This window comes from Streptomyces sp. VTCC 41912, from assembly GCF_045799175.1.
GTDB lineage: Bacteria > Actinomycetota > Actinomycetes > Streptomycetales > Streptomycetaceae > Streptomyces > Streptomyces albulus_C.
In genome coordinates, this window is the sequence record NZ_JBJMAB010000006.1 from 1 (window position 1) to 337233 (window position 337233).

The 337233-nt window shown below is 72.0% G+C and carries 273 protein-coding genes, 5 tRNA genes, 2 pseudogenes and 2 riboswitches; of the genes and pseudogenes, 191 read left to right on the top strand and 89 right to left on the bottom strand.

Going from position 1 to position 337233, the window contains the following annotated elements; all coding sequences use genetic code 11:
- Positions 1-73: 73 nt before the first annotated feature.
- The gene (locus tag ACJ6WD_RS11395; RefSeq protein WP_407615735.1) at positions 74-712 is read right to left on the bottom strand and encodes a TetR/AcrR family transcriptional regulator; all 639 of its coding nucleotides are present in this window, start codon (positions 710-712) and stop codon (positions 74-76) included.
- A gap of 318 nt (positions 713-1030) precedes the next feature.
- Between ACJ6WD_RS11395 and ACJ6WD_RS11400 the strand changes: the two genes are divergently transcribed.
- The 4 genes from ACJ6WD_RS11400 to ACJ6WD_RS11415 all read left to right on the top strand — a co-directional run bounded on the left by ACJ6WD_RS11400 (position 1031) and on the right by ACJ6WD_RS11415 (position 5408).
- Positions 1031-1999 (top strand): tetratricopeptide repeat protein, encoded by a 969-nt coding sequence (locus ACJ6WD_RS11400; RefSeq protein WP_233658365.1) that lies wholly within the window; start codon positions 1031-1033, stop codon positions 1997-1999.
- 698 nt (positions 2000-2697) lie between these two features.
- Positions 2698-3315 carry a DUF6230 family protein gene (locus ACJ6WD_RS11405; RefSeq protein WP_331249713.1) on the top strand — a complete coding sequence of 206 codons (618 nt, stop codon included), beginning with the start codon at positions 2698-2700 and terminating at the stop codon, positions 3313-3315.
- 235 nt (positions 3316-3550) lie between these two features.
- Positions 3551-4111: a DUF6114 domain-containing protein gene (locus ACJ6WD_RS11410; protein ID WP_331249714.1), complete on the top strand. Its 561-nt coding sequence runs from the start codon at positions 3551-3553 to the stop codon at positions 4109-4111.
- Positions 4101-5408: a hypothetical protein gene (locus ACJ6WD_RS11415; RefSeq protein WP_374206808.1), complete on the top strand. Its 1308-nt coding sequence runs from the start codon at positions 4101-4103 to the stop codon at positions 5406-5408. Before ACJ6WD_RS11410 ends, ACJ6WD_RS11415 begins: the two co-directional genes overlap by 11 nt.
- Positions 5409-5513: 105 nt before the next feature.
- Here ACJ6WD_RS11415 and pyk read toward each other — a convergent pair whose 3' ends face one another.
- The 3 genes from pyk to pta all read right to left on the bottom strand — a co-directional run bounded on the left by pyk (position 5514) and on the right by pta (position 10422).
- A complete protein-coding gene (gene pyk / locus ACJ6WD_RS11420) occupies positions 5514-6941 on the bottom strand; it encodes a pyruvate kinase (protein ID WP_016578696.1) in 1428 nt (475 codons plus the stop codon).
- A gap of 124 nt (positions 6942-7065) precedes the next feature.
- Positions 7066-8301 carry an acetate kinase gene (locus ACJ6WD_RS11425; RefSeq protein ID WP_233658371.1) on the bottom strand — a complete coding sequence of 412 codons (1236 nt, stop codon included), beginning with the start codon at positions 8299-8301 and terminating at the stop codon, positions 7066-7068.
- A 27-nt stretch (positions 8302-8328) separates the two neighbouring features.
- On the bottom strand, positions 8329-10422 hold the full coding sequence (gene pta / locus ACJ6WD_RS11430; protein ID WP_233658373.1) for a phosphate acetyltransferase: 2094 nt from the start codon (positions 10420-10422) through the stop codon (positions 8329-8331).
- Between the two features lie 262 nt (positions 10423-10684).
- On the opposite strand from pta, the gene ACJ6WD_RS11435 reads away from it, so the two are divergent.
- A complete protein-coding gene (locus ACJ6WD_RS11435; protein ID WP_016578699.1) occupies positions 10685-11710 on the top strand; it encodes an ATP-dependent 6-phosphofructokinase in 1026 nt (341 codons plus the stop codon).
- Positions 11711-11826: 116 nt separating this feature from the next.
- On the opposite strand, the gene ACJ6WD_RS11440 is transcribed toward ACJ6WD_RS11435, so the two are convergent.
- The 5 genes from ACJ6WD_RS11440 to ACJ6WD_RS11460 all read right to left on the bottom strand — a co-directional run bounded on the left by ACJ6WD_RS11440 (position 11827) and on the right by ACJ6WD_RS11460 (position 19035).
- Positions 11827-14400, bottom strand: coding sequence for an ABC transporter permease (locus ACJ6WD_RS11440; RefSeq protein WP_407615736.1), 2574 nt, complete (start codon positions 14398-14400; stop codon positions 11827-11829).
- A 129-nt stretch (positions 14401-14529) separates the two neighbouring features.
- Complete coding sequence (locus ACJ6WD_RS11445; RefSeq protein ID WP_020930554.1) at positions 14530-15318, bottom strand: ABC transporter ATP-binding protein; 789 nt, start codon at positions 15316-15318, stop codon at positions 14530-14532.
- A gap of 218 nt (positions 15319-15536) precedes the next feature.
- Positions 15537-16247 carry an XRE family transcriptional regulator gene (locus tag ACJ6WD_RS11450; RefSeq protein WP_233658375.1) on the bottom strand — a complete coding sequence of 237 codons (711 nt, stop codon included), beginning with the start codon at positions 16245-16247 and terminating at the stop codon, positions 15537-15539.
- A gap of 452 nt (positions 16248-16699) precedes the next feature.
- On the bottom strand, positions 16700-17380 hold the full coding sequence (locus tag ACJ6WD_RS11455; protein ID WP_020930555.1) for a response regulator: 681 nt from the start codon (positions 17378-17380) through the stop codon (positions 16700-16702).
- Complete coding sequence (locus ACJ6WD_RS11460; protein WP_233658376.1) at positions 17377-19035, bottom strand: ATP-binding protein; 1659 nt, start codon at positions 19033-19035, stop codon at positions 17377-17379. The genes ACJ6WD_RS11455 and ACJ6WD_RS11460 overlap by 4 nt, the downstream gene beginning before the upstream one ends.
- A 152-nt stretch (positions 19036-19187) precedes the next feature.
- On the opposite strand from ACJ6WD_RS11460, the gene ACJ6WD_RS11465 reads away from it, so the two are divergent.
- A complete protein-coding gene (locus ACJ6WD_RS11465) occupies positions 19188-20588 on the top strand; it encodes a cation:dicarboxylate symporter family transporter (RefSeq protein ID WP_233658377.1) in 1401 nt (466 codons plus the stop codon).
- 116 nt (positions 20589-20704) lie between these two features.
- Here the strand turns inward: ACJ6WD_RS11465 and glgB are convergent, their stop codons facing one another.
- From glgB to glgX, 9 genes are all read right to left on the bottom strand, one after another.
- Positions 20705-22993: a 1,4-alpha-glucan branching enzyme gene (glgB, locus tag ACJ6WD_RS11470; RefSeq protein WP_407615737.1), complete on the bottom strand. Its 2289-nt coding sequence runs from the start codon at positions 22991-22993 to the stop codon at positions 20705-20707.
- A 106-nt stretch (positions 22994-23099) separates the two neighbouring features.
- Positions 23100-24557 carry a maltokinase N-terminal cap-like domain-containing protein gene (locus ACJ6WD_RS11475; RefSeq protein WP_407615738.1) on the bottom strand — a complete coding sequence of 486 codons (1458 nt, stop codon included), beginning with the start codon at positions 24555-24557 and terminating at the stop codon, positions 23100-23102.
- A 385-nt stretch (positions 24558-24942) separates the two neighbouring features.
- Positions 24943-26670: a maltose alpha-D-glucosyltransferase gene (gene treS / locus ACJ6WD_RS11480; protein ID WP_233658379.1), complete on the bottom strand. Its 1728-nt coding sequence runs from the start codon at positions 26668-26670 to the stop codon at positions 24943-24945.
- Entirely contained in the window at positions 26667-28658 is a 1992-nt protein-coding gene (locus ACJ6WD_RS11485; protein ID WP_233658381.1) for an alpha-1,4-glucan--maltose-1-phosphate maltosyltransferase, read from the bottom strand. The genes treS and ACJ6WD_RS11485 overlap by 4 nt, the downstream gene beginning before the upstream one ends.
- A 750-nt stretch (positions 28659-29408) precedes the next feature.
- Positions 29409-31040, bottom strand: a complete 1632-nt coding sequence (locus tag ACJ6WD_RS11490; protein WP_233658383.1) for a M4 family metallopeptidase — start codon at positions 31038-31040, stop codon at positions 29409-29411.
- Positions 31041-31336: 296 nt separating this feature from the next.
- On the bottom strand, positions 31337-33601 hold the full coding sequence (locus ACJ6WD_RS11495; RefSeq protein ID WP_374206810.1) for a M4 family metallopeptidase: 2265 nt from the start codon (positions 33599-33601) through the stop codon (positions 31337-31339).
- 382 nt (positions 33602-33983) lie between these two features.
- Complete coding sequence (locus ACJ6WD_RS11500; RefSeq protein ID WP_407615739.1) at positions 33984-35891, bottom strand: ABC transporter ATP-binding protein; 1908 nt, start codon at positions 35889-35891, stop codon at positions 33984-33986.
- A complete protein-coding gene (locus tag ACJ6WD_RS11505; RefSeq protein WP_407615740.1) occupies positions 35888-37741 on the bottom strand; it encodes an ABC transporter ATP-binding protein in 1854 nt (617 codons plus the stop codon). Before ACJ6WD_RS11505 ends, ACJ6WD_RS11500 begins: the two co-directional genes overlap by 4 nt.
- Before the next feature lie 147 nt (positions 37742-37888).
- Entirely contained in the window at positions 37889-40153 is a 2265-nt protein-coding gene (gene glgX, locus ACJ6WD_RS11510; RefSeq protein ID WP_407615741.1) for a glycogen debranching protein GlgX, read from the bottom strand.
- A 324-nt stretch (positions 40154-40477) separates the two neighbouring features.
- Between glgX and ACJ6WD_RS11515 the strand changes: the two genes are divergently transcribed.
- The 7 genes from ACJ6WD_RS11515 to ACJ6WD_RS11545 all read left to right on the top strand — a co-directional run bounded on the left by ACJ6WD_RS11515 (position 40478) and on the right by ACJ6WD_RS11545 (position 47397).
- A complete protein-coding gene (locus tag ACJ6WD_RS11515; RefSeq protein ID WP_233658390.1) occupies positions 40478-41779 on the top strand; it encodes an Ig-like domain-containing protein in 1302 nt (433 codons plus the stop codon).
- Between the two features lie 201 nt (positions 41780-41980).
- Complete coding sequence (locus ACJ6WD_RS11520) at positions 41981-43207, top strand: Ig-like domain-containing protein (RefSeq protein ID WP_376437370.1); 1227 nt, start codon at positions 41981-41983, stop codon at positions 43205-43207.
- A 72-nt stretch (positions 43208-43279) separates the two neighbouring features.
- Entirely contained in the window at positions 43280-44047 is a 768-nt protein-coding gene (locus ACJ6WD_RS11525) for an enoyl-CoA hydratase/isomerase family protein (RefSeq protein WP_233658394.1), read from the top strand.
- Positions 44048-44342: 295 nt separating this feature from the next.
- Positions 44343-44870, top strand: coding sequence for an ATP-binding protein (locus tag ACJ6WD_RS11530; protein WP_078487417.1), 528 nt, complete (start codon positions 44343-44345; stop codon positions 44868-44870).
- A gap of 348 nt (positions 44871-45218) precedes the next feature.
- On the top strand, positions 45219-45641 hold the full coding sequence (locus ACJ6WD_RS11535) for a hypothetical protein (protein ID WP_407615742.1): 423 nt from the start codon (positions 45219-45221) through the stop codon (positions 45639-45641).
- A 65-nt stretch (positions 45642-45706) separates the two neighbouring features.
- Complete coding sequence (locus ACJ6WD_RS11540; RefSeq protein ID WP_407615743.1) at positions 45707-46495, top strand: DsbA family protein; 789 nt, start codon at positions 45707-45709, stop codon at positions 46493-46495.
- On the top strand, positions 46492-47397 hold the full coding sequence (locus tag ACJ6WD_RS11545) for a cytochrome c biogenesis CcdA family protein (protein WP_233658400.1): 906 nt from the start codon (positions 46492-46494) through the stop codon (positions 47395-47397). The genes ACJ6WD_RS11540 and ACJ6WD_RS11545 overlap by 4 nt, the downstream gene beginning before the upstream one ends.
- On the opposite strand, the gene ACJ6WD_RS11550 is transcribed toward ACJ6WD_RS11545, so the two are convergent.
- The 4 genes from ACJ6WD_RS11550 to ACJ6WD_RS11565 all read right to left on the bottom strand — a co-directional run bounded on the left by ACJ6WD_RS11550 (position 47394) and on the right by ACJ6WD_RS11565 (position 50957).
- Positions 47394-47762: a hypothetical protein gene (locus ACJ6WD_RS11550; RefSeq protein WP_016571952.1), complete on the bottom strand. Its 369-nt coding sequence runs from the start codon at positions 47760-47762 to the stop codon at positions 47394-47396. The two genes, ACJ6WD_RS11545 and ACJ6WD_RS11550, sit on opposite strands and share 4 nt — an antisense overlap.
- Positions 47763-47951: 189 nt before the next feature.
- Positions 47952-48782 carry an ammonia-dependent NAD(+) synthetase gene (gene nadE / locus ACJ6WD_RS11555; protein ID WP_044370963.1) on the bottom strand — a complete coding sequence of 277 codons (831 nt, stop codon included), beginning with the start codon at positions 48780-48782 and terminating at the stop codon, positions 47952-47954.
- Between the two features lie 99 nt (positions 48783-48881).
- Entirely contained in the window at positions 48882-49436 is a 555-nt protein-coding gene (locus tag ACJ6WD_RS11560) for a GH25 family lysozyme (protein WP_016571950.1), read from the bottom strand.
- 216 nt (positions 49437-49652) lie between these two features.
- Positions 49653-50957 (bottom strand): glycosyltransferase, encoded by a 1305-nt coding sequence (locus ACJ6WD_RS11565; RefSeq protein ID WP_233658403.1) that lies wholly within the window; start codon positions 50955-50957, stop codon positions 49653-49655.
- Positions 50958-51203: 246 nt separating this feature from the next.
- Here ACJ6WD_RS11565 and ACJ6WD_RS11570 point away from each other — a divergent pair, with 246 nt between their 5' ends.
- Positions 51204-51938, top strand: coding sequence for a response regulator transcription factor (locus ACJ6WD_RS11570; RefSeq protein WP_233658404.1), 735 nt, complete (start codon positions 51204-51206; stop codon positions 51936-51938).
- Positions 51939-53444 (top strand): ATP-binding protein, encoded by a 1506-nt coding sequence (locus ACJ6WD_RS11575; RefSeq protein ID WP_376445954.1) that lies wholly within the window; start codon positions 51939-51941, stop codon positions 53442-53444. It abuts the gene before it with no gap.
- A 36-nt stretch (positions 53445-53480) separates the two neighbouring features.
- Here the strand turns inward: ACJ6WD_RS11575 and ACJ6WD_RS11580 are convergent, their stop codons facing one another.
- Positions 53481-54443 (bottom strand): M56 family metallopeptidase, encoded by a 963-nt coding sequence (locus ACJ6WD_RS11580; protein ID WP_376445951.1) that lies wholly within the window; start codon positions 54441-54443, stop codon positions 53481-53483.
- Positions 54440-54859 (bottom strand): BlaI/MecI/CopY family transcriptional regulator, encoded by a 420-nt coding sequence (locus ACJ6WD_RS11585; RefSeq protein WP_016575105.1) that lies wholly within the window; start codon positions 54857-54859, stop codon positions 54440-54442. The genes ACJ6WD_RS11580 and ACJ6WD_RS11585 overlap by 4 nt, the downstream gene beginning before the upstream one ends.
- Positions 54860-54985: 126 nt before the next feature.
- On the opposite strand from ACJ6WD_RS11585, the gene ACJ6WD_RS11590 reads away from it, so the two are divergent.
- The 4 genes from ACJ6WD_RS11590 (at position 54986) to ACJ6WD_RS11605 (ending at position 57632) form a co-directional block, all read left to right on the top strand.
- Positions 54986-55702 carry a DedA family protein gene (locus ACJ6WD_RS11590; RefSeq protein ID WP_233658539.1) on the top strand — a complete coding sequence of 239 codons (717 nt, stop codon included), beginning with the start codon at positions 54986-54988 and terminating at the stop codon, positions 55700-55702.
- A 106-nt stretch (positions 55703-55808) separates the two neighbouring features.
- The gene (locus tag ACJ6WD_RS11595; protein ID WP_331247817.1) at positions 55809-56465 is read left to right on the top strand and encodes a phosphatase PAP2 family protein; all 657 of its coding nucleotides are present in this window, start codon (positions 55809-55811) and stop codon (positions 56463-56465) included.
- Positions 56462-57199, top strand: coding sequence for a phosphatase PAP2 family protein (locus ACJ6WD_RS11600; RefSeq protein ID WP_407615744.1), 738 nt, complete (start codon positions 56462-56464; stop codon positions 57197-57199). The genes ACJ6WD_RS11595 and ACJ6WD_RS11600 overlap by 4 nt, the downstream gene beginning before the upstream one ends.
- A 136-nt stretch (positions 57200-57335) precedes the next feature.
- Positions 57336-57632: a hypothetical protein gene (locus ACJ6WD_RS11605; RefSeq protein ID WP_331247815.1), complete on the top strand. Its 297-nt coding sequence runs from the start codon at positions 57336-57338 to the stop codon at positions 57630-57632.
- A 79-nt stretch (positions 57633-57711) separates the two neighbouring features.
- Here the strand turns inward: ACJ6WD_RS11605 and ACJ6WD_RS11610 are convergent, their stop codons facing one another.
- From ACJ6WD_RS11610 to gcvT, 4 genes are all read right to left on the bottom strand, one after another.
- On the bottom strand, positions 57712-59094 hold the full coding sequence (locus ACJ6WD_RS11610; RefSeq protein WP_233658412.1) for an L-serine ammonia-lyase: 1383 nt from the start codon (positions 59092-59094) through the stop codon (positions 57712-57714).
- A 307-nt stretch (positions 59095-59401) separates the two neighbouring features.
- Entirely contained in the window at positions 59402-60661 is a 1260-nt protein-coding gene (gene glyA / locus ACJ6WD_RS11615; RefSeq protein WP_038521861.1) for a serine hydroxymethyltransferase, read from the bottom strand.
- A 93-nt stretch (positions 60662-60754) separates the two neighbouring features.
- A complete protein-coding gene (gcvH, locus tag ACJ6WD_RS11620) occupies positions 60755-61132 on the bottom strand; it encodes a glycine cleavage system protein GcvH (protein ID WP_016578057.1) in 378 nt (125 codons plus the stop codon).
- 121 nt (positions 61133-61253) lie between these two features.
- Positions 61254-62372, bottom strand: a complete 1119-nt coding sequence (gene gcvT, locus ACJ6WD_RS11625; RefSeq protein WP_233658414.1) for a glycine cleavage system aminomethyltransferase GcvT — start codon at positions 62370-62372, stop codon at positions 61254-61256.
- 152 nt (positions 62373-62524) lie between these two features.
- Positions 62525-62620: riboswitch (glycine riboswitch) on the bottom strand.
- A gap of 296 nt (positions 62621-62916) precedes the next feature.
- Between gcvT and ACJ6WD_RS11630 the strand changes: the two genes are divergently transcribed.
- The 9 genes from ACJ6WD_RS11630 to ACJ6WD_RS11670 all read left to right on the top strand — a co-directional run bounded on the left by ACJ6WD_RS11630 (position 62917) and on the right by ACJ6WD_RS11670 (position 73689).
- Positions 62917-63630: an AAA family ATPase gene (locus ACJ6WD_RS11630; protein ID WP_407615745.1), complete on the top strand. Its 714-nt coding sequence runs from the start codon at positions 62917-62919 to the stop codon at positions 63628-63630.
- Positions 63631-63797: 167 nt separating this feature from the next.
- Positions 63798-64643, top strand: a complete 846-nt coding sequence (locus ACJ6WD_RS11635) for an enhanced serine sensitivity protein SseB (protein WP_233658417.1) — start codon at positions 63798-63800, stop codon at positions 64641-64643.
- 53 nt (positions 64644-64696) lie between these two features.
- Positions 64697-65488 (top strand): enhanced serine sensitivity protein SseB C-terminal domain-containing protein, encoded by a 792-nt coding sequence (locus tag ACJ6WD_RS11640; RefSeq protein ID WP_016571849.1) that lies wholly within the window; start codon positions 64697-64699, stop codon positions 65486-65488.
- Between the two features lie 407 nt (positions 65489-65895).
- A complete protein-coding gene (locus ACJ6WD_RS11645) occupies positions 65896-66894 on the top strand; it encodes an ABC transporter permease (protein ID WP_016571848.1) in 999 nt (332 codons plus the stop codon).
- Positions 66895-66974: 80 nt separating this feature from the next.
- Positions 66975-68723 carry an ABC transporter substrate-binding protein gene (locus ACJ6WD_RS11650; RefSeq protein ID WP_233658421.1) on the top strand — a complete coding sequence of 583 codons (1749 nt, stop codon included), beginning with the start codon at positions 66975-66977 and terminating at the stop codon, positions 68721-68723.
- 78 nt (positions 68724-68801) lie between these two features.
- A complete protein-coding gene (locus ACJ6WD_RS11655; protein WP_016571846.1) occupies positions 68802-69812 on the top strand; it encodes an ABC transporter permease in 1011 nt (336 codons plus the stop codon).
- Positions 69809-71026 (top strand): ABC transporter ATP-binding protein, encoded by a 1218-nt coding sequence (locus ACJ6WD_RS11660; protein WP_376437399.1) that lies wholly within the window; start codon positions 69809-69811, stop codon positions 71024-71026. The genes ACJ6WD_RS11655 and ACJ6WD_RS11660 overlap by 4 nt, the downstream gene beginning before the upstream one ends.
- Positions 71023-72180 carry an ABC transporter ATP-binding protein gene (locus tag ACJ6WD_RS11665; RefSeq protein WP_407615746.1) on the top strand — a complete coding sequence of 386 codons (1158 nt, stop codon included), beginning with the start codon at positions 71023-71025 and terminating at the stop codon, positions 72178-72180. The genes ACJ6WD_RS11660 and ACJ6WD_RS11665 overlap by 4 nt, the downstream gene beginning before the upstream one ends.
- A gap of 99 nt (positions 72181-72279) precedes the next feature.
- Positions 72280-73689, top strand: a complete 1410-nt coding sequence (locus ACJ6WD_RS11670; RefSeq protein ID WP_331247811.1) for a M1 family metallopeptidase — start codon at positions 72280-72282, stop codon at positions 73687-73689.
- A 4-nt stretch (positions 73690-73693) separates the two neighbouring features.
- Here ACJ6WD_RS11670 and ACJ6WD_RS11675 read toward each other — a convergent pair whose 3' ends face one another.
- Positions 73694-74326 (bottom strand): trimeric intracellular cation channel family protein, encoded by a 633-nt coding sequence (locus ACJ6WD_RS11675; RefSeq protein WP_233658426.1) that lies wholly within the window; start codon positions 74324-74326, stop codon positions 73694-73696.
- 117 nt (positions 74327-74443) lie between these two features.
- Between ACJ6WD_RS11675 and ACJ6WD_RS11680 the strand changes: the two genes are divergently transcribed.
- Complete coding sequence (locus ACJ6WD_RS11680; RefSeq protein WP_038521873.1) at positions 74444-75292, top strand: thioesterase family protein; 849 nt, start codon at positions 74444-74446, stop codon at positions 75290-75292.
- Between the two features lie 223 nt (positions 75293-75515).
- Here ACJ6WD_RS11680 and ACJ6WD_RS11685 read toward each other — a convergent pair whose 3' ends face one another.
- Positions 75516-75770: a type II toxin-antitoxin system Phd/YefM family antitoxin gene (locus ACJ6WD_RS11685; protein ID WP_407615747.1), complete on the bottom strand. Its 255-nt coding sequence runs from the start codon at positions 75768-75770 to the stop codon at positions 75516-75518.
- A gap of 109 nt (positions 75771-75879) precedes the next feature.
- Between ACJ6WD_RS11685 and ACJ6WD_RS11690 the strand changes: the two genes are divergently transcribed.
- Positions 75880-77049, top strand: a complete 1170-nt coding sequence (locus ACJ6WD_RS11690; RefSeq protein WP_233658428.1) for a cysteine desulfurase family protein — start codon at positions 75880-75882, stop codon at positions 77047-77049.
- Positions 77050-77070: 21 nt separating this feature from the next.
- Here the strand turns inward: ACJ6WD_RS11690 and ACJ6WD_RS11695 are convergent, their stop codons facing one another.
- The gene (locus ACJ6WD_RS11695; RefSeq protein ID WP_407615794.1) at positions 77071-77697 is read right to left on the bottom strand and encodes an N-acetylmuramoyl-L-alanine amidase; all 627 of its coding nucleotides are present in this window, start codon (positions 77695-77697) and stop codon (positions 77071-77073) included.
- Positions 77698-77994: 297 nt separating this feature from the next.
- Between ACJ6WD_RS11695 and mnmA the strand changes: the two genes are divergently transcribed.
- From mnmA to ACJ6WD_RS11770, 15 genes are all read left to right on the top strand, one after another.
- Positions 77995-79146 carry a tRNA 2-thiouridine(34) synthase MnmA gene (mnmA, locus tag ACJ6WD_RS11700; RefSeq protein WP_016571838.1) on the top strand — a complete coding sequence of 384 codons (1152 nt, stop codon included), beginning with the start codon at positions 77995-77997 and terminating at the stop codon, positions 79144-79146.
- Between the two features lie 183 nt (positions 79147-79329).
- The gene (locus ACJ6WD_RS11705) at positions 79330-80061 is read left to right on the top strand and encodes a VC0807 family protein (protein ID WP_407615748.1); all 732 of its coding nucleotides are present in this window, start codon (positions 79330-79332) and stop codon (positions 80059-80061) included.
- A gap of 189 nt (positions 80062-80250) precedes the next feature.
- Positions 80251-81627, top strand: a complete 1377-nt coding sequence (gene gdhA, locus ACJ6WD_RS11710) for an NADP-specific glutamate dehydrogenase (RefSeq protein WP_016571836.1) — start codon at positions 80251-80253, stop codon at positions 81625-81627.
- 101 nt (positions 81628-81728) lie between these two features.
- Positions 81729-82271 carry a TIGR00730 family Rossman fold protein gene (locus ACJ6WD_RS11715; RefSeq protein WP_331247809.1) on the top strand — a complete coding sequence of 181 codons (543 nt, stop codon included), beginning with the start codon at positions 81729-81731 and terminating at the stop codon, positions 82269-82271.
- A 36-nt stretch (positions 82272-82307) separates the two neighbouring features.
- The gene (locus ACJ6WD_RS11720; protein ID WP_016571834.1) at positions 82308-82997 is read left to right on the top strand and encodes an SDR family oxidoreductase; all 690 of its coding nucleotides are present in this window, start codon (positions 82308-82310) and stop codon (positions 82995-82997) included.
- A 100-nt stretch (positions 82998-83097) separates the two neighbouring features.
- The gene (locus ACJ6WD_RS11725) at positions 83098-83556 is read left to right on the top strand and encodes a MarR family winged helix-turn-helix transcriptional regulator (RefSeq protein ID WP_016571833.1); all 459 of its coding nucleotides are present in this window, start codon (positions 83098-83100) and stop codon (positions 83554-83556) included.
- A gap of 111 nt (positions 83557-83667) precedes the next feature.
- The gene (locus ACJ6WD_RS11730; protein WP_233658437.1) at positions 83668-85068 is read left to right on the top strand and encodes an MFS transporter; all 1401 of its coding nucleotides are present in this window, start codon (positions 83668-83670) and stop codon (positions 85066-85068) included.
- Positions 85069-85178: 110 nt separating this feature from the next.
- Positions 85179-86192, top strand: coding sequence for a methionine synthase (locus ACJ6WD_RS11735; RefSeq protein ID WP_407615749.1), 1014 nt, complete (start codon positions 85179-85181; stop codon positions 86190-86192).
- Positions 86193-86223: 31 nt separating this feature from the next.
- Complete coding sequence (gene ligA, locus ACJ6WD_RS11740) at positions 86224-88440, top strand: NAD-dependent DNA ligase LigA (RefSeq protein WP_233658440.1); 2217 nt, start codon at positions 86224-86226, stop codon at positions 88438-88440.
- A gap of 156 nt (positions 88441-88596) precedes the next feature.
- Positions 88597-90705, top strand: coding sequence for a bifunctional diguanylate cyclase/phosphodiesterase (locus ACJ6WD_RS11745; protein ID WP_233658441.1), 2109 nt, complete (start codon positions 88597-88599; stop codon positions 90703-90705).
- An 822-nt stretch (positions 90706-91527) separates the two neighbouring features.
- The gene (gene gatC, locus ACJ6WD_RS11750; RefSeq protein ID WP_016573597.1) at positions 91528-91824 is read left to right on the top strand and encodes an Asp-tRNA(Asn)/Glu-tRNA(Gln) amidotransferase subunit GatC; all 297 of its coding nucleotides are present in this window, start codon (positions 91528-91530) and stop codon (positions 91822-91824) included.
- 5 nt (positions 91825-91829) lie between these two features.
- Positions 91830-93323 (top strand): Asp-tRNA(Asn)/Glu-tRNA(Gln) amidotransferase subunit GatA, encoded by a 1494-nt coding sequence (gene gatA, locus ACJ6WD_RS11755; RefSeq protein ID WP_016573598.1) that lies wholly within the window; start codon positions 91830-91832, stop codon positions 93321-93323.
- Between the two features lie 34 nt (positions 93324-93357).
- Positions 93358-93600, top strand: coding sequence for a hypothetical protein (locus tag ACJ6WD_RS11760; protein WP_016573599.1), 243 nt, complete (start codon positions 93358-93360; stop codon positions 93598-93600).
- Between the two features lie 31 nt (positions 93601-93631).
- Positions 93632-95140, top strand: a complete 1509-nt coding sequence (gatB, locus tag ACJ6WD_RS11765) for an Asp-tRNA(Asn)/Glu-tRNA(Gln) amidotransferase subunit GatB (RefSeq protein ID WP_016573600.1) — start codon at positions 93632-93634, stop codon at positions 95138-95140.
- Between the two features lie 202 nt (positions 95141-95342).
- Positions 95343-96248, top strand: a complete 906-nt coding sequence (locus ACJ6WD_RS11770; RefSeq protein WP_407615750.1) for a TIGR03620 family F420-dependent LLM class oxidoreductase — start codon at positions 95343-95345, stop codon at positions 96246-96248.
- Positions 96249-96269: 21 nt separating this feature from the next.
- On the opposite strand, the gene ACJ6WD_RS11775 is transcribed toward ACJ6WD_RS11770, so the two are convergent.
- The 3 genes from ACJ6WD_RS11775 to ACJ6WD_RS11785 are packed head-to-tail and all read right to left on the bottom strand — an operon-like array spanning position 96270 to position 98334.
- A complete protein-coding gene (locus tag ACJ6WD_RS11775; RefSeq protein WP_407615751.1) occupies positions 96270-97262 on the bottom strand; it encodes an aldo/keto reductase in 993 nt (330 codons plus the stop codon).
- The gene (locus tag ACJ6WD_RS11780; RefSeq protein WP_407615752.1) at positions 97259-97516 is read right to left on the bottom strand and encodes a DUF397 domain-containing protein; all 258 of its coding nucleotides are present in this window, start codon (positions 97514-97516) and stop codon (positions 97259-97261) included. Before ACJ6WD_RS11780 ends, ACJ6WD_RS11775 begins: the two co-directional genes overlap by 4 nt.
- The gene (locus ACJ6WD_RS11785) at positions 97513-98334 is read right to left on the bottom strand and encodes a helix-turn-helix transcriptional regulator (protein ID WP_233658448.1); all 822 of its coding nucleotides are present in this window, start codon (positions 98332-98334) and stop codon (positions 97513-97515) included. Before ACJ6WD_RS11785 ends, ACJ6WD_RS11780 begins: the two co-directional genes overlap by 4 nt.
- A 112-nt stretch (positions 98335-98446) precedes the next feature.
- Here ACJ6WD_RS11785 and ACJ6WD_RS11790 point away from each other — a divergent pair, with 112 nt between their 5' ends.
- The 6 genes from ACJ6WD_RS11790 to ACJ6WD_RS11815 all read left to right on the top strand — a co-directional run bounded on the left by ACJ6WD_RS11790 (position 98447) and on the right by ACJ6WD_RS11815 (position 108131).
- Positions 98447-98881 (top strand): ATP-binding protein, encoded by a 435-nt coding sequence (locus tag ACJ6WD_RS11790; RefSeq protein WP_233658449.1) that lies wholly within the window; start codon positions 98447-98449, stop codon positions 98879-98881.
- Positions 98882-99028: 147 nt separating this feature from the next.
- Positions 99029-101146: a phosphocholine-specific phospholipase C gene (locus ACJ6WD_RS11795; RefSeq protein WP_376437425.1), complete on the top strand. Its 2118-nt coding sequence runs from the start codon at positions 99029-99031 to the stop codon at positions 101144-101146.
- A 347-nt stretch (positions 101147-101493) separates the two neighbouring features.
- Entirely contained in the window at positions 101494-103689 is a 2196-nt protein-coding gene (locus ACJ6WD_RS11800) for an MMPL family transporter (protein WP_233658453.1), read from the top strand.
- Positions 103690-103779: 90 nt separating this feature from the next.
- Positions 103780-104484, top strand: coding sequence for a hypothetical protein (locus ACJ6WD_RS11805; RefSeq protein WP_233658454.1), 705 nt, complete (start codon positions 103780-103782; stop codon positions 104482-104484).
- A 254-nt stretch (positions 104485-104738) separates the two neighbouring features.
- Complete coding sequence (locus ACJ6WD_RS11810) at positions 104739-104927, top strand: hypothetical protein (RefSeq protein WP_407615753.1); 189 nt, start codon at positions 104739-104741, stop codon at positions 104925-104927.
- A 102-nt stretch (positions 104928-105029) separates the two neighbouring features.
- Positions 105030-108131, top strand: coding sequence for an AAA family ATPase (locus tag ACJ6WD_RS11815; protein WP_407615795.1), 3102 nt, complete (start codon positions 105030-105032; stop codon positions 108129-108131).
- A gap of 14 nt (positions 108132-108145) precedes the next feature.
- On the opposite strand, the gene ACJ6WD_RS11820 is transcribed toward ACJ6WD_RS11815, so the two are convergent.
- The 3 genes from ACJ6WD_RS11820 to ACJ6WD_RS11830 all read right to left on the bottom strand — a co-directional run bounded on the left by ACJ6WD_RS11820 (position 108146) and on the right by ACJ6WD_RS11830 (position 110796).
- On the bottom strand, positions 108146-108340 hold the full coding sequence (locus tag ACJ6WD_RS11820; RefSeq protein WP_233658458.1) for a DUF6191 domain-containing protein: 195 nt from the start codon (positions 108338-108340) through the stop codon (positions 108146-108148).
- 76 nt (positions 108341-108416) lie between these two features.
- On the bottom strand, positions 108417-109592 hold the full coding sequence (locus ACJ6WD_RS11825; protein ID WP_407615754.1) for a PQQ-dependent sugar dehydrogenase: 1176 nt from the start codon (positions 109590-109592) through the stop codon (positions 108417-108419).
- Between the two features lie 163 nt (positions 109593-109755).
- Complete coding sequence (locus ACJ6WD_RS11830) at positions 109756-110796, bottom strand: aldo/keto reductase (RefSeq protein ID WP_233658462.1); 1041 nt, start codon at positions 110794-110796, stop codon at positions 109756-109758.
- Between the two features lie 89 nt (positions 110797-110885).
- Here ACJ6WD_RS11830 and ACJ6WD_RS11835 point away from each other — a divergent pair, with 89 nt between their 5' ends.
- From ACJ6WD_RS11835 to ACJ6WD_RS11865, 7 genes are all read left to right on the top strand, one after another.
- Positions 110886-111878, top strand: a complete 993-nt coding sequence (locus tag ACJ6WD_RS11835) for a 2-hydroxyacid dehydrogenase (protein WP_233658464.1) — start codon at positions 110886-110888, stop codon at positions 111876-111878.
- 274 nt (positions 111879-112152) lie between these two features.
- On the top strand, positions 112153-115047 hold the full coding sequence (locus ACJ6WD_RS11840) for a putative bifunctional diguanylate cyclase/phosphodiesterase (RefSeq protein ID WP_374206811.1): 2895 nt from the start codon (positions 112153-112155) through the stop codon (positions 115045-115047).
- A 233-nt stretch (positions 115048-115280) separates the two neighbouring features.
- The gene (locus ACJ6WD_RS11845; protein ID WP_016575312.1) at positions 115281-117137 is read left to right on the top strand and encodes an acetolactate synthase large subunit; all 1857 of its coding nucleotides are present in this window, start codon (positions 115281-115283) and stop codon (positions 117135-117137) included.
- A gap of 41 nt (positions 117138-117178) precedes the next feature.
- Entirely contained in the window at positions 117179-117703 is a 525-nt protein-coding gene (gene ilvN / locus ACJ6WD_RS11850; protein ID WP_016575311.1) for an acetolactate synthase small subunit, read from the top strand.
- Between the two features lie 102 nt (positions 117704-117805).
- The gene (gene ilvC, locus ACJ6WD_RS11855) at positions 117806-118804 is read left to right on the top strand and encodes a ketol-acid reductoisomerase (protein ID WP_016575310.1); all 999 of its coding nucleotides are present in this window, start codon (positions 117806-117808) and stop codon (positions 118802-118804) included.
- A 295-nt stretch (positions 118805-119099) separates the two neighbouring features.
- Positions 119100-120722 (top strand): phosphoglycerate dehydrogenase, encoded by a 1623-nt coding sequence (serA, locus tag ACJ6WD_RS11860; protein WP_233658466.1) that lies wholly within the window; start codon positions 119100-119102, stop codon positions 120720-120722.
- Between the two features lie 303 nt (positions 120723-121025).
- Positions 121026-121745 carry a PRC-barrel domain-containing protein gene (locus ACJ6WD_RS11865; protein WP_267952747.1) on the top strand — a complete coding sequence of 240 codons (720 nt, stop codon included), beginning with the start codon at positions 121026-121028 and terminating at the stop codon, positions 121743-121745.
- A 99-nt stretch (positions 121746-121844) separates the two neighbouring features.
- Here the strand turns inward: ACJ6WD_RS11865 and ACJ6WD_RS11870 are convergent, their stop codons facing one another.
- On the bottom strand, positions 121845-123572 hold the full coding sequence (locus ACJ6WD_RS11870; protein ID WP_407615755.1) for a TIGR03767 family metallophosphoesterase: 1728 nt from the start codon (positions 123570-123572) through the stop codon (positions 121845-121847).
- Between the two features lie 286 nt (positions 123573-123858).
- Between ACJ6WD_RS11870 and ACJ6WD_RS11875 the strand changes: the two genes are divergently transcribed.
- On the top strand, positions 123859-125085 hold the full coding sequence (locus tag ACJ6WD_RS11875; protein ID WP_233658468.1) for a serine hydrolase: 1227 nt from the start codon (positions 123859-123861) through the stop codon (positions 125083-125085).
- 35 nt (positions 125086-125120) lie between these two features.
- Here the strand turns inward: ACJ6WD_RS11875 and ACJ6WD_RS11880 are convergent, their stop codons facing one another.
- Positions 125121-126422, bottom strand: coding sequence for a PucR family transcriptional regulator (locus ACJ6WD_RS11880; RefSeq protein WP_407615756.1), 1302 nt, complete (start codon positions 126420-126422; stop codon positions 125121-125123).
- Positions 126423-126627: 205 nt separating this feature from the next.
- On the opposite strand from ACJ6WD_RS11880, the gene ACJ6WD_RS11885 reads away from it, so the two are divergent.
- From ACJ6WD_RS11885 to ACJ6WD_RS11895, 3 genes are all read left to right on the top strand, one after another.
- Positions 126628-127554 (top strand): proline dehydrogenase family protein, encoded by a 927-nt coding sequence (locus ACJ6WD_RS11885; RefSeq protein WP_016575027.1) that lies wholly within the window; start codon positions 126628-126630, stop codon positions 127552-127554.
- 244 nt (positions 127555-127798) lie between these two features.
- Positions 127799-129439 carry an L-glutamate gamma-semialdehyde dehydrogenase gene (gene pruA / locus ACJ6WD_RS11890; RefSeq protein ID WP_233658470.1) on the top strand — a complete coding sequence of 547 codons (1641 nt, stop codon included), beginning with the start codon at positions 127799-127801 and terminating at the stop codon, positions 129437-129439.
- A gap of 335 nt (positions 129440-129774) precedes the next feature.
- The gene (locus tag ACJ6WD_RS11895) at positions 129775-129906 is read left to right on the top strand and encodes a hypothetical protein (RefSeq protein WP_016575025.1); all 132 of its coding nucleotides are present in this window, start codon (positions 129775-129777) and stop codon (positions 129904-129906) included.
- Positions 129907-129989: 83 nt separating this feature from the next.
- On the opposite strand, the gene ACJ6WD_RS11900 is transcribed toward ACJ6WD_RS11895, so the two are convergent.
- Positions 129990-131603 carry a metallophosphoesterase family protein gene (locus tag ACJ6WD_RS11900; RefSeq protein WP_233658471.1) on the bottom strand — a complete coding sequence of 538 codons (1614 nt, stop codon included), beginning with the start codon at positions 131601-131603 and terminating at the stop codon, positions 129990-129992.
- Between the two features lie 141 nt (positions 131604-131744).
- Between ACJ6WD_RS11900 and ACJ6WD_RS11905 the strand changes: the two genes are divergently transcribed.
- Both ACJ6WD_RS11905 and ACJ6WD_RS11910 read left to right on the top strand, forming a co-directional pair.
- Positions 131745-132785: a 3-isopropylmalate dehydrogenase gene (locus tag ACJ6WD_RS11905; protein WP_233658472.1), complete on the top strand. Its 1041-nt coding sequence runs from the start codon at positions 131745-131747 to the stop codon at positions 132783-132785.
- A 381-nt stretch (positions 132786-133166) separates the two neighbouring features.
- Positions 133167-134273, top strand: coding sequence for a branched-chain amino acid aminotransferase (locus ACJ6WD_RS11910; protein WP_407615757.1), 1107 nt, complete (start codon positions 133167-133169; stop codon positions 134271-134273).
- Positions 134274-134374: 101 nt separating this feature from the next.
- Here the strand turns inward: ACJ6WD_RS11910 and ACJ6WD_RS11915 are convergent, their stop codons facing one another.
- Positions 134375-135826 carry a cytosine permease gene (locus ACJ6WD_RS11915; RefSeq protein ID WP_233658473.1) on the bottom strand — a complete coding sequence of 484 codons (1452 nt, stop codon included), beginning with the start codon at positions 135824-135826 and terminating at the stop codon, positions 134375-134377.
- A 267-nt stretch (positions 135827-136093) separates the two neighbouring features.
- Between ACJ6WD_RS11915 and ureA the strand changes: the two genes are divergently transcribed.
- From ureA to cimA, 6 genes are all read left to right on the top strand, one after another.
- On the top strand, positions 136094-136801 hold the full coding sequence (gene ureA, locus ACJ6WD_RS11920) for an urease subunit gamma (protein WP_407615758.1): 708 nt from the start codon (positions 136094-136096) through the stop codon (positions 136799-136801).
- Positions 136802-136809: 8 nt separating this feature from the next.
- Entirely contained in the window at positions 136810-138492 is a 1683-nt protein-coding gene (locus ACJ6WD_RS11925; RefSeq protein WP_376437601.1) for an urease subunit alpha, read from the top strand.
- Positions 138493-138660: 168 nt separating this feature from the next.
- Positions 138661-139701 (top strand): agmatine deiminase family protein, encoded by a 1041-nt coding sequence (locus tag ACJ6WD_RS11930; RefSeq protein WP_331247792.1) that lies wholly within the window; start codon positions 138661-138663, stop codon positions 139699-139701.
- Between the two features lie 42 nt (positions 139702-139743).
- A complete protein-coding gene (locus ACJ6WD_RS11935) occupies positions 139744-140361 on the top strand; it encodes a TetR/AcrR family transcriptional regulator (protein WP_233658476.1) in 618 nt (205 codons plus the stop codon).
- Between the two features lie 143 nt (positions 140362-140504).
- Positions 140505-141821: an MFS transporter gene (locus tag ACJ6WD_RS11940; RefSeq protein ID WP_016575439.1), complete on the top strand. Its 1317-nt coding sequence runs from the start codon at positions 140505-140507 to the stop codon at positions 141819-141821.
- Between the two features lie 282 nt (positions 141822-142103).
- Complete coding sequence (gene cimA / locus ACJ6WD_RS11945; RefSeq protein ID WP_233658477.1) at positions 142104-143714, top strand: citramalate synthase; 1611 nt, start codon at positions 142104-142106, stop codon at positions 143712-143714.
- Between the two features lie 249 nt (positions 143715-143963).
- Here cimA and ACJ6WD_RS11950 read toward each other — a convergent pair whose 3' ends face one another.
- The gene (locus ACJ6WD_RS11950; RefSeq protein WP_376437456.1) at positions 143964-144578 is read right to left on the bottom strand and encodes a YceI family protein; all 615 of its coding nucleotides are present in this window, start codon (positions 144576-144578) and stop codon (positions 143964-143966) included.
- Between the two features lie 292 nt (positions 144579-144870).
- Here ACJ6WD_RS11950 and ACJ6WD_RS11955 point away from each other — a divergent pair, with 292 nt between their 5' ends.
- The 3 genes from ACJ6WD_RS11955 to ACJ6WD_RS11965 all read left to right on the top strand — a co-directional run bounded on the left by ACJ6WD_RS11955 (position 144871) and on the right by ACJ6WD_RS11965 (position 149389).
- Positions 144871-147324 (top strand): polysaccharide lyase 8 family protein, encoded by a 2454-nt coding sequence (locus ACJ6WD_RS11955; RefSeq protein ID WP_407615759.1) that lies wholly within the window; start codon positions 144871-144873, stop codon positions 147322-147324.
- A 215-nt stretch (positions 147325-147539) separates the two neighbouring features.
- Positions 147540-149123, top strand: coding sequence for an acyl-CoA carboxylase subunit beta (locus ACJ6WD_RS11960; protein WP_037682814.1), 1584 nt, complete (start codon positions 147540-147542; stop codon positions 149121-149123).
- 53 nt (positions 149124-149176) lie between these two features.
- The gene (locus tag ACJ6WD_RS11965; protein WP_016574033.1) at positions 149177-149389 is read left to right on the top strand and encodes an acyl-CoA carboxylase epsilon subunit; all 213 of its coding nucleotides are present in this window, start codon (positions 149177-149179) and stop codon (positions 149387-149389) included.
- A gap of 97 nt (positions 149390-149486) precedes the next feature.
- On the opposite strand, the gene ACJ6WD_RS11970 is transcribed toward ACJ6WD_RS11965, so the two are convergent.
- Positions 149487-150770, bottom strand: coding sequence for an MFS transporter (locus ACJ6WD_RS11970; protein WP_233658480.1), 1284 nt, complete (start codon positions 150768-150770; stop codon positions 149487-149489).
- Positions 150771-150969: 199 nt separating this feature from the next.
- Between ACJ6WD_RS11970 and ACJ6WD_RS11975 the strand changes: the two genes are divergently transcribed.
- A complete protein-coding gene (locus tag ACJ6WD_RS11975) occupies positions 150970-152760 on the top strand; it encodes a dihydroxyacetone kinase family protein (RefSeq protein WP_233658481.1) in 1791 nt (596 codons plus the stop codon).
- A 93-nt stretch (positions 152761-152853) separates the two neighbouring features.
- On the opposite strand, the gene ACJ6WD_RS11980 is transcribed toward ACJ6WD_RS11975, so the two are convergent.
- The 8 genes from ACJ6WD_RS11980 to ACJ6WD_RS12015 all read right to left on the bottom strand — a co-directional run bounded on the left by ACJ6WD_RS11980 (position 152854) and on the right by ACJ6WD_RS12015 (position 163299).
- A complete protein-coding gene (locus tag ACJ6WD_RS11980) occupies positions 152854-153432 on the bottom strand; it encodes an ATP/GTP-binding protein (protein ID WP_044380039.1) in 579 nt (192 codons plus the stop codon).
- On the bottom strand, positions 153413-154045 hold the full coding sequence (locus ACJ6WD_RS11985; protein ID WP_038521944.1) for a DUF742 domain-containing protein: 633 nt from the start codon (positions 154043-154045) through the stop codon (positions 153413-153415). The genes ACJ6WD_RS11980 and ACJ6WD_RS11985 overlap by 20 nt, the downstream gene beginning before the upstream one ends.
- A gap of 84 nt (positions 154046-154129) precedes the next feature.
- Positions 154130-154543, bottom strand: a complete 414-nt coding sequence (locus ACJ6WD_RS11990; protein ID WP_020963651.1) for a roadblock/LC7 domain-containing protein — start codon at positions 154541-154543, stop codon at positions 154130-154132.
- A gap of 10 nt (positions 154544-154553) precedes the next feature.
- Complete coding sequence (locus tag ACJ6WD_RS11995) at positions 154554-157721, bottom strand: nitrate- and nitrite sensing domain-containing protein (protein WP_407615760.1); 3168 nt, start codon at positions 157719-157721, stop codon at positions 154554-154556.
- A 401-nt stretch (positions 157722-158122) separates the two neighbouring features.
- Positions 158123-158716 carry an ATP/GTP-binding protein gene (locus ACJ6WD_RS12000; protein WP_016576236.1) on the bottom strand — a complete coding sequence of 198 codons (594 nt, stop codon included), beginning with the start codon at positions 158714-158716 and terminating at the stop codon, positions 158123-158125.
- The gene (locus ACJ6WD_RS12005; RefSeq protein ID WP_016576235.1) at positions 158697-159107 is read right to left on the bottom strand and encodes a DUF742 domain-containing protein; all 411 of its coding nucleotides are present in this window, start codon (positions 159105-159107) and stop codon (positions 158697-158699) included. The genes ACJ6WD_RS12000 and ACJ6WD_RS12005 overlap by 20 nt, the downstream gene beginning before the upstream one ends.
- A gap of 112 nt (positions 159108-159219) precedes the next feature.
- On the bottom strand, positions 159220-159633 hold the full coding sequence (locus tag ACJ6WD_RS12010) for a roadblock/LC7 domain-containing protein (RefSeq protein ID WP_221909680.1): 414 nt from the start codon (positions 159631-159633) through the stop codon (positions 159220-159222).
- Between the two features lie 9 nt (positions 159634-159642).
- Complete coding sequence (locus ACJ6WD_RS12015; RefSeq protein WP_407615761.1) at positions 159643-163299, bottom strand: nitrate- and nitrite sensing domain-containing protein; 3657 nt, start codon at positions 163297-163299, stop codon at positions 159643-159645.
- A 598-nt stretch (positions 163300-163897) separates the two neighbouring features.
- Here ACJ6WD_RS12015 and ACJ6WD_RS12020 point away from each other — a divergent pair.
- The 9 genes from ACJ6WD_RS12020 to ACJ6WD_RS12060 all read left to right on the top strand — a co-directional run bounded on the left by ACJ6WD_RS12020 (position 163898) and on the right by ACJ6WD_RS12060 (position 167841).
- On the top strand, positions 163898-164083 hold the full coding sequence (locus ACJ6WD_RS12020; protein ID WP_020930116.1) for a hypothetical protein: 186 nt from the start codon (positions 163898-163900) through the stop codon (positions 164081-164083).
- Between the two features lie 81 nt (positions 164084-164164).
- Positions 164165-164926: a fumarylacetoacetate hydrolase family protein gene (locus ACJ6WD_RS12025; protein WP_016573564.1), complete on the top strand. Its 762-nt coding sequence runs from the start codon at positions 164165-164167 to the stop codon at positions 164924-164926.
- Positions 164919-166409 (top strand): glutamate--tRNA ligase, encoded by a 1491-nt coding sequence (gltX, locus tag ACJ6WD_RS12030; protein WP_233658485.1) that lies wholly within the window; start codon positions 164919-164921, stop codon positions 166407-166409. The genes ACJ6WD_RS12025 and gltX overlap by 8 nt, the downstream gene beginning before the upstream one ends.
- Positions 166410-166542: 133 nt before the next feature.
- Positions 166543-167268, top strand: coding sequence for an HAD family hydrolase (locus tag ACJ6WD_RS12035; RefSeq protein ID WP_233658486.1), 726 nt, complete (start codon positions 166543-166545; stop codon positions 167266-167268).
- A gap of 90 nt (positions 167269-167358) precedes the next feature.
- Positions 167359-167430: transfer RNA gene (locus ACJ6WD_RS12040), tRNA-Gln, on the top strand.
- A 21-nt stretch (positions 167431-167451) separates the two neighbouring features.
- Positions 167452-167524: transfer RNA gene (locus tag ACJ6WD_RS12045), tRNA-Glu, on the top strand.
- Between the two features lie 62 nt (positions 167525-167586).
- Positions 167587-167659, top strand: a tRNA-Glu gene (locus tag ACJ6WD_RS12050).
- A 16-nt stretch (positions 167660-167675) separates the two neighbouring features.
- Positions 167676-167747: transfer RNA gene (locus ACJ6WD_RS12055), tRNA-Gln, on the top strand.
- Positions 167748-167768: 21 nt separating this feature from the next.
- Positions 167769-167841: transfer RNA gene (locus ACJ6WD_RS12060), tRNA-Glu, on the top strand.
- A gap of 226 nt (positions 167842-168067) precedes the next feature.
- Here ACJ6WD_RS12060 and ndgR read toward each other — a convergent pair.
- Complete coding sequence (gene ndgR, locus ACJ6WD_RS12065) at positions 168068-168787, bottom strand: IclR family transcriptional regulator NdgR (protein WP_016571139.1); 720 nt, start codon at positions 168785-168787, stop codon at positions 168068-168070.
- A gap of 173 nt (positions 168788-168960) precedes the next feature.
- On the opposite strand from ndgR, the gene leuC reads away from it, so the two are divergent.
- The 5 genes from leuC to ACJ6WD_RS12090 all read left to right on the top strand — a co-directional run bounded on the left by leuC (position 168961) and on the right by ACJ6WD_RS12090 (position 172461).
- The gene (gene leuC / locus ACJ6WD_RS12070) at positions 168961-170391 is read left to right on the top strand and encodes a 3-isopropylmalate dehydratase large subunit (protein WP_038521954.1); all 1431 of its coding nucleotides are present in this window, start codon (positions 168961-168963) and stop codon (positions 170389-170391) included.
- Positions 170392-170396: 5 nt separating this feature from the next.
- Positions 170397-170990, top strand: coding sequence for a 3-isopropylmalate dehydratase small subunit (leuD, locus tag ACJ6WD_RS12075; RefSeq protein WP_233658487.1), 594 nt, complete (start codon positions 170397-170399; stop codon positions 170988-170990).
- Between the two features lie 136 nt (positions 170991-171126).
- The gene (locus ACJ6WD_RS12080; RefSeq protein WP_020930118.1) at positions 171127-171372 is read left to right on the top strand and encodes a hypothetical protein; all 246 of its coding nucleotides are present in this window, start codon (positions 171127-171129) and stop codon (positions 171370-171372) included.
- Between the two features lie 125 nt (positions 171373-171497).
- Entirely contained in the window at positions 171498-172157 is a 660-nt protein-coding gene (locus ACJ6WD_RS12085) for an HU family DNA-binding protein (RefSeq protein ID WP_233658488.1), read from the top strand.
- A 100-nt stretch (positions 172158-172257) separates the two neighbouring features.
- A complete protein-coding gene (locus ACJ6WD_RS12090; RefSeq protein ID WP_038521958.1) occupies positions 172258-172461 on the top strand; it encodes a hypothetical protein in 204 nt (67 codons plus the stop codon).
- Here the strand turns inward: ACJ6WD_RS12090 and cofC are convergent.
- On the bottom strand, positions 172442-173188 hold the full coding sequence (gene cofC / locus ACJ6WD_RS12095; protein WP_233658489.1) for a 2-phospho-L-lactate guanylyltransferase: 747 nt from the start codon (positions 173186-173188) through the stop codon (positions 172442-172444). The genes ACJ6WD_RS12090 and cofC overlap by 20 nt on opposite strands.
- Before the next feature lie 161 nt (positions 173189-173349).
- On the opposite strand from cofC, the gene ACJ6WD_RS12100 reads away from it, so the two are divergent.
- The 3 genes from ACJ6WD_RS12100 (at position 173350) to ACJ6WD_RS12110 (ending at position 176467) form a co-directional block, all read left to right on the top strand.
- Positions 173350-174216, top strand: coding sequence for a 1-acyl-sn-glycerol-3-phosphate acyltransferase (locus ACJ6WD_RS12100; RefSeq protein WP_233658490.1), 867 nt, complete (start codon positions 173350-173352; stop codon positions 174214-174216).
- Positions 174213-175214 (top strand): NAD(P)H-dependent glycerol-3-phosphate dehydrogenase, encoded by a 1002-nt coding sequence (locus ACJ6WD_RS12105; RefSeq protein WP_275462783.1) that lies wholly within the window; start codon positions 174213-174215, stop codon positions 175212-175214. The genes ACJ6WD_RS12100 and ACJ6WD_RS12105 overlap by 4 nt, the downstream gene beginning before the upstream one ends.
- Positions 175215-175330: 116 nt before the next feature.
- The gene (locus tag ACJ6WD_RS12110; RefSeq protein WP_407615762.1) at positions 175331-176467 is read left to right on the top strand and encodes a D-alanine--D-alanine ligase family protein; all 1137 of its coding nucleotides are present in this window, start codon (positions 175331-175333) and stop codon (positions 176465-176467) included.
- A gap of 216 nt (positions 176468-176683) precedes the next feature.
- On the opposite strand, the gene ACJ6WD_RS12115 is transcribed toward ACJ6WD_RS12110, so the two are convergent.
- A complete protein-coding gene (locus tag ACJ6WD_RS12115; protein ID WP_407615763.1) occupies positions 176684-177178 on the bottom strand; it encodes a DUF3515 domain-containing protein in 495 nt (164 codons plus the stop codon).
- Between the two features lie 9 nt (positions 177179-177187).
- Positions 177188-177421, bottom strand: a complete 234-nt coding sequence (locus ACJ6WD_RS12120; RefSeq protein ID WP_016571149.1) for an Lrp/AsnC family transcriptional regulator — start codon at positions 177419-177421, stop codon at positions 177188-177190.
- 158 nt (positions 177422-177579) lie between these two features.
- Between ACJ6WD_RS12120 and ACJ6WD_RS12125 the strand changes: the two genes are divergently transcribed.
- Positions 177580-178548 carry a thiamine-phosphate kinase gene (locus tag ACJ6WD_RS12125; protein ID WP_016571150.1) on the top strand — a complete coding sequence of 323 codons (969 nt, stop codon included), beginning with the start codon at positions 177580-177582 and terminating at the stop codon, positions 178546-178548.
- Between the two features lie 9 nt (positions 178549-178557).
- Entirely contained in the window at positions 178558-179376 is an 819-nt protein-coding gene (gene thiD, locus ACJ6WD_RS12130; protein WP_407615764.1) for a bifunctional hydroxymethylpyrimidine kinase/phosphomethylpyrimidine kinase, read from the top strand.
- A 122-nt stretch (positions 179377-179498) separates the two neighbouring features.
- Here the strand turns inward: thiD and rpmB are convergent, their stop codons facing one another.
- The gene (gene rpmB / locus ACJ6WD_RS12135) at positions 179499-179684 is read right to left on the bottom strand and encodes a 50S ribosomal protein L28 (RefSeq protein ID WP_006602870.1); all 186 of its coding nucleotides are present in this window, start codon (positions 179682-179684) and stop codon (positions 179499-179501) included.
- A gap of 233 nt (positions 179685-179917) precedes the next feature.
- Here rpmB and ACJ6WD_RS12140 point away from each other — a divergent pair, with 233 nt between their 5' ends.
- From ACJ6WD_RS12140 to mutM, 9 genes are all read left to right on the top strand, one after another.
- Positions 179918-181615 carry a DAK2 domain-containing protein gene (locus ACJ6WD_RS12140; protein WP_407615765.1) on the top strand — a complete coding sequence of 566 codons (1698 nt, stop codon included), beginning with the start codon at positions 179918-179920 and terminating at the stop codon, positions 181613-181615.
- A 158-nt stretch (positions 181616-181773) separates the two neighbouring features.
- Positions 181774-184797, top strand: coding sequence for a helicase-related protein (locus tag ACJ6WD_RS12145; RefSeq protein WP_407615766.1), 3024 nt, complete (start codon positions 181774-181776; stop codon positions 184795-184797).
- A 156-nt stretch (positions 184798-184953) separates the two neighbouring features.
- On the top strand, positions 184954-185553 hold the full coding sequence (gene rsmD, locus ACJ6WD_RS12150; RefSeq protein WP_038521975.1) for a 16S rRNA (guanine(966)-N(2))-methyltransferase RsmD: 600 nt from the start codon (positions 184954-184956) through the stop codon (positions 185551-185553).
- Positions 185550-186062 (top strand): pantetheine-phosphate adenylyltransferase, encoded by a 513-nt coding sequence (gene coaD, locus ACJ6WD_RS12155; RefSeq protein ID WP_020930121.1) that lies wholly within the window; start codon positions 185550-185552, stop codon positions 186060-186062. Before rsmD ends, coaD begins: the two co-directional genes overlap by 4 nt.
- A gap of 128 nt (positions 186063-186190) precedes the next feature.
- A complete protein-coding gene (locus ACJ6WD_RS12160) occupies positions 186191-187294 on the top strand; it encodes a cell division initiation protein (protein WP_376437499.1) in 1104 nt (367 codons plus the stop codon).
- Between the two features lie 237 nt (positions 187295-187531).
- Entirely contained in the window at positions 187532-188119 is a 588-nt protein-coding gene (locus tag ACJ6WD_RS12165) for a DUF177 domain-containing protein (protein ID WP_233658496.1), read from the top strand.
- 2 nt (positions 188120-188121) lie between these two features.
- Positions 188122-188295 (top strand): 50S ribosomal protein L32, encoded by a 174-nt coding sequence (gene rpmF / locus ACJ6WD_RS12170; protein ID WP_016578620.1) that lies wholly within the window; start codon positions 188122-188124, stop codon positions 188293-188295.
- 7 nt (positions 188296-188302) lie between these two features.
- Positions 188303-189118, top strand: coding sequence for a ribonuclease III (gene rnc / locus ACJ6WD_RS12175; protein ID WP_037634234.1), 816 nt, complete (start codon positions 188303-188305; stop codon positions 189116-189118).
- 108 nt (positions 189119-189226) lie between these two features.
- Positions 189227-190174 (top strand): bifunctional DNA-formamidopyrimidine glycosylase/DNA-(apurinic or apyrimidinic site) lyase, encoded by a 948-nt coding sequence (gene mutM / locus ACJ6WD_RS12180; protein WP_331248517.1) that lies wholly within the window; start codon positions 189227-189229, stop codon positions 190172-190174.
- 31 nt (positions 190175-190205) lie between these two features.
- On the opposite strand, the gene ACJ6WD_RS12185 is transcribed toward mutM, so the two are convergent.
- The gene (locus ACJ6WD_RS12185; RefSeq protein ID WP_407615767.1) at positions 190206-191171 is read right to left on the bottom strand and encodes a CAP domain-containing protein; all 966 of its coding nucleotides are present in this window, start codon (positions 191169-191171) and stop codon (positions 190206-190208) included.
- Positions 191172-191304: 133 nt separating this feature from the next.
- Between ACJ6WD_RS12185 and ACJ6WD_RS12190 the strand changes: the two genes are divergently transcribed.
- From ACJ6WD_RS12190 to ACJ6WD_RS12205, 4 genes are all read left to right on the top strand, one after another.
- Positions 191305-191586 carry an acylphosphatase gene (locus ACJ6WD_RS12190; RefSeq protein ID WP_016571374.1) on the top strand — a complete coding sequence of 94 codons (282 nt, stop codon included), beginning with the start codon at positions 191305-191307 and terminating at the stop codon, positions 191584-191586.
- Positions 191587-191968: 382 nt separating this feature from the next.
- Positions 191969-192172 (top strand): hypothetical protein, encoded by a 204-nt coding sequence (locus ACJ6WD_RS12195; RefSeq protein ID WP_016571373.1) that lies wholly within the window; start codon positions 191969-191971, stop codon positions 192170-192172.
- Between the two features lie 408 nt (positions 192173-192580).
- Positions 192581-196252, top strand: coding sequence for an AAA family ATPase (locus tag ACJ6WD_RS12200; protein WP_407615768.1), 3672 nt, complete (start codon positions 192581-192583; stop codon positions 196250-196252).
- 257 nt (positions 196253-196509) lie between these two features.
- Complete coding sequence (locus tag ACJ6WD_RS12205) at positions 196510-197928, top strand: sugar porter family MFS transporter (RefSeq protein WP_407615769.1); 1419 nt, start codon at positions 196510-196512, stop codon at positions 197926-197928.
- 96 nt (positions 197929-198024) lie between these two features.
- On the opposite strand, the gene ACJ6WD_RS12210 is transcribed toward ACJ6WD_RS12205, so the two are convergent.
- From ACJ6WD_RS12210 to ACJ6WD_RS12220, 3 genes are all read right to left on the bottom strand, one after another.
- The gene (locus tag ACJ6WD_RS12210) at positions 198025-199725 is read right to left on the bottom strand and encodes an ankyrin repeat domain-containing protein (protein WP_407615770.1); all 1701 of its coding nucleotides are present in this window, start codon (positions 199723-199725) and stop codon (positions 198025-198027) included.
- Between the two features lie 58 nt (positions 199726-199783).
- Positions 199784-200788 carry an LLM class flavin-dependent oxidoreductase gene (locus ACJ6WD_RS12215; protein WP_233658502.1) on the bottom strand — a complete coding sequence of 335 codons (1005 nt, stop codon included), beginning with the start codon at positions 200786-200788 and terminating at the stop codon, positions 199784-199786.
- A gap of 92 nt (positions 200789-200880) precedes the next feature.
- Positions 200881-202380 (bottom strand): cytosine permease, encoded by a 1500-nt coding sequence (locus ACJ6WD_RS12220; protein WP_233658503.1) that lies wholly within the window; start codon positions 202378-202380, stop codon positions 200881-200883.
- A 447-nt stretch (positions 202381-202827) separates the two neighbouring features.
- On the opposite strand from ACJ6WD_RS12220, the gene ACJ6WD_RS12225 reads away from it, so the two are divergent.
- Positions 202828-203079: a hypothetical protein gene (locus ACJ6WD_RS12225; protein WP_020963653.1), complete on the top strand. Its 252-nt coding sequence runs from the start codon at positions 202828-202830 to the stop codon at positions 203077-203079.
- A gap of 111 nt (positions 203080-203190) precedes the next feature.
- A complete protein-coding gene (gene ftsY / locus ACJ6WD_RS12230; RefSeq protein WP_233658504.1) occupies positions 203191-204417 on the top strand; it encodes a signal recognition particle-docking protein FtsY in 1227 nt (408 codons plus the stop codon).
- Positions 204418-204687: 270 nt separating this feature from the next.
- Here ftsY and ACJ6WD_RS12235 read toward each other — a convergent pair whose 3' ends face one another.
- Entirely contained in the window at positions 204688-205398 is a 711-nt protein-coding gene (locus ACJ6WD_RS12235) for a bifunctional DNA primase/polymerase (RefSeq protein WP_407615771.1), read from the bottom strand.
- 479 nt (positions 205399-205877) lie between these two features.
- Here ACJ6WD_RS12235 and ACJ6WD_RS12240 point away from each other — a divergent pair, with 479 nt between their 5' ends.
- From ACJ6WD_RS12240 to ffh, 5 genes are all read left to right on the top strand, one after another.
- Entirely contained in the window at positions 205878-207389 is a 1512-nt protein-coding gene (locus ACJ6WD_RS12240) for a hypothetical protein (RefSeq protein WP_374206812.1), read from the top strand.
- Positions 207390-207559: 170 nt separating this feature from the next.
- A complete protein-coding gene (locus ACJ6WD_RS12245; protein ID WP_233658505.1) occupies positions 207560-208909 on the top strand; it encodes an ammonium transporter in 1350 nt (449 codons plus the stop codon).
- Positions 208906-209244 (top strand): P-II family nitrogen regulator, encoded by a 339-nt coding sequence (locus tag ACJ6WD_RS12250; protein WP_016571362.1) that lies wholly within the window; start codon positions 208906-208908, stop codon positions 209242-209244. The genes ACJ6WD_RS12245 and ACJ6WD_RS12250 overlap by 4 nt, the downstream gene beginning before the upstream one ends.
- 70 nt (positions 209245-209314) lie before the next feature.
- A complete protein-coding gene (locus tag ACJ6WD_RS12255; RefSeq protein ID WP_376437520.1) occupies positions 209315-211798 on the top strand; it encodes a [protein-PII] uridylyltransferase in 2484 nt (827 codons plus the stop codon).
- A gap of 141 nt (positions 211799-211939) precedes the next feature.
- Positions 211940-213493 (top strand): signal recognition particle protein, encoded by a 1554-nt coding sequence (gene ffh, locus ACJ6WD_RS12260; protein WP_016571360.1) that lies wholly within the window; start codon positions 211940-211942, stop codon positions 213491-213493.
- 81 nt (positions 213494-213574) lie between these two features.
- Here the strand turns inward: ffh and ACJ6WD_RS12265 are convergent, their stop codons facing one another.
- Positions 213575-214435 carry a methyltransferase domain-containing protein gene (locus ACJ6WD_RS12265; protein WP_233658507.1) on the bottom strand — a complete coding sequence of 287 codons (861 nt, stop codon included), beginning with the start codon at positions 214433-214435 and terminating at the stop codon, positions 213575-213577.
- Positions 214436-214991: 556 nt separating this feature from the next.
- On the opposite strand from ACJ6WD_RS12265, the gene ACJ6WD_RS12270 reads away from it, so the two are divergent.
- The 17 genes and pseudogenes from ACJ6WD_RS12270 to ACJ6WD_RS12350 all read left to right on the top strand — a co-directional run bounded on the left by ACJ6WD_RS12270 (position 214992) and on the right by ACJ6WD_RS12350 (position 229351).
- On the top strand, positions 214992-215582 hold the full coding sequence (locus ACJ6WD_RS12270) for a hypothetical protein (protein WP_016571358.1): 591 nt from the start codon (positions 214992-214994) through the stop codon (positions 215580-215582).
- Positions 215583-215737: 155 nt separating this feature from the next.
- The gene (gene rpsP, locus ACJ6WD_RS12275; RefSeq protein ID WP_016571357.1) at positions 215738-216178 is read left to right on the top strand and encodes a 30S ribosomal protein S16; all 441 of its coding nucleotides are present in this window, start codon (positions 215738-215740) and stop codon (positions 216176-216178) included.
- 2 nt (positions 216179-216180) lie between these two features.
- Positions 216181-216420 carry an RNA-binding protein gene (locus ACJ6WD_RS12280; RefSeq protein WP_003980229.1) on the top strand — a complete coding sequence of 80 codons (240 nt, stop codon included), beginning with the start codon at positions 216181-216183 and terminating at the stop codon, positions 216418-216420.
- A gap of 183 nt (positions 216421-216603) precedes the next feature.
- Positions 216604-217149 (top strand): ribosome maturation factor RimM, encoded by a 546-nt coding sequence (gene rimM / locus ACJ6WD_RS12285; protein WP_016571356.1) that lies wholly within the window; start codon positions 216604-216606, stop codon positions 217147-217149.
- Positions 217149-217958 carry a tRNA (guanosine(37)-N1)-methyltransferase TrmD gene (gene trmD, locus ACJ6WD_RS12290; RefSeq protein ID WP_016571355.1) on the top strand — a complete coding sequence of 270 codons (810 nt, stop codon included), beginning with the start codon at positions 217149-217151 and terminating at the stop codon, positions 217956-217958. The genes rimM and trmD overlap by 1 nt, the downstream gene beginning before the upstream one ends.
- A 133-nt stretch (positions 217959-218091) precedes the next feature.
- Positions 218092-218439 carry a 50S ribosomal protein L19 gene (gene rplS / locus ACJ6WD_RS12295; protein ID WP_016571354.1) on the top strand — a complete coding sequence of 116 codons (348 nt, stop codon included), beginning with the start codon at positions 218092-218094 and terminating at the stop codon, positions 218437-218439.
- Between the two features lie 96 nt (positions 218440-218535).
- On the top strand, positions 218536-219300 hold the full coding sequence (lepB, locus tag ACJ6WD_RS12300; RefSeq protein WP_331248509.1) for a signal peptidase I: 765 nt from the start codon (positions 218536-218538) through the stop codon (positions 219298-219300).
- Positions 219293-220354 (top strand): signal peptidase I, encoded by a 1062-nt coding sequence (gene lepB / locus ACJ6WD_RS12305; RefSeq protein ID WP_331248508.1) that lies wholly within the window; start codon positions 219293-219295, stop codon positions 220352-220354. Before lepB (ACJ6WD_RS12300) ends, lepB (ACJ6WD_RS12305) begins: the two co-directional genes overlap by 8 nt.
- Positions 220296-221258: a signal peptidase I gene (gene lepB / locus ACJ6WD_RS12310; RefSeq protein WP_233658545.1), complete on the top strand. Its 963-nt coding sequence runs from the start codon at positions 220296-220298 to the stop codon at positions 221256-221258. Before lepB (ACJ6WD_RS12305) ends, lepB (ACJ6WD_RS12310) begins: the two co-directional genes overlap by 59 nt.
- A gap of 54 nt (positions 221259-221312) precedes the next feature.
- Positions 221313-222041: a signal peptidase I gene (gene lepB, locus ACJ6WD_RS12315; RefSeq protein ID WP_376441087.1), complete on the top strand. Its 729-nt coding sequence runs from the start codon at positions 221313-221315 to the stop codon at positions 222039-222041.
- Between the two features lie 231 nt (positions 222042-222272).
- The gene (locus tag ACJ6WD_RS12320) at positions 222273-222749 is read left to right on the top strand and encodes an NUDIX hydrolase (protein ID WP_233658509.1); all 477 of its coding nucleotides are present in this window, start codon (positions 222273-222275) and stop codon (positions 222747-222749) included.
- Between the two features lie 38 nt (positions 222750-222787).
- Complete coding sequence (locus ACJ6WD_RS12325) at positions 222788-223096, top strand: DUF2469 domain-containing protein (protein WP_003980220.1); 309 nt, start codon at positions 222788-222790, stop codon at positions 223094-223096.
- A 452-nt stretch (positions 223097-223548) separates the two neighbouring features.
- A pseudogene (locus ACJ6WD_RS12330) lies at positions 223549-223902 on the top strand (YraN family protein); the annotation flags it as partial.
- Positions 223902-225494: pseudogene (locus ACJ6WD_RS12335) on the top strand (YifB family Mg chelatase-like AAA ATPase); the annotation flags it as partial. The pseudogenes ACJ6WD_RS12330 and ACJ6WD_RS12335, both read left to right, overlap by 1 nt.
- Positions 225495-226000: 506 nt before the next feature.
- Positions 226001-227242 carry a DNA-processing protein DprA gene (gene dprA / locus ACJ6WD_RS12340; RefSeq protein ID WP_308401760.1) on the top strand — a complete coding sequence of 414 codons (1242 nt, stop codon included), beginning with the start codon at positions 226001-226003 and terminating at the stop codon, positions 227240-227242.
- 374 nt (positions 227243-227616) lie between these two features.
- The gene (gene whiG, locus ACJ6WD_RS12345) at positions 227617-228453 is read left to right on the top strand and encodes an RNA polymerase sigma factor WhiG (protein ID WP_055582120.1); all 837 of its coding nucleotides are present in this window, start codon (positions 227617-227619) and stop codon (positions 228451-228453) included.
- 358 nt (positions 228454-228811) lie between these two features.
- Entirely contained in the window at positions 228812-229351 is a 540-nt protein-coding gene (locus ACJ6WD_RS12350) for a helix-turn-helix domain-containing protein (protein WP_331248528.1), read from the top strand.
- Positions 229352-229717: 366 nt separating this feature from the next.
- On the opposite strand, the gene ACJ6WD_RS12355 is transcribed toward ACJ6WD_RS12350, so the two are convergent.
- The gene (locus ACJ6WD_RS12355; RefSeq protein WP_407615772.1) at positions 229718-230878 is read right to left on the bottom strand and encodes a M23 family metallopeptidase; all 1161 of its coding nucleotides are present in this window, start codon (positions 230876-230878) and stop codon (positions 229718-229720) included.
- A gap of 339 nt (positions 230879-231217) precedes the next feature.
- Between ACJ6WD_RS12355 and rpsB the strand changes: the two genes are divergently transcribed.
- The 9 genes from rpsB to ACJ6WD_RS12400 all read left to right on the top strand — a co-directional run bounded on the left by rpsB (position 231218) and on the right by ACJ6WD_RS12400 (position 241271).
- Positions 231218-232129 carry a 30S ribosomal protein S2 gene (rpsB, locus tag ACJ6WD_RS12360; RefSeq protein WP_376437531.1) on the top strand — a complete coding sequence of 304 codons (912 nt, stop codon included), beginning with the start codon at positions 231218-231220 and terminating at the stop codon, positions 232127-232129.
- A gap of 109 nt (positions 232130-232238) precedes the next feature.
- Positions 232239-233075 (top strand): translation elongation factor Ts, encoded by an 837-nt coding sequence (gene tsf / locus ACJ6WD_RS12365; protein ID WP_331248213.1) that lies wholly within the window; start codon positions 232239-232241, stop codon positions 233073-233075.
- Between the two features lie 161 nt (positions 233076-233236).
- A complete protein-coding gene (gene pyrH / locus ACJ6WD_RS12370; protein ID WP_016572241.1) occupies positions 233237-234007 on the top strand; it encodes a UMP kinase in 771 nt (256 codons plus the stop codon).
- A 175-nt stretch (positions 234008-234182) separates the two neighbouring features.
- Positions 234183-234740 (top strand): ribosome recycling factor, encoded by a 558-nt coding sequence (frr, locus tag ACJ6WD_RS12375; RefSeq protein WP_016572240.1) that lies wholly within the window; start codon positions 234183-234185, stop codon positions 234738-234740.
- Positions 234740-235882: a phosphatidate cytidylyltransferase gene (locus tag ACJ6WD_RS12380; protein ID WP_376437537.1), complete on the top strand. Its 1143-nt coding sequence runs from the start codon at positions 234740-234742 to the stop codon at positions 235880-235882. Before frr ends, ACJ6WD_RS12380 begins: the two co-directional genes overlap by 1 nt.
- Before the next feature lie 167 nt (positions 235883-236049).
- Complete coding sequence (gene rlmN / locus ACJ6WD_RS12385; RefSeq protein ID WP_016572238.1) at positions 236050-237162, top strand: 23S rRNA (adenine(2503)-C(2))-methyltransferase RlmN; 1113 nt, start codon at positions 236050-236052, stop codon at positions 237160-237162.
- A 34-nt stretch (positions 237163-237196) separates the two neighbouring features.
- A riboswitch (TPP riboswitch) is annotated at positions 237197-237316 on the top strand.
- A 104-nt stretch (positions 237317-237420) separates the two neighbouring features.
- Positions 237421-238497 (top strand): thiamine ABC transporter substrate binding subunit, encoded by a 1077-nt coding sequence (locus ACJ6WD_RS12390; protein WP_407615773.1) that lies wholly within the window; start codon positions 237421-237423, stop codon positions 238495-238497.
- Between the two features lie 38 nt (positions 238498-238535).
- A complete protein-coding gene (locus tag ACJ6WD_RS12395; RefSeq protein ID WP_407615796.1) occupies positions 238536-240200 on the top strand; it encodes an ABC transporter permease in 1665 nt (554 codons plus the stop codon).
- Positions 240201-241271, top strand: coding sequence for an ABC transporter ATP-binding protein (locus ACJ6WD_RS12400; RefSeq protein ID WP_407615774.1), 1071 nt, complete (start codon positions 240201-240203; stop codon positions 241269-241271).
- A 55-nt stretch (positions 241272-241326) separates the two neighbouring features.
- Here ACJ6WD_RS12400 and ACJ6WD_RS12405 read toward each other — a convergent pair whose 3' ends face one another.
- Together ACJ6WD_RS12405 and ACJ6WD_RS12410 are read right to left on the bottom strand one after the other, a co-directional pair.
- The gene (locus ACJ6WD_RS12405; RefSeq protein WP_016572234.1) at positions 241327-242013 is read right to left on the bottom strand and encodes a response regulator transcription factor; all 687 of its coding nucleotides are present in this window, start codon (positions 242011-242013) and stop codon (positions 241327-241329) included.
- On the bottom strand, positions 242007-243161 hold the full coding sequence (locus tag ACJ6WD_RS12410; protein WP_407615775.1) for a sensor histidine kinase: 1155 nt from the start codon (positions 243159-243161) through the stop codon (positions 242007-242009). Before ACJ6WD_RS12410 ends, ACJ6WD_RS12405 begins: the two co-directional genes overlap by 7 nt.
- 162 nt (positions 243162-243323) lie before the next feature.
- Between ACJ6WD_RS12410 and ACJ6WD_RS12415 the strand changes: the two genes are divergently transcribed.
- Entirely contained in the window at positions 243324-244850 is a 1527-nt protein-coding gene (locus ACJ6WD_RS12415) for a glycosyltransferase 87 family protein (protein WP_407615776.1), read from the top strand.
- Positions 244851-244919: 69 nt separating this feature from the next.
- Here the strand turns inward: ACJ6WD_RS12415 and ACJ6WD_RS12420 are convergent, their stop codons facing one another.
- Both ACJ6WD_RS12420 and ACJ6WD_RS12425 read right to left on the bottom strand, forming a co-directional pair.
- Complete coding sequence (locus ACJ6WD_RS12420) at positions 244920-245939, bottom strand: hypothetical protein (protein WP_407615777.1); 1020 nt, start codon at positions 245937-245939, stop codon at positions 244920-244922.
- Between the two features lie 595 nt (positions 245940-246534).
- Positions 246535-246942 (bottom strand): MarR family winged helix-turn-helix transcriptional regulator, encoded by a 408-nt coding sequence (locus ACJ6WD_RS12425; RefSeq protein ID WP_016572230.1) that lies wholly within the window; start codon positions 246940-246942, stop codon positions 246535-246537.
- Positions 246943-247105: 163 nt separating this feature from the next.
- Between ACJ6WD_RS12425 and ACJ6WD_RS12430 the strand changes: the two genes are divergently transcribed.
- Positions 247106-247528: a RidA family protein gene (locus ACJ6WD_RS12430; protein ID WP_407615778.1), complete on the top strand. Its 423-nt coding sequence runs from the start codon at positions 247106-247108 to the stop codon at positions 247526-247528.
- A gap of 864 nt (positions 247529-248392) precedes the next feature.
- Here ACJ6WD_RS12430 and ACJ6WD_RS12435 read toward each other — a convergent pair.
- From ACJ6WD_RS12435 to ACJ6WD_RS12450, 4 genes are all read right to left on the bottom strand, one after another.
- Complete coding sequence (locus ACJ6WD_RS12435; RefSeq protein ID WP_407615779.1) at positions 248393-249568, bottom strand: hypothetical protein; 1176 nt, start codon at positions 249566-249568, stop codon at positions 248393-248395.
- Positions 249550-250290 carry an ABC transporter ATP-binding protein gene (locus tag ACJ6WD_RS12440; protein ID WP_233658522.1) on the bottom strand — a complete coding sequence of 247 codons (741 nt, stop codon included), beginning with the start codon at positions 250288-250290 and terminating at the stop codon, positions 249550-249552. The genes ACJ6WD_RS12435 and ACJ6WD_RS12440 overlap by 19 nt, the downstream gene beginning before the upstream one ends.
- A 266-nt stretch (positions 250291-250556) precedes the next feature.
- Positions 250557-251918: an aspartate aminotransferase family protein gene (locus tag ACJ6WD_RS12445; protein WP_038522026.1), complete on the bottom strand. Its 1362-nt coding sequence runs from the start codon at positions 251916-251918 to the stop codon at positions 250557-250559.
- 2 nt (positions 251919-251920) lie between these two features.
- Positions 251921-252394, bottom strand: coding sequence for an Lrp/AsnC family transcriptional regulator (locus tag ACJ6WD_RS12450; RefSeq protein WP_016572225.1), 474 nt, complete (start codon positions 252392-252394; stop codon positions 251921-251923).
- A gap of 180 nt (positions 252395-252574) precedes the next feature.
- Here ACJ6WD_RS12450 and ACJ6WD_RS12455 point away from each other — a divergent pair, with 180 nt between their 5' ends.
- The 3 genes from ACJ6WD_RS12455 (at position 252575) to ACJ6WD_RS12465 (ending at position 255994) form a co-directional block, all read left to right on the top strand.
- Entirely contained in the window at positions 252575-254029 is a 1455-nt protein-coding gene (locus ACJ6WD_RS12455) for a gamma-aminobutyraldehyde dehydrogenase (RefSeq protein ID WP_331248203.1), read from the top strand.
- Positions 254030-254162: 133 nt separating this feature from the next.
- A complete protein-coding gene (locus tag ACJ6WD_RS12460; RefSeq protein WP_233658525.1) occupies positions 254163-255344 on the top strand; it encodes a spermidine/putrescine ABC transporter substrate-binding protein in 1182 nt (393 codons plus the stop codon).
- A gap of 137 nt (positions 255345-255481) precedes the next feature.
- Positions 255482-255994: an HXXEE domain-containing protein gene (locus ACJ6WD_RS12465; RefSeq protein ID WP_267952801.1), complete on the top strand. Its 513-nt coding sequence runs from the start codon at positions 255482-255484 to the stop codon at positions 255992-255994.
- A gap of 78 nt (positions 255995-256072) precedes the next feature.
- On the opposite strand, the gene ACJ6WD_RS12470 is transcribed toward ACJ6WD_RS12465, so the two are convergent.
- Complete coding sequence (locus ACJ6WD_RS12470; protein ID WP_233658526.1) at positions 256073-257095, bottom strand: adenosine deaminase; 1023 nt, start codon at positions 257093-257095, stop codon at positions 256073-256075.
- Between the two features lie 145 nt (positions 257096-257240).
- Positions 257241-257858 (bottom strand): NADAR family protein, encoded by a 618-nt coding sequence (locus ACJ6WD_RS12475; protein ID WP_233658527.1) that lies wholly within the window; start codon positions 257856-257858, stop codon positions 257241-257243.
- Between the two features lie 202 nt (positions 257859-258060).
- Between ACJ6WD_RS12475 and ACJ6WD_RS12480 the strand changes: the two genes are divergently transcribed.
- The 8 genes from ACJ6WD_RS12480 to ACJ6WD_RS12515 all read left to right on the top strand — a co-directional run bounded on the left by ACJ6WD_RS12480 (position 258061) and on the right by ACJ6WD_RS12515 (position 266976).
- Positions 258061-259578: a gamma-aminobutyraldehyde dehydrogenase gene (locus tag ACJ6WD_RS12480; protein WP_233658528.1), complete on the top strand. Its 1518-nt coding sequence runs from the start codon at positions 258061-258063 to the stop codon at positions 259576-259578.
- A gap of 114 nt (positions 259579-259692) precedes the next feature.
- Entirely contained in the window at positions 259693-260958 is a 1266-nt protein-coding gene (locus tag ACJ6WD_RS12485; RefSeq protein WP_407615780.1) for a spermidine/putrescine ABC transporter substrate-binding protein, read from the top strand.
- Between the two features lie 77 nt (positions 260959-261035).
- Positions 261036-262214: an ABC transporter ATP-binding protein gene (locus tag ACJ6WD_RS12490; protein WP_407615781.1), complete on the top strand. Its 1179-nt coding sequence runs from the start codon at positions 261036-261038 to the stop codon at positions 262212-262214.
- On the top strand, positions 262211-263149 hold the full coding sequence (locus ACJ6WD_RS12495) for an ABC transporter permease (RefSeq protein WP_233658531.1): 939 nt from the start codon (positions 262211-262213) through the stop codon (positions 263147-263149). Before ACJ6WD_RS12490 ends, ACJ6WD_RS12495 begins: the two co-directional genes overlap by 4 nt.
- The gene (locus tag ACJ6WD_RS12500) at positions 263149-264051 is read left to right on the top strand and encodes an ABC transporter permease (protein WP_407615782.1); all 903 of its coding nucleotides are present in this window, start codon (positions 263149-263151) and stop codon (positions 264049-264051) included. The genes ACJ6WD_RS12495 and ACJ6WD_RS12500 overlap by 1 nt, the downstream gene beginning before the upstream one ends.
- Before the next feature lie 14 nt (positions 264052-264065).
- A complete protein-coding gene (locus ACJ6WD_RS12505; RefSeq protein WP_233658533.1) occupies positions 264066-265493 on the top strand; it encodes an FAD-binding oxidoreductase in 1428 nt (475 codons plus the stop codon).
- A 189-nt stretch (positions 265494-265682) separates the two neighbouring features.
- Positions 265683-266126, top strand: coding sequence for a hypothetical protein (locus ACJ6WD_RS12510; RefSeq protein WP_376437612.1), 444 nt, complete (start codon positions 265683-265685; stop codon positions 266124-266126).
- 130 nt (positions 266127-266256) lie between these two features.
- Complete coding sequence (locus ACJ6WD_RS12515; RefSeq protein ID WP_407615783.1) at positions 266257-266976, top strand: DUF4232 domain-containing protein; 720 nt, start codon at positions 266257-266259, stop codon at positions 266974-266976.
- On the opposite strand, the gene ACJ6WD_RS12520 is transcribed toward ACJ6WD_RS12515, so the two are convergent.
- Together ACJ6WD_RS12520 and gabT are read right to left on the bottom strand one after the other, a co-directional pair.
- The gene (locus ACJ6WD_RS12520; protein ID WP_376437580.1) at positions 266973-267716 is read right to left on the bottom strand and encodes a phosphatase PAP2 family protein; all 744 of its coding nucleotides are present in this window, start codon (positions 267714-267716) and stop codon (positions 266973-266975) included. The two genes, ACJ6WD_RS12515 and ACJ6WD_RS12520, sit on opposite strands and share 4 nt — an antisense overlap.
- Before the next feature lie 754 nt (positions 267717-268470).
- On the bottom strand, positions 268471-269820 hold the full coding sequence (gene gabT, locus ACJ6WD_RS12525; protein ID WP_016577931.1) for a 4-aminobutyrate--2-oxoglutarate transaminase: 1350 nt from the start codon (positions 269818-269820) through the stop codon (positions 268471-268473).
- Positions 269821-270074: 254 nt separating this feature from the next.
- On the opposite strand from gabT, the gene ACJ6WD_RS12530 reads away from it, so the two are divergent.
- The 10 genes from ACJ6WD_RS12530 to ACJ6WD_RS12575 all read left to right on the top strand — a co-directional run bounded on the left by ACJ6WD_RS12530 (position 270075) and on the right by ACJ6WD_RS12575 (position 286289).
- The gene (locus ACJ6WD_RS12530; protein ID WP_407615784.1) at positions 270075-272561 is read left to right on the top strand and encodes an ATP/GTP-binding protein; all 2487 of its coding nucleotides are present in this window, start codon (positions 270075-270077) and stop codon (positions 272559-272561) included.
- A 343-nt stretch (positions 272562-272904) separates the two neighbouring features.
- The gene (locus ACJ6WD_RS12535; RefSeq protein WP_407615785.1) at positions 272905-274590 is read left to right on the top strand and encodes a PucR family transcriptional regulator; all 1686 of its coding nucleotides are present in this window, start codon (positions 272905-272907) and stop codon (positions 274588-274590) included.
- Between the two features lie 325 nt (positions 274591-274915).
- Positions 274916-276373, top strand: coding sequence for an aldehyde dehydrogenase family protein (locus ACJ6WD_RS12540; protein WP_016570723.1), 1458 nt, complete (start codon positions 274916-274918; stop codon positions 276371-276373).
- Positions 276374-276950: 577 nt separating this feature from the next.
- Positions 276951-278870 (top strand): acyl-CoA dehydrogenase family protein, encoded by a 1920-nt coding sequence (locus tag ACJ6WD_RS12545; protein WP_016570722.1) that lies wholly within the window; start codon positions 276951-276953, stop codon positions 278868-278870.
- A 99-nt stretch (positions 278871-278969) separates the two neighbouring features.
- The gene (gene dxr / locus ACJ6WD_RS12550) at positions 278970-280286 is read left to right on the top strand and encodes a 1-deoxy-D-xylulose-5-phosphate reductoisomerase (RefSeq protein WP_233661544.1); all 1317 of its coding nucleotides are present in this window, start codon (positions 278970-278972) and stop codon (positions 280284-280286) included.
- Positions 280283-281584 (top strand): RIP metalloprotease, encoded by a 1302-nt coding sequence (locus ACJ6WD_RS12555; protein ID WP_016570720.1) that lies wholly within the window; start codon positions 280283-280285, stop codon positions 281582-281584. Before dxr ends, ACJ6WD_RS12555 begins: the two co-directional genes overlap by 4 nt.
- 169 nt (positions 281585-281753) lie before the next feature.
- On the top strand, positions 281754-282911 hold the full coding sequence (ispG, locus tag ACJ6WD_RS12560; protein ID WP_016570719.1) for a flavodoxin-dependent (E)-4-hydroxy-3-methylbut-2-enyl-diphosphate synthase: 1158 nt from the start codon (positions 281754-281756) through the stop codon (positions 282909-282911).
- A gap of 162 nt (positions 282912-283073) precedes the next feature.
- Positions 283074-283919, top strand: a complete 846-nt coding sequence (locus ACJ6WD_RS12565) for a GNAT family N-acetyltransferase (RefSeq protein WP_233661542.1) — start codon at positions 283074-283076, stop codon at positions 283917-283919.
- Positions 283920-283943: 24 nt separating this feature from the next.
- Positions 283944-284480, top strand: coding sequence for a GNAT family N-acetyltransferase (locus ACJ6WD_RS12570; protein WP_233661541.1), 537 nt, complete (start codon positions 283944-283946; stop codon positions 284478-284480).
- 105 nt (positions 284481-284585) lie between these two features.
- Positions 284586-286289 carry a proline--tRNA ligase gene (locus ACJ6WD_RS12575; protein WP_331248194.1) on the top strand — a complete coding sequence of 568 codons (1704 nt, stop codon included), beginning with the start codon at positions 284586-284588 and terminating at the stop codon, positions 286287-286289.
- 67 nt (positions 286290-286356) lie between these two features.
- Here ACJ6WD_RS12575 and ACJ6WD_RS12580 read toward each other — a convergent pair whose 3' ends face one another.
- The 3 genes from ACJ6WD_RS12580 to ACJ6WD_RS12590 all read right to left on the bottom strand — a co-directional run bounded on the left by ACJ6WD_RS12580 (position 286357) and on the right by ACJ6WD_RS12590 (position 288435).
- On the bottom strand, positions 286357-287265 hold the full coding sequence (locus ACJ6WD_RS12580) for an aminoglycoside phosphotransferase family protein (protein WP_376437616.1): 909 nt from the start codon (positions 287263-287265) through the stop codon (positions 286357-286359).
- Positions 287266-287315: 50 nt separating this feature from the next.
- The gene (locus ACJ6WD_RS12585; RefSeq protein ID WP_020929627.1) at positions 287316-287819 is read right to left on the bottom strand and encodes a DUF4439 domain-containing protein; all 504 of its coding nucleotides are present in this window, start codon (positions 287817-287819) and stop codon (positions 287316-287318) included.
- A 100-nt stretch (positions 287820-287919) separates the two neighbouring features.
- Positions 287920-288435, bottom strand: coding sequence for a hypothetical protein (locus tag ACJ6WD_RS12590; protein WP_331248216.1), 516 nt, complete (start codon positions 288433-288435; stop codon positions 287920-287922).
- 160 nt (positions 288436-288595) lie between these two features.
- Between ACJ6WD_RS12590 and rimP the strand changes: the two genes are divergently transcribed.
- The 9 genes from rimP to ACJ6WD_RS12635 all read left to right on the top strand — a co-directional run bounded on the left by rimP (position 288596) and on the right by ACJ6WD_RS12635 (position 298154).
- Entirely contained in the window at positions 288596-289168 is a 573-nt protein-coding gene (rimP, locus tag ACJ6WD_RS12595; RefSeq protein ID WP_016576514.1) for a ribosome maturation factor RimP, read from the top strand.
- 2 nt (positions 289169-289170) lie between these two features.
- Positions 289171-290163, top strand: a complete 993-nt coding sequence (gene nusA, locus ACJ6WD_RS12600) for a transcription termination factor NusA (RefSeq protein WP_016576513.1) — start codon at positions 289171-289173, stop codon at positions 290161-290163.
- Positions 290164-290289: 126 nt separating this feature from the next.
- Positions 290290-290568, top strand: a complete 279-nt coding sequence (locus ACJ6WD_RS12605) for a YlxR family protein (RefSeq protein ID WP_016576512.1) — start codon at positions 290290-290292, stop codon at positions 290566-290568.
- Between the two features lie 178 nt (positions 290569-290746).
- Positions 290747-293845 carry a translation initiation factor IF-2 gene (gene infB, locus ACJ6WD_RS12610; RefSeq protein WP_407615786.1) on the top strand — a complete coding sequence of 1033 codons (3099 nt, stop codon included), beginning with the start codon at positions 290747-290749 and terminating at the stop codon, positions 293843-293845.
- Positions 293846-294037: 192 nt separating this feature from the next.
- Positions 294038-294331: a DUF503 domain-containing protein gene (locus tag ACJ6WD_RS12615; RefSeq protein ID WP_016571771.1), complete on the top strand. Its 294-nt coding sequence runs from the start codon at positions 294038-294040 to the stop codon at positions 294329-294331.
- A 67-nt stretch (positions 294332-294398) separates the two neighbouring features.
- Positions 294399-294854 (top strand): 30S ribosome-binding factor RbfA, encoded by a 456-nt coding sequence (gene rbfA / locus ACJ6WD_RS12620; RefSeq protein ID WP_233661537.1) that lies wholly within the window; start codon positions 294399-294401, stop codon positions 294852-294854.
- Positions 294851-295777, top strand: coding sequence for a tRNA pseudouridine(55) synthase TruB (gene truB / locus ACJ6WD_RS12625; RefSeq protein ID WP_016571773.1), 927 nt, complete (start codon positions 294851-294853; stop codon positions 295775-295777). Before rbfA ends, truB begins: the two co-directional genes overlap by 4 nt.
- Positions 295778-296173: 396 nt before the next feature.
- Positions 296174-297139 carry a hypothetical protein gene (locus tag ACJ6WD_RS12630; protein ID WP_407615787.1) on the top strand — a complete coding sequence of 322 codons (966 nt, stop codon included), beginning with the start codon at positions 296174-296176 and terminating at the stop codon, positions 297137-297139.
- Positions 297140-297200: 61 nt separating this feature from the next.
- Positions 297201-298154 (top strand): bifunctional riboflavin kinase/FAD synthetase, encoded by a 954-nt coding sequence (locus ACJ6WD_RS12635; protein WP_016574923.1) that lies wholly within the window; start codon positions 297201-297203, stop codon positions 298152-298154.
- Positions 298155-298242: 88 nt separating this feature from the next.
- On the opposite strand, the gene ACJ6WD_RS12640 is transcribed toward ACJ6WD_RS12635, so the two are convergent.
- From ACJ6WD_RS12640 to eccE, 3 genes are all read right to left on the bottom strand, one after another.
- Positions 298243-300873: an SCO5717 family growth-regulating ATPase gene (locus ACJ6WD_RS12640; RefSeq protein ID WP_407615788.1), complete on the bottom strand. Its 2631-nt coding sequence runs from the start codon at positions 300871-300873 to the stop codon at positions 298243-298245.
- 347 nt (positions 300874-301220) lie between these two features.
- Complete coding sequence (locus ACJ6WD_RS12645) at positions 301221-302063, bottom strand: hypothetical protein (RefSeq protein WP_016572245.1); 843 nt, start codon at positions 302061-302063, stop codon at positions 301221-301223.
- On the bottom strand, positions 302063-303436 hold the full coding sequence (gene eccE, locus ACJ6WD_RS12650; RefSeq protein ID WP_233661535.1) for a type VII secretion protein EccE: 1374 nt from the start codon (positions 303434-303436) through the stop codon (positions 302063-302065). The genes ACJ6WD_RS12645 and eccE overlap by 1 nt, the downstream gene beginning before the upstream one ends.
- Positions 303437-303621: 185 nt before the next feature.
- Between eccE and ACJ6WD_RS12655 the strand changes: the two genes are divergently transcribed.
- From ACJ6WD_RS12655 to ACJ6WD_RS12685, 7 genes are all read left to right on the top strand, one after another.
- Positions 303622-305289, top strand: coding sequence for a type VII secretion protein EccB (locus tag ACJ6WD_RS12655; protein WP_407615789.1), 1668 nt, complete (start codon positions 303622-303624; stop codon positions 305287-305289).
- A 413-nt stretch (positions 305290-305702) separates the two neighbouring features.
- Positions 305703-306023: a WXG100 family type VII secretion target gene (locus tag ACJ6WD_RS12660; protein ID WP_016572248.1), complete on the top strand. Its 321-nt coding sequence runs from the start codon at positions 305703-305705 to the stop codon at positions 306021-306023.
- Between the two features lie 130 nt (positions 306024-306153).
- Entirely contained in the window at positions 306154-306444 is a 291-nt protein-coding gene (locus ACJ6WD_RS12665) for a WXG100 family type VII secretion target (protein WP_016572249.1), read from the top strand.
- 304 nt (positions 306445-306748) lie between these two features.
- Positions 306749-307924, top strand: a complete 1176-nt coding sequence (mycP, locus tag ACJ6WD_RS12670) for a type VII secretion-associated serine protease mycosin (protein ID WP_233661533.1) — start codon at positions 306749-306751, stop codon at positions 307922-307924.
- Positions 307917-308228, top strand: coding sequence for a hypothetical protein (locus ACJ6WD_RS12675; RefSeq protein ID WP_037633014.1), 312 nt, complete (start codon positions 307917-307919; stop codon positions 308226-308228). The genes mycP and ACJ6WD_RS12675 overlap by 8 nt, the downstream gene beginning before the upstream one ends.
- 90 nt (positions 308229-308318) lie before the next feature.
- Positions 308319-309839 carry a WXG100 family type VII secretion target gene (locus ACJ6WD_RS12680; protein WP_407615790.1) on the top strand — a complete coding sequence of 507 codons (1521 nt, stop codon included), beginning with the start codon at positions 308319-308321 and terminating at the stop codon, positions 309837-309839.
- A gap of 84 nt (positions 309840-309923) precedes the next feature.
- Complete coding sequence (locus ACJ6WD_RS12685) at positions 309924-311270, top strand: S8 family serine peptidase (RefSeq protein ID WP_407615791.1); 1347 nt, start codon at positions 309924-309926, stop codon at positions 311268-311270.
- A gap of 634 nt (positions 311271-311904) precedes the next feature.
- On the opposite strand, the gene ACJ6WD_RS12690 is transcribed toward ACJ6WD_RS12685, so the two are convergent.
- Positions 311905-312921: a PE-PGRS family protein gene (locus tag ACJ6WD_RS12690; RefSeq protein ID WP_233661531.1), complete on the bottom strand. Its 1017-nt coding sequence runs from the start codon at positions 312919-312921 to the stop codon at positions 311905-311907.
- A gap of 77 nt (positions 312922-312998) precedes the next feature.
- Entirely contained in the window at positions 312999-313331 is a 333-nt protein-coding gene (locus ACJ6WD_RS12695) for a WXG100 family type VII secretion target (protein WP_016572255.1), read from the bottom strand.
- 364 nt (positions 313332-313695) lie between these two features.
- On the opposite strand from ACJ6WD_RS12695, the gene ACJ6WD_RS12700 reads away from it, so the two are divergent.
- A complete protein-coding gene (locus ACJ6WD_RS12700) occupies positions 313696-314034 on the top strand; it encodes a hypothetical protein (protein ID WP_233661529.1) in 339 nt (112 codons plus the stop codon).
- Positions 314035-314234: 200 nt separating this feature from the next.
- Positions 314235-314783, top strand: a complete 549-nt coding sequence (locus ACJ6WD_RS12705; protein ID WP_233661528.1) for a hypothetical protein — start codon at positions 314235-314237, stop codon at positions 314781-314783.
- A gap of 229 nt (positions 314784-315012) precedes the next feature.
- Here ACJ6WD_RS12705 and ACJ6WD_RS12710 read toward each other — a convergent pair whose 3' ends face one another.
- The 3 genes from ACJ6WD_RS12710 to ACJ6WD_RS12720 form a co-directional block, all read right to left on the bottom strand.
- Entirely contained in the window at positions 315013-316062 is a 1050-nt protein-coding gene (locus tag ACJ6WD_RS12710; RefSeq protein ID WP_407615792.1) for an SUKH-4 family immunity protein, read from the bottom strand.
- A complete protein-coding gene (locus ACJ6WD_RS12715) occupies positions 316059-318245 on the bottom strand; it encodes an ATP-binding protein (protein WP_407615793.1) in 2187 nt (728 codons plus the stop codon). Before ACJ6WD_RS12715 ends, ACJ6WD_RS12710 begins: the two co-directional genes overlap by 4 nt.
- Positions 318246-318926: 681 nt before the next feature.
- Complete coding sequence (locus ACJ6WD_RS12720; RefSeq protein ID WP_016578611.1) at positions 318927-319328, bottom strand: hypothetical protein; 402 nt, start codon at positions 319326-319328, stop codon at positions 318927-318929.
- Positions 319329-319566: 238 nt separating this feature from the next.
- On the opposite strand from ACJ6WD_RS12720, the gene ACJ6WD_RS12725 reads away from it, so the two are divergent.
- The gene (locus tag ACJ6WD_RS12725; RefSeq protein ID WP_233661525.1) at positions 319567-319875 is read left to right on the top strand and encodes a hypothetical protein; all 309 of its coding nucleotides are present in this window, start codon (positions 319567-319569) and stop codon (positions 319873-319875) included.
- Positions 319872-320681: a WXG100 family type VII secretion target gene (locus ACJ6WD_RS12730; protein WP_376447980.1), complete on the top strand. Its 810-nt coding sequence runs from the start codon at positions 319872-319874 to the stop codon at positions 320679-320681. Before ACJ6WD_RS12725 ends, ACJ6WD_RS12730 begins: the two co-directional genes overlap by 4 nt.
- Positions 320682-320791: 110 nt before the next feature.
- Here the strand turns inward: ACJ6WD_RS12730 and eccCa are convergent, their stop codons facing one another.
- The gene (eccCa, locus tag ACJ6WD_RS12735; protein WP_376558790.1) at positions 320792-324751 is read right to left on the bottom strand and encodes a type VII secretion protein EccCa; all 3960 of its coding nucleotides are present in this window, start codon (positions 324749-324751) and stop codon (positions 320792-320794) included.
- A gap of 254 nt (positions 324752-325005) precedes the next feature.
- Between eccCa and eccD the strand changes: the two genes are divergently transcribed.
- The 6 genes from eccD to ACJ6WD_RS12765 all read left to right on the top strand — a co-directional run bounded on the left by eccD (position 325006) and on the right by ACJ6WD_RS12765 (position 332082).
- A complete protein-coding gene (eccD, locus tag ACJ6WD_RS12740; protein WP_233661522.1) occupies positions 325006-326469 on the top strand; it encodes a type VII secretion integral membrane protein EccD in 1464 nt (487 codons plus the stop codon).
- A 156-nt stretch (positions 326470-326625) separates the two neighbouring features.
- The gene (rpsO, locus tag ACJ6WD_RS12745) at positions 326626-326913 is read left to right on the top strand and encodes a 30S ribosomal protein S15 (protein ID WP_006602744.1); all 288 of its coding nucleotides are present in this window, start codon (positions 326626-326628) and stop codon (positions 326911-326913) included.
- Positions 326914-327208: 295 nt separating this feature from the next.
- Entirely contained in the window at positions 327209-329431 is a 2223-nt protein-coding gene (locus tag ACJ6WD_RS12750) for a polyribonucleotide nucleotidyltransferase (RefSeq protein WP_233661521.1), read from the top strand.
- A complete protein-coding gene (locus ACJ6WD_RS12755; protein WP_233661520.1) occupies positions 329428-330807 on the top strand; it encodes a pitrilysin family protein in 1380 nt (459 codons plus the stop codon). Before ACJ6WD_RS12750 ends, ACJ6WD_RS12755 begins: the two co-directional genes overlap by 4 nt.
- Before the next feature lie 46 nt (positions 330808-330853).
- Complete coding sequence (gene dapB / locus ACJ6WD_RS12760; RefSeq protein ID WP_016571100.1) at positions 330854-331606, top strand: 4-hydroxy-tetrahydrodipicolinate reductase; 753 nt, start codon at positions 330854-330856, stop codon at positions 331604-331606.
- Between the two features lie 5 nt (positions 331607-331611).
- Positions 331612-332082: a hypothetical protein gene (locus tag ACJ6WD_RS12765; protein WP_233661519.1), complete on the top strand. Its 471-nt coding sequence runs from the start codon at positions 331612-331614 to the stop codon at positions 332080-332082.
- Positions 332083-332149: 67 nt separating this feature from the next.
- On the opposite strand, the gene ACJ6WD_RS12770 is transcribed toward ACJ6WD_RS12765, so the two are convergent.
- Complete coding sequence (locus ACJ6WD_RS12770; protein WP_331248180.1) at positions 332150-332707, bottom strand: PH domain-containing protein; 558 nt, start codon at positions 332705-332707, stop codon at positions 332150-332152.
- A gap of 117 nt (positions 332708-332824) precedes the next feature.
- Complete coding sequence (locus ACJ6WD_RS12775) at positions 332825-333064, bottom strand: hypothetical protein (protein ID WP_233661517.1); 240 nt, start codon at positions 333062-333064, stop codon at positions 332825-332827.
- A 251-nt stretch (positions 333065-333315) separates the two neighbouring features.
- Between ACJ6WD_RS12775 and thyX the strand changes: the two genes are divergently transcribed.
- From thyX to ACJ6WD_RS12790, 3 genes are all read left to right on the top strand, one after another.
- Complete coding sequence (gene thyX, locus ACJ6WD_RS12780) at positions 333316-334062, top strand: FAD-dependent thymidylate synthase (RefSeq protein WP_020929614.1); 747 nt, start codon at positions 333316-333318, stop codon at positions 334060-334062.
- 216 nt (positions 334063-334278) lie between these two features.
- A complete protein-coding gene (dapA, locus tag ACJ6WD_RS12785) occupies positions 334279-335178 on the top strand; it encodes a 4-hydroxy-tetrahydrodipicolinate synthase (protein WP_233661516.1) in 900 nt (299 codons plus the stop codon).
- A gap of 115 nt (positions 335179-335293) precedes the next feature.
- Positions 335294-336979 carry a ribonuclease J gene (locus ACJ6WD_RS12790; protein WP_233661515.1) on the top strand — a complete coding sequence of 562 codons (1686 nt, stop codon included), beginning with the start codon at positions 335294-335296 and terminating at the stop codon, positions 336977-336979.
- Positions 336980-337233 lie beyond the last annotated feature (254 nt).

A 337233-nucleotide genomic window follows, 5' to 3' on the forward strand; every position in this document is an offset into this window, starting at 1 on the left:
AGAAGCAGGAACCCACCGAGACGGTCAACTGACCGTGGTAGGAATCTCCTCCCGCTAGGGAGGAGAGCGGAAGTCAATGCCCCAGCCCGGCCAGGCCGGTCAGCAGCAGGGTGGTGAACTGCCGGGCCCAGCCGGTGTCCACCGGTTCGGCGCTGACCAGCAGCCGGTGCACGACGGCTCCGGCGATCACGTCGAAGATCAGGCCGACGGTGTGCTCGGCGGCCCGTTCGCCCTCGGGCCCGCCGGCGTCCGGCGGCAGTTCGCCGCGCTGTTGGGCGCGTGAGCGCCCCAGGAGCACCAGCCGCTTCTGCCGTTCGACGATCGCCGAGCGGATCCGCTCGCGCAGCGCGTCGTCGGTGGTGGACTCGGCGACCACCGCCATCAGCGCGGTCTTGGTCTCGGGCCGGGCCAGCAGCCTGCCGAACTGGAGCACCACGCCCTCGATGTCCGACTGGAGGCAGCCCCGGTCGGGGAGTTCCAACTCGTCGAAGAGGACCGCGACGGCGTCCACGACCAGTTCGCTCTTGTTGGCCCAGCGGCGGTAGAGGGTGGTTTTGGCGACCCCGGCGCGGGCGGCGACCTCGCCCATGGTGAGTCCGCCCCAGCCGACGTCGACGAGCGCGGCGCGGGTGGCGTCGAGGATCGCGTGATCGGTTTCGACGCTGCGGGGGCGGCCCGGGCGGCCTTTCGAGGGGTGGGCGGACTGGTGCATGCGGGCGACCATACCGGCCAGTAGGGGGATCCGGACCCGGGGCGTCGCCGAGGTTCGTGAGGGAGATCACCAAGCGGCCGGCGGGAAGTGGTTGCCGGCCCGGGGCGCCCCCGAGTTACGCTACGACCTGTAGCGAAAGAGCGATGACCACTGGCTGTGGGTGGGGACCCACGGCCGCACGCGCACGGCCCTTCGGGGCATCAGCCGGGCACCGGATCCCGGGCGCGCACCGCATTCCAGCGGGGCGGGCCGGCGGACGGCGGGCCCGCTTTCCGGATCGCTTTCCGGAACCGGTCGCTCAGGGGGGAGGATGGACCCATGCAGCCACGCAACATGTCCATGAGTGGAGTCGTCGACCTCGCAGCGGTGAAGGCGGCCGGGGAAGCGAAGCAGAAGGCCGAGCAGGCCCGCGCCGAGGCCGCCCGCACGGGCGCGGCGCCGGCCGGTGCCACCCGCCTGGTGTTCGACGTCGACGAGGCGGGGTTCCAGGAGGACGTCCTCCAGCGGTCCACCGAGGTCCCGGTCGTCATCGACTTCTGGGCCGAGTGGTGCGAGCCGTGCAAGCAGCTCGGACCGCTGTTGGAGAACCTCGCGGCGGAGTACGCCGGCAAGTTCGTCCTCGCCAAGATCGACGTCGACGCCAACCAGATGCTGTTCCAGCAGTTCGGGGTGCAGGGCATCCCGGCGGTGTTCGCGGTCGTCGCGGGCCAGCCGATCCCGCTCTTCCAGGGCGCGGTCCCCGAGGGCCAGCTCCGCCAGGTGCTGGATCAGCTGGTGCAGGTCGCCGAGCAGCAGTTCGGCATCGTCGGCGTGCCGGTGGACCCGGCGGCGGCCGAGCAGGCCGAGGCCGCGGCGCCGCCGCCGGTCGGTCCGTACGACGCGGCGCTGACCGCGGCGGCCGACGCGCTGGACGCCGGTGACCTCGACGGCGCCATCCGCGCCTACCGCAACGTCCTCGCCGACGACCCGACCAACCCGGAGGCCAAGCTCGGCCTGGCCCAGGCCGAACTCCTGGAGCGGGTGCAGGGCCTCAACCCGCAGACGGTCCGGCAGGAGGCCGCGGACCGCCCGACCGACGTCCAGGCGCAGATCACCGCCGCGGACCTGGACCTGGTGGGCGGCCACGTCGAGGACGCCTTCGGGCGCCTGGTCGACGCCGTGCAGCGGACCGCCGGGGACGACCGGGAGGCCGCGCGGGTCCGGCTGCTGGAGCTGTTCGAGGTGATCGGCGCCGACGACCCGCGGGTGACGAAGGCGCGCACCGCCCTGGCGCGCGTGCTGTTCTGACCCGGCACTCCTCTCCCGCCACCTGAGCACCACCCCAGAAGGCGGCGCTACGCGCCCACTTGCCCATGGCTCCGGCGCTTTCCTGGGGAATATCCGTCCTGGCCCGGTTCCGCCCCGCGGGAACTCCCGCACGCGCGTCCGGCAAACGGAACAGCGGCCACGCTTTGCCGAAACTTGGTAAAGGTGGCCGCTGTTACTTGGAGTAAGTCCAGGCGACCAATTTGCCGGTATCTGAAGGCAATTGCCCCTTGTTTGGTCATCGTTAGTGACGACGGTGCGTGCGCGGATGATCTCCGAGCGTCGCGGCGTGGTTATCGGCCCGTTACCCGCAAGTAACGAGGGCCTTGTGCGGCGGCCGCGAATGCACGACGATCGGCCACGCTCGGTCCATTTCCCGCAGCCCGGCATCCGGTCGGCGCAGCGGGGTACTTGGGTCCCCACCGAGTGGGTCGGCGGCAGTGGCGCCGGCCCTGGACAGGGGGGTCTTTGCCGTTCGGCAGAGCCTGTCCGGTGAGGTTGCGCGAGAGCGTGGCCAGTGGTTGTCGCTCGGGGGTGATCGCCGGTGTTCGGAAACACGCTGTGCCTCCGAGACGGGCGCTCTCCTTCCCGAGGACGTAGCACTTCTCCCATCCCAGGTGCGGCCTCCCTCAAGTGGGGCGGTACGTACCGGAGATGTACGTCCGAGAAGGAGGAAAGTCATGGAGTCCCTGACTCGTGGCGGGACCAGATGGAAGCGGTTCGCCGTCGTCATGGTGCCGAGCGTCGCGGCCACCGCCGCGATCGGCGTCGCCCTTTCGCAGGGCGCCCTGGCGGCGTCGTTCAGCGTGTCCGGCCAGCAGTTCAAGGTCAGCACGGACCGGTTGGACGGCACGGGCTTCGTGCAGTACGGCGCGGTCGATGCCCAGAAGAACGGCAAGAACGTCCCGGTGGCGGTCTCGGCGTTCACCAACGCCACGATCCACAACCTGTGCCAGTCCGTCGTCGTGCCGGTCCCGGTCTTCGGCGACGTGTCGATGCAGCTCCGGGCCGGTGCCGGCAAGGACCCGGTGGAGGCGAAGAACCTCTACATCGACCTGGACCAGCTCAGTGCGGACGCGACCTTCAACAACATCAACATCGGTGTTGCTGCGGGATCGTCGACCAAGGGTCCCGGCATCAAGGAGGGCGACAAGGCCGACCCCGGCTCCTTCGCCCAGGAGGCCGACACCGCCGTCCTGACCGGCGTCCACCAGCGTGCCTGGGCCACCACGGCCGGCACCTTCAAGCTCAGTGGCCTCAAGATGAGCGTCACCAAGGGCAAGAACGAGTGCTACTGACGCACTGAGCGTGCGGGCGCGGGGCAAGCAGTCGCACGGCGTGAGCCGTTCCCCGTGCCCGTACGCCGGTTAGCGCTGAAAAGCACCCACGGATCCACCGAATTGCCAGTCCCGAGGAGCCGGACGACATGAGTGACTGGAGCATGGGGGACGCCCCGGCCGGAGGCTGGGGGAGAGTCATCAACAGGTACGCGCGGCGCGCATGCGGGACCGCCGACCGTAGGGAGGCTGCGGCATGAGCGCAGAACGACCACAGCTGAACGAGACCCTCGGCCGGAAGCGGCAGGCCTTCCGGGAGTGGCGTGGGCAACGCCCGTTCTGGGGCGGCCTGCTGACCCTCCTCGCCGGCGCCCCGATCATGTACATCCCCTACGCGAACCTCACCATCGGTTCCCTCACCGTCCGCATGGCGACCACGGCCGGCGCCGGTTCGCTGATCATCGGCGTGCTGCTGGTGGTGCTCGGCCTGACCATGTGGTTCCAGCCGGCCTCGCGGGTCTTCGCCGGTGTCGCGGCGATCCTGCTGTCGCTGGTCTCCCTGGTCGTCTCGAACTTCGGCGCCTTCCTGATCGGCTTCCTGCTGGGGCTGATCGGCGGTGCGCTGGGCGTCTCCTGGGCGCCGGGCAAGCCCGTGCAGGGCGAGGACGGGTCCGACGAGCCGGACCGCGTCGTCGGACCGGTGGTCGCCACCAACCCCGCTCCGGCGGTCGGTGGTCCCGGGTTGGGCAACGGACTGGACAACCTGTCAGGAACGAGCCCGACCAACGGAAGGAACGGGAGGCACCGTGCCGGGTGACCAGCTGCCGGTGGGGGCACCCCCGCCGGAGGCAGGGGAAGAATCCGCAGCCACCGGGGCGAGAGGCGGGCCGCGGCACGCGGCGCCCCGCAAGCCGCTGCTGACCCGCCTGCATGTGCCCGCGGGCAAGGCGATCGCCATCGCGGCGATGCCGTCGGCCGTCCTCATGGGCATGGGGCTGACGCCCCAGATGGCGATCGCCAAGCCGGCGCCGCCCGAGAGCCCCTTCCGGGGCGGCCCCTGCGTCACCGCCCCGGACACGTCCGGCCAGGACGCCAAGGCCAAGGACGGCAAGGCCAAGGACGACGCCAAGGACGGCAAGGCAGCCAAGGACCAGAAGGACGCCGGCAAGGACGGCAAGTCGTCGGCGGACCCGTCCGCCTCGCCCTCGCCGTCGTCGTCCGCCGGCAAGGACGCGAGCGCCACCAAGCCGTCGGCGGACCCGTCCGCCTCCGCGACCCCGTCGCCCTCCGCCTCCCCGGAGAAGAAGGACGACGGCGGGCTGCTGGGCGGCATCGGCGACGCGCTCGGCGGCCTCTTCGGCGTGCACAAGAAGACCGAGGAGCCGACGGCCTCGCCGAGCCCCTCGCCGTCCGCGTCCGCCACGAAGTCCCCGTCGCCCTCGGCCGACCCGTCCGGCGAGGACGCGTCGTCGAAGGGCTCCGGGCCCGGCCTGGACGAGGTCACCAAGCCGGTCGGCGACGCGCTGAAGGACCCGTCGAAGGCGGTCAACGACACCGTGCACGGCGCCGTCGGCACCGTCGACAACGCCCTGCCCGGTGGCGGGCTGGACGGCAAGGACGCCAGCGGCAAGCCCGGTTACCCCTGCGTCGTCGAGAACAAGCAGGCCGGCAAGAACGAGCAGACGCCGGTCACCCTGCCCGACCTGCCCTGGCACCTGGAGTCCAGCGGGCTGACCCTGCGCGGTCTGGACTACGTGGGCGTCGTCAACGTCATGACGCAGAACGGCCACACCAAGCAGGTCCTGAAGTTCACCGCCGACAGCATCGACATCGCCGACCTGCACCAGATCGTCGACGACCCGGCCTCGGGCAAGCACTACCACGTGCGCTCGACACCGGGCTCCACCTCGACCATCCGCGACGGCAAGGTGACGCTCTACACCGAGCGGCTCCAGGGCAACCTGTTCGGTCTGATCCCGATCGTCTTCGACCCGGAGCACCCGCCGCCGATCAACGTCCCGTACGCCTACTTCAGCAAGGTGAAGCTGGACCAGGCGGGCCAGTTCGGCGGCAACCTGCACATCCCCGGCATGCGGGTGTCCATCGAGGACTGACCCGGCCGGCGCCGGTCCCGACCGTGCGGCAACGGAAAACGGCGGTGGGCCGCCCCCTGGTGAAGGGGGCGGCCCACCGCCGTTCGTGCGGGGCGGGGCGGCGCGTCAGGCGCGCTGGCCGCCGAGGTGGTGCACCCGGACCATGTTGGTGGTGCCGGGGACGCCGGGGGGCGAACCGGCGGTGATGATCATGGTGTCGCCCTCGCTGTAGCGCTTGAGCTTGAGCAGCTCGGCGTCGACCAGGTCCACCATGGCGTCGGTGTTGTCGACGTGCGGCACGACGAAGGAGTCCACGCCCCAGCTCAGGGTGAGCTGGTTGCGGGTGGCGACGTCGGTGGTGAAGGCCAGGATCGGCTGGGCGGCGCGATAGCGCGAGAGCCGGCGGGCGGTGTCACCGGACTTGGTGAACGCCACCAGGGCCTTGCCGTCGAGGAAGTCGGCCATCTCGCAGGCCGCGCGGGCCACCGCACCGCCCTGCGTGCGCGGCTTCTTGCCGGGCACCAGCGGCTGCAGGCCCTTGGAGAGCAGCTCCTCCTCGGCCGCCTCGACGATCTTCGACATGGTCTTGACGGTCTCGATCGGGTACTGGCCCACCGAGGACTCGGCGGAGAGCATCACCGCGTCGGCGCCGTCGAGGATGGCGTTGGCGACGTCGGACGCCTCGGCGCGGGTCGGCCGCGAGTTGGTGATCATCGACTCCATCATCTGGGTCGCGACGATCACCGGCTTGGCGTTCCGGCGGCACATCTCCACCAGGCGCTTCTGCACCATCGGGACCTTCTCCAGCGGGTACTCCACCGCCAGGTCGCCACGGGCCACCATCACCGCGTCGAAGGCCATCACGACCTCCTGCATGTTGGCGACCGCCTGCGGCTTCTCGACCTTGGCGATGACCGGGACCCGGCGGCCCACCTCGTCCATGACGCGGTGCACGTCCTGGACGTCCTTGGCGTCCCGCACGAAGGACAGCGCGACCATGTCGCAGCCCATGTGCAGGGCGAACTTCAGGTCGTCGATGTCCTTCTCGGACAGCGCCGGGACGTTGACCGCGGCGCCGGGCAGGTTGATGCCCTTGTGGTCGGAGATGACCCCGCCCTCGATGACGATGGTGCGCACCCGCGGGCCGTCGATCTCGACGACCTGGAGGGCGACGTTGCCGTCGTTGATCAGGACCGGGTCGCCCTTGGAGACATCGCCGGGCAGGCCCTTGTAGGTGGTGCCGCAGATGTGCTTGTCACCGGGGACGTCCTCGGTGGTGATCACGAACTCGTCCCCGCGGACCAGCTCGACCGGGCCCTCGGCGAAGGTCTCCAGGCGGATCTTGGGGCCCTGGAGGTCGGCCAGCACGCCGACGGCGCGGCCGGTCTCCTCGGCGGCCTTGCGGAGGCGGTGGTACCGCTCCTCGTGCTCCGAGTGGGTCCCGTGGCTCATGTTGAAGCGGGCCACGTTCATGCCGGCCTCGATCAGCGTCTTCAGCTTCTCGTAGGAGTCGACGGCGGGGCCCAGGGTGCAGACGATTTTGGAACGGCGCATGTCTCGATCCTATCGGTTTGTTTCGGAGCGGAATATTTCGCTCTGCTTCAAAGGCCCTTTAGCCGAGGAGGGGCGACGCGGGCGGAGCGGGCGGATCCCGCGGCACGCCCCGCGGGATCGCGGCTTACGAGGCGGTGACCAGGGCGTATGTCTGGCGGGCGATCTCCAGTTCCTCGTCGGTGGGCACCACGGCGACCGCCACCCGGGCGTAGTCGGGCGAGATCAGCCGCGGCTCGTCGGACCGCACGGCGTTGAGCGAGGCGTCCACCGCCATGCCCAGCTCCTCCAGACCGGCGACGGCGGCGGCCCGGACCGGGGCGGCGTTCTCGCCGACGCCCGCGGTGAAGGCCACCGCGTCGACCTTGCCGAGGACCGCGGTGTAGGCGCCGAGGTACTTCTTCAGCCGGTGGATGTAGATGTCGAAGGCGAGCGCGGCCCGCTCGTCGCCCTCGTCGATCCGGCGGCGGATCTCCCGCATGTCGTTGTCGCCGCACAGCCCGAGCAGGCCGCTCTTCTTGTTGAGCAGCTCGTCGATCTCGTCCGCGGACATCCCGGCCACCCGCTTGAGGTGGAAGGTCACCGCCGGGTCGATGTCACCGGAGCGGGTGCCCATGACCAGGCCCTCCAGCGGGGTCAGCCCCATGGAGGTGTCCACGCAGCGGCCGCCCCGGACCGCGGACGCGGAGGCGCCGTTGCCCAGGTGCAGCACGATCACGTTGACCTCCTCCGGCGCCTTGCCGAGCAGTTCGGCGGTGCGGCGGGAGACGTAGGCGTGCGAGGTGCCGTGGAAGCCGTAGCGGCGGATGCGGTGCGCGTCGGCGGTCTCCACGTCGATGGCGTAGCGGGCCGCGGACTCGGGCATCGTGGTGTGGAAGGCGGTGTCGAAGACCGCGACCTGCGGGAGGTCGGGGCGCAGCGCCTGGGCGGTGCGGATCCCGATGATGTTGGCCGGGTTGTGCAGCGGGGCCACCGGCACCAGCCGCTCGATCTCCTTGAGCACCGCCGCGTCGATCACGGTCGGCGCGGTGAACTTCAGCCCGCCGTGCACCACCCGGTGTCCGATCGCGGCCAGCTCCGGGGAGTCCAGCCCGAGCCCGTCGGCGGCCAGCTCGTCGGCCACCGCCTTCAGCGCGGCCTGGTGGTCGGCTATCGGGCCGGTGGTCTCGCGGGTCGCGCCGCCGGCGGCCAGCGGGGTGTGGGCCAGGCGCGACGTCCCCTCACCGATCCGCTCGACGAGGCCGGCGGCGAGGCGCGCACCCGCGGAGTCGCCGTCCGCCGCCTTCTCCATGTCGAGCAGTTGGTACTTCACCGACGAGGAGCCGGAGTTGAGGACGAGGACGCGGGTGGCGTTGGCAGTCATGAAGGGGCTTTCCGATGGGGGGCGGGGTCAGGCGGTGGGGCCGGCGCCGGGCTGGGCGCCCTGGGCCTGGATCGCGGTGATGGCGACGGTGTTGACGATGTCCTGGACGAGGGCGCCGCGCGAGAGGTCGTTGACGGGCTTGCGCAGGCCCTGCAGGACCGGGCCGACCGCGACGGCGCCGGCGGAGCGCTGTACGGCCTTGTAGGTGTTGTTGCCGGTGTTGAGGTCCGGGAAGATCAGCACGGTGGCCTTGCCGGCGACCTCGGAGTCCGGGAGCTTGGTCCGCGCGACCGCCGCGTCCACCGCGGCGTCGTACTGGATCGGGCCCTCGACCAGCAGGTCCGGGCGCCGCTCGCGGACCAGCTCGGTGGCCTTGCGGACCTTGTCGACGTCGGCGCCGGAGCCGGAGGTGCCGGTGGAGTACGACAGCATCGCGATCCGCGGCTCGACGCCGAACTGGGCGGCGGTGGTGGCGGACTGGATGGCGATGTCGGCCAGCTGCTCGGCGTTCGGGTCCGGGTTGACCGCGCAGTCGCCGTAGACCAGCACCCGGTCGGCCAGGCACATGAAGAAGACCGACGAGACGATCTGGGCGCCCGGCTTGGTCTTGATGATCTCGAAGGCCGGCCGGATGGTGGCGGCGGTGGAGTGCACGGCACCGGAGACCATGCCGTCGGCCAGGCCCTCCTGCACCATCAGCGTGCCGAAGTAGGAGACGTCGGCGACCACGTCGTAGGCGAGTTCGTAGCTGACGCCCTTGTGGGAGCGGAGCGTGGCGTACAACTCGGCGAACCGCTCGCGCAGCGGCGAGGTCTGCGGGTCGATGACCTGCGCGTCCGCCAGGTCGATGGCCAGGTCGGCGGCGCGCTTGCGGACCGCGTCCTCCTCGCCCAGCAGCGTCAGGTCGCACACGTCGCGGCGCAGCAGCACGTCGGCGGCGCGCAGCACCCGCTCCTCGGCGCCCTCGGGCAGGACGACCCGGCGGCGGCCGGTGCGGGACCGCTCGATCAGCTCGTGCTCGAACATCATCGGGGTGACCCGGCCGGAGCGGGCGACCGAGATCCGGTCGGTCAGCTCGCCGGTGTCCACGTGCCGCTCGAAGAGGCCGAGCGCGGTCTCCGCCTTGCGCGGCGAGGCGGCGTTCAGCTTGCCCTCGACGGCGAACAGCTCGGCGGCGGTCGGGAAGGAGCCGCCGGGCACCGAGACGACCGGGGTGCCGGGCGCGAGGCGGGCGGCCAGCGCCATGATGTCGGGGCCGGGGCGCTCGTCGAGGGTGAGCACCACACCGGCGATGGGCGGGGCGCCGGCGCTGTGCGCGGCGAGCGAGCCGATGACGAGGTCGGCGCGGTCCCCGGGGGTGATCACCATGCAGCCGGGGGTGAGTGCCTTGAGGAAGGTCGGCAGCATCGCCCCGCCGAAGACGAAGTCCCGGGCGTCCCGGGCGAGCCCGGAGTCGTCGCCCAGCAGGATCTCGGCGCCGAGCGCCTGCACGATCTGGCCGACGGTCGGCGCGGACAGCGAGCCCTCCTCGGGCAGCGCGTAGCAGGGCACCGGCAGCCGGGCGGCGAGCCGCTCCACGACGGCCGTGCGCTGCTCGGGCGCGACGCGGTTGACGACCAGCGCGACGACGTCGCAGCCCAGCGTGGTGTAGGCGCGGTGGGCGTTGCGGGCCTCGGCGCGGACCGATTCGGCGTCCTGGCCCTGGCCGCCGACGACGGGTATCACCGCGGCGCCGAACTCGTTGGCCAGCCGGGCGTTGAGCGCCAGCTCGTCCGGCAGGCTGGTGTCGGCGTAGTCCGAGCCGAGGACGAGGACGTACTCGTACTCCCTCGCCACGGCGTGGAAGCGGTCGACGAGCCGGGAGACCAGTTCGTCGGTGCCGCGCTCGGCCTGGAGGGCGGCGGCCTCCGCGTAGCTGATGCCGTAGACGGAGTCGGCGGGCTGGGTGAGGCGGTAGCGGGCCCGCAGCAGCTCGTACAGCCGGTCGGGCCCGTCGTGGACCAGGGGCCGGAAGACTCCCACCCGGTCGACGTGGCGGGTCAGGAGCTCCATGACTCCCAGCTCGATGACCTGGCGTCCGTCGCCGCGGTCGATACCGGTCACGTACACGCTGCGCGTCACGCGTGGTCTCCGTCCATCCGATGGCCGCGAAGCTCGTGCTCGCGAGTTTTCCCTGCTCACAGGGTCAAAATGACCCGTTATCGTGGGCTTGCCCCTCTTGACAATACCTGCGCCGCTGGATAAGTCGCTCTCCCAGTTTCCCTGTGGCGCCGGGGCCGGGGACAGTGGGGGTGGTCGCTCGGGTGCGGCCCGGGCGGGCCGGCCCGTGAAACAATCGGACCGGCTCACACGAACCGACAGCGAGCACAGGAGACACAGCACGATGCGTATCGGAGTCCTCACCGCAGGCGGCGACTGTCCCGGCCTCAATGCTGTGATCCGGTCCGTCGTCCACCGTGCCCTCGCCGGACACGGCGACGAGGTCATCGGCTTCGAGGACGGCTTCAAGGGTCTGCTCGACGGACGCTTCCGCAAGCTCGACCTGGACGCGGTCAGCGGCATCCTCGCCCGTGGCGGCACCATCCTCGGCTCCGCCCGCCTGGAGCGCGCCCGGCTGCGCGAGGCGTGCGAGAGCGCCAAGGACTTCTCCCGCGAGTACGGGATAGACGTCCTGATCCCGATCGGTGGCGAGGGCACGCTGACCGCGGCGCGGATGCTCGCCGACGCCGGCATGCCGGTCGTCGGCGTCCCCAAGACCATCGACAACGACATCTCCTCCACCGACCGCACCTTCGGTTTCGACACCGCCGTCGGCGTGGCCACCGAGGCCATCGACCGCCTCAAGACCACCGCGGAATCGCACCAGCGGGTGATGGTCGTCGAGGTCATGGGCCGGCACGCGGGCTGGATCGCGCTGGAGTCCGGGATGGCCGGCGGCGCCCACGGCATCTGCCTACCGGAACGCGAGTTCGACGTCAACGACCTGGTGAAGATGGTCGAGGAGCGGTTCGCCCGGGGCAAGAAGTTCGCGGTGGTCTGCGTCGCGGAAGGGGCCCACCCGCTCGCCGGCACCATGGACTACAAGAAGGGCGCCATCGACCAGTTCGGCCACGAGCGGTTCTCCGGCATCGGCACCGCGCTCGCCCGCGAACTGGAGCGGCGCCTTGGCAAGGAGGCCCGCCCGGTCATCCTCGGCCACGTCCAGCGCGGCGGCACCCCCACCGCCTACGACCGGGTGCTGGCCACCCGCTTCGGCTGGCACGCCGTCGAGGCCGCGCACCGCGGCGACTTCGGCAAGATGACCGCCCTGCGCGGCACCGACATCGTCATGGCCCCGTTGGCCGACGCGATCACCGAGCTCAAGCGGGTCCCGGAGAGCCGCATGGACGAGGCCGAGTCGGTCTTCTGACGCCCCGGGGCCCGTCCGGCTGCGAGCCGCCGGACGCGCCCCGCCCCGTCAACACGCCGTCGGCGGCGCACCGTTGGGTGCGCCGCCGACGGCGTTTCGGGCCACGGGCCGGTGCCTCACTGGGCGCCGATGGACTCCAGCACGTTCAGCCGGGCCGCCCGCCGGGCCGGCCACACCGCGGCCAGCACCCCGACGACCAGGGCGATCAGCAGGAACAGGCCGAGCCGGCCCCAGGGCAACAGCATCTCGTAGGTCGGGAAGGACGAGCCGACCAGGCTGCCGCCGGCCCACGCCAGGAAGATGCCCAGGACCATGCCGAGGACCGCGCCGAAGAGCGAGATCACCACCGACTCCAGCCGGACCATCTGCTTGATGCCGCTGCGGGCCAGCCCGATGGCGCGCAGCATCCCGATCTCCCGGGTGCGCTCGAAGACCGACATGGCCAGGGTGTTCACCACACCCACCACCGCGATGATCACGGCCATGGCGAGCAGCCCGTAGACCATGTTCACGATGGTGTCGATCTGCCCGGCGGTCTCCTTGCGCAGGTCGTCGCGGTCCTGGATCTTCAGCAGCGGGCTGTCGCCGAGCGCCTTGCGGATCTCCTTGACCAGCGCGGGGGACGTGCCGTTCGCCGTCTTCACCAGGAGTTTGTCGTTGCGGAGCCGGTCCAGGTGCGGATCGACGACGGCGGTGGGCGCGAAGGACGCGCCGAGGACCTCGTTGTCCGCGTAGACGGCGCCGACCTTCAGCTCGGCCTTCTTCTTGTCGTAGAACGTCACCTTCACGGTGTCGCCGGCGTGCCAGCCGTGCTCCTTGGCGCCGCTCTCCGAGATGGCGATCCCGCCGGCCTTGACCGCGTCCAACGACCCCTGGACGACGCTCAGGCGGGTGACCTTGCCGATCTGGTCCACGTCGGTGCCGCGCAGGAAACCGAAGTTGCTGTCCGGCCCCGGGCCGGGCGCGGTGGAGAAGCCCGTGCCGCGGAGCGGAGCCATGGCCGCGACGCCGGGGACCTCGGCCACCTTCGCCGACAGCTTCGGGTCCAGGCCCACGTAGGTGGTGGTCTCGACCTGGTAGTCGGCGATCAGCCCGCTACCGGCCATCTTGTCCATCGCCACCTGGGCGGAGTGCCCCGCCACGGTCATCCCGGTGATCAGGGTCAGGCCGATCATCAGCGCCGAGCCGGTCGCCGCCGTCCGCCGCGGATTGCGCAGCGCGTTCTCCTTGGCGAGCTTGCCGCTCACGCCGAAGAACCGCGAGGTGACCAGGCCGGCCAGCGACACCAGCGGCCGGGACAGCAGCGGGGCCAGGATGATCGCGCCGGTCAGGGTGAGCATCGACCCGATCATGGCGATCGGCAGGTCGTCGCCGGAGGTGAGGGTGGAGACCCACAGCATCACCGCGACGCCGGCGCCGCCGACCAGCGCACCGAGGACGTTGCGGACGACCAGGCTGCGCGGGGTCGGCGGCGCCTCGACGGTGCTCAGCGCCTCCACCGGGGCGATCCGCGCCGCCCTGCGGGACGGCAGCCAGGCGGCCAGGACGGTCACCAGCACCCCCACGGCCAAGGAGGCGAGCACCGTGGTCGGGCTGATCACCACCGGGCCGTCGGGGAAGCCCGCGCCGTTCGCGTCCAGCGCGGCCCGCAGCCCCACCGCGATCCCGGCGCCCAGCGCGAAGCCGACGACCGAGGAGACCAGCCCGAGCAGCGCGGCCTCGACCAGCACCGAACGCACCACCTGCCGGCGGGAGGCGCCCACCGCGCGCAGCAGCGCGATCTCGCGGCTGCGCTGGGAGATCAGCATGGTGAAGGTGTTGGCGATGATGAAGACGCCGACGAACAGCGCGATCCCGGCGAAGGTCAACAGGGTGCTGCTGAGCGCGCTGTTCTGGTGGGCGATCAGCCGGGACTGCTCGGCCGCCAGGGTGCTCCCGCTGGTCGCCTCCGCGCGCTCGGCGGGCAGCAGCGCCCGGACCTTCGCGGTCAGCGCCTGCTGATCGGTGCCGGGCGCGGCCGCCACCACCAACTCGTCGAACTGGCCCGGGTGCAGGTACAGCTTCTGCGCGGTGGCGGTGTCGAACAGCGCCAGGCTGCCGCCCGCGGTCACCGCCGGATCGTCGGTCGCCACGATGCCGACCAGCTTCTTCGTCAGCACCGGGCCGTCGGTGGCGAACCGCACGGAGTCGCCGACCCGCACCCCCGCGGCCTTCGCGGTGGTCTCGGCCAACGCGATCTCGCCGTCGGACGCCGGGCCGCGGCCCTGCACCAGTGGATAGCGGCGGTCCTTGCCGTCCGCGTCCGGCTGGTAGTTGACGGCGCGGTTCTGCCAGCCGTTGCCGATCGGCTCGCCGTCCCGGCCGGCCAGCGTGGCCTCGCCGGTGACGTCGGAGCGCACCGACGTCACGCCCGGCAGGGCGCGGATCCGGTCGGCCAACCGCTGGTCGAGGGCGGTGGCCCGCTTGCCGTCCTTGGCCGGCTCCGGGCCGGTGCCGGGGGGCGAGGTCGCCTGGACGGAGACGGCCACGTCCTTGAGGTTCTTGGCCGAGGCGTTCTTGATCGCCTCGCCGACGCTGTCGCTGAAGATCAGGGTGCCGGCGACGAAGGCGACGCCGAGCAGCACCGCGAGTGCGGTCATCAAAAGGCGGGCTTTGTGCGCGAGGACATTGCGCAAGGCAGTGGTGAACATGGTGGTGTGTCAGTCCTGGGTACGGGGCCGGGGCTCGGATGCGGGGCGGCCGTCAGCGGTCGACTCGGTTCGCCGGCAGGTCGGTTGGGGGTGGCTGGCCGGCTGGCGGCCAGCCGGTCCGGCCTGCGACTAGCTGGTCCGGCCTGCGGTCTCGAAGCGCCGCATCCGGTCCAGCACGCTGTCCGCCGTCGGCTCGGCCAGCTCGTCCACGATCCGGCCGTCCGCGAGGAAGACCACCCGGTCCGCGTAGGCGGCGGCGACCGGGTCGTGGGTGACCATCACCACGGTCTGGTCCATCGCCCGCACCGACTCCCGCAGGAAGCCCAGCACCTCGGCGCCCGAGCGCGAGTCGAGGTTCCCGGTCGGCTCGTCCGCGAAGATGATCTCCGGCTGGGCGGCCAACGCCCGTGCCACCGCGACCCGTTGCTGCTGCCCGCCGGAGAGCTGCGCCGGCCGGTGCGAGAGCCGGCCCGACAGACCGACCGTCTCCACCACCCGGCCGACCCACTCCTGGTCCACGCGGCGGCCGGCTATGTCCATCGGCAGCGTGATGTTCTCCTGCGCGGTCAGCGTGGGCAGCAGGTTGAACGCCTGGAAGATGAAGCCGATCTTGTCGCGGCGCAGCCGGGTCAGCTGCTTGTCGTTGAGCGCCGCCAGTTCCACGTCGCCGATCCGGGCCGAGCCGGAGGTGACCGAGTCCAGTCCGGCCATGCAGTGCATCAGGGTGGACTTCCCCGAGCCGGACGGGCCCATGATCGCGGTGAACCGGGCCCGGCCGAACTCCACGTCGACGGAGTCCAGCGCGACCACCCGGGTCTCGCCCTGGCCGTAGACCTTGCTCAGATCCGTGGCGCGGGCGGCGACGGCCGCGGTGGTACGGGAGGGAAAGGCGGGACGGGGGACGGCGGCGTGCGGCACCACAACTCCTGGGGTGACGGAAAGGACGGGCGGACAGCGTGAAAGCGCTCCGTCCATCCTCGACGCGGGCGACCGCCCGGTCTTCGGCCGGAAGGACCGAAAGCCGGACCGGCCGGAAGTGCCACGCCCGCCGTCCGCGTCATCCTCTGGACGGACGGCCGTCCGTCCGCAGGCCGACGGGGACGCGTCAGGGTCGGGTCCTCGCGGGCGTCACGGCGTCAGGGTGCCGGCTCGCCGACCCGCCGCCAGAACTCCACCACGACGCCGTCGAGGAAGTCCCGGCCCGCCTTGCCGGCCTCGTCCGAGGCGTCCCCGCCAGTCCAGCTGAGCGACGCCGTCATCGTCGCGTGGTACTCCTCGTGCAGTTCCTGGAGCGCCTGCTGCAACCGCTCCTTGGGCAGCGGCGCGAGCTTGCCGACCGGACGGACGTAGCCCTGCCAGCGGGTGGTGGCCGCACTGATCAGCAGCTCCGCCAGCCGCTCCTCCTGGCCGGTGAAGCGGATCAGCGCCGGCAGCGGCAGCCGCAACGCCGCCGCCAGCGCCGCCGCCTGCCGGTCGGTGCCGGTCCACCGGCCGCCGGCCTCCAACCGCTCGTAGGCCGCCTGGTCCATGCCGACGCGCAGCGCGAGGTCGGCCGCGGCCAGGCCGAGCGCCAGCCGGAACTCGCGCAGCGTGCCGGGGGCGCCGAGGAGTTCGGCGGGCGCGCACCACAGGGCGCCGGCCAGCGCGGTCAGCTCGGCTTCGGTGGGGGCGCTTTCCCCCAATTCCCAGGACGCCACCGCGGCGGGCTCCAGCCGAATTCCGTAGGCGGCCCAGATTCCGTAGGCGACATGCGCGTGGGTCATGCCCAGGGCCTCGCGCAGCCGGCGGGCGGCGGCAGCGTTGAAAGGGGGCCGGTGTGCATCCCCGTCGTGCGTGTTCACTGCCACACGGTAAGTGACGGGGTGGCTTGGCACCTATCGTGCGGATATCCAAGTTTGTAGGTTGGAGGAAGCTACGGAGCCGTCGGTTGCCCTCGGCCAGCTTTCGGTGCTTTCTTGCCAATCCCGGCCGATCATGCCGTTGGTCAGGCACTTTGCTCCAACGAAGCGGCTCGTTGCGGCACCGCGCGGCGGGCCGCCGCGGGCCCGCCGTTTGGAGATAAGGATGGACAGTCGGACCGCCGGTGTCGAGTACCGGATCGGGAATCCGGGGAGTTCGCCCGAAGTCGTCCGCCCGGGAATTCCCCGGAAAAGCGAATTCGCCGACCCGGGCCCGGAAGTCGGTCCGGCGAGAACGGCACGATGAACGGGACGGAGAAATTCCGCCACGGCCCGGTGCCGGGCGGGTCGCTGCCGGGCGGGCGTTCCGGTCGCTCGGCGGCGGGCCGGCCCGCCGCCGGTCACCGCCCCGACCAGCGGTACCGCAGCTCCGGCCGGCCCACCTGCCCGTACTGCGGCGCCCGGGCGGCGCGGCCGCCGGCCACCAGGTGCTCCAGGTACCGGCGGGCCGTGATCCGGGAGATGCCCACGTCCGCGGCGGCCTCCGTCGCGGTCAGCCCGTCGGCGGCGGCCCGCAGCACCTCCGTCACCGCCCGCAGGGTCGCCGGGGTCAGCCCCTTGGGCAGCGCGGCCGGCTGCGGGGCGCGCAGCGCCGCCAGCGCCCGGTCCACCTCGTCCTGGCCGCTGGCCTCCCCGCTGGTGGCCCGGAACTCGGCGTAGCGCAGCAGCCGGTCCCGCAGGGTGGCGAAGGTGAACGGCTTCAGCACGTACTGCACGACGCCCAGGGAGACGCCCTCGCGGACCATCGCCAGGTCGCGGGCGGAGGTGACCGCGATGATGTCCGCGCTCTGGCCGGCCGCGCGCAGCGTCCGCAGCAGTTGCAGGCCGTGGCCGTCCGGCAGGAAGAGGTCCAACAGCACCAGGTCGACCGGGTGCTGGTCGAGGTGGCGTCGGGCGCCGGCCCCCGAGTGCACGGTGCCGGACACCGCGAAGCCCGGCACCCGCCCCACGTACAGGGCGTGCGCGGCCGCGGCGACCGGATCGTCCTCGACGACCAGCACCCGGATGGTCCCGGCGCTCATCGGCCCCCCGTCCCTTCCGCCGCCCGCAGCGGCAGCCGCACGGTGAACCGCGCACCGCCCTGCGGCCCCCGGGCGAGCCCGACCGTGCCGCCGTGGCGGTGCACCGCCTGCCGTACCAGTGCCAGACCCAGCCCCCGGGCCCCGCCGCCCGCGTGCTCCTTGGTGCTCCAGCCGCGCCGGAAGACCTCCTCGGTGGTCTCCGCGGCGACCCCCGGCCCGTTGTCCGCGACGCACAGCAGCAGTTCGCCGCCGTCGGCCCGCGCGGTGACCCGCACCTGGGGCGGCGCGTCGTGCTCCTGCGGCGGCGCGGCGGCGTCCAGGGCGTTGTCGATGAGGTTGCCCAGCACCGTCACCAGGTCGCGGGCGGGCAGGTCCGGCGGGATCACCCCGTCGTCGATCCGGCTGTCCTCGGTCAACACCAGCTCCACGCCGTGCTCGTTGGCCTGTGCGGCCTTGCCCAGCAGCAGTGCGGCCAGCACCGGTTCGGCGACCGCGCCCACCACCCGGTCGGTCAGCGCCTGCGCCAGCTCCAACTCGGCGGTGGCGAACTCCACCGCCTCCTCCGCCCGGCCCAGTTCGATCAGCGAGACCACCGCGTGCAGCCGGTTGGCCGCCTCGTGCGCCTGCGAGCGCAACGCCTCGGCGAAGCCCCGGACGGAGTCCAACTCGCCTGACAGTGCCTGGAGTTCGGTGTGGTCGCGGAGGGTGACGACGCTGCCGCGGTGCTGGCCTCCGGAGACCGGCGAGGAGTTGACGACCAGCACCCGCTCGCCGGTCAGGTGCAGTTCGTCGACCCGGGGGCCGGCCGCCAGCAGCGCCGCGGTCAGCGGCTCCGGCAGCCCCAGCCCGTCCACCGGCCGCCCCACCGCGTCCCCGGTCAGGCCCAGCAGCTCCCGCCCGCCGTCGTTGATCAGCGCGACCCGGCCGGCCCCGTCCAGCATCAGCAGCCCCTCGCGGACGGCGTGCAGCGCCGCCTCGTGGTAGTCGTACATCCGGGCCAGCTCGGCCGTGTTCATCCCGTGGGTGTGCCGGCGCAGCCGGGCGTTGACCACGTACGTGCCCAGGCCGCCCAGCGCCAGCGCCGCCGCGGCCACCCCCACCAGCGCCAGGACCTGGTCCCGCAACTGCTCGCTGATCGTGGCGATGGTGATGCCGGAACTGACCAGCGCGGTGATCGCGCCGCCCCGCTCGGGGTCGCGGACCGGGGCGACGACCCGCACGGACGGGCCGAGCACCCCCATGTGCGTCTCCGGGAAGACCTCGCCGCGCAGCGCCGGGCCGATGTGGCCGAGGTACTTCCCGCCGATCGCGGACGGCTCGGGGTGCGTCCAGCGCGTCCCGTCCGGCGCCATCACCACCACGAAGTCCACCCCGGCGTCCCGCCGCAGCCGCTCGCTGTACGGCTGGAGCGCGGCGGTCGGGTCCTTCGTGCGGGCCGCGGCGACCACGGCCGGGGAGTCGGCGACGGCGGTGGCCGCCGCGGTCGCCTGCCGCCGTGCGGTCTCCTCCGCCTGCCGTTCGGCGCTCACGTACGCGAAGACCGCGCAGCCCAGGACCACCACCGCCACCAGGACCACCTGCATGGCGAAGAGCTGCCCGGCGAGGCTGCGGGGGCCGCGCAGCCGCCGCGGCGGGCGGGAACGGGGGAGGTGCATGCAGAACAGTCTGCACGGTCACTTTTACGTGAACGAAATGTACGTAAGGGTGACGGGCGCCACAGCGCCGTGCATAGTCGCCGGGACCTGTTGTGCGCCGTGAGCCGCTTCACCGGCGCAGAACCATGGCCCCCGTCAGAAAGGTGGCAGCCGTGGCTGCACAGACCCCGTCGTCCCGGGGCACCGCCGAGGACGCTCCGCCGGCCAAGCGGGACCGGACCCACTTCCTCTACCTCGCCGTGATCGGCGCGGTCCTGCTCGGCATCGCCGTGGGCTTCGCCGCGCCCGGCGTCGCCGTCGAGCTCAAACCGCTCGGCACCGGGTTCGTCAACCTCATCAAGATGATGATCTCGCCGGTGATCTTCTGCACGATCGTGTTGGGCGTCGGCTCGGTCCGCAAGGCGGCCAAGGTCGGTGCGGTCGGCGGGCTGGCGCTCGGCTACTTCATGGTGATGTCCACGGTGGCGCTGGCCATCGGCCTCCTCGTCGGCAACCTCCTCGACCCCGGCTCCGGCCTGCACCTGACGGAGGCGCTCCGGCACGCCGGGCAGGCCCAGACCGCCGGCGGTCACGAGTCCACCACCGACTTCCTCCTCGGCGTCATCCCGACCACGCTGGTCTCCGCGTTCACCCAGGGCGAGGTGCTCCAGACCCTGCTGGTGGCCCTGCTGGTGGGCTTCGGGCTCCAGGCGCTCGGCCCGGCGGGCGAGCCGGTGCTGCGCGGCATCGGCCACGTGCAGAAGCTGGTCTTCCGGGTGCTTTCGATGATCATGTGGGCGGCGCCGGTGGGGGCCTTCGGCGCGATGGCCGCGGTCGTCGGCGCCACCGGGCTCGGCGCCCTGAAGTCGCTGGCCGTCATCATGGTCGGCTTCTACCTGACCTGCCTGCTCTTCGTCGTGGTCGTGCTCGGCGCGCTGCTCCGGCTGGTCGCCGGGGTGAACGTGCTGGCGCTGCTGAAGTACCTCGGCCGCGAGTTCCTGCTGATCCTGTCGACCTCCTCCTCGGAGTCCGCGCTGCCGCGGCTGATCGCGAAGATGGAGCACCTCGGCGTCAGCCGCCCGGTCGTCGGCATCACCGTCCCGACCGGCTACAGCTTCAACCTCGACGGCACCGCCATCTACCTGACCATGGCCTCGCTGTTCGTCGCCGAGGCGATGGACAAGCCGCTCTCCCTCGGCCAGCAGGTCTCGCTCCTCGTCTTCATGATCATCGCGTCGAAGGGGGCGGCCGGGGTCACCGGCGCGGGCCTGGCGACGCTGGCCGGCGGACTCCAGTCGCACCGGCCCGAACTCGTCGACGGCGTCGGCCTGATCGTCGGCATCGACCGCTTCATGAGCGAGGCCCGGGCGATGACCAACTTCGCCGGCAACGCGGTGGCCACCGTCCTGATCGGCACCTGGACCAAGGAGATCGACAAGGCCCGGGTCGCCGAAGTGCTCGCCGGCCGGCTGCCGTTCGACGAACGGACGCTGAACGCCGACGGCCACGGCGCCCCGTCCGACACCGGGGCGCCGGTACCGGCCGACGGCGGCAAGGCGCCCGCCGCGGTCTGACGCTCCGCCGGTCGACGCCGGCCGAGCGCCTCGGGGGCGCAGGAGGGGAGAAGGGGCGGGCGCCACGGGCGCCCGCCCCTTCCGCGCGCCGTCCGGCCCCGCCCGGCCCCGCCCGGCTAGGCGGGCACCAGCCAGACGGTGGCCAGCGGGGGCAGCACCACCGCGATCGAGGTGCGGCTGCCGTTGGCGGCGACCGGCTCGGTCTTCAACGGGTCGGGGTTGGTGACGCCGCTGCCGCCGAAGCGCGGATCGTCGGTGTTGAGGACCTCGCGCCAGACCGGGACGTCACCGGGCACCCCCAGCCGGTAGGCGTGCCGCACGACGGGCGAGAAGTTGCTGAGCGCGATCAGCGGGCTGCCGTCGGCGGCGTGGCGCAGGAAGGAGAAGACGTTGTCCTCGCTGGCGTCGCCGTCGATCCAGCCGAAGCCGGCCGGGTCGGTGTCGCGCTCCCACAGCGCGGGGGTCGCCGCGTAGCGGTGGTTCAGCTCCCGGACCAGGTCCCGCACGCCCCGGTGGTCCGGCTCCGCCTCGTAGGACGGGTCCAGCAGCCACCAGTCCGGGCCGTGCTGCTCCGCCCACTCCGCGCCCTGGGCGAACTCCTGCCCCATGAAGAGCAGTTGCTTGCCCGGATGGGCCCACATGAAGCCCAGGTACGCGCGGTGGGTGGCGCGCCGCTGCCACCAGTCGCCGGGCATCTTCGAGACCAGCGCCCGCTTGCCGTGCACCACCTCGTCGTGCGAGATCGGCAGCACGTAGTTCTCCGAATAGGCGTAGACCATGGAGAACGTCATCTCGCCGTGGTGGTACTTGCGGTGCACCGGCTCCTTCTCGACGTAGCCGAGCGAATCGTGCATCCAGCCCATGTTCCACTTCAGCCCGAAGCCCAGCCCGCCGAAGCCGTCCGGCCCCACGTGGTGCGTGGCGCGGGTGACGCCATTCCAGGCCGTGGACTCCTCGGCGACCGTGACGACGCCGGGGCAGCGGCGGTAGACCGTCGCGTTCATCTCCTGGAGGAAGGCCACCGCGTCGAGGTTCTCCCGGCCGCCGTGGACGTTCGGCGTCCAGCCGCCCTCCTCGCGCGAGTAGTCGAGGTAGAGCATCGAGGCCACCGCGTCCACCCGCAGCCCGTCGATGTGGAACTCCTCGCACCAGTACACCGCGTTGGCGACCAGGAAGTTCCGCACCTCGGTGCGGCCGTAGTCGAACTCCAGCGTCCCCCAGTCCGGGTGGGCGGCCCGCGCCGGGTCCCCCGGCTCGTACAGCGGCCGTCCGTCGAACTCCGCCAGCGCCCAGGCGTCCCGCGGGAAGTGCGCCGGCACCCAGTCCATCAGCACCCCGATCCCGGCCCGGTGCAGGGCGTCGATCAGGAACTTGAAGTCGTCCGGGGTGCCCATCCGGGCGGTCGGCGCGTAGAAGCCGGTCACCTGGTAGCCCCAGGAGCCGCCGAAGGGGTGCTCGGCCACCGGCATGAACTCGACGTGGGTGAACCCCAGGTCCTTGACGTACGCGGGCAGTTGCGCGGCCAGTTGACGGTATGTCAGTCCGGGGCGCCAGGACGCCAGGTGCACCTCGTAGACGGAGAACGGCGCGGCGTGCACGGGGCGTGCGCCGCGCCGGGCCATCCAGTCGGCGTCCTGCCACGTGTGGTGCGAGGCGTGCACCACCGAGGCGGTGGCCGGCGGACACTCGGTGCGCCGGGCCATCGGGTCGGCCCGGACCGTCCTCGACCCGTCCGGCCGGGTGATCTCGAACTTGTACAGCTCGCCCTCGCCCAGGCCCGGCAGGAACAGCTCCCACACCCCGGACGAGCCCAACGACCGCATCGGGGTGCCGGTGCCGTCCCAGTGGTTGAAGTTCCCCACCACCCGCACGCCCCGGGCGTTGGGCGCCCACACGGTGAACCGGGTGCCGCTCACCCCCTGGTGCGTCATGACCCGCGCCCCGAGCGCCTGCCACAGCTGCTCGTGCCGGCCCTCGGCGAACAGGTGCAGGTCCAGCTCCCCGACCGCCGGCAGGAAGCGGTAGGCGTCCGGCACGGTCACGGTGGTGTCGTCGTACTCGACCAGCAGCGCGTACGCGGGGACCTCGGCGAGCGGCAGCACGCCCGCGAACAGCCCGTCCCCCTCGGAGTGCAGGGGCGCCCGCAGCCCCGGAGCCACCACGGCGACGGCCCGGGCGAACGGCCGCAGGGCCCGCACCAGCAGCCCCCCGGACACCGGGTGCGCACCGAGCAGGGCGTGCGGATCGTGGTGCGCCCCGGCGAGCAGCCGCCCGCGGTCCTCGGCGGCCAGCGGCGCGGCCCGGCCCACACCGGCCGGGGTCGGGCGGGTCGGTCGGGCCGGGCCGGGCGGGGCGGCGCCGGATGCGGGCTCGGGGGCGGCGGAACGGGGGCGGCGGGCGGTCACGGGTGGGCCTCCTCGGGGCGGGGGTCGATCGGTCGGTTCCGGCGGACGCGGTGCGACGGACGGCGGGGCGGGCGGGGCCGGCGCCCACCGCCCCGCGGGCGCGGGCTCAGCCGGACCCCGGCTCCCCGCAGGACGCCAGCCGCCGGATCGCCGCCATCGGCACCGCCAGCCAGTCCGGCCGGTGCCGGGCCTCGTACAGCACCTCGTAGACGGCCTTGTCGGTCTCGTAGGCCCGCATCAGCTCCGGCGCCGAGCGCGGGTCCAGGCCGCCCGCCTCGGCGTAGCCCAGGCAGTACGCGGCACGGGTGCGGCGGGCCCACTCCAGCGCCCACGGGTCGCTGCCGGCCGGGCCGCTGCGCGCCGCGTAGTCGAACGAGCGGAGCATCGCGGCGACGTCACGGACGGCCGGCTGCGGACGGCGCCGCTCGGCCAGCGGCCGGGCCGGTTCGCCCTCGAAGTCGATCAGCGCCCAGCGGCCCCCCTCGACGGACCGCAGCGTCTGCCCCAGGTGCAGGTCGCCGTGGATGCGCTGGGCGGCCCAGCTGCGGCCGTCGTGGCCCATCGCGGCGAGCGCGTCGAACGCGGTCCGCAGCCGCCCCCGGTAGGGCTGGAGCACCGGCACCGCGCGGGCGGTGGCCTCCAGGCGCTCGTTCATCTGGGCGGCGATCGCGTCCAGCTGCGGGCGGCGCAGCTCGGTGGTGGGCAGCGCCTGGGCGAGCGCGGTGTGCACCTCGGCGGTGGCGTGGCCGAGGGCGCGTGCCGAACGGGTGAAGTCGGCGCGCACCGCGAGCGCGTTCAAAGCCAGCTGCCAGCCGTCGCCGGAGCCGGCCAGGAAGGGCTGGAGGACGCCCAGGGTCGTCGCCTCGCCCGCCTCGTCGGGGGCCGCGGCCTCGAACCACGCGGCGGGCGCCGGCACCCGGGCGCACTTGGCGCCGGCCAGCGCCCGCGGCAGCTCCAGATCCGGGTTGACCCCGGGCTCGATCCGCCGGAAGACCTTCAGGATGAACGTATCTCCATAGACGATCGAGGAGTTGGACTGCTCCACCGCGATCGGCCGGGCGGGTAGTCCGGAGGGGATGTCGACGTCCGGCTCGCGGCAGAAGCGCAGCGCCCCGATCCGGCCGGGCACCCGCAACCGCTCCAGCAGCAGCGCGCACAGCCGGTTGTCCAGCAGCGCGTCGTAGACGGTGCGCCCGCGCAGCGGGCCGCCGGTCGGGCGGCCGACCACCGCGGGCGCCAGGTGGGGCGGCGGCGCGGGGTGGGTGCCCAGCAGCAACTGGTAGCAGTCGCCGCCGGCCGGGGTGCGGCTGGGCGGCGCGCTCTGTTGGGCGCGGACCAGCAACTGGAGCAGGCCCGGCGTGCTGCCGGCGCCGGTGCACGGCAGCAGTTCGGTGGCCGCGACCAGCGTGAAGCCGGTGAGCAGCCGTCCCTTGCCGGCGAACCAGCGTTGGCGCGGCACCCACTCGGCCAGCAGGGGCGCCAGTGAGGAGAGCAGATCGGGTGCGGCGACCGGCGAGCGGTCAGGGGTGAGGCGGGTGGCACGGGTCGAGGCGGTGTCCGACATGGCGTCGCGTCCTTTCCCCGGGCACACGACAGACTGGGCAAAGTGTCCCGGAATGCGGCCTTTACGAGGCGGCCGTGCGGAACGTGTCGGGCGAGATCGTCCGTACGGCGTGGCGTTTTCGGCGTTTCTCGGCGTTCGCTTCGCTGTGCGGCGGTGCCTCCCCGAGCTCTGACGAGCAGGGGATCCCCACCCGGGTCGGGGGCCGGCATGGGCCCTGCGGACCACCCGGCCCGTGAGGTAGTAGGGAGGTTGCCCGAGCGAAAGGTCGAAAAACGCCCGTACGCGCCGGAGGGTCGCGTACGGGCGGGATTTCCCGGGGTCCGGTGGCGGCGCGGTCGCGGTCGCGGCGGCTCGTGGCCGGCCGCGCCGGCTCCACCGGACGGCCCTAACCGGCGTGGTGCGCGGTCCTGCGGAGCCGGAACCAGTAGAAGCCGTGGCCCGCCAGGGTCAGCAGGTACGGCAGCTTGCCGATCGCGGGGAAGCGGACGCCGCCGATGAGTTCCACCGGATGGCGGCCGCTGAACGCCTGGAGGTCCAGCTCGGTGGGCTGCGCGAACCGCGAGAAGTTGTTCACGCACAGCACCAGGTCGTCGTCGGCCTCGTCCTTGCCCGGGGATTCCCGGAGGTAGGCGAGCACCGCGGGGTTGGACGACGGCAGCTCGGTGTAGCTGCCGAGCCCGAAGGCGGGGTTCTGCTTGCGGATCTCGATCATCCGGCGGGTCCAGTGCAGCAGCGACGAGGGCGAGCTCATCGCGGCCTCGACGTTGGTGACCTGGTAGCCGTAGACCGGGTCCATGATGGTCGGCAGGAACAGCCGGCCGGGGTCGCACGAGGAGAAGCCGGCGTTGCGGTCCGGGGTCCACTGCATCGGGGTGCGCACGGCGTCCCGGTCGCCGAGCCAGATGTTGTCGCCCATCCCGATCTCGTCGCCGTAGTACAGGATCGGCGAGCCGGGCAGCGACAGCAGCAGCGCGGTGAACAGCTCGATCTGGTTGCGGTCGTTGTCGAGCAGCGGGGCCAGCCGCCGGCGGATGCCGATGTTGGCGCGCATCCGCGGGTCCTTGGCGTACTCCGCGTACATGTAGTCGCGCTCTTCGTCCGTGACCATTTCGAGGGTCAGCTCGTCGTGGTTGCGCAGGAAGATGCCCCACTGGCAGCCGGACGGGATCTGCGGCGTCTTGGCGAGGATCTCCGAGACCGGGTAGCGCGACTCCCGGCGGACCGCCATGAAGATGCGCGGCATGACCGGGAAGTGGAAGGCCATGTGGCACTCGTCGCCGCCGACCGCGTAGTCGCCGAAGTAGTCGACCACGTCCTCCGGCCACTGGTTCGCCTCGGCCAGCAGCACGGTGTCCGGGTACTGCGCGTCGATCTCGGCGCGCACCCGCTTCAGGAAGGCGTGCGAGGCCGGCAGGTTCTCGCAGTTGGTGCCCTCCTCGGCGTAGAGGTACGGCACCGCGTCCAGCCGGAAGCCGTCGATGCCCAGGTCGAGCCAGAAGCGCAGGGCGGAGATCATCTCCTCCTGGACCGCCGGGTTCTCGTAGTTGAGGTCCGGCTGGTGGGAGAAGAAGCGGTGCCAGTAGTACTGCTTGCGGACCGGGTCGAAGGTCCAGTTGGAGACCTCGGTGTCGACGAAGATGATCCGGGCGTCGGCGTACTGCTTGTCGTCGTCGGCCCAGACGTAGTAGTCGCCGTAGGGGCCGTCGGGGTCGGTGCGGGACTCCTGGAACCACGGGTGCTGGTCGCTGGTGTGGTTCATCACCATGTCGATGATGACCCGCATCCCGCGCTGGTGGGCGGCGTCCACGAACTCCACGAAGTCGGCCAGGTCACCGAACTCGGGGAGCACCGCGGTGTAGTCCGCGACGTCGTAGCCGCCGTCGCGCAGCGGGGATTTGAAGAACGGCGGCAACCAGAGGCAGTCCACCCCCAGCCACTGCAGGTAGTCGAGCTTGGCCGTGATGCCCTTGAGGTCCCCGATTCCGTCACCGTTGCTGTCCTGGAAGGACCGGACCAGCACCTCGTAGAAGACCGCCCGTTTGAACCAGTCGGGATCGCGGTCCTTCGCGGGGGTGTCTTCGAACGTGTCGGGAACGGGCTCATTGACGATCAATTGGGTGACCCTCCGATCGGTGAGGACGGTCGCAGTGACAGCACATGGGCCGGCGCGAGCGAGCTGCCCGGCTCCAGGCGCACATAGTTGTCCCTGCCCCAGTGGTAGGTGTCGCCGGTGAGCTCATCGCGCACCGGGAAGGACTCGTGCCGGCCGAGGCCGAGTTCCGGCATGTCCAACGACACCGTCGCCTCGTGGGTGTGGTGCGGGTCGAGGTTGACCACCGTGAGCACCGCGTCGTTGCCCGCGCGCTTGGAGTACGCGAGGACGGCGTCGTTGTCGACGCGGTGGAAGTGCAGGTTGCGCAGCTGTTGCAGGGCGGGATGGCGGCGACGGATGCGGTTCAGGGCGGTGATCAGCGGGGCGATGGTCCGCCCCTCGCGGGCCGCGGCCTCCCAGTCGCGCGGCCGCAGCTGGTACTTCTCCGAATCCAGGTACTCCTCGCTGCCGGGCCGCACCGCGGTGGCCTCGCACAGCTCGTAGCCCGCGTACAGGCCCCAGCTGGGGGAGAGGGTGGCGGCCAGGACGGCGCGGGACGCGAAGGCCGGGCGGCCGCCCTCCTGGAGGTGCGCGTGCAGGATGTCGGGCGTGTTCACGAAGAAGTTGGGCCGCAGGTAGGCGGCGCCCTCACCGGTCAGCTCGGTGAGGTAGTCGGTCAGCTCCTGCTTGGTGTTGCGCCAGGTGAAGTACGTGTACGACTGCTGGAACCCGATCTGGGCGAGGGTGTGCAGCATCGCCGGACGGGTGAACGCCTCCGCCAGGAACAGCACGTCCGGATCGGTGCGGTTGATGTCGCTGAGGACCTTCTCCCAGAACGCCACCGGCTTGGTGTGCGGGTTGTCCACCCGGAAGATCCGGATGCCCTTGGCCATCCAGAAGCGCAGCAGGCGCTCGGTCTCCCGGACCAGCCCGCGGAAGTCGGCGTCGAAGGCGATCGGATAGATGTCCTGGTACTTCTTCGGCGGGTTCTCCGCGTAGGCGACGGAGCCGTCGGCGCGGTGGTGGAACCACTGCGGGTGCAGGGTGACCCAGGGGTGGTCCGGGGAGCACTGGAGGGCGAAGTCCAGCGCCACCTCCATCCGCAGGTCGCGGGCGGTCCGCACGAAGTGGTCGAAGTCCTCGAAGGTGCCCAGGTCCGGGTGGAGCGCGTCGTGGCCGCCGGCCGGCGACCCGATGGCCCAGGGGGAGCCGACGTCGTGGGCACCGGCCGAGAGCGCGTTGTTGGGGCCCTTGCGGTGGCTGGTGCCGATCGGGTGGACCGGTGGGAGGTAGACCACGTCGAAGCCCATCGCGGCGACCGCGGGCAGCCGCTCGGCGGCGGTGCGCAGGGTGCCGCTGACCAGCGTGCCGTCCGGGCCGGGCGCGGCGCCCTCGGAGCGCGGGAAGAGCTCGTACCAGGAGCCGTACAGGGCCCGGCGGCGCTCGACGACCAGCGGCATCGGGCGGGAGACGGTGAGCAGTTCGCGCAGCGGGTGGCGGTCCAGCGCCTCGGTGACCTGCGGGGCGAGCGCGGTGGCCAGGCGGGTGGCGGCCGGCAGGGTGGTGTCCCGCAGTGCGTCGACGGCGGCCAGCACCGCCTCCCGGCCGTCGCTCTTGGGGACCTCGGTCGCGGCCCGCTCGTGCAGCGCGGCGCCCTCGGTGAGGACCAGCTCGGTGTCGATCCCGGCCGGGACCTTGACCGCCGCGTGCCGGCGCCAGGTGGCGACCGGGTCGGACCACGCCTCCACGGTGAACGTCCAGCGCCCCTCGACGTCGGGGGTGACCTCGCAGACCCACCGGTCGGTGCCCGGTGCCTGCTCCCGCATCGGGGTCCACGGGCCGCAGCGGCCCGCCGGGTTGCGCAGCACCACGTTCGCGGCGACCGCGTCGTGGCCTTCTCGGAAGACCGTGGCGGAGACCTCGAAGGTTTCGTCCACCACGGCCTTGGCCGGGCGGCGACCGCAATCGATCTGCGGGCGGATGTCCAGTACAGGGATGCGACCGATCATGGGCTCACCTGGGTTTGTGGTGCTTTGAGGGGTTTTGTCCTTTCTATCCGCTCCACGGTGAGGGGGCGGGGTGCGGGCATGGGCACTCCTGTCCGCTTTCACTCTGCTGGCGCATGGTGCGGCGGGCCGGATCGGCTCCCGCCGGCCGGTTGCGCGCGACGGCGCTCTTGGTGAGCCTTCCCGCGCACGCGCGGGCTGAATGCCGCGGGAATGTGAACTACCGATGCGTAGCCCCTCACACCGTGCGCTCCGGTGGACGAGGGCCGCCGCTCTGGTGGGCGGCTGCGGCTCGGTGCTGACACGGTCGACGTTCGCCTCCTCAACTCGGTGTGATAACAGCGGAGTTGCGGTGTGCGGAAGTCCGTTGCCGCGCCGGGGCCCGTCGGCGCCACCCTCGCAGCCTCTCGCCGCGCGGGTGTCCGTACAAGAGCGCCTGAGGGGGTGGAATTGGCCATATCGACGGACCGGGCAGTACGGGGCGGTGGTCGCCGGTCAGCGTCGTGCGGCGGGCGACCCGCCGTCGGCGCGCGGGACGGCCCGACCGGCGACCGCCGCCGACCGGGGGCGGGGGTGCGCCGAGCGTCGGGTGGCCGGTGGGGTGCGCGGTCCGGGGCGTGGTGCGCGGGCGGGGCGGTGGGCCCGCGGGGGAGGGGCCGGCCGGGCGGAGCTGACCGAAAAAAGCCGGCGTGGCCGGGGGAGCGTTCCCCCGGTCACGCCGGTGCGGTGCGGCCAACCGGCCGCGGTGGTTCGTTACTTGACGTTGACGCCGGCCCAGGCCGACTCGACGCCCTTGACCTCGGCGCTGTCCGCGCCGTAGAGGTCGGTGGCCGCCTTGACGGTCGCCTCGCGGGCCGCCTTGTAGTCGGTGGTCGAGGTCATGTACGCGGTCAGCGCCTTGAACCAGATCTTCTCGGCCTTGTCCCGGCCGATGCCGGTGACCTTGGAGCCGTCCGCGGTCGGGCTGTCGTAGTGGTCGCCGTTGGCGTCCTTCGCGCCGCTGCCCTCGGACAGCAGGTAGAAGAAGTGGTTGGCGATGCCGGAGGAGTAGTGGACGTCGACGTTGCCGGCGTCGGCGCTCCAGTTGTCCAGGGACTGGCCGTCCTTGGAGGGCTTGTCCATGTAGCGCAGCGGCTTGCCGTCGCCGTTGATGTCGATCTTCTTGCCGATGAAGTAGCTGCCCGGCTCCTCGGGGTTCTTCGCGTAGAACGCGACGGAGGCGCCGAAGATGTCCGAGGTGGCCTCGTTCAGACCGCCGGACTCACCGCTGTACTCCAGACCCGCGGTGGCCGAGGTGACGCCGTGCGACATCTCGTGGCCCGCGACGTCGAGGGCGGTCAGCGGCTTGTTGTTGCCCTCGCCGTCGCCGTACGTCATGCAGAAGCAGCTGTCGTCCCAGAACGCGTTGACGTAGTTCTGGCCGTAGTGGACGCGGGAGGTGGCACCCTTGCCGTCGCCCTTGATGCCGCTGCGGCCGTGCACGTTCTTGTAGTAGTCCCAGGTCTCCTGGGCGCCGTAGGCGGCGTCGACGGCGGCGGTCTGCGGGTTGCTGGGCTTGCCGTCGCCCCACGTGTCGGTGGAGTTGGTGAACAGCTTGCCGTCGCCGCTCTCGCTGCCGCCCAGGTCGAACGTCGAGTGGCCGCCGCGGGAGTCGTCGGTCAGCTCGTAGCCGTTGGCGCCCTTCTTGGTCGCGAGGTCGACCTTGCCGGCGTACTCGCTGTTGCCGACGCCGTTCTCGATGCCCTGGTACTGGTAGAGCTTCTTGCCGGTGTTGGCGTCGGTGATGACGTGCAGCTGGTTGGGCGTGCCGTCCTTCTGGACGCCGCCGACCACGGTCTCGTAGGCCAGCACCGGGGTGCCCTTGGCGGCCCAGACCACCTTGCGGGGCGCCGGCGCGTCGACCTTCTTGGCGCCGATGGTCTTGGTCGCGGTCGACTCGGCGGCCAGCGCGGCGGCCTTCGGGGCGATCTTCGCGGTGGTGGAGGCGACCGCGACCTTCGCCTTGGTGGCCTTGCTGACGCCCTTGACGGCGCCGCCCTTGGCGGTGTGCACGACCAGGTCGCCGCCGAGCACCGGCAGGCCCTCGTAGGTGCGGTCGTAGCGGGTGTGCACGGTGCCGTCGGTGTCCTTGATGACGTCCTTGACGACCAGCTTCTCCTGCGCGCCCAGGCCCAGCGTCTTGGCGGTCTGCGCCGTGGCGGCCTGCGCGCTCTGCACCAGCTCCGCGTGGTGCGAGGTGCTGAGCGCGAGCGCCGCGCCGCCGTGGGGGGCGGGGGCGGGGGCGGCGCCGGCGGTACCGGCGGCCGTGATGCCGGCGACGAGCAGGGCCGCGGCGGCGGCGACCGAACCGGTCACACGGGTCTTACGGGATATGTGGGGGGTCACGCGTGCTCCTTCAACTTTGCCAAGTGGTGGGGGTGCAAAGCGATGCGGGTGTGACATGCGTCGGGAAGACTGCCATTCGAACGCGTGCATGTCAGGGGGGTGTTCGGAGGTTGGCCGAAAATCGTCCGTACAGAGGTACTCGATGTCCGGATAACGGAGCGGGGCGCCGCTCCCGGAGGTCCGGGGGCGACGCCCAACTCGACTGCTTGGCGGATCAGTTGTCCCGATCAGCGGGATTTGTCCGGCTGGCGGCCCGCTCTGTCACATCGGGGTGACGGGCATATTGCCGGTTGCTGTCAGAACGTCAGCTTCCAGCCGTTGAGGGTGCCCGAGTCGCCCGCGTAGACGTCCTGGACGCGCAGCTTCCAGGTGCCGTTCGCGGCCTTCGTCGAGGCGTTGACGGTGTACGTGGCCTTCACGTCGGCGGCCGAGTCCGCGATGCTGGAGCTCTTCAGCCGGTACGCGGTGCCGTCCGGGGCCAGCAGGTCGATGACCAGGTCACCGCGCCAGCTGTGGGTGATGTCCACCGTCACCTTGAGGCCGCTGGGGGCGTTGCCGCTGCGGCTCACCGGGATCGGTGAGGTGATCGCCGCGCCGCCGTCCGGGATGGCGACCTTGGTGTTGTTCTCGAAGACGCTGCCGCCGCCGACCGGGTTGACGGTCCAGGTGAAGGACGTGGTCCCGGTCTTCTTGGCCGCGTCGGTGACCGTCACGGTGACCGTGGCGGTGCCGGCGGTGGTCGGGGTGCCCGAGATCAGGCCGGTGCCGGCGTCGAGGGACAGCCCGGCGGGCAGCCCGGTCGCCGCGTAGGACAGCGAACCGGTGGTGCCGCTGCTGGCCTTGATCTGGAGGCTGGCCGCCTGGCCGACGGTGCTGGTCTGGTTGCCCGGGTTGGTGACCGAGACCCCGCCGTCGGAGACCCGGGAGCCGACGTTCACCGCCGCCCAGGTGTTGGCGACCGTGTTGTACGTGGCGCTGCCCTGGCCGAACAGGTCGGCGGCGGCCTGGAGGGTGGCGGTGCGCGCGCCCGCGTAGTTGGTGTTGGCGCTCATGTACTGGCTGAGCGCCTTGAACCAGACCTTCTCGGCGTTGGCCCGGCCGATGCCCGGCACCGGCTGGTTGTCGTAGGTCGGGCTGTCGTAGTGGACGCCGCCGATGTCCTTGGCGCCGCTGCCCTCGGACAGCAGGTAGAAGAAGTGGTTGGCGACGCCGGAGGAGTAGTGCACGTCCTTGTTGCCGACGGTGCTCGACCAGTAGTCGGCGGAGGCGCCGTCCTTGGAGGGCTTGTCCATGTAGCGCAGCGGGGTGCCGTCGCCGTTGATGTTGATCTTCTCGCCGATGAGGTAGTCACCGGGGTCGGCCGGGTTGTTGGCGTAGAACTCCACGGCGGTGCCGAAGATGTCCGAGGTGGCCTCGTTCAGGCCGCCGGACTCGCCGCTGTAGGTGAGGTTGGCGGTGGCGGCGGTGACGCCGTGCGACATCTCGTGGCCGGCCACGTCCAGGGCGGTCAGCGGGTCGGCGTTGTTGGCGCCGTCGCCGTAGGTCATGCAGAAGCAGCCGTCGTCCCAGAAGGCGTTGACGTAGCTGTTGCCGTAGTGCACGCGGGAGTAGGCGCCGACGCCGTCCCCGCGGATGCCGGTGCGGCCGTGCACGTTCTTGTAGTAGTCCCAGGTCTCCTGGGCGCCGTAGGCGGCGTCGACGGCGGCGGTCTGCGGGTTGCCGGCGGTGCCGTCGCCCCAGGTGTCGTCGGCGTCGGTGAACAGCGAACCGGTGCCGGACGAACCGTGGTTGAGGTTGTACGTCTTGTGGCCGCCGCGGGTGCCGTCGGTCATCGTGAAGTTCGGCGCGGAGCCGGAGGTCCCGATGGTGACCTTGCCGCTGTACTCGCTGTTGCCGATGCCGTTCTCGATGCCCTGGTACTGGAAGATCTTCGCGCCGGTGGTGGCGTCGGTGATGACGTGCAGCTGGTTGGGCGTGCCGTCGTCCTGGAGGCCGCCGACAACCGTCTCCCAGGCCAGTCGCGGGGTGCCGTCGGCGGCCCAGACGACCTTGCGCGGCGCCTGGTCGGCCGCGGTCTTCGTGGAGCCGAGCGACTTGGCCGCGGAGACCGCCTTGCCCGCGGCGGTGGCCGGGGCGACCTTGGCGGTGGTGGAGGGCACCGCGAGGGCCTTCTTGAGCGCCTTGGTGGTGCTCTTGACCGCACCGGTCTTCGCGGTGTGCACGACGAGGTCGCCGCCGAGCACCGGCAGGCCCTCGTAGGTGCGCTCGTAGCGGGTGTGCACGGTGCCGTCGACGTCCTTCTCGACGTCCTTGACGACCAGCTTCTCCTGGGCGCCGAGCTGGAGCCGCCGGGCGGTGGCGGCGGTGGTGCCGTTCGCCGTGCGGATCAGTTCGGCCCGCTGGGACGGGGAGAGCTTGGCCGGCAGCGCACCGGCGGCGGGGACCGCCTGCGGGCCCGGGCGGGCGGCGGGAGCGCCCTGCGGGCTGGCCGCCGTGCCGGTACCGGCCTGGACGCCGACGGCCAGCAGCGCGGTGACCGCGACCAGCGCGCCGGTCGCCACGGCGCGCCGCTGCGGGGTGGATCTATGGGGGGTGCGTCTCACACTGACTCCTTCTGCGGGGCCGCGACATGAGGGGGGCGGCCAAGGGGGACCGGGCGGCGGAGCGGCCGTCCGGGCAGAGCGAGGCAGAACTCGTGGAGCGTGTGTGGGGGGTGCGGTGCTGGTGGAGCTGGGGCGCGGCCGCCCGGTGCGGTGCCGTGGGGTCCGGGTGGCGGCTGCCGGGAAGAGTGCCACCACTGGCGAGTGGTTGTCAGGTGCCCATCAAGTAAATGGCCGGAAAACGTCCGTTGGGCGAAATCCACGTCCGGAAAGCGGACGGCCGGGCGGGGTGGTCGACCGAGGGGATCCGGGGCGCACCGGTGCCTCCGGCGCGGCCGCCGGGTCAGCCCACGCTCTCCCGCCAGGCCCGGTGCAGCGCCGCGTATTGGCCGTGGCCGGCGGCCAGTGCGGCCGGAGCGCCGTCCTCCACGATCCGGCCGTCCGCCATCACCAGCACCCGGTCGGCGGACTCCACCGTGGACAGCCGGTGCGCGATCACCAGCGCCGTCCGGCCGTGCAGCACCGCGCCCATGGCCCGCTGCACCGCCCGCTCGCCGGGGATGTCCAGCGAACTGGTCGCCTCGTCCAGGAGGAGCACCGCCGGATCGGCCAGCAACGCCCTGGCGAATCCGACGAGTTGGCGCTGCCCGGCGGAGAGCCGGCCGCCGCGCTTGCGGACGTCGGTGTCGTAGCCGTCCGGCAGGGCGGCGATGAAGTCGTGGGCGCCGATCGCCCGCGCGGCCCCCTCGACCTCCGCGCGGTCGGCGTCCGGCCGGCCCAGGGCGATGTTGTCGGCGACCGTGCCGGAGAACAGGAACGCCTCCTGGGTGACCATCACCACCGCGCGGCGCAGCGCGGCGCCGGACAGCTCGCGCAGATCGACCCCGTCCACCTCCACCCGGCCCTCCGAGGGGTCGTGGAAGCGGGCCAACAACCGGGCGAGGGTGGACTTGCCGGCGCCCGTGGCGCCGACCACCGCGACGGTGCTGCCGGCCGCCAGCGTCAGGTCGAACCGCGGCAGCACCTCGCCGCCCGTGCGGTACCCGAAGCGCACGCCGCGGAAGGCCACCTCGCGGCCGGGCCGGCCCGGGGCCGCGGGCGGCAGCGCCCGGGGCAGCGCAGGCTCGGGCACCGACGGCCGCTGGGCCAGCAACCCGGCGATCTTCTCCAGCGAGGCGGCCGCCGACTCGTAGGAATTCAGGAACACGCCCAGCCGGTCGATGGGGTCGTAGAGCCGGCGCAGGTAGAGCGTCGCGGCGGCCAGCACGCCCAGGGCGAGCGCACCGGTGGCGACGCGGTAGGCGCCCCACAGGACGAGGGCGGCGATCGCGACGTTGGCCGTCATGCGGGAGCCGACGACGAAGCGCGCCATCGCCAGGATCGCGTCGCCGTTGAACTGCCGGTGGCGGGCGTTGAGGTCGGCGAAGGCCGCGTCGTTGGCCGGCTCGCGGCGGAACGCCTGCACCGGACGGATCCCGCCCAGCGTCTCGGTGAACCGCACGATGACGGCGGCGATGGCGGTGGACTTGGCGCGGTAGGCCCGGTGCGAACTCCGCTGGAACGCGCGCACGAGGAGCGCCAGCGGCACCGCGGAGAGCAGAGCCGCGACGCCCAGGCCCAGGTCCAGCCAGAGCAGCAGCGCGCTGATGTAGAGCGTCGACAGGACGACCGTGACCAGCTCCTGGAGGCCCTCCTCCAGGAGTTCGCGCAGCGCCTCCACGTCGGTGGTGGCGCGGGATATCAACCGGCCGGAGGTGTAGCGCTCGTGGAAGTCCAGGCCGAGGTCCTGGGCGTGCCGGAAGATCCGGCCGCGCAGGTCCAGCAGCACGTCCTGGCCGGCCCGGGTGGACAGCCGGACGAAGACCCACTGGAGGCCGCCGGCGACCGCCGCGGACAGCGCCGCCGCCACGGCCAGGACCAGCAACGGACCGCGGTCGCCCGCCCGCAGGGCCGGCACCGCCCGATCCAGGGCGTAGGCGACCAACAGCGGGCTGGCCTGCGCGGCGGCCTGCTGGAGCAGCAGGGCGACGGTGGCCGCCCACACCCGGCCGCGGTGCGGGGCGAGCAGCGAACCCAGCAGGGCGCGCGAGGCGCCCTTGGGGGTGGGCAGCAGGTCCGCCTCGAAGGCGTCCGGGGCATCGCCCGGCGGGACCGGCCGCCCGTCCGCGGCGGGCGGTGCGGCCGACGGGTCGGTGTCGCAGCCGTCGCCTCCCGGGCCGTCGGCCGGTCGGCCGGTCTCCGTCGTCGTCATCGCCCGTCCTCCCGCTCGTGCCGCTCCGTGGCGCGCGCCGGGCCGCCGGACATCAACGCCGCGTACTGCGCGTTCTCCCGCAGGAGTTGGTGGTGGGTGCCGACGGCGACGATCCGGCCACCCGACAGCAGCGCCACCCGGTCGGCCAGCAGCACCGTGGACGGCCGGTGCGCGACCACCAGCGCGGTGGTGGACGCCAGCACCTCCCGCAGCGCCGCCTCCACCCGGGCCTCGGTGTGCACGTCGAGAGCGGAGAGCGGGTCGTCCAGGATCAGGCAGCGCGGCCGGCCGACCACCGCGCGGGCCAACGCCAACCGCTGCCGCTGCCCGCCCGACAGGGTCATCCCCTGCTCGCCGACCCCGGTGGCGGTGCCCTGCGGGAGGGCGGCCACGAACTCCTCGGCCTGCGCCACCCACAGGGCCCGCCGCAGGGCCGCGGCGCGCTCCGCCGCCGGTCCGTCCGCCCCGCCCATCAGGACGTTCTCCGCCACCGTCGTGGAGAACAGGGTCGGCTCCTCGAAGGCCACCGCGACCAGCGTGCGGGCCTCCTCGCGGGTGAGCGTCGCCAGGTCCCGCCCGTCCAGGGTGATCCGGCCCGCGGTCGGGTCGTACAGCCGGGGGACCAGCGCCGTCAGGGTGGTCTTGCCGCTGCCGGTGGCCCCGACCAGCGCCATCGTCTCCCCGGGCCGGACATGCAGGTCGACGCCCCGCAGCGTCGGCGGGGAGCCCGGGGGCGCGTCGGGGTAGCGGAACTCCACCCCTTCGAAGACCAGGCCCCCGCCGGGCCGTTCGCCGTCCGCGGTCCGGCCGCCGGGGGCAGCGCCGTCCTCGGCCACCGGCGGCTCGTCCAGCACCTCGAAGTACCGGTCGGCCGCGGTCGCCGCCGCACTGCTCATCGCCAGCAGGAAGCCGATCGAGTCGACCGGCCAACGCAGCGCCAGCGCCGTCGACAGGAACGCGACGAGGGTGCCGGCGGAGAGCTGCCCGTCGGCCACCTGGACGGTGCCGAGCACCAGCGCGGCGCCCAACGCCAGCTCCGGAAGGAGGGAGTTGACGCCCCAGATGGCGGCCAGCAGACGGGCCTTGCGCAGCTCGGTGCCGCGGACCGCGCCGGCCAGCTCGCCGAACGCCCGGGCCTGGGTGCGGTGGCGTCCGAACCCCTTGACGATCCGGATGCCGAGCACCGACTCCTCGACGACCGTGGTCAGGTCGCCGACCTGGTCCTGGGCCCGGCGGGCGGCCTGCCCGTACTGGGCCTGGAAGACCGAGCACACCACCATCAGCGGCAGCACCGGCGCCAGCAGCACCAGTCCGAGCGTCCACTGCTGGACCAGCAGGAGCACTCCGCCCACCACGATCGTCGCGCCGTTGACCAGCAGGAACGTCATCGGGAAGACCAGGAACAGGCGTAACAGCTGGAGGTCGGTGGTGGCCCGGGAGAGCAACTGCCCCGTGGCCCAGCGGTCGTGGAAGGCGACCGGCAGCCGCTGCACGTGGCGGTAGAGCGCCTCCCGCATCGCCGCCTCCACCGCGGCCGTCGGCCGGGAGACCAGCCACCGCCGCAGCCCGAAGAGCAGCGCCTCGGCGACCCCGAGCAGCAGCAGGTACCCGCCGCCCAGCCACACCCCGCCGGTGTCCCCGTGCGACACCGGCCCGTCCACCAGCCACTTGAGCACCAGCGGGATGACCACCGAGAGGCAGGACGCCACCACCGCCACCCCGGCGGCGAGGAACAGCCGCACCCGCACCGGGCGGACGAACGGCCACAGGCGGAGCAGCGAGCGCACCGCGGAGCGCCGTACCGCTCCGGTCCGCTCGTCGGGCGAGGTCGAACACGTGGTCGTGGCCATCACCGCGAGCGTACGGCGTGCCACTGACAGCGCTCACGTGGTTTTCGCCGAGGCGTCCGGAACGGGGTCGGGCCGGGGCCGGTTCCCGCCCCCGGCCCCAAGTGGTGCCGCTCTCGCGTCAGTTGGCGCGGAGGTGGTCGGCGGCGCTCACCCCGGCACCGCCCGGAACAGCAGCACGGTCCGCCCCGGCACGGTGAGTTCGCCGCCGGCCGCGCACGTCGCCCGCTCCGGCGGCGATTCGGCCTCCCCGCCCGGCGGCGGTTCGGCCGAGGTGTCCACCAGGAGCTCGTAGGAACCGGCCCACGGCAGGCCGGGCAGGACCACCGTCCGGGGCGCGGCGTCGGCGTGCAGCACGGCGAGGAAGCTGTCGTCGGTGACCCGGACGCCGCGGGCGTCGCGCTGCGGGATGTCGTTGCCGGAGAGGTACATGGTCAACGTGGCACCGGGTGCGTACCAGTCCGCCTCGCTCATCTCGGCGCCGTCCGCACCGAACCACGCCAGGTCGCGCAGCCCGCCGCGGTGCTGCGGGCGGCCGGAGAAGAACGCCCGGCGGCGCAGCACCGGGTGGGTGCGGCGCAGCGCGATCAGCCGGGCGGTGAGCCCGGCCAGGGCGCGCCAGTGGGGGTCGGCCAGCAGCGTCCAGTCCACCCAGCCGGTCGGGTTGTCCTGGCAGTAGGCGTTGTTGTTGCCGTGCTGGGTGCGGCCCATCTCGTCGCCGGCCACCAGCATCGGCACGCCGGTGGACAGCAACAAGGTGGTCAGCAGGTTGCGGAGCTGGCGGCGGCGCAGCGCGGTGACGTCCGGGGCGTCGGTCTCGCCCTCGGCGCCGCAGTTCCAGGACCGGTTGTCGTGGGTGCCGTCCCGGTTGTCCTCGCCGTTGGCCTCGTTGTGCTTGTGCTCGTAACTGACCAGGTCGCGCAGGGTGAACCCGTCGTGCGCGGTGAGGAAGTTGACCGACGCGTACGGACGCCGGCCGCCCCAGGCGTAGAGGTCGCTCGACCCGGAGAGCCGGTAGCCCAGGTCGCGGACGTCCCCGGTGGCGCCGCGCCAGAAGTCCCGGACGGTGTCCCGGTAGCGGTCGTTCCACTCCGTCCACAGCGGGGGGAAGGCGCCGACCTGGTAGCCGCCGGAGCCGACGTCCCACGGCTCGGCGATCAGCTTGACCCGGCGCAGCACCGGGTCCTGGGCGATCACCGCGAGGAACGGCGAGAGCATGTCGACGTCGTGCATGGAGCGGGCCAGCGCGGCCGCCAGGTCGAAGCGGAAGCCGTCCACGCCCATTTCGGTGACCCAGTAGCGCAGCGAGTCGGTGATCAGCCGCAGCACGTGCGGCTGGACGACGTGCAGGGTGTTGCCGCAGCCGGTGTAGTCGGCGTAGCGGCGCGGGTCCCCCTGGAGGCGGTAGTAGCCGCGGTTGTCGATGCCGCGCAGGGAGAGGGTCGGGCCCCGTTCACCGGCCTCCGCGGTGTGGTTGTAGACGACGTCGAGGATCACCTCGATGCCGGCGTCGTGCAGCGCCCGCACCATCCGCTTGAACTCGCCGACCTGCTGCCCGCGGGTCCCGGTGGCGGCGTAACCGGCGTGCGGGGCGAAGTAGCCGAGGGAGTTGTAGCCCCAGTAGTTGCGCAGCCCCCGGCGCACCAGGTGGTCCTCGTGCGCGAACTGGTGGACCGGCAGCAGCTCGACGGCGGTCACCCCCAGCCGGGTCAGGTGCGCCAGTGCGGCCGGGTGGGCGAGCCCGGCGTAGGTGCCGCGCAGCCGCTCCGGGACGCCCGGGTGGCGCATGGTGAACCCGCGCACGTGCAGCTCGTACAGGACGGAGTCCGGCCACGGCGTCTTCGGGCGCCGGTCGTCCCGCCACTCGTCCTGCCCGTCGTCCTCCTCGCCGACCACCACGCCCTTGGGGACGTACGGTGCCGAGTCGCGGTCGTCGCGCACGGTGTCGGCGACCTGCTGCTCGGGCCAGTCGCGGACGTGCCCGTACAACGCGGCGGGCAGCGCCGGGCCGCCCGGGCCGGTCTCGGTGCGGGCGCCGAAGTCCCCGTCCACGGCCCGGGCGTACGGGTCCAGCAGCAGCTTCGCCGGGTTCCAGCGGGCGCCGGTCCAGGGGTCCCAGCGGCCGTGCACCCGGTAGCCGTAGCGCTGCCCGGGGTGGACGCCGGGCAGGAAGCCGTGCCAGATCTCGTGGGTCAGCTCGGTGAGGGGGTGGCGCATCTCCTCCCCCTCGTCGTCGAAGAGGCACAGCTCGACGGCCTCGGCGCCGCCCGCCCACAGGGCGAAGTTGGTGCCCGCCGCCCCGTCCGGCCCGGTGCGGTAGCGGGCCCCCAGGGGCGTCGGGGTGCCGGGGCGGACGTCCGCGGGCGGGGCGAGCGGTTCGTCCGCCACCGCCTCCTGCTCGGGTGCGCTGGACACGTGCCGGCCTCCTGCGGCTCAAGGGCTCGTCGGGCGGCGGCGTCCGGGCCCGGGGGATGCTTCCCCGCGCGAGCCGGGGGAGCGTCCCGGCCGGGTCCGGGGCCGTCGCCCGCGGTGCGGTGCATGAGGGTGCACCGTTGTTCTGCCCGCAACCGGGCGTTGCCTCACGCTTTCCGTCGTCGCGGACTCCCGTTGCCGCGGAGCGGCGCGGGCGGGCCCGGCGTGCGCCCCGCGCGCCCGCCCGGCCCACGGGACGGCGCAGCGATGACATTCCGTTTCGCGGCATACCGCCCAACTTGCGAATCATCCGTCACAATCCGGCGTATGACCGGCCATCACCAGCACCGACCAGGGGACGACACCGGCGGCCGCACCGCGGACCGCGCACCGGCGGCCGGCCGCGCGCCCCGCGGCACGACGACGCACCCGCCGTCCCGCCTCCGCCGCGCCGCCCGCACCCTGCTGGTCGCGCTCACCGGCGTGGCGGCGCTGGCCGGCTGCGGCGACCGGGACGTCCTCTTCGGCGGCGGACCGCCCAGCCCCGAGGAGACGATCCGGATCCTCCCGGGCGACGGCGCGCGCGGCGTACGGGCCAACGGGCGCCTGGAGGTCCGGGTCCCGGACGGCAAGCTGGAGCGGGTCGAGGTCAGCCGCACCGGCAGCGCCGGCCGGCAGCCGGTCGCCGGCCGGATCTCCCGGGACGGCACGATCTGGCGGCCGATCACCGACTCCCTCGAACTCGCCTCCCAGTACACCGTCGACGCGGTCGCCCGCGACGACACCGGCCGCCGCACCACCCGGCACACCACCTTCAAGACCTTCTCGCCCCCGCACCGGGTCATCGGCTACTACTCGCCGGAGAGCGGTGCCACGGTCGGCAGCGGCCTGATCTTCTCGCTGGTCTTCAACCGGCCGGTCCTGGACCGCGCGGCGGTGGAGCGCGCGGTCGTCGTCAGCGCCCGCCCCGCCGTCGAGGTCGCGCCGCACTGGTTCGGCCCCCGGAGGCTGGACTTCCGGCCCCGCGAGCGCTGGCGGCCGGGCACCCGCCTCACCGTCGACCTGCGCCTGCGCGAGGTGCGCACCGGACCGGGCGCCTACGGGATCCAGCGCAAGACCCTCCACTACCTGGTGGGCCGCGACCAGGTCAGCACCGTCGACGCGGCCCGGCACACGCTGACCGTCCGCCGCGACGGCCGGGTGGTGGCCACCCTCCCGGTCACCGCCGGCAACGCCGAGAACCCCACCTACAACGGGACGATGGTGATCCTGGAGCGGCACGCGGTGACCCGGATGGACGGCGACACCGTCGGCTTCGGCACCGAGTACGACATCCCGGACGTGCCGCACGCCATGCGGCTGACCCGGTCCGGCACCTTCCTGCACGGCAACTACTGGGCGCGGCCGGAGGTCTTCGGCGGCCTCAACACCAGCCACGGCTGCGTCGGACTGCGGGACGTCCGCGGCGGCGGCCCGGACACCCCCGCCGGCTGGCTCTACCGGAACTCGATCGTCGGCGACACGGTGGAGGTCCGTAACTCCCCGGACCGCACCGTCGCCCCCGACAACGGCCTGGGCGGCTGGAACCTGCCGTGGGCGGCCTGGCGGGCGGGCAGCGCGCGGCACTGAACCGGCCCGCGCCCGCGCGCGAGCGCAACACCCCCCGGCGCTCGTACGCATGCCCGCGCGGCCACCCGCGGCCCGGGACTAAACCGTTGTCCCCAGGGGGAGTTCACTGTCGGTGCGGTGTGGTTATCTAGCGGCACGCGCCCGGCCGACAGCGTCCGGGCGCGGGGCACCGCGGGCCGTGCGAGGGGGAAGGGGCCAGTCGTGAACGTCCGATCGATGGCGGGGGAGCCGGAGTACCGGAGGCGGGTGCGCCGCCCGGGCGCGCCACTCGCCCTTCTGCTCGCTCCGCTGCTGCTGTTGCTCGCCGCCTGCGGGGGCGACAGCGGCGCAGCGCCCTCCCGGCGGACCGGGGAGGACGCCGCCTCACGGGCCGCCGTGGTGATATCCCCCCGGGACGGCGCCCGCGACGTGGCCACGAGCGGCGCGCTGCGGGTGACCGCCCAGCAGGGCAGGCTGCGCTCCGTGAAGGTCACCGACGCCAAGGGCCACGCGGTCGACGGGAAGATATCCGGCGACGGCGCCCGGTGGCAGCCCGCCGGTCACCTCGGCGCCTCGACGCGGTACACCGTCGACGCGGTGGCGGTGGACGCCCGGGGCCGACAGGCCGCCGAGCACGCCACGTTCACCACGCTCGTCCCGAAGAACACCTTCATCGGCCAGTACACCCCGGAGAACGGCCAGCGGGTCGGCGTCGGGATGCCGGTCTCGATCCGCTTCACCCGCGGCATCACCGACCCCCGGGCCGTGGAGCGGGCCCTCACCGTCACGGCGCGGCCCGCCGTCCCGATCGCCGGCCACTGGTTCGGCAACGACCGCCTCGACTTCCGCCCGGAGAAGTACTGGGCGCCCGGCACCAAGGTCACCCTCCGGCTCGACCTCGACGGCGTCGAGGGCCGCCCCGGCGTCTACGGCACCCAGGCCAAGGAGGTCTCGTTCACCGTCGGCCGCAGCCAGGTGAGCACCGTCGACGCCCGGTCGAAGCAGATGACCGTGGTCCGCGACGGCAAGACCCTGCGGACCGTCCCGATCACCGCCGGCGCCCCGGGCACCGAGACCTACAACGGCCAGATGGTGATCAGCGAGAAGCACCCGGTGACGCGGATGAACGGCCAGACCGTCGGCTACGGCGGCGAGTACGACATCAAGGACGTCCCGCACGCCATGCGGCTGAGCACCTCCGGCACCTTCATCCACGGCAACTACTGGTCGGGCCGGGCGGCGTTCGGCACCCGCAACGCCAGCCACGGCTGCGTCGGCCTCTACGACCAGCGCGGCGGCGGCGACCCCGACACCCCGGCGGCCTGGTTCTACCGGAACTCCCTCATCGGCGACGTGGTCATCGTCAAGAACTCCCACGACCGCACCGTCCAGCCGGACAACGGCTTCGGCGACTGGAACCTCTCCTGGGAGAAGTGGCGCTCCCGGTGAGGCGGCGGTCCGGGCGGAAGACCGGCCGGGGGCGGGGCGGCGCGCGACGTTAACGCGTACTAACCTGCCGGCATGACTGTGCATCTCGAGGTCGCCGACGGCGTCGGCACCATCCGCCTGGACCGCCCGCCGATGAACGCCCTGGACGTCGCCACCCAGGACCGGCTCCGCGCGCTCGCCGAGGAGGCGAGCCGCCGGGACGACGTCCGCGCCGTCGTGCTCTGGGGCGGCGAGAAGGTGTTCGCGGCCGGGGCGGACATCAAGGAAATGCAGGCCATGGACCACGCCGCCATGGTGGTGCGGTCCAAGGAGCTCCAGGACTCCTTCACGGCGGTGGCCCGGATCCCCAAGCCGGTGGTCGCCGCGGTCACCGGCTACGCCCTCGGCGGCGGCTGCGAACTCGCGCTCTGCGCCGACTTCCGGATCGCCGCCGAGAACGCCAAGTTGGGCCAGCCCGAGATCCTGCTCGGCCTGATCCCGGGCGCCGGCGGCACCCAGCGCCTGGCCCGCCTGGTGGGTCCGTCCAAGGCCAAGGACCTGATCTTCACCGGCCGTCACGTCAAGGCCGCGGAGGCGTTGGCCATCGGCCTGGTGGACCGGGTGGTGCCCGCCGACGAGGTCTACGCGCAGGCGCACGCCTGGGCGGCGCGGCTGGCGGCCGGGCCGGCGCTGGCGCTGCGGGCCGCCAAGGAGTCCGTCGACGCCGGCCTGGAGGCGGACATCGACACCGGGCTGACGATCGAACGCACCTGGTTCGCCGGGCTGTTCGCCACCGAGGACCGGGAGATCGGCATGCGCAGCTTCGTCGAGGAAGGCCCGGGCAAGGCCCAGTTCCGCTGAGCCATGACCAAGTTCTGCTGAGGTCAGTGGTGTTGATGGGATGTCTGGGGTTTGGCCGGTACGCCATGCCTCGTGTGGGCGAATTGCGGAAAACTTAATTGCGCCTTAAAGAGGCCGGGTTGACGACTCCTGGTGGTCCGTCGCCCGTTCGAGGTCTGCGCAGGTCAGCGCCGTGTGGTCGCCCCCGGCTGCCGTTGGCATATGTCGTGCGGGGGGTGTGGAGCCACTGATTCCGGACAACGGATTCCCGAGGTTCCGCCCCCCGGTGCGGTAAGGGGCGGCCATTATGGAGGGCATGGCGGGCCTCGAAGGAATGGAGCAGCCGCGGCCGCGGAGTGAGGCGGCTGCCGCGCACGGGGAGTGCCCCGGTGTCGACGCGGAGACGGTCCCGGCCCCGGTCGGTCCGGCACCTGCCGCCCCCGACCTGGTCGGCGATCCGACCCTGGGCGAGGTCAGACTCCCCTCGCGCCCCCAGTCCGCGCGCACCGCGCGCCGGTTGACCGCCGCCATCCTCCTCAAACAGTGGACCCTGTCGCCGCAGCTCGCCGAGCATGCGGTGCTCCTCGTCTCCGAGCTGGTCGGCAACGCGGTGCGGCACACCGGGGCCCGCACCTTCGGGCTGCGGATACTGCGCCGTCGCGGCTGGATCCGGGTGGAGGTGCGCGACCCCTCGCGCGGACTGCCCTGTCTGATGCCGGTCCAGGCGATGGACGTCAGCGGCCGGGGGCTCTTCCTCGTCGACAAACTCTCGGACCGCTGGGGCGTGGATCTGCTGCCGCGCGGCAAGACGACCTGGTTCGAGGTCCGGGTCAACGACCGCTGACCCGGCCGGCCGCCCCTCGGGAAACGGCACTGGACCCCTCCCGCGAACGGGACTGGGGCCCTCCCGCGGGATGCCGCGGGGTGAGCCCCAGTACCCGGCCGTGCGCGGGCGGAAGGGGTAGCCCGCGCGGCCGGCGGCGACCGGCCCGCCATCGGCGGGGGCGCCGCGGACGACTATGGCAGGCCGGACTGCCGACGACCAAAGCCGACACATCGGGCATAAGGGGGCGCGTCAGGATCAAATTCGGCGCGTTCTCGGGTGAGCTATGCCACCGCCGTCGCCCGGCGCCGGCGATCCGTAGGATAAGAGGTTCCCGATGACACGGACCGACAGCGAGGGGGAAGGGCCATGCACCGGCTGCGCAGCTCGGCGACGCTGACCCTGCTGCTCCTCCTCGCGGTCGCCTTCGGACCGTTGCTGTGCCGGATCGGCGGCGACCAGGCATGGCTCGCCGGCCGCGCGGCCGCCGCCGCCGAGACCTGGCGGACCGGACCCACGGGCCCCGCCGCGGCGTCCGCCGCGCGCCCCGCCGCCACCGCGCCGATCGCGGTGGCCGACGCCGTCAAGAACTGCTCCGGGCGGCACGCCCCGAGCCAGGGCGAGGCCGCCCCGCTGCCCGCCCCGCACCGCGCCGAGCTGCCCGCCCCGGACGCCACCGCCCCCGGGCCGCTCGCCGCCGACCTCCCCCACCGGTTCGCACTGGCCCGCCCGCCCACCAGCGCCGCACCCGCCACGGACCACACCGCACTCCTGCCCGTACTGCGGATATAGGACGCCCGGCCGGCACTCCGGCCGCCCGCCCCTCCACACCCCTCCCGTACGACAGGAGCTTTCGCATGCCCACGTCCGCCTCACCCACCCGCAAGGTCGCCGCCGTCGGTGCGGTCCTCGCGCTCGTCGTCGCGGTGATCGCCATCGCCGTCGCGGTCGGCAAGGCCGTCGAGAACGGCCGGGACGCCTCCGCCGCGCCCACCGCCCCCGGAGCCGCCTCCGTCGAGCCGCAGGAGGACGCCGGACAGCAGAAGCTGTACGACGACCTCGCCGCCCGCACCAGCCGGCGCACCGCCGGTGACCCGCTCGCCGTCGGCAAGCCGGACGCCCCGGTCGTCCTCGTCGAGTACGCCGACTACCAGTGCTCGTTCTGCGGCCGGTTCACCCGGGAGACCCAGCCCGCGCTGGTCAAGAAGTTCGTCGACGCCGGCACCCTGCGCATCGAGTTCCGCAACTTCCCGGTCTTCGGCGCCGACTCCGAGCGCGCCGCCCGCGCCTCCTGGGCCGCCGGCCAGCAGGGGAAGTTCTGGCAGCTGCACGACGAGCTCTACGCCGAGACCCGCAAGGGCGACGCGCTCGCCGAGGACAAGCTGGTCGAACTGGCCCGCACCGCCGGCGTCCCGGACCTGGCGAAGTTCCGGGCCGACCTCGGCGGCCCCGCGGCCCAGACCGCGCTGAAGAAGGACCAGGACGAGGGCTACCAGCTCGGCGTGCAGTCCACCCCGTCCTTCCTGGTCAACGGCCGGCCGATCGCCGGGGCGCAGGAGACCCAGGTCTTCGAGCAGGCGATCGAGCAGGCCGCCGCGCAGGCCGGCAAGTCCGGGAAGCACGGCGGTGCGGGGGCCGGGAAGTGACCACCGACATCGGCTACCTCGCCGCGTTCCTGGGCGGCGCACTGGCGCTGGTCAGCCCGTGCAGCGCCCTGCTGCTCCCGGCGTTCTTCGCCTACTCGCTGGCCAGCCCGGGCCGGCTGCTGGCCCGCACCGGGGTGTTCTACCTGGGGCTGGCCACCACGCTGGTGCCGCTGGGCGCGGCCAGCACGGCCGCCAGCCGGCTCTTCAACGGCCACCGCGACCTGCTGATCGCGGTCGGCGGCTGGGTCGTCATCGCGCTGGGACTGGCCCAGATCCTCGGCCTCGGCTTCGCCTCCCGGCGGGCCCAGGCGGCGGCCGCCCGGATCACCCCGCGCACCGCCCTGTCCACCTTCCTGCTCGGCTGCGTCTACGGCCTGGCCGGCTTCTGCGCCGGACCGATCCTCGGGGCGGTGCTGACCGTGACGGCGGTCAGCGGCTCCCCGCTCTACGGCGCCTCGATGCTCGCGGTCTACGCGCTGGGCATGGCGCTGCCGCTGTTCCTGCTGGCCCTGCTCTGGGACCGCTTCCGGCTCGGCACCCGGGGCTGGCTGCGCGGCCGCGAGCTGACCCTGGGCCGGCTGCGGCTGCACACCACGTCGCTGATCTCCGGGCTGTTCTTCCTCGGCATCGGCGTGCTGTTCCTGAGCTTCAACGGGACCAGCGCGCTGCCGGGGATCCTGGACGCGGACACCGAGGCCGACCTGGAGGGCTGGGCCGCCCGGCTGGGCAACGGCGTGCCGGACGCGGTGCTGCTCGCCCTCGCGGCGCTGGCCGTCGCCGCGGTCCTCGGCCGGATCGCCCTGCGGCCGGAACGCAAGCCCGGCGGCGCCGAGGACCCCGGCACCGCCGGGCCCGAAGGCTCGGACCCCACCTCACAGGGCAATACAGCCAGGCGCCGCTAAGCGCTCAGCCGCCGGTGCCAGCCCGGGTGCGGCCGGGGGCGCGGGCGGGCGTGCGGGCGGACGTGCGGATGCTGCGCGTCCGCCCGGCGCCGGCGGTCGTTGCACAGCAGGCACTTGCCGTAGCCCGCCGGCAGCGGGTCTTCCGGGTCGCCGTGGAGCGGGTCCACCGCGCCGTTGGGGTGCAGTGCGCACCCCGTCGGGCCGGTGGTCAGGGCCCCCAGGGAACTGGCGGCGGTCAGCGCCTGGCGCAGGACGTCGACGAGCTGGTCGGCGTCGCGCCGGGACGGCGCCGCGCGCAGGGCGGAGGCGAGGTCGGAGGCAGTGGTCAGCGCGGTCTGGAGTTCGTGCAGGCGTGCGTCACCCATGCCGTGGAGAGTAAGCGGCCCCACTGACAGTTGATCTTCCGATCGCACTTCGTGGCTTCCCATGGCCGCATGCATGCCCGCTGCGGCCCACGGTTTAGCACCGGGCCGGTGACCGCTCCCTGGCCGGCGCATGACCGGACGGTGCATGACCGGACGGTGCGGGGCGCGGCCGAGCGCGCCCCGCCCGGTTCAGGGCGCGAGCGGCAGGGCGCGCTTGTGGGCGGTGAGGCGGTACCGCCGCACGATCGCCTCGAAGGCGGCGTCCTCGACGGGCCGGCCCTCCAGGAAGTCGTCGATCTGGTCGTAGGTGACGCCGAGGGCGTCCTCGTCGGGCTTGCCCGGGTCGAGGGTTTCCAGGTCGGCGGTCGGGACCTTGTGGACCAGTTCGGCCGGGGCGCCCAGCGCCTCGGCGACGGCCCGCACCCGGCGCTTGGTCAGCCCGGTCAGCGGGACCACGTCGGCCGCGCCGTCGCCGAACTTGGTGAAGAAGCCGGAGACCGCCTCGGCCGCGTGGTCGGTGCCCACGACCAGGCCGTTCTCCGCGCCGGCCACCGCGTACTGGGCGATCATGCGCTGCCGGGCCTTGATGTTGCCGTGCACGAAGTCCTGGTGGTGCGCGTCGCGGAAGGCGACGCCCCCGGCCACGGCCGCGGCCAGCGCCGCGTCACTGGCCGGCCGGACGTCCACGGTCAGCAGCCGGTCGGCCCGGAGGAACTCCACCGCCCGCTGCGCGTCCTTCTCGTCGGCCTGCTCCCCGTAGGGCAGCCGCATCGCGAAGAACGTCGCGTCGTGCCCCTCGGTGCGGGCCCGCTCCACCGCGAGCTGGCAGAGCCGGCCCGCGGTGGTGGAGTCGACCCCGCCGCTGATGCCCAGCACCAGCGAGCGCAGGCCCGTGGAGGTGAGCTGCGCTGTGAGGAAGGACACCCGGCGCTCGATCTCCCGTGCGGCGTCGAACTCCGCGGGCACCTGGAGTTCGCGGGCTATCTCCTGTTGCAGGGCCTTGGCCGCCGGGTCCGTCACGGGTGTTCCTCCACGCTCTTCGTCACGCACTGTCCGCCAGCCGCGCGATCGTGTCACGCGGAGTGTCCGCCAGGCGCATCCGGGTACTGCCGGAGAAGTTTATGCGGGATGCGCCCACTTCTTGAGCTCGGCATGGCTGCCGAACGCCGCGACGTCCTTGTCGAGGGGCGAGTCGGTGTACTGGTGGATGCGCCACTTCGCCTTGATCCGCGGATGCCCGGCGGCGACGTAGTCGGCGATCCACAGTCCGTCCGCCGCGTACGACGTGTGGTCGCGGTTCAACCAGAAGTCACGGTTGCAGTAGAGCAGCACGCGGTGGGTGGGCCGGAGCTTCTTGACCTCCAGCAGGAACTGGTCCTTCTGCGCGTTGCTGGCGTAGGTGCCGGCACCGGTGGTCTCCCAGTCGGCGGCCAGCACGTCGCCCTGCACCGAGGCGCACTTCTCCACGAAATAGCGGGCCTGGGCGGCGATGTTGCCCGGCCACAGGAAGTGGTAGAAGCCGACCACGGCGCCCGCCTCCCGGGCCCGTGCCGCCTGGGCGGACTGGTGCGGATTGACGTAGGAACGGCCTTCGGTGGCCTTGATGAAGACGAAGTCCAGACCTTTGGCGGAATATCCGGTGTTGTAGGAGCTGACATCGACACCGTGCAGCATGAGCGGCCCCCTGTCCGTCGGAATTTCGGAATGCGAAGCGTCATCTGCTCGAAGTGGCAGTCGCCCCCTCAGCAGTTCAGCATGTTCACGACCGGGGACGCCAGATCGCCGCGCCGAAGTTCCGCCGGGCGCCGGCGAGTTGAGTAACGCACGGCACGGATGGGGCGGGAGGTGTGCAAGGGGCGGGAGTCCGGTTCCACGGCGGGCGTCCGCCGTTCAGGCCCGCTCGTTCCCCCGTGGCCCGGTGCGCAGACGCAGCCCGATGCCGCCGAGCGCCCGGCGCACGGCCCGGGCCCGGCGGGTGGTCCGCAGCTCCTCGAACAACACCTGGTAGCGCGCGGCGGCCGGCCCCGGGCCGTGCCGGCGGGCGCTCTCCAGCGCGGCCGCCCCCAGGGCCCGCCGGCGCTCCGGGTCCTCGACCAGGTCCAGCAGTGCCCCGGCCAGTGCCCGCCCGTCGTCGCACGGCACCAGCACCCCGCCACCGCCGCCCTGGAGGAGCTCCGTGGGGCCCGGCGGCCGGCCGGTGCCGACGACCGGGACGCCGCGCAGCATCGCCTCGACCAGCGCCGGGCCGGACGCCTCGGCGTCCGAGGCTGAGGCGGCGATGGACGCCCCGGCGAACTCCGCGCCGTCCGGTGACCGCGGCCCGGCCAGCTCGGCCCGGTCGGCCAGCCCGAGGCCGTCGATCAGGCTCCGCAGCCGGGCGCGCTCGGGGCCCTCGCCGTGGATCCGCAGCCGCCAGCCGGGGTGCTTGGCGCAGACCGCGGAGAACGCCTCGACCAGCAGGTCGAAGCGCTCGTCGGGGGCCAGCCGACCGGCCGCGACGATGATCCGCGGGGCGGCGTCGGCGGCGGCGGTGTCGGCAGCTGTCCCGGGAGCGGACGCGGGTGCGGAGCCGGCAGCGGTGTCGGGGCGGGCGCCGGTCGCCGGCGTGCCGGGCGGATCCGCGGGCGGCGGGACGACCGCCGGTACCGCCAGCACCCGCACGCCGGGCAGCGGCCGTCGGGTCCGCCAGTGGGCCGCCGCCTCGGCGGTGGTCACCAGGGCGTCCAAGGCCCGGTAGGAGTCGGCGAGTTCGGCCCGCAGCAGGTCCTCGTGCGCGTCGCGGCGGGGCGCCTCCTGGGCGATCCGGAGGGCGCGGCGGGGGCCGAAGCGGGCCAGGTAGGCGTTGATCCCGGGGCGGGTGCCGATCAGTACGTCGGCGTCGGTGCCGCGCAGGAACTCCGCGGCCCGCAGGTCGACCAGCCGGCTGTACTGGTGGTGGCGCCGGTCGGCGGTCGGGAAGTCCAGCGCCGGCTCGCCGAACAGCGGGTGCGCCATGTCGTCGCTGCCCACCCGGGTGTCCACCAGCGGCACCAGCCGCAGTCGGGGGTCCACCGGGCACCGCGGGACCTCGCGGTGCCGCAGCATCGAGACCACTTCGACGTCGTGCCGGTCGGCGAGCGCGGCGGCCAGGGCGAGGGTGGCGCGCAAGGGGGCGCCGACGGCGTAGGCGTTGTGCAGCAGGAGCGTGATCTTCATGCGGTGTCTTCCGGGTGGTGCGCCCACGGGTGGCCCGGGCGGTGCCCGGTGCCGGGCCGTCGTACTGCCGGCCGGGCCGGTTCCGCGGCCGGTCCCCGCGGGCGGCCCGTCCGGCACCGGCCACCGTGGCGGGAGCGGGTAAGTCGAGGACGTGGCCCGGGTGAGAGACGGGTAAGAATGCGCCCCGCGGGCCGTCCGCCCGGGGGGACCGCACCCGCCCGCGGGGGCCCTTGGCAGACTTGCCGGGTGACTCACTCCGTGCTGCTCGCCGAGGACGACCGCCCCATCCGCACCGCGCTGGAACGCGCCCTGACCCTGGAGGGGTACCGCGTCACCGCCGTCGCCGACGGCATCCAGGCGCTGGCCGCCGCCCACCGCGAGCGGCCCGACGTCATCCTGCTGGACGTGATGATGCCGGGGATCGACGGGCTCCAGGTCTGCCAGGTGCTGCGCGCCGAACAGGACCGCACCCCGATCCTGATGCTCACCGCCCGGGTCGAGACCGCGGACCGGATCGCCGGCCTGGACGCCGGCGCCGACGACTACGTGGTCAAGCCGTTCGAGGTCGAGGAGGTCTTCGCCCGCCTGCGGGCGCTGCTGCGGCGCACCGCGCCGCCGACCGGGGACGGCGCCGGGACCGGTGAGGCGGGGGAGGGCCACGAGCCCCGGGCGGCCGACAGCGGGCTCGTCGAGGCGGCCGACCTGCGGATCGACGGCCCCTCGCGGCGCGCCTGGCGCGGGACGCGCGAACTGGAGCTGACCCGCACCGAGTTCGAACTCCTGGAGCTGCTGGCCCGCAACGCCGGCATCGTCCTGGACCACTCCACGATCTACGACCGGATATGGGGCTACGACTTCGGCCCCGGCTCGAAGAACCTCGCGGTGTACGTCGGCTACCTCCGGCGGAAGGTCGACGTGCCGGGCAGCCGCCCGCTGATCCACACGGTGCGCGGCGTCGGCTACGTCCTCCGGGAGGACTGAGTGCCCGGGCGCCGCGGCCCCCTCGTCCGGCCCTCGGCGGTCCGCCGGGCCGCGCGGTGGTCGGCGGCCTGGTTGCGCGCCCGCAAACCGGCCAGCCTGCGCACCTCCTTCGCGCTGGCCTTCGCCGCCGGCGCCGCCGGGGTGACCGTCCTGGTCGGCTTCCTCAGCTACGACTCGGCGGCCCGGCTGGTGCGGTTGGACGAGAAGTCCGTCTTCACCGAGGTCGTCCGCGACCTGCGGGCCCAGGTGCGGGAGCGCCCGTACGTCCCCGCCGACTACACCGCCGACGCCGCCGCCGACTCCGGTGGGCCGCGCGACGCACTCGCCGGCGCCAGCCGCACCGACGTCCAGGTCCTGTCCGCCGGCGGGCGGATCGTCGAGGTCGGGCACCCCGCGCTGCCGGCCGGGGACCGCGAACGGCGGGTGGCCGCCCGGCCGGCCGCCGGCGACCACGAGGAGCGGGTGGTCGTCCTCGGCGACGCGGAGTACCACGTCGCCACCGTGGCGCTCGGCGGCGGGCGCGGCGCCGTCCAGGTCGCCCGCAAGCTCAGCGGCACCGAGGACCTGCTCTCCGCGCTCCAGCAGCGCACCGTGCTGCTGGCCGCCGGGGTGATCGTGCTGGCCGGCGCGGTCGGCTGGTGGCTGGCCCGCCGGATCACCGGGCGGCTGGTCCGGCTGACCGCGGTCGCCGAGAGCGTCGCCGCACGCGGCCGGGTGGACGTCGAGGTGCCCGTCGAGGGGCGCGACGAGGTCGGCCGGCTCGGCCGGGCCTTCGACGACATGCTCGGGCGGCTGACCACCGCGGTCCACGACCAGCAGCGGCTCGTCCAGGACGCCGGACACGAACTGCGCACCCCGTTGACCTCGCTGCGCACCAACATCTCGCTGCTCAAACGGTTCGACGAACTGCCGGCACCGGCCCGCGAGGAGCTGCTCGCCGACCTGGCCGGCGAGGCCAGGGAGCTGACCGACCTGGTCAACGAACTGGTCGCGCTGGCGGCCGGGCAGCGCGACGACGATCCGGCGTCGGACGTCCACCTGGCCGAGGTCGCCGACCGCGCGGCCGCCTCGGCCCGCCGCCGCACCGGTCGGCCGATCACCGTCCGCACCGAGCGCCCGGCGGTCGTGCAGGGGCGCCCGGCGGCCCTGCACCGGGCGCTCAGCAACCTGCTGGAGAACGCCGCCAAGTTCGACGCCGAGGGCACCGCGCCCATCGACATCGTCGTCACCGGGGCCCGTGTCGAGGTCCTGGACCGCGGCCCGGGCATCGCCGACAGCGACCTGCCCTACGTCTTCGACCGCTTCTACCGCGCACCGGCCGCCCGGGGCCTGCCTGGTTCGGGGCTCGGCCTGGCCATCGTCCGGGAGATCGCGGTCGCGCACGGCGGCGGTGCCTTCGCCGCCGCCCGCCCCGGCGGCGGCGCCCGGCTGGGCTTCACGGTGGGCGCGGCCGGCCCGGAACCGGCCTCCGACGGGACGGCCGGCGGCACCGGTGGCCCGCGCTGACGCCCGGCCGCCCGGAACCGGGCCGTCCCGGCGCCGCTAGCGGCCCGGTTGCTCGCCCTGGGCCGTTTCCACGGTCTGGTGCAGATCCGCCGCCGCGTCCACCGCGCCCGCCGCGGAGAAGGCGACGCAGGCCAGCAGGGCGGCGGCTACCAGCCGGCGGCCGACGGGCAGCAGCCGGCCGCGGGGGCGGTCGGCCGGCCGGTCGGGGCGGAGCAGCGCGGCGACCCGCCGTGGCACCGGGCCGCTGGTCGCGGCCGGTGCCGTACCCGGTCGCGGGGCGGCCGCGGCGTGCGTCCGGGCGGCCAGCGCGGCGCGGCCGATGGCCCGGGCGGTGAGCTGCCGGTCGCCCACCCGGGCGGCGGCGGACTCGTCGGCCCAGCGCTCCAGGGCGTACGCCAGCGGGGCGCGCAGCCCGCGGAGCAGCGGATGGCAGGCCCCGGCCAGCGCTGCGGCCAGCAGGAAGAGGTGGTGGCGGCCCAGGAGGTGGGCGCGCTCGTGGGCGAACAGCGCCTCGCGCTCGGCCGGCGGCAGCGCCCGCAGCATCCCCGCGGTGACCACCACCCGCCCCGGGCGGCCCGGCAGGGCGTAGGCGTCGGGCTCCGGGTCCGGCAGGACGCAGAGGTCGCCGGCGAGGCCGTGGGCGTCGGCGGTGCGCCGGGCGGCGCGCAACTCGGCGCGGTGCCGCAGGGCGCGGCGGGCGACCGCGACGGCACAGCAGGCCAGCAGCGCGCCGGCGACCGGGGCCGCCGGGACGGTCACGGCCGCGTCGGTGCCCGGCAGGGCCCGCTCCAGATGGCCGAAGGCCGCGACCGGCGGTAGCCGCAGCGCCCCGGCGACCGCGAGCAGCCCCAGCGCCGCGGCGGTGCAGGCGGCCAGCGTGGCGGCGCAGCAGGCCAGCAGCCAGGCCGCGGCGCGCGGCGGCAGCGACTCGGCGAGCCGACGGGCGGTCGGCACCGCCAGCAGCGGCATCACCAGCGGGAGCCAGACGGCGACGATCATGGGGTGGTCCCGGATCCGGGGAGCGGGCCGCCCGCGGCGCCCGGCGCGTCCGCCTCGTCCAGCAGCGAGCGGAGCAGTTGCTCGTCCTCGCTGGTCAGCTCGGAGACGAAGCGGGCGAGCGCGGTGGTGCGGTCGTCCTGCTTGTCCAGCTCGCTGCGCATCCGCCGGGCGGTCAGGCCGGCGGAGTCGTGTATCGGTGAGTAGGCGAAGCCGCGGCCGGCCCGGGTGCGGGAGACCGCGCCCTTGTCGTGCAGCCGGCTGAGGATGGTGGTGACCGTCGTCCGGGCGAGCCGGCCGCCCAGTTCGCCCTGCACCTCGGCGGGGGTCAGTGGTCCCGCCGCCGCCCACAGGGCCGCCAGCACGCTTGCCTCCAGCTCGCCGGCGGGGCGGCGGGCCGCGGGTGAAGTCTCCGACATGGAACGCCCTCCACCATTCCTTCGTCTACAGTGCCGTAGACCGTCTACTGGTCTGTAGACGGTGGGAGTCGGCCGCTCGGCGGACACCCGCAACCCATTATGGGAGGGGCCACCGACATGGCCGTAATGGCCGCGGCACTGCACGCCAGCACCGTCACCGAGGCGGTCAACGTCCTCGACGCCGGTTCGCTGCTCGCCGCCTTCGGCGCGCTCGGCGTCGCCGTCGTCCTGTTCGCCGAGACCGGCCTCCTGGTCGGCTTCTTCCTGCCCGGCGACTCCTTGCTGTTCACCGCCGGGCTGCTGTGCGCCCCCGGCGTCGGCGGCGCCGTCCACCTCGCCCTGCCGCAGGTGCTGACCGCCGCGGTCGTCGGCACCCTCATCGGCTCGCAGACCGGCTACTGGATCGGTCGCCGCGGCGGCCGGGCGCTGCTCACCCGGGGCCGGTCCCGCAAGCTCCAGGAGGGCGCCGCCCGCGCCGAGGAGTACCTGGCGCGCTACGGCCACGCCAAGGCGATCGTCCTGGCCCGCTTCGTGCCGATCGTCCGCACCGTGCTCAACCCGCTGGCCGGCGCACTGAACGTGCCGGCCCGCACCTTCGCCCTCTGGCAGGTCGTCGGTGGCCTGATCTGGGCGATCGGCCTCACCCTCGCGGGGTACGCCCTGGGCTCCTCGGTGCCCAACGTCGACCGCTACCTCCTCCCGGTCGTCGCCCTCGTGGTCCTGGTGTCCCTGAGCCCGATCGCCGTGGAGGTGCTGCGCAGCCGCAAGCAGCGCGGCGCCGACGGGGCGGCCGCCGAGCCCACCGATGCGCCGGATCACGCCACCGCGCCACCGGCACCCTGAACGACCCGGCACACTTGCTGGAGCGCACCGCGGCCGGCGCACCACCAGGGCCGCCCCCGGCATCCAGCCCGCGCACCCCGCACCGATCCGCCAAGGAGTAAGCCCAGTGACCGACCTCGCCTTCGGCGGAGCCTCGATCGACGGCGGCCTGTACACCTCCGTGACCGGCTTCGCCCAGCAGATGCCGCACTTCCTCAACGTCCTGGTCTCCTACTGGACCGACCTCGGACTGAGTGTCTTCGCACTGCTGATGCTGGTCGGCTGGTGGCGCGCCCGCGCGCGCCTCGGCGGCAGCACCCGCCGCCGGCTCACCCGCGGTGAGGGACGCCACACGCCCGCCGTCCAGATGGCCATGGCCCTGGCGGTCCCCGTCATCGTGGTCCTGGCCTACGTGGTCAACGACGTGGTCAAGAGCTTCTTCCACGAACAGCGCCCCTGCCAGACGCTGCACGTCGTCACGGTCGAGCCGTGCCCGGGGATCGGCGACTGGTCGTTCCCCAGCAACCACTCGGTGATCGCCGCCTCCGCGGCCATCGCACTGCTCCTGCTGGATCGCCGGCTGGGCGCCATCGCCATCCCCGCAGCGCTCCTGATGGGCGCCTCGCGGGTCTGGGTCGGCGCCCACTACCCGCACGACGTCCTGGTCGGCCTGATCGTCGGCACCCTGGTCGCCGCGGTCCTGATGCCGTTCGCCCGGCGCGCCGCCCCCCTGGTCGACCGGGTCCGGGAGACCCCGTTGCGCCCGTTGGTCGCCGCCCGGTGACGCCCCCGGGGGCGCCGCCTGAGCCGGCCGACGGCGCGCGCCGCGGCCCGCGCCTGGGCGCGCCCCCGTTCCGCCTGCTGCGCGCCGCGGCCCTCGGCGCCGCCCTCTTCGCCGCCGTCGCCGTCGTCATGGCCGTCCGCGACGGCGCCCCGCTCGCCCCCGAACGGGCCGCCCTGCACTGGGCCACCGCCCACCGCGGCGAACCGCTGCGCTCCCTGGCCACCGCCCTGACCTCCACCGGCACCGGCGTCGTGCCGTACCTGATGGCGCTCCTCGCCGGGCTGCTGGCCGGCCGCCGGGCCGGTGGCCGGATCCGCGCGGCGCTGGCCGCGGTGCTCGTCCTCGCCGTCTGCCAGGCACTCCGCTACGGCCTCATGGAGCTCTTCGCCCGGCCCCGCCCGCCGGTCGCCGACTGGGCCGCCCGGGCCACCGGCCACTCCTTCCCCTCCGGCCACGCCACCACCTCCGCGCTGGCCGCCGGCCTCCTGGCCTGGGGCGTGCTGCACCACACCCGCCCCGGCGCCGGCCGCGGGTGGTGCGCACTGCTCGCCCTCTGGGCCGTCGGCGTCGGTCTCACCCGCGTCTACCTCGGCGTCCACTGGGCCGGCGACGTACTGGCCGGCTGGCTGCTGGCCGCCACCCTGCTCGCCCTCGCCCTGCTCCTGGACCCCCTGGCCGTGCCGCCCACGGACCGCCCCGGAAGCTCCCCGCAGGGCTTGGACATGATTCGCTGACGAACGCCCCAGGTCTTCCCCAAGGCCGCATGGACCCCCGCCGCGGCGAGCACCACTGACGTGGGCACCGGTGACCGCGCCCGCCGTCACCGGTCCGCCTCCGCACCCGTAACCGCGCAGCACCAGGGGGACTGCCATGCACCAGTCGACGAGCGCCCCGCCCGCCGCCCGCCCGGCCACCCGGACCGCCGCCCACGACCGCTGCCCCGCCGCCGCGGCCGCCGACCCCACCCCGTGCGACGGCCCGCCCGACGCCGCCACCCTCGTCGACCGCGAAGGCCGGGAAGTGGCCGGCTGCATCCGACACTGCGCCCGCCTCCTGCCCGGCCTCGACGGCGCCCGCGTCCACCCCTTCGTCCCCACCGCCCGGGCCCTGGACATCTACTTCCGGGCCAGCGAACTCCCGCCGTTCGCCTGGGAGATCGGGCGGTAGCGGGTTTCCCCCACCCACACCGACGCCCCGGCCCCGCGCGACAGGAGTCACGCGGGGCCGGGGCGTCGTGGAGCGGGCCTCAGCACTCGATGATGTTCACCGCGAGGCCGCCGCGGGCGGTCTCCTTGTACTTGACGGACATGTCGGCGCCGGTCTCCTTCATGGTCTTGATGACCTTGTCGAGGGAGACGTGGTGGCGGCCGTCGCCGCGCAGCGACATCCGGGCGGCGGTGACGGCCTTCACGGCGGCCATGCCGTTGCGCTCGATGCACGGGATCTGGACGAGGCCGCCGACCGGGTCGCAGGTCAGGCCGAGGTTGTGCTCCATCCCGATCTCGGCGGCGTTCTCGACCTGTTCGGGGCTGCCGCCGAGCACCTCGGCCAGGCCGCCGGCGGCCATCGAGCAGGCGGAGCCGACCTCGCCCTGGCAGCCGACCTCGGCGCCGGAGATCGAGGCGTTCTCCTTGAAGAGCATGCCGATGGCGCCGGCCGCGAGGAGGAAGCGGACCACCCCGTCCTCGTCGGCGCCGGGGACGAAGTTGACGTAGTAGTGGAGCACGGCGGGGATGATGCCGGCCGCGCCGTTGGTCGGGGCGGTCACCACCCGGCCGCCGGCGGCGTTCTCCTCGTTGACGGCCATGGCGTAGAGGGTGACCCACTCCATGGCGCGGGCCGCCGCGTCGCCCTCGGAGCGCAGGGCGCGGGCGGCGTTGGCGGCGCGGCGGCGGACCTTCAGGCCGCCGGGGAGGATGCCCTCGCGGGACATGCCGCGGGTGGTGCAGGACTCCATGACCCGCCAGATCTCCAGCAGGCCGGCGCGGATCTCCTCCTCGGTGCGCCAGGCCTTCTCGTTCTCCAGCATCAGGGCGGAGATGGACAGGCCGGTCTCGCGGGAGAGCCGCAGCAGTTCGTCGCCGGTGCGGAAGGGGTGCGTCAGGACGGTGTCGTCGAGCTTGATCCGGTCCTCGCCGACCGCGTCCTCGTCGACGACGAAGCCGCCGCCGACCGAGTAGTACGTCTTCTCCAGCAGGGGCGCGCCGGCCTCGTCGTAGGCGAAGAGCGTCATGCCGTTGGCGTGGTACGGCAGCGAGCGGCGGCGGTGCAGGATCAGCTGCGTGGGCTCGTCGAAGTCGATCTCGTGCGCGGTGCCTATCTCGGCGCCGAGCAGGCGCAGCCGGCCGCTGGTGCGGATGCGCGCCACTTCGTCGTCGGCGGATTCGACGTCGACGGTGCGGGGGGAGTGGCCCTCCAGGCCGAGCAGCACGGCCTTGGGGGTGCCGTGGCCGTGGCCGGTGGCGCCCAGCGAGCCGAACAGCTCGGCGCGCACCGAGACCGTCTGGGCGAGCAGACCGTCCTTCTTGAGCCGCCGGGCGAACATCCGGGCGGCACGCATGGGGCCGACCGTGTGCGAGCTGGAGGGGCCGATGCCGATGGAGAAGAGGTCGAAGACGGAGATGGCCACGGGGGCTGACTCCCTTGTCTGCTCGTGGTGGACGGTGGAGCACATCGGGGCAGGATGGGGTGTTTCCGGCCCGACTGTCGAGCGTAACCCGCTCGCGGGGGATTGCCGCCGGCCGGGGAGCGGCGGGCGGGCGAAGGAGAGGTGAAGCCGGACGGCGCGGCGCCGGTGGGCGGGGAGGGGCGTCCGGGAAGGGATGGGCGGGGCGGGCCGGGGGAGGCCCGGCCGTGGGCCCGGTGTGCGGCGGCGGGCCGGAGGACCGGCCCGCCGCCTGGTCACCGGGGGCCGTGGCGCCCCGGTGACCGGCCCGTCACAGCGACGGGTACAGCGGGAACTTCTCGGCCAGGGCCGTGACCCGGGCCTTGAGGGCCTCGCGGTCGTAGGTGGGCTTGAGCGCCTCGGCGATGATGTCGGCGACCTCGCGGAAGTCCTCGGCCTGGAAGCCGCGGGTGGCCAGGGCCGGGGTGCCGATCCGCAGGCCGGAGGTGACCATCGGCGGCCGCGGGTCGTTCGGGATGGCGTTGCGGTTGACGGTGATGCCGACCTCGTGGAGGCGGTCCTCGGCCTGCTGGCCGTCGAGCGCCGAGTCGCGCAGGTCGACCAGGACGAGGTGGACGTCGGTGCCGCCGGAGAGCACCGAGACGCCGTGCTCCTTGACGTCGTCCTGGACCAGGCGCTCGGCCAGGATCCGGGCGCCCTCAAGGGTGCGCTGCTGGCGCTCCTTGAACTCCTCCGACGCGGCGACCTTGAAGGACACCGCCTTGGCCGCGATCACGTGCTCCAGCGGGCCGCCCTGCTGACCGGGGAAGACCGCGGAGTTGATCTTCTTGGCCAGCTCGGCGGTGGACAGGATCACGCCGCCGCGGGGGCCGCCCAGCGTCTTGTGCGTGGTGGTGGTCACCACGTGGGCGTGCGGCACCGGGGAGGGGTGCAGCCCGGCGGCGACCAGGCCGGCGAAGTGGGCCATGTCGACCATGAGGTACGCGCCGACCTCGTCCGCGATCCGGCGGAAGGCGGCGAAGTCGAGCTGGCGCGGGTAGGCGGACCAGCCGGCGACGATCAGCTTGGGCCGGTGCTCCTTGGCGAGGCGCTCGACCTCCTCCATGTCGACCAGGTTGGTCTTCTCGTCGACGTGGTAGGGCACCACGTTGTACAGCTTGCCGGAGAAGTTGATCTTCATGCCGTGGGTCAGGTGCCCGCCGTGGGCGAGGTTCAGACCCAGGATGGTGTCGCCCGGCTTGATCAGCGCGAACATCGCGGCGGCGTTGGCCTGCGCACCGGAGTGCGGCTGGACGTTGGCCGCCTCGGCGCCGAAGAGCGCCTTGATCCGGTCGATGGCGATCTGCTCGACGACGTCGACGTGCTCGCAGCCGCCGTAGTAGCGGCGGCCCGGGTAGCCCTCGGCGTACTTGTTGGTCAGGACCGAGCCCTGGGCCTCCATGACGGCGACCGGAGCGAAGTTCTCCGACGCGATCATCTCGAGGGTGGACTGCTGACGGTGCAGCTCGGCGTCGACGGCGGCGGCGACGTCGGGGTCGAGCTCATGGAGGGAGCTGTTCAGAAGCGACATGGGACTTCCTGGAGAGAGGGGGGCGGGCGGGGCGCCGCGGCCCCGCCGGTGCGGTGGCGGGGCGGCGGGCGCTCCCAGCGTGAGCTGGGGGAGTCAGCCGGCGGTGAAGGCGGTGTACGCGTCGGCCGTGAGCAGGTCCTCCGGCTCGCCGGTGATCTTCACCTTGAACAGCCAACCGCCCTCGAACGGGGCGGAGTTCACCAGCGAGGGGTCCGCGACGACGTCGTCGTTGACCTCGGTGATCTCACCGTTCACGGGCGAGTAGAGGTCGCTGACCGACTTGGTCGACTCCAGCTCACCGCAGGACTCGCCGGCGGTGACGGTGGCCCCGACCTCGGGGAGCTGCACGAAGACGACGTCGCCGAGGGCGTTGGCCGCGTGCTCGGTGATGCCGACCGTCGAGACGCCGCCCTCGGCGTCCGACAGCCACTCGTGCTCCTTGCTGTAGCGCAGCTGCTGGGGGTTGTCCATGGCTCGATTCTCCTGTACGCGCGGGTGTGATGGTGAATGGGGTCTTGCCCAGTGAGATGCGTGTGTCGGGCGCGACGGCGCAGGTCCACGGCGGGCGCCGCGGACCGGCCGGCGCCGACGGCTACTTCTGCCGCTTGTAGAAGGGCAGCGCGACGACCTCGTACGGTTCGTGCGTGCCGCGGATGTCCACCCGGACGCCCGCCGTGCCCGGCGCGGCGTGCTCGGCGTCGACGTAGGCGATGGCGATCGGCTTGCCCAGCGTCGGGGACGGCGCCCCGGAGGTGACCTCGCCGATCACTGTGCCGTCGGCCGCCACGACCGGGTAGCCGGCGCGCGGCACCCGGCGCCCCTCGGCGACCAGGCCGACCAGCTTGCGCGGCGGGGCCTGCTCGGCGCGCTCGGCGGCCGTCGCCAGCGCCGCGCGGCCGACGAAGTCGCCCTCCTTCTCGAACTTCACGACCCGGCCCAGGCCCGCGTCGAACGGGGTGAGCGCGGTCGTCAGCTCGTGCCCGTACAGCGGCATCCCCGCCTCCAGGCGCAGGGTGTCGCGGCAGGACAGGCCGCACGGGACCAGGCCGACGTCCCGGCCGGCCTCGGTCAGCGCCTCCCACACGGCGACCGCGTCCGCCGGGCGGACGAACAGCTCGAAGCCGTCCTCACCGGTGTAGCCGGTCCGGGCGATCAGCGCCTCGACGCCGGCGACCGTCCCGGGCAGTCCCGCGTAGTACTTCAGCCCGTCCAGGTCGGCGTCGGTGAGCTTCTTGAGGATGCCGGGGGACTCCGGGCCCTGCACCGCGATCAGCGCGTAGGCGTCCCGGTCGTCGCGGACCGCGGCGTCGAAGCCGGCCTGCCGCGCGGCCAGCGCGTCCAGCACCACCTGGGCGTTGGAGGCGTTGGCGACGACCATGAACTCCCGCTCGGCGAGGCGGTAGACGATCAGGTCGTCGAGGATGCCGCCGTCGGGGGCGCAGATCATGGTGTAGCGGGCCCGACCGACCTTCAGGGCGCCGATGTTGCCGACCAGCGCGTGGTCGAGCAGTGCACCGGCCTGGGGACCGGTGACGGTGATCTCGCCCATGTGGGAGAGGTCGAAGAGGCCGGCGCGGGTGCGCACCGCGACGTGCTCCTCGCGTTCGCTGCTGTAGCGCAGCGGCATGTCCCAGCCGGCGAAGTCGGTCATGGTCGCGCCGAGCGCGCGGTGCGTGGCATCCAGCGCGGTGCGGCGGGGGGCATCAGTCATCGTTCTGGGCTCCCAGGCATGGGTGACAAGACGGTCTCCCCATCTGTCATCGGAACCTGAGAGGTTCACCGGGAGTCCGCGCACGGACCCGGTTTGCACCTTGGGTGGAGCCGCCCCCTACAGCCGGGCCGCGACTCGCTTTTCAGATCTGCCTCGCCCGCGCGGTATAGGGGCCTGAGAGATTCAAGGGAGGACTTGCTCCTTCGGCGCCCCGCCGTGGCGGCCGGGGACTCTCCCGCGCGGATTCAAGCGGCCGGTATGCAATTGGCTGGCTGTGCACGAGTGACCAGTGGTGGGCCCGTGGCGGCCACATCATTGCACGGGATCGCCGGATACAGGAGTCCCGGCCGTCGCTCCGCGGCCGGTCACCCGCGCCCCGCGCGGCCCGCGGCCCCCGTCGCCGAGCCGCCCGACGGCGCCCCCGGACCGTCAATTCCGGTGCTGCGCTTGGCAATCGCCTTGCTGTTCATTACCTTTTCTTGACACTCTGCGGAAAGGTCGGGCCTCGATATCCGGCCTGATCCGACGGGGAGGGGCGATCACGGTGCACAGCGAAGCGGCGTACGCGACGACGGCGGGGGCCGCCCCGCCGGAGCCCGCCCCGGTACCGGCGCCGATCGCGCCCCGGGCGCCGCGCCGCCCCGCCGGCCGGCCGGCCGGCGGGCCGCGGATCACCGACCTGCGCGGCTCCGGCCGCACACCGCGCACCGCGCTCCGCTTCCCGCCCGGCGACCTGATCGTGGTCTCCGGCCTGCCGGGCAGCGGCAAGAGCACCCTGATGGCGCGGGTGGTGCCGTGCCGCGACGGCCGCGGCGCCCGCGTGCACCGGGTGGACTCCCAGGATGCCCGGGAGCGCTGGCAGCGCGGCCGGCTGCGCCGCCTGCCCTACGCCCTGTACCGCCCGCTGGTCCGGGTGGCGCACTATCTGGCGCTGCGCCGCGCGGTGCGCTCCGGCGCAAGCGTCGTGGTGCACGACTGCGGGACGCTGGCGTGGGTGCGGCACTGGCTCTCCCGAGCGGCGCTGCGCGATGGCCGACGGGTGCACCTGGTGCTGCTCGACGTGCCGCCCGAGGCGGCGCTGATCGGCCAACGGGCGCGCGGCCGGCGGGTCTCGCGGTACGCCTTCGCCCGGCACCGCAGGGCGGTGCGCCGGCTGGTCGTCCGGGCCGAGGCGGCCCGGCTCCCGTCGGGGTTCGGCTCCGCGGTGCTGCTGGACCGGCCCGCCGCCGGGGCGTTGGAGCGGGTCACCTTCGGCTGAGCCGGTGGTGGACCGCCCGCGTCCGGTTCGGCTCCGGTGCACATCGGGGCCGCCGCCGGCTTCGGCGCGCGGCGCTTTCCCGGTTAGGGTCTGATCCACCGGGCGGGTCCGCGGGTCCGCCCCCAGGGTCAGGGGCCGGGGAGCGCGGCCAGTAATGGGTGGGTGAGATGAACTATCCGGACAATTACCCGCAGCACGGTGGTCCGGTGCCGGGGTGCGTCCCGGACACGGGGATACCGCAGTTGGCCTGGCCGGCCAACGAGCTGGAGCAGGTGCTGGCCGCGTCGGTCGGACACCCCGAGGCCGGGGGACGGATCGTCGAGGTGCTGGGCCGCAGCCAGGTGTGGGTGCCGCTGCCCGAGGGCGGCGGCCCGGACAGCGCGGGTCCCGGGGCGGGCGGCCTCGACCTGCCGACCGTCGAGATCGGCGGCGCCGCGTACGTCCCGGTCTTCAGCTCCGAGCAGGAGTTCCTGAAGGTCGTCGGCGCGCACCTGTCGTACACCGTCGCACCGGCCCGGGAGTTCGCCCGCGGGCTGCCGCCGCTGCTGGGCGTCGCGGTCAATCCGGGCGGCACGGTGGGCGTTCCGCTGCCGCCGCCCGCAGTGGCCGAATTGTGTCGGTCCGGGCGGTCGGATCTGGACGGCCCGCCGGCCGGCGGCGCCCGGGTGCGGCTCTTCGAGCCGGACTGGCAGGACGAGCCGGTGGACTTCCTCGCCGCCGCCGGCCTGGCGTTCTCGGCCGCCGGGTGCGTGCTGACCGCCCGGCGCGCGCTGGCCAGCGTCGAGGGCGACACGCCGGCGCTCTTCGTCGGGGTGCAGCTCGACGTCGCCCCCGAGCGGCTGCACGACGGCAGCGCCCGCGACGAGGCCCTGCACGCGTTGGGGCAGGCGCTGGGTCAGGTGCCGGTCGCCTGGCCGGTCCAACTGGTGCTGCTCGACATCGCCCAGGGCGATCCGGTCGCCGACTGGATGCTGGAGCGCGTGCGGCCCTTCTACACCCGGGACCACTCGTAAGCTGGGGGAACGACGGGCGGGCGCAGGCCCTGCCGGCAGAAGGGACGGACCACGTGAGCGCGGGTGCGCATCAGGGAGCGGCGGCGGCCGACCAGGTCGAGCAGATGCTGCGGCAGGTCTCGCCCGGGCGCTACGACGCCTACGAGGCGTTGCTGGGGGCCCTCGCGCACGGGCAGGTCTGGATGCTCCTGTGGCACGGCCGGGCCGGGCAACCCGATGCGCAGTACGGCAACATGGAGGTCGACGGGCTGGGCTACGCGCCCTGCGTGACCTCCGCGGCCGAGCTCGCCGCCTCCGGCTGGACCCGCGACCACGAACTCGTCAGCGGCCCCGAGATCGCCGCCTCGCTCTTCCCTGACCGCTGGGGCCTGTGGCTGAATCCGCACGCTCCCGGTGGCGGGGTCGGCGTCCCCTGGCTCGACCTGCGCCGGATCGCCGCCGGCCTCGACCGCCTGCCGGCCGGCCCGCTGCGGATCTCCGAACCGGTCATCGACATCCCGCAGTTCTACGCCCTGCTCGCGCAGAACGCCCATCGGACGCCCCCGGTGCGTTCGTTGCGCCGGGCATGGGTGCAACCCGCCCTCGGTGCCCCTTATCTGGCGATCGGCCTGGATCTGTACGACACCGGGCAGCCGTCGGTGGACGCCGCACGGATGATGATCCAGCAGTCGATGGGCGCGGTGCCGGACGGACTGCCGGTCTCCACGGTCGCCATGAACGACGAGTACGACCCGGTGGGCATGTGGATGCGGGCCTGCGCCCGCCCGTTCTTCGACCGCGACGGCTACGCCCAGCCGCCCGCGCCCGGACCCACCTACGGGTACGGCTACCCCCGCCCCTACTGACGCCGGCGGGCGCCCGGATCGCCCCGTCCGCCGTCGGCCTTGCGCCGAATTCCCCTCATCTGCACGCCGGTTGACGCCCCTCCCGAGCGCCCGGCGCACCGCTCAGTCCGCCCTGCTGTTCGTATAACGGAAAGCCGCGGACCACATCACAGTTGCGCATCCATTCACCGTCAGGGCTGGTGAGTGATCGCGACTCGGATGAAGACTCCCGGCATCGAGGACCTCGGTCCTTTGTACGAGCGTCGTCCCCGCCGTTGTCCTGCGCACCTTTGATCCGTCCGCAGTGCCAACTCCCGCGAGACCCGGAGGAGATGGCGGCAGGGGAACACCAGCGAGGTTACAGACCAGGCCGCTACCGCGGCGGGCACAGGCCGGCCACCGTCGGCCGGGAGGGGTTCTGAAGCACCGTGACCGCACCGATTGAGACCACCGGGGCGGCTGCTGAGGCGCAGCCGGAAGCGGTGCTGGAGGGCGTGGAGAGCAAGCGCATCGAGGGGCGCTCGCTGGGCCAGATCGCGTGGCTGCGCTTCCGCCGCGACAAGGTCGCGATGGCGGGTGCCATCGTTGTCATCCTGCTCATCCTGACCGCCGCGCTGTCCCGTCCGTTGCAGCACCTGTTCGGCCTGGACCCGAACCAGCCGCACCAAGACCTGATCGACCCCAACACCACCCTGCCCAAGGGCGATTTCGGCGGGATGAGCGCCGACCACCTCCTGGGCGTGGACCCCAAGTTCGGCCGCGACCTGCTCTCCCGGATCCTCGAAGGCTCCTGGGTGTCGCTGCTCGTGGCGTTCGGCGCGACGCTGCTGTCGGTGGCCATCGGCACCGTCCTCGGCGTGGTCGCCGGCTTCTACCGCGGGCGGGTGGACGCCTTCATCAGCCGGATGATGGACGTCTTCCTGGCGTTCCCGCTGCTGCTGTTCGCCATTGCGATCTCCGCGTCGTTGCAGGGCGGTGCGTTCGGACTGGACGGCCTGCCGCTGCACATCTCGGTCCTGATCTTCGTGATCGGCTTCTTCAACTGGCCCTACATGGGCCGGATCGTGCGGGCCCAGACCCTGTCACTGAGGGAGCGGGAGTTCGTCTCCGCCGCCCGCGGGTTGGGCGCCCGCGGGCCGTTCATCCTCTTCCGGGAACTCCTGCCCAACCTCGTGGGACCCATCATCGTCTACTCGACGCTGCTGATCCCCTCCAACATCCTCTTCGAGGCGGCGCTGAGCTTCCTGGGCGTCGGCATCCAGCCGCCCCAGTCGTCCTGGGGCGGCACGCTCACCCAGGCGGTCAAGTACTACGAGGTCGATCCCCAATACATGATCGTCCCCGGCCTCGCGATCTTCGTCACCGTGCTCGCGTTCAACCTGCTCGGTGACGGTCTGAGGGACGCGCTGGACCCGCGCAGCCGGTGAGCGGCTGCTTGTCCGGACACCTCACCTTCTAGCCGTTTCGATCTGACGTTTCACGACGAACGAAGGGGTCACCGAGCATCATGCGAAGGTCACTTCCGGTCGCGACTGTCGCGGCCATCACCAGTGCGGGCCTTTTGCTGGCCGGCTGCAGCGGAAAGGGTTCCTCCGACAGCTCGGCCGGGGCCAACGCCGCCACCAAGGGCGTCGTCAACGCCTCGGACGAGAAGGGGGGCACCCTCACCTACGCGATGAGCGACGCCCCGGAGTCCTTCGACCCGGGCAACACCTACTACGCCTTCGTCTACAACTTCAGCCGCCTCTACGCGCGTCCGCTCACCACCTTCAAGCCCGGTGCCGGCACCAAGGGCGAGGAACTGGTCCCGGACCTCGCCGAGTCGATGGGCAAGGCCAGCGACGGCGGCAAGACCTGGACGTACAAGCTGCGCAAGGGCGTGAAGTTCGAGGACGGGAAGCCCGTCACCTCCCAGGACGTCAAGTACGCGGTGGAGCGAAGCAACTTCGCCCGCGACACCCTCTCCCTGGGCCCGAACTACTTCCAGCAGTTCCTCCAGGACAACGACGGCGGCTACAAGGGCCCCTACAAGGACAAGGGCAAGGAAGGGCTCAAGTCCATAGAGACGCCCGACGCCCAGACGATCGTCTTCCACCTGAACAAGCCGTTCGCCGAGTTCGACTACCTGGTCAGCGCGCCGCAGACGGCACCGGTGCCGCAGGCCCAGGACAAGGGCGCGGACTACACCAAGCACGTGATGTCCACCGGCTCGTACAAGTTCGAGAGCTACCAGGAGGGCAAGAAGCTCACCCTGGTCCGCAACCCGCAGTGGTCGGCCGCGACCGACCCGCTGCGCAAGCAGCTCCCGGACAAGATCGTCCTCAACCTGAAGGTCGCCCAGTCGACCATCGACAAGGACCTGCAGTCCGGCAACACCATGGTCGACATGGCCGGCCGCGGCGTCGACGGTCAGACCCAGGCCCAGCTGCTGACCGACCCGACGCAGAAGTCCCACACCGACAACGCGCTCGGCCAGCGCCTGGTCTACACGGCGATCAACACCAAGGTGGCGCCGTTCGACAACGTCGAGTGCCGCAAGGCCGTCGAGTACGCCATCGACAAGAAGTCCGTGCAGACCGCGCTCGGCGGCCCGATCCGCGGTGACATCGCCTCCACGGTCCTGCCGACGGACATCGCCGGCTACCAGAAGTTCGACCTGTACCCGCAGAAGTACGACGGCGACAACCTGGACCTGACCGAGGCCAAGGCGCACTGGAAGAAGTGCGGCGCCGGCAACGTCAACACCACGATCCTGGCCCGCAACGACCGGCAGGACGAGATCGACGCGGCCACCTCGGTGATCGGCTCGCTGAAGAAGATCGGTATCAACGCCAAGATCCAGTCGTACCCGACCAGCAAGTACTTCTCGGACTACGCCGGCGTGCCGGAGTTCGACAAGTCCAACAACGTCGGTCTGATGATGATGCAGTGGGGCGCCGACTTCCCGACCGGCTACGGCTACCTCCAGCAGATCCTGAACGGCAAGGCGATCAGCCAGTCCGGCAACTCCAACCTGTCCCAGCTGGACGACCCGGAGATCAACAAGCTGCTCGACGGCGCCATCGCCAACACCGACCAGGCCGCCCGCGAGAAGGCGTACGGGGACATCGACCGCAAGGCGATGGAGCAGGCGGCGATCGTCCCGCTGACCTACTTCAAGGTCCTGATGTACCGCTCGCCCAAGGCCACCAACCTGGTGTCCACCTCGGCCTTCAGCGGTGAGTACGACTACCTCAACATCGGCGTCAAGAAGTAGCAGCCCTGGAAGGCAGGTGAAGGCATTGGTGTCCGCGGGCCGGTCGCTCCCGGCCCGCGGCACCGGCGCCGCATCCCCGTGTTCTCGTACATCATCCGCAGGTTGATCAGCGCAGTGATCCTGCTGCTGATCGTCAGCGCGGTCACTTTCGGCATCTTCTTCCTGCTGCCGAAACTGGCCGGGCAGAGCACCGACCAGCTTGCCCAGCAGTACATCGGCAAGGCACCCACGCCGGCGGACATCGCCGCGGTCAAGAAGAACCTCGGCCTGGACAAGCCCGTGTACGAGCAGTACTGGGACTTCCTCAAGGGCATCTTCGCCGGCGTCGACTACAAGTTCGGGCCCGAGGCGGCCCGGTGCCACGTGCCGTGCTTCGGGTACTCCTTCAAGACCCACCTGGAGGTCTGGCCGGAGATCCAGTCCCGGCTCCCGGTCACCCTGTCGCTGGCCGCCGGCGCCGCGGTGCTGTGGGTCCTCTCCGGCGTCGCCACCGGCGTGCTCTCCGCGCTCCGCCCCGGTTCGATCTTCGACCGGATGGCGATGGGCGTGGCCCTGGCCGGCGTCTCCCTCCCCATGTTCTTCACCGGCGCGCTGGCCCTGGCCCTGTTCACCTACCAGTGGCCGATCTTCGAACGCAGCGATTACGTCCCGCTGTTGGACGATCCGTTCGGCTGGGCCCGGACGCTGGTCCTGCCCTGGGTCACCCTGGCCTTCCTCTACTCCGCGCTCTACGCCCGGCTCACCCGGGCCGGCATGCTGGAGACGCTGAGCGAGGACTACATCCGCACGGCCCGCGCCAAGGGCCTGCGGGAGCGCCGGGTGGTCATCCGGCACGGTCTGCGGGCCGCGCTCACGCCGATCATCACCGTCTTCGGCATGGACCTGGGCCTGCTGCTCGGCGGCGCGCTCATCACCGAACAGGTCTTCTCGCTCAAGGGAGTCGGCGCCTTCGCGGTGGACTCCATCAACGCCAACGACCTGCCGAACATCCTCGGCGTCACCCTGCTCGCCGCGTTCTTCATCGTCATATGCAACCTGGTGGTGGACGTTCTGTACGCCGCCGTCGACCCGCGGGTGAGGCTCTCGTGACCGACTCTTCCGAGGACAAGACCACGGCGGCCGGGCAGCCCGCCGCCGAGGGGACGACGCCGGCCGAGGCGTCCGGAGCGGCCACCTCCAAGGCGGCAGCGCCCGAGGCCGAGGCGACCCCGGCCGAGGCCGCCCCCAAGCCCGTCGCCGAGCCCGTCGCCGCGTCCGGGGGCACCCCGTCCGCCTTCCTCGAAGTGCGCGACCTGAAGGTGCACTTCCCCACCGACGACGGGCTGGTGAAGTCCGTCGACGGGCTGACCTTCCGGTTGGAGAAGGGCAAGACGCTCGGCATCGTCGGCGAGTCCGGCTCCGGCAAGTCGGTGACCTCGCTGGCGATCATGGGCCTGCACCGGGCCTCCCGCCAGCAGCGCAGCAAGGTCCGGATGTCGGGCGAGATCTGGCTCGACGGCAAGGAACTCGTCTCGGCGGAGCCCGACGAGGTGCGCCGGCTGCGCGGCCGGCAGATGGCCATGATCTTCCAGGACCCGCTCTCCGCGCTGCACCCCTTCTACACGGTCGGCAGCCAGATCGTGGAGGCGTACCGGGTCCACCACGACGTCGACAAGAAGACCGCGCGCAAGCGGGCCGTCGAGATGCTCGACCGGGTCGGCATCCCGCAGCCCGACAAGCGGGTGGACGACCACCCGCACCAGTTCTCCGGCGGTATGCGCCAGCGCGCCATGATCGCGATGGCGCTGGTCAACAACCCCGAGCTGCTGATCGCGGACGAGCCCACCACCGCCCTGGACGTCACCGTCCAGGCGCAGATCCTGGACCTGATCCGCGATCTGCAGAAGGAGTTCGGCTCGGCGGTCGTCATCATCACCCACGACCTCGGCGTGGTCGCCGAACTCGCCGACGACCTGCTGGTGATGTACGGCGGGCGGTGCGTGGAACGGGGCCCCTCGGACCAGGTGTTCGCCACCCCGCAACACCCCTACACCTGGGGCCTGCTCGGCTCGATGCCGCGGATCGACCGTGACCAGACCGACCGGCTGATCCCGGTCAAGGGCTCGCCGCCCAGCCTGATCAACGTGCCGTCCGGCTGTGCCTTCAATCCCCGTTGCCCGTACGCGGACGTCCCCAAGGACAACGTCACCCGCACGGTGCGCCCCGAACTGCAGCAGGTCGACGGCCGGCACTACTCGGCCTGCCACCTGCCGCAGGAGGAGCGGCAGCGTATCTGGACCGAAGAGATTGCGCCGAAGCTGTGACCGAGACCCCCGAGACGACCGAGACCCCCGAGACGACCGAGACCCCCGAGACCACCGGGACGCACGAGAAGGGCGAACCGGCCGCGAAGCCCGCACCGGCCGCCCAGGACCGGCCGCTGCTCAGGGTCCGCGGCCTGGTCCGCCACTTCCCGATCACCAAGGGCCTGCTCAAGCGCAAGGTCGGCGCCGTCCAGGCGGTCGACGGCATCGACTTCGACGTCTTCCCCGGTGAGACGCTGGGCGTCGTCGGCGAGTCAGGCTGCGGCAAGTCCACGATGGGGCGGCTGATCACCCGGCTCGACGAACCGACCGCCGGGGCCGTCGAGTTCGAGGGCCGGGACATCACCCACCTGTCCCCGGGCAAGCTGCGCCCGCTGCGCCGCGACATCCAGATGATCTTCCAGGACCCGTACGGTTCGCTGAACCCGCGGCACACCATCGGCGGGATCGTCTCCACCCCCTTCCGGCTCCAGGGCGTCGAGCCCGAGGGCGGGGTCAAGAAGGAGGTGCAGCGGCTGCTGGAGCTGGTGGGCCTGAGCCCGGAGCACTACAACCGCTACCCGCACGAGTTCTCCGGCGGTCAGCGCCAGCGCATCGGGATCGCCCGGGCGCTGGCCCTCAAGCCCAAGCTGGTGGTCGCCGACGAGCCGGTCTCCGCCCTCGACGTCTCCATTCAGGCCCAGGTCGTCAACCTCATGGACGACCTCCAGGAGGAGCTGGGCCTGACCTACGTGATCATCGCGCACGACCTCTCGGTCATCCGGCATGTCTCGGACCGGATCGCGGTGATGTACCTCGGCAAGATCGTCGAACTGGCCGACCGGGACGCGCTCTACGCCTCGCCCCGGCACCCGTACACCAAGGCGCTGCTCTCCGCGGTGCCGGTGCCGGACCCCAAGCGGCGCACCAAGCGCGACCGGATCCTGCTCAAGGGCGACGTGCCCTCGCCGATCAACCCGCCGTCCGGCTGCCGGTTCCGCACCCGCTGCTGGAAGGCGACCGAGGAGTGCGCCACCACCGAGCCGCCGCTGGTCCAGTTGGCGACCGGGCACCAGGTGGCCTGCCACCACCCCGAGGAGGCGGACGGCGGAGTCGACGCCAACCCGGGTGCGGCGACCGAAAGTTCGGACGGTAAGGCACCAACCGGGCAGTAACACCTGACGACTTGGCAAAGTCGCCGGTGGGGCAGGGCGGGAGAGTGCAGAGTCGGCGCGGTTGTTCTTCCCGCATCCGCGCAACCGAAGGGACGGCTCATGGCACTCTCCCGTTCTGCCCGTCGCTCCTCCCGCTGGCTCGCCCTGGCCACCGCGGTGGCCTCGGCCGCCACCATCGCCGCGGCCCCCGCCGCCACCCCCGGCGCCCCCGGCATCGGTGACCCCTACTTCCCCGACCTGGGCAACGGCGGTTACACCCCGCTCCACTACGACCTGGGCGTCAGCTACCACCCCGACTCGGGCCGGCTCGACGGCCGGGCCACAGTCTCCGCCCGTGCCACGCAGAACCTCTCCTCCTTCGACCTGGACCTCCAGAAACTGACCGTCGACCAGGTCCGGGTCGACGGCCGGCCCGCCCGCTTCTCCAGAACCGGCGACGAACTCGTCGTCCGGCCCGGTCGCCCGCTCGCCCGCGGCGAGCGCTTCGCGGTCACCGTCGTCTACCACGGCGTCCCGCAACCGCTCAGCGGCCCGATCGTCTTCGGCTCCCAGTACGGCTGGATGAAGACCAAGGACGGGGTGTTCGTGGCCTGCGAGCCCAACGCGGCCTCGACGTGGTTCCCCTCCAGCGACCACCCGGCCGAGAAGGCCACCTACGACATACGGATCGACGCCCCCAAGGGGCTGACCGGGGTCTCCAACGGGCGGCTGGTCGGCTCCGGCGAGCGCGGCGGCCGGTCCTGGTTCCACTGGCGCGAGAGCCGCCCGATGGCGCCGTACCTGGCCACCGCCACCATCGGGAAGTTCGACGTGCGCACCGGCACCACCCCGGGCGGCACCCCGATCTACGTCGCCACCGACCCGAGCCTGCCGACCGGCAAGGTCGACGTCTACGGCATCACCGCCGAGGCCACCGACTACTGGTCGAAGCTCTTCGGGCCGTACCCGTTCGAGGAGACCGGCGCGATCGTGGACGACATGCCGCAGGCCGGCTTCTCCCTGGAGGTGCAGTCCAAGCCGGCCTACTCCGCGGTGCGCAACGAGGGCACCATCGTCCACGAACTGGCCCACCAGTGGTTCGGGGACTCGGTCTCGGTCCGGCAGTGGAAGGACATCTGGCTCAACGAGGGCTTCGCCACCTACGCCCAGTGGCTGTGGTCCGAACACCGCGGCACCACCACCGCCCACGACGCCTTCCGCAAGGCGTACCGGGCCACCCCGGCCGACGACGCGTTCTGGAAGATCAAGGTCTCCGACCCGCAGCGGGACACCATGTTCTCCGACGCGGTCTACGAGCGCGGGGCGATGGCCCTCCAGGCGCTGCGCGAACGCATCGGCGACCGGGCCTTCTTCCGCTTGCTGCCGGCCTGGACCGCCCGGCACCGCTACGGCAACGCGGACACCGCCGACTTCGTCGCGCTGGCCGAGAAGGTCTCCGGGCAGCGCCTGGGCGACCTCTTCCACACCTGGCTGGACACCCAGAGCCGCCCCGCGCTGCCGGGGGAGTGACCGGCTAGTCGGCCTGCTCGCCGCCCCGGGCGCGCAGTTGCTGCGGCCGGGGCAGGTGCAGCCCCAGATAGAGCGCGCCCATCCGGAGCGCGAAGACCAACCCCGCCGAGACCACCGCGGCGGGGTTGGCCCCGGCGCCGAGGCGGTCCATCAGCAGGTAGCAGCAGGCGCCGGCCAGCGCCGCGATGGCGTAGACGTCCTCCCGCAGCAGCAGCGGCGGGAACTCCCCGCACAGCACGTCGCGCAGGACCTCCCCGGCCACGCCGGTCAGCACCGCCAGGATGACCACCGCGAGCGGGGTGGCACCCGCCGAGATCGCCGCCCGGGCCCCGATCACGGTCACCACGGACAGTCCGATCGCGTCCACCACCAGGAGCGACTTGCGCGGCAGGGACCAGAAGCGCAGGTAGACCATGGTGCCCACGCCGACGCAGATGATCACCGTCAGCAGCACCCAGTCGTGCGTCCAGTACAGCGGCCGCCGGTCCAGGATCAGGTCGCGCAGCGTTCCGCCGGAGATGGACGCGGCGAACGCGAGGACCAGGCCGCCGAACGGGTCCATGTTGGCGCGGTAGGCCGCCAGCACGCCGCTCGCGGCGAAGGCCGAGACGCCGACCAGGTAGAGCACGTGAAGCATGCGGTCATGATGACAGCCGCGGAGTCGATCACTCCGGGCGCGTGCCGAGTCCGACCCCCGTCCCGTTCCTTGAAATTGACACTACCGGTCGGTAATGAATCCGTGTAGCGTGCCGCCATGGCATCGGTGACCGCAGGAAACAGCGAGTTCGACCGCGACACCGCGGTCACCCGGCGCGCCCCGGGCGTCTACGACGCCCACCTCTCCGCGGGCTGGACGATCATCAACGCCGTCAACGGCGGCTACCTCCTCGCCCTGCTGGGCCGCGCCCTGGGCGACGCGCTCCCGCACCCGGACCCCCTCACCCTCACCGCGCACTACCTGACGGCCTCCGCCCCCGGCCCCGCCGTCGTCCGCACCGAGGTGGTCCGCACCGGCCGCACGCTGTCCACCGGCACCGCCACCCTGGTCCAGTTCGCCGACGACGGCACCGAGGTCGAACGGATCCGGGTGCTCGCCACCTACGGAGACCTCGCCGCCCTCCCCGACGACGTCCGCACCACCGCCAAGCCGCCGGCCATCCCGCCCTACGAGCACTGCCTGGGCACGGACAGCGCCCCCGGCGACCGGCCGGCCATTCCCGGCAGCACCGCGATCACCGAGCGCCTGGACATCCGGCTGGACCCGGCGACCGTGGGCTGGGCGGTGGGCGCGCCCTCCGGCAAGGGGGAGATGCGCGGCTGGTTCGGCCTGGCCGACGGCCGCGAGCCCGATCCGCTCTCCCTCCTCCTGGCCGTCGACGGCCTGCCGCCCACCGCCTTCGAGATGGGCCTGAGCGGCTGGGTCCCCACCGTCGAGCTGACCTGCCACGTCCGGCACCGCCCGGCCCCCGGTCCGCTGCGGGTGTCCATCGTCACCCGCAACCTGGCCGGCGGCTTCCTGGAGGAGGACGCCGAGGTCTGGGACTCCGCCGACCGCCTGGTCGCCCAGTCCCGCCAACTGGCCCGCACGGTCCTGGCGCAGTAACCGCCCGCCGGCCCCGGCGCGCCGGACCACCCCGCGAACTCCCGCAACGCCACCGCCCGTTCGCCCGGCGCCACCTCCTGCACGAGCTGGCCCGCGCCCCGATCGGCCGCAGCCGCGCCCTGGGGGCGCGGGCCGCCAAGGCGTGCCCCTTGGTGGTCGGGGCGACGGGGGCGGTGTCAGCCCACCCGGCCCACTGCGGGCTCGTCCCAGATGACCGTGTAGGTCACGCGCCCTCCAGGCCGAGGCGTGCGCGCGCTTCCTCGTGCGGTACGCCGTGGACCTTTCCGGCGGCCTGGCGGGCGCGGTACTCGGCGAGTGCGAGGGCGTCCTCGAGGTCCGCCAACTCCTGGGGGTTTATCAACACCGCCGCGGGCTGCCCGTGGTCGGTGATGGTGATGCGCTCGCGGGTGAGTGCGGTCCGGCGGACGAGCGAGCCGAAGCGGGTCCGCGCCTCTGTCATCGCATAGGTCTCAGGCATGTACAGAACTGTACACTTCTGTCCACTGTGAAGTCATCGGCGTGCGCCCTGGGGGATGCGCCCCCGCGCGGGGCACGCGCCCCCGAGGGGCTCGTAGAATCGGCGCACCATGGTTTACCTCGACCACGCCGCCACCACCCCGATGCTCCCGGAGGCGGTGCAGGCGATGACCGCCCAGCTGACCGTCACCGGCAACGCCTCCTCCCTGCACGCCGCCGGCCGGCGGGCCCGGCGCACCGTCGAGGAGGCGCGGGAATCACTCGCGTCCTCCCTGGGTGCCCGTCCCAGCGAAGTCGTCTTCACGGCGGGCGGCACCGAGGCCGACAACCTCGCGGTGAAGGGCCTGTACTGGTCCCGCCGGGCGGCCGATCCGGCGCGCACCCGGATCCTGGCCAGCCCGGTCGAGCACCACGCCGTCCTGGACGCCGTCGAATGGCTCGCCGAGCACGAGGGCGCCACCGTCGACTGGCTGCCGGTCGACGCCCTCGGCCGGGTGCACGCCGAGGCGCTGCGCGAGGCGCTCGCCCGCAACCCCGCCGACGTCGCACTGGCCACCGTGATGTGGGCCAACAACGAGATCGGCACGGTCCAGCCGATCCGCGAACTCGCCGAGGTGGCCCGGGAGTTCGAGGTCCCGCTGCACGCCGACGCGGTCCAGGCGGTCGGCCAGCTCGACGTCGACTTCGCCGCCTCCGGGCTGGCCGCGATGACCGTCTCCGGCCACAAGATCGGCGGGCCGTACGGGATCGGCGCGCTGCTGCTGGGCCGCGAGCACGCCCCCGTACCGGTGCTGCACGGCGGCGGCCAGGAGCGCCACGTCCGCTCCGGCACCCTCGACACCCCGGCCATCGCCGCGTTCGCCGCGGCCGGCCGGTACGCCGTCGCGCACCGGGCGGAGTTCGCCCGCGAGATCGGCGCGCTCCGCGACGACCTCATCAAGGCCGTGCGGGCCGCCGCGCCCGACGCCCTCCTGGGCGGCGACCCGGACCCGGCCGGCCGGCTGCCGGCCAACGCCCACTTCACCTTCCCCGGCTGCGAGGGCGACTCCCTGCTGCTGCTGTTGGACGCCCAGGGCATCGCCTGTTCCACCGGCTCCGCCTGCACCGCCGGCGTCGCCCAGCCCAGTCACGTCCTGCTGGCCACCGGGATGTCGCAGGACCTCGCGCGCGGCACGCTGCGCTTCTCGCTGGGCCACACCTCCACCGCCGAGGACGTCGCGGCGCTGGCGGAGGTCATCGGTCCGGTGGTGGAGCGGGCCCGCGGCGCCGGACTCAGCTAGCCGGGCCGGGCCGGCCGGGCGTCACGCCCGGCCCGCCGGCCGGCGCAGCTCCGCCCGGACCAGCGCCAGGTAGCGGTCCCAGTCCCAGTGCGGCCCGGGGTCGGTGTGGTCGGTGCCCGGCACCTCGACGTGCCCGACGACGTGGTCGCGGTCGGCCGGGAAGTCGTACCGGCGGCAGATCCCGGCCGTCAGCCGGGCCGACGCGGCGTACATGTCCGCGGTGAAGGACTCCGGCCGGTCCACGAACCCCGCGTGCTCGATGCCCACACTGCGCTCGTTGTAGCCGCGGTTCCCGGCGTGGAAGGCCACGTCCAGCTCGCGGACGGTCTGCGCGACGTGCCCGTCACCGCGGACGACGTAGTGCGCCGACGCCTCGTGGAAGGGGTCCTTGAAGACCTTCAGCGCGGTGGCGAAACTGCCCTGCACGACGTGCACCACCACCCGGTCGACGGTGTAGTCGTCCGGCCGGCTGGCCTGCCGGTAGTTGGCCGGGGACGCGGCCGACCACTGCGCACCGGCGAAGTCCACCTCGCCCTCCTTGCGGGGCCGGCCGTTCCCGGGCAGCCGCCACCACCAGTACGCCAACTCCTCGCGGGCGGCGACCGCGGCCGCCCCGGCGGCCACCGCGGCACCGCCGCCGAGCAGCAGCGCCCGCCGCCGGGTGAGCCGCCGCCCGGCCGGCCGCGCGCCGGCGCTCGCCTTGGCCTCCGCCCCGGCCTCAGCCCCGGCCGCGCCGGGCCGCCCGCCGTCCCGTTCCCCGTCCGCGGGGCCCCTTTTTCCGGATTCCCCGGCTTCTCCGGCTTCTCCGGCTTCTCCGGCTTCCCCGGTTGTCCCGGTTTCCCCGGCCGCAGGCCGTCGTTCCTCGTCCCGCGCCTCATCCGTCGCCGCCATGCCCTCCACAACGCTTTCCGGGCGCGTTCCGGTTCCGTCTACTCTTGAGGGGCTATGACTGATGCCGCCGCCCCCCGCCGTCTCCGCGTCCTCGCCGCCATGTCCGGCGGCGTGGACTCCGCCGTCGCCGCGGCCCGCGCCGCCGAGGCCGGCCACGACGTCACCGGGGTCCACCTCGCGCTGTCCGAGAACCCCAAGTCGTTCCGCACCGGCGCCCGCGGCTGTTGCACCATCGAGGACTCCCACGACGCCCGCCGCGCCGCCGACGTGATCGGCATCCCGTTCTACGTCTGGGACCTCGCCGAGCGCTTCCGCGAGGACGTGGTCGAGGACTTCGTCGCCGAGTACGAGGCCGGCCGCACGCCGAACCCCTGCCTGCGCTGCAACGAGAAGATCAAGTTCGCCGCCCTCCTGGACAAGGCGCTCGCCCTGGGCTTCGACGCGGTGTGCACCGGCCACTACGCCCAGGTGATCCTGCGCGAGGACGGCTCCCGCGAGCTGCACCGCGCCGCCGACATGGCCAAGGACCAGTCCTACGTCCTCGGCGTGCTCGACGACCGCCAGCTGGCGCACGCCCTGTTCCCGCTCGGCGACACCCCCACCACCAAGTCCGAGATCCGCGAAGAGGCCGCCCGCCGCGGCCTGTTCGTCGCCAAGAAGCCCGACAGCCACGACATCTGCTTCATCGCCGACGGCGACACCCAGGGCTTCCTCGCCAAGCGCCTGGGGGCCGCCGAGGGCCCCATCGTCGACGAGTCCGGCGAGGTCCTGGGCACCCACGACGGCGCCTACGGCTTCACGATCGGCCAACGCAAGGGGCTGCGCATCGGCACCCCGGCCGCGGACGGCAAGCCGCGCTACGTCCTCGACATCTCCCCGGTGGACAACACCGTCACGGTCGGCCCGGCCGCCTCCCTCGACGTGACGGCGCTCACCGCGATCCGCCCCCGCTGGTGCGGCCGCCCGCCGGAGTCCGGCCCGGCCGGCTACACCGCACAGCTCCGCGCCCACGGCGGCGAGACCGAGGTCAGCGCGGAGGTCGTCGACGACACCCTGCGCGTCACCTTCACCGAACCGGTCCGCGGTGTCGCCCCCGGTCAGGCCGTCGTCCTCTACGACGGGACCCGGGTGGTCGGTTCGGCGACGATCGCCACCACCACGCGCCGCCCGGCCCCCGCCGCGACGGCGCCGCAACAGGCCGGCTGACCCCACCGACACCACGGGCCGCACCAGGCCGTCCCGCACCAGGGCCCCGGCCCGGCACTGACAAATGTCATCGCGAAGACGGGACGGCCGGGACTGCCGGCCGGGTGCCGTGCTGCCGGAAGCTTGGGACGTCCGGCACGGCGCACTCGGCGCCGTGCGGAGCCCAACTCGGGGGAGTCCGTGGTGAGTCAGCAGCAGTCCGCCGGCCGTCAGCTCGTGCAGGCCCTCACGCCGCTGGTGGTCGACGCCGGCATTCCGACGGCCGCGTACTACGTCCTCAGCGGCGGCTTCGGCATGTCCGACGTCGCCGCGCTGGCCTGGAGCAGCGTGGTCCCGGCGGCGCGCACGGCCTGGGGCCTGGTCCGTGAGCGCAGCGTCAACGGCCTCGCGCTGCTGATCCTCGTCGTCAACGCGGTGGGGCTGCTGACCAGCACCCTGACCGGTGACGCCCGGCTGATGATGGCCAAGGACAGCGGCGTCAGCAGCGTCGTCGGGATCGCGGTGCTGGTCTCGGTGGCCGCCGGCCGGCCCCTGATGAGCGCCGGCCTCAAGCCCTGGGTGACGAAGGGCGGCCCGGCGGCGGAGGCGGCCTGGGACCGGCTGCGGGGCGGGAGCGCGCGCTTCCGGCAGCTGGAGCGGCGGTTCTCGACGATCTGGGGGAGCGTGCTGCTGACCGAGTGCGTGGTCAAGATCGTCGGCGTCTACCTCCTGCCGGTCCACACCATGGTCTGGCTGGGCACGGTGCTCACGGTGGTCGCGCTCCTGCTGGCCATGGTGATCGCCGGCGGCGCCGGCGCCGCGCCGATGGAGCAGTTGGTCACGGCCGAGGCCGAGGCGGCGAACGGCCCCGGGGCCGGCTCCGGCGCGCCCGGGGAGGCGCCGCCCGCGCCGGCCGCCGCGCCGGCCGTTGTCTGAAACGGAGCGGCGCGGGAGTTGGGGAAATCGCGTACAGGTTGGCGTGGCGGGTACCCCCGCCCTCGATCCTCCGGGGCCCGGCGCATAAAGTCGGCGCAGCGCGACGGGACATCCAAGGCCCCGCGTCGACGGTTCAACGGCGATCCGGACGGCACGCGGCTTTCGTCGGCCACGAAGGGAACGGAAGTCATGTCGACTGTTCAATCTGAGGTCAAGCACGGTGGTCTGACCACCGGGCTGGCTTCCCTGCACGCCGAGTTGATCCGTCGGAACCCCGGCGAGGCGGAGTTCCACCAGGCGGCTCTGGAGGTCCTGGAAACCCTGGCGCCGGTGCTCGACGCCCGGCCCGAGTTCGCGGACGCCAAGGTCCTGGAGCGGCTGGTCGAACCCGAGCGGCAGATCATGTTCCGGGTGCCCTGGCAGGACGACGCCGGGCGGATCCGCGTCAACCGCGGCTTCCGGGTGGAGTTCAACAGCGCCCTCGGCCCGTACAAGGGCGGCCTGCGGTTCCACTCCTCGGTCAACCTCGGCATCGTGAAGTTCCTCGGCTTCGAGCAGATCTTCAAGAACGCCCTGACCGGGCTGAACATCGGCGGCGGCAAGGGCGGCAGCGACTTCGACCCGCACGGCAAGTCGGACGCCGAAGTGATGCGCTTCTGCCAGTCCTTCATGACCGAGCTCCAGCGCCACCTCGGCGAGCACACCGACGTGCCCGCCGGCGACATCGGCGTCGGCGGTCGGGAGATCGGCTACCTCTTCGGCCAGTACCGGCGGATCACCAACCGCTGGGAGGCCGGCGTTCTGACCGGAAAGGGCCTGGAATGGGGCGGTTCCAAGGCCCGCACCGAGGCCACCGGCTACGGCAACGTGCTCTTCACCGAGGAGATGCTCAAGCAGCGCGGTGAGGAGCTGGACGGCCAGCAGGTGGTGGTCTCCGGTTCCGGCAACGTCGCCATCTACACCATCGAGAAGGCCCAGGCGCTCGGCGCCAACGTGCTGACCGTCTCCGACTCGGGCGGCTACGTCGTCGACGAGAAGGGCATCGACCTCGCGCTGCTCAAGCAGATCAAGGAGGTCGAGCGCGGCCGGGTCAGCGACTACGCCGAGCGGCGCGGCGCCTCGGCGAAGTACGTCGCCGGCGGCAGCGTCTGGGACGTCGCCTGCGACGTGGCCCTGCCGTCCGCCACGCAGAACGAGCTCGACGCGGACGCCGCCCGGATCCTGGTCCGGGGCGGCGTCAAGGCGGTCTCCGAGGGCGCCAACATGCCCACCACCCCGGAGGCGGTGGCGCTCCTGAAGGAGGCCGGCGTCGCCTTCGGCCCGGGCAAGGCCGCCAACGCCGGCGGCGTGGCGACCAGCGCGCTGGAGATGCAGCAGAACTCCGCCCGCGAGGCGTGGACGTTCGAGCGCGCGGAGGGCGAGCTCGCCGCCATCATGCGCGGGATCCACGACACCTGCTTCCAGACCGCCGAGCGCTTCGGGCTGCCCGGCGACTACGTGGCGGGCGCCAACATCGCCGGCTTCGAGCGGGTCGCGGACGCGATGCTGGACCAGGGCCTGATCTAAAGGTCCGGTGCCGGGCCCGGCCGCGGGAACCCCCGTGGCCGGGCCCGGCACCGTTCCCGCCGCTGCGGGGCGCCGGTACCGCGCCCCGTAGGCTGAACGGCATGAACATCTGCGTCTTCTGCTCCGCCGCCGACCTCGACGACCGTTACGTCCAGCCCGCCCGGAAGTTCGCCGAGGCGATCGGCGAGGGCGGTCACGCCCTGGTGTGGGGCGGTTCGGACACCGGCCTGATGAAGGTCATGGCGGACGGCGTCCAGGAGGCCGGCGGCGCGCTCCTCGGCGTCTCGGTGGAGTTCCTCGCGCACAAGGCGCGGGCCGGCGCCGACGAGATGGTCGTCACCAGGGACCTCGCCGAGCGCAAGGCGCAGCTGCTGGCCCGTGCCGACGCCATCGTGGTGATGGTGGGCGGCACCGGCACCCTGGACGAGGCGACCGAGATCCTGGAGCTGCGCAAGCACGGGATGCACACCAAGCCGGTGGTGCTGCTGAACACCGCCGGTTTCTACGACGGGCTCAAGGCCCAGTTCGAGCGGATGGAGGCGGAGGGCTTCCTGCCGATCCCCCTCTCCGACCTGGTGTTCTTCGCCGACGACGGGGCGGCGGCGCTGGCCTACCTGGAGGATCGGGTGCGCGTCCGGAAGTGACCCGCCGGCCCGCGGGCACGCCGTAGGATCGCTGCCATGGGTACGCACTTGATCACGGGCGCCGGATCCGGCATCGGAGCGGCGGTCGCACGGCGGCTGGCCGAGCGCGGCGAGGAACTCTGGCTGTTGGCCCGGGACCTCCGCCGGGCCAAGGAGCTGACCGAGCAGTTCCCCGGGGCGCAGCTCCTCGTCGGCGACCTCGCCACCCCCGAGAAGCTCGACTGGGCGCTCGGCCACCAGAAGCTGCCGACCCGCCTCGACTCCATCCAGCACGTCGCGGGCGTCATCGAGTTGGGCGCGGTCGGCGACCTGCCGGCCAAGGCGTGGCAGCGGCAGCTCGCCGTCAACCTCGTCGCGCCGGCCGAGATCACCCGCCTGCTGCTGCCGCTGGTGCGGCTGGCGCAGGGCCACGTGGTCTTCGTCAACTCCGGGGCCGGGCTGGAGGCGCACGCCAACTGGGGCGGGTACGCGGCGAGCAAGCACGGCCTGAAGGCGCTCGCCGATGCGCTGCGCGCCGAGGAGCACGGCAACGGCGTGCGGGTCACCTCGGTCTACCCGGGGCGCACCGCCACGCCCATGCAGGAGAGCACCCACCGCCAGGAGGGCAAGGACTACGACCCGACCCGGTGGATCGACCCGGAGTCGGTGGCCACGGCCATCCTCACCGCGATCGACCTGCCGCGGGACGCGGAGCTCAAGGACGTGGTGGTCCGGCCGGGCCGGTGACCGCCTGCGGCCCCCGGGCCTCCGGGTCCCCGGGGCCGCCCCGGCGGCCCGGCCGCCCCTCGCCCCCGTGCACCGCACGGGGGCGACGTACGCTTTCGGGGTGACCACGTCTAGGGCGACCACCGAAGCGAAGACCTCCGCCGCGGCGGGGTGCGGGTTCCGGGAGATCCGGGGGCTCGTCACCGAGTTGGGCCGCCGCCTGGACGCCCACCAGCGCAGCCGGATCGCGGAGCTGGACCTGACGCCGACCCAGGCCAAGGCGCTGGAGGAGCTGGGCGAGCCGAAGACCGCGCGGGAGCTGGCCGCGGTGCTGTGCTGCGAGCCGCCGAACGTCACCTACGTCATCTCCAAGCTGGAGAAGCAGGGCATGGTGGTGCGCCGCCCGGACCCCGCGGACGGCCGGGCCAAGCAGCTGGTGCTGACCGAGGCCGGTCGCGAGCTGCGGCTGGACCTGCTGCGGCGGATGGGCACCGCGTCGCCGCTGGACCACCTCTCGCACGACGAGCGCGGTGCGCTCCGCGACGAACTGCTCAGGGCGCTGGGCCGGATCGCCGGCTAGCCCGCTCCTCACAGGCCCCCGGGGCGCACTCCGGGGGCCTTCGGTATGCCTTCAGTAAAGTTATAGCTGTAACTATCACGGCGGCAATTAGATACAGCTATAACTAATTGCATGATCACTGAGACAGCGGCGCCGCGCGGCACGGCGAGCACCCCGACCCGTCCCGCGCCCGCCCGCGGCGGCGTCCAACTCGTCGTCCTGGCCCTCGGGTTCGTGATGGCGAGCCTGGACACCGGCATCATGAACGTCGCCGCGCACGACCTCCAGGCCCGACTCGGACTGACCATGTCCGGCCTCACCTGGGTCGTCGACGGCTACGTCCTCTCCTTCGCCGCGCTGCTGCTGCTCGCCGGCTCGCTGGCCAAGCGGTTCGGCGCCCGGCGGACCTACCTCGCCGGACTCGCCGTCTTCACCGTCGCGTCCCTGCTGGGCGCCGCCGCGCCGGGCGGCGGCGCCCTGGTGGCGGCCCGCCTCGCCCAGGGGGCGGGCGCCGCACTCTTCATGCCCAGTTCACTGTCGCTGCTGATGAACGCCTTCCCCGAGCCGGCCCGCCGGGCGAAGGTGCTCGGCATCTGGTCCGCGATCGTCTCCACCTCCGTCGGACTGGCCCCGACCCTCGGCGGCCTGCTCGTCGGCACCCTCGGCTGGCGCAGCATCTTCCTGGTCAACCTCCCCATCGGCATCCTGGGACTGCTGCTCACCCGCCGGGTGATCACGCCGGTCCCGGGCACCGGCGCACCCCTCGGCGGCAGCGGCCACGTCCTGGGCCTGCTCGCCCTCGGCGCCCTCAGCTACGCGCTCATCGAGGGCCCCGCCACCGGCTGGACCGCGCCCGCCGTCCTCGCCGCCTTCGCGGTCACCGTCCTCGCCGCCGCCGGGTTCGTGCTCCGGGAACGGACCGCCCGCACCCCCGTCCTGCCCGTCGCGCTCTTCGCCGACAGCCGCTTCAGCGCCGCCAACGCCGTCGGCTTCCTCTTCAACTTCGCCTTCTACGGCGCCCTGTTCGTCCTCGGCCTCTTCCTCCAGACCGGGCGCGGCGCCAGCGCGGTGACGGCCGGCTTGCAGATGCTCCCGGCCGTCCTGGTCCTCCCGCTCGGCAACGTCCTCTACACCCGGATCGCCCCGCGCACCGGCAACCGGACCGCCCTCACCGCCTCCCTGGCCTTCTCCGCCGCCGGCTACCTGCTGCTCTTCCTCGTCCTGTCGCCGTCCCTGCCGTACGGGGTGATCGCCGCGGTGCTGGCCGTCACCAACCTCGCCAGCGGCATCAGCTCCCCGGCGATGACCGGCGTCCTGATGGAGGCCGCCGGCCGCGAGCACGCCGACATCGGCAGCGCGACCCTCAACGCCAACCGGCAGGTCGGCTCGCTGGTCGGCATCGCCGGCATGGGCGCGGTGCTGACCGGCGCGGGCGGCGCCTACCAGGGGACCGGATACGCCTTCGCCCTGACCGCGCTGGCCCTCGCGGCCGCGGCGCTGCTCGGCTGGCTCGGCCTCCGCCGGCGGAGCTGACCGCCCCACGGACCGGCCGGTCCCACCACCGGCGGACCGGGCGCGGGCCGGGTGCGGACCGGACGGGGCTGGGGCAACCCGCCCGGCCCGCCGCCGCATACCCTTCCTGGGTGAGCGAGAACACCAGGCACAAGTGGGCCGCGGGCGCGGCGACCGGCATCGGATCGATGCCGGGCGGCGACGCGCGCGAAGCAGCGAAGACCGTCACCGGATCGCTGGAGGACTTCCCCCATCTGCCCGAACTCCCCGCCCGGGGGCCCGGCGCCGACATGATCGGGCGGACCCTGGGCCTGCTCGTCGAGCTCTACGCCCACGTGGAGCCCAGCGGCTGGCGGATCAGCGACCGGTCCGGTCGCGACACCCGGCGCTCGCGCTCCTGGCTCGGCGAGGACCTCGACGCCCTGGAGGAGTTCACCCAGGGCTACACCGGACCGCTGAAGGTCTCCGCGGTCGGCCCGTGGACGCTGGCCGCCGCCCTCGAACTGCGCAACGGCGAGGTGGCGCTCGGCGACCCCGGGGCCTGCCGCGATCTCACGGAGTCCCTCGCCGAGGGGCTGCGCGGCCACCTCGCGGAGGTCCGGCGCCGGGTGCCGGGCGCCGAGGTGGTCCTGCAACTCGACGAGCCGTCACTGACCGCGGTGCTCCAGGGGCGGGTGCGGACCGCGAGCGGCTACCGCACCCACCGGGCCGTGGACCGCGCGGTCGTCGAGGGCGCGCTGCGCGACCTCGTCGGGGTCGCGGACGGCGCACCGGTCGTGGTCCACTCCTGCGCCCCCGAGGTGCCGTTCGCGCTGCTGCGGCGGGCCGGCGCCACCGGCATCTCGTTCGACGCCACCCTGCTCACCGAGCGTGAGGACGAGGTGCTCGGCGAGGCGGTCGAGGGCGGTACCGCACTGTTCGCGGGCGTGGTGCCGGGCGTGGACGGTCGATTGTCAGACCCTGCCGGTAGCGTCATGGGTGTCCGGACGCTGTGGCGCAGGCTGGGGCTGGCACCGGGGCTCCTCGCGGAGTCCGTGGTGGTCACCCCGTCGTGCGGTCTGGCGGGCGCCTCGCCCGCCTACGCCCGAGAGGTCCTCGCCCACTGCGTCCGGGCGGCGAGGTCGCTTGCGGACAACCCTGAGTGACCGCCCTGACAGGACACGGGAGGACAAGACGGTGGCTGGCGAACAGCACGCAGCGGCATCCGAGGTGCCCGCCGCGGCACGGGAGGAGCACGCGCAGCTCGCTGAGCAGATCGAGGAGCACCGCTTCCGGTACTACGTGAAGGACGCCCCGGTCGTCAGCGACGCGGAGTTCGACAAGCTGCTGCGCGCCCTGGAGGCCCTGGAGGAGACCCATCCCGGGCTGCGCACGCCGGACTCGCCGACCCAGAAGGTCGCCGGCTCCTACGCCACGGAGTTCACCGAGGTCGCACACCGCGAGCGGATGCTCTCGCTGGACAACGCCTTCGACGACGAGGAGCTGTCGGCCTGGGCCGAGCGGATCGCCGGCGAACTGGGCGGCGATGCGAAGGGCGCCGGCTACCACTTCCTGTGCGAGCTGAAGGTCGATGGCCTCGCGGTCAACCTCACCTACGAGCACGGCCGGCTCACCCGCGCCGCCACCCGCGGCGACGGCCGCACCGGCGAGGACATCACGCCCAACGTCCGCACCATCGCCGAGATCCCGCACCGCCTCACCGGCGACCGGGTCCCCGCACTCGTCGAGGTCCGCGGGGAGGTCTACTTCCCGATGGAGAAGTTCCTGGAGCTCAACGAGCGCCTGGTGGCCGACGGCAAGCCCCCGTTCGCCAACCCCCGCAACGCCGCGGCCGGTTCGCTGCGCCAGAAGGACCCCAAGGTCACCGCCACCCGCCCGCTGCACATGGTCGTGCACGGCCTCGGCGCCCGCGACGGCCTGGAGATCGACCGCCTCTCCGAGGCGTACGACCTGCTCCAGGAGTGGGGCCTGCCCACCGCTTCGCACAACCGCGTCGTCGACTCGCTCGCCGCGGTGCGGGAGTTCATCGCCCACTACGGCGACCCCGAGACCCGCCGCACCGCCGTCGAGCACGAGATCGACGGCGTCGTGGTCAAGCTCGACGAGATCCGGCTCCAGGGCCGGCTGGGCGCCACCTCGCGGGCGCCGCGCTGGGCGATCGCCTGGAAGTACCCGCCGGAGGAGGTCAACACCAAGCTGGTGGACGTCCGCGTCGGCGTCGGCCGCACCGGCCGGGTCACGCCGTACGCCGTCGTCGAGCCGATCACCGTCGCCGGGTCCGAGGTGGAGTTCGCCACCCTGCACAACCAGGACGTGGTCAAGGCCAAGGGCGTCCTCATCGGGGACACCGTCGTCATCCGCAAGGCCGGCGACGTCATCCCGGAGATCCTGGGCCCGGTGGTGGACCTGCGGGACGGCACCGAGCGGGAGTTCGTGATGCCCGCCGAGTGCCCCGAGTGCGGTTCGGCGCTCCAGCCCGCCAAGGAGGGCGACATCGACCTGCGGTGCCCCAACGCCCGGTCCTGCCCCGCCCAGATCCGCGAGCGGCTGTTCTACCTCGCCGGCCGCAAGTGCCTCGACATCGAGAACTTCGGCTACGTCGCCGCCACCGCGCTCAGCCAGCCCCTGGAGCCCGCCGAGCCGCCGTTGACGGACGAGGGCGGCCTCTTCGACCTCTCCGTCGAGCGGTTGCTGCCCATCAAGTCCCACGTCCTGGACCCGGACACCGGTCTGCCCAAGCGCGATCCGAAGACCGGTGAGGAGAAGGTCGTCACCTTCTTCGCCAACCAGAAGGGCGAGCCGAAGAAGAACACCCTCGCCATGTTGGAGAACATCCAGGCCGCCAAGGAGCGCCCGCTGGCCCGGATCCTCACCGGCCTGTCGATCCGTCACGTGGGCCCGGTCGCGGCGCAGGCGCTGGCCCGCGAGTTCCGCTCCATCGACCGGATCCGGGACGCCAGCGAGGAGGAACTGGCCGCCGTGGACGGCGTCGGCGGCACCATCGCGGCGTCGCTCAAGCAGTGGTTCGCCGTGGACTGGCACCAGGAGATCATCGAGCGCTGGCGGGCCGCGGGCGTCCGGATGGAGGAGGAGCAGACGGGTGATGCGGGCCCGCGTCCATTGGAAGGCGTCACCGTCGTGGTAACGGGCACACTTCAGTCACACACGAGAGATGGCGCGAAAGAAGCGTTGCAGGCTCTCGGAGCGAAGGTGACCGGATCCGTTTCCAAGAAGACCGGATTCGTAGTGGTGGGCGACAACCCCGGTTCGAAGTACGACAAAGCCATGCAGTTGAAGGTCCCCGTGCTGGACGATGATGGCTTCGCTGTGCTGCTGGAGCAGGGTCCCGAGGCAGCACGAGCGGTAGCTGTCACTCCGCCTGAGGAGGAGTGAGGTGTCACCCCATCGGCGCATACCAGATTGATCCGGGAGGCCGGGTCGCATTCGGGCAACCGCTGCGGATCGCTGCCCGCAACAGCCTTCCGCGGCCTACTGTTGACGTGTGCGCCTGCCGTGGCGCGGGCACAGCCGGCTGTGAGAGGGATCGGAATGAAACCGACCGACAGCGCCGCTCCGGCGTCGCGGCTCCGCCGGCTCGTGGTGCCTGCGTTGCCCGCGGCCCTCGTCATGGCGGCGGGCGTGACGCTCGCCGCGGGAGTGCTGTACACCCTCGGCGGCGGCGAGCCGCTGTTCCCCGCCGGGCCCGTCGGTTGGGCGCTGGCCGTCCTGACCGGCGTCCTCGTCGGCCACCTGGTCGCCCTCGGCCGGGACCGGTGGTGGGGCGGCACCGGCTCCGGAGCCGCCCTGGCCCTCGCCGTACTGCTCCTCTACGGCTGGGTGTCGGCCGTCCTGGTGAGCCTCTCCGTCGTGATCCTGGTCGGCGCCGCCCGACGCCAGCGCTGGCGACAGGCCCTGGTCCACGGGGCCGTTGACGTCCTCGGCATCGGTGCGGCGGGGCTCGGCCTGGCCGTCTGCGGGGTCCACCCCGGCGTCCGCCAGCCCTGGACACCCGAGGCGTGGGACCTCTCGGTCCTGCCCGAGGTCGTCGTGACGGCGGGCGGCTACCTCCTCGTCAGCCGGGGGCTGCTCTGGTGCAGTCGGCTGCCGCTCGACGGCGGCCTGCCGGCCATCGCCCGCACGGCGATGGTGCGTCAGGCCCTGGTCGGCGTCGCCCTGCTCGGCATCTCGCCGCTGATCGCGGTCTGTGCGGTGGGCGCCCCGCTGCTGCTCCCGCTGTTCGCGGTCCCGCTGATCGCGCTGGACTCCACGCTCTGGATAGCCCGGGCCAGGGCCGAGGAGCAACTGCGCGACCCGCTCACCGGCCTGCCCAACCGTCAGTGGCTGCTGGAGCGCACCTGGACGGCCCTGGACGAGGCAGAGCGGGCCGGCACCCGGGCCGCCCTCGTCCTCATCGACCTCGACCGCTTCCGCTCGGTCAACGACACCCTCGGGCACCTCGCCGGCGACCGCCTGCTCCTGCAGATCGCCGACCGGCTGCGGCACGCGCTCCCGCGCGGCGCCGAGGCCGCGAGGCTGGGCGGCGACGAGTTCGCCGTCCTCCTGCCCGCCACCGACTCCCTGACCAGTTCCCAGCGGGTGGCCCGCAACCTCGTCGCGGCCCTCAGTTCCCCGCTGGACCTCGACGGACTGACCCTCGTGCTGGAAGCCAGCGCGGGGGTCGCGGTCTACCCCGAGCACGCGCTGGACGCCGAAGGGCTGCTGCGCCGCGCGGACGTGGCGATGTACCAGGCCAAGCGGGACCGCAGCGGCGTCGAGCTCTACGAGGCCAAGCGGGACGGCAACACCCCCGACCGGCTCGGCCTGCTGGGCGACCTGCGGCGCGCCCTGGACGCCGGCGACGTGGAGCTGCACTACCAGCCCAAGGTCCGCTTCGACGGCCACGTCTCCGGACTGGAGGCGCTGGTGCGGTGGGTCCATCCGGACCGCGGCCGGGTCCCACCGGACGAGTTCATCGCCATCGCCGAGTCCTCCGGCCTGATGCCCCGGCTGACCGAGTACGTCCTGGAGACCGCGCTCGCCCAGGTGGCGCGCTGGCGGGCGATGGGCCTGGAGGTGCCGGTCGCGGTGAACGTCTCACCGCGCGACGTGCACTCGCCGGGCTTCGCCGGTGCGGTCGCCGCCCGACTGGCCCGACATCGGGTCCCACCGGGCGCCCTCCAACTGGAGATAACCGAGCACGTCCTGCTGGAGGACCCGCAGCGGGCCGCCGACACCCTGGCCGGGCTCACCGCCCACGGCGTGAAGATGTCCCTGGACGACTTCGGCACCGGCTACAGCTCGCTGGTCCACCTGCGGCGCCTCCCGGTCAGCGAGCTGAAGATCGACCGGTCCTTCGTGGCCCGGCTGGCCGTGGACACCGAGGACGCCGAGATCGTCCGCTGCACCCTCGACCTCGCCCACTCGTTGGGGCTCCTGGTCGTCGCGGAGGGCGTCGAGGACGACGAGACCTGGGAGCGGCTGCGCGACCTCGGCTGCGACGCCGTCCAGGGCTGGCTGGTGGCGGCCGCGATGCCACCGGACGAGACCACGGCCTGGCTACGGGCCCGCGGTGAGCACGGGTGGCGCCGTGCGTCGGAGACGACCGCCCTCGCGGCGGAGAAGGCAGCCGAGCGCCCTTCGGGACAGGTCGTCAACTGACCCGGCCTCCGGCCGTCCCAACTCCCCGCTCCGACACCGCCGCTCAGCCCCCGGACCCGGACCAGCCGGTCCCGGACCCGCCCGCACCGGACCGACCCACCCCCGATCACCGCGAACCCGATCACCGCGAACCCGATCACCGCGAACCCGATCACCGCGAACCCGACCACGGCGCATCCGACCACGGCGCATCCGACCCACCCGAACCCGACCGAGCCGAACCCGACCGAGCCGAACCCGACCGAGCCACGACCGGCACAGCGCGATCCGACGAAGCGGCACCGAGCGAGCCGCCGGCCGCCGCGCCGGCGGTGCCCGGGGCGGCGGACCCCGTGCCGGACGTCCCCGTGCCGGACGTCCCCGTGCCGGACGTCCCCGTGCCGGACGGTCCGGACCCGGACGGTGCGGTACCGGGCTGTCCCGGGCCGGACGCGCCGGGCGGTCCGGCAGGAGCGCCGGCCCGTCCGCAGGAACCCGGTGCGGACGGGACGAGGACAAACGATCCGCCACCGGGCGTCCCGGCCGCGGACACCGCCGTTCCGCCGGGTGAGGAGCCCGGTCCCGCCGGCCCGGACGGGGGCCCTGGCGGCGGGTGAGGAGGCGCCGCGCGGGGCCGCGGGCGGGCCCCGTCGCCCGGCCCCGCGGGGCGCCGCCGTCCGGCCGCCCGCGCCCCCGCGGGGCGGTCGGGCGAAAGCGTTTCGCGGCAGCGTTCCCGTACGCCATAGGATTGGGCCGGAATACTCCGCCGGAGAATTCGCCCAGAAATCTCCTTCCGGAACACTCCGCCCAGAATTTTCGCCGAAAACACCAGAGGATCGCTGCATGCCTGGCATCACGCGCGAGGAGGTCGCCCACCTCGCCCGGCTGGCACGTCTGGAGCTGAAGGACGAAGAGCTCGACCACTTCGCCGGACAGCTCGACGACATCATCGGCGCGGTCGCCCGCGTTTCCGAAGTCGCCGGCCAAGACGTCCCTCCGACGTCCCACCCGCTGCCCCTGACCAACGTGATGCGGCCGGACGAGGTTCGTCCGTCGCTCACCCCCGAGCAGGCGCTCTCCGGCGCCCCGGCCCAGGAGCAGCAGCGTTTCAAGGTGCCGCAGATCCTGGGGGAGGAGTGACCGACATGGCTGACCTGATCAAGCTCACCGCCGCCGAGATCGCGGCGAAGATCGCCGCCGGCGAGGTCACCGCCGTCGAGGTGACCGAGGCCCACCTGGCGCGCATCGAGGCCGTCGACGAGAAGGTGCACGCCTTCTTGCACGTGGACCGGGAGGGCGCACTGGCCCAGGCCCGCGCCATCGACGACAAGCGCGCCCGCGGCGAGAAGCTCGGCCCGCTGGCCGGCGTCCCGCTCGCGCTGAAGGACATCTTCACCACCCAGGACATGCCGACCACCGTCGGCTCGAAGATCCTCGAAGGGTGGATGGCGCCGTACGACGCCACGCTGACCAAGAAGCTCAAGGACGCCGACGTCGTCATCCTCGGCAAGACCAACATGGACGAGTTCGCCATGGGGTCGTCGACGGAGAACAGCGCCTACGGGCCGACCGGCAACCCCTGGGACCTCACCAAGATCCCCGGCGGCTCCGGCGGCGGCTCCTCCGCCGCCCTGGCCTCCTTCCAGGCCCCGCTCGCCATCGGCACGGACACCGGCGGTTCGATCCGCCAGCCCGCCGCCGTCACCGGCACCGTCGGCGTCAAGCCCACCTACGGCGGGGTCTCCCGCTACGGCATGGTGGCCTTCTCCAGCTCCCTGGACCAGGGCGGCCCGTGCGCCCGCACGGTGCTGGACGCGGCGCTGCTGCACGAGGCCATCGCCGGCCACGACCCGCTGGACTCCACCTCCATCGACGCCCCGGTCCCGGCGGTCGTCGAGGCGGCGCGCAACGGCAGCGTGGACGGCATGCGGGTCGGCGTCGTCAAGCAGTTCCGCGGCGAGGGCTACCAGGCCGGTGTCCTGCAGCGCTTCGACGAGTCGGTGGCGCTGCTCACCGAGCTGGGCGCCGAGATCGTCGAGCTGGACTGCCCGTCCTTCGACCTGGCGCTGGCCGCGTACTACCTGATCGCGCCCTCCGAGTGCTCCTCCAACCTCGCCCGCTTCGACGCCATGCGCTACGGCCTGCGGGTCGGCGACGACGGCACGAAGTCCGCCGAGGAGGTCACCGCCCTGACCCGCGAGGCCGGCTTCGGCCCCGAGGTCAAGCGCCGCATCATGCTCGGCACGTACGCGCTCAGCTCCGGCTACTACGACGCGTACTACGGCAGCGCCCAGAAGGTCCGCACGCTGATCACCCGCGACTTCGAGCGAGCCTTCGAGCAGGTCGACGTGATCATCTCGCCGACCACGCCGACCACCGCGTTCCCGATCGGCGAGCGCACCGACGACCCGATGGCGATGTACCTCGCCGACGTGTGCACCATCCCCGCCAACCTGGCGGGCAACGCCGCCATGTCGCTGCCCTGCGGACTGGCCCCCGAGGACGGGCTGCCGGTGGGGCTGCAGATCATCGCCCCGGCCCTGGCCGACGACCGGCTCTACAAGGTCGGTGCCGCGGTCGAGTCCGCGCTCACCGAGAAGTGGGGCCACCCGCTCATCGAGGAAGCGCCGGCGCTGTGAGCGGAGCTGTCAACGACCTGCTGGAGGAGACGCTGTGAGTGGAAAGCTGGCCAAGGCCAAGAACTTCAAGAAGTCCAAGCCCGGCACCTACCTGTCCATCGGCACCACGCTGTTCGGCGCGGTGAGCGTCGTCAAGCAGGCGAAGAAGGCCAAGGGGGAGCACGACACACTCCAACTGGTCGACGCCGTCGTCTCCGCCGCCGCCATCGTCACCGGTGTCGCCCTGCTCGTCCGCGAACTGCGCCGTCTCAACGACGACGACGTCCTCGCGGGCTGACCGGCGCCGGACCTGAGAGGTTAGTTTCACCGTGACTGTCACCGACCTGGTGCCGTACGAGGACGCGCTGGCCACCTACGACCCCGTGATGGGGTTGGAGGTGCACGTCGAACTCGGCACCCACACCAAGATGTTCTGCGGGTGCGCAACCACCCTGGGCGCCGAGCCCAACTCGCAGACCTGCCCCACCTGCCTGGGCCTGCCCGGCTCCCTCCCGGTCGTCAACGCGACCGGCGTGGAGTCCGCCATCAAGATCGGCCTGGCCCTGAACTGCACCATCGCCGAATGGTGCCGCTTCGCCCGGAAGAACTACTTCTATCCGGACATGCCGAAGAACTTCCAGACCTCCCAGTACGACGAGCCGATCGCCTTCGACGGCTACCTCGACGTGCAGCTGGAGGACGGCGAGGTCTTCCGCGTCCAGATCGAGCGCGCCCACATGGAGGAGGACACCGGCAAGTCCACCCACATCGGTGGGGCGACCGGCCGGATCCACGGCGCGCAGCACTCGCTGCTGGACTACAACCGCGCCGGCATCCCGCTCATCGAGATCGTCACCAAGCCGATCGAGGGCGCCGGCGAGCGCGCGCCCGAGGTCGCCAAGGCGTACGTGGCCGAGCTCCGTGAGCTGATCAAGGCGCTGGGCGTCTCCGAGGCCCGCATGGAGATGGGCCAGATGCGCTGCGACGTGAACCTCTCGCTGCGCCCCCTGGGCACCGAGAAGTTCGGCACCCGCTCGGAGACCAAGAACGTCAACTCGCTGCGCTCCGTGGAGCGGGCCGCCCGGTACGAGATCCAGCGGCACGCCGCGGTGCTCTCCTCCGGCGGCACGATCATCCAGGAGACCCGGCACTTCCACGAGGACGACGGCTCCACCACCTCCGGCCGGGTCAAGGAGGAGGCGGAGGACTACCGCTACTTCCCCGAGCCGGACCTGGTGCCGGTGGCCCCGGCCCGCGAGTGGGTCGAGGAGCTGCGGGCCACCCTGCCCGAGCTGCCGAGGGTCCGCCGCAACCGGCTGCGCGAGGAGTGGGGCGTCTCCGCGCTCGACATGCAGTCGATCCTCAACGCCGGGGCGGTCGACCTGATCGTCGCCACCACCGACGCCGGCGCGGACGCCGCCTCGGCCCGCAAGTGGTGGATGGGCGAGCTGGCCCGCCGCGCCAACGAGGACGGCGTGGAGCTCGGCGCGCTGCCGATCACCGCGGAGCAGGTCGCCCGGGTCGCCGCACTGGTCGCCGAGGGCTCGCTCAACGACAAGTTGGCCCGGCAGGCCATCGAGGGCGTGCTGGCCGGCGAGGGCGACCCGGACGCGGTCGTCGAGAAGCGCGGCCTGAAGGTCGTCTCCGACGAGGGCGCGCTCGGCACCGCCGTGGACGAGGCGATCGCCGCCAACGCCGCGATCGCCGACAAGATCCGCGGCGGCAAGGTCGCCGCCGCCGGTGCCCTGGTCGGTGCGGTCATGAAGGCCACCCGCGGCCAGGCCGACGCCGCCCGGGTGCGGGAGCTGATCCTGGAGAAGCTCGGCGTCGAGGGCTGACCCCGGCACGTCCTGCTCGCGCAGCGGCCGTTCCTCTTCGGAGGGGCGGCCGCTGCGCGTTCGGGGGCAGCGTGCCCTGTATGGGGGCGGCGTGCCCCGTACGGAGGAGGGAAACGCGCAGGTGCGGGGGAATGCCACGCCCGCACCGGACGCTGTGCACGATACGGAGAAGGAACTTCGCCCCTGAGACAGTGGAGGAACGGTGGACCAGCACGCTCTCGCTTCGCGGATCGGTCGGGTCGGGGTGTGGCACGGCGGACTGGGCCGGGTACCGGCGGCGACCGCCCGCCGGGCGGCCGTCGAGATCGAGCAGCTCGGCTACGGTGCCCTGTGGTTCGGTGAAGGGCCCGCTTCCAAGGAGGCGTTCAGCCACGCCGGGCTGCTGCTCGCCGCCACCGGACGGATCACCGTCGCCACCGGTATCGCCAACATCTGGGGACGCGACGCCGCGGCGGCGAACTCCGCCGCGCGCACCCTCGCCGAGGCGTACGACGGACGCTTCCTGCTCGGCCTGGGCGCCAGCCACGCCCCGATCGTCAACGTGCGCGGCCACACCTACGCCAAGCCGCTGGCCGCGATGCGGGACTACCTCGACGCGATGGACGGCGCCTCCTACGAAGGCCCGACGTCCGAACCGGCCCCGGCCCGGGTGCTGGCTGCCCTCGGCCCGAAGATGCTGGAGCTGGCCCGGGACCGCGCGGCCGGCGCCCACCCGTACTTCGTGCCGGTCGAGCACACCGCCCGGGCCCGCGAGGTCCTCGGCACCGGCCCCCTCCTCGCGCCCGAGCTGGCCGTGCTGCTGGAGACCGATCCGGCCGAGGCCCGTGCCCAGGCCCGGGAGCAGTACGTGCGCCACTATCTGGAGCTGCCCAACTACGTGGGAAACCTGCGCCGGTTCGGCTTCGAGGACGACGACTTCGCGGGCGGCGGCAGCGACCGGCTGGTCGACGCCCTCGTGGCCTGGGGCGACGTGGACGCGATCCGGCGGCGGGTCCGCGCACACCTCGACGCGGGCGCCGACCACGTCGCCGTCCAGCCGCTGGCGGCCGACCGCGGCCTGGGCCTCGACCAACTCCGCGCACTGGCACCGGCGTTGCTGGCCGACTGAGCCGCCGCCGGCCCGCCCTGGTCAGGCCAGGGCGGCGAGCGGGTAGCGCTCCCCGGCCACCGCGCCGTCGGGCACGGCCGCCCGGAGCCGGTCCGCCTGCTCCGGGTCGAGCGCGAGGTCGGCCGCGGCCGCGTTCTCCTCCAGGTACGTCCGGCGCTTGGTGCCGGGGATCGGCACGACGTCCTCGCCCTGGGCGAGCAGCCAGGCGAGGACGGCCTGTGCCGGGGTGCAGCCGAGGGCGTCGGCGATGGCGCGGATGGCCCGCACCAGCGCCAGATTGCGCGCGATGTTCTCGTCCGCGAACCGCGGCCAGCGGCGCCGGGCGTCGTCGGCGGTGAGGTCGTCCCGGGAGGCCAGCGCGCCCGTCAGCATCCCGCGCCCGAGCGGTGCGTACGCGACGACGCCGACGCCCAACTCCCGGCAGGTCGCCAGCATCTCGCCCTCCAGCACCTCGCGGGTGAAGAGGGAGTGCTCCAGTTGGACGGCGCTGATGGGGTGGACGGCGTGGGCCCGGCGCAGCGTTTCCGGACTCACCTCGCTGAGTCCGAGATGCCGCACGGAACCCTCCGCGACCAACTCCGCCATGGCGCCGACCGTCTCCTCGATGGGGACGGCCGGATCGCGCCGGTGCAGGTAGTAGAGGTCGATCCGGTCCGTCGCCAGGCGGCGCAGGGAGGCGTGGCAGGCCGTACGCACCCAGGCGGCGGAGGCGTCGACCGCGTTCACCCGTCCCGTGGCCGCGTCGTGCCGCAGCCCGAACTTGGTCGAGACGACCAGTCCGTCCCGTACGGAGCCCGCCCGGCTTCCCCACCACCGGCCGAGGAACTCCTCGTTGGCGCCCCGCCCGTACGCGTCCGCGGTGTCGAGCAGGGTCACACCGAGCTCGACCGCCCGGTCCAGGGTGCGGACGGACTCGGCGTCGTCCGGTACGCCGTACGACGTCGACATCCCCATGCAGCCCAGGCCGAGCGCGGAGACGACCGGCCCGTGGGCGCCGAGCCGCCGCTGCCTCACGACCGCACGACGTCCGCGACGAACGCACCCCAGGCACCGGCCGAGAGGGTGAGCACCGGCCCGTCGGGGTTCTTGGAGTCGCGGAGGTGGATGGTGGTGGTGCGGTCGCCGGGGGAGGGGCAGGTGGCCACTTCGAGGCAGTTGCCGCCTTCGCTGGCGCTGTAGCTCGACTTGCGCCAGGTGTAGGCGACTTCGAGGCAGTTGCCGCCCGCACTGCCGCTGTAGCTGGACTTGAACCAGGCCAGATCGCTCATGCCTCTCCCGCCAGTTGGTCGAGCAGGCTGACGCTGTCTTCTGGTGTGAGTGCCTGCGATCGCAGCATCCCATATTTCTGTTGGAGCAGACTGACCTCATCCGGGTCGTCCACGAGGAAGCTCACTCTCTGGCCCTCGACGTAGGCCAGTTGGCCGTGATCGGGAGTTTCCAGGAGTACGAGTGGCCCATCGAGTCCTGCGTGCTTCCTACGGCTCGTGGACATGATCTGGAGTCCGACGAAGGGGAGTTCAGCGCAGCTGCGCAGATGCCTGATCTGCTCCCGCAGCACCTCCGCATCGCCGATCGGCCGACGCAGGACGACCTCCTCCAGGATGAAGTTCAGGACCGGCGGCGGGTCCCGTTGGAGCAGTTGCTGACGGTCGAGGCGGGCCGAGAGTCGTTCGGCGGCATCGGCTTCGCTGATGGGCGGGAAGAGGCACGAGAAGACGGCCTGTGCGTAGTCCGGGGTCTGGAGCAGGCCGGGCATGACGTGGTTCTCGTACGAGAGCAGGGAGATCGCGTCCGCCTCGTACTCGACGAAGTCCTGTACGAAGGCCGGAAAGCGCTCCTTGTCCGGCACCTTCTCCACCGCAACCGCCAACGCCCCCTTCGTACCGAGGATTTCGTCGAACGCCTCGGCCAGGTCGATCTTCAGGGCTCTGCGGCCCTGCTCGATCGAGCCGATGGTGTCCTCGTGTACACCCACGGCCTCGGCCAGTGCTGGTTGCGTCAACCTGGCCGCCTTGCGGAAGTGGCTCAGCTGGGCGCCGATCACGTGCCATGACGTGATCCGCTTCGGTTTGTTCGCCTGGTGCATGCGGCTTGCCTTCCCCCCGTCGTGACCGTCTGATGCGGCGTGAAGTCGTACATCGCATCTGTACGACTTCACGCTGTGGTCCAGAGTAGTCACGGGCAGTGACATTGGTGGCATGCAAGAGGAGATTCAGGCGGTCCGGGTCCGCACGGCGTTCTATCGGCGGGAGCGCCGTTCCGTGTCGCTGGCCAGGGAGTTCGCGCGCAGTGCGCTCGCCGACTGGGACCGCAAGCGCGGGGCGGACGAGGTCGTCCTCTGCGTGAGCGAATTGGCCACGAACGCGGTGCTGCACGGGGTCCCGCCGGGACGCGGATACCGGTTGTGGCTGGCGCTGGGGGCGGAGGACGGCGTGTTGCGGGTGGAAGTGCACGACAGCGGGGACGGGGAGCCGCGGGTGCCGGAGCGGGGCGGCGCGGAGGATGCGGAGTGGGGGCGCGGGCTGCTGCTGGTGTCGGCGCTGGCGGACGCGTGGGGCGTCGAGGAGCGGGTGCCGGGCAAGATCGTGTGGTGCGAGTGGCGGTCGGCTGGGGGAGCCCGGGGTCTTCCGTGAGGAGAGGCGCCGGCGAGCTGTTCCCAAAGATGTCACCCCGATACCTATCGGATGTCACGGCGGTCCATTACCGTCCCCGTCGCACCATCTCAATGGGCCGACCGAAGACCATTGGAAGGCCGTTGACTGTCGACTGGGAGGTCGGGCGTGGCACCGGAGGTATCTCGTAGACGGGTACTGGGAGTTGGCGCGGCGGCGGCCGGCGCGGCGGTGGCCGGGTCGCTGCTGCCGCCGTCGCTCCAGCAGGCGCTGGCGCAGGACGCGGCCCACCCCGCGTGGCACCGCGGGGGCGGGCTCCGCGACATCAAGCACGTCGTCGTGCTGATGCAGGAGAACCGTTCCTTCGACCACTACTTCGGCATGCTGCGCGGCGTCCGAGGCTTCGGTGACCGCAACGCCGTGGAACTGCGCGGGGGCCGCGGGGTCTTCGAGCAGCCGGGGCCGTTGGGTGTCCGGCACGTCCTGCCCTTCCCGGTGCGCGAGGCGGCCGCCGCCCAGAAGAAGGACCTCCAGTACATCGGGAACCTGGACCACAGCTGGGCGGGCGGCCACCGGGCCTGGAACGACGGCTGGATGGACAACTGGATCGCCGCCAAGTCGTCCGCCACCATGGCGCACTACGACCGCCAGGACGTCCCGCTGCACTACGAACTCGCCGACACCTTCACGGTCTGCGACGCGTACCACTCCTCGATCCACTCCTCCACCAGCCCCAACCGCAACCACCTGGTCAGCGGCTGGACCGGCTTCGAGCCGGGCAGCGGCGAGCGGGCGGTGGGCAACGACGCGTACGACGAGGACAAGCACACCGGCTACACGTGGACGACCTACCCCGAGCGCCTTCAGGAGGCCGGCCGCACCTGGCAGGTCTACCAGGAGTGGGACAACTTCACGGACAACAACCTGGAGTTCTACGCCTCCTTCAAGGCGGTCGCGCACAAGGCCCTGGCCAAGGTGGACGGGGTGCGCAACATGACCGCCTACTACGGCAAGCTGGCCGGCGCGGGCGACGCCGAGCGCACCCGGCTGGCCGGCCTCCTGGAGGAGGGTGTCAGGAGCCTGAGCCGGGCCGAGCGGAGCCTGTTCGAGCGGGCGCTGCGGCGCGGCGAGCCGCACTCCACGGCCGCCGCGTTCGCCGCGGACGTGGCCGGCGGCAAACTCCCCGAGGTGTCCTACATCGTCCCGTCCGCGGCCGACTCCGAGCACCCCGGCTCGTCCTCGCCCATCGAGAGCGCCACCCTCGTCTACAAGGTCCTGGACGCGCTGGGCAGCCACCCGGAGGTCTGGCGGCACACCGCGCTGTTCCTGACCTACGACGAGAACGACGGCTTCTTCGACCACGTGCCGCCGCCGGTGCCGCCGGCCGGCACCGCGGGCGAGTTCTGGGACGGGAAGCCGGTCGGACTCGGGATGCGGGTCCCGATGCTCGTCATCTCGCCCTGGACGGTGGGCGGCTACGCCTGCTCGCAGGTGTTCGACCACACCTCGATCACCCGGTTCCTGGAGCGGTGGACCGGGGTCGAGGAGCCCAACATCAGCGCCTGGCGGCGGACCGTCTGCGGCGACCTGACCACCGCCTTCGACTTCTCGCGGGGCCGCCGGCAGCCGGCCGTCCACCAGCCCGGCCCGATCCCGGCGTTCAGCGGCCGGTGGAGGCCGCTGCCGCCGCTGCACCAGGCGCTGCCCCAGCAGGAGCACGGCAGCCGTCCGGCCCGGGCGCTGCCCTACCAGCCGGACGCCGACGGCGGCTTCGAGCCGGACGCCGGCACCTTCCGGCTGGCGGTGCGCAACGCCGGCAGTGCCTCGGCGCACCTGGCGCTCTACCCGTACGCCGAGGAGTTCGACGTGCCGCAGCACCGGGACGTGCGCACGTCGGCAGAGTGGGCAGTTCCGGTCAAGGGCGGCGCCTACCGCTTCACGGTGACCGGGCCCAACGGGTTCCGGCGGGAGTTCGCCGGCAGCGCCAAGGGCGCCGCCGCGGGCGTCCGGATCAGCAGCCGGATCGACGCCGCCCGCAGGGAGCTGCACCTGACCCTGGTCAATCCGGGCGCCACCGACCTCACCGTCACGCTGGCCCCGTTGGCCTACGCGGACGCCTCGCCCCGCACGCTGACCGTGCGGGCCGGCGCCACCCGCACCGTCGCGCACGCCGCCGGTGACGCGCACGGCTGGTACGACCTGGAGCTCACGGCCGCCGAGGACGCCTCCTTCCGCCGCCGGCTGATGGGTCACGTGGAGAACGGCAAGGAGTCGGTCACCGGGTGAGACGAGACGAGGCGGGGCGGGGCGGGGCGGGGCGGGGCGGGCCGGTGAGGCCGGCCCCGTCCTTGCAGGCGCGCCACACCTCCGCCCGATAAGGGGTATTTGGAACGGTATTTGACGGTAATAACCGGCCCATAAACAGGCGAGGTTGCCTCCGGCGCCGTCTCTGTGGGGAAGTCCACAAAGAGGACAAAGGATCTCTTCCGGCTGACACTCTGCACTCGGAAGCGGGGCCCGGGCGCCGGCGACGACCGCCGCGGTCCCGCACCGTCCCCCTTCCCCGCCCCGTCCGTCCGCGTTCGGCACCACCCGCTACCGGGAGATATCGGCGCACGACCCGGAAGCAGCCCGTGACCGCTCTGGCTCGCTGGTGCCTCAGGCGCCGCCTCCTGGTGATCCTGCTCTGGCTCGCCGCCCTCACCGGGACGGCCGTCGCCGCGGGCGTCGCCGGAAGCGCGTACTCCACCGACTACGCGGTCCCCGGCACCGAATCCGGGCAGGCCGGTGCCCTCCTGGCGAAGGCGTTCCCGGACCGCGCCGGCGACGCCGACACCGTCGTCTGGCACACCCCGGACGGCACCGTCCGCGCCACCGCGGTCCGCACGACCATGACGCGGACGCTCGCCAAGGTCGCCCGGCTGCCGGGCGTCGCCGACGTCCAGGGCCCCTACGGGCCGGGCGGCGCCGGGCAGATCAGCCACGACGGGCGCACCGCCTACGCCACGGTGACCTTCCGCAGTTCGCCCGACGACCTGCCCGCGGCGCAGGCCCGCGCGGTCGTCAGCACCGCCCGGGCGGCGGCCGGCAAGGGCCTCCAGGTGGAGTCGGGCGGCAGCGGCGCCGCCCTCACCCAGACCCCGCACGAGCGGCTGCCGGAGCTCATCGGCCTGGCCGTGGCGGCCGTGGTGCTCTTCCTCGCCTTCGGTTCGCTCGCCGCGACCCTGCTGCCGCTCGTCACCGCGCTGGCCGCCGTCGGCACCGCCGCCTCCGGCATCAGCCTGCTCGGCCACGTGATGACGGTGGCGGACTTCGCCCCGATGCTGGGCATGCTGATCGGCCTCGGCGTGGGCATCGACTACGCGCTGTTCATCGTCACCCGCCACCGCAAGGGGCTGCGCGCCGGACTCGGCGTCCAGGAGTCCGCCGAGCGCGCGCTGGCGGTGTCCGGGCGGGCGGTGGTCTTCGCCGGAGCCACCGTCTGCATCGCGCTGCTCGGGATGCTCACCCTGCGGCTGGACTTCCTCAACGGCGTCGCCCTGGCCGCCTCGCTCACCGTCGTCCTCACCGTCGCCGCCGCCGTCACCCTGCTGCCCGCACTGCTCGGCGTGATCGGGACCCGTGCCCTGGGCCGCCGCGAGCGCCGCCGCCTGGCCGCCGAGGGACCCCGACCCGACCCGGGCACCGGTCCGGCCGTCCGCTGGGCCGGCTTCGTCGAACGCCACCCCCGCCTGCTCGGCGCCGTCGCGGCGGCCGTCATGCTCACCCTCGCGCTGCCCACCCTCGGGCTCCGCCTGGGCACCTCCGACCAGGGCAACGATCCGGCCACCGCCACCACCCGCAAGGCGTACGACCTGCTGGCGGACGGTTTCGGGCCCGGCTTCAACGGGCCGCTGACGCTGGTCGGTTCGCTCGACGGTGCCACCGACCGGCTCGCCTTCGACGAGCTCCCGCACACCCTCCGCGACACCCCCGGCGTCGCCCGGGTCAGCGGCCCGGAGTTCGGCGCCGGCCACGCCACCGGCGTGATCACCGTCGTGCCGGACAGCGCACCGCAGTCCGAGCGGACCTCCGACCTGGTCGACCGGCTGCGCACCACGGTGCTGCCGGCCGCGGCGGACGGCACCACGCTGAAGGTGCGCGTCGGCGGCGTCACCGCCGGCTACGACGACTTCGCCGCCGTCATCGTCGGCAAACTGCCGCTCTTCATGGGTGCCGTCATCGGCCTCGGCTCGGTCCTGCTGCTGCTCGCCTTCCGCAGCATCGGCATCCCCCTCAAGGCCGCGCTGATGAACCTCGCCGCGGTCGCCGCGTCGTTCGGCATCGTCGTCGCGGTCTTCCAATGGGGATGGGGAACCGAGGCGCTGGGCCTGGGCAGCGCCGGCCCCGTCGAGCCGTTCCTGCCGGTCATCATGGTCTCGGTGCTCTTCGGGCTCTCCATGGACTACCAGGTCTTCCTGGTCAGCCGGATGTACGAGGAGTGGCGGCGCACCGGGGACAACCGGCGGTCGGTGCGGGTCGGCCTCGCCGAGACCAGCCGGGTGATCAACTCCGCCGCGGTGATCATGATCGCGGTGTTCGGGGCCTTCGTCCTCAGCGGCGACCGGATCATCGCCATGTTCGGCATCGGCCTCGCCGCCGCCGTCGCCCTGGACGCCTTCGTCCTGCGCACGCTGCTGGTCCCGGCCCTGATGCACCTGCTGGGCGGCGCCAACTGGTGGCTGCCGGCCTGGCTGGACCGCCGGCTCCCGCGGCTGAGCATCGAGCCGCCCGACGAGCCGACCCCGGCCGCGCCCCGCATGGACGACCGCCCGCGCGTGGAGGTCTGACCCCGGCGACGGCACCCGGGCCGAGCCCCGGACCAGGGGCGCGGACCGGTTCTCATCGGACTCTCAGACGCGGCACCTACGGTCGCGCCCATGGGAACGACGACCGACAAGCGAACCGACGACGCGACCAACGACGACGCGGCGGCCACCGTCGTGAAGACCGCCGCCGTGGAGGGCGACGGGGCGCCCGAGACCACCACGGACGGCACCGAGGAAACGGGGAAGGCCAAGGGAGAAGCGGGCAAGGCGCCCGCGGGCGGGGAGGGCTCCGACACCGCGCCCGCGACCACCACTGACGCCGACGCGCACGCCGCTTCCGATGCGGAATCCGCATCCGACGCGCACGCGGAATCCGACGCCGACGCCGATGCCGACATCGACGACACCACGCCGGAGGAGCCCGCCGCGGCCGGTGCGGCCGCCGGCGCCGGTGCCGTGGTCGCCGCCGGACTCGGCCTGGCCTCCGTCACCGGCACCTGGCTGAGCACCCTGCTCGCCGAACGGCAGACCCTGCTGGGCCAGATCAAGCTCCAGTCCGGCAAGGCCACCGACCAGATCGCCGCCGTCTACGGCGCCCCCTGGCACACCACCGCCCTGGTCAACGGGGTGTTCGCGGTGCTCGCCATGCTCGTCGCCGCGGTGGTGCTGACCGGACGGCGCCCCGCGTGGGTGCGGGCCGTCGCCTGGGGCGGACTGGTGCTCGGCCTGCTCGGGCTGGTCATCTCGGCGGGCATGTACCTCGACCTGTTCGCCAGCATGCCCAGCCTTCCTAAGGGGGCCGGCGGCGGCGCCTGAGCCCTCCTGAGGACCGCGGCGGGCACCGCCTAAGGACCCCCGCGCGTTCCGGAGCGTTTCTAAGGCGCCGGGCGGCCGGGAGGCGCGTTCCTAAGCTCCCGGCCGCCCACCGCCCCGGAACCCGGGCCCCGAACCGGCCCGAAGATCGGGAACCCGCCCGATGTGGCGGACCCCCCTGCGCAACGAGAGTGGAGGCCATCGGCGCCCGGCGAACGGACCGGGCACCGCCACCACCTCACCCAGGGGGAACCACCATGTACGCCTCCGAACTGGAGATCCGGATCCGCTACGAGGAACTGCGCCGCGAGGCCGACCGCCGCCGTCTGGTGCGCGAGGCCACCCACGGCACGCGCGGCGCCGCCGACTTGGCGAGCGACGACCCCGAAGGGCGGGTGAGACCCTCCCGGGCCCGGCGCTGGCGCGTGCGCCGCGCCGCCGCCTGACCGGCCCGCCGCCGCCAGGACCCGCGCACCATGACCCTGCGGACCAGCGGGAACGTCCCCGGTGTGCCGGAAACCACTGCCGCAGTGTCGGACCCCTGTGCGATGCTCGGCACCGTGGAGAGCAGACCCATCAGCCCCGTCTTCGTCGGCCGCGCGCCCGAACTCACCGAGTTGGGCGACGCGCTGGCGCGGGCCGGCGCGTCCCGCGAGCCCCAGGCCCTGCTGATCGGCGGCGAGGCCGGAGTCGGCAAGACCCGCCTCATCGAGGAGTTCTGCGAGACGGCCCGCGGCGGCGGCGCGCAGGTCGCGCTCGGCGGCTGCATCGAAATCGGCTCCGAGGGCCTGCCGTTCGCCCCGTTCTCCTCGATCCTGCACACCCTCAACGCCCACCTGCGCGACGAACTCGCCGCGGCCGTCGCGGGCCAGGAGGGCGAACTGGCCCGCATCCTCCCGGAACTCGGCGAGACCGCCGGGGAGATCAGGGACGAGGAGATCGGCCGGGCCCGGCTCTTCGAGCTCACCGCCCGCCTGTTGGAGCGGCTCGCCGCCCACCGCACCCTCGTCATCGTCGTCGAGGACCTCCACTGGGCCGACCGCTCCACCCGCGAGCTGCTCGCCTACCTCCTGCGCGCCCTGCACGACGCCGGCATCGTCCTGATCGCCACCTACCGCTCCGACGACATCCACCGTCGCCACCCACTGCGCCCCTTCCTCGCCGAGATCGACCGGATGCGCACCGTCCGCCGCATCGAACTGGGCCGCTTCAACCGCGACGAGGTCCGCTCCCAGATCGCCGGGATCCGCGGCAGCGAGCCCGCGGAGGACACCGTCGACCGCGTCTTCAAGCGCTCCGAGGGCAACGCCTTCTTCGTCGAGGAGCTGGCCCGCGGCCTCGCCGACGGCTGCCTCTACGGCCTCAGCGACCCGCTGCGCGACCTCCTGCTGGTGCGCGTCGAGGCGCTGCCCGAGGACGCCCAGCGGGTGGTGCGGATCGCCGCCGAGGCCGGCTCCACCGTCGAGCACGAACTCCTCGCCGCCGTCTGCCAGATGCCCGAGGACGACCTCATCGAGGCGCTCCGGGCCGCCGTCGGCAGCAACACCCTCGTCCCCACCCAGGACGGCACCGGCTACCGCTTCCGGCACGCCCTGGTCCGCGAGGCCGTCGTCGACGACCTGCTGCCCGGCGAGCGCACCCGCCTCAACCGCCGCTACGCCCAGGCCCTGGAAGCCGACCCCGGCCTGGTCCGCGCCGAGGTCGGCGCCACCCGCCTGGCCAGTTACTGGTTCAAGGCCCACGATGCCGCCAAGGCACTGCCCGCCGTCCTCGCCGCCTCCGTGCAGGCCCGCCGCCGCCACGCCTACGCCGAGCAACTGCGCCTGCTGGACCGCGCCCTGGAGCTGTGGGACGACGCCCCGCCGGAGGTCCGCCGGGGCGTCCGCCCGCTCGACTACGCCGAGGGCTACCCGGCCTGCGGCTGCGACGACGACGCCCTGCGCTTCCTGGACCTGCTCGCCGAGATCGCGGTGGCCGCCCGCCTGTCCGGCGACAGCGAGCGCGCCTTCATGATCACCAAGCGGGCGCTGCGCCGACTGCGCACCGAGAACGACCCCCTGCGCACCGCCTGGTTCCTCATGCAGCGCTCCCGGCTCTGCCAGGGCACCGGCCGCGGCGACGGCTGGGAGGACCTGGGCCGCGCCCAGGAGCTGATGCGCGGACTGCCGCCGTCCTCCGTGCACGCCACCGTGACGGCCGCCGTCGCCAGCTGGCAGATGCTCCACGAACCAGGCCCCGGCACCTTCACCACCGCCGAACGGGCCGTGGAGCTGGCCCGACTGGTGGGCGACGAGGAGGCCGAGCTCAACTCCCGGGTGACGCTGGCCGGACTCTCGGTGGACGCCGGGGACGTCGAGGCGGGCCTCACCGAGTTCCGCACCGCCCTCGACCGGGCCGTCGAGCGCGGCTACTTCGCCGTCATCGGCCGCGGCCACGTCAACCTCCCCGGCACCCTGGAGGGCGTCGGCCGCTCCCGCGAAGCCGTCGAGGTCACCGACCAGGGCACCGAACTCACCACCCGCTACGGCCTGAAGAACTCCACCAGTTGGGTGCTGAGCAACCGCTCCGAATCGCTCCAGTCCCTCGGCCGCTGGCCGGAGGCCGGGCAGGCGGCCACCGAAGCCCGCCGCCTCGCCCAGAACTCCCTCGCCCTCGCCCTGGCCGCCAGCCGCCTCACCGTCCTCGCCCTGGACACCGGCGACCTCACCGCAGCCGAGCGCGAACTGGCCTTCGCCCAGGAGCACTACGGCACCCACGACCCCCAGCCCCAGCACGCCCTGCCCATGGTCCGGCACGCCCTGCGGCTGGCCGCCCGGCAGGGCCGGATCCTCGACGCCCGCACCCTCCTCGTGCGCTCCGCGCTGGACGCCGGGTTCGCCCCCGGCCTGCACCGCTACGCCTGGCCGCTGCTGTGGTCGGCGGTCACCGCGGAGGCGGACGCCCGCGGGCTGCCCGCCGCCGACCCCGGCCGGCCCGAGATCCTCGCCCGCATCCGGGACGCCGCCAAGCGGCTGGCCCGGCTCTCCCCGGTGTGGGACGCCTACGGCACGGCGGTCGAGGCGGAACTCCGCCGCGCCGAGGGCCGGGACTCCCCGGACGCCTGGGCCGAGGCGGTCGCCGCTTTCACCCCGGTGGAGCGGCCGCACGAACTGGCGTGGTGCTGCCGCCGCTGGGCCGAGGCACTGCTGCACGGCACCGAGCGGGCCACCGCCGGCCTGGACGGCCGCACCCCTCGCGAGGTCGCGGTGCTGCTGCTCGGCCAGGCGCACACCGCCGCCGTCGAGCTCGGCGCCCGCCCCCTCGTCGGCGAGCTCGAACTCCTCGCCCAGCGCGCCCGGATACCCCTCGCCGGCCGACCGGCACCAGGGACGGCCCGCGCCGCGGCCGGCGCACCGCCGCCCGCCGCCCCCGCCGAGTCCCTGGGGCTGACGCCCCGCGAGCGGGACGTGCTCCGCCTCGTCGCCGACGGCCGCAGCAACCGCCAGATCGCCGACACGCTCTTCATCTCGCCGAAGACCGCCAGCGTCCACGTCTCCAACATCCTCGCCAAGCTGGGCGTTTCCGGGCGAGGCGAGGCGGGCGCGGTCGCCCACCGGCTGCGGCTGTTCGCCGAGCCGGCGCCGGAGAAGGACCCGGCGCCGACCGCGTAGGCCCGGCCGGGCGGTCAGCCGCCCGCGCCGCCGTCCGGTGCGGGCGGCTGCGGCCGCGACCGGACGACCACGACCCCGGACGCCAGGTCTATCGGCCCCGTCCCGGGCTCCCCGTCGCCGACGTCGTCGAGCACCAGCGACATCCGCTGGCGCTCCTCGTCGGTGTGCTTGCGGCCGGGCGCGAACAGTTCTTCCACGACGTTGAACACGGTGCCCCCTTCGGCGCGATCACTGCGGATGCACCCGTCCCCGGCACCGAGTCTACGCAGACCGCCCACAAGGGGATCAGCTCACCTCCAGGCGGAGGATCCGGTCGTCCCCCGAGCGGGGCCGGCCCCGGCCGTCGGTGTTGCTGGTGACCAGCCACAACGCCCCGTCATCCGCCGCCACCACGGTCCGCAGCCGCCCGTGGGCGCCGGTGAGGAACGCCTGCGGTGCGGCCACCGGCCTCGTCCCGTCGAGCGGGATCCGCCACAGCCGTTCGCCGCGCAGCGACGCCATCCACAGCGAGCCCTTGGCGTACGCCAGTCCGCTGGGCGAGGCGTCCGCGGGCTTCCACACCAGCACCGGATCGGCGTACCCCGGCGGCACCGCACCGCCCGTCCGCTTCCCCTCGACCTGCGGCCAGCCGTAGTTCCGCCCCGGCTCGATCAGATTGAGCTCGTCCCAGGCGTCCCGCCCGAACTCCGAGGCCCACAGCCGCCTGTCGGCGTCCCAGGCGAGCCCCTCGACGTTGCGGTGGCCGTAGTCGTACACCACCGAGTCGGGCTCCGGGTTGCCGTGCGCCGGCTCGCCGTCCGGGGTCATCCGCAGGATCTTCCCGGCCGTCGACTTCTTGTCCTGGGCCAGCGCCTTGTCGCCGGTCTCGCCGGTGCTCGCGTAGAGCATCCGGTCCGGGCCGAACGCCAGCCGCCCGCCGTTGTGGAAGCGGCCCTTGGGGATGCCCTTGAAGACGGTGTTGGGCGCGCCCAACCGGTTGCCGGGATCCCGCCGCTCGTCGTAGATCATGCGCGCGATGCGGTTGTCGGACGCGGTGGTGAAGTACGCGTACACCTGGTGGTCGGTGCCGAACGACGGGGCCACCGCGAGCCCCAGCAGGCCGCCCTCGCCGCCGGGCGCCGCCCCCGGCACCGAGCCCACCTCGGTGACCTTCCCGCCGTGCGCGGCGACCCGCACGATCCGCCCGGTGTCCCGCTCGCCGACCAGCAGGTCCCCGCCGGGCAGCACCGCCACCCCCCACGGCGACTTCAGGCCGGTGGCCAGCGTCCCGGTGACCCGCACCGTCCCCTTGGCGGGCGGCACCACGGCGGACGCGGACGGACTCGGCGTCGGCGAACCGGGCCGGTGCGCCGGCCCGACGGACCCCGCACCCCCCGCCGCCGGCCCCCCGCCGGACGAACATCCGGCCACCAGCAGCAGACAGGCGGCGGCCAACACGGCCTTGTGGGAACGGCGTTGCACGGCAGATTCCTCTCGTCGGCGGCGGGCCGGACCAGGACACCACATCACCCGTCACCCACCGGACCCACGCGCCCGACCCGCCGCACGGACCCACCCGCTCACCCCCGCCCGGCGCCCTTCCCACCACTCACCGAAGGCGCACCCCGACGCTCCGCGCAGTGCCCTAGTACCACGACTCCCGAGCCCGCGGCAGCGCGGCGATCTCCCGCAGGTCCTCCGGGGCGAGCGCCAGCTCCGCGGCGTTGGCGTTCTGCGCCACCCAGCGCTCCTTCTTCGTGCCCGGCACAGGAACCACATGGCTGCCCTGCGCCAGCACCCAGGCCAGCGCCACCTGCCCGGGAGTCGCCCCGTGACGAGCGCCGACCCGGCGCAGCCCGGCCACCACCGGCTGGTTGGCGGCCATCATCTCGGCGGTGAACCGCGGGTGCCGGGCCCGTATGTCCTCCGGTTCGAAGCCCTGCCCGGGGGTGAGGGTGCCGGTCAGGAAGCCGTTGCCCAGCGGCATCGCCGCCAGCAACCCCACCCCGCGCGACTCGCACCACGGCAGCAGCTCCACCAGCGCCTCCGGCGACCACACCGACAGCTCCGCCTGCACGCTGCTCACCGGGAACACCTGCTGGACGCGCTCCAGTTGGCGCAGCGTCCCGGCATGCAGCCCGGAACCGCGCAGCCCCCGGCCCCCGGGCACCAGCCGCCCGTCCCGGAGGGCCCGCGGCGTCCGCGCGGCGCGCGCCCCCACCGCGCACAGCCCCAGCGCCCGCACCTTCCCGGCCGCGACCAGCTCCGCCATCGCCCCCCAGGTCTCCTCGACGGGCACCTCGGGGTCCGCGCGGTGCAGTTGGTAGAGGTCGATGTGGTCGGTCTGCAGCCGCCGCAGCGACGCATCGCAGGCACGCTTGATGTAGCCGGGGCGCCCGTTGGCGACGATGTGCTGATCCCCGGCGAGCAGCCCGCACTTGGTCGACACGAAGGCGTCCTGCCGCCGCTCCTTAAGCACCCGCCCCACCAACAACTCGTTGGTGAACGGGCCGTACATGTCCGCGGTGTCCAACAGGCTGCACCCCCGGTCGAGGGCGGCGTGCAGCGCCCGCACCGACCCCTCCCCGCTGCGCTGCGACTCGCTGTAGCCCCAGCTCATCGGCATGCAGCCGAGCCCGATCGCGCCCACCTCCAGGGCCGCCGCGCCGATTGTCCTGCGCTCCACCTGGTCGTGCCTCCGTCCCCTCGCCCCCCGATCAAGGGCCAGACCAAACTAACGTCTGAACCAAACGTCTCTTCGCATAGCCTCGGGCCATGGCAACAGCAGACCCGCACGCAGCCCCCGGCGACGTATGGCTCCCGATCCCGCCGGACGACATCGACGGCCTCCCCGACGGCCTCAACTACGTCCACTGGGACGCCGGCCCCACGTACCCGGCCGACCCCGCCCGATGCGTCTTCTACGCCGTCCCGTACATGAAGCCCGCCGACGTCTGCCTGCGCCCGCTGCTGCGGATGGACCGGGTGCGCGTGGTGCAGACCCTCACGGCCGGCGTCGAGCACATGCTCCCCGCACTCGACGGCCTGCCGTCCGGCGCCCAGTTGTGCAACGCCCGCGGACTGCACGACGCCAGCACCGCCGAACTCGCGCTCACCCTGACGCTGGCGGCCCTGCGCGGCGTCCCGGGCTTCGTCAGGGCGCAGGACGCGGGGGAGTGGAGGCCGGAGTTCCGGCCGGCGCTCGCCGACAAGTCGGTCCTCATTGTGGGCTATGGTTCGATCGGCAGTGCCATCGAGGACCGGCTCATGCCCTTCGAATGCGCGCGGGTCATGCGCATCGCGCGCACCGCCCGTGACACCGTGCGCGGTCCGGTGCATCCACTGTCCGAGCTGACCGCCCTCCTGCCCGCGGCGGACGTCGTCATCCTCGCCACCCCCCTCACCGAGCAGACGCGTGGCCTGGTCGGACGCGATTTCCTGGCCCGGATGAAGGACGGCGCACTCCTCGTGAACGTCGCCCGCGGCGCGGTCGTCGACACCGCGGCGCTCCTCGCCGAACTGGAGTCGGGACGACTCCGGGCCGCCCTCGACGTCACCGATCCGGAACCCCTGCCCGCCGGCCACCCGCTGTGGCACGCTCCCGGCGTGCTCGTCACTCCACACGTCGGGGGCCCCAGCTCTGCCTTCCTGCCCCGTGCGAAGCGGCTCCTGCGCGGTCAGTTGGCGCTTTTCGCGGCCGGCGAGCCCGTCCGGCACGTCGTCGCCACCGCACCGGAATCCCGAGTGGATCGCTCTACGAGGCCGTAGGACTGCGCTCTGTATCTACAAATCCCCAGGTTGTCACGCTCCGTAGAGGCACTATGTCCCTGAGTGACGGATCTGGTGTATCGTCCCGAGCGGGGATGCGCCGGGATCGTCACGGCGCGATACGAAAGATCCGGAACCGAGGGGGGCGACGGGCGATGTACTGCCGATGGATGATCCGCGAGCCACGCGATCCACGACCGCCCGCAGCAATGTCACCGGGGCCACGGACGCGCCGTTCCCGACGCGGCCCGGCCCGGAAGAACGGAAGAGCACGGTGAGCGCCCCGGGGGCCATGCTCTCGCGCTCGCCCGCGCAGACCTCAGGTGCCCCGAGCCCGGTGCCGCAGGTCGCGCTGGCCGTCGTCTGCGGGGGTTACGCCGTGGGCTCCACGATGGGCTGGGGGTCACCCCGGACCGCCGCGATCATGGGGGACTTCGGACTCAGCTTCGCGGCCCTCGTTGCGGCCGTCTCCTGCGGCCTGTACGCCCGCAAGTACGCCACGCCCTTCCGCCCGGCCTGGGTCCTGTTCGCCATCTCCTCCGGGATGGCCGGCCTCGGCAACGGCGTCTGGGGCTGGTACGAAGTCGTCCGGGTCGCCGCGGTCCCCAGCCCGTCCATGGCCGACTTCTGCTTCCTGCTGTTCGCGCCGCCGGCCATCGTCGGCCTGCTGGTGCTCGCCAAGCGACCGGTGACCAGGGCCGGTTGGGTCTGCCTCGGGCTCGACGCCTGGCTGATCGCCGGCTCGCTGCTGACCCTGTCCTGGAGCCTCGCGCTCGCGCACACCGCGCACTTCCAGGGCCGCACGGTCGCCCAGAGCGCCCTCTCGCTGGCCTACCCACTGCTGGACATCGTGCTGGTGAGCATGGTCCTGGCGCTGCACTTCCGGCGCTCCTCCGTGCACCGCTCCGCGATCAACACCGCGATCGCCGCGCTCGCGGTGACGGTGCTGTGCGACGCGCTGTTCAGCTCCCCGCTGCTGCACGACCACTACCGCTCCGGCCAGATCCTGGACGCCGGCTGGTTCGCCGGCTCGATGCTCTTCGCCTACGCCCCGTGGGTGGGCCGCCGCACCGGCGCGGAGGCCGCCGCCGAGGAGGCCCGGCTCGCGGCGCGCCGCCCGCTGCCGTCCGGCAGTCGCCCCATCGCGGGCTCGCTGGCCGCCCTGACCCCGTACCTCGCCGCCGCCGTCTGCACCCTGGGCATCCTCACCAACGTCCTGGACGGGCGGCGCATCGACCGCGTGGTGCTCTTCACCGGGTGCACGGTGGTCCTGGCCCTGGTCGTCCGACAGGGCATCATGCTGCTCGACAACATCACCCTCACCCAGGAGTTGGCGCAGAAGGAGAACCACTTCCGCTCCCTGGTGCAGGGCTCCAGCGACGTCATCATGATCGCCGCACCGACCGGGGTACTGCGCTACGTCAGCCCCGCCGCCGCCGGGGTCTACGGCCGGGACGCCGAGGAACTGGTCGGCTCCGAGCTGGCCTCGCTGATCCACCCGGAGGACCTGGGCCGGGTCGTCCACGAGGTCCGGCGCTTCCTCGCCGCCGCACCCGAGGTCGAGCCGACCACCCGGATCGAGTGCCGCTTCCGGGCCGGCGGACAGCGCGCCGGCGGCAACGGCTGGCTCAACGTCGAATCCACGGTCAACCGCCACCACGGCGGCCTGATCTTCAACTCCCGCGACGTCACCGAGCGCGTCCGGCTCCAGGCCCAGCTCCAGCACAACGCCTCCCACGACACGCTCACCGACCTGCCCAACCGCGCACTGTTCACCGAGCGCGTCACCAAGGCCGTCACCGGCCGCCGGGCCACCGACCACGACACCGCCGTGCTCTACATCGACCTCGACGGCTTCAAGCAGGTCAACGACACCATCGGACACCAGGCGGGCGACGAGCTGCTGATCCAGGCGGCCCGCCGGCTGGCGGAATCGGTGCGCGCCGGCGACATAGCGGCCCGGCTCGGCGGCGACGAGTTCGCCGCGCTCATCACCGGTGACGGCACCCGGGACCTCGCGGCCCGCGAGTTCCGCATCCTGGAGATCGCCGACCGGCTGCGGGTGCGGCTCTCCGAGCCGTACCGCATCGACGGCCGGGACGTCCGGGTCGCGGCCAGCATCGGCGTCGCCTTCGCCGAACCGGGCATCAGCCCGGCGGGCCTGCTGCGCAACGCCGACCTGGCGATGTACCGCGCAAAGCAGGCCGGCAAGGGCCGGGTCGAGCTCTACGCACCGCAGATGCAGGACGAGGTCGCGCACCGCGCCGAACTCGCCAGCAAGCTGCGCACCGCCCTCCAGGACGGCGAGTTCGCCCTGTTGCACCAGCCGGTGGTCGAGCTGGCCAGCGGCAAGATCACCGCGGTGGCCGCGCACGCCCGCTGGCGGTCCGCCGAGGGCATCCTGTTCACCCCGGCCGAGTTCCTCCGGGTCGGCGACCGCGGGCGGCTCACCGACGAGGGCGGCGAGCGCGCCGCCGAGCTCGGCCGGTGGCAGCTGGAGGAGGCCGTGGCACAGGCCGCCGTGCGGCACCGCGCCGGCCACCAGGTCCCGGTGGCGGTCCGGCTCTCCGCCCGTCGCCTGCTGGACCGCGCACTGACGCCGAAGGCCATCGAGGCGCTGCTCGCGCGGCACGGCCTCCCCTCGGGCGCACTCGTCCTGGAACTGTCCGAAAGCGACCCGCGGATCCCGCTGGACGACCTGGAGCGCCGACTGGTCGCGCTGCGCCGTCTGGGGGTCCGGATCGCGTTGGACGGCTTCGGCAGCGGGGACGCCGCGATGAGCGCCCTGCGCCGGCTCCCCATCGACGTCCTGCGGTTGGACCGCGGGCTGATCGACGGGGTGGTGGAGTCCGCCCGGCTCCACAAGATCACCGCGGGGTTGCTGCGGATCACCTCCGACCTCGGCATGCACGCGGTGGCCGAGGGAGTGGACCTGCCCGAGCAGGTGCTGGCCCTGCGCTCCATGGGGTGCACACACGGCATGGGCCTGGCCTTCTCCGGGCCGCTGGACGAGCCCCGGCTCCGCCGGGCGCTGACCCGCGGCAGTTACCCGGTGCCGGACCTGACCGGTCAGGGGCGGTCCGTGGTGCTCAGTGGCAGCCGTCCGGTCCGGCGGAGTGCCGGCGCCGGGGCCGGTGAGACAGGAGCGTCCCCCGTTGCGCCCAAATAGTGAGACCTCCGTCCCACCCACTTGACACTCGGTGCGCCAGAGGGGGAGGGTCAGTGCCATGCGCACCCGAATTCTCGTACTTGGAAAGCGCGTCGGCTGAAGCTGGGCCCCTGACGAACCCAGCTGACCACACCGGCGCGCTCCCCTCGCTTGCCTCACGGCACGAGGGGTTTTTTGTTGCATCGCAACCTCACAAATCCCGTCAAAACCCTCAGCTTCGAGAAGAGACGCAGATGACCGAGCAGGCCACCGGGGCCCACCATCCGCAGCCGCGGGCCCGTAACTCCGGCGGATCGCACCAGCCCGCGACCGTCGAGCACGTCACGGGAGCGCAGTCCCTCATCCGTTCGCTGGAGGAGGTCGGGGCCGACACCGTGTTCGGCATTCCCGGCGGTGCGATCCTTCCGGCCTACGACCCGATGATGGACTCCTCGAAGGTCCGGCACGTGCTGGTGCGGCACGAGCAGGGCGCGGGACACGCCGCCACCGGATACGCCCAGGCCACCGGCAAGGTCGGAGTCTGCATGGCGACGTCCGGACCGGGCGCCACCAACCTGGTCACCCCGATCGCCGACGCGCACATGGACTCCGTCCCGCTGGTCGCGATCACCGGCCAGGTGGCCTCCAAGTCGATCGGCACGGACGCCTTCCAGGAGGCGGACATCTGCGGCATCACCATGCCGATCACCAAGCACAACTGGCTGGTCACCGACCCGGCCGACATCCCCAAGACGATCGCCGAGGCGTTCCACGTCGCGTCCACCGGTCGCCCCGGCCCGGTCCTGGTCGACATCGCCAAGGACGCCCTCCAGGCGCAGACCACCTTCGTCTGGCCGCCGCACACCGAGCTGCCCGGCTACCGGCCCGTCACCAAGCCGCACGCCAAGCAGATCCGCGAGGCGGCCCGGCTGATCGCCGAGTCCAAGCGCCCGGTGCTCTATGTCGGCGGCGGCGTCCTGAAGGCCGGTGCCACCGCGGAGCTCAAGGTGCTCGCCGAGCTGACCGGCGCACCCGTCACCACCACCCTGATGGCCCTGGGCGCGTTCCCCGACAGCCACCCGCAGCACCTGGGCATGCCCGGCATGCACGGCGCGGTCACCGCCGTCGCCGCGCTGCAGAAGGCGGACCTGCTGATCACCCTCGGCGCCCGCTTCGACGACCGGGTCACCGGCAAGCTGGACTCCTTCGCCCCGTACGCCAAGGTCGTGCACGCCGACATCGACCCGGCGGAGATCGGCAAGAACCGCGTCGCGGACGTGCCGATCGTCGGCGACGCCCGCGAGGTCATCGCCGACCTGATCGTCGCGGTCCAGGCCGAGCACGAGGCCGGCCACAAGGGCGACTACAGCGCCTGGTGGAAGGACCTCAACCGCTGGCGCGAGACGTACCCGCTGGGCTACGACCTGCCGGAAGACGGCAGCCTCTCCCCGCAGCAGGTCATCGAGCGGATCGGCAAGCTCGCCCCGGCCGACACGATCTTCGCCGCGGGCGTCGGCCAGCACCAGATGTGGGCCGCCCACTTCATCGACTACGAGCAGCCCGCCACCTGGCTGAACTCCGGCGGCGCCGGCACCATGGGCTACGCCGTGCCCGCCGCGATGGGTGCCAAGGCCGGCCAGCCGGACCGCACCGTCTGGGCGATCGACGGCGACGGCTGCTTCCAGATGACCAATCAGGAACTGGTCACCTGCGCGCTCAACAACATCCCGATCAAGGTCGCCATCATCAACAACGGCGCCCTGGGCATGGTCCGCCAGTGGCAGACCCTCTTCTACAACCAGCGGTACTCCAACACCGTGCTGCACAGCGGTCCCGAGGACATCAACCCGGAGGCCCGGGGCACCCGCGTCCCGGACTTCGTGAAGCTGTCCGAGGCCATGGGCTGCGTCGCGATGCGCTGTGAGGACCCGGCCGAGCTGGACGCGGTCATCGCCAAGGCCAACGCGATCAACGACCGCCCGGTCGTCGTCGACTTCATCGTCCACGAGGACGCCCAGGTGTGGCCGATGGTCGCCGCCGGCACCTCCAACGACGAGGTCATGGCCGCCCGGGGCGTCCGTCCCGACTTCGGCGACGGCGAAGACGACTGAGCCAGGACGAACCGGACGCACGGAAGAAGAGAGAAGACGACATGTCCAAGCACACGCTCTCCGTCCTGGTGGAGAACACCCCCGGCATCCTCGCCCGGATCGCCGCGCTGTTCTCCCGCCGCGGCTTCAACATCGACTCGCTCGCGGTCGGGGTGACCGAGCACCCCGACATCTCCCGCATCACCATCGTGGTGAGCGTGGAGTCGCTGCCGCTGGAGCAGGTCACCAAGCAGCTCAACAAGCTCGTCAACGTCCTGAAGATCGTCGAGTTGGAGCCCGGCTCGGCCATCCAGCGCGAACTGGTCCTGGTGAAGGTCCGCGCCGACAACGAGACCCGCTCGCAGATCGTCGAGATCGTCCAGCTCTTCCGCGCCAAGACCGTGGACGTCTCGCCGGACGCGGTCACGATCGAGGCCACCGGGTCCAGCGACAAGCTGGAGGCCATGCTGCGGATGCTGGAGCCGTTCGGCATCAAGGAGCTGGTGCAGTCCGGCACCATCGCCATAGGCCGTGGTGCCCGCTCCATCACCGACCGCTCGCTGCGCGCACTGGACCGTACGGCCTGATTCCCGCGGTCCGTTCGGACCGTATGGCGAGACCCCCCGACTTTCCCCACCCTGCCCGACATAGTGTGTGGGCACCCCGCTAGATCCAAGGAGATACCCGAAGTGGCCGAGCTGTTCTACGACGACGATGCCGACCTGTCCATCATCCAGAACCGCAAGGTGGCGGTCATCGGCTACGGGAGCCAGGGTCACGCCCACGCGCTGTCCCTGCGCGACTCGGGCGTCGACGTGCGCGTCGGTCTGCACGAGGGCTCCAAGTCCAAGGCCAAGGCCGAGGAGCAGGGCCTGCGCGTGGTGACCCCCGCCGAGGCGGCGGCCGAGGCCGACGTCATCATGATCCTGGTGCCGGACCCGATCCAGGCCAAGGTCTACGAGGAGTCCATCAAGGACCACCTGAAGGACGGCGACGCGCTGTTCTTCGGCCACGGCCTGAACATCCGCTTCGGCTTCATCAAGGCCCCGGCCGGCGTCGACGTCTGCATGGTCGCCCCCAAGGGCCCGGGCCACCTGGTCCGCCGTCAGTACGAAGAGGGCCGCGGCGTGCCGTGCATCGCGGCCGTCGAGCAGGACGCCTCCGGCAAGGCGTTCGAGCTGGCGCTCTCCTACGCCAAGGGCATCGGCGGCACCCGTGCCGGCGTCATCAAGACCACCTTCACCGAGGAGACCGAGACCGACCTGTTCGGTGAGCAGGCGGTGCTCTGCGGCGGTGCCTCGGCGCTGGTCAAGGCCGGCTTCGAGACCCTGGTCGAGGCGGGCTACCAGCCCGAGATCGCCTACTTCGAGTGCCTGCACGAGCTGAAGCTGATCGTGGACCTCATGTACGAGGGCGGCCTGGAGAAGATGCGCTGGTCGGTCTCCGAGACCGCCGAATGGGGCGACTACGTCACCGGCCCGCGGATCATCACCGACGCCACCAAGGCCGAGATGAAGAAGGTGCTCGCCGAGATCCAGGACGGCACCTTCGCCAACAACTGGATGGCGGAGTACAACGCCGGCCTGCCGAAGTACAACGAGTACAAGAAGGCCGACGAGGACCACCTGCTGGAGACCACCGGCAAGAAGCTGCGCAAGCTGATGAGCTGGGTGGACGACGAGGCGTAAGCCCCGGGACAGGGGGTCGCGGCACCGCTCGCGGCCCCCTGTCCGCATGCGGCGGCGCCGCGTTCACGCGCGCCGCCGCACCACCTTGTCCACCGCGTAGAACCACGCATGGGTGATCCTTACGCTTCGGCACAGACCGCGCCGGGCCCCGCCACTACACTGCTCGACACAAGCGCGTCAGGCTCACAGCGTCGTGCGTCTTCCACGCGGCTTTCCCCCATACCGCCTTCGGCCGTTGGGACGGCCGTCCTCCCCCACTGCCTCCAGGGCGTGGGAGGCACCCGCAGCGGACTAGATGAGGACTGAAGACCACGTGAGCACTGCCAACCCGGGTAAACCCGTTGTACTGATCGCCGAGGAACTGTCGCCGGCCACCGTCGACGCCCTCGGCCCGGACTTCGAGATCCGGCACTGCAACGGCGCCGACCGCGCCGAACTGCTGCCCGCCATCGCCGACGTCGACGCCGTCCTCGTGCGCAGCGCGACGAAGGTCGACGCCGAGGCGATCGCCGCCGCCAAGAAGCTGAAGGTCGTCGCCCGGGCCGGGGTGGGCCTGGACAACGTCGACGTCTCCGCCGCCACCAAGGCCGGCGTGATGGTCGTCAACGCCCCGACCTCCAACATCGTCACCGCCGCCGAACTGGCCTGCGGTCTGCTGGTCGCCACCGCGCGCAACATCCCGCAGGCCAACACCGCGCTGAAGAACGGCGAGTGGAAGCGCAGCAAGTACACCGGCGTCGAGCTCAGCGAGAAGACCCTCGGCGTGGTCGGTCTGGGCCGGATCGGCGTGCTGGTCGCCCAGCGGATGTCCGCCTTCGGCATGAAGGTGGTGGCCTACGACCCGTACGTGCAGCCGGCGCGCGCCGCCCAGATGGGCGTCAAGCTGCTGACGCTGGACGAGCTGCTGGAGGTGTCGGACTTCATCACCGTCCACCTCCCCAAGACCCCCGAGACCCTCGGGCTGATCGGCGACGAGGCGCTGCACAAGGTCAAGCCGAGCGTCCGCATCGTCAACGCCGCGCGCGGCGGGATCGTCGACGAGGAGGCGCTGGCCAGCGCGCTCAAGGACGGCCGGGTCGCCGGCGCCGGCCTCGACGTGTACGCCGTCGAGCCCTGCACCGACTCGCCGCTGTTCGCCTACGACCAGGTCGTGTGCACCCCGCACCTGGGCGCCTCGACGGGTGAGGCGCAGGAGAAGGCCGGCATCGCGGTCGCCAAGTCGGTGCGGCTGGCGCTCGCCGGCGAGCTGGTGCCGGACGCGGTCAACGTCCAGGGCGGTGTGATCGCCGAGGACGTCAAGCCCGGGCTGCCGCTGGCCGAGCGACTGGGCCGGATCTTCACCGCGCTGGCCGGTGAGGTCGCCATGCGCCTCGACGTCGAGGTGTACGGCGAGATCACCCAGCACGACGTCAAGGTGCTCGAACTCTCCGCGCTCAAGGGCGTCTTCGAGGACGTCGTGGCCGAGACGGTGTCCTACGTCAACGCCCCGCTGTTCGCGCAGGAGCGCGGCGTCGAGGTGCGGCTGACCACCAGCAGCGAGTCGCCCGAGCACCGCAACGTGGTCACCGTGCGCGGCACCCTGGCGGGCGGCGAGGAGGTGTCGATCTCCGGCACCCTCGCCGGGCACAAGAACGTCCAGAAGATCGTGGCGGTCGGTGACCACTCCATCGACCTGGCGCTCGCCGACCACATGGCGTTCCTGCGCTACACCGACCGCCCCGGCGTCGTCGGCACCGTCGGCCGGATCCTGGGCGAGGCGGGCATCAACATCGGCGGCATGCAGGTCGCCCGTGCCGACGTCGGCGGCGAGGCGCTGGTCGTGCTCACGGTCGACGACACCATTCCGGCGAACGTGCTGGCCGAGATCTCCGAGGAGATCGGCGCGACCTCGGTGCGCGCCGTGAACCTCACCCACTGAGCCACCGGTTCTCGCAGGTCAACGGGCCCGGTCCCCGCCTCGGCGGGGGCCGGGCCCGTTGCCGTCGGGGCCCGTGCGGACGTTCCGGCTCCAGTACGAGCGACGGCTGATCCGTCAACGATTCACCCGAACGGCGTAGCGGGGGGTGGAGGCGGGCGGTGGTGGGTGGCCCGCCAGCGCCGTCGCGCGGCTGCCGGGGCCCGGTGTCGGCGGTGCCGCCGGGTCGCTGGGGCGACGTTCGCGGCGCGCAATGGGAAGTGCGCGTGCCGTGGAGCGGGTGCGCGCGGAAGGAGGCAGGACGTCATGAACGCACCCCTGGGTGGCACGCCGCAGAGCCTGACCGGGCTGCACGTGGTGGACGTGGAGGGCGCGAAGGTGGGCCTCGTCCAGCAGGTGTACCGGGACGACGCCACCAACGAGCCCGAGTGGATCACCGTGCGGACCGGGTTGTTCGGGATCAAGGAGACCTTCGTGCCGCTGGCCGGGGCCCGGCGCACCGGTGACGAGCTGCACGTCCCGCACACCAAGTCGACGATCAAGCAGGCACCGCGGATCGACGCCGAAGGCCATCTCGATCCGTCCGAGGAGGAGCGGCTCTACCGCCACTACGGGCTGATCCGGCCGGGGGCGACGGAACCGACCGGACCGACCGGTACACCGAGCGTGGGGGCCGGTGGTCCGGCCGGGCCCACCGGGGCGGCCGGCACGCGGGGGCCGGTGGGGGAAGAGGCGGGGCGGCCGGGCCGGGCGCCCGCGGAGCCCACCGAGCAGCACCGCACCCGGGCCGGTGGCGAGCGCAACAAACTCACCGACGCCCGGACCCGGGACGACGCCCGCCCGATGGCGGTCTCCCGCGGCGCCGAGGATTCCCACGACACCGGGCGGTCCGGGGAGCAGTTGGAGTTCGACACCGAGGCCGACGAGGCCGGCGGACCGCCCCGACGGAAGGGGGCGGCCGACGACGAGCGGCCGTGGCGCGGCCGGGACGAGCGCGGCGGACCGGGGACGGACCGGCCGCGCTGAACCGGACCGGGGCGGCGGACCGGCAACCGGAACCGGAGCCGGGGCCGGAGCCGGAACCGGGGCCGGGGCGGATCCGGGCCGGTGCCCGGGTCCCGCGGTTCACTTCCCGGGACGGGTGAGCAGCAGCTCGGTGTTGTGGTCGGCGGCGGTGCCGAGCTTGGCGTCCGGGGTGGCGTAGGGGTCGTTGTAGGACAGTTCGCGGTAGAGGGCGGCCAGCCCGGCGTCGGACGTGTCCGTGACGTCGGTGGTGTACGGGGCCGCGGACTCGATGAGGGTGGTGAACAGGGACAGCGTGCCGTCGCCGTTGTCGGCCAGCTCGATGATCCGGGCGTGCTGCGGATAGTCGACGTGCGAGGCGGTGTTGATCTCCCAGAAGGCGCGCTCCGGCACCGGGTGGCCGTGCGGGGTGATGCGGTTCTCGTGGGTGTGGCCGTTCACCCAGGCGACGACGTTCGGGTAGCGCTGGAGCAGGTCGACCAGGGTCTTGCCGTCGTGCCGCGCCTCGAAGGGGTGGTACGGGTCCGGCAGCAGGTTGCCCATGCTGGTGCTGGTGTGGTGGCTGAAGAGGACGATGAGTGCGTCGCCGCCGCTGCCGCGCACCGTACGGCCGTCGGCGTCGTACCAGCGGCCGCTGTGCCCCTGGAGGACCGACTCCAGCCAGCGCAGCTGGGCGGTGCCCACCGAACCGTCCGCCCAGCCCGCCCGGTTGGTGGTGTCCAGGCTGATGCCCAGGACGCCCTCGGCGAGCGGGAAGGAGTAGTAGAGGCGACCGCTGGCCGCCGCGTCGGAGGTGAAGCCGTGGCCCACCGGGCCCGCGCCGGTGTACGCCGGGTCCAGATGGGCCTTGGCGAACTCGGCCGGGGTGAACGGGCGGCGCCGCTCGTCCGGTGTGATCTTGCGGATCGCGCCGCCCCCGGACAGCAGCGCACCGAGCAGCGTCGCGGCGTGCGCCGGGTCGTTCTTGAGCGCGTCCGCGAGCCGGGCCGCGGCGGCGTCGTCGCAGCCCTCCAGCTTCCGGTCGCCGGTGTACAGCTCGCCCAGCAGCCCGAGGTCGGGCAGGGTGCCCTCGATGCTGTCGTCGTGGTTGCCGACCGTGGTGTACCAGGGCACGGACAGGCCGGGTGCGGTGAACGGGCGGGTCGCGCCGGTCAGGAAGCCGGGTATCTGCGGCAGCCCCTTGGCCTTGTAGGCGTCCTGGAGCGCGGACTCCGGGTTCCAGAACGCCGCGTTGCCGGAGTTCTGCACGCCTTCGTAGCGCCGGGGGTCGCCGCTGCTGGGGGTGATCCGGCCGCCGCTCATCACCGTCAGGTACCAGTCGAGCTCGATCTGCTCGTGGTTGTCGGTGTTGTCGCCGGTGGCCATCACCGAGCCGAACGGCAGGTCGGTGTACGGGCCCCGGCGCACCGCGTTGACCCGCTCGACCAGTGACGAGGCGCCGCGCACGGTCAGCGCCTCCTGCGGGCGGTACGCGCTGTCGTTGAACCGCGCCAGGTACTCGAACCGCACGGGCGATTCGACGTCGGCCAGGTGCAGGTCGGTGAACTGCACGAACGAGGCGAGCCCCGTGCGCCGGTCGTCCCGGCCCGCGCCGGCGCCGGCCAGGTCGCCGCGCACCACCAGCGGCCAACCGGGCCCGGCCGCCAACCGCTTGTACGCGCCGGTGCCCACCGGGCGGGCGGCCTGCTCCAGCGTGGTGCCCCTGGTGCGCACGGCCCGGGCCGCGGTGACGGCCAGCGCCTGGTCGTAGGAGGTCGCCGACCACAGGGCGGCGCCCGCCACCGCGGCGGACATTCTCGACACGAACTGGCGGCGGTTCATCCCGGTCATCGAATCCCCCTGGGGCGGTGGTGCATGGCGGCAGGCAGCAGTGCCCGGCGGGCCGTCCCGGCAGCGGGGGCCCTCGGTCGGCCGACACGCTACTTGCCGGTAGCGAGGTGCAACAGGTCCTGTGGACAACGGCTTCATGGACAACAGGTGGCGTCCCGGGGCACTCCGGGGCATCCGGCGACGCCGCCTCGGGCCTCCGACAACGCTCAACTCCCACAACGGAGTTCGGCGTCCTTCCCGTCACACGGCCGCGCCCCGCGCCGTCGACGACGGGAGAAATCCGCCCATGCAGCGCCGAAGCGCACGCACGTCCCTGCTGGCCCTGACCGTGGCGTCCGTGGTGGCGGCGGGGCCCCTCGCCGCGCCCGCGCAGGCCGCCGACACCGCGGCGAACGCACCGGCCCGCGCGGCCGGTTCACGCCACGCGGCGACGCAGGCCGCGTTGGGGAGACTGGTCGAGGCGGGCGGGCAGCCCGGTGCGTTCGCCCGGGTCGACGACGACGCGGGCACCTGGACGGGTGCGGCCGGCTTCGCGGACACCGCCACCGGACGGCGGCACACCGCCGACCAGCACTTCCGCGCGGCGAGCAACACCAAGCCGTTCATCGCCACGGTCCTGCTCCAACTGGCCGCCGAGGGACGGCTCGACCTGGACGACACCGTCGACGACTGGCTCCCCGGACGCGTGCGGGGCCACGGGCACGACGGCCGCACGATCACCCTGCGCCAACTGCTCAACCACACCAGCGGCGTCTTCAACCACACCGATGACCCGGTCTTCCGCGAACGCTCCGCCGGCGCCGGCTTCCCCGCGCACCGCTACGACACCCACCGGCCCGAGGACCTGGTGGCGGTCGCGATGCAGCACCCGCCGACGAACGCGCCGGGCGGGCCGCCGCACTACTCGAACACCAACTACGTCCTCGCCGGGATGGTCATCGAGAAGGCCACCGGGCACCCCTACGCCCACGAGGCCACGCGCCGCATCCTGCGACCGCTGGGGCTGACGGAGACCTCGTTCCCCGGCACCGACCCGACGCTGCCCGCACCGCACCCGGTCGGCTACAGCCGGCTCCACGACCCCGCCCCGAACGCCCCGGTACACGACGCCACCGAGCAGGACATGAGCTGGCTGGGCGCGGCCGGCGAGATCATCTCCACCACCCGCGACCTCAACCGCTTCCACCGGGCGCTGCTCGGCGGCCGGTTGCTGCCGCCCGCCCAGATGGCGGAGCTGCGGCGCACCGTTCCGGCGGGCGAGGGCTACGCCTTCGGGCTCGGGGTGGACGCCGTCGAGCTGTCCTGCGGGACGACGGTGCTCGGCCACACCGGCCGGACCAACGGCTCCCTGTCCGCGATGTTCGGCACGCCGGACGGGCGGCACCAGCTGACGTTCGACGTCAACGGCGACTGGTTGCCGGATCCGGCGCTCTACGTCGACGTGGCCGAGGCGGAGTTCTGCGGCGCGGCGCCGGCCGGGGGAGGCCGGCCCGCGCCGCCGCCGGCCGACTGACCCGAGGGCCGGCCGCCGTCAGAGCCGCGCCGCTGTCAGAGCCGCGCCGCCTTCAGTGCCATGTGCAGCAGCAGCCGGTCCGCGCCCTCGTCCAGGTCGAGGCCGGTCAGCTTCTCGACCCGGCCCAGGCGGTAGTACAGCGTCTGGCGGTGGATGCCCAGCTGCTGCGCGGTGCGGCCGGCCTGTCCCGCGCAGTCCAAGAACGCCTCGGCGGTCCGGGCGAGTTCGGCGTGCGCGGGGGCCAGCAGCGGTCCGACCGCGGGGTCGGTCGGGGTGGCGGGGAGGGCGGTCAGCATCCGGTAGGCGCCGAGGGTGTGCCAGGCGGCGACGGGGCCGAGCCGGGGTTCGGCGCGGGCCGCGCGGGCCGCGTCCAGGGCCTGCCGCCAGGAGGTCGCCAGGTCGGTGAGCTCCCGGGTGGCGAGCCCGATCCCGGCGGCGGCCAGGGAGGGGCGGGCCCCCGCCCGGCCGGCCGGGCTCGGGGCGCTCCCCGCCCGCGGGGAGCGCAGCAGGTGCTCGGCGGCCGTGTGCGCCGGCGTCAGCGACCCGGTCTGGCGCAGCCGGACGAGCGCGGCCAGTGCGGGCTCGGTCCGTGCCCGGCCGGCGGCGCCGGAGCCGGCCCCGGCGGGCGCGTCCGGGCGGTCCGCGCCGTCCGGCGGGCCGCCGGCGGCCGTGGGCAGCGGACAGGCCGCGAGCAGCCCGGGCAGGCTGGGCAGCGGAGCGGTGTCGGTGGCGGCGGCGTCCCAGGGCAGGACCGCCACCAGGGTGAGCGGGGTGCCGGGGGCGAAGCGCAGGGTGTCCCGCAGGGCGTCCCGCAGCGCGGCCGCCGCGGCGGCCCGACCGGCGCCCGGGGAGGTCAGCAACTCCCGCAACACCTGGGCGAGTTCGGAGCCGGCCCGGGACTCGTCGGCCAGCAGCGCGCCGATCCGCGCGGCGATCTCCATCGCCTGGGCCATCCGGGGGTCGGGCGGGGCGCTCGCGCCGCCCAGCTCCAGGTCGGTCAGATGACCGTCGTCCAGCAGCCACACGTACCCGTGCACCACCCCGCGGTGCCGTACGGGGAGACAGATCCGGCCTTTGAAGACCCCGGCCGCCGGGTCCGGGGGGATCCGCAGCGGCGCGGTGGCGCGGGCGATGCCGAACGCCTCGAACCACGCGCGCACCGCCGCCGAGGACCGCCGCTGGAGGATCGAACGGGTCCGCACCGGGTCCATGACCTCGTCGTCCTCGCTCTCGTGCGCGCCGAACGCGATCAATCCGAAGTCCCGGTCCTCCAACGTCGCCGGCGCCCCGAGCGCCGCCGAGATCTCGTCCACCAACTGTTGGTAGTCCCCGCGCACCGCCGCCCGACCCCTCTCCTGTCGCAGCCGTCACCTGCCTCCCATTCTCATACATCTGTCTGAGATGCCGGCCACGAAGGCGTGACAGCTGTCGATGGCCGGAAAGTGGCGAGATCCTTAAATTTCAGGTGGCTCATCTTGCCGCCGCGACCGCCCGATCGGCGCCCGCCCCGGCATTTGTCATCCTGAATCGTGGAGGTGCCCCATGCTGGGTCCCGTGCTCCTCGCCGCCGCGCGCAGCGACAGCATCCGCCGCGTCGTCGCGGCCGCTCCGGTCACCCGCCCCGTGGTCGAGCGGTTCGTCGCGGGCGAGCGATTGGACGAGTCGATGGCGGCCGTGCGGCTGCTGGCCGCCCGCGGCATGGAGGTCACCCTCGACCACCTCGGCGAGGACATCACCGACCCGGCGGAGGCGCTGCGCAACCGCGACGCCTACCTCCAGCTCGCCGGCGCCCTCAAGGAATTGGGGCTCGGCGCCCGGGCCGAGATGTCGGTCAAGCTCTCCGCCTTCGGCCAGGCGCTGTCCGGCGGGCACGACCTCGCACTGCGCAACGTCACTCCGGTGGTCGAAGCCGCCGCCGAAGCCGGCACCACCGTGACGCTGGACATGGAGGACCACACCACCGTGGACTCCACCCTCGCCATCCTCGGCACGCTGCGCGAGCGCTTCCCCCAGACGGGCGCGGTGCTCCAGTCCTACCTCTTCCGCACCGAGGACGACTGCCGCGCACTGGCCGGGGAGGGCTCCCGGGTGCGGCTGGTCAAGGGCGCGTACAAGGAGCCCGCGACGGTCGCGTTCCAGGACAAGCGGGAGGTCGACCGGGCCTACGTGCGCTGCCTGAAGATCCTGATGGCCGGACAGGGCTACCCGATGGTCGGCTCGCACGACCCGCGGATGGTCGCCATCGCCCAGGAACTGGCGCACCGCAACGGCCGCAAGCCCGCCGACTACGAGTTCCAGATGCTGTTCGGCATCCGCGAGGCGGAGCAGCAGCGACTGGTCGAGGAAGGCCACCGGATGCGGGTCTACATCCCCTACGGAACCGACTGGTACGGCTACTTCATGCGCCGCCTCGCCGAGCGCCCGGCCAACCTCGCGTTCTTCCTGCGGTCCCTGGCCACCCGCGGCTGAGGACCTCCCCACACCTGCGGCCGGGGGAGACCCCGGCCGACCCGGGACCCGCCTTTGCGGTTCTTTTAGCACCGTATGGGTGGATCCTGGGGGACGGGGGAACGTACCGGGACGGCACCCCCACCGCCGGTCACCCCCGGCCACCCGCCGTGGCAGCGGCCTCGGCACGACCGACGTACACCGACGTACGACAACGGAAACGATCGCGAACCGACGATCGCAAGCGTAAGGAGACACGGCCACCATGGACGCTGTGACCCAGGTCCCCGTGCCGGTGAACGAGCCGGTGCACAGCTACGCCCCGGGCAGCCCGGAGCGCTTCCGCCTGGAGGCCAAGCTCAAGGAGCTGGCCGGCAACCCCATCGAGCTGCCGATGACCATCGGCGGCGCGCGGCGGATGGGCGGCGGCGAACGCTTCGACGTCGTACAGCCGCACCACCACTCCGCCCGCCTGGGCACGTACGCCAACGCCACCGTCCAGGACGCCCAGGAAGCGGTCGACGCCGCGCTGGCCGCCGCCCCCGCCTGGCGCGCGATGTCCTTCGACGACCGGGCCGCGATCATCCTCAAGGCCGCCGACCTGCTGGCCGGCCCCTGGCGCGAGACGATGGCCGCCGCCACCATGCTCGGCCAGTCCAAGACCGCCCAGCAGGCCGAGATCGACACGCCCTGCGAGCTCGTCGACTTCTGGCGCTTCAACGTCCACTTCGCGCGCCAGATCCTGGCCGAGCAGCCCCCGGCGAACGCCCCCGGCGTCTGGAACCGCTCGGACCACCGCCCCCTGGAGGGCTTCGTCTACGCGATCACGCCGTTCAACTTCACCGCGATCGCCGGCAACCTCCCCACCGCCCCCGCCCTCATGGGCAACGTGGTGGTCTGGAAGCCGTCCCCCACCCAGACCTTCGCCGCGGTGCTGCTGATGCGCCTGCTGGAGGAGGCCGGTCTGCCGCCCGGCGTCATCAACCTCGTCACCGGCGACGGCAAGGACGTCTCGGAGGTGGCCCTGACCCACCCCGACCTGGCGGGCATCCACTTCACCGGCTCGACCAAGACCTTCCAGTACCTGTGGAAGACGGTCGGCACCAACATCGAGAAGTACAAGACGTACCCCCGCCTGGTCGGCGAGACCGGCGGCAAGGACTTCATCGTCGCCCACCCGTCGGCGGACCGGGCCGTGCTGAAGACCGCCATGACCCGCGGCGCCTTCGAGTTCCAGGGCCAGAAGTGTTCCGCGGCCTCCCGCGCCTACGTCCCGGCGTCCCTGTGGAACGCCGGCTTCAAGGAGGAGTTCGCCGCCGAGGTCGACGCCCTGACCATGGGCGACGTCACCGACCTGGCGCACTTCATGGGCGCCGTCATCGACGAGCGCTCGTTCGCCAAGAACAAGGCGGCGATCGACCGCGCCAAGGCCGACCCGACCGTCGAGGTCGTCGCCGGCGGCACCTACGACGACGCAGTGGGCTACTTCGTCCGCCCGACGGTCCTGGTCTCCACCGACCCGGAGAACGAGATCTTCAAGGACGAGTACTTCGGCCCGATCCTCGGCGTCCACGTCTACGACGACTCCACCGAGGGCGGCTACGAGGCCATGCTCGACCAGATGGAGTCCGCCTCGGCCTACGGCCTGACCGGCGCCGTGATCGCCCAGGACCGCGCGGCGGCCGCCGCCACCTGCGAGAAGCTGCGCTTCGCGGCCGGCAACTTCTACATCAACGACAAGCCCACCGGCGCCGTGGTCGGCCAGCAGCCGTTCGGAGGCGGCCGCGCCTCCGGCACCAACGACAAGGCCGGCGCCAAGCAGAACCTGATGCGCTGGACCTCCACCCGCTCCATCAAGGAGACCCTGGTCCCGCCGACCGACTACCGCTACCCGCACATGGGCTGACGCCCCCCGCCCGCCCGCGGCCCGGTGCCCCTTCCAGGGGTGCCGGGCCGCGGCCGTGGGCGGCGCCGGACCGCGTCCGAACCCGGCCCGTTCATGATCGCCGTCTCAAATAGTAGGAAGCCCAAGTAATTGTGCAGACATCACGGCCGGGCTGTCCTAGCTTTGTAGGAGCCGAACGTATCGCTCCACCAGCGAATGCGGATGCGGCCCGGCGCGCCCGCGCAGGTGACCCCTGCGGCGCCGCGGCCCCCGCCCTTCCGGCCACTCGCACCACCCACCCCTCTTCATCGACGCACCCGACCGTTCTCGGGGCTTTGGCATGGGAGACGCGCATCATGGCCGACACCACCGTCCGTAGGACCCGTCACTCCTCCCGTCAGATCAACGACGCCGACCGCCGCAACGCCGCGGCCGCCCTCCAGCGCGCGCTCGACCGCCGGGACAACGGCGGCTCCACCGGTCACTGAGCAGCGCCCACCCCCCCCACACACACGCACGAAGGCGCCCGGGACCGTGGTCCCGGGCGCCCCTGGCGCGGTGGTGCGGGCGGTCAGCTCCGGCGGCGGGAGCGGGTCACCTCGAAGTGGTCGACGCGCTCGCCCGACTCGGCGAGGGCGGTGACCGCCATCCTGGGACGGGCACCCGGGGTGACCTCGACGGCGATGAACGAGTAGCCGGTGTAGCGGACCCGGGACCACTCGACGGTCTCCTTGGCCTTCGCCCGGCCCTTGACCCAGTGGTAGGTGTCCACGTGGTCCAGGTCCTTGACGTGGCCCTCGTAGCTGTCCGGCACGGGGAAGTCGTAGAGCGACTTCCCGGCCCCGCCGGCCGTCACGTACACGATGCCCTCGTGCGCGGCGTCCACGGTCTCCCCGATCGGGACCCGCTTGGCGACCCGACCGCCCTTGATGGCGTCGGTGCGCTCGTAGACGTGGTTGTGGCCGTTGACCACCAGGTCCACCTGATGCTTCTCGAAGAGCGGCAGCCAGGTGTCGCGGACCCCGCCCTCGGAGGCGTGCGAGTTGGTGGTGGAGAACGCGCAGTGGTGGAAGAAGACCACCACGAAGTCGATGCCGGCGGTGGCCCGGAGCTCACCGAGCCGGCGGTCCAGCCAGCGGGTCTGCCGGCCCTGCGTGTAGCCCGCGTTCGCCGGGATCTCGTAGGAGACGTCGTTGGCGTCCAGGGCGACGACGGCGACGTTGCCGTAGGTGAACGAGTAGATGCCGGGCGCCCGCTCCGGATCCGGGCCGTTGGTCGGCAGCGACCAACGGGCGGACTGGCCGCCGTAGCCGTTGGGCGAGTACCACGCCTCCATGTCGTGGTTGCCGGTCGTCACCATCCACGGCACCGACTTCGCGACGGTCTCCGTCTGGGCGAGGAACTGGTCCCAGGCGCGGGCGTCGTAGGTGTCGTGCTCGGATCCCTGGCCGTCCGGGTCGGCGTAGCAGATGTCGCCCGCGTGCAGGTGGAACGACGGGTTCTGGCCCAGGATCAACTGGTCGTTGGCGAGGGCGTGGTAGCTGACGCCCTGGTCGCCGAAGGCGGTGAAGACGAACTTCTCGGCGCGCGCCGGCGCGGTGCGGAAGGTGCCGACGGTGGAGAAGTGACGCGGATCGGCCGGGTCGAAGCCGTCGTGGCCGACCCCGTAGTAGTACGTGGTCCCCGGGCGCAGGCCGTCGAGCGCGGCGTGCAGGTAGAACTGGTCGACCGCCGGCAGCTTGGCCGACAGCGACGGAGTGTGCAGGTGGCGCACCTCGGCCGGCACCTTGCGGCCCAGGTCCCACGGCTTGACGCCGACCCGCAGGTACGGCCGCTTGACCGCGAACGGCACCTGCCAGCCGATGCGCATCTGGCTCCGCGGGTCCGCGCCGAAGGCGAGGTGACGGCCGAACGGGGCCACCAGGCGACCGTCGACGGCGGTGGTGGCGGGCGCGGACAGCAGCACCGGCCCGGCGGCCTGCGCGGCGGGCGCGGCGAGCAGGCCGCCCCCGGCGACCATGCCGGCGGTCACCGCGGAGCTGCGCAGCAGCCCCCGGCGGGTCAGCTTGGTGCGGAGGTACTCGTGTTGCTCGGGCATGGTCATCCGGGCCGCGAGCTGCTCCGGTATGCCGACGCGGGGGGTGTGCGAGGGCAGTGGGCGCTCCCCCCGGGGATGTGCAGTCATGTGGCCGAATCTCGCAGTGCCGGCCGACGATCGTGCGGCGCCGGGGTGAACGCGGGATGGCCGCTGCTCGTGCACCAGGCGGCGATGTCCGCATGTCGGACGTTACGTGTCAATCACTGGGACGGAGAGTAGGGTCCAAACATGTCTCGCAGCATTCGCCTCGCAGTGATCCCCGGTGACGGTATCGGCCAGGAAGTCGTGGCGCAGGGCCTGAAGGTCCTGACCGCGGTCCTCCCGCAGGACGTCAAGCTGGAAACCAAGGAATACGACCTCGGGGCCAAGCGCTGGCACCGGACCGGCGAGACCCTGCCGGACGCGGAGCTGGAGGCGCTCAAGCAGCACGACGCCATCCTGCTCGGCGCGATCGGCGACCCGACGGTGCCGTCCGGCGTCCTGGAGCGCGGGCTGCTGCTCAAACTCCGCTTCGCCTTCGACCACTTCGTCAACCTGCGCCCCTCGAAGCTGTTCCCGAACACCGCGACCCCGCTCGCCGGCCGCCCCGACATCGACTTCGTCGTCGTCCGCGAGGGCACCGAGGGCCCGTACACCGGCAACGGCGGCAGCCTGCGCACCGGCACCCCGGCCGAGGTCGCCACCGAGGTCAGCGTGAACACCGCCTACGGCGTGGAGCGGGTCGTCCGCGACGCCTACGAGCGGGCCAACGCCCGGCCCCGCAAGAAGCTGACGCTGGTCCACAAGAACAACGTCCTGGTCTACGCCGGCCACATGTGGAAGAAGATCTTCGACCGGGTCGGCCAGGAGTACCCCGACGTCACCACCGACTACCTCCACGTCGACGCGGCGACGATCTTCCTGGTCACCCAGCCCGAGCGGTTCGACGTCATCGTCACCGACAACCTCTTCGGCGACATCCTCACCGACCTCGCCGCGGCCGTCACCGGCGGCATCGGCCTGGCCGCCTCCGGGAACATCAACCCCACCGGCGACTTCCCGTCGATGTTCGAGCCCGTCCACGGCTCCGCACCGGACATCGCGGGCACCGGCAAGGCCGACCCGACCGCCACGATCCTCTCCGTCGCGCTGCTGCTGCGCCACCTCGGCTTCGAGGAGCAGGCCGCCCGCATCGAGGCGGAGGTGGCCACCGACCTGGAGGCCCGGGACGGTGCGGCCCGCACCACCGACGCGATCGGCGACGCGATCGCCGCACGCGTAGCGGGCTGACGCCCGACGCACCAGCAGCACCTCAGCGCCGGGCCGGTCCACGGTCCGGCGCTGTCCGCATTGACCCCGTCTGGGCTACCGGCGAGTTGGATGCCACCATCTGACGCGGGCCGCGCACACCGGTTCCGACGGCGGACACCCACGAGCGATAATCGGACGAGGGGCCGCCGTGCGGCGGGAAAGTCGGACGTCCCAGTAACGACCGGTACGACCGACTACCCACAGTGCGCGCGGCCGCTCCCAACCGCACCGGTGCCGCGAGCGGGCAACCTCCCCGACCCCCGGCCGGAGGGCTGGGCCGGTGACCCTCCCCAGCGCACGCTGGTGGGGGAAGCGCCCCCAGGCATCGGACCACCGCAGTGAAGTGAAGGACACGCATACATGACGACGCCGACGATCGAGCTCAAGCCCTCCTCGCACCCGCTGCCCGCGGCGGAGCGGGAGCAGATCCTGGCCGCCCCGGGCTTCGGCCGCCACTTCACCGACCACATGGTGACGATCAAGTGGACCGAGGGCCGCGGCTGGCACGACGGACAGCTCGTGCCCTACGGGCCGCTCTCCCTCGACCCGGCGACCAACGTCCTGCACTACGCGCAGGAGATCTTCGAGGGCCTCAAGGCGTACCGCCAGCCCGACGGCAGCGTCGCGACCTTCCGCCCGGACGCCAACGCCCGCCGCTTCCAGGCGTCCGCCCGCCGGCTGGCCATGCCCGAGCTGCCGGTCGAGACCTTCATCGAGGCCTGCGACCTGCTGGTCCAGCAGGACAAGGACTGGGTGCCGGCGCACGGCGGCGAGGAGTCGTTGTACCTGCGCCCCTTCATGATCGCCACCGAGGTGGGGCTGGGCGTCAAGCCCGCCAGCGAGTACCTCTTCGTCGTGATCGCCTCGCCGGCCGGCGCGTACTTCCCCGGCGGCGTCAAGCCGGTCTCCATCTGGCTGTCCGAGGACCGGGTGCGGGCCGTCCCCGGCGGCATGGGCGACGCCAAGACCGGCGGCAACTACGCCGCGTCGCTGCTCGCCCAGGCCGAGGCCGCGGCGCGCGGCTGCGACCAGGTCGCCTACCTCGACGCGGTGGAGCACACCTGGGTCGAGGAGCTCGGCGGGATGAACCTCTACTTCGTCTACGGCGCTGCGGACAACGAGAGGCCGGTGATCGTCACCCCGAAGCTGACCGGTTCGCTGCTCGCCGGCGTCACCCGCGACTCCCTGCTCTCCGTCGCCCGCGACCTGGGCTTCGAGTCGCAGGAGGGGCGGGTCTCCATCGACCAGTGGCAGAACGACTCCGCCAACGGCACGCTCACCGAGGTGTTCGCCTGCGGCACCGCCGCGGTGATCACGCCGGTCGGCACGGTCAAGCGCGAGGGCGTCGAGTGGACCCAGTCCGGCGGTGAGCCGGGCAAGGTCACGCTGAAGCTGCGCGAGGCGCTGCTGGACATCCAGCGCGGGGTGACCGCCGACGAGCACGGCTGGATGCACACCATCGGCTGACGCGTGGGCCCCTGGTCCGTACGCGCTGCGCATCGACGAAGGCCGCCCCGGCATCGTGCCGGGGCGGCCTTCGTCGATGCGCCACGCGTGGCGGGCGGTGGTCAGCCGACCTTGGTGGGCGTCTCCGCGGCGGCGGGCTGTGCGGTGGCCGCGGCCGCGCGCAGCGGCGGGACCGGGCGCGGCTGCCGGGCGATGAGCAGCAGGTAGACGAGCGCGGCGGTGGCGGCGGCCAGCAGGAAGCTCATGTCGATCCCGCCGGTGTACTTCAGCAGCGGCCCCTCGTAGGGGGAGCCCACGGCCAGCAGGCCGACCGCGGAGCCCAGGGCCCAGGCGATGGCGGCCTGGACGTTCCAGCCGGCCTTGAACCAGTACACGCCGCCGACCGTGCCGCGGTTGTAGACCTGGAGCGAGTCCGGGTCGTAGACGCCGCGGCAGCGGACGAACCCGATCACGGTGATGACCGCCCACGGCGTGCCGATGGCGGTCATCAGCAGGACGAAGGCGGTCATCGCGTTCTGCGCGTCCCACAGGAAGTGGCCGACGTAGACGAGCGCGGTGGAGAGCGCGGCGACGACGTAGGTGGCCTGGGTGCGGGTGGCGCGCGGCAGTATCGCGTCCAGGTCCAGGCCCATGCTGTAGAGCATCAGGCCGGAGTTGCCGGCCGAGCCGGCGGAGGCGTTCAGCAGCAGGAAGACCAGGTACCACAGGGGTGCGCCGGCGACCAGCGGCCCGGCGTAGTCGGAGCCGGCGCCGACCGCGAGCGCGCTGAACGTGCCGAACAGCTGCGGCACCAGCAGACCGAGGACCAGACCCACGTAGGTGGCGCCGAAGACCGCCTTGGAGCGATGCCGGCGGGGGGAGATGTAGCGGCTGTAGTCGCCGAGCAGGGTGATGAAGGCGATCGGGCCGCTCAGGCCGGCGGAGACCGCGGAGAGCAGCCAGGTCTGCCAGTAGCCGCCCAGCGCGTAGTGGACGCCGGGGATCGATCCGGTGCTGAAGTGGTGCGCGAAGGCGAAGACGCCGATCACCAGCAGGATCGTCAGGCCGATCGAGAGCACCTTGCTGAGCCGCAGCAGCACCTTGTAGCCGTAGACCGCGCCGATGGCGGTGGCGGCGGCCAGCACCGCGTAGACGATCGTGTACGCCGCCCCGTCGGCCGGCAGGCCGATGAGGCGGTGCAGACAGCCGACCATGGCGTCCCCGCCGACCCAGAGGGTCAGTGCGGTGTAGCCGAGCGAGAGCAGCAGGCCGATCACCGAGCCGATGAGGCGGCCGCGGACGCCGAAGAAGGCGCCGCTGCTGGTGGAGAGGTTGGTCGCGCTGCGCAGCGAGACCAGGGCGAGCGGTGCGGTCAGCAGCGCGCCGACCAGGGTGCCGGCCGCCAGTGAGCTCACCGAGCCCCAGAAGTCGAGGCCGAATGAGACCGGTAGCCAGCCGAAGATCACAACGCCGAGTGCGAGGTTCGAGCCGAGAAGGATGGAGACGAGGTCGCGAGGCTTACTGGTGCGTTCCTCGTCCGGGATCGTGTCGACTCCGCGTTGTTCTATCGGCATGAGGCTCCCCTGAGAGGCCGGAACAGGTGTGAGAAGCGGTGCTTGGCGCGGTGCTCCGTCGTGGGCAAGAGCTTCGTTCGGTGGTGTCTACGAAGCGCGGGCTCGCTGCTGCGAGATCATTTGAGTAATGCTCTAAAAACGATCAGTTCAAGCCATCTTCTAGAGCGACGCTCAATATGAAGCACGGGTGCTGCCTAGGTCAATGCTTTCGGAACGATGGATTCCAAGTTAGAGTGATGCTCGAATCGAGCGGGAGGAAGTGACAGGATGCGGCTCACCCCCACGGAGCGCGACCGACTGTTGCTGTTCGGCGCAGCCGAACTGGCGCGGGCGCGCCGGGCCCGCGGCCTGAAACTCAACGTCCCCGAGGCGACCGCGTTGATCGCGGACACAGTCTGCGAGGCGGCGCGGGACGGGCGCCGCCTCGCTCAGGCCATCGAGGCGGCCCGCAGCGTGCTGGGCCCCGAGGATGTCCTGCCCGGGGTGGCCGACGTCGTCACCGAGGTGCACGTGGAGGCGGTCTTCGACGACGGCTCCCGGCTCGCGGTGGTCACCGACCCGATCGGCGCCGAACCCGCCGCACCGACCGACGACGCGGCGCCGCTCGCGCCCGGCGCCGTACTGCCCGGCCCGGCCGATCCGGCGGCCGAACCCGCAGTGGTGGTCTCCGTCCGCAACACGGCGGTCGTGCCGATCAGCGTCACCTCGCACTTCCACTTCTTCGAGGCCAACCCGCGGTTGGAGTTCGATCGCGCGGCCGCCTACGGCATGCGGTTGTGCGTGCCGGCGGGCTCGTCGGTGCGGTTCGATCCGGGCGGCGCGGCGGAGGTCGGTCTGGTGCCGATCGGCGGTGGGCGGGTCGCGATCGGCTTCGCGGGTCTGGTGGACGGGCCGTTGGATGCGCCGGGCGCGAAGCGCGAGGCGCTGCGCCGGGCCGTGGCGTGTGGCTACCTGGGAGCGGAGGAGCAGGCGTGAGCGCGAGCATCGACCCTCACGAGTACGCGTCGGTTCACGGTCCGCGTGCCGGCGACCGGGTGGTCCTGGGGGACTCCGGGCTGGTCGTCCGCGTCGAGTCGGACTCGCAGCAGCCGGGTGAGGAGTTCCTGGCCGGTTTCGGCAAGACGGCCCGGGACGGGATGCATCTGAAGGCCGCGTCGCTGCGCGAGACGTGCGACGTGGTGATCAGCAACGTCCTGGTGATCGACGCGGTGCAGGGCATCCGCAAGACGTCGATCGGGATTCGCGAGGGTCGTATCCACGCGATCGGTCGGGCGGGTAATCCCGACACGCTCGACGGGGTCGACGTCGTGGTGGGGACGGGGACGTCGATCGTTTCCGGTGAGGGCATGATCGCCACGGCCGGCGCCGTGGACACCCACGTGCACCTGCTGTCGCCGCGGGTGATGGAGGCTTCGCTGGCTTCCGGCGTGACCACGATCATCGGGCAGGAGTTCGGCCCGGTCTGGGGAGTCGGGGTGAACTCGCCGTGGGCGTTGCGGCACGCGTTCAACGCCTTCGACGCCTGGCCGGTCAACATCGGTTTTCTGGGCCGTGGTTCGTCGTCCGGCGAGGCGCCGTTGGTCGAGGCGTTGGCCGAGGGGGGCGCGCTGGGGTTCAAGGTGCACGAGGACATGGGTGCGCACGCCCGGGCTCTGGACACCGCGTTGCGGGTGGCCGAGGAGTACGACGTGCAGGTCGCGTTGCACAGTGACGGTCTGAACGAGTGCCTGACGGTCGAGGACACCCTGCGGGTGTTGGACGGGCGGACCATTCACGCCTTCCACATCGAGGGGTGTGGTGGCGGGCACGTACCGAACGTGTTGAAGATGGCCGGTGTACCGAACGTGATCGGTTCGTCGACCAATCCGACGCTGCCGTTCGGGCGGGACGCGGTGGCCGAGCACTACGGCATGATCGTGTCGGTTCATGATCTGAAGACGGATCTGCCCGGTGACGCCGCGATGGCCCGGGATCGGATTCGGGCCGGCACCATGGGCGCGGAGGACGTGCTGCACGACCTCGGCGCGATCGGCATCACCTCCTCCGACGCCCAGGGGATGGGGCGGGCCGGTGAGACGGTGCGGCGGACCTTCGCGATGGCCGGGAAGATGAAGGCCGAGTCGGGTCCGATGGACGGCGACGGCGCACACGACGACAACGCGCGTGTTCTGCGGTACGTCGCGAAGCTGACGATCAATCCGGCGATCGCGCACGGTCTGTCGCATGAGATCGGGTCGATCGAGGTCGGCAAGATGGCGGACGTGGTGTTGTGGAAGCCGCAGTTCTTCGGTGCCAAGCCGCAGCTGGTGCTGAAGTCCGGTTTCCCGGCCTACGGCGTGACCGGTGATCCCAACGCGGCTACCGACACGTGCGAACCGTTGGTGTTGGGGCCGCAGTTCGGTGCGCACGGGGCGACGCCCGCCGAGATCTCGGTGGCCTTCGTCGCCGGAGCCGCGGTCGCCCAGGGCGACGACGGCATGCCCACCCGCCGCCGCCGCGTCGCGGTCCGCGGCACCCGCGGCATCGGCCCCCGCAACCTCATCCGCAACGCCCGGGTCGGCGACGTCCAAGTCGACGAACGCACCGGACTGGTCACCCTCGACGGCGACCCCATGCGCTCCGAACCCGCCGACACCGTCTCCCTGTCCAGGCTCTACTTCCTCTGAGGGGCCCGCCGCAGCCCGGCCCGCACCGACGAGACTCCGCCGACCACGCCCGGGGCCGCCGTACCACCCACTCCGTAACACCGTTACAGACACACCGGTAGACGACCCCGCCCACCACCTTCCGCTCCGCGACCCCCGCGCACACCACCCGAGGACCGAGGACCCCGTATGAACACGCCCGCCGCCGACGGCTTCCGGATGCCCCCCGAGTGGGCCCCGCACGAGCGCACCTGGATGGCCTGGCCCGGCCCCAACTTCACCTTCGGCACCGAAGACGGCGACACCCTCGCCGAGTCCCGCGCCGCCTGGGCCGCCGTCGCCCGCGCCGTCCGCCAGTACGAACCGGTCACCGTGGTCGCCGGCCCCGGCCAGCTGGAAGGCGCCCGCGCCCTGCTCGGCGACGACATCGACCTGGTCGAACGCCCCCTCGACGACGCCTGGATGCGCGACATCGGCCCCACCTTCCTCACCAACGACCAAGGCGAACTCGCCGCCGTGGACTGGGTGTTCAACGGCTGGGGCGCCCAGGAATGGGCCGCCTGGGACCGCGACGCGAAGATAGCCGAACAGGTCTGTGACCTCGCCGGCGCCCGCCGCTACGCCACCTCGCTCGTCAACGAGGGCGGCGGCATCCACGTCGACGGCGAGGGCACCGTGCTCCTCACCGAAACCGTGCAGCTCGACCCGGGCCGCAACCCCGGCCGCACCAAGGAAGAGGTCGAGGCCGAGATCCACGCCCACCTCGGCACCACCAAGGCCATCTGGCTGCCCCGCGGCCTCTACGCCGACTACGGCCAGTTCGGCACCCGAGGCCACGTGGACATCGTCGCCGCCTTCGCCCGCCCCGGCGTGGTGATGGTCCACACCCAGCCCCACCCCGACCACCCCGACCACGCGATCTGCAACGAGATCGTCAAGGCACTGCGCGCGTCCACCGACGCCCGGGGCCGCCAGCTGGAGGTGGTGGAGGTCCCGGCCCCCACCGTCATCGAGGAGGACGGCGAACTCGTCGACTACTCCTACATCAACCACCTGCAGTGCAACGACGGCATCGTCCTGTGCGCCTTCGACGACCCGCGCGACGAGGAAGCGGCCGCGATCTTCCGCCGACTGTTCCCCGGCCGCACCGTCACCCTGGTGGACGCCCGTACGATCTTCGCAGCGGGTGGCGGCATCCACTGCATCACCCAGCAGCAACCGAAGGTCTGAGGCACCTCTGACCCACCGCCCGTCCCGACCCCGGAGGTCCCCGTGCCCGGTCCCGTACGCCGCCCCCGGCGACGGCTCAGCCAGCCGCGCGAACAGGTGCTGGCCGCCGCGATGGCCACCATCGCCGCCGAGGGACTGGACCGGCTCACCATGGCGGGACTGGGCCGCGAGGTCGGCATGAGCAGCGGCCACATCCTCTACTACTTCGGTACCAAGGACGAACTGCTGCTACAGACCCTCCAGTGGAGCGAGGAGCAGCTCGGCGCCGAACGCCGAGCCGCCCTCGCCCGCCGCGGCCCCGTCCGCGAGCGCCTGGACGCCCTCGTCGACCTCTACCTCCCCGTAGGCCACCGCGACCCCCGCTGGACGCTGTGGCTGGAGGTCTGGGTCCGCTCCCAGAACGCCGACGACGAGACCCGCGAACGCCAACTCGACCTGGAACTCGCCTGGCACCGCGACCTGGTCGCCCTCCTCGTCGAAGGCGCCTCCAAGGGCGAGTTCCGAGCCGTCGACGCGGAACGCTTCGCCACCCGCACCCGCGCCCTCCTCGACGGCTTCGGCACCCACCTCGTCGTCGGCCTCCCCGGCACCGACCGCGCCCAGGTGGGCCGCGAGGTCCGCCAGTTCCTCGACGAAGGACTCACCCCGCCGACGGACTGACCGACCCACCACCCGCCCCGACCGCCCCACCACCGCCCGGCCGCCGACGCCCCGCGCCCGTGACCACAACGCACGCAAGTACGCGCGATCGTTGCCGCCCCGACCCTTGCCCAGCGCGCCGCTCTCGGCGACCGTGATCGGCTATGGGACGAGAGCAATGGAAGAAGATCTGGGTCGGCTCCGCCGGCAACATGGTCGAGTGGTTCGACTGGTTCGTCTACGCCAGCTTCGCGGTGTACTTCGCCGACGCGTTCTTCCCCAAGGGGAACGACACCGCCAACCTCATGAACACCATGGGGATCTTCGCCGTCGGCTTCTTCATGCGCCCGGTCGGCGGCTGGCTGCTCGGCCGGGTCGGTGACCGCCGAGGACGCAAGGCCGCGCTCACCCTGACCGTGACCCTGATGTCCGCCTCGGCCGTCCTCATCGCCGTCGCCCCGACCTACGCGGTCGCCGGCTACGGCGGCATCGCCGTGCTCCTCGTGGCCCGGATGCTCCAGGGCCTCTCCGTCGGCGGCGAGTACGCCGCCAGCGCCACCTACCTCACCGAAGCCTCCGCCCCCGACCGCCGCGGCTTCGCCTCCAGCTTCCAGTACGTGTCGATGACCGCCGGCCAACTGCTGGGCCTGGGCCTGCAGATCATCCTCCAGCGCAGCATGTCCGAACAGGCACTGCACAGCTGGGCCTGGCGCATCCCCTTCATCGTCGGCGCACTCGGCGCCGGCATCGTCTTCTACCTGCGCCGCAACATGCTGGAGACCGACGTCTACGCCGACGACGACCACGCCCAGACCGACCCCGACCGCGGCACCATGAAGGCCCTGTGGGCCCACAGGCGCGAGGCGTTCCTCGTCATCGCCCTCACCATGGGCGGCACCGTCGCCTACTACACGTACACCACCTACCTCACCAAGTACCTCTCCGGCACCGCCGGCCTGTCCAAGCCCACCGCCTCCCTGGTCAGCTTCTGCGCACTGTTCCTCTTCATGTGCCTCCAGCCGCTGGCCGGCCGGCTCTCGGACCGGATCGGCCGCCGCCCGCTGCTCATCACCTTCGCGATCGGCTCGACCTTCCTCACCGTGCCGATCATGACGCTGCTCAAGCACGCCGGCTCCTTCTGGCCGGCGCTCGGCCTGTCCATGCTGGCCCTGGTCGTGGTCACCGGCTACACCTCGATCAACGCCTGCGTGAAGGCCGAACTCTTCCCCACCGGCATCCGCGCCCTGGGCGTCGCCCTGCCCTACGCCATCGCCAACGCGCTCTTCGGCGGCACCGCCGAGTACGTCGCCCTCTGGTTCAAGAACGGCGGCATCGAATCCGGCTTCTACTGGTACGTCTCCGGCTGCGCGGCGGTCTCCCTGATCGTCTACCTGACCATGCGCGAGACCCGCACCATCGACCTGCAACGGCTCGGCAAGGGCGCCGGCGACGGCACCACGGACCGCGTGCTCGCATCCTGAGACGGACCGGGTGACGGGGGCGGTCGTGTGCCAGACTGCCCCCGTGCTCACGTTCGCCATGATTATTGGCAGCAGGCGCGCCGGTCCGCAGTGACCGCCCGTACGACCCCCGTACGGTGCGGCCATCGTCGTCCCAGACCCGCGCGCAGACCTCTCGCACCCGCGAGGGGTCTTTTCGTTTCCCGGACCCACCCGACGCCGGGAGCGCAGCGCGAGGGATCATGGAGGGACGGTGGAACCGGGCATTCCGGTAGACCGAGACCCGACAGGAGCCAGACCAGCATGACGGACGCACCCGAAGCCGCCGTCTCCGACGACTTCCACGTTTTCGACACCACGCTGCGCGACGGCGCACAGCGCGAGGGCATCAACCTGACCGTCGCCGACAAGCTGACCCTCGCCCGGCACCTGGACGACTACGGCGTCGGCTTCATCGAGGGCGGCTGGCCGGGCGCCAACCCACGGGACACCGAGTTCTTCCAACGCGCCCGCGCCGAACTCGACCTCCAACACGCCCAACTGGTCGCCTTCGGCGCCACCCGCAAGGCCGGCGTCCGGGTCGAGGACGACCCCCAGGTCGCCGCACTGCTGGACTCGCAGGCCCCGGTCATCACCCTCGTCGCCAAGTCCCACCTCGGCCACGTCGAACTGGCGCTGCGCACCACGCCCGAAGAGAACCTCGCCATGGTCCGCGACACCGTCGCGCACCTGCGCTCCCACGACCGCCGGGTCTTCCTCGACTGCGAGCACTTCTTCGACGGCTACGCCCTGGACCCGGCCTACGCCAAGCAGGTCGTGCGCACCGCCAGCGACGCCGGCGCCGACGTCGTCGTGCTCTGCGACACCAACGGCGGGATGCTCCCGGCACAGGTGAGCGCGGTCGTCCGCACCGTCCTCGCCGACACCGGCGCCCGACTCGGCATCCACGCCCAGGACGACACCGGCTGCGCCGTCGCCAACACCCTGGCCGCGGTCGACGCCGGCGCCACCCACGTCCAGTGCACCGCCAACGGCTACGGCGAACGCGTCGGCAACTCCAACCTCTTCCCGGTCGTCGCCGCCCTGGAGCTGAAGTACGGCCGCCAGGTGCTGCCGCCCGGCAAGCTCACCGAGACCACCCGCATCTCGCACGCCATCGCCGAGGTCGTCAACCTCACCCCGTCCACCCACCAGCCCTACGTCGGGGTCTCCGCGTTCGCCCACAAGGCCGGACTGCACGCCTCCGCGATCAAGGTGGACCCGGACCTCTACCAGCACATCGACCCCGCCCTGGTCGGCAACACCATGCGGATGCTGGTCTCCGACATGGCCGGCCGCGCCTCCATCGAGCTCAAGGGCAAGGAACTCGGGATCGACCTGAGCGACGACCGCGAACTGGTCGGCCGGGTCGTCGCGCGGGTCAAGGAACGGGAACTGGCGGGCTACACCTACGAGGCCGCGGACGCCTCGTTCGAGCTGCTGCTCCGCGAAGAAGCGGGCGGCAAGCAGCTGCGCTACTTCACCGTCGAGTCCTGGCGCGCGATCGTCGAGGACCGCCCGGACGGCACCCACGCCAACGAGGCGACCGTGAAGCTCTGGGCCAAGGGCGAGCGGATCGTGGCCACCGCCGAGGGCAACGGCCCGGTCAACGCGCTGGACCGGGCGCTGCGGGTCGCCCTGGAGCGGATCTACCCGCAACTCGCCACGATGGAGCTGGTGGACTACAAGGTCCGCATCCTGGAGGGCGCCCTGGGCACCGGCTCGATCACCCGGGTCCTGGTCTCCACCAGCGACGGCCGCGGCGAATGGTCCACGGTCGGCGTCGCCGAGAACGTCATCGCGGCGTCCTGGCAGGCACTGGACGACGCCTACGCCTACGGGCTGCTGCGGGCCGGAGTCGAGCCCCAGGACTGACCGCACCCCTCGTCGCGCGCCCGCGGGCCACGGTTGTCCACAGGCGCCGGCGAGGAACGGCGCGGAGGGCTACCTTCGCCGCATGCGCGGTGGAGGCGGGGGAGGGGCCTGGCCGCGCGGGTGGGGGCCCACCGGGGGGTGGGGGCTTGCTGGTCTGCTTGGGGGGTGGGGAATCCTCCGGTTGGGGAGAGGGAGGGGCCCTGCCCGGAATGCGGCCGAGGCCCATCCCCGCCAACCACCCGCACCCCCTCAGCCCGCCTTCACCGCCGAGATGTCGAACGTCAGCTTGACCTTGTCGCTGACCATCACGCCGCCGGTCTCCAGCGCCGCGTTCCAGGTCAGGCCCCACTCGGAGCGCAGGATCTCGGCGTTGCCCTCGAAGCCGACGCGCTGGGCGCCGTAGACGTCGGTGGCCGCGCCGTTGAACTCCAGGTCGATGGCGAGCGGGCGGGTGACGTCCTTGATCGTGAGGTCGCCGGTGATGCGGTAGGTCTCGGCGTCCAGTTGCTCGACGGCGCTGGAGCGGAAGGACATCAGGGGGAACTGCTCGGCGTCGAAGAAGTCGGGGCTCTTGAGGTGCCCGTCGCGGTCGCCGATGCCGGTGTCGATGCTGGCGATCTTGACGTCGATGTGGGCGGTGGACGCGGCCGGGTTGCTGCCGTCCAGCTTCAGTACGCCCTCGTGCTCGCCGAAGGAACCACGGACGTTGGTGACCATGGCGTGCCGGACGGTGAAGCCGATGCTGCTGTGGGCCGGGTCGATGGTGTAGTCGCCGGACAGGGCGGCCAGTGCGGGGTCCACGTCCAGGACGGCGGCGGGGGCGGCGGGTGCGGGGGCGGTGGGGCGCTTGCGGAACAGCGACATGGGGTTCTCCTCGGGGACGGAGCGGGGGGGGGAGGAGGCAGGCGGCGCGTGCCGCCCGCCGTCGAACGTGTCCGGCCGACCCCATCGTCGACTTGGTTTAACGTTCAACGAGATTCACGGTAGCGGCATCTCGTTCAACTTTCAACCGTTCTGTGGCGGGGTCCCCCCGAACGGGTGTCGCGGTCGCACCCCGGCGCGGTCATTGCCGCCCCGTGCGCCCCCGTGCTAGACCATCGGGAACTCCCAAGTGCGCAGCGCCACGGCCCAGTTGACGCCACGGAGAGGAGCGACCATGTCGCCCGCAGCCGCCCCGCCCCCCTGGTCGCGCCGGGGCTTCCTCACCGCCTCCGGCGCGAGCGCCATGGCGCTCGCCCTGGGCGCACAGGCCGGCCGCGCCCCCGCCGCGGCCGCCCCCCACACCGTCGGCGCCGCCCCCGACGACCCCTTCACCACGCTCCGCCGCCGCTGGTGCGACCTCGCCCTCGGCACCGGCTACGACCCGGGCGCCGCCCCCTACGCCACCGCCCTCCGCGAGACCGGCGACCTGGCCACCGGCTACCAGCGCACCCTGGCCCCCGCCGCCGACTCGCTGTGGCCCGACAGCCCCTACGACCCGCCCTCCGGCATCACCCGCAGCTACGACCGGCTCGCCACCATGGCCCTCGCGCACGCCCAGCCCGGGACCGGCCGCACCGGCGACCCGGACCTCGCCACCGCCGTCCGCACCGGCCTCGACCACCTCGACCGCACCGTCTACCACCCCGCCACCACCCCCTACGGCAACTGGTGGGAATGGCAGATCGGCAGCCCCAAGCTCCTCCTCGACACCCTCGCCGTCCTCGATGAACACCTCCCCGGCGGCAGCGGCGACGCCCTCCGCGCCCGCTGCCTCGCCGCCGTCGACCACTTCGTCCCCGACCGCGCCCTCGGCCCGTACACCGGCACCAGCACCGGCGCCAACCGCGTCGACCTCTGCCGCGTCGTCGCCCTCCGCGGCGTCCTCGGCCGCGCCCCCGCCAAGATCGCCCTGGCCCGGGACGCCCTCTCCCCGGTCTTCCCGTACGTCACCCGGGGCGACGGCCTCTACGCCGACGGCTCCTTCGTCCAGCACACCTGGGTCGCCTACTCCGGCACCTACGGCGCCGTCCTGCTCGACGGCCTCGGCCGCCTCTTCACCCTGCTGCGCGGCTCCGCCTGGGAGGTCACCGACCCCCACCGGCAGATCGTCCTCGACAGCGTCGAGCACGCCTACGCCCCGCTGCTCCACGACGGCCTGATGATGGACAGCGTCAACGGCCGTGCCATCAGCCGCGGCCACCTCCGCGGCGACGCACGCCACGTGCTGCGCAGCGACCACTACCACGGCCACGCCCTGATCGCCGCCGTCGCGCTGCTCGCCGAGGGCGCCGGCAGCGCCGAACGCGACCGCTGGCACGCCATGATCAAGGGCTGGATCGCCCGCGACCGCACCCTGCCGGTGCTCACCGACCGGCAGTACGCCGTCGCCGACCTCGCCCGCCTCGCCGCCATCGACGCCGGCCCCGCACCCGCCGCCCCCGAACCCGTCGGCCACCGCCTCTTCCCCGCCATGGACCGCGCCGTCCACCGCCGCCCCGGCTTCACCGCCGCCCTGGCCATGGCCTCCGACCGCATCACCTACTACGAGAACGGCAACGGCGAGAACCGGCGCGGCTGGCACACCGGCGCCGGAATGCTCTACTGGTGGCCCGCGGGCCGGGCCGGCGACCAGTACACCGACGCCTTCTGGCCCACCGTCGACCCCTACCGCCTGCCCGGCACCACCGTCTCCACCCGACGGCTGGCCGACAACGAGGGCGGCGGCTGGGGCGAACCCAAACCCGCCGCCCGCTGGGTCGGCGGCACCACCGACGGCACCTACGCCGCCATCGGCCAGGACCTGCGCGGCCTCGCCTCCACCCTCACCGCCCGCAAGTCCTGGTTCGCTCTCGCCGACTGCGTGGTCTGCCTCGGCGCCGGCATCACCGCCCGCGACGGCGTCCCCGTCGAAACCGTCGTCGACAACCGCAACCTGGGCGAGCGCGGCACCGCCACCCTCACCGTCGACGGGACGCCCCAGCCCACCGCCCCCGGCCGCCGCACCGTCCGCCGGCGCGCCCACTGGGCCCACCTCGCCGGCCACGGCGGCTACGTCTTCCCCGGCGGCGCCGCCCTCCACCTGCTCCGCGAGGACCGCACCGGCCACTGGTCCGACATCAACACCACCTCCACCACCACCCCCTACACCCGCCGCTACGTCACCCTCTGGCACGACCACGGCACCGACCCCACCGACGCCGCCCACGCCTACCTCCTGATGCCGGGCGCCACCCGCCGTGCCCTCGCCGCCCGTGCCGCCGACCGGCACTGGCTGAGGGTCCTCGCCAACGACGCCGACCGCCAGGCGATCGCCGTGGACCCGCTCGGCGTAACCGCCGCCAACTTCTGGCGGGCCGGCACCGCCGGCCCGCTCACCGCCGACGGCCCGGCCAGCGTCCTGGTCCGCGAACGGCGCACCCCCGGCCGGCACGACCGGACCGCAACCGTGTGCGCCGCGGCCCCCACCCGCACCGGCGACCCCCTGGAACTCATCTGGTCCCGGCCGGTCCGCGCGGTCCTGCACCACGACCCGGACATCACCGTCCTGGCCGCCGACGACGCCCTCCACCTGCGGCTGGACCCCGGCACCGGCTGCGCCACCCTGACCTGCACCGTGCTGCTGCGCTGACCGGCCCGGCCCGCCGCAAACCATCGAACGACACACCATCACCCGGGTGGCGTTTGTCGGCACCGCACAGACGCTGGACACCGCGTCCACCCCGCCACGGCCCAGTAGTCGGGCCGCGTGCAGCGCGGTTCTGTACTGCCTGCCCACGAAATCGCGCTCGACGTTGTACGAAACCGACATCGGTGTGCGGGCCCTCGCCCACGTACCGTCGATACATGACCACTGTCGAAGATGTGCCCGCCGGCGCCAACGATGCCCGCGGGCGCGTCGCCGAACTGCACGCGATCCGTGAGCAGGTGCGGCGAGGCCCCAGCGAGCGAGCCACCGAGGCGCAGCGTGCCAAGGGCAAGCTCACCGCCCGCGAGCGGATCGACCTGCTGCTGGACGAGGGTTCCTTCAACGAGGTCGAGCCGCTGCGCCGGCACCGTGCCACCGGTTTCGGCCTGGAGGCCAAGAAGCCGTACACGGACGGTGTGATCACCGGTTGGGGCACGGTCCACGGCCGGACCGTCTTCGTCTACGCGCACGACTTCCGGATCTTCGGCGGCGCGCTGGGCGAGGCGCACGCCACCAAGATCCACAAGATCATGGACATGGCCATCCAGGCCGGTGCCCCGTTGGTCTCGTTGAACGACGGCGCCGGGGCCCGCATCCAGGAGGGCGTGTCCGCGCTCGCCGGTTACGGCGGCATCTTCCAGCGCAACACCAAGGCGTCGGGCGTCATCCCGCAGATAAGCGTCATGCTCGGCCCGTGCGCCGGTGGCGCGGCCTACTCGCCGGCGCTGACGGACTTCGTGTTCATGGTCCGGGACACCTCGCAGATGTTCATCACCGGCCCGGACGTGGTCCGCGCGGTCACCGGTGAGGAGATCACCCAGAACGGTCTGGGCGGTGCCGACGTGCACGCCGAGACCTCCGGGGTGGCGCACTTCGCCTACGACGACGAGGTCACCTGCCTCGAAGAGGTCCGCTACCTGCTGTCGCTGCTGCCGGCCAACAACCGGGAGAATCCGCCGGCGGTGGCAAGCGAGGACCCCGCCGACCGCAGCTGCGAGACCCTGCTCGACCTCGTCCCGGCGGACGGCAACCGGCCGTACGACATGCGCAAGGTCATCGAGGAGATCGTCGACGACGGCGAGTACCTGGAGGTCCACGAGCGCTGGGCCACCAACATCATCTGCGCGCTGACCCGCTTCGACGGCCGGGTGGTCGGCATCATCGCCAACCAGCCGCAGTCGCTGGCCGGCGTCCTGGACATCGAGGCGTCCGAGAAGGCCGCCCGCTTCGTCCAGATGTGCGACGCGTTCAACATCCCGATCGTCACGCTCCTGGACGTCCCCGGCTTCCTGCCCGGCGTCGACCAGGAGCACGGCGGCATCATCCGGCACGGCGCCAAGCTGCTCTACGCGTACTGCAACGCCACCGTCCCGCGGATCTCCATCGTCCTGCGCAAGGCGTACGGCGGCGCGTACATCGTCATGGACTCCCAGTCCATCGGCGCGGACCTGACCTACGCCTGGCCCACCAACGAGATCGCGGTGATGGGCGCCGAGGGCGCTGCCAACGTCATCTTCCGCAAGCAGATCGCCGAGGCGGACGACTCCGAGGCCATGCGCACCCGCATGGTCAAGGAGTACAAGTCCGAGCTCATGCACCCCTACTACGCGGCCGAGCGCGGCCTGGTCGACGACGTCATCGACCCGTCGGACACCCGCCACACGCTCATCCGCGCCCTGGAGATGCTGCGCACCAAGCACGCGGACCTGCCGGCCCGCAAGCACGGCAACCCGCCGCAGTAGTCCCCGCCCCGACCGTCCTTCCCCTCTCACCTCCACGGAGAATCGAGACCGCAGTGAACCCTGCCAGTGCCGTCACCGCCGCTCCCATCCGCGTCGAGAAGGGCCAGGCCAGCGAGGAGGAGCTCGCCGCTCTGACCGCCGTCCTGCTGGCCCGCGCCGCGCACCGGCCGACGACCGGCTCGACCGGCCCGCGCCCCACGGCCGCCCGCTGGCGCCGCCTGGAGCGGCAGCTGGGCTTCCACGGCGCCACCAGCTGGCAGCGGTGACGCAGCGCCGGCACTAGCGCACCAGGCGACGGCCCCCACACTTCCGGTGTGGGGGCCGTCGCGTGCGTGAGGGGCCGCCGCCGGACCGGCGGAACCCTCAACTCCGCGCCACCGCAACGGGGGAGGCCGCCTCGGGTGCCTCCGGCCCCCGCACCTCCGCCGGCTTCAGGTACAGCGTCAGCACCGCCGCCACGACGTACAGCCCGGCGAAGATGAGGACGACGCCGGCGGGGCCCAGCGGGTCCAGGAACACGCTGACGATGGCGGGCCCGACGAACGCCGCCCCGCCGGCACCGAGGTTGAGCAGGGCCATCGCGCCGCCCTTGTTCTCGGGGGCGAGCGCCGGCACCAGCGCGGAGATGGGGACGAAGCCGGCGAGGGTGACCCCGTAGAGCATGCCGACGCCCAGGGCGACCCCGTAGTGCGGGCCGACCGCCAGCGGGACGAAGTACAGGGCGAGGGTGGTCACCGCGCAGCCCAGACCGCCGAAGGTGGCGATCGTGCGACGCCAGCCGATCTTGTCGCCGATGACGCCGAAGAGCAGGTTGCAGAAGACGTTGGTGCCGTAGATGACGGCGAGCAGCGTCAGCCAGCGGCCCTCGCCGAAACCCAGTTCCTTGCCGAAGAACGTGGGCAGGAACACCAGGAAGCCGAACTCCGGTGCGGTGTTGATGATGCGGACGACGCAACCGACGGCGACCTTGGGGTGGGTCCAGGCGATGGAGAGGCTGGAGAGCAGGGATTGGACGGGGTTGACGCCGGGCGGGGCGAGCCGCGCGAAGCCGGTGCGCTCGCGGACGCCGAGCAGGCAGCAGACGCCGCCCAGCGCGATGATGCCGAGCGCGATCCAGAGGGTGCCCATGGCGCCGAACCAGGGGTTGGTGGCGCCGGCGACGAGCGAACCGAGCGTCGGCAGCCCGCCGGTGAAGGCGACGTAGAACCAGCCCACCGCGGTGCCCATCCGGGCCGCGGGCGCGGTGGCGGTGATCCAGACCAGGAAGCCGAACGCGAAGAGCGGGTAGCCGAAGCCGCGCAGGCCGTAGAAGAGCAGCATCAGCGGGTAGTTCTGGGGGCCGAGCGCGAGGGTGAGGTAGAGGACGTCGAAGACGATCCAGACGGCCAGGCCCAGTTGCATCACCCGGCGCGGGCCCCACAGGTCGGAGAGGGCGCCGGAGAGCCAGGAGGCCAGCATCACCGTGACGCCGTAGGCGGTGATCACGTACGAGGCGCGGACCTCGGTGCCGGCGCCGTGGTCGGCCATGAACGGAGCGATGAAGCCGGACTCCACCCCGTCGCCGACCATGAACAGCAACACGCCGAGATAGCCGAAGACCAGTGCCTTGGGGATGCCGATCCGGTCGAGGAGAGTGGGGGGTGCCATGGCGCGCCTCCGGCGGTTGCGGGTGGGGCGGGTGTGATGGGAGCAGCATGAATCCTGTGAACTTCACATGCAAGGTGTGATGCAAGGGTTTCTTGGCGGCACTTCTCACATAGTTACGGGCTTATATGGCTGCCAGGGGTGACGTATCTGTGATCTGGGTGTTAAATCCAACAGGGACAGAAACAAAGGAGTGTGCCTGATGACCACCGAACACGCCGGCCTCGGACACCACCCCGAGACCTTCCGCGAGGACTGGCTGGAAGGACTCGCCGACGCCTACGCGCGCACGGTGCGCCGAGTCCCGGACGCCTACGGCGTGGTCGGCCGGCACGCGCCCCGCCCCGGCAAGGTCGCACTCGTCATCGGCGGCGGCTCCGGCCACTACCCCGCCTTCGCCGGCCTCGTCGGCCCCGGCCTGGCCGACGCCGCCGCGATCGGCGACGTCTTCGCCAGCCCCAGCGCCGAGCAGGTCTACCGCACCGCCCGGGCCGCGGACGGCGGCGCCGGCGTCCTGCTCAGTTGCGGCAACTACGCCGGCGACGTCATGCACTTCGGCCTGGCCGCCCGCCGGCTCGCCGCCGAGGGCACCGCGACCCGCACCGTACTGGTCACCGACGACGTGGCCAGCGGGCCCCCGCCGGTCGAGGGCCAGCCGATCGACCCGTCCCGCGACCGACGCGGCGTGGCAGGCGACTTCTTCGTCTTCAAGGTCGCCGGCGCGGCCGCCGAACGCGGCGACGACCTGGACGCGGTCACCCGCATCGCCGCCCGCGCCAACGCCCTGACCCGCACCTTCGGCGCCGCCTTCGCCGGCTGCACGCTCCCGGGCGCGGCCGAGCCGCTGTTCACCGTCAACGCCGGCACCACCGAACTCGGCATGGGCATCCACGGCGAACCGGGCCTGCGCACCACCCGCCACCTGACCGCCGCCGAACTCGCCGACGAACTCGTCGGCAACCTGCTCCCGGAACTGCCCGAGCCCCCGGCCGGCGGCCGCGGCCGGGTCGCGGTCCTCCTCAACGGCCTCGGCCGCACCAAGTACGAGGAACTCTTCGTGGTCTACCGGCAGGTCAACCGCCGGCTGCGGGCGGCCGGGCTGCACCCGTTCCGCCCCGAAGTCGGCGAGTTCGTCACCTCCTTCGACATGGCGGGCGTCTCGCTGTCGCTGATGCTCCTCGACGACGAACTCGCCGAGCTCTACGACGCCCCGTGCGACACCCCGGCCTTCCGCCGCCTGCCGCAGACGCCCGGGGAGGGCGACGACGAGCGGACGGCGGGAGCGGGCGAGCCGCAGCCGGCTGCCGCCACGACCGGACACCCCGGCTCCCTTCGGGACGGCGTCGCCCCCGGCGGCGGGCTGCCCGTGACGCTGGCGCTGCACGCCGCCCTGGAACTGGTCGCCGCCAACGAGGACGAGTTGGGGCGGCTGGACGCGGTCGCCGGGGACGGGGACCACGGCATCGGCATCGTGCGGGGGCTGCGCGCCGCCGCCGCGGCGGCCCGCAACGCCGAGCCGGGACCGGCCGGTGACCCGCGGTCGGCCGGCGCCGCCCTGCTCGCCGCGGGACTGGCCCTGGCCGACGCCTCCGGCGGCGCGTCCGGGGCGCTGTACGGCGTGCTGCTCGCCGAGACCGGCGCCGCCCTCACCCGGGCCTCCGGGGACGCCGCCGGCGCGGAGCTGCTCGCGGACGCGGTGGACGCCGCCCAACGGGCCGTCGGCGAACTCGGCGGCGCCCAGGTGGGGGAGAAGACCATGCTGGACGCCCTCGACCCGTTCCGGCGGGAACTGCGCGCCCGTGCCGCGGAGGGACTGGCCAAGGCGTGGCAGGCCGCCGCGGAGGCCGCCACCCGGGGCGCCGCGGACTCCGCCCACCTCACCCCCGCCCGCGGTCGCGCGGCCCGCATGGGAACCCTCGGCCACGGCCACCCGGACGCCGGCGCGGTCTCCCTCGCCCTGCTCCTCACGGCCGTCGGCACCACCCTGCGCTGACCCGCCGGCCCCCGGACACGCCGAAGGCCCCCGCACCTGGCAGGTGTGCGGGGGCCTTTCGCAGGGTCCGGCGGGAGCGCCGAACGCCCGGCGCTAGCGCAGCCGGGCCATCAACGCGTGCTCCACGAGCGTGATGAGCGCGCTCTTGGCCTCGTTGCGGTGCCGGGCGTCGGTGATGATGATCGGCGCGTCGGGGCCGATCTGCAGCGCCTCCCGGACCTCGTCCGGGGTGTAGGGCTGGTGGCCGTCGAAGCCGTTGAGGGCGATGACGAACGGCAGGCCGCTGTTCTCGAAGTAGTCGACGGCGGGGAAGCAGTCGGCGAGGCGGCGGGTGTCGACCAGGACGACGGCGCCGATGGCGCCGCGGACCAGGTCGTCCCACATGAACCAGAAGCGGTCCTGGCCCGGCGTACCGAAGAGGTACAGGATCAGGTCCTGGTCCAGGGTGATCCGGCCGAAGTCCATCGCCACGGTCGTGGTCGTCTTGTCCGGTGCGTGCGTGAGGTCGTCGATGCCCGCCGACGCGGAGGTCATCACGGCTTCGGTGCGCAGCGGGTTGATCTCTGAGACGGCCCCGACGAACGTGGTCTTGCCCACGCCGAAGCCGCCCGCCACCACGATCTTCGCCGAGGTGGTGGAGCGGGCTGCACCGCTAGAGCTTGCGAAGTCCACTGAGCACCCTTTCGAGCAGTGTCACATCTGGCTGTCCGCCGGCGGTCTCGTCCCCGCCGGGCTGATGGATGGCGACGAGTCCGGCCTCCGCCAGGTCGGCGACGAGGATCCGGGCGACGCCGAGGGGGATGGAGAGGAGGGCCGAGATCTCGGCCACTGATTTGATCTCGCGGCAGAGGTGGCAGATGCGCTGGTGCTCCGGCAGCTGGCCCTGCAGCTTCGCGGGATCGGCGGTCGTGCTGACCAGCGCCTCGATGGCGAGCTGGTAGCGCGGCCGGGTCCGGCCTCCGGTCATCGCGTACGGGCGCACGAGGGGGTTGTTCATCCCGCCGGTGGGGGCGGGCTCGGGCGCCGGCCGCGGCGGCTGCACCGGCTGGATGCGCGGCGGCTGCGGCTGGTCGTACGGCGAGGGCTCGGTCGGCCGGGGCCCGTAAGGCTGGGAACGGTACGGGCCCTGCTGCTGAGCGGGGTGCTGCGGCGGCTGCGGCGGTTGGGGCCGCTGCGGCCTGCGGCTGGGCGCAGACGGGAAGTTGAAGCGGTTGTGATGGGTCTCGCCCTGGGGCCCGGACTGCTGTCCGGATCCATACGGGTAGCCGCTCGGGGGCGTTGCCACGTCTCCTCCTCCAACTTGCCTATCTGACGCCGGTCGCGCCACCGAACCCTATGGTGCGGTGGCGGGAAACGCACTGCCTGTCTGCTAGTTGAGAAGGCTCCCCTGCAGTTCTGCGCGCAGGTCGGGCGTCAGGACGCTGCCCGCGCGGTCGACCAGGAGGGCCATCTCGTAGCCGACGAGGCCGATGTCGCACTCGGGGTGCGCCAGTACGGCCAGCGAGGATCCGTCGGAGACGGACATGATGAAGAGGAAGCCGCGCTCCATCTCCACCACGGTCTGGTTGACCGTCCCGCCCTCGAAGATGCGGGACGCGCCGGAGGTCAGCGACGTCAGGCCGGAGGCCACCGCCGCCAGCTGATCGGCTCTGTCACGAGGGAAGCCCTCGGACATCGCGAGGAGGAGACCGTCCGCGGAGACCACAACCGTGTGGGACACCCCGGGGGTGTTCTCCACGAAGTTGGTGATCAACCAGTTCAGATTCTGCGCCGCCTGGCTCATCGGGCTCACACTAACGCTCCTGATCGTAGGTGCTGCCGGGGCCGAAGCCCTGTTGGTCATTCTGGGGGACCCCCGAGGAGGGGTCCGTGCCGGTACCGGCGCTGCGCCCCTGCTGGACACCGCGGCGCAGATTGCTCAGCCTGCCGCGGACATCCTCCGGAGCGCGGGAGACCTGGGGGCCGCCCTGCGTACTCTGCTCCGCGGTGCCTTCGACCAAGTTGGCCTTGGGCACCCGCCGGGGGAGGCCGGAAGCGGTGACCCCGCCCGCCGTCGGCTGGCGCAGTCGCCCCGCCCGCTGCCAGCGTTCGTCGTTCTCGCTGCGCCAGGTGGAGCCCTCGTCCTGGCCGGCCTCCGGTGCGGATTCCTGCTGACCGTGCGGCGAGTCGGCTCCGCGGCGCGGAAGACCGGCGTCGGTCAGCGAGTGGATCACGCTCGCGGTGGGGCCGGGACGGTCGAATGTTACGCGCTCAGACGCATCAGCGGGAGCGGCAGTTGCATTCCGGTCAGATTCCGCTTCGGTTCCGAAGTGGCCGTCGAACGCCGGGGGTTCGCCCCAGCCGCCGAGCTGGCCGGTGTCTTCCGGGGCGTAGGGGTACTGACCGGTGTCTTCGGGGCCGTAGGGGTACTGGCCGGTGTCTTCGGGGGCGTAGGGGTACTGGCCGGTGGTCTCTGCGGTGCTCGGATCGCCGAACGCCTCGGCGCCGTAGGAGCGGTCGTCGTAGAGCGGCCGACCGGGCTCCGCATACGCGGCGGGAGGCTGCTGCTGGTACGGCGCGAAGGGGTCCTGCGGGCCGTCGACGGGGAGTTCGTCGCGGAACAGCGGGCGGTGGTCCACCGGCTCCGAGGCGGGCTGCCCGGTCGTCTGGGACTCCAGCGCCGCCCGGCGCTCCTCGCGCAGCAGCGAGCGGCCCATCGGGTCCCTCTCGGACGGGGTCCCGGGGTGCCCGTGGAGCCCGTCGTCGAAGCCCAGTTCGGCGGCGGTGCGGTGGTCGCCCTCGTAGGCGTTCTCCCGGTGCTCGGGGACGATCCGGGAGACGGTGAAGGTGTCGTCGACCTGCTCGTCGCCGCCACCGCCGTGCGTGATCGCCTCCGGCAGCATGACCAGCGACGTGGTGCCGGCCTGCTCGCCCGAGGGGCGCAGCTGGACCCGGATCCCGTGCCGGTCGGCCAGCCGGCCGACCACGAACAGGCCCATGCGCTGGGAGATCGCGGCGTCCACGCTCGGCGGGTTGGCCAGCTTGTGGTTGATGTCCGCGAAGTCCTCGGGGGTCAGCCCGATGCCCTTGTCGTGGATCTCGATCATGATCCGGCCGTCCGGCAGCCGGGTCGCGGCCACCTTCACCTTGGTCTGCGGCGAGGAGAAGGTGGTGGCGTTCTCCAACAGCTCCGACAGCAGGTGGATGAGGTCGGTCACGGCGGTGCCGTGGATCTCGCTCTCCGGGACGCCGCTGAGCTCTATTCGCTCGTACGACTCGACCTCGGAGGTGGCCGCCCGCAACACGTCGATCAGCGGCACCGGCTGGTTCCAGCGGCGGCCGGGCTCCTCGCCCGCGAGGATCAGGAGGTTCTCGCCGTTGCGCCGCATGCGCGTGGCGAGGTGGTCGAGCCGGAAGAGGTTCTCCAGCTGGTCCGGGTCGGCCTCGTTGTTCTCCAGGTGGGTGATGAGCTCCAACTGGCGCTCGATCAGGCCCTGGTTGCGGCTGGAGAGGTTGGTGAAGATCGCGTTGACGTTGCCCCGCAGCAGCGCCTGCTCGGCGGCGAGCCGGACCGCCTCGCGGTGCACCTGGTCGAAGGCGCGGGCCACCTCGCCGATCTCGTCCGTGGTGGCGATCGGGATCGGCACCACCCGGGTGTCGACGCGGCCCGGGTCGGTGCGGGAGAGCTGGTCGACCAGCATCGGCAGCCGCTGTTCGGCGACGCCGAACGCCGCGTTGCGCAGCTCCCGCATGTTGCGGCTCATCCGGCGGGCCATCAGCCCGGCCACCACGAACGCGACGGCGAGCGCGGCCAGCACGATGCCGGAGTCGATGAAGGTGGACTGCTTGGCGTCCGAGGAGATCTGCGCGGCCTCGTTGACCGCCTTGTCCGCGAGGTCGTTCTCGATGGACCGGTACATGTCGAACTTGCCGGTGGCGGCCTGGAAGTACGCGTCCGGCGTGACGCCCTTGAGGGCCAGTTCGTCCGGTGCCGCGCCGGAGGCGATCAGGGTGGACATCTGGTCCATCGACGGCGGGGCGTGGAAGGTCTGGCCGGCCGCCTCCGCCTGCGACTTCGCGCGGGCCACCTGCTGCTGTGCGGACTGCTGGAGCTTGGCGGCGTCCGACTTCAGCCGTGCCACGTCCTCGGGGGTGCCGCCGGAGGTGTACTCGCCGATGGCGATGCCCTCCAGATAGCGGTACGACGCGAACGCGGTCAGCTGGAGCTTGTGCTCCTTGCCGCCCTGCGGGGACGCCGGGTCGACCAGGAGGTGGGTGCCGATCGCGCGCTCCAGCGACTCGGCGGCCTTCGCCAATGCGACGGCGTAGACGGTGCGCCCGTAGGAGGTGATGTTGCCGGTGCCGAGGCCGAGTTCGTTGGCGAACTCCATCAGCGGGTGCTGGATCTCGACGTAGCCCTCTTCGGTCTGCACGCCGGGGAGCTTCGCGGTGAAGGCGACCTGCCGCAGCTGCGCCAGCTTGGGCTCGGTCTTCTCGAACAGCGCGAGCCGGCGCTTCAGGCCCGGCTTGTCCGGCATGTTCTTGGCGGCTGCCTGGAAGGACCGACCGGCGGCGTCGGTGGTGTCCCGCGCCTCCTGGACCGCCGGGTCGTCCTTGTGGCCCTTCAGCAGCGGGGCGGCGGTGCGGTCCCGCTCGTCGATCAGGGCGTTGCTGTAGGAAAGCGCGGCGCGAACGAGCTTGGCGGTGTTCTCCGCGTCCTGGGCGTCCTGCCAGGTGGCGAACGAGTTGTTGACCCGCAGGCCGCCGAAGAGCAGGCCGACGAGGACGGGGATCAGCAGGATGGCGTTGAGCCGGGTGGCCACCCGCCAGTTGCGGGGCGCGTACTTGCCGCCGCTGACCGGGGGCTTCGCGGCCGGGTTCTCGGGCGCGTCGGAAGCCGGAGCGCCACCCTCGCGGGGTGGCGGCGTGAAGTTGCCCCGCCGCGGTTCCTGCGGCTCGGGGCTCGTCGTGCTTCGCCTCACTCGACCAACAACCTCTCGGCGACGGCACGGTCGTGCAGTGCCGTTTCTTCTGGGCGTTACTACTCCGGAGTTCAGCGAATTTCAGCACGTCAGGGCTGTGCGTTCCAAACACCGGGCAGAGGCGGAGGGGCCCTCCAAGAGCGCCAGATAAAAGGGGCGTTAAGGGCGAGGCGCGCCAAATGGCGGGAGAAATGTGAGCGCAGCGAAGCCGCACATGCGCGTGCGGTGTCGAAGTCGACCCGATTCACTGTCGAAACGTTATGAAGGCTCGAACAGGCGTGTCGAAGGACACAGATCACGTTCCCCGAGAGCGGGAACCGGCCGCGGGCAGGCGTCAGGAACCCCCGTCGACGCCTGCCGCACGGCCCGCACCGGACGGCGTGCGGGCCGTCCGGCGGGCGTTAGCGCAACCGGGCCATCAGCGCGTGCTCGACGAGCGTGATGAGCGCGCTCTTCGCCTCGCCGCGGTGCCGCGCGTCGGTGGTGATGATCGGCGTCGCCGGGCCGATCTGGAGGGCCTCGCGGACCTCGTCCGGGGTGTGGACCTGGTGGCCGTCGAAGCCGTTGAGGGCGATGACGAACGGCAGGCCGCTGTTCTCGAAGTAGTCGACGGCGGGGAAGCAGTCGGCGAGGCGGCGGGTGTCGACCAGGACGACGGCGCCGATGGCGCCGCGGACCAGGTCGTCCCACATGAACCAGAAGCGGTCCTGGCCCGGCGTACCGAAGAGGTACAGGATCAGGTCCTCGTCGAGGGTGATCCGGCCGAAGTCCATCGCCACGGTCGTGGTCGTCTTGTCCTGGACGTGGCTCAGGTCGTCGATCCCCGCCGACGCGGAGGTCATCACGGCCTCGGTGCGCAGCGGGTTGATCTCCGAGACGGCGCCGACGAACGTCGTCTTGCCCACGCCGAAGCCGCCCGCCACCACGATCTTCGCCGACGTGGTGGAGCGGGCCTGGCCCTGGTCGGGCCCGGCGTCAGAGCTTGCGAAGTCCACTGAGCACCCTCTCCAGCAGGGTCACGTCCGGCGTGCCGCCGGCCTCGCCGCTGCCGCCCGGCTGGTGGATGGCCACCATCCCGGCTTCCGCCAGGTCCGCCACCAGGATCCGTGCCACGCCGAGTGGGATGTGCAGCAGCGCGGAGACCTCCGCGACCGACTTCACCTCGCGGCACAGGTGGCAGATCCGCTGGTGCTCGGGCAGCAGGCCGGGCAGCTGGGACGGGTCGGCCGTCGTGCTGACCAGCGCCTCGATGGCGAGCTGGTAGCGCGGCCGGGTCCGGCCTCCGGTCATGGCGTAGGGGCGCACCAGCGGTTGGTCACCTTCGCTCCCGTACGGCGCTGAGCTGTAGGCGCCGTACGGGCCGGAAGTGGCGGGTGGCGGGGTCATGGGTCCTCCGGACGGGACAACTGACTGTCGTCGGGTTGGGCCGGTGGGGGGTACGGCGTGGATGGATGAGGGGTCACCGGCTGCGGTGCGGCGCTGCGGACGCCGCGGGCACTCAGTTCAGCAGACTGCCCTGGAGCTCGGCGCGCAGGTCGGGCGTCAGCACCGTGCCCGCGCGGTCGACCAGGAGGGCCATCTCGTAGCCGACGAGGCCGATGTCGCACTCGGGGTGCGCCAGTACGGCCAGCGAGGATCCGTCGGAGACGGACATGATGAAGAGGAAGCCGCGCTCCATCTCCACCACGGTCTGGTTGACCGTCCCGCCCTCGAAGATGCGGGACGCGCCGGAGGTCAGCGACGTCAGGCCGGAGGCCACCGCCGCCAGCTGATCGGCACGGTCGCGGGGGAAGCCCTCGGACATCGCGAGGAGCAGTCCGTCCGCGGAGACCACCACCGTGTGGGACACCCCGGGGGTGTTCTCCACGAAGTTGGTGATCAACCAGTTCAGGTTCTGCGCCGCCTGGCTCATCGGACTCAACTAACGCTCCTGCTGGTGAGTGGGATCGACAATGCCGTGGTTGCCGGTGGACGACGTCCCGGCTTGTCGGCCCTGCTGAATGCCCCGACGGAGATTGGTCAGCCGGCCGCGCACGTCGCTGGGTGCGCGGGAGACCTGCGGACCGCCCTGCGGGGCTTGCTGCTGCGCGGTGCCGGCGACCAGGTTGGCGCGCGGCACCCGACGGGGCAGACCGGACGTGGTGACGCCGCCCGAGGCCGGCTGGCGGATCTGCTCCGCCTGCCGCCACGCCTCGTCGTTCGGCGAGGTCCGCCACTGCGCGTCGGGGTCGGCCGGTGCGCCCTCTCGGGCACCGCCCGTCGGCACGCGGTCCGCCGGTGCGCCACCGGCCGGTGCGGCACCGGGCACGGCACCGTCCTGGCCGCCCTCGCGGCGCGGCAGCGGTGGCACACCGGCGGCCGCCGAGGCCGGGGTGTTGAACCAGTTGGACTCGATGGTGTCGAAGATCGGCGTCCGGGCGTCGTCGGCGCGGTCGTCCGGGGCGCCGAGCGGACCGCCGCCCAGCGGGTCGCCGAGCGGATCGGCGGCCAACGGGTCCCGGCCCGCCGGGGCCCGGTCGACGCCGGGCCGCCGGACCTGCCCGGTCTGCTCGCCCTCGGGACGCGGGAACTGACCGGTCGTCTCGAACGGGCCGGTGGTCTCCAGCTGGCGCGCGTCGAACTGCCCGGTGTCGAACTGCCCGGTGTCGACGTCGGGTTGGGGGAACTGCCCGGTGTCGGCGTTCGGCCGCGGGAACTGCCCGGTGGTCTCCGGCTGTCCGCGGGTCTCGAACTGCCCGGTGTTGAACTGCCCTGTCTCGAACTGCCCGGTGTCGGCGTCCGGTCGGCGGAACTGCCCGGTGTCCCCGGGGCCGCCGGCCGCCCGGGCCGGCTCGCGGCCGGCGGACGGGACGTCGTCCCTGGCGTCGCCGGGCCGCGGCGCGTTGAAGTCGGGCCGGGCGAACGCGGCGGTGTCGCCGGGGCCGGCGGCCGGCGCGGGCCGCTCGAAGCTGCCGGTGCTCTCCGGCTCCTCGTGGCCCCGCGGCCCGTCCTGCGCCTCGCGGGGCGCCAGCGGCCAGTCGTCGTCGGCTCCGCGGTCGCGGCGCACGCCCAGGGGCGCGCCGCCCGGCCGCTCGGTGCCCGCGGGCGCCGCACCGGCCCCGCGACCCGGCAGTTCGGGCGCGGCCGGTGCCTGGGAGTTCCGCGCCGGCAGCTGCGGGCGCTCCTCGCGCGGGGGCAGCCCGGCGGGCGGCGCCACGGTCGGGGTGCGGCCGTCGTCGGCACCGCGCTGGGGGTCCGCGCCGCGGACCGGCAGCGCGGGGCGGGCACCGCCGGCGGCCGGCGCGGCGTCGTCGCGGGCCGGGGCGGTCGGTGCGGTGCGGCCGCCGGGAGCCGGCGAGCCGAAGGCGTTCGGGGCGCCACCCGGCGCACCGCCGGGCGCACCGCCCGGTGCGCCGCGGCCGGGCAGCGCGGGCCGCCCGCCGGGGCCGGAAGCGACCTGGCCGCGCGGCTGGAGCCCGGCGAGCCGGCTGGTGGGCGCGCCACCGCCCTCGGCCGGGCTCTTGGCGGTGCTCGGCGCCGGCTTCTTGCCGCCCTGGGCGACGTCGACCGGCAGCATGACGAGGGCGGTGGTGCCGCCGGAGTCGGACGGCCGCAGCTGGATGCGGATGCCGTGCCGCAGCGACAGCCGGCCGACCACGAACAGACCCATCCGCCGGGACACCGAGACGTCCACGGTCGGCGGGCTGGCCAGCCGCTCGTTGATGGCCGACAGGTCCTCGGGGGAGAGGCCGATGCCGGTGTCGTGGATCTCGACCAGCACGCGGCCGTCGGGCAGCGCGTGACCGGTCACCTTGACCTTGGTCTGCGGGGAGGAGAACGAGGTGGCGTTCTCCAGCAGCTCGGCCAGGAGGTGCACCAGGTCGTTGACGACCCGGCCGGCGACCTCGGTCTGCGGGACCGCGTTCAGCTCGATCCGCTCGTACTGCTCCACCTCGGACGCGGCGGCGCGCAGGACGTCGACCAGCGGGACCGGCCGGGTCCACCGGCGGCCCGGCTCCTCACCGGCGAGGACCAGGAGGTTCTCGCCGTTTCGGCGCATGCGGGTGGCGAGGTGGTCGAGCTTGAAGAGCGAGGAGAGCTGGTCCGGGTCGGCCTCGCGGGACTCCAGTTCGGAGATCAGCGAGAGCTGGCGCTGGATCAGGCCCTGGGAGCGGCGCGAGAGGTTGGTGAACATCGCGTTGACGTTGCCCCGCAGCAGCGCCTGCTCGGACGCCAGCCGGACCGCCTCGCGGTGGACCTCGTCGAACGCCGCGGCCACCCGGCCGATCTCGTCCCGGCTGTGCACGCCGACCGACTGGACGGAGGTGTCCACGTCCTGCGGGTCGGCCTCGGACAGCTGCTTGACCAGCTCGGGCAGCCGGTCCTGGGAGACCTTCTGCGCGGTGTCCTGGAGACGGCGCAGCGACCGCACCATGGAGCGGGCCACGACGAACGCGCCGACCAGCGAGACGCCGAGGACCAGCAGGATCACCACACCGTTGATGATCGCGTCCTGGGTCGCGGCGTTGCGCAGCTCGCGGGACTTCTGGTCCATCTCGGACAGCAGCGAGGTCTCGATCCGCGACATCTCGTCGATCTTGACGGTGTCGGAGTCGTACCAGTCGAGGTACTTGTACTCCTGGCTGCGGATGCCGCCCGCGCTGGCGAAGGCGCGGTGCGCGAACGCGTAGGCCGCCTTGATCTCGTCGTTGTTGCCGTCCAGACCGCGGGTGAGCGCCCCGGCGTTGCCGCTGTAGATCTGGGAGAAGCGGTCCCGGGCGGCCTTCTCGTTGTCCTCGGCGCTCCGGCCGGCCTGCCGGTCGTTGGCCGACAGCTGCGGCCCGCCCGGGTGCGCCAGACCGGCACTGACCAGGGCGCGCTGGATCGACGCGTACTCCTTGGCGGACGAGAACGCCGCCAGCGCACGGGTGCTGCGGATCATCTCCGGGTTGCTGGTGGCCTGCGCCATGTCCTGCGAGAGGTCCAGCAGGGAGGCGATCAGCTGGTTGTAGGCGGAGACGGTCTGCGCCGCGTTGTTGTCGTCCTGGTAGGCGTGGGAGCGGATGTCGTTGAGGGTGTTGAGCTGGCGGCCGATCTCCAGGATGGTCGCCCGTACGCCCGCCATGGTGGCGTCGTCCGGCTTGATGTCGCCGGTGGCCTGGTTGAAGGAGGTCTTCGCGCGGTCGGTGGCCTCGCGCGGGGCCACCACGCTGGCGTCGTCCTTGACGTTGCCGGTGCCGGCCAGCGGCCCGGCGGACTTGTCCCGCTCGACCTGGAGGGCGTCGGCCAGCTCGGTGGCCTGCCGGGTCATCTCCGTGAGCAGCTGCATCTTGTCGAGCTGGTCGATGTTGTCCAGCTCGGTGTTGACGCGCAGGGCACCCAGGGTCGTCGCGGCGACGACGGGCAGCGCCAGCAGGGAGACCAGGCGGGTGCTGATGCGCCAGTTGCGCAGCGCTATTCGACTGCCGGGCCCGCTGGGGCCGTTCTTGGGCTTGCCGCCGTCCGCGGCGTCTTCGCCCGGAGTCTGGCCGCGGTCTGTCCCGCCGCGCAGCTCCGGGTCCGCCGCAGCGTTGCCATCCCTCTTGAAACGTCCCTGCACTAGCTTCGCAACCTCTGGACCAGGCGTCCCACCGCGCGAACGGCGGGACGGTGTCGAGTCGAAGGGGGACCGCGAAGCCCCCCGTGGCGGTCGTGAGTGACCGGCGGGCCGTCCCCTCTGGCCGAGAGAGCGGCACCACCGCGCGGCGCTCCTTCGCACCCTGCGCGCCGGTGGAAAAGTGCGGCGGTCCGTGGAATTCCAGCACAGTGCAGGATCTCCAACAAGAGCGGAGCCAGCCGCCTTGCCCCGGGTCACGCACCGTGCGGAGCGCGTCACGACCGGTAGAAGACGCTGCGCCAGATTTCGGACTTTTGCCCGCGAGTCGCCCGCACTCGCCTCCTGTCCCAGGTGCGGTGATCAGGAGCGGAACATGCTGTTCAATCCACCAATGTCCGTTTCGACCACGGATGTTGATCAAGGAAAATGCGGCATATGTCACATCCCTCGTGAGGAAACTCACAGGGAGATCGTCGACTTTCCCGCTGATCCGCAGGGAATAGCGCGCTTAGCCTGACGCTTTACACGGTTGCGTAAAACGACAACGCGCAGAAATGCAACGTTCGGCAACTCTTCCCGACCAGACGCGAGGCATACCGCAGTGAAGACGACGATGATGTTCCGCAACATAGCCAACCCGCGGCGCACCACCCTGGCCCACCTGAAGGACGCCGAGGAACTCGACGCCCCCGAGACCCAGGAACACACCGTCGACCTGCCCCGCCAGACCGCCAACCCCCGCCGCACCGTCCTGAACGAGCTCCCGAAGCAGGACGTCCCGGCCTGAATGGACGGCGGTTCGCCCAGGTCCCCGCGATAGCCTGGAGTGTCAACTCCGGCCAATGATCATGAGGGGCAACGGCAACCCGTGCGCATCGCCAGATTCTCCATCGACGGCAACGTCGGCTTCGGCGTCCTCGAACGCGACGAACTCGACGTCATCAAGGGGCATCCGTTCGCGGAATTCGAGCGCTCGGGCCAAAAGGTCCCCCTCGACAAGGTGCGGCTACTGCCGCCGGTCCTGCCCAACAAGGTCGTGGGCGTGGGCCGCAACTACGCCGAGCACGCCGCCGAACTGGGCAACGAGGTCCCGGAGGCACCGGTCACCTTCTTCAAGCCGTCGACGTCGGTGATCGGCCCCGGCGACCCCATCGCCTACCCCTCCTTCTCCCAGGAGGTGCACCACGAAGCGGAGCTGGCCGTCGTCATCGGCCGGATGTGCCGCGAGGTGCCCCGCGAGCGGGTCAAGGACGTCATCCTCGGCTACACCTGCGCCAACGACGTCACCGCGCGCGACGTCCAGCGCCGCGAGAAGCAGTGGGCCCGGGCCAAGGGCTTCGACGGCTCCTGCCCCCTGGGCCCCTGGGTCGAGACGGACCTCGACCCGAGCGACCTCACCATCCAGTGCACCGTCAACGGCGAACAGCGCCAACTCGGCCGCACCGGTGACATGGTCCGCCCGATCGAGGACCTGATCGTGCACATCACCGAGGCGATGACGCTGCTCCCCGGCGACGTCGTCCTCACGGGCACCCCGGCCGGGGTCGGCCCGCTCAACGTCGGCGACACGGTCGCCGTCACCATCGAAGGCATCGGCACTCTCACCAACAAGGTGATCAAGCGTGGCTAACGCGACCCCCGGAACCCCCGTCCGCGTACGTTTCTGTCCCTCCCCGACCGGCAACCCGCACGTCGGGCTGGTCCGCACCGCCCTGTTCAACTGGGCCTACGCCCGGCACACCGGCGGCCAGCTGGTCTTCCGTATCGAGGACACCGACGCGGCCCGCGACTCCGAGGAGTCCTACAACCAGCTGCTGGACGCGTTCCACTGGCTCGGCTTCGACTGGGACGAGGGCCCCGAGGTCGGCGGCCCGCACGAGCCCTACCGCCAGTCGCAGCGGATGGACCTGTACAAGGACGTCGCCGAGAAGCTGCTCGCCGCCGGCCACGCCTACCCCTGCTACTGCACCACCGAAGAGCTCGACGCCCGCCGCGAGGCCGCCCGCAAGGCCGGCAAGCCCTCCGGCTACGACGGCACCTGCCGCGACCTGACCGCCGAGCAGAAGGCCGCCTACGAGGCCGAGGGCCGCTCCTCGATCGTCCGCTTCCGGATGCCCGACGAGCCGATCACCTTCACCGACCTGGTCCGCGGCGAGCTGACCTTCACCCCGGACAACGTCCCGGACTACGGCATCGTCCGCGCCAACGGCGCCCCGCTCTACACCCTCGTCAACCCGGTCGACGACGCCCTGATGGGCATCACCCACGTCCTGCGCGGCGAGGACCTGCTCTCCTCCACCCCCCGCCAGATCGCCCTCTACCGGGCCCTGATCGAGCTGGGCCTGGCCTCGGCGATCCCCGCCTTCGGCCACCTGCCCTACGTCATGGGCGAGGGCAACAAGAAGCTCTCCAAGCGCGACCCCCAGGCCAACCTCAACCTCTACCGGGAGCGCGGCTTCCTCCCCGAGGGCCTGCTGAACTACCTGTCCCTGCTGGGCTGGTCGTTCTCCGCCGACGAGGACCTCTTCACCATCCCCGAGATGATCGAGAAGTTCGACATCGCGGACGTCAACGCCAACCCGGCCCGCTTCGACCTGAAGAAGGCCGAGGCGATCAACGCCGAGCACGTCCGCCGCCTGGACCTCAAGGACTTCATCGCGGCCTGCGAGCCCTGGCTGACCGCCCCGTTCGCCAACTGGGAGCCGGAGGACTTCGACCGGACCGCGTGGGAGGCCATCGCCCCGCACGCCCAGACCCGCCTCACCGTCCTCTCCGACATCACCGCCAACGTCGACTTCCTCTTCCGCAAGGAGCCGGTCGACGACGAGGCGTCCTGGACCAAGGCGATGAAGGGCGACCCGGTGGCCCTGCTCACCACCGCCCGCGCCAACCTGGCCGCCGCCGACTGGACCGCCGGCCCCGAGCCCCTCAAGCAGGCCGTCCTCGCCGCCGGCGAGGAGCACGGGCTCAAGCTCGGCAAGGCCCAGGCCCCGGTCCGGGTCGCCGTCACCGGCCGCACCGTCGGTCTCCCGCTCTTCGAGTCCCTGGAGATCCTCGGCAAGGAGCGCACCCTCGCCCGCATCGACGCGGCGCTGGCCCGCCTCGCCGCCTGACCCGACCGCACCCCGCGGGACCCCCCGGGCCCGGAAGCCACCGCGCTTCCGGGCCCGCCCCCTTCTCCGCCGCCTCCCCGCCCGCCGGCTCCTTCCCTCGCCCTCCCGCCCGACGGCCACTAGATTCCCGGACATGCCCCTGCGCGCCGTCCTCTGGGACCTCGACGACACCCTCTTCGACTACACCGGGTCCGACCGCACCGGCGTGCTGCGCCACCTGCACACCGAAGGGCTGCTGGCCTCCTACGGCGGCGAGGCGGCGGCACTGACCCGCTGGCGGCGCGCGATGGAAACCGAGTTCGCCCGCTTCCTCGCCGGCGAACAGGGCTTCCTGGAACACCGCAGGGCCCGTGCCCGCACCTTCCTGGGCACCCCGCTGAGCGACGCCGAGGCGGACGCCTGGTTCGGCCGCTACGTCGCCCACTACGAGGCGGCCTGGCGGCTCTTCCCGGACTCCGTGCCGGCCCTGGAGGCACTGACCCCCCTGGTGCGCCAGGCCGTCCTCTCGAACTCCTCCACCGCCAACCAGGAACGCAAGCTCACCGCCCTGGGCATCCGCGGGCACTTCGAGGCGGTCCTCTGCGCCGACGCGCTGGGCCACGCCAAACCCGCCCCCGAGGCGTTCCGAGGGGCCTGCGCCGCCCTCGACCTCCCGCCGGCCGACGTGCTCTACGTCGGGGACCGGCTCGACATCGACGGCCTGGGCGCCAGGGATGCCGGCCTGGCGGCCGTGTGGCTGGATCGGACGGGCCCCGGAGAGCCGCTCCCGCCCGGGGTGCGTCGCATCCGCGGGCTGGCCGAGCTCCCCGAGCTGGTGCGCGGGGTTATCGGTTTTGGAGCACCCTCCACGATCAGGTAATGTTCTTCCTGCGCCGCCCGAGAGAGCCGAAAGGCCCGGACCGGAAAGCGTAGATCAAGGCAAAGCCCTCGTCTGGGGGTTGCACTTTGATGGCCTATGGTGTAATTGGCAGCACGACTGATTCTGGTTCAGTTAGTCTTGGTTCGAGTCCAGGTAGGCCAGCTCGCAGAGCTCATCTGCAAGGCCCCCGTTGTGTAGCGGCCTAGCACGCCGCCCTCTCAAGGCGGTAGCGCCGGTTCGAATCCGGTCGGGGGTACAGATCCTTCTCGGGGAGGCAGTCAGGGTCGCACCCGCTGTCACTCACGCAGGATCGCTAGGGCCCCCGTTGTGTAGCGGCCTAGCACGCCGCCCTCTCAAGGCGGTAGCGCCGGTTCGAATCCGGTCGGGGGTACTGGTCTACACCACCATGGCCTATGGTGTAATTGGCAGCACGACTGATTCTGGTTCAGTTAGTCTTGGTTCGAGTCCAGGTAGGCCAGCTCGCAGAGCTCATCTGCAAGGCCCCCGTTGTGTAGCGGCCTAGCACGCCGCCCTCTCAAGGCGGTAGCGCCGGTTCGAATCCGGTCGGGGGTACATCGAGAAAGGCCCTCCGCATCACGCGGAGGGCCTTTCTGCTGTGCCGGGACTCCTCGCCGGCGGGGTGGGCAACGGCCTTGTCCGGCCGGGGAGTTCGTCGCGGCGCGACGGCAGCGGGGCGCGGCGCGCGCAGAGTTGGGGCGGCCGGCGCGGGATGCCGGGACGCGGACCGGCCGGCCGCCGCGGGGGAGCGGGGCCGGCCGGTGGGGTTTTCGGCGGGGTCCTACGAGCCGTTGCGGCGCAGGCCCTCGGAGAGGCGGGCGGCGGCGTCGATGACCGCCTGGGCGTGCATGCGGCCCGGGTGGCGCGTCAGGCGCTCGATCGGGCCGGAGACCGACACGGCGGCCACCACGCGGTTGGAGGGGCCGCGGACGGGCGCGGAGACGGAGGCCACGCCGGGCTCCCGCTCGCCGATCGACTGGGCCCAGCCGCGGCGCCGCACGCCGGAGAGCGCGGTGGCGGTGAAGCGGGCGCCCTGCAGTCCGCGGTGCAGGCGCTCCGGCTCCTCCCAGGCCATCAGGATCTGGGCCGAGGAGCCCGCCTTCATCGTCAGTGTGGAGCCGACCGGCACGGTGTCCCGCAGTCCGGACAGCCGTTCCGCCGCTGCCACGCAGATCCGCATGTCGCCCTGCCGGCGATAGAGCTGGGCGCTCTCGCCCGTCACGTCGCGCAGGTGCGTGAGCACCGGTCCTGCCGTGGCCAGGAGGCGGTCCTCGCCGGCCGCCGCGGAGAGCTCGGAGAGCCGCGGGCCGAGGATGAAACGGCCCTGCATGTCCCTCGCCACCATCCGGTGGTGTTCCAGAGCCACGGCCAGCCGGTGGGCCGTGGGTCGTGCAAGCCCGGTCGCCGCGACCAGCCCGGCGAGGGTGGCCGGACCGGACTCCAGAGCGCTCAAAACCAGAGCTGCCTTGTCGAGAACGCCGACGCCGCTAGAGTTGTCCATGCAACGATACTCGCGTCTCACAGTGTGAAACGCAAGTTCAATTTTCCATGGAAGTCGTCACTCTGTAGGTGCGGCCCTCGACCAGGGCCCGGCGTCACGCCCGCCAGGGGATATTCGCGGGTCACCGCGCACAGACGAGCAAGGCCGGCACCCGGCCGGCCGGAGGGAAAGCGATGGGACGGACACTTGCGGAGAAGGTCTGGGACGACCACGTCGTCCGGCGCGCGGAAGGCGAGCCCGACCTCCTCTTCATCGATCTGCACCTGCTGCACGAGGTCACCAGCCCGCAGGCGTTCGACGGCCTGCGCAAGGCCGGCCGCGGAGTGCGCCGCACGGACCTGACCATCGCCACCGAGGATCACAACACCCCGACCCTCGACATCGACAAGCCGATCGCCGACCCGGTCTCGCGCACCCAGCTGGAGACCCTGCGCAAGAACTGCGCGGAGTTCGGCGTCCGGCTGCACCCGCTGGGCGACGTCGAGCAGGGCGTCGTCCACGTCGTGGGACCGCAGTTGGGACTGACCCAGCCCGGCACCACCGTGGTCTGCGGTGACAGCCACACCTCCACCCACGGCGCCTTCGGCGCGCTGGCGTTCGGCATCGGCACCAGCCAGGTCGAGCACGTCTTGGCGACCCAGACGCTGCCGATGGCGCCGTTCAAGACCATGGCGATCACCGTCGAGGGCGAACTGCCCGAGGGCGTCACCGCCAAGGACCTGATCCTCGCCATCATCGCGAAGATCGGCACCGGCGGGGGCCAGGGCTACGTCATCGAGTACCGCGGCTCGGCCATCGAGAAGCTGTCGATGGAAGCCCGGATGACCATCTGCAACATGTCGATCGAGGCGGGCGCCCGGGCCGGCATGATCGCCCCGGACCGCACCACCTTCGACTACCTCCAGGGCCGCGACCACGCCCCCAAGGACGGGGACTGGGACGCCGCCGTCGCGTACTGGCAGACGCTGCGCACCGACGACGACGCGGTCTTCGACGCCGAGGTCGTCATCGACGCCGCGACGCTGTCGCCGTTCGTCACCTGGGGCACCAACCCGGGCCAGGGCGCGCCGCTTTCGGCGAACGTCCCCGACCCGGCTTCGTACGAGGACCCCTCGGAGCGGTTCGCCGCCGAAAAGGCCCTGGAATACATGGGGTTGACGGCGGGTCAGCCGCTGCGCGAGATCTCCGTGGACACCGTCTTCGTAGGTTCGTGCACCAACGGCCGGATCGAGGACCTGCGCTCCGCGGCGGCGATCCTGGAAGGCCGTTCGGTCGCCGAGGGCGTGCGCATGCTGATCGTTCCCGGCTCGGTCCGGGTTTCGTTGGAAGCCGTTGCGGAGGGCCTGGACAAGGTCTTCACCGCGGCCGGCGCCGAATGGCGGCACGCGGGTTGCTCGATGTGCCTGGGCATGAACCCCGACCAGCTGGCGCCCGGTGAGCGCTCCGCGTCCACCTCCAACCGCAACTTCGAGGGTCGGCAGGGCAAGGGCGGCCGCACCCACCTGGTCTCGCCGCAGGTGGCTGCCGCAACGGCGGTTCTCGGCCATCTGGCCTCACCGGCCGACCTGTCCGACGTCGACGTCGCTACGCCCGCGGGAGTCTGAGAACCATGGAAGCTTTCACCACCCACACCGGCCGGGCCGTTCCGCTGCGCCGCAGCAACGTCGACACCGACCAGATCATCCCGGCCCACTGGCTGAAGAAGGTCACTCGGGACGGCTTCGAGGACGGGCTGTTCGAGGCCTGGCGCAAGGACCCGGAGTTCGTCCTCAACCAGGAGGCCCACAAGGGCGCCACCGTCCTGGTCGCGGGCCCCGACTTCGGCACCGGCTCCTCCCGTGAGCACGCCGTCTGGGCGCTCCAGAACTACGGCTTCAAGGCCGTCATCTCCTCGCGGTTCGCCGACATCTTCCGCGGCAACTCCCTCAAGAACGGCCTGCTGACGGTGGTCCTGCCGCAGGAGACCGTGGACCGGCTGCAGAAGCTGGTGGAGTCCGACCCCACCGCCGAGGTCACCGTGGACCTGGTGGCCCGCGAGGTCCGCGCCGAGGGCATCACCGCCGGCTTCGAGCTGGACGAGAACGCCCGTTGGCGGCTGCTGGAGGGTCTGGACGACATCAGCCTCACCCTTCGGGAGGAGTCCGCCATCGCCGCCTACGAGGCGAACAGGCCCTCGTTCAAACCGCGTACCATCGAGGTCTGACCTCGGGTTTTATGGCTCAAAGACTTATTGCGTACGATGCGCCCCCTGTGCAGTTGGCGGGGGGCGCTTCGGCTTGTCAGGGCCAGTGTTGAGGCCCCGTGAAGCGACAACTCGCCGCAGATGGCACAATTAGCGCATGGAACGCGACGACCAACTCGAGCTCTACGGTTTCGTCGCCGACCGACTCAAGGACGCACACGCAAGAGTGCGGACACTGCAAGTCCCGGAGGGCGTACGGATGGCGCTGACCCGGAAGCTGCTCGTCATCACGGCTGCGGCTAAACACGATCTTGCGGACGCGGCAAGGCGTCTGGAGAGGTTCATGCACGACCTTGACGAAGGTCGTTATCCCGAAGATGTGCATGCCGAGGGAAGTCCGTGAAGGTCGAGTCCGTTGCGGCACAAGGGTGATTAGCCCGTTTCGTGTTTGATTTGCGGTATATATCTGCCTAACGTGCGAAAAAGCTTGGAATCTTTCGTTCCAGCAATGTCTCCGAAGGGGAAGACGTGAACAAGGCGCAGCTCGTAGAGGCCATTGCCGACAAGCTCGGCGGCCGTCAGAACGCCGCGGACGCGGTGGACGCCGTACTGGACGCCGTCGTCCGTGCAGTTGTCGCCGGCGACCGCGTTTCGGTCACCGGATTCGGCTCGTTCGAGAAGGTGGACCGCCCGGCCCGCTACGCGCGCAACCCGCAGACGGGTGAGCGGGTTCGGGTCAAGAAGACCTCGGTGCCCCGTTTCCGCGCCGGTCAGGGCTTCAAGGACCTGGTGAGCGGCTCGAAGAAGCTCCCCAAGGGTGGCGAGGTCGCCGTCAAGAAGGCGCCCAAGGGCAGCCTGACCGGCGGTACCGCCATCAAGAAGGCGGCGGCGAAGAAGGCCGTCGCCAAGAAGGCCGCGGCCAAGAAGGCGGCGCCCGCGAAGAAGGCGGTGGCGAAGAAGGCCACCGCGGTGAAGAAGGCCACCGCGAAGAAGACCACCGCGAAGAAGGCGGCGCCGGCGAAGAAGACGACGGCGAAGAAGACCACCGCGAAGAAGGCGGCGCCGGCGAAGAAGGCCACGGCGAAGAAGACCGCGCCCGCGAAGAAGGCGACGGCGAAGAAGGCTCCCGCCAAGAAGACCACGGCGCGCAAGACCACCGCCAAGAAGACCACCGCCCGCAAGCGGTAATTCCGAAGCGGCGACGCAACGCCAGGCGCCGGGCCGGTCTCCCTCCGGGGAGCCCGGCCCGCGGTGCGTACCGGCCCGGAACCCCGTCTACGCTGGGCCCATGCAGGCCACCGCGTACACCTACGACGAGACCACCCGCTCCGGCAGCGTGCTGCTGGACGACGGGACTCCGCTGCCCTTCGACGCGGCGGCCTTCGACGCCGGCGGCCTGCTCCTGCTCCGCCCCGGTCAGCGGGTGCGGATCGAGACCACCGGCGAGGGTGACGACCGGCGGATCGCCCTCGTCACGCTCCAGACGCTCTGACCTGCGGCGGTACCGTACGGCCCGAGACGGCCGGCAGTTCCACGGCCCCCAGCGCGGTCGAGCGGCCGGCCGGGCTCAGCACACCGGCCCACTCCGCCCACCCCGGCACCCGCGGCGCCTGCCGTGCGGTGTGCGGCCCCACGCCCAGTGCCAGCGCGGCCCGCAGGTCCTCCCCGGTGTCCACGTCCCGGCGCACCGACGGCACGTCCGGCACGGAGATCTCGTACGCCCCGGACGACCGGTGCCGGGCCCGCGAGGGGCCCCCGAAAGCCGGTTCCAATTCCGCACCGGAAGTCGCGGACAGAAGCGTTGTCCCGATATCCGCCGCATCCGCGAGAAATGCCCGTGGAAATAGCGCGGCGGAATGGAGCACCCGCGACAGCTCGGCCGGGCGCAGCGCCGGGAGATCGGCGTTCAGCGCGGCGACCCGCGCACCGGGCCGGCGGGCCCGCACGACGGCCGCACCATGGGCCAGCGCGGCGTTCAGTCCGTTGGCCGGAGCGTCCGGCACGATGCGCGCCCCCAGCGCCGCCAAGTGCTCCCCGGCCACCGGGTCGTCCGTGACAACCGCCACATCCCGCACGTCCGCGCAGGCCAGCGCGGCCGTCACGGTGTCCAGTGCGAATGCCAGCGCCAACTTCGGCCGGAACTCCTCACCGGCGGCCTCGGAGAGCCTGCTCTTGGCCCGCACCAGGGGTTTCAGCGGCACTACGAGGCTCCAGCTCACATCCGCTCCGTCTCTTCGCATCCGGATCATTCTCACCCGCCGCCGGAACCTTTCCGGAGTGGCGGGGTTACGGTGTTCTCGACATAGCGGGTACGCGGGGCGACACTTGTGCGGCTGCCGGCTCGCAGCAGCTTCGCAGGTCCCACAAGGAGGGTGTCCCAGTGTCCCGCCGCAGAATCGGCTTCTGGTACCGCATGGCCGCGGTCATCTGCAAACCGCCGCTCTTGGTTCTGTTCAAGCGGGACTGGCGGGGAATGGAGCACATTCCAGCCGACGGCGGTTTTATTACCGCGGTCAACCACAACTCGTATCTTGATCCGCTCTCCTATGCGCACTATCAGTACAACACCGGGCGGGTCCCCCGATTCCTCGCCAAGGCCGGACTCTTCAAGAGCGGCTTTGTCGGCATGATGATGCGCGGAACGGGCCAGATCCCGGTCTACCGGGAAACCACCGACGCCGCCACCGCCTTCCGTGCCGCCGTGAACGCCATCGAGAAGGGCGAATGCGTCGCCTTCTACCCGGAAGGCACCCTCACCCGCGACCCGAAGATGTGGCCCATGCAGGGCAAGACCGGCGCCGCCCGGGTCGCGCTGCTGACGAAGGCACCGGTCATCCCCGTCGCCCAGTGGGGCGCCAACGAGGCGATGCCGCCGTACGCCAAGGAGCACAAGCTCCAGCTCTTCCCGCGCAAGACGCTGCGGGTCCAGGCCGGTCCGCCGGTCGACCTCAGCGAGTTCTACGGCCAGGAGCCCACCGCCGAGGTGCTGCGCGCCGTCACCGAGAAGATCATGGCGGCCATCACCGACGAGCTCGCCGGCATCCGCGGCGAGACCGCGCCGGCCGAACCGTTCGACTACCGCAAGGAAATCGCCCGGGAGCGCCGCGCCGCCCGCGAGGCCGCCAGGGCCGCCGCGGCGTCCGGCGCCGGCGACGACGCCCGGGAGCCGGCCGGGACCACCGCACCGGCCGCCACCGCGCGGCCGGCCCGAAACAACCGACAGGCACAGGAGGATGAAGGCAAGTGACGCGCTGCGCCGTCTTCGGCACGGGGTCCTGGGGCACCGCATTCGCGATGGTGCTCGCCGACGCGGGCTGCGAGGTGACCCTGTGGGCGCGCAGAGCGGCCCTCGTCGACGCCATCAACACCGGTCGCACCAACCCGGACTACCTGCCGGGCGTCGAACTCCCCGAGGGCGTACGGGCCACCACCGACCCGGCCGAGGCCGCCCGCGGCGCTGACTTCACCGTCCTCACCGTGCCCTCCCAGACGTTGCGCGCCAACCTCGCCGAGTGGGCGCCCCTGCTGCCCTCCGACACGGTCCTGGTCTCCCTGATGAAGGGCGTCGAACTGGGCACCGCCAAGCGCATGAGCGAGGTCATCGAAGAGGTCGCCAAGGTCCCCGCGGAACGCGTCGCGGTGCTGACCGGCCCCAACCTCGCCAAGGAGGTCGCCGCCCGGCAGCCCGCCGCGGCCGTCGTGGCCTGCGTCGACGAGGACGTCGCCCGGCGCCTCCAGGCCGCTTGCCACACCCCGTACTTCCGCCCGTACACCAACACCGACGTGGTGGGCTGCGAACTGGGCGGCGCGGTCAAGAACGTCATCGCGCTGGCCGTCGGCATCGCCACCGGCATGGGCCTGGGCGACAACGCCAAGGCGTCCCTGATCACCCGCGGACTGGCCGAGACGACCCGGCTCGGCCTGGCCATGGGCGCCGACGCGCACACCTTCGCCGGTCTGGCCGGCATGGGCGACCTCGTCGCGACCTGCTCCTCGCCGCTGTCCCGCAACAACACCTTCGGCACCAACCTCGGCCGGGGCATGTCGCTGGCGGAGACGATCGCGGTCACCAAGCAGACCGCCGAGGGCGTCAAGTCCTGCGAGTCGGTGCTGGATCTGGCCCGCCGCCACGGCGTCGACATGCCGCTGACCGAGACCGTGGTGGAGATCGTCCACGAGGGCAAGCCGCCGCTGGTCGCGCTCAAGCAACTGATGTCCCGCAGCGCCAAGCCCGAGCGGCACTGAGGGTCCGCCCGCCGCCCGACCGCGCGCCGGGCGGCGGCCCCCTTCCACGCCGCGACGCCACCGATGGCCGCCGCGGCACTGACGCACCTCCTACCAGCAGGTACCCTCAACCCGTTATGAGCAGCGAGACCTCCTCCCACAAGCCCCGCGTCGCCGTCGTGTTCGGCGGCCGCAGCTCCGAGCACGCCATCTCGGTGGTCACCGCCGGAGCCGTGCTGGCCGCCATCGACCGCGACAAGTACGACGTGCTGCCCATCGGCATCACGACCGACGGCCGGTGGGCGCTGACCGCCGACGACCCCGCGCGGATGGCGATCACGGACCGGAGGCTGCCCAGCGTCGCCGAGCTCGCCGAGGGCGGGGACGGTGCGGTGGTGCTCTCCGCGGACCCCACCACCCGCGAGGTCGTCTACAGCGAGCCGGGCGCGGTCCCCAAGGCCCTCGGCGAGGTCGACGTCGTCTTCCCGGTGCTGCACGGCCCGTACGGCGAGGACGGCACGCTCCAGGGCCTGCTGGAACTGTCCGGGGTGCCCTACGTCGGCTCCGGCGTGCTCGCCTCGGCCGTGGGCCAGGACAAGGACTACATGAAGCGGGTGTTCACCTCCTTCGGGCTGCCGGTCGGCCCCTACGAGGTCGTCCGCCCGCGCGAGTGGGACGCGGACCCCGCGGCCGCCCGCAAGAAGATCGTGGACTTCGCCGGTGAGCACGGCTGGCCGCTGTTCGTGAAGCCCGCCCGGGCCGGTTCGTCCATGGGCATCAGCAAGGTCGACGACCTCGCCGGGCTGGACGCGGCCATCGAGGAGGCCCGGCGCCACGACCCCAAGATCATCGTTGAGTCGCTGCTGCGCGGCCGCGAGATCGAGTGCGGGGTGCTGGAGTTCGAGGACGGCCCGCGGGCCAGCGTCCCCGCCGAGATCCCGCCGGTCACCGCCCACGACTTCTACGACTTCGAGGCCAAGTACATCGACTCGGCCGCCGGCATCGTGCCCGCGCCGCTGACCGACGAGCAGACCGCCGAGGTCCGGGCGCTGGCGGTCGCGGCCTTCGACGCGGCGTCCTGCGAGGGCCTGGTCCGCGCGGACTTCTTCCTGCAGGACAACGGCGAGTTCGTGATCAACGAGATCAACACGCTGCCCGGCTTCACGCCCATCTCGATGTACCCGCGGATGTGGCAGGAGAGCGGCGTCAGCTACCCGGAACTCGTCGACCGGCTCCTGGAGGCGGCGCTGCGCCGCTCGACGGGGTTGCGCTGAGGCGCGCGTCCTCGGGGGCGGGCGAACGGATCCCCTAGGGGGTGCGCGCGCCCCCTGCGGGGCCACAACGCGGCTGGGCCGGGAGGCATTCCGTCCCGTGCGGCGCTGCGGCCGGTGCGGCATGCCGGTGGGCGCGCCCCGCGGGGCGCGGTCGCGGTCCGGCCGGCAGTCCGGGCGCCGGGCCGGCATCGGGCCCGGCGGTCCGGCGGACGCCCGCTACACCCCGGCCGGAATGGCCTTCTGCACCGCCCCTGCGAGGTCGGGCAGCACGTTGACCTCCGGGGCGTACTTCCCCGGCACGGTCACCTCCACGTAGACCTTCCGCAGGACCGTCGTGAAGCGGTAGCCGTCGTCCTGCTTCTCGAAGAGCCACTGGACGCCGTCGACTTCCGCCGAGTCGGGGTTGGGGTTGTAATGTTCACTCCCGTGCCTGAGCACCTCCGGCTTGGACACCCCGCAGCGCAGCTCCACGGCAGGATCGCCCCATATGGCAGTGAAGTCCGAGACCGGCTCGGCGCTACCCCGCGTCAGCCCGTCCACGGTCCGCGGCAGGTCTTGGTGGAGTGCCCGGCAGTGCTGCGCGGCCTCGCCGGTGGGGGAGGGCGCCGCCACCTGCGCGGCGGACGAACAGCCCGCCACCGCGCAGACCGCGGTGAGCAGGGGAAAGGCGGCCACGTACCGGCGTCTCGCGCGTATCACCCGGCCGAGCATACGGGGGAGCTAGAGATGGACCACCGGGCAGGTGAGCGTCCGCGTGATGCCGTCCACTTGCTGGACCTTCGCGACCACCATGCGGCCCAGCTCATCGACGGTGTCCGCCTGGGCGCGCACGATGACGTCATAGGGGCCGGTCACGTCCTCGGCCGTCAGCACACCGGGGATCTTCGCGATCACCTCGGCCACCGCCGAGGCCCTGCCGACCTCGGTCTGGATCAGGATGTAAGCCTGTACCACGGAACCTCCAGGGCGGCTACGAGGATCATGTGGGAAGAAGGGACGCCACGGTACCGCGTCACCGAGCGGAGCGGGGAGACCCGCGCGGTGAACACGGCCGGTGCGGCGCACTCGTCAGCCACGTACGGACCGTCCGTACACATGGGAAGGGCAACAGCATGAAGGGCACCGTGGGCGAGCTGGGGGAATTCGGGCTTATCAGAGAGCTCACCTCCCGGCTCACCTCCACTCCCGCCGTACGGATCGGGCCGGGGGACGACGCCGCGGTGGTCACCGCGCCGGACCGCAGGGTCGTCGCCAGCACTGACATTCTCCTCGAGGGCCGGCACTTCCGCCGGGACTGGTCCACCGCCTACGACGTCGGCCGCAAGGCCGCCGCGCAGAACCTCGCCGACATCGCGGCGATGGGCGCGGTGCCCACCGCGATCCTGCTCGGCCTGGTGGTCCCCGCGGAACTCCCGGCGACCTGGGCGACCGAGCTGATGGACGGGCTGCGGGACGAGTGCCAGGTGGCCGGCGCCGCGGTGGTCGGCGGGGACGTGGTCCGCGGCGACACCATCACCGTCGCCATCACCGCCCTCGGTGACCTGCGCAACCAGGAGCCGGTGACCCGCGCCGGCGCCCAGCCCGGCGACGTCGTCGCGGTGACCGGCTGGCTCGGCTGGTCCGCCGCCGGCCACGCGGTGCTCACCCGCGGCTTCCGCTCCCCGCGCGCCTTCGTGGAGGCGCACCGCCGTCCCGAACCGCCGTACCACGCGGGCCCGGCCGCCGCGGCACTCGGCGCCACCGCCATGACCGACGTCAGCGACGGGCTCGTCGCCGACCTCGGGCACATCGCCGAGGCCAGCAAGGTCCGCATCGACCTGCGCTCGGCCCACATCGACATCCCCTCGCAGATGTCCGACATCGGCACGGCGGTCGGCGTCGACCCGATGCAGTGGGTGCTCAACGGCGGTGAGGACCACGCCATCGTGGCCACCTTCCCGCCCGACGTGAAGCTGCCGGCCCGCTGGAAGGTGATCGGCGAGGTCCTCAACCCCTCGGCGCTGCCCCAGGTGACGGTCGACGGCGCCCCCTGGGCCAAGGCCGGCTGGGACCACTTCGGCGACACCGGGGACCCCGAGTAGATTCGCGGCATGCAGACACCTCCCCGCGTGCTCACCGTCGCCGGCTCCGACTCCGGCGGCGGTGCCGGCATCCAGGCCGATCTGAAGACGATGCTGGCGCTGGGCACCCACGGCATGAGCGTGCTCACCGCCGTCACCGCGCAGAACTCCCTGGGCGTCCAAGGGGCGTGGGAACTGCCCGCCGAGGCGGTGCGCGCCCAGTTCCGCAGCGTCGTCGACGACATCGGCGTCCAGGCCGTGAAGACCGGCATGCTCTCCTCGGCCGCACTCGTCGAGACCGTCGCGGAGCTGCTCGCCGGTCTCGATGTGCCGGTCGTCGTCGACCCGGTGGGCGTCTCCAAGCACGGTGACGCGCTGCTGGCGGCCTCCGCGCTGGACGCGGTCCGCCACAAGCTCCTGCCGACCGCGACGGTCGCCACCCCCAACCTCGACGAGGTGGCGCAGCTCACCGGAGAACGGGTGCACACCGCCGACGCGATGCGGCGGGCCGCCGACGCCGTGCTGGCCTTCGGGCCGCGCTGGGTCCTGATCAAGGGCGGGCACCTCCCGAACGACGCGGCGGACGCGGCCGGTGAGGCGGTGGACCTGCTCACCGACGGCAGCGCCGAGCACTGGCTGCGCGCCCCCCGGCACGACAACCGCCACACCCACGGCACCGGCTGCACCCTCGCCAGCGCGCTCGCCGCCCGGCTCGCCCTGAGGGACACCGTCCCGCAGGCGGCCGTGGCGGCGAAGGAGTACGTCACCGGCGCGATCGCGGCGGGCTTCCGCCTGGGCGCCGGCATCGGCCCGGTCGACCACGGGTGGCGGCTGCGCACCGCCCCCTGACCGCCGGGGGCCGCGGATCGACCACCCGCGCCGCGATCCCGTAGGACAACGGCAGAAGCCGGCCCACCCTGAGGTGGACCGGCTTCTCAAGCAACCGGCGGGGCTGCGCTACGGCTAAGGCGTCAGCGCGAGACCTTGCCGGCCTTGATGCACGAGGTGCAGGCGTTCAGCTTCTTCGGCGTGCGCCCGATCACTGCACGAACCGTCTGGATGTTGGGGTTCCAACGACGGTTGGTGCGGCGATGCGAGTGCGAGACACTCTTGCCGAAGCCCGGCCCCTTGCCGCAGACGTCGCAGTTGGCAGCCACGGGTCACTCCAAAGACTTCAGATGCACTTACGGGAAGCCTGCCGGGTCGAGTGCATAGCCGTGCCGACGCCGACAGGAGAGGAATGGCCCGATTTTCATCGGGCAACCGGAGCAGCATACAACGGCCACTCCCGCAGGACGAAACTAGCACGCACCCCCCGGACCCGACCCGGCCTCCCCGGCGTTCCGGCGACTACTGTGCGGGTGCATCCCGCGACCCTCAGGAGGACGACGTGCCCTACCCGCTCGACGCCGCCGCCGTCCGCACCTGGTGCGGACTGGCCCTGGAGGCGCTCGGACGGGAACGCGAGCGGATCGACGCGATCAACGTCTATCCGGTCGCCGACGGCGACACCGGCACCAACCTCTACCTGACGCTGGAATCGGCCGCCCGCGCGGTCGAGGCCGCCTTCGACGGGCACGCTTCCGCCGGCACGCAACCGGACCTCGCCGCCGCCGTCGGCGCCATGGCGCACGGCGCCCTCATCGGGGCGCGCGGCAACTCCGGCACCATCCTGGCCCAGCTGCTGCGCGGCATGGCCCAGGTGCTCGCGGCCGCCCCCACCGGTGGCAGCGGTGCCGCGGACGCCCTGCGCCGGGCGTTGCGCCGGGCCGCCAGCGCGGCGTACGAGGCGGTCGCGCATCCCGTGGAGGGCACCGTGCTGACCGTGGCGACGGCCGCCGCCGACGCCGCCGAGCAGACCGCCGCGGACGCCGACGACGCCGACGACGCCGACGACGCCGGCGCGGCAGCCGAGGCCGCAGAGGTCGCCCGGGCCGCCCACCAGGGCGCGGTCAAGGCGCTGCGGGCCACCCCCGGGCAGCTCGCGGTGCTGGGGCAGGCCGGGGTGGTGGACGCCGGCGGTTGCGGGCTGGTGGCCCTGCTGGGCGCGCTCGCCGACGCACTGTCCGGGGAGGTGACCGCCGAGCCCGTCGCCGTACAGGCCGGTGGGCCGGTCCCGGAGGCGGCGGGCTGCGCGGTGACGCCACCGGGGGCGGACGGTTGCGCCGATCCGCACGTCGGTGGGCCCGCCTTCGAGGTGATCTACCTGCTGGAGGCCGGCGACGCCGACGTGGCCCGGCTGCGGGACCGGCTCGACCGGCTCGGCGACTCCCTGGTGGTGGTCGGCGGCGACGGCCTGTGGAACGTCCACGTGCACGTCGACGACGCCGGGGCCGCGGTGGAGGCCGGCATCGAGGCCGGTCGGCCGTACCGGATCCGGATCACCCACTTCGGCGCCGGGCCGCGCGCCAAGGAGCCGGCGCTGGCGCCCCGGGCCGTGGTGGCGGTGATGCCGGGCGCCGGGCTCGCCGCCCTGTGCGCGGACGCCGGCGCGACCCCGGTGACGGTCCGCCCCGGGGAGCCGCCGGCCAGCGGCGAACTGGTCCAGGCGATCCGGCAGGCGCACGCCCGCGAGGTGATGCTGCTGCCCAACGACCCGGAACTGCGGCACACCGCGGCGGCCGCCGCCGAGCAGGCGCGGGCCGAGGGCGTGCGGGTCGCCCTGATCCCGACCCGCTCCGCCGTCCAGGGACTCGCGGCGCTGGCCGTCCACGAGCCGGGCCGCAGCTTCGATCAGGACATGGTCGCGATGACCGCGGCGGCCGGCGCCACCCGCTACGCCGAACTGGCCGTCGCCGAGCACCGGTCCTGGACGATGGCGGGGGTCTGCCAGGCCGGCGACGTGCTCGGCCTCATCGACGGCGACGTGGTGGTGATCGGGCCGGACCTCGCCCGCACCGCGATGACGGTGCTCGACCGGATGCTCTCCGCCGGCGGCGAACTGGTGACCCTGGTGCTCGGCGCGGACGTCCCCGCTTCCCTCGCCGAAGGGTTGGAGCGGCACGTCCGCGAGCGCCACCTCGCGGTGGACACCGTCGTCTACGAAGGCGGTGCCCATGCGGCGCCCCTCTTGATCGGCGTGGAATAGCGCACCACTGACTGGCGCAGACCGGCGCAGACCGGTGCTGATCGGCGTGGAACGGCGCACCGCGGGCGTCGGCACGGTGGCGGAATTGCCGTCCGGGTCGGGAATTCCCGGCGGCGGAAGGCGACGGTGGTGGCTCGTTGTCAGTGGCGTGGTGTGCAATGGAACGCGTGGCAGCGCTCGACGAACCCCTGAAGAAGATCCTCGGCGGCACCACCGCGAAGGTCCTGGCCGAGCACCTCGGCCTGGAGACGGTCGGCGATCTGCTGCACCACTATCCGCGGCGCTACGCCGAGCGCGGTGAGCTGACCCGGCTGTCGGACCTGCCGTTGGACGAACACGTCACGGTCGTGGCCCGGGTCGCCGACGCCCGCGTGCTGACGTTCAACCACGGCCGCGGGCAGCGGCTGGAAGTGACCCTCACGGACGGCAGCGGCCGGATCCAGCTGGTGTTCTTCGGCAAGGGCGTCCACAAACCGCACAAGGACCTGCTGCCCGGCAGGCGCGCGATGTTCGCGGGCAAGGTCTCGGTCTTCAACCGCAAGCTCCAACTGGCCCACCCGGAGTACGAACTCCTCGACCAGGACGCCGACACCGAGGCCGTGGACGCCTTCGCCAGTCAGCTCATGCCGATCTACCCGGCGTGCCAGCAGATGGCCTCCTGGAAGATCACCAAGGCGGTCGACGCGGTGCTGCCCAGCGCCCAGGACGCCGTCGACCCGCTGCCCCCGGGGCTGCGCGAGGGGCGCGGGTTGATCCCGCTCACCGAGGCGCTGCTGAAGGTCCACCGCCCCGGCAGCAAGGCCGACGTCGCCGACGCGCGGGCCCGGCTGAAGTGGGACGAGGCGTTCGTGCTCCAGGTCGCGCTCGCCCGCCGCCGCTTCGCCGACGCACAACTCCCCGCCGTTGCCCGCCAGTTGACACCGGGCGGCATCCTCGACGCGTTCGACGCCCGGCTGCCGTTCACCCTCACCGAGGGGCAGACGAAGGTCAGCCGGGAGATCTTCGACGACCTGGCGACCGAGCACCCGATGCACCGCCTCCTCCAGGGCGAGGTCGGCTCCGGCAAGGCCCAGCCGTTGGACGCCCTGGTCCTCACCCCGCGCGGCTTCCGTCCCATGGGACGGCTCGCGGTGGGCAGCGAAGTGGTGGTGCCCAGCGGGGCGACGGCCCTGGTGGACGGGGTGTTCCCGCAGGGCGAGCGGGAGGTGTGGCGACTGGTGCTGTCCGACGGCAGCACCGTCGAGTGCGACGACGAGCACCTGTGGATCGTCTCCGCCCGCACCCAGGGGGCCTCCCGCACCACGGGAACCTCCCACACCACGGAGGAACGGGTGCTGACCACCCGCGAGCTGCGGACCGCGCTGCTGGACGACGACGGCCGGCCGCGCTGGTCGATCGCCCCGGCCACCCCCGTGGACCTCGACGACGGCGGGCACCGCCCGCTCGACCCGTACGCACTGGGGCGGACGCTGGGCGCGGGCGGCCACGGGCCGGCCGGCGCGAGCGTCCCCGCCGCCTACCGCAACGCCCCCGTCAAGGACCGCCGGGCGCTGCTGGCGGGCCTGCTGGCCGCCGCCGGCGAGCCCGCGGGCACCGGCACGCTCGTCCGTGCCGTCCCGGAGCCGCTGGCCGCCGACCTCGCCTGGCTGGCCCGCTCGCTGGGCGGCACCGCCCACGCCACCCCGGTCGACGGCGGGCACGACGTCACGGTGGCGACGCCCGACGAGGGCACCGCCGGCGACGCGGACGGCGCCGCCTTCCACCGCACCGTCCGGGCCGTCGAGCACGTCGGCCGCAGGCCCGTCCAGTGCATCAGCGTCGCGCACCCCTCCCACGCCTACGTGACCGACCACTTCACGGTCACCCACAACACCATGGTCGCGCTGCGCGCCATGCTCGGCGTCGTCGACAGCGGCGGCCAGGCCGCGATGCTCGCGCCGACCGAGGTGCTGGCCCAGCAACACCACCGCTCCGTCACGGAGATGATGGGCGACCTCGCCGAGGGCGGCCTGCTGGGCGGTGCCGAGCAGGGCACCAAGGTGGTGCTGCTGACGGGGTCGATGGGGGCCGCGGCCCGCCGCCAGGCGCTGCTGGACCTGGTCACCGGCGAGGCCGGCATCGTGATCGGGACGCACGCCCTGATCGAGGACGTGGTGCAGTTCCACGACCTGGGCCTGGTCGTCGTCGACGAGCAGCACCGCTTCGGCGTCGAGCAGCGCGACGCCCTGCGGGCCAAGGGCAAGCAGCCCCCGCACCTGCTCGTGATGACCGCGACGCCGATCCCGCGGACGGTCGCCATGACCGTCTTCGGCGACCTGGAGACCTCGGTCCTGGACCAGCTCCCCGCCGGCCGCTCCCCGATCGCCAGCCACGTGGTCCCCGCCAAGGACAAGCCGCACTTCCTCGCCCGCGCCTGGGAGCGGGTCCGCGAGGAAGTGGTCGCCGGTCACCAGGCCTACGTGGTCTGTCCGCGGATCGGCGACGACGAGGAGGCCGCCGCCCCCAAGGGGAAGAAGGCCAAGGACGCGCCGGCGGAGCCGAGTTCAGCGGAGGACCTGGCCGAGAAGCGCCCCCCGCTGGCGGTCCTGGACATCGCCGAGCAGCTGCGCAAGGGCCCGCTCGCCGGACTCCGGGTGGCGGTGCTGCACGGCCGGATGGCCCCCGACGACAAGGACGACGTGATGCGCCGGTTCGCCGCCGGCGAGCTGGACGTGCTGGTCGCCACCACCGTCATCGAGGTCGGCGTCAACGTCCCCAACGCCACCGCCATGGTGATCATGGACGCGGACCGCTTCGGCGTCTCCCAGCTCCACCAGCTCCGCGGGCGGGTCGGCCGCGGCGCGGCGCCCGGCCTGTGCCTGCTGGTCAGCGAGATGCCGGAGGCCAGCCCGGCCCGCGCCCGGCTCGCCGCGGTCGCCGCCACCCTCGACGGCTTCGAGCTCTCCCGCATCGACCTCGAACAGCGGCGCGAGGGCGACGTCCTCGGCCAGGCGCAGTCCGGCGCCCGGTCCTCGCTGCGGATGCTCGCGGTCATCGAGGACGAGGAGGTGATCGCGGCGGCCCGCGAGGAGGCCACCGCCCTGGTCGCCGCCGACCCCGAGCTGACCGGCTGCCCCGAGCTGCGGACCGCGCTGTCCGCCCTGCTGGACGACGAACGGGAGCAGTATCTGGACAAGGGCTGACCCGCGCCCGGACCGCTCGCGGCCCGCGCCGTGAGAACGATCACGGTCGGCCCGAGCCGAGCGCGGACCCGCCCCCCGGGGGACGGACATATCGTGGGAGGGCGGAGCCCGCCGGGCGCCCGCCCCTCGACCACCGCGCAACGTAAGGACGGGCCCATGACCCGCGTGATCGCCGGTACGGCCGGCGGCCGCCGCCTCGCCGTACCGCCGGGCAACGGCACCCGCCCGACCTCCGACCGGGCGCGCGAGGGGCTGTTCTCCACGTGGGAGTCGCTCGACGGCCCGCTGACCGGCGCCCGCGTGCTCGACCTCTACGGCGGTTCCGGCGCGGTCGGCCTGGAGGCCCTCTCCCGCGGTGCCGCGCACGTCCTGCTGGTCGAGGCCGACGCCCGGGCCGTCCGCACCATCCGGGAGAACGTCAAGGCGGTCGGTCTGCCCGGCGTCGACGTCCGGGTCGGCAAGGCCGAGCAGGTCGCCGCGACCCCGGCCCCGGCGGCGCCCTACGACGTCGCCTTCCTCGACCCGCCGTACGCGGTCGGCGACGACGACCTCCGCGAGATCCTCCTCACACTCCGTGGTCAGGGGTGGCTTGCCGAGGAGGCACTCGTCACCGTGGAGCGGAGCACCCGGGGCGGCGCCTTCGCCTGGCCGGACGGATTCGAAGCGATCAAGGCCCGTCGCTACGGCGAGGGGACGCTTTGGTACGGTCGCGCCGCTTCGGCGTCCGCCGAACCGACGTCAGCAACCGTGTCATGAACGGACCGGAGAGCGAGGAGACGAAGTTGCGCCGCGCCGTCTGTCCGGGGTCCTTCGACCCCATCACCAACGGGCACCTGGACATCATCGCCCGGGCCTCCAAGCTGTACGACGTCGTCCACGTCGCCGTCATGATCAACAAGTCCAAGCAGGGCCTGTTCACGGTCGAGGAGCGGATCGACCTGATCCGACGGGCCACCGCCGAATACGGCAACGTCGAGGTCGAGGCGTTCCACGGCCTGCTCGTCGACTTCTGCAAGCAGCGCGACATCCCGGCCATCGTCAAGGGCCTGCGCGCGGTCAGCGACTTCGACTACGAACTCCAGATGGCCCAGATGAACAACGGCCTCTCCGGGGTGGAGACGCTCTTCGTGCCGACCAACCCCACCTACAGCTTCCTCTCCTCCAGCCTGGTCAAGGAGGTCGCGGCCTGGGGCGGCGACGTCTCCCACCTGGTCCCGCCGTTCGTCCTGGACGCGCTGACCGAACGGCTCAGCAAGCAGTCGTGACCCGGCATCCGGTGCGGTAGGACCGACGCCTGTCTGACGGGCCGTCAGCAGGTGTCGGGGCGGGGGCTCCTGGCCGTACAGTCGTCCCGTTCCGTCCTTCCGATCCTGCAGAGAGTGGCGAGTCCAAGGTGGACGTCCAGAAGAAGCTCGACGACATCGTCGCAGCCGTCGGCAGCGCCCGGTCCGTACCCATGTCGGCCTCGTGCGTGGTCAACCGCGCCGAGCTGCTCGCCCTGCTGGAGGAGGTGCGCACCGCGCTCCCCGGCTCCCTCGCGCAGGCCCAGGAACTCCTCGGCGGGCGCGAGCAGATGGTGGAGCAGGCGCGCGTCGAGGCCGAGCGGATCATCGAGTCCGCGCACAGCCAGCGCGGTTCGCTGATCTCGGACACCGAGGTGGTCCGGCAGTCCCAGGACGAGGCGGACCGGATCCTGACCGAGGCCCGCCAGGAGGCCGACGAGGTCCGCGCCCAGGCCGACGACTACGTCGACAGCAAGCTCGCCAACTTCGAGGTCGTGCTGACCAAGACCATCGGCTCCGTCGACCGCGGCCGCGAGAAGCTGCTGGGCCGCGGTCCCGGTCTCGACGAACTGGGCCACGAGGACGTCGAGGCCCCCGAGCGCAGCGCCGACCCGGAGACCCTCAAGCAGCGCGCCGACGCCTACGTGGACGCCAAGTTCGGCGCCTTCCAGGCCGTGTTGACCAAGACCCTGGAGGCGGTCGGCCGCGGTCGGGACAAGCTCCAGGGCGCCCGCCCGATCGACGAGCTCGCCACCCACCTCGCCGGGCAGCACGACCCGCAGACCGGCGCCCCGCTGCAGGCCGACGCGGACTACCTCGCCGGCCTGGCGGGCGTCAGCACCTTCCAGGAGGCCGAGCAGCCGGCGCCCCAGGAAGTGCCGCAGGCCCCGCAGCCCGGCTACTACGACGGCCAGGCCGCCGCCTACCAGCAGCCGGACGCCTACCCCTACCAGCAGCCCGAACAGCTCCCCTACACCCAGCACCAGGATCCCTACGGCTACGACTGGCAGCAGGCCCAGCAGCCGGCCGCACAGGTCCCCCCGCAGGGCTACGACCCGGGTGCCGGCTACCAGGTGCCGCAGGTGCCCGGGCAGCCCCAGCACGCCCCCCAGCCCCAGGCCGGCCAGCCCGGCGCCCTGGACGAGACCAGCCTCTTCGACACCAGCCTGATCAACCTCGACCAACTCCGGCAGTACGAGGAAGGCCGGCACTAGTCCCGGTCCGGCAACCCCCCGTCCGGCAGTCCCCGGCCCGGCCCGCCGGGCCCAGGCGGGCGGGTCACGGAGGCGGATTGGGCCTATCGGGGGCGGTCCAGTATCCTGGCTCTTCGGTCGCGTGTATGACCGCGATCACTGCTGCCCGCAGGCCGTATTCCGGCCGTGGACGGCTGTTACCGCAGTACAGAAAGCAGGAAAGCCATCAACGCCCGCCTCGACCACCGTTCTCCGCTCGTGTTCGACACACGCGAGCTGGGTCGTCGTCCCGGCACGCTGAAGCGGCTCTCCCGCTCCGTCGAGGCCCCCGCGGACCTCGGCAACGAAGTCATCGGAGTGCCCGTGGGCGGTCCGGTGGAACTCGACCTCCGCCTGGAATCGGTCATGGACGGGGTGCTCGTAACGGGCACCGCCCGTGCGACCGTGACGGGGGAGTGCGTAAGGTGTCTGGAGCCGCTGGAGCGAGTGCTCGCAGCGGACTTCCAGGAGCTGTTCGCCTACCCCGACGCCGACGCCCGGACTGCTGAGTCCGGCGACGACGCCGAGGACGAGGAAGACAGCTTCCATCTCGAGGACGACCTGTTCGACCTCGAACCCGTGCTGCGGGACGCGGTGGTGCTCGCACTGCCGCTGCAGCCGGTGTGCCGGGAGGACTGCCCGGGTCTGTGCTCCGATTGCGGAGCGCGGCTCGCGGACGATCCGGACCACCACCACGATGCCGTCGACATGCGTTGGGCGGCATTGCAGGAACTCGTCGAGTCCAACCAGGACCGCGAGAAGGACAACGAACCCCGCGACGGCGGGGACGAACCTCAGGAGAAGTAGCCGTGGCTGTTCCGAAGCGGAAGATGTCGCGCAGCAACACGCGCCACCGCCGGTCGCAGTGGAAGGCTGCGGTCCCCACCCTGGTTGCGTGCGAGCGCTGCCAGGAGCCGAAGCAGCAGCACATCGCGTGCCCGAGCTGCGGCACCTACAACAAGCGCCAGGTCATCGCGGTCTGAGCGGCTGGTGACAGGCACTGTGTCTAGCCCGAAGAAGGCAGTAGACGCCCCCTCGTCGGACACGGCCTCGTCTCTCTCGCTTCTGGAAGGGCGGCTCGGGTACACACTTGAGTCCGCCCTTCTGGTGCGTGCGTTGACGCACCGCTCGTACGCCTACGAGAACGGCGGCCTGCCCACCAACGAGCGGCTCGAATTCCTCGGGGATTCGGTCCTCGGCCTGGTGGTCACGGACACGCTGTACCGCATCCACCCCGACCTGCCGGAAGGCCAACTGGCCAAACTGCGGGCCGCGGTGGTCAACTCGCGGGCGCTCGCCGAGGTGGGCCGCGGCCTCGACCTCGGCGCCTTCATCCGCCTCGGACGGGGCGAAGAAGGCACGGGCGGCCGGGACAAGGCCTCCATCCTCGCCGACACCCTGGAAGCGGTGATCGGCGCGGTCTATCTCGACCAGGGCCTCGACGCGGCCGGCGAGCTGGTGCACCGGCTCTTCGACCCGCTCATCGAGAAGTCCTCCAGTCTGGGCGCCGGCCTCGACTGGAAGACGAGTCTCCAGGAGCTCACCGCGACCGAGGGCCTCGGCGTGCCGGAATACCTGGTCACCGAGACCGGCCCGGACCACGAGAAGACCTTTACTGCTGCTGCCCGCGTCGGTGGTGTCTCGTACGGCACCGGCACCGGCCGCAGCAAGAAGGAAGCCGAGCAACAGGCTGCCGAGTCCGCATGGCGCGCGATCCGCGCGGCGGCGGACGAGGCGGCGGGGAAGGCGCCGGACGGCGACGACCCGGCTCAGGCTTCCGGCGACACTGCGTCGCCGGCGAACTGAATTCCCGCTTCTGACCCCTCCCGGGCGGCCCGACGGCCGCTCCGGGTGGGGTCAGAAGTCTTTTCCGAGAGTCGTGTGACTCTTCGTTGAGGAGCGTGAGGAGCACCCGTGCCCGAGCTGCCCGAGGTCGAGGTCGTCCGCCGCGGACTGGAGCGCTGGGTCACCGGCCGCACCATCGACACCGTCGAGGTCCGCCATCCGCGCGCGATCCGCCGGCACACCGCCGGCGCGGACGACTTCGCCGCCCGGCTCAAGGGACTGCGCGTCGGCCCGGCCCGGCGTCGCGGCAAGTACCTCTGGCTCCCGGTGGCCGGGGGCGGCCCGTCCGCCCAGAGCGCCGCCGAGGGCATCGCCCCGGTCCTCACCCCGTCCGTCACGCACGGCCTGGCGATCCTCGCCCACCTCGGGATGAGCGGACAGCTGCTGGTCCAGCCGCAGGACGCCCCCGACGAGAAGCACCTGCGGATCCGGATCGGCTTCCTCGACGCCGGCACCCCCGCCGAGGCCGCCGGCACCGAGCTGCGCTTCGTCGACCAGCGCACCTTCGGCGGCCTCTCGCTGCACGACACCGTGCCCGGCGACCCCGACCTGCTCCCCGACGTGATCGCGCACATCGCCCGGGACCCGCTCGACCCGGCCTTCGACGACGCCGCCTTCCACGACGCGCTGCGCCGCCGCCGCACCACGATCAAGCGCGCGCTCCTCGACCAGACCCTGATCAGCGGCGTCGGCAACATCTACGCCGACGAGGCGCTCTGGCGCTCCCGGCTCCACTACGACCGGCCGACCGCCACCTTCACCCGCCCCCGCACCGCCGAGCTGCTCGGGCACGTCCGGGACGTGATGACCGAGGCCCTGGCCGTCGGCGGCACCAGCTTCGACAGCCTCTACGTCAACGTCAACGGCGAGTCCGGCTACTTCGAGCGCTCGCTGGACGCCTACGGCCGCGAGGACGAACCCTGCCGCCGCTGCGGCACCCCCATCCGCCGCCGCCCCTGGATGAACCGGTCCAGCTACTTCTGCCCCCGCTGCCAACGCCCGCCGCGCCCGAGCTGACCGCGGCCGCGCGCCTTCGTGGCGGGCGGCGTCAGAAGCCGAAGTCCTGCGTCCACCACGGGCCGCCCGGGCCGAAGTGGGCGCCGACGCCGAGGGTCTTGTACTCGCAGTTGAGGATGTTGGCGCGGTGCCCGGGGTCGTCCATCCACGAATCCATCACGGACCGGGCGTCGGCCTGTCCCCGGGCGATGTTCTCCCCGCCGAGGTCGGGCACGCCCTGGACGCGGGCGCGGTCCCAGGGCGTGTGGCCGTCCGGATCGGTGTGGCCGAAGAACCCGCGGCGCGCCATGTCGTCGCTGAACCGCTGGGCCAGACCGGCCAGTTCGCCGCTGGTGGTGACCGGGGAGCAGCCCACCCGGGCGCGTTCCTGGTTGACCAGCGAGAGCACCTCGGCCTCGGCCGCGGCCTCGGGGCCGCCGCTGGTGGCCGCGGGGACGGTCGGGGACGCCGACGGTCCGGGCGCCGCGGTGGTCGGCCCGTCGGTGGGGCCCGCGGAGGGCCGGTCGTCGGCCGCGCGGGACGGGGAGGCCGAGGGCCCGGGCGCCGACGGGGAGGTGCCGGGGGAGCTGGGGGAGCCGGGAGAGGAGGCCGTGGAGCCCGGGGCGTCGGGGGCATCCGGGGCGGGCGCCCGGCCGGTGCCCCGGGACGCGGGGTCGCCGGCGCCGCGGCCGGCCGCGACCGTGGCCCCGGGTATCGGCGCCGCGGAGCTCTCCTGCGGCTGGGCGTCCGGCAGCGCGCCGGCGCGCACCCGGTCGGTGGGGCCGCCGCCGCTCACCTCGAACCGACCGCCGCCGGGGACCAACCCGGACGCCACCGCCACCGCACCCATCGCCACCGCGGCGGAGGCACCGAGCAGCCCGGTGCGCACCGGCGCGGTCCTGCGGGCCGCCCGGTGGCCGCGGTGCCCGGCAGGCGCGCCCGCACCTGTCGGACCGTCAACCTGCCCTGGACGCAGGTGTTCCGGAGCGTGAGGAGCAGAGCGTCGATGGCGGCCCATCCGCGGGAGTTCCTTCCGTGCAGCGCCGAAGGTGACTCACTCGAAAGGGTGAGCCCTCGCTGTCGGGGGACTGTACGCCATGGCGTCAGGGGCAGATGTGCTTGCTGAGCAATTGGCCGGTTAACGTGCACACATGGAAGAAGAGGTGCGGATGACCGCGTGGGTACGCGGGTTGGTCCAGGAAGTCGGGTTCCGCTGGTTCACCCGAGCGAACGCTTTGCGCATCGGCGGGCTGGCCGGTTTCGCGGTCAATCTCGGTGACGGACGCGTCCAGGTCGTCGCCGAGGGCGCGAAGGACCGTTGCGATCAGCTCCTGGAGTGGCTCCGCACCGGGGACACGCCCGGGGCCGTCACCGGCGTCACTGAGATTTGGGCCACTCCGCGAGGCGGCTACGACGGCTTCGAGATCCGCTGACCGGGCCCGAAGACGCCCCCCGGACGGGCGTGCCAAGGGCTCCGGCCGGTACGTCACCGTGAGCTACTTACCGGAGATAAGCCCTGGTGGTTGCCAACTCGGCCGACCCGTGCAAGGCTGCCGCTGTACGGATGATCTCCACGCCCCGCGGGTCCTTTCTGGAGAGTCGGCGCCATGTCATGGCCGCTGCGCACTCTCAGGCGCCCGAGGATACGGGGTGTGATCGTGTTGACCGTCCATCCGTTTGGTGAGACTCTGGAATCCCCGCGCACCTTAGCTGTTTGGCATTGAGTACACCTGGAGAATGACAAGCACCGCGGGTGCGAATCCCTCACGACCCACACCGCTTCGGTCGGTCACTCATTGTGGAGGACCATCCATCATGGCAAAGGCGCTTCTCGGTTACGTCGGCGGCTCCGACCCCCGAGTCCTCTCCGAGATGCGACGGCTTCAGCAGCGCGTCCAGGACCTCGAATCCGAACTCATTCGGATGCAGGCCGAGAATGACATGCTCTCCGCTGCCACGCGTCGCGACGACTCGGTACTCGACATCGACGTACCCCAGGCGGAGCCCGCGCTCACCTGACCCCGATCGCCTCACCCGGTCCACGCTCAAAGATCACGGTCGGACGGGCTGCACGCCAGCCGCTTGAGGCACCGCTCTTCAAGATCTGCAAGGGACGCTTCGGCGTCCCTTCGTCATAATCCCCGTTCCGTCCTCGCGGTCGTGCGCCGTGCCTTTTCCGCGACCTCTTTCGCGCCGTCCGGACACCTCGGTGCCCTTCGGTCACTTCCGTCGCGCGGGTTTCCCCAGCCCCTCGGTTCGTCCTTACCGCATGATGTGCCCCTCCCCTCACCCGGTGAAACCGGCGCCTGCCTTTCCCGGTGAACCGACGGCCAACAGCGGTCCACACAAGGGAGCCGTACGGGGAGCGGGACGGTCGCCGGAATGTTGCGGAGGGGCCCCGGGGGGTGGCCGGTAGAGTTCAACGGCGTGCATCTGAAGAGTTTGACCCTGCGAGGCTTCAAGTCCTTCGCCTCCGCCACGACGCTCCGGTTCGAACCGGGCATCACCTGCGTCGTGGGCCCCAACGGGTCCGGCAAGTCCAACGTCGTGGACGCCTTGTCGTGGGTCATGGGGGAGCAGGGCGCCAAATCGCTGCGCGGCGGGAAGATGGAGGACGTCATCTTCGCCGGGACGACCGGGCGGCAGCCGCTCGGCCGCGCCGAGGTCTCGTTGACGATCGACAATTCCGACGGGGCGCTGCCCATCGAGTACGCCGAAGTCACGCTGACCCGGATCATGTTCCGCAACGGCGGCAGCGAGTACCAGATCAACGGTGACACCTGCCGGCTGCTGGACATCCAGGAGCTCCTCTCCGATTCCGGCATCGGCCGCGAGATGCACGTGATCGTCGGGCAGGGCCAGCTCGACTCCGTCCTGCACGCCGATCCGATGGGCCGCCGGGCGTTCATCGAGGAGGCCGCCGGGGTGCTCAAGCACCGCAAGCGCAAGGAGAAGGCGCTGCGGAAGCTGGAGGCGATGAAGGCCAATCTCGCCCGCGTGCAGGACCTCACCGACGAGCTGCGGCGACAGCTCAAACCGTTGGGGCGGCAGGCCGCGGTCGCCCGGCGGGCCGCCGTCATCCAGGCCGACCTGCGAGACGCCCGGCTGCGGCTGCTCGCCGACGACCTGGTCGCGCTGCGCCGGGCGCTGGCCGCCGAGATCGCCGACGAGGCGGCACTGAAGGAGCGCAAGGAGGCGGTGGAGGCGCGGCTGCGCACCGCACAGCAGCGCGAGGCGGCCATGGAGGCGGAGGTGCGTGCCCTCGCGCCGCGGGTGCAGCGGGCCCAGCAGACCTGGTACGCGCTGTCCCAGCTCGCCGAGCGGGTGCGGGGCACCGTGTCGTTGGCCGAGGCCCGGGTCCGCAGCGCCGCGGCGGCCCCGCCGGAGGAGCGGCGCGGTCGGGAGCCCGAGGACCTGGAGCGGGAGGCCGCCCGGATCCGCGAGCAGGAGGCGGAGTTGACGGCCGCGTTGGAGGCGGCGAGTCGGGCGTTGGAGGACACCGTCGAGCACCGGGCCGCGTTGGAGCGGCAGTTGGCGGACGAGGAGCGGCGGCTGCGGGACCTCGCGCGAGCCCTGGCGGACCGGCGCGAGGGCCTGGCCAGGCTGAGCGGACAGGTCACCGCGGCCCGCGGTCGGGCGGCTTCGGCGCAGGCGGAGATCGGGCGGCTGGTCGAGGCCCGGGACGCCGCCCGGAGCAGGGCGGTCGTCGCACAGGAGGAGTACGAGCAGCTCAAGGCCGAGGTCGACGGGCTGGACGCGGACGACGCGGAGGTCGGCGGTCGGTACGAGGCGGCCCGGCAGGAGCTGGCGGCGGCCGAGTCGGCGCTGACCGTCGTGCGGGAGGCGCTGACCGCGGCCGAACGGGAACGGGCGGCGACCGCCGCCCGGCACGACGCTCTCGCCCTCGGGCTGCGCCGCAAGGACGGCACCGGTGCGCTGCTGGCCGCCGCGGAGCGGATCGGCGGGGTGCTCGGGCCGGCCGCCGAACTGCTGACCGTCACGCCGGGCTTCGAGGTGGCGGTGGCGGCCGCGCTGGGGGCCGCCGCGGATGCGGTGGCGGTCACCGATCCGGCCGTGGCGGCGGAGGCGCTGCGGCTGCTGCGGAAGGAGGACGCCGGGCGGGCGGCGATGGTGCTCGGCGGCGCGCGGCCGGCTCGGGTGCCGGCGCCGGCCCGGGCGCGGGAGGCCGTGGTGGCGGTGGAGGTCGCCGAGCGGGCCGGCGGCGAGTCGTCCGCCGGGGCCGGTGGAACCGCCGGGAGCGGTGCGGCCGGCGGGTCGGGGAGCGGGCCGGCGCCGGTGCCGGCCCATGAACTCGTCCACGGACCCAAGGAGTTGACCGCATCGCTGGCCCGGCTGCTGCGGGACGTGGTGGTGGTCGGGTCGCTGGCCGAGGCCGAGGAACTGGTGGTGGCGCGGCCGGAGCTGATCGCCGTCACCGCGGAGGGCGACCTGCTCGGGGCGCACTTCGCGCAGGGCGGGTCGGCCGGGGCACCCAGCCTGCTGGAGGTGCAGGCGTCGGTCGACGAGGCGGCCGCGGAACTCACCGAGCTGGCGGCCCGCTGCGACGCCCTGGCCGAGGAGCGGCGGGCGGCGGAGCGGTGGCGGACCGAGTGCGCCGCGCTGGTCGAGGAGTTGGACGGTCGGCGGCGCGCCGCCGACCGGGAGAAGTCGAAGGTCGCCGGGGACCTGGGGCGGCTCGCCGGGCAGGCGCGGGCCGCCGCCGGTGAGGCGGAGCGGTCCGCCGCCGCGGCCGCGCGGGCCGAGGAGGCGCTGGCGCGGGCCACCGAGGAGGCCGAGGAACTGGCCGCGCGGCTGGTCGCGGCCGAGGAGGACCCGGGCGCGGACGACGAGGAGCCCGACACCTCGGTGCGCGACCGGCTGGCGGCCGACGGGGCCAATGCCCGGCAGACGGAGATGGAGGCCCGCCTCCAGGCCCGGACGCACGAGGAACGGGTCAAGGCGCTCGCGGGGCGGGCGGACGGGCTGGACCGGGCGGCGCGGGTGGAGCGCGAGGCGCGGGCCCGCGCCGAGCAGCGGCGGGCCCGACTGCGGCACGAGGCCGCGGTGGCCGGGGCGGTGGCCGCGGGTGCGCGGCAGCTGCTGGCGCACGTCGAGGTGTCGGTCGTCAGGGCCGAGGAGGAGCGGGCCGCCGCGGAACGTGCCAAGGACGAGCGGGAGCGGGCCCTGGCCACCGAGCGCGAGCAGGGCCGGGAGTTGACGAGCGAGCTGGACAAACTGACTGATTCGGTGCATCGCGGCGAGGTGTTGGGGGCCGAGAAGCGGCTGCGGATCGAGCAGTTGGAGGCCCGGGCGCTGGAGGAGCTGGGGGTGGAGCCGGCCGCGCTGGTGGCAGAGTACGGTCCCGACCAGCCCGTGCCGCCGTCCCCGCCGGCCGAGGGCGAGGCGCTGCCCGAGGACCCGGAACACCCGCGGAACCAGCCGGTTCCCTATGTCAGGGCCGAGCAGGAGAAGCGGTTGAAGGCCGCCGAGCGGGCGTATCAGCAGCTCGGGAAGGTGAACCCGCTCGCGCTGGAGGAGTTCGCGGCGCTGGAGGAGCGGCACCAGTTCCTCAGCGAACAGCTTGAAGACTTGAAGAAGACCCGGGCCGACCTGCTGCGGGTGGTCAAGGAGGTCGACGAGCGGGTCGAGCAGGTCTTCACCGAGGCGTACCAGGACACCGCGCGGGAGTTCGAGGGCGTCTTCGCGCGCCTCTTCCCGGGGGGCGAGGGACGCCTGGTGCTGACGAACCCGGACGACATGCTGGCGACCGGGGTGGACGTGGAGGCGCGCCCGCCGGGCAAGAAGGTCAAGCGGCTCTCCCTGCTGTCGGGCGGTGAGCGGTCGCTGACCGCGGTGGCACTACTGGTGTCGATCTTCAAGGCGCGGCCCAGTCCGTTCTACGTGATGGACGAGGTCGAGGCCGCGTTGGACGACACCAATCTGCAGCGGCTGATCCGGATCATGGAGGAGCTCCAGGAGAGTTCGCAGCTGATCGTGATCACGCACCAGAAGCGGACGATGGAGGTCGCCGACGCGCTCTACGGCGTGTCGATGCAGGGGGACGGCGTCTCGAAGGTGATCAGTCAGCGGCTGCGCTGAGCCGGTGCGGTGGCCCGGTCGCGCCGAGGCCGGTGGCCCCTCTCCTTCATTCCCTGAAGATCAATTCAGAACTTGAATGAAGGCTGCGGTAGTCGGGTGAGGAAGACGTCAGCTTTGGGGTATTGACTTCGAAACTTAAAGGCATAGTCTCTGCAACGTTGCTTTTACCTTCAAGTGGTGGGTGCCCCCGACGTGTGCACCACTTGTAGGGCCAGCCCCCTACGCCCGGCAGCGCAGCCGGGCCACTGGAGTTCACGTTGACCAGCACCGCGCAGCCGACGGTCCCGGAAGGCCGCAAGGCCCAGCCGGACCACCTCGGCCATGTCATCTTCATCACCGCGGCTGCCGCGATGGGCGGCTTTCTCTTCGGCTATGACAGCTCCGTGATCAATGGCGCGGTCGAGGCGATCCGCAGCCGCTACGACGTCGGCTCCGCCGTCCTCGCGCAGGTGATCGCCATCGCCCTGATCGGCTGCGCCATCGGCGCCGCCACCGCCGGTCGGATCGCCGACCGGATCGGCCGGATCCGGGTCATGCAGATCGCCGCGGTGCTGTTCACCATCAGCGCCGTCGGCTCCGCGCTGCCGTTCGCCCTGTGGGACCTGGCGATGTGGCGCGTGCTGGGCGGCATCGCGATCGGCATGGCCTCGGTCATCGGCCCGGCCTACATCGCCGAGGTGTCGCCGCCCGCCTACCGCGGACGGCTCGGCTCCTTCCAGCAGGCCGCCATCGTCGTCGGCATCGCCATCTCCCAGCTCGTGAACTGGGGCATCCTCAACCTCGCCAACGGTGAGCAGCGCGGCAAGATCGCCGGCCTGGAAGCCTGGCAGTGGATGCTCGGCGTGATGGTCATCCCCGCCATCCTCTACGGCCTGCTCTCCTTCGCGATCCCCGAGTCGCCGCGCTTCCTGATCTCCGCCGGTCGGCTTGAGCGCGCCAAGGAGGTGCTCTCCGAGGTCGAGGGCCGGAGCGTGGACCTCGAAGCCCGGGTCTCCGAGATCCAGGACGCGATGCGCCGCGAGCACAAGTCGACCTTCAAGGACCTGCTCGGCGGCAAGGGCGGCTTCCTGCCGATCGTCTGGGTCGGCATCGGGCTCTCCGTCTTCCAGCAGCTGGTCGGCATCAACGTCGCCTTCTACTACTCCTCGACGCTGTGGCAGTCGGTCGGCATCAACCCCGAGGGCTCGTTCTTCTACAGCTTCACCACCTCGATCATCAACATCATCGGCACCGTGATCGCGATGATCTTCGTCGACCGGATCGGCCGCCGACCGCTGGCGCTGATCGGTTCGGCCGGCATGGCCGTGGCGCTCGCCCTGGAGGCGTGGGCCTTCTCCGCCAAGACCGCGGCCGGCACCCTGCCCTCCGCCGAAGGCACCGTGGCCCTGATCGCCGCGCACGGCTTCGTCCTCTTCTTCGCCCTCTCCTGGGGCGTCGTGGTCTGGGTCTTCCTCGGTGAGATGTTCCCCAACAAGATCCGGGCCGCCGCGCTGGGCGTCGCCGCCTCCGCGCAGTGGATCGCCAACTGGGCGATCACGGCCAGCTTCCCGAGCCTCTCGGACTGGAACCTGTCCGGCACCTACGTGATCTACATGGTCTTCGCTCTGCTCTCGATCCCCTTCGTGCTCAAGTTCGTGAAGGAGACCAAGGGCAAGGCGTTGGAGGAGATGGGCTAACCCCCCCGCCAGCCCTCTCCTCAGTTGTCGCTGCTGCCCCGGCTCTCCCGAGCCGGGGCAGCGGTGGTTCGTGCGGGCGGGCGCACCGGGACCGCACTACGCCAGGAGCGCGCTGCCCGCGGGTATCTCCACCCAGCGGTGCGGCGGCCCGCTCACCGGCCGCGGGTCCGTCACCCGCAGGCCGGCCGCCGCGCAGGCGTACCCCAACTCGGCGGCGCCGTACAGCTCCTGCGGTCGTGACCAGCTCCAGAAGCGGTAGTGCCAGTGCCCCTCGGGCTCGTCGCCGTACGGCGGGAGACCGATCTCCTCGGTCAGCTCGGTGCGGCCGTCGCGGGAGAGGGTGCCGAAGGTGCCGCCGCTGGGGTCGAAGTACAGGCCGTACGCGGTGGCGCCGACGGAGAGGGCGTCCAGCGCCGCATCGGTGCCCAGCAGGTACGAGGCCGGCTGGAGCAGGACGCAGCCGCCAAGCACCCCCGTCACCCCCACCCGGCGGTGGGCCTCCCCGGGGTCGTGGGGGACCGCGGTGGCGTCCGGCGGCCCCACCGCGGTCTCGCGCGGGTCCCGCTCCAGCCGCCGGACCGCCTCGGCCTCGTCGATCCCCGCCACGAACGCGACCGAGGCACCTTCGGTGCGCACCCCTCGGAACACCGCCGCCCGGGCGTCCGCCTCCCGCTGGGCGGCGCGCTCCCCGGGCGCCAACGGCACCGCCCCCGGCAACTCGGCGAAGAGCGGGGCCAGCTCGCAGGTCAGCGCCAGTCGGCCGGGGGAGCGCCCGCCGAGCTGCGGGGTCCAGGCGTCGGCGCCGGCCCGCAGCAGCAGCTCCGCGTTCTCCCCGGCGCCGTGGCAGACGGCGTGCCACAGCGGGGTGCGGCCCTGGCCGTCCCGCGCGTCCACCACCGCGCCCCGCTCCAGCAGCGCGGCGACGGCCACCGGGCCACCGTGGGCCGCGGCCAGGTGCAGCGGGGTCGCGCGAGCGTGGCCCGGCACGAGCGCGCCGGGATCGGCACCGCTTTCCAGGCGGGCCAGCACCAGCCCGGTGTCCTGCCAGTGGAACGGCGCCAGGAGTCTCCAGTCGTCGCGCGCCGCGTCGGGCGCGGGCGGTGACCACGGCTGCGGCGACTCCGGCCCGGACGGCCGGGCGAGGAGCGCCGCCGGCCCCGGGCCGAGGCCGAGGAACCCCCGGGTCTGCTCGTCCGCCGCCCGGTGGCCTGGCGGCGCGGCGGCCGGCCAGATCTCCCGCGCTTCGCCGGCGACCGCCCGCAGCGGTCCGGCGTCGACGACGGTGACGGTCTCGGGCACCTGCTCGTCCGGCCACTCGACGACCAGCTGGGTGACGCCGGCAGGCGGCAACTGCGAGAGGTGCAGCTCCAGTTCGTAGTGGAAGGCGCCGCCGCTGCCGCCGCTCAGCCGCAGTGTCGGGCCGGCGGGCCCGGCGACCGGCAGGGGCGGCCCGTCGAGCGTGGTGACCTTCCGCCCGTCCGCCAGCAGCAGCCCGCAGCGCAGCGCCCCGCTGTCCGGAGGGCCGTACGGCGACGTCCGCCCGCCGGTCCGGATCCGCCGCAGGAAGACCGAGAGCCGCATCGTCACCGACCCCGGCCAGACCTGCCAGCCGGTGAGCATGATCCGGACGTCCGGCCCCGCGCCGGCCTCGGCGACCTGCGCGAGCTGCGCCGGCACGAACCAGTGCGAGGGCGCGAACTCCTCGTCCGGCCCGGGTGCGTAGGTGCCCAACTCCAGCGTGTCGTCGAGAGGTTCGGCCGGCGGGCCGGAGGCGGGCAGTCCGTCGAAGAAGCTCATGCCTCGATCGTGGCACCCGGCACTGACAATCGACCGTGCGGCCGCGCCGTCCGGCGGATCAGTCCGTCAGTCGCGGAATCACCTGTTCCGCAAACAGCCGCAGCGAACGCCACCCCTCCTCGACGGGCATCCCGCCGCACAGCGGATGCAGGATCAACGTGCCCCGGGCGCCGTCCTCTTGGGCCAGCTTGACGCACTCGTCCGGGGTGACGATGCGGTACACGCCCTCCGCGCGCAGCGCCTCGGCGTCCTGCGCGGTGGACCGCACCGCGGAGCGTGCGTCGGCCGACTGCCAGGCCGCGTACCGCTGCGCCTCGTACAGCAGGTGACCGCCGTGCGCGGCCCAACTGCGGTCCGGGTCCTCGGAGACGTGCAACAGGCAGGTGCGCGGCGGGGGTTGGAGCACCCAGCCCTCGGTCCCGGCCGCGGCGCACTGCGCGTGGTAGTAGCGCACCAACTCCGGCAGGTGGGCGCTGGGGAAGAACGGCAGCCCCAGACGCGCCGCGCGCCGGGCCGCCGGCCGCGAGGCGCCCCCGACGAGCAGCGTCGGGTGAGGTCGCGAGTACGGGCGCGGAGTGACCTGGACCGTGCGCCCCCGATAGCGGAACGGTTCACCGGTCCAGGCGTCCAGCAGCGTGCGGAGCACCTCGTCCTGGAGGGCGCCGCGGCGCTGCCAGTCCTTGTCGTGGGCCGCGTACTCCTCGGGCCGGTAGCCGAGTCCGGCGACGGTGACCAGGCGGCCGGCGCCGAGCAGGTCGAGCACGGCGAGGTCCTCGGCCAGCCGCAGCGGGTCGTGCAGCGGGCTCAGCAGGGCCGAGACGGTCACGCCGATCCGGCTCGTGGTGCCGAGGACGGCTCCCGCGAAGGTGAGCGGGGAGGGCATCCAGCCGTTGTCGGTGGCGTGGTGCTCCTCGGTCTGGACCATGCCCACGCCGTGCGCGTCGGCGTACGCGGCCATCTCGACGGCGGCCCGGTAGCGGGCGGACAGTTCCTCGGGGGCGACCGGCGGGCCGGCGAGGTTGAAGCGCACGACCGTGGTGGGTGCGGTGTTGCCGGCGGACATGACGGATCCCCTTCGCCGGAGCAGGTGGCGAAGGGGACCGTAGCTGACGATACGTCAGTTGACCAGGTGGGTGGTCGAGAACCGGCCGGGGATCAGCCGACCTCCACCACCGAACGCTCCTCGGAGCCTTCCGGCGCGGGGGCCGAGGCCGGGGTCTCGTTCTCCCGGGCGGCCGGCAGGACCGCGAAGACCACCGCGGCGATCAGGATGGTGACCACCCAGCCCAGGCCGTTCTCGCCGATCCAGGTGCCGGCGAGCGGGCCGGAGAACCACTGCACCTTGGTGAAGCACAGGCCCACGATCAGCGCGAGCGCCCAGGCCGACATGGCCTGCCAGCAGAACCCGCCCTTGTACCAGTACCGGCTGCTGGGCCCGATGGTCATCAGGCTCTCCGCGTGGTACCGGACCGCCATCTTCCGGCGACGGACCATGTCCATGGCGTAGACGCCGATCCAGGCGGAGAAGGAGACCGCGAGCAGCGTCAGGAAGGCGATGAACTGGCCCACGAAGTCCTTGGCCACCAGCATCATGAACAGCCCGCCGATCAGGCTGATGGCGGCGTTGATGCTGACCGCCAGGGCGCGCGGCAGCTTGACGCCCATGGTCTGCGCGGTGAATCCCGCGGAGTACATCGACAGGCTGTTGATCAGCATCATGCCGATCAGCGCGGTGATCAGGTACGGGATCGCGATGGCCGACGGCAGCACCTGGCCGAGGAAGGACATCGGGTCGGTGTTCTGGTTGGCCAGCTCCGGGTTGGAGACGGCCATCACGCCACCCATGACCACCATCGGGACCAGCACCAGGGCGGCGCCCGAGACGGTGGTGCCGACGATCTTCTTGCCGGAGGCGGAGTGCGGCAGGTAGCGCGCGAAGTCCGGACCGGTGGGCACCCAGCTCAGGCCGCCGGCCGCGATGGTGCCGATGCCCGCGATCATCATGGCGCCGCTGCCCGGCGACTTGGCGAAGATGGCGCCCCACGGCATCTCGACGATCAGGTAGACCAGGACGACGACGCTGATCAGGCTGAAGAGGTACGTGGAGTACTTGTTGCAGACGTTGAGCGCCTTGCGGCCCATCCCGCTCACCAGGAAGGTGCAGGCGACGAAGCCCAACAGGGTCACCACGACCAGCACGTTGTTGGTCTTGATGCCGAACACCAGGTGGAGCACGGTCAGGATCGCGTAGGCGCCGCTGACCGCGTTGATGGTCTCCCAGCCGAAGCGGGCGACCCACAGGATCGCGCCCGGGAAGTAGTTGCCGCGCACGCCGAAGGCGGCCCGGGAGAGCATCGCGCCCGGGGCGCCGCCCCACTTGCCGGAGACCGACAGCAGGCCGACGATCCCGAAGGAGACGCAGGAGGCGATGGCGGCGACCACCAGCACCTGCCAGAAGTTCAGGCCGTTGTTGATCACCAACGAGGCGCCCATGGTGAGCAGCAGCACGCTGATGTTGGCCGCCACCCAGGTGGGGAAGAGCTCGCGCACCCGCCCTCGGCGCTCGTTGTCCGGAACGGGCTCGATGCCGCGCGTCTCGACGGCGCCGTCGACTTCCGGGGTGGACGTGGATGCGGACGCGGTGCTGGTGCCCATGGGTGCAGCTGTCTCCGTGCGGGGGTCTGGGGGGCACCCCCGGGAACGGGGGTGCAGGCAGCGGCTGTGGTGCCTGGCCAGAAAGTGGTTGCCAGGACTCTACGCGCGTTGCGCAGCCGTCCACCATCGTACTTTGATCCAACTTCTACCGGTCCGCCCCCTTGGACCCCCTGACGATGACACGGGCCGCGCCCTCCTGTCGATGAATCCAGTCACACCGCCCTGATCAGGACATACAGCGCGCACTGGACCGTCAAAACATGAAGCGGAGGCTCCTCTTCCGTTGTGACGGGCCGCCGCACCGTCTCATCGGAGGCCCGTCGGAGAGACGCATGTCTCGTTTGAGTACCGGCGAGCGGCCGTGGCCGGGGCGTCACCGGGGCCCGCGCGCGACGGGTTGTCCACACCCCGGGCACGGCGCACCGGATGTGGTGCAAGGTGATCCCGATGAACGACAGCGAACGCCCGCAGGAGGCCGACGTGTCCGGTGTGTCCGGCAAGACCTGTCAGTGGTGCCAGGGCACCGGCTATGTGTCCCAGGCCCTGGCCTACGCCCCCGGCGTCGACCCGTTCCGGGGCCCCCACGAGACCGTCCAGCGGGCCGGCGAATGCCGGCACTGCCGGGGATCGGGCACGTACGACTCCCACTGCGACCCCACCTTGGAGCGCTGGCGCACACAGGAGAGCCGGGAGTCCTGACACCGCGCGCCAGGCGGCTGCCGGGCCCCGGGACGCCCCGCCGAGGCCCGGGACCGAACCCCGGGCGCGTACGGCTGTTCGCAGCGGGGCGTGGCTGATACTGGAGGGGTTATGGAAACCGTCATCCTTGCCGTAGTCATCGCCGTGGTCGTGCTCGGCGCGATCAGCGGGCTCGTCGTCAGCGGCCGCAAGAAGAAGCAGCTGCCGCCCCCGACGGCCGCCCCCAAGCCCTCCGTCACCGCGCCCCCCGCCGAACCGCACGTCGGCGAGGAGGCCGAAACCCCCCGCGACGAAGAACGTCGCACCATCGAAGAAGTCGAGCTGCCGACGGCCGAGGCCCCCGCGGCCGAGGCGCCGGTCGCCGAGCCGGAGGCGCCCGCGGCGCCCGAGGTCGAGGTCCCCGAGCCCACCGCCGGGCGTCTGGTGCGGCTGCGCGCCCGGCTCGCCCGCTCCCAGAACACCCTCGGCAAGGGCCTGCTGACCCTGCTGTCGCGGGAACACCTCGACGAGGACACCTGGGAGGAGATCGAGGACACCCTGCTGACCGCGGACGTCGGCGTCACCCCCACCCAGGAACTGGTCGAGCGGCTCCGCGAGCGGGTCAAGGTGCTGGGCACCCGTACCCCCGAGGACCTCCGCCAGTTGCTGCGCGAGGAACTGCTCGCCCTCATCGGCACCGACGCCGACCGGACCGTGCACACCGACGGCACCGTCGGCAACGGCGGCACCGAGATCCCCGGCGTCGTGATGGTCGTCGGCGTCAACGGCACCGGCAAGACCACCACCACCGGCAAGCTCGCCCGCGTGCTGGTCGCCGACGGCAAGTCCGTCGTCCTGGGCGCGGCGGACACCTTCCGCGCCGCCGCCGCCGACCAGCTCCAGACCTGGGGCGAGCGGGTCGGCGCCCGCACGGTCCGCGGTCCGGAGGGCGGCGACCCCGCCTCCATCGCCTTCGACGCGGTCAAGGAGGGCATCGCCGAGGCCGCCGACGTGGTCCTGATCGATACCGCGGGCCGGCTGCACACCAAGACCGGTCTGATGGACGAGCTCGGCAAGGTCAAGCGGGTCGTCGAGAAGCACGGACCGGTCGGCGAGGTGCTGCTCGTCCTGGACGCCACCACCGGTCAGAACGGCCTCGTGCAGGCCCGGGTCTTCGCCGAGGTCGTGGACATCACCGGCGTGGTGCTCACCAAGCTCGACGGCACCGCCAAGGGCGGCATCATCATCGCCGTCCAGCGCGAACTGGGCGTTCCGGTCAAGCTGGTCGGCCTGGGCGAGGGGCCGGACGACCTGGCGCCGTTCGAGCCCGAGGCGTTCGTGGACGCGCTGATCGACTGATCCCGCGGCCCGGCACGACGGCGGCGGCCCCCGGTACCTGCGGATGACGGGTACGGGGGCCGCCGCCGTTTCTATGGGTGAGGTGAGGTGAGGTGAGGGGAGGGGAGGGGAGGGGAGGGGAGGGGGGCGGTGCGGAGCCCGCTCCCTGCCGCACCGCCCACGGCGTCCGAAGGCGTGGGGTGGCGTGGGGAGGCGTGGGGAGGCGTGCGGATCAAGCCAAGACGCAGATCCCGGTGCGCCCGCTCGCCGACGGGGCGCTCTGTCGCCGGCTCAGTACGACGGCGGGCCGGGCGTCGCCGCATCGGTGGTTCCCCGGCCGCCCGCCGACCTGTTGCACACGTACGCCAGGGTCCCCAGGAGTAACCGGGCCTGCGGCGGCCGGCTGGCGGTCTCCAGGGTCGGCGGGCGCAGCCAGCGCATCGGGCCGTGGCCGCCGAAGTCGGACGGCGGAGCGGCGACGTGGTCACCGCGCCCCAGCGGACGCAGGTCCAGATCCGCGTCGTCCCACCCCATGCGGTAGCGGAGGTCGGGCAGCGCGGCGGCCGCGCCCGGGGCGACGAAGAACAGGGCCCGTCCGGTCGGCGTGGCCGCCACCGGCCCCAGCGGCAGCCCCATCCGCTCCAACCGCACCAGCGCGCCCCGCCCGGCGTCCACCGGCACGTCGAGAACGTCGAAGGAGCGGCCCACCGGGAGCAGCACCGCCGCGCCGGGCGTCTCGCTCCAGGCGGCCAGCGCCTTCTCCAGCGTCGCGCCCGCCGGCACCTCCCGGGCGAAGGAGAGCGGGTGCGCGCCGGGGGAGGGGCAGGCGGCGTCCCCGCACGAACACTCCGTCCGGCCACCGGCCCGGACCGCGCGGGCCCCCGGGACGACGTCCCACCCCCACAGCCCCGTGTACTCGGCCACCGCGGTGCCCTCGGCCGAGCGGACGCGACGGCGCGTTCCGGAACGGAGGTCCCGGATGCCGCCGATCGTGAAACCCATGCCCCCTCCAACGGGTGGTGCGTACGAGTGGTGACGAGTCGGGGAGTTGACGAGGAGACGGTTCTTCACTCTGGTGTTCACGCTCCGTCGGCGGGCCGTGGTACCGGTGGTGTGCCGTCGTACGCCGGGTGGTGCGACGCGGTGCGCACGCCTCGGCGTGCTCCGCTCCGCCCGTTCCCGTACGACCTGTGTCAAGTCAATCGCGAGAGCGGGCCGGGGAGTTCACGCAAAGGGGTGGCGAATGGTGGCGTTTCCGCAATCGACCTCCCGACGGGCGTGATCGTAGGATTACTTTCAGTAGCACGAACCCCGGAGGGGCATTCTTCGTACGGGTATGCCGGTGGCATTGCCAGGAGGCGGCGACCCAAGGTGTGGCCGGAATCCGCGGTCGGGTAGATGTACCGCGGAACGGGCGCTGCAACAGGCGGCATCCTGTGGGGGGTTCGCGGACGAGAGCTATCGGAAATGGGGGCATCCCTGTGGGCGGCACTGGTGGCACCGCCGGCTCCAACGGCACGGACAGCACGGGCGGCGAGGGCGGCGAGGATGCCGGCAAGCGTCCCAACGCGCAGTTGGGTTCGTGGTTCATGCGCAGCGGCTGGTCCAAGGGCGAGCTGGCGCGGCAGGTCAACCGCCGGGCGCGCCAGATGGGCGCGCACCACATCAGCACCGACACCTCCCGGGTGCGCCGCTGGCTCGACGGCGAGCAGCCCCGGGAACCCATCCCGCGGATCCTCTCCGAGCTCTTCTCCGAACGCTTCGGCTGCGTGGTCGGCATCGAGGAACTGGGACTGCGCTCGGCCCACCAGTCGCCGTCCGTCTCCGGCGTCGACCTCCCCTGGGCCGGGCCCCAAACCGTCAACCTCATCAGCGAGTTCACCCGCAGCGACCTGATGCTGGCCCGTCGGGGCTTCCTGGGCACCTCCCTGGCCCTCGCCGCCGGGCCGTCCCTGATCGAGCCGATGCAGCGCTGGTTGGTGCCGGTGCCCGTGGGCCCGGGCGAGGTCGCGGCGCAGCCCGAGCGACCCCGCCGCCCGGCCCGCCTCTCCGGCCCGGAGCTGGACCTGCTGGAGGCGACCACCGCGATGTTCCGGCAGTGGGACGCCCAGTGCGGCGGCGGCCTGCGGCGCAAGGCGGTGGTCGGTCAGCTCCACGAGGTCACCGACCTCCTCCAGGAGCCCCAGCCGCCGGCGGTCGCCAAGCGCCTCTTCAAGGTCGCCGCCGAACTCGCCGAACTCGCCGGCTGGATGAGCTACGACGTCGGCCTTCAGCCGACCGCCCAGAAGTACTTCGTGCTGGCCCTGCACGCCTCCAAGGAGGCCGGCGACCGCCCCCTGGGCTCGTACATCCTCTCCAGCATGAGCCGGCAGATGATCCACCTCGGCCGGCCCGACGACGCGCTGGAGCTGATCCACCTCGCCCAGTACGGCAGCCGGGAGACCGCCACCGCGCGCACCCAGGCGATGTTGTATGCGATGGAGGCCCGCGCCTACGCCGGCATGGGCCAGCCCAGCAAGGTCAAGCGCGCGGTGCGGATGGCCGAGGACACCTTCTCCGACGTCGCCCCCGGCGAGCCGGAGCCGGACTGGATCCGCTTCTTCTCCGAGGCCGAACTCAACGCCGAGAACGCCCACTCCTACCGCGACCTCGCCTACGTGGCCGGTCGCAGCCCCACCTACGCCTCGCTTGCAGAACCGGTCATGCAGCGCGCCGTCGAACTCTTCGGCAAGGACCCCGAGCACCAGCGCTCGTACGCCTTCAACCTCATCGGGATGGCCACCGTCCACCTGCTCCAGAAGGAGCCCGAGGCGTGCGCCGTGATGGCACAGCAGGCGATACCGTTCGCCCGGCAGGTCCGGTCCGAACGGGTCAACACCCGGTTGCGCAAAACGGTGGACACCGCGGTGCGCGAGTTCGGGCACGTCCCCGAGGTGATCCAGCTCGGCGACGAGCTCTCCCGGCAGCTTCCGGAAACCGCCGTCGCAGGCTGATCGGGCCCCACCGCGGTACCTCGCAATTCACCGGCGCGTAACACGCCGGACGGCTTCGTCACCCCGGTGAAACACCGACAAGGTTTGGCCGAAACGGCGCTGCGACACCCTCATCGCGAAGCCGGCCCACCCACACCCGCACGGGCCGCATCGACGACGAGGAGACGCCGATGCCCCCAGGCATCCTTACGCTCGCAGACGGCCTCGCGGAAAAAGCCACGCTCAGCCCCGCCAACACCGGGTTCATGCTCATCTGCTCCGCGCTGGTGATGCTGATGACACCCGGCCTGGCCTTCTTCTACGGAGGCATGGTCCGGGTCAAGAGCGTCCTGAACATGCTGATGATGAGCTTCATCAGCCTGGGCATCGTCACGGTCCTGTGGGTGCTCTACGGCTTCGGGCTCGCCTTCGGCACCGACGCCGGCGGGGTCATCGGCTGGAACGGCGACTTCGCCGGCCTCGGGCACATCGGCCTGACCCAGTTGTGGGGCACCACCACCATCCCCATCTACGTCTTCGCCGTCTTCCAGCTGATGTTCGCGGTGATCACCCCCGCGCTGATCAGCGGCGCCCTCGCCGACCGGGTGAAGTTCACCGCCTGGGCGCTGTTCGTCGCGCTGTGGGTGACCGTGGTCTACTTCCCGGTCGCGCACTGGGTCTGGGCCGACGGCGGCTGGCTCTTCAAGCTCGGCGTGATCGACTTCGCCGGTGGCACCGCCGTCCACATCAACGCCGGCGCCGCGGCGCTCGGCGTGCTCCTCGTCGTCGGCAAGCGCATCGGCTTCAAGAAGGACCCCATGCGGCCGCACAGCCTGCCGCTGGTGATGCTCGGCGCCGGCCTGCTGTGGTTCGGCTGGTTCGGCTTCAACGCCGGCTCCTGGCTCAACAACGACGACGGCGTCGGCGCGGTGGCCTTCGTCAACACCCAGGTCGCCACCGCCGCCGCGATGCTCGGCTGGCTGGCCTACGAGAAGCTGCGGCACGGTTCGTTCACCACCCTCGGCGCCGCCTCCGGAGCCGTCGCCGGCCTGGTCGCCATCACCCCCGCCTGCGGCGCGGTCAGCCCGCTCGGCGCCCTCGCGGTCGGTGCGATCGCCGGCGTGCTCTGCGCCATGGCCGTCGGCCTCAAGTACAGGTTCGGCTACGACGACTCCCTCGACGTGATCGGCGTCCACCTCGTCGGCGGCGTCGTCGGCTCCCTGCTGATCGGCCTCTTCGCCACCGGCGGCGTGCAGAGCCACGCCAAGGGGCTCTTCTACGGGGGCGGCTTCGGTCAACTCGGCAAACAGGCCATCGGAGTGGTCTGCGTCCTGCTGTACTCGCTCGTCGTCTCCTACGTCCTTGCCAAGGCCATCGACGTGGTGATGGGCTTCCGGGTCGGCGAGGACGAGGAGATCACCGGCGTCGACCAGGCCGCGCACGCCGAGACGGCGTACGACTTCGCCGGCGCGGGCGGCGGCACGGCGGCCCGCAGGACCACGGCACTGGGCGAATCCCCGACCAAGAAGGTGGACGCGTGAAGCTCATCACGGCAGTAATCAAGCCGCACCGGCTCGACGAGGTGAAGGAGGCCCTGCAGGCGTTCGGCGTGCACGGCCTGACCGTCACCGAGGCCAGCGGCTACGGGCGGCAGCACGGGCACACCGAGGTGTACCGGGGCGCCGAGTACACCGTGGACCTGGTGCCCAAGATCCGGATCGAGGTCCTGGTCGAGGACGCGGACGCCGAGGAACTCGTGGAGGTCGTCGTCCAGGCCGCCCGCACGGGCAAGATCGGCGACGGGAAGGTGTGGAGCGTCCCCGTCGAGGAGGCGGTGCGGGTGCGGACCGGGGAGCGCGGACCCGACGCGCTCTGAGCCGCGGACCGCGCGCGGCGGGGGCGTACGGGAGCGCGGCGGGGGACAACACGACCGAGGAGAGCCCGAGTTGACCGAGAGCGCCGAACACACCGCAGAACCCGCCACCGCCGCCCCCGCGGGCGGCGGCTACCCCGCCGCCCGCCTGCGGCTCCTCCAGGACGACGGCCCCACCGGCCCCGACCGCCGCGCCGCCCTCGCCGGGCTCACCGACGCCTGGCTCGCCGCCCTGCTGGCCGGGGCGAGCGCGCCGGCCGCCCCCGGCGCCGCACTGGTGGCGGTCGGCGGCTACGGCCGCGGCGAACTCTCCCCCCGCAGCGACCTCGACCTCCTGCTGCTGCACGACGGCCGCGCCGCCGCCGCCGACCTGGCGGCCCTCGCCGACCGCCTCTGGTACCCGGTCTGGGACCTCGGCCTGGACCTCGACCACTCCGTCCGCACCCCCGCCGAAGCCCGCCGCGCCGCCCGCGACGACCTCAAGGTGCAACTCGGCCTGCTCGACGCCCGCCACATCGCCGGGGACCCCGACCTGACCGCCGCGGTCCGCACCACCGCCTACGCCGACTGGCGGGAGGGCGCCCCCAAACGGCTGCCCGAACTCCGCGAACTGTGCCGGGACCGCACCGCCCGCCAGGGCGAACTCCAGTACCTCCTGGAACCCGACCTCAAGGAGGCGCACGGCGGCCTGCGGGACGCCACCGCCCTGCGCGCCATCGCCGCCTCCTGGCTCGCCGACGCCCCCCGCGACGGCCTGGAGACCGCCCGCACCCGGCTCCTGGACACCCGGGACGCCCTCCACCTCACCACCGGGCGCGCCACCGACCGGCTCTCCCTCCAGGAGCAGGACCAGGTCGCCGGCGCCCTCGGCCTGCTCGACGCCGACGCCCTGCTCCGCCGGACCTACGAATCGGCCCGCACCATCGCCTACGCCGCCGACGTCACCTGGCGCGAGGTCGGCCGGGTGCTGCGCGCGCGATCCGTCAAACCCGCGCTGCGCGGGCTGCTCGCCGCCCGCACCGCCGGTCGCGGCGCACGCTCGCCGCTCGCCGACGGCGTCGTCGAACTCGACGGAGAGGCCGTACTGGCACGCACCGCCCGCCCCGAACGGGACCCCGTCCTGCTGCTGCGCGCCGCGGCCGCCGCCGCCCAGGGCGGAGTGCCGCTGGCCACCCACGCGATCCGCCGCTGCGCCGCCGCCACTCCGCTGCCGGTGCCGTGGCCGGCCGAGGCCCGCGAGCAACTGGTCACCCTCCTGGGCGCGGGCGCGCCCACCGTGCCGGTGTGGGAGGCGCTGGAGGCCGAGGGCGTCATCGCCCGCTGGCTGCCGGACTGGGAACGGGTCCGCTGCCGCCCCCAGCGCAACCCCGTGCACACCTGGACCGTGGACCGCCACCTGGTCGAGACCGCGGTCCGCGCCGCCGCGCTGACTCGCCGCGTCCACCGGCCCGACCTGCTGCTGGTCGCCGCCCTGCTGCACGACATCGGCAAGGGCTGGCCGGGCGACCACGCGGTGGCCGGCGAGACCATCGCCCGCGACGTGGCGGCCCGGCTCGGCTTCGGGCCCGGCGACACCGCGGTGATCGCCGCCCTCGTCCGCCACCACCTGCTGCTCGTCGAGACCGCCACCCGACGCGACCTGGACGACCCGGACACCGTCGACGCGGTCGCCGACGCCGTCGGCAGCCCCGGCACCCTGGAACTCCTGCACGCCCTGACCGAGGCCGATGCGCTCGCCACCGGGCCCGCCGCCTGGAGCACCTGGCGCGCCGGACTCGTCGCCACCCTCGTCCAACGCGTCGCCGACCGGCTCGCCGGGGAGCCCGCACCGGATCCCCGCGACACCGACCTGCCCACCGCCGAGCAGGAACGCCTGGCCTTCGAGGCCGCCCGCACCGGCGGCCCGGTACTGACCCTGCGCCCCCGCCCCGAGGGCGGCCCGTCCGGCCCGGTGGACGGCGCCGCCGTCCCCACCGGGGACGACGCCCGCGAACCGGTCGGCGTGGAACTCCTCATCGCCCTCCCGGACCGCCCCGGCGTGCTGCCCGCCGCGGCCGGCGTCCTGGCCCTGCACCGCCTCACGGTCCGCGCCGCCGACCTGCGCACCCTGGACCCCCTCGACCGGGGCCCGGTGCTGCTGCTGAGCTGGCGGGTCGCCGCCGAGTACGGGTCGCTGCCCGAGGCCGGTCGGCTCCGCGCCGACCTGGTCCGCGCGCTGGACGGCTCCCTGGACGTCCCCGGCCGGCTCGCCGAACGCGAACGCGCCTACGCCCGCCGCTCCCGCACCGCCCTCGCCCCGCCGCCCCGCGTCACCGTCGCCGCCGGCAGCTCCCGCACCGCCACCGTCATCGAGGTCCGCGCCCAGGACGCGCACGGCCTGCTGCACCGGATCGGACGGGCCCTGGACGCGGCGCAGGTCCGGGTGCGCAGCGCCCACATCAGCACGCTGGGCGCCAACGCCGTGGACGCCTTCTACGTCACCGGCCCGGACGGGGCGCCCCTGCCCGGGGCGGTGGCCAGGGAGGTGGCCGCGGCGGTGGAGTCCGCGCTCCAGTAGGGCGGGCGCCCCACCCGGCCGGCGGGCCGGCGGCGCCCCGCTGCACCGGGCGGGAGCGGGCCAGGACGGGTTCGCTTGCGTAGCCGGATACCCTAGAACCCGACTGACCTACGCCCCCGACCCCGAGGATCGACGACCGCCGTGTTCGATACGCTTTCCGACCGCTTGGCGAGTACTTTCAAAAACCTCCGGGGCAAGGGCCGCCTGAGCGAGGCGGACATCGACGCCACCGCGCGGGAGATCCGGATCGCGCTGCTGGAAGCCGACGTCGCCCTGCCGGTCGTCCGTGCCTTCATCAAGCAGGTCAAGGAGCGCGGCCTGGGCGCCGAGGTCAGCCAGGCGCTGAACCCGGCCCAGCAGATCATCAAGATCGTCAACGAGGAGCTCATCGGCATCCTCGGCGGCGAGACCCGACGCCTGCGCTTCGCCAAGCAGCCCCCGACCGTGATCATGCTCGCCGGCCTCCAGGGCGCCGGTAAGACCACCCTCGCCGGCAAGCTCGGCCGCTGGCTCAAGAGCCAGGGCCACACCCCGCTGCTGGTCGCCTGCGACCTCCAGCGCCCCAACGCCGTCAACCAGCTCCAGGTCGTCTCCGAGCGCGCCGGCGTCGGGTTCTACGGTCCCGAGCCGGGCAACGGCGTCGGCGACCCGATCCAGGTCGCGAAGGACTCGATCGAGTACGCCCGCACCAAGCAGTTCGACGTCGTCGTCGTCGACACCGCCGGCCGCCTCGGCATCGACGCCGAGATGATGCAGCAGGCCGCCGACATCCGGGACGCGGTCAGCCCGGACGAGGTCCTCTTCGTCGTCGACGCGATGATCGGTCAGGACGCGGTCAACACCGCCGAGGCGTTCCGCGACGGCGTCGGCTTCGACGGCGTGGTCCTCTCCAAGCTGGACGGCGACGCCCGCGGTGGTGCCGCGCTCTCCATCGCGCACGTCACCGGCAAGCAGATCATGTTCGCCTCCAACGGCGAGAAGCTGGACGACTTCGACGCGTTCCACCCGGACCGCATGGCGTCCCGCATCCTCGGCATGGGCGACATGCTCTCGCTGATCGAGAAGGCCGAGCAGACCTTCAGCCAGCAAGAGGCCGAGAAGATGGCGGCCAAGCTGGCGAAGGGCCCCAAGGAGTTCACCCTCGACGACTTCCTGGCCCAGATGGAGCAGGTCCGGAAGATGGGCTCGATCTCCAAGCTGCTCGGCATGCTGCCCGGCATGGCGCAGATGAAGGACCAGATCAACAACCTCGACGAGCGCGAGGTCGACCGCACCGCCGCGATCATCAAGTCGATGACCCCGGCCGAGCGCCAGGACCCGACGATCATCAACGGCTCGCGCCGGGCCCGCATCGCCCGGGGTTCCGGCGTCGACGTCAGCACCGTCAAGGGCCTCGTCGAGCGGTTCTTCGACGCCCGCAAGATGATGTCGCGGATGGCCCAGGGCGGCGGACTGCCGGGCATGCCGGGGATGCCCGGCATGGGTGGCGGCGCCTCCCGCAAGAAGAAGCAGATCAAGCAGGCCAAGGGCAAGCGCAAGAGCGGCAACCCGATGAAGCGCAAGGCCGACGAGGAGGCCGCGGTGGCGCGCCGCGAGGCGGCCGCGGCCGGCAACCCGCTGGGTCTCCCGCAGGGCGCCGACCAGGACCCGCAGAACTTCGAACTCCCCGAGGAGTTCAAGAAGTTCATGAACTGACGCGGCGCCGCACGGCCCGCGGGGCGAGCCCCCGACCCTCCCGGAGGGTCGGGGGCTCGCCCGTTGCGCACGGGGACCCGGCTAGCGGGTGCGCGCGATCAGGTAGCGGAAGACGTTCGCCATCCAGACCGTGCCGTCCGCCCGCTGGTACGGATGGAGCGCCTGGGCCAGTTCCTTCTTCACCTGCCGCGGGCCCGCCACCTCCAGCGCCGCGTCGAACAGCCCGGTCGACAGCATCCCGCGCACCGCGCTCGCCAGGTCCGCGTATCCGAAGGGGCAGGCCACCCGCCCCGATCCGTCCGGCCGCAGCCCGGCCCGGCCCGCCAACTCCTCCAGGTCGTCCCGCCCGGCCGGCCGCCAGCCCGCACCGAAGCCCGCCGCCGGGTCGGCCAACCGCTCCGCCACCCGCAGCACCCCGGCCGCGGCACACCGCTCCACCGGGCCCCAGCCCCCCAGCACCACCGCGCTGCCGCGCTCGGCCAGCGCCGCCGCCGCGGTCAGCGCCCCGGTGAGCTCCTCGGCGGCACCGCCGCAGCCCACCGGGTGGAACGCGGTGATCACGGTGAACGCCGTGTCCTTGGGGGCGGCATCGGCCAGCCCGCCGCTGACCAGGCGGGTGACCTCCGGCATGCCGTCCGGCGTGAGCCGTTCGCGGGCCAGCTCCAGCCGGCACTCGTCCGCGTCCACACCGCTGACCTGCGCCCCGCGCGCCGCCGCGAGCAGCAGCGCCAGTCCTGACCCGCAGCCCAGCCCCAGCAGCCGGGTGCCGGGACCGATGCCGAGCCGGTCGTACGCGGCCTCGTAGAGGGGCACCAGCATCCGCTCCTGGATCTCCGCCCAGTCGCGGGCGCGAGTCCCGGCCGGCGCAGCCGGCGCGGCCGGGCCGTCGGCGCGCCCGGTCCCGGTGTTCGGTAGCTGGTGCCGCACGAGCGTGGGTGACATCGAAAGCGCCCCTATTCGCCGAGAACCCGAAGCTGATCCGTACCGTCCGCCCCCGTGTTTCCGAGCGTTGTGCGCCCCCGCGATCCAGACAACTGCGCTTCCGACCGGCCGTCCAGGGGGTGCGCCGGGTTTGGCTCCCGCGCGCCCCTGCGTGCGCCGGCCCCCGTGCCCCCGGAGCGCCGTTCCAGGGTGCCTTGGGGAGTGCCCGCGCGCCACGGCAGACGCCCGGCCCCGGCGCGCCGGCCGCGGCCATCCCCCCTGCGAACGCCCCGCACCACTGCCCTACCGTGGGGGGACGGGGCCGCTGTCCGCGGCATTTCCTACCGTCGGTAACATCGGCGCGCGCCCATTCCCCGGCGTGCAGACGACTTACGCCATGTGGCGTACGCGGGGGTACGCGCCCTACGTACCGGCTTGCCGCGCTCGGGTGTCTTCTCCTCAGATCGGCACACCGCGTACGAGCCACGCCCCCTGCCCGGAAACTGACTGGTACGTGCAAAATATTTGGGATGCCCCGGAATCGGAACACTGGGCGACTCCGACTCGTTGTCACGACGTGAGCACGACACCGCCTGTTCTCGCCGCCGAGCTGGCGCTCGCGTGGGCCGACATTCAACGGCACCACCCCGAGCTGCCGGACCTGGCCGCGCCCGAGTCCCTGATCGGAGAGTCCTCGTCCGCCTGTGGCGCCGAACTCTCCTTCGAACGGCTGCTCCACGAGGCAGTCCACGGCATCGCCGCCGCCCGCGGCATCCGCGACACCTCCCGGGCAGGCCGCTACCACAACCGCCGGTTCCTCGCGATCGCCGAGGAGCTGGGCCTGGACCACTCCGACGAGCCGCATCCCAGTAGCGGCTTCTCGCTGGTCACGCTCAACCCCGAGGCGAGACGGCGCTACCGCCCCACCATCGAGCGGCTGACCAGAGCCCTCAAGGCGCACAGCGCCGCCACCGCCACCGACACCACCCGCAGCTTCCGCGGCCCGGCCGCCCGGCACGGCTCCTCCGGGGGCGGCGTGCGCGTCAAGGCCGTCTGCGACTGCGGGCGCAACGTCCGGGTCGTCCCGTCCGTACTGGCCCAGGCACCCATCGTCTGCGGTGGTTGCGGCAAGCCCTTCCGGATCCCCGAGGTGGCCGCGGTCGGCTGACCTTCGGGCGTGTGGCACAATTGCCTGCTGTACTCGACAGTCGCACAGGACCCCTCTCTCCTCCGGCTGACGCGTCCATCGGGGCCCCGAGTACCGCAACCCCACGTGGCATCTCGTTGTGCCCCACCACGTCAAGACCAGGAGACACCACTCCAGTGGCAGTCAAGATCAAGCTGAAGCGTCTGGGCAAGATCCGCTCGCCTCACTACCGCATCGTCGTCGCCGACTCCCGCACCCGCCGGGACGGCCGCGCGATCGAGGAGATCGGCCTGTACCACCCGGTGCAGAACCCGTCCCGCATCGAGGTCGACGCCGAGCGCGTCGCCTACTGGCTGGGCGTCGGCGCGCAGCCGACCGAGCCCGTGATGGCCATCCTCAAGGTCACCGGCGACTGGCAGAAGTTCAAGGGTCTGCCGGCCCCCGCGCCGATGAAGGTCGCCGAGCCGAAGGCCGACAAGCGCGCCCTCTTCGAGGCCGCCGCCAAGGCTTCCGGTGACGAGCCGAAGGGTGAGGCGATCACCCCGAAGGCGAAGAAGGCCGACAAGAAGGCGGACGAGGCCGCGGCTGAGTCCACCTCCGAGTCCACCGAGGCCTGAGCGTGCTTGAGGAGGCCCTTGAGCACCTCGTCAAGGGCATCGTCGACAACCCCGACGACGTGCAGGTGGCTTCGCGCACCCTGCGTCGCGGGCGCGTGCTGGAGGTCCGGGTCCACCCCGACGACCTCGGCAAGGTGATCGGCCGCAACGGCCGGACCGCCCGCGCACTGCGGACGGTCGTCGGCGCCATCGGCGGCCGGGGCATCCGCGTCGACCTCGTCGACGTCGACCAAGTTCGCTGAGCAAGTTGAACACCGGCTCGGGCCGGGGAGGGCCTTCGGGTCGTCCCCGGCCCGTGTCCGTATGTGAGGCTGGAACCACCGCGACCCCGTCGGATCCAGCACCGTCACCATCCAATGAGGAACCCCGACGTTCCTCGGCCACCTCCGCGGAAGCGGCGGCGGCTTAGCCGCAAAGGGAGCACAGTGCAGCTGGTAGTCGCCCGGATCGGCCGCGCCCACGGCATCAAGGGCGAGGTCACCGTAGAGGTGCGCACCGACGAGCCGGAGCTCCGGCTCGCCCCGGGCGCCGTCCTCGCCACCGACCCGTCTTCCGTCGGGCCGCTGACCATCGCCACCGGCCGGGTCCACAGCGGCCGGCTGCTGCTGCGCTTCGAGGGCGTCGCGGACCGCACCGCCGCCGAGGCGCTCCGCAACACCCTGCTGATCGCCGAGATCGACCCCGAGGAAGTCCCCGAGGACCCCGAGGAGTTCTACGACCACCAGCTGATCGACCTCGACGTCGTCACCCGCGACGGCACCGTCGTCGGCCGGATCGCCGAGGTCTCCCACCTGCCCTACCAGGACCTGCTGATCGTCACCCGCCCCGAGGGCGGCGAGGTCATGATCCCGTTCGTCAGCGAGATCGTGCCCGAGATCGACCTGGAAGAGCAGCGCGCGGTCATCGACCCGCCGCCCGGCCTCCTCGACGACGCCGAGGCGGAGATCGCCTCCAGCCGCGAGGACAGCTGATGCGGCTCGACGTCGTCACGATCTTCCCCGAGTACCTGGAACCGCTGAACGTCTCGCTGGTCGGCAAGGCCCGGGCCCGGGGACAGCTCGACGTCCGCATCCACGACCTGCGGGAGTGGACGCGCGACAAGCACCACACCGTCGACGACACCCCCTACGGCGGCGGTCCCGGCATGGTGATGAAGCCCGAGCCGTGGGGCGCGGCGCTCGACGACGTCCTGGCGTCCGGTGAGGGCGAACCGGTCCTCGTCGTGCCCACCCCCAGCGGCGTGCCCTTCACCCAGGAACTCGCCGTCGAGCTCTCCGGCAAGCCCTGGCTGGTCTTCACGCCGGCCCGCTACGAGGGCATCGACCGCCGCGTCATCGAGGAGTACGGCGACCGCCTGGACGTCCGCGAGGTCTCCATCGGCGACTACGTGCTCGCCGGCGGCGAGGCCCCGGTCCTGGTCATGGTCGAGGCGGTGGCCCGGCTGCTGCCCGGCGTCCTCGGTAACGCCGCCTCCCACCAGGACGACTCCTTCGCCCCCGGGGCGATGGCCGACCTCCTGGAGGGCCCCGTCTACACCAAGCCCCCCGAGTGGCGCGACCGCACCATCCCGGAGGTGCTGCTCAGCGGCCACCATGGCAAGATCGCCCGCTGGCGTCGGGACGAGGCGTTCCGCCGCACCGACCTCAACCGCCCCGATCTGATCGAGCGTGCCGACCCCGCCGCCTTCAACAAGAAGGACCGGGAAATCCTCGCCGCGCTGGGCTGGGCCCCGCGTGAGGACGGCCGATTTGGGCGGACGAGTCAGTCCGTGGAAGAATGAGCCGCTGCTGACTCCGTCCGGCGTGCGCCCCTGCCACAGGGGGAACGACGTCCGCCCGGCGATCCGACAGCAAGCCAACTTTTCCGATGATTCCGCTGATGACCTGTGGCATCAGCGAAGAAAGCAGTGGGTCATGAACCTCCTCGACTCCGTCGACTCCGCAGCGCTGCGCAGCGACGTCCCCGCGTTCCGCCCGGGTGACACCGTCAACGTCCACGTCCGCGTCATCGAGGGCAACCGCTCTCGTGTGCAGCAGTTCAAGGGCGTCGTCATCCGCCGTCAGGGCGCCGGCGTGCGCGAGACCTTCACGGTCCGCAAGGTCAGCTTCTCGGTCGGCGTCGAGCGCACCTTCCCCGTGCACACCCCGATCGTCGAGAAGATCGAGGTCGTCACCCGCGGTGACGTCCGTCGCGCCAAGCTGTACTACCTCCGCGAGCTGCGCGGCAAGGCCGCCAAGATCAAGGAGAAGCGCGAGCGCTGAGCCGCGCCGCACCGGGCCGCGGGAAACCGCCCCGGTGCACCGCGAGGCCACGCTCGCGACGGGCGTCCGGGCCAGGCCGGATAGGCTCTGGGCCCCATGGACACCGACGCACGACTCACGGAGCGCGACCCCGCTCCCGACCCCGTCGAGGGGTTGGGGCGGCGGTCGCGCTTCGCGCGTTTCCGGGCCGTGGTCGCGCAGTTGCGGTACCGGCCGGTCACTCTCTTCGCGCTGTGCCTGGCCTTCCTGTTCCTGCTCAGCAACTTCGTGGTGCAGCCGTTCCTGATCCCCAGCACCTCCATGGAGAACACCCTGCGGGTCGGCGACCGGGTCCTGGTGAACAAGCTGGCCTACCGCTTCGGTGCCACCCCGCAGCGCGGCGACGTCATCGTCTTCGACGGCATGGGATCTTTCGTTCACAGGGAGTCGGGGGAGAATCCCGTGACGGGACTGCTGCGCAAGGCCGGTGCGGCACTGGGCCTGGCCCGGTCCGACGACACCGACTACGTCAAGCGCGTCATCGGCGTCGGCGGGGACCACGTGACCTGCTGCGACAAACAGGGGCGGATCAAGGTGAACGGAGTGCCGGTGACCGAGGGCTACCTCCATCCCGGGGACGCGCCCTCCGCCGTCCCCTTCGACATCGTGGTGCCGAAGGGCCGCCTGTGGGTCATGGGCGATCACCGCTCCCGGTCCAGCGACTCCCGTGACCACCTGGGCGAGGCCGGTGGCGGCACCGTCCCGGTCGACCGGGTCATCGGCCGCGCCGACCTGATCAGTTGGCCGTTCGACCGCTGGAGCACCCTTGCCACCCCCGGCGACCTGGCCCGCATACCGGTGCCGGCAGGCCCCCATGGGTAACCGCGGGCGACCCCGCCACGGGCGCGCATCCCTCCCCGAAGACGGGACGCAGGACGGCGAGTTCCTCGGTGGGGTAGAGGCGGCCGGGGCGGACGACGACGAGCCGGGTGGCCGGGAGGCGACCGGCGGACGGGCCGAGCGGCGCCGCCAGGCCCAGCGCATCAAGCGCCGCAGACGCCGCTCCTACCTCAAGGAGATCCCGATCCTGATCGGGGTGGCGCTGGCCATCGCGCTGGTCCTGAAGACCTTCCTGGTCCAGGCGTTCGTGATCCCGTCCGGCTCCATGGAACAGACCATCAAGATCGGCGACCGGGTGCTGGTCGACAAGCTCACCCCGTGGTTCGGCGCCGAACCGCATCGCGGTGACGTCGTCGTCTTCAAGGACCCCGGCGGTTGGCTCAAGGGCGAGCAGAACCAGTCCACCGGGGGCTCCGGCCCCCTCAACGACGTCCTGACCTTCATCGGACTGCTGCCGTCCGCCAACGAGCAGGACCTGATCAAGCGCGTGGTCGCGGTCGGCGGGGACAGCGTGCACTGCTGCGACACCAAGGGCCGGATCACGGTCAACGGCACCCCGCTCACCGAGCCCTACGTACACCCCGGAAACCCGCCCTCCGAGCTGAAGTTCACGGTCAACGTCCCCACCGGACGGATCTTCGTCATGGGTGACCACCGCTCCAACTCGGCGGACTCGCGCTACCACCTCGACGAGCCATACCGCGGCACGGTGTCGGTGGACAACGTCGTGGGCCGGGCCGTGGTCATCGCCTGGCCGTTCAGCCACTGGCAGTTCCTGAAGGAGCCCGACACCTTCGCCGACGTGCACGACGCGCCGGGTGCGAAGGCGTCGGCGGCGGGCGCAGCGCATAGGGTGTCATCCGAGAGTTTGGCGGTACTCCCGACCCCTGCGGAACTCCCGCTCGTTATGGGAGTGGTGGGCCTGCACCGGTTGACGGGCGGGCGAGAGCGCGGAGTGAGGAGCAGATGTGGGGGACTTGGCGGTCGGCGCGCGGTCCGGAACCGAAGAGCCCGAAGAGCCCGCGAGGCGCGGTGAGTCCGCGCAGCAGGCGACGAGTTCCGTGCATCAGCCACAGGCGCAGTCAGGCGGGTCCGCACCGGCCGGACCGCACACCGATCCATCGAAGCAGTCGGACCACGTGGCCGACGAGGAGGCGACCGGCAGCGTGACCAAAGGCAAGAAGCCGCGTGCCTTCTGGAAGGAGCTGCCGATCCTCATCGGCATCGCCCTGCTCCTCGCCCTGCTGATCAAGACGTTCCTGGTGCAGGCGTTCTCCATCCCGTCCGACTCCATGCAGGACACCCTCCAGCGTGGCGACCGGGTGCTGGTCGACAAGCTGACGCCGTGGTTCGGGGCCAAGCCGCAGCGCGGCGAGGTCGTCGTCTTCCACGACCCGGGCGGCTGGCTCAACGAGACGCCCACGCCGCAGCCCAACCCGATCCAGAAGGTCCTCAGCTTCATCGGCCTGATGCCCTCGGCCGAGGAGAAGGACCTGATCAAGCGGGTCATCGCGGTCGGCGGCGACACCGTCGAATGCCAGGGCGTCGGCCCGGTCAAGGTCAACGGCAAGGCCCTCAAGGAAGATTCCTACGTCTTCCCCGGAGCCACCCCCTGCGGCGACCGCCCGTTCGGACCGATCCACGTCCCCAAGGGCCGGATCTGGGTGATGGGCGACCACCGCGACGACTCCCTCGACTCCCGGTACCACCAGAACCTCCCGGGCAACGGCACGGTCTCCGAGGACGAGGTCGTCGGCCGCGCCTTCACCATCGCCTGGCCCATCAACCGCTGGTCGACCCTCCCCGTACCGGACACCTTCGACCAGCCCGGGATCAACAAGGCCATGGGTGCCGCTCCGGCCGCGCTGGGGCTGGCCGGCGCGGTTCCGCTGGTGATCTGGCGGCGCCGGAGGCTGACCGCAGAGCGTAACCCCAGGTAAGGTGCCGTCCCGGATCTTCGACGCGGGCCCACCCCGCGGGGCGGGAGCGCTGGGATGAGCAGCAGTACGGAACGTACGACGGACGGCCGCGGCCGGACCACGGGCAGTGTGCTGTCCGGTCTGGCCGTGGCCGTCGGCTGTGTGCTGTTCCTGGGCGCATTCGTCTGGGGGGCGCTGCTCTACCGCCCCTACACGGTGCCGACCGACTCGATGGCGCCCACCATCGCCCCGGGCGCCCGCGTTCTGGCCGAAAAGGTCAGCGGCTCCGAGATACGCCGCGGCGACGTCGTCGTCTTCAAGGACACCACCTGGGGCGATCTGCCGATGGTCAAGCGGGTGGTCGGCGTCGGCGGCGACAAGGTCGCCTGCTGCACCAAGAAGGGCCTGCTGACCGTCAACGGAACCCCCGTCGAGGAGCCCTACCTCCAGGGCGCCGGCCCCGCCTCGCCCATCGGCTTCAAGGCCGTGGTGCCCACCGGCCAACTCTTCCTCCTCGGCGACCACCGCAACGACTCCCTCGACTCCCGGGTCCACCTCACCGACGGCGACCACGGGGCCGTCCCGCGCAGCGCCGTCGAGGCCCGGGTCGACGCCCGCGCCTGGCCGCTCGACAGCCTCGGCGTGCTCCAGCGCCCCGAGAGCTTCGCCGCGCTTCCCGGCGGCACCTCGCAGCCGGGGCCGGTCCAGCCCCTCGTCCTCGCGGTCGTCGCGGGCGCCGTGCTGATCCTCGGAGGTGCGGCGTACGGGCCGATCGCGCGGCGGAAGGGGCGTGGACGTGGGTGAGCGGGCGCGGGAGCGGGCATCGCGACAGCAGGCCGGGGAGGAATCGGAGCGGGCGGGACAGCCCGGGAGGGGGTGGCGGGGGTGACCGGTGACGGCGCTGGAGGGGCCGCTGGAGGGGCAGATTCAGGCCACCGGGCGGAGATCGCGGAGGGCGGGGCCGATGGCGCCGTCGCGGCGAACGGCGGCACCGCCGGCAGCGGTGATGCCGGTGCGGCTGAGGAAGTCGTCGAGGTGCGTCAGGTGTCCCGGGTCCTGCTGCTCGACCCCGATGACCGGATCCTGCTGCTGCACGGCTTCGAACCGGACCGTCCGGCCGAAACCTGGTGGTTCACCCCCGGTGGCGGCCTGGAAGGCACCGAGACCCGCGAGGAGGCGGCCCTCCGCGAGCTCGCCGAGGAGACCGGCATCCGCGGCGCCACCCTCGGGCCGCTCCTGTGGAAGCGCCGCTGCGCCTTTCCCTTCGACGGGCGACGCTGGGAACAGGACGAGTGGTACTACCTGGCCCGGACCGATCGGACCGCCACCGACACCGCCGGCCACACGGACCTGGAACGGCGCAGCGTGTCGGGGCTGAAGTGGTGGACCTCGGAGGAACTGTCGGCGTCGCATGAGACGGTGTACCCGACCAGACTCGCCGAGCTGCTGCGCACACTGCTCGACGAAGGGCCCCCGAGTGCGCCGGTGCTCCTGGAGACCGAGAGGGTCTGACGCACAATAGGGGGACGCACGGCTGAAGGGGATCTGCCATGAGCGCCGAGGACCTCGAAAAGTACGAGACCGAGATGGAGCTGAAGCTCTACCGGGAGTACCGAGACGTCGTCGGGCTGTTCAAATACGTGATCGAGACCGAGCGGCGCTTCTACCTCACCAACGACTACGAGATGCAGGTGCACTCCGTCCAGGGCGAAGTGTTCTTCGAGGTGTCGATGGCTGACGCCTGGGTGTGGGACATGTACCGGCCGGCCCGCTTCGTCAAGCAGGTGAGGGTGCTCACGTTCAAGGACGTGAACATCGAAGAGCTGAACAAGAGCGATCTGGACCTTCCGGGGAGCTGACGGGTCCTTGCGGGCGGGTCCGGAGCCCGGGCCGGGATCAGGGCCGGGGCTGGCGCCGGGTCGAGCTTGAGGTAGTCGGGCCGGGCTGGGCCTTCGGGCCTGCGTCGTGGTGTGGACTCGGGAGCCGTCGACTCGGCCCGGCCGCTGCGGTGCGTCGCCCTGGCGGGTGAGCGAGTTATCCACAGCCGGGCAGTTATCCACCAAGATCCAATGGATCTGCGCGGAGGCGTCACTGTCGGTGCCGGAGGTGGTACCGGATGAACGCCACAGAGAACGGCCGACGAGCCGAGGACACCGGACGCAGCGAGAAGCGCACACCGCGGGACGCGGGCCCCGCACCCCGAGGAGCCCGTGGAGCGGGCAAAGTCTCCACAACGCGGAAAACGCAGGAAACGCAGAAAACGCAGACGTCGCGGCCAGCGAAAACGAAACGACCTGCCGCACCGAAGACGTCCCGCAACGCACTGGGCAAGTACGGAGAGGACCTGGCCGTCCGGCGGCTCACCGAAGCCGGAATGCGGATCCTCGACCGCAACTGGCGCTGCCGCGACGGAGAGATCGACATCGTCGCCGTCGACGGCGACGCGCTGGTCGTCTGCGAGGTCAAGACCCGCCGCGCGGGCTGGTACGAACACCCCATGGCCGCCGTCCGAGCCCAGAAGACCGCGCGGCTGCGCCTCCTCGCCGAACGCTGGCTCGAACGGCACGGCGGCCCACCACCCGGCGGCGTCCGCATCGACGTCATCGGGATCCTGCTGCCCGCCCGCGGCGCTCCCGTGGTCGAGCACGCACGGGGGGTGGCGTGATGGGATTCGCCCGCACCTGCTCCGTGGCCCTCGTGGGCGTCGAAGGCGTCGTCGTCGAGGTCCAGGCCGACCTGGAACCCGGCGTGGCGGCCTTCACCCTGGTCGGACTCCCCGACAAGAGCCTGGCCGAGTCCCGGGACCGCGTCCGCGCCGCGCTCGTGAACTCGGGCGCCGAGTGGCCGCAGAAGAAGCTCACGGTCGGCCTCAGCCCGGCCTCCGTCCCCAAGAGCGGCAGCGGCTTCGACCTCGCCGTGGCCTGCGCGGTCCTGGGCGCCGCCGAACGCCTCGACCCCCGCGAACTCACCGACCTGATGATGATCGGCGAACTCGGCCTCGACGGCCGCGTCCGCCCCGTCCGCGGCGTACTGCCCGCGGTCCTCGCCGCCGCCGACGCCGGATACCGCCAGGTCGTCGTGCCGGAACCGACCGTCGCCGAAGCCTCCCTCGTCCCCGGCGTCTCCGTCCTCGGCATCCGCAGCCTGCGACAACTCATCGCCGTGCTCACCGACGAACCGGTCCCCGAAGAGGAGAACTCCTCCGGTGAGGGCCGCCCCGACCCGCTGCTGGCCGGCCTCGTCATGCCCGGTACGGGCGCGACGGCCGGACTGCCGGCCGAGGGCCACACCCCCGACCTCGCCGACGTCGTGGGCCAGCACAACGCCCGGCGCGCCCTGGAAGTGGCCGCCGCCGGACGTCACCACATCTTCTTCAAGGGCCCACCGGGAGCTGGCAAGACCATGCTGGCCGAACGCCTCCCCGGGCTGCTGCCACCGCTGACGCCCAAGGCGTCCCTGGAAGTGACCGCCGTCCACTCGGTCGCCGGCACCCTCCCACCCGGCCAGCCGCTGGTCCACCGCCCGCCCTACTGCGCCCCGCACCACTCCGCGACCACGGCATCCCTGGTCGGCGGCGGAACCGGACTGCCCCGCCCAGGAGCCGTCTCGCTGGCCCACCATGGCGTGCTCTTTCTCGACGAAGCCGCCGAATGCAGCCCCCGAGTCCTGGACGCCCTACGCCAACCACTCGAATCCGGCCACGTCGTCGTGGCCCGCGCCGGCGGCATGATGCGGATGCCCGCGCGCTTCCTGCTGGCCCTGGCCGCCAACCCCTGCCCGTGCGGCCGGCACGGCACGACCGCGGGCGGCTGCGAATGCCGCCCCTCATCCATCCGTCGCTATCGCGCCCGGCTCTCCGGACCGTTGATGGACCGGGTGGACCTGCGGATCGCCGTGGAACCGGTCGCCCGGCGTGAACTCCTCGCGCTCGGCCGCGCCGCCGAATCCACCGCCACCGTCGCCGAGCGCGTCCGAGCCGCCCGGCAACGCGCAGCGGCACGACTCGCCGACACTCCCTGGCAGACCAACAGCGAGGTTCCGGGCCACGAACTCCGTACCCGCTGGCCGGTACAACCCGGTGCACTCGCCCAGGTCGAACGCGACCTGGAATGCGGCCTCCTGACGGCCCGCGGCCTCGACCGCGTCCTGCGCGTCGCCTGGACCGCCGCAGACCTTGCCGGCCGTGACCGTCCGACGAAGGAGGACGTCAACTGGGCTCTGGAACTCCGCACGGGGGTACGTCGCGGTGCGGTGGCGGCGAGGACAGCAGCGGGGGCGGTCGCAGGCGCAGCAGAAGAAGCGGCTTCTGCAACCGGAGCGGGTGAGCCCGCGACAGTTGGGACGCACGGGCCGGCGAGAACTGTTCCATGGGCCGGCTTACGGGATGAAAGGGAGCCGGAAGCCGGGAGGGAGCAGCAAACGACGGCGGGGGAGGAGAGGCCGCTGACGCCAGGGGCGACTGCGGCAGTGCCGACGGTGCCAGTGCGGGGCGAGCGGCTCCACGCGACACCGGATCCCCGTCCGCGCGTCGCGCTCGTCCGTCCCGTACAGAGCCGAGGCGAACGATGAACCCGATCGACGAATGGGGCTTCGTGACGAACGAGGCGGGGCCCACCCGGCCGCACCGGTCGGAACAAGTACCGCAGCCGGGTTCAACTGCGGAGGCCAGGTCGAACGCGGCATCGGCTACCAGGGACGGAAAGGCTACGCCGGCGGATGTGCCTTCCCTCGGCAGCGGGGAGTGGTGCCCCACCCGCCGTGCCTTGGCGGGTCTCAACGGCGCCAGCACCCCTACCCCTCCGCCTGCCGCAGCTCGGAAACGCCCTGCTGCCCGCCGGGCGCTGGCCGAACAGCGCAGCTACGAACCGCACCGAGCCGCGCGCGCCGCACTCACCCGCATCATCGAACCCGGCGACGAGACCGCCGGTCGCTGGCTTCGCGAAATGGGCCCGGTAGCGCTCTGGCACGCGCTGTCCCAAGACGACGTGCCCCCGCCCATCGGCGCGAGTCCGGCCAAGGTCGCGGGACTCCGACTGCGTGCCGTGCGAGCCCGCCCCGCAGTCGACCTCGCCGCCGTCGCCACGCTCGGAGGCCGATTCCTCTGCCCGGGCGACGACGAATGGCCCGGTCAGCTGGACGACCTCGGCGACGCCCGCCCCATCGGCCTGTGGGTCCGAGGCCGGGCCAACCTGCGGATCTGGGCGCTGCGCTCAGTGGCCGTGGTCGGCGCACGCGCCTGTACCGACTACGGCGCCCACCTCGCCACCACGCTCGGGGCCGGACTCGCCGACCGCGGCTGGACCATCGTCTCCGGAGCCGCGTACGGCGTCGACGGCGCTGCCCATCGGGGTGCGCTCGCCGCGGACGGACCGACCGTCGCCGTGCTCGCCTCCGGCGTCGACCACCCCTATCCGCGCGGACACACCGAGTTGATCGATCGCATCGCCGAACAGGGGCTGGTGGTAGCCGAGTTACCGCCGGGCGACCATCCCACCCGCAGTCGGTTCGTCCAGCGCAACCGTGTCATTGCCGCCCTCACGCGCGGCACGGTCGTCGTGGAGGCCGAACTCCGCAGCGGGTCACTGGTCACCGCGCGGCGCGCGCTGGCCCTGGGCCGCTTCACGATGGGCATGCCGGGCCCCGTCACCAGCGGGCTGTCCGCCGGAGTGCACCAACTCCTGCGCGGTGAAGCGGAGGTGGTCACCGACGCCGACGAGGTGGTCGAACTCGTCGGCAACATCGGAGACCTGGCCCCAGAGCGGCGAGGTCCGACCCTCGCCCGCGACCTGTTGGACCCGGTCGCCCGCCGCGTGCTCGAAGCGCTGCCCGCCCGCGGTGCCGCGGATGCCGACCATCTGGCCCGGGAGTCTGGCACACCCCGCGACCTCACGCGCGACAAGCTCTTCGAGCTCCAATCGCTCGAATTCGTTCAAAGGTGCGGTGAGCGCTGGGAGTTGGTGCGACGGGCCAACTCGACCGAAGGTTCCCGGCGAGGCGGTACTTGACCTGGCGCGAACGGGTGAAAGGGTGAGGGGAATGACCGCAGAATCCAGATTTGGCGTGCTTCGGTGCGTGCGGCCGGTCCGTTGGGCGTCGTCGATACGACCCGCTACACGCACGGGCTCCCGCCGGCCGCATCGGCACGTCCGTCCGCGCCACCCTCCCGGGGTGCGCTTCCGGCGAGCGCGTCTCAGGCGCCCCTTCCGGGTGCCGCCGCATGGCGCGAAGTAACCCTGGGGTGCGGGCAGCGGAACGTATCTGCGTACACCCAACCTGCCTTCCTCGCACACCGCGACGTTACGGTCACGCTACGCTCACGACAGTTCAAGCCTCATACACCCATCCACCCCCGTCTCGGCAGAACGGCTCAAGGCGACGAATGCCCCAGCACACCTCCGGGTCTGACCGCGCGGCAGCACCACCCGCCGCGCGCGGCAGCGTGCGCCCCGCCCCGCCCACCTCGGTCGACGAGCTGTGGCGCTCCTACAAGGCGTCCGGCGACGGACGCCTGCGGGAACAGCTGATCCTGCACTACTCACCGCTGGTCAAATACGTGGCCGGCCGTGTCAGCGTCGGACTGCCGCCCAACGTCGAGCAGGCCGACTTCGTCTCCTCCGGAGTCTTCGGACTGATCGACGCCATCGAGAAGTTCGAACCAGAACGCTCCATCAAGTTCGAGACGTACGCGATCACCCGCATCCGCGGCGCAATGATCGACGAACTCCGTGCGCTGGACTGGATCCCCCGATCCGTACGGCAAAAGGCCCGCGCCGTGGAGCGCGCCTACGCCACCCTCGAAGCGCAACTGCGCCGCACGCCGACCGAGGCGGAGGTCGCCGGCGAGATGGGCATCCAGCTGGAGGAACTCCACGGCGTCTTCAGCCAGCTGTCCCTGGCGAACGTCGTCGCGTTGGAAGAACTCCTCCACGTTGGAGGTGAAGGCGGTGAGCGCCTCAGCCTCATGGACACGTTGGAGGACACCGCTGCCGAGAACCCCGTCGAGATCGCCGAGGACCGCGAACTGCGACGGCTACTGGCGCGCGCCATCAACACCCTGCCCGACCGTGAGAAGACCGTGGTCACCCTCTACTACTACGAGGGCCTCACGCTCGCCGAGATCGGCAACGTCCTGGGCGTCACCGAGAGCAGGGTCAGCCAGATCCACACCAAGTCCGTGCTCCAGCTCCGCGCGAAGTTGGCGGATGTGGGGCGCTGAGAGCCGGAGGTCGGTGCGGAGCCGAGCCACCCGGTGGGGTGGCCGGGAGGAGGAGTCAGGGGGACGGGGAAACCCGAATCTCGGATGGTTGGGTGGCGGCGAGGTGTGGTGGGGCGGGCGTGATGACTAGGGAGAACCAGGGGCCCTGATTGCCTGCCCTGCGCTGCCGTGCCCTGCTCGGTCGATGGTTGTCCCGTCCGTGCGGATGCCGGGGCTTGAGTGCCGCAGGCCGCAAGGACTCCGAGGAGTACGTCGGCGGCGATGCGTGTTGCGATGCGGCGTGCCACGGCGAGGACGCCATCCGTAGAGTGGTGGCGTGCCCAGGATTCGAGCGGCCTCGGTGGCCGAGCACCGGACGATGCAGCGCGGCGCCCTCTTGGACGCCGCCCGCACCCTGCTGTCCGAGGGCGGAACGGAAGCGCTGACCTTCCCTGCCCTCGCCGAACGGACGGGGCTCGCGCGCTCCTCCGTATACGAGTACTTCCGCTCCCGAGCAGCCGTCGTCGAAGAACTGTGCGCCGTCGACTTCCCCGTGTGGGCCGCCGAAGTCGAGACCGCGATGGAGGGCGCCGAGACGCCCGAGGCAAAAGTCGAAGCGTATGTGCGCCGACAACTGGCACTGGTGGGAGACCGCCGTCACCGGGCCGTCGTCGCCATCTCCGCAGGAGAACTGGACGCGGGCGCCCGGGAGAAGATCCGCGCGGCGCACGGCGGACTGATCGCCATGATCGTCGAAGCACTGGCCACCCTCGGCCACGCCCAGCCCCGACTCGCCGCGATGCTGCTCCAGGGCGTGGTGGACGCCGCAGTTCGCCGCATCGAACTCGGTGCTGCCGAAGACCCGGAAGAGATCGTCGAGGCGGCGGTCGCGATGGCCCTCAACGGGGTCCGCGGCTGAGCCCCCGGCCGGCCGCTGCGGTTCGGCTAGCTCTGGGGTGGGGGCTGGCGGGTGGTTGTGGTTGGTGGGTCTACGGTGTGGTTGCTGATGGGGGCTTTGGGCGGGGTTGCTTGATCGCCCCGTTCCTTTCCCTGGGGCCCCCACCCCTCCCCCCACCCCTCCCCCCACCCCTCCCCCCACCCCACCCTCCCCATTCGTAACGCTCGTTCGCTCCGCAGTCCGCAGTCCGCAGTCCGCAGTCCGCAGTCCGCAGTCCGCAGTCCGCAGTCCGCAGTCCGCAGTCCGCAGTCCGCGACGAACCGGAGTCGGTTCGTTGCGCCGTGCGACAGGTACGTGTTTTCCCGCGCCGCGTTGGTGCGTACTTGTTCAAGCCGTCCGCGTAGGCGTCTCCTCTCTCAGTTGGGCCTGCCCTTCTTCGTGGGTGTTGCCGTGCCTTGTGCGGCCTGCCCGCCTCCTCCAGTGCGAAGTGCCTGTGGCAGCGCCATGTCTCCTGGCCGCATGTCTCCGGCTCGGTCTACGACGGAGGCGGCCCAATGCCCACAGCGTGGTGGCGGTGAGTGTGATCGCGCCGAGTAGGGCGGCGCTTGTGGTGCCTGGTGGTGAGTTCTGCGCGGCATGGGCCGTGGGGGTTGGGCGCTCAGAATGTGGATGGGTGAGTCCGGAGTCCGGGACTGATGGTTCGGGGACTTCGAAGACCGGCAGGAGCCGTGAGGGGCCTTTGCGGAGGGCGGTTGGCGGTAGCAGGGAGAGAGGGTTCAGGTAGGTCGTGCCGCGTCGTAGGCCCCAGTGGAGGCAGGGTTGACGGCAGTGGTGATGGCCGTTCTCCAGCAGGCCGACGGGTTGGCCGGCGGTGACGTGCTGGCCTTTGTGGGCGGTGGCGCGGATCGGCTCGTAGGTGGTGTGTAGCGGGGGGCGGCCCGAGTCGGACACTTCGATGGTGAGGACGCCGCGGCCGGCGACGGTGCCGGCGAAGGCGATCCGGCCGGGCGTGGCGGCTTTGACGGTGGTGCCTTCGGTCGCTGCCAGGTCCACGCCGCGGTGCCCGGCTGCCCAGGGGGTGGGGGGAGGTTCCCAGCCGCGCAGCAACTCGGGTGGTGTTCCCGCAGGGCCGGTGACGGGCCAAGAGCGGTCTGATGTCGGAGTTGCCGGGGTGGTGGCCGGTCCTGCATCGAGGTGCGTGGAAGCCGCCTCGGCCACGTTTGGTGTGCTGGCTGCTGCCGCAGTCGGCACGGCGTGCAGGACGCACATGGCGAGGGCGGGGAGGGGATTGCGTCCGCTTCGGCGGGCCCGAGTCGAAGGCCGCCGCGACCGCGTCAAAGGTGTCGGAGTGTGGCGCGGGCTGCCGCGTTGCCGGCTGAGGGGGCGGTCGCTTTGTGCGGCACGGTGTGCACGTCGTTGCCGATCCTTGCCCCGTTCCCACGTGGGGGTGGAGTCGTGGGGGTGCGGCAGCGGCTGTCGTGGGGGCGGAGGCGGGGTGGGGAGGGAGTGGTCGGAATGCCGGTCGGTGCGGTCGGTGTGTCGTTGCATGTGTTGACGATGGCGGATGCCGGACCAGCTTGGGGATCTTGGTGAAAAGCTGTGGATGACGGCCCGCTTGTGGACAACGGCGTCACTCTGTCGGGGCGCGAAATGGTGCGTGTCGCCCGGTGCATCGCCCGTCCCGTACACTTCTGATGGCGATCCGGGTCACCGGGTCGACTTCGCACGCCCCGCCACCAGTGCACCAGTCCCCTTCGGGCAGCACATCGGCCGCGCTCTCGGTCCTCGGAAGGTTCCGTTCGGTTCCTCCCCTGGCAGGCGCGTCGGGGCGTCAGGCACTGCGGCCGACCGGTCGCGGTGGAACCGAGAACAACAAGGAGTACGGCCATGGCCGTCGTCACGATGCGGGAGCTGCTGGAGAGCGGCGTCCACTTCGGGCACCAGACCCGCCGCTGGAACCCGAAGATGAAGCGCTTCATCTTCACCGAGCGCAACGGCATCTACATCATCGACCTGCTCCAGTCGCTGTCGTACATCGACCGCGCCTACGAGTTCGTCAAGGAGACCGTCGCCCACGGCGGCTCCGTCATGTTCGTCGGTACGAAGAAGCAGGCCCAGGAGGCCATTGCTGAGCAGGCGACGCGCGTGGGCATGCCCTACGTGAACCAGCGCTGGCTCGGCGGCATGCTGACCAACTTCTCGACCGTCTACAAGCGTCTGCAGCGCCTCAAGGAGCTTGAGCAGATCGACTTCGAGGACGTGGCCGCCTCCGGCCTCACCAAGAAGGAGCTCCTGGTCCTCTCGCGTGAGAAGGCCAAGCTGGAGAAGACCCTCGGTGGTATCCGCGAGATGCAGAAGGTGCCCAGCGCCGTCTGGATCGTGGACACCAAGAAGGAGCACATCGCCGTCGGCGAGGCGCGCAAGCTCAACATCCCGGTCGTCGCGATCCTCGACACCAACTGCGACCCGGACGAGGTCGACTACAAGATCCCGGGCAACGACGACGCGATCCGCTCCGTCACCCTGCTCACCCGCGTGATCGCCGACGCCGTCGCCGAGGGCCTGATCGCCCGTTCCGGCGCCGCCACCGGCGACCAGAAGCCGGGCGAGAAGGCCGGCGAGCCGCTGGCCGAGTGGGAGCGCGACCTGCTCGAGGGCGACAAGAAGTCCGACGACGAGGCCGCCAAGGCTGAGGCTCCGGCCGCCGAGGCCGAGAAGCCGGCCGCTGAGGCTGAGGCTCCGGTCGCTGAGGCTGAGGCTCCGGCCGCTGAGGCCGAGAAGCCGGCCGAGCAGGGCTGACCTCCAAAGAACGGTTGATGACGGCGGGGGAAGGTGCCACAAGCGCCGCCCCCGCCGTCCACCCGTAGATCTTTCGACTTCCGCGATTCCGAGAAGAGATTCACAGACCATGGCGAACTACACCGCCGCTGACGTCAAGAAGCTCCGCGAGCTCACCGGCGCCGGCATGATGGACTGCAAGAAGGCCCTGGAAGAGGCCGAGGGCCACGTCGACAAGGCCGTCGAGGTCCTGCGCGTCAAGGGTCAGAAGGGCGTCGCCAAGCGCGAGGGCCGCTCCGCCGAGAACGGCGCCGTGGTCTCCCTGATCACTGACGACAACACCTCCGGCCTGATCCTCGAGCTGAAGTGCGAGACGGACTTCGTCGCCAAGGGCGAGAAGTTCCAGGCCGTCGCCAACGCCCTGGCCGCGCACGTCGCCAAGACCAACCCGGCCGACCTCGAGGCCCTGCTCGGCTCCGAGATCGAGGCCGGCAAGACCGTCCAGGCGTTCGTCGACGAGGCCAACGCGAACCTCGGCGAGAAGATCGTCCTGGACCGCTTCGCGCAGTTCTCCGACGGTTACGTCACGGCGTACATGCACCGCACCATGCCTGACCTGCCGCCGCAGATCGGTGTCCTCGTCGAGCTCGACAAGGAGAACGCCGAGGTCGCCAAGGGCATCGCGCAGCACATCGCCGCCTTCGCCCCGAAGTACCTGGCCAAGGAAGACGTTCCGGCCGAGGTCGTCGAGGCCGAGCGTCGCGTCGCCGAGGAGACCACCCGCGCCGAGGGCAAGCCCGAGGCCGCGCTGCCGAAGATCGTCGAGGGGCGCCTCAACGGCTTCTTCAAGGACGCGACGCTGCTCGGTCAGCCCTACGCGCTCGACAACAAGAAGTCCGTCGAGAAGATCCTCCAGGAGGCCGGTGTCACCCTGAAGCGCTTCTCGCGCATCAAGGTCGGCATCTGAGCCTGCCGCGAGGCAGCGAATGACTTGCGGCCCCGCTAGGGTCGTACGCAGTCGGCCGCTCATCGGTCGGCCGCAGATGTGACGAGGAGGCCATTGCCGGACAGGGATCTGACCCAGACCCACGGCAATGGCCTTCTTCGTATGTGCACGAGGAGAGCTCAATGAATCACGGTGCCGACGGCGCGGACACACACAAAGCCGGGAACGGCGGCAGGCGCCGCTTCCTTCTGAAGCTGTCGGGCGAGGCCTTCGCCGGTGGCGGCGGACTGGGTGTCGACCCCGATGTCGTGCACGCCATCGCCCGCGAGATCGCCGCGGTGGTGCGTGACGGCTACGAGATCGCCATCGTGATCGGCGGCGGCAACTTCTTCCGCGGCGCCGAACTGCAGCAGCGCGGCATGGACCGGGCGCGCTCCGACTACATGGGCATGCTCGGCACGGTCATGAACTGCCTGGCCCTCCAGGACTTCCTGGAGAAGGAGGGCATCGACTCCCGCGTCCAGACGGCGATCACCATGGGCCAGGTCGCGGAGCCGTACATCCCGCTGCGCGCGGTGCGCCACCTGGAGAAGGGCCGGGTCGTCATCTTCGGCGCCGGCATGGGCATGCCGTACTTCTCCACCGACACCACCGCCGCCCAGCGCGCCCTGGAGATCGACGCCGAGGCCATGCTGATGGGGAAGAACGGCGTGGACGGGGTCTACGACTCCGACCCCAAGAAGAACCCGGACGCGGTCAAGTTCGACGCCCTCGAATACGGCGAGGTCATCACCCGCGACCTGAAGGTCGCCGACGCCACCGCCATCACGCTGTGCCGGGACAACAAGCTCCCGATCCTCGTGTTCGAACTGCTCGCCGAGGGGAACATCGCGCGTGCGGTGAAGGGTGAGAAGATCGGCACGCTCGTCAGCGATCAGAACACCCGGGCCTGACGGCCTCAACTGCCGTGATTCCGTAGGGGCGTCGGCCCGTACGGGCGGCAACCCCCGGTCGTGGGAAGACCTCGGTACGGGGATGGACAACCGCCTGCCGGTCGGACACCGTGCAGGAGAAGACGCGCGGCAGGGGCGAGGCTCTGCTTCTTACCGATAAGACCAGGAGCAAGTGGTGATCGAAGAGATCCTCCTCGAAGCCGAGGAGAAGATGGAGAAGGCCGTCGTGGTCGCCAAGGAGGACTTCGCCGCGATCCGCACCGGGCGTGCGCACCCGGCGATGTTCAACAAGATCGTGGCGGACTACTACGGTGCCATGACGCCCATCAACCAGCTGGCGTCGTTCTCGGTTCCGGAACCGCGGATGGCCGTGGTGACCCCGTTCGACAAGAGCGCGCTGCGCAACATCGAGCAGGCGATCCGTGACTCGGACCTCGGCGTCAACCCGAGCAACGACGGCAACATCATCCGTGTGACGTTCCCGGAGCTCACCGAGGAGCGCCGCCGCGAGTTCATCAAGGTCGCCAAGAACAAGGCCGAGGACTCGAAGATCTCGATCCGCAGCGTGCGTCGCAAGGCCAAGGAGTCGCTCGACAAGCTGGTCAAGGACAAGGAGTCCGGCGAGGACGAGGTGCGCCGCGCCGAGAAGGAGCTCGACGACGTCACCGCGAAGTACGTCGCGCAGGTGGACGAGCTCCTCAAGCACAAGGAATCCGAGCTCCTAGAGGTCTGATGAACGAGTCATCCTGGGGGACCCCGCCCGGCTCCGGCCAGTGGGGACCGCCCGATCACGGACCGGCCGCCTCGCTGCGCGGGGCGGCGCCTCCCGTCCCGGCGGGTCCCGTGCACGACGGAGGCGGCGCGACGCAGACTCGGCCCATGCCCCTCGTGCCCGAGCCGGGCGGACACCAGGACGACCATCGGGACATCCGGGGTATCTCGGACGACCGGGGGGCTGCTCGCCTGAGCGGCCCCCTGTTCCGCGACGACAGGCCGCAGGAGCCCATGCCCACCTCGCTCCCCGGGTCCGACAGTGACCCAGTGAAACCGCAGAAGAAGAGCGCGGGGCGCAACCTGCGCGCCGCCATAGGGGTCGGCGTCGGGCTCGGCGTGGTCATCCTCGCCTCGCTCTTCGTCTACAAGCCGGTGTTCATCGGTGTCATAGCGCTCGCTGTCGTCGTGGGCCTGTGGGAACTGACCTCGCGGCTGGCCGAGCGCAAGGACATCCGGGTGCCGATGGTCCCGCTCGCGCTGGGCGGCACCGCGATGGTCGTCGCCGGGTACGTGCGCGGTGCCGAAGGCGCCTGGGTGGCGATGGCGCTCACCGCGCTCGCCGTCCTCGTCTGGCGGATGACCGAGGCACCCCAGAACTACCTCCGGGACGTCACGGCCGCCATCTTCGCGGCCTTCTACGTCCCCTTCCTGGCGACCTTCGTGGCGCTGATGCTGGCGGCCGAGGACGACGGGCCGCAGCGGGTGCTGACCTTCCTGCTGCTGACGGTCGTCAGCGACACCGGCGCCTACGCGGTCGGCTGGCGCTTCGGCAGGAAGAAGCTCGCGCCGCGGATCAGTCCCGGCAAGACCCGCGAGGGACTCGTCGGGGCGGTGCTCTTCGCGATGGTGGCGGGCGCGCTGTGCATGCAGTTCCTGATCAAGGGCGGCATCTGGTGGCAGGGACTGCTGCTCGGCCTCGCGGTCGCGGTCAGCGCCACCCTCGGTGACCTCGGCGAATCCATGATCAAGCGGGATCTGGGCATCAAGGACATGGGCACCCTGCTGCCCGGTCACGGCGGCATCATGGACCGGTTGGACTCGCTGCTGCCGACCGCTCCCGTCGTCTGGCTGCTGTTCGTGATCTTCGTGGGATCGGGCTGAGCGTCGCCGGTTACCCTTGGAGGGCGCGTCGCTCGTTCGCGGCGCGCCCTTTCCGTCCCCGCGACCGCGGGGACGATCCGTGAGGTCTCCCGGTTCCGGCCCGTCCGGACCCCGGTCACGCGTCGGCAGAAGCCGCCCGACCTCGTCGCACAGAGGAGTTTCCGCCCATGGCACGCCCGGCCCCGGGAGAACTGACGTTCGTCGCCCCCCGCGGCGCCAAGAAGCCACCTCGGCACCTCGCCGACCTCAGCCCGGCCGAGCGCCGGGAGGCGGTGGCGGCGATCGGCGAGAAGCCGTTCCGCGCCAAGCAGCTGTCGCAGCACTACTTCGCCCGCTACGCGCACGACCCCGCCCAGTGGACCGACATCCCCGCGGCGGCTCGCGAGAAGCTCGCCGCCGAACTGCTGCCGGACCTGATGTCCGTGGTGCGGCACATCTCGTGCGACGACGACACCACCCGCAAGACGCTGTGGCGCCTGCACGACGGCACCCTCGTCGAGTCCGTCCTGATGCGCTACCCGGACCGGGTCACCATGTGCATCTCCTCGCAGGCCGGCTGCGGCATGAACTGCCCGTTCTGCGCCACCGGCCAGGCCGGCCTGGACCGCAACCTCTCCACCGCCGAGATCGTGCACCAGATCGTCGACGGGATGCGGGCGCTGCGCGACGGCGAGGTGCCCGGCGGACCGGCACGGCTGTCCAACATCGTCTTCATGGGCATGGGCGAGCCGCTCGCCAACTACAAGCGGGTGGTCGGCGCCATCCGGCGGCTGACCGACCCCGAGCCGGACGGGCTGGGCCTCTCCCAGCGCGGCATCACCGTCTCCACCGTCGGGCTGGTCCCGGCGATGCTGCGGTTCGCCGACGAGGGCTTCAAGTGCCGGCTCGCGCTGTCGCTGCACGCGCCCGACGACGAGCTGCGGGACACCCTCGTGCCCGTCAACACCCGCTGGAAGGTACGCGAGGTGCTGGACGCGGCGTGGGAGTACGCCGAGAAGTCCGGCCGCCGGGTCTCGATCGAGTATGCCCTGATCCGCGACATCAACGACCAGGCGTGGCGCGGTGACCTGCTGGGACGGCTGCTCAAGGGCAAGCGCGTCCACGTCAACCTCATCCCGCTCAACCCGACGCCCGGCTCCAAGTGGACCGCCTCGCGGCCCGAGGACGAGCTGGCGTTCGTGCGGGCCATCGAGGCGCACGGCGTGCCCGTGACCGTGCGGGACACCCGGGGCCAGGAGATCGACGGCGCCTGCGGACAGCTTGCGGCCTCGGAGCGCTGAGCCACCCGCTGGTACGGTGTCGTCGAACAAATGCACATTCCGACAGGGGAGCGCCACAGCGCTGAGAGTGCGGACACGTCGTAGCCCTACGACGCCGCAGACCCTTGAACCTCGCCCGGGTCATTCCGGGTAGGAAGTTCGGTCGTCACTCATGCTGTTGCGCCCTGCCCACCGCCCGCTGCCGAACGTCTTCCGATGAAGAACGCAGCGGGCACCGGGCGGGGCCGCGTCTCTTCCTGGCCAGCCAGGAGGAAATCAGTGAGCACCACCAGAAGGATCACCGCGGCAGCGCTCGCCGCCGCGGCGGGCATGACGGCACTCGCCGGATGCGGCAGCGCCGGCGACAGCAGCGCCGACGCCAAGACCGTCACGCTCGTCAGCCACGACTCGTTCAACGCCTCCAAGTCCGTCCTGGCCGCCTTTGAGAAGGAGAGCGGCTACAAGGTCAAGGTGCTCAGGGGCGGGGACGCCGGCGAAGCCGTCAACAAGGCGATCCTCTCCAAGGACAACCCGCAGGGCGACGTCTTCTTCGGCATCGACAACACCCTGCTCTCGCGCGGGCTGAACGCCGGGCTCTTCACGCCCTACAAGGCCAAGGGCCTGGACAGCGTCCCGGCTGATCTGCAGCTCGACAAGGACGGCCACCGGGTCACGCCCCTCGACTACGGCGACATCTGCGTCAACTACGACCGCGCCTACTTCACCCAGCACAAGCTGGCGCCGCCGCAGACCTTCGACGACCTGCTCAAGCCGCAGTACAAGGGCCTGCTCGTCACGGAGAACTCCGCCACCTCCTCCCCGGGACTCGCCTTCCAGCTCGGCACGATCGCCGCCCACGGCGAGGCCGGCTGGACGGACTACTGGAAGAAGCTCAAGGCCAACGGCGTCGAGGTCGTCGACAGCTGGGAACAGGCGTACAACGAGCGCTTCTCGGGCTCCGCGGCCGGCAAGGGCAAGGGGGACAAGCCGCTGGTGGTCTCCTACGCCTCCAGCCCGCCCGCCGAAGTGATGGGCAAGAACCCCGCCCCGAAGGAGGCCCCGACCGGCGTCGCGACCGGCACCTGCTTCCAGCAGATCGAATTCGGTGGCCTGCTCAAGGGCGCCAAGAACGAGAAGGGCGGCAAGGCGCTGCTCGACTTCCTCCTGTCGAAGACGTTCCAGGAGGACATGCCGCTGCAGATGTTCGTCAACCCGGCACGCAAGGACGCCAAGGAGCCGGAGCTGTTCACCCGCTACGGCGTCACGATCGACAAGCCGGCGACCCTCGCACCCGAGACGATCGCCAAGAACCGTGACCAGTGGGTCAAGCAGTGGTCCTCGCTCGTTCTGAAGTAGCCCGCACCCGGCAACGGGGGACCGCGCGGACCACGGCGGTGCGGCTCGGCCTGATGGTCGTGCCGTTCGTCTTCTTCGTGGTGTTCTTCGCCTACCCGGTCGCCGTGATCGTCGGCCGGGGGCTGAAGGACGGCGGGCAGTGGCAACTCGGCCGCTTCGGCGCCGTGCTCGGTGATCCGGACGTCCTCCACGTGCTGTGGTTCACGGTGTGGCAGGCCGCTGCCTCGACCGCCTTGACGCTGCTGATCGCGCTGCCCGGCGCCTACGTCTTCGCCCGCTTCGACTTCCCCGGCAAACAACTGCTGCGGGCGGTGGTGGCGGTGCCGTTCGTGCTGCCCACCGTCGTCGTCGGCTCCGCCTTCCTGGCGCTGGTCGGCCGGGGCGGGCTGCTGGACGACCTGTGGGGCGTCCGGCTGGACACCTCGGTGTGGGCGATCCTGCTGGCCCACGTCTTCTTCAACTACGCCGTCGTCGTCCGCACCGTCGGCGGGCTCTGGTCCCAGCTCGACCCGCGTCAGGAGGAGGCGGCCCGGGTCCTGGGCGCCGGACGGTTCGCGGCGTGGCGGAAGGTGACGCTGCCCGCGCTCGGGCCGGCGGTGGCCGCCGCGGCGCTGATGGTGTTCCTCTTCACCTTCACCTCCTTCGGAGTGGTGCAGATCCTCGGCGGACCCACCTTCTCCACGTTGGAGGTGGAGATCTACCGGCAGACCGCCGACTTCCTGGACCTGCCGACCGCCGCCGTGCTCACCCTGATCCAGTTCGCGGCCGTACTGGGACTGTTGGCGCTGCATGCCTGGACCGTGCGGCGCCGCGAATCCACCCTGCGGCTCGTCGACGCCTCCCGGACCGCCCGTCGTCCGCACGGCGCAGGCCAGTGGGCGCTGCTGTGGGGCACCCTCACCGTCATCGCGGTGCTGCTCGTCCTGCCGCTCGCCGTACTCGTCGAGCAATCCTTCGCCGGCCCGGACGGCTACGGGTTGGTCTTCTACAAGACGCTGCACGATGCGGCGTCCGCCGACAGCACCTTCGCCGTCGCCCCCCTCGACGCCCTCTGGAACTCCCTCGCCTACGGTGCGGCAGCCACCGCGATCGCCCTCCTGGTCGGAGGACTGGCCGCGGCCGCACTCACCCGCTCCCGGCCGGCAGCCGGCCCGTCCGGGCGGACGCCGATGATCACCCGGCTCCTGCGCGGCTTCGACGGACTGCTGATGTTGCCCCTCGGAGTCTCTGCCGTGACCGTCGGCTTCGGATTCCTGATCACCCTCGACAAGCCGCCGCTGGACCTGCGGGCCTCGTGGTGGCTGGTCCCGCTCGCCCAGGCCCTGGTGGGTGTGCCGTTCGTGGTCCGCACGATGCTGCCCGTCCTGCGGGCGGTGGACGGGCGGCTGCGGGAAGCGGCGGCGGTCCTCGGTGCCTCGCCTTGGCAGGTCTGGCGCGAGGTGGACCTGCCGATGGTGCGGCGGGCGCTGCTCGTCGCGGCGGGCTTCGCCTTCGCGGTGTCGCTCGGTGAGTTCGGCGCGACCGTCTTCATCGCCCGGCCGGACCAGCCGACGCTGCCGGTGGCCGTCACCCGACTGCTGGGCCGCGCGGGCGAGTTCAACTACGGCCAGGCGATGGCCCTGTCGACCATATTGATGGTGGTGTGCGCGGGCGCCCTGCTGGCCCTGGAGCGCATCCGCACCGACCACTCCGGGGAGTTCTAGATGACGGCACAGGCCCGGACCGCGGCATCGGAAATGCTGCGCCTGGACAGCGTCACGGTCAGTTTCGGCACGCCCGGCGCGCATCCCGCGCTCGACGGGGTGGACCTGTTCGTCGCCGCACACGAAATCGTCTGCGTCCTCGGCCCCAGCGGCAGCGGCAAGTCCACCCTGCTGCGGGTCGTCGCCGGGCTGCAGCACGCCGACGCGGGGGCCGTGCTGCTCGAAGGGCGCGACCAGGTGGGGGTGCCCACGCACCGGCGTGGCGTCGGGTTGATGTTCCAGGACCACCAGTTGTTCCCGCAGCGCGATGTCGCGGGGAACGTGGCCTTCGGAGTGCGGATGCGGGGCTCCTCCCGCGCCGAGCAGCAACGCACGGTCACCGAACTGCTGGATCTCGTCGGGCTCCCGGGCGCCGAGCGCCGGGCCGTGGCGTCGCTGTCCGGCGGCGAGCAACAGCGCGTCGCTCTCGCTCGGGCCCTCGCCCCGAGCCCGCGGCTGTTGATGCTGGACGAACCCCTCGGGCAACTGGACCGGGGGCTGCGCGAGCGCCTCGTCGTCGAACTGCGCCGACTTTTTCGCGAGTTGGGCACGACGGTGCTCGCCGTCACCCACGACCAAGGGGAGGCCTTCGCCCTCGCCGACCGCGTCGTGGTGATGCGGGACGGCCGGATCGCTCAGAGCGGCACCCCCTTGGAGGTCTGGCAGCGCCCCGCTTCCGCCTTCGTCGCCCGTTTCCTCGGTTTCGACAACGTGGTGGAGGCGACCGTGCAGGGCGAATCCGCCGTTACCCCTTGGGGCAAGGTGCCCGTACCGGACGGCACTTCGGATGGTGCCTGCCGCCTGCTCGTGCGCCCGGCCGGCGTCCGGCTGACGTCCCCGGCGGACGGCCTGCCGTGCACGGTCGTGGCCCGGACCTTCCGTGGCACGCACGTTGCGCTGTTGCTCCAACCGCCGAGCGGACCGCAGGTGGAGGCGGCGTGCCCACTCCACGAAGCGCCGGAGTCCGGAGACCGGGTCGGCATCTCCTTCGCCGTCGAGGACGTGGTGGTGTTGGACGACACGGAGGAGTGAGCGTGTCGCCTGCCGGTGCTGGGCCATGATCCGCTCCTGAAGGGGGTGGGGGCCGTTAGGTGCGTGAGGGAGGGGCGGGGCGCCGGCCCTGCGGGATGACCAGGCCCAACTCGTAGGCGAGGATCACCGCCTGGGCACGATCACGGAGCCCCATCTTCGTGAAGAGCCGGTTGATGTGCGTCTTGACGGTGTGATCGGTGATCGTCAGGCGTGCGGAGATCTCCGCGTTGGACAGCCCCTGGGCGATGTGGAGGAGCACCTCCACCTCACGGCCGGTCAGCTCCTCGACCGTGCGCACCGGAGCCGGTGCCGATCTCTGCTTGACGAACTGCGCGATCAACCGCTTGGTCAACTCAGGCGCCAACAGTGCATTGCCCTCCGCCACCACCCGCACGGCGTGGAGGAGTTCCGGGAACGTGGTGTCCTTCAAGAGGAAGCCGCTGGCGCCGGCTGCGAGCGCGTCGTACACGTACTCGTCGAGCCCGAACGTCGTCAGCATCAACGCCTTGGTCGCGCCACCCGACGCCCGAGTGATCTCCCGGGCGGCCTCGATGCCGTTCTTGTGCGGCATCCGGATGTCCAGCAGTGCGAGGTCGGGGCGCTGCTCCGCCGCCACCCGTACCGCCTGCACGCCGTCCTCGGCCTCACCCACCACCTCGATGTCGTCCTGCGTGCCCAGGAGGTTGACGAAACCGGTTCGGACGATGGCCTGGTCGTCGGCCACAATTGCTCTGATCACCACGGGATTTCCGCCTCTACGAGAAAGCCGCCGTCCGGACCCGGGCTCGCGGTGAGCCTGCCCCCGAGCAACGTGGCCCGCTCCTCCATGCCGGCCAGGCCATGTCCGGAGTGCACCACGCCCGGTGACCCCGGGCCGTCGTCCGCGATCCGCACCGCCAGCCGGTCGGTCCGATACTCGATCTCCACCACCGCATGGGCACCCGGAGCGTGCCGCCGCACGTTGGTCAGCCCTTCCTGGACGATGCGATAGGCCGACAGCTCGCAGGACGTGGGCAACTCGACCCGGTCTCCGCTGATCCGCAGTTCGACCTCGCCGCCCACGGAGCGGTGCTGCGCTATCAGCTCGCCCAATGCGTCGAGGGTTGGTTGCGGTGTCGTTCCCGTGCGGTCCTCGGGGCCCGTTCGCAGCACACCCAGCAGCCGACGCAACTCCGCCATCGATGCGCGGGCGGACCTGGCGATCTGCTGGAAGCCCTCACGGGCCTGCGGCGACAGGTGCGGTGTGGTGTAGGTGGCGCTCTCCGCCTGCACGGCGATCACCGAGACGGAGTGCGAAACGACGTCGTGCAGTTCCCGGGCGATTGCTGCCCGCTCCGCCGCGGCGGCCTGCCGGCGCTCCATCGCGAGGAGCCGGAGCTGCGCGGCCGCCCGCTCACGCCGTGTCTCCTCGCGCGCGCGAACCGCGTCCCCCACCGCTACCGCGGCCACGATCGCCACGGTCAGGACGAACCACTCGGCGAGCAGATCGAAGGTGTAGGACCTCGGGTGCCAGGACGCGATGTGCCAGACGTTCACCGCGAGGGAGAGGACCGAGCCGATACCGGCGAGCAGAGCCGGATGCGCGACGCGGTGTCGTCCGAGGGTGTAACACGCCACGAGTCCGCTGACGGTTGCTGCGATGTAGAGGTCCGCTCCAGCGGCGAAACTCAACAGGGCTGCTCCTGCGGAGAGGGCCGCGATGGCCGGGCGCACGTGACGCCACGCCAGAGTCGCCGCGGAGAGCAGCACGCCCAGCGCGATCACCAGAGAGTGGCGCGGCACGACCACGAGCTCCACGGCCGCGAAAACCGTGAGGGCCCCGCCGGATACCCAGGGATAGGACGGCGACGCGACCCACGCGCGGAGCCGCTGCCGGAGAGAAGTGCTCATGCCGATATTTTTTCGGCTTCGCGGCAGCCGCCGCGTCGCCGCACGGGTTGATCCATGGCTGACATGTCATGCCACGGGTTGACGCCGAAGTTCGGTTCCTCGTTTGACGCTCCGCGATCCGCCTGTCCATAGCCTCGTGATCACGGCGAGGACGGGAGCGTCATGAAGAATCAACCGGCTGGCAAATCAACGAACTTAGGGCAATGCGACAGGCTGGGATGGGGTCTGCGCGCGCCGCGAAGCACGGGCGGCGGACCGCGCAGAAGCACGTGCCGCGAAGCGTGGGGATGGAGCGCGTGCGCGATCGCCGCGCTGGGCCTAGCGCTCTTCACCACCCTTCCCCCGCACCGGACATGGAGCCTGTCCGCAGCAGTCGGATACGGGTGTGCGGCGATGACCGCGGCTCGGCTTGCCAAGAGAAGACGTCCGTCGCGCAGTGCCGTGTTCCCCCACGAACTGTCCCTGATCCTGGCTGTGATGGGGTCGGTGGTCGTGCCACTGCTCCTTCTGGTGTGGGACAGCAGCGCGCAGCTGGAAGTCGCAGTCGTCGAACGCTCCGGTGACTTGTTGCTGCACTCGGGCAGCCCCTACATACCTGCACCCACCACGGTCGGGGACTACAACCCGTACCTGCCCGGCATGGCGGTCTTCGGTCTCCCGCATGCGCTGTTCGGCGGCGGGCCGCTCACCGACGCGCGATGGTGGATGGCGGGCGCATTCTTCGTGACCATGGCCGCTGCGACAAGGACGCTCGTTCGCCGTGTGCGGGGCGTGGCCGGAGGCCGGCCCGGAACTCCTACCGCGCCCCGTTGCGCTACCGCTCCCGTGCTGTTGTGGCTCGCGGCCTGCCCGCTGGTGGCCCTGCCTCTGGCAGTCGGGGGAATCGACCTTCCGGTGATCGGCCTGATGTGCTGGGGACTGGCAGCGGCCGCAAACGGTACACCGGGGCGTGCGGGGATACTGATAGGTGCTGCGGCGGCGCTCAAGTGGACGGCCTGGCCCGCTGCGCCCGTCGTGTTGGCGCTGGTGGCAGCCAGACACGGCCGGCGCTCGCCCCTTGCCGCTGCTGCTGCAACCGCTCTGACGGTATTGACGGCCGTTGTTCCGTTCCTGCTCACAGCCCCCAGGGCATTCGTCGAGAACGTTCTGGAGTTTCCCTTGGGGCTCGGCAGCGCGACGTCCCCTGCCGCCAGCCCGCTGCCCGGGTGGCTCCTGGCCACCTACGTTCCTGGCGGGGCGATCATCGCGATGGTGCTGCTGGCCGTCGCCGCCATCGGCGTCGCCGGCTCCCTGGCGATACGGCCGCCGCGGACGGTGCGGGCTGCGGCCGACCGCCTGGCGATCGGCCTCGCGCTCGCCATGGCACTGATGCCGGCGACACGGTTCGGCTACCTCGTCTATCCCCTGGTGCTCTGGGCGTGGCCACGAATGATGCAGGTCGCAACGGCGACCGGACCGCGCAGCGCGATCCGTCGCCGGTCACTGGACCACGCGTCATTGAGCGAGGCGGTGTTGGGCGATCTATCGGAGGAAATCGGGCCGGGCGTTGTTCCCGGCCCTGACCAGCGCCAGGCGGACGGCCTTCGGCAGGGCTGCGGTACGGGGCACGTGAGCGTTCCGCAGCGAGTGACAGAACAAGCGGACCGTAAGAGACGCGCCCCCGAAGTGGGAGAGGAGACGACGCTGTGAGCCGCGGGCAGGCCAGCGCCAAGGGCGAGGAGGGTCGTGGCTACGGCGCCGCGGTATCGGCAGCGGTCGCTATACCGCCGCGTTGCGCGAGCTCTCCTCCGGCAGGGCTTCTGCCGTCGGCCCCGTCGGCCCCGTCGCGCTTCCCGCGGTTGGCGTGGAGCCGTGCCCGACGGCTACTGCCTGCTCCGAACCCGGATCCTGTTCCTCATCCGGTGAGGTCGACTCCGGTTCGCCGAACCAGGCGACCGCGACGGCCCCGGCCACGGCGACCACGAAGCCAAGGATCGCCATCCATGCGAAGCCAGGACGAGAGGAGTCGCCGAGCCACAGCACTCCGAGAATGCCGGGCACCACGGTTTCGCCCACCACGAGCGCCGCCGTGGCACCGTTCACCGAACCGATCTGCAGGGCGACCGTGTGCAGGTACATTCCGCCGATGCCTGCCACCAGGATCGCGTACAGCGCGGGATCACCGAGGAGGGACGGCAGGTGGAACGGGTCCACACCGTTCAGGACGCGCACGCCCACTCCTAGGGCGCCGAAGCCCAAGCCGGACAAGAGGCCCGCGAGGATCGCGGCCCGCCCGCCGAGCAGACGCACGAGCAGGGTGCCACCACCGATGATCACAACCGAGGCGACCAGCAGCCACCAATGGGTGTCGATCGGTGTGTGGCCGCTCCCCTCCGGGCCGGCCGCGGTGGCCAGCAGCACCAGTGCCGAGCAGACCACACCGATGGAGGCCCATTCGGGACGGGTGAGGCGAATGTTGAGGAGCTTGACGCTCAACACGGCCGTGATCACGAGGTTCGCGCTGATCACGGTCTGCGAGAGGAACAGCGGCAGCATCCGGGCTGCGAGCGCACCCAGCCCGAAGCCAATGAAGTCCAGGACCGTGCCGACCATGAACTCCCAGGTCACGGCGGCTTTGGCGGTCGACGAGAGGCTGGGGCCGCCGTGCTGTGTGACGGTGTCGCCGGATGCCTTCGCCGCCTCCCGCCGAGCGGACTTCCGCGATCCCACCGCCTGAAGGACCGAACCTGTGCCGTAGCAGGCGGACGCCGCTATGGCCGTCACAAGGCCGATGATCACCGAAGGCTCCGTTCACACGCCGCATTACCTGTTCATTACCTGGATTGGCAGACGTGCATTTCGGTACGTGAGTTGCCTCCAAGGGCAAAAGATCTCTTGCCGTGGGGAAATGGGGGGGGAGGGGAGTGCCCCCGGGCGGGGGTGCAAGGGGCTCTTGGCCGGCGCGAGGAGCCGGCAAGGGAGGCTTCCGTACGCGGGTCGGCTTACGGGAACGAGCCGTGGACGTCGCCGTTCGGTTGTGTCGGCCTTCCCCGTGCAGGCCGCAGCTTGTCCTCAAGTGGCTTGCCAGCCGGTGCTACCGGGAGAGCATCAGGGGGGCTCCCAGGACGGCCGAGATGGTCTTCCTGAGGGCTTTGCAGCCGGTTGGCGACCACGACGATGTGCATCGCCAGCCGCTCTGACCGGCTGCTACCGGTAGGGCTGCGGTGCCTGGGTGTGGCCGCCACCAGGGTCGAGGCCAAGTAGGTCGGGTCGAACCACGGCCAGGAGGGCTGTCCGCCGATGTTGCGACGCAGGGTGTGTGCCCACGGCTCGGTCGCGCGCACGGTTTACGGGTGCGGGGAGACTCGGTCGGCCCCGCCGTACGTAGCCCTCGTTACGGGCGCAGGGACTTCACCAGCGGGCCGAGCGAGCCGTCCTCGGCGGCTGAGTCGAGAGCCGTGCGCAGTGCGTCGTCGTACGTCGGGCGTGCCCTGCTCTGCATTTCACGGCCCTCGTCGGTGATCACGCTGTAGACACCGCGTCGGTCGCCCGGGCACAGGTCGCGACGGGTCAGGCCGGACGACTCCAGCCGGGAAGCCAGTCGGCTGACGGAGCTCTGGTTGAGACCGATGAGGTCCGCGAGCTCCTGCATCCGCAGCTCACCGTCGTCCGACGCCGCGAGACGGGCCAGCGCACGGTACTCGGAGAGACCGAGCTTGTGGTGCTGTTGCAGCGCTTTCGCGAGTTCTTGCTCGACGCGCGTGTGCAGTGCTCCGAACCGGTCCCAGTGCTCCGCGTCCATGGATTCTGTCCTCTTCCGTCGCTCGTCCGCCTTCTCTGGCGTCGCGCTCCGACCTCTTTCGGGGTGTTCCCCAGCGAACTCTTGACATCAGCGTACATGCGCCTGAAACTTATGTATGTGCATGCAAGGGATGTGTGTACATGGAGCTATGAGGGGGAGCGGCATGGCATCGACAAGCGTCGTGGAAGCGGGAGGTGTCCCGGGTATCCAGCGGATCGCGACCACGCCGGACTGGTACGAGCCGTACAAGATTTCGCAGGCAATCAAGGCAGGTGGTCTGATCCACGTGTCCGGGCAGGCGGGTATCGATGAGCAGGGGCGGACCGTCGCAGACGACTTCCTGACCCAGGGGCGCCAGGCGTTCGCGAACGTCCAGCGAGTGCTCGCCGAGGCCGGTGCGTCGCTCGCAGACGTGGTAAAGGTCGGCATCTTCGTGACGGACATGGCCGCCGACCTCGGTCATGTGATCACCCTGCGCGAGGAGTTCCTGTCCGAGCCCTATCCCGCGGACACCTTGCTCGAAGTGTCGTCGCTGGCACAGCCGGAGTGGCGAATAGAGGTCGAGGTGACGGCTCTCGCCCGCTGACGGCGTCGTAGCCGACGGGGCGCGGCGGGACGGGGGCGGGCATGGCCGGAAGACTTCGCGCTGGGCAACTGGAATGTCGTGCGGGAAGTCGTAACGTCCCGCTCCTGTCCGGTGTGCGTCGAGTCAGCCTGCGCGTTGCGTGTGCCTTGGCCGGCGACCGGGTGTCTGACGGTCCCCATGTCCGAGACGTTCCGACCGGCTGCCGTCGGCCCGGAAGCTGGTGGACCGACATGCATCAACCGCATCCCGCCGTGTTCCGGAGCGCTGTGGGCCCGCCAGGCAGTCGCCATCCTGCAACTGGACGGCGTGCCGTGTCTCCCTGCCCACGCCTACGCGTCGAAGAGTCAGAGCGGTGTGCGGTGTGCGGTGTTCACATCCAAGCAAGAGCCTCTACGCCATACCGAACCGAATTCAGCGCATGGGCCTTCAGCTCAAGCTCCTCCATGCCTCACGGCAAATCTCGTTCGCCCTCGATACGACGCCCCGGCGACAACCGGCTTGAGCCCCACGCGCTCCGGAAGGAACAACCCCTCGCGGATCCGCGCATCAGCAAGCAACGCCCCAGCCATCACCGTTCAGCCACCGCTGCTCAAGCCACCGCCGCCGCCGTACAGCGCGACTCTTCGGAAGACGCGGCCCCACCACTCAACTCGCTTGGCGCACAGCGAATTCGCAGTAACAAGAGAGCAAGGGGCCAACGAGCCCAACGAGCCCAACGAGCCCAACGAGCCCAACGAGCCCAACGAGAAGAATGAGAGGAACGAGAACAACAAGACCCAACGAGCCCGACGCCACCCACGGCAAAGCTCCTCCTTGCACGTGTCCCAGGCCGCCCCCCAGGCGAGAGCCACATCCCGCGATTTCTCAGTGGACCAGGGGAAGAGTGGCCATCTCCGCGACCGTCCAGGTCAGGGGGCCGAGGACGAGCAGTACGGCAACGGCGCGGAGGGCGGTCGCGCGGTGGAGGGTGGAGGCGGATGCGCCGAGTCGGCGTAGGGCGGCGGTGGTGCGGGCGCGGGCTGCTCGGGATTCCAGGCTGGCCGAGAGCGCGCTGATGGAGACGCAGGCAAAGATGATCGCCGCGCCGATTGCCGTGAACGGACCGAGGGGCCGGGAGGGAGCAGCCTGGTACACGGTGGCGGCGGCGTAGATGCCGGAGGCCACCGCGCACAGGACGCCGAGCGGGCGGCCCAGGCGGTGTGACTCCTCCTGGAGGACGCGCCCGGACAGCAGTCGCAGCGCGCCGGGGCGGCCCGCGCACAGCAGTTGGCCCGACAGGTACACCAGGCCGGGGCCGGCCAGGACGAGACCGAAGGCTGCCAGGGCCCAGCCGGCCAGGACGCCCGGTGGGCTGCCGATCAGGTGGCCGGGGAGGGGCAACAGACCACCGGGGGTGCCGCCGACGGGGGTCGTGTAGGACTCGAGGGCCAGGCCGGCCGCGGTCAGCGCGACGCCCCACGGGAGGCCGGAGGGGGCCTTGGTGATCGAGGCGGGCTCGGTGTCGACGGCGCCCGCTTCGGCGCGGGGACGGAGCGAGTAGGCGGTGGCCGCGGCGACCGTCAGCGGGACGAGGGACAGCAGCATCAGGGCGCCGATCAGCGGCAGCGGGTGGCCGGCGCCGAGCAGACCGGCGTCGACGGCGCGCGGGGCGGCGGTGCGGGCGGCGGTGCCGAAGTCGCCGCGGAGGGTGAGGAAGGCGATGAGGGCGAGGAGGACGCCCAGGGCACAGGTCAGGGCGGTGGAGGCCGCGGCGAGCAGGGTGAGTCGGAACGGTCCCAGGCCGGCGGCGGTCATGCCGCGTTGGAGGCGGGCGGCCGGGTCGGTGCGGGCCACGGACACCGCGAGTTGGGCGGTGGCCGCGAGCGGGGCGGCGCACCACAGGAGGCGGCCCAGGGAGGCGCCGGCCGCGGTGGGGTGGGCGGCGGCGTGGGCGAGGGCGGTCAGCACCAGGAAGCCGGTGCCGGCCGCGGCGGTGGCGACGAGGAGACGGCGCAACAGGACGAGGGGGTGAGCGCGGAAGGTCAGACGGAGAGCGAGCACGCTGCCCTGCTTTCCTCGTCGGAGGCGCCGGCGTCCTCGGGGGCGGCGCCGGAGAGGCGGCCGTCGAGGAGGCTGACGGCCCGGTCGGCCTGCGCGGCGACCTGGGGGTCGTAGGTCGCCAGGACCACGGTGATGCGGTGGGAGCGGGCTGCGGTGGTCAGGGTGCGCAGCACTTGGACGCCGTCGGCGCTGTGGAGCGGGGCGGTCGGTTCGTCGGCGAAGAGCACCTGTGGGGTGGTGACCAGGGCGCGGGCGATGGCGACGCGCTGGCGCTGGGACTGGTCGAGCCGGGCGGGGCGGCGGCGGGCGCACATGCCCACGTCGAGGCGTTCCAGCCATTCGATGGCGGTGTGCTTGGCCGCGCGGTGGCCGGTGCCGCGCAGCAGGAGTGGGAGGGCGGTGTTCTCCCAGACGGTGAGTTCCGGGACGAGGTGGGGTTCGGTGTCGATCCAGCCGAACCGTTCGAGACGCAGCCGTTCGCGGCTGGGGGAGGAGAGGGTGTGGACGGGGGCGCGGTCGAAGAGGACCTCGCCCTCGGTCGGTACGAGTTGGCCGGACAGGCACTTCAGGAGTGTGGTCTTGCCACTGCCGCGGGGGCCGGTGACGGCGAGGATCTCGCCCTCCCGCACACCGAGGGAGACCCCGGTGAGGGCGACGGTGGCGCCGTGCGCGTGGTGTAGGCCGCGTGCCCAGAGAACGTCGTTGTCAGGCGGGGCCACCATCTGCACACCTCTCGCTCGTACGCTGCTCGTTCCCCCGGTCGGGGGAACGACCACGGAGGGTATCGGTCACCAGCACGGTAAGGAATCGGGTCCCCGGTCAAATGTGGCTCGGCAGCCACAACGGCCCAGATTCACCCGTATGGAAGGGAACGAGTGAATCCGGGCCGTGAGGTGTGCAGTTGTCTTCCGGCGCGTCGGGGAGTGGCCAGTGCACCAGGGGAGTGACTAGCGCGGGTTGCCCCGTGCGCCGGGAGGTGACGCGATGATCAGAGCTTGGTCCACGCCTCGGTGAGGACGGAGCGCAGGATCTGCTCGATCTCGTCGAAGACCGTCTGGTCGGCGATCAGCGGCGGGGCCAGCTGGATGACCGGGTCGCCACGGTCGTCGGCGCGGCAGTAGAGGCCGTTGTCGTACAGCGCCTTGGAGAGGAAGCCGTAGAGGACGCGCTCGGTCTCCTCGTCGTTGAAGGACTCCTTGGTGGCCTTGTCCTTCACGAGCTCGATGCCGTAGAAGAAGCCGTTGCCGCGGACGTCGCCGACGATCGGCAGGTCGTGCAGCTTCTGCAGCGTGCTGAGGAAGTTGCCCTCGTTGTCGAGTACGTGCTGGTTCAGGCCCTCGCGCTCGAAGATGTCGAAGTTCGACAGCGCCACGGCGGAGGAGACCGGGTGACCACCGAAGGTGTAGCCGTGCAGGAAGGTGTTGTCACCCTTGTAGAACGGCTCGGCGAGGCGGTCGGAGATGATGCAGGCACCGATCGGGGAGTAGCCCGAGGTCATGCCCTTGGCGCAGGTGATCATGTCCGGGACGTAGCCGAACTTGTCACAGGCGAACATCGTGCCGAGGCGACCGAAGGCGCAGATGACCTCGTCGGAGACGAGCAGCACGTCGTACTGGTCGCAGATCTCGCGGACCCGCTGGAAGTAGCCGGGGGGCGGCGGGAAGCAGCCACCGGCGTTCTGCACCGGCTCCAGGAAGACCGCGGCGACGGTCTCCGGGCCCTCGAAGAGGATCTGCTGCTCGATCTGGTCGGCGGCCCAGCGGCCGAAGGCCTCGGGGTCGTCGCCGTGGATCGGGGCGCGGTAGATGTTGGTGTTCGGCACCTTGTGCGCGCCGGGAACCAGCGGCTCGAAGGGGGCCTTCAGGCCCGGCAGACCGGTGATCGACAGGGCGCCCTGCGGGGTGCCGTGGTAGGCGACCGCGCGGGATATGACCTTGTGCTTCATCGGCTTGCCGGTGAGCTTGAAGTACTGCTTGGCGAGCTTCCAGGCGGTCTCGACGGCCTCGCCACCACCGGTGGTGAAGAAGACCTTGTTGAGGTCGCCCGGGGCGTAGTTCGCCAGGCGCTCGGCCAGCTCCACGGCCTTGGGGTGCGCGTAGGACCAGACCGGGAAGAAGGCCAGTTCCTGGGCCTGCTTGTAGGCGGTCTCGGCGAGCTCGACGCGGCCGTGGCCGGCGTTGACCACGAAGAGGCCGGCGAGGCCGTCGATGTAGCGCTTGCCCTTGTCGTCGTAGATGTTGGTGCCTTCGCCGCGCACGATCGTGGGCACGGGGGCGTTTTCGTACGACGACATGCGGGTGAAGTGCATCCACAGGTGGTCGTACGCCGTCTTGGAGAGGTCGGCGCTCATTGCTATCTCGTTCCCCAGGTGTAGGTCTGCTTCCGGAGCTTGAGGTACACGAAGCTCTCGGTGGATCGGACGCCGGGAAGCGTGCGGATCCGCTTGTTGATCATTTGCAGAAGGTGGTCGTCGTCCTCGCAGACGATCTCGATGAGGAGATCGAACGAACCTGCCGTCATGACGACGTACTCGACTTCTTCCATGGTCGTCAGGGCGTCGGCCACGGGATCGAGGTCACCCTCGACGTTGATGCCGACCATTGCCTGTCGACGGAAACCGACCGTGAGGGGGTCGGTGACCGCGACGATCTGCATCACGCCTTGGTCGAGCAGCTTCTGTACGCGCTGGCGTACCGCCGCCTCGGACAGGCCCACGGCCTTGCCGATCGCGGCGTAGGGACGGCGCCCATCTTCCTGGAGCTGCTCGATGATCGCCAGGGAGACGGAGTCGATCGACGGAGTGCCGTTTCTGTCACGAGTGGCCACGTCCCTCACTGTGCACGAGGTTCGGCAGTATGGCAACCCCGATTCAATGAAATCAGTTGTTGATCGAGGAGAATTTCACTGATTCCGTCGTTTGAGCCATGTGGGTGTGTTGAAAACGTGGCTTCCGCGGCTAGTGTGGGATCCCAACCACCGGACATCTGACACTGAAGGGGGCGCACAGTGACCACCGCACTGCGTCGTCTGCGCAACTACATCGACGGGGAGTTCCGGGACGCCGCCGACGGCCGGACCACGGAGGTGGTCAACCCGGCCACGGGCGAGCCGTACGCCACTGCCCCTCTCTCCGGCTCCGAGGACGTGGACGCGGCCATGGCGGCGGCCGAAGCCGCCTTCCCCGCCTGGCGCGACCTGATCCCGGCCGAGCGCCAGAAGGTCCTCCTCAAGATCGCCGACCGCTTCGAGGAGCGCGCCGAGGAGCTGATCGCCGCCGAGTCCGAGAACTGCGGCAAGCCGATCGCCCTGGTCCGTTCCGAGGAGATCCCGCCGATGGTGGACCAGATCCGCTTCTTCGCGGGTGCCGCCCGGATGCTGGAGGGCCGCTCGGCCGGCGAGTACATGGACGGCTTCACCTCGATCATCCGCCGCGAGCCGGTGGGCGTCTGCGCCCAGGTCGCGCCGTGGAACTACCCGATGATGATGGCCGTGTGGAAGTTCGCCCCGGCGCTCGCCGCGGGCAACACCGTGGTCATCAAGCCCTCCGACACCACCCCCGCCTCGACGGTGCTGATCGCCGACATCATCGGCAGCGTCCTCGACGAACTCGGCCACCCCCGCGGCGTGTTCAACGTGGTCTGCGGCGACCGGGAGACCGGCCGTCTGATGGTCGAGCACAGGGTCCCGGCGATGGCCTCGATCACCGGCTCGGTACGCGCCGGCATGCAGGTCGCCGAGTCCGCGTCGAAGGACCTCAAGCGGGTCCACCTGGAGCTCGGCGGCAAGGCGCCGGTCGTGGTCTTCGAGGACACCGACATCGCCAAGGCCGTCGAGGACATCGCCACCGCCGGCTACTTCAACGCCGGTCAGGACTGTACGGCCGCCACCCGCGTGCTCGTCCAGGAGTCCATCCACGACGAGTTCGTCGCGGCGCTGGCCAAGGCCGCCTCGGAGACCAAGACCGGCGCGGTCGACGACGAGGACGTGCTCTACGGCCCGCTGAACAACGCCAACCAGCTCAAGCAGGTCAAGGGCTTCATCGAGCGGCTGCCCGCGCACGCCAAGATCGAGGCGGGCGGCGAGCAGGTCGGCGAGAAGGGCTACTTCTTCGCCCCGACCGTCGTCTCGGGCCTGAAGCAGGACGACGAGATCGTCCAGCAGGAGGTCTTCGGCCCGGTCATCACCGTGCAGTCCTTCACCGACGAGAAGCAGGCGGTGGAGTGGGCCAACGGCGTCGAGTACGCCCTGGCCTCCTCGGTGTGGACCAAGGACCACGCCCGCGCCATGCGGATGTCCAAGGTCCTGGACTTCGGCTGCGTGTGGATCAACACCCACATCCCGCTGGTCGCCGAGATGCCGCACGGCGGCTTCAAGAAGTCCGGCTACGGCAAGGACCTGTCCGCCTACGGCTTCGACGACTACACCCGGATCAAGCACGTGATGACCTCGCTGGACGGCTGAACCGGCCGGCCCTGAAGGGGGATCCCCACCGTCGAGCGACACGGAACGCTCGACACACCGTCGCGGGCGGAGGCCCGGCAATTGACGCTCTGTCTCTTGCCGCCTCCGCCCGCGGCACGTGAGAGTGCTCGCCATGGCTGATCTTTCGCGGCGTTCGCTGCTCAGGGGCATGGGCGGAATCGGTGTGACCGGGGCGCTGGCCGCCATGACGGGATGCGGGGTGCCGCCGGCGTACGTCGAGGCGGCGGACCGCGAGGCCCCGGACCGCTCCGCCCGGGAGCACGAGCTGGTCTTCGCCAACTGGCCGCTCTACATCGACGTCGACGACCACGACAAGCAGCGCCGCCCCACGCTGGACGCGTTCCAGAAGCGCACCGGGATCTCCGTGACGTACACCGAGGAGATCAACGACAACGACGAGTTCTTCGGCAAGATCAGCCCGGCGTTGATGAACCACCAGGCCACCGGGCGCGACCTGATCGTCATCAGCGACTGGATGTGCGCCCGGTTCGTCCGGCTCGGCTGGGTCGAGACCATGGACCGCAAGGCCCAGCCGAACGTCGCCGAGCACCTCGACCCGCTGCTGCGCACCCCGCACTTCGACCCCGGCCGCCTGCACTCGGTGCCCTGGCAGTCCGGCATCACCGGCATCGCCTACAACCGCAGGAAGCTCGGCCGGCAGATCAAGCACACCTCCGACCTGTGGAAGCCGGACCTGCGCGGCCGGGTGACGTTGCTGTCCGGGCTCGACGAGGCGTTCGCCATGCTGCTCCAGGGCAACGGCGCCGACATCACCCGCTGGACCGCCGACGACTTCCACCGGATGATCGACCAGGTCGGCGGCCTGGTGCGCAAGGGGCAGATCCGCCGGTTCACCGGCAACGACTACATCAAGGACCTGGACTCCGGCGACGTGCTCGCCGCGCAGGCGTACTCCGGCGACGTGATCCAGTTGCAGGCGGACAACCCCGACATCGAGTTCGTGGTCCCCGAAGAGGGCGCGGAGCTGTGGGCGGAGAGCATGATGATCCCCAACCTCGCGGCCCACAAGCGCAACGCCGAGCGGCTGATCGACTACTACTACCAGCCGGAGGTCGCGGCCGAGCTGGCCGCGTGGGTCAACTACGTCTGCCCGGTGCCGGCCGCGCGTGAGGTGCTCGCCTCCTCCAAGGACAAGGAGCGGGCGCAGCTGGCCGAGGACCCGTTGATCTTCCCCGACGCGGAGATGCGCAAGCGGTTGGCCATCGCGCGGGACATCACCGCGAAGGAGCGGACCGAGTTCGCCAAGGCATGGAACGGGATCGTGGGGCTGTAGGGCGTGCGCGTCGGCCGGTGCCGGTGCGGGGGTCGAGGTGGCCAACTCGCTTGCCAGAATGGGCGGTTGTGTCGATCTCTGTGGTGAAGTCGAAGGTTCCCGGGGCGTCCGGGACGGGTGCGCCGGCCGGGGGCGGGCTGTCGCCGGCGGTCACGCTGGGGCTGTTCGCCGCCTGGGCGCTGCACGACGCCGAGGAGATGGCCTTCGGGCCGCGCTGGGTGCGGGCGAACGTGCCGGCGCTGCGGAACCGGTTCCCGCAGGTGCCCGAGCGGGTCTGGCGGGCGGTGGAGGGCGTCACCCAGCGGGAGTTCGCCGCGGCGGTGGCGGTGATGGCGACGATCGTGGGCGCCGCGGCGGTCCGGGGGCACCGCACCGGCGGCCGATCCGCGTTCTTCCAGGCGGCGCTGGACGGCTTCGGGCTGCACGGCCTGCTGCACCTGGCCCAGGCGGCCGCCGCCCGCGGCTACACCCCGGGGTCGGCGACCTCGCCCGTGCTCGTCGTTCCGTTCACGCTCTGGGCCCGCGGGCGGCTGCGGCGGGCAGGGCGGCTGCGGCCCACGACCCCGGGCGGGGTGCTCCGCGGCGTCGCCGCGGCGGCCGGCGCCACGGTCGTCTCGCACGCGGTGGCGCGACGGCTGGTCAAGGGCTGACGGCCCCCGCACCCGCCGCCGGCCACCGGTGGGGCGAGCGCTAGGTGTTCTGTCCGACGGGTCAGGGTCGGACACGCCCTAGCCGCGCCACCCCGCCGCGTACGCGTCGATCTCGGCGGACAGCCGGGCCTTGGCCGCGTCGTCCATGAAGGCGGCGGTGACCGCGTTCTTGGCGAGGGCGGCCAGGCCGGTGGTGTCCAGGCCCAACAGGCGGGCGGCGACGCCGTATTCGGTGTTGAGGTCCGTGCCGAACATCGGCGGGTCGTCGCTGTTGATGGTGACCAGGACGCCGGCGTCGACCATCTCCTTCACCGGGTGCTCCGCCAGCGTGCGGACGGCCCGGGTGGCGATGTTGGAGGTCGGGCAGACCTCCAGCGGGATGCGGTGCTCGGCGAGGTGCGCCAGCAGCTTCGGATCCTGGGTGGCACTGGTGCCGTGGCCGATCCGCTCGGCGCGCAGGTCCGTCAGGGCGTCCCAGATGGTGCCGGGGCCGGTGGTCTCCCCGGCGTGCGGGACGGAGTGCAGTCCGGCGGCGATGGCCCGGTCGAAGTACGGCTTGAACTGGGGCCGGGGCACGCCGATCTCGGGGCCGCCCAGGCCGAACGAGACCAGGCCCTCGGGCTGCAGCTCGCAGGCGATCCGGGCGGTCTCCTCGGCGGCGGCCAGACCCGCCTCGCCGGGGATGTCGAAGCACCAGCGCAGCACCACGCCCAGCTCGGACTCGGCGGCCTTGCGGGCGTCCTCGATGGCTTCGACGAAGGCGGCGTCCGGGATGCCGCGGCTGGTCGAGCTGAAGGGCGTGATCGTCAGTTCGGCGTAGCGGATCTGCTGCCGGGCCATGTCGCGCGCGACCTCGTACGTCAGCAGGCGGACGTCCTCGGCGTCGCGGATCAGGTCCACGACGGAGAGGTAGACCTCGATGAAGTGCGCGAAGTCGCGGAAGGTGAAGTAGTCGGCGAGCGCCTCGGGGTCGCTGGGCACGGCGGAGTCCGGGTGCCGGGCGGCCAGTTCGGCGACGATCCGCGGGGAGGCCGAGCCGACGTGGTGGACGTGCAGCTCCGCCTTGGGCAGGCCCGCGATGAAGGCGTCGAGGTCGGACAACGGATCCTCCTGGGAGAGTGCGCCGGGTGAAGGGCGCGCGGCGGACGGTCGGTGCGATCCGGTCATCGTATGGGGGCGGCCGGACGGTCGACGCGGCCGGTCGGGGCCGGTGCGGCCCCACGGGACGGCGCCGCTCCCCGGGTGCCTAGACGGCGCCGCCCGCGGCCAGCTCCTGCCGGGCCGCCATGAGGGCGAAGCCGAGGAGGTTCAGCCCGCGCCAGCGGGCCGGGTCGGCGGCGCGGTCGTCGTCGGCGGCCAGCCCGATGCCCCATATCCGGTCCACCGGGCTGGCCTCCACCAGGACCCGGGAGCCGGTGCCCAGCAGGAACTCCCGCAGCCGCGGGTGCTGGCCGAACTTGTGCCGGCTGCCCTCGACGACCAGGGCGAAGCGGTGCCGCCGCCAGACCTCCTCGGCGAAGCCGCGCACCGTCCGCCCGGCCTCCTTGGCCTGCTGGGGGTGGGCCGCGGCGAGCGCCCGCCGCTCGGCTTCGGCGTCCCCGAAGAGCCGGGCCTTGCCGGCCATCATCCAGTGCTCGGCGGTGGCGTACCGGACGCCGTCGACGGTGAAGGGGGCGGGCCACCACTGGCTGAAACAGCTCGCCCCGACGCCGCCGTCGCGGGGCGGGCGATGGCCCCAGAAGTGGACGTACTTCACCCGCTCGCCGGCGGCGGTCAGCGCCACCACCTCCTCGACCGAGCGCGGGCCGTCCGCGGTACCGGGGGTGGGCGGGCTCGGGGTGGCTGCCGGGTTGTCGTGCATCATGCCGGGATTCTGTCAGCGAGCACTGACAACGTGTCGGGGTTTTCCGCCACTGAATTCGCAGAATTCGTCGCGTAACCAAAAGGCAACAACGGAATCACTTGTTGGTCGCCTTCAGCTCTGTCAGGATCGGCCATCGATTCCGGAAATAGCTACGCCTGGTAGTGCCGCTGAGCGGCCCCGGCGCCCGGCGGAGGAGAGCACCATGGACCAGCGATTCGAAGTGACCGAGCGATTCGCCGCGGGGGCGCAATTCATCGCCGGGAGCCTGCGGAGCGGCACCTCCGGCCGTACCCAGGACGTCGTCGACCCGGCCACCGGCGAGACCGTCCTGCGGTACGAACTCGCAGGTACCGACGACGTGGACGCCGCGGTGGCGGCGGCCGCGCGGGCCCTGCCGGGATGGGCGGGCGCCACGCCCGGCGAGCGGTCCGACACCCTGCACCGCTTCGCCGCGGCACTCACCGAGGACGCCGCGGACCTCGCCGCCGCGGAATCGCTCAACTGCGGAAAGCCAATCAAGCTCAGCAAAGAGTTCGACGTTCCGGGCAGCATCGACAACGCCGCGTTCTTCGCCGGTGCCGCCCGCCACCTGGAGGGCAAGGCGGCCGGGGAATACAGCGGCGACCACACCTCCGCCGTCCGCCGCGAACCGGTCGGCGTGGTCGGCTCCATCGCGCCCTGGAACTATCCGCTCCAGATGGCCGCCTGGAAGGTCCTGCCGGCCATCGCCGCGGGCAACACCATCGTGCTGAAGCCCGCCGAGATCACCCCGCTGACCTCCCTGATGTTCGCGCAGGCCGCGCAGCGCGCCGGGCTCCCCGACGGCGTCTTCAACGTGGTTTCCGGCGCCGGCCGGGACGCCGGCGAGCACCTGGTCGGCCACCCCGACGTCGCCATGACCTCCTTCACCGGCTCCACCGCCGTCGGCAAGCGGGTCGCCGAGATCGCCACCGGCACCGTCAAGCGGCTCCACCTGGAACTCGGCGGCAAGGCCCCGTTCGTGGTCTTCGACGACGCCGACCTGGAGGCCGCCGTCCACGGTGCGGTCGCCGGCGCGCTGATCAACACCGGCCAGGACTGCACTGCCGCCACCCGCGCCTACGTCCAGCGGCCGCTCTACGACGCGTTCGTCGGCGGCGTGGCGGACCTGATGGCGACCGTGCGGCTGGGCGACCCCTTCGACCCGTCCACCGACCTCGGACCGCTGATCTCGCACGTCCAACGGGACCGGGTGGCCGGGTTCGTCGAGCGGGCCCGCGGCTACGCCACCGTCGTCACCGGCGGCGAGGCGCCCCAGGGCGAGCTGGCCAAGGGCGCGTACTACCGGCCGACGCTGATCACCGGGGCCGCGCAGGACAGCGAGGTCGTGCAGTCCGAGATCTTCGGCCCGGTGCTGGTCGTGCTGCCCTTCGACAGCGACGACGAGGGCCTCGCGCTCGCCAACGACACCCCCTACGGGCTGGCCGCGTCCGCCTGGAGCCGGGACGTCTACCGCACCGGCCGGGCCACCCGCGAGATCAACGCCGGCTGCGTCTGGATCAACGACCACATCCCGATCATCAGCGAGATGCCGCACGGCGGCGCCAAGGCGTCCGGTTTCGGCAAGGACATGTCGGCGTACTCCTTCGAGGAGTACACGCAGGTCAAGCACGTCATGTACGACATCACCGGGGTGGCCAGGAAGGACTGGCACCGGACGATCTTCGGGGACCGTGCCTGACCCGGCCCGACCGGACGCCCCGGCCGCGGGTGCCGCACCACCCGCGGCCGGGGCCGCGCACCACCGCCACACCGGCCGCCCGCCGGGCACAACCCCCTTGAAAGGCCACCGCGCATGGAGCACCACGAGCAGTTGGCACCCCCGGCCCCCGCGGCCCCCCTGTCGGCGGACGAACTCCGCGCCATGCGCCGCAGCCTGACCACCGGCCGGCTCGCCATGACCCGCCGCTCGCTGCTGCGCGCCGGCGGCGCCCTGGCGGCCGTGGCGGGCGGCGGCGCGGCCCTGTCGGCCTGCGGCATCGCCCCCGCCGGCCGCACCGACGCCGCCCTGACCGTGGACCACTCCCCGGCGGAGAAGCGCCTGAACTTCTCCAACTGGACCGAGTACATGGACGTCAGCGACGACGGCAAGCGCCACCCCACGCTGGACGCCTTCCAGCGGCGCACCGGCATCGCCGTGACGTACACCGAGGACATCAACGACAACGACGAGTTCTTCGGCAAGATCCAGGCCCAGCTCGCCAACGGGCAGGACACCGGCCGCGACCTGATCGTGCTCACCGACTGGATGTGCGCCCGGATGATCTCCCTGGGCTGGATCCAGCCGCTCGACGCGGAGCGCCTGCCGCACGCCCGGGCCAACCTCGCGGCACAGTTCCGCGACCCCGCCTGGGACCCGGGCCGCAAGCACTCCTACGTCTGGCAGGGCATCCCCGCGATCATCGCGTACAACGTCAAGGCCACCGGCGGCCGGAGCGTCGACTCGATCAGCCAGCTGCTGGAGGACCCGCAGCTCAAGGGCCGGGTCGGCTTCCTGTCCGAGATGCGCGACACCGTCGGACTGACCCTCCTGGACATGGGCAGACGGCCCGAGGACGTCACCGCCGACGACTACGACGCCGCGCTGGCCCGGCTCCAGAAGGGCGTCGACGCCAAGCAGATCCGCCGCTTCACCGGCAACGACTACACCAACGACCTGGACAAGGGCGACCTCGCCGCGTGCGTCGCCTGGGCCGGCGACGTCGTCCAACTGCAGAGCGACAACCCCGACATCCGCTACGCCGTGCCCAAGGCCGGCTACATGACCTCCACCGACAACCTGATGGTGCCCAGCAAAGCCCGCCACATGGGGAACGCCGAACGGCTCATCGACTACTACTACGAGCCGAAGGTCGCGGCCCGGCTCGCCGCGTACATCAACTACGCCTGCCCCGTCGACGGGGTGCGCGAGGAACTCGCCAAGATCGACCGGACGTTGGCGGAGAACCCGCTGATCCTGCCGGACGAGGAGATGGCCGCCCGGTCGCACTCCTTCCGCGCCCTGACCCCCCGGGAGAGCAGGGTGTTCAACCAGAAGTTCGCCGACCTCACCGGCGCCTGAGCCGGTCCGCACGGCGCCCGGTCCGCACACCAGGCCCGCCCGAGCCGCTTCGCCCTTCGACCCACGGGACGACCCACATGACCCACACCGCGACCCCCAGCAGCGGCGGCGACGTCCGCCTGCACCGGATCAGCAAAACCTACGGCTCCTTCACCGCCGTCCAGCCGCTCGACCTCACCATTCCCGCCGGGTCCTTCTTCGCGCTGCTGGGCGCCTCCGGCTGCGGCAAGACCACCACCCTGCGCATGATCGCCGGCCTGGAGGAGCCCACCACCGGGACGGTCGAACTCTCCGGCCAGGACGTCACCGCCCTGCCGCCCTACAAGCGGCAGGTCAACACGGTCTTCCAGAACTACGCGCTCTTCCCGCACCTGGACATCTACGAGAACGTCGCCTTCGGACTGCGCCGCCGCGGTGTCAAGTCCGTCAAGAAGCAGGTCGAGGAGATGCTCGACCTGGTCCAGCTCGGCCCGATGGCGCGCCGCAGGCCGCAGCAGCTCTCCGGCGGCCAGCAGCAGCGGGTCGCGGTCGCCCGGGCGCTGATCAACCACCCCGAGGTGCTGCTGCTGGACGAGCCGCTCGGCGCCCTCGACCTCAAGCTGCGCCGCCAGATGCAGCTGGAGCTCAAGCGCATCCAGACCGAGGTCGGCATCACCTTCGTGCACGTCACCCACGACCAGGAGGAGGCCATGACGATGGCCGACACCGTGGCCGTGATGAACGGCGGCCGGGTCGAACAGCTCGGCGCCCCCGCCGAGTTGTACGAGAACCCCGCCACCACCTTCGTCGCCAACTTCCTGGGCACCTCCAACCTCATACCGGCCGAGGTCACCGAGGCCGACGGCACCGTACTCGTCCTGACCGCCGGCGGCGCCACGCTCCGGCTGCCCACCCGGCGCTGCAACACCCCGGCCCGCAAGGGCGAGAAGGTGCTGGCCGGCTTCCGCCCGGAGAAGATCGCCCTGGCGCACGCCGACGACGCCGCGGCGGTCCCCGAGGGCCACAACCGGATGGCCGGCCGCGTGCAGATCGCCAGCTTCATCGGCGTCTCCACCCAGTACGTCGTCGACGTCCCCGGCGTCGGCGAACTCTCCGTCTACGAGCAGAACATCGGCCGGGACGGCCGCCTGGTCCCCGGCGCCGACGTCGTCCTGCACTGGGAGCCGGAGCACACCTTCGGGCTCGACGCGGCACAGTCCCTGCTCGCCGGGACCACGGACGACGAGGGCGCGGAGCTCGACGGGGAGGCCGCATGACCGCCACCGCCGCCCCCGCACCACCGGACGAGCAGACCGACGACGAGGCGCTGCCGCTCCGCAAGACCCCGGCCCGCAAGCGCCTGGTGCCGTACTGGCTGCTGCTGCCCGGCATCCTCTGGCTGATCGTCTTCTTCGCCGCCCCGCTCGTCTACCAGGCGTCGACCTCGATCCAGACCGGCTCCCTCGAAGAGGGCTTCAAGGTCACCTGGCACTTCGCCACCTACTGGGACGCGCTGGCCGAGTACTGGCCGCAGTTCGTGCGCTCGGTCGGCTACGCGGCCGTCGCCACCGTGCTCTGCCTGCTGCTCGGCTACCCCCTGGCGTACCTCATCGCCTTCAAGGCCGGCCGGTGGCGCAACCTCGTGATGATCCTCGTCATCGCCCCGTTCTTCACCAGCTTCCTGATCCGCACCCTGGCCTGGAAGACGATCCTGGCCGACGGCGGCCCGGTGGTCGGCGCGCTCAACGCGCTGCACCTCCTGGACGTCACCAGCGCCCTGGGCCTCACCGAGGGGCACCGGGTGCTGGCCACCCCGCTGGCCGTGGTCTGCGGTCTGACCTACAACTTCCTGCCGTTCATGGTCCTGCCGCTCTACACCTCGCTGGAGCGGATCGACCCGCGGCTGCACGAGGCCGCCGGCGACCTCTACGCCCGCCCGGCCACCACCTTCCGCCGGGTCACCTTCCCGCTCTCCATGCCCGGCGTCGTCGCCGGCACCCTGCTGACCTTCATCCCGGCCGCCGGCGACTACATCAACTCCGAACTGCTGGGCTCCACCGACCAGAAGATGATCGGCAACGTCATCCAGTCGCAGTTCCTGCGGGTCCTGGACTACCCGACCGCCGCCGCGCTCTCGTTCCTCCTCATGGCGGCCATCCTCGCCATGGTCACGCTCTACATCCGCAAGTCCGGGACGGAGGATCTGGTCTGATGGCGGCAACCGACACCCCCGCGCAGGACCCGACCGCGACCACGGCCCCGGCCGCCGCACCGGCCCCCCGGCGCAGCTCCGGCAAGGGCCTGCGGTGGCTGCGCCGCAACCTCGTCACCCTGGCGGGACTGGCCACGCTGGCCTACCTGATCCTGCCGAACATCGTGGTGATGGTCTTCTCCTTCAACAAGCCCAACGGGCGCTTCAACTACCAGTGGACGCGGTTCTCCACCGACGCCTGGACCGATCCGTGCGGCGTCGCCGACATGTGCGGCTCGCTCGGGCTGAGCCTGGAGATAGCCGTCTGGGCCACCGTGGGCGCGACCGTCCTCGGCACCATGATCGCGTTCGCGCTGGCCCGCTACCGCTTCCGCGCCCGCGCGGCCGTCAACACCCTGATCTTCCTGCCGATGGCGATGCCCGAGGTGGTCATGGCCGCCTCGCTGGCGACCCTGTTCCTCAACATGGGCATCCAGTTCGGCTTCTGGACGATCCTGATCGCCCACATCATGTTCTGCCTGAGCTTCGTCGTCACCGCCGTCAAGGCCCGCGTGATGAGCATGGACCCGCGACTGGAACAGGCCGCCCAGGACCTCTACGCCACCCCGGTGCAGACCTTCCTGCGGGTGACACTGCCGATCGCCGCGCCCGGCATCGCCGCCGGCGCCCTGCTCTCCTTCGCGCTCTCCTTCGACGACTTCATCATCACCAACTTCAACGCCGGCTCCACCGTGACCTTCCCCATGTTCGTCTGGGGATCGGCGCAGCGGGGCACACCCGTTCAAATCAATGTCATCGGTACGGCGATGTTCCTGGTCGCCGTCCTCTGCGTGCTCGCCGGCCAGCTGGCCGGAAACCGACGTAAGCACAGTAAGCACAGTAAGCGCAGCAAACGCAGCTAGAGGAGCTGAGAACCATGGCACGAGCTGCCATGCAGACCTCGGGGGCCTCCCCCGTCCACGCACTGGCCGACGCCGCCCGCACGCCGTTCTGGTTGGAGGACCCGGCGCGGCCGGCCGCCGAACCCGCCCTCGTCGGCGACGAACACTGCGACCTGCTGGTCGTCGGCGGGGGGTACTCCGGACTGTGGACCGCGCTGCTGGCCAAGGAGCGCGACCCGCAACGCGACGTCGTCCTCATCGAGGGCCAGGAGATCGGCTGGGCCGCCTCCGGCCGCAACGGCGGCTTCTGCGCCGCCTCCCTCACACACGGCCTGGGCAACGGGCTGTCCCGCTGGCCCGGCGAACTGGGCAAGCTGGAGGAGCTGGGCGCCCGCAACCTCGACGCCATCGAGGACGCGGTCGCCCGCTACGGCATCGACTGCGACTTCGAGCGCACCGGCGAGATCGACGTCGCCACCGCCCCGCACCAGGTCGCCGAGCTCCGCGAGATGGCCGACGAGGCCGCGGAACTGGGCCTTGCCGGACAGGAGTTCCTCGACCGCGACGCGGTCCGCGCCGAGGTCGACTCGCCGACCTTCCTCGCCGGCTTGTGGGACCGCACCGGCGTCGCCATGGTGCACCCGGCCAAGCTGGCCTGGGGCCTGAAGCGGGCCTGCCTGTCGCTGGGCGTGCGCGTCTACGAGCACACCCCCGGCACCGAGCTGTCCTCGCGCGGCCCGGGCATCGCGGTCCGCACCCCGTACGGCCGGGTCTTCGCCCAGCACACGGCGCTCGCCACCAACGCCTTCCCGTCACTGGTCAAGCGGGTCCGCCCGTTCATCGCGCCGGTCTACGACTACGCCCTGATGACCGAGCCGCTCAGCGCGGAACAGCTCGCCGCCATCGGCTGGAAGAACCGACCGGGCCTGAGCGACAGCGCCAACCACTTCCACTACTTCCGCATCACCGCGGACAACCGGATCCTGTGGGGCGGCTACGACATCATCTACCGCTACGGCGGCGGCGTCCGGGCCGAGTACGACCACCACCCCGACACCTACCGCAAGCTGGCCCAGCACTTCTTCACCTGCTTCCCGCAGTTGGAGGGCCTGCGCTTCACCCACACCTGGGGCGGCGCCATCGACACCTGCTCCCGCTTCTCGGCGTTCTTCGGCACCGCCCACGGCGGCCGGGCCGCGTACGCGCTCGGCTACACCGGGCTCGGCGTCGGCGCCACCCGCTTCGGCGCCGAGGTGATGCTGGACCTGCTGGCGGGGGAGCGCACCGAGCGGACCGAGCTGGAGATGGTGCGGAGCAAGCCGCTGCCGTTCCCGCCCGAGCCGGTGCGCTCGCTCGGCATCGGCATCACGCAGTGGTCGATGACCCGCGCCGACGAGAACAGCGGCCGGCGCAACCTGTGGCTGAAGGCCATGGACAAGGTCGGGCTCGGCTTCGACAGCTGACCGATCGACCTCCCGACGCACGTCCGGGGCGGGCGGCCCACCGGCCGCCCGCCCCCGCGCGCTCCCGGGCGCCCCGCCACCGGGGCGCAGATTCCTCCGCGGACCCGTGTAAGGATCACCGGGCACGCCCCTCTCCCCTGGAGACACGGCCCACCCGGGCCGGGAACGGGAGGGGACGAGATGACCGCAATGGGGGCCAACGCCGCGGTGGACTGGCTGGTGTCGGCCGCACCGGACCCCGACGCCTGCCGCCGGGCCTGGGAGCGCAACCCGCTCGGGGTGACGCTGCTGGAGGCCGGCCGGTGCTGGGACGTCCTGATCGTCGGGGGCGCCCTCGGCCGTCCGGCGCTGGAGGTGCTGGCCCGGGGTAGGGACCGCCCCGGACCCGTCCTGTCGGACTTCCGGGATGCGCGCACCGGCTTCTTCGTGCCGCCGGGCACCACCGCCCGCTGGCTGGGCACCGGCGTGCGCGGCGCCGGCCCCGGCACCTGGATCGTGGTGCCGTACCCCGGGCGGGCGACCGGCGGCGTCCGCTGGGCGGTGCCGCCGGACGGCTCCGGGACGCTCACCGACCCGGCGGCGCTGGAACGGGCGCTGCACGCGGCGGTGGCGGACCGCGATCGGGGAGCGTGATCCCGCAGGCCCGGACCGCGGCGATCCCGCACGGCGTTAGCGATGAGTTAGTGGATCATCAGTCTGCCCCGGCATGGTGGTGTGTGCGGGGCGACCGCCGCGCCGCGCAACGGACCTTGAGGAAACCACCATGTCGAACCGCACCGCGCTCCGTAGGGGCCGCACCGTCGCCGTCGCCGGCCTGATCACCGCCGCCGCGTTCGGCCTCACCGCCTGCAACGGGACCGGCGGCTCCACCGCCGCCCCGGCCGCGTCCGCCGCCGCGGACAACGGCGCCGGAAACAGCACCGGCTCCGGGAACAGCACCGGCTCCGGTGACACGACGGGCGGTTCGGGCAGCGCCGGCACCCCGTCCGCGAAGACCGGCGACAGTGCCGCCGCAGCGGCCGGCGACGGCACGGGGCGGGGCGGCGACCAGGTGGCCCGCTGCACCACCGACGGGATGCAGGCCGGCTGGGGCTCGGAGGGCGGCGGCGTGCCGGACATGAAGACCGACCAGCAGCAGACCGTCGCGGTGTGGCTGAAGAACATCAGCGGCTCCCCCTGCCGCATCTCCGGCTTCCCCGGCGTCCAGATCAAGGGCACCGAGGGCACCACCTGGGACCTGCGCCGCTCGGGGCAGGCGCCGCAGCCGAAGGTGCTGAAGCCGAACGCGCACACCTCGTTCACCATCACGCTGCTGCCCGGCACCCGCGCGGACGACCACAAGGTCGCGCCCGGCCTGGTGCTGATCACCCCGCCGAACGAGAAGAAGCACTTCCAGCTCCAGTGGCCGTACGGCGGCGCCATCCTGGACCAGTCCGGCGCCACCCACCCCGGCACCTTCGTCAACCCCGTCAACGTGCCCTAACCGGGCCGGCCGGACCCCTGATCGGCGGTGCGGCAGGTGCGGGCCCGTTGGCCCCACCGGCCGCACACCGCGCACCACAGCGGCAACAGCACCCCCGCCAGGCACCAGCCACCGAGCACGTCCAGCGGCCAGTGGTACCCCTGCCGCACCAGCCCCAGCCCGACCCCCGCAGTGAGCAGTCCGGTCCCCGCCGCGCCCAGCCACGCGCCGGCGGACGCGGCCGCCCTCCGGCCGCCGGAGGGCCGCCTCGACCCGTGCGTCCGCCGCGCCGCGTGCGCCCGCACCAGCAGCAGCGCCACCAACCCGTAGGCGACGGCCGCCGTCGTCCCGTGTCCCGACGGGTAGAACCCCTCGTGCGACCCCGCCATCTCCGGCGGCCCCGGCCGATCCAGCCACACCTTGAACGGCACGACGAGCCCCGGCACGGCGGCCAGGGTGACCAACGCGGCGACCGGCGGCAGCCATGCCCGCCGGCGGTCGCCGGGCGCGCCCCCCGCTCCCCGGTGCAGCCGCCACCCGGCCCACGCCGCCGCCACCAGCAACACCGGCAGCGCCACCGACGTGTTGCCGAGGTCGGCGAAGAACTGCGCGGGCGCCCGGGGCACGGCGCTCGTGGCCACCTCGCGACCGAGCCGCTCATCGAACCCGCGCACCGCGCCGTGGGCCGCCACCTGCCAGGTGACCAGCAAGAAGAGCAGCGCACTGCACAGCGCGACCAGCCCGTACCGCCGGACCGCCACGCCCTCTGCACCCCCAGCGCCAGAGGGCTCCCCGGCACCACCCGCATCACCGGTACCACCGGGACCGCCAGAACCACCGGAGCCGGCCGGCCCACCAACGCGCCGCTGCCACGGCCGCCACCAACAACGCCACCGCATCAGGCGGAACACCCCCCACACCGCATCACGCGCCCCACTCCAACACACCGCACGCCCACGCCACGCACCCGCACCGCGGTACACACAGAACGACGAGCCCGGAACGCGGGCCCCGGAGTGCCCGCCGCCGGAAGCAGAAATCCGCACACGAAAATGCGGCCGCTCCGGAACAGGGGGGTGGTTCCGGAGCGGCCGCGCAGACCGGTGTCCCGCGCGCCCCGGGGGGTCTGGGGCGAGCGGACATCCGATCGGTGAGGATTCCCGGAATCCCCGTGCCAGGGGTCCGGTGGTGTGCGCGAGGGCACGGCCAGGTCGAAGCCAGGAAAGCGCCGACCGGGCACCACCCGCAGTCCCCTGTGGGTGGGTGTTTCTCTCATCTGCAGAAACCGTACGGCACCCGGAGCGCGCCCCGTAAGCCGCATCACGCGCCCGCCATTGCCCCCGCACATCTTCTTCACGCACCCCGCGGCCGGCTCCGTTCCGCCCCGCCGTGACCGTATCCCGCCCCTGCGCCGGCGGCGCCGACGCACGGGGCGCGGCCCGGGACGCGGTCCGCACCGCGCCCCGGGCCGCGCCCGGAAGGTCCTGCTCGGATGCGTCCCCAGGACGCGGACGCTCAGAGCGTGCCGAAGGCCGTCTCCAGGATGTCCAGGCCCTCGTTCAGCAGGTCCTCGCCGATCACCAGCGGCGGCAGGAAGCGCAGCACGTTGCCGAACGTACCGGTCGTCAGGACCAGCAGGCCCTCCTGGTGGCACGCCTTGGCGAGCGCCGAGGTGGCCTCCGGGTTGGGGTCCTTGGAACCCGACTTGACCAGCTCGATCGCGATCATCGCGCCGCGGCCGCGGACCTCGCCGATGACGTCGAACTTCTCCTGCATCGCGGTCAGGCGGCCCTTCATGACCTCCTCGATGCGCTTGGCCTTGGCGTTCAGGTCCAGCTCGCGCATGGTCTCGATCGAGCCGAGCGCGGCGGCGCAGGCCACCGGGTTGCCGCCGTAGGTGCCGCCCAGGCCGCCCGCGTGCGCGGCGTCCATCATCTCGGCGCGGCCGGTGACGGCCGCCAGCGGCAGACCGCCCGCGATGCCCTTGGCGGTCGTGATGAGGTCCGGCACGATGCCCTCGTCCTCACACGCGAACCACTGGCCGGTGCGGCAGAAACCGGACTGGATCTCGTCGGCGACGAAGACGATGCCGTTTTCCTTCGCGAAGTTCGCGATGGCGGGGAGGAAGCCCTTGGCCGGCTCGATGAAGCCGCCCTCGCCGAGCACCGGCTCGATGATGATCGCCGCGACGTTCTCGGCGCCGATCTGCTTGGTGATCTGCGTGATCGCCTGGTCGGCGGCCTCCTGCGCGCAGTTCTCCGGACCGGTCAGCCAGCGGTAGGGGTAGGCCAGCGGCACGCGGTAGACCTCGGGCGCGAACGGACCGAAGCCGTGCTTGTACGGCATGTTCTTCGCGGTCAGCGCCATCGTCAGGTTGGTCCGGCCGTGGTAGCCGTGGTCGAACACGACGACCGCCTGGCGCTTGGTGTACGCCCGGGCGATCTTGACGGCGTTCTCGACCGCCTCCGCACCGGAGTTGAACAGCGCCGACTTCTTGGCGTGGTCGCCCGGCGTCAGCTCGGCCAACTGCTCACAGACCTCGACGTACGTCTCGTACGGCGTGACCATGGCACAGGTGTGGGTGAAGTCGGCGAGCTGCGCGACGGCCCGGCGCACCACGGCCTCCGCGCTGTTGCCGACCGAGGTCACCGCGATGCCGGAGCCGAAGTCGATCAGGGAGTTGCCGTCCACGTCCTCCAGGACACCGCCGCCCGCGCGCTTGACGAAGACGGGCAGCACCGCGCCGACACCGGCGGCCACGGTCTCCTGCTTGCGGGCCCACAGCTCCTGCGACTTGGGGCCGGGGATCGCGGTGACGACGCGACGCTCCTGGGGGAGGGCGGGGCCTCCGGACAGTTCGGTCATGGCAGTCTCCTGGGGGTGGAACACGGACGTACAGAGGTCTTGTTCTCGCAGGTTAGGGGCGGTGGGCCGGGTCTGGCATGTTCCGTTCGGGAGAAGTGCGCGTGTTGCGTTGTCCGCACCGGACATAGCCACGGGGCGCGGCCAGTAAATTGAGCGGCGGCGCACCCGGCATGGGCACGCCCACGCGGGCAGGACAACGACAGGCCGGCGACCAACGCGGCAGGCCACGTCTCAAGGGGGACAAGGGGCACCGGATGGACACCGAGGGCACGCAGGACGCACGCAACATCCGCTCCGACCAGCTCCCCAGGCCGGCACACCCCCCGGAGCCGCCGCCGCGCCCGGCAGCGCCCCCGGTGTACGCCGCCGCGGCCGCGAGCGGCGGTGTGATGCCGCCCCGGGGCGGCGCTCGGACCGGCGATGGATCGCCATCCCCGCTCATGACGTGGCTGAGCACCCCGCGGGTGCCCGCCGGACCGGGCGTCTGGGCCTTCGGGCACCGGCCCAAGCCGAAGGTCGAGCCGCACGAGACCGCCGTGCCGCAACTGATCGCCGGCGCGGTCATCTCGACCCTGTGCGCCTGGCTGATCTGGTCCCTGCTGATGAACGACTACCTCGGCCCGTACTGGAAATGGCCGCGGGAGGTGATGCTGCCCGATTCGTGGAAGACGGGGAACGCCAACGTCGTCTCGTCTTTCGTGTACATGGCGATCGTCCTCGGCGTGGTGATCGTCGTCTTCGCCAGGATCGGACGGTGGCCGGAGCTGTTCCGGCGACTGATCACCCCGGTGGTGGACCGGGTATGGCGCAGGCTTCCCGGATGGCTCGCGCCGAAGGACCCGAGCGCGCTGCCCGGCGGACACCTGATGGCCCGGACCGGCGCCACTCTGGTCGTCGTCTGGCTGCTCTGGCAGTGGTGCACCGACAAGACCACCGACTCCTCCCTCCTGATGCTCCAACTGGAGAACCTGACGCCGGTATCGGGCCAGCAGGCATCGTTCTTCTACTACGCCACGAGCTACGAACTCCTCGACCTGGGGGCGCTGCTGCTCCTCTTCAGCAGGTTCGCCTGCCTGGGAGAACTGCGCCGTCGCTACTTCTCCTCGGGCAAGCGCGGCCCGCAGCACACCGGGAAGGCGACTGCTTCCGGCGCCCGGGCCCTGGAGGTCGATCAGGCCGAGTGGACGGAGCTGCGCGACGCCGGCGCCGCCACGGCGGCAGATCGCCTGGCGCAGGAAGCGCGTTCGGGAGTCATGAACGACGTCGACCACGCGCGGATCACCCGCGCTTGGCGGTCCGTCCAAGCGCAGCCGAGCCGTCTGCCCGCCTTCGTCGACGGTGTGCACAAGCACGGGGCGGCGGCGTTCGCGCACCCGTCCGGCGCCCGCGACCTGCACACCCGGACCGCACGGCACGACCTCGTCACCTCGCAGGTGCGCATCGGCACGGCATCCGAGGACGTGCGCAACCCCTACGACCGCCGCGGCGCGGGGATCGCACTCGCGCCGGACGTGCTCGGCACGTCGCTGCTGGCGGTCGGTCCCGCCGGGTCCGGGAAGACCACCCGACTGGTGCGCCCGATGGTGGAGGCGATGTGCCTTCAGGCGCTGTCGGGGCGCGCCACCGTGGTCTGCGTCGGACCGGCCGGATCCGGGTCGGTGCCCGACGACGCCTTCGACACCGTCGTCAGGGCCGGGCACCGGGAAGCCTCGCACGGCCTCGACCTGTACGGCGGGACCAGCGACCCCGATGAGGCCGCCACGGTGCTGGCCGAGGCGCTGGTGGGAGACCTGGTGGCCACGACGTCCAGCGACGGGCACCGGGCCGCGGCGGTGCTGGGACAACTGCTAGGGCCGTTCCGCGCGGCGCACGGGCGGTTCCCGCGGATTCCGGAGCTGCGGGAACTGCTGGACGGCTCACCGCAGGCGTTGCGGACACTGCGGACCGCCCTGGAGGGGAACGGCGACGGCAGCGCCCTACGGGAGCTGGACGCGCGGGAACGGCAGGCGGAGCGCCCGGGCGATCCCGGGGTGCTGCTCGCCGACCGGATCGCCCTGCTGGACCGGCCGGCCTTTGCCGGGCTGTTCGACCCCTCGGACGCCTCGCGGCAGGTCTCGCTGCGTGCCCTGGACCGTCCGCTGCGGATCCGGATCGACCTCCCCGAGCGGGGACACGCCGATGCCTCGCGGATCCTGGCCCGACTGGTCCTCGCGCAATTCACCGAATGCGCGGTGACCCGAACGGACCGTTCCCTTTTCGCCTGTCTCGTACTTGACGACGCCTCACACGTGATCACGCAGGAGGCACTGCGGGGGCTCCAGCGACTGCGGACCGCGAACGCGGGTGTCGCACTGACGGTGCGGGCCCTGGACGACGTGCCGGAATCGCTGCGCGGTGCGCTGCTGGGTGCGGTCGGCTGTCGCATGGCCTTCGCCGGTGTGACCACCTGGGACGGTGCGCGCTTCGCGGAGATGTGGGGCAAGGCGTGGGTGGAGACTCGGGACGTCACAGACCGTCAGATCGTCTCCGAAGAACCGTTCACCAAGGTCATGCACTCCATCCGGCGCCTGGTGACCGGGAAGAACGTCACCGCCAAGGCGGTCACGGTGCGGACGGTGGAACGCGAACGCTGGTCGGCGTCGGACCTCGCCAATTCGGTGCCACCGGGCCACGCCGTCCTCTCCGTGACCACGGTCGAGGGTGAGCACGCGCCTCCGGTGTTGATCGACCTCCGGCCCTGACCCGCCGTTCGGGGGCCCTCCGCGCGTGCTCCCTGTCCCGTCGCAGCACCGTCGCGGTCGTGATCCGTCCGGGCGGTGGCGACGGGTCCGGGCAGGGGGCGCGCGCTTCGCGGGGGCGGGGGCGGAGGGTGTGCGGGAGCGTCCCGTGTCGAATGCGCCGCCGTGGAGTGTTCCGGAAACCGTCCGTTGAGGCAGAATCGGCAGCAGCCGTTCATACGGGACGGCGTACATGCCAGCCGTTCATACGGACGGTGCAGACGATCGGCGGGAGTCGGCAGGGGACCGGTGGGTGACTCGGCCGCCGGTCGCGGTCGTGCCGTCCGCCGGAGCCATCGAAGGTCTCATGCCGCACACCCTCGCCTCCCTGGTCAACCACACCGCGCTCAAGCTGACCGTGCTCGCGGGCGAGGACCGGCTGGACGCCCCGGTGCGCTGGGCGCACGCCAGCGAGCTGATCGACCCGGTGCCCTACATGGAGGGCGGCGAACTGCTGCTGATCACCGCCCTCAAGCTCGACGCGGAGGACCCGGAGACCGCCGACCGGTACGTGCGGCGGGTCGCCGAGGCCGGCGTCGTCGGGCTGGGCTTCGCGGTCGGGGTGAACTACGAGGGGGTGCCCGAGGCGCTGGTCGAGGCGGCGAGCCGGCACCACCTGCCGCTGCTCGGGGTGCCGCGCCGGACGCCGTTCATCGCGATCAGCAAGGCGGTGTCGGCGTCCGTGGCGGCCGACCAGTACCGCGCGGTGACCGCCGGTTTCGAGGCCCAGCGCGAGCTGACCCGGGCGGCGCTCGGCGCCGAGGGGCCGGCCGAACTGCTGGCCCGGCTCGCGTCGCACCTGGACGGCTGGGCGGCGCTCTACGACGCCTCGGGCGCGGTGGTGGCGGCCGCCCCGGAGTGGGCGGCGCGGCGGGCGGCCCGGCTCGCGGAGGACGTGGCGCGGCTGCGGGAGCGGCCGGCGCCGGCCAGTTCGGTGGTCAGCGACACCGACGGCGACGACCGGGTGGAGCTCCAGACGCTGGGCACCGGGCGGCGGGCCCGCGGGGTGCTCGCCGTGGGGACCGGTGCGCCGCTCGGCACCGCCGAGCGGTACGCGGTGCACTCCGCGGTCGCCCTGCTGACGTTGACCACCGAGCGCTCCCGGGCGCTCCAGGACGCCGAGCAGCGGCTGGGCGCCGCGGTGCTGAAGATGCTGCTGGCGGGCGAACCGGACCACGCCCGGGCCGTGGCGGGCCGGCTCTACGGAGGGCTGCTGGACGCCCCGTTCCGCATGGTGGTGGCCGAGCCGGTGCCCTCCGACGACCAGCCGTCCCCCGCCAAGCTCGCGTCCGCCCCCGAACCGGGGGGATCCCCGTCGTCGGGCGCCGGCGCCGTGCCCGTCCTGGACGCGCTGGCCGACGCCATGGAGTCGGCCGCCGCCCGGAGTGGCGAAGCGGTCCTCGCGGTACCGGACGCCGGCCGGCTGATCGTGCTGGTCACGGACGGCGGGGCGGCCGCGGACGCCTGCACCGCGTTCGCCGCCGCGGCCGAGGCGCGGCTCGGTGCGGCGCCCCGTCCGCGCGGCCGCAACGGCCGGAGCGGCGCCGCCCGGGAGACCGAGGGGCTGGCAGTGGGCCTCTCCGCGCCCACCGGCCCGATGGCCGCCGCCAACGCCTACCGCCAGGCCGAACAGGCGCTGTCCGTGGCCCGCCGCCGCGGCCGCGCCCTGGTGGAGCACGAGGACGTGGCGGCCGGCTCGGTGCTGCCGCTGCTCGCGGACGACGCGGTGCGGGCGTTCGCCGACGGGCTGCTGCGGGCGCTGCGCGAACACGACGCGACCGGCCGCGGCGACCTGGTGGCGTCCCTGCGGGCCTGGCTGGCCCGGCACGGCCAGTGGGACGCGGCCGCCGCCGACCTGGGCGTCCACCGCCACACCCTGCGCTACCGGATGCGGCGGGTGGAGGAGATCTTGGGCCGCTCGCTGGACGATCCGGACGTCCGGATGGAGCTGTGGCTGGCGTTGAAGGCCACGTCGTCCCAGGTGGGGGAGTAGGCGACACGCCCGGGCGGGGCTGCGGGCCGGGTGGCTCCGGCCCGTGCGGGACGCGCGCCGCCCCGGCGGGGAGCGCCCCGTCGACCGCGGTCACCGGCCCCGCTCGACCACCCGCGCACGGCGTCCGGGCCCCTCGTGGCCCTCCCGCGGATCGGTTCCGGGCTCCCGTGGACTCCACCGCGGAGAGGCGCACCCGTGGATTACGCCGCTTCGGACAAGCGTCAGGAGGCCGCCGCGCCCCTACGGTGGGCAGCAGAGTCCTACGCCAAGCCGCTCCCAGAGCCGCGCGTGCACCACCCACCATCATGAAGGGCCGGGATCCACTGTGCCGAACACTGCTGCAGCCCCCACCGCCTTCTGGCTCGCCGGCCGTGAAGCCACCGGCGAGACCACCTTCGACGTCACCTCCCCCTGGGACGGACGTCTCGTCGGCACGGTGAGCGTTCCCACCGAGGCCCAGGTCGAGGAGGCCGTCGCCGCCTCCGTCGCGGTCCAGGACGAGCTGGCCGTGACCCCCGCCCACGTGCGGGCCGCCGCCCTGGACCACGTGGTGCGCGGGCTGGTGGAGCGCACCGAGGAGATCGCCCAGCTGATCTCCGCCGAGAACGGCAAGCCCATCAAGTGGGCCCGCGGCGAGGTCGGCCGCGCCGTCTCCGTGTTCCGCTTCGCGGCCGAGGAGGCCCGCCGCTTCAACGGCGGCGAGGCGCAGCGCCTGGACACCGACGCGGGCGGCGCCGGCCGCCTCGCGCTGACCCGCCGCTTCCCGCGCGGCACGGTCCTGGGCATCGCGCCGTTCAACTTCCCGCTGAACCTCTGCGCCCACAAGATCGCCCCGGCCATCGCCGCCGGCGTCCCGATCATCCTCAAGCCGGCCCCGGCCACCCCGCTCTCCGGCCTCATCATCGGTGAGCTGCTCGCCGGCACCGACCTGCCGGCCGGTTCCTGGTCGATCCTCCCGGTCCCCAACGACCGCATGGAGGCCCTGGTCCAGGACGAGCGGCTGCCGGTCATCTCCTTCACCGGCTCCGACACGGTCGGCTACGCCATCCTCGACTCCGTGCCGCGCAAGCACTGCACCCTGGAGCTCGGCGGCAACGGCGCGGCCGTCGTCCTGCCCGACTGGTCCTCCGAGGAGGACCTGGACTGGGCGGCGCAGCGCATCGCCACCTTCTCCAACTACCAGGGCGGCCAGTCCTGCATCTCGGTGCAGCGGGTCATCGCCGACGCCTCGGTCTACGACCGGCTGGTCGCCAAGGTCGTGGAGCGGGTCGAGGCCCAGGTCACCGGCGACCCGACCGACCCGGAGACCGAGGTCGGCCCGCTGGTCAGCGAGGCCGCGGCGCAGCGCGTGGAGTCCTGGGTGAACGACGCCGTCGAGCGCGGCGCCAAGCTCCTCACCGGCGGCAAGCGCGACGGCGCCTCCTACGCGCCGACCGTGCTGGAGGACGTGCCGGCCGGCGCGACCCTCGCCACCGAAGAGGTCTTCGGTCCGGTGCTCACCCTCAAGAAGGTCGACGGCGTCGACGCGGCGTTCGCAGCCGTCAACGACTCCAAGTTCGGCCTCCAGGCCGGCGTGTTCACCCACGACGCCCGGACCGCCTTCCGCGCGCACCGCGCGCTGGAGGTCGGCGGCGTGGTGATCGGCGACGTGCCGTCCTACCGCGCCGACCAGATGCCCTACGGCGGCGTCAAGCAGTCCGGCGTCGGCCGCGAGGGCGTCCGCTACGCGATGGACGACTACACCTACGAGCGGGTCCTGGTCCTCACCGGACTGGACCTGTAGGCCGCAGGGAATTCCCGTGGCCGGGCGGGCCGCGTTCGTCGGCCCGCCCCGCACCCTCCGATCCGGCCTGGCTTGGTGGACAGCGACGGCCATCCCTTGGGCCGTACCGCCCGCCAGGTCCGGGCCGGCGCACCCCCCGGCGCCGGCCCCCGTGCGCGGCGCGCTCCGGCACCCTGTTTCCGGAGCGCGCCGCGTCCCCCCCCCGCCGTCCGGCACTGGCCCCGCCAGGCCGGACCTCCGACGCTACGGCCCCGCTCCGCCCCGGTTCCTCCTGACCGAGGCGGATGCGGGGCCTTGCCGTTGGGGGGAAGACCGCCGGCGCACGTACAACCAGCGCGGTACGCCGCCCCCCCCCGCAGGGCCGGTACGGGGGTTCGGTCCGCCCCGTCGGCCGGGCGGCCGGAGCCGGGCGCGCACGCCTTCGCGGACGTCCGTTCCGCCTCGCGCCGGGACGCGTCGGCGGGCGCCGCTCCGCTGGTGCAACCGGTGCGGATCGGGTACTTGTCACAAGTAGCACTGCCCGGCGGCCGACCGGTCCGTCGGCGGCACTCCCGATCCGCGGTGAGGTGAGTTCCCGATGACCGCTCCGTCCATCCGCAACGTTTCCGAGCGCGAAGCCCGCCAGGTCGCCGAGGCGGCCCGTGAGCAGGACTGGCACAAGCCCAGCTTCGCCAAGGAGCTGTTCCTGGGGCGCTTCCGGCTCGATCTCATCCATCCGCACCCGACCCCGTCCGTGGACGACGTCCGGCGCGGCGAGAAGTTCCTCGCCACGCTGCGGGCGTTCTGCGAGACCCAGGTCGACGGCGCCCGCATCGAACGGGACGGCCGGATCCCGGACGAGACCGTGCGGGGCCTGAAGGAACTGGGCGCCCTGGGCATGAAGATCGACCCCAAGTACGGGGGCCTCGGCCTCACCCAGGTCTACTACAACCGCGCGCTCGCCCTGGCCGGCTCGGCCAGCCCGGCGATCGGTGCCCTGCTCTCCGCACATCAGTCGATCGGCGTACCGCAGCCGTTGAAGCTCTTCGGCACCCAGGAACAGAAGGAGACGTTCCTGCCGCGGCTGGCCCGCACGGACATCTCGGCGTTCCTGCTCACCGAGCCCGACGTCGGCTCCGACCCGGCCCGGCTGGCCACCGCCGCGGTCCCCGACGGCGACGACTACGTCCTCGACGGCGTGAAGCTGTGGACCACCAACGGCGTGGTCGCCGACCTGCTGGTGGTGATGGCCCGGGTGCCCGCCTCGGAAGGCCACAAGGGCGGCATCACCGCCTTCGTCGTCGAGGCCGACTCGCCCGGCATCACCGTCGAGAACCGCAACGCCTTCATGGGCCTGCGCGGTCTGGAGAACGGCGTCACCCGCTTCCACCAGGTGCGGGTGCCGGCCGCCAACCGCATCGGCCCCGAGGGCGCCGGTCTGAAGATCGCCCTGACCACGCTCAACACCGGCCGGCTCTCGCTGCCCGCGATGTGCGCCGGCACCGGCAAGTGGTGCCTGAAGATCGCCCGCGAGTGGTCCGGCGCCCGCGAGCAGTGGGGCCGCCCGATCGCCAAGCACGAGGCGGTCGGCGCCAAGATCTCCTTCATCGCGGCGACCACCTTCGCCCTGGAGGCGGTCGTCGACCTCGCCTCCCAGATGGCCGACGAGAACCGCAACGACATCCGCATCGAGGCCGCCCTCGCCAAGCTCTACGGCTCCGAGATGGGCTGGCAGATGGCCGACGAACTGGTCCAGATCCGCGGCGGCCGCGGCTTCGAGACCGCCGACTCCCTCGCGGCCCGGGGCGAACGCGCGGTCCCCACCGAGCAGATGCTGCGCGACATGCGGATCAACCGGATCTTCGAGGGCTCCACGGAGATCATGCACCTGCTGATCGCCCGCGAGGCGGTGGACGCCCACCTGTCCGTCGCCGGCGACCTGATCGACCCCGACAAGACCCTCGCCGACAAGGGCAAGGCCGCCGCCAAGGCCGGCGGATTCTACGCCCGCTGGCTGCCCAAGCTCGTCGCCGGACCCGGCCAACTCCCCAACACCTACGCGGAGTTCGGTGAACTCGCGGGCCACCTGCGGTACGTCGAGCGGACCTCGCGCAAGCTCGCCAGGTCCACGTTCTACGCGATGTCCCGCTGGCAGGGGAAGATGGAGACCAAGCAGGGCTTCCTCGGCCGGATCGTCGACATCGGCGCGGAGCTGTTCGCCATGAGCGCGGCCTGCGTGCGGGCCGAGCACCTGCGGCTCACCGGCAACCACGGCCAGGAGGCGCACCAACTCGCCGACGCCTTCTGCCGCCAGGCCCGGATCCGCGTCGAGGAACTGTTCCACCGGCTGTGGACCAACACCGACGAACTCGACCGCAAGGTCGTCTCCGGCGTCCTCGGCGGCCGCTACACCTGGCTGGAGGAGGGCGTCGTCGACCCCAGCGGGGACGGCCCCTGGATCGCCGACGCCACCCCCGGCCGCACCACCAAGGACAACGTCCGCCGCCCCTTCCAGTAGGGCGGGGCCAGCTCGTACGGGCGGCCCGCGGGTCGCCCGTACGAGGTGCCGGCGCCCTCGGTGGCCGGGGCACCGCGCCGACCGGCCACAATGGACCACATGACGGACACCCTCGCCCACCCGCACCTGCGCTTCGAGCCGGCCACCGGCGACCCGGCAAGCCCCCGGGAGATCGTGATCCTCGGCTCGACCGGTTCGATCGGCACCCAGGCCATCGACATCGTGCGGCGCAACCCCGGCCGGTTCCGGGTCACCGCGCTCGCCGCGTCCGGCGGCCGGATCGAGCTGCTCGCCGAGCAGGCGCACCAGCTGCGGGTCGCCGCGGTGGCGGTGGCGCGCGAGGAGACCGCACCCGCGCTGCGCGAGGCGCTGACCGCCCGCTACGGCGCGGGGGAGCCGCTGCCGGAGATCCTCGCCGGCCCCGAGGCGGCCACCGAGCTCGCCGCCTCGCCCTGCCACACCGTCCTCAACGGCATCACCGGCTCCATCGGTCTGGCCCCCACCCTCGCCGCCCTGAAGGCCGGTCGGGTGCTGGCGCTGGCCAACAAGGAATCGCTGATCGTCGGCGGCCCCCTGGTCAAGGCCGTCGCCCGCCCCGGCCAGATCATCCCCGTCGACTCCGAGCACTCCGCGCTCTTCCAGGCGCTGACCGGCGGCACCCGCGCCGAGGTCCGCAAGCTGGTGGTCACCGCCTCCGGCGGCCCGTTCCGCGGCCGCACCCGACGGGAGCTCGCCGGCGTCACCCCCGAACAGGCGCTGGCCCACCCCACCTGGTCCATGGGCCCGGTCGTCACGATCAACTCCGCGACCCTGGTCAACAAGGGCCTGGAGGTCATCGAGGCGCACCTGCTCTTCGACGTCCCCTTCGACCGCATCGAGGTCGTCGTCCACCCGCAGTCCTACGTCCACTCGATGGTGGAATTCACCGACGGCTCCACGCTGGCCCAGGCCAGCCCGCCCGACATGCGGATGCCGATCGCGCTGGGCCTGGGCTGGCCCGAGCGGGTCCCCGACGCGGCGCCCGGCGTCGACTGGAAGAACGCGCAGACCTGGGAGTTCTTCCCGCTCGACCAGGACGCCTTCCCCTCCGTGCCACTGGCCTGCCGGGTCGGCGAACTGGGCGGTACCGCCCCCGCCGTCTTCAACGCCGCCAACGAGGAGTGCGTCGAGGCGTTCCTCACCGGCGGGCTGCCGTTCACAGGGATTGTGGATACGGTCGCGGCAGTGGTCGACGAAGGGCTGGCATCCGGAGTGGTGATGAAGCAGAGCCAGGACGGCGCCCGCCCCGGCAGCGCGCCCGGTGACGGAACCTCCCTGACCGTCTCGGACGTCCTGCAGGCCGAGACCTGGGCGCGCGCCCGCGCCCGCGAACTGGCCGCCGCGGCGGCACGCACCCCCTCGGAGGTTCGCGCATGACGACCTGGATGACCATCCTCGGCATAGTCGTCTTCGTCGTCGGCCTGCTGTTCTCCATCGCCTGGCACGAACTCGGCCACCTCAGCACGGCCAAGATGTTCGGCATCCGCGTGCCGCAGTACATGGTGGGCTTCGGGCCGACGATCTTCTCCCGCAAGAAGGGCGACACCGAGTACGGCATCAAGGCGGTCCCGCTCGGCGGCTACATCCGGATGATCGGCATGTTCCCGCCCGGCGACGACGGCAAGCTCCAGGCCCGCTCCACGTCCCCGTTCCGCGGCATGATCGAGGACGCCCGCTCGGCGGCCTTCGAGGAACTCCAGCCCGGCGACGAGCACCGGCTGTTCTACACGCGCAAGCCCTGGAAGCGCGTGATCGTGATGTTCGCCGGCCCGTTCATGAACCTGGTCCTGGCCGTGGTGATCTTCATGAGCGTGCTGATGGGCTTCGGGATCAACACCCAGACCACGCAGGTCGGCTCGGTCTCGGACTGCGTCATCGCGGCCTCCGCCCAGTCCGACAAGTGCCCGAAGACCGCCAAGGACTCCCCGGCCAAGGCCGCGGGCCTGCGTGCCGGCGACAAGATCGTCTCTTTCAACGGCCACGCCGTCCCCGACTGGGGCACCCTCCAGGACCAGATCCGCCGGACCACCGGCCCGGCGACCCTCGTCGTCGAGCGGCACGGCGCCCGGCAGACGCTGCACGCCGACCTCATCGAGAACAAGGTCGCCAAGACCGACGGCCACGGCGGCTACGTCCCCGGCCAGTACGTGAGCGCCGGCTTCCTCGGCTTCACCCCGGCCAGCGGCATCGTCCAGCAGTCCTTCGGCCAGTCCGTCGACCGCATGGGCACCATGGTCCAGCAGGGCGCCCAGTCGCTGATAAGCCTCCCCGGCAAGATCCCGGACCTGTGGAACGCGGCCTTCAACGGCGCCGAGCGCAAGCAGGACTCCCCGATGGGCGTGGTCGGCGCGGCCCGCGTCGGCGGCGAGGTCTTCTCCCTGCACATCCCGCCGGAGCAGCGGGTGGCCACCATGCTCTTCCTGGTCGCCGGCTTCAACCTCTCGCTGTTCCTGTTCAACATGCTGCCGCTGCTGCCGCTGGACGGCGGCCACATCGCCGGCGCCCTGTGGGAGTCGCTGCGGCGCGCCTTCGCCAAGGTCGTCCGGCGTCCCGACCCGGGCCCCTTCGACGTGGCCAAGCTGATGCCGATCGCCTACGTCGTCGCGGGGATCTTCGTCTGCTTCACCCTGCTGGTGCTGGTCGCCGACGTGGTGAATCCGGTGAAGCTGACGTAGGGCCGCGCACCCCGGCCGGGCCCGCCGCGACCGTATGGGCGTGCCCGGCCACCCCCTTTCGTGGGGCATAAGGGTTCGATGTGCCTCCGGCAACCCCGGTGCCGTAGGCTCGATGACCGGAAGCCCGCCGAACCCGGGCCTTGATCCATACTTTGGGGTTGCTCGCCAGATGACTGCCATCGCACTGGGAATGCCGGACGTGCCGACCAAGCTTGCCGACCGCCGGGTCAGCCGCAAGATCCAGGTCGGTACGGTCGCCGTGGGCGGAGACGCACCGGTTTCGGTGCAGTCGATGACGACCACCCGGACCTCCGACATCGGCGCGACGCTCCAGCAGATCGCCGAGCTGACCGCCTCCGGCTGCCAGATCGTCCGGGTGGCCTGCCCCACCCAGGACGACGCCGACGCGCTCTCGGTGATCGCGAGGAAGTCGCAGATCCCGGTGATCGCCGACATCCACTTCCAGCCGAAGTACGTCTTCGCCGCCATCGACGCCGGCTGCGCCGCGGTCCGCGTCAACCCCGGCAACATCAAGCAGTTCGACGACAAGGTCAAGGAGATCGCCAAGGCGGCCTCCGACGCCGGCACCCCCATCCGGATCGGCGTCAACGCCGGCTCGCTGGACCGGCGCCTGCTCCAGAAGTACGGCAAGGCCACCCCCGAGGCCCTGGTCGAGTCGGCCCTGTGGGAGGCGTCCCTCTTCGAGGAGCACGGCTTCCGCGACATCAAGATCTCGGTCAAGCACAACGACCCGGTCGTGATGGTCAACGCCTACCGCCAGCTCGCCGCCCAGAGCGACTACCCCCTCCACCTCGGCGTCACCGAGGCCGGCCCGGCCTTCCAGGGCACCATCAAGTCCGCGGTCGCCTTCGGCGCGCTGCTCAGCGAGGGCATCGGCGACACCATCCGGGTCTCGCTCTCCGCCCCGCCGGTGGAGGAGGTCAAGGTCGGCATCCAGATCCTGGAGTCGCTGAACCTCCGCCCCCGCCGCCTGGAGATCGTCTCCTGCCCGTCCTGCGGCCGCGCCCAGGTCGACGTCTACAAGCTCGCCGACGAGGTCACCGCGGGCCTGGAGGGTATGGAGGTGCCGCTCCGCGTCGCCGTCATGGGCTGCGTCGTCAACGGCCCCGGCGAGGCCCGCGAGGCCGACCTCGGCGTCGCCTCCGGCAACGGCAAGGGCCAGATCTTCGTCAAGGGCGAGGTCATCAAGACCGTCCCCGAGTCGAAGATCGTCGAGACCCTCATCGAAGAGGCCCTGAAGATCGCCGCGCAGATGGAGGCCGACGGCGTCGCCTCCGGCGAGCCGGTCGTCACCGCCGCCGGCTGACCGCCGCACTCCGCTCCTCCGAGCCCCGCCGCCCGCCCCGGGCCGCGGGGCTCGCGCCCGTCGCCCCGAGGAGCCCGGGTGCTTCCCGGCCGGTGGAGGTACAGTGCCAGGACCCGCTCCGCCTGGCCTCCCAGGCCCCGTAACGGTGAGGCTTTCCGACACGTGCTGACGACCACCGCCATCAAGGTCCTCGAACCGGGAGAGCTCGACGCGGCGCTCACGGTCCTGGACCGCGACCCGGTCGCCAACGCCTTCGTCGCCGCCCGGGTCCAGGTCGCCGGGCTCGACCCCTGGCGGCTCGGCGGCGAGATGTGGGGCTGGTACGTCGGCGGCCGGCTGGAATCCCTCTGCTACGCCGGCGCGAACCTCGTCCCCGTCTGCGCCACCCCCGAAGCCGTCCGCGGCTTCGCCGAACGCGCCCGCCGCCAGGGCCGCCGCTGCTCCTCCATCGTCGGCCCCGCCGGCCCCACCGCCGCGCTCTGGTCGCTGCTCGAACCCCACTGGGGCCCGGCCCGCGAGATCCGCGCGCACCAGCCGCTGATGACCACCCGCGCCCCGTCCACCGACGTCGCCCCCGACCCGTACGTGCGGCGGATCCGCAAGGACGAAGTCGACCTGATCATGCCCGCGTGCGTGGCCATGTTCACCGAGGAGGTCGGCATCTCGCCGCTCGCCGGCGACGGCGGACTGCTCTACCAGGCGCGCGTCGCCGAACTCGTCGGCGCCGGCCGCTCGTTCGCCCGCATCGAGGGCGGCAAGGTGGTCTTCAAGGCCGAGATCGGCGCCGCCACCCCGCTCGCCTGCCAGATCCAGGGAGTCTGGGTCGACCCCGCGCACCGCGGCAAGGGCCTCTCCGAGGCCGGCATGGCCGCCGTCCTGCGCTACGCCCTCAACGACGTCGCCCCCGTCGTCAGCCTCTACGTCAACGACTTCAACACCGCCGCCCGCGCCGCCTACCGCAGGGTGGGCTTCACGGAAGTCGGCGCGTTCATGAGCGTACTTTTCTGAGCCGTCGCCTTGTACCCTCCGAGCATGGATGACGTCGCGGTCGGCCCCTTGGACCTCGCTGCCCGCGTGGACGACGCACTCGCCGTCCAAGCCCTCGCCTTCGGGCTCAGCGACGACGAGATCGCCGTCCGCCGCCACATCGTGCTGCGCCACCTGGGCTGCGTCGGCGCCCGCGCCCTCGGCGCCACCACCCCCGCCGGCCGGCTCGTCGGCTTCGTCTACGGCATGCCCAACGACCGCGCCCACTGGTGGTCCACCGTCGTCGAGCCGTACCTGCGCTGCCAGGGACTGGACCACTGGCTCGACGACTCCTTCGTCATCACCGAGCTGCACGTCCACCCCGCCTACCAGAACCACGGCATCGGCCGCGCCCTGATCACCCGGATCACCGACGGGGTCACCGAACCGCGCAGCATCCTCTCCGCCATCGACACCGAGAGCCCGGCCCGGGGCCTCTACCGCTCCCTCGGCTACCAGGACATCGCCCGCCGGGTCCTCTTCCCCAGCGCCCCCACCCCCTACGCCGTCATGGGCGCCCCCCTCCCGCTGAAGCGCCCCTGACCGCCGACCGCACAAGGAGCCCGCGCAGCGGATACGCATTTCCGTGCTGGACGCCCCGGCGGCTAACCTCCAGGGAGTCACCTTTCTTACGCAGGAGAAACTCCCATGGCCAACGCCGCGCAGGTCCAGCGCATGTCCCGGTTGATGTTCAAGACACTGCGCGACGACCCGGCCGACGCCGAGGTGCTCAGCCACAAGCTCCTGGTGCGCGCCGGTTTCGTGCGGCGCACCGCCGCCGGTGTCTGGTCCTGGCTGCCGCTCGGCAAGAAGGTCCTCGCCAACGTCGAGCGGATCGTGCGCGAGGAGATGGACGCCATCGGCGGCCAGGAGGTCCTGCTCCCCGCCCTCCTGCCGAAGGAGCCCTTCGAGGCGACCGGCCGCTGGGAGGAGTACGGCGCCGAGCTGTTCCGCCTCAAGGACCGCAGGGGCGGCGACTACCTCCTCGGCCCCACCCACGAGGAGATCTTCACCCAGCTGGTCAAGGACCAGTGCACGTCCTACAAGGACCTGCCGGTGATCCTCTACCAGATCCAGACGAAGTACCGAGACGAGGCCCGCCCGCGCGCCGGCATCCTGCGCGGCCGCGAGTTCCAGATGAAGGACTCGTACTCCTTCGACACCACCGACGAGGGCCTGGCCGCGTCCTACGCCCTGCACCGCGCCGCCTACCAGCGGATCTTCGAGCGCCTGGGCCTCGACTACCGCATCTGCGCCGCCACCGCCGGCGCCATGGGCGGCTCCAAGTCCGAGGAGTTCCTCGCCCCGGCCGCGGCCGGCGAGGACACCTTCGCCGACTGCCCCCAGTGCGACTACGCGGCCAACACCGAGGCGATCACCTACGCCCTGAAGCCGGTGGACGCCGCCGACGTGCCCGCGCTGGAAGAGGTCCCCACGCCGGACACCCCGACCATCGAGACGCTCGCCGCGCACCTCGACGTGCCGGCCTCCGCCACCCTCAAGAACCTCCTGGTCAAGGTGGGCGGCGAGATCGTGGCCGTGGGCGTGCCCGGCGACCGCGAGGTCGACCTGGACAAGGTCGAGGCGCACTTCGCCCCGGCCGCCGTCGAACTGGTCACCGCCGAGGACTTCGTCGGCCGCGACGACCTCGTGCGCGGCTACGTCGGTCCGCAGGGCCTGGAGAAGGTCACCTACCTCGCCGACCCCCGCGTCGCCCCCGGCACCGCCTGGATCACCGGCGCCAACAAGGAAGGCGTGCACGCCAAGAACGTCGTCGCCGGCCGCGACTTCGAGGTCGACGCCTACGTCGACGTCGTCGTGGTGCAGGAGGGCGACCCCTGCCCCAACTGCGGCACCGGCCTCAAGCTGGACCGCGCCATCGAGATCGGCCACATCTTCCAGCTGGGCCGCAAGTACGCCGACGCCCTCCACCTCGACGTGCTCGGCCAGAACGGCAAGCCGGTCCGCGTCACCATGGGCTCGTACGGCATCGGCGTCTCGCGCGCCGTCGCCGCGCTCGCCGAGCAGCACGCCGACGACAAGGGCCTGTGCTGGCCGGACGAGGTCGCCCCGGCCGACGTCCACGTCGTCGCGGCCGGCAAGGCCAAGCAGACCGAGCTCGCCCTGGAGGTCAGCGACCAGCTCGCCGCCGCCGGCCTGCGGGTCCTGGTCGACGACCGGCCCGGCGTCTCGCCCGGCGTGAAGTTCACCGACGCGGAGCTGATCGGCGTGCCGACCATCGTCGTCGCCGGCCGCCGCGCCGGCGAGGGCGTCGTCGAGGTCAAGGACCGCCGCACCGGCGAGCGCGAGGAGCTGACGGTCGAGGAGGCCGTCGCCCGCCTCGGCGCCTGACCGCACACGGCGACGGGCCGGCCGGGGCACCCGCCCCGGCCGGCCCGTCGCCGTACCGCCCGAGCCGCTACACGTAGGTCGCGAACTCCAACAGCGACTCGCCGCGCCGCCGGTCACCCGCCGCCGACTCCCGCAGCCCCGCGCGCACCGCCCGGTACAGCGTCCAGCCGCGCAACCGCTCGCGGTCCACCTCCAGGGAGTCGGCCAGTTTCGCCACCCGCCGCCGGGCCGCCGCGGCCGCGCCCGAGCCGGCCAGCAGGTCCTCGAACCGGTCCAGCACCAGCCGCGCCAGGTCGTACGCCCGCTCGCCGACCAGCGGCGACGGGCCCACCGTCAGCCACGGCACCCGCTCCCCGGCCAGCACCTTGCCCTGCCGGAACGCGCCGTGCAGCACGAACTCCTCAGTGGCGCCGGCCGGCAGCGACCCGCCCAGCTCCAGCGCCTCGTCGACCAGCGCCCCGGCGCCCGCCGGCTCCCCGGCCGCCCGCAGCCCCGCCGCGTCCGCCGCGGTCCGCTCCGCCACCGTCGCGAACGGATGCCCCGCCGGCGGCGCCACCCACAGCCGGCGCACCGTGCCGGCCGCCTCCAGCAGGGCCTTGGCCTCCGGCAGCGACCGCAGCGACACCGACCCCTGCAACCGCTCCAGCAGCAGCGCACCGCCTGCCTCGTCGGCCCGCAGCAGCCGCACCGCACCCCAGCCGTCCCAGATCCGCAGCGCCGCGGCCTCCTGCTCGGCGGCCCGGCCCGGCACCGGGAACTTCAGCGTCGCCGGCGTCCCGTCCTGCTGCCGCACGAACGCCACGAGACTGCTGCGGCCGCCCGGAGCGTGCACCCGCTCCAACGTCAACTCCCAAGCTTCCAGACGTTGTTGGACCAGCTCCGGCAGCGCCGCCAGCCAGGCCCGTACGGGACCCTCCGGATCGCCGCCGAGCGCGTTCACCAATCGTTGCGGCGGTTGGACGGGTCCCGTTGCCATGCTGCAGTTGTCCTTTTCGTGGGGGAGTGGCCGCCGTGACGGCCGGTCGTTCAGAGCGCGTCGGAATCGGCGCCCGCGCCACCCGACGGGGCGGGTGCCGCGGCCCGCTCCACGAGCCCAGGGAAGGCTACGCCGCTGCCCCGCCAGCGCACCGCCCGCACTGCCGCCTCGCGCAGCGCGGCCGCCGCCTCCGTGCGGTGCGCACCGCCGGTGGCCCGGACCAGGTCCGCGTAGACGGCCGCCACCCGGTCCTCCAACTCCGCCGCCAGCCGCGCCGCGGCGGCCGCGTCCGGCACCGGGAACGGCAGCGCGTAGGCGGCGGCCGCGGCCTGCGGCCTGCCGCCGAGGTCCCGCACGGCGCGGCCCAGCGCGTCCCGCCGCGCCCGGTGCGCGTCGTACGCGCCCCGGGCCTCCGCGCGCCGCCTGGCACCGATCCGCCCGCCGACCACGCCGTACCCGTACACCGCGGCGTGCTCGGCCGCCAGCGCGGCCTGCGTCGCGGTCAACGCGTCGTGGTCGCGAGCCTCCTCGCGCGGTGCGCCCGTCGTCGTCATACCGCGTTCCTTCTCCTTCTGCTGGGGCGCCCCGGCGAGGGCCGCGCGCCGTAGGTCGTCACCGTGCCCGCCGCGGGGCACGGGCGCGGGGCGGTCCCCGTCACCCGGCCTCCGTCAGGAGGTACGCATGGGCCGCGCCGGCCGCCGCCACCGAGGCGAGCAGCCGGGCCAGTTCGGCCGGCGCGGACACCAGCGCCTTCGTCCGGGCGTCCGCGAGGGTGCGCTCCGCGTCGGCGAGCGCCGTGCGGGCCGCCCGCTCGTCGCCCGGCACGTCGGGTGCGCCGGCCCCCCGCGCCGCGCCGGCCGGTGGCGCGGAGGCGGGGGCGGAGGCCGCGGTGGACGGTGCGTCGGAGGTGAACGCCTGGGCGTGGCGGGCGACTTCGGCCCGCAGCGGGCGCAGCTGCGCTGCCAGCGCCGGGTGCGCGGTGAGCGTCGCGTCGTACCGTGCGAGCAGCGCCGTGCTGTCCCGGGCGGTGTTCTTCCGCAACCGTTCCGCGGCCGCCGAGCGCTCGGCCGCCTCGGGGGCCGGTCGGGCGTCGTCGGCGCACCCGGTGAGCAGCGCCGCACCCCCCAGGGCGGCGCCGGCCAACAGGGTCGTTCTGCGCGTGAGCGCCAGTTTCGGCACGTTGCACTTCCCGGGGTCTTCCGTAGTGATCACCGCAGGCGAGCGTATCCGTGACGACCCACCGAATCGTCAGTACCCCGCCGGAACCGATAGGCTTTGACCCGACACGCGACCTACCCACAACAGCACACGCGGCCGAGGAGTCACCCGGATGAGCACCACCCAGAGCGAGAGGCTGCGCGGGCTGCTTGAACCGCTCGTCGCCGCACGAGACCTGGATCTGGAAGAGATCGAGGTGACCCCGGCCGGCAAGAGCCGGGTGCTGAGGATCGTGGTCGATTCCGACGCGGGCGTCCAACTGGACGAGTGTGCCGAGCTGAGCCGCGAGGCGTCCAAGGTCCTGGACGACACCGACGTGATGGGCGGCGCCCCGTACACCCTTGAGGTGACCTCGCCGGGCGCCGACCGGCCGCTGACCGAGCTGCGGCACTACCGCCGCGCCGTCGGCCGCCTGATCAAGGCCCGCCTGCACGAGGGCGGCGAGGTCGTGGCGCGGATCGTCGCCGCCGACGACACCGGACTGGACCTGGAGGTCCCGGGCGTCAAGGGCCGCAAGCCGACCGCCCGACGGGTCGCGTTCGACGAGATCGCCAAGGCGCGGGTGGAGCTGGAGTTCAACCCCAAGCCGTCCCGCGCCGCCGCGTCACAGGACGCGCAGAGCACCGAGCACGACCAACCCGAGAACGACGCACACGAGAACGACGAGAACAAGGAGGAGGCGTAGCCGTGGACATCGACATGAGCGCCCTGCGGGGTCTGGTGCGGGAGAAGGAGATCTCGTTCGACCTGCTGGTCGAGGCGATCGAGTCGGCCCTCCTCATCGCGTACCACCGCACCGAGGGCAGCCGCCGCCGCGCGCGGGTGGAGCTGGACCGCAGCACCGGCCACGTGACGGTGTGGGCGAAGGAGGACCCGGACGACCTGGAGGAGGGTGCCGAGCCGCGCGAGTTCGACGACACCCCGTCCGGCTTCGGGCGGATCGCGGCGACCACCGCCAAGCAGGTCATCCTGCAGCGGCTGCGGGACGCCGAGGAGGAGATCACGTTCGGCGAGTACGCCGGACGCGAGGGCGACGTGGTCACCGGCGTCGTCCAGCAGGGCAAGGACCCCAAGAACGTCCTGGTCGACATCGGTCGGCTGGAGGCGATCCTGCCGGTGCAGGAGCAGGTCCCGGGCGAGGAGTACACGCACGGCACCCGACTGCGGTCGTACGTCGTCCGCGTCGTCAAGGGCGTCCGGGGTCCCTCGGTCACCCTCTCGCGCACCCACCCCAATCTGGTGAAGAAGCTGTTCGCCATGGAGGTGCCGGAGATCGCCGACGGGTCGGTGGAGATCGCCGCCATCGCGCGCGAGGCCGGACACCGGACGAAGATCGCGGTGCGGTCGACGCGTTCCGGCCTGAACGCCAAGGGCGCGTGCATCGGTCCGATGGGCGGCCGGGTGCGGGCCGTGATGGCCGAGCTCAACGGCGAGAAGATCGACATCGTGGACTGGTCGGACGACCCGGCCGAGCTGGTGGCGAACGCGCTGTCCCCGGCCCGGGTCAGCAAGGTCGAGGTCGTGGACCTGTCGGCGCGCTCGGCCCGGGTGACCGTGCCGGACTACCAGTTGTCGCTGGCCATCGGCAAGGAGGGCCAGAACGCCCGGCTCGCGGCGCGGCTCACCGGTTGGCGGATCGACATCCGTCCCGACACCGAGCACGCGCCGGCGCAGGGCTGAGCCGGGACGGGCGGAGCCGCGGCGCCCGAAAAGAAGTGGTGCCGCGGCGCCGGGCGGGGAATTCTGAGCAACGGGTCGGCTTTACCCCATCGGGGTGGACCGGCCGCAGGGAGGTAGACTTAAGCAGTGTCTGGCCGGACGCATGCCCGCGCATGCCCTGAGCGCACGTGTCTGGGGTGCCGGGAGCGAGCGGCCAAGGGCGATTTGCTGCGCATCGTGGCGATCGAGGGCGAGTGCGTCCCCGATCCTCGCGGTACGCTGCCCGGCCGGGGTGCTTACGTGCACCGGACACTGGTCTGCCTCGACCTGGCGGTTCGCCGCCGGGCGTTCCCCCGGGCCTACCGGGGTCGCGGCCCGTTCGACACGGCGGATGTGCGCCGGTTCATCGAAGGGGGCGCGGGTTGAGCAGCCGCCATGGCAATAACGCACAGCAAGACATGCACAGCGCACGGAAAACCGTGCGGTCAGGTACCTCGCGAGTCGGAAGTAGGTCGAGATTGCGATGAGCACTCGATGAGTACGCGATGAGTACGCCCATGAAGTAGCGACGGTCCGGTGGACACCCGGACCTAGAAGGAGCGAAGTGGCTAAGGTCCGGGTTTACGAACTCGCCAAGGAGTTCGGTGTTGAGAGCAAGGTCGTCATGGCCAAGCTCCAAGAACTTGGTGAATTCGTCCGTTCGGCGTCCTCGACGATCGAGGCGCCGGTTGTTCGCAAGTTGACCGACGCTTTCCAGGCGGGCAGCGGCGGCGGCCGTTCCGCCGGCAAGCCCGCGGCGCCGCGTAAGTCGGCCCCCGCGAAGCCGTCCGCGCCCACTCCGGCGCAGGCGGCGCGTCCGGCTGCCCCGAAGCCGGGCGCCCCCAAGCCGGGCCCCGCGGCCCCGGCCGCCCCGGAGGCACCCGTTGCCCCCGCGGCGCCCGCATCCCCCGCGGCCCCCGTCGAGGCTCCCAAGCCTGCCGCCGGCCCCACGCCGGGCCCGCGGCCGACCCCGGCACGTCCCGCGGCGCCCAAGCCCGCCCCGGCCGCGCCCGCGCAGCCGGAGTTCCAGGCCCCGCCGTCCGCGCCGGCTCCCGCCGCGCAGTCGGGGCCCCGCCCCGGTGCCGCCCCCGGCCCGCGTCCGGGCGGTCGCCCGGCAGGCGGCCAGGGTCAGGGCCAGGGGCGCGGCAACGCCCCCCGTCCCGGTGGCGAGCGGGCCCCGCGTCCCGGTGGCTCCCGTCCGAGCGGTCCCCGTCCGGGCAACAACCCCTTCACCTCCGGTGGCTCGACGGGCATGGCCCGTCCGCAGGCCCCGCGGCCCGGTGGCGCCCCGCGTCCCGGTCAGCCCGGCCCGCGCCCGCAGGGCGGCGGCCAGGGCGGCCCCCGTCCGCAGGGCCAGGGCGGCGCGCGTCCGACCCCCGGTGCCATGCCCCGTCCGCAGGGTGCGGCGCCCGGCGGTGCCGGTCCGCGTCCCGGCGGCGGTAACCGTCCGAACCCGGGCATGATGCCGCAGCGTCCGGCTGCCGGCCCGCGTCCGGGCCCCGGCGGCGCCGGCGGTCGTCCGGGCGGCGCCGGTCGTCCCGGTGGCGGCGGCGGTCGTCCCGGTGGTGGCGGCGGCTTCGCCGGTCGCCCCGGTGGTGGCGGCGGCGGTGGCGGTCGTCCGGGTGGCGGCGGCGGTTTCGCCGGTCGTCCCGGTGGCGGCGGTCCCGGTGGTGGCGGCGGCTTCGGCGGTCGTCCCGGCTTCGGCGGTCGTCCGGGTGGCCCCGGCGGCCGTGGTGGCACGCAGGGTGCGTTCGGCCGTCCCGGCGGTCCGGCGCGTCGTGGTCGCAAGTCGAAGCGGCAGCGCCGTCAGGAGTACGAGGCGATGCAGGCCCCGTCCGTGGGCGGCATCATGCTGCCGCGCGGCAACGGCCAGACCGTTCGCCTCTCGCGCGGTGCCTCGCTGACCGACTTCGCGGAGAAGATCAACGCCAACCCGGCGTCGCTGGTCCAGGTCATGCTGAACCTGGGCGAGATGGTCACCGCGACCCAGTCGGTCTCCGACGAGACGCTGCAGCTGCTCGCCGACGAGATGAACTACAACATCGAGATCGTCAGCCCGGAGGAGGAGGACCGCGAGCTGCTCGAGTCCTTCGACATCGAGTTCGGCGAGAACGAGGGCGGCGAGGACATGCTGGCGGCCCGTCCGCCGGTCGTCACCGTCATGGGTCACGTCGACCACGGCAAGACCCGCCTGCTGGACGCGATCCGCAAGACGAACGTGGTCGCGGGCGAGGCCGGTGGCATCACCCAGCACATCGGTGCCTACCAGGTCACGACCGAGGTCAACGACGAAGAGCGTCGCATCACCTTCATCGACACCCCGGGTCACGAGGCGTTCACCGCCATGCGTGCCCGCGGTGCGAAGTCGACCGACATCGCGATCCTCGTGGTGGCGGCCAACGACGGTGTCATGCCGCAGACGATCGAGGCCCTGAACCACGCCAAGGCGGCCGACGTGCCGATCGTGGTCGCGGTCAACAAGATCGACGTCGAGGGTGCCGACCCGACCAAGGTGCGCGGTCAGCTGACCGAGTACGGCCTTGTGGCCGAGGAGTACGGCGGCGACACCATGTTCGTCGACATCTCCGCCCGCCAGGGGACCAACATCGAGCAGCTGCTCGAGGCCGTCGTCCTCACCGCGGACGCCGCCCTCGACCTGCGGGCCAACCCCGACCAGGACGCCCAGGGCATCGCGATCGAGGCTCACCTCGACCGCGGCCGCGGCGCCGTGGCGACCGTCCTGGTCCAGCGCGGTACCCTCCGCGTCGGCGAGACGATGGTCGTGGGCGACGCCTACGGCCGGGTCCGCGCGATGCTCGACGACAAGGGCAACCACGTCGAGGAAGCGGGTCCGTCGACCCCCGTCCTGGTCCTGGGTCTGACCAACGTCCCGGGCGCCGGCGACAACTTCCTGGTCGTCGACGAGGACCGCACGGCCCGCCAGATCGCCGAGAAGCGCGCGGCGCGCGAGCGCAACGCCGCGTTCGCCAAGCGCACCCGCCGGGTGTCCCTCGAGGACCTCGACAAGGTGCTCAAGGCGGGCGAGGTCCAGCAGCTCAACCTCATCATCAAGGGCGACGCGTCCGGTTCGGTCGAGGCCCTGGAGTCCTCGCTGCTCCAGCTCGACGTCGGCGAAGAGGTCGACATCCGGGTGCTGCACCGCGGCGTCGGTGCGGTCACGGAGTCCGACATCAACCTGGCGTCCGGCTCCGACGCGATCGTCATCGGCTTCAACGTGCGGGCCGAGGGCCGCGCCACGCAGATGGCCGAGCGCGAGGGCGTCGACGTCCGGTACTACTCGGTCATCTACCAGGCGATCGAGGAGATCGAGGCGGCCCTCAAGGGCATGCTCAAGCCGGAGTACGAGGAGGTCGAGCTCGGTACGGCGGAGATCCGCGAGGTCTTCAAGTCGTCCAAGCTGGGCAACATCGCGGGTGTGCTCATCCGTTCCGGCGAGGTCAAGCGCAACACCAAGGCGCGCCTCATCCGCGACGGCAAGGTGGTCGCGGAGAACCTCAACATCGACGGTCTGCGCCGCTTCAAGGACGACGTCACCGAGATCCGCGAAGGCTTCGAGGGCGGTATCAACCTCGGCAACTTCAACGACATCAAGGTCGACGACGTCATCGCGACGTACGAGATGCGGGAGAAGCCGCGAGGCTGATCTTGTAGTAGTCCGCCCGGTGTGCGGTCCACCAGGAACGGTGGCCGGGCGACGGGCGGGCCGGGGCCGGTCGGCGGGAATTTCCGTCGATCGGCCCCGGTCGTTCCGTGTACGGTTCGAAATGACACGCACGCCCCCGGCCGACGCCGGGCGGCACCCCGAAGGCCCCACGGGTGGCTTGACCCGTCATGCATGTACGTAGGGACGTTGTCCTTCGACCTGCTTCTCGGCGACGTACGGTCGCTGAAGGAGAAGCGCTCCGTCGTCCGCCCGATCGTCGCCGAGCTGCACCGCAAGTACGCGGTGAGCGTCGCGGAGGTGGGAGACCAGGACCTCTACCGCAGGGCCCGTATCGGCCTGGCGGTGGTGTCCGGGGACGTCGGACACCTGACGGACGTCATGGACCGCTGCGAGCGCCTGGTCGCCGCACGGCCCGAAGTGGAGCTGCTGTCGGTACGCCGACGGCTGCACGGCGACGACGAGTGACCCCCGAGACCGGGCGGGTCGTCGCCGGTGGAAGCACAATCGTGAAAGACAAGAAGGAGACGGACCAGTGGCCGACAATGCGCGGGCGAAGAAGCTGGCGGACCTCATCCGGGAGGTGGTCGCCCAGAAGTTGCAGCGCGGCGTCAAGGACCCGCGGCTCGGCACGCACGTGACCATCACCGACACCCGGGTCACCGGCGACCTGCGGGAGGCGACGGTCTTCTACACGGTGTACGGCGACGACGAGGACCGGGCGAGCGCCGCCGCCGGGCTGGAGAGCGCCAAGGGCGTGCTCCGCTCCGCGGTGGGGGCGGCGGCCGGCACCAAGTTCACGCCGACGCTGACGTTCGTCGCGGACGCCCTGCCGGAGAACGCCCAGACGATCGAGGACCTGCTCGACCGGGCCCGGGCCTCGGACGCCGAGGTGCGCCAGGCGTCGTCGGGCGCCAAGTACGCCGGTGAAGCGGACCCGTACCGCAAGCCGGGCGGCGACGAGGACGACGAGGACGCAGCGGCAGAATGAAGCGGCAGAGCAACAAGCCGGGCGGCCTGGTCATCGTCGACAAGCCGTCCGGTTTCACGTCGCACGACGTCGTGGCGAAGATGCGCGGGATGGCCCGCACCCGCCGGGTCGGGCACGCCGGCACCCTCGACCCGATGGCGACCGGCGTCCTGGTCCTGGGCCTGGAACGGGCCACCAAGCTGCTCGGGCACCTCGCGCTGACGGAGAAGGAGTACGTCGGCACGGTGCGGCTCGGGCAGAGCACGCTCACCGACGACGCCGAGGGCGAGATCCTGGCGTCGAAGGCGGCCCACGGCATCGCCCGCGAGGACATCGACGCCGGGGTCGCCGAGCTGTCCGGCGCGATCATGCAGGTCCCGTCCAAGGTCAGCGCGATCAAGATCGACGGCAAGCGCTCCTACAAGCGGATCCGGGACGGCGAGGACGTGGAGATCCCGGCCCGGCCGGTGACCGTCTCCTCGTTCGTGGTGCACTCCGCGCACGAGACGGAGGCCGCGGACGGCACCCCGGTGACCGACGTGCTGGTCTCCGTGGTCTGCTCCTCCGGCACCTACATCCGCGCCCTCGCCCGTGACCTGGGCGCGGGGCTCGGCGTGGGCGGCCACCTGACCGCGCTGCGGCGCACCCGGGTCGGCCCGTACAAGCTCGACCGGGCGCGGACGCTGGAGCAGCTCCAGGCGGCGGTGGACGACCCCGAGGGCGGCGGCCTGCCGATCATGCCGCTCGGGGACGCCGCGGACGCCGCGTTCACCCGCTGGGACGTCCCCGAGGCGCAGGCCCGGTTGCTGCTCAACGGGGCGCGGGTGCCGATGCCGCTCTTCGAGGGCGACGGCCCGGTGGCGGCCTTCGGGCCGGACGGCACGTTCCTCGCGCTGGTGGAGAACCAGGGCGGGCGGGCCAAGAGCCTGGCGGTCTTCGCCTAGCGGACGGCGGTCGAGGGGGAGGTGGTGGAACGCGGGCCGTGCCGACGGGCGCGGAGCGTGCGGCCCGCGCTCCACCATCCCCCTCGCTGAGTCTCTGTCCAGCGCCTCGCGGTGATTCACCCCCGCGAGCAGGCGCTCGGAGTGAATCACGGCGCGGAAGGGGGCGCGTTCGCCGTGCACCCTGTCGCGAAGATCACTGTCTGTCTACCGTCGTCGCCGATGAGCACGGACGGTAACGGGCGGGGAGGTTCGCGCATGGTGGTGCTGGACGTCGACAGGGACGTGTGCGGGGATGCGTACGGGGTGGTTGCCGGGGGCGCGTTCGCAAGGCCGCACGCAGGGGCGTACCGGGGGGCGCACGGACGACCCGGCGGGGGAGCGCGCGGTGCGGCCGGCGTGGTCGCCGAGGGGGACGCGAGCGAGGAACCCGCCCTGGAATGGCGGGAGTTGGTGGGCGCCGCGACCGCTCCCGGGGTGGGTTCCGGAACGGCGGCCGGTCGGCTGTGCGGCATCCTGCTGGGCGTGCCGGACGCCACCCCGTACCTGGCCGTCCTGCGACTGCTCGCCGACCGGATCACCGAGCTGTCGGTCGCGGCCGGCGGCTTCGCGGACTCCGGCCTGGCCACGTTCGGCCCGGTGTTCTGGCGGTGCCTGGCGCTGGCGCCGGCGGACCGGCTGGAACTGCTGCGCCGGCTGCTGCCGGCCGACGGACCGCCGGCGGCCGCGCGGGGCGGGCGACCGCCGCGCCCCTTCGCCCGCCCGCCGCGCGTGCGGGTCCACCCCGCCGACGGCGAGACGGACCGCCGGGCGGACGCCGGGTGGGTCGACGCCCCGTCGTGGGCCGACGGCCCCGCAGAGGGCCGTGAGGGGGCCGTGGAGGCGTGCGGTCCCGATGGCGGGCAGCTGCGCCCCGGGCGCTTCCTCGACCTCGTCGCGGAGCTGCTGAAGGCCGCCCCCGAGCGGACCCAGCCGGTGCTGTGCGGCTGGTTCGACGACGTCCGTCCGCTGCTGGCGTCGCCCTGCGCGCCCCGCCCGGTCACCGTCGCGGACGCCGCGCAGGCGCTGCTGCACACCCACCGCACCCGGGCGCTGGACGCCCTCGTGCAGACGCTGATCGGCGTGTCGCACCCCCGTGCGACCGAGCTGCTGGACGCGCTCGCCGAGGACGAGCCGGTGGCGCTGCGGCGGGTCACGGCGCCGTGGGGGAGCGGTCCCGGGCGCGGGGGGCACGCGCCGTCGGCGGCTCCTCGGGACGGCGCGGCGGCGACCGGCCGGTGGTCGGCGGGCGCCGCAGGGTGTCCGATGCAACAGCGGCCAGTCGACCCTTCGCGCGAAGCCGCGCTCGCGGCATGGCAGTCTTAGACCTGCGCCATGCCGAAATGGCGCAGTGGACGGTCAAGAGTTCGGGCGAGGAGCGGGCAGAGTGCAGCGCTGGCGTGGCTTGGAGGACATCCCCGAGGGTTGGGGACGCAGCGTCGTCACCATCGGCTCGTACGACGGAGTGCACCGCGGCCACCAATTGATCATCGGTCGTGCGGTGGCCCGCGCCCGTGAGCTGGGGATCCCGGCCGTGGTCGTCACCTTCGACCCGCACCCGAGCGAGGTGGTCCGCCCCGGCACCCATCCGCCGTTGCTGGCCCCGCATCACCGCCGGGCCGAGCTGATGGCGGAGCTGGGGGTGGACGCGGTGCTGGTCCTGCCGTTCACCAAGGAGTTCTCGCAGCTGGCGCCCGCCGACTTCGTGGTGAAGGTGCTGGTCGACAAGTTGCACGCGCAGCTCGTCGTGGAGGGGCCGAACTTCCGCTTCGGCCACAAGGCCAAGGGCACCGTCGACAGCCTCGCCGACCTGGGCCGCACCTACGACTACACGGTCGAGGTCATCGACCTCTTCGAGCGCGGCACCGCGGGCGGCGGCGTGCCGTTCTCGTCCACGCTGGTGCGCCGGCTGGTCGCCGAGGGCGACGTGGCCGGGGCCCGGGAGGTCCTGGGGCGGCCGCACCGCGTCGAGGGCGTGGTCGTCCGCGGCGCGCAGCGCGGCCGTGAACTCGGCTTCCCCACGGCCAACGTGGAGACCCTGCCGCACACCGCGATCCCGGCCGACGGGGTCTACGCGGGGCTGCTGCACGTCGAGGGCGAGGCGATGCCGGCGGCCGTCTCGGTCGGCACCAACCCGCAGTTCGACGGCAAGGTGCGGACGGTGGAGGCGTACGCCATCGACCGGATCGGACTCGACCTGTACGGGCTGCACGTCGCGGTGGACTTCCTCGCCTACATCCGCGGCCAGGAGAAGTTCGACACCCTGGACGCGCTGCTGGAGCGGATGGCGGTCGACGTGAAGCAGGCCCGCGGCCTGATCGCCGAATCCGGCCTGGCGTAGGGCAGTTCGCGCCCGCGAGGGCGCACGAAAGGGGCGGGGCCCGGCAGTCGACTGCCGGGCCCCGCCCCTTTCGTGCACGCCCCGCAGCTCACTGCGGGGGCGGCTGCTGCGTCCAGCCGCCCTGCTCCGGCAACGGAGCGTCCGGGGCGGGCTGTTGCTGCCAGCCGGCCGGCGGCTGGGCGGCGGGCTGCTGGGTCCAGCCGCCCTGCTGCGGCGGGTAGCCGGCCGGCGGCTGGCCCTGCTGGGGGACCTGCTGCTGGGCCTGCTGCGCCTGCTGGGCGTACTGCTGCTGGGCGTACGGGTCCTGCTGCTGGGCGTACGGGTCGCCGCCCATCTGCTGCTGCCCCATCTGCGCCTGTGCGTACATCCCCTGGGCCTGCTGCTGGCGCGCGAAGTCCTCGGCGACCAGGGCGGAGAGGTTGAAGTACGCCTCGCGGGTCTTCGGCCGCATCATGTCGAGGTCGACCTCGGCGCCGGCGGCGAGGTGCTCGTCGAACGGCACCACGACGACACCGCGGCAGCGGGTCTCGAAGTGCGACACGATGTCCTCGATCTTGATCATCTTGCCGGTCTCGCGGACTCCGGAGATGACCGTGATGCCGCGCTGCACCAGGTCGGCGTAGCCGTGCGCGGAGAGCCAGTCCAAGGTGGTGCTGGCGCTGCTGGCACCGTCGACCGACGGGGTGGAGATGATGATCAACTGGTCGGCGAGGTCGAGCACACCGCGCATCGCGCTGTAGAGCAGACCGGTGCCCGAGTCGGTGAGGATGACCGGGTACTGCTTGCCGAGGATGTCGATCGCGCGCCGGTAGTCCTCGTCGTTGAACGTCGTCGAGACGGCCGGGTCGACGTCGTTGGCGAGGATCTCCAGGCCCGAGGGGGCCTGCGAGGTGAACCGGCGGATGTCCATGTAGCTGTGCAGGTGCGGGATCGCCTGCACCAGGTCACGGATGGTCGCCCCGGTCTCGCGGCGGACCCGTCGACCGAGCGTGCCGGCGTCCGGGTTGGCGTCGATCGCGAGGATCTTGTCCTGCCGCTCGGAGGCCAGAGTGGCGCCCAGCGCGGTGGTCGTCGTGGTCTTGCCGACGCCGCCCTTGAGGCTGATCACCGCGATCCGGTAGCAGGACAGCACCGGCGTGCGGATCAGCTCCAGCTTGCGCTGCCGCTCCTCCAGCTCCTTCTTCGCACCCAGCTTGAACTTGGACGGCTGGGCGTTGGCGCCCGGCTTCCGCTTCTTGGGCTGGTTGCGCAGCAGGCGGTCGGAGGTCAGCTCGACCGCGGCGCTGTAGCCGAGCGGCGCACCGGGGGTGGCGCGCTGCGGCTGCTGCTGGCCCGGCTGCGAGTACTGGGCGTAGTTGGCCGCCGCGTTGGGGTCGCCGAACTGCTGGCCGGGGAGCGGCTGTTGACCCTGATGTTGCTGCGGTGGCTGCTGCTGGGCCTGTTGCGGCTGTTGCGGCTGCTGGGGGTAGCCGGGCTGCGCCTGCTGCTGTTGCTGGGCGTGCTGCTGGGCCTGCTGGGCCTGCTGGGCCTGTTGCGCCTGCTGGGGGTAGCCCTGCTGCGGGTAGCCGTAGGCGGGCTGCTGCGGCTGGGCGTTGGCCTGTTGCTGGGCCTGTTGCTGGGCCTGCTGCGGGTGCTGACCCTGCTGCACCTGCTGCGGATAGCCGTACGCGGGCTGCGGGTAGCCGTAGCCGCCCTGCTGTGCCGGGGCGGCCTGCTGCTGCGGGTAGCCGCCCTGCTGGGGCTGCTGCGGCTGCTGGGCCTGCTGGGGGTAGGGCTGCTGAGGTGCCTGGGGCTGTGCCGGCTGCTGCTGGACCTGCTGGGGTGCGACCGGCTGCTGCTGGCCGGCCTGCGCCATCCGCGGGTCGGCCGGCTGGAACTCCGGCGGCAACGGCGGGAGTCCGCCCTGCGCCGGGGCACCCTGCGGGGGCACGCCCTGCTGCTGACCGTCCGCGCCGGGCCACGGCGCACCCGCCGCCGGAGCGCCCTGCGGCGCTCCCTGCTGCGGCGGCATGCCCTGCGGGGCGACGCCCTGCTGGGGCACGCCCTGGACGGGCGCCTGCTGCTGCGGGGGCTGCTGGGCCGGCTGCTGGCCCTGGACGGGCTGGGCCGGCTGGGCAGCGGGCTGGGTGCCTGCCGCGGCCGCCGTTGCGGCTGCGGTGGCGGCCTCCGGCCCGGGAGCCGGTGCGGGCTGTTCGGGCGCGGGCGCGGCGGGCGCGGCCTCCGGCTGCGGCGTCGCGGCGGACTGCGGCTCGGGCGTCGGGTCCGCCGCCGGCTCCGCGTCGTCCTCGTCGTCGCCCCAGAGGGAGGCCGAGGGGTCCGGGCCGTTGCCGGCGCGGACGTTGGCACCGGGCGCGTCGGCGGCGGCCGGAGCCGACGCACCGCCGGCCGCGGCGGCCGCGTCGTCCCCGCCCGCGTCGTGCGGACGCAGCGTCGGGAAGCCGGGAGGCGCGGCCGGACCGGGCGCCCCCTGCTGCGGAACGCCGGGGGTCGCGGAGCCCTGGACGGGCCCGGACGGCGGCTGACCGGTCGACGACGGGCCAGCGGCACCGGTGGGAGGCGCCGCGGGGGAGGCCGCGGCGCCCGCGCCGCCACTGGTGTCGTTGCTGCCGTACCAGGCCGGAGCCGCGAAATCGATCTTGAACTCGCCGGTCAGGTCGAACTCGGACTGGTCGTCGTCAGGATCGTTCCCGTCCGGGCGGAAAGCCTCCTGGTCTTTCACTGTGCCTCCTGGTCTACTGCAACGCACCTGAACGGCAGGACCGGATACAGGCGGATCGATCGGATGTAACGGAAGTCGGAGCACGCCACCCGGGGTTGCGCCACCACTGCTATGTCTCCATCCCCGTGTCGACTGCCGTCGTGCACTGCCGATGTGAGGTGCTCCTGCGGCTCTCCCCACAGCCTAATCAACAGTCGGCCCATAACGGCAGTCGATGCCATGTCGTCTTCAAGCCCGGTCGGCACGCCTACGGGCGCACCCCGTGGATGCGCCCGTAGCTCGTGCCGGCGGCCGGTCGCTTCGTGCGGCGCACGTGACGCCCGCGGACAACCGGCCGGTGTGCGCGGTCAGTCCATGCGGCGCGGCCCGCCCAGCAGGTTGGTCTCCGGCTCGGTGGGCTGGGTCATGACGAACTGGTGGCCGCCGTCCCGCCGGCACCACAGCATGGCGTTGTCGCTCAACGTCGGCAGCACCGCCCCGACGTTGTCCGGCAGGCGCATGATCCGCGTCACAACCTCGGCCTCCTCGGGCGAGAGCCGCTGCAGGCCGACCAGGTCCGCCCGGCCGAGCATCTGCGGCGAACGCGGCCCGAGGAACGGCAGCACCGTCAGCACGGTCTGCCAGGGGCTCGGCGCGAGCTGGTTGCGCGGCGGACGCGCACCCATGTCGCGGACGACGAGGACGGGGCTGGAAACCGACGGTCCCTGCGGCGCGATCTGGCGCACGTCGAAGACCGAGACGCACTGCTGACCGCCACCGGCGGCCTGCGCCATCTGGCCCCAGGCCGGCGGCCGGGCGGTCTCCACCGCGACCCGGGCGCCGGTGGCGACCGTGCGCAGCGCCAGCACCTGGGCCATCCACATGCTGCCGACCAGCGCGATCTCCATCGGCGCGGGGCGCAGCAGGCTCAGCACCGCCGGCTGGTTCTGCGGGTCGATGCCGATGATGACGCCGTCGTCGCCGACCGGCAGGGTGAGTTCGGCGAGCGACTCGGCCGTCAGGACGTGCGGGTTGCGCCGCGGGCCGCGCAGGCCGAAACCGGGGCGCGGCTTCGGCCCCGTCGGCCCGGACTGCTCCTCGTCGGGGCGCGGCTGGTGCGAGAGCCGACCACCGGAGACGCCCTGGTTCGTCGGGGTGCGCCAGCCGTCGCTGCTGACGTTGACGCGGGGCTGGTACGTGGGAGTGCCCATCAGCGGGTACCTCCGAGGGGAAGCGTGGCCAGCAGGCCGGGCAACTGCTCGCGGTCGAGCCGGACGAGTCCGACCTTGGCGGAGCTGGAACGACGCTCCAACTCGGTCTGCGCGTCGGAGAGTTCGTTGTCGCTGCGGGTCGACAGCCGGATGTAGCCGGAGATGGCCGGCAGTCGGCCGCTGCCGTGCGTGGCGGTCAGTGCGAAGGTGCTGGCCATCGCCCGGGTGCTGGTCAACAGCTGGGTGACGGCGGCCAACGGGGCTCCGCCGCGGCCGAGTTGGGGCCAGCGACCGATCCAGTACGTGCTGTGCCAGCGGTCGTCGCAGCGCATCGCCCGGGTGGTCTCCTGGGTGCGGCGGGCGGCCCGGCCGTCCCGGCCCATCGCGCCGTTCGCGGCCCGCGGGCTGACGCACACCGCGGTGCCGACCGCGGCCACCACCTCGCGCTCGTCGAGGACCTTGGCGCGCACGCCGTGCGCGGTGAGCCGGCTGACGAGCTGGTCGGCGGCGCGGAGCAGGGAGCGCTGGGAGCCGTTCATGCCGCCGCCGCGGGCCTCGATCGCCTCGGCGCACAGCTCCGGGTCCAACTTCAGCGCGATCCAGGTCAGCTGCACCGCGGGGGTCTGCGACTGGGCCTGGAGCGGTGCGTAGGAGCGGGCGGCGACGGCCTGCTCGGGCAGGTGCGGCGCCGGCGCGGGCTGGGTGTACTGGACGAACTGCGCGGACTCCAGGTGGATGTCCTCGATGTCCAGCGCGGTGTGCAGCAGCTCCAGCGGGACCATGTGGCTGCCGCGCTGCGGCCGCAGCGGTTCGTCGCGGGCGTCCACCTGGACGATGGCGGTGAGGAACGTGCCGTCGCCGACGAAGCCGATGGTGCGCTGCTCGGCGTCGGTGTACTCGTAGGTGCGCAGCGCCGGGTCGCACTCCACCACCGGGGCGAAGGCGGGGTCGACGCCCTGGGTGGCGGCGAGGTTCTCGCCCGCGGTCTTTCCGCGGCGGTTCATCGCGCGCACCGTGATGATCCACTCGGGCAGCGGGATCTTCCGGCGCCGGCCGAGCGCGAAGATGACCAGGACGACCGCCACCACCACGGCCACGGTCAGCGCCACCGGGTGATGCATCGACAGGCCCACCAGGACCAGTGCCGCGGCGAGTTCGATGATGGCCAGTTGTTGGACGCGGACGCCGCCGATGGTGCCGGCCTGTTGGCGCAGCCGGGGCGAAACCGGTCCGGCCGCAGCCCGACCCCCGTTTCCTCTGCTGCCCGGAGCTGTGCCGTCTCGGCCCTCATTTCCCGCGTTCTGCGGTGCAGCGGAAGGCTGTTGCTGCTGTTGCCGCCCATTGCGGCGTCGAGCCCTGGTGGCGCTGGACATCCCCCGGCCTGCTCCTCTACTGGTGGTGGTGCCTCTAGGCGTATCGGCCGCCGCTGAGACTGGTGCGTTGGAAGGTGGCACCCGTACCGTACGGCTCGATCGATACACGGCATAGTAGAGGGCGCTACGGCGTGAGTGCCGGGGGCGGTCGATGTGGATCCAACAGGCGGGGAGAGAAAGCAACAATGGCATCACGTCGGGACGAGCTGAATGCGTATTCGTTCGCTCGAAAGCGCACGAATGCGGCATTTCTGAAGCCGCTGCCGAACGGTTCCATCGAAAGCGCGCCGAGACCGCTGAAGGCCGTGTTGCCCAGTGTGGTGATGGGGGTCCTGGTGCTCGTGGGGTTCGGGGCCTGCGGCATTCTCAAGCCGGTCGCCCCGGCGGGATGGGACACCGTGGGGGCAAATGTCCTCGTCGGGGATGAATCCACCACTCGCTATGTCGTACTCGAAAGCAAGGACGCCAACGGCAAAAAGCAGAAGCTGCTCCACCCCGTTCTGAATCTGGCCTCCGCCAAGCTCCTTCTCGACCCGAAGAAGTTCCAGGTCGTGAAGGTGAAGGAATCGGAGTTGGACGGGAAGCTGCCGCACGGTCCGGCCATCGGCATCCCGTATGCCCCGGACCGGCTGCCCGCCGCGAACCAGGCCGACAAGGCCAAGACCTGGGCGGTCTGCGATCGCCCGGGGAGCGGGGAGAACAGCAAGAGCCAGCAGGCCGTCTTCGTCCTCGACGGCAAGGACAAGCTGGACATCGACAACCCCAAGAAGGGCAAGCTCGACTTCCACCAGGCCCTGTACGTCGAGGATCCCGACGGGGTGCCGTGGCTGGTGGACAGCAACGGCTTCGCCTTCCAGATGATCGCCAACGCGGGGCAGGCGTTGGCCGAGGCGCGGGCCGGCATGAAGCACACCGACGTCGAGGACGACCGGAGCCTGCGGCGGATCGTCTTCGGCTCCCAGGCGGAACCGCAGAAGGTCACCGCCGAGTTCATGAACACGCTGATCAAGAGCCCGTACGCGATCAGCATGCCGACCGTGCCCGGTGCGGGGCGCGAGGTGTCCAACTCCGACGTCCCGGCGGCGGCGCGCAAGATCGGCTCGATCCTCCAGGACAGCAACGGCCAGAAGTACGTGGTCCTCTTCGACGGCGTCGCACAGGTCAGCAACTTCGTGGCCAACCTCCTGGAGCAGGGCCCCAACGCCGCGGCGGTGAACGGCAACAGCGGCAAGGCGCTGCAACCGGTGAGCGTCGCCACCGGAAGCATCCGCCACCCCAAGCTGGACACCGACAACCGTCCGTACACCTTCTACGGCAAGGTGAAGGGCACGGAACTGGACAACCCCTGGCCCAAGGAGCCGGTCACCGCGGCCAACGACTTCGCGCACGGCTCCCAGGCCGGCGGCCTGTCCTCGCCCACGCCGAACGGCGTCTCCTGCAGCGTCTACAAGGGCACCACCACCAAGTTCGCGGGCGTCGACACGCTCGGCTACCCCAACGGACTCCCGGACATGACCACCTGGGTCGGCAAGGACTACCCGGCCAAGATCGCCCCGGGCGCCACCACCTACGTCACGCCCGGCAGCGGCCTGCTGTACCAGCAGGCCGCCAACCCCAAGGCGACGTCCGGCAGCCTCTTCCTGGTCACCGACACCGGTCTGCGCTACTCGATCCCGCGGAACAACGATTCCGCCACCAAGGCCGGCAGCGACAAGCAGGACCAGGACCAGGCCCAGATCCATCTCGGCTACGGCGAGGCGCACCCGCCGCTCATCCTGGATGCGTGGTCCAAGCTGCTCTCTGCGGGGCCGTCCCTGGACATCCCCAGCGCGAGCAAGCCGCAGGCTTCCTGACCCGACCGGAAGGGCCATCGGCAGTCGTTGCCCACTCCGCTCAGGGCCGGGCCCGGCACCCTCTCGTGGTGCCGGGCCCGGCCCTTGCGCACGGTGATGCCCAAGTCCCGTGCACTGTGCGGGAGTCGAGCCCTCGCGCCGCACCGGGATTGCTCCACCGAGCCGCCACTTCTCCCCGGAATCTCCACTAGCGTGCGCCCGAAACCACCCCATCTGCCGGATTTCACTGAACGGTGGTTTCTCGACGCCCAGTTGACATTGTTGTGATCCCGTCACGACGGCCGTCCCCCTGTTGGGAACTGGCGTGTCGAGTAGGTAATGTGGCAGGAGGCGTCAGCAGGAGATGCCACCCGCGCACTGCCCTCGTCGGCGCCGCGCGGGCCGATGCACGAGTCTCATGGGGGACGTTGACCATGGCTGGTCAGTTCACACTCACTCACGAGGAGATGGTCGCGTTCAGCGGCAAAATCGACTCGGTCAACCAGGCGATCCAGGGCGAGCTCCAGCGTCTGAACACGGTTGTCGACAACATCACCTCGGGCTGGAAGGGCCAGGCCGCATCCTCGTACCACCAGCTGCAGTCGCAGGTGAACGAGGACGGCAACCGGATCAACCAGCTCCTGGCTGAGATCAAGGAAGCGGTCGACCAGACCACGGGGAACTACCAGTCCTCCGAAGAGGAGCAGGCTCAGTCGATCTCGCACGTCACCGCCCAGGCGTCCCCGTTCGGATGATGGGGCCGCGCCGCTGACCCCGGCGCCCTCGCCCACCCGCCGTGGTCAGGCCCGCCGGTCTCAGCGCCGGTGCCGGTCCTCGCCACGGCATGTGAATCGACTAGGCAGCAACAACTCCTGAGGAGACCCCATGTCCGGCCAGATCCTGGTCAATTTCCACACGATCAGCCAGGCGAGCTCCGACGTGCGGCAGACCGCCAACAACATTCGCCAGCAGCTCGACGACCTCGAGGCCGGCGTCAAGAAGGTCGCCGCCAGCTGGGAAGGCGCCGCGCAGGAGGGCTACCAGGCTCGCCAGCGCGAGTGGGACCAGCGCGCCGCGCACCTGCAGCAGACGCTGGAGGCCATCGCCAAGGCGCTCGACACCGCCGCGCAGAACTACCAGAGCACTGAGAGCAAGAACGCCAGCATCTGGCAGTGACCGCGCATCGCGCGCGAGCGTAAAGTGCAGATGGCACACGGCTGAGCAGCCCCTGAAGGCTCGCACAGTGGTCGACGAGGGCGGGCGCGCTGCACCAGTGCGCTCGCCCTTCTGGCGTCCGTACGGACGCCCCCAGTTCTCCCGCCGTTACCCCTCGCCCTACCCCAACCCACCTATGGAGAGCAGACAACCCGTGGGATCTCGCGCCATTGGTCTACGAACCGGGCATCGTCGTCGCGTAACGGGTGCACTGGTCACCGCGGCCTGCGTCGCCGGCCTGTCGTGCGTTGCCGCCGCGCCGGCGGTGGCGGACGACGGGAACGTCCCGCTCCAAGACGGCGAGTGCAAGTTCGGCACCAACGACATCAAAGAGACCCCCTGGTCCCTCCAGCGCCTGATCAACAGTCAGATGTGGGCGGGCGGCAACAAGGGGGAAGGCATCCGGGTCGCCGTGATCGACACGGGTATCGACGCGGGCAACAAGCAGCTCCAGGGTGTCATCGAGGGCCCGGGCAAGAGCTACGTCAAGGACGGCAAGCCGACCCAGGACAAGGTCGGCCACGGCACCAAGGTCGCCGGCATCATCGCCGCCCAACCCCGCCCGACCTCCGGCTTCTACGGCCTGGCCCCCGGCGCCAAGGTCATCCCGTTCCAACAGACCAGCGACGAGCAGGCGGGCACCGCGGACACCCTCGCCACGGCCATTGACGACGCGGTCGCGGCCAAGGTCAACATCATCAACATCTCGCAGGGCACGGCTGCCTCCGAGTCGCTGCTGCCCAGGCTCAAGGCATCGGTCAAGAAGGCCCAGGACAACGGCATCCTGATCGTCGCCTCGGCAGGCAACAGCGGCGCCAGCGGCGCGGAGAAGAACATCTATCCCGCCGCGTTCAGCGAGGAATTCGACAACGTCATGGCTGTCGCCGCCTCCGACCGCAACAACGAGCGCGCGGCCTTCTCCCAGCCCGGCAGCTTCGTCGGCATCGCGGCCCCCGGCGTCGACATGGTCTCCACCGTCCCGCTCGGCGGCAACTGCGTCGACCAGGGCACCAGCTTCTCCGCTCCCTACGCCACGGGTGCCGCCGCCCTTCTGATGGCCAAGCACCTGAACGACAAGGAGAAGTGGGGGCCGCAGCAGATCGTCTGGCACCTGGAGCAGACCGCCGATCGGGTCCGCCGGGGCCGGGACAACAACATCGGTTGGGGCGTGGTCAATCCGATGGCCGCGCTGAACGACGACACCCGGCCCGTCGCCCCGCCCGAGCCCGACAAGCTCTCCAGTGTGGCCGACGGCTCCACCATCCTGCCGGCCGTCGCCACCCTCGGCGAAACCACCGAGGAACGACGTGCCCGCATCGCCATCTACATCGTCGGCGGCGGCCTCCTTGCCGTCGCCGCGGTCGTGGGCTCCTCGGTCGCCTTGCGCGACTGGCGCCGCAAGACCGGACTGACATCACACGGGGAGGCCGAGCATGGCTAATGAGCAGTACGGCGTTGATCTGGACGCTCTCGACCAGTTGGTGAAGGAGCTCAACCAGATCCTGAAGGACATGGGCGGTCCGAACAACAGGGCCAAGAACCAGACGTATCTGCCGCCAAAGGCCCTGGGCAACTCCTTCGGTGAGCAGAAGGACCTGCACAACGCCCACACCGAAATGCAGCAGTACATCCAGGAAAAGATCGTCAAGAAGATCACTGACCTGATCGACGAATTCGGTCAGAAGTCCAAGAAGACGAAGGAAGCCTACGACGACGCCGAGCAGCGCAACAAGATGCATCATTGACAGTGGCAGCTATGGCGTTGACGGTTAGGTGAGGAAGAAGGGGGACGAGGGGTGAGTGGAGACACGGGCGGCGTGCCCACGGATCGTTACGTGGACACCATGTTCTACACCAAGTTCAATCTGAACAATCTCGACAGCTTGAAGTCGATGTTGGACGGCGCCAGCGTCCAGACGGTCCGGGACGTCGCGCGCAACTGGCAGCTCCTGCACGACGACTTGGTCGGCGAGGACGGCCAGGGCGGAATTCAGAAGCGGTTCACCGATGCCGTGAACAAGGTGATGGAGTCCTGGCACGGCGAAGCAGCCAACCGCTTCCAGAAGAAGGCTCAGGAGATCGTCGAGAACTTCCAGAACGGAGCTCCCTTCGCCGTCCAGACGGCGAAGGTCATGGGCGCGACGGCCCAGGACCTCCAGAAGGCAGTCGACAAAGTCTCCACGACCGACGACGGCTGGAACTGGAGCGATGACGTCTGGGGCGAGATGCCCTGGTCGGACCAGATCGACGATGACGACCTGGACAAGGCGCTGAAGTCAGGTGCCAGCACCGGCGGAATCCTTGAAGCGAACAAGGACAACTTGTCGAGCCACCAGAAGAAGCGGCTTGAGGCTGCTGTGGCCATGGAGACTCTCGGCACGTCGTATATGACGCGAGCCACGGGGTTGCGGCAGCCGGGGTCTGGTGGTGGTGGAATCGTCGACGACAAGCACAACGAGCGCCCCGACCAGAAGGATCTGGGCGGTATGCCGATGCCGATGGGTTTGGGTAGCGGTCCGGGAGGCGGTGGCGGTGGCGGTGGCAACCTCAAGATCCCCACGCGGGGCATGAAGTCCGCCACCCCCAAAATGCCTGAGACGCCCAAGATGCCGGACCAGCAGGGCATCAGCGGCGGGCTGGGCTCGATGAAGCCGCATACGCCCGATGTGAAGACTGGCCTTGACGGTCTCGGCGGTGGCAGCGGCATCAAAATCCCCAACGCGGGTGGTCCGGGCCCTGGCATGGGCGGCGGGACCGGCGTTCACATCCCCAGTGGCGGTGGAGGGGGCGGCGGCATCCCGGGTATTCCCGGCGGCGGCATGCCGGGCCGTGGCTTGCCCACCGGTGGCTTGGGTGGCGTGAAGTCCGGCCCCGGTGGCACGGGCGGCGTGAAGAACGGGCCCGGTGGGACGGGCGGCGTGAAGTCCGGCCCCGGTGGCACCGGAGCAACCGGCGGCACCGGAGCTCGCAGCGGTCGCCCTGGTATGCCAGGCATGGGCGGCGCTCACGCTGGAGGCGGCGGAAAGGGTGCGGGCGGACGCGGCGGCGGCGGTGTCAGCGGCGGCGGCGCGCAGGCTCGACAAAAGGGCGGGATCGTCGGCTCGACCGGCGGCAAGACCAGTGGTGGAAGCGGAACCCAAGGAGGCTCCGGCCTGCATCGCAGCCGCGGTGGGGCAGCGGCTGGCACCAACTCCGGCAGTGGACGTCGCCCGGCAGGCATGATGGGTGGCGCGCACGGTGCCCACGGGGCCAAGGGGAAGGGCGAGGGCCAGAACGGCAACCGCCCCGACTACCTCGTGGAAGACGAGGAGACCTGGACGCCGGAGCGTAATGTGGCTCCCCGGGTCATCGAGTAGGAACGGCCAAGCAATCGGCAGACACGCTTGGGGCCCGCAGCTCGCAGGCTGCGGGCCCCAGTTCTGTGAGGAAGGTGTAATGGCATGAGCTTCACGCGGACGCTGCGTGCAGTGGGTGGCGCGGTAGTGGCGGGGGCACTGCTCTTCGGCACCGCGCCGGTTGCTTCGGCAGACCAGATCAGGAACGAACAGTGGCCGTTGCAAAAGTTCGACGCCGAGTCGATCTGGAAAGTTTCGACGGGTAAAGGCGTTACTGTCGCCGTCCTGGACACCCCTGTGGATGGGACGCACCCGGACCTTGCGGGAAGTGTCCTCCCCGGCAAGAACTTCGCCATCGGCGGTGGGCCTGCAGACCAGGGAACAGGTGACGACGCAGACCACGGCACCGCGATGGCATCGATCATTGCTGCCCATGGGCATGGTGCGGGCGGAGCCGACGGTGTCAAGGGGCTCGCCCCCGGTGCGAAAATCTTGCCTGTAGCCATTCCTGGAGTAAATGGTAAAAGTCCTGGGCAAGAGATCAATTTTGCGCAGGAGCTGAGGTACGCCGTTGATCAAGGCGCCAAGGTGGTGAACATGTCGTTTACCACGGGTGAATCGAGTGCTACTCCGGAAGAGCAGCAGGCCATTGATTACGCACGCCAGCATGATGTGCTTCTAGTCGCTGGTGCAGGTAACGACGGAGTCAGTACTCCAGCAATCCCAGCGGCGGCACCGGGCGTTCTTGCAGTTGGGGCAGTGGACGACCATGGAGATTTCTGGAAGAAGTCAAACTTCGGACCTCATCTCAAGCTGACCGCTCCAGGGGTGAATATCAGGTCAGCGACCCCCGTCGTGGACATCCACGGCAAGTACCGCCTGGCCGACGGCACATCCGACTCCACCGCCTACGTCTCCGCCGCCGCGGCCCTTCTTCGTGCAAAGTTCCCTGACCTTACTGCTGGGCAGATCGCGAACCGTCTGATCAAGACGGCCAGCCTTCCGGCTGACCAGCAGGGCACGTCGCTTCCGGACCAGCACTACGGCTACGGGTCCATCAATCCGCTCAGCGCGCTGACCAAGGACGTTCCTGCTGGTTCCAAGGACGGCCCCTTCCCCGCCCTGGGCGGTGGCTCGTCTGGTCCGTCTTCCGACCCCAGCAGCGCAGCCGGCGACAATAGCGGCAACCTGACGATTCAGAGCCACAAGGGGCTGAGTGCCCCCTTCATCATTCTCATGCTCGTCGTCGTGGTCGTTCTCCTGGTCATCGTCGTGGTTGTGGTGATGGTGGTTAAGAAGAAGAACCGTCGTAATGGCCCGCCCCCGGGCGGCTTTGGCGGACCGGGTGGTCCTGGCGGCTTTATGCCGTACCAGCAGCAGCCGTACCAGCAGCAGCCCGGCGCGCCCGGCTCCTACCCTCAGGGGCCGCCCACGCAGCCGCCTGGTCAGTGAGGCTCTGCTGTAGTTCCAGCGAGAAGTAGCGCATATGGATTGAGGTCCGCAGCCTTCGGGCTGCGGGCCTCAATGCATTTGAGAGCGAAGCGCGTTTGGAAGGGATGAGTCTCAGAGCGGCGCGGTCCGTGTTTTCGAGTTCTTCCCGAATCCGCTAAACCCACGTCGGAGTGAGTGAACTCGTGGTGCGAGCTATCTCTACACCGTGTGATGCCCGGCTTGGCCCGCGATCTGAGGTGACGCCGCCTCGGGGGACTTCTGTCGAGCGAGCTTCCACGCAGTGCCTGATGGGTCCGGGATGGGCGGCGTGCATCGTTTCCGTGTGGAGATATCCGCTACCTGCAGCGAGGAGGTTGTCGTGGTCGTCTCGGGCAGGGGCGATGGGGCGGTGGCGGTCGTCGGCTGCTGATCGTTGGAGGTCGTGACCGGATGGAGTGTTGTTCCGCGTCCGGGTGGGTCGGGGGAGGCCGTGTGGGCGGAGTGGGTCGGCGAGGCCGATACGGCGAGGGAGGGAGGAGGAGGCCAGCGGAAGCCGACGGACGTGCCCCGGGGGGTGGCCTGAAACCACGACAAAGCCGCTGCACCACCGGCCTGGGCGGTCGGAGTGCAGCGGCTCTGTGAGGGAGAGCGGAGGTCAGCCGAAGACGTCCTCGACGGTGCCCTTGGCCTTTTCCTTGGCGGCGTCGGTGGCTCCCTGGTAGCGGGTGGCGGCACCGCCGGTGTGGGCGTCGACCTGCTTCTGAGCCTGGTTCAGGCCGCGGTCGGTGAGGTCGTTCCGGGCGTGATCGATGTACGTCTTGGGGTCGGTGAGTTCATCCGCTCCCTGCTTGACGCCCTCGACGTACTCTTCGGCCTTCTTCTTGCCGATGTCCGCGGTTTCGTCGAGCTTGATGCCGTCGCGTTCGCCGAAGTGGGTTTCGATGCCCTGCTCGGCGATGTTCTGGGCCATCTCCGTGCCTGCTTCTTGGGCCTTCGTCTTGGCCGCGTCGACGACCTTTTCCTTGACGGTGTCCTTGACCGTTTCCTTGATCTGCTGCTTGGCGTAGTCCGTGACGACCTTGCGCGCCTCCTGGGAGACCGCCTTCTTCGCCAACTTCTTGATGGCGTCCATGGTGGCGTGTTCCATGGCCTTGGTCGCCGCCTGCATGACCTCGTGCTTGATCTTGTCGAGGATCTGGCGGACGATCAGCCGGGTCGCCTGGGTGGCGCCGGCCGCGGCGATTTCGGACGTGCCGAAAGTGAAGGGGGCTGCGGCCTGTGCGGCGATGATCTCGGCGGCCAACATGACGAGCTGGACGATGACTGCGATCTTGCCGGCGAGCACGGCAATGGCTGCCGCGTCGAACGCGACGGCGATGATCTCGGCGGCCTCCGCGGCGTCGCGGAGGTAGTGGTCCCCGGTGCTGCCGCCGGCGCCGCCTCCGCCGAAAGCGCCCCATTCCTTGGTGAAGCCTTCGACGGCGTCACCAGCGTTGGCAGAGACGACCTGATTGGCGGCCAGGGAGCCCTGCTCCTGCGCCTGGTTTACCGATTCTGCGAAGTTGCGCCAGATCTGGGCGCATTCGTGGAGTGCGTCCTCGTCGGCGCCCGGCCAGTTGTAGCCGAGGAGGTTCAGCACCCAGCTGACCTCGCTTGGCAGTGTCAATGACACGGTAGTTGTCCCCCGCGCGGTGGTAGTCGATTGCTGGTGGGATGGAGAGAGCGGAAGCGAAGGGTGCGGGGGGTGCGTCAGATCTGCGGGCGGCCGACCGCGCTGATGGTGTGGACGCCCTGCTCGTCGGACTCGGTGTAGGAACGGGCCATGTCGTCGAGCTTGTGGCCGATTCCTTCGAGGCGCTCACCGAGCGAGTCCATCGACTTGAACATGCCGTCCCGGACGGGGACGTAGATCGTGTCGAAGAGATCGCCGAAGTCGCAATCCTTCCAAGGACTATCCATCGACTTGAGGTCGTCCTGCAGCTTCTTCGACGCCTTGGCGAAATCGTTCCCGATGTGGACAAAAGAGTTTCCCTGCGTCCGTAGGACGTCCGGGTCTACATCAAATTCCTGGCCAGCCATCATCGCCCCCGTCTTTGCGGTGCGCTCCGCACCTTGCTCGTCACGCCTAACGGTCTCACATTAGGCGATCTGCGTGGAGTCGTGTCAAGGCGAGAACGGTGGCCGTCATGGACCCGTTGGATGGGGCGAACGGCGTTGGCATTTCGGCCAATTGGTCCGGCTGCGGCACTGGTGAAAACTCGTGGAATTGGTGAATTTAGGGTGGTGGTGAGGGTGAGTGTGGTCGACTTGTGGGGGTCGGGTGGGTGAGCTGTGTGCCGGGGTCCAGCGATGCCCTCCAGGGCGGGCGATGGGGACGTCAGCCGCGTTCGGTGTCGCAGCCGCTCGGGGCATGGGGGCTGCGTGCCGTCCCGTAGCATTTCCGCTTATGGACATAGCCGACGCGGCCGACAGTGATCAGCCTGATGGGAGTGATCAGGTGCCCCCTGGGGGCGAGAGTGAGCGTCGGGCGAGACTGACGCCTCGTCAAGCGCGTGTCGTCCGCGTCGTGTTGGCCTCGGTGATGATGGCCGCGATGGCGGTGTTGCTGGTGTTGAGGCTGGCTTCTCGTGGGTCGGTGTTGGTTGTCGGGGTGTACGGGGCGGCGCTTGTGCTCTGCGGGGTCGTCATCGAGCTTGCCCGTAACGGGCGTACGCGGCTGGGGAGTTGGCTGCTGGGTATCGGGCTGGCTGCCGCGTTGGCGGCGGACTGGTTGCTCTTGCCTTGAGTGCCTGGGGCCCTGGTGCGTGAATGCGGGGAGAGGGTTGTCCCTGTATGCCCGGCCCGTGCGGAGGCGGAACCACGGATGGCTCCAGCAATGTCATCCGCTCCTGATACAAGTGAGATCGGTGTGTCGAGATCCTAGGAGTTGCTGTGTGGTTCGGTGGACGCCAGAAGGTGCCGGGGTTCGGAGCTGTGGTGCTTGCCATGACCTTCGCTCTGGCGGGATGCGGGACGGGTTCGAAGCTGGGTGGCTCCCAGGCGGCCGAGAATGTCCTGCCGCCGCGTGACAGCATGCCGACGGAACTCGGAACTGTGATCAACAAGCCGTCCAGTCGAGCCCTGAACCGTAAAAAGTGCAGCTTCACCGCGGACATGCCCTCGGGATGGTGTGAGGACGCCGTGGCTGAGGGGCATACCGGCTATGGGAACGGCGATGGGAGCAAGCGCCTTCTCTTCGACGTGATCGTGTACCGCAACGACACCGCGGCCAAATACGCCTTCAGGAAGTGGAACACCTCTATCCGGCACACCCCTTCCAAGTACCGGATCGTGAACGCCGATAAGTTCGGATCCGAGAGCATGGTGTTCGTGGGGGCCTCGGGGGCGAGCCGGGACGACCAGCAGATCGTTATCCACGAGGGTCACTTCGTCGGCACGGTGAAGTTCCTCGGGAGTGGTAAGCGGGACGCCCTCGACGCCACCTTGAGCAAGATGTCGGACGCGTTCGTCAAGCGGATGCAGAAGGAGGACTAGCCTCCTTCGTTCCCGGAGAGCCCGTTCCCGGAGAGCCCGTTCCCGGAGCGCCTGCTTCTTTCCTTCAGATGCTCCAGCCGAGCAGGGAGCCCGCTGGGTGGCGGAGGCGAGGGCGCTTCGGACCGTACGGAGGCCGGAAGTCTCGCCCGGCTCCGTCCGTTCCCGCCTCGGATGGGCGGAACGGACGGAGCCGGGCGCAGTCACCTCGGCCCGCGCCGGTCTGGGGCAGTCAGAACAACCCGTGCCACATCTGCTCGGTCACCAGGGACCACCAGTTGTCGGGGTCGTCCAGGGACCACGCGTCGAGGGCCACGAGTTGTTCCTGGAAGGCGGCGACCGCGGCGCCCGCGGCGTACGGGTCGAGGCCCGCGAGTTGCCGGCGTGTGGTGACCAGGAGGGTCAGCGAGCGCAGGTAGGCGGCGAGGGAGCGGTTGACGAAGCGGGCGCCGCCGGTGCTGGGCTGGACGGCCCACAGGGTGCCGAGTTGGTTCGGGTCGTCCTCCGGGGCGGTGCACTGGACGGCGAGGGTGTAGAGGCCGTCGGTGCCGACGCGGACGTACCCGGCGAGGATGTCGAGGACCTCGGGCGGGGCCTGCGTCCCGGCGCCGCGGAGGTGGGTGGCGACGTCCGCGAAGAGTCCGCCGGCCGGCGGCGCGGCGGGGTCGTCGGCGGTGAAGAAGTACGGGACCCGGGCCGGCAGGCCGGCTTCGGTGAGGGTGGTCCGGGTGTCCTCGGGGAGTTGGCCGGCGGCGAGCGCTCCCGCGTCGGGGCGGCGCACACCCTCGGCGCCGAAGACCTCGGTGAGGTGGGCGCCGAGGTCCGCGGTGGGCAGCGCCGGCGCGGGGGCGACGACCCGCGGGGCGGGGGTGCGGTGCGGCTGCGGCGGCGCCTGGCGGCCCGCGAGCCGGTGCATGGTCTCGACCTGCTGGACCAGGCCGGCGATGCCCGCGGCGCGCTCCTCGGGGCTCGTGCCGTACTCGGTGGTGCAGGAGAACGCGGCGTTCGGGAAGGCCCGCAGGACGAAGTCGCCGGTGTAGCCGCCGGGGAGCATCGCCGGTCGCAGGTCGGTGTGGACCGCGCGGACCGCGGCGCCGTCCACGCCCAGCTGGCGCAACGCGTCGAACAGCTGGTACTCGGCGGGCGGCAGGCCGGGGCGGGAGACCTGGGCGAGGCTCGTCTCCTCGCCGGTGGAGGGGTCGAGGTAGGTCGCCACGGCGGTGTTGCCGGGGCCGGTGACCGGCGGCTGGGCGGTGGTGCCTGCCTGCGCCTGGGTGTTCACGAGTGGTCTCCTTCGGGGCCGTGGGGACGGCCGTGGGCGGCGGCGTCGGCGGAGGTGGTGCCGGCGGGCGCGGTGGCCTGGGCGGGGACGGTGGGGGCCGCGACCTCGGGTGCCTCGGCGGTCGCGGTGGCCGGGGCCGGTGCGGGCGCCGCCGGCGCAAGGATCTGACGTGCCGTCACTCCTCGTTCGGTGGCGACGACGAGGACGCCCTCGGGCGTGAGCTCGGCGTCGCGGAACGGGGAGTCGGAGACCAGCGCGGTCACCACGTCGCCGCTCGCCCGGTCCCACACTCGGAGGTAGTCGGAGCCCCGGCTCAGGCCGTACGGGGCCGCGGCCCGCTCCTCGTCCGACGGGCGCAGCACCTGCGCGGGGTCGGCCTCGACGTATCCCGGGCGGAGGAGGTCGTGGAAGAGGAGGGCGGTGGTGGACGGCTGCGCGGGGGAGGGCTCCTGATCCGCCGACGCCTCGGACTCCGGGCGGTCCGCGACCGGCACCGCCCGGGAGCCGGGGGTGCCCGCGGGGACGACCAGCGCGACGACGGGACGGCGGCCGGCGCCGGGCGCCGCCGGGTCCGCCGCCTCGGCGGCCGGCAGGCTGCCGGCCGCCACCGAGGCCACGCCCGCCAGCGGCAGGCTCCACAGGGTGCGCCACGGCAGGTCCAGGCCCAGCCCGTGCAGGGCCTCCGCGTACGGCTGGAGGTCGTCCTCGACGAACGCGGTCTCCAGGAGCGCGGCGCGCATGTCGGCCGGGGCCCCGGAGCGGGTCAGCAGGGGCGCGGTGCGCAGGTACGTACGGGCCGGAGCGCCCAACTGGTCGAGCGGCACGGCCTCGATGGCGGTGCGCAGCGTGATCGGGTCGGCGTACGTGAACAGGCCCGGATCGACGAGGAGTTGGGGGAGCAGGCCGGCGTCGAGGGTGTGTCCGGCGAGGTGGTCGCGGACGTAGCGGTCGGCGCGGGACCAGTCCTGTTGGGGCACCGCCTCCAGGAGCGCCATGGCGATCTTGGTCTGGGTGTCCCGGGGGTCCGGCAGGCCCGAGCGGATCTCGGCGGCGAGGGCCGGGTGCGTCAGGCGGACCAGCGTGCGGACCGCGGGCTCGGCGGGCGCCTCGGGGCCGGAAGCCTCCTCGTCCTCGTCCACGGGAGCTTCCACCGGCTCCACGAACGGCGCGGCCAGCAGCATCCCGTCGGCGAGGACGCGTCCCATGTCGCGGCCCGCGGCGGCGTCCGCCAGCGGGCGCCACAGCTCGACCGGCAGCCCGTCGCCCTCGGCGAACGCCAGCGGCGCCAGCATCTGCCGGAGCGTCCGCGGATCGGCGCCCAGACGGCGGGCGTGCAGGTCGAGGACGTCGCCGACGGTGGCCGGCAGTTGCGCCTCGTCCTCGGGATCGAACCCCTCGGAGTGGGCGAACAGCGACTGCACCGCCAACTGGACCGTCAGCCGGCTGCCGCCGGCACGCCGGGCCAGCGCCTCGGCGAGCTCCCGGCGGGCGGCCGGGTCGGTGGTGTACGGCAGGTCGGGGGCGCCGGCCTCCGGGGCGAGCGCGGTCTCGGCGTGCAGGACCAGGCCCTCGGGGTCGGCCCACTCGGGCGCGTCGAGGTCGATCACCTGCACCTGGCCGCTCGGCAGCGCGCCGGCCAACTCGGCGGCGAGCTCCCGGGGGACGTCGGCGAGCAGGTGGACCGTCGGCGTCGCGGCGAGCGGCGCGAGGACCTCGCGCACCAGGCGCGCCGGCTCGCCTGCGGCGCGCACCGGCCCGGCCCGGTCCACGTCCGGGACGACGATCGCCAACGGCTCCTCGCGGGCGCCGAGTTCGGCGAAGACGTCCGTCGCGCGCCCGGCGGCCAGCTCGAGGTGGTCGGCGAGCAGCCACAGCACCTGCGCCGACGTCAGGCCCCGGACGTCCGGCACGACCGGTGCCGGGAGGTCCGGGGGGACCGTCGCCGGGTCCAGGTCGTCCACCGGGAGTTGCTTGCGGTATGCGGGGTCGCACAGCATCAGGAAGCCCGCGACCACGCGGGAACGCCCGCTACCGGGGCTACCGGTGAGGGCGACGACCCGTGGTGCGCCCGGCCACCGCATGCGCCAGGCGGCCAGCGCCCGGAGGGCGGCGCTGCGGCCGCCGATGTACGGGTGCGGCGCGTATCCGGCCGCCGCGCCGGCTGCTTCGCCTGAGGCGCTCATGACTTCCTCGTCCCCCATCTATCCCGCCACCACTTCCGTGGATCCGTGCGTGTACGGGATAGATCCTATGATCCGGGCCGAGTGGGTGGGACGTTCGAGGGGCGGCTGTTCCGGAACTGGCACACAGGAGTGTGCTGACCACGGGAGAAAAAGAGGTGCGGTGCGGGGTGGACGGGGGCTCCGGGCCTCCCGGGGCACGTGGTTCAAGGAACGACATATCCGCTCCAACTGATCGACCTGCCCTCTTCGTCCTCTCCGTCGCACCCTCCTTACCCGCTTATTTCCGTTTGGTGATTTCCGCGCGGTGTCGGGCTCTTGTCCGACCTGTTCTTTTACGGGGCGTTCTTTCCCGGGCTCTGGTCGTCGCGCCGGTTGATCTCGCTGAACTCGCGGATCTCCGCTGATCTCCGCGGATCTTCGCTCCGTTCTTGTCCGGACCGTTGTACTCCGACGCGTTCTTCCCCGGGGTGCCCGTGTCCCGCGGCGGTGCCGGCGGGGGGACCGGCTCGTCCCGGACGGGGCGCGAACGCGACGATCCGCCCTCCCGGGCCGGCGCACCGGCCCAGGAGGGCGGATCGTCTTCCTGCTGCGGGACCTCCGGTCCCGGCCACCCGCTGCGCGCTTGCCGTGCGGGCAGGGGCCGGGCCCGGGCCGGTGGGCTCGCCGCGTCGCGGCGGAGGGTCAGCGGTGGCCGCGGCCGCTGCCGCGGCGCGGGCCGGTGACGAGGTTGAGGCTCGGGCCGTCGCGTTCGGCGCGCTCGCGGTCGTCCTCCTCTTCCTGCTTCTTCTGCCACTCGGCGAACTTCGCGCGGGACTCCTCGCGCTCGGCCATGGTCTGGTCCTCGGCGGCCTGCCGGATCTTGGTCAGCCGGTCGCCCAGCGCGTCCATGTAACCGGGCGTCTCGATGGCCTCCTTCATGCCCATCCGGCCGGAGAGCACTTCCTTGGCCATCTCCTGGAGCTTGCCACCCACATTCGGGTTGTCCGCGAGCACCTTCAGCGCCTTCCGCAGACGGTGCGCCTGCTCAGGATCCTGGGCGACGTCCATCAGGTCCTCGTCCTGGATCTGCCGCTCTTCGTTCATGTCTGCCCCCTCGTACGTGGTGGCACAGCAACCGCGCGTGCTGCACCGGCGTCCTGAGTGTAATGACGGAAGTGAACGGGTCGTCAAGGCGGGGTTGTCGGTATTGCCGCATATTGCTCCGCGTCCCTTACGCGCTGCACACAGAAGCCACTCCGCGAGGGGCTTCCGGGCTATTGCCGGTGTGCTAGACCTGGAGCGATGTTCAGCAGGTCGCTGTCATTCAATTCGGGGAGAAATGATGTCCGATGAAGTCCGGCTCAGTACCGAGGCGTTGCACAAGCTCGGTACGACCTTCGAGAATCGTGCGGAAGAACTGAGCCGGCAACTGAGCGCATTCAGACGGCGCGCGGACGCCGAGGCGCTCAGGGACGGTTTCGGCAGCGACGAGGAGGCCCGGCCCTACCGCGAACTGTTCGAGGAGGCCGAGCGCGCCCTGGCCCAGCTCCAGCAGCGGCTCGCCGCGGTCGGCGGCGGCATCAAGGAGACGGTCGCCAACACCCAGGCCGCCGAGGACGAGCTCGTCGAGATCATGCGGAGCACCACGTGACCGAGCCACGACGCAATCCCCACGCGCTGCACGAGGCGGCCGCCGGTTGGCGCGACATGGGCAAGCACCTCGACGGACTCGTCCGCGACCTGGACCGGCACGTCGGCACCGCCGCCGCGGCCGACTGGCACGGCCCGGCGGGGGAGGCGTTCGCCGGCGAGTGGCACCAGCTGAAGCGGTCCGTCGACGACTCCCTGCCGGCCTTCGAACTGGCCGCCGCCGACCTGGACGAGGCCGCCGCCGCGCACTCCACCGGCAGCGCCGGCGGGGACCACGCCGCCGCCCCCGCGGGCGGCGCGCAGAACGCCACCCAGTCGTCCGGCCGGGACATGGCCTACGGCTTCATGGCGCTGGGCCAGCTCGCCAACGGCCTCGGCGGCGCGTTCGGCAAGCAGGGCCGGGGCGGGGGCGGCCAGAGCCAGGCCCCGCAGCTGCGGCACCAGTGGGACTCCTCCACGGCCGCCCACGGGCCCGACCCGTTCGACACGCCCCGGGACGGCGCGGCCGCCACCCGCGGCGGTGAGGGCGTCGCCAAGGGCGTCCGGACGAACCCGGCCGAGGCCCAGCGCGCGGCGGACGAGCAGGAGGCCAAGGACGCCGCCCGGCAGAAGGCCGCCGAGCAGAAGGCGGCGGCCGGCAAGGACGCCGAGAAGCCGGCGGACAAGGCCGCGGACACGTCCGCGGAGAAGGTCGCGGAGAAGGCGGCGGCCGGCACCACTCCCGCCGCCGGGTCCGACGCCGGCCCGGCCGAGGGCGCGTCCGCCCCGCCCGGTCCGGACGTCACCCAGCACGGCGCCTTCGGCTGACCGCACCGTCCCCGGCCAGCACGCGGCGGCCGGGGACGGGACAACGGAAAACGGCGGTGGGGCGCCCCTCCTCAGAGGGACGCCCCACCGCCGTCGTCGCGGGTCGGCCGCTACTGGCTCTTCAGCGGCAGCAAGCCCGTCTGGACCAGCTGCGCCCCACGCTTGCGCGTGATGAACATGCCCCGTCCGGGCGTCAGCTGCTGACCCTTCGTGTTGCCCATCAGCGGGCCCTCGGCCGGGTCGGCCGACAGGATCAGACCCTGCGCACCGAGCTCCTTGGCGCGCTGCATGACCGGCTCGAACGAGGACCGGCCGGCACCCGAGGAACTGCGCGCCAGGATCAGGCGCAGACCCAGGTCACGGGCGAACGGCAGGTACTCCAGCAACGGCTGGAGCGGGTTGCCGCTGCTGGTCGCCACCAGGTCGTAGTCGTCGACGATCACGAACGCGTCCGGCAGGTCGTACCAGCTGCGGTTGCGCAGCTGCTCCGGCGTGACGTCCGGACCCGGCATGCGCCGGCCCAGCGAACCGGCCAGTCCGCTGATGACCTCCTGGAGCTGCGGGCCCGCCGCACAGTACTTGTACACGTGCGAATCGGGGACCTCGCCGAGCAGCGCGCGCCGGTAGTCGGAGACCACCATCAGCGCCTTGTCCGCCGGGTACCGCTCCGCGAGCTGCTTGCACAGCAGGCGCAGCAGCGACGACTTGCCGGACTCGCTCTCGCCGTAGATGACCAGCAGCGGGTCGGTCTCGAAGTCGATGAACGCCGGGGACAGCGTGGTCTCGTCGACGCCGATCGCGATGCCGTGGTCCGGGTAGTCGCCGCCCCGGGGCAGCTCGCTGGCGTGCAGCAGCGTCGGCAGCATCCGGACCTTGGGGGCCGGCTCGCCCTGCCAGTGCTCGTTGACCGTCTGCACGAGGTTCGCGACGCCGTCGCTGAGCGTCTCGGGGTCGCTCATCCCGTCCAGGCGCGGCAGCGCCGCCAGGAAGTCGAGCTTGTCGGGGGACAGACCGCGGCCGGGCTTGCCCATCGGGACGTTCTCCGCGCGCTTGCGGTCGAACTCCGACTCCATCGGGTCGCCCAGGCGCAGCTCCACGCGGTTGAGGAGCTGGTCGCGCAGCGCGGGCCGCACCTCGGTGTAGCGCGAGCCGGCGATGATGAGGTGGATGCCGAAGCCGAGGCCGCGGCCGGCGATGTCCAGGACCACCGGGTCCATCTGCTCGTAGTCGGTCTTGAACGTGCCCCAGCCGTCGATGACCAGGAAGACGTCGCCCCACTTCTGGTCGGGGAAGGCCCCCGCGGCCCGTCGCTGGCGGTAGGTCCCGATCGAGTCGATGTTGTTCGCGCGGAAGAACTCCTCGCGCTCGTTGAGGATGCCGACGACCTCGGAGACCGTACGGCGCACCTTCTCGGCGTCCAGACGCGAGGCGACGCCGCCGACGTGCGGCAGCCCCTCCAGGCTGAGCATGCCGCCGCCGCCGAAGTCGAGGCAGTAGAACTGCACTTCGGCCGGGGTGTGGGTGAGCGCGAACGAGGCGATCGCGGACCGGATCAGCGTCGACTTGCCGGACTGCGGACCACCCACGACCAGGCCGTGACCGGCACCGGCGGAGAAGTCCAGGTACATCACGTCACGCCGCTGCTCGAACGGCTTGTCCACCAGCGCGACCGGCACCACGAGCTTGCCCAGCGCGGTGTACTCCGGCGCGTGCACGCCCCGTTCGGGGGTGACCGCGAGGGCCGGCAGCAGCTGGTTGACCGTGGGCGGCTCCTCCAGCGGCGGCAGCCACACCTGGTGGGCCGGCGGGCCCTGGCCCTGCATCCGCTGGACCATGACGTCCAGGACGGTGTCGGCGAGCGCGTCGTCGATCTCCGGCTCGGCCGCCTCGACGGCGACCGGCTCCTCGATGATCTGCTCGATGACCGGGGCCGCCGTGAACGGCACCGGCATCCGCATCGACCGGCCACCGCCGGTGCTGCGACCGCCGCCGCCCGGACCGCGGTAGGTGCCCGAGACGTACGCGGCCTTGAACTGGACCATCGTCTCGGTGTCGTACTTCAGGATGCCGGAGCCCGGGACGTTCGGCAGGTGGTAGGCGTCCGGCACGCCGATCGCGGTCCGCGACTCGGCGGCGGAGAAGGTCCGCAGACCCAGCCGGTAGGACAGGAAGGTGTCCAGGCCGCGCAGCTTGCCCTCTTCCAGACGCTGCGAGGCGAGCAGCATGTGCACGCCCATCGACCGGCCGATACGGCCGATCTGGATGAACATCTCGATGAAGTCGGGCTTGGCGGCGAGCAGCTCGGAGAACTCGTCGATGATCATCACCAGCGACGGCAGCGGATCCAGCGGGGCGCCGGCGGCACGTGCCTTCTCGTAGTCGGTGATGTTGGCGTAGTTGCCCGCCGAACGCAGCAGCTCCTGACGGCGCTGGAGCTCACCGGTGATCGAGTCGCGCATGCGGTCGATCAGGGTGACGTCCTCACCGAGGTTGGTGATGACCGCCGCGACGTGCGGCATCTCCGACATGCCGGTGAAGGTGGCGCCGCCCTTGAAGTCGGCGAGGATGAAGTTGAGGGTCTCCGAGGAGTGCGTCACCGCGAGCGCGAGCACCAGGGTGCGCAGCACCTCGGACTTGCCGGAACCGGTCGCACCGACGCACAGGCCGTGCGGACCCATGCCCTGCTGCGAGGCTTCCTTGATGTCCAGCATGACCGGCTGGCCGTCGCGGTCGACGCCGATCGGCACCCGCAGCCGCTCGGACAGCGTCCGGGGCCGCCAGGTGCGCGCGACGTCCAGCGAGCCGGCGTCACCGATGTTGAGCAGGTCGGTGAAGTCCAGAGCGGACAGCAGCGGTTCCTCGCCGTCCGCGCCCGAACCGGCGCGCAGCGGGGCCAGCTGGCGGGCCAGCGCCTCCGCCTCGGGGATCGACAGGGTGTCGCACGCGCCGTGGTAGACGGCGCCGCTCGCCGACTCCAGCACCAGCTTGCCCGGCGACACCTGGACGGCCAACCCGCCGCGGATCTCGTCCAGGTCGCCCGGCACGATCTCCAGGATGGTGACGCCCTGGAGGCCCTCGGCCCCCGCGATCACCGAGTCCATCGGGACGTCGCCGCCGTCCAGCACCACGACGACGTGCGGGCTGTCGGTGACCGGCTGGCCCTGCGGGTTGAACCGCGGGCGGCCGTCCAACTCGTCGGCGAGCAGCTCCTCGACCTCGCCGAGGTCGCCGACGACCAGCCGGCGGGTGCCGGCGCCGTCGGTGGACGTGTCCTGGACCTGCGGCAGCCACTTGGTCCACTCCCACTCGGCCTGCGCACCCGGCGCGGCGACGACGGCCACCACCAGGTCCTCGGGCGAGTGCAGCGTGCACAGCTGGGCGACGAGGGCGCGCGAGGCGCCGTAGACGGTGTCCGGGTCACCGGAGACCGTCAGGTGGTAGAAGGCGCGCAGCGACACCGCCAGCGGGAGGTTCTCCAGGTGGCCGTGGTTGTCGAGGAACTCCTTCATCGCGTGCGCGGTCAGCGGCTCCAGCTCGTCGACCGGAGCGGTCTCCGGCGCCCGCAGCGGGGTGGCCAGCTGCTGCGGCCCCAACCCCAGGCGCACTTGCGCGAAGTCCGGGTCGTTCGCCCGGCGTTCCCACACCCGCTTGCCCTCGGCCACGACGGACCACAGTTGGCTCGGGTCGGGATGGGTGAACAGCTGCGCGTCCCGCTGCCGGCGCGCGGTGCGCCGCACCTCTTTCCGCTTCTGCGCAAGGTACTTGAGGTAGTCCTGGCGCTCCTGGACCATCTGCCCCGAAGGCCCCTGGCGGGCCTTGACGATCTGCATGATCGCCATCGCCAGTGTGGAGGCCACCATGAAGCCGCCCATGATCTTCATGAACGGCTGGTTCCCCATGAACAGGAAGCCCGCCGAGGACGCCATGCCCATCATGGGCATGAAGGTCATCAGCAAGTTTTCCGGCTCTCCCTCGCGGGGAAGCTCCGGAGGCGGCTCAAGTACCACCTCCTCCGAGGGAACTTCAGGTGGTAGCGCGCGAGGCGGGCGCTTGACGATGACAACGCTCACCGAGGCATCAGTCCTTCATGCATCTCGCAGTCTCGGACCGCCCCCGTTGGATTCGACGGTCCCCCGAGCCAAGTCCTTGGCCCGACGCAGGCGTTGATCCTACTGTTAGGCGTCAAGTCAAGGGGTGGGTGGGGCAGGGCCCCGATCGGACGGTACGCTGACGCCCCGCGAGCGCGCCACAGCCCCGTACGGGCGGCCCTATATATAGGGCGCGCGACGCGACAAAACGCCCAACGGATAGGGGGAACCGCCAGGTGAGCACGAGCACTGGCACCGGCTTTTGCCGGGTGACGGTCGCCGCGCCGGACGCACGGATCGACGTGGCACTGCCGGAGGACGTTGCCCTCGTCGATATCTATCCGGAGATCCTGCGGCTCTCCGGGCAGTCCCAGGCCGAGGGCGCCCCGACCGGCTACCACCTCGTACGTCGCGACGGCACGGTGCTCGACGCCGGTCAGTCGCTGGCCCAGCAGCAGATCCTCGACGGCGACCTGCTCCTGTTGAAGCCGTTCGCCGAGTCCCTGCCGCTGCCGGTGTTCGACGACGTCTCGGACGCCATCGCCTCGGCGGTCAAGCAGAACCGCAGCCGCTGGAGCGACGACCTGATGCGCGTCGTCGGCCTCAGCGCCGGCGTGCTGCTCCTGGTGATGATGGCGTTCGCCCTGTGGTTCTCCAACCCGGTCAACCGCGACATGCACCGGCTCCCCGGCATCATCGCCGGCGTGGTCGGCGTCGTCCTGGTGGCGCTGTCCGGCGTCCGCGCCCGCGTCTACGACGACCACGCCTCCTCGATCGCCCTGGGGCTGGCGTCGCTGCCGCACCTGCTCATCGCCGGCTCCGGCATCTTCCCCGTCGACGCCGGCCACGGCCCGGGTCGACTGCACCTGCTCGTCGGCTGCGTGACCGTCCTGATCGCCTCGGTGCTCCTGGTGGTCATGCTGCCCCGCGGTGACGCGCCCTTCGTCGCGGCCGCCTTCCTCTCCGCCATCGGCACCCTCGCGGTCTTCGCGGCGATCCTCACCGACGCCGCCCCGCGCGAGGTCGCCGCGGTCACCGCCGTCGTCTCCATCGCCCTGGTCGCCTGGCTGCCGAGCCTCTCCGCACGGTTCGCCCGGCTGCCGATCGGCTACCGCTCGCCCGACCAGATCGCCAAGGGCGCCCTGGAATCCGGCTCCGAGACCGAGTCGGTCGACTTCGTGAAGATCGGCAACCAGGCCAAGCGCGGCCACGAGCTCCTGCTCGGTCTGGTCGCCGGCTGCTCCGCCCTGGTCGTCGGCTCCGCCGGCGTCGTCCTCGGCTTCTCCGACAACGTCTGGGCCCAGGTCCTGGCCCTGGCCGCCGGCATCACGATCATGCTGCGCGCCCGGCTCTTCGACTACACCGCCCAGGTCGCCTGCCTGACCATCGCCGGCATCTTCACCATCGTGCTGCTCATCCTGGGCATCGCGCTGCACCCGCCGGTCGACATCTTCGTCACCCTGGAGCGCTTCCAGGACGCCGGCCCGCTGAACGTCCGCACCGTGTGGTTCTCCGCCAGCATCGCGGTGGGCGCGGCGCTCCTCGTCGGCGTCGGCCTGGTCGTCCCGAAGAAGGGCGTCACCCCCTTCTGGGGCCGGATCTTCGACGTCTTCGACGGCCTGGTCCTGCTGTCCCTGGTGCCGCTGTGCCTGGCGGTGCTCGACGTGTACAACACCGTGCGCGGCCTGACCAGCAGCTAGCCCGGTGCCTTCCGCACGCGCGACGGCCCCCCGACCACCCGGTCGGGGGGCCGCCCTGCTGCTGGTACGCTGTCCGACGGTCCACTCGAGTCATCCAAGATTCCCTGTGCTGAAAATCCAGGGGCGCTCGCGGACCGAAACCCCAAGGAGTTACGCGTGTCGCTCGACGCCGCTACGAAGAAGCAGATCATGGCCGAGTTCGCCACCAAGGAGGGTGACACCGGCTCCCCCGAGGTCCAGGTCGCGATGCTGTCGCGCCGCATCTCGGACCTGACCGAGCACCTCAAGACGCACAAGCACGACCACCACTCCCGCCGTGGTCTGCTGCTGCTGGTCGGCCAGCGCCGCCGCCTGCTGCAGTACCTGGCGAAGAAGGACATCACGCGCTTCCGCGCGCTGGTCGAGCGCCTGGGCATCCGCCGCGGCGCGGCGGGCGCCAAGTAAGACGCCGTAAAGGGAGCGGTTCCCACCGGGGGCCGCTCCCTTTGCCGTACGCACCGGACGCCCGTACCACCGCATGGTGGGCGGAAGCTTTGTAGTCTGGTGGCATATCGCAAAAGCGAACGCGGTGGAGCGCTCTCTGGCCGCCGGTCCTCGGTAGTGGCCCCCGGACGGCCCATGGGACACCCCATGCGGCAGGACTCCGGGTGCTTCGATCGAAGACCGGCCCGCACCGGCGCTCCACCGAAGACGGTCCCCTGCCACACGGGCAGCGGACGCAGACGAGGAGATATCCCTGGTGGAGAACGAGACCCACTACGCCGAGGCCGTGATCGACAACGGTTCCTTCGGCACCCGCACCATTCGCTTCGAGACGGGCCGCCTGGCCAAGCAGGCCGCCGGCTCCGCCGTGGCGTACCTGGACGACGACACCATGGTGCTGTCGGCCACCACCGCTTCCAAGAACCCGAAGGACCAGCTGGACTTCTTCCCGCTGACCGTCGACGTCGAGGAGCGGATGTACGCGGCCGGGAAGATCCCCGGCTCCTTCTTCCGCCGCGAGGGCCGCCCCAGCGAGGACGCGATCCTCACCTGCCGCCTCATCGACCGGCCGCTGCGCCCCTCCTTCAAGAAGGGCCTGCGCAACGAGATCCAGATCGTCGAGACGGTCATGGCGCTCAACCCCGACCACCTCTACGACGTGGTCGCGATCAACGCCGCCTCCTGCTCCACGCAGCTGGCCGGCCTGCCCTTCTCCGGCCCGATCGGCGGCACCCGCGTCGCCCTGATCAACGGCCAGTGGGTCGCCTTCCCGACCCACTCCGAGCTTGAGAACGCCGTCTTCGACATGGTCGTGGCCGGCCGGGTGCTGCCCGACGGCGACGTCGCCATCATGATGGTCGAGGCCGAGGCCACCGAGAAGACCATCGAGCTGGTCAAGGGCGGCGCCGAGGCCCCGACCGAAGAGGTCGTGGCCGCCGGCCTGGAGGCCGCCAAGCCCTTCATCAAGGTCCTGTGCAAGGCCCAGGCGGACCTCGCCGCGAAGGCCGCCAAGCCGACCGGCGAGTTCCCGGTCTTCCTCGACTACCAGGACGACGTCCTGGAGGCGCTGACCAAGGCCGTCAAGGACGAGCTCGCCCGGGCGCTCACCATCGCCGGCAAGCAGGAGCGCGAGGCCGAGCTGGACCGCGTCAAGGGTCTGGCCGCCGACAAGCTGCTCCCCGAGTTCGAGGGCCGCGAGAAGGAGATCTCCGCCGCGTACCGCTCGCTGACCAAGACCCTGGTCCGCGAGCGCGTCATCAAGGAGAAGAAGCGCATCGACGGCCGCGGCGTGACGGACATCCGCACGCTCGCCGCCGAGGTCGAGGCGATCCCGCGGGTGCACGGTTCCGCGCTGTTCGAGCGTGGCGAGACCCAGATCCTGGGCGTCACCACCCTCAACATGCTCCGCATGGAGCAGCAGCTGGACACCCTCTCCCCGGTGACCCGCAAGCGCTACATGCACAACTACAACTTCCCGCCGTACTCCGTCGGTGAGACCGGCCGCGTGGGCTCCCCCAAGCGCCGCGAGATCGGCCACGGTGCGCTCGCCGAGCGCGCCATCGCGCCGGTGCTGCCGACGCGCGAGGAGTTCCCCTACGCGATCCGCCAGGTCTCCGAGGCGCTGGGCTCCAACGGCTCGACGTCCATGGGCTCGGTCTGCGCCTCCACGATGTCGCTGCTCAACGCCGGTGTGCCGCTCAAGGCCCCGGTCGCCGGCATCGCCATGGGCCTGATCTCCCAGGAGATCGACGGCCAGACCCACTACGTCGCCCTCACCGACATCCTCGGTGCGGAGGACGCCTTCGGCGACATGGACTTCAAGGTCGCCGGCACCAAGCAGTTCGTCACCGCGCTCCAGCTCGACACCAAGCTCGACGGCATCCCCGCCTCGGTCCTGGCCGCCGCGCTGAAGCAGGCCCGTGACGCGCGCCTGCACATCCTCGACGTGATGAACGAGGCCATCGACGTCCCGGACGAGATGTCCCCGAACGCGCCGCGGATCATCACCGTCAAGATCCCGGTGGACAAGATCGGTGAGGTCATCGGCCCCAAGGGCAAGATGATCAACCAGATCCAGGAGGACACCGGCGCCGACATCACGATCGAGGACGACGGCACCATCTACATCGGTGCCGCCGACGGCCCGGCCGCCGAGGCCGCCCGCGCCACGATCAACGGCATCGCCAACCCGACCATGCCGGAGGTCGGCGAGCGCTACCTGGGCACGGTCGTCAAGACGACCACCTTCGGTGCGTTCGTGTCCCTGCTCCCGGGCAAGGACGGCCTGCTGCACATCTCGCAGATCCGCAAGCTGGCCGGCGGCAAGCGCGTCGAGAACGTCGAGGACGTGCTCGGCGTGGGCGCCAAGGTCCAGGTCGAGATCGCCGAGATCGACCAGCGCGGCAAGCTCTCCCTGATCCCCGTGATCGAGGACGAGGACGCCGCCGAGGACGACACGAAGGACGACGCCGCCAAGTGACGTCCCGCACGCACGCGACGACGGCCCGCACCTCCTCGGAGGGGCGGGCCGTCGCCCGTACCCAAACGCTTCTGAAGGGCGCCGCGGGCGCCGGCACGGTGCGCCGCACCACGCTCCCCGGCGGACTGCGCGTGGTCACCGAGACGCTGCCCACCGTCCGCTCCGTCACCTTCGGGATCTGGGCGCACGTCGGCTCCCGCGACGAGACCCCGTCCCTGAACGGCGCCACCCACTACCTCGAACACCTGCTCTTCAAGGGCACCCAGCGGCGCTCCGCGCTGGACATCTCCGCGGCCGTCGACGCCGTCGGCGGCGAGATGAACGCCTTCACGGCCAAGGAGTACACCTGCTACTACGCGCGGGTGCTCGACACCGACCTGCCGCTCGCCATCGACGTGGTGTGCGACATGCTCACGGGCTCGCTGATCGACGGCGAGGACGTCGACGCCGAGCGCGGGGTGATCCTCGAAGAGATCGCGATGACCGAGGACGACCCGGGCGACTGCGTGCACGACCTGTTCGCGCACACCATGCTCGGCGACACCCCGTTGGGCCGCCCCGTCCTGGGCACCGTCGACACCGTCAACGCGCTCTCCGCCGACCGCATCCGCCGCTTCTACAAGAAGCACTACGACCCCACCCACCTGGTCGTCACGGCCGCGGGCAACGTCGACCACGCCAAGGTCGTCCGGCAGGTGCGCCGCGCCTTCGAGCAGGCCGGTGCGCTGGGCCGCACGGACGCCGCACCGATCGCGCCGCGCGCCGGCCACCGCGCCATCCGCACCGCCGGACAGGTCGAACTCCTCGGCCGCAAGACCGAGCAGGCCCACGTCGTCCTCGGCATGCCCGGCATGTCCCGCAACGACGACCGGCGTTGGGCGATGGGCGTGCTCAACACCGCCCTGGGCGGCGGGATGAGCTCGCGGCTGTTCCAGGAGGTCCGCGAGAAGCGCGGCCTGGCCTACAGCGTGTACTCCTTCACCTCGGGCTTCGCCGACTGCGGACTCTTCGGCGTCTACGCCGGCTGCCGGCCCAACCAGGTGCACGACGTCCTCAAGATCTGCCGCGACGAGCTCGACACGGTGGCGGCCGAGGGCCTCACCGACGACGAGATCCGGCGCGCGATCGGCCAGTTGCGCGGCTCCACGGTCCTCGGCCTGGAGGACACCGGCGCGCTGATGCACCGCCTCGGCAAGAGCGAACTGTGCTGGGGCGAGCACATGTCGGTCGACGAGGTGCTCGCCCGGATATCGGCAGTGACCCCGGACGAGGTCCGCGCGGTGGCCCGTGATGTCCTGGGCGCACGCCCCTCGCTGTCCGTCATCGGCCCCCTGAAGGACCGGCAGGCGGCCCGCCTGGAGGACGCCGTCGCCTAGGCGACGGCATCAGCGGGCGTCCCACCACGAGAGAGAGCGGAAAACGATGAGCAAGCTGCGCGTGGCCGTCCTGGGAGCCAAGGGGCGCATCGGCTCCGAGGCCGTCCGGGCCGTCGAGGCCGCCGACGACATGGAGCTGGTCGCGGCCCTCGGCCGCGGCGACGAGCTGTCGACGCTGGTCGAGGCCGGCGCCCAGGTCGCGGTGGAACTCACCACCCCCGACGCGGTGATGGACAACCTCGACTTCTGCCTGCGGCACGGCATCCACGGTGTGGTCGGCACGACCGGCTGGACCGACGAACGCCTCACGCAGTTGCGCAGCTGGCTCGACGCCGCCCCCGGCGCCGGCGTGCTGATCGCCCCGAACTTCTCCATCGGTGCGGTGCTGACCATGCGGTTCGCGCAGCAGGCGGCCCGTTTCTTCGAGTCCGCCGAGATCGTCGAGCTGCACCACCCCAACAAGGCGGACGCCCCGTCCGGAACCGCCGCCCGCACCGCCCGGCTGATCGCCGAGGCCCGCGCACAGGCCGGCTGCCCGCCGCAGCCGGACGCCACCACGACCGCACTGGACGGCGCCCGCGGCGCGGACGTGGACGGCGTCCCGGTGCACTCGGTGCGGCTGCGCGGCCTGCTGGCCCACCAGGAGGTGCTGCTCGGCGGGGTGGGCGAGACCCTCACCATCCGCCACGACTCGCTGCACCACAGCAGCTTCATGCCGGGCATCCTGCTCGGCGTGCGGCGCGTGGTGTCCGCCCCGGGCCTGACGGTGGGCCTGGAGAACTTCCTCGATCTGGACTGACGACCATGGGCGGAAAGATCACGTACTTCTTCCTCGCCACCGTGCTGGTGCTGGTCTTCGGCGTGGTGGCGATGGAGGGCGTACTGCTCCTGCTGACCGGGGAACCGGCGGCGATGGGCATGGGCGCGGTGGCCTTCGTCCTGCCGTTCCTGGGCGGCTGGTTCCTGTGGGCCAACACCCGCTTCGCCCGCGACGCGAACCGGCTGGCCGGCGAGCTGGCGGCGGAGGACGGTCTGCCGGTCGACGACCTCGCGCGCACCCCCGGCGGCCGGATCGACCGGGAGGCGGCCGACGCCGTCTTCGCCCGGCGGCAGGAGGAGACCGAGGACGCGCCCGGCGACTGGCGCACCTGGTTCCGACTCGCCGTCGCCTACCGCGACGCCCGGGACACCCCGCGCGCCCGCAAGGCCATGCAGCGCGCCATCGCCCTGCACGACGGCAGGCCGGTCCCCGGCGAGCCGGCCCGCACCGGCTGACGACCCGCGAACGCCGCACGCCCGGTTCCGTACGGAAGCACCGTTCGGAACCGGGCGTGCGCCGTTCTCAGGGGCGGCGGTACTCCGACGCCCAGGACTCCAGCACGTCGGCGGCCCGCTCGAACGTCTCGGAGCGGCCCAGGAAGTCCCCGTTGCGGTCGCTCAGCAGCGTCCGCAGCGGTTCGCCCTGCACCCGCTCGATGCGCAGCGCCTGGCCCTGCACCGTCCGCGGCAGCCCGAGCCAGCGCACCGGCTGCTGGACCGTGTGGACCGCCGCGACCGCGGACCACGGCAGGGTGGTGGTGCGCAGCAGGTTCACCTGCCGCAGGCCCCGGGCGCTCACCCAGACCCCCACCCGCACCAGGCGCAGCGCCAGCGCGATCACCAGCACCGCCACCGCGGCGCAGATCGCGGCGCCGACCGGTGACCCGGCCAGCGCGATGATCAGCGCGGAGAGCAGGACGAACGAGGCGAGCAGCAGCAACACCGCCGCCGCCCCCACCCGCCACGGCCCCGGACGGTAAGGACGGCGCCAGTGTTCGGGGTCGTGGTCCGGCGGGGGGAAGGGATCCGCGCGGCCGTCGGCCTGGAGGGCGCGGTCGGCCGTCAGGAAGGGCAGGGGCACGGCTGGTCCTCACTCGGGGCTGGTCAGCACGGAATCGCATGCCGACGGAAGCTGTGAGCGGTGAGGTTATCGGGACCGGCGGAGCGGAACCACCCGGTGGCCCGCTCCGCCGCCGAATCAGCGGTGCGCAGCCTCGGACTGGTGCACCCCGGTCGAACCGGAGGTGTCCTGCTGGAGGGCCGGCAGGCCGAACAGCAGGGCGCCCGTCAGGCCGCCCACCACGGTGAGGGTGATCAGGGACTGGCCGAGGAACTGGGCGCGCGAGCGGCGCGGGCGCGGCGGGGGAGTGACATTGCTGCGGAACCGGTCTGCCTCGGCAACGAAGGCGAACGGGACGGGCTCTCGCCGGCGGAACATGAGGGGGCTCTCCTAGGAACCTTGTAGTGGGCACTGTCACAGGTAGAGACGACTGAGGCGTCCGTTTGGTGCCCGTTTTCCGTTACTTCTGTGAAAAATATCAACCGCCGCCCACTGGCGCGCAGGCGGGGGGTGCCTTTTTCCACTCTTTCCGCTTTGTCCGCTAACGCGGCATCAGTTGGCATTTCCCTGGCTGTCAGTGGCGGGCCGTAGGCTGGACGCGCACGAGGAACGAACGGAAGGAACCGCCGGTGTCCCACACCCCCGACAGCGCCGAGAGCGCACCCGTCAGCTTTCGCAGTGAGGTGACGGTCGAGCTGGTCAAGCACAGCGCAGCGGACAGCGACGTGCTCTGGGCGGCCCGGGTCTCGACGGCCGGCGAGCAGTCCCTGGAGGAGCTCCAGAAGGATCCGGAGCGCTCCAAGGGCCTGATCAACTACCTGATGCGGGACCGGCACGGCAGCCCCTTCGAGCACAACTCCATGACGTTCTTCGTCAGCGCACCGATCTTCGTCTTCCGCGAGTTCATGCGGCACCGCGTCGGTTGGTCGTACAACGAGGAGTCCGGCCGCTACCGCCAGCTGGACCCGGTCTTCTACGTCCCCGGCGAGTCCCGCAAGCTCGTCCAGCAGGGCCGCCCCGGGAAGTACGAGTTCGTCGAGGGCACCTCCGCGCAGCACGAGCTCACCGGCCGCGTCATGGAGGACACCTACCGCCAGGCGTACGCCGCCTACCAGGAGATGCTCGCCGCCGGCGTGGCCCGCGAGGTCGCCCGCTCGGTGCTCCCGGTCGGCCTCTTCTCCTCGATGTACGCCACCTGCAACGCCCGGTCCCTGATGCACTTCCTCGGCCTGCGCACGCAGCACGAGCAGGCGAAGGTCCCCTCCTTCCCGCAGCGCGAGATCGAGATGGTCGGCGAGCGGATGGAGGCCCACTGGGCCACGCTCATGCCCCTCACCTACGCCGCCTTCAACGCCAACGGCCGCATCGCCCCGTAGCGCCCCGACCGCGCACGGTGCGGCCCGTCCGACGGGCCGCACCCCCGGCCCCGGAATACCCGTCCGAGGTGTCCGGATTGCGGCACTTTGAGAAGTTCATCTACGCTGAACGAACGGACCCGGCACTGCTTGAACCCCCGAGCAGGCAGTGCCGGAGTCCACATCCCTCCTCCCCAGAGGCACACCCGGCGGCGCCCTACGAGTAGCGTGGGACCCATGGCTCCGACTTCCACACCGCAGACCCCCTTCGGGCGGGTACTGACCGCCATGGTCACGCCGTTCGCGGCGGATGGCGCTCTCGACCTCGACGGCGCGCAGCGGCTCGCCGCACACCTGGTGGACGCCGGCAACGACGGCCTTGTCGTCAACGGCACCACCGGCGAGTCCCCGACCACCAGCGATGCGGAGAAAGCCCAGCTGGTCCGCGCCGTGGTCGAAGCCGTCGGCGACCGCGCCTTCGTCGTCGCCGGAGCCGGCACCAACGACACCCGTCACAGCCTGGAACTGGCCCGCGCCGCGCAGGACGCCGGCGCGCACGGCCTGCTCGCGGTGACGCCGTACTACAGCAAGCCCCCGCAGGAGGGCCTGCTGCGCCACTTCACCGCCATCGCGGATGCCACCGACCTCCCGGTGATGCTCTACGACATCCCCGGTCGCAGCGGCGTCCCGATCAACACCGAGACCATGGTCCGGCTCGCCGAGCACCCGCGGATCGTGGCCAACAAGGACGCCAAGGGCGACCTCGGCCGCGCCAGCTGGGCCATCGCCCGCTCCGGCCTCGCCTGGTACAGCGGTGACGACATGCTCAACCTCCCGCTGCTCTCGGTCGGCGCGGTCGGCTTCGTCTCGGTCGTGGGCCACGTCGTCACCCCGGAGCTGCGCGCCCTCCTCGACGCCCACCTCACCGGTGACGTCGCCAAGGCGACGGAGATCCACCAGAAGCTGCTGCCCGTCTTCACCGGCATGTTCCGCACCCAGGGCGTGATCACGACCAAGGCCGCGCTCGACCTCCAGGGCCTGCCCAGCGGCCCGCTGCGGCTGCCCCTGGTCGACCTCTCGCCCGAGGAGACCGAACAGCTCAAGCGCGATCTCGCCGCCGGCGGGGTACAGCTGTAGAACACAGACTTCACAACTGCATATGGACCACACAACCGCCACATAGCAAGTGCACGAATGTCATGCGCGCCACGTGCCTCGACGGCAGCGTGGCGCGCGTGGTGAGGAGAGTCTTTTGAGTCATCCGCATCCTGAACTCGGCGCCCCGCCGAAGCTGCCCAAGGGCGGCCTGCGCATCACCCCCCTCGGTGGCCTGGGTGAGATCGGCCGCAACATGACGGTCTTCGAGTACGGCGGCCGGTTGCTGATCGTCGACTGCGGAGTGCTCTTCCCGGAGGAGGAGCAGCCCGGAATCGACCTGATCCTGCCGGACTTCACGTCCATCAGGGATCGCCTCGACGACATCGACGGCATCGTGCTCACGCACGGCCACGAGGACCACATCGGCGGAGTCCCCTACCTCCTCCGGGAGAAGCCGGACATCCCGCTGATCGGCTCCAAGCTGACCCTGGCCCTCATCGAGGCCAAGCTCCAAGAGCACCGGATCCGCCCGTACACGCTGGAGGTCGCCGAGGGCGACCGCGAGCGCCTGGGCCCCTTCGAGTGCCAGTTCGTCGCCGTCAACCACTCCATCCCGGACGCCCTCGCGGTCGCCATCCGCACCCCGGCGGGCATGGTCGTGCACACCGGCGACTTCAAGATGGACCAGCTCCCGCTGGACCGCCGGCTGACCGACCTCCCGGCCTTCGCCAAGCTCGGCGAGGAGGGCATCGACCTCCTGCTGTCCGACTCCACGAACGCCGAGGTCCCGGGCTTCGTCCCGCCCGAGCGCGACATCTCCAACGTGCTGCGCCAGGTCTTCGCCAGCGCCGACAAGCGGATCATCGTCGCCAGCTTCGCCAGCCACGTGCACCGCATCCAGCAGATCCTCGACGCGGCCCACGAGTACGGCCGCCGGGTCGCCTTCGTCGGCCGCTCGATGGTCCGCAACATGGGCATCGCCCGTGAACTGGGCTACCTCAAGGTCCCCGCGGGCCTGGTCGTCGACGTCAAGACCCTCGACGACCTGCCGGACGACGAAGTGGTGCTGGTCTGCACGGGCTCCCAGGGCGAGCCGATGGCCGCCCTGTCCCGGATGGCCAACCGCGACCACCAGATCCGCATCGTCCAGGGCGACACGGTCATCCTGGCCTCGTCGCTCATCCCCGGTAACGAGAACGCGGTCTACCGCGTGATCAACGGCCTCAGCCGTTGGGGCGCGAACGTGGTCCACAAGGGCAACGCCAAGGTCCACGTCTCGGGCCATGCCTCGGCCGGCGAGCTGCTGTACTTCTACAACATCTGCAAGCCGAGGAACCTCATGCCGGTCCACGGCGAATGGCGCCACCTGCGCGCCAACGCCGAGCTGGGCGCACTGACGGGCATCCCCAAGGACCGCATCGTCATCGCCGAGGACGGCGTCGTCGTCGACATGGTCAAGGGCATCGCCAGGATCGCCGGCAAGGTCCAGGCCGGCTACGTGTACGTCGACGGCCTCTCGGTCGGCGACGTCACCGAGACGCACCTCAAGGACCGCCGCATCCTGGGCGACGAGGGCATCATCTCGGTCTTCGTGGTCGTCGACAGCAGCACCGGCAAGACCGTCGGCGGACCCAACGTCCACGCCCGCGGCTCGGGCATCGAGGACTCGGCGTTCGACGCCGTCATCCCCAAGATCGACGAGGCGCTGTCCAAGGCGGCCCAGGACGGCGTCGCCGAACCCCACCAGCTCCAGCAGCTGATCCGCCGCGCGGTCGGCAAGTGGGTGTCCGACAACTACCGTCGCCGCCCGATGATCCTCCCCGTGGTCGTCGAGGTCTGACGGACGGACCGTCCGACGGTCCTCAAGTAGGAGCGGGGCGCCAGGATTTGCATCCGGGCGCCCCGCTCCAGTACGTTTACGGCTCCGCCAGAACGGGAAGCACCGCGCGCTACGTGCGCGGCAGCCTCCCACGGGTGGCGGAATTCCGACCCAGATCACTCTGTTAAAGTCGGAACAGCCGAAAGGCAAATCATTCCGACAAGAATTCGGAGCCGAATTCGAGACGGTTGCGCCTCATCGAGGAGCAGGCCGGA

Bases quoted from the DNA above. Each gene is read 5' to 3' on its own strand.
- ACJ6WD_RS12500 (WP_407615782.1), top strand. From the start codon at position 263,149: ATGGCGGCAACCGACACCCCCGCGCAGGACCCGACCGCGACCACGGCC.
- gcvT (WP_233658414.1), bottom strand. From the start codon at position 62,372: ATGACTGATGCCCCCCGCCGCACCGCGCTGGATGCCACGCACCGCGCG.
- ACJ6WD_RS11590 (WP_233658539.1), top strand. From the start codon at position 54,986: ATGGCCGCGGCACTGCACGCCAGCACCGTCACCGAGGCGGTCAACGTC.
- truB (WP_016571773.1), top strand. From the start codon at position 294,851: ATGAAGCGGCAGAGCAACAAGCCGGGCGGCCTGGTCATCGTCGACAAG.
- ACJ6WD_RS12005 (WP_016576235.1), bottom strand. From the start codon at position 159,107: ATGACCCCGCCACCCGCCACTTCCGGCCCGTACGGCGCCTACAGCTCA.
- ACJ6WD_RS11635 (WP_233658417.1), top strand. From the start codon at position 63,798: ATGAACTATCCGGACAATTACCCGCAGCACGGTGGTCCGGTGCCGGGG.
- cimA (WP_233658477.1), top strand. From the start codon at position 142,104: ATGACGGACGCACCCGAAGCCGCCGTCTCCGACGACTTCCACGTTTTC.
- ACJ6WD_RS12645 (WP_016572245.1), bottom strand. From the start codon at position 302,063: ATGGGCACTCCCACGTACCAGCCCCGCGTCAACGTCAGCAGCGACGGC.
- ACJ6WD_RS11675 (WP_233658426.1), bottom strand. From the start codon at position 74,326: ATGCTTCACGTGCTCTACCTGGTCGGCGTCTCGGCCTTCGCCGCGAGC.
- ACJ6WD_RS11585 (WP_016575105.1), bottom strand. From the start codon at position 54,859: ATGTCGGAGACTTCACCCGCGGCCCGCCGCCCCGCCGGCGAGCTGGAG.
- ACJ6WD_RS12185 (WP_407615767.1), bottom strand. From the start codon at position 191,171: ATGGGCCGCCATCGACGCTCTGCTCCTCACGCTCCGGAACACCTGCGT.
- ACJ6WD_RS12410 (WP_407615775.1), bottom strand. From the start codon at position 243,161: ATGAGCACTTCTCTCCGGCAGCGGCTCCGCGCGTGGGTCGCGTCGCCG.
- ACJ6WD_RS11930 (WP_331247792.1), top strand. From the start codon at position 138,661: ATGAACACGCCCGCCGCCGACGGCTTCCGGATGCCCCCCGAGTGGGCC.
- ACJ6WD_RS11580 (WP_376445951.1), bottom strand. From the start codon at position 54,443: ATGATCGTCGCCGTCTGGCTCCCGCTGGTGATGCCGCTGCTGGCGGTG.
- ACJ6WD_RS11460 (WP_233658376.1), bottom strand. From the start codon at position 19,035: ATGCACCTCCCCCGTTCCCGCCCGCCGCGGCGGCTGCGCGGCCCCCGC.
- thiD (WP_407615764.1), top strand. From the start codon at position 178,558: ATGCAGACACCTCCCCGCGTGCTCACCGTCGCCGGCTCCGACTCCGGC.
- ACJ6WD_RS12485 (WP_407615780.1), top strand. From the start codon at position 259,693: ATGGAGCACCACGAGCAGTTGGCACCCCCGGCCCCCGCGGCCCCCCTG.
- ACJ6WD_RS12475 (WP_233658527.1), bottom strand. From the start codon at position 257,858: ATGATGCACGACAACCCGGCAGCCACCCCGAGCCCGCCCACCCCCGGT.
- ACJ6WD_RS12415 (WP_407615776.1), top strand. From the start codon at position 243,324: ATGAAGAATCAACCGGCTGGCAAATCAACGAACTTAGGGCAATGCGAC.
- ACJ6WD_RS12350 (WP_331248528.1), top strand. From the start codon at position 228,812: ATGCAGCGCGGCGCCCTCTTGGACGCCGCCCGCACCCTGCTGTCCGAG.
- trmD (WP_016571355.1), top strand. From the start codon at position 217,149: ATGCGGCTCGACGTCGTCACGATCTTCCCCGAGTACCTGGAACCGCTG.
- ACJ6WD_RS11940 (WP_016575439.1), top strand. From the start codon at position 140,505: ATGGGACGAGAGCAATGGAAGAAGATCTGGGTCGGCTCCGCCGGCAAC.
- ACJ6WD_RS11845 (WP_016575312.1), top strand. From the start codon at position 115,281: ATGACCGAGCAGGCCACCGGGGCCCACCATCCGCAGCCGCGGGCCCGT.
- ACJ6WD_RS12355 (WP_407615772.1), bottom strand. From the start codon at position 230,878: ATGCAACGACACACCGACCGCACCGACCGGCATTCCGACCACTCCCTC.
- ACJ6WD_RS12715 (WP_407615793.1), bottom strand. From the start codon at position 318,245: ATGAGCGCCTCAGGCGAAGCAGCCGGCGCGGCGGCCGGATACGCGCCG.
- ACJ6WD_RS11405 (WP_331249713.1), top strand. From the start codon at position 2,698: ATGGAGTCCCTGACTCGTGGCGGGACCAGATGGAAGCGGTTCGCCGTC.
- ACJ6WD_RS12445 (WP_038522026.1), bottom strand. From the start codon at position 251,918: ATGAGCGCCGACCTCTCCAAGACGGCGTACGACCACCTGTGGATGCAC.
- leuC (WP_038521954.1), top strand. From the start codon at position 168,961: ATGGGACGGACACTTGCGGAGAAGGTCTGGGACGACCACGTCGTCCGG.
- dapB (WP_016571100.1), top strand. From the start codon at position 330,854: ATGAGCAAGCTGCGCGTGGCCGTCCTGGGAGCCAAGGGGCGCATCGGC.
- ACJ6WD_RS11485 (WP_233658381.1), bottom strand. From the start codon at position 28,658: ATGATCGGTCGCATCCCTGTACTGGACATCCGCCCGCAGATCGATTGC.
- ACJ6WD_RS11955 (WP_407615759.1), top strand. From the start codon at position 144,871: ATGTCGCCCGCAGCCGCCCCGCCCCCCTGGTCGCGCCGGGGCTTCCTC.
- ACJ6WD_RS11685 (WP_407615747.1), bottom strand. From the start codon at position 75,770: ATGCCTGAGACCTATGCGATGACAGAGGCGCGGACCCGCTTCGGCTCG.
- rpsB (WP_376437531.1), top strand. From the start codon at position 231,218: ATGGCCGTCGTCACGATGCGGGAGCTGCTGGAGAGCGGCGTCCACTTC.
- pyk (WP_016578696.1), bottom strand. From the start codon at position 6,941: ATGCGCCGTTCCAAAATCGTCTGCACCCTGGGCCCCGCCGTCGACTCC.
- ACJ6WD_RS11670 (WP_331247811.1), top strand. From the start codon at position 72,280: ATGGCACTCTCCCGTTCTGCCCGTCGCTCCTCCCGCTGGCTCGCCCTG.
- lepB (WP_331248508.1), top strand. From the start codon at position 219,293: ATGGGTAACCGCGGGCGACCCCGCCACGGGCGCGCATCCCTCCCCGAA.
- rsmD (WP_038521975.1), top strand. From the start codon at position 184,954: ATGACCCGCGTGATCGCCGGTACGGCCGGCGGCCGCCGCCTCGCCGTA.
- ACJ6WD_RS11550 (WP_016571952.1), bottom strand. From the start codon at position 47,762: ATGGGTGACGCACGCCTGCACGAACTCCAGACCGCGCTGACCACTGCC.
- ACJ6WD_RS11395 (WP_407615735.1), bottom strand. From the start codon at position 712: ATGCACCAGTCCGCCCACCCCTCGAAAGGCCGCCCGGGCCGCCCCCGC.
- ACJ6WD_RS12695 (WP_016572255.1), bottom strand. From the start codon at position 313,331: ATGATGGCTGGCCAGGAATTTGATGTAGACCCGGACGTCCTACGGACG.
- ACJ6WD_RS12220 (WP_233658503.1), bottom strand. From the start codon at position 202,380: ATGGGCACCAGCACCGCGTCCGCATCCACGTCCACCCCGGAAGTCGAC.
- ACJ6WD_RS11790 (WP_233658449.1), top strand. From the start codon at position 98,447: ATGCAAGAGGAGATTCAGGCGGTCCGGGTCCGCACGGCGTTCTATCGG.
- ACJ6WD_RS12225 (WP_020963653.1), top strand. From the start codon at position 202,828: ATGAACGACAGCGAACGCCCGCAGGAGGCCGACGTGTCCGGTGTGTCC.
- ACJ6WD_RS12115 (WP_407615763.1), bottom strand. From the start codon at position 177,178: ATGCTCGGCCGGGTGATACGCGCGAGACGCCGGTACGTGGCCGCCTTT.
- pyrH (WP_016572241.1), top strand. From the start codon at position 233,237: ATGAATCACGGTGCCGACGGCGCGGACACACACAAAGCCGGGAACGGC.
- ureA (WP_407615758.1), top strand. From the start codon at position 136,094: ATGCGGCTCACCCCCACGGAGCGCGACCGACTGTTGCTGTTCGGCGCA.
- gatA (WP_016573598.1), top strand. From the start codon at position 91,830: ATGGCTGACCTGATCAAGCTCACCGCCGCCGAGATCGCGGCGAAGATC.
- mnmA (WP_016571838.1), top strand. From the start codon at position 77,995: ATGACTGATGCCGCCGCCCCCCGCCGTCTCCGCGTCCTCGCCGCCATG.
- ACJ6WD_RS11435 (WP_016578699.1), top strand. From the start codon at position 10,685: ATGCGTATCGGAGTCCTCACCGCAGGCGGCGACTGTCCCGGCCTCAAT.
- ACJ6WD_RS11780 (WP_407615752.1), bottom strand. From the start codon at position 97,516: ATGAGCGATCTGGCCTGGTTCAAGTCCAGCTACAGCGGCAGTGCGGGC.
- ACJ6WD_RS12585 (WP_020929627.1), bottom strand. From the start codon at position 287,819: ATGACGACGACGGGCGCACCGCGCGAGGAGGCTCGCGACCACGACGCG.
- ACJ6WD_RS11410 (WP_331249714.1), top strand. From the start codon at position 3,551: ATGAGCGCAGAACGACCACAGCTGAACGAGACCCTCGGCCGGAAGCGG.
- ACJ6WD_RS12440 (WP_233658522.1), bottom strand. From the start codon at position 250,290: ATGGTGGCCCCGCCTGACAACGACGTTCTCTGGGCACGCGGCCTACAC.
- gdhA (WP_016571836.1), top strand. From the start codon at position 80,251: ATGTCGACTGTTCAATCTGAGGTCAAGCACGGTGGTCTGACCACCGGG.
- ACJ6WD_RS11875 (WP_233658468.1), top strand. From the start codon at position 123,859: ATGCAGCGCCGAAGCGCACGCACGTCCCTGCTGGCCCTGACCGTGGCG.
- ACJ6WD_RS12080 (WP_020930118.1), top strand. From the start codon at position 171,127: ATGGAACGCGACGACCAACTCGAGCTCTACGGTTTCGTCGCCGACCGA.
- ACJ6WD_RS11865 (WP_267952747.1), top strand. From the start codon at position 121,026: ATGAACGCACCCCTGGGTGGCACGCCGCAGAGCCTGACCGGGCTGCAC.
- ACJ6WD_RS11915 (WP_233658473.1), bottom strand. From the start codon at position 135,826: ATGCCGATAGAACAACGCGGAGTCGACACGATCCCGGACGAGGAACGC.
- ACJ6WD_RS12725 (WP_233661525.1), top strand. From the start codon at position 319,567: ATGTCCGATGAAGTCCGGCTCAGTACCGAGGCGTTGCACAAGCTCGGT.
- coaD (WP_020930121.1), top strand. From the start codon at position 185,550: ATGAACGGACCGGAGAGCGAGGAGACGAAGTTGCGCCGCGCCGTCTGT.
- ACJ6WD_RS12705 (WP_233661528.1), top strand. From the start codon at position 314,235: ATGACCTTCGCTCTGGCGGGATGCGGGACGGGTTCGAAGCTGGGTGGC.
- pruA (WP_233658470.1), top strand. From the start codon at position 127,799: ATGGACGCTGTGACCCAGGTCCCCGTGCCGGTGAACGAGCCGGTGCAC.
- lepB (WP_376441087.1), top strand. From the start codon at position 221,313: ATGAGCAGCAGTACGGAACGTACGACGGACGGCCGCGGCCGGACCACG.
- ACJ6WD_RS12720 (WP_016578611.1), bottom strand. From the start codon at position 319,328: ATGAACGAAGAGCGGCAGATCCAGGACGAGGACCTGATGGACGTCGCC.
- ACJ6WD_RS11905 (WP_233658472.1), top strand. From the start codon at position 131,745: ATGTCTCGCAGCATTCGCCTCGCAGTGATCCCCGGTGACGGTATCGGC.
- ACJ6WD_RS11895 (WP_016575025.1), top strand. From the start codon at position 129,775: ATGGCCGACACCACCGTCCGTAGGACCCGTCACTCCTCCCGTCAGATC.
- gatC (WP_016573597.1), top strand. From the start codon at position 91,528: ATGCCTGGCATCACGCGCGAGGAGGTCGCCCACCTCGCCCGGCTGGCA.
- ACJ6WD_RS12010 (WP_221909680.1), bottom strand. From the start codon at position 159,633: ATGAGCCAGGCGGCGCAGAACCTGAACTGGTTGATCACCAACTTCGTG.
- ACJ6WD_RS11400 (WP_233658365.1), top strand. From the start codon at position 1,031: ATGCAGCCACGCAACATGTCCATGAGTGGAGTCGTCGACCTCGCAGCG.
- ACJ6WD_RS11605 (WP_331247815.1), top strand. From the start codon at position 57,336: ATGCACCAGTCGACGAGCGCCCCGCCCGCCGCCCGCCCGGCCACCCGG.
- ACJ6WD_RS12245 (WP_233658505.1), top strand. From the start codon at position 207,560: ATGCCCCCAGGCATCCTTACGCTCGCAGACGGCCTCGCGGAAAAAGCC.
- ACJ6WD_RS12575 (WP_331248194.1), top strand. From the start codon at position 284,586: ATGGCCAACGCCGCGCAGGTCCAGCGCATGTCCCGGTTGATGTTCAAG.
- ACJ6WD_RS11455 (WP_020930555.1), bottom strand. From the start codon at position 17,380: ATGAGCGCCGGGACCATCCGGGTGCTGGTCGTCGAGGACGATCCGGTC.
- ACJ6WD_RS11990 (WP_020963651.1), bottom strand. From the start codon at position 154,543: ATGAGCCAGGCGGCGCAGAATCTGAACTGGTTGATCACCAACTTCGTG.
- lepB (WP_331248509.1), top strand. From the start codon at position 218,536: ATGGACACCGACGCACGACTCACGGAGCGCGACCCCGCTCCCGACCCC.
- ACJ6WD_RS12580 (WP_376437616.1), bottom strand. From the start codon at position 287,265: ATGGCAACGGGACCCGTCCAACCGCCGCAACGATTGGTGAACGCGCTC.
- ispG (WP_016570719.1), top strand. From the start codon at position 281,754: ATGACTGCCATCGCACTGGGAATGCCGGACGTGCCGACCAAGCTTGCC.
- ACJ6WD_RS12195 (WP_016571373.1), top strand. From the start codon at position 191,969: ATGGCAAAGGCGCTTCTCGGTTACGTCGGCGGCTCCGACCCCCGAGTC.
- ACJ6WD_RS11560 (WP_016571950.1), bottom strand. From the start codon at position 49,436: ATGCTGCACGGTGTCGATGTCAGCTCCTACAACACCGGATATTCCGCC.
- ACJ6WD_RS12660 (WP_016572248.1), top strand. From the start codon at position 305,703: ATGGCTGGTCAGTTCACACTCACTCACGAGGAGATGGTCGCGTTCAGC.
- ACJ6WD_RS11835 (WP_233658464.1), top strand. From the start codon at position 110,886: ATGGCAACAGCAGACCCGCACGCAGCCCCCGGCGACGTATGGCTCCCG.
- rplS (WP_016571354.1), top strand. From the start codon at position 218,092: ATGAACCTCCTCGACTCCGTCGACTCCGCAGCGCTGCGCAGCGACGTC.
- ACJ6WD_RS12325 (WP_003980220.1), top strand. From the start codon at position 222,788: ATGAGCGCCGAGGACCTCGAAAAGTACGAGACCGAGATGGAGCTGAAG.
- ilvN (WP_016575311.1), top strand. From the start codon at position 117,179: ATGTCCAAGCACACGCTCTCCGTCCTGGTGGAGAACACCCCCGGCATC.
- ACJ6WD_RS11785 (WP_233658448.1), bottom strand. From the start codon at position 98,334: ATGCACCAGGCGAACAAACCGAAGCGGATCACGTCATGGCACGTGATC.
- gabT (WP_016577931.1), bottom strand. From the start codon at position 269,820: ATGACCGAACTGTCCGGAGGCCCCGCCCTCCCCCAGGAGCGTCGCGTC.
- ACJ6WD_RS12530 (WP_407615784.1), top strand. From the start codon at position 270,075: ATGGACACCGAGGGCACGCAGGACGCACGCAACATCCGCTCCGACCAG.
- gcvH (WP_016578057.1), bottom strand. From the start codon at position 61,132: ATGGACAACCCCCAGCAGCTGCGCTACAGCAAGGAGCACGAGTGGCTG.
- leuD (WP_233658487.1), top strand. From the start codon at position 170,397: ATGGAAGCTTTCACCACCCACACCGGCCGGGCCGTTCCGCTGCGCCGC.
- ACJ6WD_RS12215 (WP_233658502.1), bottom strand. From the start codon at position 200,788: ATGTCCGCCGGCAACACCGCACCCACCACGGTCGTGCGCTTCAACCTC.
- ACJ6WD_RS12210 (WP_407615770.1), bottom strand. From the start codon at position 199,725: ATGAGCTTCTTCGACGGACTGCCCGCCTCCGGCCCGCCGGCCGAACCT.
- ACJ6WD_RS12685 (WP_407615791.1), top strand. From the start codon at position 309,924: ATGAGCTTCACGCGGACGCTGCGTGCAGTGGGTGGCGCGGTAGTGGCG.
- ACJ6WD_RS11565 (WP_233658403.1), bottom strand. From the start codon at position 50,957: ATGAAGATCACGCTCCTGCTGCACAACGCCTACGCCGTCGGCGCCCCC.
- ACJ6WD_RS12460 (WP_233658525.1), top strand. From the start codon at position 254,163: ATGGCTGATCTTTCGCGGCGTTCGCTGCTCAGGGGCATGGGCGGAATC.
- ACJ6WD_RS11690 (WP_233658428.1), top strand. From the start codon at position 75,880: ATGGTTTACCTCGACCACGCCGCCACCACCCCGATGCTCCCGGAGGCG.
- ACJ6WD_RS11715 (WP_331247809.1), top strand. From the start codon at position 81,729: ATGAACATCTGCGTCTTCTGCTCCGCCGCCGACCTCGACGACCGTTAC.
- glyA (WP_038521861.1), bottom strand. From the start codon at position 60,661: ATGTCGCTTCTGAACAGCTCCCTCCATGAGCTCGACCCCGACGTCGCC.
- ACJ6WD_RS11960 (WP_037682814.1), top strand. From the start codon at position 147,540: ATGACCACTGTCGAAGATGTGCCCGCCGGCGCCAACGATGCCCGCGGG.
- ACJ6WD_RS12765 (WP_233661519.1), top strand. From the start codon at position 331,612: ATGGGCGGAAAGATCACGTACTTCTTCCTCGCCACCGTGCTGGTGCTG.
- ACJ6WD_RS11440 (WP_407615736.1), bottom strand. From the start codon at position 14,400: ATGTTCACCACTGCCTTGCGCAATGTCCTCGCGCACAAAGCCCGCCTT.
- whiG (WP_055582120.1), top strand. From the start codon at position 227,617: ATGCCCCAGCACACCTCCGGGTCTGACCGCGCGGCAGCACCACCCGCC.
- serA (WP_233658466.1), top strand. From the start codon at position 119,100: ATGAGGACTGAAGACCACGTGAGCACTGCCAACCCGGGTAAACCCGTT.
- ACJ6WD_RS12675 (WP_037633014.1), top strand. From the start codon at position 307,917: ATGGCTAATGAGCAGTACGGCGTTGATCTGGACGCTCTCGACCAGTTG.
- ACJ6WD_RS11680 (WP_038521873.1), top strand. From the start codon at position 74,444: ATGGCATCGGTGACCGCAGGAAACAGCGAGTTCGACCGCGACACCGCG.
- ACJ6WD_RS12480 (WP_233658528.1), top strand. From the start codon at position 258,061: ATGGACCAGCGATTCGAAGTGACCGAGCGATTCGCCGCGGGGGCGCAA.
- ACJ6WD_RS12430 (WP_407615778.1), top strand. From the start codon at position 247,106: ATGGCATCGACAAGCGTCGTGGAAGCGGGAGGTGTCCCGGGTATCCAG.
- eccE (WP_233661535.1), bottom strand. From the start codon at position 303,436: ATGTCCAGCGCCACCAGGGCTCGACGCCGCAATGGGCGGCAACAGCAG.
- ACJ6WD_RS12265 (WP_233658507.1), bottom strand. From the start codon at position 214,435: ATGTCACCCACGCTCGTGCGGCACCAGCTACCGAACACCGGGACCGGG.
- ftsY (WP_233658504.1), top strand. From the start codon at position 203,191: ATGGAAACCGTCATCCTTGCCGTAGTCATCGCCGTGGTCGTGCTCGGC.
- dxr (WP_233661544.1), top strand. From the start codon at position 278,970: ATGACGGACACCCTCGCCCACCCGCACCTGCGCTTCGAGCCGGCCACC.
- ACJ6WD_RS12090 (WP_038521958.1), top strand. From the start codon at position 172,258: ATGCAGGCCACCGCGTACACCTACGACGAGACCACCCGCTCCGGCAGC.
- tsf (WP_331248213.1), top strand. From the start codon at position 232,239: ATGGCGAACTACACCGCCGCTGACGTCAAGAAGCTCCGCGAGCTCACC.
- ACJ6WD_RS12425 (WP_016572230.1), bottom strand. From the start codon at position 246,942: ATGGACGCGGAGCACTGGGACCGGTTCGGAGCACTGCACACGCGCGTC.
- ACJ6WD_RS11475 (WP_407615738.1), bottom strand. From the start codon at position 24,557: ATGTCGGACACCGCCTCGACCCGTGCCACCCGCCTCACCCCTGACCGC.
- ACJ6WD_RS11515 (WP_233658390.1), top strand. From the start codon at position 40,478: ATGACCGGCCATCACCAGCACCGACCAGGGGACGACACCGGCGGCCGC.
- ACJ6WD_RS12555 (WP_016570720.1), top strand. From the start codon at position 280,283: ATGACGACCTGGATGACCATCCTCGGCATAGTCGTCTTCGTCGTCGGC.
- ACJ6WD_RS12510 (WP_376437612.1), top strand. From the start codon at position 265,683: ATGGGGGCCAACGCCGCGGTGGACTGGCTGGTGTCGGCCGCACCGGAC.
- ACJ6WD_RS11720 (WP_016571834.1), top strand. From the start codon at position 82,308: ATGGGTACGCACTTGATCACGGGCGCCGGATCCGGCATCGGAGCGGCG.
- ACJ6WD_RS12380 (WP_376437537.1), top strand. From the start codon at position 234,740: ATGAACGAGTCATCCTGGGGGACCCCGCCCGGCTCCGGCCAGTGGGGA.
- ACJ6WD_RS11805 (WP_233658454.1), top strand. From the start codon at position 103,780: ATGGGAACGACGACCGACAAGCGAACCGACGACGCGACCAACGACGAC.
- ACJ6WD_RS12035 (WP_233658486.1), top strand. From the start codon at position 166,543: ATGCCCCTGCGCGCCGTCCTCTGGGACCTCGACGACACCCTCTTCGAC.
- ACJ6WD_RS12515 (WP_407615783.1), top strand. From the start codon at position 266,257: ATGTCGAACCGCACCGCGCTCCGTAGGGGCCGCACCGTCGCCGTCGCC.
- ACJ6WD_RS11975 (WP_233658481.1), top strand. From the start codon at position 150,970: ATGACCACCGAACACGCCGGCCTCGGACACCACCCCGAGACCTTCCGC.
- ACJ6WD_RS12110 (WP_407615762.1), top strand. From the start codon at position 175,331: ATGAGCAGCGAGACCTCCTCCCACAAGCCCCGCGTCGCCGTCGTGTTC.
- ACJ6WD_RS12775 (WP_233661517.1), bottom strand. From the start codon at position 333,064: ATGTTCCGCCGGCGAGAGCCCGTCCCGTTCGCCTTCGTTGCCGAGGCA.
- rimP (WP_016576514.1), top strand. From the start codon at position 288,596: ATGAGCACCACCCAGAGCGAGAGGCTGCGCGGGCTGCTTGAACCGCTC.
- ACJ6WD_RS12190 (WP_016571374.1), top strand. From the start codon at position 191,305: ATGGAAGAAGAGGTGCGGATGACCGCGTGGGTACGCGGGTTGGTCCAG.
- ACJ6WD_RS12495 (WP_233658531.1), top strand. From the start codon at position 262,211: ATGACCGCCACCGCCGCCCCCGCACCACCGGACGAGCAGACCGACGAC.
- ACJ6WD_RS12400 (WP_407615774.1), top strand. From the start codon at position 240,201: ATGACGGCACAGGCCCGGACCGCGGCATCGGAAATGCTGCGCCTGGAC.
- ACJ6WD_RS11815 (WP_407615795.1), top strand. From the start codon at position 105,030: ATGCTCGGCACCGTGGAGAGCAGACCCATCAGCCCCGTCTTCGTCGGC.
- ACJ6WD_RS12535 (WP_407615785.1), top strand. From the start codon at position 272,905: ATGCCGCACACCCTCGCCTCCCTGGTCAACCACACCGCGCTCAAGCTG.
- ACJ6WD_RS11540 (WP_407615743.1), top strand. From the start codon at position 45,707: ATGCCCACGTCCGCCTCACCCACCCGCAAGGTCGCCGCCGTCGGTGCG.
- ACJ6WD_RS11900 (WP_233658471.1), bottom strand. From the start codon at position 131,603: ATGACTGCACATCCCCGGGGGGAGCGCCCACTGCCCTCGCACACCCCC.
- ACJ6WD_RS12490 (WP_407615781.1), top strand. From the start codon at position 261,036: ATGACCCACACCGCGACCCCCAGCAGCGGCGGCGACGTCCGCCTGCAC.
- ACJ6WD_RS11535 (WP_407615742.1), top strand. From the start codon at position 45,219: ATGCACCGGCTGCGCAGCTCGGCGACGCTGACCCTGCTGCTCCTCCTC.
- ACJ6WD_RS11500 (WP_407615739.1), bottom strand. From the start codon at position 35,891: ATGACGACGACGGAGACCGGCCGACCGGCCGACGGCCCGGGAGGCGAC.
- ACJ6WD_RS12505 (WP_233658533.1), top strand. From the start codon at position 264,066: ATGGCACGAGCTGCCATGCAGACCTCGGGGGCCTCCCCCGTCCACGCA.
- ACJ6WD_RS11425 (WP_233658371.1), bottom strand. From the start codon at position 8,301: ATGACTGCCAACGCCACCCGCGTCCTCGTCCTCAACTCCGGCTCCTCG.
- ACJ6WD_RS11530 (WP_078487417.1), top strand. From the start codon at position 44,343: ATGGCGGGCCTCGAAGGAATGGAGCAGCCGCGGCCGCGGAGTGAGGCG.
- ACJ6WD_RS11730 (WP_233658437.1), top strand. From the start codon at position 83,668: ATGATCACTGAGACAGCGGCGCCGCGCGGCACGGCGAGCACCCCGACC.
- ACJ6WD_RS12700 (WP_233661529.1), top strand. From the start codon at position 313,696: ATGGACATAGCCGACGCGGCCGACAGTGATCAGCCTGATGGGAGTGAT.
- ACJ6WD_RS12235 (WP_407615771.1), bottom strand. From the start codon at position 205,398: ATGGGTTTCACGATCGGCGGCATCCGGGACCTCCGTTCCGGAACGCGC.
- rlmN (WP_016572238.1), top strand. From the start codon at position 236,050: ATGGCACGCCCGGCCCCGGGAGAACTGACGTTCGTCGCCCCCCGCGGC.
- ACJ6WD_RS11970 (WP_233658480.1), bottom strand. From the start codon at position 150,770: ATGGCACCCCCCACTCTCCTCGACCGGATCGGCATCCCCAAGGCACTG.
- ndgR (WP_016571139.1), bottom strand. From the start codon at position 168,787: ATGGACAACTCTAGCGGCGTCGGCGTTCTCGACAAGGCAGCTCTGGTT.
- ACJ6WD_RS12615 (WP_016571771.1), top strand. From the start codon at position 294,038: ATGTACGTAGGGACGTTGTCCTTCGACCTGCTTCTCGGCGACGTACGG.
- ACJ6WD_RS11885 (WP_016575027.1), top strand. From the start codon at position 126,628: ATGCTGGGTCCCGTGCTCCTCGCCGCCGCGCGCAGCGACAGCATCCGC.
- ACJ6WD_RS12125 (WP_016571150.1), top strand. From the start codon at position 177,580: ATGAAGGGCACCGTGGGCGAGCTGGGGGAATTCGGGCTTATCAGAGAG.
- ACJ6WD_RS11745 (WP_233658441.1), top strand. From the start codon at position 88,597: ATGAAACCGACCGACAGCGCCGCTCCGGCGTCGCGGCTCCGCCGGCTC.
- ACJ6WD_RS12545 (WP_016570722.1), top strand. From the start codon at position 276,951: ATGACCGCTCCGTCCATCCGCAACGTTTCCGAGCGCGAAGCCCGCCAG.
- ACJ6WD_RS12665 (WP_016572249.1), top strand. From the start codon at position 306,154: ATGTCCGGCCAGATCCTGGTCAATTTCCACACGATCAGCCAGGCGAGC.
- ACJ6WD_RS11810 (WP_407615753.1), top strand. From the start codon at position 104,739: ATGTACGCCTCCGAACTGGAGATCCGGATCCGCTACGAGGAACTGCGC.
- ACJ6WD_RS11950 (WP_376437456.1), bottom strand. From the start codon at position 144,578: ATGTCGCTGTTCCGCAAGCGCCCCACCGCCCCCGCACCCGCCGCCCCC.
- dapA (WP_233661516.1), top strand. From the start codon at position 334,279: ATGGCTCCGACTTCCACACCGCAGACCCCCTTCGGGCGGGTACTGACC.
- ACJ6WD_RS11525 (WP_233658394.1), top strand. From the start codon at position 43,280: ATGACTGTGCATCTCGAGGTCGCCGACGGCGTCGGCACCATCCGCCTG.
- ACJ6WD_RS12655 (WP_407615789.1), top strand. From the start codon at position 303,622: ATGGCATCACGTCGGGACGAGCTGAATGCGTATTCGTTCGCTCGAAAG.
- ACJ6WD_RS11870 (WP_407615755.1), bottom strand. From the start codon at position 123,572: ATGACCGGGATGAACCGCCGCCAGTTCGTGTCGAGAATGTCCGCCGCG.
- ACJ6WD_RS11650 (WP_233658421.1), top strand. From the start codon at position 66,975: ATGCGAAGGTCACTTCCGGTCGCGACTGTCGCGGCCATCACCAGTGCG.
- ACJ6WD_RS12570 (WP_233661541.1), top strand. From the start codon at position 283,944: ATGGATGACGTCGCGGTCGGCCCCTTGGACCTCGCTGCCCGCGTGGAC.
- ACJ6WD_RS12145 (WP_407615766.1), top strand. From the start codon at position 181,774: ATGGAACGCGTGGCAGCGCTCGACGAACCCCTGAAGAAGATCCTCGGC.
- ACJ6WD_RS11910 (WP_407615757.1), top strand. From the start codon at position 133,167: ATGACGACGCCGACGATCGAGCTCAAGCCCTCCTCGCACCCGCTGCCC.
- ACJ6WD_RS11505 (WP_407615740.1), bottom strand. From the start codon at position 37,741: ATGGCCACGACCACGTGTTCGACCTCGCCCGACGAGCGGACCGGAGCG.